The 452,125-nt window shown below is 71.5% G+C and carries 429 protein-coding genes, 7 tRNA genes, 1 other RNA gene, 1 pseudogene and 2 riboswitches (2 of these 440 only partly in view); of the genes and pseudogenes, 273 read left to right on the forward strand and 165 right to left on the reverse strand.

Annotated features, from left to right (window positions below; all coding sequences use genetic code 11):
• Positions 1-688, reverse strand: the 5' portion of a protein-coding gene (locus tag AOM09_RS01100; RefSeq protein WP_062383068.1) for an aldose epimerase family protein. The gene continues 227 nt to the left of window position 1, outside the view; the window shows 688 of its 915 coding nt (coding positions 1-688); the start codon lies at positions 686-688; the stop codon falls past the left edge of the window.
• 82 nt (positions 689-770) lie between these two features.
• Between AOM09_RS01100 and AOM09_RS15300 the strand changes: the two genes are divergently transcribed.
• From AOM09_RS15300 to AOM09_RS01115, 3 genes are all read left to right on the forward strand, one after another.
• A complete protein-coding gene (locus AOM09_RS15300) occupies positions 771-1,241 on the forward strand; it encodes a hypothetical protein (protein ID WP_062383071.1) in 471 nt (156 codons plus the stop codon).
• A 43-nt stretch (positions 1,242-1,284) separates the two neighbouring features.
• Positions 1,285-2,133, forward strand: coding sequence for a MerR family transcriptional regulator (locus AOM09_RS01110; protein WP_062383075.1), 849 nt, complete (start codon positions 1,285-1,287; stop codon positions 2,131-2,133).
• A 98-nt stretch (positions 2,134-2,231) separates the two neighbouring features.
• Positions 2,232-2,684, forward strand: a complete 453-nt coding sequence (locus AOM09_RS01115) for a VOC family protein (protein WP_062383079.1) — start codon at positions 2,232-2,234, stop codon at positions 2,682-2,684.
• Positions 2,685-2,689: 5 nt separating this feature from the next.
• On the opposite strand, the gene AOM09_RS01120 is transcribed toward AOM09_RS01115, so the two are convergent.
• Both AOM09_RS01120 and AOM09_RS01125 read right to left on the reverse strand, forming a co-directional pair.
• Complete coding sequence (locus tag AOM09_RS01120; protein ID WP_062383081.1) at positions 2,690-3,127, reverse strand: hypothetical protein; 438 nt, start codon at positions 3,125-3,127, stop codon at positions 2,690-2,692.
• Between the two features lie 83 nt (positions 3,128-3,210).
• Positions 3,211-4,551: an MFS transporter gene (locus AOM09_RS01125; protein WP_062383084.1), complete on the reverse strand. Its 1,341-nt coding sequence runs from the start codon at positions 4,549-4,551 to the stop codon at positions 3,211-3,213.
• Between the two features lie 273 nt (positions 4,552-4,824).
• Between AOM09_RS01125 and AOM09_RS01130 the strand changes: the two genes are divergently transcribed.
• The 3 genes from AOM09_RS01130 (at position 4,825) to AOM09_RS01140 (ending at position 7,869) form a co-directional block, all read left to right on the forward strand.
• Positions 4,825-6,438 (forward strand): ATP-binding cassette domain-containing protein, encoded by a 1,614-nt coding sequence (locus AOM09_RS01130; RefSeq protein ID WP_062383087.1) that lies wholly within the window; start codon positions 4,825-4,827, stop codon positions 6,436-6,438.
• A gap of 61 nt (positions 6,439-6,499) precedes the next feature.
• Positions 6,500-6,838, forward strand: a complete 339-nt coding sequence (locus AOM09_RS01135) for a YciI family protein (RefSeq protein WP_062383090.1) — start codon at positions 6,500-6,502, stop codon at positions 6,836-6,838.
• 29 nt (positions 6,839-6,867) lie between these two features.
• Positions 6,868-7,869, forward strand: a complete 1,002-nt coding sequence (locus AOM09_RS01140; protein ID WP_062383093.1) for an NAD-dependent epimerase/dehydratase family protein — start codon at positions 6,868-6,870, stop codon at positions 7,867-7,869.
• Here the strand turns inward: AOM09_RS01140 and AOM09_RS01145 are convergent.
• The 3 genes from AOM09_RS01145 to AOM09_RS15060 all read right to left on the reverse strand — a co-directional run bounded on the left by AOM09_RS01145 (position 7,866) and on the right by AOM09_RS15060 (position 11,223).
• A complete protein-coding gene (locus AOM09_RS01145) occupies positions 7,866-9,704 on the reverse strand; it encodes a cation:proton antiporter (RefSeq protein WP_062383096.1) in 1,839 nt (612 codons plus the stop codon). The two genes, AOM09_RS01140 and AOM09_RS01145, sit on opposite strands and share 4 nt — an antisense overlap.
• 33 nt (positions 9,705-9,737) lie before the next feature.
• Entirely contained in the window at positions 9,738-10,208 is a 471-nt protein-coding gene (locus tag AOM09_RS01150) for a nucleoside deaminase (RefSeq protein WP_062383099.1), read from the reverse strand.
• A 199-nt stretch (positions 10,209-10,407) separates the two neighbouring features.
• On the reverse strand, positions 10,408-11,223 hold the full coding sequence (locus AOM09_RS15060; RefSeq protein WP_062383102.1) for a CPBP family intramembrane glutamic endopeptidase: 816 nt from the start codon (positions 11,221-11,223) through the stop codon (positions 10,408-10,410).
• Positions 11,224-11,401: 178 nt separating this feature from the next.
• On the opposite strand from AOM09_RS15060, the gene AOM09_RS15065 reads away from it, so the two are divergent.
• Entirely contained in the window at positions 11,402-11,794 is a 393-nt protein-coding gene (locus AOM09_RS15065) for an FKBP-type peptidyl-prolyl cis-trans isomerase (protein WP_062383105.1), read from the forward strand.
• A 49-nt stretch (positions 11,795-11,843) separates the two neighbouring features.
• On the opposite strand, the gene AOM09_RS01165 is transcribed toward AOM09_RS15065, so the two are convergent.
• Positions 11,844-12,431 (reverse strand): DUF6518 family protein, encoded by a 588-nt coding sequence (locus AOM09_RS01165; RefSeq protein ID WP_062383108.1) that lies wholly within the window; start codon positions 12,429-12,431, stop codon positions 11,844-11,846.
• Between the two features lie 315 nt (positions 12,432-12,746).
• Here AOM09_RS01165 and AOM09_RS01170 point away from each other — a divergent pair, with 315 nt between their 5' ends.
• The 5 genes from AOM09_RS01170 (at position 12,747) to AOM09_RS01190 (ending at position 19,248) form a co-directional block, all read left to right on the forward strand.
• The gene (locus tag AOM09_RS01170) at positions 12,747-15,545 is read left to right on the forward strand and encodes an immune inhibitor A domain-containing protein (RefSeq protein ID WP_082098708.1); all 2,799 of its coding nucleotides are present in this window, start codon (positions 12,747-12,749) and stop codon (positions 15,543-15,545) included.
• A 108-nt stretch (positions 15,546-15,653) separates the two neighbouring features.
• Entirely contained in the window at positions 15,654-16,019 is a 366-nt protein-coding gene (locus tag AOM09_RS01175; RefSeq protein ID WP_062383112.1) for an ArsR/SmtB family transcription factor, read from the forward strand.
• 36 nt (positions 16,020-16,055) lie between these two features.
• Complete coding sequence (locus AOM09_RS01180) at positions 16,056-17,045, forward strand: SRPBCC family protein (protein WP_062383115.1); 990 nt, start codon at positions 16,056-16,058, stop codon at positions 17,043-17,045.
• 21 nt (positions 17,046-17,066) lie between these two features.
• On the forward strand, positions 17,067-17,744 hold the full coding sequence (locus tag AOM09_RS01185; RefSeq protein WP_062383118.1) for an ABC transporter ATP-binding protein: 678 nt from the start codon (positions 17,067-17,069) through the stop codon (positions 17,742-17,744).
• Complete coding sequence (locus AOM09_RS01190) at positions 17,734-19,248, forward strand: hypothetical protein (protein ID WP_062383121.1); 1,515 nt, start codon at positions 17,734-17,736, stop codon at positions 19,246-19,248. Before AOM09_RS01185 ends, AOM09_RS01190 begins: the two co-directional genes overlap by 11 nt.
• A gap of 4 nt (positions 19,249-19,252) precedes the next feature.
• On the opposite strand, the gene AOM09_RS01195 is transcribed toward AOM09_RS01190, so the two are convergent.
• The gene (locus AOM09_RS01195) at positions 19,253-20,017 is read right to left on the reverse strand and encodes a putative protein N(5)-glutamine methyltransferase (protein ID WP_062383123.1); all 765 of its coding nucleotides are present in this window, start codon (positions 20,015-20,017) and stop codon (positions 19,253-19,255) included.
• 56 nt (positions 20,018-20,073) lie between these two features.
• On the opposite strand from AOM09_RS01195, the gene AOM09_RS01200 reads away from it, so the two are divergent.
• Positions 20,074-20,565, forward strand: a complete 492-nt coding sequence (locus AOM09_RS01200; protein ID WP_062383126.1) for an SRPBCC family protein — start codon at positions 20,074-20,076, stop codon at positions 20,563-20,565.
• A gap of 3 nt (positions 20,566-20,568) precedes the next feature.
• Here the strand turns inward: AOM09_RS01200 and AOM09_RS01205 are convergent, their stop codons facing one another.
• From AOM09_RS01205 to AOM09_RS01215, 3 genes are read right to left on the reverse strand one after another with little or no spacing between them, the layout of a single operon-like run.
• Positions 20,569-21,339 carry an ABC transporter permease gene (locus tag AOM09_RS01205; RefSeq protein WP_062383128.1) on the reverse strand — a complete coding sequence of 257 codons (771 nt, stop codon included), beginning with the start codon at positions 21,337-21,339 and terminating at the stop codon, positions 20,569-20,571.
• Complete coding sequence (locus AOM09_RS01210; RefSeq protein ID WP_062383131.1) at positions 21,336-22,055, reverse strand: ABC transporter ATP-binding protein; 720 nt, start codon at positions 22,053-22,055, stop codon at positions 21,336-21,338. Before AOM09_RS01210 ends, AOM09_RS01205 begins: the two co-directional genes overlap by 4 nt.
• On the reverse strand, positions 22,052-22,642 hold the full coding sequence (locus AOM09_RS01215; RefSeq protein WP_062383134.1) for a TetR/AcrR family transcriptional regulator: 591 nt from the start codon (positions 22,640-22,642) through the stop codon (positions 22,052-22,054). The genes AOM09_RS01210 and AOM09_RS01215 overlap by 4 nt, the downstream gene beginning before the upstream one ends.
• Before the next feature lie 61 nt (positions 22,643-22,703).
• Between AOM09_RS01215 and AOM09_RS01220 the strand changes: the two genes are divergently transcribed.
• Positions 22,704-23,132 carry a cupin domain-containing protein gene (locus AOM09_RS01220; RefSeq protein WP_062383137.1) on the forward strand — a complete coding sequence of 143 codons (429 nt, stop codon included), beginning with the start codon at positions 22,704-22,706 and terminating at the stop codon, positions 23,130-23,132.
• 204 nt (positions 23,133-23,336) lie between these two features.
• Here the strand turns inward: AOM09_RS01220 and AOM09_RS01225 are convergent, their stop codons facing one another.
• On the reverse strand, positions 23,337-24,767 hold the full coding sequence (locus AOM09_RS01225; protein ID WP_062383144.1) for a DHA2 family efflux MFS transporter permease subunit: 1,431 nt from the start codon (positions 24,765-24,767) through the stop codon (positions 23,337-23,339).
• A gap of 91 nt (positions 24,768-24,858) precedes the next feature.
• On the opposite strand from AOM09_RS01225, the gene AOM09_RS01230 reads away from it, so the two are divergent.
• Complete coding sequence (locus AOM09_RS01230) at positions 24,859-25,473, forward strand: TetR/AcrR family transcriptional regulator (RefSeq protein WP_062383147.1); 615 nt, start codon at positions 24,859-24,861, stop codon at positions 25,471-25,473.
• Here the strand turns inward: AOM09_RS01230 and AOM09_RS01235 are convergent.
• Both AOM09_RS01235 and AOM09_RS01240 read right to left on the reverse strand, forming a co-directional pair.
• Positions 25,459-26,889, reverse strand: coding sequence for a sensor histidine kinase (locus tag AOM09_RS01235; RefSeq protein ID WP_082098713.1), 1,431 nt, complete (start codon positions 26,887-26,889; stop codon positions 25,459-25,461). The two genes, AOM09_RS01230 and AOM09_RS01235, sit on opposite strands and share 15 nt — an antisense overlap.
• Entirely contained in the window at positions 26,886-27,569 is a 684-nt protein-coding gene (locus tag AOM09_RS01240; RefSeq protein WP_062383150.1) for a response regulator transcription factor, read from the reverse strand. Before AOM09_RS01240 ends, AOM09_RS01235 begins: the two co-directional genes overlap by 4 nt.
• A 181-nt stretch (positions 27,570-27,750) precedes the next feature.
• On the opposite strand from AOM09_RS01240, the gene AOM09_RS01245 reads away from it, so the two are divergent.
• The 3 genes from AOM09_RS01245 to AOM09_RS01255 are packed head-to-tail and all read left to right on the forward strand — an operon-like array spanning position 27,751 to position 31,000.
• Positions 27,751-28,359 (forward strand): DUF4956 domain-containing protein, encoded by a 609-nt coding sequence (locus AOM09_RS01245; protein ID WP_082098714.1) that lies wholly within the window; start codon positions 27,751-27,753, stop codon positions 28,357-28,359.
• Positions 28,356-29,120 carry a polyphosphate polymerase domain-containing protein gene (locus AOM09_RS01250; RefSeq protein WP_062383153.1) on the forward strand — a complete coding sequence of 255 codons (765 nt, stop codon included), beginning with the start codon at positions 28,356-28,358 and terminating at the stop codon, positions 29,118-29,120. The genes AOM09_RS01245 and AOM09_RS01250 overlap by 4 nt, the downstream gene beginning before the upstream one ends.
• A 14-nt stretch (positions 29,121-29,134) precedes the next feature.
• The gene (locus AOM09_RS01255; RefSeq protein WP_062383155.1) at positions 29,135-31,000 is read left to right on the forward strand and encodes a carbohydrate-binding domain-containing protein; all 1,866 of its coding nucleotides are present in this window, start codon (positions 29,135-29,137) and stop codon (positions 30,998-31,000) included.
• 505 nt (positions 31,001-31,505) lie between these two features.
• Here the strand turns inward: AOM09_RS01255 and AOM09_RS01260 are convergent.
• Positions 31,506-32,384 carry a LysR substrate-binding domain-containing protein gene (locus AOM09_RS01260; RefSeq protein ID WP_062383157.1) on the reverse strand — a complete coding sequence of 293 codons (879 nt, stop codon included), beginning with the start codon at positions 32,382-32,384 and terminating at the stop codon, positions 31,506-31,508.
• Between the two features lie 78 nt (positions 32,385-32,462).
• Between AOM09_RS01260 and AOM09_RS01265 the strand changes: the two genes are divergently transcribed.
• Positions 32,463-33,494 (forward strand): aminotransferase class V-fold PLP-dependent enzyme, encoded by a 1,032-nt coding sequence (locus tag AOM09_RS01265; RefSeq protein ID WP_169747590.1) that lies wholly within the window; start codon positions 32,463-32,465, stop codon positions 33,492-33,494.
• A gap of 68 nt (positions 33,495-33,562) precedes the next feature.
• Positions 33,563-35,305 (forward strand): glycoside hydrolase family 6 protein, encoded by a 1,743-nt coding sequence (locus AOM09_RS01270; RefSeq protein ID WP_062383162.1) that lies wholly within the window; start codon positions 33,563-33,565, stop codon positions 35,303-35,305.
• A gap of 14 nt (positions 35,306-35,319) precedes the next feature.
• Here the strand turns inward: AOM09_RS01270 and proC are convergent, their stop codons facing one another.
• Together proC and AOM09_RS01280 are read right to left on the reverse strand one after the other, a co-directional pair.
• Entirely contained in the window at positions 35,320-36,165 is an 846-nt protein-coding gene (proC, locus tag AOM09_RS01275; RefSeq protein ID WP_062383164.1) for a pyrroline-5-carboxylate reductase, read from the reverse strand.
• Between the two features lie 55 nt (positions 36,166-36,220).
• Complete coding sequence (locus tag AOM09_RS01280; protein WP_062383167.1) at positions 36,221-37,516, reverse strand: hypothetical protein; 1,296 nt, start codon at positions 37,514-37,516, stop codon at positions 36,221-36,223.
• A gap of 109 nt (positions 37,517-37,625) precedes the next feature.
• On the opposite strand from AOM09_RS01280, the gene radA reads away from it, so the two are divergent.
• Positions 37,626-38,999 carry a DNA repair protein RadA gene (gene radA, locus AOM09_RS01285; protein ID WP_062383170.1) on the forward strand — a complete coding sequence of 458 codons (1,374 nt, stop codon included), beginning with the start codon at positions 37,626-37,628 and terminating at the stop codon, positions 38,997-38,999.
• Between the two features lie 13 nt (positions 39,000-39,012).
• On the opposite strand, the gene AOM09_RS01290 is transcribed toward radA, so the two are convergent.
• On the reverse strand, positions 39,013-39,681 hold the full coding sequence (locus tag AOM09_RS01290) for a hypothetical protein (protein WP_062383173.1): 669 nt from the start codon (positions 39,679-39,681) through the stop codon (positions 39,013-39,015).
• A 72-nt stretch (positions 39,682-39,753) separates the two neighbouring features.
• Here AOM09_RS01290 and AOM09_RS01295 point away from each other — a divergent pair, with 72 nt between their 5' ends.
• Positions 39,754-40,677: an HhH-GPD family protein gene (locus AOM09_RS01295; RefSeq protein WP_062384354.1), complete on the forward strand. Its 924-nt coding sequence runs from the start codon at positions 39,754-39,756 to the stop codon at positions 40,675-40,677.
• Between the two features lies 1 nt (position 40,678).
• Here the strand turns inward: AOM09_RS01295 and AOM09_RS01300 are convergent, their stop codons facing one another.
• Together AOM09_RS01300 and AOM09_RS01305 are read right to left on the reverse strand one after the other, a co-directional pair.
• A complete protein-coding gene (locus tag AOM09_RS01300; protein WP_062383176.1) occupies positions 40,679-41,692 on the reverse strand; it encodes an aldo/keto reductase in 1,014 nt (337 codons plus the stop codon).
• 217 nt (positions 41,693-41,909) lie between these two features.
• Positions 41,910-44,426, reverse strand: a complete 2,517-nt coding sequence (locus AOM09_RS01305; RefSeq protein WP_062383189.1) for an ATP-dependent Clp protease ATP-binding subunit — start codon at positions 44,424-44,426, stop codon at positions 41,910-41,912.
• A gap of 123 nt (positions 44,427-44,549) precedes the next feature.
• Between AOM09_RS01305 and AOM09_RS01310 the strand changes: the two genes are divergently transcribed.
• From AOM09_RS01310 to AOM09_RS01320, 3 genes are all read left to right on the forward strand, one after another.
• On the forward strand, positions 44,550-44,732 hold the full coding sequence (locus AOM09_RS01310) for a helix-turn-helix domain-containing protein (protein ID WP_062383197.1): 183 nt from the start codon (positions 44,550-44,552) through the stop codon (positions 44,730-44,732).
• 184 nt (positions 44,733-44,916) lie between these two features.
• Positions 44,917-45,864, forward strand: a complete 948-nt coding sequence (locus tag AOM09_RS01315) for an ABC transporter ATP-binding protein (protein ID WP_062383212.1) — start codon at positions 44,917-44,919, stop codon at positions 45,862-45,864.
• The gene (locus AOM09_RS01320) at positions 45,861-46,682 is read left to right on the forward strand and encodes an ABC transporter permease (RefSeq protein WP_062383224.1); all 822 of its coding nucleotides are present in this window, start codon (positions 45,861-45,863) and stop codon (positions 46,680-46,682) included. Before AOM09_RS01315 ends, AOM09_RS01320 begins: the two co-directional genes overlap by 4 nt.
• A 63-nt stretch (positions 46,683-46,745) precedes the next feature.
• On the opposite strand, the gene dtd is transcribed toward AOM09_RS01320, so the two are convergent.
• From dtd to AOM09_RS01370, 10 genes are all read right to left on the reverse strand, one after another.
• A complete protein-coding gene (dtd, locus tag AOM09_RS01325; RefSeq protein WP_062383225.1) occupies positions 46,746-47,171 on the reverse strand; it encodes a D-aminoacyl-tRNA deacylase in 426 nt (141 codons plus the stop codon).
• A 7-nt stretch (positions 47,172-47,178) separates the two neighbouring features.
• Positions 47,179-47,514, reverse strand: a complete 336-nt coding sequence (locus tag AOM09_RS01330; protein WP_062383229.1) for a DUF2516 family protein — start codon at positions 47,512-47,514, stop codon at positions 47,179-47,181.
• Between the two features lie 34 nt (positions 47,515-47,548).
• Positions 47,549-47,980, reverse strand: a complete 432-nt coding sequence (locus tag AOM09_RS01335; RefSeq protein ID WP_062383232.1) for a type II toxin-antitoxin system VapC family toxin — start codon at positions 47,978-47,980, stop codon at positions 47,549-47,551.
• Between the two features lie 2 nt (positions 47,981-47,982).
• Entirely contained in the window at positions 47,983-48,243 is a 261-nt protein-coding gene (locus tag AOM09_RS01340) for a type II toxin-antitoxin system Phd/YefM family antitoxin (RefSeq protein WP_062383235.1), read from the reverse strand.
• A 50-nt stretch (positions 48,244-48,293) separates the two neighbouring features.
• Entirely contained in the window at positions 48,294-49,430 is a 1,137-nt protein-coding gene (gene ygfZ, locus AOM09_RS01345) for a CAF17-like 4Fe-4S cluster assembly/insertion protein YgfZ (protein ID WP_062383237.1), read from the reverse strand.
• Between the two features lie 25 nt (positions 49,431-49,455).
• Positions 49,456-50,037: a heme-binding beta-barrel domain-containing protein gene (locus tag AOM09_RS01350; RefSeq protein WP_062383240.1), complete on the reverse strand. Its 582-nt coding sequence runs from the start codon at positions 50,035-50,037 to the stop codon at positions 49,456-49,458.
• A gap of 168 nt (positions 50,038-50,205) precedes the next feature.
• On the reverse strand, positions 50,206-50,562 hold the full coding sequence (locus AOM09_RS01355) for a DsrE family protein (protein ID WP_062383244.1): 357 nt from the start codon (positions 50,560-50,562) through the stop codon (positions 50,206-50,208).
• Position 50,563: 1 nt separating this feature from the next.
• Complete coding sequence (locus AOM09_RS01360) at positions 50,564-51,004, reverse strand: DUF4395 domain-containing protein (RefSeq protein WP_062383248.1); 441 nt, start codon at positions 51,002-51,004, stop codon at positions 50,564-50,566.
• A 59-nt stretch (positions 51,005-51,063) separates the two neighbouring features.
• A complete protein-coding gene (locus AOM09_RS01365; protein WP_062383250.1) occupies positions 51,064-51,498 on the reverse strand; it encodes a thioredoxin family protein in 435 nt (144 codons plus the stop codon).
• An 18-nt stretch (positions 51,499-51,516) separates the two neighbouring features.
• Entirely contained in the window at positions 51,517-52,251 is a 735-nt protein-coding gene (locus AOM09_RS01370; protein ID WP_062383254.1) for a hypothetical protein, read from the reverse strand.
• Between the two features lie 57 nt (positions 52,252-52,308).
• Here AOM09_RS01370 and AOM09_RS01375 point away from each other — a divergent pair, with 57 nt between their 5' ends.
• A complete protein-coding gene (locus AOM09_RS01375; protein ID WP_062383257.1) occupies positions 52,309-53,013 on the forward strand; it encodes a response regulator transcription factor in 705 nt (234 codons plus the stop codon).
• A gap of 49 nt (positions 53,014-53,062) precedes the next feature.
• Entirely contained in the window at positions 53,063-54,418 is a 1,356-nt protein-coding gene (gene nhaA, locus AOM09_RS01380; RefSeq protein WP_082098717.1) for a Na+/H+ antiporter NhaA, read from the forward strand.
• Between the two features lie 36 nt (positions 54,419-54,454).
• Here nhaA and nth read toward each other — a convergent pair whose 3' ends face one another.
• Positions 54,455-55,156, reverse strand: a complete 702-nt coding sequence (gene nth / locus AOM09_RS01385; RefSeq protein ID WP_062383258.1) for an endonuclease III — start codon at positions 55,154-55,156, stop codon at positions 54,455-54,457.
• A gap of 93 nt (positions 55,157-55,249) precedes the next feature.
• Here nth and AOM09_RS01390 point away from each other — a divergent pair, with 93 nt between their 5' ends.
• Entirely contained in the window at positions 55,250-55,654 is a 405-nt protein-coding gene (locus tag AOM09_RS01390) for a hypothetical protein (RefSeq protein WP_156162175.1), read from the forward strand.
• Between the two features lies 1 nt (position 55,655).
• The gene (locus tag AOM09_RS01395) at positions 55,656-56,348 is read left to right on the forward strand and encodes a Crp/Fnr family transcriptional regulator (protein ID WP_062383261.1); all 693 of its coding nucleotides are present in this window, start codon (positions 55,656-55,658) and stop codon (positions 56,346-56,348) included.
• A gap of 189 nt (positions 56,349-56,537) precedes the next feature.
• On the opposite strand, the gene AOM09_RS01400 is transcribed toward AOM09_RS01395, so the two are convergent.
• Positions 56,538-57,011, reverse strand: coding sequence for a RidA family protein (locus tag AOM09_RS01400; protein ID WP_082098718.1), 474 nt, complete (start codon positions 57,009-57,011; stop codon positions 56,538-56,540).
• Between the two features lie 2 nt (positions 57,012-57,013).
• Positions 57,014-57,172 (reverse strand): Sp36 family protein, encoded by a 159-nt coding sequence (gene sp36, locus AOM09_RS15070; RefSeq protein ID WP_156162176.1) that lies wholly within the window; start codon positions 57,170-57,172, stop codon positions 57,014-57,016.
• A 132-nt stretch (positions 57,173-57,304) separates the two neighbouring features.
• Between sp36 and AOM09_RS01405 the strand changes: the two genes are divergently transcribed.
• The 7 genes from AOM09_RS01405 (at position 57,305) to AOM09_RS01435 (ending at position 66,015) form a co-directional block, all read left to right on the forward strand.
• Entirely contained in the window at positions 57,305-59,842 is a 2,538-nt protein-coding gene (locus AOM09_RS01405; protein ID WP_062383262.1) for a penicillin-binding protein, read from the forward strand.
• Positions 59,843-59,844: 2 nt separating this feature from the next.
• Positions 59,845-60,744, forward strand: coding sequence for a metallophosphoesterase (locus AOM09_RS01410; RefSeq protein WP_062383264.1), 900 nt, complete (start codon positions 59,845-59,847; stop codon positions 60,742-60,744).
• A 55-nt stretch (positions 60,745-60,799) separates the two neighbouring features.
• Positions 60,800-60,873: transfer RNA gene (locus AOM09_RS01415), tRNA-Pro, on the forward strand.
• A gap of 272 nt (positions 60,874-61,145) precedes the next feature.
• On the forward strand, positions 61,146-62,246 hold the full coding sequence (locus AOM09_RS01420; protein ID WP_062383267.1) for a sugar ABC transporter substrate-binding protein: 1,101 nt from the start codon (positions 61,146-61,148) through the stop codon (positions 62,244-62,246).
• 84 nt (positions 62,247-62,330) lie between these two features.
• A complete protein-coding gene (locus AOM09_RS01425) occupies positions 62,331-63,083 on the forward strand; it encodes an ATP-binding cassette domain-containing protein (protein WP_062383270.1) in 753 nt (250 codons plus the stop codon).
• On the forward strand, positions 63,080-64,357 hold the full coding sequence (locus tag AOM09_RS01430; RefSeq protein WP_062383272.1) for a sugar ABC transporter permease: 1,278 nt from the start codon (positions 63,080-63,082) through the stop codon (positions 64,355-64,357). Before AOM09_RS01425 ends, AOM09_RS01430 begins: the two co-directional genes overlap by 4 nt.
• 89 nt (positions 64,358-64,446) lie before the next feature.
• Complete coding sequence (locus tag AOM09_RS01435) at positions 64,447-66,015, forward strand: L-lactate permease (protein WP_062383275.1); 1,569 nt, start codon at positions 64,447-64,449, stop codon at positions 66,013-66,015.
• Positions 66,016-66,148: 133 nt separating this feature from the next.
• Here the strand turns inward: AOM09_RS01435 and AOM09_RS01440 are convergent, their stop codons facing one another.
• Positions 66,149-67,192, reverse strand: coding sequence for an aspartate-semialdehyde dehydrogenase (locus tag AOM09_RS01440; RefSeq protein WP_062383277.1), 1,044 nt, complete (start codon positions 67,190-67,192; stop codon positions 66,149-66,151).
• On the reverse strand, positions 67,189-68,460 hold the full coding sequence (locus tag AOM09_RS01445; RefSeq protein ID WP_062383281.1) for an aspartate kinase: 1,272 nt from the start codon (positions 68,458-68,460) through the stop codon (positions 67,189-67,191). The genes AOM09_RS01440 and AOM09_RS01445 overlap by 4 nt, the downstream gene beginning before the upstream one ends.
• A 155-nt stretch (positions 68,461-68,615) precedes the next feature.
• Here AOM09_RS01445 and AOM09_RS01450 point away from each other — a divergent pair, with 155 nt between their 5' ends.
• From AOM09_RS01450 to AOM09_RS01460, 3 genes are all read left to right on the forward strand, one after another.
• Positions 68,616-70,133, forward strand: a complete 1,518-nt coding sequence (locus AOM09_RS01450; RefSeq protein ID WP_228375017.1) for a carboxylesterase family protein — start codon at positions 68,616-68,618, stop codon at positions 70,131-70,133.
• Between the two features lie 109 nt (positions 70,134-70,242).
• Positions 70,243-71,181, forward strand: coding sequence for an ABC transporter ATP-binding protein (locus tag AOM09_RS01455; protein WP_062383286.1), 939 nt, complete (start codon positions 70,243-70,245; stop codon positions 71,179-71,181).
• The gene (locus tag AOM09_RS01460) at positions 71,178-72,407 is read left to right on the forward strand and encodes an ABC transporter permease (RefSeq protein ID WP_062383289.1); all 1,230 of its coding nucleotides are present in this window, start codon (positions 71,178-71,180) and stop codon (positions 72,405-72,407) included. Before AOM09_RS01455 ends, AOM09_RS01460 begins: the two co-directional genes overlap by 4 nt.
• Positions 72,408-72,543: 136 nt before the next feature.
• Here AOM09_RS01460 and recR read toward each other — a convergent pair whose 3' ends face one another.
• The 3 genes from recR to ffs form a co-directional block, all read right to left on the reverse strand.
• Positions 72,544-73,140 (reverse strand): recombination mediator RecR, encoded by a 597-nt coding sequence (recR, locus tag AOM09_RS01465; RefSeq protein WP_062383291.1) that lies wholly within the window; start codon positions 73,138-73,140, stop codon positions 72,544-72,546.
• Positions 73,141-73,300: 160 nt separating this feature from the next.
• On the reverse strand, positions 73,301-75,217 hold the full coding sequence (locus tag AOM09_RS01470) for a DNA polymerase III subunit gamma and tau (protein ID WP_062383294.1): 1,917 nt from the start codon (positions 75,215-75,217) through the stop codon (positions 73,301-73,303).
• A 66-nt stretch (positions 75,218-75,283) separates the two neighbouring features.
• An RNA gene (gene ffs / locus AOM09_RS01475) (signal recognition particle sRNA small type) lies at positions 75,284-75,374 on the reverse strand.
• Positions 75,375-75,440: 66 nt separating this feature from the next.
• Here ffs and AOM09_RS01480 point away from each other — a divergent pair.
• Together AOM09_RS01480 and AOM09_RS01485 are read left to right on the forward strand one after the other, a co-directional pair.
• Positions 75,441-75,528, forward strand: a tRNA-Ser gene (locus AOM09_RS01480).
• Between the two features lie 31 nt (positions 75,529-75,559).
• Positions 75,560-76,231: a LytR C-terminal domain-containing protein gene (locus AOM09_RS01485; protein WP_062383297.1), complete on the forward strand. Its 672-nt coding sequence runs from the start codon at positions 75,560-75,562 to the stop codon at positions 76,229-76,231.
• 64 nt (positions 76,232-76,295) lie between these two features.
• On the opposite strand, the gene arfA is transcribed toward AOM09_RS01485, so the two are convergent.
• Genes arfA through AOM09_RS01500 form a run of 3 tightly spaced genes read right to left on the reverse strand, consistent with a single transcriptional unit; the run spans position 76,296 to position 80,182 of the window.
• Positions 76,296-77,798, reverse strand: coding sequence for an arabinosylfuranosidase ArfA (gene arfA / locus AOM09_RS15075; RefSeq protein ID WP_062383299.1), 1,503 nt, complete (start codon positions 77,796-77,798; stop codon positions 76,296-76,298).
• Between the two features lie 45 nt (positions 77,799-77,843).
• Complete coding sequence (locus tag AOM09_RS15080; protein ID WP_062383302.1) at positions 77,844-78,902, reverse strand: arabinan endo-1,5-alpha-L-arabinosidase; 1,059 nt, start codon at positions 78,900-78,902, stop codon at positions 77,844-77,846.
• Positions 78,899-80,182 carry a glycoside hydrolase family 27 protein gene (locus AOM09_RS01500; RefSeq protein ID WP_228375018.1) on the reverse strand — a complete coding sequence of 428 codons (1,284 nt, stop codon included), beginning with the start codon at positions 80,180-80,182 and terminating at the stop codon, positions 78,899-78,901. Before AOM09_RS01500 ends, AOM09_RS15080 begins: the two co-directional genes overlap by 4 nt.
• A gap of 384 nt (positions 80,183-80,566) precedes the next feature.
• On the opposite strand from AOM09_RS01500, the gene AOM09_RS01505 reads away from it, so the two are divergent.
• The 5 genes from AOM09_RS01505 (at position 80,567) to AOM09_RS01525 (ending at position 86,050) form a co-directional block, all read left to right on the forward strand.
• Positions 80,567-81,976, forward strand: coding sequence for an ABC transporter substrate-binding protein (locus AOM09_RS01505; RefSeq protein ID WP_062383310.1), 1,410 nt, complete (start codon positions 80,567-80,569; stop codon positions 81,974-81,976).
• A gap of 75 nt (positions 81,977-82,051) precedes the next feature.
• Complete coding sequence (locus AOM09_RS01510; RefSeq protein WP_082098722.1) at positions 82,052-83,008, forward strand: carbohydrate ABC transporter permease; 957 nt, start codon at positions 82,052-82,054, stop codon at positions 83,006-83,008.
• A gap of 18 nt (positions 83,009-83,026) precedes the next feature.
• Positions 83,027-83,977 carry a carbohydrate ABC transporter permease gene (locus AOM09_RS01515; RefSeq protein ID WP_369345987.1) on the forward strand — a complete coding sequence of 317 codons (951 nt, stop codon included), beginning with the start codon at positions 83,027-83,029 and terminating at the stop codon, positions 83,975-83,977.
• 1 nt (position 83,978) lies between these two features.
• Positions 83,979-85,343 carry an arabinan endo-1,5-alpha-L-arabinosidase gene (locus AOM09_RS01520; protein WP_062383312.1) on the forward strand — a complete coding sequence of 455 codons (1,365 nt, stop codon included), beginning with the start codon at positions 83,979-83,981 and terminating at the stop codon, positions 85,341-85,343.
• On the forward strand, positions 85,343-86,050 hold the full coding sequence (locus AOM09_RS01525; protein ID WP_169747591.1) for a YesL family protein: 708 nt from the start codon (positions 85,343-85,345) through the stop codon (positions 86,048-86,050). The genes AOM09_RS01520 and AOM09_RS01525 overlap by 1 nt, the downstream gene beginning before the upstream one ends.
• Before the next feature lie 2 nt (positions 86,051-86,052).
• On the opposite strand, the gene AOM09_RS01530 is transcribed toward AOM09_RS01525, so the two are convergent.
• Together AOM09_RS01530 and AOM09_RS01535 are read right to left on the reverse strand one after the other, a co-directional pair.
• Entirely contained in the window at positions 86,053-87,045 is a 993-nt protein-coding gene (locus tag AOM09_RS01530; protein ID WP_062384367.1) for a LacI family DNA-binding transcriptional regulator, read from the reverse strand.
• Positions 87,046-87,074: 29 nt separating this feature from the next.
• Entirely contained in the window at positions 87,075-89,006 is a 1,932-nt protein-coding gene (locus tag AOM09_RS01535) for a glycoside hydrolase family 127 protein (RefSeq protein ID WP_082098724.1), read from the reverse strand.
• 249 nt (positions 89,007-89,255) lie between these two features.
• Between AOM09_RS01535 and AOM09_RS01540 the strand changes: the two genes are divergently transcribed.
• Positions 89,256-90,284, forward strand: a complete 1,029-nt coding sequence (locus AOM09_RS01540) for a hypothetical protein (RefSeq protein ID WP_156162177.1) — start codon at positions 89,256-89,258, stop codon at positions 90,282-90,284.
• A gap of 18 nt (positions 90,285-90,302) precedes the next feature.
• Here AOM09_RS01540 and AOM09_RS01545 read toward each other — a convergent pair whose 3' ends face one another.
• Positions 90,303-91,322: a DUF2278 family protein gene (locus tag AOM09_RS01545; protein ID WP_062383319.1), complete on the reverse strand. Its 1,020-nt coding sequence runs from the start codon at positions 91,320-91,322 to the stop codon at positions 90,303-90,305.
• Positions 91,323-91,500: 178 nt separating this feature from the next.
• On the opposite strand from AOM09_RS01545, the gene AOM09_RS01550 reads away from it, so the two are divergent.
• Complete coding sequence (locus tag AOM09_RS01550; RefSeq protein ID WP_062383322.1) at positions 91,501-92,244, forward strand: AfsR/SARP family transcriptional regulator; 744 nt, start codon at positions 91,501-91,503, stop codon at positions 92,242-92,244.
• Positions 92,245-92,251: 7 nt separating this feature from the next.
• Here AOM09_RS01550 and AOM09_RS01555 read toward each other — a convergent pair whose 3' ends face one another.
• Together AOM09_RS01555 and AOM09_RS01560 are read right to left on the reverse strand one after the other, a co-directional pair.
• Entirely contained in the window at positions 92,252-92,476 is a 225-nt protein-coding gene (locus AOM09_RS01555; protein ID WP_156162178.1) for a ketohydroxyglutarate aldolase, read from the reverse strand.
• Positions 92,477-92,503: 27 nt separating this feature from the next.
• Positions 92,504-93,790, reverse strand: coding sequence for a S8 family serine peptidase (locus AOM09_RS01560; RefSeq protein ID WP_062383326.1), 1,287 nt, complete (start codon positions 93,788-93,790; stop codon positions 92,504-92,506).
• Positions 93,791-94,017: 227 nt separating this feature from the next.
• On the opposite strand from AOM09_RS01560, the gene AOM09_RS01565 reads away from it, so the two are divergent.
• The 5 genes from AOM09_RS01565 to AOM09_RS01585 are packed head-to-tail and all read left to right on the forward strand — an operon-like array spanning position 94,018 to position 99,254.
• Positions 94,018-95,754, forward strand: a complete 1,737-nt coding sequence (locus tag AOM09_RS01565; protein WP_062383329.1) for a S8 family peptidase — start codon at positions 94,018-94,020, stop codon at positions 95,752-95,754.
• The gene (locus tag AOM09_RS01570; protein ID WP_062383332.1) at positions 95,742-96,782 is read left to right on the forward strand and encodes a phosphotransferase; all 1,041 of its coding nucleotides are present in this window, start codon (positions 95,742-95,744) and stop codon (positions 96,780-96,782) included. The genes AOM09_RS01565 and AOM09_RS01570 overlap by 13 nt, the downstream gene beginning before the upstream one ends.
• Entirely contained in the window at positions 96,779-97,729 is a 951-nt protein-coding gene (locus AOM09_RS15085) for a T3SS effector HopA1 family protein (RefSeq protein WP_062383335.1), read from the forward strand. Before AOM09_RS01570 ends, AOM09_RS15085 begins: the two co-directional genes overlap by 4 nt.
• The gene (locus AOM09_RS01580; protein WP_062383338.1) at positions 97,719-98,999 is read left to right on the forward strand and encodes a lanthionine synthetase LanC family protein; all 1,281 of its coding nucleotides are present in this window, start codon (positions 97,719-97,721) and stop codon (positions 98,997-98,999) included. The genes AOM09_RS15085 and AOM09_RS01580 overlap by 11 nt, the downstream gene beginning before the upstream one ends.
• A gap of 9 nt (positions 99,000-99,008) precedes the next feature.
• Positions 99,009-99,254 carry a S8 family serine peptidase gene (locus tag AOM09_RS01585; RefSeq protein ID WP_062383341.1) on the forward strand — a complete coding sequence of 82 codons (246 nt, stop codon included), beginning with the start codon at positions 99,009-99,011 and terminating at the stop codon, positions 99,252-99,254.
• On the opposite strand, the gene AOM09_RS01590 is transcribed toward AOM09_RS01585, so the two are convergent.
• The 5 genes from AOM09_RS01590 to AOM09_RS01610 all read right to left on the reverse strand — a co-directional run bounded on the left by AOM09_RS01590 (position 99,226) and on the right by AOM09_RS01610 (position 103,411).
• Positions 99,226-100,017: a dienelactone hydrolase family protein gene (locus AOM09_RS01590; RefSeq protein WP_062383344.1), complete on the reverse strand. Its 792-nt coding sequence runs from the start codon at positions 100,015-100,017 to the stop codon at positions 99,226-99,228. The two genes, AOM09_RS01585 and AOM09_RS01590, sit on opposite strands and share 29 nt — an antisense overlap.
• Entirely contained in the window at positions 100,014-100,454 is a 441-nt protein-coding gene (locus AOM09_RS01595) for a VOC family protein (protein ID WP_062383347.1), read from the reverse strand. Before AOM09_RS01595 ends, AOM09_RS01590 begins: the two co-directional genes overlap by 4 nt.
• A gap of 7 nt (positions 100,455-100,461) precedes the next feature.
• Positions 100,462-100,821 carry a DUF2200 domain-containing protein gene (locus AOM09_RS01600; RefSeq protein WP_062383350.1) on the reverse strand — a complete coding sequence of 120 codons (360 nt, stop codon included), beginning with the start codon at positions 100,819-100,821 and terminating at the stop codon, positions 100,462-100,464.
• A gap of 53 nt (positions 100,822-100,874) precedes the next feature.
• Positions 100,875-101,921 (reverse strand): DUF998 domain-containing protein, encoded by a 1,047-nt coding sequence (locus tag AOM09_RS01605; protein WP_062383354.1) that lies wholly within the window; start codon positions 101,919-101,921, stop codon positions 100,875-100,877.
• A 371-nt stretch (positions 101,922-102,292) separates the two neighbouring features.
• Complete coding sequence (locus tag AOM09_RS01610; RefSeq protein ID WP_228375019.1) at positions 102,293-103,411, reverse strand: tyrosine-type recombinase/integrase; 1,119 nt, start codon at positions 103,409-103,411, stop codon at positions 102,293-102,295.
• A 269-nt stretch (positions 103,412-103,680) separates the two neighbouring features.
• On the opposite strand from AOM09_RS01610, the gene AOM09_RS01615 reads away from it, so the two are divergent.
• The 7 genes from AOM09_RS01615 to AOM09_RS15090 all read left to right on the forward strand — a co-directional run bounded on the left by AOM09_RS01615 (position 103,681) and on the right by AOM09_RS15090 (position 111,488).
• Positions 103,681-103,920, forward strand: a complete 240-nt coding sequence (locus tag AOM09_RS01615; protein ID WP_062383357.1) for a helix-turn-helix transcriptional regulator — start codon at positions 103,681-103,683, stop codon at positions 103,918-103,920.
• A gap of 327 nt (positions 103,921-104,247) precedes the next feature.
• Positions 104,248-104,922, forward strand: coding sequence for a sce7726 family protein (locus AOM09_RS01620; protein ID WP_062383359.1), 675 nt, complete (start codon positions 104,248-104,250; stop codon positions 104,920-104,922).
• Positions 104,923-104,924: 2 nt separating this feature from the next.
• Positions 104,925-105,920 (forward strand): sce7725 family protein, encoded by a 996-nt coding sequence (locus AOM09_RS01625; protein ID WP_062383362.1) that lies wholly within the window; start codon positions 104,925-104,927, stop codon positions 105,918-105,920.
• A gap of 118 nt (positions 105,921-106,038) precedes the next feature.
• A complete protein-coding gene (locus tag AOM09_RS01630) occupies positions 106,039-106,950 on the forward strand; it encodes an RES family NAD+ phosphorylase (RefSeq protein WP_156162182.1) in 912 nt (303 codons plus the stop codon).
• 316 nt (positions 106,951-107,266) lie between these two features.
• Positions 107,267-109,444, forward strand: a complete 2,178-nt coding sequence (locus AOM09_RS01635; protein ID WP_062383368.1) for a hypothetical protein — start codon at positions 107,267-107,269, stop codon at positions 109,442-109,444.
• A 177-nt stretch (positions 109,445-109,621) separates the two neighbouring features.
• Entirely contained in the window at positions 109,622-110,308 is a 687-nt protein-coding gene (locus AOM09_RS01640) for a DUF6308 family protein (RefSeq protein WP_062383372.1), read from the forward strand.
• 520 nt (positions 110,309-110,828) lie between these two features.
• Positions 110,829-111,488, forward strand: a complete 660-nt coding sequence (locus AOM09_RS15090; protein WP_156162183.1) for a homing endonuclease associated repeat-containing protein — start codon at positions 110,829-110,831, stop codon at positions 111,486-111,488.
• Between the two features lie 79 nt (positions 111,489-111,567).
• On the opposite strand, the gene AOM09_RS01655 is transcribed toward AOM09_RS15090, so the two are convergent.
• Positions 111,568-112,170, reverse strand: coding sequence for an excalibur calcium-binding domain-containing protein (locus tag AOM09_RS01655; RefSeq protein ID WP_228375020.1), 603 nt, complete (start codon positions 112,168-112,170; stop codon positions 111,568-111,570).
• Between AOM09_RS01655 and AOM09_RS15455 the strand changes: the two genes are divergently transcribed.
• Positions 112,160-112,465 carry a hypothetical protein gene (locus tag AOM09_RS15455; protein WP_228375021.1) on the forward strand — a complete coding sequence of 102 codons (306 nt, stop codon included), beginning with the start codon at positions 112,160-112,162 and terminating at the stop codon, positions 112,463-112,465. The genes AOM09_RS01655 and AOM09_RS15455 overlap by 11 nt on opposite strands.
• A 140-nt stretch (positions 112,466-112,605) precedes the next feature.
• Positions 112,606-113,496, forward strand: a complete 891-nt coding sequence (locus tag AOM09_RS01660; RefSeq protein WP_062383382.1) for a hypothetical protein — start codon at positions 112,606-112,608, stop codon at positions 113,494-113,496.
• A 555-nt stretch (positions 113,497-114,051) separates the two neighbouring features.
• On the opposite strand, the gene AOM09_RS01665 is transcribed toward AOM09_RS01660, so the two are convergent.
• Entirely contained in the window at positions 114,052-114,327 is a 276-nt protein-coding gene (locus AOM09_RS01665; RefSeq protein WP_062383385.1) for a type II toxin-antitoxin system RelE family toxin, read from the reverse strand.
• Positions 114,324-114,608: a type II toxin-antitoxin system Phd/YefM family antitoxin gene (locus tag AOM09_RS01670; protein ID WP_174452901.1), complete on the reverse strand. Its 285-nt coding sequence runs from the start codon at positions 114,606-114,608 to the stop codon at positions 114,324-114,326. Before AOM09_RS01670 ends, AOM09_RS01665 begins: the two co-directional genes overlap by 4 nt.
• 141 nt (positions 114,609-114,749) lie before the next feature.
• On the opposite strand from AOM09_RS01670, the gene AOM09_RS15610 reads away from it, so the two are divergent.
• Positions 114,750-114,881 carry a hypothetical protein gene (locus tag AOM09_RS15610; protein WP_267127871.1) on the forward strand — a complete coding sequence of 44 codons (132 nt, stop codon included), beginning with the start codon at positions 114,750-114,752 and terminating at the stop codon, positions 114,879-114,881.
• On the opposite strand, the gene AOM09_RS15460 is transcribed toward AOM09_RS15610, so the two are convergent.
• From AOM09_RS15460 to AOM09_RS01680, 3 genes are read right to left on the reverse strand one after another with little or no spacing between them, the layout of a single operon-like run.
• On the reverse strand, positions 114,874-115,353 hold the full coding sequence (locus AOM09_RS15460) for an integrase core domain-containing protein (protein WP_228375022.1): 480 nt from the start codon (positions 115,351-115,353) through the stop codon (positions 114,874-114,876). The genes AOM09_RS15610 and AOM09_RS15460 overlap by 8 nt on opposite strands.
• A gap of 20 nt (positions 115,354-115,373) precedes the next feature.
• The gene (locus AOM09_RS15670; protein ID WP_439644949.1) at positions 115,374-115,805 is read right to left on the reverse strand and encodes an IS3 family transposase; all 432 of its coding nucleotides are present in this window, start codon (positions 115,803-115,805) and stop codon (positions 115,374-115,376) included.
• Positions 115,806-115,822: 17 nt separating this feature from the next.
• Positions 115,823-116,140, reverse strand: a complete 318-nt coding sequence (locus tag AOM09_RS01680; protein WP_062383388.1) for a helix-turn-helix domain-containing protein — start codon at positions 116,138-116,140, stop codon at positions 115,823-115,825.
• 304 nt (positions 116,141-116,444) lie between these two features.
• Here AOM09_RS01680 and AOM09_RS15095 point away from each other — a divergent pair, with 304 nt between their 5' ends.
• On the forward strand, positions 116,445-116,642 hold the full coding sequence (locus AOM09_RS15095; RefSeq protein ID WP_156162185.1) for a hypothetical protein: 198 nt from the start codon (positions 116,445-116,447) through the stop codon (positions 116,640-116,642).
• Positions 116,643-116,658: 16 nt separating this feature from the next.
• On the opposite strand, the gene AOM09_RS01685 is transcribed toward AOM09_RS15095, so the two are convergent.
• Positions 116,659-117,591 (reverse strand): hypothetical protein, encoded by a 933-nt coding sequence (locus AOM09_RS01685; protein WP_062383391.1) that lies wholly within the window; start codon positions 117,589-117,591, stop codon positions 116,659-116,661.
• Between the two features lie 242 nt (positions 117,592-117,833).
• Here AOM09_RS01685 and AOM09_RS01690 point away from each other — a divergent pair, with 242 nt between their 5' ends.
• The 5 genes from AOM09_RS01690 to AOM09_RS01710 all read left to right on the forward strand — a co-directional run bounded on the left by AOM09_RS01690 (position 117,834) and on the right by AOM09_RS01710 (position 121,709).
• A complete protein-coding gene (locus AOM09_RS01690; protein ID WP_062383394.1) occupies positions 117,834-119,222 on the forward strand; it encodes a hypothetical protein in 1,389 nt (462 codons plus the stop codon).
• Entirely contained in the window at positions 119,215-119,781 is a 567-nt protein-coding gene (locus tag AOM09_RS01695; RefSeq protein ID WP_062383396.1) for a hypothetical protein, read from the forward strand. The genes AOM09_RS01690 and AOM09_RS01695 overlap by 8 nt, the downstream gene beginning before the upstream one ends.
• Complete coding sequence (locus tag AOM09_RS01700) at positions 119,778-120,155, forward strand: hypothetical protein (protein WP_062383399.1); 378 nt, start codon at positions 119,778-119,780, stop codon at positions 120,153-120,155. Before AOM09_RS01695 ends, AOM09_RS01700 begins: the two co-directional genes overlap by 4 nt.
• Complete coding sequence (locus tag AOM09_RS01705) at positions 120,152-120,928, forward strand: metallophosphoesterase (protein ID WP_062383401.1); 777 nt, start codon at positions 120,152-120,154, stop codon at positions 120,926-120,928. The genes AOM09_RS01700 and AOM09_RS01705 overlap by 4 nt, the downstream gene beginning before the upstream one ends.
• 115 nt (positions 120,929-121,043) lie before the next feature.
• Positions 121,044-121,709: a hypothetical protein gene (locus AOM09_RS01710; protein ID WP_062383404.1), complete on the forward strand. Its 666-nt coding sequence runs from the start codon at positions 121,044-121,046 to the stop codon at positions 121,707-121,709.
• A gap of 291 nt (positions 121,710-122,000) precedes the next feature.
• Here AOM09_RS01710 and AOM09_RS01715 read toward each other — a convergent pair whose 3' ends face one another.
• The 4 genes from AOM09_RS01715 to AOM09_RS01725 form a co-directional block, all read right to left on the reverse strand.
• The gene (locus tag AOM09_RS01715; protein ID WP_062383407.1) at positions 122,001-122,843 is read right to left on the reverse strand and encodes a hypothetical protein; all 843 of its coding nucleotides are present in this window, start codon (positions 122,841-122,843) and stop codon (positions 122,001-122,003) included.
• Positions 122,844-122,848: 5 nt separating this feature from the next.
• Positions 122,849-123,904, reverse strand: a complete 1,056-nt coding sequence (locus tag AOM09_RS01720) for a relaxase/mobilization nuclease domain-containing protein (protein WP_062383410.1) — start codon at positions 123,902-123,904, stop codon at positions 122,849-122,851.
• On the reverse strand, positions 123,901-124,431 hold the full coding sequence (locus tag AOM09_RS15100; protein WP_169747592.1) for a plasmid mobilization protein: 531 nt from the start codon (positions 124,429-124,431) through the stop codon (positions 123,901-123,903). The genes AOM09_RS01720 and AOM09_RS15100 overlap by 4 nt, the downstream gene beginning before the upstream one ends.
• Positions 124,432-124,592: 161 nt before the next feature.
• Positions 124,593-125,045 carry a helix-turn-helix domain-containing protein gene (locus AOM09_RS01725; RefSeq protein ID WP_156162187.1) on the reverse strand — a complete coding sequence of 151 codons (453 nt, stop codon included), beginning with the start codon at positions 125,043-125,045 and terminating at the stop codon, positions 124,593-124,595.
• A gap of 845 nt (positions 125,046-125,890) precedes the next feature.
• Here AOM09_RS01725 and AOM09_RS01735 point away from each other — a divergent pair.
• Positions 125,891-127,083, forward strand: a protein-coding gene (locus tag AOM09_RS01735) for an IS3 family transposase (protein ID WP_228375023.1) whose coding sequence is annotated in 2 segments (ribosomal slippage) — positions 125,891-126,169 and positions 126,172-127,083 — 1,191 coding nt in all. Because the reading frame shifts where the segments join, the coding sequence is not laid out codon by codon here.
• Positions 127,084-127,719: 636 nt separating this feature from the next.
• Positions 127,720-128,331 (forward strand): hypothetical protein, encoded by a 612-nt coding sequence (locus AOM09_RS01740; RefSeq protein WP_169747593.1) that lies wholly within the window; start codon positions 127,720-127,722, stop codon positions 128,329-128,331.
• A gap of 3 nt (positions 128,332-128,334) precedes the next feature.
• Here the strand turns inward: AOM09_RS01740 and AOM09_RS01745 are convergent, their stop codons facing one another.
• Together AOM09_RS01745 and AOM09_RS01750 are read right to left on the reverse strand one after the other, a co-directional pair.
• Positions 128,335-128,580, reverse strand: a complete 246-nt coding sequence (locus AOM09_RS01745) for a hypothetical protein (RefSeq protein WP_062383425.1) — start codon at positions 128,578-128,580, stop codon at positions 128,335-128,337.
• A gap of 516 nt (positions 128,581-129,096) precedes the next feature.
• Complete coding sequence (locus AOM09_RS01750) at positions 129,097-129,558, reverse strand: helix-turn-helix domain-containing protein (protein WP_062383428.1); 462 nt, start codon at positions 129,556-129,558, stop codon at positions 129,097-129,099.
• Positions 129,559-130,149: 591 nt separating this feature from the next.
• Between AOM09_RS01750 and AOM09_RS01755 the strand changes: the two genes are divergently transcribed.
• Entirely contained in the window at positions 130,150-132,525 is a 2,376-nt protein-coding gene (locus AOM09_RS01755) for a hypothetical protein (protein WP_156162190.1), read from the forward strand.
• A 352-nt stretch (positions 132,526-132,877) separates the two neighbouring features.
• Here the strand turns inward: AOM09_RS01755 and AOM09_RS01760 are convergent.
• The 3 genes from AOM09_RS01760 to AOM09_RS01770 form a co-directional block, all read right to left on the reverse strand.
• Positions 132,878-132,968 (reverse strand) — tRNA-Ser (locus tag AOM09_RS01760).
• A gap of 34 nt (positions 132,969-133,002) precedes the next feature.
• Positions 133,003-134,100: an FUSC family protein gene (locus tag AOM09_RS01765; protein WP_062383439.1), complete on the reverse strand. Its 1,098-nt coding sequence runs from the start codon at positions 134,098-134,100 to the stop codon at positions 133,003-133,005.
• Positions 134,101-134,556: a nucleoside deaminase gene (locus AOM09_RS01770; protein ID WP_369345989.1), complete on the reverse strand. Its 456-nt coding sequence runs from the start codon at positions 134,554-134,556 to the stop codon at positions 134,101-134,103.
• Positions 134,557-134,618: 62 nt separating this feature from the next.
• On the opposite strand from AOM09_RS01770, the gene upp reads away from it, so the two are divergent.
• The 11 genes from upp to AOM09_RS01825 all read left to right on the forward strand — a co-directional run bounded on the left by upp (position 134,619) and on the right by AOM09_RS01825 (position 148,851).
• On the forward strand, positions 134,619-135,260 hold the full coding sequence (gene upp / locus AOM09_RS01775) for a uracil phosphoribosyltransferase (protein ID WP_062383445.1): 642 nt from the start codon (positions 134,619-134,621) through the stop codon (positions 135,258-135,260).
• A 114-nt stretch (positions 135,261-135,374) separates the two neighbouring features.
• A complete protein-coding gene (locus tag AOM09_RS01780; protein ID WP_062383448.1) occupies positions 135,375-136,028 on the forward strand; it encodes a DUF5701 family protein in 654 nt (217 codons plus the stop codon).
• Positions 136,029-136,095: 67 nt separating this feature from the next.
• Complete coding sequence (locus AOM09_RS01785) at positions 136,096-137,106, forward strand: LacI family DNA-binding transcriptional regulator (RefSeq protein WP_062383452.1); 1,011 nt, start codon at positions 136,096-136,098, stop codon at positions 137,104-137,106.
• A gap of 259 nt (positions 137,107-137,365) precedes the next feature.
• Positions 137,366-139,060, forward strand: a complete 1,695-nt coding sequence (locus tag AOM09_RS01790) for a glycoside hydrolase family 13 protein (RefSeq protein ID WP_439644950.1) — start codon at positions 137,366-137,368, stop codon at positions 139,058-139,060.
• A 32-nt stretch (positions 139,061-139,092) separates the two neighbouring features.
• Positions 139,093-140,484, forward strand: coding sequence for an ABC transporter substrate-binding protein (locus AOM09_RS01795; protein ID WP_062383458.1), 1,392 nt, complete (start codon positions 139,093-139,095; stop codon positions 140,482-140,484).
• Between the two features lie 58 nt (positions 140,485-140,542).
• Positions 140,543-141,487, forward strand: coding sequence for a carbohydrate ABC transporter permease (locus tag AOM09_RS01800; RefSeq protein ID WP_174452902.1), 945 nt, complete (start codon positions 140,543-140,545; stop codon positions 141,485-141,487).
• Positions 141,484-142,479 carry a carbohydrate ABC transporter permease gene (locus AOM09_RS01805; RefSeq protein ID WP_062383462.1) on the forward strand — a complete coding sequence of 332 codons (996 nt, stop codon included), beginning with the start codon at positions 141,484-141,486 and terminating at the stop codon, positions 142,477-142,479. Before AOM09_RS01800 ends, AOM09_RS01805 begins: the two co-directional genes overlap by 4 nt.
• A 367-nt stretch (positions 142,480-142,846) precedes the next feature.
• Entirely contained in the window at positions 142,847-145,780 is a 2,934-nt protein-coding gene (locus AOM09_RS01810) for a ribonucleoside-diphosphate reductase subunit alpha (protein ID WP_439644951.1), read from the forward strand.
• A gap of 28 nt (positions 145,781-145,808) precedes the next feature.
• Positions 145,809-146,798, forward strand: coding sequence for a ribonucleotide-diphosphate reductase subunit beta (locus AOM09_RS01815; RefSeq protein ID WP_062383465.1), 990 nt, complete (start codon positions 145,809-145,811; stop codon positions 146,796-146,798).
• A gap of 193 nt (positions 146,799-146,991) precedes the next feature.
• Positions 146,992-148,188 (forward strand): multidrug effflux MFS transporter, encoded by a 1,197-nt coding sequence (locus tag AOM09_RS01820; RefSeq protein WP_062384385.1) that lies wholly within the window; start codon positions 146,992-146,994, stop codon positions 148,186-148,188.
• A gap of 54 nt (positions 148,189-148,242) precedes the next feature.
• Complete coding sequence (locus tag AOM09_RS01825) at positions 148,243-148,851, forward strand: DJ-1/PfpI family protein (RefSeq protein ID WP_062383467.1); 609 nt, start codon at positions 148,243-148,245, stop codon at positions 148,849-148,851.
• A 16-nt stretch (positions 148,852-148,867) separates the two neighbouring features.
• Here the strand turns inward: AOM09_RS01825 and AOM09_RS14760 are convergent, their stop codons facing one another.
• Positions 148,868-151,915: a sigma-70 family RNA polymerase sigma factor gene (locus AOM09_RS14760; protein WP_169747594.1), complete on the reverse strand. Its 3,048-nt coding sequence runs from the start codon at positions 151,913-151,915 to the stop codon at positions 148,868-148,870.
• A gap of 161 nt (positions 151,916-152,076) precedes the next feature.
• Between AOM09_RS14760 and AOM09_RS01835 the strand changes: the two genes are divergently transcribed.
• Together AOM09_RS01835 and AOM09_RS01840 are read left to right on the forward strand one after the other, a co-directional pair.
• Positions 152,077-152,850, forward strand: coding sequence for a hypothetical protein (locus tag AOM09_RS01835; protein WP_156162191.1), 774 nt, complete (start codon positions 152,077-152,079; stop codon positions 152,848-152,850).
• A gap of 162 nt (positions 152,851-153,012) precedes the next feature.
• The gene (locus AOM09_RS01840) at positions 153,013-153,624 is read left to right on the forward strand and encodes a TetR/AcrR family transcriptional regulator (RefSeq protein WP_062383473.1); all 612 of its coding nucleotides are present in this window, start codon (positions 153,013-153,015) and stop codon (positions 153,622-153,624) included.
• Positions 153,625-153,628: 4 nt separating this feature from the next.
• On the opposite strand, the gene AOM09_RS01845 is transcribed toward AOM09_RS01840, so the two are convergent.
• From AOM09_RS01845 to dnaK, 4 genes are all read right to left on the reverse strand, one after another.
• The gene (locus tag AOM09_RS01845; protein WP_082098788.1) at positions 153,629-153,982 is read right to left on the reverse strand and encodes a heat shock protein transcriptional repressor HspR; all 354 of its coding nucleotides are present in this window, start codon (positions 153,980-153,982) and stop codon (positions 153,629-153,631) included.
• Between the two features lie 118 nt (positions 153,983-154,100).
• Positions 154,101-155,066: a DnaJ C-terminal domain-containing protein gene (locus tag AOM09_RS01850; RefSeq protein WP_062383480.1), complete on the reverse strand. Its 966-nt coding sequence runs from the start codon at positions 155,064-155,066 to the stop codon at positions 154,101-154,103.
• A gap of 17 nt (positions 155,067-155,083) precedes the next feature.
• Positions 155,084-155,665, reverse strand: a complete 582-nt coding sequence (gene grpE, locus AOM09_RS01855) for a nucleotide exchange factor GrpE (protein WP_062383483.1) — start codon at positions 155,663-155,665, stop codon at positions 155,084-155,086.
• A 75-nt stretch (positions 155,666-155,740) separates the two neighbouring features.
• Entirely contained in the window at positions 155,741-157,600 is a 1,860-nt protein-coding gene (gene dnaK, locus AOM09_RS01860) for a molecular chaperone DnaK (protein ID WP_062383486.1), read from the reverse strand.
• Between the two features lie 313 nt (positions 157,601-157,913).
• Here dnaK and AOM09_RS01865 point away from each other — a divergent pair, with 313 nt between their 5' ends.
• From AOM09_RS01865 to cofC, 4 genes are all read left to right on the forward strand, one after another.
• Positions 157,914-158,396: a rhodanese-like domain-containing protein gene (locus tag AOM09_RS01865; protein ID WP_062383489.1), complete on the forward strand. Its 483-nt coding sequence runs from the start codon at positions 157,914-157,916 to the stop codon at positions 158,394-158,396.
• Between the two features lie 180 nt (positions 158,397-158,576).
• Complete coding sequence (locus tag AOM09_RS01870; RefSeq protein ID WP_062383491.1) at positions 158,577-159,575, forward strand: TIGR03557 family F420-dependent LLM class oxidoreductase; 999 nt, start codon at positions 158,577-158,579, stop codon at positions 159,573-159,575.
• 5 nt (positions 159,576-159,580) lie between these two features.
• Positions 159,581-160,384: a coenzyme F420-0:L-glutamate ligase gene (gene cofE / locus AOM09_RS01875; RefSeq protein ID WP_062383493.1), complete on the forward strand. Its 804-nt coding sequence runs from the start codon at positions 159,581-159,583 to the stop codon at positions 160,382-160,384.
• A complete protein-coding gene (gene cofC, locus AOM09_RS01880; protein ID WP_062383496.1) occupies positions 160,381-161,034 on the forward strand; it encodes a 2-phospho-L-lactate guanylyltransferase in 654 nt (217 codons plus the stop codon). Before cofE ends, cofC begins: the two co-directional genes overlap by 4 nt.
• Here cofC and cofD read toward each other — a convergent pair.
• The 5 genes from cofD to AOM09_RS01905 form a co-directional block, all read right to left on the reverse strand.
• Complete coding sequence (gene cofD, locus AOM09_RS01885; protein ID WP_228375024.1) at positions 161,018-162,001, reverse strand: 2-phospho-L-lactate transferase; 984 nt, start codon at positions 161,999-162,001, stop codon at positions 161,018-161,020. The genes cofC and cofD overlap by 17 nt on opposite strands.
• On the reverse strand, positions 161,998-162,783 hold the full coding sequence (locus AOM09_RS01890; RefSeq protein ID WP_062383499.1) for an ABC transporter ATP-binding protein: 786 nt from the start codon (positions 162,781-162,783) through the stop codon (positions 161,998-162,000). The genes cofD and AOM09_RS01890 overlap by 4 nt, the downstream gene beginning before the upstream one ends.
• Positions 162,774-163,811, reverse strand: a complete 1,038-nt coding sequence (locus AOM09_RS01895; protein ID WP_062383502.1) for an iron chelate uptake ABC transporter family permease subunit — start codon at positions 163,809-163,811, stop codon at positions 162,774-162,776. The genes AOM09_RS01890 and AOM09_RS01895 overlap by 10 nt, the downstream gene beginning before the upstream one ends.
• On the reverse strand, positions 163,808-164,794 hold the full coding sequence (locus AOM09_RS01900; protein ID WP_062383504.1) for a putative F420-0 ABC transporter substrate-binding protein: 987 nt from the start codon (positions 164,792-164,794) through the stop codon (positions 163,808-163,810). Before AOM09_RS01900 ends, AOM09_RS01895 begins: the two co-directional genes overlap by 4 nt.
• Positions 164,795-164,895: 101 nt before the next feature.
• Positions 164,896-166,293 (reverse strand): aminotransferase class I/II-fold pyridoxal phosphate-dependent enzyme, encoded by a 1,398-nt coding sequence (locus tag AOM09_RS01905; protein ID WP_228375025.1) that lies wholly within the window; start codon positions 166,291-166,293, stop codon positions 164,896-164,898.
• A 128-nt stretch (positions 166,294-166,421) separates the two neighbouring features.
• Between AOM09_RS01905 and AOM09_RS01910 the strand changes: the two genes are divergently transcribed.
• The 7 genes from AOM09_RS01910 (at position 166,422) to AOM09_RS01940 (ending at position 173,458) form a co-directional block, all read left to right on the forward strand.
• Positions 166,422-167,270, forward strand: coding sequence for a nitrilase-related carbon-nitrogen hydrolase (locus AOM09_RS01910; RefSeq protein ID WP_062383508.1), 849 nt, complete (start codon positions 166,422-166,424; stop codon positions 167,268-167,270).
• Positions 167,271-167,282: 12 nt separating this feature from the next.
• A complete protein-coding gene (gene hydA, locus AOM09_RS01915; RefSeq protein ID WP_062383511.1) occupies positions 167,283-168,719 on the forward strand; it encodes a dihydropyrimidinase in 1,437 nt (478 codons plus the stop codon).
• An 11-nt stretch (positions 168,720-168,730) separates the two neighbouring features.
• Positions 168,731-169,747, forward strand: a complete 1,017-nt coding sequence (locus AOM09_RS01920; protein ID WP_062383514.1) for a TIGR03842 family LLM class F420-dependent oxidoreductase — start codon at positions 168,731-168,733, stop codon at positions 169,745-169,747.
• 8 nt (positions 169,748-169,755) lie between these two features.
• Positions 169,756-170,631, forward strand: a complete 876-nt coding sequence (locus tag AOM09_RS01925; protein ID WP_062383517.1) for an ABC transporter permease — start codon at positions 169,756-169,758, stop codon at positions 170,629-170,631.
• Entirely contained in the window at positions 170,628-171,440 is an 813-nt protein-coding gene (locus AOM09_RS01930; RefSeq protein ID WP_062383520.1) for an ABC transporter ATP-binding protein, read from the forward strand. Before AOM09_RS01925 ends, AOM09_RS01930 begins: the two co-directional genes overlap by 4 nt.
• Positions 171,437-172,204 carry an ABC transporter permease gene (locus AOM09_RS01935; RefSeq protein WP_062383524.1) on the forward strand — a complete coding sequence of 256 codons (768 nt, stop codon included), beginning with the start codon at positions 171,437-171,439 and terminating at the stop codon, positions 172,202-172,204. Before AOM09_RS01930 ends, AOM09_RS01935 begins: the two co-directional genes overlap by 4 nt.
• Before the next feature lie 75 nt (positions 172,205-172,279).
• A complete protein-coding gene (locus tag AOM09_RS01940; RefSeq protein ID WP_062384394.1) occupies positions 172,280-173,458 on the forward strand; it encodes an ABC transporter substrate-binding protein in 1,179 nt (392 codons plus the stop codon).
• 267 nt (positions 173,459-173,725) lie between these two features.
• Here AOM09_RS01940 and AOM09_RS01945 read toward each other — a convergent pair whose 3' ends face one another.
• The 9 genes from AOM09_RS01945 to AOM09_RS01985 form a co-directional block, all read right to left on the reverse strand.
• Entirely contained in the window at positions 173,726-174,409 is a 684-nt protein-coding gene (locus tag AOM09_RS01945) for a GNAT family N-acetyltransferase (protein ID WP_062383527.1), read from the reverse strand.
• A gap of 183 nt (positions 174,410-174,592) precedes the next feature.
• Positions 174,593-175,246 (reverse strand): ABC transporter ATP-binding protein, encoded by a 654-nt coding sequence (locus tag AOM09_RS01950; protein WP_062383530.1) that lies wholly within the window; start codon positions 175,244-175,246, stop codon positions 174,593-174,595.
• A complete protein-coding gene (locus tag AOM09_RS01955) occupies positions 175,243-176,883 on the reverse strand; it encodes an ABC transporter permease (protein ID WP_062383531.1) in 1,641 nt (546 codons plus the stop codon). The genes AOM09_RS01950 and AOM09_RS01955 overlap by 4 nt, the downstream gene beginning before the upstream one ends.
• Before the next feature lie 10 nt (positions 176,884-176,893).
• A complete protein-coding gene (locus AOM09_RS01960; RefSeq protein WP_062383534.1) occupies positions 176,894-177,973 on the reverse strand; it encodes a thiamine ABC transporter substrate-binding protein in 1,080 nt (359 codons plus the stop codon).
• Positions 177,974-177,992: 19 nt separating this feature from the next.
• Positions 177,993-178,122, reverse strand: a riboswitch (TPP riboswitch).
• A gap of 35 nt (positions 178,123-178,157) precedes the next feature.
• The gene (locus tag AOM09_RS01965) at positions 178,158-179,951 is read right to left on the reverse strand and encodes a hypothetical protein (RefSeq protein ID WP_156162192.1); all 1,794 of its coding nucleotides are present in this window, start codon (positions 179,949-179,951) and stop codon (positions 178,158-178,160) included.
• 130 nt (positions 179,952-180,081) lie between these two features.
• Positions 180,082-180,654, reverse strand: coding sequence for a dCTP deaminase (gene dcd / locus AOM09_RS01970; protein ID WP_062383539.1), 573 nt, complete (start codon positions 180,652-180,654; stop codon positions 180,082-180,084).
• A 113-nt stretch (positions 180,655-180,767) separates the two neighbouring features.
• Positions 180,768-181,055 (reverse strand): PLD nuclease N-terminal domain-containing protein, encoded by a 288-nt coding sequence (locus AOM09_RS01975; protein WP_062383542.1) that lies wholly within the window; start codon positions 181,053-181,055, stop codon positions 180,768-180,770.
• A 114-nt stretch (positions 181,056-181,169) separates the two neighbouring features.
• Positions 181,170-182,768 carry an SPFH domain-containing protein gene (locus tag AOM09_RS01980; protein WP_062383544.1) on the reverse strand — a complete coding sequence of 533 codons (1,599 nt, stop codon included), beginning with the start codon at positions 182,766-182,768 and terminating at the stop codon, positions 181,170-181,172.
• A gap of 29 nt (positions 182,769-182,797) precedes the next feature.
• Positions 182,798-183,325 (reverse strand): hypothetical protein, encoded by a 528-nt coding sequence (locus AOM09_RS01985; RefSeq protein ID WP_062383547.1) that lies wholly within the window; start codon positions 183,323-183,325, stop codon positions 182,798-182,800.
• A 419-nt stretch (positions 183,326-183,744) separates the two neighbouring features.
• On the opposite strand from AOM09_RS01985, the gene AOM09_RS01990 reads away from it, so the two are divergent.
• A complete protein-coding gene (locus AOM09_RS01990; RefSeq protein WP_062383550.1) occupies positions 183,745-186,168 on the forward strand; it encodes a glycoside hydrolase family 94 protein in 2,424 nt (807 codons plus the stop codon).
• A gap of 116 nt (positions 186,169-186,284) precedes the next feature.
• Entirely contained in the window at positions 186,285-187,460 is a 1,176-nt protein-coding gene (locus tag AOM09_RS01995) for an anti-sigma factor domain-containing protein (RefSeq protein WP_062383553.1), read from the forward strand.
• Between the two features lie 38 nt (positions 187,461-187,498).
• On the opposite strand, the gene AOM09_RS02000 is transcribed toward AOM09_RS01995, so the two are convergent.
• Positions 187,499-188,590, reverse strand: a complete 1,092-nt coding sequence (locus tag AOM09_RS02000; protein ID WP_169747595.1) for an acyltransferase family protein — start codon at positions 188,588-188,590, stop codon at positions 187,499-187,501.
• Between the two features lie 176 nt (positions 188,591-188,766).
• A complete protein-coding gene (locus AOM09_RS02005; protein ID WP_062383558.1) occupies positions 188,767-189,840 on the reverse strand; it encodes an acyltransferase family protein in 1,074 nt (357 codons plus the stop codon).
• 255 nt (positions 189,841-190,095) lie between these two features.
• Between AOM09_RS02005 and AOM09_RS02010 the strand changes: the two genes are divergently transcribed.
• Positions 190,096-191,613 (forward strand): alkaline phosphatase, encoded by a 1,518-nt coding sequence (locus AOM09_RS02010; protein WP_062383561.1) that lies wholly within the window; start codon positions 190,096-190,098, stop codon positions 191,611-191,613.
• Positions 191,614-191,735: 122 nt separating this feature from the next.
• On the opposite strand, the gene AOM09_RS02015 is transcribed toward AOM09_RS02010, so the two are convergent.
• Positions 191,736-192,398, reverse strand: coding sequence for a potassium channel family protein (locus tag AOM09_RS02015; RefSeq protein WP_062383564.1), 663 nt, complete (start codon positions 192,396-192,398; stop codon positions 191,736-191,738).
• A complete protein-coding gene (locus AOM09_RS02020) occupies positions 192,391-193,764 on the reverse strand; it encodes a TrkH family potassium uptake protein (protein WP_062383566.1) in 1,374 nt (457 codons plus the stop codon). The genes AOM09_RS02015 and AOM09_RS02020 overlap by 8 nt, the downstream gene beginning before the upstream one ends.
• A 173-nt stretch (positions 193,765-193,937) precedes the next feature.
• Here AOM09_RS02020 and AOM09_RS02025 point away from each other — a divergent pair, with 173 nt between their 5' ends.
• Positions 193,938-194,171, forward strand: a complete 234-nt coding sequence (locus AOM09_RS02025; protein WP_062383569.1) for a helix-turn-helix domain-containing protein — start codon at positions 193,938-193,940, stop codon at positions 194,169-194,171.
• 86 nt (positions 194,172-194,257) lie between these two features.
• The gene (locus AOM09_RS14765) at positions 194,258-194,356 is read left to right on the forward strand and encodes a 30S ribosomal protein bS22 (RefSeq protein ID WP_074789180.1); all 99 of its coding nucleotides are present in this window, start codon (positions 194,258-194,260) and stop codon (positions 194,354-194,356) included.
• A 63-nt stretch (positions 194,357-194,419) separates the two neighbouring features.
• On the opposite strand, the gene AOM09_RS02030 is transcribed toward AOM09_RS14765, so the two are convergent.
• The 9 genes from AOM09_RS02030 to AOM09_RS02070 all read right to left on the reverse strand — a co-directional run bounded on the left by AOM09_RS02030 (position 194,420) and on the right by AOM09_RS02070 (position 203,709).
• Entirely contained in the window at positions 194,420-195,388 is a 969-nt protein-coding gene (locus AOM09_RS02030) for a beta-1,6-N-acetylglucosaminyltransferase (protein WP_062383572.1), read from the reverse strand.
• Positions 195,385-196,515: an NAD-dependent epimerase/dehydratase family protein gene (locus tag AOM09_RS02035; protein ID WP_082098731.1), complete on the reverse strand. Its 1,131-nt coding sequence runs from the start codon at positions 196,513-196,515 to the stop codon at positions 195,385-195,387. The genes AOM09_RS02030 and AOM09_RS02035 overlap by 4 nt, the downstream gene beginning before the upstream one ends.
• Positions 196,512-197,639 carry a Gfo/Idh/MocA family protein gene (locus AOM09_RS02040; protein WP_062383580.1) on the reverse strand — a complete coding sequence of 376 codons (1,128 nt, stop codon included), beginning with the start codon at positions 197,637-197,639 and terminating at the stop codon, positions 196,512-196,514. Before AOM09_RS02040 ends, AOM09_RS02035 begins: the two co-directional genes overlap by 4 nt.
• Positions 197,639-198,487 (reverse strand): glycosyltransferase, encoded by an 849-nt coding sequence (locus tag AOM09_RS02045; RefSeq protein WP_062383582.1) that lies wholly within the window; start codon positions 198,485-198,487, stop codon positions 197,639-197,641. The genes AOM09_RS02040 and AOM09_RS02045 overlap by 1 nt, the downstream gene beginning before the upstream one ends.
• Positions 198,488-198,494: 7 nt before the next feature.
• The gene (locus tag AOM09_RS02050; protein ID WP_062383583.1) at positions 198,495-199,445 is read right to left on the reverse strand and encodes a glycosyltransferase family 2 protein; all 951 of its coding nucleotides are present in this window, start codon (positions 199,443-199,445) and stop codon (positions 198,495-198,497) included.
• Between the two features lie 31 nt (positions 199,446-199,476).
• Positions 199,477-200,538: a polysaccharide pyruvyl transferase family protein gene (locus tag AOM09_RS02055; RefSeq protein WP_062383587.1), complete on the reverse strand. Its 1,062-nt coding sequence runs from the start codon at positions 200,536-200,538 to the stop codon at positions 199,477-199,479.
• Positions 200,539-200,545: 7 nt separating this feature from the next.
• Positions 200,546-201,739, reverse strand: coding sequence for an ABC transporter ATP-binding protein (locus tag AOM09_RS15470; protein ID WP_062383589.1), 1,194 nt, complete (start codon positions 201,737-201,739; stop codon positions 200,546-200,548).
• Entirely contained in the window at positions 201,729-202,559 is an 831-nt protein-coding gene (locus AOM09_RS02065) for an ABC transporter permease (RefSeq protein WP_169747596.1), read from the reverse strand. Before AOM09_RS02065 ends, AOM09_RS15470 begins: the two co-directional genes overlap by 11 nt.
• 298 nt (positions 202,560-202,857) lie before the next feature.
• On the reverse strand, positions 202,858-203,709 hold the full coding sequence (locus AOM09_RS02070; RefSeq protein WP_062383595.1) for an HAD family hydrolase: 852 nt from the start codon (positions 203,707-203,709) through the stop codon (positions 202,858-202,860).
• 72 nt (positions 203,710-203,781) lie between these two features.
• Between AOM09_RS02070 and AOM09_RS02075 the strand changes: the two genes are divergently transcribed.
• From AOM09_RS02075 to AOM09_RS02105, 7 genes are read left to right on the forward strand one after another with little or no spacing between them, the layout of a single operon-like run.
• Entirely contained in the window at positions 203,782-204,018 is a 237-nt protein-coding gene (locus tag AOM09_RS02075; protein WP_062383598.1) for a glutaredoxin family protein, read from the forward strand.
• A gap of 19 nt (positions 204,019-204,037) precedes the next feature.
• On the forward strand, positions 204,038-204,655 hold the full coding sequence (locus tag AOM09_RS02080; protein WP_062383601.1) for a histidine phosphatase family protein: 618 nt from the start codon (positions 204,038-204,040) through the stop codon (positions 204,653-204,655).
• Positions 204,652-205,224 (forward strand): TlpA family protein disulfide reductase, encoded by a 573-nt coding sequence (locus tag AOM09_RS02085; RefSeq protein WP_062383604.1) that lies wholly within the window; start codon positions 204,652-204,654, stop codon positions 205,222-205,224. Before AOM09_RS02080 ends, AOM09_RS02085 begins: the two co-directional genes overlap by 4 nt.
• Complete coding sequence (locus tag AOM09_RS02090) at positions 205,221-205,985, forward strand: cytochrome c biogenesis CcdA family protein (protein WP_369345993.1); 765 nt, start codon at positions 205,221-205,223, stop codon at positions 205,983-205,985. Before AOM09_RS02085 ends, AOM09_RS02090 begins: the two co-directional genes overlap by 4 nt.
• Complete coding sequence (resB, locus tag AOM09_RS02095; protein WP_062383607.1) at positions 205,985-207,595, forward strand: cytochrome c biogenesis protein ResB; 1,611 nt, start codon at positions 205,985-205,987, stop codon at positions 207,593-207,595. Before AOM09_RS02090 ends, resB begins: the two co-directional genes overlap by 1 nt.
• Complete coding sequence (gene ccsB / locus AOM09_RS02100; RefSeq protein WP_062383609.1) at positions 207,592-208,551, forward strand: c-type cytochrome biogenesis protein CcsB; 960 nt, start codon at positions 207,592-207,594, stop codon at positions 208,549-208,551. The genes resB and ccsB overlap by 4 nt, the downstream gene beginning before the upstream one ends.
• A 4-nt stretch (positions 208,552-208,555) precedes the next feature.
• The gene (locus AOM09_RS02105; RefSeq protein WP_062383612.1) at positions 208,556-209,689 is read left to right on the forward strand and encodes a glycosyltransferase family 4 protein; all 1,134 of its coding nucleotides are present in this window, start codon (positions 208,556-208,558) and stop codon (positions 209,687-209,689) included.
• Positions 209,690-209,940: 251 nt separating this feature from the next.
• Here AOM09_RS02105 and AOM09_RS02110 read toward each other — a convergent pair whose 3' ends face one another.
• Positions 209,941-210,933, reverse strand: coding sequence for a LacI family DNA-binding transcriptional regulator (locus AOM09_RS02110; protein ID WP_062383615.1), 993 nt, complete (start codon positions 210,931-210,933; stop codon positions 209,941-209,943).
• 177 nt (positions 210,934-211,110) lie between these two features.
• Between AOM09_RS02110 and AOM09_RS02115 the strand changes: the two genes are divergently transcribed.
• Genes AOM09_RS02115 through AOM09_RS02130 form a run of 4 tightly spaced genes read left to right on the forward strand, consistent with a single transcriptional unit; the run spans position 211,111 to position 216,747 of the window.
• Complete coding sequence (locus AOM09_RS02115) at positions 211,111-212,460, forward strand: ABC transporter substrate-binding protein (RefSeq protein ID WP_228375026.1); 1,350 nt, start codon at positions 211,111-211,113, stop codon at positions 212,458-212,460.
• Between the two features lie 38 nt (positions 212,461-212,498).
• Positions 212,499-213,542 carry a carbohydrate ABC transporter permease gene (locus tag AOM09_RS02120; protein WP_082098734.1) on the forward strand — a complete coding sequence of 348 codons (1,044 nt, stop codon included), beginning with the start codon at positions 212,499-212,501 and terminating at the stop codon, positions 213,540-213,542.
• 5 nt (positions 213,543-213,547) lie between these two features.
• Positions 213,548-214,438 (forward strand): carbohydrate ABC transporter permease, encoded by an 891-nt coding sequence (locus AOM09_RS02125; protein ID WP_174452903.1) that lies wholly within the window; start codon positions 213,548-213,550, stop codon positions 214,436-214,438.
• Complete coding sequence (locus AOM09_RS02130; protein ID WP_062383625.1) at positions 214,435-216,747, forward strand: beta-xylosidase/alpha-l-arabinosidase; 2,313 nt, start codon at positions 214,435-214,437, stop codon at positions 216,745-216,747. Before AOM09_RS02125 ends, AOM09_RS02130 begins: the two co-directional genes overlap by 4 nt.
• Position 216,748: 1 nt before the next feature.
• Here AOM09_RS02130 and AOM09_RS02135 read toward each other — a convergent pair whose 3' ends face one another.
• Positions 216,749-217,033, reverse strand: a complete 285-nt coding sequence (locus tag AOM09_RS02135; protein ID WP_062383628.1) for a PLD nuclease N-terminal domain-containing protein — start codon at positions 217,031-217,033, stop codon at positions 216,749-216,751.
• A gap of 31 nt (positions 217,034-217,064) precedes the next feature.
• On the opposite strand from AOM09_RS02135, the gene AOM09_RS02140 reads away from it, so the two are divergent.
• Positions 217,065-217,343, forward strand: coding sequence for a DUF4229 domain-containing protein (locus AOM09_RS02140; protein WP_062383631.1), 279 nt, complete (start codon positions 217,065-217,067; stop codon positions 217,341-217,343).
• Positions 217,344-217,557: 214 nt separating this feature from the next.
• Here the strand turns inward: AOM09_RS02140 and AOM09_RS02145 are convergent, their stop codons facing one another.
• Together AOM09_RS02145 and AOM09_RS02150 are read right to left on the reverse strand one after the other, a co-directional pair.
• Positions 217,558-218,427 carry a 1,4-dihydroxy-2-naphthoate polyprenyltransferase gene (locus tag AOM09_RS02145; RefSeq protein WP_062383634.1) on the reverse strand — a complete coding sequence of 290 codons (870 nt, stop codon included), beginning with the start codon at positions 218,425-218,427 and terminating at the stop codon, positions 217,558-217,560.
• A complete protein-coding gene (locus AOM09_RS02150; protein ID WP_187330410.1) occupies positions 218,424-219,434 on the reverse strand; it encodes an AMP-binding protein in 1,011 nt (336 codons plus the stop codon). The genes AOM09_RS02145 and AOM09_RS02150 overlap by 4 nt, the downstream gene beginning before the upstream one ends.
• A gap of 36 nt (positions 219,435-219,470) precedes the next feature.
• On the opposite strand from AOM09_RS02150, the gene AOM09_RS02155 reads away from it, so the two are divergent.
• From AOM09_RS02155 to AOM09_RS02170, 4 genes are all read left to right on the forward strand, one after another.
• Entirely contained in the window at positions 219,471-220,565 is a 1,095-nt protein-coding gene (locus tag AOM09_RS02155; RefSeq protein ID WP_062383641.1) for a DUF3048 domain-containing protein, read from the forward strand.
• A 116-nt stretch (positions 220,566-220,681) separates the two neighbouring features.
• The gene (locus tag AOM09_RS02160) at positions 220,682-221,392 is read left to right on the forward strand and encodes an SIR2 family NAD-dependent protein deacylase (protein WP_228375027.1); all 711 of its coding nucleotides are present in this window, start codon (positions 220,682-220,684) and stop codon (positions 221,390-221,392) included.
• Between the two features lie 49 nt (positions 221,393-221,441).
• Positions 221,442-221,675 carry a ribbon-helix-helix domain-containing protein gene (locus AOM09_RS02165; protein ID WP_062383643.1) on the forward strand — a complete coding sequence of 78 codons (234 nt, stop codon included), beginning with the start codon at positions 221,442-221,444 and terminating at the stop codon, positions 221,673-221,675.
• On the forward strand, positions 221,672-222,013 hold the full coding sequence (locus AOM09_RS02170; RefSeq protein ID WP_062383646.1) for a type II toxin-antitoxin system PemK/MazF family toxin: 342 nt from the start codon (positions 221,672-221,674) through the stop codon (positions 222,011-222,013). The genes AOM09_RS02165 and AOM09_RS02170 overlap by 4 nt, the downstream gene beginning before the upstream one ends.
• Before the next feature lie 9 nt (positions 222,014-222,022).
• Here AOM09_RS02170 and AOM09_RS02175 read toward each other — a convergent pair whose 3' ends face one another.
• The gene (locus tag AOM09_RS02175) at positions 222,023-222,952 is read right to left on the reverse strand and encodes a 1,4-dihydroxy-2-naphthoyl-CoA synthase (protein WP_062384408.1); all 930 of its coding nucleotides are present in this window, start codon (positions 222,950-222,952) and stop codon (positions 222,023-222,025) included.
• A gap of 153 nt (positions 222,953-223,105) precedes the next feature.
• Between AOM09_RS02175 and AOM09_RS02180 the strand changes: the two genes are divergently transcribed.
• Together AOM09_RS02180 and menD are read left to right on the forward strand one after the other, a co-directional pair.
• Complete coding sequence (locus AOM09_RS02180) at positions 223,106-223,993, forward strand: o-succinylbenzoate synthase (RefSeq protein WP_062383649.1); 888 nt, start codon at positions 223,106-223,108, stop codon at positions 223,991-223,993.
• Positions 223,990-225,642: a 2-succinyl-5-enolpyruvyl-6-hydroxy-3-cyclohexene-1-carboxylic-acid synthase gene (gene menD, locus AOM09_RS02185; protein WP_082098736.1), complete on the forward strand. Its 1,653-nt coding sequence runs from the start codon at positions 223,990-223,992 to the stop codon at positions 225,640-225,642. Before AOM09_RS02180 ends, menD begins: the two co-directional genes overlap by 4 nt.
• A 10-nt stretch (positions 225,643-225,652) precedes the next feature.
• Here the strand turns inward: menD and AOM09_RS15650 are convergent, their stop codons facing one another.
• Both AOM09_RS15650 and AOM09_RS02195 read right to left on the reverse strand, forming a co-directional pair.
• Positions 225,653-227,869: an isochorismate synthase gene (locus AOM09_RS15650; protein WP_369346001.1), complete on the reverse strand. Its 2,217-nt coding sequence runs from the start codon at positions 227,867-227,869 to the stop codon at positions 225,653-225,655.
• 59 nt (positions 227,870-227,928) lie between these two features.
• Positions 227,929-229,203, reverse strand: a complete 1,275-nt coding sequence (locus AOM09_RS02195) for a D-arabinono-1,4-lactone oxidase (RefSeq protein WP_062383651.1) — start codon at positions 229,201-229,203, stop codon at positions 227,929-227,931.
• A 100-nt stretch (positions 229,204-229,303) separates the two neighbouring features.
• On the opposite strand from AOM09_RS02195, the gene AOM09_RS02200 reads away from it, so the two are divergent.
• The 16 genes from AOM09_RS02200 (at position 229,304) to AOM09_RS02275 (ending at position 247,086) form a co-directional block, all read left to right on the forward strand.
• Positions 229,304-230,599: a geranylgeranyl reductase family protein gene (locus tag AOM09_RS02200; RefSeq protein ID WP_062383655.1), complete on the forward strand. Its 1,296-nt coding sequence runs from the start codon at positions 229,304-229,306 to the stop codon at positions 230,597-230,599.
• A 39-nt stretch (positions 230,600-230,638) separates the two neighbouring features.
• Complete coding sequence (locus AOM09_RS02205) at positions 230,639-230,998, forward strand: NADH-quinone oxidoreductase subunit A (RefSeq protein ID WP_156162196.1); 360 nt, start codon at positions 230,639-230,641, stop codon at positions 230,996-230,998.
• Between the two features lie 11 nt (positions 230,999-231,009).
• Entirely contained in the window at positions 231,010-231,561 is a 552-nt protein-coding gene (locus AOM09_RS02210; protein WP_062383658.1) for an NADH-quinone oxidoreductase subunit B, read from the forward strand.
• Positions 231,558-232,274 (forward strand): NADH-quinone oxidoreductase subunit C, encoded by a 717-nt coding sequence (locus tag AOM09_RS02215; protein ID WP_082098738.1) that lies wholly within the window; start codon positions 231,558-231,560, stop codon positions 232,272-232,274. Before AOM09_RS02210 ends, AOM09_RS02215 begins: the two co-directional genes overlap by 4 nt.
• A complete protein-coding gene (locus AOM09_RS02220) occupies positions 232,271-233,614 on the forward strand; it encodes an NADH-quinone oxidoreductase subunit D (protein WP_062383661.1) in 1,344 nt (447 codons plus the stop codon). The genes AOM09_RS02215 and AOM09_RS02220 overlap by 4 nt, the downstream gene beginning before the upstream one ends.
• Positions 233,611-234,267, forward strand: coding sequence for an NADH-quinone oxidoreductase subunit NuoE (nuoE, locus tag AOM09_RS02225; protein ID WP_062383664.1), 657 nt, complete (start codon positions 233,611-233,613; stop codon positions 234,265-234,267). Before AOM09_RS02220 ends, nuoE begins: the two co-directional genes overlap by 4 nt.
• Positions 234,264-235,589 carry an NADH-quinone oxidoreductase subunit NuoF gene (gene nuoF / locus AOM09_RS02230; protein ID WP_062383668.1) on the forward strand — a complete coding sequence of 442 codons (1,326 nt, stop codon included), beginning with the start codon at positions 234,264-234,266 and terminating at the stop codon, positions 235,587-235,589. Before nuoE ends, nuoF begins: the two co-directional genes overlap by 4 nt.
• A complete protein-coding gene (locus AOM09_RS02235) occupies positions 235,586-238,072 on the forward strand; it encodes an NADH-quinone oxidoreductase subunit G (RefSeq protein WP_062383672.1) in 2,487 nt (828 codons plus the stop codon). Before nuoF ends, AOM09_RS02235 begins: the two co-directional genes overlap by 4 nt.
• Positions 238,072-239,412 (forward strand): NADH-quinone oxidoreductase subunit NuoH, encoded by a 1,341-nt coding sequence (gene nuoH / locus AOM09_RS02240; RefSeq protein ID WP_439644953.1) that lies wholly within the window; start codon positions 238,072-238,074, stop codon positions 239,410-239,412. Before AOM09_RS02235 ends, nuoH begins: the two co-directional genes overlap by 1 nt.
• Before the next feature lie 107 nt (positions 239,413-239,519).
• A complete protein-coding gene (gene nuoI, locus AOM09_RS02245; protein WP_228375045.1) occupies positions 239,520-240,098 on the forward strand; it encodes an NADH-quinone oxidoreductase subunit NuoI in 579 nt (192 codons plus the stop codon).
• Positions 240,091-240,828, forward strand: a complete 738-nt coding sequence (locus AOM09_RS02250) for an NADH-quinone oxidoreductase subunit J (RefSeq protein WP_082098739.1) — start codon at positions 240,091-240,093, stop codon at positions 240,826-240,828. Before nuoI ends, AOM09_RS02250 begins: the two co-directional genes overlap by 8 nt.
• Positions 240,828-241,127, forward strand: a complete 300-nt coding sequence (gene nuoK, locus AOM09_RS02255; RefSeq protein WP_062383682.1) for an NADH-quinone oxidoreductase subunit NuoK — start codon at positions 240,828-240,830, stop codon at positions 241,125-241,127. The genes AOM09_RS02250 and nuoK overlap by 1 nt, the downstream gene beginning before the upstream one ends.
• Before the next feature lie 2 nt (positions 241,128-241,129).
• The gene (nuoL, locus tag AOM09_RS02260) at positions 241,130-243,010 is read left to right on the forward strand and encodes an NADH-quinone oxidoreductase subunit L (protein ID WP_062383685.1); all 1,881 of its coding nucleotides are present in this window, start codon (positions 241,130-241,132) and stop codon (positions 243,008-243,010) included.
• Positions 243,011-243,013: 3 nt separating this feature from the next.
• Positions 243,014-244,507 (forward strand): NADH-quinone oxidoreductase subunit M, encoded by a 1,494-nt coding sequence (locus AOM09_RS02265; protein WP_062383688.1) that lies wholly within the window; start codon positions 243,014-243,016, stop codon positions 244,505-244,507.
• Entirely contained in the window at positions 244,504-246,084 is a 1,581-nt protein-coding gene (gene nuoN, locus AOM09_RS02270) for an NADH-quinone oxidoreductase subunit NuoN (RefSeq protein ID WP_062383691.1), read from the forward strand. Before AOM09_RS02265 ends, nuoN begins: the two co-directional genes overlap by 4 nt.
• A 3-nt stretch (positions 246,085-246,087) precedes the next feature.
• Positions 246,088-247,086 (forward strand): polyprenyl synthetase family protein, encoded by a 999-nt coding sequence (locus AOM09_RS02275; RefSeq protein WP_062383694.1) that lies wholly within the window; start codon positions 246,088-246,090, stop codon positions 247,084-247,086.
• Positions 247,087-247,217: 131 nt separating this feature from the next.
• Here the strand turns inward: AOM09_RS02275 and rarD are convergent, their stop codons facing one another.
• From rarD to AOM09_RS02305, 6 genes are all read right to left on the reverse strand, one after another.
• Entirely contained in the window at positions 247,218-248,171 is a 954-nt protein-coding gene (gene rarD / locus AOM09_RS02280; RefSeq protein ID WP_062383697.1) for an EamA family transporter RarD, read from the reverse strand.
• A gap of 65 nt (positions 248,172-248,236) precedes the next feature.
• Positions 248,237-248,962, reverse strand: a complete 726-nt coding sequence (locus AOM09_RS02285) for an HlyD family efflux transporter periplasmic adaptor subunit (RefSeq protein WP_062383700.1) — start codon at positions 248,960-248,962, stop codon at positions 248,237-248,239.
• A gap of 25 nt (positions 248,963-248,987) precedes the next feature.
• Positions 248,988-251,687 carry a glycosyltransferase family 2 protein gene (locus AOM09_RS15485; protein ID WP_228375028.1) on the reverse strand — a complete coding sequence of 900 codons (2,700 nt, stop codon included), beginning with the start codon at positions 251,685-251,687 and terminating at the stop codon, positions 248,988-248,990.
• A gap of 314 nt (positions 251,688-252,001) precedes the next feature.
• Entirely contained in the window at positions 252,002-253,960 is a 1,959-nt protein-coding gene (locus AOM09_RS02295) for a glycosyl hydrolase (RefSeq protein ID WP_062383706.1), read from the reverse strand.
• Between the two features lie 11 nt (positions 253,961-253,971).
• Positions 253,972-254,697, reverse strand: a complete 726-nt coding sequence (locus AOM09_RS02300; protein WP_062383710.1) for an efflux RND transporter periplasmic adaptor subunit — start codon at positions 254,695-254,697, stop codon at positions 253,972-253,974.
• Positions 254,694-256,553, reverse strand: a complete 1,860-nt coding sequence (locus AOM09_RS02305; protein ID WP_062383713.1) for a glycosyltransferase family 2 protein — start codon at positions 256,551-256,553, stop codon at positions 254,694-254,696. Before AOM09_RS02305 ends, AOM09_RS02300 begins: the two co-directional genes overlap by 4 nt.
• Before the next feature lie 316 nt (positions 256,554-256,869).
• Between AOM09_RS02305 and pulA the strand changes: the two genes are divergently transcribed.
• Positions 256,870-262,719 carry a pullulanase-type alpha-1,6-glucosidase gene (pulA, locus tag AOM09_RS02310; RefSeq protein ID WP_228375029.1) on the forward strand — a complete coding sequence of 1,950 codons (5,850 nt, stop codon included), beginning with the start codon at positions 256,870-256,872 and terminating at the stop codon, positions 262,717-262,719.
• Positions 262,720-262,863: 144 nt separating this feature from the next.
• Here pulA and AOM09_RS02315 read toward each other — a convergent pair whose 3' ends face one another.
• Both AOM09_RS02315 and AOM09_RS02320 read right to left on the reverse strand, forming a co-directional pair.
• Positions 262,864-263,574 (reverse strand): phosphoadenylyl-sulfate reductase, encoded by a 711-nt coding sequence (locus tag AOM09_RS02315; RefSeq protein ID WP_228375030.1) that lies wholly within the window; start codon positions 263,572-263,574, stop codon positions 262,864-262,866.
• A 20-nt stretch (positions 263,575-263,594) separates the two neighbouring features.
• Positions 263,595-265,382 (reverse strand): nitrite/sulfite reductase, encoded by a 1,788-nt coding sequence (locus AOM09_RS02320; protein WP_304524079.1) that lies wholly within the window; start codon positions 265,380-265,382, stop codon positions 263,595-263,597.
• Positions 265,383-265,750: 368 nt separating this feature from the next.
• Between AOM09_RS02320 and AOM09_RS02325 the strand changes: the two genes are divergently transcribed.
• The 6 genes from AOM09_RS02325 to AOM09_RS02350 all read left to right on the forward strand — a co-directional run bounded on the left by AOM09_RS02325 (position 265,751) and on the right by AOM09_RS02350 (position 273,636).
• Complete coding sequence (locus AOM09_RS02325; RefSeq protein ID WP_062383716.1) at positions 265,751-267,658, forward strand: DUF4037 domain-containing protein; 1,908 nt, start codon at positions 265,751-265,753, stop codon at positions 267,656-267,658.
• A gap of 7 nt (positions 267,659-267,665) precedes the next feature.
• Complete coding sequence (locus AOM09_RS02330) at positions 267,666-268,307, forward strand: DUF4125 family protein (RefSeq protein WP_228375031.1); 642 nt, start codon at positions 267,666-267,668, stop codon at positions 268,305-268,307.
• Positions 268,308-268,514: 207 nt separating this feature from the next.
• Complete coding sequence (locus AOM09_RS02335) at positions 268,515-269,909, forward strand: FAD-dependent oxidoreductase (RefSeq protein WP_062383720.1); 1,395 nt, start codon at positions 268,515-268,517, stop codon at positions 269,907-269,909.
• Between the two features lie 233 nt (positions 269,910-270,142).
• Positions 270,143-271,018 (forward strand): zinc metalloprotease HtpX, encoded by an 876-nt coding sequence (gene htpX, locus AOM09_RS02340; protein ID WP_062383724.1) that lies wholly within the window; start codon positions 270,143-270,145, stop codon positions 271,016-271,018.
• A 46-nt stretch (positions 271,019-271,064) separates the two neighbouring features.
• A complete protein-coding gene (locus tag AOM09_RS02345; RefSeq protein WP_082098744.1) occupies positions 271,065-271,616 on the forward strand; it encodes an isochorismatase family protein in 552 nt (183 codons plus the stop codon).
• Between the two features lie 262 nt (positions 271,617-271,878).
• Entirely contained in the window at positions 271,879-273,636 is a 1,758-nt protein-coding gene (locus AOM09_RS02350) for a hypothetical protein (RefSeq protein ID WP_062383726.1), read from the forward strand.
• A 15-nt stretch (positions 273,637-273,651) separates the two neighbouring features.
• Here the strand turns inward: AOM09_RS02350 and AOM09_RS02355 are convergent, their stop codons facing one another.
• Positions 273,652-274,317 (reverse strand): dihydrofolate reductase family protein, encoded by a 666-nt coding sequence (locus AOM09_RS02355; protein WP_062383729.1) that lies wholly within the window; start codon positions 274,315-274,317, stop codon positions 273,652-273,654.
• Positions 274,318-274,393: 76 nt separating this feature from the next.
• On the opposite strand from AOM09_RS02355, the gene AOM09_RS02360 reads away from it, so the two are divergent.
• Positions 274,394-275,353 (forward strand): oxygenase MpaB family protein, encoded by a 960-nt coding sequence (locus AOM09_RS02360; protein WP_228375032.1) that lies wholly within the window; start codon positions 274,394-274,396, stop codon positions 275,351-275,353.
• A 79-nt stretch (positions 275,354-275,432) separates the two neighbouring features.
• Here the strand turns inward: AOM09_RS02360 and AOM09_RS02365 are convergent, their stop codons facing one another.
• Complete coding sequence (locus AOM09_RS02365) at positions 275,433-275,924, reverse strand: YajQ family cyclic di-GMP-binding protein (protein WP_062383731.1); 492 nt, start codon at positions 275,922-275,924, stop codon at positions 275,433-275,435.
• A gap of 123 nt (positions 275,925-276,047) precedes the next feature.
• Between AOM09_RS02365 and AOM09_RS02370 the strand changes: the two genes are divergently transcribed.
• Positions 276,048-276,129, forward strand: a tRNA-Tyr gene (locus AOM09_RS02370).
• A gap of 188 nt (positions 276,130-276,317) precedes the next feature.
• Here the strand turns inward: AOM09_RS02370 and AOM09_RS02375 are convergent.
• Complete coding sequence (locus AOM09_RS02375) at positions 276,318-277,772, reverse strand: sugar porter family MFS transporter (RefSeq protein ID WP_082098745.1); 1,455 nt, start codon at positions 277,770-277,772, stop codon at positions 276,318-276,320.
• Positions 277,773-277,908: 136 nt separating this feature from the next.
• Positions 277,909-279,342, reverse strand: coding sequence for an NAD(P)/FAD-dependent oxidoreductase (locus tag AOM09_RS02380; RefSeq protein WP_082098746.1), 1,434 nt, complete (start codon positions 279,340-279,342; stop codon positions 277,909-277,911).
• Positions 279,343-279,551: 209 nt separating this feature from the next.
• Here AOM09_RS02380 and AOM09_RS02385 point away from each other — a divergent pair, with 209 nt between their 5' ends.
• From AOM09_RS02385 to AOM09_RS02400, 4 genes are read left to right on the forward strand one after another with little or no spacing between them, the layout of a single operon-like run.
• The gene (locus AOM09_RS02385) at positions 279,552-280,733 is read left to right on the forward strand and encodes a polyamine ABC transporter substrate-binding protein (protein ID WP_228375033.1); all 1,182 of its coding nucleotides are present in this window, start codon (positions 279,552-279,554) and stop codon (positions 280,731-280,733) included.
• Positions 280,720-281,868: an ABC transporter ATP-binding protein gene (locus AOM09_RS02390; RefSeq protein ID WP_062383740.1), complete on the forward strand. Its 1,149-nt coding sequence runs from the start codon at positions 280,720-280,722 to the stop codon at positions 281,866-281,868. Before AOM09_RS02385 ends, AOM09_RS02390 begins: the two co-directional genes overlap by 14 nt.
• 1 nt (position 281,869) lies before the next feature.
• Positions 281,870-282,736: an ABC transporter permease gene (locus AOM09_RS02395; RefSeq protein ID WP_228375034.1), complete on the forward strand. Its 867-nt coding sequence runs from the start codon at positions 281,870-281,872 to the stop codon at positions 282,734-282,736.
• Positions 282,736-283,557, forward strand: coding sequence for an ABC transporter permease (locus tag AOM09_RS02400; protein ID WP_062383746.1), 822 nt, complete (start codon positions 282,736-282,738; stop codon positions 283,555-283,557). The genes AOM09_RS02395 and AOM09_RS02400 overlap by 1 nt, the downstream gene beginning before the upstream one ends.
• Before the next feature lie 217 nt (positions 283,558-283,774).
• On the opposite strand, the gene AOM09_RS02405 is transcribed toward AOM09_RS02400, so the two are convergent.
• Positions 283,775-285,157 carry an aspartate aminotransferase family protein gene (locus AOM09_RS02405; RefSeq protein ID WP_062383749.1) on the reverse strand — a complete coding sequence of 461 codons (1,383 nt, stop codon included), beginning with the start codon at positions 285,155-285,157 and terminating at the stop codon, positions 283,775-283,777.
• An 87-nt stretch (positions 285,158-285,244) separates the two neighbouring features.
• Positions 285,245-286,519 (reverse strand): winged helix-turn-helix domain-containing protein, encoded by a 1,275-nt coding sequence (locus AOM09_RS02410; protein ID WP_062383754.1) that lies wholly within the window; start codon positions 286,517-286,519, stop codon positions 285,245-285,247.
• A 93-nt stretch (positions 286,520-286,612) separates the two neighbouring features.
• On the opposite strand from AOM09_RS02410, the gene AOM09_RS02415 reads away from it, so the two are divergent.
• From AOM09_RS02415 to AOM09_RS02450, 8 genes are all read left to right on the forward strand, one after another.
• Positions 286,613-286,688, forward strand: a tRNA-Thr gene (locus tag AOM09_RS02415).
• Positions 286,689-286,733: 45 nt separating this feature from the next.
• A tRNA-Met gene (locus AOM09_RS02420) sits at positions 286,734-286,807 on the forward strand.
• Positions 286,808-286,875: 68 nt separating this feature from the next.
• On the forward strand, positions 286,876-287,040 hold the full coding sequence (gene rpmG, locus AOM09_RS02425) for a 50S ribosomal protein L33 (RefSeq protein WP_042213233.1): 165 nt from the start codon (positions 286,876-286,878) through the stop codon (positions 287,038-287,040).
• 85 nt (positions 287,041-287,125) lie between these two features.
• The gene (locus AOM09_RS02430) at positions 287,126-288,112 is read left to right on the forward strand and encodes an endonuclease/exonuclease/phosphatase family protein (protein ID WP_062383757.1); all 987 of its coding nucleotides are present in this window, start codon (positions 287,126-287,128) and stop codon (positions 288,110-288,112) included.
• Between the two features lie 39 nt (positions 288,113-288,151).
• Positions 288,152-289,198, forward strand: a complete 1,047-nt coding sequence (locus AOM09_RS02435; RefSeq protein ID WP_082098747.1) for an endonuclease/exonuclease/phosphatase family protein — start codon at positions 288,152-288,154, stop codon at positions 289,196-289,198.
• Between the two features lie 39 nt (positions 289,199-289,237).
• Positions 289,238-289,684 carry an FAS1-like dehydratase domain-containing protein gene (locus tag AOM09_RS02440; protein ID WP_062383766.1) on the forward strand — a complete coding sequence of 149 codons (447 nt, stop codon included), beginning with the start codon at positions 289,238-289,240 and terminating at the stop codon, positions 289,682-289,684.
• Positions 289,684-290,115: a MaoC/PaaZ C-terminal domain-containing protein gene (locus AOM09_RS02445; RefSeq protein ID WP_062383770.1), complete on the forward strand. Its 432-nt coding sequence runs from the start codon at positions 289,684-289,686 to the stop codon at positions 290,113-290,115. Before AOM09_RS02440 ends, AOM09_RS02445 begins: the two co-directional genes overlap by 1 nt.
• 194 nt (positions 290,116-290,309) lie before the next feature.
• Positions 290,310-291,785 (forward strand): NCS2 family permease, encoded by a 1,476-nt coding sequence (locus AOM09_RS02450; protein ID WP_062383773.1) that lies wholly within the window; start codon positions 290,310-290,312, stop codon positions 291,783-291,785.
• A 203-nt stretch (positions 291,786-291,988) separates the two neighbouring features.
• Here the strand turns inward: AOM09_RS02450 and AOM09_RS02455 are convergent, their stop codons facing one another.
• Positions 291,989-293,053, reverse strand: coding sequence for a substrate-binding domain-containing protein (locus tag AOM09_RS02455; RefSeq protein WP_228375035.1), 1,065 nt, complete (start codon positions 293,051-293,053; stop codon positions 291,989-291,991).
• 91 nt (positions 293,054-293,144) lie between these two features.
• On the opposite strand from AOM09_RS02455, the gene AOM09_RS02460 reads away from it, so the two are divergent.
• The 3 genes from AOM09_RS02460 to AOM09_RS02470 all read left to right on the forward strand — a co-directional run bounded on the left by AOM09_RS02460 (position 293,145) and on the right by AOM09_RS02470 (position 296,865).
• Positions 293,145-294,479 (forward strand): MFS transporter, encoded by a 1,335-nt coding sequence (locus tag AOM09_RS02460; RefSeq protein WP_082098748.1) that lies wholly within the window; start codon positions 293,145-293,147, stop codon positions 294,477-294,479.
• Between the two features lie 83 nt (positions 294,480-294,562).
• Entirely contained in the window at positions 294,563-295,819 is a 1,257-nt protein-coding gene (locus tag AOM09_RS02465; protein WP_062383783.1) for an MFS transporter, read from the forward strand.
• The gene (locus tag AOM09_RS02470; protein ID WP_062383787.1) at positions 295,816-296,865 is read left to right on the forward strand and encodes a UDP-N-acetylmuramate dehydrogenase; all 1,050 of its coding nucleotides are present in this window, start codon (positions 295,816-295,818) and stop codon (positions 296,863-296,865) included. Before AOM09_RS02465 ends, AOM09_RS02470 begins: the two co-directional genes overlap by 4 nt.
• Positions 296,866-296,940: 75 nt before the next feature.
• Here the strand turns inward: AOM09_RS02470 and AOM09_RS02475 are convergent, their stop codons facing one another.
• The 4 genes from AOM09_RS02475 to AOM09_RS02490 all read right to left on the reverse strand — a co-directional run bounded on the left by AOM09_RS02475 (position 296,941) and on the right by AOM09_RS02490 (position 302,243).
• Positions 296,941-299,475: an ABC transporter permease gene (locus AOM09_RS02475; protein WP_062383790.1), complete on the reverse strand. Its 2,535-nt coding sequence runs from the start codon at positions 299,473-299,475 to the stop codon at positions 296,941-296,943.
• Complete coding sequence (locus AOM09_RS02480; RefSeq protein WP_062383793.1) at positions 299,475-300,212, reverse strand: ABC transporter ATP-binding protein; 738 nt, start codon at positions 300,210-300,212, stop codon at positions 299,475-299,477. Before AOM09_RS02480 ends, AOM09_RS02475 begins: the two co-directional genes overlap by 1 nt.
• 127 nt (positions 300,213-300,339) lie before the next feature.
• Positions 300,340-301,008 carry a response regulator gene (locus AOM09_RS02485; protein WP_062383797.1) on the reverse strand — a complete coding sequence of 223 codons (669 nt, stop codon included), beginning with the start codon at positions 301,006-301,008 and terminating at the stop codon, positions 300,340-300,342.
• Positions 301,005-302,243, reverse strand: coding sequence for a sensor histidine kinase (locus AOM09_RS02490; protein WP_062383799.1), 1,239 nt, complete (start codon positions 302,241-302,243; stop codon positions 301,005-301,007). The genes AOM09_RS02485 and AOM09_RS02490 overlap by 4 nt, the downstream gene beginning before the upstream one ends.
• 178 nt (positions 302,244-302,421) lie before the next feature.
• On the opposite strand from AOM09_RS02490, the gene AOM09_RS15110 reads away from it, so the two are divergent.
• The gene (locus tag AOM09_RS15110; RefSeq protein WP_062383802.1) at positions 302,422-302,715 is read left to right on the forward strand and encodes a hypothetical protein; all 294 of its coding nucleotides are present in this window, start codon (positions 302,422-302,424) and stop codon (positions 302,713-302,715) included.
• Here the strand turns inward: AOM09_RS15110 and AOM09_RS02500 are convergent.
• The 3 genes from AOM09_RS02500 to AOM09_RS02510 all read right to left on the reverse strand — a co-directional run bounded on the left by AOM09_RS02500 (position 302,712) and on the right by AOM09_RS02510 (position 305,726).
• The gene (locus AOM09_RS02500) at positions 302,712-303,533 is read right to left on the reverse strand and encodes an ABC transporter permease (RefSeq protein ID WP_062383806.1); all 822 of its coding nucleotides are present in this window, start codon (positions 303,531-303,533) and stop codon (positions 302,712-302,714) included. The two genes, AOM09_RS15110 and AOM09_RS02500, sit on opposite strands and share 4 nt — an antisense overlap.
• A complete protein-coding gene (locus AOM09_RS02505) occupies positions 303,530-304,414 on the reverse strand; it encodes an ABC transporter ATP-binding protein (protein ID WP_062383810.1) in 885 nt (294 codons plus the stop codon). The genes AOM09_RS02500 and AOM09_RS02505 overlap by 4 nt, the downstream gene beginning before the upstream one ends.
• A 109-nt stretch (positions 304,415-304,523) precedes the next feature.
• A complete protein-coding gene (locus tag AOM09_RS02510) occupies positions 304,524-305,726 on the reverse strand; it encodes a pyridoxal phosphate-dependent aminotransferase (RefSeq protein WP_174452904.1) in 1,203 nt (400 codons plus the stop codon).
• Positions 305,727-305,980: 254 nt separating this feature from the next.
• Here AOM09_RS02510 and AOM09_RS02515 point away from each other — a divergent pair, with 254 nt between their 5' ends.
• The 52 genes and pseudogenes from AOM09_RS02515 to AOM09_RS02765 all read left to right on the forward strand — a co-directional run bounded on the left by AOM09_RS02515 (position 305,981) and on the right by AOM09_RS02765 (position 345,400).
• Entirely contained in the window at positions 305,981-306,835 is an 855-nt protein-coding gene (locus AOM09_RS02515) for a putative endonuclease domain-containing protein (RefSeq protein WP_156162198.1), read from the forward strand.
• Between the two features lie 320 nt (positions 306,836-307,155).
• Positions 307,156-307,228: transfer RNA gene (locus AOM09_RS02520), tRNA-Trp, on the forward strand.
• A 49-nt stretch (positions 307,229-307,277) separates the two neighbouring features.
• Entirely contained in the window at positions 307,278-307,535 is a 258-nt protein-coding gene (gene secE / locus AOM09_RS02525; protein WP_062383820.1) for a preprotein translocase subunit SecE, read from the forward strand.
• 23 nt (positions 307,536-307,558) lie between these two features.
• On the forward strand, positions 307,559-308,251 hold the full coding sequence (gene nusG / locus AOM09_RS02530) for a transcription termination/antitermination protein NusG (RefSeq protein WP_082098750.1): 693 nt from the start codon (positions 307,559-307,561) through the stop codon (positions 308,249-308,251).
• A 60-nt stretch (positions 308,252-308,311) separates the two neighbouring features.
• Positions 308,312-308,746 (forward strand): 50S ribosomal protein L11, encoded by a 435-nt coding sequence (rplK, locus tag AOM09_RS02535; protein ID WP_062303259.1) that lies wholly within the window; start codon positions 308,312-308,314, stop codon positions 308,744-308,746.
• A 67-nt stretch (positions 308,747-308,813) separates the two neighbouring features.
• Positions 308,814-309,512 (forward strand): 50S ribosomal protein L1, encoded by a 699-nt coding sequence (gene rplA, locus AOM09_RS02540; protein ID WP_062383824.1) that lies wholly within the window; start codon positions 308,814-308,816, stop codon positions 309,510-309,512.
• 334 nt (positions 309,513-309,846) lie between these two features.
• The gene (gene rplJ / locus AOM09_RS02545; RefSeq protein ID WP_062383828.1) at positions 309,847-310,368 is read left to right on the forward strand and encodes a 50S ribosomal protein L10; all 522 of its coding nucleotides are present in this window, start codon (positions 309,847-309,849) and stop codon (positions 310,366-310,368) included.
• A 60-nt stretch (positions 310,369-310,428) separates the two neighbouring features.
• Positions 310,429-310,815 (forward strand): 50S ribosomal protein L7/L12, encoded by a 387-nt coding sequence (gene rplL, locus AOM09_RS02550; RefSeq protein WP_062383832.1) that lies wholly within the window; start codon positions 310,429-310,431, stop codon positions 310,813-310,815.
• Between the two features lie 511 nt (positions 310,816-311,326).
• Positions 311,327-314,800, forward strand: a complete 3,474-nt coding sequence (gene rpoB, locus AOM09_RS02555) for a DNA-directed RNA polymerase subunit beta (RefSeq protein ID WP_062383835.1) — start codon at positions 311,327-311,329, stop codon at positions 314,798-314,800.
• Positions 314,801-314,874: 74 nt separating this feature from the next.
• A complete protein-coding gene (locus AOM09_RS02560) occupies positions 314,875-318,747 on the forward strand; it encodes a DNA-directed RNA polymerase subunit beta' (RefSeq protein ID WP_062383839.1) in 3,873 nt (1,290 codons plus the stop codon).
• A gap of 200 nt (positions 318,748-318,947) precedes the next feature.
• Complete coding sequence (rpsL, locus tag AOM09_RS02565) at positions 318,948-319,322, forward strand: 30S ribosomal protein S12 (RefSeq protein WP_042213193.1); 375 nt, start codon at positions 318,948-318,950, stop codon at positions 319,320-319,322.
• The gene (rpsG, locus tag AOM09_RS02570) at positions 319,322-319,792 is read left to right on the forward strand and encodes a 30S ribosomal protein S7 (RefSeq protein ID WP_042213191.1); all 471 of its coding nucleotides are present in this window, start codon (positions 319,322-319,324) and stop codon (positions 319,790-319,792) included. Before rpsL ends, rpsG begins: the two co-directional genes overlap by 1 nt.
• A gap of 44 nt (positions 319,793-319,836) precedes the next feature.
• Complete coding sequence (gene fusA / locus AOM09_RS02575) at positions 319,837-321,951, forward strand: elongation factor G (protein ID WP_062383842.1); 2,115 nt, start codon at positions 319,837-319,839, stop codon at positions 321,949-321,951.
• A gap of 118 nt (positions 321,952-322,069) precedes the next feature.
• A complete protein-coding gene (tuf, locus tag AOM09_RS02580) occupies positions 322,070-323,260 on the forward strand; it encodes an elongation factor Tu (RefSeq protein WP_062383844.1) in 1,191 nt (396 codons plus the stop codon).
• Positions 323,261-323,600: 340 nt separating this feature from the next.
• Complete coding sequence (gene rpsJ / locus AOM09_RS02585) at positions 323,601-323,909, forward strand: 30S ribosomal protein S10 (protein WP_042213186.1); 309 nt, start codon at positions 323,601-323,603, stop codon at positions 323,907-323,909.
• Between the two features lie 35 nt (positions 323,910-323,944).
• The gene (gene rplC, locus AOM09_RS02590; protein ID WP_062383847.1) at positions 323,945-324,607 is read left to right on the forward strand and encodes a 50S ribosomal protein L3; all 663 of its coding nucleotides are present in this window, start codon (positions 323,945-323,947) and stop codon (positions 324,605-324,607) included.
• Positions 324,608-324,612: 5 nt separating this feature from the next.
• On the forward strand, positions 324,613-325,260 hold the full coding sequence (gene rplD, locus AOM09_RS02595) for a 50S ribosomal protein L4 (RefSeq protein ID WP_062383851.1): 648 nt from the start codon (positions 324,613-324,615) through the stop codon (positions 325,258-325,260).
• 1 nt (position 325,261) lies between these two features.
• Positions 325,262-325,567 (forward strand): 50S ribosomal protein L23, encoded by a 306-nt coding sequence (gene rplW / locus AOM09_RS02600; protein ID WP_062383855.1) that lies wholly within the window; start codon positions 325,262-325,264, stop codon positions 325,565-325,567.
• A 19-nt stretch (positions 325,568-325,586) separates the two neighbouring features.
• A complete protein-coding gene (rplB, locus tag AOM09_RS02605) occupies positions 325,587-326,426 on the forward strand; it encodes a 50S ribosomal protein L2 (RefSeq protein ID WP_062303289.1) in 840 nt (279 codons plus the stop codon).
• 12 nt (positions 326,427-326,438) lie between these two features.
• Positions 326,439-326,717 (forward strand): 30S ribosomal protein S19, encoded by a 279-nt coding sequence (gene rpsS, locus AOM09_RS02610; RefSeq protein ID WP_042213173.1) that lies wholly within the window; start codon positions 326,439-326,441, stop codon positions 326,715-326,717.
• A gap of 32 nt (positions 326,718-326,749) precedes the next feature.
• Positions 326,750-327,109 (forward strand): 50S ribosomal protein L22, encoded by a 360-nt coding sequence (gene rplV / locus AOM09_RS02615; protein ID WP_062383858.1) that lies wholly within the window; start codon positions 326,750-326,752, stop codon positions 327,107-327,109.
• 11 nt (positions 327,110-327,120) lie between these two features.
• Complete coding sequence (rpsC, locus tag AOM09_RS02620) at positions 327,121-327,930, forward strand: 30S ribosomal protein S3 (RefSeq protein ID WP_062383861.1); 810 nt, start codon at positions 327,121-327,123, stop codon at positions 327,928-327,930.
• A 2-nt stretch (positions 327,931-327,932) separates the two neighbouring features.
• A complete protein-coding gene (rplP, locus tag AOM09_RS02625; RefSeq protein WP_062293962.1) occupies positions 327,933-328,352 on the forward strand; it encodes a 50S ribosomal protein L16 in 420 nt (139 codons plus the stop codon).
• Positions 328,352-328,582, forward strand: a pseudogene (gene rpmC / locus AOM09_RS02630) (50S ribosomal protein L29); the annotation flags it as partial. The gene rplP and the pseudogene rpmC, both read left to right, overlap by 1 nt.
• Before the next feature lie 18 nt (positions 328,583-328,600).
• Positions 328,601-328,888 carry a 30S ribosomal protein S17 gene (gene rpsQ, locus AOM09_RS02635; protein ID WP_062383865.1) on the forward strand — a complete coding sequence of 96 codons (288 nt, stop codon included), beginning with the start codon at positions 328,601-328,603 and terminating at the stop codon, positions 328,886-328,888.
• Positions 328,889-328,946: 58 nt separating this feature from the next.
• Positions 328,947-329,318 carry a 50S ribosomal protein L14 gene (gene rplN, locus AOM09_RS02640; protein ID WP_062293953.1) on the forward strand — a complete coding sequence of 124 codons (372 nt, stop codon included), beginning with the start codon at positions 328,947-328,949 and terminating at the stop codon, positions 329,316-329,318.
• Complete coding sequence (rplX, locus tag AOM09_RS02645) at positions 329,318-329,656, forward strand: 50S ribosomal protein L24 (RefSeq protein WP_062298284.1); 339 nt, start codon at positions 329,318-329,320, stop codon at positions 329,654-329,656. The genes rplN and rplX overlap by 1 nt, the downstream gene beginning before the upstream one ends.
• Positions 329,656-330,216 (forward strand): 50S ribosomal protein L5, encoded by a 561-nt coding sequence (gene rplE / locus AOM09_RS02650; RefSeq protein WP_062303303.1) that lies wholly within the window; start codon positions 329,656-329,658, stop codon positions 330,214-330,216. The genes rplX and rplE overlap by 1 nt, the downstream gene beginning before the upstream one ends.
• A 3-nt stretch (positions 330,217-330,219) precedes the next feature.
• Positions 330,220-330,405, forward strand: coding sequence for a type Z 30S ribosomal protein S14 (locus AOM09_RS02655; RefSeq protein ID WP_042213145.1), 186 nt, complete (start codon positions 330,220-330,222; stop codon positions 330,403-330,405).
• A gap of 57 nt (positions 330,406-330,462) precedes the next feature.
• Complete coding sequence (rpsH, locus tag AOM09_RS02660; RefSeq protein ID WP_062383869.1) at positions 330,463-330,861, forward strand: 30S ribosomal protein S8; 399 nt, start codon at positions 330,463-330,465, stop codon at positions 330,859-330,861.
• Between the two features lie 21 nt (positions 330,862-330,882).
• Positions 330,883-331,419 (forward strand): 50S ribosomal protein L6, encoded by a 537-nt coding sequence (gene rplF, locus AOM09_RS02665; protein ID WP_062383872.1) that lies wholly within the window; start codon positions 330,883-330,885, stop codon positions 331,417-331,419.
• A 3-nt stretch (positions 331,420-331,422) separates the two neighbouring features.
• Complete coding sequence (gene rplR, locus AOM09_RS02670; protein WP_062383875.1) at positions 331,423-331,794, forward strand: 50S ribosomal protein L18; 372 nt, start codon at positions 331,423-331,425, stop codon at positions 331,792-331,794.
• Between the two features lie 23 nt (positions 331,795-331,817).
• Positions 331,818-332,387, forward strand: a complete 570-nt coding sequence (gene rpsE / locus AOM09_RS02675; RefSeq protein WP_042213137.1) for a 30S ribosomal protein S5 — start codon at positions 331,818-331,820, stop codon at positions 332,385-332,387.
• 2 nt (positions 332,388-332,389) lie between these two features.
• Positions 332,390-332,572, forward strand: coding sequence for a 50S ribosomal protein L30 (rpmD, locus tag AOM09_RS02680; RefSeq protein WP_062293932.1), 183 nt, complete (start codon positions 332,390-332,392; stop codon positions 332,570-332,572).
• Complete coding sequence (gene rplO / locus AOM09_RS02685) at positions 332,572-333,255, forward strand: 50S ribosomal protein L15 (protein WP_082098751.1); 684 nt, start codon at positions 332,572-332,574, stop codon at positions 333,253-333,255. The genes rpmD and rplO overlap by 1 nt, the downstream gene beginning before the upstream one ends.
• 77 nt (positions 333,256-333,332) lie before the next feature.
• Positions 333,333-334,631: a preprotein translocase subunit SecY gene (secY, locus tag AOM09_RS02690; protein WP_062383878.1), complete on the forward strand. Its 1,299-nt coding sequence runs from the start codon at positions 333,333-333,335 to the stop codon at positions 334,629-334,631.
• Entirely contained in the window at positions 334,631-335,194 is a 564-nt protein-coding gene (locus AOM09_RS02695; RefSeq protein ID WP_062383882.1) for an adenylate kinase, read from the forward strand. The genes secY and AOM09_RS02695 overlap by 1 nt, the downstream gene beginning before the upstream one ends.
• A 7-nt stretch (positions 335,195-335,201) precedes the next feature.
• On the forward strand, positions 335,202-336,008 hold the full coding sequence (gene map, locus AOM09_RS02700; protein ID WP_062383885.1) for a type I methionyl aminopeptidase: 807 nt from the start codon (positions 335,202-335,204) through the stop codon (positions 336,006-336,008).
• A gap of 155 nt (positions 336,009-336,163) precedes the next feature.
• On the forward strand, positions 336,164-336,736 hold the full coding sequence (locus AOM09_RS02705) for a hypothetical protein (protein WP_062383888.1): 573 nt from the start codon (positions 336,164-336,166) through the stop codon (positions 336,734-336,736).
• 110 nt (positions 336,737-336,846) lie between these two features.
• Entirely contained in the window at positions 336,847-337,476 is a 630-nt protein-coding gene (locus tag AOM09_RS02710) for a hypothetical protein (RefSeq protein WP_062383891.1), read from the forward strand.
• A gap of 154 nt (positions 337,477-337,630) precedes the next feature.
• Positions 337,631-337,900 (forward strand): hypothetical protein, encoded by a 270-nt coding sequence (locus AOM09_RS02715; RefSeq protein WP_062383895.1) that lies wholly within the window; start codon positions 337,631-337,633, stop codon positions 337,898-337,900.
• Between the two features lie 192 nt (positions 337,901-338,092).
• Positions 338,093-338,314, forward strand: coding sequence for a translation initiation factor IF-1 (infA, locus tag AOM09_RS02720; RefSeq protein WP_042213122.1), 222 nt, complete (start codon positions 338,093-338,095; stop codon positions 338,312-338,314).
• A gap of 48 nt (positions 338,315-338,362) precedes the next feature.
• A complete protein-coding gene (gene rpmJ, locus AOM09_RS14785) occupies positions 338,363-338,476 on the forward strand; it encodes a 50S ribosomal protein L36 (protein ID WP_062069916.1) in 114 nt (37 codons plus the stop codon).
• Between the two features lie 128 nt (positions 338,477-338,604).
• A complete protein-coding gene (gene rpsM, locus AOM09_RS02725) occupies positions 338,605-338,973 on the forward strand; it encodes a 30S ribosomal protein S13 (RefSeq protein WP_062303328.1) in 369 nt (122 codons plus the stop codon).
• A gap of 3 nt (positions 338,974-338,976) precedes the next feature.
• Entirely contained in the window at positions 338,977-339,366 is a 390-nt protein-coding gene (rpsK, locus tag AOM09_RS02730) for a 30S ribosomal protein S11 (protein ID WP_062303331.1), read from the forward strand.
• A gap of 154 nt (positions 339,367-339,520) precedes the next feature.
• Complete coding sequence (locus tag AOM09_RS02735) at positions 339,521-340,507, forward strand: DNA-directed RNA polymerase subunit alpha (RefSeq protein WP_062383898.1); 987 nt, start codon at positions 339,521-339,523, stop codon at positions 340,505-340,507.
• Positions 340,508-340,525: 18 nt separating this feature from the next.
• Positions 340,526-341,059 (forward strand): 50S ribosomal protein L17, encoded by a 534-nt coding sequence (rplQ, locus tag AOM09_RS02740; RefSeq protein WP_062383903.1) that lies wholly within the window; start codon positions 340,526-340,528, stop codon positions 341,057-341,059.
• A 36-nt stretch (positions 341,060-341,095) separates the two neighbouring features.
• Positions 341,096-341,950 (forward strand): tRNA pseudouridine(38-40) synthase TruA, encoded by an 855-nt coding sequence (gene truA / locus AOM09_RS02745; RefSeq protein WP_062383906.1) that lies wholly within the window; start codon positions 341,096-341,098, stop codon positions 341,948-341,950.
• 182 nt (positions 341,951-342,132) lie between these two features.
• Entirely contained in the window at positions 342,133-342,576 is a 444-nt protein-coding gene (rplM, locus tag AOM09_RS02750; protein WP_062383910.1) for a 50S ribosomal protein L13, read from the forward strand.
• 22 nt (positions 342,577-342,598) lie between these two features.
• Complete coding sequence (rpsI, locus tag AOM09_RS02755) at positions 342,599-343,084, forward strand: 30S ribosomal protein S9 (RefSeq protein WP_062383914.1); 486 nt, start codon at positions 342,599-342,601, stop codon at positions 343,082-343,084.
• Between the two features lie 10 nt (positions 343,085-343,094).
• Positions 343,095-344,456, forward strand: coding sequence for a phosphoglucosamine mutase (glmM, locus tag AOM09_RS02760; protein ID WP_062383917.1), 1,362 nt, complete (start codon positions 343,095-343,097; stop codon positions 344,454-344,456).
• A 194-nt stretch (positions 344,457-344,650) separates the two neighbouring features.
• A complete protein-coding gene (locus AOM09_RS02765) occupies positions 344,651-345,400 on the forward strand; it encodes a DedA family protein (protein ID WP_062383920.1) in 750 nt (249 codons plus the stop codon).
• A gap of 239 nt (positions 345,401-345,639) precedes the next feature.
• On the opposite strand, the gene coaA is transcribed toward AOM09_RS02765, so the two are convergent.
• Complete coding sequence (coaA, locus tag AOM09_RS02770; RefSeq protein WP_062383923.1) at positions 345,640-346,614, reverse strand: type I pantothenate kinase; 975 nt, start codon at positions 346,612-346,614, stop codon at positions 345,640-345,642.
• 78 nt (positions 346,615-346,692) lie between these two features.
• Between coaA and glmS the strand changes: the two genes are divergently transcribed.
• Genes glmS through rimI form a run of 6 tightly spaced genes read left to right on the forward strand, consistent with a single transcriptional unit; the run spans position 346,693 to position 351,603 of the window.
• Positions 346,693-348,558, forward strand: a complete 1,866-nt coding sequence (gene glmS, locus AOM09_RS02775; protein ID WP_062383926.1) for a glutamine--fructose-6-phosphate transaminase (isomerizing) — start codon at positions 346,693-346,695, stop codon at positions 348,556-348,558.
• Between the two features lie 2 nt (positions 348,559-348,560).
• Positions 348,561-348,914, forward strand: a complete 354-nt coding sequence (locus AOM09_RS02780; protein WP_062383930.1) for a holo-ACP synthase — start codon at positions 348,561-348,563, stop codon at positions 348,912-348,914.
• Positions 348,914-350,020 carry an alanine racemase gene (alr, locus tag AOM09_RS02785; RefSeq protein WP_062383932.1) on the forward strand — a complete coding sequence of 369 codons (1,107 nt, stop codon included), beginning with the start codon at positions 348,914-348,916 and terminating at the stop codon, positions 350,018-350,020. Before AOM09_RS02780 ends, alr begins: the two co-directional genes overlap by 1 nt.
• Positions 350,017-350,514 (forward strand): tRNA (adenosine(37)-N6)-threonylcarbamoyltransferase complex ATPase subunit type 1 TsaE, encoded by a 498-nt coding sequence (gene tsaE, locus AOM09_RS02790; protein WP_062383935.1) that lies wholly within the window; start codon positions 350,017-350,019, stop codon positions 350,512-350,514. The genes alr and tsaE overlap by 4 nt, the downstream gene beginning before the upstream one ends.
• Before the next feature lie 4 nt (positions 350,515-350,518).
• Entirely contained in the window at positions 350,519-351,127 is a 609-nt protein-coding gene (gene tsaB / locus AOM09_RS02795; protein WP_062383938.1) for a tRNA (adenosine(37)-N6)-threonylcarbamoyltransferase complex dimerization subunit type 1 TsaB, read from the forward strand.
• Positions 351,124-351,603 (forward strand): ribosomal protein S18-alanine N-acetyltransferase, encoded by a 480-nt coding sequence (gene rimI, locus AOM09_RS02800; protein WP_062383941.1) that lies wholly within the window; start codon positions 351,124-351,126, stop codon positions 351,601-351,603. Before tsaB ends, rimI begins: the two co-directional genes overlap by 4 nt.
• 32 nt (positions 351,604-351,635) lie before the next feature.
• Here rimI and AOM09_RS02805 read toward each other — a convergent pair whose 3' ends face one another.
• On the reverse strand, positions 351,636-352,265 hold the full coding sequence (locus AOM09_RS02805; RefSeq protein WP_062383944.1) for a malonic semialdehyde reductase: 630 nt from the start codon (positions 352,263-352,265) through the stop codon (positions 351,636-351,638).
• A gap of 109 nt (positions 352,266-352,374) precedes the next feature.
• On the opposite strand from AOM09_RS02805, the gene AOM09_RS02810 reads away from it, so the two are divergent.
• The 4 genes from AOM09_RS02810 to AOM09_RS02825 are packed head-to-tail and all read left to right on the forward strand — an operon-like array spanning position 352,375 to position 355,679.
• Entirely contained in the window at positions 352,375-352,620 is a 246-nt protein-coding gene (locus AOM09_RS02810; protein WP_062383947.1) for a ribbon-helix-helix protein, CopG family, read from the forward strand.
• Entirely contained in the window at positions 352,614-352,973 is a 360-nt protein-coding gene (locus AOM09_RS02815; RefSeq protein ID WP_062383950.1) for a type II toxin-antitoxin system PemK/MazF family toxin, read from the forward strand. The genes AOM09_RS02810 and AOM09_RS02815 overlap by 7 nt, the downstream gene beginning before the upstream one ends.
• A gap of 34 nt (positions 352,974-353,007) precedes the next feature.
• A complete protein-coding gene (gene tsaD / locus AOM09_RS02820) occupies positions 353,008-354,045 on the forward strand; it encodes a tRNA (adenosine(37)-N6)-threonylcarbamoyltransferase complex transferase subunit TsaD (protein WP_062383953.1) in 1,038 nt (345 codons plus the stop codon).
• A complete protein-coding gene (locus AOM09_RS02825; protein WP_062383956.1) occupies positions 354,045-355,679 on the forward strand; it encodes a glycoside hydrolase family 3 N-terminal domain-containing protein in 1,635 nt (544 codons plus the stop codon). Before tsaD ends, AOM09_RS02825 begins: the two co-directional genes overlap by 1 nt.
• Here the strand turns inward: AOM09_RS02825 and AOM09_RS02830 are convergent.
• The gene (locus AOM09_RS02830) at positions 355,666-356,547 is read right to left on the reverse strand and encodes an ArgP/LysG family DNA-binding transcriptional regulator (RefSeq protein WP_062383959.1); all 882 of its coding nucleotides are present in this window, start codon (positions 356,545-356,547) and stop codon (positions 355,666-355,668) included. The two genes, AOM09_RS02825 and AOM09_RS02830, sit on opposite strands and share 14 nt — an antisense overlap.
• Positions 356,548-356,617: 70 nt before the next feature.
• On the opposite strand from AOM09_RS02830, the gene AOM09_RS02835 reads away from it, so the two are divergent.
• The gene (locus AOM09_RS02835; protein ID WP_062383962.1) at positions 356,618-357,226 is read left to right on the forward strand and encodes a LysE/ArgO family amino acid transporter; all 609 of its coding nucleotides are present in this window, start codon (positions 356,618-356,620) and stop codon (positions 357,224-357,226) included.
• 17 nt (positions 357,227-357,243) lie between these two features.
• Complete coding sequence (locus AOM09_RS02840) at positions 357,244-357,534, forward strand: helix-turn-helix domain-containing protein (protein ID WP_062383964.1); 291 nt, start codon at positions 357,244-357,246, stop codon at positions 357,532-357,534.
• Here the strand turns inward: AOM09_RS02840 and AOM09_RS02845 are convergent.
• From AOM09_RS02845 to AOM09_RS02855, 3 genes are all read right to left on the reverse strand, one after another.
• Complete coding sequence (locus AOM09_RS02845; RefSeq protein WP_082098753.1) at positions 357,531-358,805, reverse strand: anaerobic sulfatase maturase; 1,275 nt, start codon at positions 358,803-358,805, stop codon at positions 357,531-357,533. The two genes, AOM09_RS02840 and AOM09_RS02845, sit on opposite strands and share 4 nt — an antisense overlap.
• 95 nt (positions 358,806-358,900) lie before the next feature.
• Positions 358,901-360,520 carry a sulfatase-like hydrolase/transferase gene (locus tag AOM09_RS02850; RefSeq protein ID WP_082098754.1) on the reverse strand — a complete coding sequence of 540 codons (1,620 nt, stop codon included), beginning with the start codon at positions 360,518-360,520 and terminating at the stop codon, positions 358,901-358,903.
• Between the two features lie 161 nt (positions 360,521-360,681).
• Complete coding sequence (locus AOM09_RS02855) at positions 360,682-361,851, reverse strand: THUMP-like domain-containing protein (protein ID WP_062383971.1); 1,170 nt, start codon at positions 361,849-361,851, stop codon at positions 360,682-360,684.
• A gap of 170 nt (positions 361,852-362,021) precedes the next feature.
• On the opposite strand from AOM09_RS02855, the gene groES reads away from it, so the two are divergent.
• Positions 362,022-362,315 (forward strand): co-chaperone GroES, encoded by a 294-nt coding sequence (gene groES / locus AOM09_RS02860; protein ID WP_062303388.1) that lies wholly within the window; start codon positions 362,022-362,024, stop codon positions 362,313-362,315.
• A gap of 126 nt (positions 362,316-362,441) precedes the next feature.
• Here groES and AOM09_RS02865 read toward each other — a convergent pair whose 3' ends face one another.
• The gene (locus tag AOM09_RS02865; protein WP_062383974.1) at positions 362,442-362,732 is read right to left on the reverse strand and encodes a WhiB family transcriptional regulator; all 291 of its coding nucleotides are present in this window, start codon (positions 362,730-362,732) and stop codon (positions 362,442-362,444) included.
• Between the two features lie 214 nt (positions 362,733-362,946).
• Here AOM09_RS02865 and guaB point away from each other — a divergent pair, with 214 nt between their 5' ends.
• On the forward strand, positions 362,947-364,458 hold the full coding sequence (guaB, locus tag AOM09_RS02870; RefSeq protein ID WP_062383977.1) for an IMP dehydrogenase: 1,512 nt from the start codon (positions 362,947-362,949) through the stop codon (positions 364,456-364,458).
• A 15-nt stretch (positions 364,459-364,473) separates the two neighbouring features.
• Complete coding sequence (locus AOM09_RS02875) at positions 364,474-365,223, forward strand: TSUP family transporter (RefSeq protein WP_062383980.1); 750 nt, start codon at positions 364,474-364,476, stop codon at positions 365,221-365,223.
• A gap of 186 nt (positions 365,224-365,409) precedes the next feature.
• Here AOM09_RS02875 and AOM09_RS02880 read toward each other — a convergent pair whose 3' ends face one another.
• Together AOM09_RS02880 and AOM09_RS02885 are read right to left on the reverse strand one after the other, a co-directional pair.
• The gene (locus AOM09_RS02880) at positions 365,410-366,684 is read right to left on the reverse strand and encodes a Glu/Leu/Phe/Val family dehydrogenase (protein WP_062383984.1); all 1,275 of its coding nucleotides are present in this window, start codon (positions 366,682-366,684) and stop codon (positions 365,410-365,412) included.
• A gap of 126 nt (positions 366,685-366,810) precedes the next feature.
• Positions 366,811-367,596 (reverse strand): exonuclease domain-containing protein, encoded by a 786-nt coding sequence (locus tag AOM09_RS02885; protein WP_082098755.1) that lies wholly within the window; start codon positions 367,594-367,596, stop codon positions 366,811-366,813.
• 107 nt (positions 367,597-367,703) lie between these two features.
• Between AOM09_RS02885 and AOM09_RS02890 the strand changes: the two genes are divergently transcribed.
• From AOM09_RS02890 to AOM09_RS02900, 3 genes are all read left to right on the forward strand, one after another.
• Positions 367,704-368,828 carry a GuaB3 family IMP dehydrogenase-related protein gene (locus AOM09_RS02890; RefSeq protein ID WP_062383986.1) on the forward strand — a complete coding sequence of 375 codons (1,125 nt, stop codon included), beginning with the start codon at positions 367,704-367,706 and terminating at the stop codon, positions 368,826-368,828.
• Between the two features lie 5 nt (positions 368,829-368,833).
• Positions 368,834-369,400 carry a YdeI/OmpD-associated family protein gene (locus tag AOM09_RS02895; protein ID WP_062383991.1) on the forward strand — a complete coding sequence of 189 codons (567 nt, stop codon included), beginning with the start codon at positions 368,834-368,836 and terminating at the stop codon, positions 369,398-369,400.
• Positions 369,401-369,564: 164 nt separating this feature from the next.
• Complete coding sequence (locus tag AOM09_RS02900; protein ID WP_062383994.1) at positions 369,565-370,659, forward strand: alcohol dehydrogenase catalytic domain-containing protein; 1,095 nt, start codon at positions 369,565-369,567, stop codon at positions 370,657-370,659.
• A gap of 91 nt (positions 370,660-370,750) precedes the next feature.
• Here the strand turns inward: AOM09_RS02900 and AOM09_RS02905 are convergent, their stop codons facing one another.
• The 5 genes from AOM09_RS02905 to AOM09_RS02925 all read right to left on the reverse strand — a co-directional run bounded on the left by AOM09_RS02905 (position 370,751) and on the right by AOM09_RS02925 (position 376,105).
• Positions 370,751-371,200: a hypothetical protein gene (locus AOM09_RS02905; RefSeq protein WP_062383997.1), complete on the reverse strand. Its 450-nt coding sequence runs from the start codon at positions 371,198-371,200 to the stop codon at positions 370,751-370,753.
• Entirely contained in the window at positions 371,197-372,267 is a 1,071-nt protein-coding gene (locus tag AOM09_RS02910) for a lactate/malate family dehydrogenase (protein WP_062384000.1), read from the reverse strand. Before AOM09_RS02910 ends, AOM09_RS02905 begins: the two co-directional genes overlap by 4 nt.
• A gap of 53 nt (positions 372,268-372,320) precedes the next feature.
• The gene (locus AOM09_RS02915) at positions 372,321-373,673 is read right to left on the reverse strand and encodes an urease accessory protein UreH domain-containing protein (RefSeq protein ID WP_062384004.1); all 1,353 of its coding nucleotides are present in this window, start codon (positions 373,671-373,673) and stop codon (positions 372,321-372,323) included.
• Between the two features lie 112 nt (positions 373,674-373,785).
• Positions 373,786-375,633 carry an ABC-F family ATP-binding cassette domain-containing protein gene (locus AOM09_RS02920; protein WP_062384007.1) on the reverse strand — a complete coding sequence of 616 codons (1,848 nt, stop codon included), beginning with the start codon at positions 375,631-375,633 and terminating at the stop codon, positions 373,786-373,788.
• A gap of 52 nt (positions 375,634-375,685) precedes the next feature.
• A complete protein-coding gene (locus AOM09_RS02925; protein ID WP_062384437.1) occupies positions 375,686-376,105 on the reverse strand; it encodes a nitroreductase family deazaflavin-dependent oxidoreductase in 420 nt (139 codons plus the stop codon).
• Between the two features lie 186 nt (positions 376,106-376,291).
• Here AOM09_RS02925 and AOM09_RS02930 point away from each other — a divergent pair, with 186 nt between their 5' ends.
• The gene (locus tag AOM09_RS02930; protein WP_062384010.1) at positions 376,292-376,984 is read left to right on the forward strand and encodes a glutamine amidotransferase-related protein; all 693 of its coding nucleotides are present in this window, start codon (positions 376,292-376,294) and stop codon (positions 376,982-376,984) included.
• Positions 376,981-377,367 (forward strand): DUF3054 domain-containing protein, encoded by a 387-nt coding sequence (locus AOM09_RS02935; protein WP_062384013.1) that lies wholly within the window; start codon positions 376,981-376,983, stop codon positions 377,365-377,367. The genes AOM09_RS02930 and AOM09_RS02935 overlap by 4 nt, the downstream gene beginning before the upstream one ends.
• Positions 377,368-377,429: 62 nt before the next feature.
• On the opposite strand, the gene AOM09_RS02940 is transcribed toward AOM09_RS02935, so the two are convergent.
• From AOM09_RS02940 to pta, 5 genes are all read right to left on the reverse strand, one after another.
• On the reverse strand, positions 377,430-379,544 hold the full coding sequence (locus AOM09_RS02940; protein ID WP_062384017.1) for a methyl-accepting chemotaxis protein: 2,115 nt from the start codon (positions 379,542-379,544) through the stop codon (positions 377,430-377,432).
• A gap of 217 nt (positions 379,545-379,761) precedes the next feature.
• Entirely contained in the window at positions 379,762-380,721 is a 960-nt protein-coding gene (locus AOM09_RS02945; protein WP_062384020.1) for a zinc-binding dehydrogenase, read from the reverse strand.
• Positions 380,722-380,865: 144 nt separating this feature from the next.
• Positions 380,866-383,322, reverse strand: a complete 2,457-nt coding sequence (locus AOM09_RS02950; protein ID WP_062384023.1) for a phosphoketolase family protein — start codon at positions 383,320-383,322, stop codon at positions 380,866-380,868.
• A gap of 243 nt (positions 383,323-383,565) precedes the next feature.
• Complete coding sequence (locus AOM09_RS02955; protein WP_062384027.1) at positions 383,566-384,702, reverse strand: acetate/propionate family kinase; 1,137 nt, start codon at positions 384,700-384,702, stop codon at positions 383,566-383,568.
• Positions 384,699-386,777, reverse strand: coding sequence for a phosphate acetyltransferase (pta, locus tag AOM09_RS02960; RefSeq protein ID WP_062384029.1), 2,079 nt, complete (start codon positions 386,775-386,777; stop codon positions 384,699-384,701). The genes AOM09_RS02955 and pta overlap by 4 nt, the downstream gene beginning before the upstream one ends.
• A 194-nt stretch (positions 386,778-386,971) precedes the next feature.
• Here pta and AOM09_RS02965 point away from each other — a divergent pair, with 194 nt between their 5' ends.
• The 4 genes from AOM09_RS02965 to guaA are packed head-to-tail and all read left to right on the forward strand — an operon-like array spanning position 386,972 to position 390,811.
• Positions 386,972-388,141: a GGDEF domain-containing protein gene (locus AOM09_RS02965; RefSeq protein WP_062384031.1), complete on the forward strand. Its 1,170-nt coding sequence runs from the start codon at positions 386,972-386,974 to the stop codon at positions 388,139-388,141.
• Complete coding sequence (locus AOM09_RS02970) at positions 388,138-388,899, forward strand: SURF1 family cytochrome oxidase biogenesis protein (protein WP_169747597.1); 762 nt, start codon at positions 388,138-388,140, stop codon at positions 388,897-388,899. Before AOM09_RS02965 ends, AOM09_RS02970 begins: the two co-directional genes overlap by 4 nt.
• A complete protein-coding gene (locus AOM09_RS02975; RefSeq protein ID WP_062384036.1) occupies positions 388,896-389,243 on the forward strand; it encodes a DUF3817 domain-containing protein in 348 nt (115 codons plus the stop codon). Before AOM09_RS02970 ends, AOM09_RS02975 begins: the two co-directional genes overlap by 4 nt.
• On the forward strand, positions 389,240-390,811 hold the full coding sequence (guaA, locus tag AOM09_RS02980; RefSeq protein WP_062384040.1) for a glutamine-hydrolyzing GMP synthase: 1,572 nt from the start codon (positions 389,240-389,242) through the stop codon (positions 390,809-390,811). The genes AOM09_RS02975 and guaA overlap by 4 nt, the downstream gene beginning before the upstream one ends.
• Positions 390,812-390,947: 136 nt before the next feature.
• Here guaA and AOM09_RS02985 read toward each other — a convergent pair whose 3' ends face one another.
• Positions 390,948-391,271 carry a hypothetical protein gene (locus AOM09_RS02985; RefSeq protein ID WP_062384043.1) on the reverse strand — a complete coding sequence of 108 codons (324 nt, stop codon included), beginning with the start codon at positions 391,269-391,271 and terminating at the stop codon, positions 390,948-390,950.
• Entirely contained in the window at positions 391,268-392,848 is a 1,581-nt protein-coding gene (locus AOM09_RS02990) for a PspC domain-containing protein (protein WP_062384045.1), read from the reverse strand. The genes AOM09_RS02985 and AOM09_RS02990 overlap by 4 nt, the downstream gene beginning before the upstream one ends.
• 151 nt (positions 392,849-392,999) lie before the next feature.
• Between AOM09_RS02990 and AOM09_RS15115 the strand changes: the two genes are divergently transcribed.
• Both AOM09_RS15115 and AOM09_RS03000 read left to right on the forward strand, forming a co-directional pair.
• Positions 393,000-394,019 carry a sensor histidine kinase gene (locus AOM09_RS15115; RefSeq protein ID WP_062384047.1) on the forward strand — a complete coding sequence of 340 codons (1,020 nt, stop codon included), beginning with the start codon at positions 393,000-393,002 and terminating at the stop codon, positions 394,017-394,019.
• A complete protein-coding gene (locus tag AOM09_RS03000; protein ID WP_062384050.1) occupies positions 394,016-394,666 on the forward strand; it encodes a response regulator in 651 nt (216 codons plus the stop codon). The genes AOM09_RS15115 and AOM09_RS03000 overlap by 4 nt, the downstream gene beginning before the upstream one ends.
• Here the strand turns inward: AOM09_RS03000 and AOM09_RS03005 are convergent.
• The gene (locus tag AOM09_RS03005) at positions 394,663-395,352 is read right to left on the reverse strand and encodes a hypothetical protein (RefSeq protein WP_062384053.1); all 690 of its coding nucleotides are present in this window, start codon (positions 395,350-395,352) and stop codon (positions 394,663-394,665) included. The genes AOM09_RS03000 and AOM09_RS03005 overlap by 4 nt on opposite strands.
• A 238-nt stretch (positions 395,353-395,590) precedes the next feature.
• On the opposite strand from AOM09_RS03005, the gene AOM09_RS03010 reads away from it, so the two are divergent.
• The 5 genes from AOM09_RS03010 to AOM09_RS03030 all read left to right on the forward strand — a co-directional run bounded on the left by AOM09_RS03010 (position 395,591) and on the right by AOM09_RS03030 (position 402,356).
• Positions 395,591-397,093, forward strand: coding sequence for a DEAD/DEAH box helicase (locus AOM09_RS03010; RefSeq protein ID WP_062384056.1), 1,503 nt, complete (start codon positions 395,591-395,593; stop codon positions 397,091-397,093).
• A gap of 67 nt (positions 397,094-397,160) precedes the next feature.
• A complete protein-coding gene (locus AOM09_RS03015) occupies positions 397,161-397,934 on the forward strand; it encodes a hypothetical protein (RefSeq protein WP_062384060.1) in 774 nt (257 codons plus the stop codon).
• Between the two features lie 158 nt (positions 397,935-398,092).
• Entirely contained in the window at positions 398,093-400,660 is a 2,568-nt protein-coding gene (gene pcrA, locus AOM09_RS03020; protein WP_062384063.1) for a DNA helicase PcrA, read from the forward strand.
• A 44-nt stretch (positions 400,661-400,704) separates the two neighbouring features.
• Positions 400,705-401,319 (forward strand): hypothetical protein, encoded by a 615-nt coding sequence (locus AOM09_RS03025; RefSeq protein WP_062384065.1) that lies wholly within the window; start codon positions 400,705-400,707, stop codon positions 401,317-401,319.
• Positions 401,320-401,402: 83 nt separating this feature from the next.
• On the forward strand, positions 401,403-402,356 hold the full coding sequence (locus tag AOM09_RS03030) for an L-lactate dehydrogenase (protein ID WP_062384067.1): 954 nt from the start codon (positions 401,403-401,405) through the stop codon (positions 402,354-402,356).
• A gap of 85 nt (positions 402,357-402,441) precedes the next feature.
• Here AOM09_RS03030 and cysM read toward each other — a convergent pair whose 3' ends face one another.
• Together cysM and AOM09_RS03040 are read right to left on the reverse strand one after the other, a co-directional pair.
• A complete protein-coding gene (cysM, locus tag AOM09_RS03035; protein ID WP_062384072.1) occupies positions 402,442-403,347 on the reverse strand; it encodes a cysteine synthase CysM in 906 nt (301 codons plus the stop codon).
• 75 nt (positions 403,348-403,422) lie between these two features.
• Entirely contained in the window at positions 403,423-405,588 is a 2,166-nt protein-coding gene (locus AOM09_RS03040) for an MMPL family transporter (RefSeq protein WP_062384075.1), read from the reverse strand.
• 219 nt (positions 405,589-405,807) lie between these two features.
• On the opposite strand from AOM09_RS03040, the gene AOM09_RS15120 reads away from it, so the two are divergent.
• The 5 genes from AOM09_RS15120 (at position 405,808) to AOM09_RS03065 (ending at position 411,664) form a co-directional block, all read left to right on the forward strand.
• The gene (locus AOM09_RS15120; RefSeq protein ID WP_062384078.1) at positions 405,808-407,172 is read left to right on the forward strand and encodes a sensor histidine kinase; all 1,365 of its coding nucleotides are present in this window, start codon (positions 405,808-405,810) and stop codon (positions 407,170-407,172) included.
• On the forward strand, positions 407,169-407,816 hold the full coding sequence (locus AOM09_RS03050; RefSeq protein ID WP_062384080.1) for a response regulator: 648 nt from the start codon (positions 407,169-407,171) through the stop codon (positions 407,814-407,816). The genes AOM09_RS15120 and AOM09_RS03050 overlap by 4 nt, the downstream gene beginning before the upstream one ends.
• A gap of 291 nt (positions 407,817-408,107) precedes the next feature.
• The gene (sucC, locus tag AOM09_RS03055) at positions 408,108-409,277 is read left to right on the forward strand and encodes an ADP-forming succinate--CoA ligase subunit beta (RefSeq protein WP_062384083.1); all 1,170 of its coding nucleotides are present in this window, start codon (positions 408,108-408,110) and stop codon (positions 409,275-409,277) included.
• Positions 409,278-409,286: 9 nt separating this feature from the next.
• On the forward strand, positions 409,287-410,171 hold the full coding sequence (gene sucD / locus AOM09_RS03060; RefSeq protein ID WP_062384086.1) for a succinate--CoA ligase subunit alpha: 885 nt from the start codon (positions 409,287-409,289) through the stop codon (positions 410,169-410,171).
• Positions 410,172-410,431: 260 nt separating this feature from the next.
• Complete coding sequence (locus AOM09_RS03065; RefSeq protein WP_062384089.1) at positions 410,432-411,664, forward strand: cell division protein PerM; 1,233 nt, start codon at positions 410,432-410,434, stop codon at positions 411,662-411,664.
• Here AOM09_RS03065 and AOM09_RS03070 read toward each other — a convergent pair.
• The gene (locus AOM09_RS03070; protein ID WP_062384092.1) at positions 411,636-412,061 is read right to left on the reverse strand and encodes a hypothetical protein; all 426 of its coding nucleotides are present in this window, start codon (positions 412,059-412,061) and stop codon (positions 411,636-411,638) included. The genes AOM09_RS03065 and AOM09_RS03070 overlap by 29 nt on opposite strands.
• Positions 412,062-412,111: 50 nt before the next feature.
• On the opposite strand from AOM09_RS03070, the gene purN reads away from it, so the two are divergent.
• From purN to AOM09_RS03085, 3 genes are read left to right on the forward strand one after another with little or no spacing between them, the layout of a single operon-like run.
• On the forward strand, positions 412,112-412,783 hold the full coding sequence (gene purN / locus AOM09_RS03075) for a phosphoribosylglycinamide formyltransferase (protein ID WP_062384095.1): 672 nt from the start codon (positions 412,112-412,114) through the stop codon (positions 412,781-412,783).
• Positions 412,780-414,330, forward strand: coding sequence for a bifunctional phosphoribosylaminoimidazolecarboxamide formyltransferase/IMP cyclohydrolase (gene purH / locus AOM09_RS03080; protein WP_062384098.1), 1,551 nt, complete (start codon positions 412,780-412,782; stop codon positions 414,328-414,330). The genes purN and purH overlap by 4 nt, the downstream gene beginning before the upstream one ends.
• Positions 414,331-414,337: 7 nt before the next feature.
• Positions 414,338-414,601 (forward strand): hypothetical protein, encoded by a 264-nt coding sequence (locus tag AOM09_RS03085; RefSeq protein WP_062384101.1) that lies wholly within the window; start codon positions 414,338-414,340, stop codon positions 414,599-414,601.
• A 56-nt stretch (positions 414,602-414,657) separates the two neighbouring features.
• Here AOM09_RS03085 and AOM09_RS03090 read toward each other — a convergent pair whose 3' ends face one another.
• Positions 414,658-415,503: an aquaporin gene (locus tag AOM09_RS03090; protein WP_228375037.1), complete on the reverse strand. Its 846-nt coding sequence runs from the start codon at positions 415,501-415,503 to the stop codon at positions 414,658-414,660.
• Positions 415,504-415,659: 156 nt separating this feature from the next.
• Between AOM09_RS03090 and AOM09_RS03095 the strand changes: the two genes are divergently transcribed.
• The 10 genes from AOM09_RS03095 (at position 415,660) to AOM09_RS03140 (ending at position 426,747) form a co-directional block, all read left to right on the forward strand.
• A complete protein-coding gene (locus AOM09_RS03095) occupies positions 415,660-416,877 on the forward strand; it encodes an NADP-dependent isocitrate dehydrogenase (protein ID WP_062384105.1) in 1,218 nt (405 codons plus the stop codon).
• A gap of 46 nt (positions 416,878-416,923) precedes the next feature.
• A complete protein-coding gene (locus AOM09_RS03100; protein ID WP_062384109.1) occupies positions 416,924-417,913 on the forward strand; it encodes a malate dehydrogenase in 990 nt (329 codons plus the stop codon).
• A gap of 379 nt (positions 417,914-418,292) precedes the next feature.
• Complete coding sequence (locus AOM09_RS03105; protein ID WP_082098764.1) at positions 418,293-419,483, forward strand: ROK family transcriptional regulator; 1,191 nt, start codon at positions 418,293-418,295, stop codon at positions 419,481-419,483.
• A gap of 63 nt (positions 419,484-419,546) precedes the next feature.
• On the forward strand, positions 419,547-420,875 hold the full coding sequence (locus tag AOM09_RS03110; RefSeq protein WP_082098765.1) for an extracellular solute-binding protein: 1,329 nt from the start codon (positions 419,547-419,549) through the stop codon (positions 420,873-420,875).
• 106 nt (positions 420,876-420,981) lie between these two features.
• Positions 420,982-421,938 (forward strand): carbohydrate ABC transporter permease, encoded by a 957-nt coding sequence (locus tag AOM09_RS03115; protein WP_062384115.1) that lies wholly within the window; start codon positions 420,982-420,984, stop codon positions 421,936-421,938.
• Positions 421,935-422,771, forward strand: a complete 837-nt coding sequence (locus tag AOM09_RS03120; RefSeq protein ID WP_228375038.1) for a carbohydrate ABC transporter permease — start codon at positions 421,935-421,937, stop codon at positions 422,769-422,771. Before AOM09_RS03115 ends, AOM09_RS03120 begins: the two co-directional genes overlap by 4 nt.
• A gap of 8 nt (positions 422,772-422,779) precedes the next feature.
• Complete coding sequence (locus AOM09_RS03125) at positions 422,780-424,201, forward strand: glycoside hydrolase family 3 N-terminal domain-containing protein (protein WP_228375048.1); 1,422 nt, start codon at positions 422,780-422,782, stop codon at positions 424,199-424,201.
• 2 nt (positions 424,202-424,203) lie between these two features.
• Positions 424,204-425,100: an ROK family protein gene (locus AOM09_RS03130; RefSeq protein ID WP_062384122.1), complete on the forward strand. Its 897-nt coding sequence runs from the start codon at positions 424,204-424,206 to the stop codon at positions 425,098-425,100.
• On the forward strand, positions 425,093-425,875 hold the full coding sequence (locus tag AOM09_RS03135) for a glucosamine-6-phosphate deaminase (RefSeq protein ID WP_062384124.1): 783 nt from the start codon (positions 425,093-425,095) through the stop codon (positions 425,873-425,875). The genes AOM09_RS03130 and AOM09_RS03135 overlap by 8 nt, the downstream gene beginning before the upstream one ends.
• On the forward strand, positions 425,875-426,747 hold the full coding sequence (locus AOM09_RS03140) for an N-acetylglucosamine-6-phosphate deacetylase (protein WP_062384127.1): 873 nt from the start codon (positions 425,875-425,877) through the stop codon (positions 426,745-426,747). The genes AOM09_RS03135 and AOM09_RS03140 overlap by 1 nt, the downstream gene beginning before the upstream one ends.
• A gap of 126 nt (positions 426,748-426,873) precedes the next feature.
• Here the strand turns inward: AOM09_RS03140 and purU are convergent, their stop codons facing one another.
• Positions 426,874-427,725 carry a formyltetrahydrofolate deformylase gene (gene purU, locus AOM09_RS03145; RefSeq protein WP_062384129.1) on the reverse strand — a complete coding sequence of 284 codons (852 nt, stop codon included), beginning with the start codon at positions 427,723-427,725 and terminating at the stop codon, positions 426,874-426,876.
• 87 nt (positions 427,726-427,812) lie between these two features.
• Between purU and AOM09_RS03150 the strand changes: the two genes are divergently transcribed.
• From AOM09_RS03150 to AOM09_RS03170, 5 genes are all read left to right on the forward strand, one after another.
• Complete coding sequence (locus tag AOM09_RS03150) at positions 427,813-428,352, forward strand: GNAT family N-acetyltransferase (protein ID WP_062384132.1); 540 nt, start codon at positions 427,813-427,815, stop codon at positions 428,350-428,352.
• A gap of 25 nt (positions 428,353-428,377) precedes the next feature.
• Positions 428,378-429,235: a hypothetical protein gene (locus AOM09_RS03155; RefSeq protein ID WP_174452906.1), complete on the forward strand. Its 858-nt coding sequence runs from the start codon at positions 428,378-428,380 to the stop codon at positions 429,233-429,235.
• 32 nt (positions 429,236-429,267) lie between these two features.
• A riboswitch (ZMP/ZTP riboswitch) is annotated at positions 429,268-429,355 on the forward strand.
• Positions 429,356-429,406: 51 nt separating this feature from the next.
• Complete coding sequence (gene glyA / locus AOM09_RS03160) at positions 429,407-430,699, forward strand: serine hydroxymethyltransferase (protein WP_062384135.1); 1,293 nt, start codon at positions 429,407-429,409, stop codon at positions 430,697-430,699.
• Complete coding sequence (locus AOM09_RS03165) at positions 430,696-431,577, forward strand: bifunctional methylenetetrahydrofolate dehydrogenase/methenyltetrahydrofolate cyclohydrolase (protein WP_062384138.1); 882 nt, start codon at positions 430,696-430,698, stop codon at positions 431,575-431,577. The genes glyA and AOM09_RS03165 overlap by 4 nt, the downstream gene beginning before the upstream one ends.
• Positions 431,578-431,805: 228 nt before the next feature.
• Positions 431,806-432,606 (forward strand): exodeoxyribonuclease III, encoded by an 801-nt coding sequence (locus tag AOM09_RS03170; RefSeq protein WP_062384454.1) that lies wholly within the window; start codon positions 431,806-431,808, stop codon positions 432,604-432,606.
• On the opposite strand, the gene AOM09_RS03175 is transcribed toward AOM09_RS03170, so the two are convergent.
• Positions 432,607-433,830 (reverse strand): galactokinase, encoded by a 1,224-nt coding sequence (locus AOM09_RS03175; protein ID WP_169747598.1) that lies wholly within the window; start codon positions 433,828-433,830, stop codon positions 432,607-432,609.
• Positions 433,831-433,910: 80 nt separating this feature from the next.
• Between AOM09_RS03175 and AOM09_RS03180 the strand changes: the two genes are divergently transcribed.
• Complete coding sequence (locus AOM09_RS03180; RefSeq protein WP_062384145.1) at positions 433,911-434,531, forward strand: hypothetical protein; 621 nt, start codon at positions 433,911-433,913, stop codon at positions 434,529-434,531.
• Positions 434,532-434,564: 33 nt separating this feature from the next.
• On the opposite strand, the gene AOM09_RS03185 is transcribed toward AOM09_RS03180, so the two are convergent.
• From AOM09_RS03185 to AOM09_RS03200, 4 genes are all read right to left on the reverse strand, one after another.
• The gene (locus AOM09_RS03185) at positions 434,565-435,689 is read right to left on the reverse strand and encodes an Mrp/NBP35 family ATP-binding protein (protein WP_062384148.1); all 1,125 of its coding nucleotides are present in this window, start codon (positions 435,687-435,689) and stop codon (positions 434,565-434,567) included.
• A gap of 62 nt (positions 435,690-435,751) precedes the next feature.
• On the reverse strand, positions 435,752-436,294 hold the full coding sequence (locus AOM09_RS03190; RefSeq protein WP_062384151.1) for a DUF1003 domain-containing protein: 543 nt from the start codon (positions 436,292-436,294) through the stop codon (positions 435,752-435,754).
• Complete coding sequence (locus AOM09_RS03195) at positions 436,287-437,588, reverse strand: magnesium transporter MgtE N-terminal domain-containing protein (protein WP_062384155.1); 1,302 nt, start codon at positions 437,586-437,588, stop codon at positions 436,287-436,289. Before AOM09_RS03195 ends, AOM09_RS03190 begins: the two co-directional genes overlap by 8 nt.
• Before the next feature lie 58 nt (positions 437,589-437,646).
• On the reverse strand, positions 437,647-439,065 hold the full coding sequence (locus AOM09_RS03200; protein WP_062384158.1) for a pyridoxal phosphate-dependent decarboxylase family protein: 1,419 nt from the start codon (positions 439,063-439,065) through the stop codon (positions 437,647-437,649).
• A gap of 97 nt (positions 439,066-439,162) precedes the next feature.
• On the opposite strand from AOM09_RS03200, the gene AOM09_RS14805 reads away from it, so the two are divergent.
• Entirely contained in the window at positions 439,163-440,563 is a 1,401-nt protein-coding gene (locus AOM09_RS14805) for an aminotransferase-like domain-containing protein (RefSeq protein WP_062384161.1), read from the forward strand.
• A gap of 161 nt (positions 440,564-440,724) precedes the next feature.
• Here AOM09_RS14805 and AOM09_RS03210 read toward each other — a convergent pair whose 3' ends face one another.
• The 3 genes from AOM09_RS03210 to AOM09_RS03220 form a co-directional block, all read right to left on the reverse strand.
• The gene (locus AOM09_RS03210) at positions 440,725-441,711 is read right to left on the reverse strand and encodes an LLM class flavin-dependent oxidoreductase (protein ID WP_062384165.1); all 987 of its coding nucleotides are present in this window, start codon (positions 441,709-441,711) and stop codon (positions 440,725-440,727) included.
• 177 nt (positions 441,712-441,888) lie between these two features.
• Positions 441,889-442,074, reverse strand: a complete 186-nt coding sequence (locus AOM09_RS03215; protein ID WP_062384168.1) for a hypothetical protein — start codon at positions 442,072-442,074, stop codon at positions 441,889-441,891.
• A gap of 102 nt (positions 442,075-442,176) precedes the next feature.
• A complete protein-coding gene (locus tag AOM09_RS03220; protein ID WP_062384172.1) occupies positions 442,177-443,547 on the reverse strand; it encodes an aminopeptidase P family protein in 1,371 nt (456 codons plus the stop codon).
• Positions 443,548-443,669: 122 nt separating this feature from the next.
• Between AOM09_RS03220 and AOM09_RS03225 the strand changes: the two genes are divergently transcribed.
• The 3 genes from AOM09_RS03225 to AOM09_RS03235 are packed head-to-tail and all read left to right on the forward strand — an operon-like array spanning position 443,670 to position 446,258.
• Positions 443,670-445,121, forward strand: a complete 1,452-nt coding sequence (locus AOM09_RS03225; protein ID WP_062384175.1) for a hypothetical protein — start codon at positions 443,670-443,672, stop codon at positions 445,119-445,121.
• Positions 445,122-445,159: 38 nt separating this feature from the next.
• Complete coding sequence (locus AOM09_RS03230) at positions 445,160-445,984, forward strand: PHP domain-containing protein (RefSeq protein WP_062384178.1); 825 nt, start codon at positions 445,160-445,162, stop codon at positions 445,982-445,984.
• Between the two features lie 46 nt (positions 445,985-446,030).
• A complete protein-coding gene (locus tag AOM09_RS03235) occupies positions 446,031-446,258 on the forward strand; it encodes an RNA-binding S4 domain-containing protein (RefSeq protein ID WP_062384182.1) in 228 nt (75 codons plus the stop codon).
• 316 nt (positions 446,259-446,574) lie between these two features.
• Here the strand turns inward: AOM09_RS03235 and AOM09_RS03240 are convergent, their stop codons facing one another.
• A complete protein-coding gene (locus tag AOM09_RS03240; RefSeq protein WP_062384186.1) occupies positions 446,575-448,248 on the reverse strand; it encodes a DEAD/DEAH box helicase in 1,674 nt (557 codons plus the stop codon).
• Between the two features lie 196 nt (positions 448,249-448,444).
• Positions 448,445-449,080, reverse strand: coding sequence for a TetR/AcrR family transcriptional regulator (locus tag AOM09_RS03245; protein WP_062384189.1), 636 nt, complete (start codon positions 449,078-449,080; stop codon positions 448,445-448,447).
• A gap of 243 nt (positions 449,081-449,323) precedes the next feature.
• Here AOM09_RS03245 and AOM09_RS03250 point away from each other — a divergent pair, with 243 nt between their 5' ends.
• Positions 449,324-451,834 (forward strand): beta-glucosidase family protein, encoded by a 2,511-nt coding sequence (locus AOM09_RS03250; RefSeq protein ID WP_062384192.1) that lies wholly within the window; start codon positions 449,324-449,326, stop codon positions 451,832-451,834.
• 49 nt (positions 451,835-451,883) lie between these two features.
• Positions 451,884-452,125, forward strand: partial view of an ABC transporter substrate-binding protein gene (locus tag AOM09_RS03255; protein ID WP_062384195.1) — the beginning only. The gene runs 1,456 nt beyond the window's last position; the window shows 242 of its 1,698 coding nt (coding positions 1-242); it begins with the start codon at positions 451,884-451,886; its stop codon lies off the right edge, out of view.

The following is a 452,125-nucleotide window of genomic DNA, read 5'->3' on the forward strand; positions in this document are numbered from 1 at the left end:
CGAGCGACGCGAGCACGTCGCCCGTGCGGCCGGCGTAGCAGTCGTCGACGAAGGCTTCGCCCAGCGGGCGGCGCTGCGTGAAGTCGGCGTGCTCCGGGATCGGGCCCGCCTCGGACGAGGCCATCATGCCCTCGAGCGCGTAAGCGGTCTCGCAGCGCAGCTCGAGCTCGGCCTCGGGCGAGCCCGCGATGCTGCGCAGGAAGTGCGGGTGGTGCCCGAGCCCGGCCGGGAACGCCTCCTCGTCCACGTTGACGATCTCGGTGGTCCACACGAAGCGGTCGTCCTCGAGGGCGTAGGTGAGGCGCGCGATGAAGGTCCACGGCCAGTTCATGCCGAAGTAGTCGCGCGAGTCGAGCTCGAGCACCGCCCGGTCGGAGGTGCTCTCGAGCACCTCCCACGGGAACTCCCAGCCCGTGCCGTGGATCGCGGTGCCGTCGGGCCAGTTGACCCGGAGGGCGTACTGCGAGCCGTCCCACAGCAGCCGGCCGTCGCGGATCCGGTTGGACCACGGCACGAGCGGGTACGACGCGGTCTCGGTGGTCGTCGCGAGGTCCGCGGCGGAGGTGGGTCGGAGGACGTCCGCCCAGTCGTCGCCGATGCGGGTCTGGGCGAAGGCGACGGCGCCGCCGGTGGCGGGCACCAGGCCGACGCGCCAGTGCGGGTTCTCGAGCGTGATGAGCGCGGGCATGCCTCCATCATGGTCCACGCTCGTGCGGGCGTGGGCGCCGGACGTCCCGCACGACGGCCGCGGGCACGCCACAATGTGTGCCATGCCGCCTCGTCCCGCCCGGAGCACCCCCGCGCGCATCGTGCTCGCGGCCGCCCTGGTCCCGGCGCTCCTGCCCGCGCTCGCGGGCTGCGCCGGCACGCCCGAGTACCCCATCCTCGCGCCGTCCGCGCCGGCGAAGGTGCCCGACCGCGTGTACGCGATGCGCGCGCTCGAGATCACGGTGACGAGCGCGGTCGAGGGCCCCGTGCGGGTCACCGGCGGCACCGTGTTCTCCCCCTACTTCGACCGCGTCGACGCGGTGGGCATCGACGTCGAGCTAGGCGAGGGCGACGAGGCGGTCGTGACGCTCCCGCTCGGCGCCGCGACCTGCCCGGCGGGGGAGGGGGGCACCAGCGCGCAGCTGGTGCTGGAGGTCGACGGCCAGGAGCTGCTGCAGAGCGTCGCGCTCGACGCGCAGGGCATCGGCCGCCTCAACTCGGACGCGTGCGCGCTCATCCTCGACGACGAATGATCGTGCTTGACCCTCCCCCGGTGGGAGGGTCCAAGGTGAGGTCATGCACTCGGGAGAGCTCCTCAGCATCGGCGCCTTCGCCGCGCTGAGCCGTCTGTCCGTCAAGGCGCTCCGGCACTACGACGAGCAGGGCCTCCTCGCCCCCGTGCGGGTCGATCCCGTCACCTCGTACCGCTGGTACTCGCCGGACCAGGTCCGGCGCGCCGCGCTCATCGGCACGATGCGTCGCATGGACGTCCCGCTCCCCGTCATCCGCGCGGTCCTCGACCACGCGACGGGGCCCGAGGAGGCCGTGGAGGCGTTCACCGGCTGGTGGGCCGCGCAGGAGAGGCGCCACGACGAGCGTCGGGGCATCGGCCGCTACCTCACCCGACAGCTGCGACAGCAAGGAACCGTCATGGACATCTCGACCCGCTCCGTCCCGGAGCGCACGCTCGCCGTCATCGGCCGCGAGCTCTACCAGCCCGAGCTGGAGCCCTTCATCATGGAGGCCTTCTCCACGCTCTTCCGCCACGCGGAGGCCCGCCCGGGCCTGCGCGCCCTCGACACCACGCCCGCGGAGCCCACCTACGTGATCTACCACGGCCCCGTCACCCCCGATCAGAGCGCGCTCGTCGAGGCGTGCATCGTGGTCTCGCCGGACGCGCGCCCCGCCGAGGGCGTCGCGATCCGCCTCGAGCCCGCGCACGAGGAGGCCTACGCCACCCTCACGCGGGCCGAGGTGGAGTTCCCCGACATCCTCGACGCCTACGACGCGGTCGCGGAGTGGGTCCTCGCCCACGGCACGATGCGCGAGGACCTGCCCTCGCGCGAGGTGTACTTCACGGACGTCATGAAGGCCGCGCCCGGCGACCCGGCGTGCGACGTCGCCTTCCCGTTCGTCGCCCGCTGACGCGGCCGGGGACGATGCGCGGGCGCCGCCTCGCGCATCGTCCCTCGCGGACGTAGCCTGACCGGTGGCACCGTCGCCGCGCCCGCCCGGGAGGAACCATGGCCACCGTCTCCGCCTATCTCAACTTCGACGGGACGTGCGAGGAGGCCTTCGCGTTCTATCGCGAGGTCTTCGGGGGCGAGCTGGTCGACCCGCCGATGCGCATGGGCGACATGCCCCCGACGCCCGGGCAGCCGCCGCTCGCCGAGGACGAGGCGTCGCGCGTCATGCACGTCGCCCTCGACATCGTCGCGGGGTACCGGCTCATGGGGTCCGACATCCTGCCGTCGATGGGTCATGTCCTCACCGCCGGCAACGCGATGTACGTCGCGATCACGCTCGACGACGAGGACGAGGCGCGCGACCTGTTCGCGAAGCTCTCCGCGGGCGGGACGGTCGCGGTCGAGCCGACGCCGATGTTCTGGGGCGACCTGTACTCCGACTTCATCGACCGCTTCGGGATCCAGTGGATGGTGATGGCCCCGCTGACCGAGGGCACCGGCCTGGCGTAGGCGTCCTACGCGTCGGCCTCGCTCGTGTACGCCTCCTCGAGCGCGTCGAAGAACGCGTCGGCGAGCTCCTGGAAGCCGTCGCGGTCGAGCCGGATCGCGTCCCCTGGGTCGAGGCCGAGCACCGTGGTGCCGGCGTCGAGGCCCGCTTCCTCGGGGGGGTCGAACCGTCCGCCGTTCGCGTTGAGCGCCGCGACCACGGCCCTCAGCTCGTGGAGCGGCCCTGGGGCGTCGCCCTCGACGGTGCGCGAGCGGAGGGCGAACATCCCTTCGAGCTGCCCGGCCATGGCGTTGAAGTACTCGTCCTCGATGTCCTGGATCGCCCCGTCCATCGACGCGTCCGTCGGCGCCTGGGCGCGAAGCAGGTCGAACGCCGCGATCTGGGCCTCGATCCGCCACCGGCATGACGCGATGTAGTCGCCGCTGAACGTGCCCTGCTCCTCCATGTGGGACCTCCCTGCGCCCAGTATGCGCAACCGCGCCGGTTTTGGCTCCCCCCGGTGCGCGGCTCCGCGCACCCCGCCGCGGGCTACGGCTGGGCCGAGCGGTCCTCGACCTGCTGCGCGAGGATGTCCTCAGCCGCCTGGACGCGGCTCTCCTTCTCGAGCTCCGCGGCGGTCGGGTACCGCACCCGCACGAACGGTCGGTAGAGCTGGTAGGAGACCGTGAGGCGCGAGTCGCGCATCACCCACAGGGCCGCCCCGACCGACACGAGCAGCGCGGCGACCGCGCCGATGCCGATCGACCAGCGCGGGCCCGCGTGCTCGCCGATCCATCCCACGAGCGGCGAGCCGATCGGCGTCGCGCCCAGCATCACCATCATGTACAGCGCCATCACGCGCCCCCGCATGCGCGGCGAGGTGGTGGTCTGGACCGTCGCGTTCGCGGACGTGAGCATCGTGAGCGCCGTGAAGCCCACCGGCACGCACGTCACCAGGTACAGCGGGTACGTGGGCGCGACGGACATGAGGGCGGCGGAGACGCCGAAGCCGAACGCCGCTCCCACGACGAGCCGCAGCCGCGGGCGCTTGCGGCGCGCGGCCAGCAGCGCGCCGGTGAGCGAGCCGATCGCGATGACGGATCCGACCAGGCCGTACGCGCCTGCGCCCTTGTCGAACGCGTTCGCGGCCATGAGCGCGCTCGTCATCTGGAAGTTGAGCCCGAGCGCCGAGATGACCCCGACGACCACCAGGATCACCATGATGTCCGGCCGGCGGCGCACGTATCTCACGCCTTCGCGGAGCTGCCCGCGGCCCCGACGTGCGCGCTCCTGCCGCTGCAGCTCGGAGCGCCGCATGAGCATGAGCGCGATGATGGTCGCGGCGTAGGACACGGCGTTGAGGACGAACACCCAGCCGCTGCCGATCACCGCGATCAGCACGCCCGCGAGCCCGGGGCCGATGAGGCGGGCGGCGTTGAACGATGCGCTGTTGAGGCCCACGGCGTTGGGGAGGCTCGCCGCGGGCACGAGGTCGGAGACGAACGTCTGGCGTGCCGGGCCGTCGAACGCGGACACGATGCCCAGGAGGAGCGCGAACACGTAGACGTGCCACAGCTCGACGTGACCGAGCAGCGTCATCGCGCCGAGCGCGAGACCGAGCACGCCCTGCCCGAGCTGCGTCGCGATGAGCAGCTTGCGGTGATCCACGCGGTCCGCGACCACTCCCGCCCACGCCGACAGCAGCAGGAACGGCGCGAACTGCAGCGCGGTGGTGATGCCGACCGCGGTGCCGGAGTTGTCGCTGAGGACCGTGAGCACCAGCCAGTCCTGCGCCACGCGCTGCATCCACGTGCCGATGTTCGACACGAGCGCGCCTGCGAACCACAGGCGGTAGTTGAAGAAGCGCAGCGAGGCGAAGGTCTGTGACATGCCACCTGTTCAACCGGCTGACGCGGGCGGTTGTTCCGCGGCGTCGCATCGACACGTGCGCCTGTTCCACCCTACGCCCGCGCGCGGGCCCTCCCGCCCGCGCGACTCCCCGCGCGCATCGTCGCGCGCTTGACTCGGCACGATGCGTGGCGCACCCTGGTGCGGGCGCGCCGCGAGGGTCGGCGCCGAGGAGGAACGTTGGAGCTCTAGGGTCGCCGGACCACGCGTCTGGCCACAGGTCTCCTGCACCTTCCAGACCCCTCGGAGCTCCCCATGCCCTCCCTCACGCTCTCCCACCTGTCCTTCGCCTGGCCCGACGGCCGCGCGCTCTTCACCGACCTCACGTTCACGCTGCCTCCGGGCGTCACCGCCCTGATCGGGCGCAACGGGATCGGGAAGTCCACGTTGGTCCGCCTCGCGCTCGGCGAGCTCGCCCCGGGCGGCGGCACCGTGGCGCGTCCGGCGTCGATCGCCTACGTCCCCCAGCACGTCACGCTCGCCACCGAGGCGACCGTGTCCGACGCCCTGGGGATCGCGGAGCCGCGCGCCGCGCTCCGCGCGATCCTCGCGGGCTCGACCGACCCCGCCGACTTCGACGCCCTCGGTGACGACTGGGCCGTCGAGGAGCGTTCCGTCGCCATGCTCGCGGCGCTGCGCGTGCCCGCCGACCTCGACCGCTCCGTGGGCGGGCTCAGCGGCGGCGAGGCCGTGCTGCTCGCCATCGCGGCCGCGCTGCTCGCGCGTCCCGACGTGATGGTGCTCGACGAGCCTACGAACAACCTCGACGCAACCGCCCGCGCCGCGCTCGCGGCGCAGCTCGCCTCACGCGACGGCGCGACGCTGGTGGTGAGCCACGATCGGACCCTGCTCTCCGGGGTGGCGCGCATCGCCGAGCTCCGCGAGCGGGAGGACCGCACCGTCGAGCTCCGCTGGTTCGGCGGCGGGCTCGAGGCCTTCGAGGAGGCGCGTGAGGCCGAGCGCGCCGCCGCGGCGCAGGCGGCGACCGCGGCGTCGGCCGAGGTGGGGCGCCAGTCGCGTGCCCTGGCGGCGCACGTCGACGGTGCGGGACGCAAGCGCCGCGCAGGGGAGAAGGCGCGAGCCGAGCGGCGCTTGGTCGGGCTCGCGGCGGACGCCAAGCAGCATCAGGCCGAGCGCACCGATGCCCGCGTGCGCAGGATCCACCAGCAGCGTCTCGCGGATGCGCGCGAACGGCTGGCCGAGGCCCGTGCAGCGATCCCGCGCGACCGCGCGATCCGCATCGACCTTCCCGGCACGGAGGTCCCGGCGCGCCGGCTGGTGCTCGAGGCGGAGGGGCTCACCACGCGCACGGGTGCGACGCTCGACGCGATCGTCCGCGGGCCCGAGCGGATCCACCTCGCGGGCCGCAACGGCGCGGGCAAGTCCACGCTCGTCGCGACGCTGCTGGGGGACCTCGCCGCGCGCGCGGGCGGGTCCCGCGTCGACGTGCCCGTCGGGATCCTGCCGCAGCGCCTGGTGGGGCTCGACGAGGAGGCGTCGGTGCTCGACAACGTGCGCCGCCGTGCGCCGGGCGCGTCGCCCCAGGAGGTGCGGGACCTGCTGGGCCGCTTCCGCTTCCGGGGCACGAGCGCCGATGCGGCCGTGGCGACCCTGTCCGGCGGCGAGCGCTTCCGCGCGTTCCTCGCGTGCGTGCTGCTCGCGCGCCCCGAGCCGCAGCTGCTGGTCCTCGACGAGCCGACCAACAACCTCGACCTCGAGTCGCAGGCGCAGCTGATCGAGGCGCTCGCGGGCTATCGCGGCGCGCTCCTGGTGGTGAGCCACGACGCGGCGTTCGTCGAGGCGGTGTCGCCCACGCGCACCTGGACGGTCGAGCCCGATGCGCCGGTGCGGGATCTCCCGTGCGGGTGAGGGCGCGTGGTGGGACGATGCGGAGGGAGGCCGCCGTCCCGGCCCCGGGTGGAGGTCCGCCATGAGGTATCTGCTGCTGGTCTGCACCGAGGAGATCGACGATCCCGCGGGCGGGCCCGACGACATCGAGCGGTGGACGTCGACGCACGACGCCTCGGGCGCGAGGGTCTGGGGAGACCGCCTCGCCGAGGCCGAGCAGTCGCGCGTGGTGCGCGTGCGGGCCGGCGGCACCACGGTGCAGCCGGGCACGCTGCACCGCGACTTCGCGTCCATCGCGGGGCTCGACATCCTCGAGTGCGCATCGCTCGATGAGGCGGTCGCGGTCGCGCTCGATCACCCGATGGCCCGCCACGGCGTCCTCGAGGTGCGCCCGTTCTACGACTGGGACGCGGAGTCCTGACCCCGGTCGCCGCCCGCTAGCCTGGCCGTATGCCTGCGCTCCTCATCCTCGGCGGCACCGCGTGGCTCGGTCGCGAGACCGCGGCCCAGGCGGTGGAGCGCGGCTGGGAGGTCACGTGCCTCGCGCGCGGCGAGTCCGGCATCGTCGCCCCGGGCGCCACGCTGGTCCGCGCGGACCGCGACGCCCCCGACGCCTACCGCGAGGTCGCCGGGCGCGACTGGGACGCCGTGGTCGAGGTGAGCTGGCAGCCGCGCCACGTGCGCGAGGCCGCGGAGGCGCTCGAGGGGCGCGTGCTTCACTGGACGTACATCTCGTCGGTCGCCGCGTACGCGCCGAGCCGTGAGCTCCTCACCGAGGACGCCCCGTTGCGCGAGCCGGTCGCGCCCGACGCCCGCGTCGACGGCTCGCTGTACGACGCCGCGAAGGTCCGCTGCGAGCTCGACACCCTCGAGTCCCACCCCGACGCGCTGCTCGTGCGCGCGGGCGTCATCATCGGGCCCGGGGACCCCACGGAACGCTTCGCGTACTGGCCGCGCCGTGCCGCGCAGTGCGGCAGCTCGCCCATGCTCGTGCCGGCGCCGCCCGCGCACCCGCTGCAGCTCCTCGACGTACGGGACCTCGTGGCATGGAACCTCGACGCGATCGAGTCCGGGCTGTCGGGACCGGTGAACGCCGTCGGCGAGCAGCGCACCCTGTCCTACGCGGTCGAGCTCGCGCGCGAGGTCGCGGGAGCCATCGGGCCGCAGGTGGACGTGGACCCCGCGTGGCTGCGCGCGCACGGGGTGCTGCCCTGGAAGGGTGCCGGGTCGCTCCCGCTGTGGGTGCCCGACGACGGCGGACCCGCGCGCACCGGCTACCACTCCGGCGCACGGTTCGTCGCGACCGGCGGCCGCCGGCGGTCGCTCATGGAGTCGATCCGCGACATCCTCGCCGAGGAGCGCGCGCTGGGCCTCGATCGGGAGGTCGACGGCGGGCTCCCCCGCGCGCGGGAGCTCGAGCTGCTGGCCGCCTGGGAGGCGGAGGCGGGCTAGGCGCCCGCCTCGACCCCGGCATCGTCCACCACGGGGACCGCCCCGGTGGCGGGAGCGTGCGTGGGCGGGCCCAGGTAGAGGAACGTGAGCCCGGGCATCGGCACGAAGCGCTGGTCGGGCGAGTACAGGCGGAAGCCGCCGGACTGGTCGACTGCGCCGAGCGGGACGGCGCGCTCGTCGACGATGACCCGGGTGATGAACTCGCGCGGCCCGTACTGCTTGGTCAGCTTGGTCGCGTGGATGCGCCAGCCGTCCGCGAGGTGGGCGTCGAGGCTCGCGAGGTCGGAGCGGCCGTCGAACGCGTAGGACGCGCGCCTCTCGAACGTCAGCGCCCGCTTCTCGCCCGTGCCCTCGACGGGGGACAGCTGGAACGAGCGGTGGAAGCCGTACTCGGTGCCGAGGCTGCGGGCCACGAGCGCGTTGTAGTAGTCGTTGTCCGTGGCGGCGAGGACGTGGCTCACGCCGGCCTGCGCGAGGGTGTCGTCGGCGTGTTCGGACAGCACCTCGCCGAAGTAGGTGCGGACGCTCGCCATACGCGCGGGCTGGAGGCTCTGGTACCTGCCGTCGGCGATCATCACCTGGACGCCGAGGCGCTGGAGCGACTCCGCTAGCGCGAGGCCGAAGCGCGACGCGCCCACGATGAGCAGCCCGTTGTGCGCGCCGGTGGTGAGGCCCAGGCGGCGCGCGAGGGGCGCGAGGGTGAAGCCGTGCGCGATCACCGTGACGATGATGACGAGGAAGACCGTGGGCACCAGCTGCGCCCCGTCGGGGTAGCCGGCCTCGACCATGGACGGGCCGAACGTGCCGGCGGTCGCCGCGGCGACGATGCCGCGCGGGGCGATCCAGCCGAGCAGCACCCGGTCCGGCTTGGGGACGTTCGACCGCAGCGTCACGAGCGCGATGGTCAGGGGGCGCACCACGAACATGAGGACCAGGACGAACGCGACGATGCGCCAGTCGAGCGCGCGCAGGTCCTCCGCCGTGAGAGTGGCCGGGATGATGATGAAGAGCGAGCTCACCAGCACCACGGTGAGCCCCTCCTTGAAGTGGAGGAGCTCCTCGCGCTCGGCGAGGCGCATGTTGCCCAGGACCAGGCCCATCGCGGTGACGGCGAGCAGGCCCGTCTCGTCCTGCAGGCGGTTGCCGAGCGCCGCGACCAGGAGCACCGCCACGAGCAGCAGCGGCGACTTGAGATGGGCCGGCACCCAACCGCGGCGGAACGAGACCCCGACCAGCAGGCCCAGGCCCGCGCCCAGGCCGCCGCCCACGAGCACCGCGAACGCGAGCCCGCGGAGGATCTCGCCGACGCCGCCCTCCGACAGCGCGAACACCTCGAAGGTGAGGAAGGCGAGCGTGACCGCGGTCGGGTCGTTGACGATGCCCTCCCACTTGAGGAGGGCGGCCGAGTCGCGCCGCAGCCCGGCCTGCCTCAGCAGCGGTGCGATGACCGTGGGTCCCGTGACCACCAGGATCGCGCCGGCGACCAGCGAGACCGGCCAGTCGAAGCCGCCGACCCAGTGGGCGGCGGCCGCGGTGAGCAGCATCGCGACGGGAGGCCCCGGGATGGTGAGGCGGCCGATGCCCTTGCCCACGCGGCGGAACTCGCCGAAGCGCAGGCTCATGCCGCCCTCGAACAGGATGACCGCGACGCCCAGCCCGATGAGCTCGGACAGCTCGTCGGGGGCGAGGTCGACCTCGACGAGTCCCGCGATCGGGCCGAGAGTGAGGCCCACCGCGATGAGCACCACGATCGCGGGGATCTTCAGCCTCGCGGCGAGCAGCTGCGAGGCCAGTCCGGCCACGAGGACCAGCACCAGGCTGGTGGCGAGCGTCATGAGCCGATGCTAGGGCCGGCGGACCATGGCACGTCAGTCCCAGAAGCCCCGGTGGGGCGCGGCGGCCTCGTCCTCGAGGAGAGGCCCGGTCACGGCGATCTCGCGCGCGCCGGCGCCGAGGACGGTGCGGCAGGGAAGCGCGAGCGTCGGGTTGTCGTCGTGGGCGCCGGTCATCGCGAGCAGGCTCGTCTCCGCGAGGCCGTACACGACCGCGCCGATGCCCGACCAGTAGATCGCGCCGGAGCACATCGCGCAGGGCTCGCAGCTGGTGACGAGCGTGGCGGCGGCGAGCTCGTCGGCGTCGAGCTGGTTGCTCGCGAGCCGCACGAGGTTGGTCTCGGCGTGGCCGGTCGCGTCGCGATGCGTCACCACCGTGTTCTCGGCCTCGAGGACGATGCGCCCCTCGGCGTCGACCAGGACGGCTTCGAACGGGTGGTTGCCGTGGTCGCGCGCCGCCTGGGACACGGTGATCGCGCGGCGGAGGTGCTCGAGGCGGTCGCTCATGCGGCCAGCCTAGGCACCTCCGCCGCGCCCCGACCCCCGACGGTCCCGTCTGCTGACAGCCACCGCGCCTGACAGCCACAACGCCCGCCTGACAGCCACAACGGAGTTCGTCGCGACACGCCGCCGTTGGCGGCCCCGAAGCCCGAATCCGCGCGGCGAGTCGGGACCAGCTCCGTTGGCAGTGTCACGGGGGTGGGGGTCAGGACTGGATCACGCCGCCGATCGCGAGCGGGAACATCACCAGCAGGAACGTCGCGTCGAGCCCGTGGAACAGGGCGCCCATCCAGTAGGAGCGGTACCGCTTGGTCAGGTAGGCGTACAGCCAGTCGGTCACGAGCATCGCCGGCATCTGCCACACGAGGTGCACGTGGTAGGTCGCGAAGAGCAGCCCGTTGACCGCGACGTCGAGGCGCCCGAACGCCCCGCGCATGCGCGGCAGCAGGATGCCGCGGAAGATCAACTCCTCGCCCACCAGGTAGTTCGCGAGGATGAGCACCACCAGCACGCCCATGAGCCACCACTGGCCGACGACCTCGGGCACCGCGAGGTTCTCGATGAGCGCGTAGTCCGGCGGTGCGATCGCGGGGAAGGCGTCCACCACGGCGTCGTTGAGCGGCTGGAGCAGGCCCAGCATGTCGAGGCCGAGGTACCCGACCGCGACGGCGACCGCCCACCACAGGTAGCGCCAGCCGGCACGGCCCGTGCGTGGGCTCCGCGGCTTCTCCAGCCAGAGCCGGCGCCTGAGGCCCGCCCACGTGAACGGCCGCACCTCGCGGCGCAGCAGCCACAGGGCCAGGACGGCCTGCCAGCACAGCCCGGCGGTGGCGAGCACGAGCCACCCGATCCCGGGCGTCTCCATGCGGGGCGCGACGAAGGTGGGCATCACCCACCACAGGCCGAGGCCCATCGGCAGGGCGCTCGCGGCCCAGATGCCGAGGATGGTGCCGAGGCGGTACTGCTCCTTGTCCGGCAGGTCGCGGGCGTCGAGCCCGCGCCGGGTGGTCATCGTGGTCATGGGTCCCCCTGAGCGTCCGTGGGCGCCGGGTCGCGCCCGTGGCGACCGTAGGCAGGCGACGATGCGGCCGGCATCGGTCGCGCGGGGGTGCGGCGGGGGCTCGCGCGAGGGGTCGAGGATCGGGGACAACCCTGAGACGCGCCTAGGCTGGAGGCGAATCCGCGACGAAGGAGCGACCATGACCCTGCCCACCATCACCCGCGACGCGAACGGCGCGCCGTCCATCGACTTCACGGGTGCCGAGAAGCCCGAGGGCCTCGTCGTCGAGGTGCACCAGGCGGGCGACGGCGCCCCCGTCACCGAGGGCCAGCACATCACCGTCCACTACAGCGGCTGGCTGTGGGACGGCGCGAAGTTCGACTCGTCGTGGGACCGCGGCGAGTCCATCTCCTTCCCGATCGCCTACGGCTCGCTCATCGACGGCTGGGTCGACGGCATCGTCGGGCAGCCCGTGGGGTCGAAGCTGCTGCTGGTGGTCCCGCCGGAGTCGGGCTACGGCTTCCGCCCCATGGGACCCATCCCGGCGGGCTCGACGCTGGTCTTCACGGTCGACGTGCTCGAGGCCCGCTAGCGCGCACCCCTCGCACGGGCGCCCCGCGGGACGCTGAGCACCGGTCCCCTCAGGCCAGCCCGAACGCGACGAACACCGCCGTCGCGACCGTCACCGCGGTCGCGACGGCGGCGACGCGCGCCCCGATCCCCGCGAGACGCACCCCCGCGAGCGCCGCGAGCAGCGCGAGGCCCAGCGCGAGCTGCGTCCACCAGTACGCGACCGGCGTGGTGTCGGCGATCCTCACCAACCCGTGGAGCGCCTCGCCGGCAACGATGCCGGGCAGCAACCCCGCGGCGGCGCCACGCAGCCATCCGTGGCGGTCCCCGGGCTGGCGCAGCAGCCATGCCGCCGCTCCGCTCGCCGCGCCCACCACCACGCCGGCGGTACACCAGAGGAGCACGTACGACGTGCTCACGCCGAATCCGCGCAGGTGCGACGTCGCGTAGTAGCCCGCCATGGCGAGCGGGCCCGCGAGCGCCCCCATGGCGATGGCGCCTCGCAGGCGCCACCCCGCGAGGGACGCGGCGACGGCGAGCAGCATCACCGGGGTCGCCGAGTTCGCGAGCGGGCTGAGGCTCTCCGGCAGGACGGTCTGACCCCAGGAGATCGCCGCGCCCGCGACGAGGCACGAGAGGACCGTGAGGACGATGCGCATGCGGGCTCCCACCCGACCGGCACCCGGGCGGTGCTGGAGGTGCCGCCTGCGGGCGCTTCGGCCACCGCGAGGATAGCGCCGGGGCGCACCGCCGGTCGCGGCGAGCCGCGCGGCGACGGCGCCCGCGGCGCGCGAACTTTACCCGATCGTGACCATCCGCGCAGATCGGCGAATCCGTGCAACTCCCACGTATTGCCGGAAATTGCACAAATGCAATAGCGTCGCCGACAGGGCCGCGGCCATCCGGGCGCGGCCGGGACGAGCAGGATCGGAAGTCAAGGGAGACCGTCGATGCAGCCACTGTCAGGGCGCGCCATGCGTGCCACGCTTGGGATCTCCGTCGTCGCGCTCGCCGCCGCAGGGCTGGCGTCGCCGAGCGCGGATGCGGGAGGGCAGGCACTGCCGGCGACGGGCGAGCCGGACGCGTCCCTGCCGGGCTACATCAATTACGCGGCACCGCGCGCCGAGTCGGTGTTCACCACGGACGAGCGCCTGGACGAGTCGCTCGGCGCCTCGGCCAAGGGCAACGCGGGCGGCAACTCGGTCGCCGAGCTCTCGGCGGCCCTCGAGCAGAAGTACGGCAAGGGCAACCCCGTCGCGGCGCGCGGGCTCGCGAAGCTCGAGAACAAGTCGATCAGGACGGGCAAGAGCCCGAAGTCGCTGAAGCGGACCAAGACGTCGAAGACGACGCAGGAGGCCAAGCTCCTGACGATCCTGGTCGAGTTCAATGACGAGGCGAACGACGATTTCACGGGCTCATACGTGCCCGAGTACTGGGGCGCGTCGACCTGCAAGCCCGGCGAGGTGGTCAACGGTCCGCTCCACAACACCATCCCGGACCCGGCGGAGGCGCCCGAGCTCGACAACAACTCCATGTGGGTCGAGGACTTCTCGTCGGAGCACTTCAACCGGATGCTGTTCAGCAACCGCGGCATCACCGAGCGGATCCGGACGGACCTCACCGGACCGGACGGCAAGCCCGGCATCGACATCTCGGGCTACACGATGAAGCGCATGTACGAGGAGATGTCCCACGGCGCCTACACGGTGACCGGCGAGGCGACGCCGTGGGTCACGGTGCCCCACTCCGAGGGCTGGTACGGGGCGACCACCTGTTACCAGGACGAGACGGGCGCGTGGGTCGCCGGTGCCTACCAGGGCATGCAGGGCCACCCCGACAACCCGCTCGGTGCGGGCCAGCTCCCCGTCGACGCGGTGGCGGCGCTCGCCGCGGCGCAGCCCGACTTCCCGTGGGCCGAGTACGACGTCGAGGACCAGGGCGACCGTGACGGCGACGGTAACTTCAACGAGCCCGACGGTGTCATCGACCACGTCGTGCTCGTCCACGCGGGCGCCGACAAGTCCGGCGGCGGCGGTGCCGAGGGCACCTACGCGATCTGGGCGCACTCGTCCGCGGTCGCCGGCGGCGCCTCGATCCCGGGCACCGACCTCAAGCTGTACAACTACATCGTGCAGCCCGAGGACTCGGGCGTCGGTGTGTTCGCTCACGAGTACGGCCACGACCTGGGCCTGCCCGACCTCTACGACGTCTCGGGCGCCGGGAGCTCGGACGTGGACTTCTGGGACCTCATGTCGTCGGGCTCCCACTCGGGTCCGATCTTCCAGTCGATGCCCACGCACATGGGCCTCTGGGACAAGTGGGTGCTCGGATGGGCCGATCCCGAGATCATCGATCCCGGCGACCCCACCCGCACCATCAAGGTGGGCCAGAGCTCGCGCCCCGCCAAGGGCACCGAGGACGGCATCAAGGTCAACCTGCCCGACAAGGTGATCACCCTGACGACCCCGCACAGCGGGGACGGCATGTGGTACACCGGCGCCGATCAGGACTGGGCCGACATCCGCCTCAGCCGTGCGCTCGATGTGCCGGCGGCGGCCGACGCGAAGCTCTGGATGTGGAACGACTACGTCATCGAGCAGGACTGGGACTACGGCTTCGTCGAGGTCTCGACCGACGGCGGCGCCACCTGGAGCGAGCTCAAGGTCTACGCCGAGGACGGCACCGAGGTGACGACGTCCGACGCCTACGGTGACCCGAACGGCAACATGGCCACGTTCGGCGGCAAGAGGTACGGGCTCACGGGCGACAGCGGCGGCTGGGTCCACGAGTACGTCGACCTGACCCCGTACGCCGGCACCACGGTGCAGCTGCGGCTCCGTCAGGCCACCGACGCGGCGTACCTCGACCGCGGCTGGTTCGCCGACGACTTCGCGCTGGTCGCCGACGGCGCCACGGTGTGGAGCGACGATGTGGAGGGCGGCGCGAACGGCTGGACGGGCACGGTCTCGACCTTCGTCGACACGACCGGACCCGGCTGGCGCATCGACACCGGCACCTCGGTCAAGGCGCAGTACTACCTGGTCGAGTGGCGCAACTTCGACGGCTTCGACGAGGGCCTGAAGTACGCGTACAACACCGTGTACAACACCGACGACGCATGGAAGGTCGAGAAGGTCGCGTACAACGCGCCGGGTGCCCTGGTCTGGTACCGCGACACCACGTACGGCAACTCGAACCAGATCACGGCGAACGAGACGGCGCTGCCGGCGTTCGGCGCGAAGGGCGGCCTGCTCATCGTCGACAGCCACTTCGACCCGCTGCGGCGCACCGGGGCGGCGGCCGCGGCCGATCCGTCGACGCTGGACGTCATGCCCTCCCGGGCGCAGTCGTCGAACGCGGCCTTCGGCCTCGTGAAGACGCGTGCGTTCAAGGAGTGCTTCACGCTCTCGGGCTCGGCTCCGGAGTACTGCACCACCGTGCGGGCGCAGCCTGCGGTGAGCACCTTCACCGACGACCAGGGCTGGGTGCCGGGCCTCGCGTACAACCCCGCCAACGGGGGCCTGTACTACCGCGACCGCGACGCCTCGGTGGTGGTGCCGTCGGTCGACAACCAGGCCTACACCCTCCCGATCTACGACATGGAGGGCAACCCGTTCACGCCGCTCTACGGGGAGAGCGTCGCCGGCTTCGAGCTGGGCACCGGCGACCCGGCGGACTCCGGCGTGGGCTACGGCACCGTCATCTCGGTGAAGAAGGCGATGCCCGGCAACACGGCGGCGCTGATCCGGGTCACCCCGCCTGCCGCGGGCTGACCGGGTCCGCCCGTCACGGCGTGGCGCCGGCCCCTCGAGGGCCGGCGCCATCGTCGTCGGCGCGAGAGGGGTTGCGCCCCGCACCCGCCGGGAGTAACGTACAACCAAATGGTTGTAGATGAGCTCTCTCAAGCCGACGTGGATCGCATCTTCCACGCGCTGGCAGACGCGACCCGCCGCGACATCGTGCGGCGGACGCTCACCCAGGAGGCCTCGGTCAGCGAGCTGGCCAGGGCCTACGACATGTCCTTCGCCGCCGTGCAGAAGCACGTGGCGGTCCTGGAGGGGGCGGGGCTCGTGAGCAAGCACTCCCGAGGCCGCGAGCGCATCGTCCGCGGCGACGCCGCCCAGATCGCGCGCGCCCGCGCCCTTCTCGCGCAGCTCGAGGAGCTGTGGCGCTCGCGGTTCAGCCGCCTCGACGCCGTCCTGGCCGACCCCGGCCCCGGCGTGCCCGACCCGCCCGCACACCCCTGACACGGACCCCACCGACGCAGTCCCCAAGGAGCAGCCATGCCTCTCACCACCGTCACCTCCGACCCGGAGGCGCTCACCATCACCGTGATCGGGGAGTACCCCGTGCCCGTCGAGCGGCTGTTCGGCGCCTACCTGGACCCGCGCCAGCTCGAGAAGTTCTGGGGCCCGGAGCAGTGGCCCGCCACGTTCACCCGCCACGACGCCGCCCCCGGCGGTCGCTCCGAGTACTTCATGACCGGCCCCGAGGGGGAGCGCAGCGCCGGTTACTGGACGTGGCTCGCGGTCGATGCGCCGGTCTCCTTCGAGGTCGAGGACGGCTTCGCGCACGAGGACGGCTCGAACAACACCGAGCTCCCGGCCATGCGGATGGTCTTCACGTTCGAGCCGCTCGCCGGCGGCTCCCGCTTCACCTCCGTCACGCACTTCGGCTCGCTCGAGGCGCTGCAGACCGTGGTCGACATGGGCATGGAGGAGGGCCTGCGTTCCGCGATGTCCCAGATGGACGCCGTGCTCGCCGACCTCGAGTCCTTCGCCGCGGGCCGCGCGGTGGGCGCGCAGCTCGTCTCCGACACCCAGGTCCGCGTGAGCCGCGTCATCCGCGGCACCGTGGAGCAGGTGTGGCGCGCCCATCACGACGCGGACCTCATGAAGCGGTGGCTCCTGGGCCCCGACGGCTGGACGATGCCCGTGTGCGAGATCGCGGAGAACGTGGGGGACACGTACCGCTACGAGTGGGCGCCCACCGTCGGCGGACCCGCGGACGGTGCGCCGCCGTTCGGCTTCACGGGCGAGCTGCTCGAGTCCGCGCCGCCGTACCGCGAGGTCACCACCGAGACCATGATCGGCATGGAGGGCCCGGGCACCGTCAACGCGCTCACCCTCACCCCCGTCGAGGGCGGCACGCTGCTCAGCCTCGTCATCACGTACCCCACCATGGAGCTGCGCGACATGATCCTCGGCACGGGCATGACCGACGGCATGGAGACGTCCTACGCACGCCTCGAGCAGGAGCTCGTGGGCGCGTAGCAGGGCGTCTACAGTGGGCCCGTGGAGCGGCCCGACAGCAGCCAGGACGATGCGGTGGTCGCCGTACGCGACGTCACCGCGGTGCTCGGCGGGGCGCCGGTGCTCGCGCCCGTGACCTTCGACGTCCGGGCGGGCCAGGCGGCCACGCTCGTCGGCTCGAACGGTTCCGGCAAGACGACGCTCCTGCGTGTGCTCGCCGGGATCCTCAGGCCCGCGTCCGGCGAGGCGCACGTCGGGGGAGCGCCGGCGGACGAGAAGGATCCCACCTTCCGCGCGCTGGTGGCCGCGCTCATCGGCGCGCCGCCGCTCGCCTCCAACCTCACGCTCGTCGAGCACTTCTCCCTGGTCGCGGTCTCCTGGGGGATAAGCGCGGCGGAGGGACGCGACCGCGGCATGCGGGTGCTCGAGGCGTTCGAGGTCGGCGCGCTCGCGACCCGCTTCCCGCATGAGCTGTCCTCGGGTCAGGGCCAGATGGCCGCGCTCGCGCTCACCCTCACCCGACCCTGCGACGTGATCCTCCTCGACGAGCCCGAGCAGCGCCTGGACGACGACCGGGTGCACGTCCTCGGACGCCTGCTCGAGGAGGAGCGCGAGGACGGCGCGGCGCTCGTGGTCGCGAGCCACTCCGTCGCCCTGCGGGACGCGCTCACAGGCCCGACGGTGCGCCTCCGCGAGGTCGGGCGCGCCGATGGCGGCTGATCGGGTCGCGGCGTTCCGCCGCCAGTACGGGCGTCGCGGCGACGGCTCCGGGCGGGCGGGGCTCGTCTACGGCATCTACATCGCGGCGCTCGTGGTGCTCGTCTACGGAGGGCCGGGGCTGCGCGCGCTGGCCGGCCAGCTGCATCGCGACCAGGTGCTCGACGCGCTCCTCGCGCCCTCGGTCGCGCGTGGCCTGAGCCTGGGGCTCGCCGCCGCCACCGTCGCGGCGTTCTCGCTGGGCACGGTGAGGGGTCCCGCCGTGACGCGCCCGTTCCTCGTGTACGCGCTTGCGACCTCCGACCTCGAGCGGCGGCGCGCCTTCGGTCGCACCGTCGCCGGCGCCTCCGCTGCCGTGGTCCTCGGGACGGCGGGCGTCACCGCCGTGCTCCTGGTGCCCGTCGCCGATGCGGGAGCGATGAGCGTCGCGGCGCTGCTCGTCTCGCTCGGCGCGGCCCTCGCCATCGGCGCGATCGTCGCGACCGCATGGCTCGCGGGCCAGGTCGCCACCGGGCCGGCCGTGTGGGCCGTGCCGCTCGTCCTGGCCGGCGCCGCGCTCGCGAGCATCCTGGTGCCGGCGCCGGGCCTGATGCCGTGGGACTGGGCCGCGGCGGCGTGGCCGGTCGCCGGCCGGGCCGGGGTCGCGGCGCTGCCCATGATCCTGCTGGCCGTCGTGGCGCTCGGGGCCGTCGCGAGCGCGCCGATGCTGCTCGCCCACCTGCGCGGTCCGGAGCTGATCCAGCAGGCCCGTCGCTGGGAGAGCACCCGCGTCGCCGCCACCACGGGCGACCTCTCGACCGCGATCGCCGGGCTGCGGGCCGCCCCGACCGTCGGGCGGCGCTGGTCGATCGTCGGAGGACGGAGCTTCGTCCTCGCCGCGGTCGCCGCGGACCTGGCCGCACCGGTGCGCACCCCGATGCGCGTGCTGGGGGCGCTGATCGGGCTCGGCGGCGGCGGGGTGCTGCTCGCGCTCGCGCCCGGCTTCCCCGGGCTGCTCGCGGGGCTCGCGTCCGCGACGGCGGCGCTCGCGATCTATCTGGGCCTCGGGCCCTGGTGCGACGGCCTCGCGCACGCGGTGGTCGCGATCTCGGCACCCAGGCTCTTCGGCGTGAGCGACGGCCGCCTCGTGCTCATCCGAGCGCTCGCGCCGCTGCTCGGAGGCATCGCCGTCACGGGCGCCGCCGCCGTCGCGGCGGGCCCCGGGGACCACGTCGCGACGCGGCTCGGCGTGTCCGCCGCCGTGGTCGCCGTCCTCGTCGCCGTGCGGCTCGACGCCTCAGCCAAGGGCTCGCCGCCGCTGTTCCTCACGACGCCGATGGTCACCCCGATGGGCGACCTGTCCGTGTTCGGCGTCCTGCTGTGGGTGCTCGACGCCGTGATGCTCGCGGGCATCGTGGGCCTCGCCGCGCTGGGGCTCGGGCACGGGTCCGGCGGGGCCGTGGTCTGCCTGGTGATCGTCGCCGGCTGGGCGATCCTCCAATGGCGGTGGCGCCTGCGCTCGCGCTGAGCCGTCAGCGGCTCGCCACCACCGCGGTCGCGCCCAGGTCCGCGTCGCGCTCGACCACGGCGACGAGGCCGGCGGCCTCGGCCATCTGCAGGGTGAGCGACGCGAGGTCCTCGCTCGTCTCCACCACCGCGACCCCTCCCGTGCCCAGCAGCCGCGCCGCCGCGGCGAGCGACTCGCGCTGCAGATCGGCGCCGTCGAGGCCTCCGTCGAGGGCGATCCGGGGCTCGTGCTCGCGGGCCTCGCGCGGCATGAGCGCGATGCGTGCCGAGGGCACGTAGGGCGGGCACGAGGCGACCAGGTCGACGCGGCCGTGCAGTGCGCCGAGCGCGCCGTCCATGTCCGACACCACCGCCGTGGCGCCGTACGCCGCCAGCGTCCCGGATGCCAGGGCGACGGCGCGCGGATCGATGTCCGCGGCGATCACGGTGACGTCGGGGCGCGCGTGCGCGACCGCGGCGGCGATCGCCCCGCTCCCGCAGCACAGGTCGACCACGGTGCCGGCGCGCGGCGTGCGTGCGATGGCGAGCCGTGCGAGGAGCTCCGTGCGCCGGCGGGGCACGAACACCCCCGGCGCGACGGGGATCCGCAGGCCCGCGAACTCCGCCCAGCCGACCACCACCTCGAGGGGCTCGCCCGCCAGGCGGCGGCGCAGCAAAGCCTCACGCGTGCCCGCGTCGGCGCCGGCCGCCTCGGCGATGAGCCGCGCCTCCTCGTCCGCGAACACGCAGCCCGCGGCGCGCAGCCGCTCCACGGCATCGTCCGATGTCACGCTCGCACGCTACCGCTCCGGTTGCGCGTCGCGGCAGGCGGGGGAGACTGGCAGACATGGACCCGGACCAGCTCGACCCTGCCGACGAGGGGCACGTCCTCTCGCCCGACGACGGTGACTACCTGCGTTTCGAGCGTCACCTCGACCAGCCGCCGCCCGAGGTGTGGGCCGCGCTCACCGACCCGGAGCGCACGGCGGTGTGGGGGTTCCGCACATCGTTCGAGCCTCGCGAGGGCGGCACGGTGACGATGTCCGACGGCGGCGCCGGCGAGGTGCTCGCGTGGGACCGCCCCCACGCCCTCGAGTACGCGTGGGACGGGTACGGCGGGCGCTGGCACCTCCGGATCGCGATCGCGGAGCTCCACGACGGGGCCCTGCTCACGTTCGACCACGTCGCGCCCGATCCGAACAGCCCTGACATCGCGGCGGGCTGGCACTGGCACCTCGACCGGCTGGTGCTGCATCTGAGCGGCGGGACCCCGCCGGCGGTCGACTCCGACGCGCATTTCGAGGAGCTCCAGCGCCTGTACGCGCACGCCGAGGGGTGAGCCTCAGTCCAGCCGAGCGCGCGCGAACGCACGGACCGACGCCCACGCGGCCAGCGCCGCGAACCCGGTTGCGCCCACGAGCGACGCCGGGCCGATCGCGGCGGCCTCCTCGGGCCCTCCCGCGCCGGCCCACATCGCGGGGGCGATGAACGGCACCCACGCGCCCACGCCGAGCATCGCGAGGACCTGGCTCGCGGCGGTCACCCCGATGATGGCGCCCGCGGCGCCCAGGTAGCCGCGGAAGCGCACCGCGACCCACGCGAAGCCGAGCGCGAGCGCCGCCATGAGCAGCCCGGCCAGCCACACCTTCGCGAGCTGCGCCGCGACGTCGCCTGTGAACGATGCGGTGTCGGCGAGGGCGAGCGCACCCGCGGTCAGCACCATCGCGAGGGTGACGCACGCGCCCGCCCACGCGCCCACCACCAGGAGCTTGGCGCGCGCGATCTCCGCCCGGCTCACCGGCAGCGCGAAGAGGGAGCCGAGGGTGCGATCCGCCCACTCGCGGCCCACGAGCCACGCGATGGCGAACCCGACCCCGATGAGCGCGACCACGCTCACCACCTGCCCCGCCAGCGCCGCGACGGCCTCGCCCACCGTCCCCTCGCGGTACGGCGCGAGCTTGGCCGCGGACGGGCCGCCTGCATCGGCCTCGCGCGCGATCACCACCATGCCGACGGACATGAGCGGCGGGAAGGCGATCAGCAGCGCCGTCGCGAGACGCGCGGTGAGCGACCGCGAGAACGTCGCGATCTGCAGGGCGAGCGCCGTCCTCATGCGTGCACCTCGTCCCACTCGCGGACCACCTCGAAGAAGCGGCGCTCGAGGTCCACCTGCCCGGGTGCGAGCGCGCCGACCACGCGGCCCGCGTGCACCACCGTGATGCGGTCCGCGATGCGTGACGCCTCGTCGAGGTGGTGGCTCGACACGAGCACGGCGGCGCCGCGCGCGGCGGCGGCGACGATGACGTCGCGCAGGAGCAGCACGCCGGCGGGGTCGAGCGCGTTGGTGGGCTCGTCGAGGAGGAGCAGGTCGGGCTCGTGGGAGGCGACGCATGCGAGCCCGAGGCGTTGCCGGTTGCCGAGCGACAGGCCTCGCGCCTTGCGCTCGGCCCAGCGCTCCAGCTCCAGGCGCGCGATCCAGGACGATGCGGCGGCGACCGCCGCCGCGCGGTCCAGCCCGTGCAGCCGCGCCGCGAGCACGATGTTGTCGCGCACGGTGAGCTCCGGGTAGCCGAAGGGCTGATCGATGGTGAAGCCGAGCCGGGCGAGCGTCCCGGGCGCCGCGGCGGCGACCGGCTCGCCGAACAGCCGCACCTCGCCGGCGTCGAGCCGGGTCTGGCCGACCATGGCCTTCATCGCGGTGGTCTTCCCGGCGCCGTTGAGGCCGATGAGCGCGTGGACCTCGCCCGGCGCGACGGTGAGCGACATCCCGTCGAGCGCGCGGAGGTCGCCGTATGCGCGGACCGCGTCGCGGAGCTCGAGCGCACTCACGCGGGGCTCCCCGCGAAGGCCGGGACGTGCGCATCGGCGAGGTGCGGGACCACGGCCGTCATCGCGCCCGCGACCAGGTCGCCCAGCGTGCTGCGCGGCCCGTCCGCGGCCCAGCCGAGGAGCGCCGCGGTGATGGCGGCGAGGCATGCCGCTGCGGCCATGCGCATCTCGGCCTCGTCGCCGGGCGCGGCTGCGGCGTCGACGATCGCGCGCGCGGTCGTCGCGGTGTTGGCGGCCATGCCCGCCTGGAGCTCGGGCACCCCGGCGGCGATCGCGATGCCCCGGCGCGTGCTCTCGGTGGGCTCCTGGTCGAGCAGCGGGGTGAGCGACAGCATCCCGCGGGCGACGCGCTCGATCGCGGGGAGGTCGGAGGGTTGGGCGGCGACGGCCTCGGCGATGACCGGGTCGAACGGGTCGTCCAGCAGCACCCGCTCCTTGGTCGCGAAGTGGCGGAAGAAGGTCATGTGGCTCACGCCTGCGGTCGCCGCGATCTCCTCGACGGTGACGGCGCGGTAGCCGCGCCGCTCGAACAGGTCGAGGGCGGCGGCCTGGAGGCGGGCCCGGGTGGCCTCGGCGCGAGTGCTCATGGCCTCAAGTGTTAGTCACTAACATCTTTCGCGCAAGAGGGGGCGGCGATACGGTCGCCGGATGAGCGATTGCCAGGTGCTGGAGATGGGCGGACTCGACGGCTGGCGGGATCACCACGGGGGATTCACCCCGGCGAAGTCCCGCGACGGTCGCCGCGTCGTGGACCACGAGCTGACGATGCAGTACATCGGGATGACCGCGAACGCCTTCGTCCCCGGCGAGGAGGCCGGCTACTGGCACACGCACCGCGAGATCGAGGAGCTCTACGTGTTCCTCGCCGGCCGGGGCCAGATGGCGCTCGACGGCGACATCGTCGACGTGGGCCCCGGCACGGCGGTGCGCGTGGGCCAGGGCGTGTGGCGGACCTGGCGGTGCGTGCCCGACAGCCCCGAGCCGATGCGGTGGTTCTGCATCCGCGCCGGCGGGGGCGAGCTCCCACATCTGCCGGACGACGCGACGCGGGACGAGGGCCGCCCCTCGCCCTGGTGAGCGCGCGGCGCACCCACGGTCGCCGCGGCGGGTGCCGTGACGCGTGCTCCGCTCCTCCGCGAATTCATGCGAATCGCGACGCGCTGCGCGCTGCGATCCGCATGAATACGCGGAGCGGTGAGACGGGACCGAGCCCGGGCTCTCATCGTCGCTGCGGGCCGTCCGACGCCTGAGGGTCGCCGGACGGCCCGCGAGACCGGCCCGTCAGGCCGGGACGAGCGCCCCGGGCGCCGCGTCGACCGCGGCCGCCCCGCCGAGCTCCGCGCGGCGCGACGGCAGCAGCGTGGCGACCACCGTGGTCACCGCGAGGATCGCCGCTCCCCAGAGCACCGCCGTCTGCGCGGCATCGGTGTAGCCGGTGGGCGTGATCTCGCCGCCGGACCCGGTGAACACCGCGGTGAGCACCGCGACGCCGAGCGCGACGCCGATCTCGCGGACCGTCGCGTTGGTGCCGGAGGCCTTGGCGTGGTCCTCGTCCCGCATGTGCGCGAGCACCGCGGTCGCGAGCGGCGCGAACACGAGCCCCATGCCCACGCCGCACGCGACGAAGCCGGGCACGAGCGTCCAGTAGTCCACGGCCGGGTCGAGCTGCAGCCCGATCCAGGCGAGGCCCACGGCCTGCGACGCGACGCCGGCCGTCACCAGCGCACGCGTCCCGACCCGCGGCGCGATGATGCCGGTGAGCGGCGCGACGAACAGCGGCGCCATGGTCCAGGGCATGGTCATCGCGCCGGCCTCGAGCGGCGACCGTCCCTGCACCACCTGCAGGAACTGGATGAGGATGAACACCGCGCCGAAGATGCCGACGGAGAACATCAGCCCCACCGCGTTCGCGACCGAGAATGACCGGTCCCGGAAGAGCCCGAGCGGCAGCAGCGCCTCCTGGCGTCCGCGCTCCCACGCGAGGAACCCGGCCAGCAGGAGGCCTCCGCCCACGAGGCCCGCGAGCACCTGCGGCGACGTCCAGCCCGCATCGTTGCCCCGCACGATGCCGAACACCAGGCCGAACACGGCGGTCATGCCCAGTGCCAGGCCCACGAGGTCGAGCCTCACGCGGTCGCCTCGCGACTCCCCGAGGAACGCGCGGACCAGCACGATGGCGACGACGCCCACGGGTACGTTGAGCCAGAAGATCGCGTGCCACGTCAGGCCCTCGACGACGGCGCCGCCGATGAGCGGGCCCGCGGCGACGCCGAGCCCCGCGACGCCGCCCCAGATGCCGATGGCAAGCGGGCGCATCTTCGCGGAGACGTTGGTCGACAGGATCGCGAGCGACAGCGGCATGAGAGCCGCGCCGCCGATGCCCTGCAGGACCCGTGCCGCGATGAGCGCCTCCGCGTTGGGCGCGAGCGCGCACAGGATCGACGCGACCGTGAAGAGCGCGATGCCGCCCTGGAAGATGCGGCGGCGCCCGAAGCGATCGCCGAGCGCGACCGCCATGAGGATCATGCTCGCGAACGCGAGCGAGTAGCCGTTGATGAACCACTGCAGCTGCTCGAGCGACGCCTCGAGGTCCGTCGCGAGCACCGGCAGGGCGTTGGTGACGACGAGGTTGTCGAGGCTCGCCATGAAGGCCGGGATCGAGGCCGCGAGGATCACGAGCCCGAGCGGTGACCGGCGTGTGGTGGATGACATGTTCCCTCCCCGGAAGTCTGTGGAGCCACCGTGAGTAATCAATTGATTACTACGCATCGCACTCTAAGTAATCGGCTGATAACATGTCAACATGAGCGTCACCGAAGGCCGACTGACCAGCGACGACAGGCGCGAGCAGATCCTCGCCGCGGCGACGGTGGTGTTCGGCGACAAGGGCTACGCGGGCGGCACCACGGACGCGATCGCGCGCGAAGCGGGGATCTCCCAGGCCTATGTGGTGCGCATGTTCGGCTCGAAGGAGAACCTGTTCCTCGAGGTGTCCCGGCGCGCGACGCGCAGGCTCCGCGTGGCGTTCCGGGACATCATCGCCGGCTTCACCGGGTCGGAGACGCACGTCGAACGGCAGTCGCTCCTGGGGGCCGCCTACGGCGAGCTGGTCGCCGACCGCGGCATCCTCCTCAGCCTCCTGCACCTGTTCGGGCTGGGCCAGGACCCGGTGTTCGGCCCCGAGGGGCGCGAGTGCTTCCTCGACGTCTACCGCATCGTCCGGGACGAGGCCGGCTTCTCCGCGGAGGAGGCCACGGAGTTCTTCGCGCGCGGGATGCTCAACACGATCCTGCTCGCGCTGCGGATGCCGGACATCCGGGACGATGCGCGCGCGTTCGAGCTCCTGTCGACCTCGATGGGCCCGCAGTGCGAGGCGATCCTCGCGAGCTTCGAGGCGCAGTCGTCACCGCGCGGCTGACGCCTCCGCCGGCGCGATCGGCAGGGCGATCGCCACGGTGGTGCCCTCGCCCTCGGCGGACCTCACCTCGAGCGTGCCGCCGTGGACGGCCACGATCGCGGCGGTGATCGACAAGCCCAGGCCCGAGCCGCCCGTCGCCCGCGCCCGGGAGTGGTCCCCGCGCACGAACCTCTCGGTCGCGCGCGCCGCGACCTCGGGAGACATGCCGGGGCCGTCGTCGACCACCTCGACCCGTGCCAGCGCATCGTCCTGCCGCACGCGCACGGTCACGTGGTCGCCGCCGTGGACGGCCGCGTTGGTCACCACGTTGATGACCGCCTGGCGCAGGCGGTCGGGGTCGCCCTCGATGGTGACGGCCTCCGGCGCGTCGAGCATGAAGGTCACGCCCTCGCGCGCCGCGGTGGCGTCGCGGACCACCTCCTCGCACACGCGGGAGAGGTCGAGACGGATCGGGTTGAGCTGAGGCTCGGCGTCGTACCTGGCGAGCGTGAGCATGTCCTCGACCAGGCGCTTCATGCGCTCCGCCTCGGCCTCGGTGCGGCGCCAGGCGTCGGCGACGTCCTCGTCGCGCGCGATCGCGCCGCGGCGGTACAGCTCCGCGTAGCCGAGCACGGTGGTGAGCGGCGTGCGCAGCTCGTGCGACGCATCGGCGACGAACTCGCGCAGGCGCGCCTCGGAGCGCTCGCGCTCGTCGAGCGCATCGGTGAGCGTGCCGATCATGGTGTTGAGCGACGTCGCGAGCTCCGCGCTCTCGGACCCGTGGCCCGCGCCCTCGAGACGCACGTCCAGGTCGCCGTCGGCGATGCGCGCCGAGGCGTCGACCATGCGCCGCATCGGCGTGATGCCCAGGTTGATGACGAACCAGCCGACCACCGCGAGCCCCGCGAACACCGCCGCCAGGCCCAGGGCCTCGATGACGATGAGGCGGTTCGTCGCCGCCTCGACCCCGTCCATCGGCAGCGCGGTGACGTCCGAGCCGATCGAGGTCGCGCGGGCGAGCACGCGATATTCGCCGTCGCCGGAGGAGGACGGCACCGTGAGGTACGCGCTGCCCTCGGTGGGCAGCGCCGCGTCGGTGAACACCGGCGCCGTGTCGTCGGAGTCCATCGTGTTCGGCGTGAAGAACACGTAGCAGTTGCCGGCGGTGTCGACGAAGCCGCGGAAGACGTCCGAGGGGCGGTCGCCGTCCTCATCCGTCGCGGAGGCGTCGCCCGAGCCGCACTCCGTCACCAGGTGCGGCTCGCCGCGCGAGCCGACCGAGGCGGAGGACGAGGCGAGGCGATCGTCGAGCTGGCCCACCAGGAAGGAGTGGGTCACCCCCGTCACGATGATCGCGATCGCGATCGCGATCGCCGCGATGGCTCCTAGGCCGATGAGGACCCGCGACCGCAGCGTCAGCCCGGCACGAGCCGTCACGACACCCTCAGGGTGTAGCCCACGCCACGGACCGTGTGGATGAGCTTGGGGTCCACGGTGTCGACCTTGCGGCGCACGTACCCGATGTAGGTCTCGACCACGCCCGGGTCGTCGTCGCGCGAGTAGCCCCACACGCCCTCGAGCAGCTGACCGCGCGACAGCACGCGGCCGGTGTTCTGCATGAGGTGGCGGAGCAGGTTGTACTCGGTGGGCGACAGCTGGATCTCCTCGCCGCCGCGCGTGACGCGGTGCGAGACGTCGTCGAGCTCCAGGTCCGCGATCCGGTACACGTCCGAGGCGGACGGCGCGTGCTCGACGCGGCGCGACACGGCCTCGACGCGCGCGACCAGCTCGTCCAGGTTGAAGGGCTTCTGAAGGTAGTCGTCGCCGCCGATGGTGAGGCCCTCGACCTTGTCCTGGGCGCTGTCGCGCGCGGTGAGGAAGATGATCGGGGTCCGGTCGCCGGACTCCCGCAGGCGGCGGCATACGGCGAAGCCGTCGAGGCCCGGCATCATGACGTCGAGCACGATGAGGTCGGGGCGCTGCTCGCGGACCGCCTTGAGGCCGGCCTGGCCGTCGGAGGCGTCGGACACCTCGTAGCCGGCGTAGCGCAGGGCTGCGCAGAGCATCGTGCGGAGGTTGTCCTCGTCATCGACCACGAGGATGCGTCGTTCAGGCATGCGTCCAGTATCGCGGGCGCGCCTGGGGATTCGCTGGGAGGCGGCTGGGCGTGGGCGGGGAGCGGCGTCCCCAGCCGACTCCCGCGCCGCTCCCAGGGATCTCTCAGGCGCGATGGGTTAACTCGAGGTGAACAAACGGCACGGGATGCAGACACCGGTGCCCCTGACTCGAGAGGCCACCATGCCCGTCTACGCCTTCATCCTCGCGGACCTCGTCGCGATCTCCCTGCTCGTCTTCGGCATGTACTTCCCCCGCCACCGGCGCCGCGACCTCATCGTCGCGTTCCTGTCGATCAACGTCGGCGTCATGGGAGTCACCTACGCGATGACCAACGCGGACATCTCGCTCGGCTTCGGCATGGGCATCTTCGCGGTCCTGTCCATCATCCGCCTGCGCTCGACCGAGATGGACCACGCAGAGATCGCCTACTACTTCACGGCGATCGCGCTCGGCCTCCTCGGCGGGTTCCCGGCGCTCTCCGCCTCGCTGAGCTTCACGCTCATGGCGGTGCTGCTCGGCGTGATCCTCGTGGGCGACAACCCGCGCCTCCTGTCGCGCAGCCGCCAGCAGCAGATGGTGCTCGATCAGGCCTTCACCACCGAGGAGGGCGCCCGCGAGTACCTCGAGGCGCTGCTCGGCGCGACGGTCCACCGCGCGACCATCCGCAAGGTCGACCTGCTCAACGAGTCGACCGTCGTGGACGTCCGGTACACCCTCCACGCCCTCGTCGAGCGGCCCGCGGAGGCTCGCCTCGGCGCCGACGCCTTCTCGCCCGAGGTGGCGCGATGACCGCGTGGGAGGAGCGCCTCGCCCACCTGCCGGCCATCACGCTCGCGGAGCTCGAGACCGAGCACGCCCTCCTCACCCGCGTGGACCGCAAGTACATCGTCTCGCCCGCGGTGTGGGCGGAGGTGATGGGCGCGGTTGACGGGCTCCGTGCGCTCGAGATCGACGGGGCGCGCGCGTTCGGCTACGAGTCCGTGTACTTCGACACCCCAGAGCTCGACTCGTACCGCGACGCCGCCCGCCGCCGTCCCTCCCGCTACAAGGTCCGCACCCGCGAGTACCTCGACACCGGCGGACGCGCGATCGAGGTCAAGCTCCGTTCGGCCAAGGGCGAGACCGTCAAGCATCGCGAGTGGCTCGCGGACGATGCGGCGGTCGCGTCGGCCCTCGAGGGCGAGGCCCGTGCGTTCGTGGCCTCGTTCCCGCAGGTCGGCGCCGCGGTGGAGGACCTGGCCCCGGTCCTCACCACCCGGTACCGCCGGGCGACGCTCGTGTCCCACGGCGCGCGCGTCACCGTCGACGCGGAGGTCACCGGCATCTCCGCCGAGGGACCCAGCATCGACTTCGGCGGCGCGTTGATCGTCGAGACCAAGTCCTCGATGCGGGCCGGCGACGTCGACCGCGCGCTGTGGGCGCGCGGCATCCGACCCACCCGCATCTCCAAGTACTGCACCACCCTGGCCGCGCTGCAGCCCGAGCTCCCGTCGAACCGGTGGGCCCGCACGCTGCGCAGGCACCTGACCACCTCCGCATCTGCGGCCTGAGAGAGGCGATCCCCATGCGCAAGCCCCTTCCCGTCCTCGCCGGCGTTCTCGCCGGCACCCTGCTCCTTGCCGGCTGCTCGACCACCACGGGCTCCGACGACGAGGTGACGACCGCCACCACCGACGACACCGCCGCGGCGGACGCCACCTCGACCACCACGTCCGCCACCGCGACCGAGCTCACCGAGGCCACCTACGAGGAGCTCGACGTCAACGACCTCGACACCTCCGCGGACCTGGCCGACGCCATCGACGTGACGCTGTCCGACGGGGGATCGACCGGCGGCGACGGCGTGAGCGTCGACGGCGACATCGTCACCATCACCGCGGGCGGCACCTACCGGCTGACGGGCACGCTCACGGCCGGCCAGGTGGTCGTCGCCACGGAGGACGAGGACGTCACCCTCATCCTCGACGGGGTCGACATCACCTCGGCCGGCACGGCGGCGATCGACATCGAGTCCGCCGACGAGGTGGTGATCTGGCTCGAGGACGGATCGACCAACACGCTCTCCGATGCCGCCGACGCGACCCCCGCCGAGGACGAGGAGTCCGACGCCCCGAACGCGACGCTGTACTCGACCGCGGACCTGTGGATCGCGGGAGACGGCGCGCTCGACGTCAACGGCGTGGCCGAGGACGGCATCGCCTCGAAGGACGGCATCGTCATCGAGTCCGGCTCCCTCACCGTCACGGCGGCGGACGACGGCATCCGCGGCAAGGACTACCTGGTGATCCAGGACGGCGACATCACCGTCGACGCCGAGGGCGACGGCCTCAAGTCCACCAACGAGTCGCTCGACGAGGACTCGGCCGTGGGCGTGTTGTGGATCTCCGGCGGCACGTTCGACATCACGTCCGGTGTCGACGGCATCGACGCGGCCAACCAGGTCACGGTCGAGGGCGGCACGCTCGCGATCCACGCGGGCGACGACGGCATCACCACCGACGGCGTGCTCCACATCTCCGACGGCGCTGTCACCATCACCGAGTCGTACGAGGGCCTCGAGGGCGGCGTGATCCTGCTGTCCGGAGGCACCGGCACCATCACGTCGAGCGACGACGGCGTCAACGTGAGCTCGGGATCCTCGAGCGGGGACGAGGGCCAGATGCAGGGCGGCGGCGACTGGGGCGGCGACATGCCGACCGACGGCACGATGCCGGGCGGCGGCGGGCGCGGCCAGCGTCCCGGCGACACGTCGACGGACACGTCGACCGACACCTCCACCGACGCGACCGCGACCGATGCGTCGACCACCGCGACGGTGACCGCCGCGGACTACTCGACCGACGCATCGTCCGAAGCCACCACGGACGGCACCGACGCGACCACGGTCGCGGGCGGCCCCGGCGGCGGGATGGGCGGCATGGACCAGGCGGCCGAGGGCCGCTACCTCGAGATCTCGGGGGGCACCTGGTACGTGGACGCCGGCGGCGACGGGCTCGACTCCAACGGCAGCGCGACCATGACCGGCGGCACCGTGGTGGTCGACGGCCCGACCAACAGCGGGAACGGCGCCCTCGACGTCAACGGCGAGTTCACGGTCTCGGGCGGCACCCTGGTCGCCTCGGGCGCCTCGGGCATGCTGGTCGCGCCCACCGCGGACGGCCAGGGCGTGCTCACCATCACGTTCGCCTCGTCGATCGCGGAGGGCACCCCGATCACCGTGACGGACGCTGACGGCGACCAGGTCGCCTCGTTCACCACGGGCAAGGTCTCCCAGTCGGTGGTGCTGTCGACCGACGGCATCGTCTCGGGCGAGAGCTACACGATCACCACGGGGGCGACCATCGCGGGCTCCGGCAGCGGCATCGACGCGCTGGTGCTCGGCGACGCGGCGACCGGCGGCGACGAGCTCGGCACCGTGACCGCGGACTGACGCCTCGCGCGGGGTGCCCACCCCGAGCACCCCAGCGCCGCGCGACACCCCTCCACACGCGACCGTCCAGATCGGGCGGGATCCGACCAGGTTCCCGTTCCCATCTGGGGGTTCGTGTGGAGGGGTGCGCCTCGTGTGTGGAGAGGTGCACAGCAGGGCGGTACGGGGGCTCCCCGGAATCTCGCGCTCCGCTCCCAGCGTTCTCCCAGCCGCCGCCGGTTGTATGGAACGTATGGAGCCCTCCCTCCCAGAGGGGCTCCGAGCCGAGAGGCGCCCATGGTCGGCGGCCGGCCCGTTCCGCGGGTCGCGGTCCCTCACCTCCTCCCAGAGGGACCGCGACGGGACGGGCGGCCGTCAGGCTCCGGATCTGATGACCGGCGATGCCGGACCGGAGCAAGGCCGCGGACGCCTCTCGGCTCACCCTCCGGGGTGGCGCCTGCCAACGTCATCCCGATCGACCGCGCGAGGCCCCTGGTGACTGCCAGCACCGGGGGCCTCGCGGCCGTCACAGGCCCGTGACCAGCAGCTCCGCGAAGGCCCGCGCCGCGGGCGCGGGCGTGGCGGGCAGCGCGAGGAAGATGTCGCGATGGGTCGCCGGCGTCGTGGGCACGGCGACGATGCCCGGGATGGCCGGGCTCGCGTCGAGGGCCATGCGCGTGAGCAGGGCGACGCCCAGGCCTTCCGCGATGAGGCGCTGCGCCGCGATGTAGTCCTCCGTCACGAACGCGATGTGCGGATCGAAGCCGGCCTCGCCCGCCGCCGCCACCAGGTGGGTGCGGCAGCGGCTGCAGCCCGAGATCCAGCGCTCGTCCGCGAGGGCGGCCATGTCGACCCACGAGCGTGCCGCGCGAGGATGCGCCTCGGGCAGGATCGCGAGGTACTCGTCGCGGCCCAGCGGGGTGGTCGGCACGTCGAGCGGCGGCGGCGTCGCCGCGTCGGAGAAACCGACCACCAGGTCGGCGGCGCCCGAGCGCAGGAGGTCCAGCGCGGGATCCGTCTCCGTCTCCTCGAGGCCGATCTCGATCCCCGGATAGGTGCGCGCGAACTGGGCCAGGGGGCGCGGCAGCACGGTGGCGCAGAACGACGTGAACGCCGCGATCCGCAGCGTGCCCGCCCGCAGATCCGCGTGGTGATGGAGCGCGCGCTCGGCGTCCTCGAGGCTCGCGGCGATCGCGTCGGCGTGGGCGAGCAGCGCCTCGCCCGTCGGGGTGAGGCGCGTGACGCGCCCGGCGCGCACCGTGAGCGGCACCCCCGCCCGACGCTCGAGGGCCCGCAGATGGTGGGCCACGGTCGGCTCGCTCAGCCGCAGGGCGCGCGCGGCGGCGGCCTTCGACCCGTGGCGGGCGACCTCGCGCAGGATGAGCAGGCGCTCGACGTCGATCACCGGACCATCATCTCATCGAGGTTCAGGTGCGGTCGATGCAGTCTTGTGGCGGTCTGCCGCGGCGGCGAGCATGGGCACATGCTCGAGATCGCGTCCGCCTTCCGCCGCTCGCCCGGCTACCTCGACACGCCGTCGTACGGTCTGCCCGCGCGCGCGACGGCCGCCGCGGTGCGCCGCGCGGTGCGCGCCTGGGAGCACGGCACGCTCGACCCCGAGTCGCTCGACGGCGCCGTCGATCGCATGCGTGCCGGCTTCGCGACGCTGGTCGGCTCGCGACCCCAGGACGTCGCGCTCGCGGGCTCGACGTCCCAGGTGGTGGGCATGGTCGCCGCCTCGCTTCCCGACGGCGCCCGCGTGGTGGTGGCCGATGGCGACTTCTCCTCCGTGATGCTGCCCTTCACCCAGGACCCCCGGCTCGACGTGCGCGTGGTGCCCCTCGCCCGCATCGTCCCGGAGACCCTGCTGGGGGCGGATCTGGTCGCCGTCAGCGCGGTGCAGTCCTCGGACGGCACCGTGGCGGACCTCGACGCGCTCGCGACGGCCGCGAGGCTCGCGGGCGCCCGCACGGTCCTCGACGTGAGCCACGCGGCCGGGTGGATGGTGCTCGACGCCTCCCGCTTCGACGTGGTGGTCGCGAGCGCCTACAAGTGGCTCGGCGCGCCGCGCGGCATCGCGCTCGCCGCGGTGCGGCCCGAGGCGTCCTGGGTGCGCCCCGTGCACGCGAGCTGGTACGGGGCCGATGCGCCGTGGGCCTCGCTCTACGGGCCCGACGTCGCCCTCAGCGCGACGGCGCGGCGGCTCGACACCTCGCCGCCCTGGCAGCTGGTCGAGGCGGGCGCCCTCGCGCTCGAGCTGCTGGTGCGCCAGGGCGTCGAGGAGATCGGCCGCCACAGCATCGGCCTGGCCGACGACTTCCGGGCGCGCGTGGGCCTCGCCCCGGGCGCCTCGCCCATCGTCTCGGTGGCGGGCGTCGATCCGGCCGCCCTCGCGCGCGCCGGCGTCCGCGCATCCGCGCGAGGCGGTCGAGCACGGCTGGGCTTCTACCTCTACAACGACGTGCGGGACGTCGAGGCGGCCGCATCGGCCGTCCGGGTGGCGCAGGCGGCCTGACGTACGAGGGGCGTCGTCGCGGTCGCCCGCGCCCGGTTACCCTGACGACGAGAGTCGGAGGGAGGCCCATGCGCATCAGGTCACGGGCGGTCGTGGCGGTGGTCGGACTGCTCGCGCTGGCGGGCTGCACCGGCGACGCCCAACCCGATCCCAGCGCACCGGGGACCGCCTCCGCAGGGCCGGATGCGCCGGTGAGGGTGAGCGCGGACGGCCACGTCGACAACGCCTACGCGGGTGCGTCGATGTACGTCGACGCGGACTGGACGTCGAACGTCCTGGCGTCCGCCGGCGAGGCGGACGATGCGGTGCTCGCGGCGAGCATGCGCGCGGTCTCGGGAGAGCCGACGGCCGTCTGGCTCGACCGCATCCAGGCGGTGACCGGCACCGCGACCGAGCGCGGCCTCGAGGAGCACCTCGACGCCGCCGTCGCGCAGGCGTCCCAGGATCCCGACGGCGAACCGGTGGTGGTCACCCTGGTCGTCTACGACCTCCCCGGGCGCGACTGCCACGCGCTGGCCTCGAGCGGCGAGCTCGCCGCCACCGACGCGGACATGGCGCGCTACCGCAGCGAGTACATCGACGTGATCGCGGACCTGTTGGCACGCGACGAGTACCGCGTCCTGCGCATCGTCACCGTGATCGAGCCCGACTCGCTCCCGAACCTGGTCACCAACGCCGACGACGAGGCATGCCAGGCGGCGGCGCCGTACTACCGCGAGGGCGTGGTGTACGCGCTCGATGCGTTCGCGCCGCTCGAGCACGTGTACGCGTACCTCGACGCCGGCCACGCGGGCTGGCTCGGCTGGACCGACAACGCCGAGGCCGCGGTCGCGCTGTTCGCGGACGTCGCCGGGCAGACCCGCGCCGGCCTCACCACCGTCGACGGCTTCGTGACCGACGTCGCCGGCTACACGCCCCTCGAGGAGCCCTTCCTCGAGGCCTCGGACCTGGTGGACGGCACGCCGGTGAGCGACGCCTCGTTCTACGCCTCGAACCCCGACCTCGACGAGGCCGCGTGGGCGGCCGACCTGCACGCGAGGGTGCTCGCCGCGGGCTTCCCCGACACGACGGGCATCGTGATCGACACGAGCCGCAACGGCTGGGGCGGGATCGGCCGCCCCGCCGCCGCATCGTCCTCGACCACCCTCGACACCTATGTCGACGAGTCCCGCGTCGACAGGCGGGTGCACCGGGGCGCGTGGTGCAACCCGGAAGGCGCGGGTCTGGGCGAGCGGCCCGTCGCCGAGCCCGAGGGCTACCCGGACGCGCACCTCGACGCGTTCATGTGGGTCAAGCCGCCGGGCGAGTCCGACGGATCGTCGCGCCTGGTCGCGAACGACCAGGGCAAGGGCTTCGACCCCATGTGCGACCCGACGTACACGAGCGACCGCCTCGACGGCGCGCTCACGCATGCGCTGCCGGACGCACCGATCTCGGGCGCGTGGTTCCCCGCGCAGTTCGCCCAGCTGGTCGCCAACGCGTATCCGGCGGTCGGCTCCGAGGGCGGGGACGGCTCCTCGCCCGACGCGCTGGCGGGCTCGTGCTCCGCGGTCCTCACCATCACCGACAGCTGGAGCAGCGGCTACGTCGCGGACGTCACGGTGACGGCGGGCGCGCCGCTCTCGACGTGGTCCGTCACGCTGCCCCCCGGGACCGTGCTCGACGACCTCTGGAACGGTGTGGAGGCCGACGGCCGCATCACGCCGCTCGAGTGGAACGCGACGCTTGACGCGGGCGGGACCGCGAACTTCGGGTACGTGGGAGCGGGGGACACGCCGGCCGCGGGCGCCCTTGCCTGCGCCTCGGCCTGAGCGGCCGGTGCCCGTCAGTCGCCCAGCTGCGCGGCCATCTCCTTCGAGCGCGCGACCGCCGCGTTGGCGCCGGCGGAGATCACGCCCTGCAGGCCGGCGTTGGTCATCGCCTCGAGCGCGGCGAGCGTGACGCCGCCCGGCGAGCTCACGCGACGGCGGAGCTCCTGCGGGGTGTCGCCTGACTCGGCGAGCAGCTGCGCCGCGCCGGTGAAGGTCTGCTGCGCGAGGAGCGTCGCGAGGTCGCGGTCGAGCCCCTGCATCACGCCCGCCTCGGTGAGCGCCTCGGTGATGGCGAAGAAGTAGGCGGGCGCCGAGCCGGCGACCGCGACCACCGCGTCGATGAGGTCCTCGGGCACGCGGACCACCAGGCCGGTAGCGCGCAGCATGGTCTCCGCCACGGCGAGGTGCTCCTCCGTCGCGTGCGCACCCGCCGACACGGACGTGGCGCCGCGCCCCACGATCGACGGGGTGTTGGGCATCGTCCGCACCACCGGGGTGCCCGCGGGCAGGCGCGACTCGTAGAACGATGCGGGGAGCGCCGCGGCGACGGTCACCACCAGGACGCCGGGCTCGAGCGCATCGGCGATCTCCGCGAGCACGTCCCCCATCTGCTGCGGCTTGACCGCGAGCACCACGATGCCGGCTCCCGCGACCGCCTCGACCGCATCCGCGGTGGCGCGGATGCCGTGCGCCTCCACCAGCGCCTCGCGCTTGGCCGCGCCGCGGTTCGCGACGGTGATCGAGGCGCCGGGCCAGCCGGCGACCTTCATCGCGGTGATGAGGGTGCCGCCCATGACGCCGCCGCCGATCACGGCGACGGAGGGCAGCGCGGACGGGGTCGAGGTGGCGTCGGTGCTCATGCGTCCAACCTATCGCGGTCGCGCCGGCGTGCCTCCGGGGACCCTGACAGCCCGGTTACAGCCCGAGGGTTTCCAGGAGGGAGGCGACGTCCGCGGGCGAGCCGGTGGCCTCGAAGTAGGCCGAGCCGTTGGTCCACATGACGCGCGTGCCGGCGTCGACCTCGCGCTCCGCACGCTTGCCGACGTCGGTGCCGGCGACCGTGGCCTCGGTGATCTCCGTGCCGTCGCCCGCCGCGCGCGTCAGGGCCGCCACCGCGTCCTGCCGGGAGTACAGCTGTCGCGCGACGACGCTGATCTCGGACGTGCCGTCGGAGTAGGTGAGGCGGTGGGCCTCTGCCACGCGGTCGGGCAGGGCATTGTCCGATGCTGCGTCGAGCGTGGTGACGCCGGTGAGCGTCCACGGGCCGGACACGGTGGGCATCGCGGCGAGGAACGGGCTCGGGTCCTCCGGGACGAACGCCTCGACGGCGGGGGTCTCGGTCACCTGCGGCTCGGTGAGGATGTGCTGCTCGGGCAGCGTCACCGGCTCCGGGCGCAGCAGCAGGTACCACGCGGCGACGAACGCGCCGCCGAGGATCACGAGGCCGATGAGGATGAGCGGCCACGCGCGGCCGGGGTGGCGCTCGCCGTTGCGGTGCCGTCCGTGGTGGGGCGGTCCGTCGCCGCCGCCGGCCGAGGCGGTCCGCGCCCCGGGCGTCGGGGACGATGAGGACCCGCCGGCGCCCTCCGGCGCCGCGGTGACGCGCGGCCGGTACAGGGCGGGGCCGGGCGTGCCGTCCCCGCCGCCGTCGACTGCGGCGGCGACCGCGTGCCAGGCGGGTGCGGCCGGCGGCGCGGCGTTCGCGGTCCGCGCAGCGCCCGAGGGTGTGGTGGTGACGACCGGTGCATCGTCCCTGGTCGCGGCCGGGTGGGTCGCGAAGATCGGCACAAACGCCGGGCCGTCGTCCTCGAGCGTCGCCGTCGCGGCGCCTGCGCCGGCCCCGGTGCGCGGGCCGACCAGGGGCACGCCGCCCAGGGGGGTCGGCGCGCCGGCCGCGTGGAGCGCGGCATTGGCCGCGGCCGCGGCGCCCAGGGCCTCCACCGTGGTCCGCGCCGGAGCGGCCGGGCGTTCCTCGGGTGCGCCGTCGGCGTCGAGGGGGGACCAGGCCTCGGGCAGGATCTCGGCGGCCTCGGGTCCTGCGAACGGCGCGGCCACATCGTCGATGTCGAGGTCGACGGGCACGGGGACGGGGACGGGCGACAGGTAGGGCGAGGCCGCGCGAGGCGCGGCGGGCTTCGACGGGGCCACGTCCGCGGGCTCGCCGGGTCGAGGCGGGTCGATCGGGGCCCAGCTCGACTCGTCGCGCGTCATGCGCCCCAGCCTAGGGGTGCGCTCCGACAGCGCGGCCGTGGCGCCGCGCGTGTCCCCGGCACCCGGTGCCGAGGGCGGCGCTGTCGGTGGCCGCGGGTAGCGTGAGCGCATGGCGACATCGACCCGCAAGGCGCTTCCCGGCTACCGCTGCACCGAGTGCGGCTGGACGGCGGTGAAGTGGGTCGGGCGCTGCGGCGAGTGTCAGGCGTGGGGCACCGTGGTCGAGGCGGGCGCGGCTCCCGCCGGCCCCGCCACCAAGGCGACCGCGGTCACGGCGCCGGCGCTCCCGATCCCCGAGGTGTCGGCGTCCGCGGCGGCGCGTTCCGCCACGGGCGTCGGCGAGTTCGACCGCGTCCTCGGCGGGGGACTCGTGCCGGGGGCCGTGATCCTGCTCGCGGGGGAGCCGGGCGTCGGGAAGTCCACCCTGTTGCTCGACGTGGCCGCGCGCACGGCGCGTGGCGGTGGCCGCGTGCTCTACGTCACCGGCGAGGAGAGCGCGGGACAGGTACGGCTGCGCGCGGAGCGCATCGGCGCGCTCGAGCAGGACGTGCTGCTCGCCGCCGAGACCGACCTGGGCGCCGTGCTCGCGCATCTCGACGCGGCGGACCCGTCGCTCGTGATGATCGACTCGATCCAGACCATCGCCTCGTCGCAGGTCGAGGGGGCGCCCGGCGGCGTGGGCCAGGTGCGCGAGGTGTCGTCCGCGCTCATCCAGGCGGCGAAGACCCGCGGGGTCCCCATGGTGCTCGTGGGCCACGTCACCAAGGACGGGTCCGTCGCGGGACCGCGCATCGTCGAGCACCTCGTGGACGTCGTCTGCCAGTTCGAGGGCGATCAGCACAGTCCGTTGCGCCTGCTGCGCGCGCTCAAGAACCGCTTCGGCTCGGTCGACGAGGTCGGCTGCTTCCAGCTGGTCGACTCGGGCATCGAGTCGGTGGCCGATCCGTCGGGCCTGTTCCTGTCGAGGGATGTCGAGTCGGTGCCCGGCACCTGCCCGACCATCACCATCGACGGGAAGCGCCCGCTGCCGGCGGAGATCCAGGCGCTTGTCGCGCCCAGCGCCCTCGCCAACCCGCGACGGGCGACCTCGGGCGTGGACGGCTCCCGCGTCGCCATGCTGCTCGCGGTGCTGCACCGGCGGGTGGGGCTGCCCGTCGCCGCGGACGACGTCTACGTGTCGACCGTGGGCGGCGCCCGCGTGACCGAGCCCGCCGCGGACGTCGCGCTCGCGCTCGCGCTCGCCTCCGCGCGTGCGGACACCCCCGTGCGTGCGGGGTGGGCGGCGGTGGGCGAGGTGGCCCTCTCCGGAGCGGTGCGTCCCGCATCGGCCATCGCTCAACGCGTGGCAGAGGCGGCCCGGCTCGGCTTCACGGACGTCATCGTGCCCGCCTCGACGGACACGTCGCGGCTGTCCCCGCACGTGCGCGTGCACGGCGTCGGCTCGGTGGCGCACGCGGTCGCGCTCGCGTTGCCGCGCGACTGACGTCCGCCGGTCGTCAGCTCAGCTCGAACTGGACGCGTTCGGCCGTCTGGCCCTGGAACGTCAGCTGCGCCCAGTACATGCCGGGCTGCGGCGCCGTGCTGCTCGGGTTGCCGCAGCCCTCGGAGCTCCAGGTGCGCGGCCACGAGACCTGGAAGGTCTTCGACTTCCCGGAGTCCAGCAGCCACTCCTTGTCGGCGAGCGCGGCCGTGGCGCCGCAGTCCTTGGAGGACCAGATCCGGGTGTCTCCCGACGTGATGAGCAGCGCGCTGTCGCCCGCGCCCGCATCGAGCACGCAGGCCTCGTCGCCGGTCTGGGTGAGCGTCACGTCGAACGAGACCTGGTCGGCGCCCACCTGAGCCTTGTCGCCCAGCGCGACCTCGATGTCGCCCTGCCCGCATGCCGTGATCTGCGCCGCGGGCTCGGTCGACCCGTCGGTCGGCTCGGTGCTGCTCGCGATCTCCTCGACCGCCGCGCCGCCGTCGGTCGCATCGTCGCCCGCCGCGGCGGCATCGTCCGCGGTCTCGGTGACGGTGGGCTCGGGCGAGCCGGTCGGGTCGCCCGACGGCTCGGCGCCGGACGCGACGGCGCTCCAGATGAGCCGGCCGACGAGCAGCACCACCACGATCGCGACGGCGAGCACGATGCGTCGTTGCCAGTACACCTCGGCGGGATGCTCACCCACCGGAGTCCGGAAACCCTTCACCGCGACCACCTCCGATCCGCATCCACGGTAGGCGCGCCACGCGCTGGGATGATGGAAGGCGTGCCGACCGTCCCCAGAAACGCGCCCCTGCCAGCCACGTCCACGGACGAGGCGCGCGTCGCCGCGGTGCGCGCGTGGTTCCGCGAGGCCGGTCGCGACCTCCCGTGGCGTGACGATGCGACGTCGCCCTGGGCGGTGCTGGTGAGCGAGGTCATGCTGCAGCAGACGCCCGTGGTCCGCGTCGAGCCGGTGTGGCGGGCGTGGATGGAACGCTGGCCGACCCCGGCGGCGCTCGCGGCCGCGACGCAGGCCGATGCGGTGCGCGCCTGGGGTCGGCTGGGCTATCCGCGGCGCGCGAAGCGGCTGTGGGAGTGCGCGGTCGCGCTGGTGTCGCTCCATGGCGGGCGGGTGCCGTCGGACCTCGACGAGCTCCGCGCGTTGCCCGGCGTCGGCGACTACACGGCCGCGGCGGTCGTGTCGTTCGCGTTCCGCGGGCGTGCGCTGGTGCTCGATACGAACGTGCGGCGGGTCATCGGCCGCGCCTGGCGCGCCGAGCCGCTGCCCGCCGCGCATCAGACGGTGGGTGAGCGAGCTCATGCCGCCTCGCTCATTCCGGGGGACGATGCGGCGGCGGCCGAGTGGGCCGCGGCGTCGATGGAGCTCGGCGCGCTCGTGTGCACCGCCCGGGTGGCGCGGTGCGACGAGTGCCCCCTCGCATCGTCCTGCGCGTGGTTCGCGGCCGGGTGCCCGGGCCTGGCGGCGGCGCCGCGCCGCACCCAGCCGTGGCACGGGACGGACCGCCAGGTCCGCGGGCGGATCATGGCGCTGCTGCGCGCCGCATCGTCGCCGCTCAACGTCGCAGGGCATGCGGCGCTCGCCGACGTGGAGCCCGGTCAGCTCGACCGCGCACTCGAGGGGCTGCTCGACGACGGCCTGATCACCCGCGACGAGGCGACGGGACGGTGCTCGCTCTAGGTCAGCCCTGGTAGGTGCCGTGGACGGCGTGCGGCTCGATCGCCGCGAGCTCGTCGGCGGTGAGCTCGGGGAAGTCGAGAGCCGCGACGTTGGCCTCGAGCTGCGCCACCGAGGAGGCGCCCACCAGGGCCGACGTCACGCGCCCGCCGCGCAGCACCCACTGGAGGGCGAGCTGGGCGAGGCTCTGGCCGCGTCCCCGGGCGATCTCGTCGAGCGCGCGCGTGCGCTCGAGGTACGTCTCGGTGAGCTGGTTCTCGCTGAGGAACTGCGAGTGGGTGATGCGCGAGCCCTCGGGGATGCCACGGAGGTAGCGGTCGGTCAGCATGCCCTGCGCGAGCGGGGAGAAGACGATCGACCCGGCGCCCACCGCGTCGAGCGCGTCGAGCAGGCCGTCCTCGGGGGTGCGCTCGTACATCGAGTACTTGAACTGGTGGATGAGCAGCGGCGTGCCCAGCTCGCGCAGGATGCGCGCCGCCTCCTCGGTCTCGGCGGGGCCGTAGTTGGAGATGCCGGCGTAGAGCGCCTTGCCCGAGCGGACCGCCTGGTCGAGGGCCATCATCGACTCCTCGATGGGCGTCTCGGGGTCCGGGCGGTGGTGGTAGAAGACGTCCACGTAGTCGAGCCCCATGCGGGTGAGCGAGGCGTCGAGGCTGCTGAGGAGGTACTTGCGCGAGCCCCAGTCGCCGTAGGGCCCGGGCCACATGTGGTAGCCGGCCTTGGTGCTGATGACGAGCTCGTCGCGGTAGGGGCGCAGATCGCGCGCGAGGAAGCCGCCGAAGTTCTCCTCTGCGCTGCCCGGCGGCGGGCCGTAGTTGTTCGCGAGGTCGATGTGCGTGATCCCCATGTCGAACGCCGCGAGCAGGATCGCGCGCTGGTTGTCGAGCGCGTGGTGGCCGCCGAAGTTCTGCCACAGCCCGAGGCTGATCCGCGGCAGCCTCAGGCCGGACCGCCCGGAGCGTGCGAAGGGCATGGAGTCGTAGCGGGCGTCGCTGGCCACATACGGGTCGTGGGTCATGCCCGCCAGCCTAGGGCCCGCGAGGACCGGCGCGGGGCGTCGACTCCCAAGGACACGTGTGTCGCGGATGCTCTCGCGCGAAGGATGTGAACGCCTCGCGCATCGTTCCGCGTCACTCCCTGCACAAGTGTCATCGGCAGTCGACGGGCGGCTCGCCGGGAACGCCGAAGGCCCCGACCCCACGTGGTGCGGGGTCGGGGCCTTCGAGCTGTGCGGCCTACTCGGCGGGCTTGCCCGCGGCCTCGGCGTCGGATGCGATCGGCTCGCCCACGAGCTCGTCGCGGTCGATGCCCTCGAACGTGAACTCGCCGAGGATGCCCTCGCCCTGCGCGTCCACCCGGATGATCTGTCCCGAGGTGACCTCGCCGAAGAGGATCTTCTCCGACAGCGGGTCCTCGATCTCGCGCTGCAGCGCGCGGCGCAGCGGGCGGGCGCCCAGGACCGGGTCGTAGCCCTTCTCCGCGAGCAGCTGCTTGGCCGCCGTGGTGAGCTCGATGCCCATGTCCTTGTCCTTCATGCGCTCGTCGAGGCGGGCGACCATGAGGTCCACGATCTGGATGATCTCGGCCTGCGTGAGCTGCGGGAACACCACCACGTTGTCGACGCGGTTGAGGAACTCCGGCTTGAAGTGCTCCTTGAGCTTGCCGTTGACCAGCTTGACCATGTCGTCGTACGTCTGGCCGCCCTCGACGATGGCCGAGAAGCCCGTCGCCTGACGGCGCGAGATCGCGTCCGCACCGAGGTTGGTGGTCATGAGGATGATGGTGTTCTTGAAGTTCACCTCGCGGCCCTGGGCATCCGTCAGCTTGCCGTCCTCGAGGATCTGGAGCAGCGAGTTGAAGATGTCGGGGTGGGCCTTCTCGACCTCGTCGAACAGCACCACGGAGAACGGCTTGCGGCGCACCTTCTCGGTGAGCTGGCCGCCCTCCTCGAAGCCGACGTAGCCGGGGGGCGCACCGAACAGACGGGCCACCGTGTGCTTCTCGCCGTACTCGGACATGTCGAGCGAGATGAGCGCGTCCTCATCGCCGAACAGGAACTCGGCGAGCGCCTTGGCGAGCTCGGTCTTACCCACACCGGTCGGGCCGGCGAAGATGAACGAGCCACCGGGACGCTTCGGGTCCTTGAGGCCGGCACGGGTGCGGCGGATCGACTGCGACAGGACCTTGATGGCCTGCTCCTGGCCGATGATGCGCTTGTGCAGCTCGGACTCCATGTGGAGCAGTCGCGAGGACTCGTCGGAGGACACGCGCGTGACGGGCACGCCGGTCGACATCGAGAGCACCTCGGCGATCAGGTCCTCGTCCACCACGGCGGCGACGTCGAGGTCGCCCGACTTCCAGGCCTCCTCCTTGCGTGCGCGCTCCTCGGAGAGGCGGCGCTCGACGTCGCGGAGCGACGCGGCCTTCTCGAAGTCCTGCTCGTCGATCGCGGACTCCTTGTCGCGACGCACGTTCGCGATCTTGTCGTCCAGGTCCTTGAGCTCGGGCGGCGACGTCATGCGACGGATGCGCAGGCGCGCGCCCGCCTCGTCGATGAGGTCGATCGCCTTGTCCGGCAGGAAGCGGTCGGAGATGTAGCGGTCGGCCATCTGCGCGGCGGCCACGATCGCGTCGTCCGTGATGGTGACGCGGTGGAACGCCTCGTAGCGGTCGCGCAGGCCCTTGAGGATCTCGATCGCGTGTGCGAGCTCCGGCTCCGGCACCTGGATGGGCTGGAAGCGGCGCTCGAGGGCGGGGTCCTTCTCGACGTGCTTGCGGTACTCGTCGAGCGTGGTCGCGCCGATGGTCTGCAGCTCGCCGCGCGCGAGCATCGGCTTGAGGATCGAGGCCGCGTCGATCGCGCCCTCGGCCGCGCCGGCACCCACGAGCGTGTGGATCTCGTCGATGAACAGGATGATGTCGCCGCGCGTGCGGATCTCCTTGAGCACCTTCTTGAGGCGCTCCTCGAAGTCGCCGCGGTAGCGGGAGCCCGCGACCAGCGAGCCCAGATCCAGCGTGTAGAGGTGCTTGTCCTTGAGCGTCTCGGGCACGTCGCCGCGCACGATCGCCTGGGCGAGGCCCTCGACCACGGCGGTCTTGCCGACGCCGGGCTCGCCGATCAGCACCGGGTTGTTCTTGGTGCGGCGCGACAGGACCTGCATCACGCGCTCCATGATGAGCTCGCGGCCCACCACGGGGTCGAGCTTGCCCTCGCGCGCGGCCTGCGTGAAGTTGCGGCCGAACTGGTCGAGGACCGTCGAGCCGGCCGGGGTGCCCTCCTGGGGGCCGCCGCCGGAGGTGACGGGCTCCTTGCCCTCATAGCCCGAGAGCAGCTGGATGACCTGCTGGCGCACGCCGCCGAGGTCCGCGCCCAGCTTTCCGAGCACCTGCGCCGCCACGCCCTCACCCTCGCGGATGAGGCCCAGCAGGATGTGCTCGGTGCCGATGTAGTTGTGGCCCAGCTGCAGCGCCTCGCGCAGCGACAGCTCGAGGACCTTCTTCGCACGCGGCGTGAAGGGAATGTGTCCGGACGGGGCGTGCGAGCCCTCGCCGATGATCTCCTGCACCTGCTCGCGGACGCCGTTGAGGGAGATGTCCATCGCCTCGAGGGCCTTCGCGGCCACGCCTTCGCCCTCGCGCACCAGGCCGAGCAGGATGTGCTCGGTGCCGATGTAGTTGTGGTTGAGCATGCGCGCCTCTTCCTGGGCGAGCACCACCACGCGACGGGCTCGATCGGTGAACCGTTCGAACATGTCAGCCTCCCTTGATTCGTCCGGCCGGGACCGGGGGTCGCGGCAGTCTCCCGCCGCGGTGCTTCCAGGCTAACGGCGGGCCCCCCGCGTCCATGCCCGTGTTCGCCAGGGGCGTGAACGGACTTGGGGAGGGACGAGGCGCGCGGCATGACGCTCACCGCGCTCAGCGCACGCGTGGGGGTCTCCGTGGTGAACCTGTCGATCCTCAAGAACGACCGCGCGCGCGCGATCCGCTTCTCGACGCTGGTCGCGATCTGCGACGTCCTCGAATGCGAGGTGGGGGAGCTGCTCGTGCGGGCGCGCTGACTCGCAGCCTCTCGCGTACCGCGCCCGCAGTACGGCCGCTGTTCCCCGCATCGTCCGGGGCTACCACGTCCGTTGTAAATGCGTCCCTGACGGGACCGAAGCCTGGTGGGACCAGGCGTTTCGCGGTTAGGTTGGGCGCAGTCGGACATCCGTCGCCGACGCAGCGCCGGGAGGGCATCACCGCATGATCGAGGCAAGGGATCTCACCAAGAGGTACGGCAGCAAGACCGCTGTCGACCACGTCACCTTCACCGTCCAGCCGGGCATCGTCACCGGCTTCCTGGGCCCCAACGGAGCCGGGAAGTCCACGACGATGCGCATGATCCTGGGCCTCGACAAGCCGACGGCCGGGCAGGTCACCGTGAACGGCAAGCCGTACGCCAAGCTCGTCACGCCGCTCAGCGAGATCGGCGCGCTCATCGACGCCAAGGGCGTCCACCCGCGCCGCTCGGCCCGCCAGCACCTCCGTGCGGTCGCCGCGACGCACGGCATCTCGGACAAGCGCGTCGACGAGGTGCTCGACCTCACGGGCCTCACCGAGGTCGCCAAGCGCAAGGCCGGCAACTTCTCGCTCGGCATGGGTCAGCGCCTCGGCATCGCGGGCGCGCTGCTGGGCGACCCGAAGATCGTGATGTTCGACGAGCCCGTCAACGGCCTCGACCCCGACGGCGTCCTGTGGGTGCGCCAGCTCGCGCGCCGTCTCGCCGAGAACGGCCGCACCGTGTTCCTGTCGAGCCACCTCATGAGCGAGGTCCAGCAGACCGCGGACCACGTCATCATCATCGGCCGCGGCAAGATCCTCGCCGATGCGCCGCTCCAGGAGTTCGTCCGCGCCCATGCCCGCGAAGGCGTGCTGGTGACGTCGCCCGACGCGGGCGGGCTCGCCGAGGCCGTCAAGGCCGCGGGCGGCACCGTCCAGGCCGTCGACCACCGCGAGCGGATCTCCGTCACGGGCATCGACGCCCGTGAGATCGGCCGGATCGCGCGCGACAACAGCCTGTGGCTGGCCGAGCTGCGCGACGAGAGCACGAGCCTCGAGGACGCCTACATGCACCTCACCGCCGAGGAGACCGAGTACCGGGCCGGAGTGCCCACAGGGAAGACCGACACCGCGAAGGAGGCCTCCCAGTGAGCGCCGCGACCCCGACCGACACGACCCCCGGAACCGAGGTCGTGACCCACCGCGCCGGCTACGCCCGCGCCCTGCGTTCCGAGTGGATCAAGGCGCGCACGCTGCGTTCCACCTGGATCCTCGTGGGCTTCGCGCTGCTCGCGTTCATCGGCCTCCCGGTGCTGGTGACGGGCGAGACGACCGTCACCGACCCCGCGGAGGGCGCTGTCGCGGCCATGCACGCGATCTTCACCGCGAGCGACTTCGTGCTCATCCTCGTCGCGGTGCTCGGCGCGCTGCTCACCACGTCGGAGTTCACCACCGGCATGGCGCGCAACACCTTCACCGCCACGCCCAAGCGCGGTGCCGTGCTCGCGGCCAAGGCCACCATCGCCTCCCTGTTCGCGCTCGGCATCGCGGTGGTCGGCGCCGTCGCGACGTTCTTCGCGCTCGGGGACAAGCTGTCCGGTGCGGCGTCGCTCGACTTCGGCAACGCCGAGATGGTCAAGGTGCTCGTCGTGAGCCTCATCGGCTACGTGGTCACCGCCGTGCTCGCGGCCTCGCTCGGGGTGCTGCTGCGTTCGTCGGTCGGCACCATCTTCACCATCGTCGCGATGCAGCTGATCCTCCCCGGGATCCTGCTGTCCGTGCCCAGCGACATCGCCAACTGGGTCGGCGCGATCATGCCCGGTGTCGCGGCGAGCGCCGCCGTCAACACCGAGCCCATCGATCCCGGCACCATCTTCCTCACGCCGGGCGCGGGCCTCGCGGTCCTCATCGCGTGGGCGGTGCTGCCGTTCCTCGCCGCGATGGCGGTGCTCAAGGCCCGCGACATCTGACCAGCGCGGAGCTGCGGAGGGGTCGGTCGAGAGGCCGGCCCCTCCGTGCGTTCCCGTCGGGTTCTACGCCTCGAGCAGGATGGTGATGGGGCCGTCGTTGACCAGCTCGACGTCCATGTGCGCGCCGAACACCCCGGTGCCCACGGTCAGCCCCCGCGACCGCAGCGCCGACACCACCGCCTCGACCAGCGGCTCCGCCACGGGCCCGGGCGCGGCGCCGTTCCACGACGGCCGCCGCCCCTTGCGCACATCCGCGTAGAGCGTGAACTGCGAGACCACGATGACGGGCGCGTCGACGTCCGCGACGCTCCTCTCATCGGACAGGATCCGCAGCTCCGCGATCTTGCGGGCGATGGTCTGCACCTGCTCGGGGCCGTCACCGTGGGTGACGCCGACGAGCGCGACGATGCCCTGCCGGTCGAACGATGCGGTGACGGTGCCGTCCACGGTCACGGACGCGCGCGAGGCGCGCTGGAGGACCGCCTTCACCGGCGCGTCACCAACCGCCGCGCGCGCCGCCGGAGGAGCCGCGGGACGATCCGGGACGGCGCGGGCCGAGCGCGGGGCGCACGTCGACGAAGTAGATGATGACCGCGACGATCGACGCGAGCCCGAAGATGCTCGCCAGCCCGATGACGCCGCCCAACGGGGCAGGGATGGTGAAGACGGCGGCGAGCCCAAGGATGACGAGCCACAGGGTCTTGGACCGCTTGCCCGCCGCGACGAACTGCGTGTCCGGGTAGTGTGCCGCGTCGATCAGGCCGTAGACGGCGCCCGCGAACGCGGCGATCGAGATGACGAGCAGCACGAGCTCTTGCAGGCCACCGAACATGGGAACCTCCGGGATTGGCGGGGCGCGAGGGCTCCTACGCTAACGCAGGGGGCATGACCTGCAGTCCCTCGGCTCGCGCGGCCGCTGCGGGCCGGCGGTCCCAGGCGGCGAACACGAGGTCCGTCGAGCTCAGCGCGAGGGCGCTCGCGAGATGGATGGCGTCGCCCGCGCGCAGGGGACGACGATCGACCAGCTCGGCGGCGCGCTCGGTGACGGCGGCGCTGACCTCGACCTTGACGAGCCCCGGCCACAGCTCCGACCAGCGGTCGCGCGCCTGCGCCGCGGGGGCGGCGTCGATGCGGCCGATGCGCTCGGCAGAGGCGAGCACGGACCGCGCCTCCGCATCGGCGAGCCGCGAGGTGACCAGCGCGTCGGCGCCCTTCCACAGGGCGACCGCGAGGTCGCTGCCGGTCTCGAGGACGCACAGCTTGAGCAGCGCGGACGTGTCGAGGTAGACGAGCGACATGCCTACCTGCGCAGACGCCCGAGCAGGCTGGACAGCGCGTCCTTGGCGGCCTCGGCCTGCGGCAGGCGCGGCACGGCGCGCTCGGACGCGGGGACCGCGATCACGCCCTCCTCCGCCAGCCGGGCGAGCAGGGACGCGGACTCGACGGGGCCGATCTTCGCGACGGGCAGCCCGCCCTCGGTGAGGACCACGTCCTCGCCGGCGCGCGCGGCGCCGAGCGCCTCGTCCAGCCTCGTCGCCAGATCGCTGATGGGGATCTCCACGTGGCCCACGCTACCCCGCCGATGGCGCGAGGCCGCGGAGGTGACGGGTCTCAGCCGGGCAGGTCCCCGCCGTCTGCGGCGCAGCCCTTGCCCATGAGCAGGCCCTTCATGGTGGGGCCGGGCTTCGGCGGGCGGTCCGCGGAGAAGCCGTCCGCGTTCACGATGAGCTCCTGGGCGGCTGCGACCGGGCCGCCGTCGGTGGGCACCGTGAGCTCGGTCGACGGATCGACGGATCGCTTGAGGATCGCGAGCGCGATCGGGCCGAGCTCGTGGTGGCGCGCCACCGACGTCACGCGGCCCACCTCGGCGTCGTCGCGACCGAGCACCGTCGCGCCGGGCTCGGGGAGCGAGTGCCCCGAGCCGTCGAGGTGCAGCATCGTGAGGCGGCGCGGCGGCCGGCCCACGTTGTGGACCTTCGCGACGGTCTCCTGGCCGCGGTAGCAGCCCTTGTGCAGGTGCACCGCGGTGCGCAGCCAGTCGAGCTCGTGGGGGAGCGAGTGGTCGTCGACGTCGAACGCCGCGCGCGGACGATGCGCGGCGATGCGCAGCGCCTCGGTCGCCCAGGTGCCGGCGAGGGTCCAGCCGGACTCGAGGCGTGCCTCGATCTCGGCTCCCAGCGACGCGCGCGGCACGAGCACCAGGCGCCACGGCCGGACCGTCGTCGCCAGCGCCGTGGGGTCCGCGGCGTAGGAGGTGCCGCCGGCGGTGACGCCGGGCCACGGGTCCACCCAGGTGACGGGCTCGCCGTCGGCCGCCGGTCGCGAGACCGCCTCGCCGATCGCCGCCCAGTCCTCGGTCGCATCGTGCACCTCGACCCGCAGCATGAAGCGCATGCGGTCGAGGAACGTGGCGAGCGCGGGAGCGGACTCCGTGAGGAGCCACGCGGTCGCGCCATCGTCGACCAGGCCGGCGACGTGCTCGATGCGGCCCTGCGGTGACAGGATCATCAGCTCGGCCGACTCGCCCGGCGCGAGGCCGGCGACCTGCTGCGTGCACAGGGAGTCGAGCCACGTGAGGCGGTCGGGGCCGGTCACGGTCACGACGCCCAGGTGGGACTGGTCGGCCACGGCGCGGCCCTGCTCGAGCGCGCGCTGCTCCGCGGTGGGGTCGCCGTAGTGCCACGGGACGCCGGCGTCGGGGCCGAGGCCGGCGACCGCGCCGTGGCGGGTGAGGAGCGGTGAGGTCATGGCGGGTGAACGATCGAGGGTGCCGTCAGGATTCCACGTCGGGCGCGATGGTCTCCGCGTCCTCGGGGACCGCGGGTCCGTCGACGCGCGACAGGCGCGCGCTCGCGTAGGACTGCAGCTCCTGGCCGAAGGCCGCGAGGTCCCAGGCCCACATGAGCTCGCCGCCGACGTTGCCGTACATGCGGGTCGCGCCGCGCACGTCGGGCCCGGACTCGGTGGCCGCCGCGAAGCGGGTCGCGAGGTCGATGCGCCCGTTGCCGACGGCGCCGAAGTACGCGGTGAGCAGGCCCGACGCATCCGCGAGGACCACTTCGAGCGGGTGCTGGAAGTCCTTGAGCTCGACGCCCTCGGGCGCGCTCGGGGCGACCCGCCAGAAGCCGGACTCGGCGGACCAGACCTGGCCCTCCTCGCCGTCCGGACCCATGAGCGTGATGGTGGAGGTGTAGGTGAGGTACGGGCCGCCGTCGTGGTCGAACACCACGCGCTGGCGGAAGTCCGCGGCGTCGATGCCGGGGTAGTCCACGACGCCGTGGCCCTCCCAGGTGCCGACGATCCACGCGAGCGGGTAGACCTCGGGCGCGAGGTCCGACGGGATGACGAAGGTCACCGCTTGGGCCCCTTGACCAGGCGGAAGGCGACGATGCCCGCGACCCAGGTGGTGGCGCCGAACGCGGCGACGGCGAGAACGGTGAAGGTGACCTCGAGTGCAGTCATGGGGCGAGTCTATGCCGGGACCGAGGTCCCGATCCACGTCCCGGGCGGACGATGCGCGACGTCAGTAGACGAGCGCGGTCGCGTCGGTGGCCGTGGCCTCCGCGACGAACGCGGCGGCTCCCGCGATGCGGGCGCCCGCGAGGAGGTCGGCCTCCTCGATCTCGCGTCGCTTCGCGCATTGCGCGCACACCGTGAGCGTGCCCGCGGCCAGGACGGCGCCGCGCAGCTGCGACAGGGGCGGCGAGTGAGGGATCACCACGTCCTCGGTGCCGGGCAGCGCGTGGAGCGTGGCGTCGCCCGTGAGCCACACGCTGACCTCGAGGCCCGACGCGGCAGCGGTGGCGGCCACGGTGAAGGCCTGCATGAGGGTCTCGACCCGCTCGGTCCCGCAGGTGACCTTGACGATGAGCGCGGGCATGTCAGGCGGCGGTTCGGGTCGTGGCGCGCTTGAACAGCAGGTAGATCTCGCAGCCCAGGCACAGGTCGAACACGCTGTTGAGGAACGAGGCGAACGTGACGAAGCCGGTGAAGACGTAGAAGCCCGCGTCCCACCCGAGCAGGCCCGAGCCGACCGCGAGGATCGAGAAGCCGAGCCCCATCTGCTGCGCGAAGCGCGGCGGACGGAAGGACTCGGTCTCCTTCGGCGGCGCGAGCCGAGGGCGCACGGCCGTCTTGAACACCCACGACTGCACGGTGGCCTGCGGGCCGACGATCGCGCCGGGAATGAAGAGCGCGAGCAGCACCGCCATGATGACGACGCCACCGGCATCGGCGCCCACGAGCAGGGCCGAGACGGAGAACGCGAGCTGGAAGAACGCGCCGAAGCGCGGGCCGCGCGGGTCGATCTGGATGTCGTTCATGTGAGCCTCCTGGCCGGAGTGTAGGCGCGCCGGGGATCCCGCGTCGCGGACCCCGGGTGCTAGATCGAGTAGTCGGTGCCGGTCCGCGGCACGGCGGCGAGCGCCTCGCGCGCCTGGGTCTCGGTGGGCGCCCCGGAGATGCGGGACACCACGACGCCGTCGCCGTCGAGCAGCAGGATGGTCGGCGTGCGCATGATCTCGAGCTCGCGCGCGAGGTCGAGCCGCTCGGCGGCGTCGATCTCGATGTGGGCGACGCGCTCGTCCTCGCCCGCGATCCGCGTGAGGAGCGCGGCGGTCGGCGGGCACTTCGCGCACATCGGCGTCGAGAACTGCACGAAGGTCGCGTGGTAGCCGCGCGGCGCGCCGAGCGTGGCGGAGGACAGCGCGCCCGCCCGCTCGACCTCGCGGGCCACCCCCTGGCGTCGCTGCCACCACAGCGCGACGACGGTCGCGATCGCGAGGATCGCGAGCACGATGAGGACACGGATGAGCATGGGTTCCCTCGCTTGGGTTCAGCCGACCAGCAGGCGCCCGCCGACGTACACGAGCACCCCGGCAGACAGAACGGGGGCGAGGGCCGACGACATTCCCGGGAGCCAGCCCTTCGCGCGCGGCTCGCGCCTCATGAGCTCCTGGAGCAGCGTGACGATCACGGCGCACAGCAGGCCCACGCCGGCTCCCGCGTACCAGGGGAGCTCGGGGAACAGCGCGCCGGTCGCGAGCCCCGTGGCGGTGCCCAGCACCAGGGCGATCCCCGAGCTCAGCTGCGGGCGGCGCGTCGACACGCTCGCGATCGCGGAGACGGCGAGCGCGGCGCCGCCCGTGACCACCAGGTCCTCCGCGCCATGCGTGCGCGAGGCCGCGACCCACGCGGCGCCCGCGGAGACCACGATCGCTCCGGCGCACGTCGCGGCGACGGAGGTGACCGCACGGCCGCGCGAGCTCGGCAGGAACACCTCGGACACGAGCGCGGCGATCGCCATGAGCGCCACGGCGACGACCATGTGGCGCAGGTGGGGAGCCGTGCGCCCGAGCACCACGGCGACGACCGCGAGGGTGCCGCCGCCCATGAGGATCACGGACGCCGCGCGCCGGCGCGAGGCGCGCAGCAGCGCGGGCCAGCCGAGCGCGAGCGCGACGATCATCGTGAGCACGACGACGGCGAGATACCTGGTCCCCAGGAATCCGCCCACCGCGATGAGCGCCGCGGCAGCGGCGCTGATGGTCGCCCTCGTGGTGGGAAGCATGGGCGTTAGTGTCTCAGACGCCCGCGCCGCTAGAGTGAACCGCAATCGGAGGTGGCGATGGCAGACCTGCTCGTGCTCACACCGTCCACGGACGGTGCGGCTGAGGTGCTTCCTGCCCTCGCCCTGCTGTCGCACAGGACACGTGTGGTCGCGCCGGAGCCGTCGGCGATGCTCGATGCGATGGACGCGGACGTCCTCGTGGTCGACGCGCGCACCGATCTGGTGGAGGCGCGCAACAACTGCAACCTCATCCAGGTGACCGGGGTCGCGGTGCCGCTGCTGCTGGTGCTGCGCGAGGGCGGCATGTCGATCGTCAACGCCGACTGGGGAGCCGCCGACGTGGTCCTGGCCGAGGCGTCCCCGGCCGAGGTCGAGGCGCGCATCCGCCTGCTCATCGGGCGTGCGAACGCCGCGGACCCCCTGGACCGCGTCGCGGAGTTCTCCTCGGGCGACCTCACGGTGGACGTCGGCGGTTACACCGCGCGGCTCAAGGGCGTGCCGCTCGATCTCACCTACAAGGAGTTCGAGCTCCTCAAGTACCTCATGCAGCACCCGGGCCGCGTCTACACGCGCGACCAGCTGCTGCAGGAGGTCTGGGGCTTCGACTACTACGGCGGCACGCGCACGGTCGACGTCCACGTGCGTCGCCTGCGTGCCAAGCTCGGCGCGGAGCACGAGCAGCTCATCGGCACCGTCCGCAACGTCGGCTACCGGTTCGATCCGCCTCAGCCGCAGCGCAGCGCCGCCTCCGAGACCGTCTAGCGCCCCCGATAGGATCGGGGTGTCCCTCCCTTCCTTCACCAGGAGCACCATGACCTCTCGCCCGCCCGCCCGTCTCTTCTCGCGCCTCACGCCGTCCACCGAGCGCACGCTCGTCGACGTGCTGCGCACCGAGCGCGCCGGCGGGATCCTGCTGCTCATCGGCACGGCGGCGGCGCTCATCTTCGCGAACACGCCGCTGCAGGGCGTGTACGAGCGGCTGAGCGAGCTCACGCTGGGCCCGCACGCGCTCCACCTCGACCTCAGCGTCGCGGACTGGGCCAAGGACGGGCTGCTGGCGATCTTCTTCTTCGTCATCGGCCTCGAGCTCAAGCGCGAGATCGTCGCGGGAGAGCTGCGGAAGCCGTCGACCGCGGTGGTGCCCATCGTCGCGGCGATCGGCGGCATGGCGATGCCCGCGCTGCTCTACGTGGGCGTCAACTCCATGTTCGCCGGCGGCTCGCTCGACGGGTGGGCGGTGCCGACGGCGACCGACATCGCGTTCGCGATCGCGGTGCTCGCCGTGGTCGGCAAGTGGCTCCCGAACGCGCTGCGCGCGTTCCTGCTCACGCTCGCGGTGGTCGACGATCTGCTCGCGATCATCATCATCGCCGTGTTCTTCTCGAGCGACCTCCACTTCGAGTGGCTCGCCGCCTCGCTCGCGTGCATCGCCGTCTTCGGCCTGCTGCTGCGCAAGGGCTGGAACCACGCCTGGCTGCTGTTCCCGCTCGCGTTCGCCGCGTGGGCCTTCATGCACGCCTCGGGCGTCCACGCCACCATCGCCGGCGTCGCGCTGGGCCTCATGGTGCCGGCCGTCGCGCGCAAGGGAGAGCGCACCTCGCTCGCCGAGCACTGGGAGCACGTGTGGCGCCCCGTCTCGGCCGCGGTCGCCGTGCCGGTCTTCGCGTTCTTCGCCGCGGGCGTCACCATCGACGCCGAGTCCATCTCGGCCGTCGCGCACGACCCGGTGGCGCACGGCGTCATCGCGGGCCTGGTGATCGGCAAACCGCTCGGCATCGTCCTCGCCACGTGGCTGGTCGCCACGTTCACCAAGGCCACGCTCGACCGCGGGCTCGCGTGGATCGACGTGGCGGGCATGGGCATGCTCGCGGGCATCGGCTTCACCGTGTCGCTCCTGATCGGCGAGCTGGCCTTCACCTCTGACCCGGAGCGGGTCGAGGCGGTGAAGCTGGCCGTCCTGTTCGCGTCGGTGCTCTCGGCGCTGCTGGGCGCCGCGGTGCTGTTCTTCCGCGACCGCTTCTACCGCCGCCTGTACGAGCGCCGCTCCAACCCGATCCCGCTGCCATCGAACCGCATGGCCAAGCCGGAGGAGCTCGGCCGCAGCGTCGGCGTCGACCCCGCCGAGGTGGGCGTCGAGGCGCCCGCGGGAGACGACAAGGGCCACTGAACCCGCGCATCGTCCCCGGGGACGATGCGGCGCGTCCTACGCGTCGGCGCGCACCCGCGCGCCCGGCGCGGTGGGGCACAGCGCTGCGATCTCGCAGCTGCCGCAGTCGGGCTTGCGCGCCATGCACCGGCGGCGGCCGTGGAAGATCACGCGGTGCGACCACAGCGTCCACTCGCGACGCTCGATGAGCGCCATGAGGTCGCGCTCGACCACCACCGGGTCGTCGTTCACCGTGAGGCCGAGCCTCCGCGCGAGGCGGCCCATGTGCGTGTCGACCGTGATGCCGGGGATGTCGAAGGCGTTGCCGAGCACCACGTTCGCGGTCTTGCGGCCGACGCCGCGCAGCGTGACCAGGTCGCGCTGACGGCCGGGCACCTCGCCGTCGAAGCGGTCGACCAGGTCCCGGCTGAGCCCGAGCAGCGACTCCGCCTTGGCGCGGTAGAAGCCCGTGGGGCGGATGAGCGCCTCGAGCTCGTCGCGGTCGGCGCCGGCCATCGCGCGCGCGTCGGGGAAGCGCGCGAACAGCGCGGGGGTGACCTGGTTGACGCGGACGTCGGTGCACTGCGCGCTCAGCACCGTGGCGACCAGGAGCTCGAACGCGTCGCGGTGGTCGAGCTCGCAATGCGCGTCCGGGTAGACCTCCGCGAGGGCGCGGTTGATCGCCCGCGCGCGCCGCACCAGCGCGACCGGCGGGGCGTCCTGGGAGGACGATGCGACGGTGAGCGGGGTGCGGGCCATGCGCCCACCCTAGACCGCTCAAGCGCGCCGTCCCGGCGGCCGATAGACGGAGGGACAGGCGCGCGACGCGCGCGACGGACGAGGGAGGTGGGCGTGGCGACAGCGACGACGGCGAGCGTCATCGCCGATCTTCGGCAGCGTCGCCGCGACACCCGGCGCGAGCTTGCGCGGGTGCGCTGGTGGCGCCGCCTGGTGCGCGCGCGCCGCGACCTCGCCGTGGCGTTCGTGGCCGAGCCCATCGGGGCTGGTAACGCGGGACTCGAGCTGTCGTGGGAGGCGCTCGCCGCGGGCGCGCCGACCACCTCGGAGCTGTCCGGCGCGGTGTGGCCCGAAGGGAGCGCTCTCTCGTTCGGGACGCTCGAGGAACTGGACGATCTGGACGCGCGACTCGCCGCCTACGAGTCTCGAGTGGCCTCCACCCTTGATAATGTGACGGGCCAGATGGTGCGCGCGATGGCTCGAGCGCACGCGGTCGAGATGGAGATTGAGGAGGCCTGACATGCCCGATGCGGCACGCGAGGAGCAGCTGCTCCGGTCGTCGCCGCTGTTCGGCGGCATGGACGGGACCACGGCGCGTTCGCTGATCTCCCAGATGCACCGCCGCGAGCTCTCGCGCGGCGACACGATCTTCGCCGAGGGCGACGACGGCCACGCGCTCTACGTCGTGGTCAAGGGCAAGGTCAAGCTCGCGCGGACCGCGCGCGACGGCCGCGAGAACCTGCTCGCGCTGCTCGGCGCCGGCGACATGCTCGGCGAGCTGTCGGTGTTCGACCCGGGCCCGCGGATGTCGCGGGCGCACACGGTCGAGGACACCATCGTCTACGAGCTGCCCAAGCAGGTGCTCGACACCTGGCTCGACGATCACCTGGAGATGTCGCGCCACATGCTGCGCGCCCTCGCGCAGCGGATCCGCCGCCAGTCCAACACGATGGCGGACCTGGTGTTCTCCGACGTCCCGGGCCGCGTGGCGAAGGCGATCCTCGAGCTGGGGCACCGGTTCGGACGCATGGAGCGCGGCCACGTGACCGTGCGTCACGGACTCACCCAGGAGGAGCTCGCCCAGCTGGTGGGCGCGTCGCGTGAGACGGTCAACAAGGCGCTCGCGGACTTTGCGTCGCGCGGCTGGATCGACGTGCACATCGGCGCCGTCGAGGTCTACGAGCCCGAGCGCCTGCGCGCCCGCTCGCGCTGACCCACCGCTCCCTCCCCGGTCATCCCCGGACCGACGCCGGACACTGGCAACGGATCTCGCGGCGACACGCCGCGTCCCGACGCCGGTGCGCCGCGACACGCCCGCAACCCGGGACAAGGTCCGTTGCTGCTGCCAGGCAGGGCGGGGCGGGACGATGCGCGGCCGCCGGGGCCACGCATCGTCCGATCCCTAGAGCGAGCGCAGGGCGACCGTGATCTCCACCTCGACGGGCGCGCCGAGCGGCAGCGCCGCGACGCCGACCGCGGAGCGGGCGTGGCGACCGGCCTCGCCGAAGACCTCGACCATGAGGCTCGAGGCCCCGTTGAGGACGGCGGGCTGCGCGGTGAACCCGGGCGCCGAGGCGACGAAGCCCGTGACCTTCACGACCGACTCGATGTTGTCGAGCCCTCCGGCCGCCTGCGCGACCGCGGCGAGCGCGTTGAGGGCGCACTGACGCGCGCACTCGGTCGCACGCTCGGGCGTGACATCGCCCGCGCGCTGGCCGACGAGGCCCACAGCGAGGAGGTCGCCCTCGGACAGCGGCAGCTGTCCCGAGGTGTGCACCAGGTCGCCGTGGCGACGCGCGGGGACGTAGGTGCCCACCGGGGTCGCGACCTCGGGCAGCGTGAGCCCCAGCGCGGCGAGGCGCTGGCTCGCGGACACGGTCAGCGCTCCCCGGTCGGGCGCTTGAGGTACGCGACCAGGCCCCCGGTGGGGCCGGTCACCACCTGCACGAGCTCCCAGCCGTCCTCGCCCCACTGGTCGAGGATCTGCTTGGTGACGTGGTCGATGAGCGGAACGGTGGCGTACTCCCAGGTGGTCATGCGCCCGAGCCTAGTCCGCCACGGCCCCGCTCGGCGGGCCCGCGGAGGGGCTGATTGGTGCCCGCGCGCGCCTCGCTTACCCTTATAGCCATGTCTCGGTCCCATCCACGCCCTCGTACGAAGGTGACGTTCGTGCAGCTGCTCACCGCGCTGTCGCTGTTCGTCGCCCTGTCGATCATGGGTGGGTTCCTCCTCGCAGGCCTCGCCCTGCCTGCGGTGACGGTCGCCGGAAACGCCGCGAGCGGGTCCGCCGAGCTGTTCGAGGAGCTGCCGCAGGAGCTCGCGGCCGTGAGCCTCCCGCAGCAGTCCAACATCTACGACCGCACCGGCAAGAACCTGCTCGCGACGTTCTACGAGCAGAACCGCGTGGTGGTGCCGCTCGAGGACATCTCGCCGTGGCTGCAGAACGCCGTGGTGTCGATCGAGGACAAGCGCTTCTGGCTCCACCACGGCGTCGACGGCGAGGGCCTGCTGCGCGCGGCCTACGTCAACCTCACCTCGCCCGACTCCCCCGGAGCGTCGACGCTCACGCAGCAGCTGGTGAAGAACACGCTGCTGCAGAAGGCGATCCTGTCCGAGGACGAGGACGCGATGGATGCGGCGACCGAGGTGTCGCTCACCCGCAAGATCCGCGAGTGGCGGCTCGCCCTCGCGCTCGAGGAGAACCTCGACCGCGAGTACGGCGTCCAGTGCGACCCGGACAACGCGAAGGTCGACTGCGGCAAGGAGCAGGTGCTCGAGCAGTACCTCAACATCGCGCAGTTCGGCGCGAACACCTACGGTGCCGAGGCCGCGTCGCAGCTCTACTTCTCGAAGTCCGCGAAGGACCTGACGGCCATCGAGGCCGCCACGATCGCCGGTGTCACGCAGAACCCCTCCAAGTGGGACCCCATCCGCTACCCGGAGAACGCGAAGGCGCGCCGCGACACCGTGCTCTACCAGATGTACCTGCAGGACTTCATCACCGAGGACCAGTACGACGAGTACTCCACGATCCCGGTCGAGGAGACGCTCAAGGTCTCGAACCCCAAGTTCTCGTGCGTCGCTGCGCAGGACGCGCCGTTCTTCTGCGACTACGTCACCAAGATCATCCGTCGCGACGACGTCTTCAACCAGGAGGGCGCGGAGCTCACGGGCGCCGACCTGCTGAGCCTCGGCGGCCTCGACGTGGTCACCACGCTCGACCTCGACAAGCAGCGCGCGGCCAACCAGGCGCTCGAGGCCGCGCTTCCCAAGGACGATCCGAAGGGCTGGGCGATGGCGCTCGTGTCCCTCGACCCCGGCACCGGGGAGATCCTGGCGATGGCGCAGAACCGCGACTTCGACCCGTCCGAGGAGGGCGGCGAGGGCACCACCGCGATCAACTACGCCGTCGACTACGAGTGGGGAGGATCGTCCGGGTTCTCGCCGGGCTCGACCTTCAAGCCCGTGGTCCTCACCGAGTGGCTCAAGGAGGGCCACTCGCTCATGGAGAAGGTCGACGGCAAGCAGCAGAAGTACGACCCGTACTCGTGGCAGGCCAGCTGCGTCGACGGACCGGTGACCCGCGACTGGTGGGGCCCGGGCAACGTCGAGGGCGCGTTCGCGTACCAGCAGACGGTGCTCCACGCCTCCGCGAACTCGGTCAACACGGCCTACGCGAACATGGCGAACAAGCTCGACCTGTGCTCGCTCCGCGATACGGCCGAGGACCTCGGCTTCCAGCGCGCGGACGACAAGGAGATCGAGATCACGCCGACGATGGCGCTCGGCACGCAGAACGCGTCCCCGCTGACGATGGCGCAGGTCGCGCAGGTGTTCGCGAACGAGGGCGTCCGCTGCGACCCGATCGCGATCCTGTCGGTCACCGACGCGAACGGCAAGCAGCTCGCGGTGCCGCCGCAGAGTTGCGAGCGCGTCATCGACAAGGAGATCGCGGACGGCGTCGCGTACGCGATGCAGGACGTCATCAAGGAGGGGACCGGAACGGTCGCCCAGCTCGCGGACGGCCGCCCGGCGGCCGGCAAGACCGGTACCGCGCAGAACAACACGCACCTGTGGTTCATGGGCTACACCCCCAACCTCGTCGCGACCGTCTGGCTCGGCAACCCGGACTACGACGAGGAGGGTCAGAGCATCACCCTCAACGGCACGTACTACAGCTACCTCTACGGATCGTCGATCTCGGCGCCCACGTGGAAGGCGTACATGGACGTCGCGTTGCAGGACATGCCGGTCGAGGGCTTCGACGAGCCGACCGACGATATCCTCTACGGCAAGCCCGTACCTGTGCCGTCGATCATCGGGATGACCGAGGACGAGGCGCGGAGCACCATCGACGGGGCCGGCTTCAAGCTCGCGGAGGAGGGCACCAAGGTGTTCTCGTCGCAGTACGCGCCCGGAACCGTCATCGCGCAGTCGCCCGGTGCGTACTACAAGACGCTGCCCGGCTCGACCATCAGCTACTCGATCGCGACGGACCAGATGCCCGGCTGGTACACCAAGTGGCCCCAGGGCTGGGACCCGAACGTCGCGCCCGACGACTGGTGGGGCACCGAGTGGCCGCCCGCGGAGTTCGAGAGCAACCCGCCCGCGGGCTGGCCGCTCGCGAACGACGACGAGCAGGACGGCAACGGTAACGGAAACGGCGGCAACAACAACGGCGGCGGCGGCCGCGGCGGGCGCGGGTAGGCGTGAGGCGCGTCGTCGCGGGTCTCGCAGCCGTGGGCGTGGCGGGCCTCGCGTGGGGCCTCGCCGAGGCGCGCGCGTTCACGGTGCGCCGGCACGAGGTGCCGATCCTTCCCGCGGGCAGCCGGCCGGTGCGAATCCTGCACCTGTCCGACCTGCACCTCACGCCGTCGCAGCGCCGCAAGGTGGCCTGGGTCCGCGCGCTTGCGCACGAGCCCATCGACGCCGTGGTCACCACCGGTGACAACCTCGCGCACCCGGATGCGGTGCCGACCGCCCTCGAGGCGCTCGAGCCGTTCCTGGCGCTGCCCGGAGCGTTCGTGTTCGGGTCGAACGACTACCACGGGCCGCTTCCCAAGAACCCCCTCGACTACTTCGGCGGGCCGTCGCGCCTGCGCCCGAAGCAGGCGGAGCTCCCCACCGAGGCGCTCCGGGAAGGTCTTGCCGCCCAGGGCTGGGTGGACCTCAACAACGCGCGCGGCTCGATCACCGCGGCGGGCTCGGTGCTCGACCTCGTGGGCGTCGACGACCCCCACATCGGCCTCGACCGGATGCCCGAGCCGGCTCCGCCCGTCGCCGATGCCGCCGTGCGCATCGGCGTCGCGCACGCGCCGTATCGCCGGGTGCTCGACCAGATGGCGTCGGACGATGCGGCGCTCATCCTCGCCGGCCACACGCACGGCGGACAGGTGTGCGTCCCGTTCTACGGTGCCCTCGTCACCAACTGCGACCTCGACACGAGCCGCGCGAGCGGTCTCCACGGTTGGCCGGGCGTGCGTCCGGACTCGGGCGGCAAGGGCGTCTACGTCCACGTCTCCGCGGGGCTCGGCACGTCCCCGTACGCGCCGTACCGCATCGCGTGCCGCCCCGAGGCGACCATCCTCACCCTGGTCCCGCGGGCGTAGGGGGTCGATTTCATGTTTCCGCCTGCCGTCGGATATCCTAGGCAGGCTCAAAAACCGGGGTGTGGCGCAGCTTGGTAGCGCGCCTCGTTCGGGACGAGGAGGCCGCAGGTTCAAATCCTGTCACCCCGACGGTTGAGAGAAGGGCCGGATCCGCGAGGATCCGGCCCTTCTTGCGTCCCCGCCCGGTCGGCGCCGCGCGAGTCTTCAACGTTGCAGACTCGCGGACCACGCCTATTTGGCACTTGACCAGGTATGACAACGTTATCGAAACGTGACCGCGCGTGGGTGGATTGCCCTTTGCTTACCGATTTGTCAGACCTATCGTGAGCGGGACGCCTCCTCAACGTCGAGGGCGGTGCCCCGGGGCGATGACGCCCTGGTCAAGGGGAAGGGATGTCGACGTGAAGAAGTCCTCTCTGATCTCGACCGGGGCGCTGCTCGCAGCCTCGGCCCTCGTGCTCGCCGGATGCTCCAGCGACGGCGGGGACACGGGCTCCAGCATGGAGTCGAGCGATACCGGATCCGGCGATGCGATGGCCGAGGGCGGCCGTGCGTGCGTGATCCTGCCCGACGCCGCATCGTCCCCGCGCTGGGAGAACGGCGACCGGCCCGCACTCGAGGAGGCGATCACCGCCGCCGGGTTCGAGGCCGACATCCAGAACGCGCAGGGCGACACCGCCAAGTACGCGACCATCGCCGACCAGATGCTCACGCAGGGCTGCGGCGTCATGATCCTGGTCGACTACAACGGCGCGGGCGTGACGGTCACCGAGAACGCGGTCGCGCAGGGCATCCCCGTGATCGCCTACGACCGCCCGATCGCCGGGGCCGACTACTACGTCTCCTTCGACAACTTCAAGGTCGGCGAGCTCGAGGGTCAGTCCGTGGTGGACGGTCTCGAGGCCAACGGCGTGGACCCGGCCGAGGCCGTGGTCGTGTACATCGGCGGCGACCCCGCCGACGGCAACGCCGCGAAGTTCCACGACGGTGCGGTGTCCGTCATGGAGGCCGCGGGCATCGAGCCGGCGGCGGAGCCGGCGGGCAAGTGGGACGGCGAGTACTCGGCGACCCAGTTCGAGCAGGCGCTCACCGACCTCGGCGGCAAGGTCGACGCGGTCTGGGCCGCGAACGACACGAACGCCGCGGGCGTCATCACGATCCTGGACAAGAACGGGCTGACGGTTCCCGTCTCGGGTCAGGACGCCTCGGTCGCCGGTCTCCAGAACGTGCTGCTCGGCAAGCAGGCGGCGACGGTCTACAAGCCGTACCAGCTCGAGGCGGCCACCGCCTCGGACCTCGCGGTCCAGCTGCTCAACGGCGAGGCGCCCGAGGCGCCCGCCGAGTACGACGACGGCACGCCGTTCTTCGCGGAGACGCCGGTGCTCGTGGGGCCCAACGACATCCAGCAGGTCATCGACGACGGCAATGCGTCCTACGACGAGATCTGCACGGGCGAGGTCGCGGCCAAGTGCGACGAGGTAGGGCTCGCCGCCGCCTCGTGAGCGGCGCGTGACGGGGAGGGCCCCGCGTGGCGACGCGGGGCCCTCCCTTCCCACCATCCTCGACACCCGATCCGGAGGAGATCCATGACCCAGCCCATCGTCGAGCTTCGCCAGGTGACCAAGAGCTTCGGACCCGTCGACGTCCTCAAGGGCGTCGACCTTGTCGCGCATGCGGGGCGCGTCACCGCGCTCGTGGGGGACAACGGCGCCGGCAAGTCCACGCTCATCAAGGGCCTCGCCGGCGTGCAGCCCTACGACGGAGGCGAGGTGCTCTTCGACGGGCAGGCCGTCTCCCTCCACCACCCGCGCGAGGCCGCTCGCCTGGGGATCGAGGTGGTCTACCAGGACCTCGCGTTGTGCGACAACCTCGACATCGTCCAGAACATGTTTCTCGGCCGCGAGGAGCTGGCGTCGGGCACGTTCGACGAGGGCCGCATGGAGGCCGAGGCCGCCCGCGCGCTCCAGACGCTGTCCGTGAAGACGGTGAAGTCGCTGCGGCAGAAGGTGGCGTCGCTGTCCGGCGGCCAGCGCCAGACCGTCGCGATCGCCCGCTCCGTGGTGAAGAAGGCCACCGTGGTCATCCTCGACGAGCCCACGGCTGCGCTGGGCGTCGCGCAGACGGCCCAGGTGCTCGACCTGGTGAGGCGCCTCGCGGACAGCGGTGTCGCGGTCATCATCATCTCCCACAACCTGCAGGACGTCTTCGCCGTCGCGGACGACATCAGCGTCCTCTACCTGGGCACCATGACGGCTCGGCTGGTCGCCAAGGACACCAACCCGGCCGACGTGGTCGGGTACATCACCGGGACCACGCGGATGACGGAGGTCGACGCGTGAGCGCCGAGGTCGACAGCGAGGGGCCCGCCGTCGCGGCGGCGGACGATGCGCCCAGCCTGCTGGGCAAGGGCGGTCACGGCGGGGTCGGCGATGCGGTCCGCGCCTACCTGCAGCGCGTGCGCGGCGGCGACATGGGGCCGCTGCCCGCGGTCGGAGGGCTCGTGGTGCTCGTGGTGATCTTCGCGATCGCGAACCCGCTGTTCCTCACCGAGCGCAACATCGCCAACCTGTTCACGCAGGCGGCGCCGCTCGTGACGCTCGGCATGGCGCTCGTGTTCGTGCTGCTCCTCGGCGAGATCGACCTGTCGGCGGGCGTGACCTTCGGCGTCGCGATGGGGGTGTTCGTCAAGCTCACCCAGCCCGGCGGGATGGCCTGGCCCCTCGCGCTGCTGGTCGCGCTCGGCATCGGGGTCGCCGTCGGCGCGTTCATCGGCTTCTTCGTCGCGCGCATCGGCGTGCCGTCGTTCGTGGTGTCGCTGGGGCTGTTCCTCGGGCTCCAGGGCGTGATGCTGGTGATCATCGGCGCGGGCGGCACGTACCGCCTCATCCCGAGCCCGATCCGCGCCATCCAGAACCAGAACCTGCCCCCGTGGGCCGGGTGGACGATGCTCGCCGTGGTGCTCGCGCTGCTGCTCGCGGTCGCGCTGCTCGACCGCAGGCGCCGCGCGGCGTCGGGGGCTCCCAACCCGCCCGCGAGCATCATGTACGCCAAGCTCGGCGTCATCGCGGCGCTGGGCGCGTTCATCGTGTTCTACCTCAACCAGGACCGCGGCACCGCGGCGCGCTCGCTCGAGGGCGTCCCCATCGTGGTGCCGCTGGTGCTGCTCATTCTCATGGTGGGGACGTACGTGCTCGATCGCACGCGCTTCGGCCGCTACATCTACGCGATCGGCGGCAACACCGAGGCGGCGCGGCGCGCCGGCGTAAACGTCACGCTCGTGAAGTGGTCCGCGTTCGTCGTCTGCTCGGTGCTGGCGGTGGTCGCCGGCGTCTTCACGGTCTCGAAGGTGGGATCGGCCGATGCGGCGATGGGGCGCGAGATCGTGCTGTCGGGCGTCGCCGCGGCCGTGGTCGGCGGCGTCAGCCTCTTCGGCGGCCGCGGGCGGCTCGTGCACGCGGTGATCGGGGCGACCGTGATCGCGGTGATCACCAACGGCATGGGCCTGCTCAAGTTCTCCGCCGGCGCGAACCTCGCGGTCACGGGCGGCGTGCTGGTGCTCGCCGCGACGGTCGACGCCCTCGCGCGCAAGCGGTCGGGCGCCACGGGCGTGTAGGGAGCGGTGCGGCGGTGGCTCGCCGCGCCGTCGCATCGTCCCCGGGATAGCGTGAACCAGGGACGTCGCCGAGGCCGGGAGGGCCGCTGATGGACACGCTGCTGGCCGCGCTGCCGATCGTGATCGTGCTGGTGCTCATGATCGGCCTCAAGTGGTCGGCGATCTGGGCGGGGGTGTCGGCGGCGGCTGTCGCGCTCGTCATCGCGCTCACGACCTTCGCGTTCGGCACCGACGAGGGCTTCGACCGCGTCGAGGGCGTCACGGGCGTGGTGGTGAGCGCCGCGTGGACCGCGCTCACCGTCATGCTCATCATCGGCCCGGCGCTCGGGATCCATCATCTGCAGCAGAGGACCGGTGCGACGTCAGCGATCGAGGCGGGCCTGGCACGGATCACGCCCGACCCGCGGGTGGCGGCGCTGCTCATCGCGTGGTTCTTCACGCTGCTCATCGAGGGCGCGGCGGGGTTCGGCACGCCGGTCGCGCTGTCCGCGCCGTTCCTCGTGGCGGCCGGCTTCAAGCCGGTGACGGCGGTGGTCGCGGCGATGGCGGGCAACGTGGCGGCCGTGCCGTTCGGCGCGGTGGGCACACCGACGCTCGCCCAGGCGCAGATCGTCGACTACGCGCCCGCCGACCTCTCCTGGGCGGTGTCGCCCTACATGGTGGTGACGGGGGCCGTGCTCGCTATCGTGGTGGCGCGGCTCGTGGGGACGCTCATCCCGTCCGCCGGGCCGCCGTGGAAGTGGATGGCGGTCGCGTATGTGGCGTTCTTCGGCCCGTGCCTGCTGATCGCGCGGTTCGTGGGTCCCGAGCTGCCGTCCCTCATGGGGGCGATCGTGGGCGCCGGCGTGTTCATCGCCGTGGTGAGGGCCGTCGTGATGCGGCGTGCCCGCGCGCACGCGCTGCTGACCGCGGCGGAGGAGGCGGCGGAGCGCGAGGTCGAGCACGCCGCCGACGAGGCCGAGGCGACGGAGGCGCATCGGCTGTCGCTGCTCGCCGCGACGGCGCCGTACGCGATCCTGGTGACGCTGGTGCTGCTCACCCGGCTCGTGCCGCCCGTCAAGGACGCGTCGCAGTCGTGGAACGTGACGTGGAGCCTGTTCGGAGGGGAGTTCGGCGACGGCATCCAGCCGCTGTACCACCCGGGCCCCCTGCTGCTCGTGGCGTTCCTGGGGGGCGCCCTGTGGCAGCGCGCGAGCCGTGCCGAGGTGGGCGGGGCGTTCGCCGTCGCGACACGGCAGGTGGTGCCGGTGTTCGCGGCGCTCGTCGCGATGGTGACCGTGGCCTACACGATGTCCGAGTCCGGCATGACGACGCAGCTTGCGGTGGCCGCGGCGGGCACGGGCGCCGTGTGGCCCCTGCTGTCGCCCTTCGTCGGCGCGCTCGGCACCTTCATGACGGGTTCCGCGACGTCCTCGAACATCCTGTTCACCGACTTCCAGGACCTCACCGCGACCGAGGCGGGGCTGTCACCGCTGCCGCTGCTGGGGGCGCAGGGCGCCGGCGCGGCGATCGGCAACGCCATCTGCCCGCACAACATCATCGCGGCGGCGGCCACGGTGGGGCTGGCGGGGCGCGAGGGCGAGCTGCTCAAGGGGACGTTGCCGCCCGCGATCATCACCCTGGTGATCGCGGGCGGGATGGCGCTGCTGCTCGCGTGAGCCCGGCGATTCCCGATGACGCGTGTGGGCCCCGTGCATCGTGAAGCAGACGTGACGGCCACAGGCGGCGCGTCCGCCCCACCGGTCACAGGCGTCATCGGGAATCGTCGCGGGGGACGATGCGGGAGGCGCCCTACGCGGCGGCCTTCAGCTTCGCGGCCACCAGCTCCGCGATCTGGACCGCGTTGAGCGCGGCGCCCTTGCGCAGGTTGTCGCCCGAGACGAACAGCACGAGGCCGCGCGTGCCCTCGAGCGACATGTCCTGGCGGATCCGGCCCACGAGCGACACGTCGCCGCCGGCCGCAGCGAGCGGCGTGGGAACCTCTGCCACCTGCACGCCCGGCGCGTTGGCCAGGATCTCGTAGGCGTCGGCGGGCGTGATGCCGCGCTCGAACTCCGCGTTGATCGACAGCGAGTGGCCGGTGAACACGGGCACGCGCACGCATGTGCCGCTCACCATGAGCTCGGGCAGGCCCAGGATCTTGCGCGACTCGTTGCGGAGCTTCTGCTCCTCGTCGGTCTCGTTCGAGCCGTCGTCGACCACGGAACCGGCCATCGGGATCACGTTGAACGCGATCGGCGCGACGTACTTGACCGGCTCCGGGAACTCGACCGCCGCGCCGTCGTGCGCGAGCGCCGCGGCACCCTCGACGGTCGCCAGCGCCTGCGAGTGCAGCTCCTCGACCCCCGCGAGGCCGGAACCGGAGACAGCCTGGTACGAGCACACGACCAGGCGCTCGAGGCCCGCGGCCTCGTGCAGCGGCTTGAGGACCGGCATCGCGGCCATGGTGGTGCAGTTGGGGTTGGCGACGATGCCCTTCGGGATGTCGTCGAGCGCCTCCGGGTTGACCTCCGAGACCACCAGCGGCACCTCGGGGTCCTTGCGCCACGCCGACGAGTTGTCGATCACGATCGCGCCCGCGGCGGCGAACAGCGGCGCGTACTCCTTCGACGCGGCACCGCCGGCGGAGAACAGCGCGATGTCGATTCCCGCGTAGTCGCCCGAGGCGACGTCCTCGACGGCGATCTCGCCGCCCAGGTGCGGGAGCATCGTCCCGGCGGACCGGGAGGACGCGAAGAAGCGCACGGTGGCGTCGGGGAAGCGCTCCGCGACCAGCGCGCGCATGACGGCGCCCACCTGCCCGGTGGCGCCCACGACTGCAACGGTCAGGCTCATCGTCCGGTCCCTCCGTAGACCACGGCCTCGCCCTCGGTCGAGTCGAGCTCGAAGGCGGTGTGGACCGCGCGGACGGCCTGCTCGAGCTGCTCCGCGCGGGTGACCACCGAGATCCGGATGTCGGATGTGGTGATCATCTCGATGTTGACGCCCGCGTCGCGCAGCGCCGCGAAGAACTTCGCGGACACGCCCGACGAGGAGCGCATGCCGGCGCCGATCAGGGAGATCTTGCCGATGGTGTCGTCCGTCGCGAGCGCCTCGTAGCCGATGACCCCCGCGTCCGCCTCGATGGCCGCGATCGCGTCGGGGATCGACGCGGCGGGCAGCGTGAAGGAGATGTCCGTGACGCCCGTGTTGGTCGCGGAGACGTTCTGGACGATCATGTCGATGTTGACATCGGCGCGCGCCACGGCCTCGAACAGGCGGGCGGCGGAGCCGGGCACGTCGGGCACGCCCGTGACCGTGATCTTGGCCTCGGACTTGTCGTGCGCGACTCCCGCGATGATCGGGTCTTCCATCTCGTCTCCTTCTTCAGTCTCCCCCACGACCCACGTTCCCTCCAGGCCGGAGAACGACGAGCGCACGTGGATGGGCACGTTGAACCGGCGCGCGTACTCGACGCAGCGGGGCATGAGCACCTTCGCGCCGGAGGCGGCCATGTCGAGCATCTCCTCGTAGGTGATGCGGTCGAGCTTGCGGGCGGCGGGGACGATGCGAGGGTCGGCGGAGAACACGCCGTCCACGTCCGTGTAGATCTCGCAGACGTCGGCGCCGAGCGCGGCAGCGAGCGCCACCGCCGTCGTGTCGGAGCCGCCGCGGCCGAGCGTGGTGACGTCCTGGGTCTCCTGGTTGAGCCCCTGGAAGCCCGCGACGATCGCGACCCGGCCGTCGGACAGGGCCTTCTGCAGGCGGCCGGGCGCCACGTCGATGATGCGCGCACGGCCGTGGTGCTCGGTGGTGATGACGCCGGCCTGCGGGCCGGTGAAGGCCTGCGCCGGGATGCCCTCGGAGCCGATGGCCATCGCGAGCAGCGCCATCGAGATGCGCTCGCCGGCGGTCAGCAGGATGTCCATCTCGCGCGGGTCGGGGGCGTCCGAGACCTCCTGCGCGAGGTCGATGAGCTCGTCCGTCGTGTCGCCCATGGCGGAGACCGTGACGACCACGTCGTGGCCCTCTCGCACCGTGTCGGCGACGCGACGCGCGACGCGCTTGAGCGCCGCGGCGTCGGAGACCGACGATCCGCCGTACTTCTGCACCACAAGGGACATGCAAGACTCCAGGAGGAATGGGGGTCGATGTCCGCGAGGCGGACACGGTGTCTCATTCTAGGGGTACGTGCGCGCGCGGCCGCGTGGGTCCTTCCGCCCGGACGATGCCCGGGTCGACGCGCCCGCGGAGGCCCCGCGGTCCTAGGGTGGGCGACGTGAGCACCGTCGCACCAGTGGTCTGGACCACCGCCGGCGCCGTGAGCGGCCGCTGGCGCGAGCATCGTTCCGCATCCGGCGATCCGAGCGTCGCCGCGACGTTCCTGGGCATCCCCTACGCCGAGCCGCCCGTCGGCGAGCGGCGCTTCCTCGCGCCCGCGCCGCGCGCGCCGTGGGACGGCGTGCTGCCCGCGGTGCTCCACGGCGCGACCCCGCAGCGGCGTTCGCCCTACGGGCCGGACCCCTTCGTGCCCGAGCCTTCGATCCCCGGTGGCGACCTCCTCACGCTCGACGTGGGGACCCCCGACCCCTCGCCGGATGCGGGGCTTCCGGTGCTGGTCTACCTCCACGGCGGCGGCTTCATCGGTGGATCGCACGCGAGCCCCTGGTACGGCGGTCAGGCGTTCCACCGCGACGGCGTGGTCACGGTCGCGCCCAGCTACCGGCACGGGTTCGACGGCTTCGGCTGGATCGACGGGGCGCCGCTCAACCGCGGCGTCCTCGACTGGATCGCCGCGCTCGACTGGGTCCAGCAGAACATCCGCGCGTTCGGCGGGGACCCGGGCAGGGTCACCATCGCGGGGCAGTCCGCGGGCGGAGCGGCCGTGATGCGCCTGCTCACCATGCCGGCCGCGCGAGGGCTCTTCCGGGGCGTCCTCGCGCTGTCTCCCGCGGATATGCCGGTGACGGTGGACGATGCGCGGGTCATGGCGCACGCGGGCGTCGCGAGGCTCGGGGTCGCGCCCGATCTCGAAGGGCTCCGGTCGCTGTCCGAGGCCCAGGTGCTCGCGGCGCAGGCGGAGATGTCGCGCGAGGAGGACGACCCCTTGCCGACGATGCTCGAGCGCAGCGGCCTGATGCTCGGGCCGGTGATCGACGGCGAGCTGGTGCCGGGGACGGTCGCGGAGGGGCTCGCGGCGGGGATCGGCGACGACGTCGCGCTGCTCATCGGTGCGACGGCCCACGAGTTCGACCTCGCGGTCGGCGACGCCGCGCCGCGGCTCGCGGACCTGGATGCGCGCGCGGCGCTCGCGCGCATGGCGATCGAGGGCGAGCCCGCCGGTGCGCTCATCGCCCGCTCGCCGCGCGACGATGCGGTCGGCGCGGTGGGTCACGCGGTCACCGACATCACGTTCCGCCGCTACGTGGCGCTGTGGGCGGCGCAGCGAGCCGCGGCCGGGGCCTCTCCACGCACCTGGGCGTACGACTTCCGCTGGACCGGCGGCGCGGAGGGCCTCGCGGTGCATTGCCTCGACCTGCCCTTCGGCTTCGACATCCTGCGCGAGCCGACCGCCGTGCGCCGCACGGGTCCGGGCGCTCCGCAGGAGCTGGCCGACGCGGTCCACGGCGACTGGCTCGCGCTCATCCGGGACGGAAAGGTCGACGCGCCCGTGCATGCGGAGGCGCGTTCGACCATCGTCTACGGCGACCCCGTGCGCGACGTGCGGCCGGGCTACGCCGACGAGGAGCGGTTCGCGCGCGCGACGGCGAGGCTTCCCGAGCCCGCCGCGCCCTGACGCGCGCCCCCAGAAATAGGGGGATGTCCCTGATGGGAAACGGGCCCTGCCCGTGCCAGGGTGGGTCTCGGTGCGCGGCAGAGGGGTCGCGCCTGTACCAGGGGGATCCATGGTGGAGACATCCACGGCGGTGCTCGCGACCGCGGCGGTGAGCGCGCGCGGCGTCGCCCGCTCCTTCGGCTCGGTGCATGCGGTGGTCGATGCGACGCTCGAGGTGCAGCCGGGGACCGTCACCGCGCTCATCGGGCCGAACGGCTGCGGCAAGACCACGCTCATGCTCATGCTCGCGGGGCTGCTGCGGCCCGACTCCGGCGAGATCCGCGTCGCCGGCGCCGACCCGCGGCACGATGCGGCGGCGGTGCGCGACGCGATCGGCTGGATGCCCGACCAGCTCGGCTCGTGGGACAACCTCACATGCCTCCAGACGCTCACGCTCATGGGACGCGGCTTCCGGCTGCACGCGCACGAGGCGCGCGAGCGCGGCGCGGCGCTGCTCGCGATGGTCCACCTCGACGAGTTCGCCGACCGGCCCACGCGCGTGCTGTCGCGCGGGCAGAAGCAGCGGCTGTCCATTGCCCGCGCGCTCATGAACGACCCGGCGGTGCTGCTCATGGACGAGCCCGCCAACGGCCTCGACCCGCGCTCGCGCGTCGAGCTGCGCACCCTGGTGCGCGAGCTCGCGGCCGCGGGCAAGGCCGTTCTGGTGTCCTCCCACGTGCTCGCGGAGCTCGACGAGATGGTCGACGACGCGGTGTTCATGTCCAAGGGCCGCACCCTGGGCGACGAGATCGCCGCGAAGGTCGCCGACGCGCGGACCCGCTACCGCATCGGCACGCTCGACGATGCGCTGCTGCACCGCGTGCTCGCGGAGGCACGTGTGCCGTTCGACGACGAGCCGACCGGCGCGGTGATCCGCGTCGGCAGCGAGGAGGAGGCCGCGCAGGCCCTCGCCTGGCTCATGGCGAAGGGCGTGCCGGTGCATCGCTTCGGCCCCGCCGGAAGCGCGCTCGAGCAGACGTACATGACGATGGAGGAGGAGCGGCGATGACCGTGCTCGACGACAGCCCCGCCGCGGCGCCTCAGCCGGCTCCCGCATCGTCCCGCCGTCCTGCGAAGGGCAACCCGTGGCACCCGACCGTGCGCGGCACGCTGCTGGTCACGCAGATCGAGCTGCTGCGCCGGCGCCCCACCGTCAAGGGATGGATCTTCTACGGCCTCCTGCTCGCGGCGATCCTGGGCCTCGGCGTCCTGCTCGCCGTCGTCAGCGGCGACGAGAAGTCGTCGACGCCCATGGAGCTCGTGCTCGTGCTGGTCCTCGGCGCCGGCATGCTCATCGCTCCGTCGCTCGCGGCGACGTCGATCAACGGCGACTCCTCGGAGGGGGTGCTCGCTCCGCTGCAGATGACGCGCCTCACGGCGGGCGACCTGGCGTTCGGCAAGCTGCTCGCCTCGTGGCTGATCGCGTTCGCGGTGCTGCTCACGATGACGCCGTTCCTGGTCTACGCGTTCACGCGCTCGGGCTGGCATGTCGGCGAGCTGATCGTGGTCATCGGCGTGATCCTGCTGGTGGTCCTCACCTCGACCGCGATCGGGCTCGCATGGTCGTCGCTCGCGGCGCGCGCCGTCGCCTCGGTCTCGCTCGCGCATCTCACCACCGGCGCGCTCCTGCTCGGCACGCTGCTGGCCTTCGTCTTCACGCAGCCGCTGGTGTCGGAGACCGTGACCGACCAGTCGCGCTACATCGACTACGAGGCGCTCACGGACGAGCAGCGCGAGGCGTACGACACCTGGGACTGGTCCGAGGTCGACCCGTCCACGCTGCCGTGCCGCGCCCCGGACGACCCGTACGAGTACGGCGTCCCGCATACCGAGCGCACCGCCTGGCTGCTGCTGGCGAATCCGGTGGTGCTGATCGGGGAGTCCTCGCCGATCATCAGCTTCGAGACGTGGGAGGAGGACGGCCGCGCCGCGCCCGGCCTGTTCGCCGAGATGCACCGGTGGGTGAGCGACTCCCGGGTCGGGCCGTCCGAGTCCGACCTCGCAGGTGAGCAGTGGGACGAGTGCGCGATGCTCGTCGCCGATCAGAACGGCGAGGTCTACAACGGCGGAGGCGGCGACTGGGAGGCGGAGCAGGAGGCCAACTCCGTGTACCCGCGCGCGCCGTGGATCGGGCTCGGCGTCCAGGGCGTGCTGCTCGCGGGCGCGATGTGGATCGTGGTCGCACGCCTGCGGGTCCCATACACGAAGCTCCGTCAGGGCACGCGAGTCGCCTAGCGCCCCTGACCCCGCGACCGCCCCTGACGCCTGCAACGGAGCTGGTCCCGGGTGCGCGGCGTGTCGCCCGAAAACAGGCGCGACACGCCCGCGAACCGGGACTCGATCCGTTGGCAGCGTCGAGAGCGGGGAGGGGTCAGCTGACCTTGCGGCGGCCCTCGAAGGCGCGGCCGAGCGTGACCTCGTCGGCGTACTCGAGGTCGCCGCCGACCGGCAGGCCCGAGGCGAGGCGCGACACCGTCACGCCCATGGGGGCGAGCATGCGCGTGAGGTAGGTCGCGGTCGCCTCGCCCTCGATGTTGGGATCGGTCGCGATGATGACCTCCTCGATGCGCCCGTCGCCGAGGCGGGTGAGGAGCTCGCGGATCCGCAGATCATCAGGGCCAACGCCGTTCATGGGATCGATCGCGCCGCCGAGCACGTGATAGCGCCCGCGGAACTCGCGCGTGCGCTCGATGACCACGACGTCCTTGGGCTCCTCGACCACGCACAGCACGTCCTCCGCGCGGCGCGGGTCCGTGCAGATCCGGCACTGCTCGGACTCGGCGACGTTGCCGCACGTGGTGCAGAAGCGCACCTTCTCCTTGACCGTGGTGATCGCCTCGGCGAGGCGGCGGACGTCAGCGGGGTCCGTGCTGAGGATGTGGAAGGCGATGCGCTGGGCGCTCTTCGGGCCGATGCCCGGGAGGTGGCCGAGCTCGTCGATGAGGTCCTGAACCGCGCCGTCGTACATGGGGACAAGCGTAGGCGGTCGGGCTGCCGCCGCCGGTCAGCGACCGCGGGTGCCCCATGGGAGGCAACTGGGGCCCGAAAGCGACCGCCAGCGCCCCATTTCGCGATTGACGCGAGTTGAGGTAGGCGGCGGGCGGCGGGCGCGCCGCGTCCGCCGGAGGTCAGTCCTCGATGACGACCCCGCCGAGCTCCTTCGCGAGGATCTCCGTCGCGCTCAGACCCGCATCTGCCGCGCGGGCGTCGTCGGCGGAGATCTCCTCCTCCTCGTAGGGAGGCTCGTCGTCCGGCGGCGGGACGTCCCACGGCGGCGGCTCCTCCGCGGACGGCGAGGACGATGCGGCGGACGCAGGGGCGGACGATGCGGCTGCGGGCCGTGAGGGGGACGATGCGGCGGGAACCGCCGCCGGGGCCGGCGGGGCGGCGGCGGGCGCGGGCGCGGGTCGGGCGGCGGGCGGCGCGGCCGGACGGGCGGGGGCCGGTCCTGACGGGCCGGCGACCGCGGTGATCTTGAGCTGCATGCCGAGCGTCTCGCGCAGCGCGAGCTGCAGGTTCTCCGCGTGCTTGCCGCCGTCGAGCATCGCGACCAGGTTCGGGTTCGATACCGCGAGGGTGAGCAGGCCGTCCGCCACGGCGTGCACCTGGGCGTTCTGGCTCACGAGCGTCCACGTGACGCGCCACCGCTCGAGCGTGCCGAGCACCTCGGGCCAGCGACGGCGCACCAGCTCGGTGTCGGCCGCGCCGCCCGCGGGCGCCGCCACGGGCTCGGGCGCGGCCGGTGCCGCCGGTGCCGCGGATGCCGCTGCGGCGGGCGCCGGCGTCCAGTCGTCGTTGTCGGCGGGTGCCGCGGGCTCCGGGGCGGCCGCGGGCGCAGGAGCCGAGACGGCCGCAGCCGCGGGCGCGGCCACGGGAACAGGAGCCGTCACGGGCGCGACGGCGGGCGCCGCCACGGAAACAGGCGCCGCCACGGGCGCGACCCCCGGCTCCGAGGCGAGCAGGCGCGCGCACAGCAGCTCGAGGTGCAGCCGAGGCGAGGTCGCGCCCACCATGTGCGTGAGGGCGTCGTTCACCAGGTCGGCCGCCGCGGAGCCGCGCGCGAGGCCGAGCCGGCGGGCCTGCGCGCGCACGCGCTCGAGCTGGTCCTCGGGCAGCGAGCCGAGCGCCCGCGCGCCGGCGTCCCCTGCGGCGCACAGCAGCAACAGGTCGCGCAGCCGCTCGAGCAGGTCCTCGACGAACCGTCGCGGCTCGTGCCCCGTCGACATCACCCGCTCCACCACGTCGAACAGCGAGGCGCCGTCCGCCGCCGCGATGGCGTCGACCGCGTCGTCGAGCATGGTCGCGTCCGTGAAGCCCAGCAGCGCGATCGCGCGGTCGTAGGTGACGCCCGACTCGTCGGATCCCGCCATGAGCTGGTCCAGCACGGAGAGGCTGTCGCGCACCGAGCCGCCGCCGGCCCGCACCACGAGCGGCAGCACGCCCGACGCGACCTCGACGCCCTCGGCGGTGCACAGCGTCTCCATGTAGGCGGTGAGCACGGGCGGGGGCACCAGGCGGAACGGGTAGTGATGCGTGCGCGAGCGGATGGTGCCGATGACCTTCTCGGGCTCCGTGGTCGCGAAGATGAAGCGGATGTGCGGCGGCGGCTCCTCGACGAGCTTGAGGAGCGCGTTGAAGCCCTGCGGCGTGACCATGTGGGCCTCGTCGAGGATGAAGATCTTGTACCGGTCGCGCGCCGGGGCGAAGGCCGCGCGCTCGCGCAGCTCGCGCGCATCGTCCACGCCGTTGTGCGAGGCCGCGTCGATCTCCACGACGTCGACCGAGCCTGCGCCCCCGCGGGCCAGCTCGACGCACGAGGGGCACGTGCCGCACGGGGTGTCGGTGGGCCCCTCCGCGCAGTTGAGGCAGCGCGCGAGGATGCGCGCGGAGGTGGTCTTGCCGCAGCCGCGCGGACCCGAGAACAGGTAGGCATGGTTGACGCGGTCCGCGCGAAGCGCCTGCATGAGGGGGACGGTGACGTGCTCCTGGCCTACGACGTCCGCGAAGTTGTCGGGACGGTAGCGGCGGTACAGGGCGGTGGTCACGGGTACGACTCTAGTGCGGGGCTCCGACGCCCAGGAAAAGCCCGCCACAGCATCGTGCGGGCATGAAGAGGCCCCCCACGCACCCGACAGAGCCCGCTTACCCTTGCTTCGTTCCCGACCTGGGGGAGTTGGGCGAGGTATCGCCACGTGGGGGGTTGCCGTCCAGTCTAACGGCTGCGCGAGTGCGGAAGTGTCCGCAGGATCGGGTATAGTTTCCGGGCCTGGAGGATTCGCCTAGTGGCCTATGGCGCACGCTTGGAAAGCGTGTTGGGTGCAAGCCCTCAGGGGTTCGAATCCCCTATCCTCCGCCAGTAGTACTCGATCCGCGACGGGATGGTGCCTGTGACCGAGCGAGCGAACGGACGCCCCGACGCCCGGCGCGCTCAGGTCCGCCGCCACCGCCGCGAACGCCAGATCATCGTCTTCGGAGTCCTGCTCATCGGCGTCGCGTTCGCGGCTATCTTCGCCGCCGGCGTCTACAAGGGCGAGATCGCGGGCCCCATCTCGCAGCCCTTCGTGACCCCCGAGGGCGCCTTCGAGAGCAACGTCACGCTCGTGTGCCCGCCGCCGAGCAGCACCGCGATGGCGCACAAGAACGTCGGCGTCAGGGTCCTCAACGGCACCGGTATCTCGGGGCTCGCGGGCGCGGTGTCGACGGAGCTCGACGACCGCAACTACGTGATCGTGAGCACCTCGAACTGGAGCCGGACCTACCAGGACAACGTCCGCCTCTACTTCGGTCCTGACGGCATCCGCCAGGCCTACACGGTGGCGCGGAACTTCGACGGCGAGGTCGACATGGTCCTCGACAACCGCGAGGGGTCGCTCGTGGACGTCGTCCTGGGCGAGGCCTACGAGAGCGGCAACCTGCGCTCCGAGCTCGACGCGGAGCTCGCGCCCGGCACCTCGCTCACGGCCAACGCGGAGTGCCTGCCGGCGAGCCTCATCACGCCCGAGCCCGCCCCGCGCAGCCTCCCTGACAACCCCGTCGACGCCGAGAAGGCAGACGGCTAACTGCCCTTCCCGCCGGCACGGCCGGTGGGACGATGCGGCGCGCGCCGCATCGTCCCCGAGGGCGTCAGCCCTCGAGCGTGCCGTGGAACGCGGTCCAGGACTCGGGAGCCAGGCGCAGGGTGATCGTGCCGTCCTCGTGCGAGACGGGAAGCGCGTCGACCATGCCGTAGGACTCCGCGGCCTCCTGGCCCTCGCGCGGACCCACGTGGTCCGCGAGCACGGCGCTGCCGCCGTCGATGCGCGCGGTGGCACCGGGGTGCCGCAGCGTCACCTCCTGCTCGGAGTCGCTGCGGTTGGTGACGAACAGCGCGAGCGCCCCGGTCGACGGGTCGACGGTCGCGGCGGCGGTCACCACGGGCACGTCGCCGTGCTTCGCGGTCGCCATGGTCGCGGAGTCGACCTTGACCTGCAGGGCGTCGCCCCGCGCGAGGCGCGCGGCGGTCGCGAACGGATGGAACGTGGTCTGCCTCCACGCCGGGCCGTCCGGCTCGGTCATGATCGGGGCGATCACGTTGACCAGCTGCGCGAGGCAGCCGACGGCGACGCGATCGGCGTGGCCCAGCAGGCTGATGATGAGGTCGCCCACCACCACGGCGTCGAGCGCGGAGTACACGTCCTCGATGATGCGCGGCGCATCCTTCTGGACGGGCAGGTTGGTCTCGCCGACGAAGCGTGAGAACAGGTACCAGACGTTCCACTCGTCGAAGCTGATCGAGATCCGCTTGTCCGAGCGCTTCTGCGCGCCGATCGCGTCGGCGGACGCGGCGACCCGCTCGATGAACGTCGACATCGCGGTGCCGGAGCCGAGGAACGAGGCGCGGTCGCCCTCCATCTCCTCGTAGTACGCGTGCATGGAGATGTGGTCGACCACGTCGTAGCAGTACGAGAGCACGGTGCGCTCCCACTCGCCGAACGTGTCCATCATCATCGAGCTCGAGCCGCACGCGACCAGCTCGATGGACGGGTCCACCTGACGCATCGCGCGGCCGGTCGCCGCGGCGAGCTTGCCGTACTCGTGGGCGTCCTTGTGGCCGATCTGCCACGGCCCGTCCATCTCGTTGCCCAGGCACCACAGCTTCACGCCGTAGGGCTCCTCGCGGCCGTTGGCGATGCGCATGTCGGCCCACTTGGTGCCGGCCTCGCCGTTGCAGTACTCGAGCAGCCCGATGGCCGCGTCGATGCCGCGCGTGCCCAGGTTCACGGCCATCATCGGCTCGATCCCCTCACGCTCGCAGTACTGGAGGAACTCGTCGGTGCCCACCAGGTTCGGCTCGACGGTCCGCCACGCGAGGTCGAGGAACGGCTTGCGCTGCCCGACGGGCCCGACCGCGTCCTCCCACGTGTAGTTGGAGACGAAGTTGCCGCCCGGGTAGCGCAGCATCGTCACCCCGAGCTCACGCGTGAGGTCGGCGACGTCGCCGCGGAAGCCGTGCGCGTCGGCCGTCGCGTGGCCGGGCTCGTAGATGCCCGTGTACACGCATCGTCCCAGGTGCTCGACGAACGAGCCGAAGACGCGGCGGTCCACGGGGCCGATGCGGAAGTCGGGGTGCAAGGTGATGGTGGTCATGCGTTTCTTCTCCTCGTTGAGCAGGGACGATGCGGGTGGTCGGGTTCAGCGGTTCGGCTCGGCGAGCTCGTCCGCGGTCCAGGCGACGGGCCAGCCGTCCTCGGTCCAGGCAAGCTCGCGGATCGCGAGCTGGAAGTCGCCGCCCAGGGTCTCGTCGTAGTAGTGGAACGCGAGGTAGCCGTGCGAGTACGACTGGCCGCCGGGGCCGATCATGCTGCCGCGCGTCGACAGCAGCTCGTCGCCGCCGTCGTACATCATCTGGTTGCCCCAGCTGTCCAGGTACGGGCCGGTGATCTCGGTGGCGCGGCCCACCGCGATCGAGTACGTCGAGTCCGTGCCTTGGCAGCACGAGTCACGCGAGACGAACAGGTAGTAGTACCCGTCGCGGTACATGAGGTACGGCGCCTCGATCGCGTTGGTCGCGTTGTTGCGGGTCGCGATGGTGGTCGGCTCGGCGCCCTCGGCGGGCTTGCCGCTCGGCCACTCGAGCTCGATCAGCTGGATGCCGCCCCAGAAGGATCCGAAGGTCATCCACGCCGTGCCGTCCTCCGCGGTGATGACGCCCGCGTCGATCGCGTTGACGTTGTCCACGCCGGGGGTCGAGCGGACCACCATGCCCTGGTCCGTCCAGCCGTAGTCCGGGCTGTCGACGTCGAGCGTGGGGGAGGTCATGAGGCCGATGACGGAGCCGTTGGTGCCGAAGGTCGAGGCGGCGTAGTAGAGGTACCAGGTGCCGTCGTGCTCCACGAGCTCGGGCGCCCAGAAGTTCTGGACCCCGGAGACCTCCTCGTAGACCCATTCGGGACGGGTCGAGGCGGTCCACACGGTGCCGACGTACTCCCAGGTCGCGCCCGCGTCCGTCGAGCGCCGGATCTGGGGCGAGCCCAGGCCCTTCTGCACGTCGCCGGTCGAGTAGACGTACCAGTCCTCGCCGTCCTCGCCCGCGACCAGCGCCGGGTCGTGGGTGCGGATGTCGCCGCTCAGCTCGAGCGCCGTGGCCGCCACGACGTCCTCGGACCACGGGCTCCACACGGCGATGCCGACGCCCACCGCCGCGGCCGCGGCGACGGCGCCGCCGACGGCCAGCGCGCTGCGCGCCCTCATGCGGTCGGGTCCAGCGCGACCCACGCGACTCCGTGCGAGGGCACGGTCGCGGTGAGGAGGCCGTCCTGGACCTCCGCCGTCTGGCCGGGCCAGAGGTCGGTGAGCGCCGCATCGTGCACCGCGGTGCCAAGGATCGACGGGAGCGCGACGCTCGCCTGGAAGGGCTCGTCGCCGGTCCAGAACACGGCGGCGTAGACGCGGTCCGAGGCGGCGGCGCGGGCGGCCCACACGATGAGCTCGCCGCCCGGCAGCGGCTCGCGGAGCAGCTCGCGGCCGTCGACGGAGCCCTGGAGGACCTCCGCGACCGCGGGCGTGGCGAGCAGCTCGAGCGTATCGGGCGTGCTCGTGGGGAGGTCGCCGCCCACCATGAGCGGGGAGCGGCCCATGCACCACAGGCTCAGCATCGTGCGCTGCTCATCGAGCGTCAGGCGGCAGTCGCGGGGCTCGCCGCGTTCCGCGCGGATGCCGATGCGACCCAACGGCAGCATGTCCGCATCGGCCCATCCGCCCGCCTGCTGGAACGGGGCCCAGCGCGCGAGGCGCGCGAACTGCGCGTGGAGGTCCTCCCAGCGGTCCCAGAGGTCGTCGGAGATGCGCCACATCTGCGCGTACTCGCGCAGGTGGGGCAGGTGCGCGGTCGACAGGTGCGTGCCCGGCGAGAGCGACAGCGCGATGTCCCGGCCGGAGCGCTCGATCGCGAGCGCGTACGCCGCGATCTCGCGGTCGTAGTACGGCGCCTGCATGTCGTCGGCCTTGATGAAGTCGACGCCCCACGCGGCGAACTGCGCGACCTGCGCGTCGTAGTACGCCTGGGCACCCGGGTGGTCGTGGTTCAGCCCGTAGTTGTCGGGGTTCCACGCGCACACGTGGTCGAGGTCGGCCACCTGCGCCGCCGTGAAACCCGTGCCGTGGATGGGGAGGTCGCGCTCGACCGCGAGGCGCGGGATGCCGCGCATGATGTGGAGGCCGAACCTGAGCCCCAGCGCGTGCACCTGCGCGGCGAGCGGGCCGAACCCCGCGCAGCCGGCGGCCGAGGGGAACCGGTTCGGGGCCGGCATCTGGCGGCCGAAGGCATCGAGCTCCAGGGGGGCGCCGTCGTTGTAGCCGTGCGAGCGGGCGGTCGGGTCGTACCAGGCGATGTCCACCACGACGGTGTCCCAGCCATGCGGCAGCAGGCGGTCCGCCATCACGCGGGCGTTCGCGAGGACCTCCTCCTCCGTCACCGTGGTGCCATAGCTGTCCCAGGTGTTCCAGCCCATGGGGGGTGTCGCGGCTCGCATGCGAGGGATCCTCCTGTCTACATCGTTGTAAGGCAATCGTGCCCAAATCGGGCGGCGATCGTCAACCGGAGGGTACCGCCCGGGCGGTCGCGGCAAGTCGGCCATACGGCCCACCGAGGGGCGTTTCGGGCGTCCGGCGCGCCCGATTTCGCGCATCGTCCCTGGCATGTTGCGTAATCGCGATGCTGTTTCAGAATCGTGACCTGTCCGACTTGACCGGCGCCCCGCTCCCGTGTCATTGTTCCATCGTTGTAAAGGCGTCGACAAAGGGTCGACACCAGAGCCTGGGGTCAACGACGACCGGGATGCGACACTGGCCTCATCAGGGCGCAGCCGCATCCGGGCCCGACCTCACTCATCGACGATGATCAGGGAGGCAGGCAAATGCGAAAGTTCAAGGCAGCGGCCGTCACCGCCACGATGGTGGGTGCGCTCACCCTCGCGGCGTGCAGCAGCGGTGGAGGCGGCGACGCCTCGGGTAGCCCCGAGCCCGACACGGCGGGCGGCGACGCCCCCAACGAGCTCACGTTCATGTTCCGCGGCGGCGACTACGACAAGCTCGCCTACCAGGCCGCGATCGACAAGTTCGAGGAGGAGACCGGCGCATCGGTGACGATGATCATCACCGACGCCGATCAGTACGCGACCAAGCTGCAGGCGGCCATCGCCGGCAACAAGGTGCCCGACGTCTTCTACATCGAGCCCGGCAAGATGATGGGCTACGTCTACGCGGGCGTCCTCGCGGACCTCACGTCGTACGTGCCGCAGGAGACCATCGACAACATCTGGTCCTTCGGCACCGACGCCTACCGCTTCAACACCGAGACCGGCGCCCGCGGCGACTCCGCCGACCCGCTCTACGGCCTCCCCAAGGACGTCGGCCCGTTCGGCTTCGGCTACAACACGGTCCTGTTCGACAAGCTGGGCCTCGAGGCCCCGTCGGCCGACGAGCCGATGACGTTCGACGAGTTCGTGGCGCTGTGCAAGGAGCTCACGCAGTCCGACGAGCTCGACTACGAGACCTGGGGCACCGGCCTCAACGTCGTGTGGAACTCGCAGGCTTTCATCTGGGGCGCCGGCGCCGACTGGATCTCCGAGGACCAGAAGACCGTCACGGTCGACGACCCGGCCTTCGCCGACGCGCTGCAGTGGTTCGCCGACCTGGGCCTCGTCGAGGGTGTGACCCCCTCGGCCGAGCAGGCGCAGACGCTCGACACGTACCAGCGCTGGATGGCCGGCGAGATCGGCTTCTTCCCGGTCGCGCCGTGGGACATCGCCACGTACAACTCGGTGGCGGAGGAGAACCCCGACACCTTCGGCTACGACGTGATCCCCTACCCCGTCGCCAACGAGGGTGACGAGTGGTCGACCTGGCTCGGCTCGCTCGGCATCGCGGTGTCGGAGAACTCGAAGAACAAGGAGCTCGCGGCCCAGCTCGCGACCTACCTGTCGACCGACCTCGACGCGCAGAAGATCCTCGCGGAGAACAAGGTCCAGATCCCGAACCTCATCGACTACGCGACCGGCGAGTGGATCGAGACCGACGCGCCCGCCGCCGGCTGGCCCGCCAACACCAAGGCGTTCCTCGAGATCGCCGAGTCGAAGGGCAAGCCGCTCCCCGGCGTGTGGACCTACACCCCGGAGTGGTACGACAACTTCTGGATCGGCATCGAGAACGTCGTCGACAACGGTTCGCAGACCGCTGCGGACTTCCTCGCGGCGAAGCAGCCTGAGATGCAGCAGCTGCTCGACCAGTCGTGGATCAGCGCCGACCAGGCGAAGGCCCAGGGCTAACAGCAGGACAGCAGGGAAGGGGGCCGTCGCCCGTGCGGCGGCCCCCGACCCCCTGCGGGACGTAAGGAACAGATCATGGCGACAACGGCACCCCCCGCCGAGCCCACCACCGTGTGGACCAAGGAGGACGCGAAGGCGTCCCGCAAGGCCAACAACAAGCTCCACCGGCGGGAGCACGCGTGGGCGGCGGCCTTCATGGCGCCGCCGGTGATCGGGTGGATCGCCTTCCTTCTGTTCCCGCTCGGGTTCTCGGTCTACGCCTCGCTGACCAACTGGAACGGCATCGGCAACATGACCTTCATCGGTCTCGACAACTACACGAGGCTGCTGCAGGACCCGTACTTCTGGAAGGCGCTGTGGAACACCGTCTTCTACATGATCGGCATCCCGATCGGCCTCGCCCTCTCGCTCGCGCTCGCGCTCGCGCTGAGCCGCAAGATCCGCGGCCGCACCTTCTTCCGGACGGTGTACTACATCCCCGTCATCTCGTCGCTCGCCGCCGTCGCCATCCTCTGGCAGTGGGCGTACAACGGCGACTTCGGCCTGGTCAACCAGGCGCTCGGCCTCGTCGGCATCGACGGCCCGAACTGGCTCATGGACCCGACGTGGGCCAAGCCCGCGCTCATCATCATGGCCGTGTGGAAGGGCCTCGGCTACTCCACGCTCCTCTATCTCGCGGCCGTGCAGGCCGTTCCGCGCTCGCTGTACGAGGCCGCCGCCCTGGACGGCGCCACCAGCTGGAAGCGCTTCACCAAGATCACGTGGCCCATGGTGCAGCCCGTCACGTTCTTCCTCGTGGTGACCAACATCATCGGCGGCTCGATGATCTTCACCGAGATCAACATCATGACCCCGACGGGCGGACCGTCGTGGAGCACGGCCTCCCTGGTCTGGTACGTCTGGAACCAGGCGTTCCGGAACCTCCAGATGGGCTATGCGACCGCGATGGCGCTGGTGCTGGGAATCCTGGTCCTCATCGTCACGGTGATCCAGTTCCGCATCAACCGTGCCAACGACTTCTCGATCGACTGAGGCGAAGGAGACATCGCAATGAGCCTCAACCAGAACACCGCCCGCTCCGCCTCGAGCGCGATCGCGGACACCGCCGCGGACGCCGGCCGCAGGCTTCCCCAGCAGCGCCCGGGCATGTTCCAGCGCAAGGCGGCGACGCAGGAGAGCCCCGCGGTCAACGCGGTCCTCACGCTCATCCTGTCGTTCGGCGCCATCGTCATGGCCGCCCCGCTCGTGTGGATGGTCTCGACCTCGCTCAAGACCAAGGAGGGCGTCTACTCCCTGCCGCCCGAGTGGATCCCCGACCCGTTCGTGTGGGACACCTACGCGCGCGTCTTCGACGACACGTACGTACTGTCCGGCATCAAGAACTCGCTCATCGTCGCCGTGTCGGTCACGGTGGTCGGCACGCTCTTCTCCTCGCTCGCGGCCTTCGCGCTCGCGAAGCTGCGCCTGCCCGGCAAGAACGCGATCTTCCTCATGCTGCTGTCGGGGATGATGGTCCCGTTCCCGACGCTGATGATCCCGCAGTTCGTCATGTTCTCGAAGATCGGCTGGGTCGACACCCTGCTGCCGCTGATCGTGCCGGTCATCCTGGGCAACGTCATCATGATCTTCTTCCTGCGCCAGTACCTGCACAACGTGCCGGACTCCCTGGTCGAGGCCGCGAAGATCGACGGCGCGAGCTACCTCAAGATCTTCTGGACCATGATGTTCCCGCTCATGCGCCCGGCGATCGCCGCCCAGTTCATCCTGTGGTTCATGGCGGTGTGGAACGACTACCTCGCGCCGATCATCTACCTCAACACGCCTGAGAAGCAGACGCTCCAGGTGGTCATCGCGAACATGAACGTCCAGTACGCGACGCAGCGCGACTACCCGCTCATCATGGCCGCGTCGGTGATCTCGGTGATCCCGATCCTGGTGGTCTTCCTCATCTTCCAGCGTCAGATCATCGAGTCGATCGCGCTCACCGGATCGAAGACCTGACATGACCCACCTCGACGACGCGGCCCCGGCTTCCACCGGGGCCGCCGGCCCATCACGGCCCGATCCGTCCACGTGGGGCGCGCGCAACGCGCACGATCCCACCGCGGTCCGGGACGACGACGGCGTCTACTGGCTGTTCTCCACGGACGCGGACGCCGACGGTCCCCTGCGCGCCTCGGGCGCGCAGATCCGCCGCTCCGCCGACCTGGTCTCCTGGGAGCACGTGGGCTGCGCGCTCGACGGCGTGCCCGGCCCGGCGCACGCGCACGCGGGCGCCGAGGGCCTGTGGGCGCCCGACGTGGTGCGCGTCGACACCGCCGCGGGGGTCGAGTGGCGCATGTACTACTCGGCGTCCACGTTCGGCTCGCGCACCTCGGCCATCGGCCTCGCCGTCGCGCCGCATCCGCGCGGCCCGTGGGAGGACCGCGGCATCGTCGTGGCCACGGAGCACGACCGCGACGGCCACAACGCCATCGACGCGCAGCTCGTGATCGACGGCGACCGCCACCACCTGGTCTACGGCTCCTTCTTCGGCGGGCTCCACATCTTCGAGGTGGATCCCGTCACCGGCTTCGCGCTCGACGCGCCGGCGCCCGCACCCGGACAGCACGGCGCGCCCGCATCGTCCCTCGGGACGCTCATCGCGCGGCGGCCGCGGTCCGTCGACACCGCGATCGAGGGCCCGTACCTGGTGCCCCGTCCCGGGGGCGGCTGGGCGCTCATCGTCTCCTACGACTCGCTGGTGAGCACGTACCACGTGCGCGTCGCGGTCGCCGAGGACCTCTACGGTCCGTACGTGGACCACGAGGGCCGGTCGATGACGGACCTCGACGCCGATCCGCTCGCGGTGGGCCTGACCGTCCTCGCGAGCCACCGGCTCGAAGGCGCCGAGCGCGGCATCCTTGCGCCGGGCCACGCCTCGGTGCTCACCGAGCCCGGTCGCCAGCTGCTGGTGCACCACACCCGCTTCGCCGAGACCCCGCGTCAGCACGAGGTGCAGGTGCGCCGCCTGGTGTGGACGCACGGCGGGTGGCCGCTCGTGTCGATCCAGACCTGGGCGGGGGAGCGGGAGGACGATGCGGAGGCCGGCTGGCCGGCCGACGTCGCCTCCCTCGCGGGCGAGTGGGAGATCGTCGACTACGCGCTGCCCACCGACGTGGTCCAGGCGTCACGCCGGGTGTCGGTGGGCGAGGCCGAGTTCGCCGGGCTGGTCGCGCATGGCGCGGGACGGTTCACCCGCGACGGGGAGTCCCCGGTCGACGCCGTGGTGTTCCCCGCGTGGGACGCGGTGCGCGCGGTTGCCACCCTGAGCTTCGCCGCGCGTGGGCCTCAGGGCACGGTCGTGGTGGGGACCCGGGTGGGATGATGGCTGTCGTGGCGGAGCGGGAACGGAGCGAGCGCGAGCGGCGGCTGACGCCGCTCGAGGGCTCGCCCGCGGACATCGACGAGGTCCCCGGCTGGACCGGTCGCGTCATGGTGTGGCTGCGGGTCATCGCGCACCTGGTCGCGGTCCAGCTGCTGATGATCGCCGGCACCGCGCTCGGCCTGGTGGTCGTGGGCCTCGGCCCCGCCCTGGTCTCCGGCTCGCGGCTCCTGCGGCGCATCGTCGACGGCGACCCCTCCGACGCCGTGTGGGGGGACTTCTGGCGCGCGTACCGCGCGGAGCGGCCGCGCGCGACGCTCGTCACGGTGCCCTTCATGGGCGTGATCGCGGTCGCGTGGTACGAGCTGCTGGTGCTGCTCGCGTACGGCGGCGACACCATGACGGCAGTGCTGTCGGGCGCGGTCATCGCGCTCGGCGCGTACGCCGTCGCGTGCCTGGGCTACGCCCCGCACGTCCTGCGGCGCTATGCGGACGCGCCGGGCCGCGCGCTGCGCTTCGTCGCCGTCGCGCCGCTGCTGTCCCCGCTCACGGCCATCGGCTGCGCCGTCACGGTGATCGCACTCACCGTGGTCGGGCTGCGGTTCCTGCCCGTGATGATCCTCATCGGGCTGTCGGTGCCGCTGCTGCTCACGGGCCTGATCGTCGACCGCTGGCTCGACAAGGTGGACGCGCGAGGCTCGCTCGCCTGACGTCAGGACCCGGTCGACTCGCGGGGCACGAGCGCGAAGTCCGCGATGACGCGCCGGAAGGCCTCGTCGCCGCCCGCGATGCGCGCGAGCAGCAGGTCCACCGCCTCCTGGGCGATCTGCTCGCGGCCGGGGGAGATCGACGACAGCGTGGGCGACGTGTACGCGGCGTCCTCGATGTCGTCGAAGCCGATGACCGCGACCGTGTCCGGCACGTCGATCCCGCGTGCGTGGAGGGCGTGCAGCGCGCCGAGCGCGAGAGCGTCGTTGAGGCCGAACACCGCGTCGAACTCCACGCCCGTGCCGACCAGGTGGTCGATGCACTCGGCGCCCGTCGCGCGGTGCCACAGGCCGCCCTCGACGATGAGGTCCGGGTCGAGCGGGATGCCGTTGGCGGCCAGCGCCGCCTGGTAGCCGAGCACGCGCAGGGCGGCGGAACCCATCGTCTCGCCGGCGTGCGCGCCGATGACGGCGATGCGGCGCCGTCCCTGGTCGATGAGGTGCTGCGTCGCCGCGCGAGCCGCGTCGACGTTGTTCATGGTGACGTGGTCCCAGTCGCCGCCGAAGATGCGCTCGCCCAGCACGACCAGCGGGTAGTCGACCTTGAGCGCGTCCGCGTCGTCGGGTCCCAGCTCGAGCGGGGAGAAGATCAGCCCGTCGGTGAGCTGGCGGCGATCGGAGGTGAGCACGTCGAGCTCGTGCTGGCGGTCGGCGCCCGTCTGCTCGATGAGCACCACGACCCCGCGCGCCTCGGCGGCGCGGATCACCGAGTCCGCGAGCTCAGCGAAGTACGGCAGCGAGAGCTCGGGGAGCGCGAGGCCGATGATGCCGGTGCGCCCCTGGCGGAGGCTGCGCGCCGAGAGGTTCATCCGGTAGCCGAGCTCGTCGATCGCCTTCTGGACCTTCTCGCGCGTCGCGGGCCGGATGTGCGGGTAGTCGTTGACCACGTTCGACACCGTCTTGACGGACACCCCCGCGAGGGCGGCGACGTCGTGCATCGTCACCGCTCCCCGTCCACCCGAGCTGCTCACGGCGTCGCGACCTCCTCGTCCACGGGGATCCACACCCGCATCGCGCCGCCCGCGCGGTTCGCCCAGCGGGCGTACGGGATGGCGCGCAGGGCGATCCTCCCCGGAAGCATGCCAGAAGCGAGGGGTGGGCGCGAGGACCGCGGCAGCGCCGTCGAGGCGGGGAGCCCGTCGACCCCGCGCACCACCCCCTCCGCGAGCACCGTCGCGCCGGCGCGCAGCGACGCGACGCCGGGGCCCGGGCGCGGCGCGGCGCGCAGGTCGATGCGGATGTCCTCGAGCGGCACCCCGGGCGGGAGATCCGCCTGCTCGAGGCAGAACACCACCGGGCCGCGCCGCAGGGCGACGGTGCCGCGCAGCGCATCGACGCGCGGGTGCGGGTCGAGCACATCGACGGGCATCGGCAGGGTGAGCACGATGCGGTGGGTGCCGGGCGCGAGCGGCGCGCGGACGTAGCCGTCCGCGCCCGGAGCGGCGGGGGCGGCGGCGCCGTCGACCTCGAGCGTGGCGTCGCGGCACCACCCCGGCACGCGCAGCGCGAGCTCCTCGAGCGGGCCGTGCGTTGAGACCTCCACCCGGCCGTCCCACGGGTAGTCGGTGGCGACGGCGAGCGTGGTGGCGCCGATCCTCACCGTCCCGGCTCCGAACAGGTGCAGCGCGACCTGCCGCTCCGTGCCGGTCGCCGCATATGCGCCGAGCGAGGACACGAGCCGCGCCAGGTTGGGCGGGCAGCAGGCGCACGCGTACCAGTCGCGGCGGGACGTTGCGGCGGTCCCGTCGGCGCCGGCGCGCACCTGCAGCGGGTTGACGGAGAAGAAGCGGCGCCCGTCGACGCTCACCGCCGCGGCGATCCCGTTGTGCAGCACGCGCTCCATGGCGTCGGCGTGGCGCGAGGCGCCCGTGGCGAGCAGCATCCGCCAGTTCCATTGGAACGAGGCGATCGAGGCGCAGGTCTCCGCGTAGGCGCGGTCGGGCGGCAGCTCGTACGGGTCGCCGAAGGACTCGTCGCGGTGACGCGAGCCCATGCCGCCGGTGACGTGCTCCTTGGTGCCGTGCGCGCTCGTCCACAGCGCGTCGAGCGCCGTGCGCAGGCCGGCGTCGTCGGTCTCGGCCGCGACGTCGGCCATGCCCGCGGCGAGGTACAGCTGGCGCACCGCGTGGCCCGTCGCCTCGCGGGCCCCCCGCACCGCGACGTGGTCCTGGAAGTAGGCGGGCTCGAACGGCCCCGACCCGAGCGCGCCGGAGCCGCGCCGGTCGAGCATCGCGGCCGCCGTGCGGAGGTAGGCGTGCTCGCCGGTGTGCCGGAAGAGCTCGACCAGCGCGGTCTCGACCTCGGGGTGCCCGCCGTAGGCGTCCGTCCGGGCGCTGTCGGGGCCGAGGGCGTCGACCGCCAGATCGGCGAAGCGGCGCGCGACGCGCAGCAGGTCGCCCGCCCCGGTGGCGCGCTCGCGCGCGACGCCGGCCTGGATCAGGTGCCCGAGCAGGTAGAGCTCGTGGCCCCACCGCATGTCCTGCCACGGCTCCCCGCCGCGCCCCTGGATGGCCGAGCCCAGGTAGCCGTCGTCGCGCTGGACTCGGGCGAGGAGCGCGACGCACTCGCGCGCGAAGGCCGCCCACGGCCGCTCCTCGGGGACGCGCGCCTCCTCCCAGGCGATCGCCTCGAGGGTCTTGTACAGGTCGGAGTCCGCGAAGACCGGGCCGCGGAACGGGACCTCGGGAGCGCCCTCGAGCCGGCGCAGGTTGTCGAGGACGCCGGTGCTCTCCAGGTGCTCGATCACGTGGGGCAGGGTGTGCTCGCGGTTCACCTGCTGCCACGCGCCCAGCTCATGCGACGGGTCGAGCGCGACGGCGGTGAGAGGCAGCGGCGTCAGGCGATGCGCCGCCACCGCCGACGGTGACGCGGGGGCGCAGACGCCATGCGTGCGGACCATGGACAAGGCTCCTCCTCGAGCTTTGCGGCGGGGACGCATGTGCAACGTTGTAAATCCTAGCGTGCGGCCGCACGGAGCGCACGGGCGATCGCGACCCGGGTCGCCGCATCGGCCGCGCGCCTGCGGGCAGGAACGGACAAAACGGATAGCCTCGAGGAGGCGTGCGCGACGAGGCGCGCGCCGCGGGCATCGGGGCGCGCTTCGCCGTGCGTCCCCGCCTGGACGCTGCGGCGACGTGGGAGGTGTCGCGTGGACAGTGTGGTGCTCGAGGTCGGGATCGGCCTCGCCGTCGTGTTCTTCATCGTCGCCACGCTGGTGAGCGCGGTCCATCAGATGGCCACGCGGCTGCTCAACACGCGCTCGAAGGCCCTATGGGCGCGTCTCGACGAGCTGCTCACCGGTCAGGATCACGAGCTCGGGTACCCGTCGATCCTCGGCGGTGACGACGTGCGTCCCGTGCATCGCAACCCCGGCGAGGACGGCGCGGGACCAGGGACGCTGCAGGAGCTCGCGCAGACCGGCGCCATCGGCGGTCTCGACTACGTGGGGCTCGGCCGCACCACCAAGGTCCACCACATCCCGGGGCGCGTGTTCGCGACGGCGCTCGCGGAGCTGGCGGAGTCGCGCGAGGGGGACGGGCTCCCGGGCAAGGTCGAGACGCTCGCGCAGGACTATGCGGGCACCCCGCTCGGGGAGTTCCTGCGCTCGACCGGGGTACGGACCGCGGATCGCGTCGAGGGGTTCCTCGACGCGACGGATCGCTGGTTCGACGCCCAGATGGAGGTGCTGACCCTCACGTACCGTCGGAACGTCAAGGCGGTGCTCGCGGTGGTCGGCCTGATCGTGGCGCTCGTGTTCAACGTCAACGCGTTCACCATCGGCGCCGCGCTGCTGCACAACGGGGACCTGCGCGCGACGGCGGTGACCTTCGCCGCGGACCTCGCCGCGAGCGACGTGGGCCCGTGCGCCGCGGCGGACGATGCCGAGCGCTTCGCGTGCGCGCAGGGCGAGCTGGCGACGTTCGCGAACGCGGGGCTCCTGCTGCCCAGCAGCGGGGACGATCCGGAGGCGGACCCCGCCGTGCCGCGCTTCACCGTCATGTTCTCGGGCGCCTACTGGGAGGCGTTCGGGGCGGCCCACTGGCCTCCCCACATGTCGTTCTGGGGGCACCTGCTGTCCGTCACGGGCCTGCTGGTCACGGCCGCCGCGGCGTCGCTCGGCGGACCCTTCTGGTTCGACCTGGTCAAGCGGCTCACGGGCCTGCGCAAGGCCCGCTGAGCCGCGCGGCGACGCGCCTCAGAACACCACGGTCCATCCCTCGGCTCGCACGTCGTCGCGCGTGTACGCCACCCCGTCGACCTTGAGCCCCGTGGCGTCGAGGAGGGTGATCGCGCCGCCCGAGTTGCCCAGCTGGACCTGCGGTGCGAGGCGGCACGTCGCCGCGTGGCCCGGTGCGAGCGCGGCGACGTCGACCGCGCAGGTGTGCTTCGCACGGTCCGCGAGCAGCCAGCCCGCGAGGTCGACCGGCGCGGGCGACGCGTTGAGCAGGGTCACGGTCTCCGCCTCGGGTGCCGGTCCCTCGGGGTTGACGAGCGCGCCGACGATGCGGACGCGGCCGTCGGGCCGCGGCGCGGGGACCGTGCCGTCGACCGGGGCGGGGGCGGCGATCGTGTGGCCCGTCGCATCGTCCGTGTGCCATCCCTGGCTCTGGAAGGCGAGGAGGATCGCCACCCAGCGGCCGGCAGCGGGGAGGTGGATGAGCAGGCCGCCGTCCTGCCACACGCCGTCGTCGCCGGTGAAGCGGCCGACGTTGCCCTGGTTCATGTGGATGTCGTGCACGCCGTTGCCCGGGCTGAAGCCGAAGATCTTGTCCGCCTTGCCGTCCTCGGGGCCCCAGCGCTCCCCGAATGCGTACACGCGCCCCTCCGGATCGTCGATCGCGCGTCCGATCGCGTGGTCGAGGCGGTCCGCCAGGTCGTTGTCGGGACCGGGGGCGTCGGGCGGGATGGGCACCATCGCGGCGCGGTCGACCAGGTTCGCGCGGATGAGGTCGAGCGCGGCGCCGCCGGGCGCGGAGGCGAGCGGGGACCAGCCGTCGACCGCGGGAAGCGACGCGAGCAGCGGATGAAGGAAGTCCTCGACCATGGCGAACAGGAGCTCCGACGGCGCGACCTGCGACAGCACGTTGATCGCGATCCGGAAGTGCGTCCCGTCGCCGTCGACCATGTGGACCTGGAAGTGAGGGCTCCCGGCGCCGCCCTCCCGGCGCCTGTCCACGGGCCGGGCCCGCAGCACCCCGTACGACCTGAGCGGCATCGTGCGCCCCCTCTCGGGCGGCGCCGTCGGCGACGGTGCGCCCCGCCTTCGATGGTAGGTCCGTCTCCCGTCCCGCGTGCGGCGGAGGGTGGGCGACCCGGGCGCGCACCTGTGGACGAACGTGCGCGGGAGGTTCATCCTTGAAGGTGGCTCGAAGTCGAGTGTTCGGGGGCGGGCGATGGCGGAGCACGCGAGCGGAGCGGCGCCCAGGGAGGCGCCGTCGATCCATCTTCTCGACGGCCCGTACGTGCGCGAGCTCGGGCGTCGCCTCGCGGTGCCCGAGGGGTCCGGTCGGCTGCTCGTCTACGTCGCCCTGCGCAACGGCAGGGCCGTGACGCGCCAGCGCATCGCGGGCACGCTGTGGCCCGAGGTCGGCGAGGATCGCGCCGCGGGCAACCTGAGGACGGCGCTCTGGCGGCTGCGTGCCGCGGGCATCCACGTGCTCGCCGAGGGCGGGCACGGGCTCGCGGTGGCCGCGGGGGTGGCGATCGACGTGTTCGATGCCAACGCGTGGGCGGGCCGGGTGGTGAGCGGGACGGCACGGCAGGGCGACCTCGACCTCGCGCGCCTCCACCCGGCGGCGCTCGACCTGCTGCCCGACTGGTACGACGACTGGCTGGTGCTCGAGCGCGAGCGCCTGCGCCAATGGATGCTGCATGCGCTCGAGGAGCTCAGCAGGGAGCTCGTGGCCCGGGGCCGCTACTGCGAGGCCATCGAGGCGGCGATCACCGCGATCGACGTCGACCCCTTGCGCGAGAGCGCGCAGCGTGCGCTCATCGCCGCGCACCTCGCCGAGGGCAACGTGGGCGAGGCGCGGCGCGTCTACGCGGCGTTCGCGCGGCTGCTGGAGAGCGAGCTGGGGGTCGCGCCGTCGCCGGCGACGACGGCGCTCGTCGGGAGCCCGCTCCCGCTCGCGGGCTGAGCCGCGCCTACTGGACGTCGCTGCCCGGATCGGGCAGCTGGTGGCGGACGGCGCCATGGACCTGCACGCCCGCGACCCCGTCGAGCGCGCTCGGATCGTCGATGCTGCCCGACACCATCCCGACGGACCGCATCACCTGGTCGACCGTCATGCCACGGGCGCGCAGGCGCGCCACCACGTCGTCGATCTGCGCGACGTGCGCATCGTCCACCGCCACGGTGATCCTGGCCACGGTCCCGACCCTACGCGCGTGCGCCGGTCACGGCGCGACCAGGAGGCCGGAGCCGACGTCGAGCGACGGCGCGAGGAGCCGGTGGCTCTCCTGCGTGAGGATCGACCACAGCGCCCCCGCGCGCAGCCCGGTGGCCTCGGCCCACAGCGCGGCGAGGCCGGCGACGTGCGGCGTCGCCATGCTCGTGCCGCTGATCGAGCGGTAGCGCTGCGGCATCGGCCACGACGAGTAGACCTGGTAGCCGGGGCCCGCGAGGTCCACCTGGCCGCCGCGCGCGTCGGGCAGCGTGCGGGCGGAGAAGAACGCGACGTCGAGCTGCTGGTTGAGGGCGGCGACGGCGGCGATGTGGGGGCTGTTCGCAGGCGTGCCGACGAAGCCGAAGTTGAGGTCGGTGCGCTGCGCGTTGTTGCCCGCGGCGGCGACGATCAGGCTGCCCTGGTCGAGCGCGCGGCGGCCCGCGAGCGTGTAGGGCTCGTGCACGTTCGGCACGTCGGCGCCCAGGGACATCGAGATGATCGCGCAGCCCTGGGTGATGGCCCAGTCGATCCCGGCGAGGATCGCGGAGTCACCGCCCGAACCCGCGTTGCTGAGGACCTTGCCCGCGAAGATCTCTGCGCCGTGCGCGACGCCGTACCGGGGCCCGGACTCCGGCGCGAGCGGGCCGCACGAGGTGCCGATGCAGTGCGTCCCGTGGCCGTGGCCGTCCTCGGAGGTCTCGCCGGCGATGAACGATGCGGTGGTGACGGCGCGGCCCGCGAAGTCGGGGTGCGTCGAGTCGAATCCGGTGTCCAGCACCGCCACCTTGATCCCCGCGCCCGAGTAGGAGGAGGCATCCGCGCGCGTGGCCTGGATGCCCCACGTCGCGGCGTCGCCGTCGCGGAACGCGCGCGCGCCCGGAGCGGCGTCGCCGTCGGCGCTCGCGGGCGCCGCGGAGGCCAGGCGCGTCGCGAGGTCCTGCGTGCCGTCGGCATAGCCGCGCGCGTACGCGCCGTCGCGCACGTGGTGGATGAGCTCGGGCACCACCGCGAGGACGCCGACATCCGCGGCGTTCGCCGTCGCGAGGCCGCCGGGATCGCTCACGATCGCCATGCCGAGCCTGTCGAACATCGTGTCGGTGCGCGCGACCGCGTCGAGCTCACCGCCGAGGTCGCGGATGCTCGCGACCTCCCGCACGCCCGCGGTCGCGAGGACGCCGGGCGCGTCCGCGTCGTGGGCGAACACCACGATGTACCGGCCTGTGGTCTCGGGCGGGGTCGCCACGGTGGGGCCGTCGGGCGTGAAGTGGACCTCGGGTGCCGGTTCGGCGTCGATCATGGCGGGCTCCTCCCCCTCGCGCGCGGGGTGCGCGCACCCTCTCGACTCAAGGCCAGCGCCGTCACGCAGGCGTCACCGTCCGGCGCGGTGACCCCGCGGTGACGGTGCGGTGACAGCCGCGGGGCGACGGTGGGCGGACGGGAGCGGGCCCGCGCGGGCCCGTCGCCCGGGTGGGGGAGGCAGCCGCCTGCCCTGCCGTGTCCGCAACGATGTGGGGGAGGGACGTCATGGTGCTACCGCCGAGCGACGAGGGTCGCGACAGGGAGGTCGCGCAGGGGGAATGGGGCGGCGAGACCGTCGAGTATCTCCCGCGACGCGTCATCGTGAAGTTCAAGCGGCCCGACGGGCTCGAGGCGCTCGCGGCCACCGCCGTCCGTGCGGCCGAGGTCGCCGAGGAGCTCGAGGGCGCCACCGTGCTGCGGGCGCCGAGCCCCACCGGCCGCGTGGTGATCGACGTGGGCGAGGGTGCCGATGCGCTCGAGGTGGCGGCGCGCCTGGCCGAGGGCGACGCGGTCGAGTACGCCGAGCCCGACGTGGTCGACCACGCGTGCATCGTCCCCAACGACACGCGCTACCCGAACCAGTGGGCGCTGCCGAAGGTCAACGCGCCCGGAGCGTGGGACCGCGAGACCGGCAAGCCCACCGTGGTGATCGGCATCATCGATTCCGGGATCTCCATGACGGCCGGCGGCGCGCTCGATCATCCCGACCTCTCCGACGCGTCGCGCATCGTGCTCGGCACCGACTTCGTCGATGGCGGCACGCCGCGCGACCTCAACGGGCACGGCACCCACGTCGCGGGCATCGCCGCCGGCCTGGGCAACAACTCCACCGGGATCGCGGGCATGAACTGGGGCTCGCGGGTCTACGTGTGCCGCACCCTCGACGCCGCCGGGAACGGCAGCTCGGCGGACTTCGCGGACGCGGTCGAGGAGATCACGGACTTCGCCGTCGCGAACGGGCTCAAGGCGGTCATCAACTACTCCGGCGGCGGCGGCGCGAACCAGACCAAGCTCGACGCGTGCAACTACGCGAGCAGCCGCGGCATGATCCTGTGCGCCGCGGCGGGCAACGACAACGGCGGCCCGGTGATCTGGCCCGCGGCCTACTCGACCACCGTGACCGGCGTCATCGCGGTGGGCTCGACGGACTCGGCCGACAACGTGTCGACCTTCTCGAACCACGGCCCCGAGGTGACCGTGGTCGCTCCGGGCACCGCGATCCTCTCGGCGATGCCCACCTACACCGTCACCATCCCGGCCGGCACCACCTTCGGGACGCTCAACGGCACGTCGATGGCGACGCCTCTGGTGAGCGGGCTCGTGGGCCTCATGTGGAGCAAGAACTCCTCGAAGACCCACGCCTCGATCAAGCAGTGCCTCATCGACACCGCGGTGGAGCTCGGCGCGGGGACCTTCGACAACGCATGGGGGCACGGGCGCGTCGACGCGGAGGAGGCGGTCAAGTGCGTGGAGCCGATCTTCCACCTCACCAAGATCGACGCGACGTGCGGCATCTCGCGGATCGCCATCTGCCAGTCCGCGCTCACGCCGTGCGAGATCAAGTCGCAGCTGGTGGTGTGCCGGCCCTCGATGCTGCCGAACCTGTGCCAGCGCTCGAAGCTGCCCCTGCTGTGCCCGATCGAGAGCGTCGTCAAGGTCTGCCACCCCGTCACCATGATCGGCTGCAACCAGCTCACGCGGCTCGGCTGCCCGCAGCCGAGCGCGATCGACGCGTGCCCGTCGTCCCTCGCGTGCGGCCCGTTCGATCCCGGCCGCCCCCCGATCCTGCGCCCGGGCGAGGCCGGGGGGTCGGTGCCCGCGGGCTACTCGTACGTCGACGAGAGCGGCCAGGCGCACGAGTGGCAGCCGGAGGCGGACGCCGGCGCCGAGGTCTGGGAGGGCGAGGGCGGCGAGTACTTCTGGGTCGACGACGACGGGCGCTTCCACGAATGGCGGGGCTGACGGCCCCGCACGCCCTCGGGCCGCTCACGCGGCGGCTGCTCGCGCTCGCGCTCGTGACGCCCGAGGACGTGCATCGTCACGGCCTGCGCGCGCGCGACCTCAGCCGCTCGCACGCCGTGGCGCTCGTCGAGGCGGGCGACGCGCGCCGGTACGTGGTCAAGGAGCTGCAGCGCGCCGACGAGCGGTCGCAGGGCACGCCCGAGCAGGAGCGGGCGCTCTACGGCGCGGTCGCGGCGCATCCCGAGTTGCGCGCGTGGACGGCGGGCGTGGTCCACCTGGGCGACGTGGACGATGTGCTGGTGCTCGACTACCTCGCGGGTGCCGAGTCGGTGGTCGCGCGGGCGGCACGCACGGGCTGGAGCGACGGGGAGCTCGCGACTCACCTGGGCGCGGCGCTCGGCGGCTGGCATGCGGCGGCCCGGCCTCGGCTCGGCGCCTTCGAGGCCGTCGAGCCGCCGTGGGTGCTGCGCGTGCTCGAGCCCGACCGGCCCGGCTTCGTGCGCACCAACGATGCGGTCGCGGAGGCGCTCGCGACGCTCGACGGTGGCCCGCTGGCGCGGTGGCTGCGGGTCCTGCGGGAGGGGTGGCGCGACGACGCCGTGATCCACGGCGACCTCCAGTTCGACAACTGCCTGGTCGAGCCCTCCGGCCGGATCACCTTCGTCGACTGGGAGTGCGCGGGCCGGGGGGACGCGGCGTGGGATCTCGCGGCGCTCGCGGCCGAGCTCATCAGCCGCTCGCCCGCGAGGGACGCGGCGTCCATGACGCCCGTGCTGTCGGGCGCGGTGCGGCTGCTGGTCGCGGCGTACGCGGAGCACGATGAGGCGGCCGGCGGCGCGAGCGCGCTCGCGGGACGCGTGGTGCCGTACGCGGGGGCGAGGCTGCTGCTGCGCGCGCTCCAGATCGCGTCGCGCGAGGACGGCGAGCCCGGGGCGATCAGCCCCGCGGTGCGGTGGCATCTCACGCTCGCGGAGGCCGTGGCCTCCGCGCCCGACCTCGCGGCCGCGGTGAGCGGGGGGTCGCGATGACCGCCGATGCGGCGGCACCGGCGGCGGGCATCGAGGCGTGGGCCGGGCCCGAGGATCTCGAGGCGCTCGCGGGCATCGTCGCGGAGGCGCCCGGCGAGGCGCTCGAGCGCGAGCTCTATCACCGCTGGTATCTGCAGATGCGGCCGGCCGTCGCGGGTGCCGGGGCCCCCGGGGTGGCGCCCCTCGCGGTGGACCCCGCGCGTGCGCTCTGGGCCGCGCATGCGGGTGCCGCTCTCTTCGAGGACGGCTGGGTCGCGCGCGCGGTGTCCTCGGCCGGGCGCGTCGAGGCGGTCCGCGGGGACGAGCGCCGGGTGGCCGGTCCCGGCGAGCACGTCGTCCGCGGCCGCCCCGGCCGGCGCCCACGCCCGGGGGACGCGCTCGCGCTCGCGAGCACGGTCGCCTCGGTCGAGGACGGCTGGTGGGTCGGACGCTCGGGCCTGGGCTTCAGCCCCGACGTGCCGTTCACGCGGGTCTACGTCCACGTGCGCCAGGACTCGGCGGCGGCGGGGGTCGCGGTGCTCACCCAGGCGCTCGTGTGTCGCGTGCCGTTCGCCGTCAAGGTGTCGATGGTGCTCGGCGAGGCCGACCGCCCCGATGGGCTCGTCCTCTACGTCGCGCGTCGGGACTTCCATGCCAGCCTGCGCGCGCCGCTCGCGGCGGCGTTCGGGCGGCTCGGTTCGCTCGGGCTGGTGGAAGCCTCGGTGCCCCGCATGACCGCGCGGCTCGCGCCTGGCGTCGGCGCCGCCGACGGGCCGCCGGACGGGGGAAGCTTCGGCCTCGAGCGATGCGGCGTCGTCGCGGCGGCGGCGCGCAGCCTCGCTCCCGGGTCGCGCGAGCCGGGTGCGCTCGCGGATGCGGTCGCCGCCGCCTTCGCCGCCGCCGGGCTGGATCCCGCGCGGCCCTACCTCGCCTCCCCGGACGACCATGACTACCTCGATGCTCGCTGAGCCCGCCGCGGTCACGCGCGCCACGTTGCTCGGCCTCGCCGCCGAGATCGGCGCGACCCTGTGCCGCGATGCGCTGTGGCACGACGGCCGGGCGCTGTGGCTGGGCGACGAGGTGGTCCCGATCGACGGCGAGTTCGAGACGGTGCATCAGGCGTGCGGCGGGGCGCTGTACGGAGGGACGGCCGGCATCGGCTGGTTCCTCGCGCACCTGAGCCGGGCGCTCGGCGATCGCGACGCGGCGGCGACCGCGCGCGGAGCGCTCCGGCACGCGCTCGCGTGGGCGGCCGCCACGCCCGACCCGTCGCTGCACGCTGGGCGCGCGGGCGTCGGGTGGGCGGCGCTGGACGCCGCGCTCGCCTTGGACGACGGCGAGCTCGCCCACGAGGGCCTGCGCACCCTGCTCGTCGCGCTCGAGGCGCCCGCGCCGGCGGAGCTGCCCGCGGAGGTCATCGGCGGGCATGCGGGGATCGTGCTCGGCGGGCTGGCCGCGCTCGCGCCCGCCCGTGCCGCGGGATTGCCGTGCGAGGACCTGGAGTCCGCGCTCGAGCCGCACGGACGGGCCATCCTCGCGCTCGCGCGCCGCAGCTCCACGGGCTGGACCTGGCCCGACGCCGAGGGGTTGGAGCTCTGCGGGCTCGCGCACGGCACGTCCGGTCCGGCGCTCGCATGCGCGGAGCTGTGGGCGGCGACGGGTGACGAGGCCTACCGCGAGGCCGCGCTCGCCGGCGCACGCGCCGAGCGCGCATGGCTCGAGCCCACCCGCGGCTGGCCCGATCTGCGCGAGTACAGCCGCGCCGATCTCGACGCCGGGGAGCGGCCCGACGCCCCGCCGTTCTGGTGCCACGGCACCGTGGGCGTCACGCTCGCGCGCCTCCGCGCGGCGCGCCTCACGGGGGACGATGCGCTCCTCGCCGATGCCACGGTCGGGTTGAGCTGTGCCGAGTCCGCCGTCGCCGGGCTCGCTCGCGCCGTCCCGGGCTCGTACGCCGCCAACTTCTCCCTGTGCCACGGCGCGGCCGGGCTCATGGAGCTCTTCACGGTCGCCGCACATGAGCTCGACGATGCGGCGTGGCTCGCCCGCGCGGCGGCGGTGGCGGCACTGGGTCGCGCGCACCGCGAGGCAGGCGTGCCCTGGCGATGCGGGGTCGCCGACGGGTTCGAGGCGCCGGGGCTCATGCTGGGGCTCGCGGGCACGGGTGCGGCGCTGCTGCATGCCGCCGACCCTGGGGGGATGCCCACGCCCCTGCTGCTCGGCGGGGGTGCGGCCTAGGATCGGGGCGTGGGCATCGCGAACCGCGTGATCGTGAAGCTCGAGGGCGGCGACGCCCCCCTCGAGGAGCGCGCGAGCGCGCTCGCCGAGGCGCTCCCCGGCGCGAGCATCGTGCGCATCTCGGGTTCCGGGCGGGTGCTCCTCGCGCTGGACGCCGAGGCCGATGCGGCGGCCGCCGCGGCCGCGCTCGCCGCGCTGCCCGGCGTCGCCTACGCCGAGCCGGACGTCATGGACTCGGCGCAGCCGGAGGGCTGAGCCGCTCGAGCAGGAAGTCGCGCACCTCCTGGACGGCCCGTGGGCTGCGACGCCTCCCGGTCACGGTCGAGTGCCGTCGCGGGTCCCAGGTGGGGAGCTCGGTGACCAGCATCCGACCGTCGCCGATGAGGTCTCGCGCGGCGCCCAGCTTCGCGCACGGGGACATGAGGTCCGCGCGGAAGCGGTAGCCGCGCACCTCCAGGGCGTCACCCGGGTCCTCGACGCGGGCCTCGAGCAGCGCCCGGTCGCCGCGCGACAGCCCGAGCCCCCACGGCCACGCCGGTGCGGCCGGCTCCCCGACCACCGCGGCCGCCACCCGCGTGTCCGTCGCGGCCGCGAGCGCGAAGTTCCCGGTCAGGCATAGCCCGATGACGCCGTAGCGCGCGCCGTCCTTGCCGACCTCCTTGTCGGCGAGGTTCTTGAGCCAGGCCGCGGCGCGGCTCACCCCCGACCCGCACAGCACGCGGATCTCATGGTTGACGCAGATCGCCTTCAACGACTCCGCGAGCCGCGGGGAGCCGTCCCGTCCCACGATCGAGGGGACGATCACGCGGAAGTCGAGCGCGAGCTCCCGTGCGTAGCAGACCAGGTTCTCCGAGATCCCGGGGAACTCGTGCAGGAGCATGACGGTGGGACGCGCCGCGTCCTTGCCGTCCTCGACCACGTAGTAGGTGCGGGCGCTGCCGCCTGCCTCGAGGGTCCGCCGCGTCCAGCCGCGCGGGCACCAGGGTGACGCCGCATCGTCCACGGCGTCGGCGGTCACGTCAGGGGCTCCGCGAGCGCGACCAGGATCCCCTCGGGCCCCCGCAGGTAGCACAGGCGGTACGCGTCCTCGAAGCGGGCGATCGCGCGGACCACCTCGGCGCCGTGCCGCTCGAGGCGCGCGACCGTCGCGTCGATGTCGTCGACCGCGAACATCACGTTGCGGAAGCCGAGCGCGTTGGCGGTCGACGCCCCCGGCTCGGGGCGGACCCCGGGAGGGTTGTCGAAGCGGGTGAGCTCGAGCCTGCCGTGGCCGTCGGGGGTGACGAGCATGGCGATCTCGGTGCGGGTGCCGTCGAGCCCCACCAACTGGTCGACCCACGCGCCCTCGATCGGGGTGCGGCCCTCGACCGCCATGCCGAGCTCCTCGAAGAAGGCGATCGCGGCGTCGAGGTCCTCGACGATGACGCTGACGTGGTCGAGCCGCAGGATCGCCATGATCGCGTCAGGCCTTCGGCACCCGCAGGATCGAGGTCATCCTCTTGCCGCGAGCGACCTCGTCGACCAGCTTGTCCATCCAGCGGATCTGCTGCATGAGCGGGTCCTCGATCTCCTCGACCCGCATGCCGCAGATGACGCCCGTGATGAGGTCCGAGTTCGGGTTCATCGCCGGCGCCTGAGCGAAGAACTCCTCGAGCGTGCGGCCGTCCTCGAGCGTCGCCGCCAGCCCCGCCTCGTCGTAGCCGGTGAGCCACGTGAGCACCTCGTGGAGCTCGTCGGTGGTGTGGCCCTTGCGCTCGACCTTCTTGACGTACTCCGGGTAGATGCGGGAGAAGGGGAAGTCGAAGATGCGGTGACGTGCCATGAGGCCCAGGCTAGTCCGCGCATCGTGCCGCGTCCCGAGCGGGACGGGCCGCGTCAGGTGGCGGTGTCCGCCTGGAGCGCCCCGACGTTGCGCTGGAACAGGATGATCCAGGTGAAGACCAGCACGCCCGCGACCAGCTCGACGGCCGTGAGCGAGTAGTAGCCCACGGCGAAGAACATCGCGAGGACCACGATCACCGCGACGAAGGCCCAGCCGACCGGGAGGAAGGCGCGCGAGATCCCGGGCACCCACGCGCGCAGACGGATGGTGAGGACGGCGAAGGCCACCGCCATGCCGCTCGCCACGGCGGTGTGGATCCAGAAGTGCGTGTCGACGTGGAACACGCCCACGAGGCCCAGGAAGACGCCGACGGTCACGAGCGATGCCCGCACGCGCCGCACGCCGTGCTCCGACGCCGTCGGGACACGACGGGTGGCGACCCGGGCGAGCACGGTCACCAGGAAGCCCGCGACCACGAGCGTGAGGTTGAAGGCCCGCGCCGAGACGTCGTGTGAGATCCCCAGCGTGCTGAGATTCTGCGTCCACCAGTCGGGGTCGGAGGCGGTGAGTGTGCTCGCGAGGATGCCCTCGACCAGGAACACCGCGAGGACCACCGCGAGCAGCTCGGGGTTCATGTGTGCGGCGGACAGGAAGGCCGCGTAGGCGGAGACGGCGGCGGCCGCGCCGCTCAGCGCGAGGATCGGGAGCCAGTACACGGTCGCGCCGATGAACCCACCGGCGAGGATCACGGACACGAGCGTCCAGCTGAGCAGCGCGATGACGCCGTGCGCGACGGCGAGCGCCGCGATGTCCACCACGTCGAGGGCGCCGCGGATGCGGGCGCGGCCGCCCAGGTGAAGCGTGTAGCGCCCGGCCGCGAAGGCGAGCGCCGCCGTGACCGCCGAGGCGATCGCGGCGTACTGGCCCACCGAGCCGGGACCGGAGATCGGGGCCTCGTCGAGCCCGAACACGGGCAGCGCGATGATCGCGACGATGCCGAAGGTCAGGGCGCCGAGCCCGGTGGCTGTGAGCTCGAGCGTGGTGTTGACGCGGTCGCGCAGGGGGAGCCGCGCGGAAACCTCTTGTCCTGCCTCGGTCATGAGCGCCCTCCGTCCGCCGTCGATTCGGAGCGTACCGGGCAGGACGGACACGCGGGTGGGAGGAGGAGGTGCGGGGTTGCGTCGTCGGCCGCCTCGCTTCGCGACCGCCGTCACGACGTGCTCGGGCTCGTGCCGAACTGGCGCGGCTGCCCTCGTCGACGTCTGTTGCAGCGGTAGTGCCGCCTCGCCTTCCCGGAGAAGCAGAAAGGGCCTGTTCCCCTGGGATTACCAGGAGGAACAGGCCCTCTTCTGTGGCGGTGACGGTGGGATTTGAACCCATATCGCGTCGCGCGGGGGTTCGGCGCGATTCGCGACTTCGCCTCGTACATGAGGGGAGGTCGATCGGCGAGCATCGGTTGCCTCAGGTGGGCTCACGCAGCTTCTGTTGCTGTTTTGTTGCTGCTCGTGTGTGCCTTGCTCAGTGCCTCAGCGACGGCGTCGAGGTCGTCCTCGAACAGATCCGCGTAGCGATCGAGCGTCATGAATGCGGACTGGTGGCCGAGCATACGCTGGACGGCTTTCACGTTCGCGCCTGAGCTGATGGCGAGGGAGGCGGCTGTATGGCGCAGATCGTGCGGTGTTACGCGCGGGAACTCCGGATCGCTCGCCTGACACCGCGCGACGGCGCCGGCGAACCATCCGTGCTGGCTGTTTGACGGTCCCCGGTATTCCACGCCATCGGTGCTCCACACGAGCGCATCGCGGCCGCGTCCGGCGATCGCGGACCTGATGGCATCGTCGAGCACGGCCGGCCACACGACTGTCCGTCGTTCGTGCGTCTTCGGCGTCCCGACGCGAACCTTGCCGTTGACCCAAACGGCATTCTCCTCGACAGTTGCGCGCCGGCGAGTGAGATCGAGATGCTTCACGCGAAGCCCTGTGGCCTCGCCCCAACGGAGTCCCGTGAGGGCGAGAAAGCGGACGAAGTCCGGGTGCTTGGCGTGCTTCGCGAGGGCTTCGACCTGCTTGTGCGAGAGGTAGCCCCGGGCGCCCTGGGTGCGCCGCGGGAGCTTGATCTCGCGAGCGGGGTTCGTCGCGATGCGCCGATCTCGGACAGCGTTGTCGAGGATCGATGCCAGCAATCCATGCGCTCGGCGCACGGTGGTTGGACTCTTGCCTGCCGCGAGCTCAGCGACCCAAGCTCGCACTTCGCTGTGACGGATCGAGCCGACGGCTCGGTTTCCCCACTTCGGGCGCACATGGATGCGCAGCGTGGACTCGTCGGAGTGCAGTGTCGACGGCTTCACCGTCGCGGCGTGTGCGGCGATCCATTCGTTCGCGAGCATGTCGATGGTCGCCTTGGCGTCGGAGGGTGAGACGTAGGTACCGGCGGCCTTCGACACCGTGACAGTCGCCAGGAACTCCTCCGCTTCCCGTTTGCGTTGGAAGCCACTCTTGGATGTCTGGGTGTTATCGGGACGTCGGTAGATGGCCTTGTATCGCTTTGCGCCGGTGGCGAGTGAGTAGGCGTGAACGCTGCCCAATTGCATCCTCCGTGGGTAGAACGAGGTCGATGTAAATCGACAGTAGTGATCGTTTTCTCATCTCCGCCCCTTGGGTTCGGGGAGTAGCGGGCGCAGATGAGAATCCGCGTGCGACGCTGGTATCTCACAACTGAACGCCCCGAATATCACACTCAAGGGGAAGCGGCATGGACGCTGCGACGTGAACGCTTCGCCTTCCGGTGAGCAGCGACAGGGTGGCCTGAGATGGCCCGTCGCCTCGGTTCTCGCAAGCCACTTCTTGCCGAGGAACCGCCATGTCTGTTGCCACTGCTGCCGCTCCCGTCAGCACCGACCTGCTCGACTCTCTCATCACGCCCGAGACGCTGTCTGCGAAGCTCGGCGTGAAAATCACGACGCTCGCCGAATGGCGCGTGAAGGGGAAGGGGCCGGCGTACATCCGCGTTGGGCGCAGCCCGCGCTATCGGCCTGAGAGCATCGATGCCTGGCTGCTGGCGCAGGAGCACGCTGGGACGTATGAAGAGTTGAATCGCTGACGATGTGGCCGTGTCCGTGGAGGCGCAAGGACCGTGGGGCTATCCCGACAGCCGGACGACTTGCGCACTCCCGCAACGCGTCGATCGTGCTCGACGCTCTGCTCGGCGCCGATTGAGTACACTCGCCCGGTGTATGTAGAGCGTCGGGCGACAGATGCGGCGTTTGAGGTGATCGCCTCATCGAGGGAGTACCGACGTCTGCTGTCGGGCGAGGGTAGCGAGGCCCTTGACGCTGCCTTGCGTGACATTGCCTCCGTGCTTGGTCTTGCAGGACATTCGAAGCGAGTTGTCCTGTCGCGCGCGTGGAACGTGCGGTTGCGGACCAGGATGGACCACGCATCGATCCAGTCCTTGGTGTTTGGGAAGCGCGGCAATGCGATCGGAGTGAGCGCGGCTGACTTGGTCTCTGAACTGAGGACGGGGAACTCCCTCGCGGACTGGGCGTCGCTAGCGCCTGGAGCCGAAATGGCGATTGAGATCAAGTCGCCCTACGACAACGTCAAGCGTTTGGGTTCGCAGTTGCGGGACTACCGTTCGATGTTTCCGAGCGTCACCGTCGTGGTTCACGAGAAGAACCTCAGGGCTGTTTCTGGTCTGACAGATGCGGATCGGGCGGGACTTGTTGTCGTGCGCGGCACCGGATCTCGAGCGCGCGTCGAGTTGGAGCGCTCGCCAAGCATGCACTACGGCGACATTCGTCTCCGACATCTACTTGCCGTCCTACGGATGCGTGAGCTCGCGGCTGTCGTGGAACGACTCTCAGCGCAAACGGTCGACGCCTCCCAGGTAAGTGCATTCCTAGACGCTGAGCGTTTGCTGGAGCCCTTCGATTTGGAGCTGGTGTGCTCGGAGGTGTTCAACCTCGTGCGGCGCCGCCGGCGACTACCGTACGCCTTGGCGAAGGCGAAGGTCCCCATAGGCATCCGCCCGGTGCTGATTGGGATCGATCCGCCGCCAGGAACGCTTGACTACCTGGTAGATTGGCTTGCCGAGGGGGTCTAGGCGTGTACTTTCCGATCTTGCGGGGCAAGCGTTTCGAGTTGCTCGCCATGCGCGACCTTGCGGCTCAACTGGCAAACCACCACCAAGTGTTCCCCGTGGTCGAGCCGGTGCGCGAAGGGACCGTTGCGACTGATCTCCGGCGCGCGCTCGAGACTTGGTCGGATGCGAACGGTGTTTCCGGAGTGGTTGTCAACCCAACCGTCGGCGATTTCTCTTCCCGCGGTCCGGCGTCGGACATCCTGACCGAACTGGTCCCATGGTCCGAAAGCCTTATGGCAGGGGTACGCCCTGAGCCGTACGCGATCGTTGCTGTTGGCTCCGACGTTGCGAGCGCTGCCAAAGTGATCGAGGAAGTAGTGGATGCGCTCGGCGAGTCGTATCCGGTCGGCATCTGGATCGCGCAGCGTGCCGATCAGGATGAGATCGCGAACTTGGTAGTAGAGACGAGGGCGTCGCTGCAGTTGGTAATGGGCGAGCACGCGCGAGTCGTAAGGCGAGCTGGCCGAGCCGCATCTCCACGCCCGTTGAGAGTCGCGGTGTCGGACCCATTTCCGGTGCGCGAGACCAACGCAGGGTACGAGAGCGGTGCTGAACAAGTGTTCACCGAAGAGCACCAGTACCTTCGCGACGAGAGCCTCGAAGGATTCGCGGATTTCGGGACAATCGGGAATCGTTTTCGTGACGGGGGCGGCGCACCTCGCCACGTGGTGATCCACTGGACCTATCGTCGCGGATCGGATTCGAGCCCTGTCATGCTGAGGCACTTCAAGTCTTCCGACGAGAGCGCGGTGGCGCCTGTGCAGGTGAAGTATGCAGAAGCGGCGCGCGCGCTGTTGGCTTTCGCGGATGAGATGAACCTTCCTGAGACGCTGGGGCTGAACGGGATTCGCGAGTACGACAAGAGCGGTTCGTTCCCCGGGCTGGGAATGCTGAAGAAGTTGTCCATCATGAATCACCTCGCCGTCATGGACGAAGCAGTTGGCGCTGAGAGCCTGTAGCGCCTGCTTCGCGGACGGGGTGCGGGCTTCGCTCGCCGACGACGCGGCGCAACCTGAGCAATGCGTACTGTGCCGACAGCTTGAACTCACCTGGGATGTCGAGTCGTGGGCTGCCGCGATGCGACCCCTATTCGAGGCCTACGTCGAGGATGAAGACGATGGGGCTCCCCTCGCAGATGTGCTCGAAAGCCACTGGGATCTGTTCACGAGTCGCGCTCTTCACGGGCGCCGGGATTTCATTGGAGCGGTCGCGGGTCTGCTCTCCTCGACTGTGGGTGCAGAGACCTCCGTGCGCCTCAAAGTCGGTGACGGTGAGGCTGGGCGCATCTGGTCGGCGTTCGTAGATGAGATCTCAGGTGACCGCCGCTGGTTCTTCATCGAGTCCGACGCGACGCGGCTCATCCGCCTGCTTGACCTGTGCCTCGCTACGCGCGCAGAGGCTGCCCTGGACTCGATGCACGAGTTCGTCCGAGCCCGTGTGGGCAGCTTCGAAGATGAGGCTGGCTTGGGGGCGCCACCACCCGGCATGGCTGCTCCGGGCCGCGCCAATCCGCCTGGCGTGAGCATGTTCTACTGTGCGACCGCGGAGAAGATCGCGGTCCACGAAGTGCGGCCCTCGAGGCAGGCAGTCGTATCGACCGCTCGGTTCCGCGCGGCGAGCTCGCTTCGGCTAGCGGACTTCACGCAGCAGGCGAACAGGAAGCCAAGCCCGTTCTTCTCCGATGAGAATGGCGATCTCGTGGATCCCTCAGAGATCTATGTGGCGAACGAACTCGGCTCGATCGTAGGTGACGCCCTTTCCCGCCCGGTGCGTGAGTCCGACAACAAGACTGAGTACCTGGCGACTCAGTACGTCGCCGAGTATGTCCGCCATTTCGGGCTGGATGGGATTCGCTACCGGTCATCCTTCGAGGACAGGAAGGCCGGTGTGGAGGGTGACAACCTAGTGGTGTTCACGCCGTCGGCAATGGCGATGGTGGCCCACAGTTCGACAAGACTCGAGATCAAGGGCGTCGCGGTTACCTACTAGGCCGCAGAGCTTGAGCTCGGGTTCTCAGAGCTTGGTGCGGACTGTCTCGGTGTGCCGTATTGCGAGGTGAGCGCGCACGTTCGTTGCCGCTACGCGCTAGGCAGTGGAAGTGTATGTGCGGGATAGACGCGGGGTCTCGCGTCTTGCGCAAGGTGCGCGAGGCGGAGAGTCGTGGTCGCGGGTCTGCGCCGAGTCCCTACCGCCAAGAGGGCAAGGTTGCCTTCATCGCGAGCAGCCGGTCGCGGCAAGGGGCTCTAGCAGGGGGCTTTGTGTTTGCGCACCGAGGAATCGCTCCGCGCGCCGATACCATCGAGGCATGGCCAATCCTCGCCTCGAGTTCGCACTGACGCAGCTGCAGTCGGAGCACTGGCGTTCGTTTGAGCGTCTGTGCTCCGAATTCCTGGTGACTGAGTTCCCGGACTTACGGACGACGGCCAGTGCGAGCGGTGACAAGGGGCGGGATGGTGAACTGTTCGAGGTAGGCGGTGACCCGACCACAGCGTTTCAGTACTCGGTTGCCGGCGACTGGAAGGCGAAGATTTCCGACACCCTCGCGAAGGTCACGAAGAACCTGCCGAAGGTCAGGCGGCTCGTGTTCTGCAGTTCCCAAGAGATCGGCGCGCAGGGTGACGTCGCGCGCGACGCGGCTTGGAAGCTTGGCATTCAGCTCGATGTTCGCGACCGCAACTGGTTTGTTGAGCGGTCGGGGACTTCGCCCGAACGCGCAACCGCCAGCGAAGAATTGGCAGGTCAGATCGCGGACCCGGTTCTGCAGGAGCGTCGCGTGATCGAGCGTGTTGCTTCGCCGCTCACGCCCGAAGAAGGGCGTGTGGCGATCCTCCAACTGGCGATGAATGCACAAGACCGTACGACCGAGCGCGGACTCACCAAGTCGTCGTTTGACTCGCTCGTGACCGCGGCTCTTGTTGACACCACATCGGAGAATGCAAAGAGCCGCGACGAGGTGCGATCGGTCGTCCGGGGGATCCTTCCGGGTGGTGCCGGTCACCAGATTGATGCGCTGGTGGATTCTGCGCTCAAGCGCCTGGCGCGCAAGCACGGTCCGATCAAGCACCGGACCCAGACCGACAGCTTCCACATGAGCTTCGAGGAATCGCAAGAGTGGCGTGCGCGCGCCGCGGAGTACCTCCTGGACCAAGACGAGGTTGAGGCAGACCTTGCTGCGGGAGCGTACGGTCTCGACCAACGACTCGATGCCGATATCAGCGAACTCAGGACCGAGGCCCGCAAGTTGCGCCAGGTCCTCGAGGGCCTTTTCATGAGGCGCGGCGAGATGTTCGCGCGTTCAGTTCAAGGTGCCGAGCAGGTTGACGCCTCACTTGGCGAGTTGGCTGACATGATCGCGCAGTTGGACCACGGCTTGGTGCTCCCGCCGGCTCAGGCGGCACAGGCGATCTCCAACGTGCTCGAAGCGCCGTCTGACCGGACAAGGGCGCACCTGTTGCGCATCGTCGATTCCTACACATTGTTCGCTTTCCTCCAGCAGACTCCGGACGTTCAGAAGACCCTCTCGCGTGTCTTCGCTGGAGGTGAGATCTGGCTCGACACGAGTGCCGTGCTCCCCTTGCTCGGCGAGACGCTTGTTGCAGACGTCGGGCGCCGTGGCCTGACAAACCTGCTCGCCGCGGCCCGTGGATCGGGTATCCGACTCTTTGTCACAGGTGGAGTGCTCGAGGAGGTCGTTGCTCACCTAGATATCTCGCTCCTCTATCCGCGGCGGACCGATCCGTGGCGCGGCCGGATCCCCTTCATCTACACCGCATACATGATGTCGGGCCGTGCTGAGGAAGCGCTGGGTGGCTGGGTTGAGGAATTCAAGGGTTCCGAGGAGCCGGTCCGCGACGTCGAGGACTACCTTGAGCATTACTTCGGCATCCTTCGACAGGATCTGTCTGAACTTGCGGATGGGGCCGACGTGAGGTTGCGTGGTGCTGTTCAGGAGCTATGGGGAGAGCGGCATCGGCAACGCCGAGAACGCCATGGGCAGGATTCAGCCAATACTCACCGTTTGATTGCGCACGATGTCGAGAATGTCGTCGGAGTGATTGAGCATCGACGGAGTCACTCGGATTCGGCACTTGGCTACACGGCGTGGTGGCTGACGCTCGATGGCACGGCTTTTGCGTTGCAGGCATGGCTCAAGGATCGGCTTGGCAAGGACGCGCCTGCTAGCCCGGTCCTGAGCCCGGACTACCTGTCGCAGGTCCTTCGCTTGGGCCCGCTTCGCCGGCGTCAACTTGGTGATGGGTCTGAGGTGTTGCCGCTCACTCTGAGTTTGCGCGTCTTGGAGAACGTGCCCGACGAACTCATTGACGTTGCTCGAAGCGCCCGGGAGGAGTTCAAGGACTTTGACGAACTTCGAATACGTCGGGAGGTTCGAGACGCGTTGAACCGCGCGCGCCGGTCGGGTAGCGGCGAGAGGGACTATGCGGCGTCTCTTGAGGCTGAAATCCTTCAGGCGATCGCTGAATGAACATGCGCATCGCCGAGAAGTAGCATCAACCTTCTGAGGCGTGCCACGTGCGCTCTCGACCGCATATGTGTCGCGAAACGTATCGCGATAAGGCGTGTTATCGCGGAGTCGTTTCCGAGTCGGCGGCGCGGTCGCCACTATGGTCGCCTAGTCGGAGGCGAAGGGGGTGGCGCACTAATGGCGGAGGCGCTGACGGTAGGTGGCATCACGATTCCGTTCTCGATCGCTCGCACCTGGGTGCGCGAGTACACGGATCCAAGCCGACGTGACGGGAGCAAGCCATTCGCGTTCCCCGCGTACGACACCTTCGAAGTGGATTCGGACCCCAACCGACTTTCCGATGGTGAGCTCATGGCGCCAGGATTGCTCAACGTGCCGGTCAAGATGCGCGCGTACTACGCGTTGCAGGACATGAGGCCCGCACTTGAGGAGGCATTGGGCGCCATCAAACCCGATGCGGATCTGGCGAAGGTTAAGTCCGCGAAGGTCCGGGTCTTGACTGCGAGTATCTATGCGGTCCTCGACGATCGACAGTTCCAGGGACGCGGCGTACGGCGCACGACGCTGTCAAAGGTTCTCCATCGCAAGCGACCCGCATTCATCCCGCTTCACGACGTCCGCGTAAACCGCTGCTACTTCGGCGACAACGGGGTGATCGAGTCCGACGCAAGCCGAACCTGGGCCGACTCCATGGCGGAGTTCTCGATAGCCGTCGCGCGTGACCTCCGCGCGCAGAGGGAAGCGTTCGCGGAACTTGCAGCGGTCGCGCTCTCCGGACCTCGACTCACGCACCTGCGTGTCCTCGACATCATTGCGTGGAAAGCGAATGGCAAATCGCTGTCACCGACTGACGGTGAGACCTGAGGCAATGTCGCGTCGCAGCAACATGATCCTGCTCGGCCTCGGGCTGGCTGCGCTCGGTGCCCGTAGCAATCGGCCACCGACAGTTGCACAACTCGCGCGCGCCGAGGAAGCCATGCGGACACAGTGGCTTCAGGACCACGGCCACCTTCCCGAGCAGCAACGCCATCCGGAATGGGCAAACTTCGACCCAGCGATCCCGTTACTTCCGACCACCGCGTGCGGAATCTCATTGGGGGACGCCGTCTCCATCCACTTGCACAGCCTTCAGGCGCGCGGCGTAGTAGCGGCGATCAGCACCGACACGAAGGCAACACGCGGTACCAAGCTCTACCCCATGTTCTACGTGAGAGTGGGCGAGACGGCCGGCACCTGGGTTGGCCGGTCGGCGCTGAGAGCCGCTGGTGAGCCACTGTACGGAGCGCCGCCGCTATCGAGCGGCGAGAGCTAATCCCATTCCGCGACAGCTATCGGCCGGCGCATGGCGCCGGGGCCTGTCTGCCACCACCGCCACAATGAGTCCGTGACCATCCATGTGGACTCCGTTGCGGTGTTCGATGCTGCGGTGCGCGCATTGGCGGCAAGGCCTGGTGCGACGCTTGATGCTCTCGGCCGTGCGTGCGGTGCGAAGCCGGCTTATGTGCGGCGTGTCCTTGGCCCAGAGCTGGTGGCGTTGACGCGGCGTGGGCGGCCCGCACGGCCTCGTGGCTGGTCCGACGAGCAACTCCTTGAAGCGCTCAATGAGGCGGCTCTGATCCTGCGTGGTCACATGCGTGAAGCGAACTATCGGGAACTCGCAGTCAGCACCGGTTCGCGGGCGCCGTCCTCTCAGACCATCATCCGCCGATACGGCACCTGGAATGCTGCGCTCGACGCGGCAGGCTTGACTGCCGTCGAACCGTCACGCGACTACACGAAATGGACGGCACGGCGTTGCTCCGCCGCCGTCGCCGACTTCATCATCACCCACAGGACCGCAGCAAGCAGCGTCTACCGGAAACAGGCACGCGCTGACCCCGACAGGTATCCGTCACTCGCCACCATCGAACGCACCCGGTCCTGGGACGACACCGTCAACGCGGCCCTGCAACGCCTCGCGCACCCGGACAGGATCAACGACTTCACGGCACTCGTCGGCCAGCTCGCTGCCACACAGCGGAGACGACTCCTAGACGACCGGTGAGAGCGGCGACCGCCGCACACCGCCACGAGCGCGCACATGACGAAGCCCCGACCGTTCCAGGTCGGGGCTTCGCCTCACGCTATTCGCAAACGATGCCGTCTCCGTCACCATCGGTGTACCAGTAGTACTCCTCGTCACGGCCCTTGTAGTACGGGCCGTAGCCGGCGTCGATGGCCTGGTAGCAGTACGAGAAGCGGGGGTCCGTGCCGGAGCTGCCGGTGCTGCCCCCGGAACCACTACCGGTGCTGCTGCTGCCGGTCTTGATCGTCGCGCGCGCGGGGACGAAGATCTGCTTGCTGCCGCACGAGCCGGTGAGGATGCTTGCGAGCTTCTTCTTTTCGGCGGAGTCGATCGACAGCTTCCAGCGGTACTTCACCTGCACCCAGTTCTGTGCGTACTTGCAGACCTTCTGCGACGGCAGCCATTCGCCGGGGTCGCGGGCACCCTTCGACTGGTTGACGTTGTCCGTGACGGCGACGAGCGTGCCGCCGAACTTGAGGTCGTTGGCATACGCCTTACGGGTCGCCGCATTCCACTTCGACGCGCCAGACTCCCACGCCTCCTTCAACGGCACCATGTGGTCGATGTCGACATCCGACGCCTTCGTCCACGTCTTGCCGTCATACCAAGACACCCACTTGCCCGTCTTGACCGTGCACTTGGAGGAGCTCGTGAACGTCACCTTCGACTTCGACTCCGCGATCAGCACCTCTGCACGCGCGTTCTGGCAGTCGCCGTTCGCGTCGATCCAATGCGTGAACTTCGACCGCGCATACGAACCAGACGCCGACTCCGCCGTCACCGTCAACTTGCTCAACATCGTCTTCGCCGACATCGTCGCCGCCGACGCCGGCGCATCAACCACCACCACGACCGCTGCCGCGATCGCAAACGCCGCGAACGCGGCAGAAATCTTCCTCACCAGCATCGGTGCCCCCTCAGACATGCCCGCCAGGTCCATTCCTCGCGGATGCTGAATGCAACCTACCGCCAGACTCCGACAACACGGAAGCGGCTGCGCCGCATGAACCGGGCGAGGGTCGCAGCAGTGCTGCGACCGGGTGCCCGTGTGAACGCGAAACGTCCTGGTTTCGCACTGAAGCGTTGGAGGATCACCATGGCAGTCATCTCGGGGATGCGGGTGCGGCGCGGCGCGGCGGGCATGTCAGAGTCGTATGGGAGTCTGCCCGACATGATTCTGCGTCCTCGTGCCTCAACCGTCATCGCTGGCGTCGCCCTGACCGCGCTCCTCGCCGGCTGCTCGACCGCCGTCACACCGGTCGACAGCTCGCCAGCAGCCTCCGCTGCGGCGATCCACGCCGAGGCTGCCGCCACCGCGAGCCCTGAGGTGACTTCTGAGGTGGTCGTGTCGGAGGTGGTGGAGCCCGTGGCTGCTGGCGAGTGGCCTGCCGAGGGCGATGGCTATGTGTTCTCCGAGGAGCCTCAGGGCGGTGCGGAGCGGTGGTTGTTTGACAACTACCCCGGCTACTGGGACTTGGGTGTGCGCGCGGTGACAACGACGAATACGATGTCGTGGTACGGGGACGACGACTCTCAGGCACCGTCGTTCCTTGTGCGGTTCATCGACGGTGTCAGGTTTGTGGGGACGGAGGAGGCGCCGCTGGGGCTGACGCGCGCCGATGATGTTCTTGGACGAGTGACGCTGGACGGCACTGAGTCGAAAGAGCGCATCGCGGATGTGTTCCAGGGGAAGTACAGCGTGCGCCTGAAGCCCTCCGGCGGGGACGGCGAGCTGCTGCGGATCGAGATCTTCCGCTACGGCGGCGAGGACTCCAGCGAGGTATATTACAATGGTGAGCCTTATCCTGCCTATCACACGTACTCGTCGATAGACGAGGCATGGAGGGATATCCGGGACGGCATTCCACTCGGCGGAGGACGGATCCTTGATCCTGCGGAGATGACTAGGGTGTTTGTTCTCGACGAGTCGTATCAGGCGACGGACCTGGACCTGCAGTCTGGAGAGTTGTTCGCGCGGTACGAGTGATGGAGTTGCTTCGCGGGAGCTCCTGCGATTGTCCATCTGGAGGCGTTGGTCTGGCGCGCCAACTTTACTTGGGGCTTGCCGATATTCCAGGCGCCCGCATGGTATGCGACGCCCGTCGGCGCGATTGTGGCCGAATAGCATGGCGGCGAGAGTCTGTCATCTGTGCTCTTGTGCGAGAGGTCCTGCGCCAACCGCGCGACTTGTGAATCTGCTCCTGGCTGCCCGGGCCCGCAAGGGTTCGCGTTATCGTGGGGCAAACTTTTTTGCTCGTGTGGATACCCTTCGTGTGACCGGACTCAGTCGAGGTGAAGGGAGGCGGTTGTGGCGAAGATTCCTGCTGGCAAGATCGCCTGCCGAGACGCCGAGCTGTGTCGCGGCGCCGGCTGGCATGAGCCGCGCTGCCTGGGGTGACCGGGCGACAAGTCGCGTAGCGGGACTACCACAGGATTGCCTGGTCTCTCGATGGTGAAGCGCGGGAATCCGCATCTGACCACCGATACGAACCCCGCCACAGCCGCCCATCGCGGGCACTGTGGCGGGGCTTCTTGCTTCTGGTCAGCGGCGTTGGTAGACGTCGCGGCGGTGCTCGATGGTGACGATCTCGATGACGATGCGGCCGTCGTCGATGCGGTACAGGATTCGATAGTCGCCGCGGCGGGCCGAATACAACGGTGCGAGCGGCTCTCGTAGCGGCTTGCCGGCGCGTCTCGGATTGTCGGCGAGCGGTCCGACGATGAACTCGAACGCTGCGGCTGCGACCGCTTCAGGTAGGTCTGTCTCGAGAGCCCGGCGTGCCGTACGTGTGAAGACGACCTGGTACGGGCTCGTCACTGGGTGAGCCGGCCGCGCGCAACCATCGCAGCACGCACCTCATCAGCCGACGACACATCGCCCGCCTCAAGTTCGGCAAGCGCCGCACGCAACGCCGCCACCTCATCAGGACTGGACAGGACATCCACCGTCTCGATCAACGAGTCATAGTCCTCAGCGCTCAGCAGCACCGCGACACGGGAGCCGTTTCGGGTGATCTCGAAACGCTCATGCGTTGTCGCAGCCGAGTCGATGTGCTTGCTCAAGCCCGCACGCGCATCCGCAACCGACAGAACTGTCATGTACAAGATTCTAGCGCGAATGCAGCAAGTCGCGGCTGTGCCGCATGAGCCGATGCGAGGGTCGCAGCAGTGCTGCGACCGGGAGCAGCTGTGGAAGAGGACCACTACCGGTCCTGCACTGGAACTCCTGGAGGAACTGCCATGATCGCGATCGCTCTCGCCGCCAAGACCGCCGACTTCGCTCTCGCCATCGACGGCGAGCTCGTCGACGCACACCTCGAGTTCCACGGCACCGACAAGACCGCGGCCGTCGAGCTGTCCCGCGTCAAGTAGTTGGCAGGATTTCTTCGGTTTCAAAGGTGGGGATGGTCGGGTCGGCCAGCCCCAGGTGGACCTCGGCGGGCCTGTTCCAGGCGATGGCCTCGTGAGGTCGCACGTGGTTGTAGTCGGCGCGGTACGCCTCGATCTGCTCGACGAGGTCCAGGGCGTCGTCGATCTCGTGGCGGTACAGCCACTCGTACTTCATCGATCCGAAGCCTCGCTCTCGCGAGCCGTTCTGGCCGGGCGTGCGCACGCGGGTGCGGACATGTCGCAGCTCGGGATGATTGGTGATGAACGCCTCGAACGTGAAGGAGCGGAACGGGCCGCCGTTGTCCGTCACGATCGTCACCACCGGGATCAGCAGGCCCGTCTCGGGGTCCACCACCGCCAGGTCGCGCAGCGGCCGGCCCAGCATCGCCTCGGCCTCCGCGAGGGCCTTCTCGACGGCGGCGATCGCGTCGTACATGTTCGCGGTCGGTGACACGTGAGCATCGAACTCGATACTCAAGACCAGTAGTCGCGGCACGCGGCGATACGCCACGTGCCGCCCGCGGTGGTCTCGAACTCGCTGAAGTCCAACTGCCACACCTGGTTCGGGCCCGTCGGCTCGGTCGCGAACGCCGCCTTGCGCCGCTGTGCGAGCTGCTTGCGCTCCCGCTGGTAGTGAGCCGGAAGCAGGAGCCCTTCGTCGCGCAGCGTGCGCAGCACCGTCGCCTCGGACGTGCGCACGCCGTCGTGGCGCACCAACGCCCAGATCTTGCGATGCCCCCACGCCGGATGCGCGGTCGCGTGAGCCACGACGTGCTCCCGCACGGCGCTGCGAGCCGGCTGCGGCCACGGACCCTTGGGCTGACGGTCCTCTCGGGCGCGTGCCTGCCAGCGCCGCCACGTCCGTTCGGGCATGTCGAACTTCTCGCAGAACCTCGAGGTCGACATGCCCGCCTCCACGCGGATCATCTCTTGTGTCCCGAAGGGCCCAAGCGGCCCTCCGCGGACTTCTTCCACACGCGGATCTCGACCGCCGCCTCACCCAGGGCCTGGGTCAGCTCCGTGACCTCGGCCTCGAGCTGCGCCTCCCGTGTCGACGGACCCGACCGGCCTGTCGTGAGGGCGCTCTTGCCAGCCTCGAGAAAGTCGGCCTTCCACCGCCCGATCGACTGCTCCGAGACCTTCTCCTTGCGCGCGGCCTCAGCGATCGACAGCTCGCCGGCCAGCACTGCCAAGACGATCCTGGTCTTCTTCTCCGCGGGGATCTGCGGGGGTCTTCCCATGACTGACTCTCCGTTCAGGACTCAACTAACAGCCCTGCCACTAAGTCTGACGCGCGACAGCCGCAGCCCGTGCCGACCACGAATCCTGGACCGTCATCGGCGCCGCACTCGGCACCACCCGACAGAACGCCCAGCAGCGATTCGGCGGATAGTCGAAGCGCCACCCACGACCAGCTCCACCGACACGAACCCCCGCAGCCCCGGCTGCCGGGACTCTTCGTTTCAGCGCGAGCAGACGCTACCGAAGGCTTCGGCGCCCGCCTGTTGCCGATCCCGTGTCGGTGGTGACCGGCACCATCGTGCGATGGCTGGTGAGCAACTGCGCTTCTATGCAGCGGAACGAGCTGGACGCACGGCCGTGATCGGGACCGATTCCGGCGATGTGGTCGCGTGGATCGAGGTGCTCCCGAGCGGGCTGGTCCGTGCTCGGCGTGGCGCCTGGATGTCGAGTCCAGTCGAGACGATTCCGCAGGCGATTCGAGAAGTCGGCGAACGCCGTTGAGCCGCTCCGTCGAGCTCTAGAAGGTGTAGCCGATCCTTTCGGCGATCTCATCGAGTGCGATCGCAGCCCACGGGTCCGGGAGGTGGATTGCGCGTGTGGGACCGTCCGGGAGCTTGGCGATGCCGGCGGGGTAGAGCACCACGTGGCGGCCGTGCCTGTCCGAGAGCGTATAGACGCCGTCGAGGTCAGGCTTGGCGTCGAGCGCTGCACGTATCCAGGCACGGCAGTGCGCCGGGCTGTCCTGCATCAGGGAATGGTGTGATCCATTGCGCAAAGCCCAGTTGCCGGCCATGTCGAGCAGGTGCAGCGGAACTTCTGGAGTCGCCGACAGGATCCAGGGGCTGCCGGCAGCCGTGTCGATGTGGCGGGTATCGGCCCAACGGTCGACGACAGCGCCGGTCAGGGTTGGTTGCAGATACAGTGCCGCGCGATCTGGTTGAGGGCGATCGTCGAGCCTGTGTGGATCCCACCGCAGATCCGGGTGAGATCCGACGGCTCTGCCAGTGAACACGGGGCCAGGTCGCAGGTCAGCAGAATCGACGATCTGCCATAGTTCGTCGCTCCAGGTGACGAAGTCGTCGTCGCGGAAGTCGACCGGCTCGCGGGGCAGCGCTGCAGGCGTTGGGAGGTCGAGGCCTTGTTCGGTGATGGTCGAGTGCCCGGTCCGGGTCGTCGACATGGTTAGCCAACTGCCGAGCGCGGAGTCGGTCGTTGAGCGGATGAAGCCGACCGCGTCGACGTGGGCCGGATCGTGGGTGGTCGCATCCCATCGTGTCGAGTAGTCGCGCAGGATCACGATCATCGCGTCAATCGCCTCGGCAAAGGTGGCGCCCTCGGCCTCGAACGGCAACCCCGGCAGGTGCAGAACGTAGCGCCCGGTCGAGCAGTCCGCCTCGCCCACCGGCACCGTGACGGGTTTCAGCGGCCGGTTTCGGACCTCCTCATCCATGCATCTCGCTCCCATCGTTGAAGCCTGGAAGGTGCGGTGTCGAGCCCAAGTGGCCCTGGGGAGCGGCGCGAACCTCGGTGGGGTCATCGTAGGCCGATCTTGATACGTCTGCTTGGGTGTAATCCCTGGAAAATCGGTGTAGCTACGTTTTCCCTTGGTATACCAAGGGAACTTTTTCGGACGTGATGCCGCGGTTCCTGGGCCCTCTTCCGGTCCAAGATTTTGCGTGGCACCCTCGTCGCATGAGCGATGAAAGGGCGCCCACCTCGAGGGCGGCAGGCAAGGGCTTCGGGGGTCTTGTCGGCCCGCGCGGTAGCGCCTTCTCGGCCGGCGAGTGGGCGAGCCGTGTCTCCTACGCCCTTGACCACGTGAAGCTGTGCGCGCAGCAGCGCGAGGTGCTGCGCGGACTGTTGGCGGAGGTGGCGTTTGCGTGGAACTCGGAGACGTCGAGCGGTGGCTTCGAGCACGGCGGGCGCGACGAACGTCTCGCCGCGTCCATGCAGTCGCAAGCGGTCGTGATCCTTGACGAGGACCCCCACCCGCTCCTTGGAGCGTTCGCAGACCGCGACACCCCAGCGAACCCCTTGCTAGGGATCCTGCCGGGTGCGCCCGCTGACCCACGCTTCTGTGTGGTTGGCGGAGAGCACTCGTCTTGGGGGGAGTGGTCAATGTGCCAAGGTTGCGCGCCGGACTATCCCTTGGCGGGCGGCGTGGCCAGTGGCCGGCCGATCGGGACGATCGACGTCGAGGAGGAGGGGCACCTCCTCTCGGAATCGGATGTTGCGCCCGCCGCGATCGCCTGGCTCGCCGTCGAGTCCGGACCTGAATGGCGTGCTGAGCTGCTCGCGCACCCCGCGTGTACTGAGGAAGTGCGCGAACTCTTCACCGCCCACAGCGACGCAGAAGTTGTCGGGCGCTATACCGTCACCATCGCGCGCTCCGTCGGGCAGAAAGAGTACGTGGCCTCGGTCGCCGAGTTCCCGTCAGTGTCGTACCTCGCCGGCTCGACAAACGCGGCTCTGTACGGAATTGCGAGAGTTCTCGCCAGCATCGTCACCGACGCGCCGGATCCCGCCGGACCCGTGCGGGGTCTAGTGGACGTGGGTGAGCGCGACCGCCGTGACGTATCTGACGCTCCCGAGCCCCGCCGCAGCCTCCGACGGCAGTTCCAGGACTTGCCCGACGTCAGCGACATTGCCGTCGACGACAGCATCGACGCGGCACCTGGAACCGCAGGCGGCGATGATGCTGGCACGGTTGAGTCTCACCTCCCGCAACCACCGACGATCGACCTCGCGCAGGCGTCAAAGTCTCAGGCTCCGCGATCGCCCCGGCGCGGGCTCAGCGTCGGCCAACTGCGGCAGGCACTCGAGCACCTCGCGGACTCGACACCTGTCACCGTGGTCTACCTCGACAGTGACGTCGAGTACGCGCCCTTGGAGATCGCCAGCCTTCGCACCACAGCTGGACGCGAGGGGACGGTGCGGCAGGAGCTCTTGCTGTTTCGCAGGATGGATGGCCACGAGTCTTCCGAAGCTGCCCGCAGTGAGGCGCCCCAGGAAGGCTCGCACGATGTGGCCGTGCGGCAACCCGACGGCGACCTCGACTCATCGGCGGACTCAGATGCGTGAGTGCGAGCGGTCGCTGACAGGCGACGCCTTGGCGCAGGCCTCAGGGCCTGGGCGCGGCCGGGGCGCGCCAATCCCGGCACCTCCGACCCCTTCGAGCCCCGACGCTGCGTTCGCCGTCCTCGACCAGTTCCGAGTGTGGTTCTCCGAGCGCGACCAGGCCTGGATCGCTGCGTCCGACGTCGCTGCGACCGCATGGACAGCTCCGACCGCCACGGACGCTCTTGCCGGCCCGGTGGCGGGCCTGGACGATACGCGGGCGGCGGAGGCGCGGTTCCGCGTAGGACTCGCACGCGCACGGCTCAGATACGACCCTGAGGACCCGATCACGATCGCGGAGGTCTTGGGCGCGTTTGAGTATGGACCTGGCCCGAGCACGGGCCTCGACGGCCCTGCGGTGCTGTTCTTCATGAGCAGCGCCCTCGACGACGAAGCCCTCGCCGCCGTTGCAGCCGCGCGCAGCGCCGCCGACTCGGGACAGCGGCACACCCTCGACGAGGTGCTCGAGGAGCTCGGGATCGACATTGAGGACCGCGGCGAGCCGGAAGGTGAGGCCCCGTGAGTGACGATTGGACTCAGATTCGCGGGCGCGTTGCAGCCATGGACACTGCCTCGGTCGTCCGCGCCCTGCGCTCGACCGTGGGGATCACTCTGACTCAAGCAATGGTCGGAGTGCCCGACCGTAGTCGCGTCGAGTCGTGGGCCGCCGGCACCGGTGAGACGCCTACCGCAAGCGAGGCCGCGCGCATCCGGCTCGGCCACGCGCTCTGGCTCAATGTTGCCGCCCACGAAGGTGCCAGCACGGCCCTCTCGTGGTTGGTGGGCTCGAATCCGTGGCTCGGCGACGCCACGCCGGTCACCGCCATCAGAGAAGGTCGGGAGGCCGAAGTGGTCCAAGCTGTCCACGCGCTGGTCGACGACCGGGGCGGCTCATGAAGGTGGCACTGCTCGGCGACACGCACGGCAACGCCGACCATATCGCCCACGCCCTCGACGTGTTCGAGTCGCTCGGCCTGAAGACGATCATTCAGGTCGGTGACCTTGGTGTCTGGCCCGGCCACGTGGCCGGCAAGATGTGGAACAAGGTCGACGAGAGCCTGGCCGCACGCGGCATGAGCATGTTCGTCGCGCCAGGCAACCATGAGGACTACGACCGCATCGCACGCCTCAAAGTCCGCGACGATGGATGGCTTCGCTTTCGCGACCACATCCTGCTCGCGCCCCGAGGCCACCGGACCCTGCTCGGTGGCCGCAGCATCGTGTGGCTCGGGGGTGCGGCCTCGCTGGACCGCACCTGGCGCAATCACGCTCACAAGATGGGCTACGGCGCCGGCAAGAGCTGGTGGGCGGGTGAGGCGCTCACCGACGCCGACGTGGAACAGACAGCGGCGGGCGGCCACGCAGAGATCATGGTTGCCCACAACGCGCCCGACGGCGTCCCGACCATCGAAGTATCGATCACCGGCAACCCCCACGAGTTCCTCCAGGAAGACATCGCCTACGCGGAGGCCGACCGTCGCCGCTTTACCGAAGCATTCCACGCCGTGAAACCTCGGCTGCTGCTCCATGGCCACTATCACGTGCCCGTCGACGAGACCGTCGACTTCGGACCGTTCGCGACGCACGTCTTTGGGCTCGCCTGCGACGACGAGCCGAAGTCAATGGGGGTGCTCGACCTCGACACTCTGGCGACGGCGTTCATCGAATGAAGCAGATCGGCCTCGGCTGGGGGGAGTGCTGGGTGTCCGATCTTGTCTGGCGCGCGAGTCGCGCGCCGGGTGAGCCCGAGAGAGCACAGGACCTTCCTGTGCGGGGAGGAGTCATATGGATGAGGTCGAGCCTTCACGTCCTGATGAGGGCGATTCGGGTTCCGGCGGTCGCTTCCGCGCCAGCGCCACGGCGGTCGCATGCGTCATCGCAGGCGGGCTCGTTGGTGTGGGCCTCGCGGTCACGACAATTGCGGACCACCCGGGCCGCGAGTTCTGGAGTCTGATTGCAGTCAGCGCCGTCGCAGTTGCTGCGTTCGGCGCCGCTATCGGTGGCGTCGTCACACTTCGCAAGCGCAACGAAGCGGCCCACGGGGCGGATTGGTGGAGGCGAGCCCAGAAGGTGAACGAGTACCTTACGAGCGGCGAAGACAGACGCATCTACCTCGGCGCTCACCTCCTCGATGCGCTCGAAGGTGACGACCGGTGCAGCGGGCGGCCCGAGCGGCTCTATCTCGACGCCATCACCATCGCTGCCGCCCTGGACGACGCCAGCGACGAACCGATGCAGGACCCGCAAAGTGCGCCGGCGCCAAGCGATCGCATGACGCCGGGGCGTCGTACCGACGCGCGCATCCGAGCGGCACGGGCCAACATCCGCAACGCCGCCAAACTCGGCAAGATCCCCGACCCGCGCATCGTCGAGATCGCGCAGACGCCCATGAGCAACGGCGAAGGATTCGACGCCGCCGCCTATCTCAATCTGTGTGGCGTCACCGGATGACCGCCCACCGCACATGACACGAGCCCCCGCAGCTAGCGCTGCGGGGGCTCGTGCTTTCGAGGGAGTCGAGGTGCGCGGTCCGTGCTAGGCCAGACCCGTTCCGCATGGCGGTGCGATGTGTACGCCGCGCACGGCTGCCGGATGCCTCGCAAGCTGCCATCGGTGATCACCTGCGGATGCGAGGTGGTCCGGTTGCACCGGTAGCGCGGGCGAGGGTGCCGATGGCCCGCGGAGGCTTCGGGCGTCCGCGGGCCATCAGTGCGTCAGCTGGTGGGGTAGTTCGGCGGGTCGCTACCAGCCTCGACCTCGGTTGTAGAGCCAGCGCGAGCCGGCGACCACCCTCCAGGTCGCCATTGCAGCCGCGCCGAGGGTGCCCGCGGCGATCAGCGCCTTGTGCCACCACACGGTTGCAGCGTCGAACGTGCTCCACGCCCATCCGAACAGCGAGCCGACGCCGAACACCTCGCTGACGACGCCAGTGGCCGAGGCGACGAGGATGACGGCGGTGCACACGGGTAGGAGCGCGATGGCGACGCGGCCCACCGTGTGCCAGCGGACGGTGGAGTGGCTTCGTGTGAGTACCCGCTCAAGGCGTTCGGCGCGGGCCACGGCATCGGTCAGGGGTTCCGCCGCGGTGTCGGCGGCCTGCCGAACGATCGAGGTGAGCTGCCGCTCGTGGGTGCGAAGTGCTGCGAGCACCGCCTCGTCGAGCTTCCCGGTCACCTTCGTCGCCATCGCGCTGGCCACCTTGTTTGCGTCGAGCACCACGCGCCCAGTCGACTCAAGGGCTTCCATGCGGGCGGTGACCTCGAGCATGAGCTCGTGGGCCTCTAAGTCTCGACGGGTGATACGTCGACCGTTCGGGAGCTGGACGGCCTTCGAGCTTGTCAGGGTCTCGCTCATCAGCACCAGAGTGCGCTTGATCTCGTCCAGGTCGTCCAACCCCGACGAGGGTTCCGATGCCGCTTCGCCCACACGCGTGGTCAGTGCATTCACCGCGTCCGTCAGGTCGCGCACCCGAATCGCGATGGGTTCGAGAGCGTCCGAGACGGCAGCCGCGATCACTGCGTCGTGGGCGCTGGCCTCTACCTGTGCGGCCGTATTCTCGCGCTTGATGTCGTCGATGATTCCCATCGCTGTCACCTCTCCATGTCCAAGTTGTTGCTGCGGTCGGGCGCGGGCTCGTCTGTGGCCATCGCTTGCGCGAGCAGTCGGGCGCGCCTGCGTGCTGCTTCGCGCTTCGCAGCCGCGAGCTGGTCGCGCGTGTCTTGAAGCGACGTACGGTCCTTTGCCGCGGTGTTCGGCTGCTGCTCGAGTTCTGTCACCGTGCCGAGCGTGAGGGGCGGCAAGGGTGCCGCTGATCGCAGCGCTCGCGTGGCCTGCTCTGCGAGCAGGCCAGCCTTGTATTCGAAGATCTCGATCGCCTTGTCCTTGGTGAGTTCGTCCGCGAGCGAGGAGGCCTTGCGGCGGCCCATCTTGGCGTTGTCGAGCCGTCGCATGCTGTAGACCCACCCGTCACGCTGGCTTTCGCGCAGACCGACCCCGTGGTGGTCGGCAAGCACCTTCATGAAGGAGTCCATGTCGAGCGCCCGGGGGTTTATCAGTGCCGCCGAGATCTTGTCGCCTAGCACGCGGTCGTAGGAGCCCTCCGCGAACGATTCACGCCGCTGCTCCCAGTTCGGGGTCGGCCGTGTCGGATCGGTCAGCACCTGGCAGCCGTTGTCCTTCATGACCTCGTCGTTCACTTGACGCGTGCCGCGGCTCCATGACCGGTTGCGGGTGAGCCCCTTGCCTGTGAGGTTGTCGTGGTTGTGGACGTAGATGTGGTTGTGGAGATGACCACCGGCACTGTCCACATGTGTCACCACCATGAAGTCCGCGGACTGCAGCGCCTCAGCGGTCTGGCGGCCCAGATCATTGACTCGCGCAACATCGACCGGGTTCGTGAGGTCGAACTCCTCGGGCGAGAACGCCTGCATGTACGAGTAGACCTCGACTCCGCGGTTGTGCCCGTACGCACGTGCCTGCGCCAGCGCAACGAACTGCTGCGGCGATTCCAGGGTCGAGAAGTACGCAGCGGCACGCGTCTCGCCGGCGGCCTTCAGGGCGCGCTTGCGCCGTGCGTCGGATCCGAACAGTGCGTAGTCGACCGATGCGGCGGCGCAGTGCGACGGCCGCACATCGATGACGCTCACAGTCGAGTCCGATCACCAAGTGCTCGACGCAGGCGATCGACCGTGTCGCGCGTCTCGGTGAGCAACGCCTCGGGCACGCGCACTGGGAGCGGACGGCGTGCATCATGCGCGGCCCGCGCTAGCTGGTTGAGGTTCTGTCCGACCCGGCGCAGCTGCTCGACAGCTGCAGCGACGGTCGGGTCGGGAAGCGAAGTCCCGGACCCGGGCGTGACCGATGCCGTCAGCGTGTCGAGTTCGTGTCGAGAAGCGTGCAGCGCATCGCGCAGCACTGCCCGCACCCACGCGCTCGGCTTCACGCCGTACGCGCGTGCGCGAGCGGCGATCGCTTCGCGGTCGCCGGGTTCAAGCCGCACGTCGAACCGACCGCTACGCGCCCGATCCGAGCGAGCGGCTTGAAGCACCGCGCCGTGGGCGGCGCCGTGCAGCTCGACTGGATCCGCTTCCGGCCCCTGTGGGGCCTGCAGCGGATCCAGTCGAGAGCGAGCAGGCACGTTGTCCGACACTTCGCTGACGCTCAGGTCGACCAACGTGCCGCTCGCTCCGTCCTCAGCCGCGGTGCGGCTTGCGGGCGGAGAGGGAAGACGGCCCACAGGTGGGAAGCCGAGGCTCCCCGCCCGAGGGACTGCAGCGACAGCCGATGCGGCTGCCACCCGATCGGTCGACGCAGTCGGGAGGTAACGGACGTCGTTCATCCGTCCACCCCCGGCATCATGACGACGCCTGGAACGCGGCCGGGCATCGCGGAGTGAGTCGTCGTGTTGCGGCGCGCACTCCGGGCGCGAGCGTCGCGCTCGCCGTCGAGCTCGCGCTGGGCGGCCGACAGCAGGTCGTAGTAGAGGTCTGCGTCGTGCTTGCGCAAGCGGTCGAGCACTTTGGCGTCGAGACGGTGAAGCCCGGTCGCGGTGCCGGTGCTGCGCGTCGGAGGCTCGATATCGGCGGGCTCCATGAAGGCGACCAGGTCGGCGCGGCGCACCTCGAGGCCGCGCAACGAGTGCACGGCGGCCAGGCGGCCCCGACCGGTGCGGCCAACGTCGATCCAGCGGCGGATGGTGCGCGCGGTTCGACCGGCAAGCGCTCCCGCTTCAGCGAGCGAGAGATACGAGTCGGCAGTTGAAGGGTGAGCAATGCGCTGTTTGGGCATGCGGAAGTTCCTTGAGTTGGTTCTTCCGGTTCCCCGCTGGCTGTAGCGCTTTTACCGTGGCTATCCGGGTGCAGACGCCTCGCGCTTCTCAGCCAGTCGGTCCTCGCGGATCCGTCCAGCCCTGTCGCGACCCCGGTGGGATACTTTGTAGAGTCATTAGCTTACCGGCGCCTTCCTCATATGACCGTGAATGTCACCAAGGAATTGAGGCGCAGATGAGAAAGCCGTCGCTAGGCTCTAGCAGTACTCGGTCAGCACGGTGCGGCTGATCGGGGGCCGGCCGCGGGCCGCAGGTCGAGCCGCGCCGCCGAACTGAGTGCGCAGTTAGTGCGCATTCCGTGGGCAATGGCTGCGGAGACAGTGCGCAGTGCGCGAGGGCGCAAGGAGCTGTGCGCAGACGGTGCGCAGGTAGTGGTGAGTTACTGAGCAGTCAGTGCTGCTCAACCTCGCCGCATCACAACCCTCGGCGCAAGTGCGCACCTGCTGCGCAGGCCGTGCGCAGATGGTGCGCAGGCTCTGAGCAGCACACTCACAGGGCGCGGTCTCACAGGGGCTCTGGTCGAGGAGCGGGTTCGCGAAGGATTTGGTCACTTCCGCGGTGCGGAAGCGGGGGTGTGTGGGCCTAGCGGGTGAGGCTGTCGGCTCCGGGTCCGCCCGAATGTTGGTGGGCGCGGCTACGCCGGCCTCGATGCGTCGGACGAAGGTGTGATGCACCCAAGGTCGCGGTGGAGGTGCGAAGAGGGACTGTTCGTGCCGCCGAGCCGCGCGGTGGGTTCCCTGGGACTGCCCCGACTTTGGTTGATATCTGAACTTTGAGGATCGATCCTCACTGGAAGGATGTCCCTGTGACCAAGCCCTACCCGCAAGAGTTCCGCGATGATGTCGTGGCGGTGGCCCGCCGTGGCCAGGCACCGCTGACGCAGATCGCTAAGGACTTCGGCATCTCCGAAGGCTCGCTGCTGAACTGGATGAAGAAGGCCGATATCGAGGACGGCCGCCGCTCCGGCGCGACCGAGGACGAGCGCAAGGAACTGCGTGAAGCGAAGAAGCGGATCCGCCTGCTCGAGCAGGAGAACGAGGTCCTGCGTCGTGCTGCCGCCTACCTGTCGCAGGCGAACCTGCCGGGAAAATAGTCTTCCCGCTCGTCCGTGAGATGGCCGCGACCGGTGCCCCGATCCGGGTGCCGGTCACGGTGGCGTGCAGGGTCCTGGGGCTGTCGCCCCAGGGGTACTACAAATGGCTCAAAGATCCCGTCAGTCGGCGCGACTGGGACGACGCGCACCTCCTCGACGTCATGCTGGACGTCCACAGCGACGACGCGACGCTGGGCTACAGGTTCATCACCGACGAGCTGGGCGACGAGCACGGCATCCACGTCGGCGAGAACCGTGTGCACCGGTTGTGCCGCATCGCGGGCATCAGCGCCAGCCACCACAAGACACGTACGTCGAAGGCCGGCGCGACGGGTCCGGCCCCGCACGACGACCTCCTCGCCGTCATCGACAAGCACGGCGTCGTGCGTCACGAGTTCGTCGCCGACGGCCCGAACAAGGTGTGGCTGTGGGACATCTCGGAACACCCCACGCGGGAAGGCAAGCTGTACATCTGCGCGATCAAGGATGTGTGGTCGAACAAGATCGTCGGCTACTCGATCGACACCAGGATGAAGTCCTCACTGGCGATGGCCGCGATGCGCAACGCGATCGCGCTGCGCTCACCGGACGGCACCATCTGTCACTCGGACAGGGGCGGTCAGTTCCGCGCCAAGAACGTCCAACGGCTGCTGGCCAACAACGGGCTGGTCGGCTCGATGGGCCGGTCCTACGGGGCCGGGGATAACGCATCCATGGAGTCCTTCTTCGCGTTGCTGCAGAAGAACGTCCTCAACACCAGGCGGTGGGACACCCGCGAGGACCTGCGCCTCGAGATGGTCCGCTGGATCGAGACGAAGTACAACCGACGCCGCCGCCAGCGCGGCCTAGGCAAACTCGCGCCCGTCGAGTTTGAGATGATCTACAGGACCGCAATCGCGGCCTGACGACTACAACCCCCGATCGTCAACCGAACTCGGGGCAGTCCCCCTGCCCCCTCTGGGACCGCTTGCGCTTCGGGTGCGAGGTCGACGCTAGACAGTCGCCGGGCGCGGCCTGCCGCTCGGGTCGCCTGCGCACGAAATGCGGCCCGGTGAATCGACGCCGGGGCGACCCTATCTGCGGTGGTCGTGCCTCATCGCTGAAGGCGAGCAGGTGTAGTTTCCCTTGGTCTATCAGGCAAAAATGCTAGTTTACCAGGTATGATAGTTGCACGCGGCGCTGTGATTGATCTAGGCTGGTGCCTGCGACCCGGGGAGGCAAGGCCTCCGTATCGACCCGGCTCGAAGTCGTGGGATCGAGGCGCCTGCGTGTGCGGGGGTGCATCGCTCGCAGGTGGCCCGGCTCCGGCACCGGCGGCGCACTTCGGCCGTCCTAGTGAACGACCTCGTGAGGTGGCGATGGGTAGCAAGGGCGCGGGCACATTCACCGTGAGGTGGTCCCTGACTTGCGCCATCTGCGCCAACCGGGTGTCCGAAGGGGAGGAGGCTGCCTTCCTGGATAGGCGCGGATCGAGGACTCGATATCAGTGCAGGATGTGCTTTGGCCGGCACGGCACTCCCGATCCACAACGCCCATGGGACGTGGTGATCAACCAGGTGCGCTGGCGGGTGACGCAAGGCCTGACGGCCGCTCTCACGAAAGATGGTTGTGCAGCCCTTCTGGCGCTCAACACCACGGTCGGAGCGTACGAGGGTTTGCCTCGGCGGGGTGGCGAGGCGGTGTGGTCGGCGCACCGCGAGGCTCGCCGTGCGCGATCGTGGCGCTACTTCGAGGACCTCGATGAGGACGATCATCGCGAGACCCTCGCCTACATCACGGATTCACTGCTGCACAGGTTTGCAGCGAACGTCACCAACGACGAGATCATCTCGCTCATCGATCGGCTTGAGGCGCTGCTCTTAGGCCATGAGCGTCAGCAGAGCGCCGGGCATGAGTCCCCTGGAGGCCCGTGTGAGATCTGGGACTGTCTCGAGTATGCGACAGCCGATTCGCCCCGGTGTCTCGAACACCTCGGAGTCGAGGTCCTCCCGGACGGGTACGTCTCGATGCACGCGGAAGAGACCAGGTCATGCGTGAACGGCGTCAGCGTGGGTGACGGGCTCGACGGGGTCACATCCCAGGACCAGACCGACGATGACGAGATTATCGACGCTGAATCAGTGCCAGCAGCGCTTGAGCAGTCGGGGGAGTAGAGCTCATGCCGCCCCGCTGGTGGACGAGCCCCGCAGGTGCTCATAGAGCATCACCGGCAGCGCCTTGCTCAGCATGGCGTACAGCGAGGTGTCGCTGAAGATGTCGTCGACGAGTTGTGGGGTCTCGTCGCGAACGCCGACGACGGCCTCCATGAACGCCTTCGGTAGCGTCGGTGACTCGGCGAACTGCTGCTCGGTGTTGACCTCGGCCTGGTGGGCGAGGTTCTCGTCATGGGCGAGGCGGACCACGATGCTGCCGATGGTGCCGTCGACGACGCCGTGGCTTCACGCTGTCGCGCGTCTGGTCGAACGCTGTGAACATGCTCGGGTCCACCCAGGCGTCGGTCGACTCCGACTGGCACGGATTCGCGTGGGCCTTCGCGGGGTCCTCCACTGAACTGAATGAGGTTGGGCAAACGGCGGGCTTCGCTGGTCCGCGACCGGTCAATCTCTGGTCGCAAAGCTAAGTAGCCGCCGCAGGCGGGCGAAATCGCTGCTACGAGGTGTGTTCTGTCGGTGCTGGCCCTACGTGGTCAAGCTGGTCAAGCGTTTGAAATTGAAGAGATGGGCTCGCGGTGCTTCTCCAAAGGATGCCGCGTTGCTCACGGTTGCTTCTGATGCGCGCTAAACGCCTGACCTGCTTGACCATCTCCGGCATCTAGGCGAATTACGTGGGGTTTTGATCGGCGGTCGCTGCTTGACCTGCTCCGGCCGACGAGGCGACCGGGCGTGTGGGCAGGTTGCCCGGGCTGGCGTGTGCAGGTCTTACGTACCGCTCTCGTCGATCTCCCACAGTTCGTCGAGCGCTGCCTCCTCGCGGATTGCGGCGCGCTCTTCGAGGCCGCCCGAGAGCAGGCCTTCGTCTTTCGCGCGTGCGATCCACCGTGACGCAGTGCGGACTGAGACGCCGAGCGCCTGCGCGACTGCTGTTGCACGTGCGTCGCGAACGGCGGCAGCAAGCTTGTAGACAGCGGCCACATCTTCGAGAGTGGGCTCTGGCAACTCGTCGCGCGCGACCGTGTCGGGTGCGATGAACGCGGTGGCGTAGGGGCTGGCTGTCCGTCGGTTTACGCCAAAGCTGCGCGGGAGGGTCCACCGCATGATGCGCTGGGGTGCGATCGTGCGCAGCGTCGCGCTTTCGATGTCTGCGCCGTTGGCCGCCCGGAACTCGATCGCTGTGAGGGCGTAGCGGCCTTGTTCGGCGTTGAAGTCGGCTGTGATCCGCACGCGGATTGCGTATTCGGCGGGGGCCTCTTCGGCTGCGTGGTGATCCGAAGGTGCCGTGCTTTTTGGCCCTTCAGCATGGGCCGTCCGGGGGCCGAACACCCCTGGAGCGAGTGGTACCCGATCGTCGCTGCTGAATGGTCCCGGAGGCTCCTGTAGGAGCGGTCGCACCGTCCAGCCGCGTTCACCGAGGTCAGACATTGGGGTGTTCCACATGTGGCCAGACCCTACGGCTCTCGAGCGGGCCGCGTGTGCTCGAGCGCCAAAGACTTCTGTCCATGCGAAGTATTTGCATGGTCACCAGTGTACGCTCACGCTCACTGGCATACAGGAGTGAGCACGGAGAGGCCGGTGCATGCATGAACGAGTTGAGCGAGATCCTCACGGAGCCCGAGTTGCAGGCGCCGTGAAGGAGAGCGTTGCCACGATGCGACGTTGGCGACGGTTCGGGGTGTGCCTGACGCCGATCCTTCTGGGGTGCCGAGTTCGTTGTCGCCGCGATGGGGTGGCGAACTGGCGGACCGCGCGTGAGGCCCTGCCGGAAGGCGACCGCGAAACGCGCGGGCGCTAGACAAGGTAGGAGCCCTGCCGCAGTTGCAGCTGCGCAGGGCCGTGGAGGAAGAAGTGGAGTCCTCGGTGACAACCATAGATGAAGCAGGCGAGCTCTTCAGCGAGCTAGCCTCGCATGTCGACTACGCGGAAGCTTCTGGTGAGGCTGAGTACCTGGCGGGCCTTAGCGCGCCGGCACCGCTCACGCTGATGACCGATATCAGCCACGGGGCGGGTACGGCGATCCCGGGGGCGAGGTCTCTGCGTGAGGCGCTGGAGTCCGAAGTCCCCATGTGGGTCCCGGTCGACGCCTCGGATGCGATGCGTGGTCATAGGTTCGTGATCGCGGACCGCCATCGCGCGTACGGTCTATGGGAGCGGTGCGAGCAGAGGTTCCCGGAAACTCGCGGCGTGGCCGAGACGCGCACCTACCACGAGCGTGTTTCTCCGTGGTTCGCCTGGCAGCAAGGCGTCTCTGAGATTCTCGTTGCCGGGCTTGACGGCTCGACGGAGCGTGTGGGCGAGGCCGCCACGACGGTCGTCGTCTACACGCCTCGGGGGGTGAGGCGGATGTTGCCGGACCTGAGCGACGAAGATGGCGATTCGATCCGGCGCGTTGTGGCGAAGGCGAAGGCTGGGGTGGCGTTGCCCGAGGCGCGTGTCGCGATCGACAAGGTCAACAATGCGCTTCGCACCATCGCCTTTGACGAACGTGCGGCCTCGGTGAAGTACGCCTGCACTGGGTGGATTCTTGACGACGACGGTGTGCTCGTCTTCGGCGCACCTGGAGGTTCAGTGGATGCGTCCGGCCCCCGACCCGACGTTTGCGTCGTTGCGCCAGTCGGCTCGGCGCCGGGTGCGCTCAAGACCTCCAGCCTCGGGTCTTTGCGGGTTGATCGCTTGGCTAAGGATGACGAGGCGCGGCGACATGCCGCCGAGTCAATCAGCTTGACGCTCGGCATCACTCCCCGCCGGCTCGATGTCGGAGTTGCTGTGATCGGTGCGATTTTCTCGGCACCGCTGATGCTGGCAACGCGTGGCGTCGTGTTCATCCAGGGGGGCGCGGGGACTGGCAAGTCGCTGGAGGCGACGGTCACGACGGGCTTCCAGACCGATGAGCATCCAGACAAGAACCGCCTGCCGATCTCGATTCCGAAGTCGTCCAAGGTTGGCGCAAAGGTGATCGCCGGGTGGGCACGAGGGCTGACGGTCGCGGGCGACGACTGGCGCATTGAAGGCTTGTCGCAGGTCGACGAACGAGCTGCCCGCGGCACGCTCACGACGCTTGTGCAGGCTGGATATGGCGCGGCGGAGGAGGCGAAGGGAACTCAACAGGGGGGTCTTCGTGCTGGACAGGTTTCACAGGCCACGGTGCTTGTCACGGGCGAGGTAGGGCCGCCCGACGCGGCCCAGACTTCCCGCAGCATTCACCTGCGGGTCGAGAAAGGCGACTTTGACCTGGCGGGGCCGGGGAACGCGTACGACCGATGGGTCGAGTGTGCGGATGCTGGCGCTCCAAACATGTTGTTCTCCAGCTATATCCACTGGCTTGCGCAGCGCGCGGACGCGATCGGTGGGTTGACTGCGCTGATGCGCGAGGCGGAGAGCGTGCGACGAGCATGGGCGAGCACCCGCACTGAGGAACGCGCCTCCGAGACAGTCGCCTCACTTGCAGTCGGCTGGCACTACCTGCGTGCCTTCCTGGATGACTGGCTGCTCGAGAGCGTTCTGCCCGACGAGGCGGCACTTGCAGCGGTCTTCGACACGTTGGTGCGGGCGAATGTCGATGTGGCCGAGACGACCTCGCTGGGAGCGCGCTTGGTTGAAGCGCTCGCCGCGATGATTCAGGGAGGCTCCGGCCATCTCACGAGCCACTCGAATGGCATGCCGACTCCCGCTGGGCGTTGGGGGTGGTCCGTGCGCACCTCGAACGGCGACGAGTCCGGTCACATGGTCGGCATGGGGCCGAAGCTCGGATGGGTAAGCGGTACGTCGCACACTCCTGAATGCGATCGACGCGTCACGATCGGAGTCGACGGCCTCAAGGTCGCGTGGTCCGACGTTACAGGCGGCCAGCAATGGTCACGCGAGACGGCGGAGCGTGCCGTTGCGCCCTACACCGAGCACGGCGCAAAGGGATCGCCCAAGAGCAAGCCGCGCCTGGCGGACACACCCGACCGCCGTGAGGGCTATGTGATGCGGCTTGATGTCCTTGGGCTCTCCAGCGAGGAGGCGGATGGCGTGGCGATCGCATCGCGTGAGCCATTGACATGTGCTGTCGCGACGCATTCTGATGGTGCCCATCACGACTTCGCGACTCACATCGCGCTGGTGCATGGCGGATCGCTCGATGTCAGCGGCTGCCAGGAATGCTGCGACCACGTCTCGGCAAGGCACCGCGAGGCGAAGGCGCTGCGCTGACTTCAACCCGGCTCGATGTCGATCTCCGGGAACACGTGTCGACAGGAGCCGCACTGCGGGTACGTCAGAGCGCGACGAAGACGATGATCTCGCAACGACCGCTGGACACAGAGGATGCGGGTTCGACGCCTTGCGCAATGACGTTGCGCACGGGACCCCGATGCGCGGGGCGTTGCAGGCGCGCAGCTGCGTGCCTGAAGACTTGCGCCTGCACTGCTCCGATTGTCTGACGGGCGTGCCGCACGCGGCGCTTCTCGGGCATCTGTTGCTGTTTTGTTGCTGCGCGACCCTCCGGCAACAACAGAAAGGGCCTGTTCCCCTGGATCTACCAGGAGGAACAGGCCCTCTTCTGTGGCGGTGACGGTGGGATTTGAACCCACGGTACGGGGTTACCGTACACAGCATTTCGAGTGCTGCACCTTCGGCCGCTCGGACACGTCACCGCGGAAGAGATTACCGGAGTGTGAACGGAAAAACCTAATCGGCCCGATGCGGGGGAGCATGCCGCCCCGCCGGATCCGGGGGTGCGGGGGCATGTAGCAGGGCGGTTGCCACGGCGAGGCCCGCACCAAGTGCCGTATCGACGATGCGCTCGCCGGTGACGGCGAGGTCACCCAGCTCGCCGGCGCTCGCGGTGACGATGACGAGCGCGAGGGGGGTGACCGCCGTGACGGCGATCGCGTAGTGGCGCGCGATCGTGATCTCGGTGATGAACTGCAGCGTCCCGAGCGTGAGGGCGAGCGCGACCGCGGGCATTCCTGCGGCGGCGATCGCGAGATACACGGCGACGCCCAGGACGGTGCCGACGGCACGATGCAGGCCCCGGGTGACCGCCGGCCCGCGCCCGGGAACGACGCCCACCACGACCACGCCTGCCGCGACCGTCCAGTAGGCGCGGTCCGGGTCCACGTAGAGCAGCGACAGCGCGGTCCCGAGCACCGCGACGATCGCGGTGCGCCACACCAGCTCGCGCGCCCCGCGGTCCCATTCCGGCCGCGCGAGCAGCACGGACAGCGGGCGGGGGGTGATCTGCCAATGGACGCGCCGCACGAGAGGCGCGATGCTCGCGACCACGGCCCACGCGCAGCCCGCAGCGACGGTCCCGACGAGCACCAGCGGCGGGACGCCGCCGTTCACCGCGTGGCCCGACATGCCGTAGACCAGGATCGGGAACAGCGGTCCCGGCGGTCCCAGCCGGTAGCCGTGCACCGCGATCGCCACCAGCACCGTGACGCCGATGAGCCCCAGCGCTGACAGCCACGGGAACGGTGCGAGCGCGGCTCCGACGATGCTGGTGATCACCAGCACGAGCCCCGCGAGCGGGCGCAGCCGCAGGCGCTCGAGCCGGGGCAGCGCCGCGAAGTACGGCACGGTGAAGGCCCCGGTGGCGGCGATGAGGCCCAGGTCCACCCGGTCGAACGCGATCCCGACCAGGATCGGCACCGTGAGCACCACGGCGGCCTGCAGCGCGATGGGCCAGCGCGGCTCCTTCGCGGGCGCCATCGTGCCCAGGCTGACCACGGCCCGCCGCATCCCGTCGCGCCACACGTCGCGCCGCCGCGCCTCGTCGGACATCTAGCGTCGCGCCTCGAAGAACTCCGCGAGCAGCGCGGCGCTCTCCGCCGCGCGCACGCCCGCGACGACCTCGACCTTGGAGCCGATGCGTGCATCGCGCACCACGTCCCACTGCGAGCCGGTCGCGCCGGCCTTCGGGTCCCACGCGCCCAGGACCAGGCGCGGGATCCGGGACTGCAGGATCGCGCCGGCGCACATGAGGCACGGCTCGAGCGTCACCACCAGGGTGCAGCCGTCGAGGCGCCAGGTTCCCAGGGACGATGCGGCGGCGCGGATCGCGACCACCTCGGCGTGGGCGGAGGGGTCGCCCGCGACCTCGCGGAGGTTGCGGCCCGCCCCGACGACCTCGCCGGACGGGGAGAGGACCACGGCGCCGACCGGGACGTCCCCGGCCCCGCCCGCGAGGCGGGCCTGCGCGAGGGCCTCGCCCATCGCATCGTCCCACCGCCCGCTCACGTCGCCAGGCTACCGGCGCAAGGTCCCCTGTCGAGGGTGGCGGCGCGCGATAGTCTCGGACCATGCAGCTGCACGTCGCGGACCATCCGCTCATCCGTCACAAGGTCACCGTCCTGCGCGACAAGCGGACCCCGTCGCCGACGTTCCGTCTGCTGGTCGACGAGCTCGTGACGCTGCTCGCCTACGAGGCCACGCGCGACGTCCGCGTCGAGGAGTGCGAGGTCGAGACGCCCCTGGTGGCGACCACCGGCACCAAGATCGCGGACCCGGCGCCGATCATCGTGCCGATCCTGCGCGCGGGACTGGGCATGCTCGACGGCATGACCCGCCTGCTCCCCAGCGCCGAGGTCGGGTTCCTGGGCCTCAAGCGCGACGAGGAGACCCTCGAGGCGATCACCTACGCCAACCGCCTGCCCGACGACCTCACGGGCCGTCAGGTGTTCCTCATCGACCCGATGCTCGCGACCGGCGGCTCGCTGGTCATGGCCATCGAGTACGTGCTCGAGCGCGGCGCGACCGACGTCACGTGCGTGTGCCTGCTCGCGGCGCCCGAGGGCATCGCCCACGTCCAGGAGAAGGTCGGCGACCGTGCCGACGTCTCCGTGGTGGTCGCGCAGGTCGACGAGAAGCTCAACGAGGTCGGCTACATCGTCCCCGGGCTGGGCGACGCGGGCGATCGCCTCTACGGCATCGTCGACCTGTAGCGGGTCGCGTCCCGCAGGCAGCGCGCCGCCGCGGGGCGCGTGCGGGCGGGAACGCGTGAGCGCTCCGAGACGTTCGGCCTCAGCCCGACGCCCGCCCACGCCAGGAGCTCTCCGATGACCGCCTCGCCCCTCTCCGCCGTCGCCACGCTCCCGCCGCTCGCGCGCCAGGCGGAGCTGCTCATCGACCGAGGCCTCGCGGCTCTCGCGGGGATCTCGCCGGATCAGCTGCGAGCGGTGGCACGGGACGATGCGGGTGACGGCCTGCTGGTGGTGTCGCCGGCCGCGCTGCCTCCGTCGGCGCTCGCGCCGCACCTGCGCCTCGGCGACCGAGCCGGCTTCGTGGTGACGGACATGACCGACGTCGACGAGTTCGCCCCCATCGGCGGGGTCGAGGTGCCTGAGGCGCTTGCCTACGTGCTGCGCGGGATCGATCGCGGCGACGAGATGGCGAACTGGTCGCCCGACGAGGCGCTGCCCGCGATCGTGGGTGCCGGGCGCACGCCGCTCACGCTGGCCGAGGGCATCCACTGGGTGCTGCAGCAGCCGAACGCGCTCGAACGCAACCGCTGCTTCATGACCATCGGCTCGCGCAAGCCGAAGGTGCGCGGCGGGCTCGACTCGCGCACGCCGGCGCTGTGGATCAGCAACGGCACGGGTCGGGACGGCGCCGCCAACCGCCACGCGCCCAAGGTCGGCTGGTGCTGGGCGGGGAACCGCCACACGTGGCTGGGCTTCGCGTCGGCGGCGTCCCGCGAACCGCTCGGCTGACGCCGCCGCGTCGCGCTTCTGCGCGCCCGCTTGCGTGGTCATGCAAGTTCTTGCGTAGGCTTGCGTCATGTCGAAGAGGCTCAGCGAGGTGGCGCGCAAGGTCGGCGTGAGCGAGGCCACGGTGAGCCGGGTTCTCAACGACAAGCCCGGGGTCTCCGAGGCCACGCGTCAGGCCGTGCTGACCGCGCTCGACGTCCTCGGCTACGAGCGCCCCACCAAGCTCCGCGGGGAGCGGGCCCGCCTCGTCGGGCTGGTGCTCCCCGAGCTGCAGAACCCGATCTTCCCCGCGCTCGCCGAGATCATCGGCGGCGCCCTCGCGCAGAACGGGTACACGCCCCTGCTGTGCACCCAGAACGCTGGCGGGATCACCGAGTCCGACTATGTGGACCTGCTGCTCGCTCAGCAGGTGAGCGGCGTGATCTTCCTCGGCGGCAACTACACCGAGTCCGATGCGCCGCACGCGCACTACGCCCGCCTGGCGCAGGTCAACCTGCCCACCGTCCTGGTGAGCGCGCCGGTGCCCGAGCTCGACTTCGCCACCGTGTCGACGGACGACGGCTTCGCGGCCGAGCAGGCGATCCTCCATCTCCACCAGCTGGGTCACCGCCGGATCGGCCTGCTGCTGGGCCCCGCCGGCCACCAGCCCTCGCGGCGCAAGCTCGAGGGCGCCCGTCGGGTGCTGGAGCGAGTCGGGCTCGAGCTCGATCCCGCGCTTGTCGTGCACGGGCTGTACTCGATCGAGTCGGGACAGGCAGGAGCGACGCGGCTGCTCGCCGCCGGTGCGACCGCGCTCGTGTGCGCCTCCGATCCGCTCGCCCTCGGCGCCATCCGTGCCGCCCGCCGCGCGGGGCTCGTGGTCCCCACGGATGTGTCCGTCATCGGCTTCGACGACTCGGCGCTCATGGCGTTCACCGAGCCGCCGCTCACGACGGTGCGCCAGCCCATCGACGCGATGGGCCGCGCGGTGATCGACATGCTGCTCGGCCAGATCGCGGGCACCGCGCAGCCCGGGGACGAGCTGCTCTTCGAGCCCGAGCTGGTGCTGCGCGCGTCGACCGGTCCGGTGCGCGCGGCCTGAGACGCGGGCCGCTTCCCGGCCGCGCGCTGGAACGTCCTCGGTCCCGCCGTGGGACGGCGCCGCGGGATCCAGGCGCGATTCGACCCTCATGTCCGCCGGAACCGTCATGCCAGCGGTGATGCTCGCGCGGCGTCCGCGAGTCTGGCCGCACCCTCGTTACCGAATCGCAATCTTTCTCTAGGTTGTTAAAATCTTGCGTTGATCTGCTCGCAAAGTTACGGTTGCCATAGTCCCGATCGATGACGATGCAAGGAGCGACGTGGACAACGACGTCCTGAGCCCCGCCGAGCCGCGAGCCGCGGCCCGCGACACCGCGCCCGACCACGCATGGTGGCGGTCCGCCGTCATCTACCAGGTGTACGTGCGGTCCTTCGCGGACGGCGACGGGGACGGCACCGGGGACCTCGCCGGGGTCCGGGCCCGGCTGCCGTACCTCGCGCAGCTCGGCGTCGACGCGCTGTGGTTCAACCCCTGGTATCCCAGCCCGATGGCCGACGGGGGCTACGACGTCGCCGACTACCGCGGCATCCATCCGATGTTCGGCACCCTCGAGGAGGCCGAGGCGCTGATCAGCGAGGCGCTCGCGCTGGGGATCCGCACCATCGTGGACATCGTCCCCAACCACGTGAGCGACCGTCACCCGTGGTTCCAGGCGGCGCTCGCCGCGGGTCCCGGCAGCCCCGAGCGCGAGCGGTTCTGGTTCCACCCCGGCGGCGGCGAGCATGGCGAGCTCGCCCCCACCGACTGGGTCTCCAGCTTCCAGGGCTCGACATGGACCCGCACCGTCGACCCGGACGGCACCCCGGGGGACTGGTACCTGCACCTCTTCACGCCGGAGCAGCCCGACCTCAACTGGAACCACCCGGACGTGCGCGCGGAGCACGAGGACGTGCTGCGGTTCTGGTTCGACCGCGGCGTCGCCGGCGTGCGCATCGACTCGGCCGCCCTCCCCGTCAAGGACGAGGCCCTGCCGATGCTCCCCGAGGAGCCGGCGCCCGGCCAGCACCCACACGTCGACCGCGACGAGATCCATGACATCTACCGGGCATGGCGCGCGATCGCGGACTCCTACGACGAGCCTCGCGTGCTGGTGGGCGAGGTCTGGCTCGAGGACGCCGCGCGGTTCGCGCGCTACCTGCGGCCGGACGAGATGCACACGGCCTTCAACTTCGACTTCATGACGCAGCCCTGGGACGCCGCGGCCATGCGTCGCTCCATCGCCCGCACGCTCGCCGAGCACGCCCCGGTCGGCGCCCCCGCGACCTGGGTGCTGTCCAACCACGACATCACGCGCCCGGTCACGCGCTACGGCCGCGAGGACACGGGCTTCGCCTTCGACCGCAAGCGCTTCGGCACCCCGACCGACCTCGCGCTCGGCACGCGGCGTGCCCGCGCCGCCGCGCTGCTCACCGCCGCGCTGCCCGGGTGCCTGTACCTGTACCAGGGCGATGAGCTGGGCCTGCCCGAGGCCGAGCTGCCACGCGACGTCATCGAGGACCCCATGCACTTCCGCTCGGGCGGGGTCGATCCGGGCCGCGACGGCTGTCGCGTCCCGCTGCCGTGGAGCGACCACGGCGCCTCGCTCGGCTTCGGCGGGGACGATGCGGCGGAGCCCTGGCTCCCGCAGCCGGCGGCCTTCGCGCCGCTCGCCGTCGAGCGCCAGGCGGCCGATGCGTCGTCGATGCTCGCGCTCTACCGCGCGGCGCTGCGGCTCCGTCGCGAGGACGACGGCCTCCGCGACGGCGTCCTCGCGTGGCTCGACGCACCGGGCGACGTGATCGCGTTCCGGCGCGGCGCATCGTTCGCCTCCGTCACCAACCTCGGCGGCGCGCCGGTCGCGCTGCCGGCCCACACGGAGGTCCTGCTCGCGAGCGCCCCGCTCGCCGGCGGGATGCTCCCCCCGGACTCCACCGCCTGGCTCACCGTCGAGCCCGCCGGTGAGGAGAGCGCCTGACGGCGCCGACACCTGAGATAAGGAGAAAGACAATGATGTCGATCGGTCGCAGGACCACGGTCGCGGGCGTCTCGCTCGCGGCCGGGGCGATGCTCCTCACGGCGTGCTCGTCGGGGGAGGGCGGCGAGACCGCCAGCTCGTCGGACGCGGGAGGCTCGACGATCGAGCTCCGCGTCGCCACCTTCCCGCCCGGCGCCGACGCCGCGGCGTACGAGGCGTTCGCCACCCAGGAGGCGCAGTTCGAGGAGGCCAACCCGGACATCGACGTCATCGGCGTCGAGTACGAGTGGACCGGCCCCACCTTCGCCGTGCAGCTCGCGGGAGGCAGCCTCCCGGACGTCTTCACCGTGCCGTTCACGGACTCGAAGACGCTCCTCGAGAACGGCCAGCTCATGGACGTGACCGACGAGATCGAGGCGCTCGGCTACACCGACTCCTTTAACCCCGTCATCCTCGACGGCGTCACCGGTGCCGACGGCCACGTCTACGGCTTCCCGCGCCAGGCGTACGCGATGGGCCTGCACTACAACCGTGCGCTCTTCGAGGACGCGGGCCTCGACCCGGACGACCCGCCCGCGACGTGGGACGAGGTCCGCGAGGCGGCGAAGGCGATCACCGAGGCCACCGGCAAGGCCGGCTACGCGCAGATGGCGATCAACAACACGGGCGGCTGGCAGCTCACCGCCCAGACGGTCGCGCGCGGCGGCCGCACGCAGGTGGATGACGGCGACGGTACCTACACCTCGACCATCAACAACGCCGGCACCAAGGCGACGCTCCAGTTCCTGCACGACGTCACGTGGGTCGACGACGCCTTCGGCTACAAGGTGGACCTCGACTGGGGCACCATCAACCAGGAGTTCGCGGCCGGCAACATCGGCATGTACACGTCCGGCTCGGACGTCTACACCGCGCTGGTGCGCGACTTCGGCATGGATCCCGACCAGTACGGGCTCACGGTCATGCCCCTCGAGGGCGAGGAGCCGGGCACGCTCGGCGGCGGCGACATCGCCGTGGTGAGCCCGACGGTCGACGACGCGACCAAGGCCGCGGCCGTGAAGTGGATCGACTGGTACTACATGCAGAAGCTCATGAACGAGGACGCGGCCGTGGCCGACGCCCAGGCGCTCGCGGCGGCCGACCAGGCCGTCGGAACGCCGGTGCTGCCCGTCCTCAGCCGCGAGCTGTACGAGCAGTCGCAGGAGTGGATCGCGGACTACGTCAACGTGCCCGTCGACCAGATGGCTCCGTTCACCGACCGGATCTGGGACCAGACCCCGGTAGGCGAGCCGAAGGGCAAGACGCAGGAGATCTACGCCCTGCTCGACCCCGTGGTGCAGGCCGTCCTCACCGACGAGGACGCGGACATCGACGCCCTGCTCACGCAGGCCGACGTCGACGCCCAGGCGCTGCTCGACCAGTGACACGCCGCGGCGGGTGCGGGCCCCAGGTCCGCACCCGCCGCCTCCACGGAGGACACCGATGACCCTCGCCTCTCCCGACCGCCGCCGTCCCGACGCACCGTCGCGTCGCGGCACGCCGCTGACCTGGCTGCGCTCCGGCGGTCTCACCAGGCTCGCGTTCGCGCTGCCGATGATCCTGGTGTTCGCGATCTTCAGCTGGACGCCCATCGTGCGCTCCGTGGTGATGAGCTTCCAGAGGACCAACCTGCTTACCCCGGCCGAGTGGGTGGGCCTCGACAACTTCGAGGCCGTCCTGAACGACCCGCTGCTGGGCACGGCGGTGGTCAACACGCTGTACTTCGCGGCGCTCGCGCTGGTGATGGGATTTCCCATCCCGATCCTCATGGCGGTGCTCATGAGCGAGGTCAAGCGCGGCAAGGGGATCTACTCCGCGCTCGCGTACCTGCCCGTGGTGGTGCCGCCCGTCGTGGCCGTGCTGCTGTGGAAGGTGTTCTACGACGCCTCGCCTGACGGCGTCTTCAACACGATGCTCGGGTGGTTCGGGATCGGGCCGCAACCCTGGCTGCAGAGCCCCGACATGGCGATGCCCTCGCTCGTCATCGAGGCGACGTGGGCGGCCGCGGGAGGGTCGATCATCATCTACCTCGCCGCGCTGCTCTCGGTGCCGCCGGAGCTCTACGACGCCGCCGAGGTCGACGGGGCGAGCATCTGGCGCAAGGCCTGGCACGTCACGCTGCCGCAGCTGCGCGGGGTCATCTTCGTCATGCTCATCCTGCAGATCCTCGCGACCGCGCAGATCTTCCTCGAGCCGTTCCTCTTCACGGGCGGCGGGCCCAACAACTCGACCGTGACGGTGCTGCTCCTCATCTACCGCTACGCGTTCCAGAACTCGCTGGGCGGCAACTACGGCATGGCGACGGCGCTGTCCGTCATGCTCGCGCTGTTCCTCGCGGTGCTGAGCTTCGTCTACTTCCGCCTCACCAACCGCTGGAGCCAGTCATGACCGCGGACACCGTCACCCCCGCCGCCGCGCCGTCCGCGGCGGCGCCCGAGCCCGCCCCCGCATCGTCCCGGCGTCCGCTGCGTCGGCGCCGCACGCCAGCGCTCACGGACTCCGAGCGGGGCATCGTGTCGGACTTCGACCGGCGCCAGCCGCGCGTGCGGAGGACGATGCGCGGGGTCCACGTCTTCCTCGCGGTCACCCTGGTGGCGGCGGGGCTCGGGCCCCTCCTGTGGCTCGCGAAGGCCGCCGTGACGCCCACGCAGGACACGCTGCGCGAGCCGTTCGCGCTCTGGCCGAACGGCATCGACTGGGAGAACCTGTCGACCGCGTGGAACGACATCCACATCGACCAGTACTTCTTCAACACCATCGTCATCGCCGCGGGGGCGTGGGCCTTCCAGCTGCTCGTGGCGACCACGGGCGCGTACACGCTGTCGGTGCTGAGGCCCCGGTACGCGAGGGTGCTCAACTCGCTGGTGCTCGCGACGCTGTTCATCCCGTCGGTGGTGCTCCTGGTGCCGCTGTACCTCACCATCGTCGACCCGCCGCTGCTGGGCCGCGACCACTCGCTGCTCAACAATTACCTGGCCGTGTGGCTGCCGATGGCGGCCAACGCGTTCAACATCCTGCTGGTGAAGAGGTTCTTCGACAACCTGCCGCGCGAGGTCATCGAGGCCGCGCAGACGGACGGCGCGGGGCCGTTCCGGCTGTTCTGGTCGATCATCCTGCCGATGTCGCGGCCCATCCTTGGCGTGGTGTCGGTGTTCGCGATCATCGCGGCGTGGAAGGACTTCCTGTGGCCGCTCCTCGTGCTCCCGGACCCCGCGGTGCAGCCGCTGTCGGTGCGCCTTCCCGCGGTGCAGTCGCAGACGGAGCTCGACGTGTTCCTCGCGGCGCTCGCGATCGCGACGATCATCCCGATCGCGATGTTCCTGATCTTCCAGCGCGTGTTCCTGCGGTCCGCGGGCCTCGGGGGAGCGGTCAAGGGCTGACCCCGTTTATCTGACACCGCCAACGGAGCTGGTCCCGGGCCGGCGGCGTTGTCAGACCCCCGCGGGAGACTGGTCTCGTGGCCATCCCGGAGCGGCGGAGGAGTTTTCACCACGCCGTCGCGCGCCGTCCACACGACACGCCGGGATGTCCACAGCGTTTACACAAGGTTGTCCACATAACCCCAAGATGTAGGGGCTGTTCCAGAAAAACGCCCCACATCTTGTTGCACCCGGGTGGTGTTCGCATTAGGTTCGGAGATGCGCCTCGAGGCGGAAGCGCCGGCGGATCTTCCCGGAATCCGCGGCTGCCCGAGCGCTTAGTCCCAATCATCCGACGCGGGCCGGGGAGGGCCGCGGGGGGAGCATCGTGACGATCACCGAGAACACCGCAGGCGCGACCACGGAGGGTGCGGCGGTCGCCCGGCCGGGCATCCATGTCACCAAGCGCGACGGCACGCGCGAGCCCTACAACGCGGATCGCATCAACAAGGCGATCGAACGCGCGGCCGAGGGGCTGCCGGACCAGATCTCGATGACCACCCAGATCGCGTCGGAGCTCGCGATCACGCTGTTCGACGGCATCACCACCGAGCAGCTCGACGAGGCCGCGATCGGCGTCGCGGTCCAGAACGTCAAGGACGACCCTCAGTTCGACATCGTGGCGGCGCGTCTGCTGCGCAAGGTGATCTACAAGCGCGTGATCGGCGGCTACGACACCGAGCTCGAGCTCGCGCTGCTCCACCAGGCGCGCTTCCCCGGCTACATCCGCGAGGCGGTCGAGGACGGCCTGCTCGACGCGCGGCTCACCGCGCTCTTCGACCTGGATGCGCTCGCGGCGGCGATCGACCACACGCGCGACGATCTGCTGAAGTACATCGGCACCGTGACGATGCGCAACCGGTACATGATCACGGACCGGCACGGGAAGGCGCTTGAGGTCCCCCAGTACTTCTGGATGCGCGTCGCGATGGGCCTCGCGCTGAACGAGGCGGACCCGACCGGCATGGCGCTGCAGTTCTACGACAAGATCTCGACGCTCGACTACCTGCCGGCGGGGTCGACGCTGGTGAACGCCGGCACCTCGTACCCCCAGCTGTCCAACTGCTTCGTCATGCAGATGGAGGACGACATCGAGCACATCGCCAAGTCGGTGCGCGACGTCATGTGGCTGACCAAGGGCACCGGCGGCATCGGCCTGTCGGTCACCAAGCTGCGCTCCGAGGGCTCGCCGATCCGGTCGAACAACACCACGTCGACCGGCCCGATCCCGTTCATGCACACCGTCGACTCGACGCTGCGCGCGGTCTCGCGCGGCGGCAAGAAGTTCGGCGCGCTGTGCTTCTACATGGAGAACTGGCACCTGGACTTCCACCAGTTCCTCGACCTGCGCCAGAACTCGGGCGACCCGTACCGCCGCACGCGCACGGCCAACACCGCCGTGTGGATCTCCGACGAGTTCATGAAGCGCGTCGCGGCCGACGCCGACTGGTACCTCTTCGACCCTGCGGAGACGCCCGACCTGGTCGAGCTCACCGGCTCCGCGTTCTCGTCGCGCTACGCCGAGTACGTCGCCCTCGCCGAGGCGGGCCGCATGCGCAGCTTCAAGAAGATGCGCGCGCGCGAGCAGTACAAGTCGATCCTCGTGATGCTGCAGACCACGTCGCACCCGTGGCTCACGTGGAAGGACACCATCAACAACCGCGCCCTCAACACCAACACGGGCACCATCCACCTGTCGAACCTGTGCACGGAGATCTGCCTCCCCCAGGACCGGGAAAACATCGCCGTGTGCAACCTGGCCTCGGTCAACCTGCCGGCGCATCTGGTCGACGGCCGGATCGACTGGGACCGGATGAAGGACTCGGTGCGGCTCGCGGTGCGCCAGCTCGACAACCTCGTCGACATCACCCTGTCGTCGGTGCCCGAGTCCGAGCACGCGAACCGCGAGAACAGGGCGATCGGCCTCGGCGTCATGGGCTTCACCGACATCACCGAGCGCCTGGGCCTCGCGTACGAGTCGGAGGAGTCCTTCGCGCTCATCGACGAGATCGTCGAGTTCGTCTCCTTCCACGCGATCGACGCGTCGGCGGACCTCGCGCGCGAGCGGGGCGCCTACGCCAACTTCGCGGGCTCGGGCTGGTCCCACGGCAAGGTGCCCTTCGACACCATCGCCGAGACCGAGGCCGACCGCGGGGTCCCCATCGCGGTCGACCGCACCACGCGCCAGGACTGGGACGCGCTGCGCGAGAAGGTCGCCGGCGGCATCCGCAACGCGACGCTCATGGCGGTCGCCCCGACGGCCTCGATCGGGCTCGTGGCGGGTGTCACGCCGGGCTTCGACCCGCAGTTCTCGCAGATCTTCTCCCGTGCGACCTCGTCGGGGAAGTTCCTCGAGGTCAACCGCAACCTGGTGAAGGACCTGCAGGGTCTGGGCCTGTGGGAGGCGGTCCGCGACCGCCTGCTCGAGGTGCAGGGCGACCTGTCGCAGATCGACGAGGTGCCGCAGCATCTCAAGGATGTCTACAAGACCTCGTTCCAGCTGTCGCCGTATGCGTTCATCGAGGTCGCCGCGCGCGCCCAGAAGTGGATCGACCAGGCGATCAGCCGGAACATCTACCTCGAGGATCGCGACGTCGAGAACATGATGGACCTCTACGCGGCGGCGTGGGAGCGGGGCGTCAAGACCACCTACTACCTCCACATGAAGCCGCGTCACACGGCCGAGCAGTCGACCGTGCGCGTCAACAAGACAGAGAAGATCAACAGCACGGGCAACGCGTCGGGACGGCCCGCCGCAGCCGGTGCGAGCGGTCCCGCGCGCAAGGGCTTCGGCGCCGCGCGCAAGGGCTTCGGAGCGGCCCGCGCCGGGGCGGCGCCGGTGGCCGATGCGGCGGTCCCGGCGGTGACGCCGGACGATGCGGGGGTCGGGCAGCCGACCCCGGTCGCCGAGGCGCGGCCCGCGCCGCGCGGCTTCGGCGCGGTGAGGCAGCCCGAGACGGCCGCCGCCACGACACCGATCCCGACGGTGCAGCCCGCCGAGCCGGTCGAGCCGTCCGCACCGCCCGCGTCGCGCGAGCATCCCGCGCAGGCGCCCGCCTCCGTGCTGAGCTCCATCGCGGCGCAGGCCTTCGCCACGGCGCCCGCGGAGCAGCCCGAGGTCCCGCCGACGTCGCTTCCGCAGGGCGTGAAGCTGCTCGAGGTGGTCGAGACGGTGGGCGGCGGCGACGACCACGAGGTGGTGGGCGGCGTGGCCTGCCCGGTGGACCCCATGGAGCGGCTCCAGTGCGAGTCGTGCCAGTGATCACGGACGTTCAGACAGGAGACGACTGATGGGAATCCTCGGAAGCGGCGTGCAGGACGGGCTGCTGCTCAAGCCGATCACGTACCCGTGGGCCTACGACCTCTACAACCAGGCGGTCGCGAACACATGGTTCCCTAACGAGATCCAGCTGGGCGAGGACCTCGCGGACTTCAAGAAGATGACCGACGAGGAGAAGCACGCCATCACCTATCTGATGTCGTACTTCAACCCCAACGAGCTGCTCGTCAACAAGGCGCTCGCCTTCGGCGTGTACCCCTACATCAACGCGCCCGAGGGGCACCTCTACCTCGCGAAGCAGATGTGGGAGGAGGCGAACCACTGCATGTCCTTCGAGTACGTCCTCGAGACGTTCCCGATCGACCGCGAGGCCGCCTACGGCTCGCACGTCTCCGTGCCGTCTATGGCGGCCAAGGAGGCGTTCGAGGTGAAGTACATCCGTCGCATGACGGAGGAGACCCTCGACATCTCGACCACCGAGGGCAAGAAGGACTTCATCCGCAACCTCGTGGCCTACAACATCATCCTCGAGGGCATCTGGTTCTACTCCGGCTTCATGGTCGCGCTGTCGTTCCGCCAGCGGAACCTGCTGCGCAACTTCGGCTCGCTCATGGACTGGATCATCCGTGACGAGTCGCTCCACCTCCAGTTCGGCATCAACCTCATCCTCACGGTGCTCGAGGAGAACGAGGACCTCCAGGACCCGGACTTCGCGGAGGAGATCCGCCTCATGATCCTCGGCGCCGTCGAGATGGAGGAGCAGTACAACCGCGACCTCCTTCCCACGGGAATCCTCGGGCTCAACGCCGACTACGTGAACCAGTACGTCAAGTACCTCGCGGACCGCCGCCTGGAGGAGCTCGGCTTCGACGCGCATTACAATGTCTCGAACCCCGCCAAGTGGATGGCGACCGCGAACGACACGCTTCAGCTGGTCAACTTCTTCGAGGCGACCAACACGTCGTACGAGGTCAACGCCCAAGCGACGAAGCAGCTATAGACACGTGTTCATTAGTCGCTAGACTGGCGACACCCCTTTTCTCAAGACGCCCGACGCAGAGCGACCCTCTGCGGCGGGCGTCTTGACGTGTGCCCCCACCCTCCACGCCACCCCCTCTCGAGAAACGCAGGTCACGCCCGTGAGCGCCGCCGTCCAGACCGCCCCCCGCATCGTCGCCAGCCCAGGCCTCGCGATGTCGCGACGCCAGAAGCTCCTGTACGTCGTCGTGCTGGGCGCGCTCGTCGCGCTCGGACCCTTCACGGTCGACATGTACCTGCCGGCGTTCCCCACGGTCGCGGCGGACCTCGCCGCCTCGGACGCCGCGATCCAGCTGACGCTGACCGCGACCACCATCGGCTTCGCGCTCGGGCAGCTCGTGGTGGGTCCGCTGAGCGACTCGCTCGGACGCAAGAAGCCGCTCGTCATCGCGACCGTCCTGCACATCCTGGCCTCGGCCGCGATCGTGTTCGCGCCCACCGTCGAGTGGGTCATGGCGGGCCGCGTGCTGCAGGGCGTCGGCGCCGCCGGCGGCGCGGTGGTCGCGATGGCGATGGTGCGCGACCTGTTCGCGGGCCAGGCGCTCATCCGCATGCTCGCGCGCATGGCGCTCGTCACCGGCCTCGCGCCCGTGCTCGCACCCGTCATCGGCTCGCAGCTGCTCAACTTCGTCGACTGGCGCGGCCTCTTCGTCGCGCTGGCGCTCTACGGCACGGCCGTCGTGCTCGTGGTCGGCGGCGTCATCAAGGAGACGATGCCGCTCGAGCGCCGCGGCGGCACGTCGCTCAAGGCCACGCGCACCCGCTACGCGCATCTGCTGGGCGACCCCACCTTCGTCGGCATCGCGATGGTCGGCGCGCTGACCTTCTCCGCCCTCTTCGCGTACCTCTCGGCCTCGTCGTTCGTGCTCCAGGACGTGTTCGGTCTCACCCCGCAGGAGTACGGCATCGTGTTCGGCACCAACTCCATCGGACTGGTGATCGCGAACCAGTCGTCGGCGCGCCTCATGCGGGTGCTGCCTCCGCGCGTGGTCGCGACCGCGGGCCTCGTCATCATGCTGACCGGCTCGCTCCTGCTGGTCGCGGGCGACCTCATGGGCCTCGGCCTCATCGGCGTGCTCATCCCGCTGTTCTTCGTCGTGGCGTCGATCGGCATCATCGGCCCCACCGTCCAGATCACGGCGCTCGCCAGCCACGGCGCCGAGGCGGGCACGGCCGCCTCGCTGCTGGGCGCGCTCAACTTCGGCATCGCGGGCATCGTCTCGCCGCTCGTCGGCGCGATGGGCGTGTCCGTCATGTCGATGGCGATCGTGATGGTCGGCTGCCTCGTGATCGCCAACGCGATCTTCTGGATGGTGGTGCGTCCGCGGATGCAGGCGACGGTCATCGTCTGACCCGTCGCGTCGCGTCGCGCCGCCGCGCGGCGTGAGCCTCGCTACCGTGAAGGTATGTCGACGCTCGCGGTCATCCTGCTCTACGACGGCTTCGACCTCATCGATGCCGGCGGCCCCTACGAGGTGCTGCTCACCGCGTCGCGGCTGCAGGAGCGCGACGGACTCGCGCCGCAGTTCGAGGTCATGCTCGCGACGCCGCGCGGGGGCGACGTGACGGCCTACGGCGGCATGACGCTGACGCGGCTCGCCGACTCCGACCTGGTCGAGGCGTGCGACGTCCTGCTGGTGCCGGGCACCATCGATGTCGCGTGCGCCCTCGGCGACACGCTGCTGGTCTCGACGGTGGAGCGGCTCGCCGCCGCATCGTCCCTCACGGCGTCGGTGTGCACGGGTGCCTTCCTGCTCGCACGGGCGGGGCTGCTGGACGATGCGCCGGCGACGACGCACTGGGAGGACCTGGCAGACCTCGCGTCGTGCGGCGAGGTCGGGTCGGTCGTGGGCGGCGTCCGGTGGGTCGACACGGGAAGCGTCCTGACGAGCGGTGGGCTCACCTCGGGCATCCATCTCGCGCTGCACCTGGTCGCCCGGCTCGCCTCGGTCGACCTCGCGCAGCGCACCGCCCGTCAGCTCGACATGGACTGGAGCCCGGACCCCGCGCGCTGAGCGCGCGTCGGCCCGCTCAGCGCGCGGGTGTGACGGTCAGGACGATCGAGCTCAGCAGGATCGCGTCCGCGCGGCCGCTCGAGAACCGGATCGTGTGATCGCCGGCGCCGACCTTCTTGCTCTTGAAGAGCTTGGCGTCGGTGCCGAGCGAGTTGCCGAACGCCGAGCCGAAGGCCGTCGAGTCCGCCGCGTTGCCCGGGTTGGCGCCCACGGTGTTCTTGCCGTTCCAGCCCCACGGCTGGAGGGTGTCGTCGTCGATCGAGATGCGGTTGTCGTGCTTGCCGCGGTCGCCCTCGAAGGCGACCATGCCGATCGAGACCTCGGCCGCGCCGTCCGTGTGGAACCGGAGCTCCGCCTGCGAGTCGTAGAGCCAGTGCGTGCCGTCGAGCACCACCACGGAGGCCTCCGGGAGGTCCTCGTGCTCGTAGACCACGGTGATCGCGAAGCCCGCGTAGTAGTTGCCCCAGAGCGACCAGAAGTTCGACGGGAGGGCGACGTCCGCGAGGGCGTAACCGCCGTTGCCTGCCGCCGCCACCACATCGGTGATGTCCGCGGTCGCCTGGTAGTAGAGGTAGCCCAGGTCGGTGCTCGTCTCCACGTCGTCGGCCCTGATGTCGGTGTAGCCGCCACCGGGCGCGCGGAGCCGGGCCGCGGCGAGGTCCCCGGACCATCCGTTGAAGATCGTGCGGTTCGCGGACCATGTCAGGGTGGCGCTCACCACGCGCGAGCCCTCGGGCAGGAGTTTGGTGTCGAGCACCGTCTCCCCGGAGCTCGTGATCCCGCCCGCGAGGTTGAGCGGGCGCATCGTCTGCGTGTCGTTGTCGTACCTGTCGTTGGCGTCCGAGCCGGTGAAGGACATCACCTGCTGGCACTCGCGGACCGTGAGGTCGCAGCCGAGCAGCGGCGCGCCGACCACGGTCGCGGCCATGCGACCGGAGCCGTCCCAGCCCGAGTCGAGGTCGGGCTCCGCGCCCGCGAGCCCCGTGCGCACGCGGTAGGTGACGGAGTCCTCGCCGGACGATGCGGTGAACTCGGTCCACGCGTCGGCGCCGAGGGTCGCTCCCTGTCCGAGCGCCGCCAGGTCGAGTCGCAGCGTGGTCGAGTCGCCCGCCGCCAGCGTGTCGAGGGTGCAGTCGGCGACCTCGCGCGAGTCGGAGATCTCGCAGGTCCAGTCGCCGGTGGTGACCGCCGAGCTCGCCGCGAACGTGAGGTAGTCGTCGATGACGCGCGCGGTCGCGCGCCCGGTCGCGCCGACGCGGCCGGGCGCCGCCGCGAAGGTGAGTCCGTCCGGGAGGACGATGCTCGCGGTGACGTCGTCGGCCGAGTCGGGGCCGGCGTTGGACAGGGTCATCGCGACCTCGGGGGAGAGGCGCGAGATCGTGAGGTAGTTGAGGGCAGGCGTCTGGAGGCTGAGCGCGGTCACCTTGGTCGAGCCGCCGCCGTCCGTGGAGCCGCCACCGTCCGTGGAGCCGCCGCCATCGGTCGGGCCGCCGCCGTCCGTGGAGCCGCCGCCGTCCGTGGAGCCGCCACCGTCCGTGGAGCCGCCACCGTCCGTGGAGCCGCCGCCGTCCGTGGAGCCGCCACCATCGGTCGAGCCGCCACCATCGGTCGAGCCGCCACCGTCCGTGGAGCCGCCGCCATCGGTCGAGCCGCCACCATCGGTCGAGCCGCCACCGCCGGTCGAGCCACCCGTCGAGCCACCCGTCGAGCCACCCGTCGACCCCGTGCCGGCATCGTCGTCGACCCCGCCCGCGTCGGAGCCGGCCCCGCTCGTACCGCCGGCGCCTCCGGGCACGACACCGTAGGCCTGGGTGCCAGGCGCGACGCCGCTGCCGGGCAGCGCGGCGCCGGGGATGCCGTCGCCGGCCGTGCCGTCCTCCGGTGCGTTGTCCGAGTCGGTGCCCGGGTCGGCCGACGGGCCAGCGGACGCGCCGCCGCCACCCGTGCCGGACGCATCGTCCGTGCCGCGGGTCTGCTCCGTTGCGGTGCCGTGCTCCGCTGCGGGTGAGGCCGAGGTCCCCTGGCCGATGATGCCCAGCACGCTCGCGCCGGTCATGAGGATCGATGCGACGCCGAGGGTCGCCGCCGCGGGGAGCGCGATCGCCGCGAGGCCGTTCGCGATCGCGGCGATGCCGGTCGCCGTCGCGGCGGTGCTGCCTGCGCCGCCCGCGACACCGCCGGCTGCTCCGGCCGCGCCGCCGGCGGACCCTCCGGACGAGGCGGCGAGCGCGCCCTCGCCCAGCGCGCCGCCCACCGGGAGGCCGCCCTCGAGGGCGCGCGCGCCGAGGAAGCCCAGGAACAGGGGTGCGATGACGGCCCGGAGGCCGCGGTTGACGTCCTCGAGCTCGGCGACGAGCGCCGCGCACTTCTCGCACCGCTGCACGTGGTCGTCCACGCGCGTGTGCTCACGCTTGCTCAGCCCGCCGCGCACGTAGGCACCGAGCTGCGCGTTCGCCTCGAGGCAGTCGACCGTGTCGGCGGCGCCGAGGTGCTGCTGGAGGTAGGCCTGGCGCAGCGCCTCGCGCGCGCGGTAGGCGAGCGCGGCGACGCCGTTCGCGGACAGGCCCAGCAGCGGGGCGATCTCGCGCGGGCTCTTCTTCTCGACCTCGGTGTACCAGAGGACCGCGCGCCAGCGCTCGGGGAGCGAGCGGAAGGCGTCGGCGACCATCGACTGCTCGAACGTGTCGAGAGCAGGCTCGTCGGATCCGCCCTGGTAGCCCAGCGCCGACTCGTACGGGCTCATGTCGTCGCGCGGGCGCGCGCGGTTGGTCTTCTCGATGACGTCGAGGCCGGTGCGCCGCACGATGGTGAAGAGGTAGGCGCGGAAGGCGAGATCGGGGCCGTCGCCCTGCTGGAGGGCGCGCAGGATGCGCGAGAACGCCTCGGCGACCACGTCCTCGGCGTCGGCGGCGCTGTTGGTGTACTGCGCCGCGACCTTGCGGGCGGCATCCGCGTGACGCTCGTAGAGCACGCCAAAGGCCGCCGGGTCGCCCGCGCGCACCCCGGCGATCAGCTCTGGATCGCTGGAAGTCTCCGTCCAGAGCGACAGCGCCTCGTGGGACATCCTGTGCACTCCCCTTGCCGGATGAGTACCCGCATTCTTCCGTGACGTCGAGGCCCCAACAAGGCGAGTGAGGCGAATGTCACACCGACTCCTCACGAATGTCCGGAAAGTTTTCCCGGAAAGTCGCGTCATAACACCGTGGCGGACCCCTCTCATGGGGCATGACAAGCGAGGTGAACACCCCCGACGCAGCACCGGCGTTCGCGCTGCTGCGCCGCTGGGAGGCCGCCAGCATCGGCAGCGTGTGGCGCAGGCCGGGCGACTGGTTCACCCCCGCCGCCGAGGCGCTCGCCGAGGCGCTCGACGGCCGCCTCGACACCGCTCCGGCCGCGTACCGGCTGGGGTTCGCCCGCGCCGAGGCCGGCGTCGGCATCACCGAGGCGATCGACGACATGGCGGTGCTGTTCCGCTCCGCCGGTTACGAGGCCGCGCCGATCCGCTCGATCCGATCGCTGTGCGAGGGATGGACCGAGGGCGACGCCGCGCAGCGCATCGGGCCTGTGATGAACGACCCGGAATCGGGCCTCGGAACCCAGGATTACCTGGTCGTGCGGCTCGGCGAGATCTACGGCGCCGCCGAGCGCTCGGGCGCGTCGGTCGGCTCGCAGTACGCGCTCGTGCTCGTCGACGTCGCCTCCGCGCACACCGACCCGTGGCAGCGGATGGCGCGCAACGCCGCGATCGGCCAGTCGCTCCGCGACGCCTACGGCAAGGGCCACCCGATGGCGCGGCTCGCCGACGGCCTCTACGCGGTGCTCGTCGAGCGGGGCCCCGACATGGGCCGCGGCGTCGCCGAGCTCCGCGACCGTATCTCCCGGCGCGCGACCCAGATGCGCGTGGGCAACCTCATGAGGCAGCCCCCACGCGTGTGGATCGAGTCGCTTCCCGACGTCCACGCCTACGCCGTGGACCTTCTGGACTCCCTGCACCGCTGAGGGGCGGCATGGGGTCGGCACCGAGCTGAGGGCGGTGCCGGCCCCATGTGACGGGGGACGAAGCGGCGGTCCGGTGTGGCGTCCGCCACAGCGGCGCGAGGGGGCGCCTCGCGAAGAGGTTGAGGGGTCCCGGAAAGTACGGCGTTCACCTATCATTTACATATGGTTGAAAGCCCCCTTCCCGATCTTCGCACCCGCCTCCTTGAGAGCGCTCTCAGCATCGTCGCCGAGCACGGCGCCAACGCGCTGACGGTACGTGCGGTCGCGAAGGCCGCGGGCTGCTCGACCATGGGCGTCTACACCCACTTCTCGGGCAAGTCCGGCCTCATCGACGCGATCGTCGACGCGGGTTTCGACGACCTGGATCAGCAGCTCTCGCTCGCGTGGGAGCGCGCCGAGGCGGGCCGTGACGGGCTCGTCGCCGTCGCCGAGGCGTACCGCGAATGGGCGCTCTCCTCGCCCACGCGGTTCCAGACGATGTTCACGCCCACGATCGCGGGCTACGAGCCGTCGGACGGCACCCGCGAGCGCATGTGGGACACGTTCTACGCGCACCGTTCGCGCGTGGCGGCCGTCCTCGACAGCGCGGACGGCGATCCGTCTGCGTGGCACCAGGCCGCGATGGCCATGTGGTCGTGCGTGCACGGTCACGTCACCATCGAGATGCTCCGACGTGCCTATGCGACGCCCGAGATCGCGCAGTACCCCGCGTCGGACCTGCGTGCGCTCGTCGACGCGCAGATCGCGGCGGCCGAGCTCGAGATCTCGCGCTAGGCGGTCAGCCCTCGCGCGGGGCGGTCCAGACGACCACGGCGCGACCCTCGTCGCGCCGTGCACGGCGCCCGCGCTCCACGATCACCACGTTGCCCGTCGGGCCCGTGGTGAAGATGCGCGAGCCCGTATCGGCGCGCGGGCGCAGTCGCTCGACCTCGCGCTCGAGGCGGTGCACCTCGTGCGCGAGGTGCAGGATGCGCTTGATGCCGGCGAGGTTGATGCCCTCCTCCTGGCTCATACGCTGGATCTCGCGGAGCGTCGCGACATCGCGCAGCGAGTAGCGGCGTCCGCCGCCGGGCCGGCGGCGCGGGACCACCAGCCCGAGGCGGTCGTACTGGCGCAGCGTCTGGGCGTGCATGCCGGCGAGCTCCGCGGCCGCGGAGATGAGGAACACGGGCTCGTCCACATCGGGTTGCTCCACTGTCCACCTCCTCCGCGCCCACGCTAGCGGGCGCGCATCGTCCCTGCGAGAATCCCTACTTGGCGGAGTCCTTGAAGAGGCCCGCGCGCGGGTCCTCGTCGCGCAATGTGTCGACGAGCGCCTCGAGGGCCTTCTTGGACTCGCGCGAGAGCTTGTGCGGCACCACGATCTCGATGGTGACCAGCAGATCGCCGGTGCCCTTGCGCGAGGTCAGGCCCTTGCCCTTGACGCGCAGCGTGGTGCCGGACTGCGTCCCGCCGGGGACCTTGACCTTGACGCGGTCGCCCGACAGCGTGGGGACCTCGATCTGGGCGCCGAGCACGGCCTCGTCGAAGCGGACGGGCACGCGCGCACGCAGGTTGAGGCCGTCCGCCGTGAAGACGGGGTGCCGCTGGACGTGCACCGTGAGGATGAGGTCGCCCGCCGGGCCGCCGTTCGTGCCCGGCCGGCCCTTGCCCGGCACGCGGATCTTCTGACCGTCCTTGACGCCCACGGGGAGGCGGGTCGACACGCGGCCGTTCGCGGTCGACAGCGCGACGGTGGCGCCCTCTGCGGCCTGGCGGAAGGCGACCTCAACGGCCGCGGCGAGGTCGTTGCCCTTCTGCGGACCGCGCTGGAAGCCGCCTCCGCCGAACATGCCGCTGAGGATGTCCTCGAAGCCGCCGCCTCCGCCGCCGGTCTGGAAGCGGACGTTGCCGCCGCCTGCGCCGCCGAACATGCCGCCGAGGATGTCCTCGAAGCCGCCCGCGCCCGCACCGGGCCCGCCCGCCTGGAAGCGCGCGCCGCCGCCCATCGCGCGGATCGCGTCGTACTGCTTGCGGTCCTCGGCGTCGGAGAGCACCGCGTAGGCCTCGCCGACGTCCTTGAAGCGCTGCTCCGCGGCCGCGTCGCCGGGGTTGCGGTCGGGGTGCAGGTCGCGCGCGAGCCTGCGGTACGCCTTCTTGATGTCGTCCTGACCGGACTCCTTGGAGACGCCGAGCGTCGCGTAGAAGTCCTTGTTGAACCAGTCCTGGCTGGCCATGGCGCCTCCCCCCGGTCCTACTCGGGCTGCGCCACGATGACGCGCGCGGGCCGGAGCACGCGCTCGCCGACCATGTGGCCGGGCTGCGCGACGTGCTGGACGGTCGGCTCGGTCACCTCGGTGCTGGGCTGGGACATGAGCGCCTCGTGCAGCTGCGGGTCGAACGTGTCGCCCTTGGCGCCGTAGGCCGACCAGCCCAGGCCGCCGAGTGCGCCCTCGAGCTTCGCGGCGATCGCGGCGAACGGACCGTCGGCGAGGTCGCCGTGCTCACGTGCGGCGGCGATGTCGTCGAGCGCCGGGATGAGCGCCTCGATCGCCTTCGCGGTGGCGTTGACGCCGATGAGCTCGCGGTCGCGATCCACGCGCTTGCGGTAGTTCTGGTACTCCGCCTGGAGCCGCTGCAGGTCGGCGAGGTGCTCCGCGGCCTTGGTGTAGGCGGCGTTGAGGGCATCGTCCGCGCCGGCCTCGTCCGCCGTCAGGTCGTCGAGGCCGTCCTTGTCCTCGTCGAGGAAGCTGGCCGCCGCCTCGTTGACGATGCGCGCGGCCTGGGCCTCCGCATCGTCCTGCGGCTCGGGGGCGGGGTTCTGGTTCTCGGTCATGGTCTCCTCCATGCGGAGACGGCGGGCGGCGGCTCGGAGACTCGGTCCCGGTGCCGCACGCCCGCCGTCGTGCCGTTACTTCTGCTGGTCCTCGTCGTCGACGATCTCGGCGTCGACGATGTCCTCGTCGCCGGCGTCCGTCGCGCCGTCGGAGGGCTGCTCGCCCTCGGCGCCCTCGGCCTGCTGCGCCGCGTAGACGGCCTCGCCGATCTTCTGCGCCTTCTCGACCAGGGCCTCGTGCTTGGCCTTGACCTCGTCGGTGTCGTCGCCCTCGAGCGCCGTCTTGACGTCGGCGATCGCGGTCTTGACCTCGTCGGCGACCTCGGCGGGGACCTTGTCCTCGTTCTCGGACAGGATCTTCTCGGTCGAGTAGGCGAAGGTCTCGGCGTTGTTGCGGACCTCGGCGGCCTCGCGGCGCTTCTTGTCCTCCTCCGCGTGCTCCTCGGCGTCCTTGACCATGCGGTCGATGTCCTCCTTGGACAGGGCCGAGCCGCCGGACACGGTGATCGACTGCTCCTTGCCCGTGCCGCGATCCTTGGCGTGGACGTGGACGATGCCGTTCGCGTCGATGTCGAAGGTGACCTCGATCTGCGGGACGCCGCGCGGGGCCGGCGCGATGCCGCCCAGCTCGAACGTGCCGAGCATCTTGTTGTCGCGGGCGAACTGGCGCTCGCCCTGGTAGACCTGGATCAGCACGGAGGGCTGGTTGTCCTCGGCGGTCGAGAAGACCTCCGACGACTTGGTCGGGATGGCGGTGTTGCGCTCGATCAGGGTGGTCATGACGCCGCCCTTGGTCTCGATGCCCAGGCTCAGCGGCGTGACGTCGATGAGCAGGACGTCCTTGCGCTCGCCCTTGATGACGCCGGCCTGGAGCGTGGCGCCCACGGCGACGACCTCATCGGGGTTGACGCCCTTGTTGGGCTCCTTGCCGCCGGTGAGCTCCTTCACGACCTCGGTCACGGCGGGCATGCGGGTCGAGCCGCCGACCAGCAGCACGTGGTCGATCTCGCTCAGCTTGATGCCGGCGTCCTTGATGACCTGGTGGAACGGCGCCTTGGTGCGCTCGAGGAGGTCGGCGGTCATCTGCTGGAACTGCGCGCGGGTGAGGCGGGTGTCCAGGTGGACGGGGCCGTTCTCGCCGATGGAGAGGTACTGCAGCGAGATCTGGGTCTGCTGCGCGGAGCTGAGCTCCTTCTTCGCCTGCTCGGCGGCCTCGCGGAGACGCTGGAGGGCCGACTTGTCCTTCGCGAGGTCCACGCCCTCGGTGTTCTTGACCTCCTTGACCAGGTGGTCGACGATGCGCTGGTCCCAGTCGTCGCCGCCGAGGCGGTTGTCGCCCGCGGTGGCCTTGACCTGGATGGTCGAGAAGTCGTCCTCGTCCTTGCCCACCTCGAGGAGGGACACGTCGAAGGTGCCGCCGCCGAGGTCGAAGACCAGGATGTGCTCGTCCTCCTTGCCCTTGTCGAGGCCGTAGGCGAGGGCCGCGGCGGTGGGCTCGTTGACGATGCGCAGGACGTTGAGGCCCGAGATCTCGCCGGCCTCCTTGGTGGCCTGGCGCTCGTGGTCGTTGAAGTAGGCGGGGACGGTGATGACCGCATCGGTCACCTTCTCGCCCAGGTACTCCTCGGCGTCGCGCTTGAGCTTGCCCAGGATGCGGGCCGAGATCTCCTGCGGCGTGTACTTCTTGTCGTCGATCTCCGTGGTCCAGTCGGTGCCCATGTGGCGCTTCACGGACGCGATGGTGCGGTCGACGTTGGTGACGGCCTGACGCTTCGCGATCTCGCCGACCAGCACCTCGCCGGTCTTCGAGAACGCGACCACCGACGGGGTGGTGCGGGCGCCCTCGGCGTTCGCGATGACGGTGGGCTCGCCACCCTCGAGGACCGACACCACGGAGTTGGTGGTGCCGAGGTCGATGCCTACTGCACGTGCCATGTCTGTTCTTCCTCCAGTCGCGGCGCTCGCCGCGTGATCTGCCTCGCTCGGGAGTTGAGCGACTGAGACTCAACTTAAGTCGCGGGTCGAGGGGTGTCAAGTCGGCGATGCAAAAGTTGAGCGAACTCTGCTCAACTTCTCAGCGTCCGCGATGCGCAATGACAGATGTGTCAGGTGGGACCCGTGCGGAGAGCGGGTCGACTTCGACCGCCACGGCCGCCCCGCTCGTCACATTCGTCATCGGGAGCCGGTGGGGCGCCCGGGGGCCGGTGGTGGCTCGACTGGCCCCGCGCATCGTCCCTAGCCTGGCCGCATGGACGCTCCCAAGGACCTCACCGCCCACCTCGCCGCCGCCCGCGCGCACTTCGCGGGCCGTCTCGCGTTCGAGACCGACGTCTCCGACGTGCACGCCGCGCTCGAGTCCGGCGACCCGGGCTTTGTGTTCATCGACACGCGCTCGCGCGAGGCATGGGACCAGGGACACGCCCGTGGCGCGCTGCACCTGCCCAAGCCCGACATGCCCGCGCGCGTGCCTGCGGAGTTCGCCCCCGGCACGCGGTTCGTCGTCTACTGCTGGGGTCCCGGGTGCAACGGCGCGACCCGCGCCGGGCTCATCCTCACGGAGCTCGGCTACGAGGTGAGGGAGATGATCGGCGGCTTCGAGTACTGGGCGCGCGAAGGGCTGCCCGTGGATGCGGTCGGCCCGGACGGCACGGTGGTCGATGCGACGCTCCCTGTGGACCCGCTCACCTCGCCCGTGCCAGTCGCGGGTGCGCGCATCGTCTGCGACTGCTGAGCACCGCGCCTCCGAGCGAGCCTCCTTCATACATGAGAGCCCACGGGCCGGCAGCAGGTGGGCGCTCATGCATCAGCCGGACGGTCGGCGCGCGGGCGCATGATGTCCAGCGGCGATGGCGTTTACGCAGACGAAATGTTCATGTGAATAACATCGGCGCACCCGAGAGAAGGGACGGCGATGGCGGATCTGACGGTGGGCTACGCGGCGATGCTCGAGCAGTTCGCGCCCATGGAGGCGGTCGAGCTCAGCGCGTACGCAGAGTCGAAGGGCTTCAGCGGCGTGATGGCGGCGGACCACTTCCAGCCCTGGGTCCCGCAGCAGGGCCAGTCGGCGTTCGTGTGGAACGTGCTGACCGCGATCGGGGAGCGCACCACGGGTGACATGGGTCCCGGCGTCACGGCGCCGACCTTCCGCTGGCACCCCGCGATGGTCGCGCAGGCCTCCGCAACGCTCGCCGCGATGTATCCCGGGCGCCACTGGCTGGGCCTGGGCAGCGGCGAGGCGCTCAACGAGCACATCGTCGGCCAGTACTGGCCCGAGGTTCCCGAGCGCATCGACCGGATGTTCGAGGCGATCGAGATCATCCGCAAGCTGTTCGACGCGGGCGACACGAAGGACGTCAAGCATCGCGGGCGCTACTACACGCTCGAGTCGACGCGGCTGTGGACCATGCCCGAGACGCCACCCGAGATCCTCATCGCGACCGCCGGCCCCATCACCGCGAAGAAGGCGGGCGCCGTCGCGGACGGCCTCATCACGGTCGGCGCGCCGCTCGAGAAGATCGAGGGCCTGTTCGCCCGCTTCGACGCAGGCATGCGCGAGTCCGGCCGGGATCCCGAGAACGCGCCCAAGGTGCTCCAGCTCCACCTGTCCTGGGCGCCCACCTACGAGGAGGCGCTCGACAACGCGATGACCGAGTGGCCCAACGGCGGCATGAAGTTCCCCAAGGGGGACATCCGCTCGCCCCACGAGCTCGAGCAGATCGCGAAGCTGGTCCGTCCCGAGGACTTCGAGGGGCGCATGGTCATCAGCGAGGACCCGGACGTGCACCGCGCGTACATCCAGCGCTTCGTCGACCTGGGCTTCGACCGCATCTACCTCCACAACGTGGGCCGCAATCAGCGCGAATGGATCGACGTGTTCGCCGCGGACGTGCTCCCGGCGCTCGCGAGGTAGGGACGATGCGGGAGCTGAGCGTGTGGGCCGTCGAGGGCATCGGCGAGGTGCGGCCGGGTGACGATCTGGCCGCGGCGATCGCCGAGGCGCTCACGCGGTCCGGACGTCCGGCGGCGGACGGCGACGTGCTGGTGATCGCGAGCAAGGTGGTCTCGAAGGCCGAGGGCCGGCTCGTGGCCGCGGCCGACCGTGAGGAGGCGATCAGCGCGGAGGCGGCCCGCCTGGTGGCGAGCCGACCGCGCGCGGACGGTGCCGCGACCCGCATCGTCGAGACGCGACACGGCTTCGTCATGGCGGCGGCGGGCGTCGACGTGTCGAACGTCCCCGACGGGTACGTGCTGCTGCTGCCCGAGGACCCCGACGGATCGTCGCGCTCCCTCGCCGAGGAACTGCGCGAGCGCACGGGTGCCCGCATCGGCGTCGTCGTCACCGACACGTTCGGCCGCCCGTGGCGCCAGGCGCAGACCGACCTCGCGATCGGCGCGGCCTACGTGCGCGTGGTCGACGACCATCGCGGCACGCCGGACCAGGAGGGCCGGACTCTCACGGTCTCGGTCACGGCCCTGGTCGACGAGCTCGCGGGCGCGGCCGACCTGGTCAAGGGCAAGGCCGGCGGGACCCCGGTCGCGGTGGTGCGCGGGCTCGACGTCGTGACCGACGACCCCGGGCTCGGCGTCGCGGCGCTCGTGCGCGGCGCGGAGGGGGACATGTTCAGGATCGGCTCGGACGAGGCGTTCGCCGCCGGTCACGCCGCCGGGATGCGGATGGCGCAGGCGCTCCGCGACGACGAGAGGGAGGCTCAGCCATGACCGGGTGGACCGTGATCGTCCCCGTCAAGGGAGGCGCCCGCGCAAAGTCGCGGCTGCCCGAGACGGTTCACGGAGTGCCGCGAGCCACGCTGGCCGCGGCCTTCAGCGCCGACACGCTCGCCGCGGTGTCGAGCGCCGCCGGGGTGGACCGCGTGCTGGTGGTCACCGGGGTCTCGGACCTCGAGCCCTGCTGGCTCGGCGCGGGGGCGCCGCATCTGCGCGTGGTGCGCCAGGCCGCCGGCGCGGGGCTCAATGCCGCGGTGCGATACGCCGCCGGGCTCGCGACCGGGCCGATCGCCGTGGTGCTCGGGGATCTGCCCGCGCTGCGCCCGCAGGATCTCGAGACGGTGCTCGATGCGGCCGCGTCGCGCCCGCTGTCCATGGTGGGAGACGTCGCCGACAGCGGCACCACGATGCTGATGTCGCGCCAGGAGCGCTTCCCGATGAGCTTCGGGCCGCAGTCGGTGGGGCGTCACGGCCGCGCCGGCTACGTCGAGCTCCACGCCCCGATCCGGGCGCGGGCCGACGTCGACCTGGTCGAGGACCTCGACCGCGTGATGCGGCTCGGCGTCGGGGAGCACACGGCGGCCGCGCTCGCGGGCGGCGAGGGCGATCTCGCCGGGAGGTCCCTGCTCAGCGCGGCGAGCTGAGCAGGCGGCCCAGCTCCACCGCGGCCCCCGCGATCGCGGCGGTCGCTTCGGCGTCGGTCATCCACAGCGGGCGCGCCTCCGCCGCGATCCCGGCCGCAGCGAGCCGGGGCAGGGAGCCCGCGTCCGCATCGTCCACGAGCCAGCCGTCGAGGAGGCCGTGGCGCGCGCGGTAGTCGAGGGCGACGTCGGCCGCCGTCGCGGCGACGCCGACGGCGGCGAGGCAGGCCTCGGCCATGCCGCGGACGGCGGCGCCGGAGATGATCGGGGACACCCCGACGAGCGGGGCCGCGCAGGCGCGCAGCGCGTCGGCGAGGCCGGGCACCCCCAGGATCGTGCCGACAGAGACCACCGGATTCGACGGGGGCAGGAGCACCAGGTCGGCCGCAGCGATGGCGGCGAGCGCGCCGGGCGCGGGCGCGGCATCATCCACCCCGACCTGCACGAAGCGGCGCGCGGGAGCCGCGGCGCGCGTGCGCACCCACCACTCCTCGAAGTGCACGGTCTCGCCGGAGGCGAGCTCGACGTGCGTCTCGACCGGCTGGTCGCTCATGGGCACCAGGGTCACGGGCAGGTCCCAGCGTGCGGCGAGGCGGGCCGTGGCCTCGGACAGCGACAGCCCGGTCGCGAGCAGCGAGGTCCGCGCGAGGTGCGTCGCGAGGTCCCGGTCGCCGAGCGTGAACCACTCCCAGCCGACGCCGTACGGCCGCAGCTCCTCGGCGACGGTGAAGCGCTCGTCCTCGCGTCCCCACCCCTGGCCTTCGTGGATCGCTCCGCCCAGCGTGTACATGAGCGTGTCGAGGTCGGGGCAGACCTGCAGGCCGTGGAGGCGCATGTCGTCGCCCGTGTTGGCGATGACCGTCACGTCGAGCGGCGTGCCGGTCGCGGCGCCCCACGCGAGCAGGCCGCGCATGAAGCGAGCGCCGCCCACTCCTCCCGACAGGGCGACGATGCGCAGGGGAGCGGTCATGGGGCCTCCTCGGTGGTCGCGGCGTCGAGCGCGATGACGGGCCTGCCGTCGACGGGATGGGTGAGGACCGTCGCAGCGACGCCGTAGACGGCGGCGATCACGGTCGGGGTGAGCACCTCGGCCGGGGTGCCGAGCGCGGCGACGTGCCCGCGGTCGAGGAGGACGATGCGGGTGCACAGCCGTGCGGCATGGTCCAGATCGTGCAACGCCGCGACGGCGGTGATGCCCAGGGTCGACACGAAGGCGAGGGTGTCGAGCTGCGCGCGCACGTCGAGGTGGTTGGTGGGCTCGTCCAGGAGCAGCAGGCGAGGGCGCTGAGCGAGCGCGCGGGCGAGCGACACCCGCTGGCGTTCGCCTCCCGAGAGCTCCGTCCAGGGACGCTCGGAGAGGTGCGCGGCGCCCGCCGCGGCGAGGCTGTCTCGCGCGAGGGACACGTCCCGCGGCGATCCGCCGCGGTCGAAGCGCCCGCGGAAAGGCAGCAGCCCCAGCTCGACCACGTCGACGGCCCGGAGGGGGATGTCCCGGTCGGGCTGCTGCTCCATGAGCGCCACGGCCCTTGCGATCTCGCGGCGGGGGATCAGGTGGGCGGGGCGTCCGTCGAGCAGCACCGCGCCGCGGGCCGGGTCGAGCATCCCCGCGATCGCGGCCAGCAGAGTGGACTTCCCGGCGCCGTTGGGGCCCAGCAGGCCGATCACCTCTCCGGGCGCGGCGACGAACGCGACGTCGGTGAGCACCTCGCGATGCCCGCGCGCGACCGCGAGCGACTCGACCCTCACCTCCATGCGGCCCCCCTCGCGTGGCGGAGCACCACCACGAACACCGGCACCCCCACGAGCGCCGTGACGATCCCGACGGGGATCTCGCGCGGGTCGAGCATCGTCCGCGCGAGCGTGTCCGCCCACAGGAGGAACACGGCCCCGCCGAGCGCCGCCGCGGGCAGGACGTGCCTGTGCAGGCCGCCCACGAGCCCGCGGACCAGGTGGGGAATGATGAGGCCGACGAAGCCGATCGCGCCGCTCGTGGACACCATCGCCCCGGTGAGCAGCGACACCGCGACGAAGAGCACCAGGCGGGTCCGGCGTGTCGAGATCCCGAGCGCCTCCGCCGCGGCGTCGCCGAGCGTGAGGGCGTCGAGGGGGGCGGCGTGGAGGCGCAGCAGGGGGTAGACGAGCGCGAGGGCGGCTCCCGCGATGGCGACCGTCGCCCACGTGGAGCCCGCGAGCGAGCCGAGCAGCCAGCTGAGCACCTGCCGGTAGGCGTCGCCCTTGGCGGTGACCACGATGACGAGCGACGTGCATGCCGCGAGCAGCTGCGACACGGCGATCCCGGCGAGCACCACGATGGTCGGGCTGAGGCTCCCGGCGAGGCGCGCGATCCCGAGGGCGGCGCCCAGCGCGAGCAGCGCGCCCGCGAAGGCCGCGACCGGCAGCGCGAACGAGAGCGCGAGGGTCGAGCCGATGCCTAGCAGCAGCACCGCGACCGCGCCGAGCGAGGCGCCGGAGGACAGCCCGAGCAGGTAGGGGTCGGCGAGCGGGTTGCGCGTGAGCCCCTGCATCACCACGCCCGCGGCGGCGAGCCCTGCGCCCACGAGCGCGGCGGTGAGCACGCGCGGTGCGCGGATCGACCACACGATCGCGTCGGCAGTGCCGGCCGTCGGGTCGCCCGCGAGGTGCGAGGCGACGATGCGCCACGCCTCGGCCGGGCCCAGCCCCGCGACGCCGATGGTCACCGCGACCGCGACCGACGCGAGCAGCATCACCGCGAGGGCGGCGGTGAGCGCGCGTGCACGGCGGTCGCGGCGGACGGTCATGGCTGCGTCGGCACCGCCGTCCCGAGCTGGTCGACGAGCGACGCGACCGTCTGCACGTTGCGCACGCCGGCCTCGGCGCCCGCGAACGGGACGACCAGGTAGGCGCCGTCCTCGACCGCGCTCAGCGCCGCGGTGGCGGGGTTGTCCTCGAGCATCGCGATCTTGTCCGCGGCGGTGTTCCACGAGGCGTCGACGAGCACGATGACGTCGGGGTCGGCGTCGACGACGGCCTCCCACGTGGCGGACGTCCACGTGTCGTGCACGTCCGCGAACACGTTGTCGAGCCCCGCGGCGTCCATCATCATCTGGGGGGCGCCGATGCCCGCGCCCACGTACGGTGCGTCCGTGCCGGAGCTGTACCAGAGCGCGCTCAGGCCGCGATCGTCCGGCGTGATCGCGGCGAGGTCGTCGCGCATGCGCGCGACCAGCGCGTCCGCCGCGTCGGTCGCGCCGAACACCTCGCCGGCCTCCGCGAGCTGGTCCCACAGGAGGTCGAACGTCATCGGATCGGGCTGGTAACCGGCCTCCTTGCACGCGGAGGGCGCGACGTACGTGAGGATCCCGCGCGCCGTGAGGTCGTCGCGCTCGCCCACGCCGTCGGCCGCGAGGTTGGACTCCCATCCCACCGCGATCGCATCGGGCTCGAGCGCGAGCGTCGCCTCCTGCCCGGGCAGGAAGTCGGACAGGATCGGGATGTCGGCCTCGAGCGCGGTGTACGGGGGCTCGAGCGGCCCGTCGAGGAACGCGGCGCCCACGATGCGGTCGGCCAGGCCCAGCTCGATGAGGAGCTCCGTGGTGGTGGACTTCACGGTCACGATGCGGTCGGGGGTGCCGCCGGTCTGGATCATGAACCCGCAGTTGTCGGCCGTCACGGTGCTGACGGTCGGCGCCGGGGTCGCGAGCGGGAGCGTGTCGGCCTGCGTGCACGCGGCGAGGGTCAGCGTGGACGCGAGGACGATGACCTTCGGTGCGAGTCGACTCATGGGCCCTCCTGGGGCGACGGGCTGCTCGGTCCTGCCGAGACGGCGCGTGGCGCTCCCGAGGCCGGCGCCTCGGGGCGTGCGCGCAGGCTAGTCACCTGGCATTACCCCGATGTTTCGCGCCCGGATGCCGCCGCCGCGATGGCCGCGGCGACGGTCGGCACGGACTCGCGCAGGGCGCCCACGCTGACACGGATGTGATCGCCGGTGTGCGGTCCGGGCTCGTCGCGGTCCACCGCGGCCGGGACCACGAACGTGCTGCCGCGGCTGACGTTGATGCCGTGCGCGGCCAGCGTGATCCGGGCAACGTGCTCGTCGGCGACCGGCACCCACGCGTTGAGGCCGTCCGCGACGGGGACCTCGACGCCTGCCGCGGCGAGGCACGCCGCGAGCTCGCGCTGGCGCAGGAAGTACGCGTGCCGCGCGCGGTCGACCGCGTGGATCGAGGCGCGGCTGGTGAGGAGGTCGTGCAGGATCGCCTGGAGCAGGCGCGACGTCCACCCGGGGCCCAGCACGCGGTACCCGACGATGCGCTCGACGGCGCTCGCGGGGCCGCCGAGCGCGGCGATCCGCAGGTCGGGGCCGTGGGACTTGGAGAAGCCGGCGACGCGCAGCGTGCGCTGCGGGATCCACGCTCCCAGGCTCACCGGCTGCGCGGCCGAGACCAGCCCCGTGTGGTCGTCCTCGATGATGACGGCGTCGCGGCCGTAGCGATGCCGCGTGAGCACCGCCGCGAGCTCGTCGGCGCGCGACGCGGTCATGGAGATGCCGGTGGGGTTCTGCGCGCGGGGTTGGACGATCACCGCCGCCGGGCGCGAGGCGAGCGCGGCCTCGAGGCTCGCGGGGATGATCCCGTGCGCGTCCATCCGCACGGGCACGGCCATGAGGTGGAGGTGCTCGAGCAGGTCGAGGAGCATGGGGAAGGTCGGGGTCTCCACGATGACCCGGTCGCCGAACCGCGCCACCGAGCGCAGCGCGCGCTCGATCCCGTCCATGACGCCGTCGAGCACGGTGAGGGCCTGGACGGGAGCGGGCCACAGCGCGCGCAGCGGCGCCTCGAGCTCGGGCAGCAGCGGGGGCTGCAGGTACGAGCCGACCGCCGCCCGCGACGGCGCCACGCGCTCGAGCGCCGCGGTGATGTCGGGCAGCAGCAGGGGGTCGGGGATGCCGATCGCGAGCTCGAGTCGCTCGACGCCGGGAGGCGTGGCCGCCGCGACCTCAGCGAGGTGGCCCGACCGTGTGGTGAGCCACGGTGTGCGGGGCTCGAGCACATAGGAGCCGGCGCGGCCGCGCGCCTCGATGAGGCCGGCGTCGACCAGCCCGTGCCAGGCCGCGCTCACGGTGCCGGGGCTCACCTCGAGCCGCTTGGCCACGTCGCGCACCGTCGGCAGCCGCGTGCGCGGGGCGACCTCGCCCGTGCGGATGAGCATCGACAGGGCGGAGGCGATGCCTTGAGGGCTCGGCTCCTCGATCTGGCTCGCCAGGCGGTCGATCAGCGCCACCCGCACCCCCTTCGTCCGATCTGGTCTCGAGCGTTCATCAACCTGTTACAGCAGGTAACCCAAGGGAAATGTTCAATCGCGACAGTAACAGTCACTGCATCGGACTGGAAAGAGCGCGAGGAGACGACATGACGGTGATCAGGGCGGCCATCACCCAGACCACGTGGACGGGCGACAAGGAGTCCATGCTCGACAAGCACGAGCAGTTCGCGCGGACGGCCGCGGCGCAGGGCGCCCAGGTCATCTGCTTCCAGGAGCTCTTCTACGGCCCCTACTTCGGCATCACCCAGGACAAGAAGTACTACCGCTTCGCCGAGCAGGCCGACGGGCCCATCGTGCAGCGCTTCGCGGCGCTCGCGAAGGAGCTGTCGATGGTGATGGTCCTCCCCATCTACGAGGAGGCGCAGACCGGCGTCTACTACAACACCGCTGTGGTGGTGGATGCGGACGGCACCGTCCTGGGCAAGTACCGCAAGAACCACATCCCGCACGTCGAGAAGTTCTGGGAGAAGTTCTACTTCCGTCCGGGCAACATGGGCTACCCGGTGTTCGACACCGCGGTCGGCAAGGTCGGCGTCATCATCTGCTACGACCGCCACTTCCCCGAGGCGTGGCGTGAGCTGGGCCTCAACGGCGCCCACCTCGCCTTCAACCCCAACGCCACCAAGCCGGGACTCAGCAACCGCCTGTGGGAGATCGAGCAGCCCGCTGCGGCCGTCGCCAACGGGTACTTCGTGCTCGCGCCCAACCGCGTGGGCCTCGAGGACAACGAGTACGGGGACGAGGCCGTGAACTTCTACGGCACCTCGCAGATCGTCGACCCGCGCGGCAACTACGTGGGCGAGCTCGGCTCGGGCGAGAGCGAGGAGATCCTCATCCGCGACCTCGACCTCGGGCTCGTGCAGGAGATGCGCGACGACTGGCAGTTCTACCGCGACCGCCGGCCGGACACGTACGACGAGATCACGGCGCCGTAGGGAGGCACGGACATGGCAACCACGCTGATCACGGGCGGCACGGTCGTCTCGGCCACCGGACGCGTGCTGGCGGACGTGCTGGTCGACGGCGAGAGCATCGTCGCGGTCCTCCAGCCCGGCTCGACCGCGCTCGGCGCGGACCTGCCGCGCACCGTCGATCGCGTCATCGACGCGAGCGGCAAGTACGTCATCCCCGGCGGCATCGACGCGCACACCCACATGCAGCTCCCGTTCGGCGGGACCTCCGCCTCGGACACCTTCGAGTCGGGCACCGCCGCGGCCGCCTGGGGCGGCACCACGTCGATCGTCGACTTCGCCGTGCAGCGCTACGGCGAGAAGGTCGAGGACGGGCTCGCGCACTGGCACGAGCTCGCGGCGGGCAACTGCCACGTCGACTACGGCTTCCACCAGATCATCGGCGGCGTCGACGAGCACTCGCTCGCCGCGCTGCCGAAGCTCATCGACGAGGGCATCACCAGCTTCAAGATGTTCATGGCGTACCCGGGCGTCTTCTACTCGGACGATGCGCAGATCCTCAAGGCCATGCAGATCTCCGCGGACACCGGCCTCATGACGATGATGCACGCCGAGAACGGCCCGGTCATCGACGTCCTCGCGGAGCAGCTGGTCAAGCAGGGCAAGATCGAGCCGTACTACCACGGCATCGCGCGGGCGTGGCAGGCCGAGGAGGAGGCCACGCATCGTGCCATCATGCTCAGCCACCTCACGGGCGCGCCGCTGTACGTGGTCCACGTGAGCGCCAAGCAGGCCGTCGCGCAGCTCGCGACGGCGCGCGACAACGGCCAGAACGTGTTCGGCGAGACCTGCCCGCAGTACCTCTACATGTCGCTCGAGGAGCAGCTCGGCGCGACCAGCGAGCAGTGGGGAGCCTTCGAGGGCGCGAAGTACGTGTGCTCGACGCCGCTGCGCTCGCGAGCAGAGGGGCACCAGGACCACATGTGGCAGGCGCTGCGCACCAACGACCTGCAGATGGTCTCGACCGACCACTGCCCGTTCTGCATGAAGGACCAGAAGGAGCTCGGGCTGGGCGACTTCCGCGCGATCCCGAACGGGATCGGCTCGGTCGAGCACCGCATGGACCTCATGTACCAGGGCGTGGTCACCGGGGAGATCTCGCTCGAGCGTTGGGTCGAGCTCACCTCGACCACGCCGGCGCGGATGTTCGGCATGTACGGGAAGAAGGGCGTGATCCAGCCGGGAGCCGATGCCGACATCGTCATCTACGACCCGAACGGCCACACGTCCATCGGCGTCGACAAGACCCACCACATGAACATGGACCACTCCGCATGGGAGGGCTACGAGATCGACGGGCACGTCGACGTGGTCCTCTCGCGCGGCACGGTCCTGGTCGAGGACGGGACCTTCCACGGCCGCAAGGGCCACGGCGAGTTCCTGCGCCGCGGACTGTCGCAGTACCTGATCTGAGGAGGCTCGTCATGGACTTCGGGGTCGTCCTGCAGACCAACCCGCCCGCGCAGCGCACCATCGCGCTCGCCAAGCTGGCCGAGGAGCACGGCTTCGGCTACGCGTGGACGTTCGACTCGCACCTGCTGTGGCAGGAGCCGTACGTCATCTACAGCGCGATCCTCGCGCAGACCGACCGCATCAAGGTCGGGCCCTTCGTCACCAACCCCGCGACGCGCGACTGGACCGTCACCGCCTCGGTGTTCGCGACGCTCAACGAGATGTACGGCAACCGCACGGTGTGCGGCATGGGTCGCGGCGACTCCGCGGTGCGCGTGACCAACGGCAAGCCCGTCACGGTGCGCGAGATGCGCGAGTCGATCCACGTGATCCGCGAGCTCGCGAACTGCCGGTCCGTCGAGTACAAGGGCGCGCAGCTGCAGTTCCCGTGGGCGCGGACCTCGTCGCTCGAGGTGTGGGTCGCGGCGTACGGGCCGCTCGCGCTCAAGGCCGCGGGCGAGGTGGGCGACGGCTTCATCCTCCAGTGCGCGGACGTCGACATCGCGCGCTGGATGATCGACTCGGTCAAGACCGCCGCGTCCGATGCCGGGCGCGACCCGGAGAGCCTGACGTTCTGCGTCTCCGCGCCCATGTACATCGGCGACGACTGGGAGCACATGCGCGAGCAGTGCCGCTGGTTCGGGGGCATGGTGGGCAACCATGTCGCGGACATCGTGGGCCGCTACGGCGACTCGGGGGCGATCCCGACGGCGCTGTCCGACTACATCAAGGGCCGCGAGGGCTACGACTACAACGAGCACGGCCGCGCGGGGAACTCGCACACCGAGTTCGTCCCCGACGAGATCGTCGACCGCTTCTGCGTGCTCGGCACGGCGGCGGATCACATCGCGAAGCTCGAGGAGCTCCGCGACGCGGGCATGACGCAGTTCGCGGGCTACCTCCAGCACGACAACAAGGAGGAGACGCTACGCGTCTACGGCGAGACCGTCATCCCGGCGCTGACGGACGCGATCACGGCGAAGGTGTGAGGCGGACGATGCGGACGGCCAGGGCGCAGGCGACCCTCTGGAGCGTCGTCGGCGTCCTCGGGGTCGCGGCGCTCTGGGAGCTCTACAAGGCGATCGCTCCCGACGACGGCGTGACGGTCGGCACCGTCACCGTGCTGCCGCGCACCACCGACATCGCGATGCCGCACATCTGGGACATGGTGACCCGGCTGTTCGAGCCGGTCACCCGCGCCGCCGGTGCTGACGTCCTGTGGTGGGCCGTGCTGCAGGCGGCGGCGTTCTCCCTGGGGATCGCGGTGCTCGGCTGGGTGCTCGGCGTGGTCTCGGGGATGCTGCTCGCGCTGCTGATGCAGCGCTGGATCACGGCGGAGAGCGCCGTGCTCCCGTGGGTGGTCCTGAGCCAGACGGTGCCGCTCATCGCGATCGCGCCGCTGGTCAAGCGCTGGGGCACCGCCATCCACCTCGGCCCCTTCCAGTGGGAGAACTGGATGTCCGTGGCGGTGATCGCCTCGTATCTCGCGTTCTTCCCCGTCGCCGTGAGCGCGCTCCGCGGCCTCAAGTCGCCGCCGCAGGCGGACACCGACCTGTTCCACGCCTACGCCGCGGGATGGTGGACCACGCTCGTCCGGCTGCGCCTGCCCGCCTCGGTCCCGTACCTCATGCCCGCGCTCAAGCTGGCCGCCGCGAACGCCGTGGTGGGCACCGTGGTGGCCGAGGTCAGCATCGGCCTGGGCGGCGGCATCGGCCGCATGATCATCGAGTTCGCCGCCACCGCGAGCGGCGACCCCGCCAAGACCTGGGCACCGATCTTGGGCGCCGTGCTCATCGGGCTGCTGTCCGCGGGGCTCGTCGCGCTGCTCGGGCGCGGTCTCGGGCGGTTCAGGAGAGGAGAGGTCCCCGCATGAGCGCCACCCGCGCCGCCGTCACCATCTCGGGCGTCGACAAGGTCTTCCGCACCCGCAAGGGTGGGGAGGTCCACGCGCTGTCCGACGTCAGCCTCGAGGTCGCCGCCGGCGAGTTCGTGTCGCTGATCGGGCCGTCCGGATGCGGCAAGAGCACGCTCATGCGCCTGGTCGCGGACCTGGACCCCGTCACCTCCGGCACGATCGAGGTGTTCGGCAAGAGCGTCGAGCAGGCGCGCAAGGACCAGGACTACGGCATCGCGTTCCAGCAGGCGGGCCTGCTGCCGTGGCGGACCGTCCGCGCGAACATCGAGCTGCCGCTCGAGATCCACGGCGTCGAGGCGCGAGCCCGGCGCGAGCGGTCGGATGAGCTGCTCGCGCTCATCGGCCTCGAGGACTTCGCGGACCACCACCCCGACCAGCTCTCGGGAGGCATGAAGCAGCGCGTCGCGATCGCCCGGTCCATGGCCGAGCGTCCCCGGCTCCTGCTCATGGACGAGCCCTTCGGCGCGCTCGACGAGATGACGCGCGAGCACATGCAGAACGAGCTGGTCGCGCTGTGCCAGGAGACCGGCGCCGCCGTCATCTTCGTCACCCACTCGATCCCGGAGGCGGTGTTCCTCTCGGACCGCGTGGTGGTGATGTCGCCGCGGCCGGGCCGGATCACGGACGTCATCGACCTCAGCTTCTCCTCGCGCGACGAGGAGCTGCGCGAGGACGCCGCGTTCTACGAGGGCGTCACGGCGGTGCGCTCCGCGCTGCACGGCGGCGCCGACGCATCGTCCGGTCCCCGGGGGGTCGAGAACCGATGAGGGGCGCGACCACGGCACGCACGATGCTCGCCCCGGCGGTTCTGGGCGTCGTCGCGATCGCGCTGTGGCAGCTCCTGGTGGTCGCCTTCGACGTCGCGCCCTTCCTGGTGCCGTCCCCGTCGGGGATCGCGGATGCGTTCGCGCGGTCCCTCTCCCACATCGTCGACGCCGCGAGGGTAACGGGGCTCAACGCGCTCATCGGGCTGGTGATGGGGGCGCTCACGGGCATCCTCGTCGCGATCCTCGCGAACGCGTTGCGCGTGATGTCGCAGATGCTCGCGCCGCTGGTCGCGGCGCTCGCGGTCATCCCGATCGTCGCGCTCGCCCCGGTGTTCTACGCGATGTTCGGCGCGGCCGCCCACACGGGCCGGCAGATCATCGCCGCCATCGCCGTCTTCGTCCCCATGTACCTCAACACGCTGAACGGTCTTCGACAGGTCGAGCCCGTGCATCGTGACCTGATGCGGTCCTATGCCGCCACCGCGGAGCAGGCCAACCGCCTGCTGCTGCTTCCCGGAGCCGTTCCGTACGTGCTCAACGGGCTCAAGATCGGTTCGTCGCTCGCGGTCATCTCGGCGCTCATCGCGGAGTACTTCGGTGGCCCGGCGAACGGTCTGGGCAAGGCGATCACCTCCGCCGCGGCGGGCAGCAACTACACGGGGGCCTGGGCGTACGTGCTCGGCGCCGTGCTGCTCGGCGCGCTCTTCTACGGCGTCACCGCAGGCATCGAGGCCTGGGCGCTGCGCCGTCGCGGGGGGTCATAGGCGTCCGCCGGCGGGCGGTCGAGCAGGTCAGGCAGGCATCACAGGGAGAACGAGGGGTTGGGACAGATGGCATTCATGGCAACTCGCGGCGCGCGTGCCGCGGCGTTCACGGCGGCGGCGCTCGGCGCGCTGACGCTCACCGGCTGTTCGGCGGACGAGGCCGAGCCGGCCGCATCCGGCGCGAGCGGTGACACGGGGTCGGAGGCGCCCGCGGAGCTCACCGCGGTCTCCGTGCAGCTCCAGTGGCTCACGCAGGCGCAGTTCGCCTGCTACTACGCGGCGGCCGACCAGGGCTACTACGAGGACGCGGGCCTCGACGTCACGATCATCCCGGGCGCCGTGGACATCGTGCCCATCGACGTCCTCACGTCGGGCGGCGCGGACTTCGCGGTGTCCTGGGTGCCGAAGGTGCTCGGCGCGATCGAGCAGGGCGCCGCCGTCACCGACGTCGCGCAGATCTTCGAGCGCTCCGGCACGATGCAGGTCGCGTTCGCGGACTCGGGCATCACCTCGGCCGCGGACCTCGCGGGCAAGTCCGTCGGCTCGTGGGGCTACGGCAACGAGTGGGAGCTCATCGCGGGCATGCAGGCGAGCGGCGTCACGCTCGAGGACCTCGAGGGCGGCTCGACCGTCCAGCAGGCCTTCGACATGAACGCCTTCATCGCGGGCGACATCGACGCGGCGCAGGCGATGACGTACAACGAGTACGCGCAGGTCCTCGAGACGGTGAACCCCGAGACGGGCGAGCTCTACACGGCGGACGACCTGGTGGTCATCGACTGGAACGACGAGGGCACCGCGATGCTCCAGGACGCCATCTGGGCTGACTCCGAGCGTCTCGCGTCCGACGAGGCCTACGCGGAGACCACCACGGCCTTCATCAAGGGCACCATCGAGGGCTGCCTCTACGCCAAGGACGAGCCCGAGGCGGCGGCGGACATCGTGACGGCGGCGGGCTCGACGCTCGGCACCTCGCACCAGCTGTGGATGACCAACGAGGTCAACAAGCTGATCTTCCCGTCCACCTCCGGCGTCGGGCACATCAACGAGGACCAGTGGGACGCGACGGTCGCGATGGCGCTCGAGACGGTCAACCCCGAGGGCGCGACCATCATCTCGGCCGACCCGCCGGAGGCCGCGTACTCCAACGAGTACGTGGACGCGGCGCTCGCCGAGCTGGCCGAGGAGGGCGTCGACACCATGGGTGCCGACTTCGCTCCCATCGAGGTCACGCTGAACGAGGGCGGCGAGTAGCCGCTCGCGCTGGCTGAGGCGGCGGGCCGGTCCTTCGGGGCCGGCCCGCTTTCGCGTCTCGTGCGCTGTTCGCGCGTCGCCCGTTGCAGGCGCGCCCGATGCCGGCGCACCCGTTACCCGCGCACCGGCCCCCGCCCCGCCCCGCCCCTTCTCGAAGTCACGGATCTGGGGACGCGCGTACGGGAGCTGAACGGGGAGCCTGGAGCGAGGTGCCTCAGATCCGTGACTTGCGGCGTCGGGTGCGGGGCGCGCCGCCCGCCGATCGGCTCAGCGCGCGACGCGCACGAACTGCACCACGTTGCCGCCGTCGCGACGCTCGAAGCCCAGGTGCTCGTAGAGCCGGATCGCGGTCGCGTTGCTCGCACCCGTGTGGAGGAACGGGCGGCGACCCTGCTCGCGGATGCCGTGCGCCACCACCGCCATGAGCCGCGTCGCGAGGCCGCGGCCGCGGTGGGTGTCGCGCGTGCAGACGGCGCTGATCTCGGTCCAGGACGGCGTGGTGAGCCGCTCCCCGGCCAGCGCGACCAGGCGGCCCTCCTCGCGGATCCCGTAGTACGCGCCCATGAGGGGCGTCTCCGGGAAGAACGGGCCGGGCTGCGCCTCGGCGACGATCTCGAGCATCTCGGGCGCATCGTCGAGCGAGAGCCGCACCACGTCCGCGTCGGCGGGCCGGCCGAAGCCGTCGGGCGCGGTCATCTGGACCACCGCAAAGCGCTCGGTCTCCTCCCAGCCGTCGGGGACCTCCTGCGGCACGCCGAACAGGACCAGCTCATCGTCCCCGGCGACGCCGGCGAGGTCGCTCCAGTCCTGTGCCGTGGGCGCTGGCGGCACCGCGGCGAACGATGCGACGGTCGGGCGGAAGCGGGCGGCCTCACCCTGGCGGATGGCGAGGTGACGATGCGCGTCGGACAGCGCGTGGAACACAGGGTGGTCGAGCTCGGAGAGGGACATGGCATCGATTGTCCCGCACCCAGTCGCGCGCCCCGCGAGGTGCTCGCGCTCCTCGCCCGGCCCCCCTCGCGCTCCTTGCCCGGCCCCCTCGCGCTCCCCGCGAGGTGCTCAGTGCCCGTTCCGGGCCGTTTTGAGCACTCAGCACCTCCCAGCGCGCGGGGGCGGTCAGCGCGCGCGGGGCGATCAGTCCGCCAACCGCCCGTCGTCCATGCGGAGCACGCGGTCGGCCATCACCGCAGCCTCGGCGGCATCGTGTGTCACCACCAGCCCCGTGGTGCCCGAGGTCTGCAGGATGTCGCGTACCTCGACGGCGAGGCGCGAGCGGAGGTCCGCGTCCAGCGAGGACAGCGGCTCGTCGAGGGCGAGCAGCCGGGGCCTCGGGCCAAGCGACCGCGCGAGCGCCACACGTTGCCGCTGGCCCCCGCTGAGCTCCGTGACGGCACGGCCGCCGAGCCCGGCAAGCCCCACCAGCTCGAGCAGCTCCGCGACCCGCTCGGCTCGCGCCGCGCGCGCCATGCCCGCCATTTCCAGCCCGAACGCGATGTTCGCGCCCACGGTGAGGTGGGGGAACAGCTGCCCGTCCTGGAACACCAGGCCGAAGCCGCGCCTATGGACCGGAACCCGCGCGAGGTCCTCCGCGTCCCAGCGCACCGTCCCGCCGGAGGCGTCGACGATGCCCACCACGGCGGACAGCAGCGAGGACTTGCCGCAACCGGAGGGGCCCAGCAGCGCCACCGACTCGCCGCGCGCGATCTCGAGCGAGACGCCGCGGACCGCCTCGACGGGTGGCCTGCCGGGATATGTGACGCGCAGGTCCCGGACCGTCAGCCCGCTCACAGCTCGGCTCCGACGGTGGTGCGCAGGCGCTCCGACGCGAGCATGACGGCGGCGGTGAGGGCGGCGAGGAGGACCGCGGCGGCGTAGGCCATGCCCACATTGTCGATGCCCGGGCGGGACAGCAGCTTCGCGATGGCGGTCGGCAGGGTCGGCCGGTCCGGGCGGGCCACGAAGGCCGTCGCGCCGAACTCGCCCATCGAGATGGCGAACGCGAACGCGATCGAGGCGGCGGTTGCGGACCGCAGAAGAGGCGCGTCGACGCGCCACAGCACCCGCCAGGGCGAGGCGCCGAGCGTCGCGGCGGCGGCGCGGAGGCGCGGATCGATCGCGCGCGCGGCCGGAACCAGCGCGCGCACCATGAGCGGCAGCGCGACCACCGCCTGCGCGATGGGCACCAGCCACCAGGATCCGCGCAGGTCCACCCCGAGCACGGAGCTGTTGAGGGTGAGCAGCAGCCCCAGGCCGACCACCACGGCCGAGACCCCGAGCGGCAGCATCACCAGCGACTCCAGCGCGGAGGCCCGGCGCGAACGGCGCGCCACGAGCAGCGCGGTCACGATGCCCACCGCCGCGGCCATCGCGGTCGCGACCAGGGCCGTCGCCAGCGACGTCACGGCGGCCTGCCACAGCGGCGCCGTGAGGGTCGAGCGCGCGGGCGGGTCCCCGACCATGGCCGCGTAGTGGTCGAGACCGTGGCCGTCGGTGGTCCGAAGCGAGCGCTCGAGCAGCGCGAGCCCGGGCAGCGTGAGCAGCAGCGCGGTCGGGGCGAGGGCGACGGCGATCCCGAGGCGCTCGCGGCCGCGCGGCGCCCGCGCGGGCTCGACGGCGGCGGGCGGGCGCGGCGACCTGGCACGTGCGCTCACCCACAGCGCGATCCCGACGAACACCACCTGCACCAGTGCGAGCACCGCCGCCGCGCGCAGGTCCAGGAACTGGTTGACCTGCAGGTAGATCTCCGTCTCGACGGTGCGGATCCGCGACCCGCCGAGGACCAGCACCAGCGCGAACGAGGTCGAGCAGAAGAGCATCACCACCGCCGCGGCGGACGCGATCGCGGGCCGCAAGGCGGGCATCGTCACCCGCACGAACGCCCGGGCGGGCGAGGCGCCCAACGTGCGCGCCGCATCGGCCATGCGCGGGGACAGCGACTCCCAGGCGCCACCGACGATGCGCACCACCACGGAGATGTTGAAGAACACGAGCGCGAGCACGATGGCCGCCATCGACTGATCGAGCCCGAGGAAGCCGAGCATCCCCGACCGCCCGAGCAGCGCCTGGAACGCCGCCGCGACCACGATGGTCGGCAGCACGAACGGCACGGTCACGAGCGCGCGCATCGTCCTCGCGCCGCGCCAGCTGAAACGCGATAGCGCCCACGCCGCCGGCAGCCCGAGCGCGAGCGAGCCGAGCGTGCCGAGCGCCGCGAGCACCACGGTGGTGACGATCGCGTCGAGCGTCCGCGACCGGGTGATCACCTCGAGCGAGCCGGCGAGGTCGCCGCCGCCGAACCCGTCCGCGCCCAGCAGCCCTCGCACGATGACCGTGCCCGCGGGCCACAGGAAGAACAGCCCCAGGAAGGCGGCGGGCACGCCTGCGAGCGCCCACCAGAGGCGGGCGCTCGCAGGCCAGGGCTTCACGGGAGGCGGCTCAGTCGAGGACCGCGGCGGTCCACTCGTCGATCCACGCGTCCCGCCTCGCGTCGATCTCGGCAGGGTCGACCGTGTACGGGTCGGCCGCGAGCGGGGCGAACTCGGCCCAGTCGGCCGGCACCTCGGCGGAGCTCGATACGGGGTACACGTACATGTTCTCCGGGAGCGTCGCCTGGAACTCGTCGGTGAGCAGCCAGTCGACCACGGCCTGCGCGCCCCCGGGGTTCTCCGCGCCCTCGAGCACGCCCGCGTACTCGACCTGGCGGAAGCAGGTGTCGAGCATCGCGGCGGTGGTGGGCTCGCCGTCGACGACCTCGTACGGCGGGGAGGAGGCGTAGCTGAGGACGATGGGGTACGAGCCGCCGTAGTTCGGTGCCGAGAAGTCCGTGTAGTACGTGTCCGACCAGCTCGCGGTGACCCTGATGTCGTTGGCCCGCATGGCCTCCCACCAGTCGAGCCAGCCGTCGCCGAGCGCCGCCTCGGTCGCGAGCATGAACGCGAGGCCGGGGGAGGACGTCGCGGGATTGGTCACGGAGACCATGCCCGTGTACGCGGGGTCCGTGAGCTCCTCGAGCGTGGGAGCGCCGTCGGGGAAGGACGCGAGGTCGTAGTTGAGGCACACGTCCGAGTAGTCGACGGCCGTGAGGAGGTCCTCCGCGCCCGGGACCGCGTAGTCGGCGGCGTCGGCGGCAGCGGCCGCCTGCGACGCGTACGCCGCGAGCACGCCGTTGTCGATCGCGCGCGATGCGAAGGTGTTGTCGATGCCGTAGACCACGTCGCCCAGCGGCGCGTCCTTGGTCAGCACCAGCTGGTTCACCAACGTGCCGGCGTCGCCGGGCTGCACCAGCTCGACGTCGATGCCGGACGCCGCCTCGAAGGCGGCCAGCGCATCGTCCGGCACGGCGAAGCTGTCGTGCGTGACCAGGCGGACCGTGCCGCCGGCGGTGTCGGACGATGCGGGGGTGGCCCGTGCATCGTCCGTCGCGGAGGCGGCGGGTTCGGCGGCCGTCGAGCAGGCCGCGAGGGTCAAGGTGGAGATGGCTGCGGCCGTGACGGCCGCGGTGCGCGTGACGCGCATGGTTTCCTCCCGGAATAGGAGGGGACGAGACTCGACTCCCTACGCCGGTGCGAGCCGGATCAGGTTCGAGGGTCTGCGGCGTTCCGCACTCTCAGCGCCCTGGTACCGACGCGGTCGCCCGCGACGGAGGCGCTCCCCTGTCGTGTCCGGCCAGGATAGCGCGGGTGCGGAGGTGCGAGGAGCGTCAGGACCTCGCCGTGGTGCGGCCGATGATCGCGGTCCGAGGTGCGTACCCGGTCCGATGGCCGGTGACCGCGACCGTGAGCCTGTGGCCCGCATCGGCCTTCCTCGCGGTGTAGGTGCGCGACGTGGCGCCGGCGATCGGCTTGCCGTCGCGGCGCCACCGGTACGTGTACCGGGACGCGGCGACGTCGAAGACGGGCTTCCTCACGGAAACCGTCGATCCGACGCGAACGGACGCAGGCAGCGGGGTGTAGGAGTAGTCGCCCATCCAGCCCAGCACCGTGGTCGCGGTGGGGGTGAGCGTCCGCGTCGTGTACCCGGGCTTGGACGCCGTGACCTTCACCGTCACCTTGTGGCCCATGTCCTTGTGGCGGAGCGTGAACGTCTTCTTCGTCGCTCCCGTGATCGCCTTGCCGTCGCGCAGCCACTGGTAGCGGAACGCGGTGCCCGAGGGGAAGCCCGACGTCGCGGCGGTGCGGGTGAAGCCCTCGATCGACGAGCCCGTGACCTTGGCCTTCGCCGACGAGGAGAAGGTGGCCGTCACTCCGCGGGTGCTGGACGTGGTCGACGTCGAGGCGAAGCCGTACCGATGCGCGGTGACGCGCACCGACACCCGGTGCCCGACGTCGGCCGAGCGGAGCGTGTAGGTGCCCGACGTCGCGTCGCCGATCGCGGAACCGTCGCGCAGCCACTGATACGAGAGGCTCTCGACGCTCGGCGCCCATCCGTCTGCGATCGCGGTGAGGGTCGATCCCGCGCGTGCGGTCCCGGAGGCGATCGGCTTGGGCGTCGACTCGAAGGCGCACGCGACGGTGCCCGCGTGGGTGCCCGTGGTCTCGATCACCTTGCCGGCGAACGTGCCGTCGCTGTTGGTGAAGGAGAACGAGTACTCGCTCTCGGGTCGGATCCACGTGTACCCCGACGCGGTCTGCGCGCCGTCCCAGATGTAGACGGTGCGCGACGGCTGGAGCAGGCCGCCGTCGCGGTCGACCGGCGTGGTCACCTGGTGCGGCATGCACAGCTCGGCGCCGGTGCGGATGGTCTGGTAGCGCGCGTCGACCTGGGCCACGTGCGACACCGGGGTCAGGTCCGCGATCCCGTTGTACGTGACGTCGAGCGTCGACAGCGCGGGCAGCGTCGCGAGCGGGGCCAGGTCGGTGAGCGCGTTGTGGGACACGTGCAGGGCGGCGAGCTGGTCGAGCCCGCGCAGCGCCGAGAGGTCGGAGACACCGGCGTAGGAGAGCCACATGGTCTCGAGGCTGCTCAACGTGCCGAGGGGCTCGAGCGAGGCCAGCCTGGTGGATCCCACGGAGAGCCACCGGATCGGGGCATGCGACAACGGCGCGAGGTCCGTGACGGCGGTGGCGCCGATATCGACCACCTCGAGGTTCTCGGTCGCGAGCCAGTCGAGGTCGGTGACGTCGCTGTTGCTCAGGTCGACCGTGCGCAGGCCGGTGAGCGAGTCGAGCGCATCCCACCGGTCGCCGAGGTCGGCGCCGGGCAGCCGCAGATCCTCGAGGCCCGTGAGCGTCGCGAGCGGCTCGACGGCCGCGTCCATGACGAGCTCAAGGCGCAGCGAGGTCAGGCTCGTGGCGAGCTCGAGGCCCGTCAAGGAGTGGATGCTCGCGTAGTTGTCGCACTCGAGCGCGGTGAGCGAGGCCATCGCCTCCGCGGTGATCACGTCCGACTCGGTGAGGTCGAGCGCCGTGCGCACGCACGAGGCGAGCACGCGATCGGTGACCACGTCGCCCTCCGCCGCGCCTGCGGGCGCGAGGCCCACGCCGACGGTGGCCACGCCGACACCCATGGCGGCGGACAGAAGTGCGACGACGCGCGGCAACGCCACGAGAACCCCCAGGCTGAGATGATGCTGGAGCACATCATCCCGACCGCGTCACCCGAGGTCAACCAGGGTGACGGAGGTCTCACACGTCGATGCGGTGGAAGCTCTTCCAGCTGAGCGATGCGGTCGGCCCGCGCTGCCCACGGTAGCGCGAGCCGTACTTCTCGGAGCCGTACGGGTGCTCCGCGGGGGAGGACAGCCGGAAGAAGCACAGCTGGCCGATCTTCATGCCCGGCCACAGGTTGATGGGCAGCGTCGCGGTGTTCGACAGCTCGAGCGTCACGTTGCCCTCGAAGCCCGGGTCGATGAAGCCCGCGGTCGAGTGCGTGAGAAGGCCCAGGCGGCCCAGGCTGGACTTGCCCTCGAGGCGCGCCGCGATGTCGTCGGGCAGCGTCACCGACTCGTACGTCGAGCCGAGCACGAACTCGCCGGGGTGCAGCACGAACGGCCCGTCGTTGATGTCGACGAGCCGGGTGAGCTCGGGCTGCTCGGCCGCCGGGTCGATGGCGGCGTACTTGTGGTTGTCGAACACGCGGAAGTAGCGGTCGAGGCGCACGTCGATGGAGGAGGGCTGGATCATCTCGGGGTCCCAGGGCTCGAGGGCGACCCTGCCCGACGTGATCTCAGCGCGGATGTCGCGGTCCGAGAGCAGCATGGTGCCCAACCTAGTCCCGCCGCGCCCACCCGCGCATCGTTCTGTGAGGTGCTCAGTGCGCGGAACGCCCGGATTCGGGCAGTCAGCACCTCCCAGGGCGCGGTGCGCGGGCCTCACTCCCCGAACTGGCCGCGCCGGCGCCGCTCCTGCTCGTTGAGCCACACGCGGTAGGACGGGTCGTCGTCCGGCGCGAGCGGCGCCGGCGGCATCCGCCGCTGTCCGGGACCGTCGAGCAGTTTGAGGACGATCCACGCTCCCGCTCCCACCCAGGGCACCAGCAGCACGATGAGGATCCACACGGCCTTGGGCAGGTGCCGCGGGTGGTCGGACGGCTGCTGGACCACGTCGGCCAGGGCGTACACGGTCAGCGCGATGTACAGCAGGAGCGGGATCAGGCGCATATGGGGACATTAGCGGGGACGATGCGGCGGGCGCCAGGGTCCGCCGTGGAGGCGCCGGACAAGGCGACGGCCCCCGCGGGAGATCCCGCGGGGGCCGTCGCTGGAGGCAGCTGCTCAGACGTGAGCAACGCCCGGGAGGTCCGGGTCCGCGGAGCCGAGGCGCGCATCGTGCCCCGCCTCGACGGCCGCCCGGCCGGCGGCCGCGCCGCCGACGGCGCCCTTGATGAGGTCGCTGATGCCGAAGCCGGTCACGGAGTTCATGACCTCCTCGGTCTCGGTGAAGAGGTTCGCGGCCTGGCGGGTGACCGCCGAGGCGCCCTCGGTCGAGACCACCGTGAGCGTGTCGATCGCGGCCATCGCCTTGCCCATCTCGCCCACGATCGCGGGCATGCCGTCGAGCGCGATCTCGAGCACACCCACTTGCGGCATGTTCTCGTAGGCCGTCTTCTTGGCCTCGATTCCCTCGGCCTCGGCCTTGCCCTTCGCGGCGATCGCCGTGGCCTCGGCCTCACCGCGCGCCTTGACGGAGGAGGCCTCCGCCAGACCCTGGGCCTCGACCACGCGGGCGGCGGCCACACCGACCGCCTCGTCGGCCGCGGCCGACGCTCTGCCTCGCGCCTCGAACACCGCGGCGTCCGCGAGACCGCGCGCCTGGTTCGCGGCGGCCTCGGACTCGCCGGCCTGGCGGGTCGCCTCGGCGGCACCCTTGGCCTTGGAGATCGCGGCCTCGCGCGCGGCTTCCGCCTCGACCTTCATCGCGTACGCGCCGGCGTCCGCGGGCTTGCGGACCTCCGACTCGAGGCGCATCTCGGTGACCTCGGCGCGCTTGGCCTCGGCCAGGCGCTCCTGCTCGAAGATCTCGACGTTGCGCTGGGCCTCGGCGATGGGGCCGGCCGCCTTGGCGTTGGCCTCGGCGGTGTCGGTGTCCTGCTGGATCTCGGCCATGCGGAGGGCCAGCGTGCGGTTCGCCTCGGCGATCTGCTGCTCGGCGGCGGCGCGCTTCTGCTCGGACTCGCGGCGGGCCTCGGCCTCGGCGATCTCGGCGTCGCGGCGTGCGATCGCCGCCTGACGGCGTCCCAGGTCCTGGATGTAGCCCGACGGGGTGGTGACGGACTGGATGTTGAGCCCCTCGAGCACCAGGCCCCACTCGGAGCAGGCCTCGCCGGTGACCTTCATGACGCGGTCCTTGAGCGTCTCACGGTCCGAGTTGATGTCCTCGACCGACATGGTGCCCACGATGGCGCGCATGTCGCCCTCGATGTTCTGCTGGACGAACGCCTCGATGTTGAGCGGGTTGACGTTGAAGCGCTCGATCGCGGCGCGGACCGAGGCCTCGTCGCCGCCGATCTTGACGTTCGCGACGCCCTCGAGGTTGACCAGGATGTTCTGGTTCGAGGGCGAGTCCTGCACGCGCCAGGCGATCTGGCGCGTCTCGAGCGAGACCTTGTTGTAGCGCTGCGTGAACGGCACCACGAAGACGCCGCCACCGCCCAGGACCACCTTCGACGGCACCGGGCGCGTCTCGAACGTGGTTGTGCCGTCCGCCTGGCGGACCGCGACCTGTGTCTTCGACTTCGAGCCCGAGACCACGAACGCCTCGTCCGGGTCCGAGACCTTGTAGCGCGACGCGATGGCCCACACCACCACGACCGCCGCGACCACGCTGGCAGCGATGGCGATCAGGGTGATCGCGCTGCCGTCGAGGTTGAACATGTACTGCCCCCTTGCTGTGTGCGAGGTCCCTAGGCGGAGTGCCGGGAGACCTTGATCTGGTTGCTTGCGAGCACGGCGTCGACGACCACGTCGTCGCCCGCCTTGAGCGGCTCGTCGGAGCGGAAGCTCATGCGGCGGTTCTGGCCCAGGAACGGCACCAGGGCGGTGCCCAAGCCGCCGGGCGTCGCGGGTGCCTCCACGACCGTGACGATGCGGCCCACCATGGCGTTGAGATCGGTGGCGCCGTCCTCCTGCTGCTGGCTCATGAAGACGCGGTGCGCGCCGAAGGCGAGGAGCCAGCCGGCCACCGCGCCCGCGAGGCCGATCGCGATGACGGTGCCCAGGCTCGGGTCGTCCATCCCGAAGGCGGCCGCCGCGCCTGCGAAGCCGAAGCCCGCGACGGTCGCCGCCGTGGTGGTCGAGCTCAGCGCCCCGTCGGGAAGGATGTCGAGCGCGACGTCGAAGATGTCGCCGACCACCGCGGAGATGATCGCGAAGACCAGCGCGAGGCCTCCCAGCCCCAGCAGCACGTATCCGACGGTCACGGTCTCGAACATCGCGTCACGCGCCTCTCTCACGGGTGGCGGGCGCGCTCGCGCCCGGGATGGTGCGGGGACGATGCGCCGTGCCTTCCGTACGACCGCGCCTCGGGCGCGACGTCGGCGGACAGGGCATGGCGTGAATCTAGCGGTCGAGGACCTTGCGCACCAGGAGCGACGGGGTCGGCGCGGCGCTCGCGAGCACGACGGGCCTGCCGCCCTGCGTCGGGGGAGGTGCTCAGTGCCCGAATCCGGCAGATTCGGGCCCTGAGCACCTCCCAGCGCGACCGGAGACCTCGCGGCGCGGTCCGATGAGCCGCCCCCACGACCCCGGGACTTGCAGGGGTCGCAACGCACGAATCGTTTCGATTACAGTGGGGGCAACACGCCCGAGAGAGCGCTCTCACGGCGCCCAAGCCCGACGAAAGGCTCCACCCATGCAGTTCGGCCACTTCGACGACGAAGCGCGCGAATACGTCATCACGACGCCCCACACGCCGTACCCGTGGATCAACTACCTGGGTGCCCAGGACTTCTTCGGGCTGGTGTCGCACACGGGCGGCGGCTACTCCTTCTACCGCGACGCGAAGCTGCGCCGCCTCACGCGCTACCGCTACAACAACGTGCCGGTGGACGACGGCGGCCGGTACTTCTCCATCAACGACGGCGGCGACGTGTGGAGCCCCGGCTTCCGCCCCTACAAGACCGAGCTCGACTCCTTCGAGACGCGCCACGGCATGGGCTACACGCGCATCACGGGCTCGCGGAACGGCCTCGAGGCGAGCGTCCTCCTCTTCGTCCCGGTCGACGTCAACGCGGAGATCCACCGCGTCGAGCTGACCAACACCTCCGATGCGCCCAAGAGCTTCTCGCTCTTCAGCTTCCTCGAGTTCAACCTCTGGAACGCCGAGGACGACCAGACCAACTACCAGCGCAACCTCTCCATCGGCGAGGTCGAGGTGGTCGACGGTGCGATCTATCACAAGACCGAGTACCGCGAGCGTCGCGACCACTACGCGGTTTACGGCGTGAACGCCGAGATCGCGGGCTTCGATACCGACCGCGACACCTTCCTCGGCTTCGGCAACGGCTTCGACGAGGCGGCCGTCCCACACGCGGGCAAGGCCGGCAACTCCGTCGCCTCCGGCTGGTACCCGATCGCCTCGCACCAGCTCGAGGTCACCCTCGAGCCCGGCGAGTCGAAGGCCTTCACCTTCGTGCTCGGCTACCTCGAGAACCCGCGTGACGCGAAGTGGGAGGCGCCCGGCGTCATCCGCAAGGACGGCGCGCGCGAGCTGCTCGCGAGGTTCGCCACCGACGAGCAGACGCTCGCGGAGTTCGGCAAGCTCAACGCCTACTGGGACGGCCTGCTGGGCTCGTACACGGTCGAGTCGGGCCACGAGAAGCTCGACCGCATGGTCAACATCTGGAACCAGTACCAGTGCATGGTGACCTACAACATGTCGCGCTCGGCCTCGTTCTTCGAGACCGGCATGGGCCGCGGCATGGGCTTCCGCGACTCGTCGCAGGACCTGCTCGGCTTCGTCCACCTGGTCCCCGAGCGCGCCCGTGAGCGCATCATCGACATCGCGTCGACGCAGTTCGAGGACGGCAGCGCGTACCACCAGTACCAGCCGCTCACCAAGCGCGGGAACCACACGCTGGGCTCGGGCTTCAACGACGACCCGCTGTGGCTGATCCTCGGCGTCGCCGCCTACATCAAGGAGACGGGCGACTTCGCGATCCTCGATGAGATGGTGCCGTTCGACAACGACGAGTCGAAGGCCGCCTCCCTCATGGAGCACCTCAAGCGCTCGTTCGACCACCCGCTGAACAACCGCGGACCGCACGGCCTGCCGCTCATCGGCCGCGCCGACTGGAACGACTGCCTCAACCTCAACTGCTTCTCCACCGAGCCCGGCGAGTCCTTCCAGACCACCGGCAACCGCACCGGCGGCGTCGCGGAGTCGATCTTCATCGCCGGCATGTTCGCCGCGATCGGCCCCGACTATGCGGCGCTCGCGCGCCGTCGTGGGGACGATGCGGAGGCCGAGCGGGCGGAGAAGGCCATCGAGGAGATGAAGGCCGCCGTCATCGAGCACGGCTGGGACGGCGAGTGGTTCCTGCGCGCCTACGACTACTTCGGCAACAAGGTCGGCTCCGCGGAGAACCCCGAGGGCCAGATCTGGATCGAGCCGCAGGGCTTCTGCATCATGGGCGGCATCGGCGTCGAGGAGGGGCTGGCCGCCAAGGCGCTCGACGCGGTGGAGGAGCGCCTGGGAACCGACCACGGCATCGTGCTGCTGAACCCGGCCTACACCGAGTACCACGTCGAGCTGGGCGAGGTCACGTCCTACCCGCCGGGCTACAAGGAGAACGCGGGCATCTTCTGCCACAACAACCCGTGGGTCATCATCGCGGAGACCGTGGTGGGCCGCTCCGAGCAGGCGTGGGACCACTACAAGCGCATCACCCCCGCGTACCGCGAGGAGATCTCCGAGGTGCACCGCCTCGAGCCCTACGTCTACGCGCAGATGATCGCGGGCAAGGACGCGATCCGTCACGGCGAGGCGAAGAACTCGTGGCTCACGGGCACGGCGTCGTGGAACTTCGTGACGGTGTCGCAGTACCTGCTGGGCGTGCGCGCCGACTACGACGGCCTCGTCGTCGACCCGTGCATCGGCGCCGAGGTGTCCGAGTTCACGGTGCGCCGTGTCATCCGCGGCGCGACCTACGTCATCACGGTGACCAACTCGGGCGGCAAGGGTGCGACGCTCACGGTGGACGGGGAGGCCGTTGAGGGGTCGCTCGTGCCGTACGCGGAGCCCGGCGCCGTGGTCCAGGTGGTCGCGACCGTCTGAGCGTTCCTTCCAGGTGAGGGCGCCGCAGCGGGTGCGGCGCCCTCACGCATGTTCCGGCAGGGGGTGTCGGGCCCGGCGCGGGCCGTGGCACACTGCCGAGGTACGAGGGGAGCCGCATGTGTGAGCCCGAGGTCGAGGACGCGTACCGGGAGTCCGGCGCGCTGGTCCACACCCTCGCGCTGCGCTCGCTCGGCTCGGTCGACGAGGCCGAGGACGTCGTCCGTCGCGTGTTCGCGTCGGCCGCGGCGGGCGGCTCGCTCGCCTCGCGCGACCTGCTGCACGATGCGGCCGACCGGATCACGGGTGACCTCGAGCGGCGCGTGCGCGCGAAGCTGGTGGCGCTGGACGATGCGCCGGTCGGGGCGGAGGGCGTCACCGACGCGGCCGCGGTGATCGCCGAGGCCGACCGGATCCTGGTCGGCGCCGCCCTCGCGTCGCTCGACGATCGCGCGCGTGAGGCTCTCTCTCGCGCGCTGACGGGCGGTGAGCCGCGCTTCGCGCTCGCGCGGGACCTGGGACTGCCCGAGGCCGCGCTCGAGGCGCTGCTGCGCGACTCGTTGCTTGCGCTGTGGCCGGGCGAGCGTCCCGGGGACGGCCATGCGTCCCTCGAGGGGCTCGCGTCGCGGGCTCTCGGGATCCGCATCGTCGACGGCGGGCACGAGCACATCGCGGGCTGTCGCGACTGCCGCGATGCGTGGCGCTCGCTCAACGACCTGGTCGGGGCGGTGACGCGTCTGTCGGGCGAGACCACGGTGCTGCCGCCGCGCGCCGGGCTGTGGGACTCGGTCCGCGAGGCGGTCGACGCCGGGGCCCCGGCTCCGGAGCCCGATTGGCGGGCCGAGGCGGCCGAGCAGGCCGCGCGGGCGCAGCGGCGGCGGACCATGGTGATGGGGGTCGCGATCGTCGCCTCGAGCCTGCTGGTGGCGGTCGGGATCGCGCTGTCGCAGATGTTCCTCACGGGCGACCGCACCGCCGTCGCGTCCGGGTCGCTCGAGGATCCGCGCAACGCGGGCGCCCAGGTGGGCGAGGCGTGGGTGGAGACCACGCCGGATGGCCTCGAGGTCGTGGTGATCGACGGGCTGTACCGCGAGTACCCGGACGCCTACCTCGAGGCGTGGCTCGTGGTCGGGGACGCGGCTCCGGTGTCGCTCGGGCAGGTGTCGTCCGCGCACTACGAGGTCGCGGTGCCTGTGGCGACCGCCGTCGGCGCGAGGCTCGAGATCAGCCGCGAGCCGTGGGACGGCGACGCGACGCAGACCGGCGACGTGATCGCGGAGGGCGTCCTCCGCTAGCCCGCCCCGCCGCGCGGAGCGAATCCGCGCCGACGCGGTCAGCCGGTGACGACCGCCGGCTCCGGAGCCCGTTCGCGGCTACGGGCGAACCACCGAGGCTGGACCAGGAGCCAGGAGAGCCGCGTCTGGGTGACCCGTCCGAGCGCCAGGCCGACGAGGACGGCGAGAACCGTGCCGAGCAGCATGGCGGGCACGCCGAACTCGGGCAGGCCGTCGCTCGCGGTCGCGATCTTCACGATCCACGCGATCGCCACGAACGTGAAGCCGTGGCTGACGTACACGGGCAGGGTGCGGCTACCGATGTGCACGAGCGGCGTGAGCCGCGCGAGGAACGTCGCCAGCGCGATGCCGGCCGGAAGGGCCGCGCACTCGAGCGCGAACTGCAGCCCGGGCAGCGCCTGGAGGCCGGGGTCGAGGATGTGGAGGATCAGCGCGAGCTTGATGAGCAGCGCCAGGCCTCCGATCGCGAGCGCGGTGGTCCTCAGCAGGAGCGACGACTGGGCGAACCGCATGATGAGGCTCCGGCCGTGAAGCCCGACGAGGAAGAAGACGAAGTAGCTGGCGAAGCCGGTGTAGCCGTAGCCGGTCGTCTGAGTGAGGAACGCGACGGCACCGTTCGGCAGCGAGGTGTAGACGATGGCGATCGCGGCAGCGGTGCCCAGCTGAAACCCGACCGGGAGCCGCCGGATGGCCTTGGCGGCGATGAAGAAGAGGCACAGCGTCCAGAGGAACCAGATGATGGTGTCGGCGCGGACGGGGATCAACGCCGCACTGATCGCGAGCGAGCCGACGTCGAGCTCATCCCCGGTGACCTGCGTTCGGGAGAACACGCGCAGCGGGACCCACAGGAGGGACCAGACCAGATAGACCCAGTACAGGAGCGAGATCTTGCCGGACCAGAGGGTGGTCCAACCTCCCGCGACCCACTTGTGTGCGAAGAGCCCGGCGATCGTGAAGAACAGCGGCATCCGCAGCACCCGGACGGCCTCGTCGAAGACGTGCAACGCGCGGGGAGCGTCGTCCGGGACGCTCAGCATCATCTCGGCATGCAGCAGCACGACGAGCACGATCGCGAGTCCCCGCCCCGCGTCGGGCCATGCCAATCTGGTCGTGGCAATCCGGTCCGCCATGTTCGCCCCCCTCTGCCGGTGCGACGGTCCGGCAGTGCCCGCGCGGCGTGTCGGTTTTGTCAGATTCGTCGCGCTTAGGTCGATTCTGCAGACTTCGGTCCGATGTGCCAACCCCATGCGCACTTTTCGTGCGCGATTTCGCCTGTGAGCGAAGGCGGAGCGGGGCGCGTCCGGCGTCAGCCGAGCATGCTGGCGGGCTGGGAGCGCCGTGCGGGTCCATGGGCGAACCACCGCGGCTGCGCCAGCAACCAGGTCAGCCGCGTCTTCGTGAGCTGCTCCAGCCCGAGTCCGACCGCGATGCACACGACGGCGCACACCACCACCGCCGGAGCGTCGAGCCGCGGCAGGGCCGGGCCCGCCGTGATCAGCGACGCCGCGCCGGCGACAAGGCCGATCGTGATGCCGTGGCTCACGTAGATCGGCAGGGTCCGGCTGCCGATGTAGGTCAGCGGGGTGAGCCGCGCGACGAAGGTGGAGAGGGCGATCGCCCCCGGGAGCGCGACGCAGCGGATCATGAACGATGCGCCGGCGTGGTCGGTGAAGGAGGGGATGGCGGCCTCCAGGGTCAGCGCGCACGCCGCGATCGCGGCGGCGGAGCCCCGCGCCAGCATCGGCGCGTGCGCGAGGCGGACGATGAGGTCGCGACCGTGGAGCCCGACCAGGAAGAAGAAGAAGTAGGCGAGGAATCCGGTGTAGCCGAACGCCGTGGTGCGATGCAGGGTCGCGAGCAGGTCGTCAGGGATCGACGAGTAGGCGACGGCGAGCAGCGCCGCCCCGCCCAGCTGCACCGCCGGGGGGAGCAGTCGGATGACCTTCGCGACGACGAAGAACAGCGAGAGCGTCCAGACGAACCACATCATCGTGGTCGGGCGCACCGGAAGCAGCACTGCGGCCCACAGCTCCGAGCTGACATCGATCTGGCCCTTCGACAGCTGGGCCCGGATCCACAGCGCGAACGGCACGCCGATGAACGACCACACCAGGTAAACCCAGTACAGCAGCGAGATCTTGCCGGACCAGAGACGCGACCAGCTTGCCGCGATCCACTTCTGGGCGAACAGCCCTGACAGCACGAAGAAGAGCGGCATCCTGATGTAGTGCGCGGTCTCGTTGAACTGCGCGAGGGCGGGCATCTCGTTCCCCGCCGTGCTGAAGAACTCCTGCGCGTGCAGCAGGACCACCAGTGTGATCGCGAGGCCGCGCCCTGCATCGGCCCATGCCATCCTCGTCTTGACAGCCTCGTCCCCCATGTCGTTCTCCCCCCTCTGCGCCGGTGACACGAGCCGGCGGCGCCCGCACGCCGCGGGCGATGTATCCCGATTGTCCGGGCTTTGGCCCCTTGTGCCAAGACCTTCCGGCCTCTTTGCCGGGTGTCGGCGCGGCCGCGAGTTTGCGAAACCGTAGCAAAAGGGACATCTTGCGTTCGCCTGCCCGTCACTGTGACGGCCACCTATCGCTCCTAGCGTCGCGCGTGGGGAACGTCCCCACCCGGAAGGAGCCGCGCAATGCGCACTGCAGCAGTCATTGCCATCACCGCCCTCACCACCGGCGCCGGAGTCGCCACCGCGGGTACCGTGCTCGCCTCATCGCAGACCACCAACCCGTGGTACCAGGGTGCCGATGCGTCGTACGACGCCGTCTCGGCCGCCAGGGCCTCCGCGTCGAAGCCCAAGAACGTCATCCTGTTCGTCGGCGACGGCATGGGCGTCTCGACCGTCACCGCCGCCCGCATCCTCGAGGGCCAGATGGCAGGCGAGCCCGGGGAGGAGAACATGCTCTCGTTCGAGGAGCTGCCCAACGTCGCCCTCTCGAAGGTCTACAACGTCGACTCGCAGGTCCCGGACTCAGCCGGCACCATGACCGCGATGATGACGGGCGTGAAGACCGACATCGGTGTCCTCGGCGTCGACGAGGACGTGGTCTACGGCGACTGCACCACGGTCGAGGGCAACGAGCTCACCAGCTGGATGATGCTCGCCGAGGCCGCCGGCAAGTCCACCGGCGTGGTGTCGACCGCGCGCATCACCCATGCGACCCCTGCCGGCACGTACGCGATCTCGCCGCATCGCGACTGGGAGGACGACGGTGACCTGCCCGACGGCTGCGAGGACTACGCGTACGGCGACATCGCGTCGCAGCTGCTCTCCTTCGACCGCTTCGGCGACGGCTTCGAGGTGGCGCTCGGAGGCGGGCGTCGCCACTTCCTCACGCAGGCCGAGGGAGGCAGCCGTGAGGACGGCCGCGATCTCACCGCCGAATGGACCGCGAAGGGCGACGGCTGGGCCTACGTCGACTCCGCATCGTCCCTCGATGCGGTCGATCTCGACTCGACGGACCACCTGCTGGGCCTCTTCACCGGCAGCCACATGTCGTACGAGAACGACCGTGTCGACGATGCCAAGGACGAGCCGTCGCTCACCGAGATGACCGAGGTCGCGATCGGCCAGCTCGAGGACGACCGCGACGGCTACGCGCTGATGATCGAGTCCGGCCGCATCGACCACGCGCACCACGAGGGCAACGCGTACCGCGCGCTCAACGAGACCATCGAGTTCTCGAACGCCGTGAGGGCGGCGATGGAGATGGTGGACCTGCGAGACACGATGATCGTGGTGACGGCCGACCACAGCCACGTGTTCACCATCGCGGGCTACCCCGAGCGCGGCAACGACATCCTCGGCACGGCGGGCGAGGACCTCGACGGCGTGCCCTACACGACGCTCTCGTACGCCAACGGCGGGGAGATCGCGTACGGCATCGTCGACGGCGAGGTGGTCCGCCTCGACCCCACGGAGTCCGACACCTCGGACCCCGACTACCGTCAGCAGGTGCTCGTCAACACCGGCGAGGGTGGCGAGACCCACTCCGGTGAGGACGTGCCGATTTACGCAGCCGGCGCGATGTCGCAGGTGTTCAACGGCGTCCAAGAGCAGAACTACATCGGCGTCTCGATCATCGAGTCGCTCGGCCTGGACAAGGTGAAGAGCAAGGCGAAGTCGAAGGTTCGCAAGCACCGCCGCTAGGGCCCTCTCCCTCCCCTGACAGTGCGAACGGAGTCTGTCCCGGTTCGTCGGTGTGTCGCCACGCATCGTCCTCGCGGGACCGGCGTGTCGCGCCGAACTCCGTTGGCACTGTCGGGGTGGGGCTAAGGGCGCTGGGAGAAGCGCTCGAGCAGCTCGCCCTCGCCCGCGACCACCAGCAGGTCCTCGGGGCCCACGACCGTGTCGGCGTTCGCGTACTCGAACTCCTCGCCGGCGCGCTTCACGCCGATGACGTGGACGCCGTACGAGCCCTGCAGGTCGAGCTTGTCGAGCGTGAAGTGGTGCGTCTCGCGCGGGGCGCGCATCTTCACGATGGTGAAGCCGTCCTCGATCTCGATGTAGTCGAGCATGTTGCCGCCCACCGAGTGAGCGATCCGGGCTCCCGCCTCGGCCTCGGGCAGCACCACGTGGTGCGCGCCGATGCGCTCGAGGATGCGCTTGTGCTCGACGGAGGTCGCCTTGGCCCAGATCTCCTTGACGCCGATGTCGACCAGGTTGCCCGTGATGAGCACGGATGCCTCGAGGGATGTGCCCACACCCACGACCGCGGCCGAGAAGTCCTGCGCGCCGATCTGCTCGAGCGCGCGGGGGTCCGTGCCGTCCGCCTCGACGCAGGGGATGCGCTTGGACCAGCGTTCCACCACGGCGGGGTCGCGCTCGACGCCGAGCACCTCGACGTCCATGTTGTCGAGCGTGTCGGCGATCGCGGAGCCGAAGCGTCCCAGGCCGAAGACGATGACGCCGGCGGACGAGTCGTTGCTAGCCAATGATCGGCCTTTCTGACGGGTAGCGGATCACGCGGCGCTGCCGGTTGAGCATGAGCGCCGAGGCGAGCGTGAGGGAGCCCACGCGGCCCAGGTACATCGTGACGATCAACGTCATCTTCGCATCGTCGCCGATGGATCCGGTGATGCCGGTCGACAGGCCGCACGTCGCGTAGGCGGAGACCACCTCGTACAGCGCGCGGTCGAGCGCGATGTCGGTCTGCCACATGAAGACGCCGGTGGCGACGATGACGACGAAGAGGCCCATGAGGGTGATCGAGACGGCGACGCGCAGCACCTCGGTGCCGATGCGCTTGCCGAAGGCCTCGATGTCGCGCCGGCCGCGCGCCTCGGCCCAGGCCGCGAGGACCAGCACCGCGAGCGTGGTGACGCGGATGCCACCGGCCGTCGATCCGGAGCCTCCGCCGACGAACATGAGCACGTCCTCGAGCAGCCACGTCTGCTCCCGTGCGAGGCCGATGTCGAACGACGCGAAGCCGCCCGAGCGCTGATTGATGGACTGGAAGAAGATGTTGCCGATGGTCTTGCCGGAGCCATGATCGCCGAGGGTGTCGGGGTTGGTCCACTCGAAGACCGCGAGGAACGAGGCGGAGATGAAGGCCAGCACGGAGACGGTGACGAGCGTGAGCTTGGTGTGCAGCGACCAGCGCTTCGGGTTGCGCCACTGCCGGATGAGGTTGAGGTAGACCGGGTAGCCGAGCGCGCCGATGAAGACGCCGAGCGCGATGGGCACCAGCATCCAGGCGTCGCCCGCGTACGGATAGAGGCCCACGGGATCCGGCGAGAAGCCCGCGTTGTTGAACGCCGAGACGGCGTAGAACACGGAGTAGCCGAGCGACTTGGGCCAGCCGTAGTCGAGCGTGAGGAAGCGCGGTACCAGGATCGCGGCGATGATCAGCTCGACGGTGGTGGAGACGATGATCACCGTGCGCAGCAGCGAGGCGAGGTCGCCCAGCCCGGAGGCGCGCGACTCGCCCGCGGCGAGGATGCGCTGCGTGAGCCCCAGCCGCCGCGAGACCGCGAGGCCCGCGAGCGAGGCCAGCGTCATGATCCCGAGACCGCCGACCTTGATCCCGAGGCCGATGATCGCGAGCCCCCACGGCGACCAGAACGTGCCCGTGTCGACGGTGGTGAGGCCCGTCACGCAGACCGCGGACGTGGCGGTGAAGAGCGCGTCCATGAACGGCGCACGATGCCCCTCGACGGTCGCGAACGGGAGCTGCAGCAGCCCCGTGAAGATGAGGATGGTCGCGCCGAAGGCCGCGAGGGTGAGTCGGGCCGGCGACTCGAGCGCGACCCGGTCGAACCACTCGCCGAACGCGTTGCGCACCGTGCGCAGGCTTGCCATGCGTCTCCTCACCTCGGGGCGCGTCCGCCCTGCTTGCGGCCCCGCGCGTGAGCCTAGCCCCACCCTCATCATCGGCGCGTTCCCCACACTTCACAACTGTCACATCAGCCCCTACAGTGGAGAGTGCATCCGGCCGATAGAAGCGCTGAATGCTTCGAGAGGGACGAGACACCATGGCCGATTCGCCGCGCACCACCTTCCTCACCGTTGCCGAGGTCGCGGAGATGGTCCGGGTCTCGCGCATGACGGTCTACCGGTGGATCCACAACGGCGAGCTGCCCGCAGTGCGCTTCGGCCGCTCCTTCCGAGTCCCCCAGCAGGCGGTCGAGCAGTTCATGGAGCAGGCCGCGCTCGCGGGAGGGTACCTCACCGAAGATGACGGCAGGGCTACCGGCACGGTAGGCTAGGGGATCGTCTGTCGCGTCCAGCGCGGCCTGGACGCCGGCGTGCGTGAGCACGCTCCGCACGTTCGTCAACGAATGAGGTAGGTCCCGTGGGTTCCATCATCAAGAAGCGCCGCAAGCGTATGTCGAAGAAGAAGCACCGCAAGCTGCTTCGCAAGACGCGCCACCAGCGTCGCAACAAGAAGTAAGCGCCTCGCGCTCCGGACGCCCGTCCCGCCACCCGGCGGGGCGGGCGTTCTGCGTTCCCGGGTTCAGCGCCGTGCCGAGCCCTGGGTCGCGCGACCGGCGGCATCGGACGATGCGGGCCAGACCTCCGTGACGATGCGCGCGCGCAGCTCCGCTGACTCGGGTGGGAGCTTGCGCACGAACAGCGCGCGGGCCATCGCCGGATCGGTCGCCGCGCCCGACCGTGCGCGGACGAGCTCGTCGATGAGGTCGTCGTCGATGTTCGCAGGCGAGAGGCCGTTGCCGCGGGACCAGTAGGCGAAGGTGAGGCTGGGCTCGGCGTCCGCCGCGAACGGCGAGTTGCCGATGATGGTCTGGAAGTAGCTCTCGTCGGGGCCGAAGGCGTGACGGTAGAGACGGGTGAGCGCGCGGTCGTCCCTGCCGGTCTCGACCACGGCGCGCGCGGCATCGGCGGTGAGCGCCCACCACGTGGCGCCCCCGAACGGCGTGCGGCCGCCGAGCAGCCGCCGGTACCCGGGGCGTGGCAGATGGAGGCGGTGGACCCGACGCAGCACCTTGCGCCAGAGGTCCGACCCGACCGCCGGCACCTCTCGGAAGTGGTACTCGGACAGACGCTCGATCGGCTTGCCCTCCTCGGGCGCCGGCATCGGGTGCAGGTCGATGAACTGGGTCGTGGGCCGCGCGGCGAACGCCTCGACGATCTCCTCGGGGCTGCGCAGCGGGAAGCATGCCCCCGACAGCACGACGAGGCGGTCCACGCCCGCGGACAGCGCCTCCGCCATGAGCGCGAGGGTGGCACGCGACAGCGAGAACCCGCCCCAGCTCACGCTGAACCGCGTGGCGCAGTAGTGCACGCGTGGCTCGTCGGTGTAGTCGCGGAACTCGGACAGGTCGGCCTTGGCGTCCACGTGGATCCAGATGCCGGCGCACGCCTCCAAGAGCGTGTCGACGAGGACATCGAGGTGCGGAGTCTGCTGGTGGACCTGGATGAGGTAGGCGACCCGGCAGCCCTGGTCGCGCTCCTGCGCGCTCATCCGTCCGCACCCTGGTCGAGCGGGGCCGCGGCCCGCGCCGCCTCCTGGTCCGACGGCCATGCCTCGGCCAGCCACTCCGCGGTCCGCGCGAGCGCGGTCGCCGTCGGGACCGGGGGCGTGTACCCGAGGATCGTCGTCGCATCGTGCATGGGCAGCCGGGTGGCGCACGTGTGGAGCTCGCTCAGCTCGATCGACGGGGCAGGCGGCTCCGGGTGCGGCAGCGCGAAGCTGCTCGCACGCGGCGGGCTGGTGAGCACGTCGAGCGCCGCGCGCATGGCGTCGCGTGCGCGTGCGGGCACGATGCGCGGGCTGACGATGCGCGCGCCCGCCTTCATCACGGGCATGAGCGCAGCCGCACCGCGGCGGCGTCCGCGCGAGGCGCCGACCGGCGCGACGGCCGCCATGTCGGCGAGGTCGTATCCGAGGCGCTCGACCGCAGGCCGGTAGAAGTCGCGCCACGCGAGCGCATCCTCGTCCGCCACATAGAAGGGCTGGGAGCAGGCGGACGGATGCGTGAGCGCGATCTCGATCGCGTGGACCAGGTTGTCGACATAGATGTGGTTGCACACCCCCGTGCCGCCCCCGACGAGCATCGCGGCGCCGCCCTCGAGGTCTCGTGGCAGCGTGGTGAACCACTGCGACCGGGGCCCGTAGACGATGCCCGGGCGCAGGATCGCGACCTCGACGCCCTCGGCCTGGGCCAGCGCGCGCTCGGCGCGAACCTTGGCGTTGTTGTACTCGACCGCGTGATGGTCGTGCGGCACGGTGTGGTCGTCGGTGCCAGGCGGCGGGTTCTGCCCGAACACGGAAGCGCTGCTGGTGTAGACGAGCCGCGCCACACCGGCATCGCGGCAGGCCTGCCACGCGACCTCGGCCGCGTTGACGATCTGCTGGGGGTCGCCGACCATCACGTGCACGAGCGCGTCGCAGCCGCGGATCGCGGCGGTGAGGGCGGGCAGATCGAGCGCGTCGGCCTGCTCCCATCGCGGCACCCCGAACCGGGCGAGGCGCGCCAGGCTCGTGGCGTTGCGCGCCACCGCGATGACCTCGTGCGCGCCCGTGAGCGTCCACCGCTCCACCAGCCGCGTGCCGACGAACCCGGACGCACCGACGATCGCCACCCTCATCGCAGCGCACCTTCTGCGCGGGCACGCGCCGCAGCGGCCTCGTCCGGCTCGAGGTACGGCAGCGGCATCAGCCGCTTCATCGCGTACATGGACTCGATGGTCTCCAGCGTGGCCAGGGCGCCCGCGGGATCGACATACGGTCTGCCGCCGTTCGCGACGGCGTTGGCGACGTCGATCCACTGTGCGGTGAACGCCCCCAGGTGATCGTGCGTGGGCGCCGACCTCTCCGTTGCGCGACCGATGCGCACGCGCGGCGACACCGCGAGCGGCCCGCTCACGCCGTCGAGGTCGAGCATGACCTCGGTCGCCTGCCCCGCGCGCCAGGTGACCGTGGCGTGCTCGAACCTCACGACGTACCGGTTCGCCAGCGGCACGTCCCAGCTGAGCGCGACCCGGCCCTCGGCGCCGCCCGCCCACCGCAGCCGTGCCCGGCTGTTGATCTCCACGCCGCCCATCGCATCGTCCGCGTACTCCTCGACCACGGGCGTCCCGAGCCACGAGATCAGCACCTCGAGCAGGTGGACCCCGATGTCGAGCGTGACCCCGCCGCCGCCGAGGCTGCGGTCGAAGAACGAGGTCGACGCCGCGGTCCAGCGGAACAGGCCGCCCTCGCGTGCATCGATGCCGCGCACGGGGCCGAACCGCTCGGACCTCACCAGCTCCTGCACGGCGCGTAGCGCCGGGAAGAACCGGCGGAAGTGGCCCACGGCCACGACGCGCTCGTGCTCGGCGGCGGTCGCGAGGATCCTTCGCCCGTGCTCCGCGGTCGACGCGAGGGGCTTTTCGACGAGCACGCTCGCGCCGGACTCGAGGAGGCCGCAGGCGAGGTCGGCGTGCGTCGCGGCCGGGGTGGCGACGAGCGCCAGATCGGTGACGGGCGCGGCGTCGACCGAGGCGAAGGTCTCGGCGTCCGGGAACAGGCGCCCGGCTCGCGCGAGGCGCTCCGCGCTGGTGTCGACGAGACCGACCACGCGGATGTGGCCGCTGCGCGCAGCCTGCTGGGCGGCGGGTCCCTGGTACTCGGTGGTGACCGCGCCGCAACCGACGATCACCACGTCCACCGGTCGCTTCGGCGGCGGCGCGTACGGCGTCTCGGGCTCGAGGTGGAGGAGGTCGTCGGTCATCATGCCGCCTTCAGCATCCGCATGGCGAGGCCCGGGTTGCGGGCCAGGGTGGTCATCGCGGCGCGGCGATCGCCGCTGGCGCGGAGGTTCCGCGCGAACCTGCTGCGCATCGAGCGCGCGGCCTTCGCGCGGACGGCGGCGGCCCGGCGCCGACACTCGGCGCAGTCCTGGTGCGTCGCGGCGTGCCGCGCGGCGACGGTCGAGATGCTGCGCCACATCACCTCGGAGTTCTTGCTCATGCTCCCTGCGACGTCGCGGTACGCGCTGCGCATCGCAGGAACGTGCAGGAAGGTGCCGCCCACGGAGGCGACGCGCAGCCACATGTCCCAGTCCTCGGCCGAGCGCAGCGTCGTGTCGAACAGGCCGACCGTCGGCAGGAGGTCGCGCCGCATCACGAAGGCGCATGGCGGCGCGACGTTGCCTCCCAGGAGGCTGTGGAACGGGTCGGTGCCGAGGTCGCGCTCGCCGAACGTCATCTTCGTCTCGAGCGTCCGCTCGTCCACCGCGTCCGCCACGCCGTGCAGCACGTCGACGGCCGGGTGTGCGTCCAGCGCCTCTGCGGCCGCCTGGAGCATCCGCGGGCGCAGGAAGTCGTCCGAGTCGAGGAAGAGCAGATGGTCGCCGCTCGACTCGAGGATGCCCCGGTTGCGGGCGGCGCTCAGCCCGGCGTTGGCCTGGCGGACCGTGCGCACCCCGAGGCGCTTCGCCACCGTCGACGTGTCGTCGTGGGAGCCGTCGTCGACCACGACCACCTCGGCATCCACGCCTTGGGCGAGCACCGACTCCACGGCGGTCGGCAGGAAGTGCGCCTGGTTGTAGCAGGGGATGATCACGCTGAAGGAGGGCATGGACGGCTCACCTCCCCGCCGCCACGCTCGAGAACGCGTCGCGTGCCACGAGCGGCCAGAACTGCGGGGGCAGCGTCACGGCCTTCCGGGCCGCCGCGAGGGTCGAGGTGCGCGCGGCCGCTCGCAGGTCGCGCGCGACGGACGTCCTGTACGCGTACCGCGTCGCCGCACGCCGACCGTGCCGGGCCGCCCGGCGTGCAGCGCGACGATCGGGCGCACGACGCTGCGTCGCGCGGATGGCCTGGCGCGCGCCCCGCCACATGAGGTCGCTGCTCTTGCTCAGGGAGCCCGAGCTCAGGCGGTAGACCGCGAGCGTGTGGTCCATGCGGACCCACGCGCCCGTCGCGAGCGCGACCCGCAGCCACAGGTCGATGTCCTCCGAATGCCACATCACGCGGGAGAACAGGCCCGCGCGGGCGAGCACGGCCCGGCGGATGACGATCCCGTTGGTCGGGACGGACTCGCCTCGCAGCACGCTCTCCCACGGGGTCGGCTCGAGCGACGCCGCGGTGTGATGACCCACCGTCGCACCGTCGTCGTCGATGACGGTCATGCCGCAGATGAAGACGTCGGCCTCGGGGTGCAGAGCGAGGTGCCGTTCGAACTCCTCGCGGAACCCTGGCAGCAGCTGGTCGTCGCTGTCGAGGAACATCACGAACTCGGCGCGGCTGGCGAGCACGCCGCGGTTGCGGGCCACCGACGGACCGGAGTTGGACTGCCGCAGCACGCGCAGGCCGTCGCGCGCCGCAAGCCGGGCCGCCGAGCCGTCCGTCGAGCCGTCGTCCACCACGACGACCGGGATGCCGTTGACCGCCACGGCCGAGTCCACGGCACCGCCAAGCGTCGCCTCGGCGTTGAAGGAGGGGACGATCGCCTCGAGGAGCGGCGCGGAGCCGGCCGTACGCGCCCGGGCGACGCTCCGCATCGTCCCCTCCGTCTCCTCGAGCGTGTCGGGCATGGTCACCGCCTCGGCGCGGGCACGGTCCGGGCTACCGGCCGGCCATGATGCCCTCGGCGGTGGTGCGCAGGTGGGCGCGGCCGTCGAGGCATGCGGTTCGGATCGGGTCGACAGCTCGGCGCGGGTCGGCGAGCGCCATGAGCTCGGCCGCCGGCAGGGAGCCCAGCGGCACGCAGAAGTCGTCGGCGCCCACCGTGGTGGCGAAGTCGCTCATCTTGCGCACCGTCTGCACCAGCACGTTCGGCAGGCCCATCATCGACGCGTAGACCGCGCCATGCAGACGGAACGTCACCATGGACCCGAACTGCGCGAGCGTGCCCATGAAGTGCTCCGGCGTGGACCATGAGTTGGAGAGCATGACGGGCCGGCCGTGGCGCCGGTGGAGCTCCAGCGCCCGGGCGTCGTCCACGGGGTTCATCGACAGGAAGGTGACGTCCGTTCCGCGCTGAAGGGCGGCCGCGACCAGCTGCTCCGAGTAGTCGCGGACCTCGGGGACCTCGTCGTAGCCGACGACGAAGACGAGGCCGTCGCCCTCGTGGGGGAACGCCTCGTCGGGTGTGAGCGCGAGGACCATGTCGCCCGACTGGGTCAGCGGTCCCGCGAAGCCCGAGCTGCGGGCCGCGTCGACGGAGTGAGGGCCCCGCAGGTGGAGCTCGTCGAACGCGTGCATGTGCGTGACGAGGTCCGGATCGAGACCCCGGTCCGCCTGGCTCCCGGTCTCGATGCCTGGTGAGCCGATGCCGGTGCCCAGCGCCACCATGCGTCCGGAGCGCTCGCGCAGCTCCTCGAGGACGCGGAAGAAGGGCTTGCTCAGCAGCGTGCCGCCACCGCAGATCGTGAGATCGAAGGCGATGTTCCTGGCGAGCGCCGATCCCACGGGGTTCGCGATGGTGAGGAAGTCCGGGTAGCGCACCAGCGGCGTACCGGCGAACAGCCTCTCGGCGGCGAACCACATGCTCGCGTCGCCGAAGTTCCGGCTGTTCCACCAGAAGAACGCGACGCGGCCGCTCTTGCGAGCGTCGGCGAGGAACCGCAGCTGGGCGGTCGCACGCCGCACGCGCGCGGGGCCCGAGTTCAGGACGCTGGTCTCCACGGCTCTCTCACCACTCCTGTCGGGTCACGACGACGCCGCCCCAGGGCTGGGGCGGCAGCACGTCCGGGTAGCCCGGCAGCGGCTCGGCGACGAGCGCTCCCGGGAAGTGCGCCGATGCGACCTCGTGCGAAGCCGTCAGCGAGTAGTCCGCGAGGATCTTGATCTCGAGGTCGTACTCGGTGGGGTAGAGCGCGAGCGGGCCGAAGTCGCAGTCGATCCGCGTGCGTCCCACCCCGATGTCGTAGCGCTTGGAGCTGAAGCTCGAGTTGAGCAGCGCGATCCGCTGGCCGTCCCGCGCATGGATCGCGATGTGGACCGTCGCGTTCTCGACGGGCGCCTCGGCGTCGATCATCAGGCTCGCGCGGTAGCCGGGCGCGCCCTTGAAGTCGATCCGCTCGGTGTCGACCGACTCGACCATGAGGCCGTTGCGGCTCGCGCTCGCGGACGAGGTGGGGGCGGTGCGGTACACGTCGATCGCATCGTCCGCCGTGCCGTCGAACCTCACCCGCCCGCGGTCGAGCACCAGCCCGCGGCTGCATAGCGCCTTGACGGTGGCCACGTTGTGGCTCACCAGCAGCACGGTCTTCCCGCCCTGGTGCGCGACCTCGTCCATCTTCTTGATGCTCTTCGCCTGGAACTGCGCATCGCCCACCGCGAGGACCTCGTCGACGATGAGGATGTCGGGGTTGAGGTGAGCGGCGATCGCGAAGGCCAGCCTCACGTACATGCCGCTCGAGTAGCGCTTCACCGGGGTGTCGAGGAACTTCTCGACCTCCGCGAAGTCGACGATCTCGTCGAATTGCGCGTTGATCTCCTTGGTTCGCATCCCGAGGATCGACCCGTTGAGGTAGATGTTCTCGCGTCCCGTGAGCTCAGGGTGGAAGCCGGTGCCCACCTCGAGCAGCGAGCCGACCTTGCCTCGGAGGCGCACCTCGCCGTACGTGGGGTCGGTGATCCGGCTCAGGACCTTGAGCAGGGTGCTCTTGCCGGCGCCGTTGCGCCCGAGGATGCCGACGGTCTCGCCTGCGTGCAGATCGAAGGACACGTCGTCGAGCGCCTTGAAGGTCTCGCGGTTCGGCTTCTTGAACGCGCCCTTCATCGCCTCGAGCGCCGCGTCCGTGATGCGTGTCTGCTGGCCGCCGACGGCGATCCTGTACTCCTTGCCGAGCGATCGCACCGCGACCGTGGTGTCAGATGACATCGGCGAACCGCCTCTCCGCACGCTGGAAGTACACCGAGCCGACAAGGAACATCGTCACGGCGAACACCGCGGTCCACGCGACGGCCAGCCAGCTGGTCACCGGCGTGCCGATCACCGCCCACCGGAACAGCTCGAGGGCGCCGACCAGCGGGTTCACCGCGACCCATGCCTGCGCCGCCTCGGGAAGGCTCCCGATGCCGTAGGCGACCGGCGTCATCCACAGCAGGAACTGGATGGCCACCGGCACCACGTAGCGCACGTCGCGGTAGCTTACGTTGAGCGCTGCCATGATCAGCCCGACCCCGAGGGCGCTGAGCACCACCAGCAGGAGCGCGACCGGGGCGGCGAGAAGGGCGATGCCGGGAGCGACGTGCGACACCGCCATGAGAACGGCGAGCAGCACCACGCTGACCGCGAAGTCGAGCAGGACGCCGTAGACCGTCGAGAGCGGCAGGATGATGCGCGGGAAGAAGATCTTCGACACGAGCGCCTGGTTGCCCACGAGCGACTCCGTGGACTTCTGCAGGATCTGCCCGAAGACGTTCCAGAGCATCAGGCCGACGAAGCTGAAGAGGAAGTAGGGGACGTTGTCGTCGCCCGTCGACAGGTTGGCGACCCCGCCGAACACGAACGTGAAGATGCCCGCGCCCAGCAGCGGCTGGATCACCACCCAGGCGACACCGACGGCGGTCTGGCGGTACCTCAGCTTCACATCGCGCAGGGCGAGGATCCCCAGCAGATCGCGGTACTCCAGGACGTCGCCCAGCGGGAACGCCGGGTTGCGCCGGCGCGGTCGGATGATCCGTTCCTCGGTGCTCATCCGCACCACCGCCCGCGACCGGCGCGCGGTTCGGTATGCGATGCGCATCCGACGACACCCATACGGAAACTCATGGACGGCCCCCCATCGCCAACGCGGCCAGGCCGCATGCCCACTGGGACCATTCCGTCGCTTCCGGGCCGGTTTGTCAAGGGTGGAACGTGCCCGTTCATCCCTTTTCGCCACCCGGACACCGCCAACGGATCTCGCGGCGACACCCCGGCGATCGGGGCCGATGCGCCGGTTCCGTGCGGCGAGTCGGGACCAGGTCCGTTGGAAGTGTCCGCGGGGGAGGGGGCTACAGCTCGCGCGACTGCTCGGCGTGCGCCACCGGCACGGACCTGCGGCGGCCCACCAGCCCTCGGCACGCGCCCTTGACCCCGCGCGAGACCTGGATGGTCACCCATGCGGCGCCCGTGATGGATGACTTCACGATGCCGCGGCGGCCGCTCTTGCGGCGCTTGCGGAACTCGCGCATCGTCCAGCCGCGCTCGGCGGCGAGCCTGCGCATCTTGGGGTCGGGGTTGACCGCGCACGGGTGCCCGACGGAGGACAGCATCGCGGCATCGTTGACGGAGTCGCCGTACGCGTAGCTCTCCTCGAGCGACAGGCCGCGCTCCTGGGCGAGCGTGCGCACCGCCGTCGCCTTGTGCGGGCCGTGGAGGAACTCGCCCTCGAGGCGCCCGGTGTAGTGGCCGTCGTCGTGCTCGGCGACGGTGCCCAGCGCGCCCGTGGCGCCGATGCGGCGCGCGACCATCCGGCCGATCTCGATCGGCGAGGCGGTGACCAGCCAGACCTCGTGCCCCTGCGCGAGATGCTCGTCGATGATCTCCTTGGTGCCGGGGTAGACGCGGCTCGCGAGGAACTCGTCGTAGACCTCCTCGGCCACCGCGGTCATCTCGGCCACGGACCAGCCGCGGATGATCCCCAGGCCGTGCTCGCGCAGGCGGTCCATCTGATCCCTGGACTCGCCGAACAGCACGTAGGAGGCCTGCTCGTAGGCGAACTTCACGATGTCGCGGAAGCTGAAGTAGTCGCGCTGCCAGAGGCCCCGCGCGATGTGGAACGAGCTCGCCCCCTTGATCACCGTGTTGTCGACGTCGAAGAACGCGGACACGCGCGTCTCGGGTCGTGCGGTGTCGGGGGTCACGCTTCAACTGTACCGAGGCCCGGTCCCGCCCCACGCGCGCGGTGGCGCAGATCACGCCCGTATCCTGGCCGCATGCCCTCACGCGTGATCCTCTACGGCCGTGCCGGCTGCCACCTGTGCGACGACGCGCGCGCGGTGGTCGCCGCCGTGTGCGCCGAGGCCGGGGAGGGCTTCGACGAGGTCGACATCGACTCCGACCCCGCGCTGCGCGCCCGCTACGGTGACGAGATCCCGGTGGTGACGGTGGACGATGCGACGGTCGGGTTCTGGCGCATCGACCCCGGGCGGCTGCGCGGAGCGCTGTCGTAGGCGGGTGACAATAGGACCCATGTCCCGCGTGCACGTCCTTCGCCACGGCCATGTCCACAACCCCGACGGGGTGCTGTACGGCCGCCTCCCGGAGTTCCGCCTGTCCGACGCGGGCCAGGCGATGGCGCAGGCCGTCGCGGAGCACCTGGTCGCCACGGGCGAGCCCATCGGCCGGGTGGTGGCGTCGCCGCTGCTGCGCGCGCAGCAGACCGCGGCGCCCATCGCCGCCGCCTTCGGCCTCGAGATCGCGACCGACGAGCGCGTCATCGAGGCGGACAACATCTTCGCCGGCGAGCGCACCCCGCGCCCGGTCGACTTCCTCAAGCCGCGCAACCTGTGGCGGATCCGCAACCCGCGCATCCCCTCGTGGGGCGAGCCCTACGTCGAGCAGGCCGCGCGCATGCGCGCCGCGATCATCGACGCCGCCGCCGCGAGCCCCGGGGCCGCGACCGTCATCGTGAGCCACCAGCTGCCCATCTGGGTCGCGCGCTGCTCCGCGGAGGGCCGCTCGTACGTGCACGACCCGCGCTCGCGCGAGTGCGCGCTCGCGTCGCTCACCTCCTTCGACGTCGACGGCGAGACGCTGGCCTTCGCCGGCTACGTCGCGCCGGCGGCGCACATCGAGGTCCCCCGGTGAGGCCCGCGGCCCGCCTCGCGATCCTCGTCGCCGTGGTCCTCGCGATCGTCCTCACGCTCGCGGCGTGCGCGCCCGGCGACGCCGCCGAGTCGCCCGGCTACGTCTCGGGCGACGGCACCGTGACGGTCTTCGACCAGGGCGACCCGGTCGCGCTCGCCGGCACCTCGTTCGCGGGCGACGCCGTCGACATCACGGAGTACCGCGGCCAGGTGGTGCTCATCAACACCTGGTACGCGTCCTGCCCGCCGTGCCGCGCCGAGGCTCCCGACCTCGCCGAGCTCGACGCACGCGACGACGTTCAGCTGGTGGGCGTCAACGGCCGGGACGATGCGCCCACCGCCGAGGCGTTCGAGCGCACCTTCGGCATCTCCTACCCGAGCATCGACGACTCGGACGGCGCGGCGACTGCGACCCTCCAGGGCATCGTCGCCATGAACGCGGTGCCCACCACGCTCGTGGTCGACACCGCGGGCAACCTTCACGCGCGCATCATCGGCACCGCCGACCCCTCGACGCTGCGGTCGCTGGTCGAGGAGGCGGGCGGAGCCGCCGCGGGGGCCGAGGGGTGACGGCGCTCGCCGCCGACGGCTCCTTCGCGGGGATCGCGCTGTCGGGCTCGATGGCGCTCGCGCTGCCCGTCGCGGTGCTCGCGGGCCTGGTCAGCTTCGCATCGCCGTGCGTGGTGCCGCTCGTGCCCGGCTACCTCGGCTATGTCTCCGGCATGGCCGGCACCGGCGGGACCGGCAAGGCCTCGAAGCCCAAGCTCATCGCCGGCGCGCTCCTGTTCGTGCTGGGCTTCTCCGCCGTGTTCGTCACGTTCGGCTTCCTCGCCTCGTCCCTCGGCGCGACCCTGGCGCCCTACCTCACGCTCATCACGCGGCTGCTCGGCGTGGTGATCATCCTGCTCGGCTTCGCGTTCATGGGCGCGGTGCCGTTCCTGCAGGCCGAGAAGCGGCTGCATGTGAGCCCCACCGCGGGCCTCGCGGGGGCGCCCGTGCTCGGCGTCGCGTTCGGGCTCGGGTGGACCCCGTGCATCGGACCCACGCTCGGCGCCGTGTACACGCTCAGCCTGTCGGAGGCGACGCAGGGCCGCGGCGTCGCGCTCGCGGTCGCCTACTGCGTGGGACTCGGGCTGCCGTTCGTGCTGCTCGCGGCGCTGTTCGAGCGCTCGGGCAAGGTCCTCGGCTGGCTGCGCCGTCACCGCCTCGCGCTCATGCGCGTCGGCGGCGCGCTGCTCATCGTGCTCGGCGTGCTGCTGGTGACGGGCCTGTGGGACCGCCTCGCGGCCGAGCTCCAGGGCTGGATCGACGGCTTCTGGACGGCGGTCTGATGGCGCGCGTCAAGCTCGACAACTACGTCATCGCGGACGCCCCGCGGCTGGGACTGCGCGGCTGGCTGCGGTGGATCTGGCGCCAGGTCACGTCGATGCGCGTGGCGCTTATCCTGCTCCTCCTGCTCGCGCTCGCGTCCATCCCCGGCTCGGTCCTGCCGCAGTGGCCGCAGGACGCCGCCGCGACCCGGCAGTTCATCTCCGACAACGCCTTCTGGGGCCCGGTCCTCGACGCGACCGGGTTCCTCGACGTGTTCGGCTCGGCGTGGTTCACGGCGATCTACGTGCTGCTCTTCGCGTCGCTCATCGGCTGCATCGCGCCGCGCGCCGCTCACCACTACCGCGAGCTGCGCCGTCCCGTCGCGGCCACCCCGCGCTCGCTCGCCCGGTACGAGGGCGCCGGCCCCGAGACCGTCGCATCGTCCCCGGACGATGCCGTGGCGGCCGCCCGCGCCGCGCTCCGCCCTCGCGCGGGTCGTCTGGGCGCCCTGACGGGGTACCGCGTGCGTGTCGACCGTCGCGAGGACGGCTCGCTCGCGCTCGCCGCGGAGACCGGGCACGTGCGCGAGCTCGGCAACCTGGTGTTCCACGCGTCGCTCGTGCTCGTGCTGCTCGCCGTCGCCTACGGCACGCTCTTCACCTACCGCGGCCAGGCGATCGTGGTCGAGGGGCGCTCCTTCACCAACGCGGTGGTGGCCTACGACACGTTCTCCTCGGGGTCGCTGTTCGACCCCGCCGACCTCGACCCGTTCACGCTGCGCCTCGACTCGCTCGACGCCGAGTTCTCCGACACCGGGCGCCCCCTCCACTTCCAGGCGAACGTGACGTTCACCGAACCCGGCGAGGACGCGGTGCGGACCGACATCTCCGTCAACCATCCGCTCGAGTCCGGCGATGCCAAGATCTACCTCCAGGGCAACGGCTACGCGCCCGTCATCACAGTGCGCGACGCGGCCGGCGAGGTCGCGTTCTCGGGCCCCGTGGTGTTCCTCGCGCAGGACGCGGCCTATACGTCGACGGGCGTCATCAAGGTGCCGGACGTGAGCACCGGCGAGCAGCTCGGATTCAAGGCGACGCTCTACCCGACGTTCCTCGAGGGACCGTTCGCCGTCGCCTCCATCCACCCGGACCCGGCCAACCCCGTGATCGAGATGCTCGCGTACACCGGTGACCTGGGGCTCGACTCCGGCGTCCCTCAGAACGTCTACCGCCTGGACGAGTCGCAGCTCAGCCCAGTGCAGGACGCCGACGGCCAGCCGGTCACGCTGCGCCTCGCCCTCGGCGAGACGGTCGAGCTGCCGGACGGGCTCGGTTCCGTGACGTTCGAGGAGCTGCCGCGCTACGGCGCGTTCGATCTGCGCGCCGACCCGTCGCTGCCCTACCTGCTCGTGGCGGCGATGCTCACGCTGGCCGGCCTCGCGGTCTCGCTGTTCGCCTCGCGGCGCAAGGTGTGGGTGGTCGCACGGTCCGAGGGCGCCGCTACAGTGGTCAGCGGCGCCGCCTACGCGCCCGCGCACGATGCGGGCGTCGCGGCAGTCCTCGAGCGCGCCATGGCCGCCGCGGCGGGTCGCGAGGCGACCGCCCCGGCGGGGGAGAGGGAGCCTTCATGAATCCGACCGACCTCAGCGTGATGGCGCTGGGCGGGGCCACCGTGCTCTACGCGATCGCGATGGTCGCGTACGCGATCCGCCTCGCGCGCGTCGCCGACGACAAGGTGGCCGCGCGCGCCGCGGTGGCCGTCCCCGCCGGCGGCGCCGCAGACGGGCTGCCCGTCGAGGCCGCGGCCCCCGCATCGTCCCCCGGAGCGAAGGCCGCCAAGGCGGCGGGCATCGCCCGCTCGACCACGCTCGTCGGGGCGGCGCTGCACGCCGTCGGGCTCGCCGCGCGGGGGATCGACGCGGGCCACGTGCCGTGGTCGAACATGTACGAGTACACGATCTCGGGCTCGTTCTTCGCGGTGCTCGTGTTCCTCATCGTGCAGCGGCGCAGGGACATCGCGTTCCTGGGCGCGGGCGTGACGGGGTTCGCGACGGTCGCGCTCGGGCTCGCGCTCACGGTCCTCTACAAGGACGTCGACACCTTGCCGCCGGCGCTGCAGAGCTACTGGCTGGTCATCCACGTCTCGATCGCGACGATCGTCACGGGCATCTTCGCGGTGTCCTTCATCGCGACCGCGCTGCAGCTCATGCGCGACTCGCGCGACCGCGGCACGCGCTGGACCGGCGACCGGGTGCGATGGCTCGACGCCGTGCCGTCGGCGCCGGCGCTCGAGGCGCTGTCCTTCCGGCTCAACGCCGTCGGGTTCGTGCTGTGGACGTTCACGGTGATGGCCGGCGCGATCTGGGCCGAGCACGCGTGGGGCCGCTACTGGGGCTGGGACCCCAAGGAGGTCTGGTCCTTCGTCATCTGGGTGCTGTACGCGGCGTACCTGCACGCGCGCACCACGCAGGGCTGGGCGGGCCGCCGCAGCGCGTGGCTCGCGATCGCGGGCTTCGCGGCGCTTATCGCCAACTTCACCGTCGTGAACCTGTTCTTCCAGGGGCTTCACACCTACGCGGGGTCCTGACCGGATGAAGATCGCGCTGGTGCTGGACGACAGCATCGATCGCCCCGACGGGGTCCAGCAGTACGTCCTCACCCTGGGGGCCTTCCTGTCCCGCGCGGGGCATGAGGTGCACTACCTGTGCTCGACCTCGTCCCGTTCGGACGTGACGGTCCACTCGCTCGCGCGCAACGTCGGTGTGACGTTCAACGGCAATGGGCTGCGGATCCCGCTGCCGACGTCGCGTCGGGCGATCCGTTCCTTGCTCGACCAGGAGCGCTACGACGTCATCCACGTCCAGACCCCGCACTCGCCGCTGTTCGCGGCGCGCGTGGTGGACGAGGCGCGCAAGCTTCAGGCGCGCTCGGTGCGCATCGTCGGGACGTTCCACATCCTGCCCGACTCCAAGGTGTCGGAATGGGGGACCCACGCGCTCGGGCGCGTGCTCGCGCGCAACCTGCGCCGCTTCGATGCGTTCATGGCGGTGTCCGAGCCGGCCGCGGCCTTCGCGAGGCGCACCTTCGGGATCGCCGCCACCGTGGTGCCGTGCCCCGTGGACGTCACGCGCTTCGCGGACGATGCGGCGGGGCGCTCGCCGGTGCCCGGCTCGGACGGCCGGCTGGTGCTCGCGTTCCTCGGCCGACTGGTCGAGCGCAAGGGCGTGCTCGAGCTGGTGCGGGCGCTCGACGCGCTCCCGGCGGACGTCCAGGAGAGGCTCGAGGTGCGCATCGGCGGAAAGGGGCCCCTGCTCGGCGACCTGGAGGCGGCGGTCGAGGTCAGCGCGCTGCCGCACGTGTCCCTGCCCGGCTTCGTCGCCGAGGAGGACAAGGCGGCCTTCTACGCCGACGCCGACATCGCGGTGTTCCCCGCGACCGGCGGCGAGAGCTTCGGCATCGTGCTGGTCGAGGCGATGGCGTCCCAGGCGGGTCGCGGCGCGGGCGTGGTGCTCGCGGGCGCGAACCCCGGGTACCTGTCGGTGATCGGCGACGATCCTCGCGTGTCGGTGGACGCGCGCGACTCGGCGGCGTTCGCGGAGTCGCTGCGGGTGCTGATCTCGGACCCCGGCCTGCGCGCCGCGCTGCACGCGGAGCAGGCCGCGCGCGTGCAGCGCTTCGATGTGGAGCGCGTGGGCGCCCAGGTGCTCGAGGTGTACGGGGCCTGAGGCTCCGCGCGTCGCGCTTCGGGAATGGGGCATCCACGGTCGGTTTCGACGGATGCGCGTGCGCCATGGGGCATTCTGCGCCGCGCCTGCGGTCAACGTGCCCCATAGGACGCGGCGGAGCGCCAGAATCGACCGCCAGTGCCCCATTTCGAGGGGTGGGGGGTCGGAGGGGGTCGGAGGGGGTCGATGGGGGGTCGGAGGGGTCGGAGCTGGAGGGTAGGAGGTGCTGCGGGGTTGGCGCGGGCGGGCTCTCAGCGCGGCTCCGCCGTCGACTCCCTCACCACCAGCGAGGTGTCCATCCTCACGTGCTGCTCGCATGCCTCGCCGCCGACGAGCGCGAGGAGCATGTGCATCGCCTCCGCGCCCATCTCCTGCAGCGGCTGGCGCACGGTGGTGAGCGGGACCGGCGCGGCGGCGGCCTCCGGGATGTCGTCGAACCCCACGATCGACAGGTCGTAGGGCACGGACAGGCCCATGTCGAGCGCGACGTCCATCGCCGCGAGGGCCGTCGTGTCGTTCGCCGCGAAGATCGCGGTGGGACGCTCGGGGAGGCTCAGCATCGACTCGGCGGCATGGGCGGCGAGCTCGGGCTCGTAGTTGGTCTCGACCACCAGGTCCTCGTCGATCTCGACGCCGGCCGCCTCCATCGCGGTGCGGAACCCCTCCTCGCGGCGCCGGCCGGAGTCGAGGTCGTGACGTCCGCCCAGGAAGGCGACGCGACGGTGGCCGAGCTCGATCAGGTGCGTGGTCGCGGCCCGCGCACCGGCGACGTTGTGCGAGTCGACGGTGGGCAGCGAGGACGGGCCGTAGTGCGGGTCGATCGCGACCACGGGCACGCCGGTGGCCGTGTTGAGCACGGTCGGTGTCACCAGGATCGCGCCGTCGATGAGGGTGCCACCGAGTCGAGCGAGCGAGCGCCGCTCCCAGCCGTGACCGTGGCCGCCCGAGTGCGCGAGCAGTTCGTACCCGCTGCCCTCGGCGGCGGCCCACGCGCCCTTCATCAGCTCTGCTGAGAAGGGCTCGAAGCCGCCGACCAGGATGCCGAGCACGTTGGTGCGCTGCCCGCGCAGGCCCGCGGCCGAGAGGTTGCCGGCGTAGCCGACCTCGTCGATGACCTCCTGGACCCGCGCGACGGTCTCCTTCGACACCCCGTAGCGGCCGTTGACCACCTTCGAGACGGTGGCGACCGACACCCCCGCGAGGCGCGCGACGTCGGCGAGCTTGACCCGTGCGACCGGTTCCATGCCCGCATCGTATCCGCGCCGCATCGTCCGCGAGACCGCGACGCGACCATCCGGCCGCGCCGGAGAACCCCGTTGCGAAAACGTTATCGATAACGATTGACGCGATGGCGCCGCGCATGTGAGACTCGCGCTGTTCGACCTGAGTCAATGGAGACGAAAGGGGACATCATGGCGAACATGCGACGTGCTGCTGCGGGAGCGGCGATCGCGGCATCCATGGCCTTGCTGGCGGCCTGCAGCTCGAACGGGGGCGACGGCGACGCCACCCCCGACGCGGGGGCGACGTCCGGCGGGGGCGGAGGCGGCGACGAGCCGGTCACCCTCACCTGGTGGCACAACGGCGTGGCGGGAGACACCGGCGAGAACTCGCTCGGCGACTACTGGGACACGGTGGCGGCCGACTACATGGCCGCGAACCCGAACGTCACCATCGAGATCGAGCAGATCCAGAACGAGGACCTCCAGCGGACCCGCATCCCCACCGCGCTGCAGTCGGGCGACGCGCCCGACCTGTTCCAGCAGTGGGGCGGCGGCGAGATGGCGGCGCAGGCGGAGGCCGGCTACCTCATGGACCTCTCGGACGTGCTGGCGGACGACATCGGCCGCCTGGGCGGCGGCGTCGCGCCGTGGCAGGTGGACGGCGTCACGTACGGCCTTCCGTTCCAGTTCGCAGTCGAGGGCATCTGGTACCGCCCGAGCCTGTTCGCGGAGGCCGGCATCGCCGACGTCCCGACCACCATGGACGAGCTGAACGATGCGGTCCAGAAGCTCAAGGACGCGGACATCGTGCCCATCGCCGTGGGTGCCGCGGACAAGTGGCCCGCGGCTCACTGGTGGTACAACTTCGCGCTGCGCTCGTGCACGCAGGACACGGTCGCCAACGCGGGCACCTCGCTCGACTTCTCCGACCCGTGCTGGGTCGCGGCGGGCGACGCGCTCCAGGAGTTCCTCGGCACCGAGCCGTTCCAGCCGCAGTTCACCTCGACGGTCGCGCAGACCGGCGCCACGTCCTCGGCGGGCATGGTCGCCAACGGCAAGGCCGCGATGGAGCTCATGGGCCAGTGGAACTACTTCGTCTACGAGGGCTTCACCGACGGCTCCGACGAGGCCAAGGCGGCGCTGCACGAGGACCTCGACTGGTTCCCGATGCCCGCGGTCGAGGGCGGCGCGGGCGACCCGTCCGCCGCGATGGGCGGCGGCGACGGCTTCTCCTGCTTCGTGGACGCGCCGCCCGAGTGCGCCGACTTCCTCGCGTACATCGTGAGCGACGACGTCCAGCGCGGCTACGCCGAGGCGGTGGGCGGCCTGCCCGTCGCGCCGGCCGCGGCCGATGCGGTCACGGACCCGGTCCTGCAGAAGATCGCGCAGACCACGTCCAGCGCAGCGTACGTCCAGCTGTGGATGGACACCCTGCTCGGCCCGAACGTCGGCGGAGCGATGAACGACGGCATCGTCAACATCTTCAACGGCACCGGGGACTCCCAGGCCGTGGTCGACGCGATGATCGCCGCCGCCGCCACCTCCTGACCGACCGCCACCGAGATCCAAGAAAGCGAGTCTCCCTGGTGACCGCACTGGAGGCCTCGGGTCGGAACGCGGGCCCCGCCGTCGAGCAATCGACGGCGGGGTCCCGCCCCCTGACCCCAGCAACGCAGCACCCCCGCCGCGACGGTGTCCGCAAGTGGGCGGAGATCGCCCTCTTCGTGGGACCCGCGCTGGTCCTGTTCCTCACCTTCGTCGTGTACCCGGTCGTCTCAGCCGCGCGGTACAGCCTCTACAAGTGGAACGGCGTCTCGCAGTTCTCCGACGCCGAGTTCGTGGGGTTCTCGAACTACACGCGCGCGCTGTGGGGCGGCAGCGACCCCGCCACGCAGCAGGCGTTCAAGACCGCCTACTCCCAGCCGTTCTGGGAGGCGCTCAGCCACAACTTCGCGATCATCGGGCTGTCGCTGGCGATCCAGCTGCCCGTCGCCCTGCTGGTCGCGCTCACGCTCAACCGCAGGTTCCGCGGGCGGGCTTTCACCCGCGTGGTGATCTTCGCGCCCTACGTGCTCAGCGAGGTCATCGCGGGGACGATGTGGCTCATCATCTTCGACCCCAACGGCATCGCGACGCAGTGGACGCGCGCGATCGGGCTCGACATGCCGGCCGGCGGCTGGTTCGAGGACCCGACGTGGGGCTTCTGGACCGTCTTCTTCATCATCACGTGGAAGTACGTCGGGCTCGCGATCATCCTGTTCCTCGCCGGGCTGTCCGGCGTGAGCGAGGACCTGCAGGAGGCCGCAGCGATCGACGGCGCGAGCTGGTGGCAGATCCAGTGGCGCATCAACATCCCGCTCATCGGACCCACCATCCGCATCTGGGCCTTCCTGTCGATCATCGGCTCGATCCAGCTCTTCGACATGGTGTGGGTGCTCAACCGCGGCGGCACCGCGGGCCAGTACTCGACCATCGCGAGCTACATGATGCAGATCGGCTTCTTCCGCTCCGACTGGGGCTACGGCTCGGCGATCGCGGTGATCATGTTCCTCCTGTCGTTCGTCATCGCCCTCGCCTACATGGCGACCATCCTGCGGCGCGACAACGCCAACCCCCGGAAGGCGAGGTGACGGCCATGTCCGTCGACACGCAGCGCGCCGGCGCATCGTCCACCCGCACCCCGCGACCCCGCCGCGGCGGGGGGCTCATGCCCGAGGGCTCGACGTACCTCGCGATCGGCATCGGGCTCGTGGGTGTCGCGCTCACGCTCGGCCCGATCGCCTACCTCATCCTCGGCGGCTTCCGGACTCAGGGAGACCTCGCGGCGAACCCGACCGGGCTGCCCGATCCGTTCCAGTGGCAGAACTACTGGGAGATCCTGTCGGGGCCGCTCTTCTGGCGTCAGCTGCTCAACTCCACCCTGGTCGCCGTCGCGACGACCGCGGCGGTGGTGCTGTTCGGCACCATGGCCGCCTACCCGCTGTCGCGCTACCGGTTCCGGGGCCGCGAGCTCGTGTTCGTCATCTTCACCACCGGTCTCATGTTCCCCCTGACGGTCGCGGTGCTGCCGCTGTACCTGCTGCTGCGCGACCTCGGCATCAGCGGCCTGTGGGGCCTGGTGATCCCTCAGATCGCGTTCGCGCTGCCGGTCACCATCATCATCCTCAGGCCCTTCATCGCGGCGCTGCCGAAGGAGCTCGAGGAGGCGTCATTCATGGACGGCATCACGCGCATCGGCTTCTTCTGGCGCATGCTGCTGCCGCTCGCGCGGCCCGCGATGGTGACCGTGGGCGTGCTCGCGTTCATCGGCTCGTGGAACGCCTACCTGCTGCCGCTGCTGCTGCTCACGGGCGACCCGTCCGGCATGACCCTCCCGCTCGGCGTCACCACGTTCCAGGGCCAGCACTCCGCCGCGACGACGATGATCATGGCCTACACGTCGCTCGCGATGCTCCCCGCGCTCGCGTTCTTCCTGCTGATGGAGCGGCGCATCGTCGACGGGCTCACCGGCGCGGTGAAGGGATGACGGCCGTGGACGCCCCCGTGTCGGGTCGGGTCGCGGCGCTGGTCGCCGACATGACGCTCGAGGAGAAGCTCGCCCAGATCACCGGCTTCTGGGAGGACGAGAAGGGCGACGTGGTCGCGCCGCTCCAGGGCGAGGTCTCCGTCACGGGCGGCCTCGACGAGGCGACGCGCCACGGCATCGGCCACTTCACGCGCATCTACGGCACCACCCCCGTGGAGGCCGATGCGCGGGCGCGGGTCCTGTGGGAGCGCCAGCGCGCGCTCGTCACGGGCACGCGGCTGGGCATCCCCGCCATCGTCCACGAGGAGATCCTCACCGGGCTCTCGGCCTGGAAGGCCGCGACGTACCCGGGCCCGCTCACGTGGGGCGCGACGTTCGACCCCGCGCTCATCGCCCGCATGGGGGCGCTCATCGGGCGCGACTGCCGCGCCCTCGGCGTCCATCAGGGCCTCGCGCCGGTGCTCGACGTGGTCCGCGACCCGCGGTGGGGCCGCGTCGAGGAGTGCATCGGCGAGGATCCCTACCTTGTCGGCGAGCTCGGCACGGCGTACGTCGAGGGGGTCCAGTCCGAGGGCGTGCACGCGACGCTCAAGCACTTCGTCGGCTACTCCGCGTCGGCCGCCGGGCGGAACTTCGGCCCGGTGGCGATGGGTCCCCGCGAGCTGCGCGACGTCATGATGGTCCCGTTCGAGATGGCCGTGATCGACGGCGGCGTGCGCTCCGTCATGCACGCCTACACGGAGATCGACGGCGTCCCCACCGCGGCGGACGGCTCGCTGCTCACCGGGGTGCTCCGCGACGAGTGGGGCTTCGACGGCGTGGTCGTGGCCGACTACTTCGGGGTCGCGTTCCTCCACCTGCTCCACGGCATCGCCGCCGACCTGGGCGAGGCGGCGGCGCTCGCCCTCGCGGCCGGCGTCGACGTCGAGCTGCCCACGGGGGACGCCTACCTCGCCCCGCTCGCCGCGGCGGTGCGCTCCGGCGCGGTGGACGAGTCGCTCGTCGACCGCGCGGTCGCCCGCGTCCTCGCGCAGAAGGAGGCGTTGGGCCTGCTCGACGCCGACTTCGCGGACGAGCCGCCGAGCGGCGTCGACCTCGACGGCCCCGAGCATCGCGAGGTCGCCCGCCTGATCGCGGAACGCGGCATCGTGCTGCTGGCGAACGACGGCACGCTGCCGCTCGCGCCCCGGGGGGACGATGCGCCGGGCGCGCCCCGGGCGGACGATGCGCCGGGCGCGCCCCGCCTCGCCGTCATCGGCCCGAACGCCGACCGCTACCAGGCGATGTTCGGCTGCTACTCGTTCGCCAACCACGTGCTCGACAAGCGCCCCGGCACGGAGCTCGGCCTCGAGGTCCCGACCGTGCTCGACGCGATCCGCGACGAGCTGGGTCCGGTCCTGAGCGCGCGCGGCTGCGACGTCCAGGGCACCGACGCGTCGGGCATCCCGGAGGCGGTCGCCGCCGCGGCGGCGGCGAACGTGGCCGTCGTCGTGGTCGGCGATCAGGCCGGGCTGTTCGGCCGCGGCACCTCGGGCGAGGGCTGCGACACGGACTCGCTCGAGCTGCCGGGGGTGCAGCGCGCCCTGGTCGAGGCCGTGATCGAGACCGGGACGCCCGTGGTGCTGGTGCTGCTCACCGGACGCCCGTACGCGATCGGCTGGGCGCTCGAGCGTTGCGCCGCGGTGGTGCAGGCGTTCTTCCCCGGCGAGGAGGGCGCGGCCGCCATCGCGGGGGTCCTGTCGGGACGCGTCAACCCCTCCGGCCGCCTGCCCGTGAGCATCCCGCGCGACACGGGCGCGCAGCCCGCCACGTACCTGCATCCGCGGCTCGGCGAGGACTCGGACGTGACGAACCTGTCCTCGACGCCTCCACTGACCTTCGGCGAAGGGCTGTCCTACACCTCCTTCTCCTACGCCGACCTGGCCGTGGCGGGCGCGCCGACCGACGGCACGATGCGGGTGGCGGTCACCGTGCGCAACACGGGAGAGCGCGATGGCGAGGAGGTGGTGCAGGTCTACGCGCACCAGCGGCGCGCGTCGATCACGCGGCCCGTCGCGCAGCTCGCGGGCTTCGCCCGCGTGGCGCTCGCGGCGGGCGAGGCGCGGCGCGTCACGCTCGACATCCCCGCGGCCCGCCTGGCCCTCACCGGCCGCGACCTGGTGCGCGCGGTCGAGCCGGGCGCGATCGAGCTGTGGGTCGGGACGCCGCGCCACCGCATCGTCGAGGCCGTCGCGGTGCTCGATGGTGCGCGGACGCCGGTCGGCCGCGCGACGGCACGCCGGGGAAGGTTCGCGGTGGACGGGGTCTGAATCAGCCGCTGCGGCGCTTGCGGCGCCCCTGCTCGCGCAGCCACGCCAGGTACTCGGGGTCGTCGTCGGGCGCGACGGGACCCTTCCGCGGCGCGGGTCCGCTATCGGGGCGCAGCAGCTTGAGGACGATCCACGCGAGCGCGCCCACGAACGGCAGGAACAGCACGATCGCGGTCCACAGGCCCTTGGTGACCCCGTACGGCTCGCGCTCCGGGCGCTGCCACACGTCCGCGAGGGCGTAGATCACGAGGCCCAGATAGACGAGCAGCGGAAGCACCTTGAGCATCCCTCAAGCCTACGCCGCGTAACCTTGACGCATGGATGTCGTCGCGTACTGGGGTGCCCGCACGGGCCTGTTCCTCGCCGTGGTGGGGGCGCTGTGGCTGGTGGGCTGGCGCGACATGATGGCGTTCCTCGCCGCCTTCGTGGTCGCGTGGCTCGTGTCGTACCTGGTGCTCCCGGGCATGCGCGTCAAGGCGCAGGCGCAGATGGACCGGTGGATCTCGCGCAGCGAGAAGGGTCTGCGCGACGCCGATGCGGAGGAGGACGCCGAGATCGGCGCCGCCGACGAGGCGCACCCGCACGAGTCGCGGTAGCGGACGCCGCCTGGGCCTGGTGGCCGGTCGCCCAGACCGTGTGGGCGCGGTGTGTGTCCGATCGCGTAGTTCAGCGCACGGTGAAGCAACCGGGCGCGGACGGCGCGGGCCCTGCACGGGCACGCGGCAGGGCGGTTCCCGGTTCAGCCCGCATTGAAGATCTCGGGAACGATGGAGCCCGCGCCAGCGGTTCGGACGCGACGCGCGCGAGACCCTAGAGCGCGATGCCGAGCGCGAGCAGCAGGCCGTAGGCGAGGCCCACGCCGCTGATCCCCTGGAACATGACGCCGAAGTTGCGGCCCGCGGCACCCATGCGCATCCCGAAGGCGATCACCACGGACGGCAGCGCGACCACGGTGGCGATGAGCGCCCACGGGTGCGAGAACGCGACCAGGACGGCGAAGCCGACGGGCAGGGTGACGGCCGCGGCGAAGTACTGGCGCGCCCGCAGCTCGCCCACCTTGACCGCGAGGGTCCGCTTGCCGGCCAGCGCATCGGTCTCGAGGTCGCGGATGTTGTTCACGAGCAGCAGCGCGACCGCGTACAGCCCGACGCCGGCCGCGGCCCACACTGAGTAGAGCGTGATCGCGCCCGCCTGCGTGAGCAGGGTTCCCAGCACCGCGACCGGGCCGAAGAAGATGAAGACGCTGATCTCGCCGTAGCCCGCGTACCCGTAGGGGCGCGACGAGCCGGTGTAGGTCCACGCCGCGACGATCGCGACCGCGCCCACCGCGAGCAGCCACCACACGCCCGACACCACCACGAGCGCCAGCCCCAGCACCGCTCCGACCGCGAACGACGCGTAGGCCGCGAGCTTCACCGAGCGGGGCAGCGCCTTGCCCGAGGCGACCAGCCGCTCGGGGCCGATGCGGTCGACGTCCGTCCCGCGGATGCCGTCCGAGTAGTCGTTCGCGTAGTTCGAGCCGATCTGGAGCGCGAGCGCGACGCCCAGCGCGAGCAGCGCGGGCAGCAGGTGGAACGCGTCCTCGGCGATCGCGGCCGCGGAGCCGACGATGACGGGCACCGCCCCGGTCCACAGGGTGCGGGGGCGGGCTCCTGCCACCCAGTCGGCCGTCGTGGTCATCGCTCCTCCTCGCTCGCCAGCGCGCGCGCAGCCGGCCGGTCAATCTTGCCACCCGCGGTGCGGGGCAGCGCCTCCGCGCGGACGATGCGTCGGGGCCTCGCGTACGCGGGCAGCGCCGCGACCGCGGCGGCGAGCGCCGCATCGTCCGGCGCGCCCTCGACCACGGCGACCACGCGCTCGCCCCATTCGGGGTCGGGGACCCCCACCACGGCGGCCGCCGCCGCGCCCGCGTGCTCGAGAGCGAGCTCGACGCGCTGCGGGTGCACCTTGACCCCGCCGGTGTTGATGACGTGGTCCGCGCGGCCCAGCACCCGCAGCCTGCCGTCGTGCAGCTCGCCCAGGTCGCTCGTCACGAACCACCGCTCGCCGTCGACCACCTCGAACGCCGCATCGTCCCCGTCGCCGTACCCGGCCGCGAGCGTGGGACCCGCCAGCATGACCCGCCCGTCGTCGCCGAGGCGCACGCCGACGCCGTCGAGCGCCGTCCCGTCGTAGACGCAGCCGCCCGTGGTCTCGCTCATGCCGTACGTGCGGACCAGGTTGCCCGGCGCATCGTGCTCCGGAAGCGCCGCGCCGCCGACGAGCACCGCGTCGAAGGTCGCGAGCGCGTCGCGTCCTGCGGGATCGGCGAGCAGGCGGCGCACCTGGGTGGGGACGAGCGACACGTGGCGCGGGCCCGCCGGCATGCGGGCGACGGCGGAGGCGAAGGCCGCCGCGGTGAACGGGCCCGCGGGCATGCGCGTCACGGGTGCGCCGGCAAGGGCCGCCCGCGCGAGCACCAGCGCGCCGCCGATGCGCTCCGGCGGGATCGCGAGCAGCCATCCGGCCTCGCCGCCCAGCCGACGTGACGAAAGCGACACTGCGGCATGAACCGCCTCAGTCGGGATCAACACCTCACGCGGGACGCCGGTAGAACCCGAGGTATTCACGGAGATGCCCGCGGCATGCCCCGCGAGGGCGGCGGCGACGGCCCGGTCGGGACCGGCGGCGAGGGGCGCGTACGTCACACGGACCAGCCTACGAGCCCACTTACACTCGACCGCATGAACATCCGCCTGGCCGCCGTGACGACGGCGACGTCCGCCGTCGTGCTCGCGCTTGCAGCATGCTCGCCCGCGACCGAGAGCAGCCCTACCAGCACGGTCTCGATCGCCCCTCTCGAGCCCTCGCCCGCCGTCTCCGCGATGGAGCTCCCGCCGGCGCCCGAGGACCCGCGTCCCGACGTGATCTGGCCCCTCACGGGCCTCGACGCGACCGACGCGAGCAAGAAGCAGCTCAAGCGGCCGGCGCTGTCGATCAAGATCGAGAACACCGCGGACGCGCGCCCGCAGGAGAACCTCGACAAGGCCGACGTGGTCTACGAGGAGTACGTCGAGTACGGCATCTCGCGCCTCATCGCGGTGTACCAGTCGCAGTACCCGAAGTCCGTGGGCCCGATCCGGTCGATGCGACCGATGGACCGCAACATCATCGGCTCGCTCGACGGGCCGCTGATCTTCTCGGGCGCCCAGGGCCGCTTCATCTCCGACACCGCGAGCTCGGGCCAGGAGATGATCACGCAGGACCGCGGCGACTACGGGTTCTACCGCACCACGGACAAGGCCGCGCCGCACAACCTGCACGGCTACCTCTCGCAGTTCCTCGAGCAGACCGACGCGACGGCGCCCGCCCAGCAGTGGGACATCGCGTACCCCGCATCGGAGGCGACCGCGCAGGTCGAGGGCGAGAAGGCGACGCTGCTCGACATCACGATGTCGCCGCGCGCGCTGCCCGAGTGGCGCTGGGCCAAGAACGCCGGCGTGTGGAAGCGCTACGAGGACGGCACGCCGCACGTGACGTCGGACGGTACCCAGCTGTCCGCGACCAACGTCGTGATGCTATGGGTCCCGGTGCGCTACACCTCGGGGTCGTCCACCTCCTCGGTCCCGGAGACGCTCGTCTCGGGCGAGTCGGGCAAGGGCTACGTCGCGTCCGGCGACAAGGTCGTCGCGATCACGTGGAGCAAGAAGAACCGCACCGCGCCGTTCGTGCTCAAGACCGACGACGGCGAGAAGGTCGCGCTCGCGCCCGGTCAGACGTGGTTCGAGCTGGTCCCCAGCTCGGGCGTGAACAACGCGACGGACATCGACATCTCCTAAGGCGCCTCACCCGGCGCCCCGCCCCGCCGCCTCACCCACCCTCCACGGAATGGGGCGCTGAGCGTCGCTCTCGGGTCGCACGCGCCTCCCATGGGGCGCTGAGCGACGATGGGAACGTGATCACCCTCCTCACCGGCGCCGGGCTCTCGACCGCCGCGGGCATCCCCGACTTCCGCGGGCCCGACGGCGTGTGGACCCGGCACCCCGAGAAGGCGCGGCTGCTCGAACTCGACGCCTTCGTCGGCGATCCGGCTTCGCGCGAGCAGGGCTGGCGCGACTGGGCCGCGCACCCGGCCTGGTCGGCGCGGCCGTCCCCCGCGCATCGTGCCCTCGCTCGCCTGGTCGCGGCGGGCGCGTGCCGCGACGTGCTCACCCAGAACATCGACGGCCTGCACCAGGCGGCGGGGACGCCGGACGATGCGGTGGTCGAGATGCACGGCAGCCTCGCCGCCGCCTCGTGCTTGGGATGCGGCTTCGCGTGCCCGACGCGCGAGGTGATCGCCCGCCTCGTCGCCGAGCCCGATCCCCGTTGTCCGTACTGCAGAGGGATCCTCAAGCCCGACGTCGTCTACTTCGGCGAGGCGCTGCGCTCGGAGGACCTCGAGCGTGCCTCCCGCGCGGCGCGCTCCTGCGACCTGTTCGTCGCCATCGGCACCACGCTGCAGGTGTACCCGGTGGCCGCCCTCGCGGGCGAGGCGCTCGCCGCCGGCGCCGCGCTGGCCATCATCAATGCGTCGCCGACCTCATGGGATCGCGACGCCTCGCTGGTGGTGCGCGACCCCATCGAGGAGGCGGTGCCCGCGCTCGTCGACGAGTGGCTGGGCTGAGGATCAGCGGGCCGTTCCCACTGTCATCCTACCGCGGTAGCATCGGGGGATGGCCACCAAGCTGAGCATCAGCCTTCCCGAGCAGGATGTGCGAGTTCTCGACGCCCTGGTCAGGTCGGGTGTCGCGCCGAACCGCTCCGCCGCCGTGCACTCCGCCATCGAACGCCTGGTCGAGGCGGAACGTGAGCGCGATCTCGCGGATCAGCTCGTCGAGGCGATGCGCGAGTGGGAGACCTCGGGTGCGCAGGGGGCGTGGGACGGCACCGCGGGGGACGGCGTGTGAGGGGTGAGATCTGGCGCGCCGACCTGGACCCGGCGCGGGGGGTCGAGGCGAGCAAGGTGCGACCGGTCCTCATCGTGGGGAGGCGGATGCTGGTCGACGCGGCGATGCGGGTCGGAGGCACGGTGACGGTGGTGCCGATCACCTCCAACGTGGCGAAGGTGTTCGACTTCCAGGTGCTCCTGCCTGCGGGGACGGGTGGGCTCGAGGTCGACTCGAAGGCCCAGGCCGAGCAGATCCGCACCCTGAGCGTGACGCGGCTGATGGTGCGTCTTGGAGCGGTCCCTTCCGAGACCTCGTCGCGGGTCGATGACGCGATCCGGCTCTACCTGGGGCTGTGAGACCGCGTCTCAGAACGCGTACGGGAACCTGGTCCAGTCGGGTTCGCGGCGCTCGAGGAACGCGTCCCGGCCCTCCTGCGCCTCGTCCGTCATGTACGCCATGCGGGTCGCCTCGCCGGCGAACACCTGCTGGCCCGCGAGACCGTCGTCCGCGAGGTTGAACGCGAACTTGAGCATCCGGATCGCCTGCGGCGACTTGGTGGCGACGATGCGCGCGTACTCGAGAGCGCGGGCCTCGAGCTCGGCGTGCGGCACGGCCTCGTTGACGCCGCCCCAGCGCTCCGCATCGTCCGCCGAGTACTCGCGCGCCAGGAAGAAGATCTCCCGCGCCCGCTTGTCGCCCACCTGGCGCGCGAGCAGCGCACTGCCGTAGCCCGCGTCGAACGAGCCGACGTTGGCATCGGTCTGCTTGAAGCGCGCGTGCTCGCGGCTCGCGATCGAGAGGTCGCTCACTACGTGCAGCGAGTGCCCGCCGCCGGCCGCCCAACCGTTGACCGCCGCGATGACCACCTTGGGGGAGTGACGCATGAGGCGCTGCACCTCGAGGATGTGCAGGCGCCCGCCGTACGCGGGGGCGTCGGCCGCGGTGCCCTCGTAGAGGTAGCCGTCGCGGCCGCGGATGCGCTGGTCGCCGCCCGAGCAGAACGCGTGGACCCCGTCGGCCGCCGGGCCGTTGCCCGTGAGGATGATCGCGGCGACGTCGACCGTCTGGCGCGCGTGGTCGAGCGCGCGGTAGAGCTCGTCGACGGTCTGCGGGCGGAACGCGTTACGCACCTCGGGCCGGTTGAACGCGATGCGCACGGCGGGGAGGTCGCGCTCGCCGTCCTCGGTACGCTCCACCCACCGGTGATAGGTGATGTCCGAGTCGGGGAAGCCGTCGATCGCGCGCCACTGGGTCGGATCCATGAGGTCGGAGACCTGCGCCGGGATGTCGCTCATGGGATCCGAGCGTAGTGCGGCGCGCGCACCGGCTCGCATGTCGGAGCGCTCCGGGCGCGATCCGATATCCAGGTCGTCGGCGGCACGCATGTCGGACCGATCGGCCGTCGGCCCGGCATCGGGGGCGCCAGGAGCGACCCCTAGGCTGAGGCCATGGAGTTCCGCCCGTTCCGCGTCGCGCTGTCGACCCGCTTCCGCGGCGTCACCGAGCGCCACGGCGTCCTCATCCGCGGCACGGACCAGGACGGACGCGATCGCTGGGGCGAGTACTCCCCGTTCGACGACTACACCCCCGAGCGCGCATCGCGCTGGTGGGAGGCCGCGATGGAGGCCGCTCGCGGCGAGTGGCCGGACCCGGTGCGCGACACCGTGCCGGTCAACAGCATCGTCCCCGAGCTCCCCGCCGGGCGCGCCGCCCAGCTCGCCGCGGCGGGCGGCTGCACCACCGCCAAGGTCAAGGTCGCCGGCACCGGCGGATGGCGGGACGATGTGCGGCGCGTCGAGGCGGTCGCGGTCGCCTTGGGCCCGGAGGGCCGCGTCCGCGTGGACGCCAACGGCGCGTGGGACGTCGACACCGCGGTGACCGTGCTCAGGGAGCTGGACGCGGCCGCGCGTGCGGGCGGCGGTCCCGGACTCGAGTACGTGGAGCAGCCGTGCCGCTCCGTGGCGGAGCTTGCTGAGGTCCGCCGCCGCACGAGCATCCTCGTGGCCGCCGACGAGTCGGTGCGCATCCCCGGCGACGCCGACGAGGTCATGCGCGCCGGGGCCGCCGACATCCTGGTCCTCAAGGTCGCGCCGATGGGCGGCGTCCGGAACTGCCTCGACGTGGTCGACAGGTACGCGATCCCCATCGTGGTGTCGAGCGCGATGGAGTCCTCGGTCGGGCTGGCGGCGGGCGTCGCGCTCGCGCGCGCGGTGCCCGAGCTGCCGTACGCATGCGGGCTCGGCACGGGCGAGCTGCTCGCCGAGGACACGGTGCGCGAGACGGTGGTGCCGCGCGACGGCGTCATCGGCCCGGTCACGCTGGACGTGATCGTATGAGCGAGAATCCCTCGGGCGCGTTCGCCCGCGCGCTCGTCGCGGCGCTGGTGGAGCGCGGGGTCGAGGACTTCGTGCTGAGCCCCGGGTCGCGCTCCGGCCCGCTCGCGCACGCGCTCGCGGAGGCGGGGTCGGCGCACCCGCCGCTCGGGGCGCCGCGCGTGAACCTGCATGTCCGCATCGACGAGCGCAGCGCGGGCTTCCTCGCGCTCGGCGTCGCGCGCGGTCGCGCCGCCGCGGGGGACCCACGCCCGGTCGCGATCGTCACCACCTCGGGGACAGCGGTGGGCAACCTCCTGCCCGCGGTGATGGAGGCGCACCACTCGGGCGTGCCGCTCCTGCTGCTCACCGCCGACCGGCCTGCGGAGCTGCGCGGGGTGGGCGCCAACCAGACCACCGACCAGCTGGGGCTGTTCGGCGCGTTCGTGCGCTGGGAGGCCGACGTCCCGGCAGCCGACCTGGGCGAGCGACCCGACCGCGCCACCGCGCTCGCGGATCGCGCCGTGCTCGCCGCGGTGGGCGATCGCGCGCGGGAGGACATGGCGGCCGCCCCCGGCCCGGTCCACCTCAACATCGCGTTCCGGGAGCCGCTCGGCGCCGACGGCGGCGTCTGGCACGCTCCTCCCGCGTTCACGCCCTCGACCGGGGGCATCCCCGTGGTCGCCGCGCCGCCGGCGCCGTCCGCGCTGCCCGCGGTCGCGCGCGGCGTGGTGATCGCGGGCGACGGCGCGGGCGATGCCGCGCGCGCCGTCGCCGAGGCGCACGGGTGGCCGCTGCTCGCCGAGCCGACCTCGCTCGCGCGCTCGGGGTCGCACTGCATCGCCGACTACGTCCGCCTGCTCGAGTCGCCCCAGGGTGCGGACCTCGCGGCGCGCGTCCACCAGGTGGTGGTCATCGGCCGCCCGACCCTCACGCGGCCGGTCCAGGCGCTCATCGCGCGCGCCCCGGCGCTCATCGTCGCCCGGTTCGGCGCGCGCTGGCGCGAGGCGCCGCCGCATGCCCAGCGCGTCGAGCGGGACGTCCCGTCGTCGTGGCTGTGGTCCGCCAGGCCGGACGATGCGGACCCCGCCTGGCTCGCCGAGTGGAGGTCCGCCGGCGGTCGGGTGCACACGCCCGACGGGTGGGGGCCCCGCGTGGCGGCGGCGACGTTCGCCGCCTCGCTCGGCGACGAGGTGTGGGGCGTGGTCGGCTCCTCGGGCCCGGTGCGCGCGCTCGACAGGCTCATGCCCGCCGCGTCCGCCGGCCGCGCGCCGATCCTGCTCGCCAACCGCGGTCTCGCGGGCATCGACGGCACGCTGTCCACGGCGGCGGGGGTGGCGCTGGGCTCCGGTCGCGCGGTGCATGCGCTCATGGGCGACGTAACGTTCCTGCACGAGGCGGGCGGCCTGCTCGTCGGGCCGCTCGAGCGCCGGCCGCGCCTGCGCATCGTCGTCGTCAACGACGGCGGCGGCACCATCTTCTCGGGCCTCGAGCACGGCGGCGCGCCCGCCGAGAACCTGGCGCGCGTGTTCACCACCCCGCACGGTGCGGACCTCGCGGCGCTGTGCGCCGGCTACCGGGTCCCGCATCGCGCCGTGCGTAGCCGAGAGGAGCTGGCCGCGGCGCTCGCGGCTCCCGTCGAGTCGCTCGAGGTGGTCGAGGCGCTGGTGTAGCGCCGCCGGTTCAGAGGCGGCGCGCCCGCAGCACGGCGTCGCGGCGGATCCCCGGCTGACCGTGGTCGTCCGTCGAGGGCCGCGCGCGCACCTGGGAGACCTCCACCGTCCACTCGTCCGGGTCGAGCGCGGCCGCGGCCTCGTCCGCGCGGAACGCGGTGCGGCTGAGCCGCGGGTGCTCGATCGTGTGCGGATCGGAGGGGTCGTGGCCGACCACCAAGAGGATCCCGTCCTTCGCGACCAACGCCGCGAGCTTCTCGACCAGCCCGGCGATGCCGTCCTCGGGGTGGGCGTAGTGGCTGGTCACCAGGTCGTACGATGCGGCGCGCAGGTCCGCGGCGGTCGCGTCCGCCACGCGCCAATCGAGGCGCGCGGCGATCTCCGCGCCCGCGCGCTCGGCGCGCTCGCGGCCGCGCGACACCGCCGTGGGCGAGATGTCGATCGCGGTCACCTCCCAGCCGAGCGTCGCGAGGTAGACCGCGTCGGCTCCCTCGCCGCAGCCCGCGTCCAGCGCGCGCCCCGCGGTCGAGCCCGCGACCTCGGCCACCAGCTGCGCGTTCGGCTGCGCGCTCCACACGGCGTCGCGCGAGGCGTACCGCGCCTCCCACGCGGCCGAGTCCCAGCCGTGGAGGTCGGGGCCGTGGTCGTGGCCCGAGGACGACGCGCCGGCGAAGCCGGGGATCGCCCCCACCGCGGACGCGTCGAGGTGGAGCGTCGGGAACGCGGGATCGTCCCCCACCTCGTACCGCGCGGACGACGTGATGGCGGGCGCCGGCACGTCGAACTCGACCTCGGGGGCCAGCGCGCTGCGGCGCGTGCGCGGGGCGGGGTCCGCGACCGTGACCGGCGCGGGCTCGGGCTCGGGTTCGGCGACGGGCTCAGGCTCCTCGACCAGCTCGGGCTCCGGCTCCGGCTCGGCGACGGCTTCGGCCTGGGCCTCCGGCTCCGGCTCGGCGACCTCGGCCTCCAGCTCGGCCTCGAGCGCGCGTCGCATCGGTTCGAGCTTCGCCTCGGACTCGGCCCACTCGGACGCCGGCTCGCTCGCGGCGACGATGCCGCAGCCGGCGAACAGGCGCAGCCGCCGTGCATCGTCGCGCGAGATCTCCGCGGACCGCAGTCCGATGCACCACTCGCCGTCGCCACCCGCGTCGATCCACCCGACCGGGCCGGCGTAGCGACCGCGGTCGAGGCCCTCGAGGTCGTCGATCGCGTGCGCCGCCGCGAGGGTGGGCGTGCCGCAGACGGCCGCGCTCGGGTGCAGCTCGGCGACGAGCTCGAGCGCGTCGACGTTGTGCGACAGCACGCCCGTGACGTCGGTGGCGAGGTGCATGACGTTCGGCAGGTGGAGCACGAACGGCTCGTCAGGGACGTTGACCGAGCCGCAATGGCGCGCGAGCACCTGCGTGACGGACTGCGCGGCGTACTCGTGCTCCTCGCGGTCCTTGGAGGAGCGCGCGAGCGCCCCGGCGCGCGCGAGGTCGCGCATATCGTCGCCCGTCATGCGGATGGTGCCCGCCAGCACGCGCGAGGTCACCAGGCCGTGGTCGACCCGCGCGAGCAGCTCCGGGGTCGCGCCCACGAGCCCGTCGATGTGGAAGGCCCAGCACATGGGGTACTCGTCCGCGAGCCGCGCGAGCACCGCGCGGACATCGACGGGGCGCTCGGCGGTCGCGGCGACCGCGCGCGCGAGGACCACCTTCTCGAGCTCGCCCTTCTTGATGCGTGACACGGCGGCGTCCACCGCCGCGGTCCATGCGGGCTCGTCGCCGCGCGCGAGGGAGACCGCGCCGGCCGCCGCGGGCGCCGTGGCTCCCGCGAGCGCCTCCTCGAGGCTCGCCGGCGCATCGTCCTCCGTCGCGATGGTCGTGAACCAGGCGCGGCCGTCGCGACGCCCGGTCACGTAGCGCGGCACCACGAGCGCACCGCCGGCCGCCGACGCGTCCGCGAAGGCGAACGACCCGAACGCCACGAGCCCCGTGCCGCGCACCCGCACCGCGTCCTGGACCGAGGCGTGGCGGCGCAGCAGGCGCCACCAGTGCTGGGCATCGTCGATGCGCTCGGCGCCGGACGTGTCCAGCCGCGCGGCCTCGCCCCACGCGACCATGCCCTCGCCGCGTCGCACCCACGAGATCCCCGGCTCGGGCATCGTCGCGATGAGATCGCCCGGGTCCTCGATCTCGATGGTGCGAACGTGCAGGGGACCCGGAGCGGCGGCGTGGACGGTCACGCCTCCACAGTACGGCCGAGGGGGCATCGGACGATGCTCGCTCGACACCCCGTGTCGCGTCACCGGGGCTCGCGCACGCCGACGCGCATGAGGTAGTCGTTGACGAACCGGCCGTCGGGGTCGAGCGCCTCGAAGAGCGCGCGCGCCTCGCCCACGCGGGGATGCACGCGGGCGATCGCCGCGGCGTCGAAGGCGTGCCACTTGCCCCAGTGCGGGCGCGCGTCGAAGGGGGCGAGCGCCCGCTCGATCTCCGGCAGGAGCGCGCGCACCGCCTCGGGGGAGCGCGCCCACGTGAAGTGGATCGCGAGCGTGTCGCGACCGTACGCGCCCGACAGCCACAGATCGTCAGCCGCCACGGCGCGCAGCTCCGAGACCAGCAGGTGCGGGGTGATCCGCTCGCCCAGCGCGCGCACCGCGGCGAGCGCCTCGCCCGCGACCTCCATCGGCACGAAGTACTCGGTCTGGATCTCCTCGCCGTTCGACGGCGTGTGCGTGAGCCGGAAGTGGGGGAGGCGCTCGTTCCAGGGCCCGGGACTGCCGCCCTGGGGCGTGAGCGCGTCGGGGTCGCCGTCGACCAGCCGGGCGTCGGACTCGGGGCTGCGGGTCGCGCCGTGCCATTCCTCCGGCGGCGCGACGTCGAGCCCGATGCCGCTCTTGCGCCACACCTGCTGCACCGTGGGCTCGGTCCACGTGGTGAAGATCGACACGGAGTACGCGTCGGCGAGGATCGCGGGGGTCTCGTCGAGCAGGTGCTCCCACGGCATGCCCGTGTAGACGTCCTGCCGGATGTCGTAGGTGGGCTGGATCGCGAGCGTCACCTCGGTGATGACGCCGTACGCGCCGAGCCCGACCGCCAGGCCCTCGAAGCCCGGCTGGCCCGCGCGCGCGGTATGCATCCTGCCGTCGGCGCCGACGTACTCGATGCGGCACAGCGCGGTGGACTGGCAGCCGTTGCGGGCCCCGGAGCCGTGCGTGCCGGTCGCCGTCGCACCGGCGACGGAGATGTGCGGCAGCGAGCCGGTGTTGTGGAGCGCCCAGCCGCGCTTCTGGAGCCAGCCGCCGAGCACGCCGTACCGCATGCCGGCCGGGGCGTTCACGGTGGGCCAGGCGGGGCTCGTGAGATCGATGAGCGGCTCGTCGTCGATGCCGGTGACGGTGATGAGCGTGCCGTCCGTGTCGGCGATGTCGTTGAAGCTGTGGCGGGTGCCGAGCGCCTTGACGCGCCCGGGGGCGGACCGCACGGCGCGCACCACCTCGTCGACGGAGCGGGCCTCGACCAACCGCTCCGCCGCGAACGTATGAGTGCCAGCCCAGGTGACGCCCGCGTCGCTCATACCGCTCAACGTAGCAACGGGCAGGGACGATGCGCCGTGCGGCGCACCGCGTGGGACCGTCCCGCACCGAGCATCGTGCGGACGCCTCTACCCTTGTCGGGTGAATGCTGAGGCCGATGTCATCGTGATCGGAGCCGGGCCGGGCGGCGCCGCCGCCGCCCGCTACCTGGCCGCCGAGGGGTTCTCCGTGATCGCCCTCGAGAAGTCCCGCTTCCCGCGCGAGAAGGTGTGCGGCGACGGGCTGACGCCGCGCGCGGTGCGCGAGATCGACCTCATCGGCCTGCCGACGCCGCGCGAGGAGGGGTGGATCCCCAACCACGGCCTCCGCATGGTCGGCGGCGGCCACCGCCTCGAGTTCCCGTGGCACGACCTCGAGAGCTTCCCGAACTACGGGCTCTCGCTGCCGCGCGCCCAGTTCGATCACCGCCTCGCCGAGCACGCCCGCTCCGCGGGCGCGGACGTGCGCGAGGGCTGGCACGTCGACGGGGTCATCCGCGACGAGCGCCAGGACGGCTACGCCGGCGGCGGCCGCGTGGTCGGCGTGATCGCGCGGGAGACCGACGAGCGGGGCCGCAAGATGGGCGAGCCGACCGAGCTCCGTGCGCCCCTGGTCATCGCCGCCGACGGCGTGAGCGCCCGCATCGCGCTCGGTCTCGGCATCGAGCGCAAGGACAACCGCCCGCTCGGCGTCGCGGTCCGCACGTACTTCACCACGCCCCGTCACGACGAAGAGTGGATGGAGGGCCACCTCGAGATCTGGGACGGCGAGCGCGGGCGCTCGAACCTGCTCCCGGGCTACGGCTGGATCTTCCCGCTCGGCGACGGCACCGCCAACGTCGGGCTCGGCACGCTGAGCGCCAAGGGCACGCCGCCCAAGCTCGACCACCGGGCGCTCCTCAGGGACTGGCTCGACCACTCGGCTGAGGACTGGGAGCTCGGGGAGCAGGTCGGCGACATCAAGGGCGCCGCGATCCCGATGGCCTTCAACCGGCAGCCGCACTACGTCCCGGGCATGATGCTCGTCGGCGACTCCGGCGGCATGGTCAACCCCTTCAACGGCGAGGGCATCGCCTACGCCATGCAGGCGGCGCGGCGCGCGACCGAGGCTGCCGTGGCATGGCGTGCCGCAAACGGGGCGCGCGACCAGGAGGCGGCGCTGGCGAGCTACGCCCGGATGATGAAGGACGACCTGGGCGGGTATTACTCGCTCGGGCGCATCTTCGCGTCGCTGGTCGAGCATCCGACGGTCATGAAGGTCTGCACGCGGTACGGGCTTCCTAGTCCTTTGGTCATGGAATTCACGTCTAGACTGCTGGCAGATGTCTACGAGCCGCATGGCGGCAACTGGGCCGACAGGCTGCTGTCCGCCCTGACCCGGGTCGCCCCGGCGGCCTGACGGCATCCGCGACCTCGAGGAAGACGGAAGGAATCCCCGGTGAATCCGTACGTGCCGATCATCGTGATGATGGTGATCGCGGGACTGCTGGCAGGCGCCGGCCTGTTCGTGAGCTCGATCCTCGGGCCCAAGCGCGCGAACGCCGCGAAGCTCGACCGCTACGAGTCGGGCCTTCAGCCCACTCCCGGCGCGGTGGGCGGGGGGCGCATCCCGATCAAGTACTACCTGGTCGCGATGACGTTCATCGTGTTCGACATCGAGGTCGTCTTCCTCTACCCGTGGGCCGTCGCGCACAACGCCGTCGGCTGGTTCGGGCTGATCGCGATCATGACCTTCCTCGCCCTCATCACGATCCCGTTCGTGTACGAGTGGCGCCGTGGCGGATTCGAGTGGGACTGAGGCACTGACTGATGGGTATTGAGGAGAGCGCTCCCCCGTTCATGCTCGGCATGGTCGAGGACTTCGTGGGCTTCATGCGCGCGGGCTCGCTGTGGCCGGCCACGTTCGGTCTCGCGTGCTGCGCGATCGAGATGATGGCGACGGGCACCCCGCGCTTCGACATCTCGCGCATGGGCTCCGAGGTGTTCCGCGGATCCCCGCGCCAGGCCGACCTGATGATCGTCGCGGGCCGCGTGTCCAACAAGATGGCGCCCATCGTCCGCCAGGTCTACGACCAGATGGCCGAGCCCAAGTGGGTCATCTCGATGGGCGTCTGCGCCTCGTCGGGCGGCATGTTCAACAACTACGCGATCGTCCAGGGCGTCGACCACATCGTGCCCGTGGACATCTACCTGCCCGGCTGCCCGCCGCGCCCGGAGATGCTGCTCCATGCGCTGCTCGAGCTCCAGGAGCAGGTCAAGACCACTCCGCTGGGGCGCAACCGCCGCGAGATCGCCGCCGCCGCCGAGGCCGCCGCGCTCGCCGCGACCCCCACCTCCGACATGAAGGGCCTGCTGCGTTGAGCGACTCCCAGGACCTCACCGGCACCGGGGCCCCGCAGGGCGGCCCCCAGCCCGGTGACCGCGACCAGATCACGCTCATCAACGTCCGCCAGGGCTCGTTCGGCGCGCTCGGCGACACGTCCGGCTTCGACGGCCTGGTCCGCCCCGTGCAGATGCCCGGCGCCTCCGAGCGTCCCTACGGCGAGTGGTTCGACGGCGTCGTCGACGTGCTCGAGGAGCTCCTCGGGGACGATGCGGCGGCCGCCATCGAGCACGTCGTCGTCGACCGCGGCGAGCTCACGCTGCGCATCGCGCGCGAGCACCTCCTCGCCGTCGCGCAGCACCTGCGCGACGACCAGGACCTGCGCTTCGAGATGTGCCTCGGCGTCTCCGGCGTGCACTACCCGGCCGACGCGGGCCGCGAGCTGCACGCGGTCTACCCGATGCAGTCGATCACGCACAACCGCCGCCTGCGCGTCGAGGTCGCGGTGAGCGAGCAGGACCCGCACGTCCCGTCGCTCGTGTCCGTGTACCCGATGAACAACTGGCACGAGCGCGAGACCTGGGACTTCTTCGGCATCGTGTTCGACGGTCACCCGTCGCTCGCGCGCATCGAGATGCCCGACGACTGGGTAGGCCACCCGCAGCGCAAGGACTACCCGCTGGGCGGCATCCCCGTGGAGTACAAGGGTGCGGAGATCCCCTCGCCCGACAACCGGAGGCAGTACCGATGACCCAGACCGCCCCCCACGCGACGGGCGCCTTCACCGAGGACCCGGACGCCCCCGAGTACAGCGCCTACGGCGGCGACTGGAGCGAGATCGCGGACGAGGCGACCCGCCTGGGCCAGCAGCGCATCGTGGTCAACATGGGTCCCCAGCACCCGTCGACCCACGGCGTGCTGCGCGTCATGCTCGAGATCGAGGGCGAGACGGTCCAGGAGACCCGTGCCGGCATCGGGTACCTCCACACGGGCATCGAGAAGAACATGGAGTTCCGCACCTGGACCCAGGGCGTGACCTTCTGCACCCGGATGGACTACGTCGCGTCGATGTCGCAGGAGCTGGTCTACTGCCTCGGCGTCGAGAAGCTGCTCGGCATCACCGACGACGTGCCCGAGCGCGCCAACGTGCTGCGCGTGCTCATGGCCGAGCTCACGCGCATCGGCTCGCACCTCGTGGCGGTCGGCACCGGCGGCAACGAGATGGGCGCGACCACGGTCATGACCACCGCGTTCATCGCGCGCGAGGAGACCTTCAAGGTCATCGAGATGATCTCGGGCCTGCGCACCAACAACGCGTACATCCGCCCCGGCGGCGTCGCCCAGGACGCGCCCGAGGGCGCGGTCAAGGCGATCCGCGACATGATCCCGCAGGTCAAGCAGAAGCTCGACGAGCTGGTGGACCTGCAGCTCGCGAACCCGATCTTCAAGGGGCGCCTCCAGGGCGTCGCAAACCTCGATCTCGCGGGCTGCATGGCGCTCGGCATCACCGGTCCCATCCTGCGCTCCGCGGGCATGCCCTACGACCTTCGCAAGTCGGAGCCGTACTGCGGCTACGAGACCTACGACTTCCAGGTGCCCACGTCGACCGACGGCGACGCGTACTCGCGCGTGGTGCTGCGCCTCGAGGAGTGCTACGAGTCGCTCAAGATCGTCGCGCAGTGCGCGGACCGTCTCGAGGCCAGCGAGGGCGAGCCCGTCATGGTCGCGGACAAGAAGATCGCGTGGCCCGCGCAGCTCTCCGTGGGCTCGGACGGCCAGGGCAACTCGCTCGACCACATCCGCCACATCATGGGCGAGTCCATGGAGGCGCTGATCCACCACTTCAAGCTGGTGACCGAGGGCTTCAAGGTCCCGGCGGGCCAGGTCTACTCGGCGATCGAGGGCCCCAAGGGCCTGCTGGGTGTCCACCTCGTCTCGGACGGCGGCACCAAGCCGTGGCGCGCGCACTTCCGCGACCCGGGATTCAACAACCTTCAGGCGCTGGGCATCCTCACCGAGGGCGGCCAGGTCGCCGACGTGGTGGTCGCCATCGCCACCATCGACATGGTGCTGGGAGGCGTCGACCGATGACCTACGACGAGACCACGCTCGCGCAGCTGACCGAGGACGCCGCCGCGATCATCGCGCGCTACCCGGTCAAGCGCTCCGCGCTCCTGCCGATGCTGCACCTGGTGCAGTCGGTCGACGGCTTCGTCAGCCCCGACGGCATCCAGTTCTGCGCCGAGCAGCTCGACCTCACCGCCGCGGAGGTGTCCGCGGTCGCGACGTTCTACACGCAGTACAAGCGCCGTCCCAACGGCGAGTACCAGGTGGGCGTCTGCACCAACACCCTGTGCGCCGTCATGGGCGGCGACCGCATCTGGGACGAGCTGTCCGAGCACGTCGGCGTGGGCCATGACGAGACCACCGAGGACGGCAAGATCACCCTCGAGCGTCTCGAGTGCAACGCGGCGTGCGACTACGCGCCCGTGATGATGGTCAACTGGGAGTTCTTCGACAACCAGACGCCCGAGAGCGCGAAGCAGGTGGTCGACGACCTCCTCGCCGGCAAGGACGTCGCGCCGAGCCGCGGCCCCGCCAAGGTGGCCTGCTTCAAGGACGTCTCGCGCGTGCTCGCGGGCTTCGAGGACGGCCGTGCGGACGAGGACCAGGGCGCGGGCGCCGCGACCCTCGCGGGCCTCGAGGTGGCCAAGAGCCAGGGCTGGACGGAGGCTTCCAAGTGACCGAGCTCGTCCCCGTCCTCAGCGCCACGTGGGGCGCCGAGAAGTCGTGGTCCCTCGACACCTACACCGAGGCCGGCGGCTACGCGCCGCTGAAGAAGGCGCTCGGCATGGCGCCCGGCGACATCATCCAGGCCGTCAAGGACTCCGGTCTGCGCGGCCGCGGCGGCGCGGGCTTCCCGACCGGCATGAAGTGGGGCTTCCTCCCGCCGGACGACGGGCTGCCCCGCTACCTGGTGGTCAACGCCGACGAGTCCGAGCCGGGCACGTGCAAGGACATCCCCACCATGATGTCCGCGCCGCACCAGCTCATCGAGGGCGTCGCGATCACGTCCTTCGCGATCGGCTGCAACCACGCGTTCATCTACCTGCGCGGCGAGGTGGTGCACGTGTACCGCCGCCTGCTGCAGGCGGTGCGTGAGGCCTACGAGGCCGGCCACCTCGGCACGAACATCCACGGCAGCGGCTTCGACCTGGACGTCACCGTCCACGCGGGCGCCGGCGCCTACATCTGCGGCGAGGAGACCGCGCTCCTCGACTCGCTCGAGGGGCGCCGCGGCCAGCCGCGCCTCAAGCCGCCGTTCCCCGCCGTCGCCGGTCTGTACGCGCGTCCCACCGTCGTCAACAACGTCGAGTCCGTGGCCTCCGTGCCCGCGATCGTCGACAAGGGCGTCGAGTGGTTCACCGCGATGGGCACCGAGCGCTCCAAGGGCATGGGCCTGTTCTCGCTGTCGGGCCACGTCACGCGTCCCGGCCAGTACGAGGCGCCTCTGGGCATCACGCTGCGCGAGCTGCTCGAGATGACCGGCGGCATCCGCGAGGGTCACGAGCTCAAGTTCTGGACGCCCGGCGGCTCGTCGACGCCGATCTTCACGCAGGATCACCTCGACACGCCTCTCGACTACGAGTCGGTGGGCGCCGCGGGCTCGATGCTCGGTACGCGCGCGCTCCAGCTGTTCGACGAGACCACGTGCGTGGTCCGTGCCGTGACCCGCTGGACCGAGTTCTACAAGCACGAGTCGTGCGGCAAGTGCACCCCGTGCCGCGAGGGCACGTACTGGCTCACGCAGATCCTCAAGCGCATCGAGGCCGGGCGCGGCACCGAGGCCGACATCCAGCAGCTGCTCGACACGTGCGACTCCATCGCGGGGCGCAGCTTCTGCGCGCTCGGCGACGGCGCGACGTCGTCCATCATCAGCTCCGTCAAGCTCTTCCGCGAGGAGTACGAAGCGCACGTGACCGCGGGCGGCTGCCCGTTCGACCACGCCGCCTCCGCGCTCTTCGCGTACTCCGACACGCCGGCCACCGAGGAGGCGCACGCATGACCGCGACCGCGGACAAGCCCGCCACGGCCGTCGTCGACACCGTCACCCTGACGATCGACGGCACCGAGGTCACCGTGCCCAAGGGCACGCTCATCATCCGCGCCGCCGAGCAGGTGGGCATCGAGATCCCGCGCTTCTGCGACCACCCGGCGCTCAAGCCCGCGGGCGCGTGCCGCCAGTGCCTCGTCGACGTCGCGAGCCCCGGCCCCGACGGCAACCTGCGCGCGTTCCCCAAGCCGCAGGCCTCGTGCACCATGACGGTGACCGAGGGCATGGTCGTGAACACGCAGCACACCTCCGAGGAGGCCGACCGCGCCCAGAAGGGTGTGATGGAGCTGCTGCTCGTCAACCACCCGCTCGACTGCCCGGTCTGCGACAAGGGCGGCGAGTGCCCCCTGCAGAACCAGGCGATGAGCCACGGTCGCCCCGAGACGCGCTTCGTCGACGTCAAGCGCGTGTTCGAGAAGCCGCTGCCGCTCAGCTCCGAGATCCTGCTCGACCGCGAGCGGTGCGTGCTGTGCCAGCGCTGCACCCGCTTCTCCAAGGAGATCGCGGGCGACGCCTTCATCGACCTGCAGAACCGCGGCGCCCAGCAGCAGATCGGCACGTTCGACGAGGACGTGCTCGACTTCGACGGCTACCGCCCCGTGGGCGCGGCCACCGTCGACGAGGCCGGCAAGGCGTTCTCGTCGTACTACTCGGGCAACACGGTGCAGATCTGCCCCGTCGGCGCGCTCACGTCCGCCGCCTACCGCTTCCGCTCGCGTCCGTTCGACCTCGTGTCGTCGCCGAGCATCTCCGAGCACGACTCGTCGGGCTCGGCCATCCGCATCGACCACCGTCGCGGCCAGGTGCTGCGCCGCCTCGCCGACAACGACCCGGTGGTGAACGAGGACTGGATCTCCGACAAGGACCGCTTCGCGTTCGCGTGGCAGAACCTGTCCGACCGCATCACGCGCCCGCTCGTGCGCAAGGACGGCGAGCTCGTCGAGGTCTCGTGGCCCGAGGCGCTCGCCGCCGCGGCAGCGGGCATCAAGGCCGCGACGGCCTCCGACGATGAGGGCTCCGCGCGCGGCGCGGCGGTCCTCACCGGCGGTCGAGTCACGCTCGAGGACGCCTACGCGTACCAGAAGCTCGCCCGCGTGGTGCTGGGCACCAACGACGTCGACTCGCGTGCGCGCAGCACCTCCGACGAGGAGCAGGCGTTCCTGGGCTCGCAGGTCGCCGGCACGGGCCTGGGCGTGACGTTCGGCGAGCTCGAGAAGGCGCCGACCGTCCTGCTCGTCGGCTTCGAGGCCGAGGACGAGGGCGGCGTGGTGTTCCTGCGCCTGCGCAAGTCCCTGGGCCGCCAGCAGGTGCTCACCGTCGCGCCGTACCTCTCGCGCGGCGCCGAGAAGCTGGGCGCCACGCTCGTCCCCGCCGTGCCGGGCCGTGAGGCCTCGGCGCTGGCGGAGCTGCCCGCGGACGTCCGTGAGGCGCTGTCGCAGCCGGGCGCGGTCATCGTGCTCGGCGAGCGCGCCGCCGAGGCGCCCGGCACCTTCGTGGCCGCCAACGAGATCGTCGCCGCCACCGGCGCGCGCCTCGCCTGGATCCCGCGTCGCGCGGGTGAGCGCGGCGCGGTCGAGGCGGGTGCGCTGCCGGGTCTGCTCCCGGGCGGCCGGACCGCCACCCTCAAGGGTGCGCGCGAGGCCGTCGCGAAGGCGTGGGGCGTCGAGAGCCTGCCCACCGCCAAGGGGCGTGACACGAACGCGATCATCGAGGAGGCCGCCGAGGGCGGCATCGGCGCGCTGATCGTCGGCGGCGTCAGCGCCTCCGACCTCGCGGGCGACGTCGCGACCGCTCTCGGGCGCACGGGCTTCGTGGTCTCCCTCGAGGTCCGCCGCAGCGAGATCGCGGAGGCCGCCGACGTGGTGCTCCCCGTCGCGCCGCCGTCCGAGAAGTCCGGCACCTTCATCAACTGGGAGGGCCGCCTGCGCGCGTTCGCGACGGCGATCCGCACCGACGCGATGTCCGACCACCGCGTGCTCGACCTCCTCGCGCGCGAGTGGGGCGTCGAGCTCGGCACCGCGACCGTCGAGGCCGTCAACGCCGAGCTCGCGGCCCTGGGCGCCGCATCGTCCACCGAGCGTCCCGCCGCCCCCAAGGCGCGCGCCGCCGGCAAGGCCCGCACCAAGAAGGGCACCGCGGTGCTCGGCACGTGGCACCAGCTGGTGGACGAGGGCGCGCTGCAGGACGGCGAGCCCTACCTCGCCGGCACCGGCCGCGTCGCCGTGGCCCGCATGTCGCAGGCGACCGCCGATGCGGTGGGCGCCGGGGCGGCCGTCTCCGTCTCGACCGAGTCCGGCACCATCGAGCTGCCGGTCGTGGTGACCGCCATGGTCGACGGCGTCGTGTGGGTGCCGACCAAGTCCCCGGGCTCCTGGGTGGCGCGCGACCTGCGCGCGACCGCGGGCGCCATCGTCACCGTGAAGGGAGCCGCGTGATCACCGGAATCCTGCCGACGGCGGTGCAGCCGCCGGTCGCGGAGGCCCTCGCGGGCGACCCGCTCTGGGTCGTCATCGTCAAGGCCGTCCTGGTCGTCGTCTTCCTGCTGACGTCCGTGCTGTTCGCGGTGTGGTTCGAGCGCCGCGTCATCGGTCGCCTGCAGGAGCGCCCCGGACCCAACCGCCTCGGTCCGTTCGGCCTGCTCCAGTCCGTCTCGGACGCGATGAAGCTCCTGTTCAAGGAGGACATCACCGTCCGCGCGTCGGAGAAGATCCTCTACATCGCCGCGCCGATGATCTCGGTGTTCTGCGCGCTGCTGATCTTCTCGGTGATCCCGTTCGGGCCCGACACACGCATCTACGGCACCGACTTCTCGACGCCGCTGCAGCTCACCGACTTCCCGGTCGCCGTGCTGTTCATCCTCGCGTGCGCCGCGCTCGGCGTGTACGGCATCGTCCTCGGCGGCTGGGCCTCGGGCTCGACGTACCCGCTCATGGGCGCGATCCGCTCGACCGCCCAGGTCATCTCGTACGAGCTCGCGATGGGCCTCTCGCTCGTGACGGTCTTCATGCTCTCGGGCACGATGAGCACGTCCGGCATCGTCGACGCGCAGGCCGACCGCTGGTGGGTGTGGCCGCTCTTCCCGGCGTTCGTGCTCTACATCATCTCCATGGTCGGCGAGACCAACCGCCTGCCCTTCGACCTCCCCGAGGCCGAGGGCGAGCTGGTGGCCGGCTTCATGACCGAGTACTCGTCCATGAAGTTCGCGTGGTTCTTCCTCGCGGAGTACATGAACATGATCAACGTCTCCGCCGTCGCCTCGACCCTGTTCCTGGGCGGCTGGCGCGCGCCGTGGCCCGCATCGTGGCCGGGCGCGGACTTCCTCAACACCGGCATCTTCCCGCCGGTGTGGCTGATCCTGAAGATCTGGCTGCTCATGTTCGTGTTCGTGTGGATCCGCGGCTCCGTGCTGCGCTTCCGCTACGACCAGTTCATGAAGTTCGGCTGGAAGGCGCTGATCCCCGTCGGCCTCGGCTGGCTGGTGTTCTTCTCGGTCGGCCGTGCGCTGTTCGACCACTTCGACCGCGACCTCAACGTCTACGACGCGGTCGCGGGTGCCATCGGCGTCCTCCTGGTCATCGCGGTGTGGAGCTTCGTCTCCGACGCCAAGGCCAAGAAGGAGGACGATGCGGAGGCGGACGCCGAGCCCGAGGTGCTCGACGCCTTCGCGGGCGGCTACCCCGTCCCGCCGATGCCCCACCAGGTCCTTCCCCCCTCGCCGCGTTCGGGCCGCACGGTCGACGCGCATGTCGGCTCACGAGAGGAGGACTCGGAGTGAGCGGGTCCGACGACGTCTGGAAGGTCAACCGCGAACGCGATGGCGAGCGCGAGACCTTCGAGTCCAACTTCCCCAAGCGCGGCCCGTTCCTCGAGGCGCTCGCGCCCGTGGCGGGCTTCGGGGTGTCCCTGAGGAACTTCTTCCGTCCGACCGTGACGGAGCAGTACCCCAAGGTCAAGAACCCGACCATGCCGCGCTACCACGGCCGTCACCAGCTCAACCGTCACCCCGACGGGCTCGAGAAGTGCATCGGCTGCGAGCTGTGCGCGTGGGCCTGCCCGGCGGACGCGATCTACGTCGAGGCGGACTCCAACACGCCCGACCACCAGGTCAGCCCCGGCGAGCGCTACGGCCGCGTCTACCAGATCAACTACCTGCGCTGCATTTTCTGCGGCCTGTGCATCGAGGCGTGCCCGACGCGCGCGCTCACGATGACGAACGAGTACGAGCTCGCGGGACCGACCCGCGAGGGCCTCATCTACGAGAAGCAGGATCTGCTCGCGCCGATGGGCAAGAACATGCTCGCGGCGCCGCACCCGATGGTGCCCGGCACCACGGACGGCTCGTACTACCGCCAGGAGGTCACCGGCGCCGTGGACGAGCAGGTCGAGTGGGTGCGCGAGCACCGTCCCGAGGACCCGACGCTGCCCGAGAACCGCACCGCCGAGGAGGCCGCCCGTGGTTAGCCCGGTGCTGTTCTGGATCATCGCCGCGATCACCGTGATCCCGGCGCTGTCGCTGCTGTTCGCCCGCAAGGCTGTGCACGTCGCGATGTCCGTCGTGCTCGTGATGGTCGGCCTCGCCACCGCATACGTCACGCTCGGTGCGCCCTTCCTGGGCATGGTGCAGATCGTCGTCTACACGGGCGCGGTCATGATGCTGTTCCTCTTCGTGCTCATGCTGGTCGGCGTCGACCAGCGCGAGGACCTCAAGGAGACCATCAAGGGCCAGCGCTGGATCGGCCTGTTCACCGCCGCCGGCCTGGGCGCGTTCCTCGTCTCCGTGGTGGGCCGCGTCTCGATCGCCGTCGCGGACACCCCCGCGGTGGGCGAGCCCGACGTGGTCGCGATCATGCTGTTCGAGAAGTACGTGCTCGTGATCGAGGTGCTGGGCTTCCTGCTCATCACCGCGGCGGTCGGCGCCCTGGTGCTCACGCACACGCCGCGCCTGCGCCCGCGCCGCACCCAGCTCGAGGTTCAGCGCGACCGCGTGCTCGTCGGCGCCGACCCGGTCAACAAGCCCATGCCCGGCGTGTACGCCCGCCACAACGCGCTCGACGTGCCGGCGCTCGACCCGCAGGGCGAGCCCATCGTCCACTCGGTGTCGCGCGTGCTCAAGGTGCGCAGCCAGACCCAGGAGGGCGAGGAGTTCCGCGCCGCCCTCGAGGACCCGTCGCGCAAGGAGGGCGACCGCTGATGGATCCCATCAACTTCGTCATCCTCGCGAGCATCCTGTTCGCGATCGGCGCGGCCGCCGTGCTGCTGCGTCGCAACGCGATCATCGCGTTCATGGGCGTCGAGCTCATGCTCAACGCCGCCAACCTCGCCCTTGTCGCCTTCTCCCGCATCCACGGTGAGATCGACGGCCAGATCATGGCGTTCTTCGTCCTGGTCGTCGCCGCCGCCGAGGTCGTGGTCGGGCTCGCGATCATCATCGCGGTGTTCCGCGCGCGCCAGACCATCTCGCTCGACGAGCCTGCCGAGCTGAAGGGCTGACCATGCTTGATCTCACCTGGCTCCTCATCGCCGTGCCCTTGGCCAGCGCCGCGTTCCTGCTGCTCGCGGGCAAGCGCGCCAACCCCTGGGGGCACTGGGTCGGCGTCGCCGCCTCGGGAACCGCCTTCCTGGTCGGCCTCGGCGCGCTCATCCAGATGCTCGGCCTCGACGCGCACGACCGGTCGCACGCCGTGCACCTGTTCACGTGGATCCCGGGCGGCGAGCTCAACCTCGACGCCGGGCTCCTGGTGGACCCGCTGTCGATGACGTTCGTCATGCTCGTGACCTTCGTCGGCACGCTCATCCACGTCTACTCCGTGGCGTACATGGAGCACGATCCGGACCGTCGCCGCTTCTTCGCGTATCTCAACCTCTTCGTCGCGGCGATGTTGCTGCTGGTGCTCGCGGACTCCTACCTCCTGCTGTTCGTCGGCTGGGAGGGCGTGGGTCTCGCCTCGTACCTGCTCATCGGCTTCTGGAACCACAAGCCCGAGTACGCCACCGCGGCGAACAAGGCCTTCGTGGTCAACCGCGTGGGAGACATGGGCCTCATCGTCGTGATGGGCCTCATGTTCGCGTCCTTCGGGGCGCTCGACTTCGACACGGTGTTCTCCTCCGTGGATGGCGCATCGACCGCCCAGCTCACGGCCATCGGCCTCGCGCTGCTGGTCGCCGCATGCGGAAAGTCGGCGCAGTTCCCGCTCCAGTCCTGGCTGGGCGACGCGATGGCGGGTCCGACGCCCGTCTCCGCGCTCATCCACGCGGCCACCATGGTCACCGCGGGCGTCTACCTCATCGTGCGCTCGGCGCCCGTCTTCGAGGGAGCGCCCGCCGCGCAGACCACCGTCGCCGCGATCGGCGCCTTCACGCTCCTCCTCGGTGCCGTGATCGGCATGGCGAAGGACGACATCAAGAAGGCGCTCGCCGCGTCGACCATGTCGCAGATCGGCTACATGATGCTCGCCGCGGGTCTCGGACCCATCGGCTACGCGTTCGCGATCTTCCACCTGGTCACGCACGGCTTCTTCAAGGCCGGGATGTTCCTGGGCGCGGGCTCCGTCATGCACGGCATGAACGACCAGGTCGACATGCGCCGCTTCGGCGCGCTGCGGACCGCGATGGTCACCACCTGGGTCACGTTCGGCCTGGGCTGGCTCGCGATCCTGGGCGTCCCGCCGTTCTCGGGCTTCTGGTCGAAGGACAAGATCATCGAGGCGGCCTTCGTGGGCGAGGGGGCGCAGCCCTGGATCCTCGGCGGCGCCGCGCTCATCGGCGCGGGTCTCACGGCCTTCTACATGTCGCGCCTGTTCTTCATGACGTTCCACGGCAAGGCCCGGTGGACCGACGACCAGCACCCGCACGAGTCGCCGGCCCTCATGACGGTGCCGATGATCATCCTCGCGGTGGGCTCCGCGTTCCTGGGCCTGTTCCTCGCGGTCGGCGACCGCTTCAGCACGTGGCTCGAGCCGGTCACCGGCCACGCCGAGCACCACGAGCCCGTCCTGCCCGTCGCGGTCATCATGATCGCGACGCTGGTCCTGGTCGCGCTCGGCGCGTGGGTCGCGTGGCGCAAGTACGGCGCGAACGATGTCCCCGAGACGGCGCCGGCGGCGTCGCTCGCGACCATCGCGGCGCGCAACGACATGTTCCAGGACTCGGTCAACCGCGGCGTCTTCGAGCGCCCCGGCACGCACCTCACCCGCACCCTCGTCTACGCCGATGCGGCGGTGGTGGATGCGGCCGTCGACAAGACGGCGGGCAGCTGGGCGCGCACGGGTGAGACCGTCCGCAAGACCCAGAACGGCCAGGTCCGCTCCTACGCGCTCACCATGCTCGTGGGTCTCGTCATCGTCATCTTCCTCGTGGTCCAGGGGGGTCTCTAAACCATGTTCCCGATCCTGACCGTCATGGTGGCGCTCCCCGCTGTGGGCGCCGCCGTGCTGTGGGCGCTGCCGTCGGCCGCGCGTGACCGGGTGCGCGAGATCGCGCTCGGCATCACCGTGCTCGAGCTTGCGCTCGCCGTCGTGCTGTTCCTGCAGTTCGACACGGCCACCGCGGGGGAGATCCAGTTCTCCGAGACCTACGCGTGGATCCCGCAGATCGGCGCGAGCTGGGCGCTCGGCGTCAACGGCATCGGCCTGCTTATGATCGTGCTCGCCGCGATCCTCACGCCGCTCGCGATCCTCGCGGGCTGGTGGGAGGACAGCGACGGGGACCGCCGCACGCGCTACCTCGCGCTCATCCTGCTGAGCCAGGCGTTCATGGTCGGCATCTTCGCCGCCCGCGACGTCTTCCTCTTCTACGTGCTGTTCGAGGCGATGCTCATCCCGCTGTACTTCCTCATCGGCTCGTTCGGCGGCGCGCAGCGCCGTTACGCCGCGGTGAAGTTCCTGCTCTACTCGCTCGCGGGCGGCCTCATCATGCTCGTCGGCGTGGTGGCCCTGTACTTCCAGGGCCCCGGCGGCGACCAGGCCTTCCTCACGGACAACCTCACCGACCTGTCGATGTCCACGTCGACCGAGCGCCTGATCTTCCTCGCGTTCTTCTTCGCGTTCGCGATCAAGGCGCCTATGGTGCCCGTGCACACGTGGCTGCCGACGGTGGCGGAGAACGCCCGACCGGGCACCACGGCCCTGCTGGTCGCGGTGCTCGACAAGATCGGCACCTTCGGCATGCTGACGCTCTGCGTCGCGCTGTTCCCCGAGGCCGCGGCCTGGGCCGCACCGGTCATCATCATCCTCGCGGTGATCTCGGTGATCTACGGCGGCCTGCTCGCCATCGGCCAGAAGAACATGCTCCGCCTGGTCGCGTTCACCTCGGTGAGCCACTTCGGCATCATGGTGCTCGGCATCTTCGCCTTCACCCAGACCTCGGTCGAGGGTGCGGCGCTCTACATGTTCAACCACGGCCTGTCGACCGGCGCGCTGTTCTTCGCGGTCGGGTTCCTCATCCATCGCCGCGGCACCGCGGACGTCACCGAGTACGGCGGCCTCCAGCGCATCGTGCCGGTGTTCGCCGGCACCTTCCTGGTGGTCGGCCTGAGCGCCCTCGCGCTGCCCGGCCTGTCGCCGTTCGTGTCGGAGATCATGGTGCTCGTGGGCGCGTTCTCCGTCGCGAAGGCCGCGGTGATCGTGTCCGCGCTCGGCGTGGTGCTCGCGGCGCTCTACGTGCTGCTGACGTACCAGAAGGTGTTCACGGGCCCGGCGCCCGAGGCCCGCGCATCGTTCCGTGAGCTCACGCGCCGCGAGCGCGTGGTGCTGTGGCCGCTCATCGCGCTCATGCTGGTCCTCGGCTTCCTGCCGGGCATCGCCATCAACGTGCTCAGCGAGCCCTCGGCCGACATCGTGGCGACCGTTCCCGTTCAGGAGGCAGGCGAGTGAGCTTCACGACCCCCGAGATCGCTTGGGCGCCGCTCGCGCCCCTCATCATCGTGCTCGGCGCGGCCGCGGTCGCGATCCTGGTCGAGTCCTTCGTGCGCACGCCCGAGCGTCGCCGCAGCGTCCAGCTGGTGCTGTCGCTCGTCGCGCTGCTCGCGGCCGCAGGCACCGCCATCGTCCAGTGGACGATGCTCGACGGCGCGGGCACCGTGGTCCTCGCGGACATGGTGACCATCGACCGCCAGGCGCTCGCCTGGCAGGTGCTGATCCTCGTGTTCGGCGTCCTGGGCACCCTGCTGTTCGCCTCGCGCACCCGCGCGGGCGAGGAGGCGTTCACCCCGCTCGGCTCGGTCGCGCCCGGATCGTCCGAAGAGACCCTCGCGCGCCGCAAGGGCTTCCAGGTGACCGAGGTGTTCCCGCTCGCGCTGTTCGCGGTCGGCGGCATGATGCTGTTCGCCGCGGTGACGGACCTCATCTTCCTGTTCGTCGCGCTCGAGGTCTTCTCGCTGCCGCTGTACATCCTGGTGGCGCTCGCGCGCCGCCGCCGGTTCCTCTCCCACGAGGGCGCCCTCAAGTACTTCCTGCTCGGCGCGTTCTCGTCGGCCATCCTGCTGTTCGGCGCGGCCTTCCTCTACGGCGCGACCGGCACCACCGCGTACGCCGGGATCGCCGCGGGCATCGGCTCCGCGACGGGCCTCGACGCGCTCATCCTCGCGGGCGCCGTCATGGTCGTGGTCGGCCTCCTGTTCAAGATCGGCGCGGTGCCGTTCCACTCGTGGACCCCCGACGCCTATCAGGGTGCGCCGACCCCGGTCACCGCCTTCATGGGTGCCGCGACCAAGGCCGCCGCGACCGCCGCGCTGCTGCGCGTGGTCTACGAGGCGTTCTACGGCCTCGAGTGGGAGCTGTCCTGGCTCTTCTGGATCATCGCGATCGCCTCGATGCTGCTCGGCACGGTCGTGGCGCTGGTGCAGACCGACCTCAAGCGCATGCTGGCGTACTCGTCGGTCGCGCACGCGGGGTTCATCCTCGTGGCCTTCGCGGGCTTCCCCGACGGCGCGCTCAGCGCGCTCCCGTTCTACCTGGCCTCGTACGGCCTCGCGACCATGGGCGCCTTCGCGGTCATCTCGCAGGTCCGCGAGAAGGCGGACGACGGCACCGTGCTGGGCGAGGCGACCCGCCTCGGCCAGTGGGCCGGCCTGGGGCGGCGCTCGCCGCTGCTCGCCGGTGCGATGGCGCTGTTCCTGCTGTCGTTCGCGGGCATCCCGCTGACCGCGGGATTCGTCGGCAAGTTCGTCGCCTTCTCGGCGGCGATCTCCGAGGGCGCGTGGCCGCTCGTGCTCGTGGCGGTCATCGCGTCCGCGGCGGCGGCGTTCTTCTACGTCCGCCTCATCGTGCTGATGTTCCTCACCGATGTGCCGGAGGGCCAGGAGGACGCGGTCGAGATCGACTTCAGCCCGCTCGCGCGGCTCGTGGTCATCGTGGCCGCCGCGCTCGTGGTGCTGCTCGGCATCGTGCCCGGCCCGGTGCTGTCGGCGTTCGAGAACGCTGGCGTGCTCCTGCTGGGGGCGGCGGGCTAGCGCATGGCGACCCTCGCGATCGGGAACGATGCGCTCGAGGCGGAGCTGCTGCCTCGCCTCGAGCTGGTCGAGGAGCGTCTCCGCGACGCCGTCTCGCAGTCCGACAAGCTCGCCGACACGACGTCGCGCCACCTTGTCGACGCCGGCGGCAAGCGGCTGCGCCCCGTCCTGACGCTGCTGTGCGCCCAGCTGGGCGACGGCACGCGCCCCGAGGTGCTCGACGCGGCGGTGGTGTGCGAGCTCACGCACCTCGCGACGCTCTACCACGACGACGTCATGGACTCCGCGCCCACGCGGCGGGGAGCGCCGTCGGCGCACGAGGTGTGGGGCAACTCGGTCGCGATCCTCACGGGCGACCTGCTCTTCGCGCGCGCCTCGCGCGTGGTCGCGGGGCTGGGACCCGAGGCCGTGCGCATCCAGGCCGAGACCTTCGAGCGGCTGTGCCTGGGCCAGCTCCACGAGACGGTGGGCGCGGCCGAGCTCGACGACCCGATCGCGTTCTACCTGCAGGTGCTCGCCGACAAGACGGGCTCGCTCATCGCGACCTCGGCGCGGCTGGGCGCGATGTTCGGCGGCTGCCCCGCCGGCATCGTCCGTCAGGTGACCGAGTACGGCGAGGCGGCGGGGGTGGCCTTCCAGCTCGCGGACGACGTGATCGATGTGCGCTCGGACGCCGCGACCACGGGCAAGACGCCGGGCACCGACCTGCGCGAGGGCGTGGCCACCATGCCCGTGCTGCTGCTACGGCGCCTCGTGGCGTCGGGCACGGCGTCAGCCGACGACGTCGCGCTGCTCGCCGACATCGACGGCGACCTGTCCTCCGACGCTGCCCTCGCCTCGGTGGTGGCGCGCCTCGCGGCGCACGCGGTGGTCGACCGGACGGCCGAGCTCGCTCAGGAGTGGGCGCTCAAGGCCAAGGACGCGATCGCGCAGCTGCCCGAGGGCGACGCAGCGACCGCGCTGCGCGCCTTCGCGGACGCCCTGGTGGCCCGCGCCGCCTGACCCAGCACCGCTCTGACACTGACAACGGATCTCGCGGCGACACGCCGCGCGATGCGCGCCTGACGGCACGATGCGCGGCGTGTCGCGCCGGATTCCGTTGTCACTGTCACACGGGGAGGGCGGGCGGGCGCCTACACCGGCTCCGTCACCTCGCCCGACTCGGCCGCCCGGGGATCCCGCACACGAGCACGCGCCCGCCACGAGTCCACCGTGATGAGCACCAGCGCGACCCACACGAGAGCGAAGCCCGCCCAGCGGGCCGCCGGCATCGGCTCGTGGAAGTACCAGACGGCAAGCGCGAACGTCATGGTCGGCGCGATGTACTGCAGCAGCCCCGAGATGTTGAGGGGCAGCCTGCGGGCCCCGGCCGCGAAGATGATGAGCGCGCCGGCGGTCCATGTGCCGGTGCCGAGCAGCATGACGTCGTGCCACGCGCCGAGCCCCTCGGCGCCTCGGGCGAACAGCGTCTGGTCGCCGGCGCGCGCGACCAGCACCAGCACCACGATCGCGACGGGCAGCTGGATCGCCGTCTCGACGGTGAGACCGGTGAGCGCGTCCACCTGGTGCCCGACGGCCTTCTTGATGAACGAGTACAGCCCGAACGAGGTCGCCAGCACCAGCGAGATCCACGGCAGCCCGCCCATCTCGACCGCGAGCACCACCACCGCCAGCGCCGCGACCGCGATCGCGACCACCTGCAGGCGACGCAGGTGCTCCCGCAGGAACACCACGCCGAGCGCGACCGTGAGGAGCGGGTTGATGTAGTAGCCCAGCGACGTGGACGCGACGCGATCGGTGACGACGGCGTAGACCATGACGCCCCAGTTGACCGCGATCAGCGCCGAGGCGGCGACCAGGCGCAGCATGACGCGCCCGTCCCGCACGACCGTCATCACGCGCGACCAGCCGCGGATCACGGCGACGATCGCGAGGCACACCACCAGCGACGAGATCGCGCGCCACGCGACGATCTCGAGCGCTCCGGCCGGCTCGAGGGCCGCCATGAAGATGGGGAACAGGCCCCAGATGAAGTAGGCCGATGCGCCGTACGCCAGGCCGCGGCGGTCGAGGGGGGAGGGGGTCACCAGGAGATTCTTCCACCTCCTGGCACCCGCTCAGCAGGGCCAGTCGGTCTCGGCTGGCCCTGCGATCACAGCCCGATCTGGTGGATGAGGCTGGAGAGGGCGTCGCCGGGTCCTGCGAGGAAGCCGTCGTCGCGCAGGTGGAGCGTCGACAGCACGGGGGTGCCCGGCTCGACCAGCTCGTCGACCGAGCCCCACACCAGGTCGTCCGAGCTCACCCGCAGGGTCACGAGCGACTGGTCGCCCGCCTCCTCGACGTCCATCGCCGCGACCTGGCCCGTGAGGACCGTCGAGTCGGGCAGGCGGATGTCGACCTGGGCGACGTCGGTGATGCGCCCGAAGTCGAGCGTGCTCACCAGGTAGTCGGCCTGGACGTACAGGGTGTCCTGCTCCGAGATGGTCGCCACGGGGGAGCCCTGCCACGCATAGCTGCCGCGTCCCACGGGCAGCTCGGTGATCACGCCTGGCACGCTCGCTGACACCGTGAGGGTGCCCTCCTTCGACACGCCTCCGCGCCCGGTCTTCACCAGGCCCTCGGCGATGTCGCGCTCGAGCGTGGTCGAGGAGATGACCAGCAGCGGGTCACCCGGCTCCACCACGTCGCCCACGCCCACGTACACCTGGGTGACCAGGCCGCCGTAGTCGGTGCCCACGGGGTGCTCGACGGCGCGGATCGAGCCCGAGAGGCTGTCGACGCGGTGCTCGCGCTGGTTGAACACCACCGTGCCGAACAGCCCGATCAGCAGGACGGCGACGAGCCCGAGCCCGAACCGGAAGCGGTTCATCCATGACATGCGGTGGTCTCCTGTCGGGTGGCGGTCACGATGCGGGCGGCGCCGGCGGCTGCTCGGGCCGGGCGACCACGGTGGACGGTTGCGGTGCCGGGACGGTGCCCGGCTGGGGCGGCGCGGGCCAGGCGGCCTGCGGGGACGCGTCCGCGACCGGCGGCGCGGGCGGGTAGCCCGGCGGCGCATAGCCCGGCGGCGTGCCGTACCCCGGCGGGGGGTAGCCCGGCTGGCCGTACGGCTGCGGCGCGTATCCAGGCGCCGGGTACCCGGGGGGCGCGTATCCCGGCGGCGGGTAGCCCTGCTGCCCATAGGAGGGCTGCGGGGCCGGCGGTGCCGGCTCGGGATAGCCGGGCATGCCGCCCGCCGGCTGCGCCGGGTACGGCTGCTGCGGGTACCCGGGCGGGCCGTAGCCGGGCGCGGGGAAGCCCGGGTAGCCGTACCCCGGGGGCGGGAAGCCCGGCTGCTGGCCGTATGGCGGGTACGGGTACGGCTGGCCCGGCTGCGCGGCCTGCGCATAGGCCGGCGCGGGAGCGCCGAACGGCGGATAGAGCGGCGCGGCCTCGCCCGCGGGCAGCGGCTCGTCGTCGCCCTGAGCGCCGTGCGGCACGTCGCCGGCGCGACGGCCATACGTCGACGGCGGGTCCGGCGGCAGGTCGACGATGGGCGCCTCGAGGTCGGCGGTCGCGTCGCCGGCGGTCGCCGCGGAGCCCTCCTGAACCTCCACCGACGCCGGCGCGGCCTCGGCCCCGGCCTCGGCCTCGGGCGCGTCGGCGACACCCGCATCGTCCTCCGCGTCGGCGGTCGGGGTCGGGGTCTCGGGCTCGTCCGCGGCGGCCGCCTCGACTGCGGCCTCGACCGGCGCGTCGACGTCGGCCACCTCGACGGGCGCGTCCGCCGCCACGTCCGCGACGACGGGAGCATCGTCCACGCCGGCGGCGGGCGGCGGCGCCACCGGATCGGTGGCGCGCGAGGGCCGGCGACCGGCGGGTGCGAGCGACGTCGCGGGCTCCGCGGCGCTCGAGGCGGCGCCTGACGAGGCCACGACTGCAGGAACGGCCGCCGGCGCATCGTCCGCGCTCGCGGAGGCGGGGCCCGCGCTCACGAGCGCGCCCTGCTCCGCGAGCCAGCCCGCGGCGGAGAGCATGTGCGCGAGCTCGAGGTCGAGCTCGCTGTCGTCGTCGTCAGCGTCCTGCGCCTCGCGCGCCTTGCGGCTGAGGCGAGGGCGCAGGTTGAGGCCCGCGGAGACCACGAACGCCCCGAGGATGACGGTGTTGAGCAGGTTCCACATGGTCGCGAGCGTGAGGAAGCCGTTGCCTACGTCACGCCAGATCGCGACCCCCGAGGCGATGAGGAGGAACACGAAGAACAGCATCTGCGGGATCATGAAGTTGAACGGCGAGCTCTGCTTGAGCGTGCCGGTCGCCTGCCAGCCGACGTCCTTGCCGCGCAGGACGTTGAACAGGGCCTTCGTGTAGATGGGGAACGACACGGTCGCGAGGGTGAGCGTCTCCCAGCGGTACGTGCCGAGCGTGAACCATGCGAGCACGATCTGCATGGCGTAGAAGCCGGCGTAGAACAGCGCCCACTCGAGCATCGTGATGGACAGCGACACGGGCCGGAGGTCGAAGAAGATCTCGAGCGGCGGCACCAGCAGCAGCGGGAGCGGCGCGATGCCGGTCAGGTAGAACGATGCGGTGGTGAGGTACTGCAGGCGCTGGTCGAGCGTGAGGTTCGACTTGCGCGACAGCAGCGGGTGCGAGAACAGGATCTCGAAACCGCCCGTGGCCCAGCGCAGCTGCTGCTTGGAGAACGCCTCGACGTTGTCGGGCGCGTCGCCCACCGCGAGGACCTCGGGGATGAAGATGGACTTCCAGCCGCGCTCGTGCATCATGAGCGAGGTCCACACGTCCTCCGACTTGGAGTCGGTGTAGATGCCGTTGACGTCGAGGACCGCGCGGCGGCGGAACATCACGTTGGTGCCCACGCAGAAGGCCGCGTTGAAGCGGTTCTTGCCGGGCTGGACGAACCGGTAGAAGACCGTCTGCATGTACGCGGCGCCCTTGGCGATCACCGAGTGCGCCTCGTTGCCGTAGCTCTGCGGCGTCTGCACGAACGCGAGGCGCGGGTCCACGAAGAAGGGCAGCGTGTGCTCGATGAAGTCGGGCTTGGGCACGAAGTCGGCGTCGAAGACGGCGAAGAACTCGCCCTTCGCGAGGGTGAGCGCGTGGTTGATGTTGCCGGCCTTCGCGCCGTTCGAGCTGAGGCGTCGCACGTACCTCACGCCGATGCGCGCGGCGAGGTCGCGGACCTCGTCGCTGCGGCCGTCGTCGAGGATCCACGTGCGGTGCTCGCCGCGCATCGCCTTCGCTGCGGTCGCGGTGCGCTCGATGACCTCGAGGGGCTCGCCGTAGACGGTGATGAGGATGTCGACCACCACGCGCCGGCTGCCGAGGATGAGCGGCCACCGGGTCGGGTCGCCCGACGTGTGGCCGTACATCGCCGCGCGCGCCTGGTGCACCGCGAAGGTACGCGGGTTCTGGCCTCCCGCGAGGATGGTCCACATGGTCATGAGCGAGTGGACCACCAGCACGAGCTCGGCGGACAGGACCATGACGTACGGCAGCGGGTCGCCGCGGTTCGCGGGGTTGAGCAGGAACAGCGTGTAGGCGAGCACGCCGATGGTGGCGAGGATGACCAGGGTGATGAGGACCGGCGACTGCTCGGATCCCATGTGCTGGTGGTCCGAGCGCGCGTCGGCACGCGACGACGAAGACGGCATGAGGCTCCAGACGGGGGGACCAGGCAACGGGTGCGAGACGGACGGGGTCGATCGGCGCCGTTGCCGCCCGCGCGGGGCGCGGGTGACCGTGAGCAGGGCCGCGAGTCAGGCGGTGCCGGAACCCGGTGTCATCGTCCCGAGCGCACGATCGGTGACATGGTGTCGGATTTCTCACAACTTCTACAAGCGCTTTCGCCTGATTCCCAGACTTTCTCACCCTCGATCGGGGGAGATATCGCTCGTATCCGTACAGACCGGGCGCGCGCTCAGCCGGCCGCCGCGATCCACGCGAGCAGCCAGGTGCGCGAGCTCCCGTCGTCGATCGCCTCGTCGGGGAGCGCGACCGCGGACTCCCAGGCGGCAGCGCGCTCCGCGTCTCCGGCGAGCGCACGGTACATCAGCAGATAGTCCGCGAACTGGTCGGGCCGGCTCCCGGCGCCCCACGCGGCGTCGACCGTGGCGACGATGCGCTCCGCCGGGATCGCGGCGAGGGTCGCCATCGACGTCGGCTGGCCCGGGATGATCTGGATGCCCAGCATGGCCGCGGGATCCGCGCTGAACCAGGTCGCGTAGTCGCGCTTGGCTCCCCATTCGATCGCGACGATGCCGTGGCCGTACTCGGGGAACGCCGCGAGGTTCGGCGCGAGCCACAGGCGTCGCGCCGCCTCGGACTCGGCGGACAGCATCCACCGTGCCGAGCCGCCCAGCTCGCCGTCGCCGCGCAGGTCCGCCCACAGCGCGACCGCGTTCCAGGCCAGCACGGCCTCCGAGCTCGACTCCTGGTTGTTGCCGTCCGCGAACGGGCTGATGCCGCTCGCCCACGAGTGGCCCTCGACCGGGTCGAACGCCCGCCGGACGGGGAACGCGTCCGAGGTGCCAGGAGCGGCGATGTCCTCGGCGACCAGGTCCATCACGGGTCCGATGCGCGCGGCGAGGTCGGCGTCGCGTGCCCCGGCGACCGCCGCGGCGTAGAGGAGGTACCCGTAGTGGAAGTGGTGGTCGTTGAACTGCTCCGAGCCGAAGGCGGTCGCGAGCCCCACCACGCCGCGCAGGGTGGCGTCGTACGTGAAGCACCGCTCCGCGCGCGCGATGCAGCCGTCGGGGTCGCCCCAGAGCTCGAGCTGCCCCGCCAGGGTGTCCTGCAGGCGCGACGCGATCGCGTCCTCGCCCAGCGCATCGGCCACCTGCACGAGGTTGGCGAGGCGGTACAGGGCCTTCGCCCCGAAGTAGGTGTCGGCCGGCAGCTCGAGCGCGGCGTCCGCGTCCACGTCGAGCGCGGCCGTGATCTCCTCGCGCTCGGGTTCGGTGAGCGAGGCCAGGTCGAGCGAGGCGCTGGGGTCCACCAGCGGCACGTCCCATGACACGTCGGCGGCGGCGCATACCGCGTACGTGCCGTGGATGGTCGCGTACGTGCCCAGGGTGCACTCGAGACCGTCCGCCCGGTCCTCCGGTACCGCGACCACCGTCGGCTCGTCGGCGTAGGTCACGGTAGTCGTCGCGACGTCCGCGAGGGTGTACGACGCGTCGGCGCTTCGCGCGACGGGCCCCAGCGCTGCGGCGAACGCGGCGGCGTCGCCGCCGTCGGGCACCGCGAAGAGCTGCGCCGAGCCGCCGGGGTCGAGCGTGAGCGACGTGCCGTCGACCGCCCCGTCGGAGACCGCGATGCCGTACGTGGTCTCGGCGACGGTGGCCGTCGCGAGCCCGTCGCCCGCCGCGGCGAACGCGACCGAGAGCGTCGCCGTCGCACCGCCCTCGGTGGTGGTCGCGACCACCGGCACGCCCTGCGCGAGCACCGCGTCCGCGGCGCCGAGCGAGAGCGTGACGCCCACGGGCGTCGCCTCGGACACCTCGCCGTACCCGCTCGCACCGTCGAAGGTCACGGTGAGGTCCGCGACCGCGGGTGCCAGGATCGCGTTCTCGGAGGCGACGGGCCGCGTGAGGCCCATCGTGAACCCTCCGTCGACGGCCTGGAAGGACAGCGGCGCGGGGAACACCGGCAGCCCGGGCTCGCCGAACGCGAGACCCGAGTACCAGCGGTTGGTGGGAGGCACCACGCCGTCCGCGACGCGCGCGGCGACGCCGGCGTCGGCCGCCGCAGGCAGGATCGACGGGTCCGGGGCGGACTCGCGCACGCCTGGGCCACCGGATGCGGTGGACGATGCGCCGGGGGCGTCCGCGCCCGAGCATGCCACGAGCGCGAGGGCCGCTGCCGCGAGGGTCGCCATGGCGCGCGCCCTCACAGGCCCACCCGCCGGGCGAGGTCCCCGAGCGCCGCGGTCACGTCCGCTAGCGGGCCGTCGTCGCGCAGCCGCAGCGTCGCGTCGAGCGGGGTGCCCGCCTGGAGGAGGTCGGCCGGCGCGGCGTCGGCGAGGTCCTCCGACGCGACGCGCGCGGTCACGTGGGCCGCGCCCTCGACCGTCTGGACCTGGAGCTCCTCGACGGTGCCGCCCACGACGGTGCCGTCGGGCAGCCGCAGCTCCACCGGGGCCGCATCGGCGACGCGCCCGAAGTCGCGCGCGGTGAGGTCGAACTCCGCCTCGACGTAGGCGGAGCCCGCGCGGTCGATGGTGGCGATCACGGCGCCCGTGCCCGCGTAGGCGCCCGCGTCGACGTCGATCGCCGTGACGATGCCGTCGACGGCGGCGCGCACCGTGACGGTGCCGTCCTTCGCGAAGGTGCCCGTGACGGCGGAGGCCAGGCCCTGCCGGATGTCCCGGGACAGGGTGACGCTCTCGATGGTGAACAGGCGCTCGCCCTCGCGGACCGTGTCGCCCTCGTCGACGTAGCGCTCGAGCACGAGCCCACCGTAGTCGGTGCCCACGGCGTAGTGCTCCGTCTCGACCTGTGCCGAGGAGCTGAGCACCTGCGTCTGCCGCCGGTTGAAGACGAGCGTCGCGGCTGCGACGACCAGCAGGACCACCAGGAGCCCTGCGACGAGCTTGAACCGGTTCCCCCAGGTCATCGTGCCGCCTCCCGTCGTGCGCGGCGCCCGACGAGCGCCGACGGCGGCTCGGACGGAGCGGAGGGACGATGCGCGAGCAGCGGCGGGGGCGGCGCGGGATGCGCGCGGGTGGCGCCGGCGTGGGCGGGCTCCGGGACGGGCACGGCCGCCGGGGGCGGATCCCAGGTGCGCGAGGCGGGCGCGGCGTCGCGGACCGCGAGCCCCGCGGACACCTCGACCGGTCGCGCGATGACCGTCGTGCTCGGCTGCGCGGCCGTGCGCGGGGCGTCCACGTGCGGCGCGTCGCTCGCGCCCCGGCGCAGCGCGCGGGCCTCGCGGCCGGCGGCGACCAGGAACGCGCCCAGGATCACGGTGTTGGTGAGGTTCCAGGCCGTCGCGAGCGTCGGCACCCGGTTGTCCCAGTCGCGCCACACGGCGACCACGGAGGTGAGCGCGAGGAACGCGAAGAACAGCACCTGCGGCACGATGAAGTTGAACGGGGACCGCGCGCGTGTGCTCCCGGTCGCGGTCCAGCCGACGTCGCGGTGGGTGAAGGCGTTGACGAAGGCCTTGACGTAGATCGGGAAGGACACGGTCGACAGCGTGAGCGTCTGCCACCGGAACGAGCCGAGCGTGAACCACGCGAGCCCGATCTGCATGAGGTAGAAGCCCGCGTAGAAGAACAGCCACGTGCTCACGGAGATGGACAGCGCCATGGGGCGCAGGTCGAAGTAGATCTCGAGCGGCGGGACCAGCAGGAGCAGGAGCGGAGCGATCCCGGTGAGGTAGAAGGTGGCGGTCACGAAGTACTGGATGCGCTGATCCGCGGTGAGGTTCCTGCGCGGGCTGAGCGGATGGTGGGTGAGCAGGATCTCGAAGCCGCCGGTGGCCCAGCGCAGCTGCTGCTTCGCATAGGCCTCGACCGTGTCGGGGGCGTCGCCGATCGCGAGCACGGTGGGGATGTAGACCGAGCGCCAGCCGCGCTCGTGCAGCAGCAGCGACGTCCACACGTCCTCCGACTTCGAGTCGGTGTAGATCCCGCCGATGTCGTCGATGGCGACCCGGCGGAACACGACGTTGGTGCCCACGCAGAAGGCCGCGTTGAAGCGGTTCCGTCCGGGCTGCACGAACCGGTAGAACACGGCCTGCATGTAGCCCGCGCCCTTGGCGATCGTGGTGTGAAGGTTGCCGTACGTCTGCGGGGTCTGCACGAACGCCACGTCGTCCTCGATGAAGAACGGCACCGTCTCGAGCAGGAACGTGGGGTCGGGGACGAAGTCGGCGTCGAAGATCGCGAAGAGCTCGCCCTTCGCCAGGGTGAGCGCGTGGTTGACGTTGCCGGCCTTCTGGCCGCCCGAGCTGAGGCGTCGCACGTAGCGGGCGCCCAGCTCCGTCGCGAGCTCGCGGACCCGGTCGCTGCGGCCGTCGTCGAGGACCCAGGTGCGATGCCTCCCGTGCATCGCGACGGCCGCCGTGACGGTCCGCCTGATCACGTCGAGGGGCTCGCCGTAGACGGTGATGAACACGTCCACCGTGACCCGCCGGCCCTCGAGCTGGAACGGCCACGCCGTCGCGTCGCCCGTCGCCGAGCGGCCCAGCAGCTGGGCGCGCGCCTGGTGGTAGGCGTAGCCGCGCGGGTCGACGGCGCCGGCGAGGATGGTCCACATCGACAGCAGCGCATGGAACACCAGCACGGACTCCGCGCCGATCACCAGCACCCACGGGATGACGTCGCCCCGGTTGGCGGGGTTGAGCAGGAACGCGGAGTAGACCAGGATCCCGAGCGTCGCGAGCACGACGAGCAGCGTGAGCACGGGGGAGTGGCCGGTCGCTCGGTCTCGGGAGACCGGCGTGGGGGCGGCGTCGAGCGATCGCATGATCGGCTCCTCGGGGCACGGGCGACGGATCGCGCGGATGCTGGAGGCGGGGATCGACGGCGTCGGCGGTGGCGCTCCGTGGGGGCGCCCTGCTGGTCGGATGACTTCGATGCACGGCCATTGACGCATGGCGACGTGGGGGCGGTCAAGCGGTTCCGGCGCGGGCCGCCGCGGCACGCGGTGCCGTCGACCTTCGTTCCGCTCTCCTGTTGCAAGCGCTTACATCAGCCGCTACGCTCGCCCACATTCGGACAATTCAGCTTCACAACGACGTGACCAGGCCACACCGTCGTGGCCCCGAACCAGGGAGATCCCCTTGTCCCAGCACGCCTTGCCGTCGTCCGCGACGGCGCGCGGCACCGCCGCCCTCACGATCCTCGCGCTCGTCCTGACCGTCGCCGCCCTCGCCGGCGTCGCCGCCCCCTCCGCCGCCGCGGACCGCTCGTTCGCGCTCGTCGGCGACCTCCAGTCGGAGCTCGGCTGCCCCGGGGACTGGCAGCCCGAATGCGCCGCGACCGAGCTCGTCGCGACCGGGACGCCCGACCTCTACGCGGCCGAGCTCGACGTTCCCGCCGGCTCGTTCCAGTACAAGGTCGCGGTGGACGATGCGTGGGACGAGTCCTACGGCCTCGACGGCGGCTCCGCCAACATCCCGCTCGAGCTCCCCTACCCCGCGACGCTCCGCTTCCTGTTCGACGACGCGGCCAAGCGCGTGGGCCTCGAGGTGCTCTCGATCGGCGGCGGCTACACGGCGGAGGACGATGCCCTGGTCGCCGATCCCGTGCGGCAGGCCGGCTCCGACGAGCAGTTCTACTTCGTCATGACCGACCGCTTCGCCAACGGCGACGCCACGAACGACGAGGGCGGCCTCGCGGGCGACAGCCTCACCACCGGCTTCGACCCGACGGACAAGGGCTTCTACCACGGCGGCGACCTGGCAGGCCTGGCCGCGAACCTCGACTACATCGAGGGGCTCGGCACCACAGCCATCTGGCTCACGCCGTCCTTCAAGAACCGCCCTGTCCAAGGGACGGGTGCGGATGCGAGCGCCGGCTATCACGGCTACTGGGTCACCGACTTCACGCAGATCGACCCGCACCTGGGCACCAACGAGGAGCTCGAGGCGCTCATCGCGGACGCCCACGCGCGCGGCATCGAGGTCTACTTCGACATCATCACCAACCACACCGCGGACGTCATCGACTACGAGGAGGGCGAGTACTCGTACATCGAGCAGGCCGACCAGCCCTACCTGACCGCGGCCGGCGACCCCTTCGACCCGGCCGACTACGCGGGCACGGGGGACTTCCCCGACCTCGACGCCGCCACGTCGTTCCCCTACACCCCGGTGGTGGCCGCCGAGGATGCCGACCTCAAGGTCCCGGCCTGGCTCAACGACCCGACGCTCTATCACAACCGCGGCGACTCGACCTGGACGGGCGAGTCGGTCACCTATGGCGACTTCGTGGGTCTCGACGACCTCATGACCGAGCATCCGACCGTGGTCGAGGGCTTCGTCGACGTCTACGAGGGATGGATCGACCTCGGGATCGACGGCTTCCGCATCGACACCGCCAAGCACGTCAACATCGAGTTCTGGGAGCAGTGGAGCGAGGAGGTCCTCGCGTACGCGCAGGCGCACGGCAAGCCCGACTTCTTCATGTTCGGCGAGGTCTACGACGCGGACCCGGTCAAGCTCGCCCCGTACATCCGCGACACGGACATGAGCTCGGTGCTCGACTTCACCTTCCAGTCGTCGGCCGTGAGCTACGCGAGCGGCAACTCCGCCAAGGGGCTGGGCACGTTGTACGCGGGCGACGACCGCTACACCACCCCGGACAGCTCCGCGACGGCGCTGCCCACGTTCCTGGGCAACCACGACATGGGCCGTGTCGGCTACTTCATGCGGAACACGGATGCGCCGCTTGATCGGACGATGCTCGCGAACGAGCTGATGTTCCTCGGCCGCGGCCAGCCGGTGGTCTACTACGGCGACGAGCAGGGCTTCGTGGGGGCCGACCCGGGCAGCGACAAGAGCGCGCGCCAGTCGCTCTTCGCGTCGCAGGTGCCCGAGTACACCGACCAGGCCCTCCTCACCGGGGAGACCGTCGGCAGCGTCGACCGCTACGACACCGACGCTCCGGTCTACCAGCAGATCGCCGAGCTCTCCGCGCTGCGCGAGGCCTATCCCGCGCTCCGCACGGGCGCGCAGATCGAGCGCTACGTCGCCGACGGCGCGGGCGTCTACGCGTTCTCGCGCGTCGACCCGGATGAGCGCGTCGAGCACCTGGTCGCGCTCAACAACACCGGCGTCGACGCGACCGTCGACATCCCGACGCTCACCTCCGGCGCGACGTTCACCGGCATCCACGGCACGGCGGCCGCCGTGACGGCGGACGATGCCGGGGTCGCCACCGTGACGGTGCCCGCCCTGGGCGCGGTGGTGCTCCGGGCCGACCGCGAGGTGAGCGCGCCCGCGGCCGCCGCGGAGCTCACGGTGACGACGCCCAGCGCGGGCGCGGGCCTGTCCGGTCAGGTCGCGGTGAGCGCCCAGGCGGACGGCGCGTGGCGCCAGACCAGCCTCGCGTGGCGCGTGGTCGGCTCCGACGAGTGGCACCCGCTCGGAACCTCGGAGACCCCGACCCCGAGGGTGTTCCACGACGTCCCCGACCTCGCGGACGGCACGCTCCTCGAGTACCGCGCGGTCTCCGTGGACGCCGCCGGTCAGGTCTCGGCGGCCTCGACCTACGCCTCGGTCGGGCACTCGGTGTCCCTGGCCGTCGAGGAGCAGCCCGAGGCGACGTACGACACGGTCACGATCGCGGGTGACCTCGACTCCGAGATCGGCTGCGCGGGCGACTGGGATCCCGCCTGCGAGGCGGCGATGCTCACCGAGGGGCCCGCCGGGATCTGGACCGGCACCTTCGACGTGCCGGCGGGCGACTGGCAGTACAAGGCCGCGATCGACGGGTCGTGGACCCTCAACTTCGGCGCGAACGGCGTCCAGGACGGCCCGAACATCGGCATCACGCACGGCGGCGGCGAGATCACCTTCTACTTCGACGCCCGCAGCGGCATCGTGCAGTCGACCGCCGAGGGGCCCATCGTCACCCTGCCCGGGTCCTACCAGAGCGAGCTCGGCTGCCCGGGCGACTGGGACCCCGGCTGCCTGCTGACCCTCATGGCCGACGGCGACAAGGACGGCGTCTACACGTTCACGACCACGGACATCCCCGCCGGGGCGTACGAGCTCAAGGTCGCGCACGGCCTGTCGTGGGACCAGAACTACGGTCAGGACGGCGTTCCCGGCGGCGCGAACATGTCCTTCTCCACCGACGACGGCGAGCTGGTGACCTTCAGGTACACGGTCGCGACCCATGTGCTCGACATCGAGGTCGCCAACCCGCCGCTGCCCGGCAGCGGGGAGTCGCGCGCCTACTGGATCGACGCGGAGACCCTCGCGTGGCCCGCCGGCCTCGGCGACGGCGACTCCTTCCGCCTCTACGCCTCGTCCGACGCGACGCTCGCTGTCGCGGACGGCGCCGTCACCGGCGGCGACGGCGTCGACCTGTCCGTGGACCCCGCGGGGCTCTCCGCGGAGCAGCTCGAGCGCTTCCGGGCGCTCGACGGGTACGTCGCGCTGCACCTCGACGCGTCCCGCTCGGACGTGCAGGAGATGCTGCGCGGGCAGCTCGCGGTCGCGCAGTCCGCGGACGATGCGCTGACCGCCTTCACCGGCGTCCAGATCGCGGGCGTGCTCGACGACCTCTACGCCGAGGCGGCGGCCGGCACCGGGCTCGGCGCGGTCCACGGCGACGGGGGGCTCGCGCTGAACCTGTGGGCCCCGACGGCGCAGCAGGCGACGCTGCTCGCCTGGGAGCCGGGCGCGGGCGGCGAACCGACGCGGCATCCGGCGACCCTCGACGGGGCGACGGGTATCTGGACCGTCGCGGACGATGCTCTCGACGGCGCCGAGTACCTCTGGGAGCTCGAGGTGTACGCGCCGTCCACCGGAGGGATCGAGACCAACCGGGTCACCGACCCGTACTCCGTGGCCCTCACGCTCAACTCGGAGCGCTCGGTGGCGATCGACCTCTCCGACCCGGCCTGGCGACCGGCGACGTGGGAGGACACCCCGTCGCCCGTCGTCGAGCGCGCGGTCGACCAGACCATCTACGAGCTGCACATCCGCGACTTCTCGATCGGCGACGAGTCCGTGCCCGAGGTGGAGCGCGGCACCTACCTCGCCTTCACCGAGGACGGTGCCGGGCGAGCGCAGCTGCGCCAGCTCGCGAGGGCGGGCATCACCACGGTGCACCTGCTGCCGTCCTTCGACCTCGCGACCATCGACGAGGACCGCTCGGCGCAGCTCGAGCCCGACTGCGACCTCGCATCCTTCGCGCCCGACTCCGACGCGCAGCAGGCCTGCGTAATGGCGGTGGCCGACGAGGACGGCTTCAACTGGGGCTACGACCCGTTCCACTACACGGTGCCGGAGGGCTCGTACGCGGTGGACGCGGACGGCGGCGCGCGCGTCGCGGAGTTCCGCCAGATGGTGGGCGCGCTCCACGAGGACGGGCTCCAGGTGGTGCTCGACCAGGTGTTCAACCACACCGCGGCGTCGGGCCAGGCGGAGCGGTCGGTGCTCGACCGGGTGGTGCCGGGGTACTACCAGCGCCTCAGCGCGACGGGCGCGATCGAGACCTCGACGTGCTGCCAGAACGTGGCGACCGAGAACGCCATGGCCGGCCGGCTCATGGTCGACTCGGTGGTGACGTGGGCCAGGGACTACAAGGTCGACGGGTTCCGCTTCGATCTCATGGGCCACCACTCGCGCGAGAACATGCTCGACGTCCGCGCGGCGCTCGACGCCCTCACCCTCGAGGACGACGGCGTCGACGGCTCCGCGATCTACCTCTACGGCGAGGGATGGAACTTCGGCGAGGTGGCGGACGATGCGCTGTTCGACCAGGCGCGCCAGGGCGCCCTGGGCGGCACGGGCATCGGCACCTTCTCGGACCGTCTGCGCGACGCCGTGCACGGCGGCAGCCCGGTCGACGGCTCGTCGACGTTCCAGCAGGGCTTCGGCACGGGGCTCGGGACCGACCACAACGGCGCTCCCATCAACGGGACGGACGAGGCGGCGCTCGCGGACCTCGCTCACCAGACGGACCTGGTGAAGCTGGGGCTCGCGGGCAACCTCCGCGACTACGAGCTCACCGCCTCGACGGGCGAGGTGCTCCGCGGCGACGAGCTCGACTACCGGGGCTCGCCCGCCGGCTACGCCGACGAGCCCGACGAGGTGATCACCTACGTCGACGCCCACGACAACGAGACGCTGTTCGACCTCGGGGTGTTCAAGCTCCCGACCGACACGTCGATGGCGGATCGGGTGCGCATGAACACCCTCTCGCTTGCGACCACCGCCTATGCGCAGACGCCGTCGTTCTGGCATGCCGGCACGGAGCTGCTGCGTTCGAAGTCGCTCGACCGCAACAGCTACAACTCGGGCGACTGGTTCAACCGGATCGACTGGACGGGCCAGGAGTCGACCTTCGGCTCGGGCCTGCCCCCGGCCGCCGACAACTCCTCGAAGTGGGAGGTCATGGCGCCGCTGCTCGCGGACGCGTCCCTCACGCCGGGCGCCGACGCCATCGCGACGGCTGAGGCCGCCGCGCTCGACCTCCTCGAGGTCCGCACCGAGGTGCCGCTGCTGCGTCTGGGGTCAGCCGAGCTGATCGAGGAGAAGGTGACCTTCCCCGGATCGGGGCCCGAGGCGACGCCCGGGCTCGTGGTCATGCTCATCGACGACCTCGTGGGCGAGGACGTCGACCCGAGGCTCGCGGGTGCGCTCGTGGTGTTCAACGCCTCGCCCGCCGCGATCACGGAGACGCTGCCCGAACTCGAGGGCCGAAAGTTCGGCCTGACACCCGCGCTCGCGAAGGGCTCCGACCCGGTGGTGAGGACCACCCGTTTCACCGCGAAGACCGGCACCGTGACCATCCCCGCGCGCACCGTCGCGGTCCTGGTCGAGGGCCAGTCGAAGGGCGGCGGCAAGGGCAACGGCTCGGGCCATGGCAAGGGCCACGGTCATGACCACGGCAAGGGTCACGGTCACGGAGGCCGTGCCGACGTGCACGGTGCGGGGAAGCCGGGACTCCGCTAGGACGTGCGAGGCGCCCCGGGGGAGTGTCCGCTCCCGGGGCGCCCCGTGCATCGTCCTCCGCCGTGCGTCGCGCGAGGTGCGGGGTGCCCGATCGAGGCGATTCCGCGCATCGAGCACCTTGCAGGGCGCTCGGGAGCGGCGGCGTCAGCCGACGTGGATGCCGCACTCCGTCTTGCCCTGGCCCGCCCAGCGACCTGAGCGCGGGTCCTCTCCGGGGGCCACCGGCTTGGTGCAGGGGAGGCAGCCGATGCTCGGGTAGCCCTGCGCGACCAGCGGGTTGCGCGGGAGACCGTGGGCCTCCTGGTAGGCCTCGACCGCCGCATCGTCCCAGAGGGCGAGCGGGTTGATCTTCACGAGGCCGTGCTTCGCGTCCCACGACACGACGGGCATCTCCGAACGCGTGAGGGCGTCGACGCGGCGCGCGCCGGTCACCCAGGCGGAGTAGCCGCCGAGCGCCTTCTTGAGCGGGTCGACCTTGCGCATCTGGCAGCACAGCCCTGGGTCGCGCGCGAACAGGTCCTTGCCGTAGGCGGCGTCCTGCTGCTCGACGGTCAGCTCGGGCTCGACGTTCACGATGGTGATGGGGAACGCCGCGGCCGCCGCGTCGCGCGTGAGCAGCGTCTCGGCGAAGTGGTAGCCCGTCTCGAGGAACAGCACGTGGACGCCCTCGAGGCGCGTGCCGAACATGTGCGGCAGGATCGTGTCCTGCATCGACGCCGCGATCGCGAGGTCGTGGCCGAACGTCGCGACCGCCCACTCCGCGATGTGGGAGGCGCTCGCGGTCAGCAGGCGCTCGTTGACCTCCGCGCACGTCTCCGCGTTCCACTCGGTGGGGTTGAGCAGGGTCAGCGACACGGCTCCCAACCCGGGTAGCATCATCGGATCAGCTCCTCGTCCACCCGGAACGCCCAGTCGGCGAACTGCTCGCCGTCCGCGCGCGTGTCCAGGTAGTTCTGGGTAACGCGCTCGACGTACTCGGGCATTCCGTGCTGCGTCACCTTGTGCGCGCGGATCTTGCGGCCGAAGTCGTTGTCCTCGCCGCGCCCGAGGCGTCCGCCCAGGTGGACCTGGAAGCCGGGCACCTGCTCGCCCGTCTCCTCGTCGAGCACCAGCTGGCCCTTGAAGCCGATGTCCGCGATCTGCACGCGGGCGCACGAGTTCGGGCAGCCGTTCACGTGGACGGTGATCGGGCTGTCGAGTGTCGGGAACTTCTCGTCGAGCACCTTCACCACCTCGCGCGCCGTCGCCTTGGTCTCGACGATCGCGAGCTTGCAGTACTCGATGCCGGTGCACGCGATGACGTTGCGGTGGAACTCGCCGGGCTCCGACTCGAGCTCGAGTGCGCGCAGGCCGTTGACCACGTCGCTCACACGCTCCTCGGGGATGTCGAGGATGAGGATCTTCTGCAGCGGAGTGAGGCGGATGCGGTCCGAGCCGACGGACTCCGCGATGTCGGCGATGCGCTGGAGCTTGTCGCCCGAGATGCGGCCGGCGACCGGCGCGACGCCGACGTACCAGCGGCCGTCCTTCTGCTCGTGGATGCCCACGTGGTCGCCGCGGTCCCCGGGGGTCGCCTGCTTCGGGGCGGGGCCCTTCGGGAGCTCGTAGCCGAGGTAGTCGTCCTGGAGCACCTGAAGGAACTTCTCGGCGCCCCACGCCTTCACCACGAACTTGAGGCGCGCGCGGGTGCGCAGGCGACGGTAGCCGTGGTCGCGGAAGATGCTGATGACGCCCTTCCACACCTCGTGCGCGATCTCCGGCTTCACGAAGACGCCGAGGCGCAGGCCCAGCATCGGGTTGACGGACAACCCGCCGCCGACCCACAGGTCGTAGCCGATGCCGAGCTCGGGGTGCTCGACCGCGCAGAACGCGACGTCCTGGACCTCGTGGAGGATGTCGGGGATGGGCTGGCCCGTGAAGGCGGTCTTGAACTTGCGCGGCAGGTTCGAGAACTCCGGCGAGCCGATGTACAGCTCCTTGATCTGCTCGATCTGGGGAGTCGGGTCGATGAGCTCGTCCTTGGCGACGCCGGCCACGGGCGAGGCCAGGATCACGCGCGGCACGTCGCCGCACGCCTCCTCGGAGCCCAGGCCCACGGCCTCCGTGCGGCGGAAGATCTCGGGGACGTCCTCGATGCGGATCCAGTGGAGCTGGATGTTCTGGCGGTCCGAGACGTCGGCGGTCTCGCGCCCGAACTCGCTCGAGATCTGCCCGATCTCGCGGGCCTGCGCGACCGACAGCTGGCCGCCGTCGGAGCGGACGCGGAGCATGAAGTACTCGTCGTCGAGCTGGTGCGGCTCGAGGATCGCGGTCTTGCCGCCGTCGATCCCGGGGCGGCGCTGCGTGTAGAGCCCCCACCAGCGGAAGCGGCCGCGCAGGTCGGTCGGAGGGATCGACCAGAAGCCCCACTTGGAGTAGAGGTTCTCGATGCGGCCGCGCACCTCGAGGGGGTCGCTGACCGCCTTGAACTCCTCGTTCGGGTTGAGCGGGGTGCGGTCGCCCGCGGCCCACTGGCCGTCCTTCGACGCGGTGTTCTTGCGTGCGGCGGCCTCGCGGGTGCGGATGAGACGCGCCTCCTCGCGGTGGCGGCGGCGCTCCTCGGCGTCGCTCAGCGCCTGAGGGGCAGGGGTGTCGGCCCCGGTCTGCTCGGTGGTGGTGCTCACAGCGGCTCCAGGAGTGTTCAGGAGGGGGAGCTACGGCGTGGCGAGATAGCGCTCGTCAGGCCGAGCGCCCTGGATGGTCGGGACGATCCGTGGGCGACTCAGGCCGACAGACACATGGCACAGCGAACACAGCACGTGCGTGCCGGGATGTTCACCGAGATAGCCATGGCGGCGATGATGACACATCACCGGCCCGGTTGGGAACCCCGTTCGTCCGATTCGGCAAGGGACCAGGGTCCCAGGTAGCAGGCCACATGCCCCGGGGGGTGTCAGTCCGAGGGGTCCTTCGGCCCGGGCGGATGCACGATGCGGTGCCTACCCTGGCGAGCGAGGCGGCCGGACATGCCTGCCGCGGATCGGGGGAGCGGGTGACCGGCGAGGGCCGCTTCGACGTCGACGGGTTCCTGCGCGAGCTCGACCAGGTGTTCGCCGAGCATCGCGGGGCGACCCACGCGGAGCCGCTGGTGCGCGAGGCGCTCGCGGCGACGCGCGACCTCGGCGACCGCGCCGCAGAGCTCACCGTGGCCAACGAGGCGATGGGCCTGATGCGCTCGCTCGGCCGCCATGACGAGGCGCTCGGGATGGCCGATGCGGCGATCGCGCTCGTGGCCGCCCTCGGGCTCGACGGCTCCGAGGCGCATGCCACCACGCTCATCAACGTCGCCACCGCGCGACGCGCCGCCGGACGGCTGGACGATGCGCGCGTCGGGTACGAGCGCGCGCTCGAGGTCGCGGCCGTCGCGTTCGGCCCGCGCGACAGGCGGGTCGCCGCGTTGCGCAACAACCTCGCGCTCCTGCTGTCCGACCGGGGCGAGCACCGGGCGGCGCGCGCCGAGCTGCTCGCGGCGCTCGCGGTCCTCGAGGCCGCCTCGGTGGACCCGGGGGCGGACCTCGACATCGCGTCGAGCCGCACCAACCTCGCGCTCGAGTGCGTCCGGCTCGGCCTCGACGCCGAGGCGGTCACGCACGCCGAGGCGTCGATGGAGATCTTCAGGCGCGGCGCTCACGAGCGTGATCCGCACTACGCCGCGGCGCTCGCGGGGCATGCGGAGGTCAGCCTCCTCATGGGCCGTCCGGCCGACGCCGTCGACGCGTACGCCCGCGCCCTCGCGGTGGTCGAGGAGTGCTACGGGCGCGGATCCGACGCGTACGCGGTGACGGAGGCGAACCTCGCCGAGGCGCGCGCCAGGCAGGGCCCCCGCGCCGCATCGTCCCCCCGCGCGTCGTCCCCGGCGGCGCCGATCGGCGCGCCGGAGCCGCACGCGGCTCCCGACCCCGTCACGGGGCTCGAGCTCGCCCGCTCGTACTGGGAGCAGGTGGGGTTGCCGATGCTCGAGGAGCGCCACCCTGCGCTGCTGGCGCGGGCGGCGGTCGGGCTCGTGGGGCACGGCTCCGACCGCTACGGCTTCGACGATGCGTGGTCGCGCGACCACGACTGGGGCCCGGGCTTCTGCGTGTGGCTCACCGCGGAGGATCATGCGCGTCACGGCGCGGCGCTGCAGGCGGACTACGACGCGCTGCCCCGCGAGCACCGGGGGCACGTGTGGGGGCCGGAGACCCCGCGAGCCGCGGGCCGCCGCGTCGGGGTGTTCGAGGTCGGGGGGTTCTTCGAGTCGCTGACGGGCCACCGCGAGGCGCCGGGCGCCGACGCGCCGCATGCGTGGATGCTCCTCGACGAGGCGACGCTCGCCGCGGCGACCAACGGCGCCGTGTTCCGCGACCCGCTCGGCGCGTTCTCGCGCGTCCGCGACGGCTTCCGGCGCATGCCCGAGGACGTGCGGATCGCGCTGGTCTCCCGGCGGATCGGGATGATGGCGCAGGCCGGCCAGTACAACGTCCCGCGCATGCTCGCGCGCGGCGACGGCGAGGCGGCCTGGGTCGCGGTCGGCGAGTTCGTGAGCGCCGCATCGTCCGCCGTGCTCCTGCTCAACCGGCCGTCGTCGGCGGGCTACCTGCCGTACTACAAGTGGCGCTTCGCGGCCCTGCGCGCGCTCGCCGCGCGGCCCGCGTCGCGGCTGCCCGGGGTGCATCCGCTCCTGTCCGACGCGGTCCGGCTCGCGTCGGCCGCGTGCCTGGGCGGCGCCGGCTTCGGCGAGGGCGGCGCCGGCGCGGGACCGGCGCGCGCGGCTCTGGAGGCCGCCATCGCGGAGGCGTGCGCGCTCGTGGCCGGCGAGCTGCGGACGCAGGGGCTGTCGCGATCGGGCGACCCGTTCCTCGAGGCGCATCGCGCGGAGCTGGACGCACGCATCGGCGATCCCTGGTTGCGCGGGCTGTGAGGCGACCGTGAGCGAGACGTACGACGAGCGCGCGGCCCGCATGGCGCGAGCGCGCGAGGTGGTCGCGCTCGAGTGGGAGCAGTTCCAGCGCGTGCGCGGCGACGATGGGCGCGCGGCGTGCCAGGACGACCCGGCCGAGTTCGAGGTGCAGCGCCTGGGCCAGTTCATGACGTGGCCCATGCCGCTCCTGGACTCGTACCGGGACGACCTCACGGCGGCCGAGGCCTCGGGCCGGAACCTCCTGACCGAGAAGTACGCCCGCATGATGGAGACCACCGAGCCGGGCCGGTTCGCCCGGGAGCTTGCGCCGCACATTCCCGCGCTGTCCGCGCTGCGCCTCGCTGCCCAGGAGCGCATCGTCGCCATCCAGGTGGCGTGGGCGCGCGAGTTCCACGCGGGGTATCCGGCGCTCGCGGCGGGCATGCGCGTGCTCACCACCGCGGAGGACACGCGGGACGCCACATCCTTCGAGACGTACCTGCGGGGCGAGCTCGGCACGTACTCGGAGCGCACGCTCGCGCTCTACGGCGAGCTGGTCGACTCGCTCGTCGCGGCGGCCCAGAACCTCACGTGGCGCACGCTCGCGTACACGGTGATCCTGGCCGGCTACCGCGACCTCGAGGCGGCGGAGGCCGCGCACGCGAGGTAGGCCGCGCATCGTCCCGCCGCCCGCCACGCACGATACCCCGCCGGGCATCTAGCAGGACGGATGCCCCGGGGGGTACGAGCCGCCCGCCGTTGGCGGGACCCGCGCATGACGTGTCTATACTCTGGTGCCGTTCGCCGGGCCCGGGAAGCGGCGGACCTCGTCCCCCTCCCCGGATGCACCAGCCCGCCCGCACCTCGAGGAGTTCCTGTGACGACCGAACGCCCGCTCCGCGTCGCCATCATCGGCGCCGGACCGGCCGGCACCTATGCCGCCGACATCCTGTCCAAGACCGACCTCAACGTGTCGATCGACATCATCGAGCGGCTCCCCGCTCCGTTCGGGCTCGTGCGCTACGGCGTCGCGCCCGACCACCCGCGCATCAAGCAGATCATCGTCGCGCTCGCGAACGTCATCGGCCGCGGCGACATCCGCCTCCTGGCCAATGTCGACGTGGGGACGGACATCTCGCTCGAGGAGCTCCGCGAGCACTACGACGCGGTGATCTTCGCGACCGGCTCCTTCAAGGACGCCGACCTCGACATCCCTGGTATCGACCTGGAGGGCTCGTTCGGCGCCGCCGACTTCGTGTCCTGGTACGACGGCCACCCGGACGTACCCCGCACGTGGCCGCTCGACGCGAAGGAGGTCGCGATCTTCGGCGTCGGCAACGTCGGGCTGGACGTCGCGCGCATCCTCGCGAAGCACGTCAAGGACCTCATGCCGACGGAGATCCCGGCCAACGTGGTCGAGGGCCTGTCGTCCTCGCCCGTCACCGACGTCCACGTCTTCGGGCGCCGCGGCCCCGCGCAGGCGAAGTTCTCGCCGCTCGAGCTGCGCGAGCTCGGCCACGTGCCCGACGTCGACATCGTCGTGTACCCGGAGACCGACTACGAGTTCGACGAGGCCTCGATGGAGATCGCGGAGAACAACAAGCAGCAGAAGCAGGTGGTCAAGACCCTGACCGACTACGCGCTCAAGGAGCCGGGCACCGCGTCGCGTCGCATCCACCTCCACTTCCTGCAGAGCCCGCACGAGGTGCTCGGCGAGGACGGCAAGGTCGTGGGCGTCCGCATGGAGCGCACCGCGCTGCAGGGCGACGGCAACGTCAAGGGCACCGGCGAGTTCATCGACTACCCGGTCCAAGCCGTGTACCGCGCGGTCGGCTACTGGGGCACGGAGATCGAGGGCATCCCGTTCAACGGCGCCAAGGGCACCATCCGCAACGAGGGCGGCCGCGTGGTCGACGAGTCCGGCGAGCACCTGCAGGGCTACTACGCGACCGGCTGGATCAAGCGCGGCCCCGTGGGCCTCATCGGCCACACCAAGTCCGACGCCTCGGAGACCATCGCGAACCTGGTCGAGGACGCGCCCTCGCTCTACGCCGAGACCAAGGCCACGCCGGCCCAGCTGAGCCCCGACAACGTGCTGCGCCTGCTCAAGTCGCGCGGCGTGCCGGTGGTGCAGTGGGCGGACTGGGAGATCCTCGACGCGCACGAGCGCGCGGTCGGCGAGCCCCACGGCCGCGAGCGCATCAAGGTGGTGCCGCGCGAGGAGATGACCGAGATCGCGCTGAGCCGCGCGGTCCACAACGTCTCCCCCTGACGTGGATTCCCACTGACAGTGGTGAACCGTGGGGCCGATGCGACGGGGACGACCGTCGCATCGGCCTCACGCGTCTCCGGCGGCACCTGCGTCATCGGAAGTCTCTGACGGACGCGCCACGCCTGGCAACCTGGGCTGACACCCGGTGCCGGAGGTCTGTGGCACGATTCCCCGCAGGGGGGAACCGGCGTGTGCCGACGCACGTTCTCCCCCCGAGGGAAGGCGGAGGACACGTGGGCAGGAAGTACTTCAACGGGCTCAAGACCACCGGTCTGTTCGTGGCGCTGTGGGCCGTGATGCTCACGCTGGGCTCGTTCGTGGGCGGCGGGCAGTTCCTGTGGGTCTTCGCTCTCCTGTCCGTCGCCGGCACCGCCTTCGGCTACTGGAACTCCGCCTCGCTCGCGATCCGTGCGATGCACGCGCGTCCCGTCACCGAGGTCGAGCAGCCCGCGATGTACCGCATCGTGCGCGACCTCAGCCGCGAGGCCAACCAGCCCATGCCGCAGCTCTACGTGTCGCCCACCGCGGCGCCCAACGCGTTCGCGACCGGCCGCAACCCGCAGAACGCCGCCGTGTGCTGCACCGAGGGGATCCTCGAGCTGCTCGACGAGCGCGAGCTGCGCGGCGTCCTGGGCCACGAGCTCATGCACGTGTACAACCGCGACATCCTCATCGGCTCGGTCGCGGCGGCCTTCGCGGGCATGATCACGGCGGTTGCGCAGATGATGTTCTTCTTCGGCGGTGGGCGCGATTCGCGCGACAACCCCCTCGGGATCTTCGGGCTGCTCGCGATGCTCATCCTGGCGCCCATCGCGGCGTCGCTCATCCGCATGGCGATCTCCCGCACGCGGGAGTACGACGCGGACGAGGACGGCGCGACCCTCACGGGCGACCCGCTCGCGCTCGCCTCGGCGCTGCGCAAGCTCGAGCAGGGCGTGAAGGCGCGCCCGCTCAAGGACTCGCCCCAGCTCGAGAACGTGTCACACATGATGATCGCGAACCCGTTCCGCGGCGAGGGACTCGCGAACCTGTTCGGCACGCACCCGCCGATGGATCAGCGCATCGCGCGCCTCGAGGAGATGGCCCGCACCCGCGGGTTCCTGCGCTGATGTGCTTGCCTGCCGCGCTGTCGGTGGCTCGACGTAGCGTGGTCCCGTGAGCCTCTTCCGGGACCGTGACGGCACCGCGCTCGTCGTCATCGACATGCAGCGCGACGTGGTCGCGTCCGCGGTCGACCGCGACGGCGTGATCGCGCGGATCTGCGACCTGGTTGCGCGGGCGCGCGCGGCAGACGTGCCCGTCGTGTGGGTCCAGGACACCCTCGACGGCCGCGTGGGCGAGGACGGGTGGAGGCTCGTGCCCGAGCTGGTCCCCGTCGACGGCGAGCAGGTCGTCGCGAAGGAGCACGGCGACGCCTTCGAGGGCACCGCCCTCGAGGACGTGCTCGCGGGAGCCGGGGCGGGGTCGCTGGCGGTCTGCGGCGCGCAGACCGATGCGTGCGTGCGCTCGACCCTGCACGGCGCCTTCGTCCGCGGCTACGACGTGACGCTCGTGGCGGACGCGCACACCACGGAGGACCTCACCGCGTACGGGGCGCCGCCTCCCGCGCAGGTCATCGCGCACACGAATCTCTACTGGCGGTATCAGAGCGCGCCGGGGCGGACCGCGCGCGTGGTCGAGGCCGCCGCGCTGGCGTTCGACGCCTGAGGTGGCGCGGTTGGCGATGTGCGGCAGATGCTGTGCATGTGCGTCGCCGACTGTGAGCGGGTCCGGCCGGATCGGTCCCGCTCAGTGCAGGTAGCCGTCGCCGAGCGCGTTTGCGATCTGGTGTTTGCCGTGGGGTTCCGTCAGACTCTCCGCGTGAGCGACGCTTGGGGGAGGCGCTGTGGGGGGAAGTGGGCTGCCAGTGTCGGCGGTGCGACAGGGAAGAGTGCGTCGCGGTCGAGTCCTTCGGTGGACTGTGCCGGTCGTGCTCGTCTTGGTGGTCTGTGGCGGCTCAGGCATGTACTTCGGAGACCGGTGGGCTGACTCCGACAGTGATGGGTTGACCGATCGAGAGGAGAGGGTCGGTTGGCGAACGGCGGACGGTGCAGTTCGCGCGACCGACCCGGAGGCCGCGGACACGGACGGCGATGGCCTCGCGGATGGCGAGGAGGCTGGCGCAGTGGTGTCCGAGCCTGGTGCCGACACGGTGTACGCGGGCGTTTCGAACCCCACCAATCCCGATTCCGACGGCGATGGACTCGTTGACGGCGTCGAGGTGCATGGATGGTCGACGTTGTATGGCGCCACGTACCGCACTGACCCGATGGATCGGGACGCAGATGGCGATGGGTTGACAGACGGCGAGGAAGCGGGACCCGCGTTGGTTTGGGTCGCGACGGACTCGTTCTACCTAGGCGTCGCGGATCCCTCGAAGGAAGACTCCGACGCGGATGGCCTCAGCGATGGGTCCGAGGTGCGCGGCTGGCTGACGGTGCGAGGAACGTCGTACCGAACCGACGCGATGAGCCCCGATTCCGATGGCGACGGGTTGACCGACGGGCAAGAAGCGGGCTCTGCGAGAGAGGATGCGAAGCTGGGTGTCGTCTACACGGCATTTGCGGACCCGCTGTTGAGTGACACGGATGGCGACGGGTTGAGCGACGCAGCCGAGGCCGACCATTCCCTCGACGCGTTCGACCGAGACAGTGACGGGGATGGCCTCTGGGATGGTGCGGAGGTCATCCTGTATGGAACCGCTCCAGAGCTCGCTGACACCGACGGCGATGGCTTCGATGATGGCTTCGAGGTCGCGGATCGTGTGGGCAGAGGTCTCGATCCGCTGCTCGCAGATCTCGAAGTGCCGTTCGCCACCTATGCCTGGGACTTCGCCCAAGGTGCATTCGCGGGCGAGTTTGCGAACGGAGACTCCCTGGCATGGCTTGCGGGCAGCCTCGTCGCAGGTGGCGCGACCCTCGTTCCAGGCGTCGGCACTGTCATCGGTGGTGCCGCCGACCTCCGGGACGCCATCGCGTCCGCGATCCATCAGGACTGGGTGGCAGCAGGGTTCACCGTCATCGGTATGGTGCCTGGCTCGGGCGATGCTGCCCAGGTGGCTGGCAAGGTGGCGAGGTTCGTGGCCCGTCATCCCAAGCTTGCAGGTCGGGTCGGCGCGCACGTGGTCAGCCTCACGTGGGTGCCGGAGCGGCTGCAAGCTGCGGCAGTTCGAGCGACAGCGGAGGCGGACTGGGACACCCTCAAGAGTTCGGGATCCACCGATGCCACTTTACTTCGTCTTCAGAAGGGCAAGACCTCGGTGCCTGAGGTTGCAAGTTCGATGAGACGAGCGAGGCATGTCCTCGGCGCCGCCGTGGAGTTCGCGTCGGATGTCTACGAGGCTGAGCAGTTGATCGAGGACCTTTACCGTGGCGTAGCAGACAGCGTCGCGACCCACCAGACGGTGTCGACCGAAGGCTGCGTCTCGATATGCACCACGCTGGTGCGTAGCCTCGACCTAGTGGCTGATGGAATCGCGCACGAGAGCAAGGCAGGGCGCGTGTTCCTTACGCCAGCGATCCGGCAGCAGATCGAAACCGACGCCTACCTGGTCGAAGTGGGTGCCATCAAGGGAGCCCACTGGCACTTCGTCGCAAGTGCGGTCACCGACTCGCTTGGGCCGAGTGCCGAGGTGCTCGACCTACTCGAGTCGCGGGGAATTCCATATACGATCCACCTTCCCAACTAGAAAAGCCGGGTGCCTTCAAGGAATAGCCCGGGCAAGCGCGTGCGTCGACCGGCGTGCGAAGGTGAGGTGCGTGACGCCGCTCGGGGTGCTCACGGCCTCGACGGTGAAGCGCTCCTCGAGCCCCTCGAGCCCCTGCCACAGGCTGCCGCCGCGGCCGAGCACGATCGGCACCACGACGACGTGCAGGAGGTCGACCAGGTCCTCGGCGAGGAACGCGCGCACCGTGGCCGGGCCTCCGCCGAGCCTCACGTCGAGCCCGCCCGCCATCGCCTGGGCCTCCGCAAGCGCCTCGGCGGGCGACGCGGTGCGGAAGTGGAACGTCGTCTCGCCGAGGACCAGCGGCTCGCGCGGACGATGCGTGAGGACGATCACGGGCGTACGGAACGGCGGTTCCTCGCCCCACCAACCGCGCCAGCCCGCATCGTCCTGCCACCCCGGCGGGCCGAACTTGCCCGCGCCCATGATCTCGACGCCGATCCCCTCGAACGACCTCCGAGCGAACGCGTCGTCAGGCGTCTCGGGCGCATCGTGCCCCTGGAGGGACGCCCACGTCGCGCTGTCCTTGAACCACTCCATGAGGCGCATCCCGGCGTGGCCGAACGGCGCGTCGAGGCGCTGATCGGCGCCCGTGGCGAAGCCGTCGAGCGAGACCGCGAGGTTGTGCACCCGCACCAGGGACATGGCTGCAGTGTCGCATCGCGCGGGCTGGCGCGCTCGGCTGTTCACTTCTCGGCGCGCGTGACGTAGGTTGCGAGACGTGAGGCGCGACCACTGGCGGCGGGTGAACGAGGCGCTCGACCCGGAGCGCGACTTCGTCGAGATCTACCGGACCCTGGTCATGCACGAGTTCCCGTGGGACATGAACCAGGCGCTCAGCTTCGCGCTGTTCCGCACCTACGCCGTTCCGGGCATCGGCCGGCTGCTCGACGCCACGGGGGAGTTCACGCGGCGCACCCAGAAGCGCTACGACGACACGGCGCTGCTCCTCGAGGCGCCGACGCGGCTCGGGTTCGCCCATCCCGAGGCCCGCGTCGCCATCCGCCGTGTCAACCAGATGCATCGTGCCTACGACATCCCCGACCACGAGTTCCGGTACGTGCTGTCGACGTTCGTGGTGGTGCCCAAGCGCTGGATGGATGCGTACGGCAAGCGGCCGTTCAGCGAGGCCGAGATCGATGCCTCGGTCCGCTACTACCGGGAGCTCGGGCGGCACATGAACATCCCCGATGTGCCCGAGACCTACCTCGGCTTCGCTGCGCTCATGGACGCCTACGAGGCCGAGCGCTTCGGCTTCGACGAGGGCGCTCGGCGGGTCGCCGACGCGACGCTCGCGCTGCTGCTGACCTTCCGGCCCGCGGTGCCCAAGCGGCTCATGGAGGTGGTCAGCCGCGCGCTCATGGACGATGCGCTGCTCGACGCGCTCCGGTACGAGCGGCCGTCGCGCCGGACCGTCGCGCGCGTGCGGACCGGGGTGCGGCTGCGCGGCCGGCTCGCGGGTCTGCTGCCCGCTCGCGCGAAGGCGACCGGCGTGGCGGACCTCCCGTGGATCCGCAGCTACCCCGATGGATTCCGCGTCGAGGACCTGGGGACGTTCCCGGGCACGGCGGGCGGTGCGGCAGGCGGTGCGGCGGGATGCCCGGTGCCTCACGACGCTGCGCCCGCGGGCGACCGCCGAGCGGCGCCCACCGCCGCAAGTCACGGATCCGACGACGCGTGATCGCGCCTTGAGGGGGGCCGTCGGGCGAGGTGCGCGACAGCCGTGACTTGTGGCCGGTGGGCGGCGGCCGCCGCGTCCGTCAGCGGAAGTTGACGAACTGCAGCGCGGCGTCCACGTCCGCGCCCTTGAGCAGGGCGATGGTCGCCTGGAGGTCGTCGCGCGACTTCGAGGTGACACGCAGCTCGTCACCCTGGATGAGCGCCTTGACGGACTTGGGGCCCTCGTCGCGCACGAGCTTGGTGAGCTTCTTCGCGACGTCCTGCGCGATGCCCTCCTTGACCTTCGCGACCAGGCGGAACTCCTTGCCGGACGGCTGAGGCTCGCCCCACTCGAGCGACTTCATCTCGATCTGGCGCTTCGCGAGCTTGGCGATGAACACGTCGAGCACGGCCTTGACGCGCTCGGGGCTGTTGGCCTTCATGAGGACGTCCTCGCCCGAGAACTCGATCGACGCGCCGACTCCCTTGAAGTCATAGCGCTGGGCGATCTCCTTGGCGGCCTGGTTGAGCGCGTTGTCGACCTCCTGGCGGTCCACCTTGGACACCACGTCGAAGCTGCTGTCGCCTGCCATCTCATCCTCCATCTCGGCGCTCCGAAGGCGCCGTGGTCGGTCGTCGGTGAGGGCACCCGGACGCGATTCGCGTCGGGCCCTCGATCCTTGCTATCCTTCCATGCGCGCCGCTTGCGGCGCACTGGCGGGTTGCCCGAGCGGCCAAAGGGAGCTGACTGTAAATCAGCCGTCACTGACTTCGGGGGTTCGAATCCCTCACCCGCCACACGACGAAGCGCCCCTCCCGGGATCGGGAGGGGCGCTTTCGCGTTCCCCCGGCGGGACCGCGCCCTGACAGTGGCAACGGATCTCGCGGCGACACACCGCGTCGCGCGGCACGATGCGGCGTGTGGGCCCGGCGTGTCGGGACCAGCTCCGTTGCCACTGTCAGGGCGGCGGGGCGGCAGGCGAGGGCTACACGCCCGCGCTCGCGTCCTCCTTGGTGTGCGCGTTCGCGTCGTCGCGCATGTCCTCGAGCTCGACGCCGCGGGTCTCGGGCACCCGCGCGAGCACGAAGAAGAACGACAGGAGCGCCATCGTCGCGTAGAAGCCGTACGCGAACACCAGCGAGATGTCCGCCATGCCCGGGAACGAGACGGTGATGAGGAAGTTCGCGATCCATTGCGCGGCCGCCGCCACGGCCAGCGCCGTCGCGCGCATGTGGTTGGGGAACATCTCGCCGAGCAGCACCCAGACCACCGGTCCCCACGAGGCGGCGAAGAACACCACGAACGTGTTGGCGGCGATGAGCGCGGCCGTCGCCCACCCTCCCTCGAGGACCGTCTCGCCCGCGGAGTCGACGGTCGCGTTCGCGAACGAGAGGGCCATGATCGCGAGCGACACGAACATGCCCGCCGAGCCGATGAGGAGCAGCAGGCGGCGGCCGATGCGGTCCACCAGCGAGATGGCGATGATGGTGGCGACGATGTTGGTGAGCGACGTGATGGTCGACGTGGTGAAGGCGTCGGACTCGTCGAAGCCCACGGACTTCCACAGGGTGGTCGAGTAGTAGAAGATCACGTTGATGCCCACGAACTGCTGGAACATCGACAGCAGGATGCCGGTCCACACGATGGGATGCAGGCCGAGCGCATGGCCGCGCAGGTCGCGCATCGAGCGCTTCTCGTCGTTGCCGAGCGAGTGCCGGATCTGCGCGATCTTGTGGTGAGGGTCCGCCTCGCCGGTGTAGTCCGCGAGGATCTGGGCGGCCTTCTCGTCTTCGTGCTTGGTCACCAGGTACCGCGGCGACTCCGGCAGACGCAACGCCGCGAGGCCGTAGATGAGCGCCGGCACCGCAGCCGCGAGGAACATCCACCGCCACGCGGGCAGCCCGGCCCACAGCTCCTCCGAGGCGCCGCCCGCGGTCGAGGCGAACACCTCGTCGCTCAGGAGCGCGGCGAAGATGCCGAGCACGATCGCCATCTGCTGCAGCGAGCCGAGCCTGCCGCGGAAGGTCGCGGGGGCGACCTCGGCGATGTAGGCGGGCGCGATGACGGAGGCCGCGCCGATCGCGAGGCCGCCGAGGACGCGCCACGCCACCAGGTCCCACACGCCGAAGGCGAAGCCCGAGCCGAACGCGGACACGAAGAAGAGGATGGCCGAGATCACCATGACGCGGATGCGGCCGTAGCGGTTCGCGAGCCCGCCCGCGAACCAGGCGCCCACCGCACAACCCAGCAGCGCCGAGGCCACCGCGAAGCCCGTCACCGCCTCGGACAGCTCGAACTCGCCCTCGATCGCGTCGACCGCGCCGTTGATGACGGAGGAGTCGAACCCGAACAGGAACCCGCCGAGCGCGGCGCCGATGCTGATGGCGACCACCCGCCCATGGAGCTTCTGGGGTGATCCCGGTGAGGCGGGCTGTGACATGTCGGCTCCAATCGCGGGTCGCGCCGGTGCGATCCTGGTCCTCTGCATCGGCGGCGGGCCGGTGCGGCCTCTACAGGTGAAAGTAACGCGATTATGCCCGGCCTGCCTGCTCAGACACGGCCGAGACCGCCCAGGTTCAGTGCCCGCCGGTGAACGGCGCCATCACCCGGGCCGCGATGCTGTCGCGCCCGGTCAGGCGCTCCTCCGCGTCGGCCGCGGTCATCGCGCGCAGGCCCGCGTTGACGCCCATCCAGCGCAGCGGCTCCGGCTCCCAGCGGGGGGAGCGGTGCCCGACCCACGGCAGCGTGGTGAGCTCGCTGTCGACGCCCAGGATGAGGTCGCGCAAGGTGCGCCCCGCGAGGTTGGTGGTGGTGACCCCGTCGCCCACGTAGCCGCCGGCCCAGCCGAGGCCGGTCGCCGCATCGTGCCCGACGGAGGCATGCCAGTCGCGCGCGATGCCGAGCGCGCCGCCCCAGGCGTGCGTGATCTCGACATCCCTGAGCACGGGCAGCAGGTCCACGAGCGTCGAGCGGAGCTTGCGGTGGGTGTCGCGCGCATGCCGCGGATCGAGCCGCACCGTCGAGCCGAGGCGGTAGGGGGCGCCGCGCCCACCGAACACGATGCGGTCGTCCGCGGTGCGCTGCCCGTAGATCACCAGGTGGCGCCCGTCGGTGAAGGTCTCGCGGCGCGCGAGGCCGATGCGCTCCCACAGGGAGGCCGGCAGCGGCGCGGTGGCGATGATGAGCGAGTGCACCGGGACCACGTCACGCTCGTGGCCCGGCAGGCCCGGGGTGTAGCCCTCAGTCGCGCGGATCACGTGCGCCGCGGTCAGGGTGCCGCGATCGGTCTCGACCCGATGGGGGACGATGCGCGTCGCGGCGGTGCGCTCGTGGACGCGCACGCCGCGCTCGCGGACGGCACGCACGAGGCCGCGCACCAGCCGGCCCGGGTGCACGGCGGCGCAGTCGGGCGTATAGGTGCCTCCCAGCACGCCGGTCCCGGCGAGGTGGCCGCGCGCCTGCGAGGCGTCGAGCAGCGTGAGCTCGTCGTCCCTGCGGCCCCACGCGCGCGCCTCCTCGACCTCGGCGCGGGCGCGCGCGAGCTGCGCGTCGGTCCGTGCGAGGACCACGGTGCCGCCCTTGGCCAGGCGTGCGTCGATGCCCGCGGCGGCCGAGGCGCGGATCACCTCGTCGACCGAGGCCCTCATCGCGGCGTGCTGGCGCAGCGCGGCATCGCGCCCGGCATCGCGGGCGAGCGTCGCGAGCGAGCTCGGGAACAGCGCGGAGGCCCAGCCGCCGTTGCGCCCCGACGCCCCGAAGCCCGCGATCTCGCGCTCGACGATCGCGATCCGCAGGTCGGGACGTGCCTCGGCGAGGTAGAAGGCCGTCCACAGGCCGGTGAAGCCGGCGCCGACGATCGCGACGTCGACCTCGCGGTCGCCGTCGAGCGCATCGTCCGCGACCAGGTCGTCGCCGCACGTCGCGAGCCACAGCGAGACGCTCGCATACGCCCGCGCCCGGTCCCCCGGCGCCGCGGGTGCCGGACGCCTGTCGCCTCCCCCGAGATTCATGGATCAAGTGTGGTGCGGGTCACCCGCGAAACATCGCTGCAATATGCGCGCCCGGACAAGTCGTTTCGTGCGCGTAAATTCTCAGGCCAAAACGACCGATTGCGCATTCCAATTTGATGACGGCGCCCCGGATACGGGAGGGGGCGTGCCACTATCTGGTCACTCGCTGTCATTCGACCGGGGTGATGCCCGGAGTCAAGGAGGTCGACGTGTCCGAGGTCACGCCGCCGGAGGAAGTGCAGAAGAAGGGCGTCTCGCGCCGCGGGCTGATGATCGGGGGCGCGGCCGGCATCGCGGGCCTCGGCGCGGTCTACCTCATGGGGCGCGGGAACGGCGGCGGCACCTCCGCGGGCTGCGTCACCACGGACCTCTCGGACACCGAGGCCGTGCTGAACATGTCGAACTGGCCCGAGTACATCGACGAGGACGACGGCGACTACGTCTCCACGCTCACGGCCTTCCAGCAGGAGTCGGGCATCGCGGTCACGTACACGCCCGACGTCAACGACAACGTCGAGTTCTTCGCGAAGGTCCGCAACCAGCTGGGCGCATGCCAGCCCACGGGTCGCGACATGTTCGTCCTCACCGACTGGATGGCGGCGCGCATGATCGACGCCGGCTGGATCCAGAAGCTCGACAAGGCGAACGTCCCCAACCTCGACAAGAACCTCATCTCCTCGCTCCAGGGCGTGGGATGGGACCCCAACCGCGACTACTCGGCGCCGTGGCAGTCGGGCTTCACCGGCATCGCCTACAACAAGTCGCTCGTCGGCGAGGTCGCGAACATGAGCGAGCTGCTCACGCGCTCCGACCTCAAGGGCAAGGTGACGATGCTCACGGAGATGCGCGACACCATGGGCCTGCTGCTGCTCGCCGACGGCGCCGACCCGTCGAACTTCACCGATGACGAGTGGGCCAACGCGCTCGACAAGATCTCGAAGGCGCGCGCCGACGGTCAGATCCGCGCGTTCACCGGCAACGAGTACATCAACGACCTCGCCAACGGCAACATCGCGGCGTGCGTCGCGTGGTCGGGCGACGTCGCCGCCGCCGAGGACGAGAACCTCGTCTTCCTCCCGCCGGAGGAGGGCCTGATGATCTGGTCGGACAACATGATCGTGCCGGTCCAGGGCCAGCACAAGGCGAACGCCGAGAAGCTCATCGACTACTACTACGACCCCGCCGTCGCGGCGAAGCTCGCCGCGTACGTCTGGTACGTCTGCCCCGTCGACGGCGCCCAGGCCGAGATGGAGAAGATCGACCCGTCGCTCGTCGACAACCCGCTCATCTTCCCGAGCGCCGACTACCTCTCGCAGACGCACAGCTTCATGGCGCTCGACGAGGCGAAGGCATCGCAGTACGAGAAGGACTTCGCGAATGTCACTGGCTGATCAGGCCCGTGGGGACCTCAAGCTCACCGGTCTCCACAAGCGGTACCCCAACGGCTTCGTCGCGGTCGAGTCGCTCGACCTGGTGATCCCGCAGGGCTCGTTCTTCGCGCTGCTGGGCCCGTCCGGGTGCGGCAAGACCACCACGCTGCGCATGGTCGCCGGCCTCGAGGAGGCCACCAAGGGCACCATCCACATCGGCGACCAGGACATCACGCACGCGAAGCCGTACAAGCGGCCCGTCAACACGGTGTTCCAGAACTACGCGCTGTTCCCGCACCTCACCATCGCGGAGAACGTCGCGTTCGGCCCCAAGCGCCGCGGCGCGAAGGACCCGGCTGCCGACGTCAAGGAGATCCTCGCGCTCACGGAGCTCACCGAGCAGGCGGGCAAGCGGCCCGCGCAGCTCTCGGGCGGCCAGCAGCAGCGCGTCGCGCTCGCCCGCGCCATCATCAACCGCCCCGATGTCCTGCTGCTCGACGAGCCCCTGGGCGCCCTGGACCTCAAGCTCCGCCGCGCGATGCAGCTCGAGCTCAAGCGGATCCAGGACGAGGTAGGCCTCACCTTCGTGCACGTCACGCACGACCAGGAGGAGGCCATGACCATGGCGGACACGGTCGCGGTGATGAACAAGGGACGCATCGAGCAGATGGGTGCGCCCTACGACCTCTACACCAACCCCCACACCACGTTCGTGGCCAACTTCCTCGGACGCTCGAACCTCATCAAGGGCAAGGTCGTGGGCCGCGAGGGCACGGGCGCCGATGCGGTGGTGAAGGTCGACATGCACGGCACCATCGCGACGATCAAGGCGAGCAAGGTGCACACCACCTCGGACGAGGGCTGGGTCGGCATCCGTCCCGAGAAGGTCCTCATCCAGCCGGAGGGGCAGACCATCGACGCCCCGGGCGCCGCGCTCTCGGGCGCGGTGGTGGTGGACGCGAGCTACATCGGCGTCTCCACCGACTACACCCTGCGCATGCCGTGGGGTCAGGAGATCACCTGCTTCGAGCAGAACACGGGCCGCCGCGGCGGGCTCATCCCCGTGGGCACCAAGGTCGACGTGTCCTGGCGTCCCGAGTTCGCGTTCCTTCTCGACTCCGCTCAGGACGTTGAGGCGGGGCTCGAGGAGGACTGACGTGGAGGCGCTCCAGCGGGTGTTCGGCAAGAACGCCGCCTACTACCTCATCGGGCCGGCCGCGATCTGGCTCGCGGTCTTCTTCCTGTTCCCGATGCTGTCGCTGCTCACCACGTCGCTGTCGGACCCGGCGACCGGCTCCCCGATCAACGGGTACACGCTCACGTGGCGCGTCCAGAACTACGTCGAGGCGCTCGGCGACTACTGGCCGTACATGATGCGCTCGCTGCTCTACGCGGGCATCGCGACAATCCTGTGCCTCGTGCTCGGCTACGTCCTCGCCTACGCGATCGCGTTCAAGGCGGGGCGGTGGAAGACCGTGATGCTCGTGCTCGTCATCGCGCCGTTCTTCACGTCGTTCCTGGTCCGTACGCTGTCGTGGAAGCTCATCCTCGCGGACAACGGCTTCATCGTGAACACCCTGCAGACCCTGCACATCCTGGGCGAGGACGGGCGCCTGCTCGCCACGCCGTTCGCGGTGATCATGGGCCTCACGTACAACTTCCTGCCGTTCACGATCCTGCCGCTCTACACGAGCCTCGAGAAGATCGACCCGAAGCTCAACGAGGCCGCGGCCGACCTGTACGCGAGCCCCTTCCAGCGCTTCACCAAGGTCATCTGGCCGCTGTCGCTGCCCGGCGTGGTCGGCGGCACGCTGCTGACCTTCATCCCGGCGACGGGCGACTACATCAACGCGTCGCTGCTGGGCAGCCCGAACACGCAGATGGTCGGCAACAAGATCCAGCAGCTCTTCACCACGGCGGGCGACTACCCGCACGCGGCGGCGCTGTCCGTGATCCTCATGGTGATCATCGTCGGCATGGTGCTGGTCTACGTGCGCCGCGCCGGAACGGAGGAGCTGCTGTGATGACCCGCCTCGGCAGCTGGATCGGCAAGCACCTCATGCTCACGCTGGGCATCCTCGTGCTGCTGTACATGTACATCCCGAACTTCATCGTCGCCCTGATGTCGTTCAACGACTCGTCGGAGTCGCGCAACCTCTACCAGTTCCAGTCCTTCACGTGGGACAACTGGCTCAACCCGTGCGCGCCGCAGGGCATGTGCGAGTCCCTGAGGGTCAGCATCAGCATCGGCCTGCTGGCGACCCTGGGCGCGACCATCATCGGCACGCTAGCCGCGTTCGCGCTGGTGCGTCACCGCTTCGAGGGCCGCTCCACCATGAACCTGGTGCTGTTCCTGCCGATGGCGACGCCCGAGATCGTCATGGGATCGTCGCTGCTCGCACTGTTCGTGGCGGCGGGCTTCGGCGGTCAGCTCGGGTTCTGGACCATCCTCATCGCGCACATCATGTTCTGCATCTCGTTCGTGGTGGTGACGGTCCGCTCGCGGCTCGCGGGGCTCGACTCGAACCTCGAGAAGGCCGCCTCCGACCTCTACGCGAACGAGTGGCAGACCTTCTGGCGGATCACGTTCCCGCTGGTCTTCCCCGGCATCCTGTCGGCGGCGCTGCTGGCGTTCTCGCTCTCGTTCGACGACTTCATCATCACCAACCTCAACTCGGGCACCACGGTGACCTTCCCGATGTTCGTGTGGGGCGCCGCGCAGCGCGGCGTCCCGATGCAGGTGAACGTCATCGGCACCCTGATGTTCCTGGTCGCCCTCGCGATCGTGATCGGCGGCGAGGTCGCCAACCGTCGCCGGGCGAAGGGCAGGGCCGCGGCGCTCTGAGCCATGCACGCGGAAGGGGGACGATGCGCGCATCGTCCCCCTTCTCGCGTCCGGCTGCGGTTCGCCGCTCGTCGCGTGCCTGAGCGTCAGGCCTGCTGCCGGTGGGCCCGACGTGCGTGCCGGAACCGACTCGCATATCGGACGATGCACGCGTGCGTCCGACAGGGAGGCCGGAGCGGCGACGGATCGCGACCGTCCGCCGCCCCGACCGTGGCGGCTACAGCAGGGCGTGGGCCCTCGAGATCACGTCGCGCAGGATGCGCTCCATCTCGTCGAACTCCGGCTGGCCGATGGTGAGCGGCGGCGAGAGCTGGATGACCGGGTCGCCGCGGTCGTCGGCGCGGCAGTACAGCCCCGCGGCGTAGAGCTCCTTCGAGAGGAAGCCGTGCAGCACGCGCTCGCACTCCTCGGCGGTGAGCGACTCCTTGGTGGTCCGGTCCTTGACCAGCTCGATCCCGTAGAAGTAGCCGTCGCCGCGCACGTCGCCCACCATCGGCAGGTCGAGCAGCCGCTCGAGCGTCGCGCGGAACGCCGGGGCGTTCTCGCGGACGTGCTCGAGCACGCCCTCGGTCTCGAAGATCTCGAGGTTCTTGAGCGCGACCGCGGCGGCCACCGGGTGGCCGCCGAACGTGTAGCCGTGCGCGAACATCTCGCCCTGCTCGAGGAACGGCTCCATGAGGCGGTCCGAGGCGATCATCGCGCCCATGGGCGCGTAGCCCGAGGTGAGCCCCTTCGCCGACGTGATCATGTCGGGCACGTAGCCGAAGCGCGTCGCGCCGAACATCTCCCCCAGGCGGCCATACGCGCAGATGGTCTCGTCCGAGACCAGCAGCACGTCGTAGCGGTCGCAGATCTCGCGCACGCGCTGCCAGTACCCGGGCGGCGGCGGGAAGCAGCCTCCCGCGTTCTGCACGGGCTCGAGGAACACGGCGGCGACGGTGTCGGCGCCCTCGTTGAGGATCGCGACCTCGATCTGGTCCGCCGCCCAGCGCCCGAACGCCTCGGGGTCGGAGCCGTCGTGCAGGCCGTGGGTGATGCCGGAGGCGCGGTAGAGGTTGGTGTTAGGCACGCGGAAGGTCGACGGCACCAGCGGCTCGAACTGCTGCTTGAGGCCGGGCAGGCCCGTGATCGACAGCGCGCCGTGCGGGGTGCCGTGGTACGCGACGTTGCGGCTGATGACCTTGTGCTTGAGCGGCTTGCCCACGAGCTTGAAGTAGTTCTTCGCGAGCTTCCAGGCGGTCTCGACGGAGTCGCCTCCGCCGCTGGTGAAGAACACCCGGTTGAGGTCGCCCGGCGCGAGGTCCGCGAGGCGCTTGGCCAGCTCGATCGCCGGCGGCGTCGCGTACGACCACAGCGGGTGGAAGGCCAGCTCCTTGGCCTGCGCGGCGGCGGCCTCCGCGAGGTCCTCGCGGCCGTGGCCCAGCTGGTTGACGAACAACCCGCCGAGCCCGTCCAGGTAGCGGCGGCCCTCGACGTCGTAGATGTACGCGCCCTCGCCCCGGACGATGATCGGCACGTCCTCCGCCTCGTACCGGGAGTGCTGGGTGAAGTGCATCCACAGGTGGTCCTTGGCGGCGCGCTGCATCTGTTCGGGGTCCATCCGGACATGCTTCCGTGACTCCCGGGGCGGTCGCAACTCGCTTCCGGCGGGGATCGCCCCCGTTTCCGCACGGTTCGTCCTGAGGTGTCAGCCGGTGGCGAGCGCGCCGTCGAGCGGAGCCGCGAGGTCTCCGCGCGGCGCCACGGCCACCGTGGCGAGCCCGAGCCAGCCCGCCATGGTGCGGAGCTCCGCCGCGAGGGCGCGGGCGACCTCCGCGTCCGGCCGGCGCCGCGCGGCGCCGGGCGCGCGGCCAGGCTCGCGCCACGCGGCCTCGACGGACAGGATGCCCTCCTTGCGCCGCGCCTTGAGGTCCACGCGCGCCTCGAAGCGGTCCCCGTGGAGGAACAGCAGGCAGTAGTAGCCGAACACGCGCTGGGGCGCGGGCGTGTAGATCTCGATGCGGTAGTCGACGCCGAACATGCGCAGCAGGCGTGGGCGGTACCAGCACACGGGATCGAAGGGGCTGAGGAGGGCCGAGGCGGTCGCCCGGCCCGGGTCCGCCGCCGTCCGCGCCAGCAGCGCGGGCTCCCGCCACCCGTCCACCTCGACCCACGACGCGAGACCGCGCTCGACCGCCGAGGAGGCCCAGGCCGCGGCGCCGGCCGCCGCGCCCTTGCGGTGCGCATCGTCCCGCGCGGAGCGGGGCAGCCGGAAGTGGTCGGCGATGTCGGCCGGCGTCCCGATCGCGGTCGCCGCGAGGGCATGGTCGAAGAGCAGCTGGTGCGCGTCGGCAGGTGGGAGGCCCCACGTGCCGTCGGCCGCGCCCGGCATGCCCCACGCGCGCAGCGGCGCATCGTACGTGCGGCGGAAGTGCGGGCCGCGGGACGCGGCGACCTCGCCCGTGATGAACAGGTACTCGAGCGCGTCCTTGACGTGTGAGGTGTCCCACCACGTGCCGCGCGCACCCTCGCGCGGGGCGAGGTGCTCGAGCTCGGCGGAGGTGAGGGGGCCTTCCGCCTCGACGGCCGCGCGCACCTGCGCGACGAGGCCCGGGCGCTCGCGCTCGAGGCGCGCGTGCACGCGTCCCTGCCACGACGCGTACGCGCTCATGCGGTGATGCATCGCCGGCAGGAGGCCGACGGGCATCACCGAGGCCTCGTGACCCCAGTGCTCGAAGGCGTGCTCGCCCGACCACAGCCAGCGGTCCAGACGGTCGCGGTCGTAGGGGCCCTGGCGCGAGTACAGCGGCAGGTGGTGGGCCCGCGCCAGCACGTTGACCGAGTCGAGCTGCAGGACGCCCTGACGTTCCAGGTACTCGCGGAAGCGCGCGGGCCCGGGGCGCGTCGACGGGCGCCGGCGGGCGAGGGATTGCGCCGCGAGATGGATGCGGCGGGCCTCGGCGGGGCTGAGGGAGGCGGTCACGGGGCCACTCTAGGAGGGGGTTCCGACAGCCGCGGGGCGTCCCGCGGGGCCGATTTTGTTTCGCGGCCCGGCCCGTGTAATCTATTCCGGCCAGCCCCGATAGCTCAGTCGGCAGAGCGTTTCCATGGTAAGGAAAAGGTCCAGGGTTCGATTCCCTGTCGGGGCTCCAAGTCCGCCGTCATGTATGGTGGATCGCCGCCGCAAGGCGGCACGCGGCGGGGTAGCTCAGCTGGTTAGAGCGCACGACTCATAATCGTGAGGTCGCGGGTTCGAGCCCCGCCCTCGCTACGGAATCAGGCAGACGTCTGACTCATGCGCCTTCGCGAGGCGCGTCCCTACAAGGCTGGGAGAGAACCATGGCCAAGAACGACGTTCGTCCGAAGATCACGCTCGCGTGCACCGAGTGCAAGGACCGCAACTACATCACGCGCAAGAACCGCCGCAACAACCCTGACCGTGTGGAACTCTCCAAGTTCTGCCGGAAGTGCGGCAAGCACACCGCGCACCGCGAGACGCGCTAAGCAGCAGCTTCGATCGCAGGCCCGTCGCCCACCCGGGGCGGCGGGCCTGCGGCGTTTCCGGGCGCGGACCTGGCAGGCTCGCGCCGTGGACGATGCGGGGCGGACGGGACGCGCGGACGATGCGGCGGCCGGGGTGCCGTGGCGGCGGCTCGCGACCGTCGGGGGGTGGGTGCTGCTCGCGGGGCTGCTGGTCCCGGTGGCCGCGCGGCTGCTCGGCTGGGAGCGCGGACCTCTCGCGTACGCCGTGACGGTGGTGCCGTGGATCGCGGTGGGCGCGCTGGTGCCCGCGGCTCTCGCCGTGCTCGGCCGGGCGTGGCGGCTGCTCGCGGCGGCGGGTGCCACCGCCGTCCTGTGCGCCGTGTGGGCCGCGCCGCTCTACGTCGCCGAGCCCGGGCCGGGGGAGCCGGTCCTCACGGTCGCGAGCGCCAACCTGCTCACGGGCCGCGGCGACGCTGCTGCGGTGGTCGCGATGGTCCGCGAGCGGCACGTGGACGTGCTGTCGCTGCAGGAGCTCACCCCCGAGGCAGCGGACGCGCTCGCCGACGCGGGGCTGGAGGAGCTGCTGCCGTACACCGCGGCCGTCCCCGACGCGATCTGGCGGGGGACGGGGCTGTGGTCGCGGTACCCGATCGAGGGCTGGGAGAGCCTCGACGGCTACACGTTCCACCAGGTGCGCGCGCGGCTGGACGGACCCGACGGTGCTCTCACGGTGCTCGCGCTGCACCCGGCGGCGCCTCAGCCGTGGGTGCACCGTGCCTGGTCCTCCGAGACTGCGGCCCTGGTCGAGGTGCTCGACGGTGTCGACGGCCCCGTGCTCGCGGCGGGCGACCTCAACACGACGCGCGACCACGCGGTGTTCCGCGAACTCGAGTCCCGCGGCTTCGCCGACGCTGCCGATCAGGCCGGGGCCGGGCTGCTGCCCACCTATCCCGTGGGCCGTGCCGTGCCGCCGCTGGTGGTGCTCGACCACGTGCTCGAGCGCGACACGGGATGGGTGGCCTCCGAGGTCGCGACGGTCGCGATCCCCGGCTCGGACCACCGGGCGATCGTCGCCACGTACGCGCGCCGCTGATCCCTGGCAGGACGCGACCCCCGGTGCCAGACTGGGCCGATGAGGGAGCAGGGGGAGGCCGTGCGCCGCAGCGCGTCGGCCGAGGAAGCATCGTCGCTGGTCAGAATACTCAGGGCGGTCGCGCGCGTGACGGGGTGGTGCGTCATCGCGGCGGTCCTGGTGCCGGTCGTGGTGCGGCTCACGGGCTGGGAGCTCGGACCGCTCGCGATCGTGGTGTCGGCAGTTCCCTGGGTGACGCTCGTCGTGCTCGTGCCGGTGGTGCTCGCCATCGCGGCACGCGCATGGCAGCTGCTCGCCGCATCGTCCGCCGTCCTGATGCTGTGCCTCATCTGGATGGCGCCCTTCTACGTGTCCGAGCCTGCGACCGGGGAGCCGCAGCTGCGGGTGGCCACCTTGAGCCTTGCGAGCGGGACCGCGGACGGCGGCGACGTCGTCGCCATGGTGCGCGACCACGACGTCGACGTGCTCGTGCTGACCGAGCTCACCGCACGGTCGCTGCGCGAGCTCGAACGCGCAGGGCTGGATGCCGCGCTGCCGTACAGCTGGCGGAACGCCCCTGACGACCGCATCGACCGCAAGTCCGGCACCGGGTTGTGGTCGCGGATCCCCCTCGAGGACCCGGAGGCGCTTCGCGGATTCAGCGCCACCACCATCCGCGCGCAGATCGAGCTCGGCGAGGAGCCTCTCACCGTGATCGCCGTCCACCCCGAGTCGCCCAACCGCCTGGAGCACGTGCAGTGGCAGCAGGACCTCGAGGCGCTTCACGACGTGCTCGAGGCGCACGAGGGACCCGTGCTGGTCGCCGGCGATTTCAACGCGTCCTTCGACCACCGCCTGTTCCGTGACATCGTGGCGCTCGGCTACGTCGATGCGGCGGACCAGGCGGGAGCCGGGTTCATCCCGACGTTCCCGCGCGGGGATCTTGAGCCCCAGCTGAGCGGCATCCGCACGGTGTTCAGCTCGCCGCTTGTGGTGATCGACCACGTCCTGGTCCGCGATGCGGGACTGACCGCGACGCGGGTCGACGGTGTCGAGGTCCTCGACAGCGACCACCGGGGGCTCGTCGTCGAGTACTCGGGCGAGTGAGGAGCGCGGCGGCGCGTGCATCCTGGATAAGGTGGCCAGGTGCCAGTCAACACCGATGCCGTGGGCCGCGCGTACGGCCCTCATGAGCCCTACGAGGTGACGCGGGTGAAGATCCGCGAGTTCGCCGATGCCGTCGACGCGTACTCCTTCGCCCACCGCAGCGAGGAGGCCGCGCAGGCCGAGGGCTTCGACGATGTGGTGGCCCCCACCACGTTCGCCGTGGTGATCGCGCAGCAGGCCGAGTTCCACGTGGTGGTGGATCCCGAGGTGGGCGTCGACTTCTCGCGCGTGGTCCACGCGGACGAGCGGTTCACCCACCACCGGCCCATCGTCGCCGGCGATCTCATCTCCGCGACCGTCCACATCGACGACATCAAGCAGCGCGCGGGCATCTCCACCGTGACCACGCGGACCGAGCTGAGCGACCAGGACGGCGCGCCCGTCGCGACCGTGATGAGCACCCTCGCGGTGCGCGAGGAGGCCTGATGACCGCCGAGAACCGTCCGGCGTTCGCGGGCCTCGAGGTGGGCCACGTGGTCGCGGAGCGCGAGGCCACCTTCACACGTGACACCCTGGTCCGCTACGCGGGCGCCTCCGGCGACTTCAACCCCATCCACTACAGCGACGCGTTCGCGGAGTCGGTCGGGCTGCCGGGCGTCATCGCCCACGGGATGCTCACCCTGGGGACGGCGGCCTCCGTGGTCGAGGAGTGGGCCGGGCCGGGCAACGTGGTGGACCTGCAGACCCGCTTCGCGCGCCCGATCCCGGTGCCCGCCATGGGCGAGGCGGCGGTGGTCTACACCGCGAGGATCGGCGCGCTCGACGCCGAGGCTCGGACCGCGCGCATCGACGTCCTGGTCGAGTTCGAGGGGCAGAAGATCCTGGCGAAGGCCCAGGCAGTCGTGGCCTGCGCCTAGCTCGGCCGCGCCGGGGCCTCCCTGGAGAACGTGCGGCGGTCAGGAAACGCTCCCGCGTGCCTATAAGGTGGCACCGCGAGATCCCGTCGTGCGCATTCCGCGCAACGGCGTTAGCGTCGCTTTCACGGGGCCGCACCACACCCCGGGAGAGCGTTCGCTGACGCGCGCGCTCTCTCCTGTGTCAGAGAGGGCATATGAGCGCCACCACCGAGGAGCGGACCGGCTTCGCCGGCCGACTCGACTCCTACTTCGAGATCACCACGCGTGGCTCGACCATCGGCCGCGAGATCCGCGGCGGTCTCACGACGTTCTTCACGATGGCCTACATCGTCGTGCTGAACCCGATCATCCTGACCACGGTTCCTGACAGCACCGGGATGTACCTCGGCGGCACCGAGGATCCCGCCACCGCGCGCGCCCTCGTCGCCGCGGCGACGGCGCTCATCGCCGGCATCCTCACCATCCTCATGGGCGTGTGGGCGCGCTTCCCGCTCGCGCTCGCGACGGGCCTGGGCCTCAACGCCTTCGTGGCCTTCGGCATCGCGACCCGCGAGGGCATGACGTGGCCGCAGGCGATGGGCTTCGTGGTGATCGAGGGAATCATCATCACGGTGCTCGTGCTGAGCGGCTTCCGGAAGGCCGTGTTCGCGGCGGTCCCGGACTTCCTCAAGCAGGCGATCGCCGTGGGCATCGGCCTGTTCCTCGCCTTCATCGGGCTGTTCGACGCAGGCATGGTCCGCATCCCCGCCTCGGGCGCCACCCCCACCGAGTTCGGCATCGGCGGCTACATCGGCTCGTGGCCGATGGTCGTCTTCGTGGTCGGGCTGTTCACGGCGATCATCCTCATGGTGAAGAAGGTGCGCGGCGCCCTCCTCATCTCGATCGTCGTCGCGACCGTGATCGCCATCCTCATCCAGAGCGCGCTGTCGCTCGGGTCCGCGGGCGAGTCAGGGGTCGCGAGCGATTGGGCGAACGTGGTGCCAGCGATCCCGTCGACCGTGGTCGAGGCCCCCGACTTCTCGCTGATCGGCCAGGTCGACCTGTTCGGCGGCTTCACCACGCTGCCGTTCGTCACCGCGCTGCTCATCGTGTTCTCGCTGCTCATGGCCGACTTCTTCGACACCATGGGCACCATGACGGCCGTGGGTGCCGAGGCCGGCCTCAACGACGAGCACGGCAACCCTCCGCGTGCGCAGGAGATCCTCCTGGTCGACTCGCTCGGCGCGGTCGCGGGCGGTGTGGGCTCCGTGTCCTCGAACACCACCTACATCGAGTCCGCCGCGGGTGTGGGCGACGGCGCGCGCACGGGTCTCGCGTCCGTGGTGACGGGCATCGCGTTCCTGCTGTCGACGTTCCTCACGCCGCTCTACCACGTGGTCCCGTTCGAGGCTGCGACGCCGGTGCTCGTCGTGGTCGGCTTCCTCATGGTGTCGCAGGTCGCGGGCATCGACTGGAAGGACTTCCGGATCGCGATCCCCGCGTTCCTCACGTTCATCCTCATGCCGTTCGGCTACTCGATCACCGTCGGCATCGGCGCGGGCTTCATCAGCTTCGTGGTGCTGCAGATCGCGACCGGTGCCGCGAAGAAGGTGCACCCGCTCATGTGGGGAACCGCCGCCGCGTTCGTCGTGTACTTCGCGATGGGCCCGATCATGAACGTGATCGGCTGACCCCTCCCTGTTGACGGCTCGGCGCCGGTCCTCCTCGCGAGGGCCGGGGCCGAGACGCGTCAGGACCTGGCCGCGCCGCGGCAACCCCCGCGCGGCGGGCCGATCGGAGCGCGGTCCGTCATGCGTGCCGCTGTCGGCCTGTATGACGGACGATGCGCGGCGACGTCCGGCTGGCGGGTCCAGGCACGATGCGGCGGCGCGGGTCAGCGCGGCGCGCGGGCCGTCGACGTGCCGAGCCGCAGCTCGAGCGGCATCTCCACCGGCGCGGGCGACTCGCCCGCGAGCAGCGCCTTGACCTCGGCAGCGAGGGCATGGCCCTTCGCCTCGGCGTCCTGGACCTGGGTGGTGAGCTCGAGCGGGGACAGCCAGGGCAGGTCGAGCCCGTCGAAGCCCGTGATCGACAGCTGCTGCGGCACCGCGATGCCGAGCTCCCGCGCGGCGACGACGGCGCCGCCCGCGAGCAGGTCCGACTGGCACACGAGCGCGGTCGGGCGCGGCTCCGTCGCGAGCGCGAGATGCGCGGCCGCGATGCCCTCGGCGACGATCGACGCGCGCGCCTCGACCACCACGGACGGCTCGATCCCCGCATCGGCGAAGGCTTCGAGGCGCCGGTGCACGGGGGTCCACGCGGTCTCCGACAGGGCGCCCTCGAGGGTGCGCACGCGCGTCTCGCCGTCGAGCCCGGCCGGCAGGGTGATGGTGCCGATGCGCTCGTGCCCGAGCGCGACGAGGTGCCGGATCAGCTCCGCGGTGGCGGCGCGGTCGGCGATCTCGAGCCGGCCCGCGCCCTCGGGCGCCTCGCCCTCCATCACCACCATCGGCAGGCCGCGGCGGCGCAGGATGTCGATCGCGGGCTCGTCGTCGTGGTCGCGCACGCGCAGCAGCACCGCCGCGTCCATCGCCGCCGTCTCCAGCAGGGAGCGCTCGCCGGGCTCGCCCGTCGGCGTGGGGATGAGCAGCACGCCGAGCCCCATGTGCCCCAGGTCGCCGACGAGCCCGTCCATGATCCGCAGCATGAGCGGGTCGCGGAACGACAGCTGGAGCCGCTCGTGGATGACCACGCCGATCACGCCGGTGCGTCCCGAGCGCAGCGCGCGCGCATGCGGGGCGGGGCCGGCGTAGCCGAGCTCCTCGGCCGCGCGCTCCACCTTGGCCCGGGTCTCGGGGGACAGGGGTCCGGCGCCCGAGTACGTCAGGGATACAGTGGACAGCGACACGCCCGCCCTCGCGGCGACGTCGGCCATCGTCGGTCGGCGTGTGCGCGTCACGCGGTTCTCCCTCGGCTCGGTGGTCCTCAGGTTAGCGCCGCGCGCCCCGGCGCGGGCGCACCCCTCCCTGCCTGCTCGACCCGAGGACGACATGACGCACAGCCCCGCCCGCATCGCCGCCGCACGTCGAGGCGTGCTCGCGATCTTCTGGATCATGGGCGTCTACATGGCGACGATGGTGTCCCGCTACCCGACCATCACGGAGCTCCTCGACGTCACCACCGGCGAGCTCGCGCGGCTGCTGCTGTTCGGCGCGCTCGGCGCGCTGTGCGCGCTGCTCGTGACCGGATGGTCGGTCGCGCGCTTCGGGACCCGCGCGCTCCTGTGGTGGTGGGCGTTCGGCCACCTCGTCGCTTTCACGCTGCTGGGCGCCGCGACGGCGTGGGACTCCCAGACGCTGTTCGCCGCCGCATCGTTCCTGGTCTCCTTCGCCTTCGCGTTCACCAACGTGTCGATGAACGCCGAGGCTGCCGTCGTCGAGCGGGAGATGGGGCGCGCGGTCATGCCGCAGTTCCATGCGGCCTTCTCCGTCGGTCTCGCCATGGGGCTCGCGCTCGGCGCGTGGGTCTCGCACCTGGGCGTCGCGCCGGTGTGGCACTTCGCCGCGGTGGCCGTCGCCCTCACCGCGGCGCGGATCGCTGTGCTGCCGTCGGCCGTGCTCGACGGCGGCCCGCAGCCGGACGATGCGCGTCCCGGGTTGGGCGGCCCCTTCGCCGCCGCTCGCGACGAGTACCGCGATCGGCGCGTGGTGCTCATCGGTCTCATCGTGTTCTCGGCCTCGACCATCGAGGGTGCTGCGGCGCAGTGGGCGTCGCTCGCGGTGGTGGAGGGCTTCGATCAGCCGGAGGCGATCGGCGACCTCCTCTACTGGCTGTTCGTCGTCGCCATGGTGACGGTCCGCTGGTGGGGCGCGCCGATCATCGGCCGCCTCGGGCGCGTCGTCGCGCTGCGGGTGTCCGCCGTCCTGGTGACGGCGGGCGTCGCGATGTTCGCCTTCGCCCCCGCGCTGTGGCTCGTGCCGGCGGCGATGATCCTGTGGGGCCTCGGCGCCGCGCTGGGGGTGCCCATCGGCTTCTCCGCCGCCTCCGACGATCCCCGCCGGGCCGCCGCACGCGTGGCCGCCGTGTCGTCGTTCTCGACCGTCGCGGGCCTTGTGATGCCGCAGGTGATCGGGCACCTCGGCGACGTGGTCGAGCTGCGCGTCGCGCTGCTCGTGGTGGTGGTCGGCGCCGTGATCTCGTTCGTGCTCGCCCGCGCGGTGCGCGCCGAGGGCCCGCTGTTCCGCTCGCGCCGCGCGCTCGCGAAGCGCGAGCGCGCGGCGGCGATGGCGGACGAGGCCGAGCGCGACGCGGCGGCGATCGTCATCGCCGACGGCGTCGAGCCGGTCCAGGCGCTGCCGGAGGAGGGCGCTCCGACGCGTCCGTGATCCGCGCCCTCCGCGCTGTCGGGCCCCGGTGCTAGCGTCGGGAGGGTCCTGGCGCTGAGGGACGATGCGGAGGGGGAGCCCGCATGGAGGCATCGACGGCCGACGCGCGCCGCGTGCGCGCCGCGCGCGTCAGCGTGATGGTCCTGTTCGTCGGCATGGGGATCATGCTGGGCACGTACGTGTCGCGGGTGCCGAGCGTGCGCGACGCGCTGGGCGTCTCGCCCGCCGGTCTGGCGGCGCTGTTCATCGTCGGCTCGATCGGCGGCCTCATCGCCTTCTCGGTGCTCGGCGGGCTGGTCGCCCGCATCGGGTCGCTCGCGCTCCTGCGCGTCGCCGCCGCCGCCACGGTGCTGGGGTTCTGGGCGATGGGGCTCGCGGCCCACCTGGGCTCCGCGCTCGGCTTCGCGCTGGCGCTGTTCGTCACGCTGGGCGCCTTCGAGACGGTCAACGCGCTCTCCAACGCCGAGGCCGCGACCGTCGAGCGCCTGGTCGGGCGGTCGATCATGTCGCAGTTCCACGCGGCGTTCTCCATCGCGCTGCTGGCAGGCGTGGGCATCGGTGCGCTCTACTCGCATGAGGGCGTCGCGGTCGGCGTGCACTACGCCGTGAACGTGACCGTGGTGGGGGCCGCCTTCCTCGCGCTCGCCTCGGTCGCGATCCTGGACGGGAGGCCGCCCGAGGCGGGCAGCGTCGAGTCCTCCGACGGGCTGTTCGTGACGCTCAAGGTCGCCGCGCGGGAGCGCCGCACCCTCGCGCTCGGGTTCATCCTCTTCTGCGCGTTCACGGTCGAGATGGGCGCGGCGGACTGGGTGCCGCTCGCGATCGTCGACGACTTCGGGCGCACCGAGGCGCTCGCGGCCGCGCTGTACGGGTTCCTGGTGGTCGCGCAGAGCGCCATCCGCATCATGGGGGCCGGCGTCATCGACCGCTGGGGCCGCGTGGCGGTGCTGCGCGCGTGCGGCGCGCTCGTCGCGGCGGGCGCGTTGCTGTTCGCCTTCACGCCGGCGTTCTGGGGCGTGCCGCTCGCGATGCTCGTGTGGGGGCTGGGGGTGTCGATGGGCTATCCGCTCGCGATCTCGGCGGCCGCTGACGACCGCACCCACGCCACGGCGCGCGTGGCCGCCGTCGCCGCGTTCGGCACCATCGCGGGCCTCACGATGCCGCAGGTGATCGGCCTCATCGCGGAGCACGTCGAGCTGCGCAAGGCCCTCCTGGTCACGGTGATCGCGGCGGCGGCGATGGTCGTGCTCGCCCCCGCGGCACGGCCGCTCGAGCCCGCGCCGCAGGGGCGACCCGCGGAGAGGGAGGAGGCACCCGACGCGGATACCCTGGGGTCATGAACCTCGCAGAGCTCACGACGCTGCGCGTCGGCGGCCCGGCGCGCGAGCTGCGCGAGGCGGGCTCCGAGGCCGCCCTCATCGACGCGGTGCGCTCGGCGGACGCCGACGGCGCGCCGCTCCTCGTGGTCGGAGGCGGGTCCAATCTCCTGGTCGCGGATGACGGCTTCGACGGCGTCGTGGTGCGCGACGCGCGCGCGGACGTGCGCCTGGTCAACGACGGCGCGTGCGGGGGCCTGTCGATCACGGCGACCGCCGGCACCCCGTGGGACACCCTGGTGGCGCAGGCCGTCGAGTCCGAGTGGAGCGGCTTCGAGGCGCTGTCGGGGATCCCTGGATCGGCCGGCGCGACCCCGGTGCAGAACGTCGGCGCGTACGGGGCCGAGGTCAAGGACATCGTCGCCTCGGTCCGTACGTGGGACCGCGAGGCGGGGGCCGTCTCGACGCTGCCCCTGGTGAAGGTCGAGTTCGGCTATCGCGACTCCATGCTCAAGCGCACCATGACCCACGGCTCGTGGGGGCCCACCCCGCGGTACGTGGTGCTCGACGTCACCTTCCACACCCGCATGGCGAGCCTCTCGGCACCTGTGCGCTATCAGCAGCTCGCGTCGGCGCTCGGCGTCGACCTGGGCGCGCGCGTGCCGATCACCGACGTGCGCGCCGCCGTCCTGGCGCTGCGTGCGTCCAAGGGCATGGTGCTCGACCCTGCCGATCACGACACGTGGAGCGCGGGCTCCTTCTTCACCAACCCCATCGTGCCCGAGGCGGCCGTCCCCGAGGGGGCGCCGCGGTACCCGGCGGCCGGCGAGGGCCTGGTGAAGACGTCGGCGGCGTGGCTCATCGAGCACGCCGGCTTCGGCAAGGGCTTCGCGGTGGCGGACGATGCGCCGGCGTCGTTGTCGACCAAGCACACCCTCGCGCTCACCAATCGGGGCGACGCGACGGCCGCCGACGTGGTCGCGCTCGCGCGTGCCGTGCGCGATGGGGTGCATGCGGCGTTCGGGATCGTGCTGGTCCCCGAGCCTGTCGCTGTGGGCGTCGAGATCTAGCGGCGTCCGCCCCCCGATGCGCGGAGCCCCCGGGACCGAGGTCGCCGGGGGCTCCGCGCATCGTCCTGCAGGACGTCAGCCGTCGAACGCGATGGCCTCGAGGATGTCGAGCTTCGCGGCGCGCCGCGCGGGCGACATCGCCGCGACCACGCCGGCGATGATGGCGAGCACCACGTAGATGCCCAGCCACGTCCACGGGATCGCGACCGAGGAGAAGCCGAACTCCTCGAGGGCCTTCACCAGCGCCACGCCCAGCCCGACGCCCAGGATCATGCCCAGCACCGTGCCGAAGATCGCCATGACGAGCGACTCGATGCGGATCATGCGTCGCACCGATCGGCGCCGGACCCCGACTGCGCGAAGCAGGCCGATCTCGCGGGTGCGCTCGGTCACCGAGAGCAGCAGGGTGTTGGCCACGCCGAGCACCGCGATGATGAGCGCCGCCCCGAGCATCGCCGAGATCACGCCGAGCAGCAGGTCGATGAACTGGTTCGCGAACTGCGCGAGCTCGTCGGGGGCCTGGAGCACCACGAGCGGGTAGTCGGCGGCGAGCGCCTCGGCCAGCTGGTCCTGCGCGGCCGCCGGATCCACCGCGTCGTCGAGCACGACCATCGCCTGGAGGATCTCGAAGTCGCCGAACAGCTGCGCGCCGGCGGCCTCGTCGACCCAGAAGTTCGCGTCGCCCTCGTTGAGGTACAACCCGGTGACCTCGAGCGTCACGGAGCCCTCGGAGCCCTCGAGCGTGAGATCGTCGCCCACCTCGATGCCGAGCTCCTGGATGACGGGGTCGATGAAGACGCCGCCGTCCAGGTCGGTCAGCTCGGGGTCGGTGTTGTAGTCGAACGCCGCCGTCGCGGTCTCGGGGTCGATGGTGGCGACCGAGTAGGCGACGCCGTCGAGCTGCGCGGGGTCCACGCTGAGCGTGGTGACGAAGTCGACGCCGTCCTGCGCCTCGAGCGTCTCGATCGCGCCCGCCGGGATCGCGCCCTGGGTCGAGAGCACGAAGAAGTCCGCGTCCGAGCTCGCGAACTGGTCGGTGACCACGCTCTTGAGCGACTCCGTGAACGTCGAGACCAGCGCGAGCAGCATCACGCCGATCATGAGCGCCGCTGCGGTGTTCGCGCTGCGGCGCGGCTCGCGCCGGATGTTGTTCGCGGCGAGCTTGCCGTCGACGCGGAAGATCCGGGTGAGCAGCGACTTGAGGCCGTAGGCGAGCGGCACGAGCACCTGCGCGGCGAGCAGCGTGACGCCGATGATGAGGACCATCGCCCCGGCGCCCACGTACACGTACGGTCGCGGGACGTCCATGTAGAGGCCGACCACGATCGCGAGCACGCCGAGGAACGCGAGCGCCCCGCCGACGATGTTGCGCAGGCGCAGCGGCTTCTTCGACTCGGTCGCGGACTCGCGCAGCGCCTCCATCGGCGAGATGGTCGACGCGTGGATCGCGGGCATGAGCGCCGCGACCAGCGTCACGAGCGCGCCCAGGGCGTAGCCCCACAGCAGCGCGTCGATGGGGAGCGTGACCGTGCCGAAGATGTTGCCCGACAGCGCCTCGACGAGCGCGGAGAGCCCCAGCGCGCCAAGGTATCCGACCAGGATGCCCGCGGTGGAGGCGACCACCGCGATCACGACGGCCTCGAGCAGGATCATGGTCCGCAGCTGGCGCCCGCTCACGCCGATCGCGCGCAGCAGCCCGAACTCGCGGGTGCGCTGCGTGACGATGATGCGGAACGTGTTGACGATGATGTAGGAGCCGACGAACAGCGCGATGAGCGCGAATGCGATCGCGAAGATGTCGATGTACTGGAGCAGCTCGTCGAGCTGCTCGGCCTGCTCGGCCGCCTTGTCCTCGCCCGTGATCGCACGGGTGCCCTCGGGGATGACCGTGGAGACGGCCTCCGCGACTTCGTCCTTGTCGGCGCCGTCCGCGACGATGACGTTGATGTTCTGGTAGCCCTCGGAGCCCGACAGCTCGGCCGCCGTCGCCTCGGTCATGTAGCCGAGCGTCGCGCCCTGCAGCGAGTTGGACTCGCCGAAGCGCACGAGGCCCACGAGCTCGAGCTCGGTCACGCCGGTCTCCGTCGCGACGGACACCTGGTCGCCGATCGCGTAGCCGAGGCGCGGCGCGGCGTCGAGGTCGAGCACCATCTCGTCATCCGCCCCGGGGCCGCGGCCCTCGACCAGGGTCGACTGGTCGATGCGCGGGTCGCCCGCCCAGTTGAACAGCTGGGAGGGGGCGCCGCCGGCGGCCATGAGATCGCCCGTGGGCTCGAAGTCCTTGGCGAGGACGGCGCCCATCACCTGGATGCCGCCCACGGCGCTCGCGACGCCGTCGACCTCCTGCACGGCGGCGAGATCGGCCTTCGAGAAGACGGACTCGCCCGCGGCGAACTGGTCGCCGTCCTCGTCGGTGTCGGAGGGTGCCTCCTCGACGATGACGTCGGTGCCGGAGTAGATCTCGTCGAACAGCTGGTGGAAGCCGCCGGAGAGGGCGTTGGTGAGGGTGAAGGTGGCCGAGGCCAGCGCGACGCCCAGGGCGACGGCGACCGCGGTCAGTACCAACCTCTTGGGGTTGTGCTTGACGGACTTGACTGCGAGGCTGAACATCAGTGCCCCATCTGCTTCATGCGGTCGAGCACGCGGTCCGCGGTGGGCTCGCGCATCTCGTCGACGATGCGACCGTCAGCGAGGAACAGCACGCGGTCCGCGTACGACGCCGCCGACGGGTCGTGCGTCACCATGGCGATGGTCTGGCCGAACTCCTTCACGGCGCGGCGCATGAAGCCCAGCAGCTCGGCGCCCGAGCGCGAGTCGAGGTTGCCCGAGGGCTCGTCCGCGAAGATGAGCTCGGGACGCGCGACGAGGGCGCGTGCGACCGCGACGCGCTGCTGCTGACCGCCCGAGAGCTCGGCGGGCAGGTGCGTGAGGCGGTCGGCGAGGCCCAGGATGCCGATGATCTCGTCGAACCACGCCGGGTCGATGTCGCGGCCCGAGATGTCGAGCGGAAGCGTGATGTTCTCGCGCGCGGTGAGCGACGGGATGAGGTTGAAGGCCTGGAAGACGAAGCCGATCTTGTCGCGGCGCACCTGCGTGATCTTGTCCTCGGACAGGCTCGAGATCTGCTGCTCGCCGATCCAGGACTCGCCGGCGGTGAGGCGGTCGAGGCCCGCGAGCGTGTGCAGCAGCGTCGACTTGCCGGAGCCCGAGGGGCCCATGATCGCCGTGAACTCGGCGGCGGCGATGTCGACGTCGATGCCGTCGAGCGCGCGGACCGCCGCGTCTCCGTGGCCGTAGTCCTTGGTGCCGCCGCGCATGGAGGCGGCGAGCGTGACGGTGGTGGTCATGACGGGGTTCCCCTCGTAGGTCGACTCGTGACCGCGTCAGTCTGGCGGAGAGCGCTCTCGCCATGCATCGTCCGCGAGGACGGTTTCCCGCGGTCCGCCTCAGGGATGACCCCCGAGGGTCGCTCCGCTAGGGACGGGGCAGGACGATGCCCGAGTCGTACGCCTCCACCACGGCCTGCACGCGGTCGCGCACGCCGAGCTTGGTGAGGATGTGGCTCACGTGCGTCTTCACGGTCGTCGAGGACACGTACAGCTCCGCCGCGATCTCCTGGTTCGACAGGCCGCGCGCCATGAGGCGCAGCACCTCGACCTCGCGGTCGGACAGGTCCCCGATAGCCTCGGGGGACGGCTCGGGATCTGCGGCGGGGGCGCTCGCGCCCTTCGCGAACTGCTCGATCACGCGCCGCGTCACCTCGGGGGCGAGCAGCGCCTCGCCGGCCGCGACTACGTGCACGGCCGACACCAACGCGTCGCCCTCGACGCTCTTGAGGAGGAAGCCGGAGGCCCCGGCGCGGAGAGCCTCGTAGACGTACTCGTCGTCGTCGAACGTGGTGAGGATGACGATGCGCGCATCGGGATGCGCCGCGAGCACCTCGCGCGTCGCGGTGAGGCCGTCCATGCCGGGCATGCGCACGTCCATGAGGACCACGTCGGGCGCATGCTCGTGGACCAGGCGTGCGGCGTCGACGCCGGAGGTGGCCTCGGCGACCACCTCGATGTCCTCCTCGGACTCGAGGATCATGCGCAGCCCGACCCGCACCATCGCCTGGTCGTCCACCAGCGCCACCCGGATCATCGTCCGCCCTTCATCGTGTTCGCGGACCGGTGGCCCACCTGGTCGTCGGTCGACGGCAGCACGGCCCGGACCCGGAAGCCCCCGCCCTGACGGGGACCGTACTCGAGGGTCCCGCCGAGCGCGTGCACGCGTTCGGCCATTCCCCGCAGCCCGTGCCCGCCGCTCTGGCTCGCGGCGTCGGAGATGACGCCGCGGCCGTCGTCCTCGATCACCACCAGGACGCGTGCGGGCTCGCGGTCCACCGTCACGGTGGCGCGCGCTCCCGGTCCCGCATGCTTCATGGCGTTGGTGAGACCCTCCTGCACCACGCGGTAAGCGTTGAGCTCGACGCCCGCGGGGACGTGCGCGGTGCCCACGATGCTCAGCTCGACGGGAAGGCCCGCATCGGCCACCTGCTGCGTGAGCGCGGGGATCGCCGCGAGCGCGGGCATCGGCTGCATGTCTAGTGCGGCGCGGTCGCGCTCGACCGTGTCGGCGGCCTCCTGCTCGGTCGCGCGCAGCACCCCGATCATGCGCTGCATCTCGGCGAGCCCCGTGCGTCCCGACGCGGCGATGGTCCCGAGCGCCTCGAGCACGCGCGCGTCGGAGTCCCGCGCGAGACGGCGCGCGCCCTCGGCCTGCAGCGTCATCACCGTGATCTCGTGCGCCACCACGTCGTGGAGCTCGCGCGCGATGCGCGCGCGCTCGGCCCGCACGGCGTCCTGGGCCACGGCGCGCTGGGCCTGATCCCGGCGCTCGTGCTCGAGCTCGAGCTCGGTGAGGCGCTCGCGGCGGCGGTGGTCGACGAACCCGAGCATCATCGGCACCACCACGGCGAGCGCGACGGCGACGAGCGCGGTCCACTTCACGAAGTCCGTGACCAGCAGCCCGACCGTGGTCCACGCGAGCATCACGGCGAGGACGGCGGCTCCGTGGGCGAGCGCGACCCGGCGCGGCATGTACGTGGCGAGGCCGTAGAGCGCGACGTAGATCGCCCACATCGCAGCGGTGTCCATGTATCCCATGCCGACGGCGACGAGCCACGGCATCAGGGTCGCCCACACCACGATGCGCGGGTACGACTGCCGCCACGCCAGGGGCACCAGCTGCGCGACGACGAGCACGACGCCGAGCAGGTCGTAGGGCCGCGCGAGGTTGTCGCGCAGGCTTCCCGCCTGCAGGATGCCGATGAGCGCGAGCACCAGCAGCGCCGCCGCGATCGCGATGTCGCCCCAGCGGGGGGCCCTGACGTCCATCCGGCCAGCGTAGGGCGCGGCCGCGCCCCGAGCATCGTCCGCGCGGCCGATGCGCCCGCCGCCCCCGAGGACGCGCTCGCGGCGCGCCCAAGGCGAGGTGCCGCGGTGCCGGGGGAGCCCTCGGCTAGTGTGAGCCACGTCACACGCGAGCGGGGCTCGCGCGGATGAGGGGTCCGGGATGGTCACGCGTGGATCGCACGGCGAGCGGATGGAGCGCGCGCTGAGCCGCATCCGCGAGGTCGCCGCCGCGCAGAGGCGCGAGGACGGGCTGCCGCCCGTCGAGGCGCGGATGCCGCGCGGTGCCGCCGAGGCCGTCGCCGCGGCGAGGGCGAGCTACGCGGACGTGGCGGCGCTCGCGGCCCGCGCATCGTCGCCGGCCGCGCCCGAGGGCGCCGAGGCGCCGGAGGCCTGGCCGCCCGCGCCCGGCCTCGCGTCCGCGGCGACGCCGCTCACGATGGAGCCGCCCCGCTAATTGTCGTCGTGGCGGGTCCAGCGGAACGTGCGCACGGCGAGGAACAGGCCGACCACGATCCACAACGCGAGCACGATCGCGGTGGCGGGGTGCTCCCACGAGCCGCGCGCCTCGGCCGCCTCGAAGCTCTCGGGCAGGAACACCGACCGCATGCCCTGCGCGAGCCACTTGAGCGGGAACACCTCGGCGACGTGCTGAAGGAAGCTGGGGATCTGCGTGTAGACGAGGAAGACGCCAGACGTGAACTGGAGGAACAGCACGATCGGGGTGATGACCGCGGAGCCCGCCTTCGCGTTGCGCAGCAGCGAGGACATCGCGATGCCGAGCGTGGTGGCCGCGGCCGTGCCCAGCAGGAACACCCACGCGAAGGTCCACCAGTGCGCCGCGTCGCCGGGGAGCGAGACGTCGTAGAGCACCACGCCGATCGCGATGAGGATGGCGACCTGCACCACCGACACCATCAGCACGTACGCCACCTTGGCCGCGAAGAACGCGGTCGCGGGGAGCGGGGTCCCGTGGATGCGCTTGAGCTCGTCGTCGTCCCGATCGATCGCGAGGGACATCGCGAGGGACTGGAAGCCGGTGTTGAACACGCCCGACGCGACCATGCCCGCGAGGAAGTACTGCGCGAACGTGACGCCGGGGGAGATCTCCTCGCCGCCGAACACCGAGCCGAACAGCAGCAGGAGCATCATCGGGAAGAAGAAGATGAAGACCATCTGCTCCCGGCTGCGCGTGAACTCCTTGATCTCGACGCCGATGCGCGCCCTCGCCATCGAGCCCCACGTGGGAGCGGACGTCGCGGTGGTGGCGGTCATGCGGAGACCTCCTCGGACTCGTGGGCCGACGCCGCGTCGCGCGCCGCCTCGCCGATGAGCGTCAGGTAGACGTCCTCGAGCGACGGGTGCGTGACCTCGAGGTGCTCGATCTCGCCCTCGGTGCGCGCGAGCAGCTCCCGCAGCAGCGCGGTCGGCGTCGACGTCTCCTCCGAGCGGGCGGCGCCGTCCTCGGCCCACGAGACGCGCGCCTCGGCGGCGCGGGCGCGCAGCCCTTTCGGCGTGTCCAGCGCGACCATGCGGCCCGCGGCGATGATGCCGATGCGGTCCGCGAGGTAATCGGCCTCGTCGAGGTAGTGGGTGGTGAGCAGGATCGTGGTGCCGTCTCCGCGGACCGACTCGATGAGCGTCCAGAACTGGCGGCGCGCCTCGGGGTCGAAGCCCGTGGTCGGCTCGTCGAGGAACACCAGCTCGGGACGGCCGATGAGCGCGAGCGCGACGTCGAGGCGCCGCCGCTGCCCGCCCGAGAGCGTCGCGGGCTTGGCTCCCGCCTTCTCGGTGAGGCCGACCGCGGCGAGCGTCTCGTCGACGTCACGGGGGTCGGGGTGGAGCCGCGCGGCGTACTGGAGGGCCTCGCGTGCCGTGAGCAGGCCGCGCTCCGAGGTGCCCTGGAGCATCACGCCCACCCGGGACCGCCACTCCCTGGTGGCGTGCTGCGGGTCGACGCCGAGCACGCTCACGGTCCCCGCGGTGCGCCTGCGAAAGCCCTCGAGGATCTCCACCGTGGTGGACTTGCCGGCGCCGTTGGGCCCGAGCAGCGCGAAGACCTCGCCGCGAGGGATCTCGAGGTCGAGGCCGTCGACCGCATGCAGGTCGCCGTAGTGCTTGTGCAGCCCTTCGATGCGGATCGCCGGTTCGCTCATGCAGTCGAGCCTAACCAGGCGCGCGCCCACGGCAACCCCCCAGACATGGGGAAGGGGTGCATCGTCCACCTGGACGATGCACCCCTTCCGGTGACCCTGCCGGCCGGCCCTACCGGGCGAGCAGCCGCTGGATGCGTCCGACGCCCTCGACCAGGTCGTCGTCGCCGAGCGCGTAGCTGAGGCGCATGAAGCCCGACGGGCCGAAGGCCTCGCCCGGCACCACCGCGACCTCGGCCTGCTCGAGGATGACGCCCGCGAGGTCGGCGCTCGACGCGATCTCGACGCCACCGACCGTGCGGCCGATGAGGCCCTCGACGCTCGGGTACGCGTAGAACGCGCCCTTCGGGGTGGGGCACACGACGCCGTCGATCTCCCGCAGCATGTCGACCATGGTGCGGCGGCGGCGATCGAACGCCTCGCGCATCTGGTGGACCTCCGCGAGCCCGCCCTCGAGCGCCGCGATGGCCGCGCGCTGGCTGACGTTGGCGACGTTGGACGTGAGGTGGCTCTGGAAGTTCGCGGCGGCCTTGGTGACGTCGGCGGGGGAGATCATCCAGCCCACGCGCCAGCCGGTCATCGCGTACGTCTTGGCGACGCCGTTGAGGACGATGGTCTGGTCCGCGAGCTCGGGCACGGCCCGGACGATGGGAGTGAACTGCGCGTCGTCGTAGAGCAGGTGCTCGTAGATCTCGTCGGTGAGGACCCAGATGCCGTGCTCGAGCGCCCACTCGCCGATCGCCTTGGTCTGCTCCTCGGTGTAGACCGCGCCGGTCGGGTTCGACGGGCTGCAGAACAGCAGGGCCTTGGTGTGCTCGGTGCGCGCCGCCTCGAGCTGCTCGACCGTGACGAGGTAGTCCTGGTCGGCGCCCGCGAACACCTCGACCGCGGTGCCCCCGGCGAGCGCGATGGCCTCGGGGTAGGTGGTCCAGTACGGGGCGGGGAGCAGGACCTCGTCGCCCGGGTCGACGATCGCCGCGAAGGCCTGGAAGACGGCCTGCTTGCCGCCGTTGGTGACGATGACGTTCGCGGGGTCGACCTCGTAGCCCGAGTCGCGCAGCGTCTTGGCCGCGATGGCCTGCTTGAGCTCGGGAAGGCCCGTCGCGGGCGTGTACCGGTGGTTCCGGGGGTCGCGCGTGGCTGCGGCGGCGGCCTCGACGATGAAGTCGGGCGTGGGGAAGTCGGGCTCGCCCGCGCCGAACCCGATGACGGGACGGCCGGCGGCCTTGAGCGCCTTCGCCTTCGAGTCGACGGCGAGGGTGGCGGACGGCGCGATGGCGCCGAGACGAGCGGAGACGCGGCGAGAGGGCTTCATGCGGGTCATTGTTCCACCTGCGCCGGGTCACGGCCGCGCGGCTGGCGCGGCACGCACGGCCCGCCCGTATGTCGGACGTACCGCGGACGGGGCCTGCATACGTGACGTGGACAGCACGCATGCCGGAGCGCCGACCCACGGCTCCGACGCGCGGCGTGCGCGTGGCGTTGTCCCCAGACCCGAACGGACGTCGACGTGTCCCCACGTGGAAGGCCGGCCTTCGTCGCCGATGCTGGGGCCGCGACGCTGGGGCGGTGGACCCGGTGGCGGTGGTGACGCGGAGCGGCGGTGCGATGCGCCGCGCGGATGCGCTGGCGGGTGGCGCGACCAGGCACGGCATCGACGCTGCTCTCGGGGCGGGACGGCTGATCCTCGTGAACCGTGGGGTGCTCGCGGTGCCAGGCCTGTCGGAGGAGCGTCTCGAGGCGGCGCGCCTGCGGTGCCGCCTGACCTGCGTGTCCGCGATCGCCGCAGAAGGTCTGCCCATGGTGCCGCGGACCCGCGTCCTGCACCTCGCGGTGGCGACGCGGGGGCGCGCGCCAGCAGGCGGTCCGGCGCGTTGCGTCCACTACTCGCACGCGTGCGGGCGCTCGCTCGCACCGATGCCCGTGCCCATCGCGCTGGATCACGCGGGCCGATGTGTATCCGACCGTGCGCAGCTCGCGATGCTCGATGCGGCCCTGCGAGCCGGTCGCGTCGCCGGAGGCGACCTCGCCGCGTGGACGGTCACCCCCGAACGGCGTCGCCGTTGGCTGCTCGCGCATTGCGACCCGCGCGCCGAATCGGCGCAGGAGTCCTTGGCGCGCATCGACCTGGTCGAGGCAGGACTGTCGGTGGTGCCGCAGGTGTACCTCGACGGCGCGGGTCGCGCTGATCTGCTGGTCGAGGGGCGCTTGGCGCTCGAGATCGATGGTCGAGCGTTCCATGAGGGTGACGATCCGTTCACCCGGGACCGGCGCCGCGACCGTGCCGTGCTCAAAGGAGGCATTCTCACGGCTCGGTTCACGGCCGCGGAGGTCGAGCGCGCCGGCCCCGGGGTCGTGGCGGCGGCCGTGCGAGACATGCTCGCCGCGCATGTCGGGACCGGCCGGAGCATCGTCCTGCCGTGATCGCGTCCACGGCGGCGGTCGGTGCCTCGCGCCCGGGGCCCGACATAGGTGTCGGCGGCGACACCTATGGAGGAGCCGACCGCTCGGGGCACCGACAACGGTGCGCACGACCAGGCGCGGCGTGGAGGGCTCCCCGGATCCGCTAGGCTGATCTGGCGTTCATGCGGGCGGCGACGATGCCGCTGAAGGACCCGGGTTCGACTTCTCGCCCGGAACCGCGTAACATGTGACGTCGGCGATTGACATTCGTCAGGCTGGTTCGCGCCCTGAGCGCGAGCCGGGCTGGAGGATCAGAGAGCCGCGGGGGCCCAACCCCCCGAAGGGTAGTGGCGCAATTGGTAGCGCATCGGTCTCCAAAACCGACGGTTGGGGGTTCGAGTCCCTCCTACCCTGCGTAACGCGGGAGTCTCCCGCGACGCACTCCAGAGAGAAGGACTTTTCGGTGAGCGAATCTGCCGTGACGGATTCCGGAGAGAAGGACCCGCGGCACGAGACGCGCGAGGGTCTGAGCATCTTCGGTCGTATCGCGCTGTTCGTGCGCCAGGTCATCTCCGAGCTTCGCCGTGTGGTCACCCCCACGCGCCCGGAGCTGATCCGCTACATCTGGATCGTCCTCGGCTTCGTGGCCGTGATGATGCTCCTGGTGTTCGTCCTGGACGTGTCGTTCGGCTGGATCTCGCAGAAGGTCTTCGGCGGCTGACGCCGCCTCAAGGGGAGTAAGTGATGAGCGACGAGAACATTGACGAGACGGTGGTGCCCGTGGACGAATCCGTCGTCGAGACGGACGATGCCGTGGACGCCTCGATCGACGAGGCGCCGGCTGACCCGGTGGCCGAGTTCAAGTCGCGCCTGCGCACCCTCGAGGGCGACTGGTTCGTCGTGCACAGCTACTCGGGTCACGAGAAGCGCGTGAAGCAGGCCATCGAGCACCGCATCGAGAGCCTCCACATGGAGGACTACATCTTCGGTGTCGAGGTCCCGATGGAGGAGGTCGCCGAGATCAAGGGCGGCCAGCGCAAGCTCGTCACCCGCGTCCGGATGCCCGGATACGTCCTCGTGCGCATGTACCTCACGGACGAGTCCTGGGGCGCCGTGCGCAACACCCCGGGTGTGACCGGCTTCGTCGGCCACGCCCACAACCCCGTCCCGCTCACCATCGACGAGGTCTACTCGATGATGGCGCCCAAGGAGGTGGCCGATGCGGCCGCCACCGAGGAGTCCGCCGCGCCGAAGACCCCCGTCGAGGTCGAGTTCGAGGTCGGCGAGTCGGTCACCGTCATCGACGGTCCGTTCGCGACCCTCCCGGGCACGATCTCGGAGATCTCTGTCGAGAGCCAGAAGCTCCACGTGCTCGTGTCGATCTTCGGCCGGGAGACCCCGGTCGAGCTGTCGTTCACGCAGGTCACCAAGATCTGACGCGCGACAGCGCACCCGCGGCCGCCAAGCCGCACAGGCAACAAGATAAGGACCCTTAACATGGCACCCGCGAAGAAGAAGAAGGTCACTGGGCTGATCAAGCTTCAGATCCAGGCCGGCGCCGCCAACCCTGCCCCGCCGGTCGGTCCGGCGCTCGGTCAGCACGGCGTCAACATCATGGAGTTCTGCAAGGCGTACAACGCCGCGACCGAGTCGCAGCGTGGCAACGTGATCCCTGTCGAGATCACCGTCTACGAGGACCGGACGTTCACGTTCATCCTCAAGACCCCGCCGGCCGCAGAGCTCATCAAGAAGGCGGCTGGCGTCGCCAAGGGCTCGGGCACCCCGCACACGGTCAAGGTCGCGAACCTGACCGACGCGCAGGTGCGTGAGATCGCCGAGGCCAAGATGGCCGACCTCAACGCCAACGATATCGACGCCGCTGCGAAGATCATCGCCGGCACCGCCCGCTCCATGGGCATCACGGTCTCCTAAGGACCCCTCACCCCAGTGGGAGGGCCGCGCTGGCCCACGACCACGACTGCAGAAGGAAGACACGCAGATGACCAAGCGCTCCAAGGCCTACCGCGACGCAGCCCAGCTCGTCGACCGCGGCCAGCTCTACTCCCCGCTCGAGGCCGTCCGCCTCGCGCAGAAGACGTCCTCGAAGAACACCGACTCGACCATCGACGTCGTGTTCAAGCTCGGCGTCGACCCCCGTCACGCGGACCAGATGGTCCGTTCCACCGTCATCCTGCCGAACGGCACCGGCAAGACCGCCAGGGTCCTGGTCTTCGCCAACGGTGACAAGGCAGAGGCCGCCCGCGAGGCGGGCGCCGACATCGTCGGTGGCGACGAGCTCATCGAGGAGGTGGCCGCCGGCCGCCAGGACTTCGACGCCGTCGTGGCGACGCCCGACCTCATGGGCAAGGTCGGCCGCCTGGGCCGCGTCCTCGGCCCCCGCGGTCTCATGCCGAACCCCAAGACCGGCACCGTGACCATGGACGTCACCAAGGCCGTGTCCGACATCAAGGGCGGCAAGATCGAGTTCCGCGTCGACAAGCACGCCAACCTGCACTCCGTGCTGGGCAAGGCGTCCTTCGGCGACGAGAAGCTCCTCGAGAACTACCAGGCCGTCCTCGACGAGGTGCTTCGCGCGAAGCCGTCCGCGTCGAAGGGCCGGTACATCATCAAGGCCGCCATCTCCGCGACCCAGGGCCCGGGCATCCCGCTCGACGCCCTCGCGAAGTCCGAGGCGTAAGCACTCAGCGGTCCGCCGGCCCGGTCCCCTCGTGGGGGCCGGGCCGGCGGCGTTCCCGGGGCCGCGCATCGTCCGGTTTGCAATGGGACGATGCGTCGCTTAAGATGGTCAGGCCCAAGACCGCCGGTCGTCGGGCCCGGGACCTCCCGGGAACGACCGAAGCTCCGTACATGCGGGGACCAGCGCAGGTGAAGCTGACAGCGCCGAGTGCGCGGACGTCCGGGCGGCCTTCGGGTCGCCCTTGCTGTTCCGCGGACACGGACCCCCGGCCCCGCCTGCGCGGGGCCTTTCTCATGTCCGGGCCGGATGGCGGTCATCCGAAGGAAGGACAAACATGGCGACGCCAGACAAGGTGAACGCTGTTGCAGAGCTCGCGGACGACTTCCGCAACTCCGCAGCGGTGCTGATCACCGAGTACCGCGGCCTCTCCGTCCCGCAGCTCGCGAAGCTGCGCGGTGAGATCCGTGGCGCCGCGACCTACAAGGTCGCGAAGAACACTCTGACGGCGCTCGCGGCCAAGGACGCCGGCATCGAGGGTCTTGACGACCTTCTCGTCGGCCCCACGGCCATCGCGTTCGTCACCGGTGACCCGGTGGAGGCCGCGAAGGGTCTCAAGGCTTTTGCCAAGGAGAACGACAAGCTCGTCATCAAGGGCGGCGTTCTCGAGGGCAAGGTGATCTCTGCTGATGAGGTCAAGAAGCTGGCGGACCTCGAGTCCCGCGAGGTTCTGCTCGCCAAGGCAGCCGGCGTCATGAAGGCGTCGCTCTTTGGTGCTGCATACATGTTCCAGGCGCCGCTGGCTCAGGCCGCGCGTGCCGTCGACGCCCTGCGTGCGAAGCAGGAAGACGCAGCCTGATCCAGGCTGCACCCCACTACACACATCTGCTTCACGCAGGCAAGAGAGAAGGAAGTCATCATGGCTAAGCTCACCACCGCCGAGCTCATCGAGCAGTTCAAGGAGCTCTCGCTCATCGAGCTGTCGGAGTTCGTCAAGGCGTTCGAGGAGACCTTCGAGGTCACCGCCGCCGCTCCGGTCGCCGTTGCCGCTGCCCCCGCCGCCGGCGGCGAGGCCGCTGCCGAGGTCGAGGAGAAGGACGAGTTCGACGTCATCCTCGCCGCGGTCGGCGACAAGAAGATCCAGGTCATCAAGGAGGTCCGCGCGCTGACCGGTCTCGGCCTGGGCGAGGCGAAGGCGCTCGTGGACGAGGCCCCCAAGGCCGTCCTCGAGGGCGCGAAGAAGGACGACGCTGAGAAGGCGAAGGCGCAGCTCGAGGCTGCCGGCGCCACCATCGAGCTCAAGTAAGCTCGTTCGGCCTTAGCCGAAGCACTCGAACGGGGTCGGGTCCGCAAGGACCCGGCCCCGTTCTGTCGTCCCCGGGGGCGCTTGCAGGCGGCACCGGCGCGCGGGCCCGCTCGGATGGCGGAGCGACCCGACCCTGGCCCTGCATGCGTGCCGGCCTCAGCCTGGATGGAGGGCCGTCGGCCGACAGCACCGACATGCCGGCCGGAACGCTGCCTCGCGTGAGATAGGGCGGCGCGGTGGGCGTAGCGGCGCCACGATTCCGCGGAGCACCGCACGGGGCACGATGCGCGGGTTGCGATTGGGGCACGCTCGGCGTGTCGCCGCCGAAGCGGTCGCGCGGGCTGGACAATCTGCGCGCGGCGCGGTAGTCTGACGACTTGCGCTGTCTATCGCCCTGCCCTCATATGCCTACCTGGCGTGCGTCCGCTTGTAGCGGGTTTCGCCCCAGGATCCGGTGGAGCCGCGGCTAGGCATCGTGGTCACGCACGATCATAAAGGGAAGGAACCACCCTTGGCTGCCTCGCGCACCGATTCCGCCATCTCCAACCGTTCCGCATCGCGCCGCATCTCCTTCGCCCAGATTCAGGACCCCATCGAGGTTCCTAACCTGATCGGGCTCCAGACGGAGAGCTTCGACTGGCTGCTGGGCAACACCGCCTGGCAGGCGCGCGTCGCCGCCGCCAAGGACAGCGGCAGGAACGACGTCCCGGAGGTGGCAGGCCTCCAGGAGATCTTCGAGGAGATCTCGCCCATCGAGGACTTCGGACAGACGATGTCCCTGTCGTTCTCGGACCCGTACTTCGAAGAGCCCCGTTACACGCCCGAGGAGTGCAAGGAGAAGGACTTCACCTACTCCGCGCAGCTCTTCGTCACCGCGGAGTTCATGAACAACACGACGGGTGAGATCAAGTCTCAGACCGTCTTCATGGGCGACTTCCCGCTCATGTCGAGCCAGGGCACGTTCATCGTGAACGGCACCGAGCGCGTCGTCGTGTCGCAGCTCGTGCGTTCGCCCGGCGTCTACTTCGAGCGCACCCCCGACAAGACGTCGGACAAGGACATCTTCACCGCCAAGGTGATCCCGTCGCGCGGCGCGTGGCTCGAGTTCGAGATCGACAAGCGTGACGCCGTGGGCGTCCGCGTCGACCGCAAGCGCAAGCAGCCCGTCACGCTCTTCCTCAAGGCGCTCGGCATGTCCGACGACCAGATCGCCGAGGAGTTCGCGCAGTTCCCGGCCGTCCTCGAGACCCTCGCCAAGGACACCGTCCACGGCCACGAGGAGGCGCTCGTCGACCTCTACCGCAAGCTGCGTCCGGGCGAGCCGCCGACCGTCGAGGCGGGCCAGAACCTGCTCGACAACTTCTACTTCAACTCCAAGCGCTACGACCTCGCGAAGGTCGGCCGCTTCAAGCTCAACAAGAAGCTGGGCCTGAACAAGGCGCTGGGCGACTCGGTGCTGGGTCTCGACGACATCGTCGCGACGATCAAGTACATCGCGGCCGCGCACGCCGGCATCGCGACGCTCGACGGCGCCGAGGGCGACCTCCGCGTCGAGACCGACGACATCGACCACTTCGGCAACCGTCGCATCCGTGCGGTGGGCGAGCTGATCCAGAACCAGATCCGCACGGGCCTGTCGCGCATGGAGCGCGTGGTCCGCGAGCGCATGACCACGCAGGACGTCGAGGCGATCACGCCGCAGACGCTCATCAACACGCGTCCGGTCGTCGCCGCGATCCGCGAGTTCTTCGGCACCTCGCAGCTGTCGCAGTTCATGGACCAGAACAACCCGCTCGCGGGCCTGACCCACAAGCGCCGCCTCTCGGCGCTCGGCCCCGGCGGCCTCTCGCGCGACCGCGCGGGCATGGAGGTCCGTGACGTCCACACCTCGCACTACGGCCGCATGTGCCCGATCGAGACCCCTGAGGGTCCGAACATCGGCCTCATCGGCTCGCTCGCGTCGTTCGGTCGCATCAACCCGCTCGGCTTCGTCGAGACCCCGTACCGCAAGGTCGTCAAGGGCATCGTCACCGAGCAGGTCGACTACCTGACCGCGGACGACGAGGACCACTACGTCATCGCGCAGGCGAACGCCGGCCTCGACGACAACAACCGCTTCACGGACGAGCGCGTGCTCGTGCGTGGCAAGGGCGGCGAGGTCGAGTTCGTCGCGCCCGAGGCGGTCGACTACATGGACGTCTCGCCGCGCCAGATGGTGTCGGTGGGTACCGCCCTGATCCCGTTCCTCGAGCACGACGACGCGAACCGCGCGCTCATGGGCGCCAACATGCAGCGCCAGGCCGTGCCGCTGGTCCGCTCCGAGGCGCCGCTGGTCGGCACCGGCATGGAGCGCCGCGCGGCGATCGACGCCGGTGACGTCATCATCGCCACCAAGGAGGGCGTGGTCACCGAGGTGAGCTCGGACCTCGTCACCGTGGCGAACGACGACGGCACCACCGGCTCGTACCGCATCGCCAAGTTCCAGCGCTCGAACCAGGGCACGTCGTACAACCAGCGCGTGATCGTCGACGAGGGCGACCGCGTCGTCGTCGGCTCGGTCATCGCGGACGGTCCCGCGACGGACGAGGGCGACCTCGCGCTCGGCAAGAACCTGCTCGTCGCGTTCATGTGCTGGGAAGGCCACAACTACGAGGACGCGATCATCCTGTCGCAGCGCCTCGTGCAGGACGACGTCCTCTCCTCGATCCATATCGAGGAGCACGAGGTCGACGCCCGTGACACGAAGCTCGGCCCCGAGGAGATCACGCGCGACATCCCGAACGCCTCGGAGGAGGCGCTCGCCGACCTCGACGAGCGCGGCATCATCCGCATCGGAGCCGAGGTGCGCGCGGGCGACATCCTGGTCGGCAAGGTCACCCCGAAGGGCGAGACCGAGCTGACCCCGGAGGAGCGCCTGCTGCGCGCGATCTTCGGCGAGAAGGCGCGCGAGGTGCGCGACACGTCCCTCAAGGTCCCCCACGGCGAGTCCGGCACCGTCATCGGCGTCCGCGTGTTCACCGAGGAGGACGGCGACGACCTCCCGGCCGGCGTCAACCAGCTGGTCCGCGTGTACATCGCGCAGCGCCGCAAGATCCAGGAGGGCGACAAGCTCGCCGGCCGCCACGGCAACAAGGGCGTCATCTCGACGATCCTGCCCGTCGAGGACATGCCGTTCCTCGAGGACGGCACGCCGGTCGACGTCATCCTCAACCCGCTGGGTGTCCCCGGTCGTATGAACGTCGGCCAGGTCCTCGAGACCCACACCGGCTGGATCGCGAAGCACGGCTGGGATGCCACGGGCGCCAAGGGCGAGTGGACCAAGAACCTGCCCGCGGACGCGGTCACGTCGGAGCCGGGCACCCCGGTCGCGACGCCCGTGTTCGACGGTCTGCGCGAGGACGTCCTGGGCGGCCTCCGCACGGTGGTCAACCCCAACCGTGACGGCGTGCGCCTGGTCAACACCGAGGGCAAGGCGCGTCTGTTCGACGGCCGCACCGGTGAGCCGTTCCCCGAGCCGATCGCGGTGGGCTACAAGTACATCCTCAAGCTCCACCACCTGGTCGACGACAAGATCCACGCGCGCTCGACCGGCCCGTACTCGATGATCACCCAGCAGCCGCTCGGCGGTAAGGCCCAGTTCGGCGGCCAGCGCTTCGGTGAGATGGAGGTGTGGGCCCTCGAGGCGTACGGCGCGGCCTACGCGCTGCAGGAGCTCCTCACCATCAAGTCGGACGACGTGACCGGCCGTGTGAAGGTCTACGAGGCGATCGTCAAGGGCCAGAACATCCCGGAGCCGGGTCTGCCCGAGTCGTTCCGCGTCCTCATGAAGGAGATGCAGTCGCTCTGCCTCAACGTCGAGGTCCTCAACCACGAGGGCCACGTCATCGAGATGCGGGAGACCGACGACGACGCCTACCAGGCGGCGGAGTCGCTCGGCATCTCGCTGTCCAGCCGCCCCGATGCCTCGAGCGTCGACGAGATCTGACGAGCCCCGAGCTCACTCCATTCATAGGACAAGTTTTGGTGCCGGCATCAAGCCGGCGGTAAGGAAGTAGAACCTTGCTCGACGTGAACGAGTTCGGCGACCTTCGCATCGGCCTTGCGACCGCGGACGAGATCCGCAACTGGTCGCATGGAGAGGTGAAGAAGCCCGAGACGATCAACTACCGCACGCTCAAGCCGGAGAAGGACGGCCTGTTCTGCGAGAAGATCTTCGGCCCCACCCGCGACTGGGAGTGCGGCTGCGGCAAGTACAAGCGCGTCCGCTACCGCGGCATCGTCTGCGAGCGCTGCGGCGTCGAGGTGACCCGCTCGAAGGTCCGCCGTGAGCGGATGGGCCACATCGAGCTCGCCGCCCCGGTGACCCACATCTGGTACTTCAAGGGCGTGCCGTCGCGCCTCGGCTACCTGCTCGACCTCGCCCCGAAGGACCTGGAGAAGGTCATCTACTTCGCGGCGTACATGGTCACCGAGGTGGACGAGGACGGCCGCCACGAGGACCTTCCCCAGCTCCGCAACGAGATGGAGAAGGAGAAGAAGGCCCTCGCGAACGACCGCGACGTCCAGATCAACGCCCGCGCCGAGAAGCTCGAGAAGGACATCGCCGAGCTCGAGGCCGAGGGCGCCAAGGCGGACGTCAAGCGCAAGGTCAAGGACGGCGCCGAGCGCGAGATGGCGAACATCCGCAAGCGCGCCGATGCCGAGATCGAGCGCCTCGACGCGATCTTCGACCGCTTCGCCAACCTCAAGGTCCAGGACCTCGAGGGCGACGAGATGCTCTACCGCGAGATGTCGCGCCGCTACGGCTCGTACTTCAAGGGCTCGATGGGTGCGGAGGCGATCCAGCGTCGCCTCCAGGACTTCGACCTCGAGGCCGAGGCGGAGCACCTGCGCGAGGTCATCGCGACGGGCAAGGGCCAGCGCAAGACCCGCGCCCTCAAGCGCCTCAAGGTGGTCAACGCGTTCCTCACCACCTCGAACTCGCCCACGGGCATGGTGCTCGACTGCGTGCCGGTCATCCCGCCGGACCTGCGTCCGATGGTGCAGCTGGACGGTGGCCGCTTCGCGACCTCCGACCTCAACGACCTGTACCGCCGCGTGATCAACCGCAACAACCGCCTCAAGCGCCTGCTCGACCTCGGTGCGCCCGAGATCATCGTGAACAACGAGAAGCGCATGCTGCAGGAGGCCGTCGACTCGCTGTTCGACAACGGCCGTCGCGGCCGCCCCGTCACGGGCCCCGGCAACCGCCCCCTCAAGTCCATCTCGGACATGCTCAAGGGCAAGCAGGGTCGCTTCCGTCAGAACCTGCTCGGCAAGCGCGTCGACTACTCGGGCCGTTCGGTCATCGTCGTCGGCCCGACCCTGAAGCTGCACCAGTGCGGTCTGCCCAAGCAGATGGCGCTCGAGCTGTTCAAGCCCTTCGTCATGAAGCGCCTGGTCGAGCTCAACCACGCGCAGAACATCAAGTCGGCCAAGCGCATGGTCGAGCGCAGCCGCTCCGAGGTGTGGGACGTCCTCGAAGAGGTCATCCGCGAGCACCCGGTGCTGCTGAACCGCGCGCCCACGCTGCACCGTCTGGGCATCCAGGCGTTCGAGCCCCAGCTGGTCGAGGGCAAGGCCATCCACCTGCACCCGCTCGTCTGCGGCGCGTTCAACGCCGACTTCGACGGTGACCAGATGGCCGTGCACCTGCCGCTGTCGGCGGAGGCGCAGGCCGAGGCCCGTGTGCTGATGCTCTCGAGCAACAACATCCTCAAGCCGTCCGACGGCCGTCCGGTGACCATGCCCTCGCAGGACATGATCATCGGCCTCTACCACCTCTCCCTCCACAAGGAGGGCGAGGCCGGCGAGGGCCTGGTGTTCGGCTCGCAGTCCGAGGCGATCATGGCCTTCGACGCGAAGGCGATCTCGCTCAACGCCGAGATCCAGCTGCGCGTCGACGGCGACACCGTGCCGCCGGTCGACTTCGAGTTCCCCGAGGGCTACGTCGAGGGCGAGTCGTTCATGCTGACGACCACGCTCGGCCGCTCGCTCTTCAACGACCTGCTGCCGGTGACGTACCCGTACGTCAACCGCAACGTCGACAAGAAGGTGCTCGGCGACATCGTCAACACCCTCGCGGAGCGCTACCCGAAGGTCGAGGTCGCAGCCTCGCTCGACGCCCTCAAGGCGGCGGGCTTCCACTGGGCCACGCGGTCGGGTGTGACCATCGCCATCGGCGACGTCGCGACGCCGTCGAACAAGCAGGAGATCCTCGAGCGCTACGAGGCCCAGGCCGCGAAGGTCCAGGACCAGTTCGACACCGGTCTCATCACCGATGACGAGCGTCGCCAGGAGCTCATCGAGATCTGGACCCAGGCGACCAACGAGGTCGACAAGGCCATGCGCGAGTCGTTCCCGAAGCACAACACCGTCCACACGATGGTCGGCTCGGGTGCGCGCGGTAACTGGATGCAGGTGCGTCAGATCGCCGGTATGCGCGGCCTCGTGGCGAACCCGAAGGGTGAGATCATCCCGCGTCCGATCAAGTCGAACTACCGCGAGGGCCTCTCGGTCCTCGAGTACTTCATCGCGACGCACGGCGCCCGCAAGGGCCTCGCGGACACCGCTCTCCGTACCGCCGACTCGGGCTACCTGACCCGTCGTCTGGTGGACGTCTCGCAGGACGTCATCGTCCGCGAGGAGGACTGCGGCACCGAGCGCGGCCTGACGATGCCCATCGTCGAGGTCCTCGCCGACGGCTCGAAGGTCAAGCACGACCGCGTGGAGACCTCGGTCTTCGCCCGCACGCTCGCGACCGACGTCCTCGACGCGGCCGGCGCGGTCGTGGCGAAGGCCTCGGCCGACATCGGCGACGTCCTCATCGACAACCTCATCGAGCACGGCGTCACGGAGGTCAAGGTCCGCTCGGTCCTCACCTGCGAGTCCGCCGTGGGCACGTGCGCGCGCTGCTACGGCCGTTCGCTCGCGACCCGCGAGCTCGTGGACATCGGCGAGGCCGTCGGCATCATCGCGGCCCAGTCGATCGGTGAGCCCGGAACCCAGCTGACGATGCGTACGTTCCACACCGGTGGTGTCGCGTCCGCCGACGACATCACGCAGGGTCTGCCGCGTGTCCAGGAGCTCTTCGAGGCCCGTACCCCCAAGGGTGAGGCCCCGATCTCCGAGGTCTCCGGCATGCTCAAGGTCGACGACTCCGAGGCGACCCGTCGCCTCGTGGTCACCCCGGACAACGGGGACGAGCCGGTCGAGTACCCGGTCACCAAGCGTTCCCGCCTCCTGGTCCAGGACGGCGAGCACGTCGAGGTGGGCCAGCAGCTCGTCGCCGGTGCGGTCGACCCGAAGAACGTCCTGCGCATCCTCGGCCCGCGTGCGACCCAGAAGCACCTGGTCGACGAGGTTCAGAACGTCTACCGCTCGCAGGGTGTGGAGATCCACGACAAGCACATCGAGGTCATCGTGCGGCAGATGCTGCGTCGCGTGACCGTGCTGGACTCCGGCGAGACCTCGCTCCTCCCGGGCGAGCTCGTCGAGCGCAGCCGCTTCGAGGGGGCCAACCGCGAGACCGTGACCGCCGGCGGCAAGCCCGCCTCGGCGCGTCCCGAGCTCATGGGCATCACGAAGGCGTCGCTCGCGACCGAGTCGTGGCTGTCCGCGGCCTCCTTCCAGGAGACAACCCGCGTCCTCACCGAGGCTGCGATGTCCGGCAAGTCGGACCCGCTCATCGGCCTCAAGGAGAACGTCATCCTCGGAAAGCTCATCCCCGCTGGTACCGGCCTCGCGCAGTACCGCACGGCGACGGTCGAGCCCACCGAGGAGGCCAAGGCCAACCTGTTCCCGACCTTCGGGTACGAGGAGTGGGACGGACAGTACTTCGGCGAGGGCACCGGCGAGGCCGTGCCGCTCGAGGAGTTCGACATCCGAGACTGACATTCGACGGGGCCGGGCGGGTGTGATATCCGCTTTTGACGGCGGCGCGGAGCGCAGGTATCTTAGATGCTTGTGCCCGCGTCGCCGGGCCCCCGAGTCGCGCCCGTGGCGCGATACCCGATGGAACGACACGCCCGGGCGCGGGGGTCGGGCCGATACGAGAAAACGTTCCCGCAGAACCACAGAGACACGGAGAAGTAGTGCCTACGATTCAGCAGCTGGTCAGGAAGGGTCGCCACCCCAAGGCCTCGAAGACCAAGACCCCGGCTCTTCAGTCGAGCCCCCAGCGTCGCGGCGTGTGCACGCGCGTCTACACCACCACCCCCAAGAAGCCGAACTCGGCCCTTCGTAAGGTCGCCCGTGTGCGCCTCTCGACCGGCATCGAGGTCACCGCGTACATCCCCGGTGAGGGCCACAACCTCCAGGAGCACTCGATCGTGCTCGTCCGCGGTGGTCGTGTGAAGGACCTCCCGGGTGTTCGCTACAAGATCGTCCGCGGTTCGCTCGACACCCAGGGCGTCAAGAACCGCAAGCAGGCTCGCAGCCGCTACGGCGCGAAGATGGAGAAGAAGTAATGCCTCGTAAGGGACCGGCCCCTAAGCGTCCGATCATCAACGACCCCGTCTACGGCGCTCCGGTCGTCACGCAGCTCATCAACAAGGTCCTCCTGGACGGCAAGAAGTCGACCGCCGAGGCCATCGTGTACGGCGCCCTCGAGGGCGTCCGCGAGAAGTCGGGTCAGGACCCGGTCGTCGTGCTCAAGCGCGCGCTGGACAACATCCGCCCCGCCCTCGAGGTCCGCAGCCGCCGCGTCGGTGGCGCGACCTACCAGGTCCCCGTCGACGTGCGCCCCGTGCGTCAGACCACGCTCGGCCTGCGCTGGCTGGTCGACTTCTCGCGCCAGCGTCGCGAGAAGACCATGACCGAGCGCCTCATGAACGAGATCCTCGACGCCTCCAACGGCCTCGGCGCCGCTGTCAAGCGCCGCGAGGACATGCACAAGATGGCCGAGTCGAACAAGGCGTTCGCGCACTACCGCTGGTAGTCGCAGGCCTGTTCCGTTCGCACTAGAACCGAGGAGAACCACTCGTGGCACAGGACGTGCTGACGGACCTCACGAAGGTCCGCAACTTCGGCATCATGGCCCACATCGATGCCGGCAAGACGACGACGACCGAGCGAATCCTGTTCTACACGGGTATCACCTACAAGATCGGCGAGGTGCACGACGGCGCCGCGACGATGGACTGGATGGCCCAGGAGCAGGAGCGTGGCATCACGATCACGTCCGCCGCGACGACGTGCTTCTGGAACAACATCCAGCTGAACATCATCGACACGCCCGGTCACGTGGACTTCACGGTCGAGGTGGAGCGCAACCTCCGCGTCCTCGACGGTGCCGTCGCCGTGTTCGACGGCAAGGAGGGCGTCGAGCCCCAGTCGGAGACCGTGTGGCGCCAGGCGGACAAGTACAACGTCCCCCGCATCTGCTTCGTCAACAAGATGGACAAGATCGGTGCGGACTTCTACTTCACCGTCGACACCATCAAGTCGCGCCTCGGCGCGAAGCCGCTGGTCATCCAGCTGCCGATCGGTGCCGAGTCCGACTTCCTCGGTGTCATCGACCTCGTCCAGATGAAGGCCCTCGTGTGGCCGGGCGATGCCAAGGGTGACGTGACCCTGGGCGCCCAGTACGAGACCCAGGACATCCCGGCCGACCTGGCCGAGAAGGCCGCGGAGTACCGCGCCGAGCTGCTCGAGACGGTCGCCGAGACCGACGAGGCGCTCATGGAGAAGTACTTCGAGAACGGCGACCTGTCGGTCGACGAGATCAAGGGCGCCATCCGCAAGATGGTCATCAACTCCGAGATCTACCCGGTCCTGTGCGGCTCGGCGTTCAAGAACCGTGGCGTGCAGCCCATGCTCGACGCGGTCGTGGACTACCTCCCGTCGCCGCTCGACATGCCGGCGATCGAGGGTCACGACGTGCACGACGAGGAGAAGGTCATCGAGCGTCACGCCGACGCCGACGAGCCGTTCTCCGCGCTCGCGTTCAAGATCATGACGCACCCCTTCTTCGGCCGTCTGACCTACATCCGCGTGTACTCCGGCAAGGTGGACTCCGGCGCGCAGGTCATCAACGCGACCAAGGGCAAGAAGGAGCGCATCGGCAAGATCTTCCAGATGCACGCCAACAAGGAGAACCCGGTCGACTCCGTGACCGCGGGCCACATCTACGCCGTCATCGGCCTCAAGGACACCACCACCGGTGACACCCTGAGCGACCCGAGCGCGCAGGTCGTGCTCGAGTCGATGACCTTCCCCGAGCCCGTGATCCACGTGGCGGTCGAGCCCAAGACCAAGGGCGACCAGGAGAAGATGTCGGTCGCGATCCAGAAGCTGGCCGAGGAGGACCCGACCTTCCGCGTCAAGCTGGACGAGGATACCGGTCAGACCGTCATCTCCGGCATGGGCGAGCTCCACCTCGACATCATCGTCGACCGCATGAAGCGCGAGTTCAAGGTCGACGCCAACGTCGGCAAGCCGCAGGTCGCGTACCGCGAGACCATCCGCGGCACCGTCGAGAAGCACGACTACACCCACAAGAAGCAGACGGGTGGCTCGGGTCAGTTCGCGAAGGTCCAGATCTCGATCGCGCCGCTCGAGGCCGACGCCGAGGTCATGTACGAGTTCGAGAACGCCGTCACCGGTGGTCGCGTGCCGCGCGAGTACATCCCGTCGGTCGACGCCGGCATCCAGGACGCGATGAACGTCGGCATCCTCGCCGGCTACCCCATGGTGGGCGTCAAGGCCACGCTGCTCGACGGTCAGTACCACGACGTCGACTCCTCGGAGATGGCGTTCAAGATCGCCGGCTCGATGGCCTTCAAGGAGGCCGCGCGCAAGGCCCAGCCGGTGCTCCTCGAGCCCGTCATGGCCGTCGAGGTCCGTACGCCCGAGGACTACATGGGCGACGTGATCGGCGACCTCAACTCCCGCCGTGGCCAGATCCGTCAGATGTCCGACGCCGCCGGCGTCAAGGTCATCGACTCCCTGGTCCCGCTGTCGGAGATGTTCGGCTACGTCGGCGACCTGCGTTCCAAGACGCAGGGTCGCGCGGTGTACTCGATGACCTTCGACAGCTACGCCGAGGTTCCTCGCAACGTTGCCGAGGAGATCATCGCTAAGACCCGGGGCGAGTAGTCCCACCGGTTGAAGTAGGAAACAATACGACCAGTAGGGATGCGCCCCACGATGGCAGCGGCCATCGGTAGTCGGATCCTCTACCCGAGTCTCACCACCAATTCAGGAGGAAGCCAAAATGGCTAAGGCCAAGTTCGAGCGGACCAAGCCGCACGTCAACATCGGCACCATCGGTCACGTCGACCACGGTAAGACCACGCTGACCGCTGCGATCTCGAAGGTCCTGCACGACCAGTACCCCGACCTCAACCCCTTCACGCCGTTCGAGGACATCGACAAGGCGCCGGAGGAGCGCGAGCGCGGTATCACGATCAACATCGCGCACATCGAGTACCAGACCGAGAAGCGCCACTACGCGCACGTCGACGCCCCGGGTCACGCCGACTACATCAAGAACATGATCACCGGTGCGGCCCAGATGGACGGCGCGATCCTCGTGGTCGCGGCGACCGACGGCCCGATGGCCCAGACGCGCGAGCACGTGCTGCTCGCCCGCCAGGTGGGCGTGCCCTACCTGCTCGTGGCCCTCAACAAGTCGGACATGGTCGACGACGAGGAGATCCTCGAGCTCGTCGAGGTCGAGGTGCGCGAGCTCCTCTCCTCGCAGGGCTTCGACGGCGACAACGCTCCCGTCATCCGCGTCTCGGCGCTCAAGGCGCTCGAGGGCGACGAGAAGTGGGCCCAGTCGGTCAAGGACCTCATGACGGCCGTGGACGAGAACGTCCCCGAGCCCGAGCGTGACATGGACAAGCCCTTCCTCATGCCGATCGAGGACGTCTTCACGATCACCGGTCGTGGCACCGTCGTCACCGGCAAGGTCGAGCGCGGCAAGCTCAAGATCAACTCGGAGGTCGAGATCCTCGGCATCCGCGAGCCGCAGAAGACCACGGTCACCGGCATCGAGATGTTCCACAAGCAGATGGACGAGGCGTGGGCCGGCGAGAACTGCGGTCTGCTGCTCCGCGGCACCAAGCGCGAGGACGTCGAGCGCGGCCAGGTCGTGGTCCAGCCCGGCACCACCACCCCGCACACCCAGTTCGAGGGCCGTTGCTACATCCTGGACAAGTCCGAGGGTGGCCGCCACAACCCGTTCTACTCGAACTACCGCCCGCAGTTCTACATCCGCACCACGGATGTGACCGGCGTCATCACGCTGCCCGAGGGCACCGAGATGGTCATGCCGGGCGACACCACCGAGATGTCGGTCGAGCTCATCCAGCCGATCGCCCTCGAGGAGGGTCAGGGCTTCGCGATCCGCGAGGGTGGCCGTACCGTCGGTTCCGGCACCGTCACCAAGATCATCAAGTAAGTCCACGACTTACCTGAGCGAGGGCCCCCGCCGCACGGCGGGGGCCCTCGTCGCATGTCCGGCGTACGATGCGGGGGAGGGTCGCGAGGCCCCGGCGCCGCGCATCGTGCCCGGCGGGATGAGCACGCCCGACCCCTAGCAGGGGTCGGGGCGGTACCGTTTGCGCGCCACGCGTGAATCTGGCACAATATTCAGGTTGCCTATTGCGGGCAGCCACACCTTCACCCACGGCCCGGCAGAGATGTCATGGCGCACGTGCGTCGCAGATACGCGACACGCCCGAGCGCGGGGGTCGGGGAGATGACCGTAGTTGTACACGAGAGATAAGGCAGACCACGCCATGGCGGGACAGAAGATCCGCATTCGGCTGAAGAGCTATGACCACGAGGTCATCGACTCCTCGGCCCGCAAGATCGTCGAGACGGTCACGCGCGCCGGCGCGTCGGTGGTGGGCCCCGTGCCGCTGCCCACCGAGAAGAACGTGTTCTGTGTGATCCGTTCGCCCCACAAGTACAAGGACTCCCGCGAGCACTTCGAGATGCGCACGCACAAGCGCCTCATCGACATCGTGGACCCGACGCCCAAGGCCGTCGACTCGCTCATGCGTCTCGACCTGCCCGCGGACGTCAACATCGAGATCAAGCTCTAAGCAGCACAAGCAGAGAAGTTAGGACTTCCCGAATCATGACTACGACTTCCAATGCCCAGCGCGCGGTCTCCGCGCTGCTCGGTACGAAGCTGGGCATGACGCAGGTGTGGGACGCCGAGGGCCGCGTTGTGCCCGTCACGGTGATCCAGGTCGACACCAACGTCGTGACCCAGGTGCGAGGCGAGGAGAAGGACGGCTACGAGGCCATCCAGCTCGCCTTCGGTTCCGTGGACCCGCGCCGCGTCACCAACCCCCTCAAGGGCCACTTCGAGGCCGCCGGCGTGACGCCGCGCCGCCACGTGGCCGAGGTCCGCACCGCCAACGCGTCCGAGTACGCCCTGGGCCAGGAGATCACCGCCGAGGTGTTCGAGGCCGGCCAGCTCGTCGACGTGACCGGCACCACCAAGGGCAAGGGCACCGCCGGTGTCATGAAGCGTCACGGCTTCTCCGGCGTGGGTGCCTCGCACGGTGCGCACCGCAACCACCGCAAGCCGGGCTCCATCGGTGGCGCCTCCACGCCGTCGCGCGTGTTCAAGGGCATCAAGATGGCCGGCCGCATGGGCAACGCCCGCAAGACCGTTCAGAACCTCCTCGTCCACTCGGTCGACACCGAGAAGGGTCTCGTGCTCGTCAAGGGCGCGGTTCCCGGCAACAAGGGCGGCGTCGTTCTCATCCGCTCCGCCGTGAAGGGCGCGTGATAGCCATGGCTACCGCTAAGACCGTCGAGCTTCCCGCCGACATCTTCGACGTCGACACGAACGTCCCCCTGATCCACCAGGTCGTGGTCGCGCAGCTCGCTGCCGCCCGCCAGGGCACCCACGCCACCAAGACCCGCGGCGAGGTCCGCGGTGGTGGCAAGAAGCCCTACAAGCAGAAGGGCACCGGCCGCGCCCGTCAGGGCTCGACCCGCGCGCCGCAGTTCGCCGGCGGTGGCACCGTCCACGGCCCGCAGCCCCGCGACTACTCGCAGCGCACGCCCAAGAAGATGAAGGCCGCCGCGCTCCGTGGCGCCCTCTCCGACCGCGCCCGCGCCGGCCGCGTGCACGTCGTGGACTCGATCATCTCGGGTGACACGCCGTCGACCAAGGCCGCCATCGAGGCGCTCGCCGCGATCACCGCGGGCCGCTCGGCCCTCGTGGTCATCGAGCGCTCCGACGAGCAGACGATCCTCTCGCTGCGCAACGCCGCGAGCGTCCACCTCATCGCGGTCGACCAGCTCAACACCTACGACGTGCTCGTGAACGACGACACGGTCTTCACCAAGGGCGCGTTCGACGCGTTCGTCGCGGGTCCCGCGACCGGCAAGTCGGTGAAGGCCGTCGCGACGGAGTCCGAGGCGGAGGAGAAGTAACATGACCGCTCTCAACAAGGACCCCCGCGACATCATCGTCCGCCCGATCGTCTCCGAGAAGACGTACGGCCTCATGGACGAGGGCAAGTACACCTTCGAGGTGGACCCCCGCTCGAACAAGACCGAGATCAAGATCGCGATCGAGCAGATCTTCGGTGTGAAGGTCGCGTCCGTCAACACCATCAACCGCAAGGGCAAGACGCGCCGCACCCGCTTCGGCCTCGGCAAGCGCAAGGACGTCAAGCGCGCGATCGTCACCATCTCGGGCGACGCGGGCATCGACATCTTCAGCGGCCAGGCCGGCTAGAAGGACAGGTAAAGCACTCATGGCTATTCGTAAGTACAAGCCGACGACGCCGGGCCGCCGTGGCTCGTCCGTCGCCGACTTCGTCGAGGTCACCCGCTCGACGCCCGAGAAGTCGCTGGTCCGCCCGCTGCACAAGAAGGGCGGCCGCAACAACACCGGTCGCATCACCACCCGTCACCAGGGTGGCGGTCACAAGCGCGCCTACCGCGTGATCGACTTCCGTCGTCACGACAAGGACGGCGTGCCCGCGACCGTCGCGCACATCGAGTACGACCCCAACCGCACCGCCCGCATCGCGCTCCTGCACTACGCGGACGGCGAGAAGCGCTACATCATCGCCCCCGAGAAGCTCGGTCAGGGCGACCGCGTGGAGAACGGCGCCGGCGCCGACATCAAGCCCGGCAACAACCTCCCGCTGCGCAACATCCCCGTCGGTACGGTCATCCACGCGATCGAGCTCAAGCCCGGCGGCGGCGCCAAGATCGCCCGCTCGGCCGGTGCCTCGGTGCAGCTCGTCGCCAAGGACGGCCCGTACGCGCAGCTGCGCATGCCGTCCGGTGAGATCCGCAACGTCGACGCGCGCTGCCGCGCGACGATCGGCGAGGTCGGCAACGCCGAGCAGTCGAACATCAACTGGGGCAAGGCCGGCCGTATGCGCTGGAAGGGCAAGCGCCCGACCGTGCGTGGTGTCGTGATGAACCCGGTGGACCACCCGCACGGTGGTGGTGAGGGCAAGACCTCCGGTGGTCGCCACCCGGTCTCGCCGTGGGGCAAGCCCGAGGGCCGCACCCGCAAGCCCAACAAGGAAAGCGACAAGCTCATCGTGCGTCGCCGCAAGACTGGCAAGAACAAGCGATAAGGGAGCCTGGACATGCCTCGTAGCCTCAAGAAGGGCCCCTTCATCGACGACCACCTTCTCAAGAAGGTGGACGCTCAGAACGAAGCGGGCACGAAGAACGTCATCAAGACCTGGTCGCGCCGTAGCGTCATCACGCCGGACTTCCTGGGTCACACCTTTGCCGTGCACGACGGCCGCAAGCACGTCCCGGTGTTCGTCACCGAGTCGATGGTCGGCCACAAGCTTGGTGAGTTCGCTCCCACGCGCACGTTCAAGGGCCACGTCAAGGACGACCGCAAGGGCCGCCGCTAAGGCGCCTGAGCGAAGTAAAGGGAGTAAAGAACATGGAAGCCAAGGCGCAGACGCGGTACATCCGCGTGACCGCCCAGAAGGCTCGCCGCGTCGTGAACCTGGTCCGTGGTCAGAACGCTGTGGAGGCCTCGGCCTCGCTGAAGTTCCAGCCGCAGGCCGTCGCGACCGATGTGCGCAAGCTCATCGACTCGGCGATCGCCAACGCGCGTGTGAAGGCCGACAAGGCCGGCGAGCGCTTCGACGAGCGTGAGCTCGTCATCAAGGAGATCTTTGTGGACGAGGGTCCGACCATGAAGCGCATCCAGCCGCGCGCTCAGGGTCGTGCGAACCGCATCCTCAAGCGTTCCTGCCACATCACCGTCACCGTCGCGACCCCGGTCGCTGCCAAGTAAGGGGCCAAGTAATGGGACAGAAGGTCAACCCCCACGGCTACCGCCTGGGCATCACGACCGACCACCGTTCGCGCTGGTTCGCCGACTCGACCAAGAAGGGCGAGCGCTACCGCGACTACGTGGACGAGGACGTCAAGATCCGCAAGATGATGTCGGAGGGCCTCGAGCGCGCCGGCGTCTCGAAGGTGGAGATCGAGCGCACGCGTGAGCGTGTCCGCGTCGACCTGCACACCGCGCGTCCGGGCATCGTCATCGGCCGCCGCGGCGCCGAGGCCGACAAGCTTCGCGCCAACCTCGAGAAGCTGACGGGCAAGCAGGTCCAGCTCAACATCCTCGAGGTCAAGAACGCCGAGGTCGACGCGCAGCTCGTGGCGCAGGGCATCGCGGAGCAGCTCGCCTCGCGCGTGTCCTTCCGCCGTGCGATGCGCAAGGGCATCCAGTCCGCGCTCCGCGCCGGTGCCAAGGGCATCCGTGTGCAGTGCTCGGGCCGTCTCGGCGGCGCCGAGATGTCGCGCTCGGAGTTCTACCGCGAGGGCCGCGTGCCGCTGCACACCCTCCGCGCGAACATCGACTACGGCTTCTTCGAGGCCCGCACCACCTTCGGCCAGATCGGCGTGAAGGTGTGGATCTACAAGGGTGACATGACGGAGAAGGAGTGGGCCGCCGAGCAGGCGAAGGCCCCCCGCCCGCAGCGTGGCCGCGGCGACCGCCGTGGTGGCGACCGCGGTCCGCGTCGTGACGCCGCCCCCCGTTCGGCCGAGGCCCCCGCGGCCGACGCCCCTGCTGCCGAGGCTCCCGCCGAGGCCGGTAAGGAGAGCTGAGAATGCTTATCCCCCGTCGAGTGAAGCACCGCAAGCAGCACCACCCGAAGCGTTCGGGCGCCGCGACCGGTGGCACCTCCATCGCCTTCGGTGACTTCGGCATCCAGGCTCTCGAGCCCGCCTACGTCACCAACCGCCAGATCGAGGCGGCCCGTATCGCGATGACCCGCCACATCAAGCGTGGCGGAAAGGTCTGGATCAACATCTACCCGGACCGCCCCCTGACCAAGAAGCCTGCCGAGGTCCGCATGGGCTCCGGTAAGGGTTCGCCCGAGTGGTGGGTCGCGAACGTGAAGCCCGGTCGGGTCATGTTCGAGCTCGCCGGCGTCCCGGAGGAGCTCGCTCGCGAGGCCATGCGCCGCGCGCAGCACAAGCTCCCCATGAAGACCCGCTTTGTGACCCGTGAGGGTGGTGACATCTAATGGCCATCGGTACCAAGGACCTCATGCCGTCCGAGCTGGACGCCATGGAGAACGAGCGCCTGGTCGAGGAGCTGAAGAAGGCCAAGGAGGAGCTGTTCAACCTGCGCTTCCAGTCGGCCACCGGTCAGCTCGAGAACCACGGCCGCCTCAAGGCCGTCAAGCGCGACATCGCGCGCATCTACACGATCCTGCGTGAGCGCGAGCTCGGTATCCGCACCGCGCCCTCCGCGAAGGCATAAGGAACAGATATGTCGACCAAGAAGCACACGACGGCGACCACGGAGCACCGCGCGTACCGCAAGACGCGCCGTGGCTACGTGACGTCGGACAAGATGGACAAGACCATCACCGTGGAGATCGAGGACCGCGTCAAGCACCCGCTCTACGGCAAGGTCATGCGCCGTACCAGCAAGATCAAGGCCCATGACGAGCTCAACACCGCCGGCATCGGCGACCTCGTCGTCGTGATGGAGACCCGCCCGCTGTCCGCTTCCAAGCGGTGGCGTCTGGTCGAGATCGTCGAGAAGGCCAAGTAACTACTAGTTCGACCAGGCTCGCTCGGTGTGAGCGAGAACCAGACGACAGGAGACAGACATGATTCAGCAGGAGTCGCGACTTCGCGTCGCCGACAACACGGGTGCGAAGGAAGTCCTCTGCATCCGCGTGCTCGGCGGCTCGCACCGTCGCTACGCCGGCATCGGCGACATCATCGTCGCCACCGTCAAGGACGCGATCCCCGGCGGCAACGTCAAGAAGGGCGACGTTGTCAAGGCGGTCGTCGTGCGCACCACCAAGGAGCGCCGCCGTCCCGACGGTTCGTACATCCGTTTCGATGAGAACGCTGCGGTGATCCTCAAGAACCTCGACGGTGACCCGCGTGGCACCCGCATCTTCGGCCCCGTGGGCCGCGAGCTGCGTGACAAGAAGTTCATGAAGATCATCTCGCTGGCACCGGAGGTCATCTGATGGCGAAGATCAAGAAGGACGACCTCGTCGTCGTCATCGCCGGCCGTGACCGCGGTCAGCAGGGCCGCGTGCTGTCGGTCGACCCCGAGCGCGAGCGCGTGGTCGTCGAGGGCATCCAGCGTGTCACCAAGCACATCAAGCCGGGCACCCGCCGCGACAACGCCGAGGGTGGCCTCGTGACCGTCGAGGCCGCGATCCACATCTCGAACGTGATGCTGGTCGACCCGGAGACCAAGAAGGGCACCCGTGTCGGCTACCGCACGGAAGAGGTCGAGCGTGACGGCCGCAAGCGCACCGTGCGCGTGCGCGTCGCCAAGCGCTCGGGTAAGGACGTCTGATGGCTGACGTGACCACGCTGCCGCGTCTCAAGGAGAAGTACCGCAACGAGATCATCGCGCAGCTGCGCGAGGAGTTCGGCCACGAGAACATCAACCAGGTCGCCGGCCTCACCAAGATCGTCGTGAACATGGGTGTCGGTGACGCCGCGAAGGACTCGAAGCTCATCGAGGGTGCCATCGCGGACCTCACCGCCATCACCGGTCAGAAGCCGCAGGTCACCAAGGCCCGCAAGTCCATCGCGCAGTTCAAGCTGCGCGAGGGTCAGCCGATCGGCGCGCACGTCACGCTGCGCGGCGACCGCATGTGGGAGTTCCTGGACCGCCTGCTCTCGATCGCGCTTCCGCGAATCCGCGACTTCCGCGGCCTCAGCCCGAAGCAGTTCGACGGCAACGGCAACTACACCTTCGGTCTCACCGAGCAGTCGATGTTCCACGAGATCAACCAGGACAAGATCGACCGCGTCCGCGGTATGGACATCACGGTCGTGACCTCCGCCACCACCGACGACGAGGGCCGCTCGCTGCTCAAGCAGCTGGGCTTCCCCTTCAAGGAGAAGTAGGCCATGGCCAAGACTGCGCTCAAGAACAAGGCCGCCGGCAAGCAGAAGTTCGCCGTCCGTGCCTACACCCGGTGCCAGAAGTGCGGTCGCCCGCACTCGGTGTACCGCAAGTTCGGCCTCTGCCGCGTGTGCTTCCGCGAGATGGCTCACCGCGGTGAGCTGCCCGGCATCACCAAGAGCAGCTGGTAAACCACTACGCCACAGGTCCCCTGCGGGGAAACCACGGCGAGGAAGAGTTCAAGACTCATGACGATGACTGACCCCATCGCAGACATGCTGACGCGTCTGCGCAACGCGAACGCGGCGTACCACGAGACCGTGTCGATGCCGCACTCCAAGCTCAAGGCGAACATCGCCACGATCCTGGAGGCCGAGGGCTACATCACCGGCTCCGCCGTCGCGGACGCCGAGGTGGGCAAGACCCTCACCCTCACGCTGAAGTACGGCCCCAACCGTGAGCGTTCGCTCGCCGGTGTGCGCCGTGTGTCGAAGCCCGGCCTTCGCGTGTACGCCAAGTCGACGAACCTGCCCAAGGTGCTCGGCGGCCTCGGCGTTGCCATCCTGTCCACCTCCTCCGGTCTGCTGACCGACCGTGAGGCCGAGAAGAAGGGCGTCGGCGGCGAGGTCGTCGCGTTCGTCTGGTAACCGGAAAGGAATCACAGAGCAATGTCACGCATTGGCAAGATCCCCGTTCCGGTTCCCGCCGGAGTGGACATCACCATCGAAGGCGCCGACGTCACGGTGAAGGGCCCCAAGGGCACCCTCACGCACAGCGTCGCCGCCCCCATCACGGTCGAGAAGGGCGACGAGGGCCTCGAGGTCAAGCGTCCGAACGACGAGCGCGTCTCCAAGTCGCTCCACGGCCTGACCCGCACGCTCATCGCGAACATGGTCACCGGTGTGACCTCGGGCTACGAGAAGAAGCTCGAGATCGTCGGCACGGGTTACCGCGTCGCGCTCAAGGGCTCGGACCTCGAGTTCGCGCTCGGCTTCTCGCACCCGGTCGTCGTGACCCCGCCGGAGGGCATCACCTTCACGGTCGAGGGCCCCACCAAGTTCACCGTTGCGGGCATCAGCAAGCAGCAGGTGGGCGAGGTCGCGGCGAACATCCGCAAGATTCGCAAGCCCGAGCCCTACAAGGGCAAGGGCGTCCGCTACGCCGGCGAGCAGGTTCGCCGCAAGGCAGGAAAGACGGGTAAGTAAGACATGGGTATCGCAATCAAGGGCAAGGGCAAGGCGATCCAGCGCAAGCGTCGCCACTTCCGCCTGCGCAAGAAGATCTCCGGCACCGCTGCTCGTCCCCGCCTCGTCGTCACCCGCTCCTCGCGCCACATGGTCGCGCAGATCGTGGACGACACCGTCGGCAAGACCCTGGCGTCCGCGTCGACCCTCGAGGCCGACGTCCGCGCGCTGGACGGCGACAAGACGGCCAAGGCCTCCAAGGTCGGCCAGCTGGTCGCCGAGCGCGCCAAGGCCGCGGGCATCGAGGCCGTCGTGTTCGACCGTGGCGGCAACAAGTACCACGGCCGCGTGGCGGCCGTGGCGGACGGCGCCCGAGAGGCGGGCCTCGCCCTCTAGGGCGCGGCCAGGAGTGAGGAATTATGGCTGACAACAACAGCGGCCGTCGCGGCGGGAACCGTCGCGACAACGAGCCGGAGAACAAGTTCGTCGAGCGCGTCGTCACCATCAACCGTGTCGCCAAGGTCGTGAAGGGCGGTCGTCGCTTCAGCTTCACCGCGCTCGTGGTCGTCGGTGACGGCGAGGGCAACGTCGGCATCGGCTACGGCAAGGCGAAGGAGGTGCCGGCCGCGATCTCGAAGGGTGTCGAGGAGGCCAAGCGCAACTTCTTCCGCGTCCCCCGTATCCAGGGCACCATCCCGCACGCCGTGCAGGGTGAGGCCGCCGCGGGCGTCGTGTTCCTGCGTCCCGCGTCGCCGGGTACCGGTGTGATCGCCGGTGGTCCCGTCCGCGCGGTGCTCGAGTGCGCCGGCATCCACGACGTGCTGAGCAAGTCGCTCGGCTCGTCCAACGCGATCAACATCGTGCACGCGACCGTCGACGCCCTCAAGCGCCTCGAGCGCCCCGAGGCCGTCGCGGCCCGCCGTGGCAAGGCCGTGGAGGACGTGGCCCCGGCCGCGATGCTCCGCGCCCAGGCAGCGGGGGTGAAGTAGTCATGGCACGACTCAAGGTCGTTCAGAAGAAGTCGGCGATCGGCACCAAGCCGCAGCACCGCGAGACCCTGCGTTCGCTGGGCCTCAAGCGCATCGGCGACATCGTCGTGAAGGAGGACCGTCCCGAGATCCGCGGGATGGTCAAGGCGGTGGACCACCTGGTCACCGTTGAGGAGGTTGACTGATGGCTGACGCCAAGACGCCGGCCGAGGAGACCGTCGAGGCGGCTCCCGCCAAGAAGGCTCCGGCCAAGAAGGCTCCGGCGAAGGCCGCTGCCGACAAGCCGGCCGCCGAGAAGAAGCCCGCTGCGAAGAAGCCGGCTGCCAAGAAGGCCGACGCCGCTTCGGAGGAGGCCAAGCCGGCCGCCAAGAAGCCCGCCGCCAAGAAGGCTGCCGCCAAGGTCGAGGAGCCCGCGGAGAAGGTGAACACCCTCAAGGTGCACCACCTGCGTCCTGCTCCCGGTTCGCACACCAAGAAGACCCGCGTGGGTCGTGGTGAGGCGTCCAAGGGTAAGACCGCGGGCCGCGGTACCAAGGGCACCGGTGCTCGCTACCAGGTTCCGGAGCGCTTCGAGGGTGGTCAGACGCCCATCCACATGCGCATCCCGAAGCTGCGCGGCTTCAAGAGCCCCTTCAAGGTCTACTACCAGGTCGTCAACGTGGGCCAGCTCTCCGAGCTGTTCCCGAAGGGCGGCGAGGTGACCAAGGCGGACCTCGTGGCCAAGGGTGCGGTGCGCCGCAACCAGCCCGTCAAGGTCCTCGGTGAGGGCGAGATCTCCGTCAAGGTGACGCTCGTCGACGCCGACAAGGTCTCGCAGTCCGCGAAGACCAAGATCGAGGCCGCTGGCGGCTCGGTCAACGAGGGCTAGTGATCGCGCCGGGCCCGTCCTGAGGGACGGGCCCGGTCGCGTATCCTCGTGTTCTCACAATCTGCAGGGGAGTATCAATGCTGAGTGGCTTCATGAGTGCGTTCCGCACCCCCGACCTTCGGAGGAAGCTCCTCTTCACCATCGGGATTCTCGCGATCTACCGGCTGGGTGTCGCCATCCCCACGCCCGGCGTCGACTACGGCAACGTCGAGCTCTGCCTCTCGCAGACCTCCGCCACCGGCGCCTTCGCGATCCTGAACCTCTTCTCCGGCGGCGCGCTGCTGCAGCTGTCGATCTTCGCGCTGGGCATCATGCCCTACATCACCGCGTCGATCATGGTGCAGCTGCTCCGCGTCCTGATCCCTCGTTTCGAGACGCTCCACAAGGAGGGCTCCGAGGGCCAGGCGAAGCTCACGCAGTACACGCGCTACATCACGGTCGGCTTCGCCGCCATCCAGTCCGCGTCGTACATCACCATGGCGCGCAACGGCCTGTTCTTCCCCGGCTGCTCGGTCGACGTGATCCCGAACGACTCGTGGAACGTCATCCTCACCATGGTCCTGACGATGACCGCCGGCACCGTGTTCATCATGTGGCTGGGCGAGCGCATCACGGAGCGCGGCGTCGGCAACGGCATGTCGCTGCTCATCTTCACCTCGGTGGCTGCAGGCTTCCCGAGCATGGTCTCCTCCGTCTGGAACTCCACCAACGGCCCGCGCAACACGCTGCTGGTGCTGCTCGCGCTCCTCGCGGTCATCGCGGCCGTGGTCTTCGTCGAGCAGTCGCAGCGCCGCATCCCGGTCCAGTACGCCAAGCGCATGGTGGGCCGCAAGATGCTCGGCGGCTCCTCCACCTACATCCCGCTCAAGATCAACATGGCGGGCATCATCCCGGTCATCTTCGCCTCGTCGCTGCTGACGATCCCGCAGGTGATCATCCAGTTCCAGGGCGACGACCCGGCGGGCTGGGTCGTGTGGCTCAACAACCACGTCGCGAGCCAGACGGCCCCGCTGCACATCGCGCTGTACATCCTGCTGATCGTGTTCTTCGCGTACTTCTACACCGCGATCACGTTCAACCCGGTCGAGGTCGCCGACAACATGAAGAAGTACGGCGGCTTCATCCCGGGCATCCGTCCGGGCACCCCGACCGCCGAGTTCCTGGACTACGTCCTCTCGCGCATCACGGCCGCAGGCTCCATCTACCTCGCGCTCGTGGCGCTCGTCCCCACGCTCCTGTTCGTCATGCTCGGCCTGTCGACGTCGATCCCGTTCGGCGGCACGTCGATCCTCATCCTCGTGGGTGTGGGTCTCGACACCGTCAAGCGCATCCAGTCGCAGCTCGAGCAGCATCACTACGAAGGGTTCCTCCGCTGATGCGTGCCGTCCTCCTTGGTCCTCCCGGTGCCGGCAAGGGCACCCAGGCCGCCCGTCTCACCGAGCGCTTCGGCGTCCCGGCCATCTCCACCGGCGACATCTTCCGTGCCAACGTCAAGGGCGGCACGGAGCTGGGCCGCAAGGCCCAGGAGTACATGAACGCGGGCCAGCTGGTCCCCGACGAGGTCACGAACGCCATGGTGCGCGCGCGCCTGGCCGAGGACGATGCGGCGCAGGGCTTCCTGCTCGACGGCTACCCGCGCAACCCGGAGCAGGCGGTCGAGCTCGACTCGATGCTGGCCGACCTCGGGGTGGTGCTCGACGTCGCGATCGAGATCACCGCCGACTTCGACGTGGTGACCGAGCGCCTGCTCAAGCGCGCCGAGATCGAGGGGCGCGCCGACGACACCGAGCCCGTCATCCGCAAGCGCCTCGAGGTCTACTCGACCTCGACCGCGCCGCTCACCGCGTTCTACGCGGGCAAGGGCCTGCTGGTGCAGGTGGACGGCCTGGGCGAGATCGACGAGGTCACCGACCGGCTCGTCGCCGCCGTCGCGCGCTGAGCCACGCATGGCCCGCATCGAGCTGAAGACCCGCGCGCAGATGCGGGTGATGGCGCACGCGGGCGTGATCGTCGAGCGCGCGCTGGCGGCCGCGAAGGCGGCCGCCGTGCCGGGCGCGACGACGGCCGAGGTCGACGCCGCGGCCGCCCGCGTCATCGCGGAGGCCGGTGCGACGTCGAACTTCCTCGGGTACCACGGGTTCCCGGCCGTGAGCTGCATCTCCGTCAACGAGGAGGTGGTCCACGGGATCCCCGGCGACCGCGTCATCGTCGAGGGCGACGTCGTGTCGATCGACTGCGGCGCGATCGTGGACGGCTGGCACGGGGACAGCGCCCTCAGCTTCATCGCGGGCGACCCGCTCTCGAAGGCCGACGTCGCGCTCGTGAAGGAGACCGAGCGGTCGCTGTGGGCCGGCATCGCCGCGCTCGCCGGCGCGACGCGCGTGTCCGAGGTCGGCGCCGCCGTCGAGGACGTCGCCGATGCGGCGGGACTGCACCCGCTCGAGGGCTACGTGGGCCACGGCATCGGCACGGCCATGCACATGGAGCCCGACGTCCCCAACTATCGCACCCGCGGGCGCAGCCCTCGGGTCCAGCCCGGCATGTGCCTCGCGATCGAGCCGATGCTCGTGATCGGCACCTCGGACTCCGCGGTGCTGAACGACGAGTGGACGGTCGTGTCGCTCGACGGTTCGCGCGCCGCCCACTGGGAGCACTCGGTCGCGGTCCACGAGGACGGCATCTGGGTGCTGACCGCCGCGGACGGCGGCGCCTCCCGCCTCGCACCCCTTGGCGTGGTCCCCGTCGCCCCCTGACGGGCGCATTCGAGCCCTCGCCCGCATCGTCCCTGGTGTGGCGCATCTCTCACCGGTTCACGCGACCGTTACATGAGCGCCACGCGGGGGCAAAGCCGACGGGTTAGCGTCGGCTCAGCCGGCGACTCGGACGCCGGCGTGCTGAGGAGGGGACCATGGCACGTGGGTTCAACTATGCCCCGGGTGCGAGCGATGAGGTCGAGGAGGCGGCGGCAGCGGAGCTGTCGAAGGAGCGGATGATGGCGCTCGGGGCGTCGCGCAACCCTGTGGTGCGCGAGGCCATCGCGGCGCGGCCCGAGTGCCCGTTCGGGCTCATGGTGACGCTCGCTCACGACTCGGCGGCCCCGGTGCGCGCGGCGATGGCCGGCAACCCTCGGGTGCTGCACTCGCTGCTCGAGCACCTGTCCCGGGACCGCCAGGAGTCGGTGCTGCTCGCCGTGGCGCGCAACCCGGTCACCACGCCGGACATCCTCGACTCGCTCGCGGGCCACCGTCGCCCGGAGGTGCGCGACGCCGCGACGGCGGCGCTCGAGGCGGCCGAGGCTCGTCCGGGAGCCGACCGTCACATGCCCGAGCTGCGCGACCGGGTGTTCGACCGCTCGCACGAGCGCCGCGACCAGATGCTCGCGCGGGCCGCCGCGATCGAGGAGCCGCCCGCGCCCGCACCTGCGCCCCGGCCCACCCGCACCGCACCGGTCCGCGGCTTCCTGCCGCCGGTCGACGCCTAGCCCGACACCCAGGATTCGCCCGCGCGTCACCGGCGCGACACCCGCCGGACAGCCGATGCTCACCGGCGCGCCCTAGCCTCTCGCTACCCGAGGGGCGAGGGAGGTGCGCGATGGGGGACGACGGCTGGTCGCGTGCGTTCATGGCGGCGTCCGGTGTCCCCGTCGCGAGCGAGCGCGCGGACGACGGGTCGCGAGCCCTGGTGAACGAGGCCCGCGCGGACGGGCTCGACCGTGCGCGGATCCTCGCGCTCGGGGCGCACCGCGTGCCCGAGGTCCGCGAGGCGATCGCGGCGCGGTCGGACTGCCCGATCGGCATGCAGGCCACGCTCGCGCACGACCGCCGCGCCTCGGTACGCGTGGCGCTGGCGGCGGGTCGTGGCCTGGCGGCCGGCGTCGCGGCCGAGCTCGCCGAGGATCGCGAGCTCGCCGTGGTCAAGGCGCTCGCCCGCAACGCCCGCACACCCCGCGCGGTGCTCGAGGTGCTCGCGGCGAATCGGCGCGAGGACGTCGCACGGCTGGCGCGCCGCGCGCTCGACGGCGTCCAGCTCGACGCCCGCCACCGCGCGGCCGAGGACCCGGCGCTGAGCGTCCGCGGACCGGCGCCGGGCGAGGCGGCCGCCTCGCGGGACGCGCAGGCGGCGTCGCCCGTGGGGGACCGGACCGCTCGCGTGCTCGCGCCGCGGCCCCAGGTGGGACGGCGTGACGGCGCGTCGGGCGCCGCTCGGGGCTCGCCGGCGTGATCCCCGCGCCCGGTGTGTCGGCTGCATGACGGGATGTCTGATTCGTCACACGGGTTTGAGCGACGGTGCCGTGCGGCGGTAGACACGTGCCACAACGAGGAGTGCGGGGAGGCGCAGCGTGGTGGTTCCGGCAAGCGGTTCGTCCGAGGATGTCATGCAGGCGCTCGATCCCGAGATCACCGGCTCGGCCCTGCTCCCGCTCGCGGTCCACCGCGACGCCGCCGTGCGTGCGGCGGTCGCCGGTCGCAGCGACTGCCCGATGGGCGCGCTCGTCTCGCTGGGGCACGATTCGAGCCTCGAGGTGCTGAGCGCGCTGCTCGCGAACCCCCGCACGCCGTCCTCCGTGGTGCGACGGCTCGCCGACCACCGCGACCCGCGGGTCGCGGGCGTCGCGGTGCAGCGCCTGCGCAACGCCTTCCTCTGACGGCCGGGCGGAGGGCCGGGCCCTCGACGGAGACCGCCCAGCGGAGTACCCTGGCGGCACGATGCACCGCCTGGGCCGGCTGCCGCGCGATGGGGCGCGGCCGCGCTTGAGAGCTCGCGAAGATTGCCGTATAGTTTTCCGTTGGGCGTTTTTGCGCGCCCGCATCCCTGTCAATCAACGTTAGCGGAGTTCATGGCTAAGAAGGACGGCGTCATCGAGGTCGAGGGCGTGGTGGTCGAAGCACTGCCGAACGCATCGTTCCGTGTGGAGCTGACGAACGGGCACCTCGTGCTCGCTCACATCTCCGGCAAGATGCGACAGCACTACATCAGGATCCTCCCGGAGGACCGCGTGGTGGTGGAGCTCAGCCCCTATGACCTGTCCCGCGGCCGCATCGTCTACCGCTACAAGTGAGTCGTCGACACGGCGCGTCCGCGTGCCTGATCGACGCAGGAAAGAACCATGAAGGTTAAGCCCAGCGTCAAGCCCATCTGCGACAAGTGCAAGGTGATCCGACGCAATGGCCGAGTGATGGTCATCTGCGAGAACCTGCGCCACAAGCAGCGTCAGGGCTAGACACACCCGAGAACATCCTCGCTCGACATATGCATCAAACCCCCGGCTCGGAGGCCGGGGCCCGCACAAGACCTTAAGCGGGGCGTTCGAGCGTCAGACCTCCGACTACTGATGGAGTAGAACCAGAAATGGCACGCATCGTCGGTGTCGACATCCCGCGCGACAAGCGCATGGTGATCGCACTTACCTACATCTACGGCGTCGGCCGCACCCGCGCCGAGCAGATCCTCGCAGCGACCGGCATCAGCCCGGACCTGCGCGTCAAGGACGCGAACGACGACCAGCTCGTCGCGATCCGTGACTACATCGAGGCCAACTTCACCGTCGAGGGCGACCTGCGCCGCGAGGTGGCCGCCGACATCCGCCGCAAGGTCGAGATCGGCAACTACCAGGGCCTCCGCCACCGCCGCGGCATGCCCGTCCGTGGTCAGCGCACCAAGACCAACGCCCGCACCCGCAAGGGCCGCAAGAAGACCGTCGCCGGAAAGAAGAAGTAAGACATGGCCGCTCCTACTCGCAAGCCGCGCAAGAAGATCAAGAAGACCGTCGCGCACGGTCAGGCGCACATCAAGTCCACCTTCAACAACACGATCATCTCGATCACGGACCCCTCGGGCGCCGTCGTGTCGTGGTCGTCGTCGGGCCAGGTGGGCTTCAAGGGCTCGCGCAAGTCGACCCCGTACGCCGCGCAGATGGCCGCCGAGGCCGCCGCTCGCCGCGCCACCGAGGCCGGCATGAGCAAGGTCGACGTGTTCGTCAAGGGCCCGGGCTCGGGCCGCGACACCGCGATCCGCTCGCTCACGGCCGCCGGCCTCGAGGTGACCTCCATCAAGGACGTCACCCCGCAGGCGCACAACGGCTGCCGCCCGCCGAAGCGCCGCCGCAACTAGCACGCCCGCGCGGGTGAGCCCGCGCTCTCGGTCGCGGGCCGATGCATGCATCGGCCCGTGGCCACCCCCATTTCCAGCTTCTGGCCCCTTCCGGACCGATCCCGGCAGGGAACCCTCGAGCATCAGATAGCGGATGCTCGGAAAGGAAACAACCGTGCTGATCGCACAGCGTCCCACGCTGACCGAGAAGGTCATCTCGGAGAACCGCTCGCAGTTCTCGCTCAAGCCGCTCGAGCCGGGCTTCGGCTACACGCTCGGCAACTCGCTCCGCCGCACGCTCCTGTCGTCCATCCCGGGCGCGGCCGTGACGTCGGTGCGCTTCGAGGGCGTCCTCCACGAGTTCACCACCATCGACGGGGTGAAGGAGGACGTGACCGAGATCCTGCTCAACCTCAAGAACCTCGTGGTCTCGTCGGAGAACGACGAGGCCGTCGTGATGTACCTGCGCAAGTCGGGCGCGGGCGTCGTCACCGGTGCTGACATCCAGCCCCCGGCCGGCGTCGAGATCCACAACCCGGATCTCCACATCGCGACCCTCAACGCGAAGGCGAAGTTCGAGGTCGAGCTCACGGTCGAGCGTGGTCGTGGCTACGTCCCCGCGGCGATGAACAAGAGCTACGACGCGGAGATCGGTCAGATCCCCGTCGACTCGATCTACTCGCCCGTCCTCAAGGTGACCTACAAGGTCGAGGCCACCCGTGTCGCGCAGCGCACGGACTTCGACGAGCTGGTCATCGACGTCGAGACCAAGAACTCGATCTCGCCGCGTGACGCCGTCGCGTCGGCGGGTGCGACGCTCGTCGAGCTGTTCTCGCTCGCGCGTGGCCTCAACGAGGCCGCCGAGGGCATCGAGATCGGCCCGTCCGAGACGGACGAGTCGCTCGAGGAGGACTACAACCAGCCGATCGAGGAGCTCAACCTCACGCAGCGGTCGTACAACTGCCTCAAGCGTGAGGGCATCCACACCGTGGGCGAGCTCACCGCGCGTTCCGAGGCGGACCTCATGGACATCCGCAACTTCGGCCAGAAGTCGATCACCGAGGTCAAGGAGAAGCTCGCCGAGCTGGGCTTCTCCCTGAAGGACGGCGCCGTCGAGTACGACAGCAGCTCGTCCGTCTACTTCTCGGGCAGCGACGAGTAACAAGGAGAATTCTCAATCATGCCTACCCCCACCAAGGGTGCCCGCCTGGGCGGCGGTCCCGCGCACGAGCGTCAGATGCTCGCGAACCTCTCGCAGAGCCTCTTCGAGCACGGCCGCATCACCACCACCGTGACCAAGGCCAAGCGCCTGCGCCCGCACGCCGAGCGTCTCATCACCTTCGCGAAGCGCGGCGACCTCGCCTCGCGCCGCAAGGTGCTCGGGATCATCTCGGACAAGGGCGTCGTCCACAAGCTCTTCACCGAGATCGGCCCCGGCTTCGCCGAGCGTGACGGCGGCTACACCCGCATCACCAAGGTCGGCAACCGCAAGGGCGACAACGCCCCCATGGCCGTGATCGAGCTCGTCGAGTTCGGCACGCCCGCCAAGAAGGCCGTCGCCAAGGAGGCCGAGAAGGCCACCAAGAAGGCTGCGCCCAAGAAGGCCGAGAAGGTCGAGGAGGCCGCTGCCGTCGAGGAGACCGCGGCCGAGGAGACCGTCGAGGCAGTCGAGACCGAGGCCGTCGAGGCCGAGGCCGCCGACGACGCCAAGTAACTCCGCCCTCACAGGCAACCCGAGGCGGGTCCGCACATGCTCCCTGAGACTGTGCGGGCCCGCCTCGACCTTTCCTACGACGGCACCGACTTCTCCGGCTGGGCCACCCAGCCCGGCCTGAGGACGGTCCAGGGCGTTCTCGAGGATGCCCTCGCGCGCATCGTCCGCCAGGACGCGTACCCGCGCGTCACCGTCGCCGGCCGCACCGACGCGGGCGTTCACGCCCGCGGCCAGGTCGCCCACGTCGACCTCGCGGTTGAGGCATGGGCGCGCATGCCGGGCCGCGCGTCGCGCACCCCGGCGGAGGCCCTGCTCAGCCGCCTCAACGGCGTGCTTCCGGACGATGTGGTGGTCCGGTCCGTCGTCGAGGCACCGGCGGGCTTCGACGCGCGCTTCTCGGCCACGCAGCGTCGCTACGCCTACCGCGTCACCGACGCGGTGCCCGACGTCCTGCGGCGACGGCACGTCCTCGCGGTGAGCCGCCCGCTCGACGTCGACGCCCTCGAGGCCGCATCGTCCACCCTCACCGGGCTGCGCGACTTCGCCGCGTTCTGCCGCGGGCGCGAGGGCGCGACCACCATCCGCGACCTGCTGGAGCTCAGCTGGCGGCGCGAGACCGACGGTCCGGACGCCGGCCTGGTGGTCGCGACCGTGCGTGCGGACGCGTTCTGCCACTCGATGGTGCGCTCGCTCGTCGGCGCGCTGCTGACGGTGGGCGAGGGCCGCCGCGACCTCGACTGGCTCGCGCTGGTCGCGGCCTCCGAGGGGCGCTCGCAGGCCATCGCCGTCGCGCCGGCCCACGGACTCACCCTCGAGGAGGTCTCGTATCCGGACGATGCGCTCCTCGCCGCGCGCGCGGAGGCTACGCGAGGGCGCCGCACCCTGCCGTGACCGACGCGCGCACCCGGGACCCTCGGATTGAGATTCCGCGCGGGGCCGCGTATGATGGTGCGTCGTTGTGCGTTCCCTCGTGGACGGTGCCTCCCACTCGCCGCCGCAGGACCCGCCGACCGATTGCTTCGCGATGCCACCACGGCATCGTCCACCAGAACGAGTAGAAGTAAGGCTTCACAGTGCGTACGTATTCTCCCAAGCCGGGTGACGTCACCAAGAACTGGTACGTCATCGACGCTACTGACGTGGTCCTCGGTCGTCTGGCCTCCCAGGCCGCTTCGCTGCTTCGCGGCAAGCACAAGGCGACGTTCGCGCCCCACGTCGACGGCGGTGACTTCGTCATCGTCATCAACGCTGAGAAGGTGGCCCTCTCGGGCAACAAGCTCACCGACAAGATGGTCTACCGCCACTCGGGCTTCCCGGGCGGTCTCTCGGCCGTCCCGATCGGCGAGCTGCTCGAGAAGAACCCCCGTCGCGTGATCGAGAACGCGGTCAAGGGCATGCTGCCCAAGACCAAGCTCGGCGCCGCCCAGCTCAAGCACCTCAAGGTCTACGCCGGCGCGGAGCACCCGCACGCCGCGCAGCAGCCCGAGGTCTTCGAGATCTCCCAGGTCGCGCAGTAAGCGCCGCAGAGCTTAAGGATTGATGAAAGTGGCAGATGTGACCACCGAGGTCGAGAACGAGACCCCGTCCGAGTACACCACCGAGACCGTTGCCGAGCGCGGCAAGGGTGTCACCAACGTCGCCCCCGGCGCCGGCCTCGGCCGTCGCAAGGAGGCCGTCGCGCGCGTCCGTCTGGTGCCCGGCACCGGCAAGTGGACCATCAACGGTCGCGACATCGAGGACTACTTCCCGAACAAGGTCCACCAGCAGCTGGTGAACTCGCCGTTCGCGCTCCTCGACATCGAGGGCAAGTTCGACGTGCACGCCCGCATCCACGGCGGTGGCCCCTCGGGTCAGGCCGGTGCGCTTCGCCTCGGCGTCGCCCGCGCGCTGAACGAGATCGACGAGGAGAACAACCGCGCCACCCTCAAGAAGGCCGGCTTCCTCACCCGTGACGCCCGCGTCGTCGAGCGCAAGAAGGCCGGTCTCAAGAAGGCCCGCCGCGCGCCCCAGTACTCGAAGCGTTAATCTCTCGCGCATGGCGCGACTTTTCGGCACGGACGGTGTCCGGGGCCTCGCGAACCGCGACCTCACTGCGGAGCTGGCCGTCGACCTCTCGGTCGCGGCGGCTCACGTCCTGGGGGAGCGGGGCGAGTTCTCCGGCCACCGTCCTGTCGCAGTGATCGGCCGCGACACCCGCATCTCAGGCGAGTTCCTGGGGGCGGCTGTCGCGGCCGGTCTTGCTTCCGCGGGGGTCGACGTGCTCGACCTCGGCGTGGTGCCCACCCCCGCGGTGGCGTACCTGACCGCCTCCACGGGGGCGGACCTGGGGGTGGTGATCTCCGCGTCCCACAACCCCATGCCTGACAACGGCATCAAGTTCTTCGCGCGCGGGGGCCACAAGCTCGACGACTCGGTCGAGGAGGCCATCGAGGCGCGCGTGGGGGAGGACTGGTCGCGGCCCGTCGGCTCCGACGTCGGACGCATCGTCCCCTCCGCTCATCTCGCGGGCTCCTACGTGGAGCACGTCGTCGCGGCGGCCCGCGCCTTCGGCGGCTCGGAGCAGCCGCTCGCGGGCGTGCACATCGTGGTCGACGCCGCGCACGGCGCGGCGGCCCAGGTGGGTCCCGCGGCGCTCGAGGCCTCCGGCGCGCGCGTGACCGCGATCCACGCGACGCCCGACGGCCTCAACATCAACGACGGCGTGGGCTCGACCCACCTGGGCCTGCTGCAGGCCGCGGTGGTGGAGCACGGCGCCGACCTCGGCGTGGCGTTCGACGGCGACGCGGACCGCTGCCTTGCGGTCGACCACACCGGCGCGATCGTCGACGGCGACCAGATCATGGGGCTCCTCGCGATCGCCATGCGCGACGCGGGCACGCTCTACCACTCGACCCTCGTGGCGACGGTGATGAGCAACCTGGGCCTGCACCTGGCGATGCGCCGCGAGGGGATCGACATGGTCGAGGCCGCCGTGGGCGACCGGTACGTGCTCGAGGCGATGCGCGAGGGCGGCTACACGCTCGGCGGGGAGCAGTCGGGTCACGTCATCGTGGCGGAGCACGCGACCACGGGCGACGGCGTCCTCACCTCGCTGCTGATCGCGTCGCAGGTGGCCGCCAAGGGCGCCCTGCGCGACCTCTGCGCAGGCATCGAGTCGCTGCCGCAGGTGCTCGTCAACGTGCGCGGTGCGGACCGCTCGCGCGTCTACACCGACCTCGAGCTCCAGGCGGCCGTCGCGTCCGCCCGCCGCGCCCTCGGCGACACGGGCCGCGTGCTGCTGCGCCCCTCGGGGACCGAGCCGCTGGTGCGCGTGATGGTCGAGGCGGCGACCGCGGAGGACGCGCAGCGTCACGCGGACGCCCTCGCTGACGTCGTCCGGACGCGCCTCAGCCTCTGACGCCACCCTGACACTGGCAACGGAGTCGGTCCCGGTTCGACGGCGTGTCGAGGCCGGTGACCGCTCCCGGCGCGGCGAGATCCGTTGCTGCTGTCCGGGAGGTGGCGGGGAGACCGGCGGGTCATCCTCGCGGCGGCGTCGGATCAGGTGGTCCCCCCATCGCCGCGGTGGCGCGCACCTGGAAGACTGGCCGCGTGAACGACCTCTGGCACCTGCTGACCGACTGGTCCCATGAACTCGAGATCTGGGTCGAGTCGCTGATGGAGTCGCTGTGGATCTATCCGAGCGTGCTCCTGCTGTCGCTCGTCGACGGGGTCTTCCCCGTGGTGCCGTCGGAGTCCGTGGTGATCGCCACCGCCACCGCCTGGAAGCAGACGGGCACGCCCTGGGTCTGGCTGATCTGGATCTTCGCCGCGGTGGGCGCGTGGTGCGGCGACCAGCTCGCGTACCTGGTGGGTTCCAAGTTCGACGTCCGCAAGCACCCGTTCTTCGCGCGCTCCGGCGTGCGCAAGACGCTCGACTGGGCCGAGTCCACCCTTGAGCGCCGCGGCACCACGTTCATCATCGCGGCGCGCTTCATCCCCATGGGACGCGTCGCGGTCAACCTCACGGCGGGCGCCCTCGGGTACCCGCGCCAGTGGTTCATGATCGTCGACGCCGTCGCGGTCGCGATCTGGGCGACGTACGGCACCGCGCTGGGGATCTGGGCGGGGTCGATCTTCGAGAACCTGCTCGTGTCGATCGCGGTCGGCGTGGTCGGCGGCATCGTCCTCGGCATCCTCATCGACAAGATCCTCCAGCGGCTCGGCTTCGCGGAGCCGGAGATGCCCGACCTGTCCGCGCAGATCGAGGAACGGCTGGTGACCGGGGAGCTTCAGGTGCGCCCGCCGCGGCGCGAGCGCCGGCAGGGCCAGGCGGGTGCGGGGCCCGGCGACGGGGACTGAGCCAGGCGGGGAGGCGGCCCGCCCCCTCCCCTCCCTGACAGTGGCAACGGAATCGATCCCGACTCGCGGGCGAGAAGGCCGCGCCGGGGCCTCGTTCCCGGCGTGTCGCGCCGAGATCCGTTGCTACTGTCCGGCGGGCTCCGGTGACAGCGTCCGGCGGGCTCCGGTGACAGCGTCCGGCGGGCTCCGATGACAGCGTCCGGCGGGCTCCGGTGACGGTGTCCGGCGGGCGGGGAGGGTCAGAGCTTGCGCAGGCGCACCGACTCGACGCGGTGGTCCGGGCCCTTGTTGAGGATGATCGTCGCGCGTGAGCGCGTGGGCGCGATGTTGCGCGCGAGGTTGGGCGCGTTGACCGTGTCCCAGATCTGGCCCGCCACGTCGGTCGCCTGGGCGTCGGTGAGCGTCGAGTACGAGCGGAAGTACGAGTCGGGCCTCGCGAAGGCGGACTCGCGCAGCGCGAGGAAGCGCTCGATGTACCACCGGCGGATGTCCTCGGGGTGCGCGTCGACGTAGATGGACACGTCGAAGAAGTCGCTCACCGCGAGCTGCGAGGCGCCGGGCTCGCGCGTCTGCGAGGTCTGCAGCACGTTCAGCCCCTCGACGATGAGGATGTCGGGCTGGCGGACCACGACCTCCTGGTCGGGGACGATGTCGTACACCTGGTGCGAGTACACCGGCGCACGGACCTCGGGCGCACCGGACTTCACCTTGAGGATGAAGTCGCGCAGCGCGCGCCTGTCATAGGACTCCGGGAAGCCCTTGCGCGCCATGAGGTCCCGCTCCGCGAGCACGGCGTTCGGGTAGAGGAACCCGTCCGTGGTGAGCAGCGCGACGTGCGGCGAGGACGGCCAGCGCGCCATGAGCTCGCGCAGCAGGCGGGCCGTGGTCGACTTGCCGACCGCGACGGACCCCGCGACGCCGATGACGAACGGGGTGCGGGACGCGCGCTCGCCCAGGAACCGGCTGGTCGCGCTGTGCAGCAGGCCCGTCGCGCCCGAGTAGAGGTCGAGCAGGCGCGACAGCGGTCGGTAGATGCGGTCGACCTCGGCGATGTCGATGGGATCGCCCAGGCCCCGGACCGCCGCGATGTCGGCCTCGGTCAGCGGGAGCGGCGTCGCATCGGCGAGCGCCGCCCACTCGTCGCGCGCCAGGGTGACGTACGGGGTGCCCGCGTCGGACCGTCGCGCCTCGTTCACCCGCCCATTGTGGCGCATCGTCCCGGCCGGACGATGCGCGGGGCGCGCTCGCGCCCGCGGAGGGCGCGCGCACGGGCGGCATCTAGACTCGGGGGCATGTGTGGAATCGTCGGCTATGTGGGCTCGGGCGCGCCCGATGCGCGTCCCCAGGGCGTGGTGATGTCGGGTCTCGCGAGGCTCGAGTACCGGGGCTACGACTCCGCCGGGGTCGCCGTGGTGACCGCGGACCCCGAGCACGTCGGCATGCGCAAGAAGTCGGGCAAGCTGGTCAACCTCGAGAAGGAGCTCGCGCAGCGTCCCGTCGCGGACGGCACCGCGGCGATCGGCCACACGCGCTGGGCGACCCACGGCGCGCCCACGGACGCGAACGCGCACCCGCACCTGGCCGCCGGGGGGCGCATCGCGATCATCCACAACGGGATCATCGAGAACTTCTCCGCGCTCCGCGCCGAGCTCGCGGCCGAGGGCGTCGAGTTCCTGTCCGAGACGGACACCGAGGTCGCGGGCCACCTCCTGGCGCGCGAGGTGCTCGCGGGTCGCTCGCTCGCCGACGCGATGCGCACGATCACGCGCCGCCTCGAGGGCGCGTTCACGCTGCTCGCGGTCGACTCGCACGAGCCCCGCACGGTGGTGGGCGCGCGTCGCAACAGCCCGCTCGTGATCGGCCTGGGCGACGGCGAGAACTTCCTCGGCTCCGACGTGGTCGCGTTCATCGAGCACACGCGGACGGCTCTCGAGCTGCATCAGGACGAGGTGGTGGAGATCACGCCCGACCGCGTCACCATCACCGACACCGCGGGCCTCGTGGTCGAGCGCGAGCCGTACCACGTCGACTGGGACGCCTCGGCGGCTCAGAAGGGCGGGTTCCCGACCTTCATGGAGAAGGAGATCCACGACCAGCCGACGGCGGTCGCGGACACCCTGCGCGGTCGGATCGACGAGAAGGGCCGGCTCCAGCTCGACGGCGGCATGATCGACGAGTACGTGCTCAAGTCCATCGACAAGATCATCATCGTGGCGTGCGGCACGGCGTCGTACGCCGGGCTCACGGCGCGCTACGCCATCGAGCACTGGACGCGGATCCCCGTCGAGGTCGAGCTCGCGCACGAGTTCCGCTATCGCGACCCCATCGTGTCGATCAAGACGCTCGTGGTCGCCATCAGCCAGTCCGGCGAGACCATGGACACCATCATGGCCGTGCGCCACGCGCAGCAGCAGGGCGCGACGGTTATCGGCATCGTCAACGCGCAGGGCTCGACCATCGCGCGCGAGGCCGATGCGGTGCTCTACACGCGCGCCGGGCCCGAGATCGCAGTGGCGTCCACCAAGGCGTTCCTGGCCCAGATCACGGCGGGCTACCTGCTGGGCATCTACCTCGCGGAGCTGCGGGGCAACAAGTTCCCCGACGAGATCCAGGCGCTGCTCGAGCAGCTTGACGCGATCCCCGCGAAGATCCAGCGCGTGCTCGACGCGTCGGAGCCCATCCGCGAGGTCGCGCGCACGCTCGCGTCCGAGCAGACGGTGCTGTTCCTGGGCCGCCACGTGGGCTTCCCCGTCGCGCTCGAGGGCGCGCTCAAGCTCAAGGAGCTCGCGTACATCCACGCCGAGGGCTTCGCGGCCGGCGAGCTCAAGCACGGCCCCATCGCGCTGGTCGAGGAAGGGCTGCCGGTGTTCGTGGTGCTGCCCAGCCCGCGCGGATACGAGGCCCTCCACTCCAAGGTGATCTCCAACGTGCAGGAGGTCCGCGCGCGCGGCGCGCGCACGTTCGTCATCGCGGAGGAGGGCGACACCGAGGCGGCAAACTACGCGGAGCAAGTGTTCTACGTGCCCGCCGCGCCGGTGCTCATGCGCCCGCTGCTGTCGGTGGTGCCGCTGCAGCTGTTCGCGCTCGAGCTGGCCTCGGCCAAGGGCTACGACGTCGACCAGCCGCGCAACCTCGCCAAGTCCGTCACGGTGGAGTAGCCGTGGCCATCCTGGGCCTCGGCATCGACGTGGTCGAGATCTCCCGGTTCGAGGACGCGCTCGAGCGTTCCCCCGGATTCCTCGACCGGGTCTTCACGCCCGCCGAGCGTCACCTCGGGCACGCGAGCCTCGCCGCGAACTGGGCGGCCAAGGAGGCGCTCGCGAAGGCGCTCGGGGCTCCCAGCGGGTTGAGCTGGCAGGACTGCGAGGTGCTGCGCGGCGCGGGAGGAGCTCCCGTGCTCGAGGTGTCGGGAACGGTCGCCGCGCGTGTCGCGGCGCTCGGGATGACCTCGCTTCATGTGTCGCTGTCGCACGATGCGGGGATCGCCTCCGCCGTGGTGATCGGGGAGGGCTGATGTCGCGTCTCGAGGTGTCGGTGGACTACGCCGCGATCGCGCGCAACGTGTCCCGGCTGGCCGGGATGGCGCCCGGCGCCGCCGTCATGGCGGTGGTGAAGGCCGATGCGTACGGCCACGGCCTCGTGGACGCCGCCGCCGCGGCGCGCGAGGGCGGCGCGACCTGGCTCGGCGTCGCCCAGCCGGACGAGGCGCTCGCCCTGCGAGCCGCCGGCGACACCGGCCGCGTGCTGTGCTGGCTCTACGGGCCCGAGCTCCCCGCGCGCGGGCTCATCCGCGCGGGGGTGGACCTCAGCGCATCGTCGCTGCCGGTGCTCGACACCATCGTCGCCGCCGCGCGCATGTCGGGCGAGCGCGCGCGCGTGCACATCGCGATCGACACGGGGCTGTCGCGCGAGGGCGTGCGGCCGGAGGCGCTGCCCGCGCTGCTGGACGCCGCGCTCGCGGCGGACGATGCGGTCGAGGTCGTGGGCGCGTGGTCGCACCTCGCGTGGGCGGACCGTCCGGGCGACCCGACCATCGACCGCCAGGCCGCCGTGTTCCGGGAGGCGCTCGTGGTGATCGAGGAGCGCGGGATCGCGCTCGAGGTGCGCCACCTCGCGAACTCCGCCGCGACGCTCACCTGCCCCGACCTGCACTTCGACCTGGTCCGTCCCGGCATCGCGGTCTACGGCCTGCCGCCCGTGCCCGACGGGGGCGGCGGCGACTGGGGCCTCGAGCCCGCGATGCGGGTCACGGCCTCGCTCGCCCTGGTGAAGGACGTGCCGGCGGGCGAGGGCGTGAGCTACGGCCACGAGTACACGACCCCCCGCGACACCCGGCTCGGTCTGGTGACGGCCGGCTACTCGGACGGAATCTTCCGTTCCGCCGGGAACGGGCGCGGCCCGGTCGCCGTCGGCGGGCGCGCGCTGCGCATCGTGGGCCGCGTCTGCATGGACCAGGTGGTGCTCGACCTGGGGCCCGACGCGACGGAGCGTGCGGGCGACCAGGTGGTGCTCATCGGCGCCGACGGGCCCTCGGCGCGCGACTGGGCCGAGGCGGCGGGCACCATCGACTACGAGATCGTCTGCCGCTTCGGCGGCCTGAAGGAGAAGCAGCGCCCATGACCGCATCGTCCACCTTCACCGTCGCCGACGGCGACGCCATGCGCGCCCTGGCGCGCGACGTGCTCGCGCCGGCGCTCCGGCCCGGCGACGTGGTGATCCTGTCGGGCGACCTGGGCGCGGGGAAGACCACCTTCACGCAGGGCCTCGGCGCGGCGCTCGGCGTGCGCGGCCCCGTCGCGAGCCCCACGTTCATCATCGCGCGGACGCATCCGTCCGAGGTGGGCGGGCCCGCGCTCATCCACGTCGATGCGTACCGCCTCAACTCGCTCGCCGAGCTCGACGACCTGGACCTCGACGCCACCGTCGAGTCGTCCGTGACCGTGGTCGAGTGGGGCGAGGACAAGGCCGAGCAGCTGTCGCAGGACCGCGTGCACGTGATGATCGACCGCGAGCACGGCGGGGAGGTCGACATGGAGCGTCCCGACGAGGGCCTGCGCACCGTCACCTTCACCACCCACGGCGACCGCTGGGCCGGCGTCGCGCTCGTAGGCTAGTGCCGTGATCCTCGCGCTCGACACCTCGTCCGCCATCGCCGTCGCCCTCGTCTCGCCGTCCGGGGAGGTGCTCGCGCGCCGCTCCGAGTTCAACCCGCGGGGGCACGCCGAGCTGCTGTCCGGGCTGATCGAGTCCGTGCTGGGGGAGGCGGGTGTGTCGGGTGCGGAGGTGACGCGCATCGTCGTCGGCACCGGTCCCGCTCCGTTCACCGGCCTCCGCGTGGGGCTGATGACCGCGCGCACGCTCGGTCACGTCTGGGGCGTCCCGGTCGAGGGGGTGTGCTCGCTCGATGCGCTGGGCTCCGCGGCGCCCGGCGAGGTCACCGCGGTGGCCGATGCGCGTCGCAAGGAGGTCTACTGGGCGACCTACCGTGACGGGGTCCGGGTGTCCGGCCCGGAGGTGTCGGCGCCCGGCGACGTGCCCGTCGCGGGCGCCGTGCTCGGCCGCGGCGCGCTCCTGTACCCGGATGCGTTCCCGAACGCGGTCGAGGGCGACCCGGATCCTGCACTCCTCGTGGGCGTCGCGGATCGCCTGCGCGCGGAGGGCGCCGACCTGTCGACGGAGCCGCTCTACCTGCGCCGGCCCGACGTGCACGGGGTGCCCGGGGCGTGATCGCGATCCGCGATCTCACGGAGGCGGACCTGCCGTGGATGGCGGACGTCGAGCGCGAGCTCTTCGGCGCGTCCGCGTGGTCGCGCGAGCTCATCACGCATGACTACCTCTACGGCTTCGCGCGCTACCGCGGCCTGGAGCTCGATGGCGCGCTGGTCGGCTACGCGGTCTACGGCTACGACGGCGACGCGTTCCACCTCATGAACCTCGCCGTCGTGCCCGCCGTGCGCGGACGCGGGCTCGGGCGCGCGCTGCTCGAGGACTTCCTCGGGGAGGCGCGCTCCGAGGGCGTGGCCGACGCCTGGCTCGAGGTCGCGGTCGACAACGAGCCGGCGCTCGGGCTCTATCGCGCGCACGGGTTCGAGGACGTGCGGGTGCGTCGGAAGTACTACCAGCCCGAGGGTGTGGACGCGCTGGTCATGCGGGTGCAGCTGCGCGGGTACGAACCCGGGGCCGGCGTCGACTCGGAGAGCTGAGGGTCCCGGCGCGTCCGGGGGTGGGCCGGGCGTCAGAGCTCGCGGACGCCCAGCTCCGCCGGGATCCGGCCGCGGCGGTCGCCCGACCGGTCGTCGCCGGTGGTGGGCCAGCCCACGCCGAGGAGGACCTCGGAGCGCCAGCCCTCGGGAAGCAGCGCGTCATCGAGGGCGCCCTTGTCGAATCCGCCGTACGGGCGCAGCGCGAGGCCCTCGGCGCGCAGCGCGACGATGAGGTAGCCCAGCTGGAGCATCGCGCCCGAGTGGGCGAGGGCGCCGCGCATCTCGGGGTTCGCCTCGAAGCGGTCCGCGAGCTCGGGCATGCCGGGCGCCCAGATCTCGTGCTGGGAGTGGAAGCGGTCGTCGTGGGCGGCGACCAGGAGCAACGGCGCCTGCTCGAGCTTGGGCCGGTTGAACGGCATCGCGGCGTCGAGGACGGCTGCGCGGGCGGCCTCCGAGCGAGCGACCACCAGGCGCAGCGGCTGAGTGTTGTTGCTGGTCGGGCCGAACTTCGCGAGATCCCAGGCCCGGGTCACCGTGGACGCGTCGACCGGGCGGTCCTCGAAGGCGATCGCGGAGCGGGCCGCGGTGAACAGCGCGGCGCGCGCCTGAGCGTCCAGGGCGAAGGGAGCGAGGGTGGACTCGGGAAGGTTCGCGGTTGTCATATCAACAATTGTGCGCCCGCAAGGGCCGTGCTCGCGACGGCCGGAGGTCCTGGGAGGAAGCTGTCCCCGTCCCGTGGACGTCGCGGTGATACCGGGTGATACTCGAGCCATGAAGACCGCGATCTCCCTGCCCGACCCGGTGTTCGAAGCCGTCACCGCGCGGGCGGCCGCGCTCGGCGTGAGCCGTTCCGAGTTCCTCTCGATCGCCGCGCAGCGGTATCTGCACGACCTCGATGCGAGCTCGGTGACCGCACGCATCGACAGCGTCCTCGAAAGGGTCGCTCTCGCCGAGGACGAGTCGAGCCGATTCGCACGCGACGCGGGCCGCCGTCTGCTCGAGGACGAAGGATGGTGACCGGACCGCATGAGATCGCTCGCGGTGACGTGAGGTGGGCGGACCTTGGTCCGCCGCGCGGAAGCGCGCCCGCGCACCGGCGGCCCGTGCTCGTGGTTCAGGCGGACGGGTACAACCGTTCGAGGCTCGGCACGGTCGCGGTGCTGGCGATCACGAGCAACACCGCGCTCGCGGAGCTGCCGGGCAACGTCTTCCTCCCGGCGGACGCGACGGGCCTGCCGAGGGACTCGTGCGTCAACGTCACCGCGCTCGCCACCGTCGATCGTGAGGCGCTCGGAGCCGGCGCCGGGCGATTGCCCTCCCACCTCATGGAGGAGGTCGATCGGGGTCTGCGGGCGTTCCTGGCGCTCTGACGTCGCCGCCCGCGCCCGCGACTACAGTTGACCCGTGGCTTTGGTACTGGGACTCGAGAGCACCTGCGATGAGACGGGCGTCGCGCTCGTCGAGGACGGCGAGCTGCTCGCCGACGTCGTCGCCTCCTCCATGGACGAGCACGCACGCTTCGGCGGCATCGTCCCCGAGGTCGCCTCGCGCGCCCACCTCGAAGCCGTGCTGCCCACGCTCGACGAGGCGCTGAGCCGCGCCGGCCGCACGCTGTCGCAGGTCGATGCGGTCGCCGTCGCCGCGGGCCCCGGGCTCGTCGGCTCGCTCACGGTCGGGAACTCGGCGGCCAAGGCGCTCGCGCTCGGCCTCGGCCGGCCGCTCTACGGCGTCAACCACGTCATCGGCCATGCCGCCGTCGACCAGCTGGTCCACGGCCGCTTCCCCGACCGGACCATGGCGCTGGTCGTGTCGGGAGGGCACACCTCGCTGCTCATGGTCGACGACATCGCGACGCGGGTGACCGAGCTCGGCCACACGCTGGACGATGCGGCGGGCGAGGCCTTCGACAAGGTGGGGCGTCTGCTGGGCCTGCCGTATCCGGGAGGCCCCCATGTCGACCGGCTCGCGCGCGAGGGCGACCCCGAGGCGATTCCCTTCCCTCGCGGCCTGTCCAAGCCCAAGGACATGGCCAAGCACGCCTACGACTTCTCCTTCTCGGGGCTCAAGACCGCGGTCGCGCGCTGGGTCGAGGCCCGTCGCGACTCGGGCCAGGAGGTCCCGATCGAGGACGTGTGCGCGAGCTTCGCGGCGGCGGTCGCCGATGTGCTCGTGACGAAGACCCTCAACGCGTGCCGCGAGCACGACGTCGAGACCCTGGTGATCGGCGGGGGCTTCTCGGCCAACAGCCAGCTGCGCGAGCTCGCGCAGGCGCGCGGCGAGGCGGCGGGCATCGACGTCCGCATCCCGCCGCTGCGCTACTGCACCGACAACGGCGCCATGATCGCGGCGCTCGGCTCGGCCGTGGTCGAGGCGGGCGTGGCGCCCAGCCGCCTCGACATCGGGGTGGACTCGTCCATGCCGCTGTCGACCATCACGGTCTGATGCGCGGGGCCGCGGCGGGGGTGCTCGCCGCGCTTCTCCTCGCCGCCTGCACGGCGGCCGACGGCGACGGCGCGGGGACGCCTTCGCCCACGCCTCCCGCTCCGGTGGACGCTCCCGTGCCGGCGGTCACCGCATCGTCCCTCCCCGCCCCGGTCGCGACCGTCGACGTCGAGACGCTCGCGTGGGGGCCCAGCGTCGCGGCGTGGGAGGACGCGCTCGCGACCGCGCGGGCGCTGCCGCTCGCGCACGCCGCCGGCCAGGTCGTCGTCACCGACCTCTACACGCCCGACGTCGACGTCGCGGTCGATCGCGTGACCCGCCACCACCTCGGCGGCGTGATCCTCATGGACGGAGCGGCGCCGTCCGACGATGCGGTCGCCGCGCTCGCCGACGCCCTCGACGGCGCTGACGGCCGCGACTGGCCGGTGTGGATCTCCGCCGACGAGGAGGGCGGCGTGGTCTCGCGGCTCTCCTCCGCCGTGCCGAGCCTGCCCGCCTTCATGGCGGCCGGCGCCGCCACCGATCCGGACGCGGTGACCGAGGCGTACCGCTCGTCCGCGGCCGACATGCGCGCGCTCGGCGTCAACGTGGACTACGCGCCGGTGGCCGACGTCACCATCGGCACCGCCGACCCGATCATCCGCACGCGCAGCGCGGGGGACGACCCGTCGGAGGTGGCCGCGACCGTCACCGTCGCGGTCGACGGCTATCTCGACGGCGGCGTGGTGCCCGTCATCAAGCACTTCCCGGGTCACGGCTCCGTCACCGTCGACTCGCACGTCGGGCTGCCGGTCCAGGACCGGTCCGTCACGCGCCTTGCGAAGAACGACCTGGTGCCGTTCGCGCGGGCGATCGACGCGGGGGCGCCGGTGGTGATGATGGGGCACATCGTGGTGCCCGAGTGGGGTGACGAGGCGGCGACCTTCGCGCCCGCGGCCTACGCTCACCTGCGCGAGGAACTGGGCTTCACCGGGGTGATCGTCACGGATGCGCTCAACATGGGTGCCGTGACGGCGACGCGGGACTCCGGCGAGGCCGCCGTCGACGCGTTGGCCGCCGGCGCCGACGTGCTCCTCATGCCGCGCAACGCTGGCGCCGCGGCCGAGGCGATCGTGCGTGCCGTGAAGGACGGCTCGCTCGACCGCGCGCGGCTCGACGAGGCCGCAGCGCGCTCGATCCTGCTGATGCGATGGTCCGAGGGCCTGGGCGGCGACCCGGCCTCGGCGGCCTACGCGAGGACGTTCGCCGCGGCCGGCATCACGGTCGCGACGGGGGACTGCACGACGCCCCTGGTGGGGCGGCGCGCACGCATCGTGGCGGGTACGGACGATGCGCGGCGCACCCTCGCCGCGCACCTCGAGGCGGCGGGGGTCGAGGTGGGCGAGCGCGGCACCTCGATCGCGCTCGTCGGCTCGGGGAGCGTGCGCGCGGAGGCCGACGTGGTGGTGTCGCTGGGCGACCCGTGGGGCCTCTTCGGGTCTCGGGCCGACGCGTACGTCGCGACCTACGGTGCGTCGCGCGCCGCGCTCGCGGGCCTCGCGGATGTGCTGGTGGGCGACGCCGCGCCGGGCGGTGCATGGCCGGTCGCCATGGGGGCGGAGCCGTTCCCGGCGTGCGCCGTCAGCGAGGGTTGAGCGGCTCGAGCGCCCCGCGCGCCGCCGCCGCGATCGCCTCGGCCACGGCGTCGAGGTCGGAGGAGTGCACCCGCCACTGCTGCCAGTAGAGCGCGACGGCGAGGGTCGGCTCGCCGAGCTCGACGAGGTCGAGCCCCGTGCGCTGCGCCGAAGGCAGGAGGCCCCACCCGAGCCCGAGGGCGATCGCCTGCGCGAACTCGGTGGAGGACGGCACCTGGAAGCGCGGGGGAGCCGCGGACGGGGCGTGCACGGCGAGCCAGCGGCTCTGGAGATCGTCGCGGCGGTCGAAGTCGATCACGGGCGCGTGCGCGAGCGCATCGGCCCTGGCGCCGTCGGGGAACCAGCGCGCGGCGAAGGCGGGCGACGCGACCGCGCGGTAGGTCATCCGCCCGAGCGGGGTCACCGTGCAGCCGGGCACGGCCGCCGCTCGGGTGGTCACCGCCGCGACTACCGAGCCGCGCGCGAGCAGCTCCGCGGTGAAGGACTCGTCCTCGCGGTGCAGCTGGACCGTCGTGCCGAGCGACGCGCCGAGCGCCGCGATCGGCGCGAGCAGCCACGTCGCGAGCGAGTCCGCGTTCACGGCGATCGGCAGGGGCGCGGACCGCTCGCCGGCGAGGCCGAGCGCGAGCGACGCGTCCGCCTCGAGCAGCGCCGCCTGGCGGCCGTACCTCACCACAGCCTCACCGGGCTCCGTCGCGCGGACGGGCCGCGAGCGGATGAGGAGCACCTGACCGGCGAGCCGCTCGAGGGTCGCGAGGCGCTGGCTCACCGCCGACTGCGTGATGTGCAGCTCGCCGGCGGCCGCCTCGAGGGACCCCGCGTCGACCACGACCGCGAGCGTATGCGCGAGGTCGGCGGGGATCTTCATATAAGCAACGCTAATGCAGTACTCACAATTGTGAGTAGCGCTGTGGAAAACCGGTGGATAGCGTGTCGCCGTGACCTACCTCTCCGGACTCGGCCTCGGGCTGTCCCTCATCGTCGCGATCGGCGCGCAGAACGTGTTCGTGCTGCGGCAAGGGCTGCGGCGCGAGCACGTCGGGCTGGTCGTGCTCATCTGTGCGCTCTCGGACGCGGTGCTCATCGCGGCCGGAGTCGCGGGGGTGGGTGCGGCGATCGCGTCGGTGCCCTGGCTCATCACGGCGGCGCGATGGGCGGGCGCGGCGTTCCTCGCCGTGTACGCGGTGCTCGCGGCGCGACGGGCGCTGAGCCCTCAGGGCGAGACGCTCGAGGCGGGCGAGGCGCCCGTCCCGACCGCCGCATCGGCGCGCGCCGTCGCCGCGACCTGCCTCGCGCTGACGTGGCTCAACCCGCACGTCTACCTCGACACCGTGGTGCTCCTCGGGACGGTCTCGTCGACCCACGACCCCCGCTGGATGTTCGCCGCCGGCGCCATCACGGGCAGCATCCTCTGGTTCGCGGGCCTGGGCTACGGCGCACGCCTGCTGTCGGGCGTGCTCGCGCGGCCCGGGGCATGGCGCGTGCTCGACGGAGCGATCGCGATCGTCATGGCGGTGCTCGCCGTGTCGCTCGCGGCCGGCGCGTGAGTCTCTAGGCTGACGCCATGGCACGGATCACCGAGGAGCAGGTCGCCGAGGTGCGCCGTCGCGTCGAGTCCGGCGAGAGGCGCCTCGACGTGGCGGAGGCGCTCGGGATCTCGAAGGCGAGCGTCGACTCGATCATGAGCGGGCGTCGCGGAGGCCCGTCCCGGCGCGCCGGGACGCTCACAGGCGAGGACAAGGCGCGCATCGTGACGCTCGCGGCGGCCGGCATGTCGCAGACCGCGATCGCGCGCGAGGTGGGCACCAGCCAGCAGATGGTGTCGAAGCTGCTCAAGGAGCGGCAGGCGGGCTAGCCGAGCGTCGGCCCGACGACCTCGGCCATCCTCCGGATTGTCGGCTCGGCGTGCGAGAAGAACCGGAGGTAGCCCGCGCACAGGTGGTTGAGCCCGGGCTCGCCGTCCGCGGTCCGGTCGAAGCGGTCCTTCGGGCAGCCTCCGTGGCATGCCCACCGCACCGGGCACTCCCGGCACTGCTGCGGCAGGGTGGAGCGCTTCGCCTCGCCGAACGCGCGCTGCGCGGGCGACTGGAGCATCGACTGCAGCGACCGCTCCGCGACGTTGCCGAGCAGGTACCCGGGCTCGACGTAGTGGTCGCACGCGTAGACGTCGCCCGTGTGCTCCACGGCGAGCGCGCCGCCGCACTCGGGGGCGTGGACGCACATCGAGTACTGGCCGAGCGCGTTGCCGAGCATGATGTCGAAGTGCTGCACGTACACGGTGCCGACGTCGTGGGCGGCCCACTCGTCGAAGATCGCGGTGAGGAACGCGCCCCACGCAGCCGGATCCACGCTCCGCGATGTGACCGCGTCGCCCTCCTGGCGGTAGAGGATGCGGGTGCCGTTGCCGTCCTTCCACCCCTGCTCCGCGATCGGGAGCTGCTCCCGGGTGACGCGCTCCACGATCGGGATGAACTGCACGTGGCGCGCGCCGAGGGTGTCGCGGAAGTAGCGGTACACCTCGAGGCCGTGGCCCTGGTTGGCCGCGTGCACGGTGCAGAGGATGTTGAAGTCGACGCCGTGACGTTGCAGGACCGAGAGCCCGCGCATCACCTGCGCGTGCGTGGCCCTTCCCGCCTTGTTGACGCGGTAGGCGTCGTGCAGGTGCGCCGGACCGTCGACGCTGAGGCCGATGAGGAAGCCGTGCTGCGCGAGGAACTCGCCCCACGCATCGTCCAGCAGGGTGCCGTTGGTCTGCAGCGTGTGCCGGACGGTCTGGGCCGGGCGCCGGAGCTGCTCCGCGAGCGCGACCGCGCGCCGGAAGAAGGGGAGCCCGCGCATGGTCGGCTCGCCGCCCTGCCACGCGATCTCGACCTCGCCGTCGGGCTGCGAGCGCAGGAGGTTGGCGAGGTACGCCTCGAGGCCCGCCTCGGTCATGCGCTGGCCGTCGCCGTCGTAGAGCAGCTCCTTGGAGAGGAAGAAGCAGTACGTGCAATCGAGGTTGCAGGCGGCGCCGGTCGGCTTCGCGAGGACCGTGAAGGGGAGCCGCCGTCGTCCACCGGCCGTGAGCGGGTCGAGGCCCGGGACGGTGACGACGACGGGGTGATCGGGTGTGGGCGAATCGGACATGTGGTGACAATTCTATCGGGGCGGAGGCGGAGGTGTGGCGAGAGGGGATGCGGCCGCCCACGTCGCCGTGGACGGCCGCATCGATGTTGCTCGGATCAGGAGACCCAGCCCCGGGGGTTCTCCGCCATCTCGGCGTTGCGGCGCTCGAGCTCGGCCTTGAGCCGCTCGGCGATCTCGGGGTGCTTCGCGCTCACGTCGTAGGACTCGCTCGGGTCCGCCTCGAGGTCGAAGAGCCACGGGCCCTTCGGCTGCGCGACGGTGAAGGTGAGGTCGCTGGTGCCGTAGAGGTACGGGTGCTTCGCGTAGTACTTGTACCGGCCGTCGCTCACCGCGATGAGCTTCTTGCCCGCGTAGTAGTAGTAATGCTCGCCCACCTGCTCGCTCGTGCCGGCGAGCAGCGGCGCCATCGAGGTACCGTCGAGCACGCGGTCGGTGGGCGCGTCGATGTCCAGCCAGTCGAGGAGGGTCGGCAGGATGTCCGTGCCCATCGTCATGGTGTCGAGCGTGCGGCCGCCCTCGAGCCCGGCGGGCCAGTGGACCATGAACGGGACCAGCATGCCGCCCTCGTTGATCAGACCCTTGCGACCGCGGTGGTCGCCCGCGTCGCCCTGATACCAAGGACCGTTGTCGCTGGTGATCATGATGATCGTGTTGTCCAGCTGCCCGGTCGCCTCGAGCTCGTCGACGATGCGGCCGATGCCGTCGTCGAGACCCTCGACGATGTCGCCGTAGAGGCCGGCGTCCGAGCGACCCTCGTTCTCCTCGGCGGCGAACAGCGGCTCGTGCGGGAAGTTGTGGGCGAAGTAGAGGAAGAACGGGTCGTCGCTGTCCGCGGCGTCGGCCACGAAGTCGACGGCCGCGTCGGTGTAGAGCGCGTCGAGCTCGGTCTGGTCGACGGTCTCGAGGAGGACCTCGTCGTCCTGGTAGATCTTGAAAGGCGTCATGTCGTTCGAGTAGCGCGAGCCGAGGAAGCTGTCGAAGCCGAAGTCGTTCGGCAGCGAGCCCTCGGTGTCGCCGATGTGCCACTTGCCGATCATCCCGGTCTGGTACCCGGAGGACTGCAGCACGTCGGGGATGGTGATCTCCGCCTGGGTCAGGCCGAACGAGCCGCTCATCCTGTTCATCACGCTGATCGGGCTGTCGGTGGGGAACAGGACGTCCGGGACCGCCGCGCGGGGCGCGAGGCGGCCCGTGAGCATCGCCGCGCGCGAGGGCGTGCACACGGCCGACGGCGAGTGGTAGTTCGTCAGCACCACGCCGTTCTCGGCCAGGCGGTCGATGTTCGGCGTCTTGATGGGCGTCTCTCCCATGAAGCCGAGGTCCCCGTAGCCGAGGTCGTCGTAGTAGACCAGCAGCACATTGGGCGCCTCGCCCGACGAGGTGGTGCCCGCGAGCGCGTCGAGGTACTCGTCCTTCGACGCCTCGTGCTCGGGAGAGTTGTCCGGGCTGGCGGTGAGCGACTTGACCGCGACGTAGCCGCTGCCGGCCACCACGGCGGCGCCGGGCAGCGCGAGCGTCAGGCCGGTCGCCTTGAGGATGCGCTTCGCGCGGCCCGGCTTGGGGGCCGTGCCGACGGCGGTCTCCTCGACGGCGGTCTCCTCGACGGCGGTCTCCTCGTGCGCGGGAGCGTCGGCGGCATCCGCGCTCACGGGCGTCCCGTCCGTCTCGTGCTCCTCAGCTCCGGGCGTCCCTTCCGGGGGCAGCTGTGATGACATCGTCGTCCTCCTCGCGTCGTTGCGGCGTGCATGCGCGCGCCGGATCGCCGGGGCTCGGCTTCTCCCGCGGGGGAGCCCGTCGCGCGTCGTGAGGCACGATGCTAGCCCAATCTCCACCGAGTGGTGGACATTGGGCGACTGGCGGCCGCCGGCCGCGGCGGTCAGGCGGGCTCGACCAGCAGTGCCGCGTGCCGGCCCTCGAGCCGGGTGAGCACCAGGGTCGCCCGCCGCGAGCCCTTGAGCTTGAGGCGCGGGCGCAGCTGCTCGGGGGTGAGGTCGACCCCGCGCTTCTTGATGTCGACCGTGCCGATGTCCCGGGCGCGCAGCTCCTTGGCCAGCGCCTTGACGTCGAGCGGCAGGCGCTCGAGCACGCGGTACGCGCGGGCGAACGGCGTGCTCACGGCGGCGTCGGAGGTGAGGTAGGCGATGCTCGGGTCGACCAGGTGCGCGCCCAGCTCCTCGGCGAGCACCCCGACCAGCCCCGCGCGGATGACGGCGCCGTCCGGCTCGAGGATCCACTCGCCCAGGGGCCCGGAGGAGGCGCGGTCCGTGGGGCCCGCGATCTCGTGAGCGTCCTCGCCGCGCACCACGAGAGCCGCATGGCCGGTGCCGTGCGCGGCGTCGCCGGCCCACAGCCCCACCTCGACCACGTCGCCGTCGACGCTGACCCACTGCGCCTCCATGTCCGCGGGGATGGCCTCGTGCGGGAGCGACGGTCCCGCCTTGACGCCCAGCGCGCGGACGGTGCGGCGCAGGTCCAGCACCGCGTCGAGCCGAGGCGAGTAGTCGCCCGGGTCGTGCCGGCGGCCGCGTGCGTTACGGCGCGCGGGATCGGCGAACACCCCGTCCACGCGCACGTCGGAGAGCCCGTCGAGCGAGTCGCCGTGGATCACTCGCGCGAGCGGCCACGGTGCGAGGTTGTGCGCGGCGAGGATCGCGGTCGCCTCGTCCGCCTCGAACGCGACCACGCCGAGCCCGCGGCGCGCGATCGCCATCGCATCGGTCCCGAGGCCCGCGGTGAGGTCCGCGACCTTGCGGCAGTGCGCCTCCGCGAAGCGCGCGGCGTGCAGCCGCGCGACCGTCGCGCGCGACGCCTGCTCGAGCCCTGCCCGGTGGAAGACCATGGAGTCGACCGCGTCGCCCAGGCGCGCGCGAGCCTCGCCGCGGAGCTCCGCGAGGCTCATCGCGGCCGCCACGAGCGCGGGCGAGTGGCCGTCGCGACGCAGCCGGTCCGACACCGCCAGCGCGTCGCGAGGCGCCACCTCGCCGAGCGACGACGCGAGCGCGAGGCAGGCGTCGCTCACGGTGAGTCGCGCGGTGACGGGGTCCATCCCCGGATCATTTCACGCGCCGCGAACACGCTCGCGCGCATTAGCACTCCCCTGGGGTGAGTGCTAGATTGAGGGTGCTCTCACGAGCGCGGATGCAGGATCGACCCCCGCGACGGCGGTCCTGAGGATCCGCACCACACATACTTCGAGCACGGAAGGTGAGGTCCGCAGTGTCGGTCTCCATCAAGCCCCTGGAGGACAAGGTTGTTGTCAAGGCCGCTGCGGCCGAGACCACGACGGCGTCCGGCCTCGTGATCCCTGACACCGCCAAGGAGAAGCCCCAGGAGGGCGAGGTCGTGGCGGTCGGCCCGGGTCGCATCGACGACAACGGCAACCGTATCCCCGTCGACGTCAACGTCGGCGACAAGGTGATCTACAGCAAGTACGGCGGCACCGAGGTCAAGTACGCCGGCGAGGAGTACCTGATCCTCTCCGCGCGCGACCTGCTCGCCATCGTCGGCTAAGCACCGCACGCAGCGACGGGCCCCGGGGCGTCAGCCCCGGGGCCCGTTCGCGTCTCCGGGTGCGACCACGTCCGGGGGCCGCCCGCCGCATCGTCCCTCACGGACGATGCGGCGCCTCCCCGGCGTCTAGCTCGCCTGCTTGAGGCGACCGGCGAGGATGGCGTGGCGCTCGTCCTCGCTCAGCCCTCCCCAGACGCCGAAGGGCTCGCGTGCCTGAAGCGAACGCTCACGGCATGTGTCGAGCACGGGGCAGCCGGCGCAGTACTCCTTCGCGGCCTCGGCTCGGCGCCGACGCGCCGCGCCTCGTTCGCCCTCCGGGTGGAAGAACAAGTCCGGGTCCGCGTCCCGGCACGAACCCTCGTATTGCCACTCCCACTGATCCTGAGTGGGTGCGGGCAGTTTCGCCACGGCCTCCATCACGCCCCCTTAAGGGTTGTCGCCGGCCCTCCCCAAGGGCGGCGCCATTGCCGCCCAGAGCCGATCATGGTCGTCCTCTGCAAATGGCCGGCATGCTGCTTGTGGCTGCTGCCGACCAACCCCCTCACCGCCATTCATAACACCGTGATCAGACCTTGGGAAGTCCTGATTTGCCTGGTTCTGAGTCCTACCGGCGGAGGCCTAGAATGTGCCAATGTCGCCGCTTGAGAACGATCCCTTCGCCTTCACCGGACTGACCTACGACGACGTCCTCCTCCTTCCGGGGGAGTCCGACGTCATCCCGTCCGAGGTGGACACCACCACGCAGCTCACCAAGGGCATCTCCGTCGCCGTCCCGCTGCTCTCCGCCGCGATGGACACCGTCACGGAGGCCCGGCTCGCCATCGCGCTCGCGCGCCTCGGCGGCCTCGGGGTGCTGCACCGCAACCTGTCGATCGAGGACCAGGCCCACCAGGTCGAGATCGTCAAGCGCTCCGAGTCGGGCATGATCACCGACCCCGTGACCGTGAGCCCGGACGTCACCCTCGCGGAGCTCGACGCGCTGTGCGCGAAGTACCGCGTCTCGGGCCTTCCCGTGGTCGACGAGGACCGGCGCCTGCTCGGCATCATCACCAACCGCGACCTGCGCTTCGTCAACTCCGCCGAGTTCGCGTCGCACCTGGTCAAGGACCACATGACGCCCATGCCGCTGGTGACGGCGCGCGAGGGCGTGTCCAACGCCGAGGCGGCCGAGCTGCTCGCGAGGCACCGCGTCGAGAAGCTGCCCCTGGTCGATGCCGACGGCCGTCTCACGGGCCTCATCACCGTCAAGGACTTCGTCAAGACCGAGAAGTACCCGCTCGCCACCAAGGACTCCGAGGGGCGCCTGCGGGTGGCCGCCGCGGTCGGCTTCTACGGCGACGCGTGGGAGCGCGCGACGGCGCTCGTCGACGCCGACGTGGACGCGCTGGTGGTCGACACCGCGCACGGCCACGCGCGCAAGATGATCGAGATGATCCAGCGCCTCAAGTCGGACCCCGCGACCGCGCACGTCCAGGTCATCGGCGGCAACGTCGCGACGCGCGAGGGTGCCCAGGCGCTCGTGGATGCGGGCGTCGATGCGGTCAAGGTGGGCGTGGGCCCCGGCTCGATCTGCACCACGCGCGTGGTCGCGGGCGTGGGCGTTCCCCAGGTCACCGCCGTCTACGAGGCATGGAAGGCGGCGCACCCCTCGGGCGTGCCCGTCATCGCCGACGGCGGCCTCCAGTACTCGGGCGACATCGCGAAGGCCCTGGTGGCCGGCGCATCGTCCGTCATGCTCGGCTCGCTGTTCGCGGGCTGCGCGGAGACCCCGGGCGACCTGGTGCTGGTCAACGGCAAGCAGTTCAAGAGCTACCGTGGCATGGGCTCGATGGGCGCCATGGCGTCCCGCGGACGCGTCTCGTACTCGAAGGACCGCTACTTCCAGGCCGACGCCCCGAGCGACGACGACCTCATCCCCGAGGGCATCGAGGGGCGCGTGCCCTACAAGGGACCGCTCTCGTCGGTGGTCCGCCAGCTGGTCGGCGGCCTGGGGCAGTCGATGTTCTACGTCGGTGCGCGCTCGATCCCCGAGCTGCAGGCGCGCGGCAAGTTCGTCCGCATCACGCCGGCGGGGCTCAAGGAGTCGCACCCGCACGACGTGCAGATCACGGTCGAGGCGCCGAACTACTCCGGTCGCGGCTAGCGCCTCGCGCGACGCGTGGACCTCGCCTGGCAGACGCTCGCGATCCTCGCGGTCGTCGCGCTGGTCGCGGGGTTCCTCGACACGCTGGCGGGAGGGGGCGGGCTGCTGACGCTGCCCGCCCTGCTCCTCGCCGGCGTGCCGCCGCTGCAGGCGCTCGGCACCAACAAGCTGCAGGGGTCCTTCGGGACCGGGATGGCGACGTGGCAGGTGATCCGGCGGCGCCGCGTGCGGTGGGACGATGCGCGGTGGCCGATGCTGTGGGCCTTCCTCGGGTCCGCGGCGGGCTCCGTCGCGATCCAGTTCGCCTCCCCCGAGCCGCTGCGCGTGGTGATCCCCGTGGTGCTCGCCGTCATCGCGGCGTACTTCGCATTCGTGCCCAAGGCCCATGAGCCGCCGGCGCACGAGCGCCTCAGCGCCGCGCCGTACGAGGCGACGGTGGTGCCCGCGATCGGGGCGTACGACGGTGCGTTCGGGCCCGGCACGGGCTCGCTGTTCGCGCTGGCGGGCGTGACGCTGCGCGCCTACGAGCTGCCGCGCTCCACGGCGGTCGCCAAGACGCTCAACTTCGCGACCAACGTCGCGTCGCTCCTGGTGTTCGCGTGCGCGGGTCAGCTGGTGTGGACGGTGGGCGCGGCGATGATCGGCGGCCAGCTCCTGGGTGCGTACGCCGCCTCGCATGTGCTGTTCCGCGTGAAGCCGGTGGTGCTGCGCGTGCTCATCGTGGTGATGAGCGTGGCGATGCTCGTGAGGTATCTGATCGGGTGAGCGGTGTCCCGGCGCCCGCCCGGCGGCCGCAAGTCACGGATCCGGGGCCTCTCGATCCGTCCCGCAGCGGGGAATCGAGGTCGAGGGTCCGCAGATCCGTGACCTGCGGGGCGGCGGCGGCGGCGCGGGGCGGCGGCGGCGCGGGGCGGGGCGGCGGCGGCGCGGGGCGGGCCGCTCAGGCGGTGATCACGGGTACAGCCCCCGGAGCCGGTGCGCCTCGGTCACCCGCTGCACCGCCAGCGCCGTGGCGGCCTCGCGGTAGGTGAGGGAGTGGGCGCCCGCGTAATCGACCACGTCGTGCCACGCCTTGGTCATGCGCTCCTCGAGGCGCTCGTTCACGTCGCGCTCGCTCCACTGGTACGCCTGGTTGGCCTGCACCCACTCGAAGTACGAGACCACCACGCCGCCGGCGTTCGCGAGGATGTCGGGCACCACCAGGACGTCGCGGTCGGTGAGGATCGCGTCAGCGTCCTTGGTGGTGGGGCCGTTCGCCCCCTCGACCACGATCGACGCCTGGACCCGGCCCGCGTTCTCCGCGGTCAGCACGCCCTCGACCGCCGCGGGGACCACCATGTCGACGTCGAGCAGCAGCACCGAGGCCGGGTCGATCGCCTCCGTGCCCTCGAAGCCGGCCACCGACCCGGTCCTGTCCGCGTAGGCCGCGAGGCGGCCGATGTCGAGCCCGCGCGCGTCGTACACCGCGCCGTCGATGTCGCTCACCGCGAGCACCTTGACGCCCGCGGCCGACAGGAACCGCGCGGCGTCGCGGCCGACCTTGCCGAACCCCTGCACGCTCGCCGTGGTCCGCGCCGGGTCCATGCCGCGCGACGCGAGCGCCATGAGCGCGACATGCGCGACGCCCCGCGACGTCGCGGACGCGCGTCCGTACGAGCCTCCCAGGCTCACCGGCTTGCCCGTGACGACGCCGGGGACCGTGTGCCCCATCGCCGCGGAGTAGGTGTCCATGATCCACGCCATCGTCCGCTCGTCCGTGCCGATGTCGGGCGCGGGGATGTCCTTGGTGGGGCCGATGATCGGCAGGATCTCCGACGTGTAGCGGCGCGTCACGCGCTCGAGCTCGGCCTGCGAGTGCGTGCGCGGGTCGATCGCGATACCGCCCTTCGCGCCGCCGTACGGCACGTCGACGAGGGCGCACTTCCAGGTCATCCACATGGCGAGCGCCCTGACCTCGTCGAGGTCGACCGAGGGCGCGTACCGCAGGCCGCCCTTCGCGGGGCCGCGCGAGAAGTTGTGCTGCACGCGGTAGCCCGAGTAGACGGCGATCGAGCCGTCGTCGCGGCGCAGCGGGACGCTCACCATGAGCTCGCGTCGCGGGGTGGTGAGCATCTTCTTGATGCCGCCGTTGATGCCGAGGTGTGCCAGCGCGGAGTCGAGCTGGGAGAGCGCATCGTCGAGAGGTCCAGCCCCTGTGGGGGCGGCCTCCGTGGTGGACCACGTCATTGTGACCTCCGTAGGTGTGTCCCCCGACGGTAAGCCTCGCGAGGGACGGGCGCCGGTGGCCCTAGGGGTGAATCCGTGCGTCCCGAGTGGCCATCGCGGCGATTGCGGTGCGCGGCGCGCGAGCTGTCAGAAGAGGGCGTCCTGCTCACCCGCACGGAAGGGCGCCGGCGTCGCGGGAGCGGACGATGCGGGGGGCGCCGCCGCGAGCGGCGCGACGGGCCACTCGGGGCGCGGGAGGTCGTCGGTGACGCCCTTCGACTTGAGGAACGCGGCGAAGCCGACGGCCCACTCGCGGTACGCGGAGATCTGAAGGTCGTGGAGCGAGTCGAGCGAGGTGTCCCGCATGGTCGGGTAGGCCGAGGCGAGCGCGTGGACGAGCTCGAGCGTCGCGAGGACGTCCGCATCGGCCGAGTGGAGGTCGTCCGCGTCGACGGTGACCGCGTACACGGCGCACAGGTCGATGAGCTTGCGCTTGCCCTTGCGGAAGCGGTCGAGCTTGCGGTCGAGCACGTACGGGTCGACGATCGGCCGTACCTCGCGCGCCGTGAGCCGCGACGCGAGCGAGGCCCGGCCATGGCGGATGAGCTCGTTCTCGAGGAGCGTGAGGTCGAACTGCGCGTTGTAGGCGACCACCGGGTGGCCCGCGTTCAGGGCCTCGGCGAGAGCCGCTGCGATCTCCTCGAGCGCCTCGGCCGGTCGCGCGCCCTCGGCGCGCGCCCGCTCCGTCGAGATCCCGTGGACGGCGCTCGCGGCGGCGGGGATCTCGATGCCCGGGTCGATCAGCCACGTGCGCGTGGTGACCGCGGTCCCGCGGCGCGTGATGACGGCGGCGGTCACGATGCGGTCGCGTTCCGTGGACACGCCCGTGGTCTCGGTGTCGAAGCCCACCATGGTCTCGTCGATCCAGCTCATGGTCCTAGCCTGGCACGCCGCTCCGACAGCGGGCGCACGGTTGTCCCCAGGCCCGTCCGTGCATCGTCCTGCGGCGCTGTCGCAGGTGAACGCTAGGCTGGTGACCCGTGAGCAACGAGATCGAGATCGGCCGCGGCAAGCGCGGGCGCCGCGCCTATTCCTTCGACGACATCGCCGTGGTGCCCTCGCGCCGCACGCGCGACCCGAAGGTGGTGACGCTCGGCTGGCAGATCGACGCCTTCCAGTTCGAGATCCCCGTGATCGGCGCGCCGATGGACTCGGTCATGAGCCCGGCGACGGCGATCGCTCTCGGCAACGCGGGCGGCCTCGGCGTGCTCGACCTCGAGGGCCTGTGGACGCGCTACGAGGACCCGACGGCGCAGCTCGAGGAGATCGCGAGCCTGGACGCCGAGGGCGCGACGGCGCGCATGCAGGAGATCTACGCGGAGCCCATCAAGGACGAGCTCATCACGGCGCGCCTGCAGGAGATCCGCGCGGCCGGCGTGGTCGTGGCGGGGGCGCTCAGCCCGCAGCGCACGCAGGAGCACTACGCGACGGTGCTCAAGGCGGGAGTCGACCTGTTCGTGATCCGCGGCACCACGGTGTCCGCCGAGCACGTCTCCGACGGCGCCGAGCCGCTCAACCTCAAGAAGTTCATCTACGACCTCGACGTCCCCGTGATCGTCGGGGGCGCCTCGACCTACCAGGCCGCGCTGCACCTCATGCGCACGGGCGCTGCGGGCGTGCTCGTGGGCTTCGGCGGCGGCGCCGCGCAGACCACGCGCACCACGCTCGGGATCCACGCGCCCATGGCGACCGCGGTCTCCGATGTCGCGGCCGCGCGTCGCGACTACCTCGACGAGTCGGGCGGCCGCTACGTGCACGTCATCGCTGACGGCGGGCTGGGGCGCTCGGGCGACCTGGTCAAGGCGTTCGCGTGCGGCGCCGACGCGATCATGCTGGGCGCCGCGCTCGCGCGCGCCGAGGAGGCGCCGGGCGCGGGCTACCACTGGGGGCCGGAGGCTCACCACCCCGAGCTGCCGCGCGGCGAGCGCGTCCACGTGGGCACCACGGGCCCGCTCGACGAGATCCTCTTCGGCCCCGGCACCCACGCCGACGGCACGTCGAACCTCATGGGCGCCCTGCGCCGCTCGATGGCCACGACGGGCTACTCGGACCTCAAGGAGTTCCAGCGCGTCGACATCGTCGTGAGCCCGTACCAGGCGCAGTAGGCACGATGCCCGAGGCCGCCCCGGAGCTGTGCGTCGCCGACGCGCCGGCGTGGAGGGGGTGGCTCGACGCGCACGAGCATGAGCCCGACGGGGTCTGGCTCGTGCTCGCGAAGAAGGGCGTGACGGAGCCGACCTCGCTCACCTATGCCGAGGCGCTCGACGAGGCCCTGTGCTCCGGGTGGATCGACGGCCAGAAGAAGGGCCGCGACGCTGCGACGTTCCTCCAGCGGTTCACGCCCCGTCGCCCCCGCTCGCTCTGGTCGCTGCGCAACACGGAGCACATCGCCCGCCTCGAGTCGGAGGGTCGTCTCCGGGCCGCCGGGCGCGCGGAGGTCGAGCGGGCGCGCGCCGACGGACGATGGGACCGCGCGTACGCGGGATCGGCGACGGCGGAGGTCCCGGCGGACCTGGCCGCGGCGCTGGACTCGGAGCCGGGGCTGCGCGCCCGCTTCGACGCGCTGTCGAGCGCCGAGCGGTTCTCGATCCTGCATCCGCTCATGACCGCGGCCAGCGAGCGCACCCGGGCGGCGCGGTTGGAGCGGGCAATCGGGCGCCTGAGCGGCAGGTCCTAGCGGCCGGGCCGGGTGGACGATTCACGTCCGGAAGGGCGGCAAGCCCGCCCATAAGTGAATGGCGCTTCACATCTGGTGCGGACCTGTGCGATGCTCGTTCCGACGCGGCGAGCAACGGCGCCCGCTCCGCGTCGACCTCCGCGAGGCGCCGGACTGGAGTCCCCATGAAGGCCGTCCGATTCGACGCGTGGAAGACGCGTCCCACCCTGGTCGACATCGAGCGGCCGGTGCCCGGCCCGGGCGAGGTGCTGCTCAAGGTGGCGGGCTCCGGCGCGTGCCACTCGGACGTCGCGCTCTACGCCGTCTTCGACCAGGACATCGCGATGCCGCAGCTGCGCCCGTCGTACATCCTCGGCCACGAGGTGACGGGGTGGATCGAGGAGACCGGGCCCGGCGTCGTCGGCCTCGAGATCGGCTCCGCGCACATGGTCTACGCGGCGCGCGGCTGCGGCCATTGCGCCTCGTGCGCGCGTGGTGAGGACACGCTGTGCGACAACGTCGCCTCGATGACGTCGCTGGGCAGCGGGCTCGGGCTGGACGGCGGCATGGCCGAGTACATGACGGTGCCGGTACGGAACCTGGTGCCGCTGGGCGACGCCGACCCCATCGCGGCGGCGCCGCTCGTCGACGCGGGTCTGACGGCGTACCACGCGGTCAAGCTCGCGCTCCCTCGCCTGGCCTCGGGCGGGCGGACCGCCCTGGTCATCGGGCTGGGAGGGGTCGGGCAGTTCGCGGTGCAGCTGCTCGGCGCCATGTCCTCGGCGACCGTGCTGGGGGTCGACCTCAAGGACGACGCGTGCGCGCTCGCGGCCGGCCGCGGTGCGGTCATCGTAGGCGGCGACGCCCAGACGGCGCGCATCCGCGAGGTCACGGGAGGGCGCGGCGTCGACGCGGTCTTCGACATGGTGGGCACCGCAGAGACCATCGCCCTCGCGCAGTCCGTGGTCGCCGTGCGCGGGCGCATCACCGTCGTCGGCCTCGCCGGCGGTCGCGTCGACTGGGGCTTCTACACGACCCCGTTCGAGGCCGAGCTCACGGGCACCTACATGGGCACGCTCGGGGAGCTTCACGAGCTCGGCGCGCTCTACCGCCAGGGTCGCCTCGAGGTGGACGCGGTGCCCTTCGCGCTCGAGGACGCGTTGGACGCATACGCCCGGCTCGAGCAGGGGACGATGCTCGGGCGCGCCGTCATCGTGCCTCACGGGCAGGCTGCGGTGGCGGATGCGGCCGAGGAGCTGGCGACCGTGAGCGCCCCGTAGGGCGCACGGCTGCGCGAGAAGCGACGCTGAGCGCCCCATGGCGCGTGTGGCGGGGGCGGGGGGCGGCGGCCGTGGCTGCGCCCGCGGTAGCTCAGCGCGGCGGGAGGACCGTGAACGCTTCGACCGTGGCGTCGCCGGCACGGAGCGACGCGACGGTCGAGGCCACCGCGGTCAGCGGACCCGTGAGCAGCACCGTGCCCTCGAGCCCGTCGCGGTGGACGCTCACGCCCGCAGGCGCGCCGATCTCCTCCCCGACGGCGGCGAGGACGGCGACCGCCCTGACCCGCGCATCGTCCGCGTGCACCAGGTCGACCGACCGGACCACCGCGAGCCGTTCGAGCGTGCGCACCAGCACGTGAGCGAGGCGCTCGGACGCCCCGAACTCGACGCACATGGTGCCCACGCCTCCGTGCACGTCGAGCGTCGAGATCGAGCCGAAGCTCACCCCGCGCTCGGAGAAGACGCCGGCGATCGCGGCCGAGGCGCCCGAGCGGTCCTCGACCTGGACGAACGCGAACCATCGCTGGGTCAGGGTGCTCATCGGGCGCCGCCTCCCCACGCGATCACGGACTCGTTGATCGACTGGGCGACCTCCCACAGCGCGCGGGACTCGTCGGCCGCCGGATCGTCGAGCATGACCCGCGTCCAGCCGTCGGGCCCGACGGCGACGGGCACGCCCAGCACCCCGGCCCACGGCGCGCCGCCGAGCTCGATCTCGCCGTCCAGCAGCACCTGACCCGCGACCACGATGTCGCGGCCGTCGAGGACCGTGCGGACCAGGTCGACGGTCGCGTTCGCCGTGCCATGGGCCGTCTTCGCGCCGCTCTGGTGCGTGAGGTAGGGCCGGATCACGGCCTGGACGTCGGGCGGGTAGGCGTCGATCGCGGCGAACGCCTGCGCGACGTCGGGCGTCGACGCGGTCCGCTGCTTCGCCGCGGCGACCTCGGAGCGGAAGGACGTGAGCGTGCGGTCGCCGCGCAGGCGATCGACGATCTCGGCGCGCTCGTCCGGGTCGAGCCCGCGCAGGCGCACGCTCGACCACAGCGGCACCATCATGTCGCCGTGCTGACCGGCGACGAAGCCGCTGACGCGGTGCCGTCGGATCCCCAGGGTCGCGGCGATCTCGCGTCGGAACCGCAACGTGTCGAGCCAGGCCCCCATGCCGATGACGCGATGGCGTCCCAGGCGGCGCGCGAAGACCTCGACGGCGAGCTCCACCGGGTTGGACACCACGATGACGACCTCGTGGCCCGAGCCGTGCTCCGCGAGCGCGTCGGCGTGCTCCTCGAAGACGCGACGGTTGTCGGCCGCGAGCCTGTCGCGGTCGATCACCTGACCCGTCCCGGTGGGCACGGTAAGGCCGGCGGTCATCACCACGACGTCCGCGACCACGTCCTCCGGGCGTGTGGCGACGTCGATGTGGGGAGCGCGCTCGTCGTACGCGTCGATGAGGTCGACCCGGAGCCCGTGCACCGCGGCGCCCGAGGCGCCGCCGGCGCGGCCCACCAGCTGGAGACGCGACGACGCCCCGAGCTCGCCGCGCTCGATGAGCGAGCCGCAGATCGCCCGGCCCACGTCCCCGGTGGCACCGATGATCGCGACGTCCATGGGCTCGACGGTACCGGGGGAGTGTGACGCGCGTGTTGCCGCCGGTGGGGGGCTCAGGCCTCGGGCCGCTCGATCACCACGAACTCCCCGGTGTACATGCCCATCGCGCACGAGTACCGGTACGTCCCGGTCTCGGTCGGGGTGAACTCGACGGTCTCGGTGTCGAGCAGCACCATGATGCGGCCGAGCCCGAGCGTCGAGGCGTCGACGGCGCTCTGGCAGCCCTTGTACACGGGGGTGAGGGTCCATGCGACGGGCTCGTCGACGTAGACCACGGTGGTCGCGGGCGAGTAGCCCTCGCCGACCACGTCGGTGCTGACGCGCTGGACGCCGCCGGCATCGACCACGTTCGCGGTGCGTTCCGTCGCGGTGATCGCGCCCGCGCCGAGACCGGGAGCCAGCCGGGTGATCGCGCCGGACGCGGTCACCAGTGCGAAGGCGAGCACCGCGACGCCCACCCCGCGCAGGATCCGTCCCGCGGCGGGACGCCGGGACGATGCGGCGGCACCGGCCGCGGCACCGGCCGCGAGCAGCCCGGGCGTGGTGCCGAGCGCGAACAGCCCCATGACGAGCGCGCCCTCCCGCGGGCTGCCCGTCGACAGCGCGTACACCTGCACGGCCTGGGTGAAGCCGCACGGCAGGAAGAAGGTGGCGGCGCCGAGGCCGAGCGCGCGCATCGTGCCGCCGCGCTCGCCATCCGAGGCGCCGCCCACCCAGGCGCCCCAGCGGCCCGGGAGCGCCAGCTGCCATGCGGCGACGCGAGGGGACGCCTCGGTGAGCCTGACGCCCACGATCGCCATGACGCCGGCTGCGATCAGCACGACGGCGGCGAGCAGCACGCCCGAGGGGGCGAGCGAGCGGCCCACGAGGCCCACCACCGCGCCCAGGGCGGCGAAGCCGACGATGCGTCCCGCATTGAAGGCGAGGTGCGGGCGCAGGCGCGCGAGCCCGCTCGCGCGCGTGGGCACCGACGCGGCGAGCGAGACGACGAGCCCGCCCACGAGCGCCATGCAGGTCGACACGCTCGCGGCCACGCCGAGCCCGAGGACCACCACGGCCGAGCCCGCGGACGCCCCCGAGGTGAGGTCCTGGACGCGCGACTCGAGCCCGAGCGCCCACGCGGCCGCGCCGACGAGGCCCACCACGGCGATCGCGACCACGAGGTCGCGCCACACGAACGGATCGTGGCTCAGCCACGGACGCGTGCCGACGGAGTACGGGGTGTCAGAGAGCGCCCCGTCCACGTCCCCGTCGGAGGGCAGGCGCCGTCCCTCGAGGGTGAGCCTCCCCGAGCGGCGGTCGGCGCTCGCGGACTCCACGCCGGGCAGCGCGAGCGCGGCGGCGGTCACGGTGCGCTCGCACGCCGCGCAGGTCATGCCGGCGATGGGGACGATGCGTTCGCTCACGGGTCCCTCCTTCGGGGTGACTCCATTAAGCACCCGGGTCCGGCGCCTCGCACGGGACCGAGGTCGCGACCCTGCCCGTGGGGGAGGGTTGACCCCCGCGCCCGCCGGCGGGTCAGCCGAGCTGCTCGCCCAGCTCGAGCCATCGCTCCTCGAGCCCCGTGTTCTCCGCCTCGAGCGCCTGGAGCTCTTTCATGAAGGTCGCAAGGCCGGCGAAGTCCGACTGGTCGTGCATCACCATCTCGTTGTGGAGGCCCTCGGTGAGCTCCTCGATCTTCGCCATGCGACGCTCGACCGCCTTGAGCTCCTTCTCGACGGCGCGGCGCTCGGCGCCGCTGAGCGCCGGCTCGCCCGACGATGCCGGGGTCGCGACAGCGTCGGGGAACGCAGCGCGGACGGTGGCCACCGCATCGTCGCCGCCGACGCCGAACGTGCCGATGCCGCCCGTGCCACCGGCGCGGCGGTCGCGGGACAGCGCGACGTACTCGTCGACGCCGCCCGGCAGGTGCCGCAGGCCCCCGTCGACCACGGCGTACTGCTGGTCGGTGATCCGCTCCATGAGGTAGCGGTCGTGGCTCACCACGATGAGCGTGCCGGGCCACGAGTCGAGCAGGTCCTCGAGCGCCGCGAGCATGTCGGTGTCGAGGTCGTTGGTGGGCTCGTCGAGCACCAGCACGTTCGGCTCCGACAGCAGCACCACCAGGAGCTGGAGGCGCCGGCGCTGGCCGCCGCTCAGGCGGCCCACGGGGGTCTTGAGCTGGATCGACGTGAAGCCCATGCGCTCGAGCAGCTGGCTGGGCGTCATCTCCTGGCCGTCGCTGAGCTTGATGGACGCGTAGCGCTTCACCACGGCGGAGACGCGTTCGTCCGCGATGTCGTCGAGCTCCGCGAGCTGCTGGCTCAGCTGCTCGACGCGGACCGTCATGCCGGTCTTCACCCGCCCGCTGGTCGGCTCCTGCTCGCCCGTGACGAGGCGCAGGAACGTCGACTTGCCGGCGCCGTTCTCCCCGAGGATGCCGATGCGGTCGCCGGGGCCGATGCTGAAGTCCAGGTCGCGCAGCACCTCCTTGTCGCCGTAGCTCACGCCGACGCCGACGAGCTCCACCACGTCCTTGCCCAGGCGCGCGGCGGCCATGCGGTGGAGCTTGACGGCGTCGCGGATGGGCGGCACGTCCGCGATGAGCGCGTTGGCGGCGTCGATGCGGAACTTGGGCTTGCTGGTGCGTGCCGGGGCGCCGCGGCGCAGCCACGCGAGCTCCTTGCGCATGAGGTTCTGACGGCGCTGCTCGGTGACGGCGGCGATGCGGTCGCGCTCGACGCGCTGCAGCACGTAGGCGGCGTAGCCGCCCTCGTACATGTCGACCTCGCCGTCGTGGACCTCCCAGGTGCGGGTCGAGATCTCATCGAGGAACCAGCGGTCGTGGGTGACCACGAGCAGGGCGCCCCGGTGGGCGGTCCAGCGCCGCTTGAGGTGGTCGGCCAGCCAGGTCACCCCCTCGACGTCGAGGTGGTTGGTGGGCTCGTCGAGGAAGACCACGTCGTGATCGCCCACGAGCACGTGGGCCAGCGCGACCCGGCGCTGCTGGCCGCCCGAGAGGTCGCCCACCACCGCATCGGCCGGAAGGTCGGGAACCAGGCCCGCCATGATGTCGCGGACGCGCGGGTCCGCCGCCCACTCGTGCTCGTCGCGGTCGCCGACGATCGCCTGGGCCACGGTGAGCGACTCGTCGACGTGGTCGGACTGGTCGAGGACGCCGATGCGGGTGCCGCGGGCCACGGTGACACGGCCGTCGTCGGGCTCGACCCGGCCGGCGAGCACCTTGAGGAGCGTCGACTTGCCCGCGCCGTTGGTGCCGACCATGCCGATGCGGTCGCCGTCGTCGAGGCCGAGGGTGATGCCCGCGAGAACGGGTCCCGTGCCGAAGTCCAGGTGAAGCGCCTCGGCGCCAAGCAGGTGAGCCACCCGACAAGGGTAGTCGCGGCCGGTCCCGGCGACGGGCGCGGTCGCTGCGCGGTCAGGCGCGCTCGAGGACCACCACGGGGATCTCGCGATCGGTCCGCGCCTGATACGCGTAGTAGTCGGGCCACGCCTCGACCATCGCCGCCCACATCGCGGGCTTCTCCTCGGGCGTCGCGACCCGGGCGGTCGCGGCGAACCTCTCGGCGCGGATCTGCACCCCGACCTCGGGATGCGCGGTGAGGTTGACGAACCACGCGGGCGGGGCGTCGGCGCCGCCCTTGGACGCGACGACGATGAAGGCGTCGCCCCACTCGCGATAGATGAGCGCGCTGACGCGCTCGGCGCCCGTGCGCCGCCCCGTCGTGGTGAGCAGCAGCACGGTGGTGCCGCGGCGCCAGTCGTGGCCCTCGGCGCCGTCGGTCTCGAGGTAGCGCGCCACGTGCGCGGGGCCGTGCAGATCGATCGCGGAGGTCATGCGACCCATGGTGTGCCCATGCCTTCCGTGTGCGCAATCCGACGGCAGGCGGGGAGCGCGAGGTCGCGCCTTCATCGCCGGGATCGCTTGCCATGACAAGTCTGGCGATTGTCATGGCAGACGATCTCGACGGAAGGGGGCTCATGCCGCGCCGCGCGCCCGCCCGGCCCCGATACGCTCCCAGCCATGAGATGCGTCGCCATCCGCCACGTCGCCTTCGAGGACCTCGGCATCTGGGAGGACGAGATCGCCGCCCACGGCTACGAGGTGGTCTACCTCGACGCGGGCGTCGACGACCTCGCGCCGTTCGTCTCCGCGGACCTGGGCATCGTGCTCGGCGGCCCCGTCGGCGTCGCGGATCTCGAGGACTACCCCGTGCTCGCCGAGGAGGCCGGGCTGCTCGCGAGCCGCGTGCGATCCGGCCTTCCGACCCTCGCGGTGTGCCTCGGCGCGCAGCTCCTCGCCCACGCCCTCGGGGGGACCGTGGAGCCGGGCGCGCCCGAGGTCGGCTGGGGCGGAGTCGACCTGCTCCCTGCCGCATCGTCCACCGCGCTGCGCCACCTCGACGGCGCCCCGGTCCTGCACTGGCACGGCGACCGCATCGTGCCCCCCGCCGGCGCCACCGTGCTCGCCTCCACCGAGGCCACGCCGTGCCAGGCCTACATGCACGGATCCGCGCTCGCGCTCCAGTTCCACCCCGAGGTCGACGCCGAGCGGATCGAGCGCTGGCTCCTCGGGCACACCGGCGAGCTGCGCTCGCTCGGCGTGTCGGTCACGGGGCTGCGCGCCCGTGCACGGGAGGTGGGGGACGATGCGGCGGTGGCCGGGATCCTGGTGATCCGCGAGTGGCTGCGCGGGCTCGGGACGGAGGGATCATGAACCTCAGGCAGGCCGCCCTCGGGGCGGCGGCGCTCGACGCGGGCGCGATCGTGGTGTTCTCGGCGATCGGCCGGGCGAGCCACGAGGAGGGCATCCTCGGGCCCGGCGGGTCGGGGCTCGCGACCACGGCGTGGCCCTTCGCGGCCGGCGCGGCGCTCGGGTGGGTGATCGCGCGGGGCTGGAGGCGCCCGTGCGACTGGCGCCGCACCGGCGCGATCGTCTGGGCCTCGACCCTCGTGGGCGGCATGGTCCTGCGGGTCGCGAGCGGGCAGGGCGTGCAGGTCTCGTTCGTCGTCGTCGCGGGTGTGTTCCTCGCGACGGCCCTGGTGGGGTGGCGCGTGGTCTCCGGCTGGATCGCGGCCCGGCGCGGGCTCAAGGCCTAGCGAGGCGCCGCGCCCACCCGAGGTCGGGACTCCGGCCGCGGCACGACCGGAGCCCCGGGCCGTCAGGCGAGGACGAACTTGTCGACGCCGGTCGCCAGGCCGGTCGCGATGTCGGACAGCCCGGTCACCACGCCGCCGACCTCGTCGGCGCCCGCGCGCGCGTGCTGCGCGCTGTCGGAGAGCTCGTGCGCGGCGGTCGAGATGGTGCTCGCGCCGTCGGCCGCGATCATGAGGTTGCGCTCGATCTCGGTGGTGGTCGCGCTCTGCTGCTCGATGGCGGCGGAGATCGACGACTGATGCTCGTCGACGCGGGCGATCGAGCCGGTGACTCGGTCCACCGCGGCCTGGACCTCGGCCGCGTCGGTCGCGACGTGCTCGAGCACGGGGCGGATCGTCTCGATCGCGGCGGCCGTCTGCTGGGCGAGGTCCTTGACCTCGCTCGCGACCACCGCGAAGCCCTTGCCCGCCTCGCCGGCGCGCGCGGCCTCGATGGTCGCGTTCAGGGCGAGCAGGTTGGTCTGCGCGGCGATCGCGGTGATGGTGGTGAGCACCTGGGCGATCTGCGACGAGGAGTCCTCGAGCCGCGTCGAGAGCGACGACGCCTCCTCCGCGGTGGCGACCGCGGCCCGGGTCTCGCCTGTCGCCGCGTGGACGTCGCGCGAGACCGAGTCGATGGTGACCCGCATCTCCACCATGGCGGCGGTCACGGACTGCACCTCGAGGCTCATCGCGGTCGCGGTCTCGGCCGTGCTGCCCGCGCTGGTCGCCGTCTGAGCGGCGACGCCCTGGAGGCCGAGGCTCGCCCCGTTGAGCTGGTCGGCGGTCACCTGGAGCGACTCGGCGCCCGTGCGGAGGGAGCCCACGGCGGACCTCATCGCGACGATGGTCTCGCCCAGCGCGTCGCCCATACGGCCGATCTCGTCGCTGCCCTCGCCCGTGTAGTCGTGCGACAGGTCGTGGTCGGCGACGCGCCGGAGGGCGTCGGTGATGCGGCTCACGCGCCGCACGATGCGACCGGACACCACGACGATGAGCCCGACGGCGAGGACCGCGACCACCAGGCCGACGATCAGCAGCGTCGCGGTGAGCTCCGCGATCCCGGCGTCGAGGTGCTGCGGCACCAGCGTGAGGTCCTGGTCGAGGCCCCACGAGGCGAGGGTCCAGCGCCACGGGGCGTAGCGGGCGACGGAGACCTCGGCGCCGTCGTCGGCGAGGTCGACGCGGACGATGTCCGCCGCGGTGCCCTCGGCCGTCGCGTCTTCCGCCGCGGCGTCGTCCACGAGCGCGAGACCCGTGTCGACGAGCGTCTGCGCGTAGGCGGAGTCCGCCGGATCGCCCGCGTTCGCGCCGGGCGGCGGCACCACCCAGGTGCCGTCGTCGGCGAGGACCGTGACGTAGCCGTGCTGCCCGACGGTCATCGCCGCGAGCGCCTCCCGGAGCGGGGCGTCGACCTCGCTCTGCGGGGTGCCCACGAACACGGCGCCCACCACCTCGCCGTCGACGGTGAGCGGGCCGTACGCCGTGACGTACTGCTGGCCCACCACGGTCGCCGTGCCGTAGTACGCCTCGCCGCCGAGCAGCGCGGAGACGACGGCGTTCGCCGAGCCGTCCGCGTTCGTGGCGGCGATGTACGTGCCGATCGCGCGCTGACCGTCGGCGGCCGGCACGTTGGTGGCGATGCGGAGCATGTCGCCGTCGTCGTTCATGCGCTGGAACACCGTGACGGCGGTGCCGAGCAGCCCGGCGGCCGTGTCGACCACCGGCACCGCCACGTCGGGATCGCTGACCGGTCGCACGGCCTGGCCGCCCACCGACAGCAGCGGGAGCTCGACGGAGGTGACGTCACCGGTGGTCTGATCGACGGCGTCCCATGCCTGGAGCCGGCCGAAGGCGAGCGGGCCCGAGGAGGCGACCACCGCTTGGGCGACCTCGAGCTCGGCGGCCATCCGGGTGGTGACGGTGTCGACCTGCGTCGCGACCAGCTGGTGCGCCGCCTGCGTGCTTTGGCGGAGCGCATCGGTGTTGAGCTGGTCGACGTCGGTGCGCGCCTGGTCGGCGAGGCGATGGGCCTGCACGGTGCCCACGGCGGTCAAGGCGACCGAGGTGCCGAGCACGGCGACGGCGCCGAGCGCGACGAGCTGGAGGCGCAGGCTGGAGCGGAGCGAGGGGAGGGGCATGGAGGCCTTCCGTGCCGGGACGGCGTGGGGAGCGGGGGACGCCTCTCCCATCGACCGTGCCGCTCCTCGGTGAGGACTCGAAACGTATTGTTTACAAACGTCAAATAAGGCATCCGGTGCCGTAGCGCTGCGGCTCGCCTGCTGCCCGGCCCTGCCATGCCCGGCCGCGCCGCGCCGAGCGGCGCCGAGCCACGCCCGGCCGCGCCGAGCGGCGCCGTCAGACCGCGACGACCACCTTGCCCACCTGCTCGCCCGCGACCACCCGTGCCACCGCATCGTGCGCGCGCGAGAGCGGGTGGACGCCGTCGATCGTGGGCCGCAGCCCGGTGCGCACCAGGAACGCCATGAGCGCCGCGAGGTCCGCGCGCGTGCCCATGGTGACGCCCTGGATGCGGAGCTCGTGGAAGAAGACGCGGGTGAGCAGCGCGGGATCCGGGTCCCCCGTGGTGTGGCCCGCGATCGTGATGGTGCCGCCGTTGCGCACGCTCGCGATCGAGTGCTTCCAGGTCGCCTTGCCCACGGTCTCGACGACCGCGTCGACGCGTCGCGGCAGGCGGGTTCCCGGCTCGACGGCGGCGACGGCGCCCATGCCGAGCGCGGCCTCGCGCTTCGCCTCCGAGCGCGACGTGGCGTAGACCTCGAGCCCGGCCGCGGCGCCCAGCGCGATCGCGGCGCTCGCGACACCGCCGCCGACGCCCTGCACCAGCACCGACTGCCCGGGCGTGAGGCCCGCGCCGTGGAACAGCATGCGGTAGGCGGTGAGCCACGCGGTGGGGAGGCACGCGGCCTCCTCGAAGCTGAGCTCGGCGGGCTTGGCGACCAGGTTGGCGGTCGGCACCGCGACGCGCTCCGCGAGCGTGCCCGGGTAGCGCTCCGACAGGATGCTGCGCGGCTCGCGCGGGCCCACCCCGTGGCCGTCCGCGCCGATGACGCCGTGCACCACCACCTCGGAGCCGTCGGGCGCGACGCCGGCGGCGTCGCAGCCGAGGATCATCGGCAGCTGCGCCCCGGCCAGGCCCACGCCTCGCAGCGACCACACGTCGTGGTGGTTGATGCTCGCGGCACGCACATCGACGGTGGTCCAGTGCTCGCGCGCCTCCGGCTCGGGCCTGTCGCCCACCTCGAGGGCGCTCACGGGATCATCGGGGCTGACACGGGCGGCGTAGGCGGCGAGCATGCTCCTCACCCTAGGACGATGCCGGGGCGCGGGGCGGGACGGAGGTCATCGTCGCTCCGCACGCGAGGGCCTGGCATGCGACAGGGGGACGATGCGCGGGCCGGGCCTGCGCATCGTCCCCCTGGAGAGCCGGGAGAGGAGTCCCTACTCGTTGTCGCCGTCGGTCGCGAGCGCGCCCGACAGCTTCGCCTGCACCTCGGTGCCGGCGCCGGACCAGACCCACTCGGCGACCTCGGGGAGGTCCGCGCCGGTCTCGTAGGCGTAGCGCTGGGCCTCGAAGCGCTTGTCCTGGAGCTTCTGGCGAAGCGACGCGGCCCGCGAGCCGAGCGACGGGACACGGTCGATGACGTCCATGACCAGGTGGTACCGGTCGATGTCGTTGACCATCGCCATGTCGAAGGGCGACGTGGTGGTGCCCTCCTCCTTGAAGCCGCGCACGTGCAGGTTCGCGTGCCCGGTCCGGCGGTAGGTGAGGCGGTGGATGAGCCAGGGGTAGCCGTGGTAGTTCATGATGATCGGCTTGTCGGCGGTGAAGAGCTGGTCGAACTCGCGGTCGGACATGCCGTGCGGGTGCTCTTTCTCCGGCTGGAGGCGCATGAGGTCGACCACGTTGACCATGCGCACCTTGAGGTCGGGAAGCTCCTCGCGGATGATGTCGATCGCGGCGAGCACCTCCATGGTCGGCACGTCGCCGATGCCGCACATCACCACGTCCGGCTCCTCGCCCAGCGGCACGTTGGAGGCGAACTCCCAGATGCCGGCGCCGCGCGCGAAGTGGTTCTCCGCCTCCTCGATGGTGAGCCACTGGGCCTGCGGCTGCTTGCCGGCGACCACGACGTTGACGCGGTCGCGGCTGCGCAGGCAGTGGTCGTAGGTCGCGAGCAGGGTGTTCGCGTCCGCCGGGAGGTACACGCGCACCACCTCGGCCTTCTTGTTCACCACGTGGTCGATGAAGCCCGGGTCCTGGTGCGAGAAGCCGTTGTGGTCCTGGCGCCAGACGTGGCTCGAGAGCAGGTAGTTGAGCGACGGGATCGGCCGGCGCCACGGCAGCTCGTGGGCCACCTTGAGCCACTTGGCGTGCTGGTTGAACATCGAGTCGACGATGTGGATGAAGGCCTCGTAGCTCGTGAAGAGCCCGTGGCGCCCGGTGAGGTTGTAGGCCTCGAGCCAGCCCTGGCACTGGTGCTCCGAGAGCATCTCGACCACGCGGCCGTCGTGGCCCATGGGGCCGTCGTCCGGGTCGATGCCCGCGTTCCACACCTTCTGCGTGACGTCGAGGACCGCCTGGATGCGGTTCGACGCGAGCTCGTCCGGGGCGAAGATGCGGAAGTTGTCGGGGTTGTTCTCCATGACGCCCTTGAGGAACGAGCCCAGCGTGCGGGTCGCCTCGCCGATCTCGGCTCCCGGGGCGGGCACGTCCACCGCGTAGTCGCGGTAGTCGGGCATGACCAGGTCCTTCATCAGCAGGCCGCCGTTGGCCTCGGGGCGGGCCGACATGCGCAGCTCGCCCTGCGGGACCACGGCGAGCACCTCGGGCCGCACCACGCCGTCCTCGTCGAACAGGTCGTCCGGGCCGTAGGACTGCAGCCACGCCTCGAGGGTGTGGAGGTGGTCGTCGGTGTCGCGCGCGTTGGACAGCGGCACCTGGTGCGCGCGCCACGAGCCCTCGGTCCGCTTGCCGTCGATGCTGGGCGGGCAGGTCCAGCCCTTGGGGGTGCGGAGCACGATCATGGGCCAGCGCGGGCGGTCCATCGTGGGGTTGACCTTGGCCTCGGCCTTGATCGCGGCGATCTCGTCCATCACCTCGTCCATCACGGCGGCGAAGCGACGGTGGAAGTCGGCGGGCGACTCCTCGTCGAAGCCGGCCGTGAAGAAGTGCGGCTTGTGGCCGTAGCCGACCATGAGCGCCTCGAGCTCGTCGTCGCCGATGCGCGCGAGGACGGTCGGGTTGGCGATCTTGTAGCCGTTGAGGTGGAGGATCGGCAGCACCACGCCGTCGGTGGCGGGGTTGATGAACTTGTTCGAGTGCCAGCTGGTGGCGAGCGGGCCCGTCTCGGCCTCGCCGTCGCCCACCACGGCCGCGACCAGCAGGTCGGGGTTGTCGAACGCGGCACCGTACGCGTGGGAGAGGGCGTAGCCGAGCTCGCCGCCCTCGTGGATCGATCCCGGGGTCTCCGGCGCGACGTGCGACGGGATGCCGCCCGGGAAGGAGAACTGCTTGAAGAGGCGCTGCAGTCCGCGCTCGTCCTCGGAGATCTCGGGGTAGGTCTCGTTGTAGGTGCCCTCGAGGTAGCTCGCCGCGACCAGGCCGGGGCCGCCGTGGCCTGGGCCGATGATGTACATCGTCGGCTGCTGACGCGACGTGATCATGCGGTTGAGGTGCGTGTAGATGAAGTTCAGGCCGGGCGTGGTGCCCCAGTGCCCCACGAGGCGCTTCTTCACGTGGTCGCGGTGCAGGGGGGCGCGCAGCAGCGGGTTGTCGAGCAGGTAGATCTGCCCCACCGACATGTAGTTCGCGGTGCGCCACCACAGGTCGATGGCCTCGACCTCGGCGTCGCTGACGGAGTCCGCAGTGCGGGGGGACCAGGGCTTCGGGGCCATCTCTACCTCCAGATCGGGTACGCGCCCAGCATTTCATGGTGAACGTTCACATGGCGCGGCGAAGGTCCTGGACCGCGAGCAAATTCCGGGTGAACGATGCGGCACCCGGTGACGCCTGCATCGTCCCCCGTGACACTGGCAACGGAAACGAAAGCGACACGCGGGTGAGAGGCCCGGTTGCGGGGCCTCCCACCCGCGTGTCGCGGTGAGATCCGTGGTGACTGTCAGGCGGCGGGGAGGGGGTCAGGAGACCGCGGCGACCGACTGCAGAGCGATCTCGCGCTCCTCGTTGGTCGGGACCACCCAGATCTGCACCGGCGAGGCGTCGGTGGAGACCAGCGTCGCCTGCTTCTTGCGGCCGTCGTTGCGCTCGAGGTCGAGCTCGATGCCGAGGCCGGCGAGGCCCGTGGTGGCGAGCTCGCGTACGCCGTGGTCGTTCTCGCCCACGCCCGCGGTGAAGACGATCGCGTCGACGCCGCCCATCTCGGCGAGGTACTTGCCGATGTAGCCCTTGATGCGGCGGCCGTAGACCTCGAGGCCCAGCTGCGCGGCGTGGTCGCCCTCGTCGGCGGCCTTCCACACGTCGCGCATGTCCGAGTAGCCCGTGAGGCCGAGCATGCCCGACTGGCGGTTGAGCAGGGCGTCGACCTCGTCGACGTCCATGCCCGCGGTGCGGCCCAGGTGCATCACCACGGCGGGATCGATGTCGCCCGAGCGGGTGCCCATCACGAGGCCCTCGAGCGGGGTGAGGCCCATCGACGTGTCGACCGAGACGCCGCCCTGGACCGCGCACGCGGAGGCGCCGTTGCCCAGGTGGAGCACGATGATGTTGACGTCGCGCGGGTCCTTGCCCATGAGCCGTGCGGTCTCGCGCGACACGTAGGCGTGCGACGTGCCGTGGAAGCCGTAGCGACGGACCCCGTGCTCCTCCGCCACCCGACGGTCGATCGCGTACGTGTACGCGGCCTCGGGCAGCGTCGCGTGGAACGCGGTGTCGAACACGACCACGTGCGGGATGTCGGGGAACGCGGCGCGGGCCGCGGTGATGCCCGCGAGGTTCGCCGGGTTGTGCAGCGGCGCGAGGGTCGAGAGCTTGGCGATGTGGTCCTCGACCTCATCCGTCACCACGGTGGGAGCGGTGAACTCGGAGCCGCCCTGGACCACGCGGTGGCCGACGACGGTCAGGGTCGACAGGTCCACGCCCGAGTCGGGCTCGGAGAGGTCGGCGATGATCTGGCGCACGCCCTCGTTGTGGTCGGTCACGCGCTCGACGAGCCCCGACGCGAGGGGCGCGTCGACGGTGGTGTCGACCACCTGGTACTTGATCGAGCTGGAGCCGCAGTTGAGGACGAGGGCGATGCCGTTGTAGTTGACGCTCACGCGTTGCCTTCCGGGGAGTCGAGGTTCTGGGCCTGGATCGCGGTGATCGCGACCGTGTTGACGATGTCCTGCACGAGCGCTCCGCGCGAGAGGTCGTTGACCGGCTTGCGCAGGCCCTGCAGGACGGGGCCGACGGCGACCGCGTTGGCGGAGCGCTGGACGGCCTTGTAGGTGTTGTTTCCGGTGTTGAGGTCGGGGAAGACCAGCACCGTCGCCTGGCCCGCCACCGGCGAGTCGGGAGCCTTGGACGAGGCGACGGAGGGCTCCACCGCGGCGTCGTACTGGAGCGGACCGTCGACCAGCAGGTCGGGGCGGCGCTCCTTCACCAGCCGGGTCGCCTCGCGCACCTTGTCGACGTCGGAACCGGTGCCCGACTCGCCCGTCGAGTAGGACAGCATCGCGACCTTCGGCTCGACGCCGAACTGCGCGGCCGTGTCGGCCGAGGAGATCGCGATGTCCGCGAGCTGCTCCGCGGTCGGGTCCGGGTTGACGGCGCAGTCGCCGTAGACGAGCACGCGGTCCGCGAGGCACATGAGGAACACCGACGAGACCACGGACACGCCGGGCACCGTCTTGATGATCTGGAAGGACGGCAGGATGGTGTGCGCCGTCGTGTGCGCCGCTCCGGAGACCATGCCGTCCGCGAGGCCCAGCTCGACCATCATCGTGCCGAAGTAGCTGACGTCCTGCACGCGGTCGCGCGCGGCCTCGAGGGTCGCGCCCTTGTGCTTGCGCATCTCGTAGTACTCGTGCGCGAAGCGCTCGACGTACTCGGGGTCGCTCGGGCTGATGATCGTCGCCGCGTCGAGCTCGAGGCCGAGCTCCGCGCCGCGGGCCCGGATCGACTGCTCGTTGCCGAGGATGATGAGCTCGACCACATCGCGGGTGAGCAGGGACGAGGCGGCGCGCAGGATGCGGTCGTCCATCCCCTCCGGCAGGACGATGCGCTGCTTGGGCGAGCGCGCACGGTCGAGCAGGCCGTACTCGAACATGAGCGGCGTGATGACGTCGGTGCGGGCGACGTCGAGCACCTCGCGCAGCTTGTCGGCGTCGACCCGCTGCTCGAACATCGCGAGCGCGGTGTCCACCTTGAGCTGGCTCTCGCGCGACAGCCGGCCGCGGGTGGTCGAGCAGCGACGGGCGGTCTCGAACGTGTCGAGCTCGGTGCGGATGACCGGCAGGGGCGAGCCGAGCCCCTCGAGCAGGCGGCGCACCGCGGAGCGCGGCTCGAGGCCGCCGGTGAGGATGACGCCGGACAGCGCGGGGAAGCCCTCCGCGCCGTGCGCGGCGAGCAGCGCGAGGACGGTGTCCGAGCGGTCGCCGGGGACGATGACGACGGAGCCGTCCTCGAGGCGGTCCAGGAGGTTCGACGTGGTCATCGCGCCGACCATGATCCCGTGCGACTCGCGCGACAGCAGCGACGGGTCGCCCGTCACGAGCGTGCCCTCGATCGCGTCGACCAGCTGGTTCATCGACGGCGCGATGAGCAGCGGGTCCTCGGGAAGCACGCCCAGGCGCAGGTCCTCGGGGAGCAGCGCGGCGATCGCGTCCACGTCGGCGGCGTTGCAGCGGTTGACGAAGATGCCGGAGATGTGGGCGTGCGACCCGATCAGCTCGAGGCGGGCCTGGTCGATGACCTGCGCGACCTCGCCGGGGGTGCGCTCGTTGCCGTGCACCACGAGCACGACGGGCGCGCCCAGGTTGGCGGCGACGCGACCGTTGAACTCGAGCTCGGCGGCCGCGGACACGTCGGTGTAGTCGGTGCCGACGATCACGACGGCATCGCACTTGCGCTCGACCTCGTGGTACCGCGACACGATGGTCGCGAGGGCCTTCTCGGGGTCGGCGTGGACGTCCTCGTAGGTGACGCCGATCGCCTCCTCGTACGACAGGTCGATGCTGTCGTGTCCGAGCAGGAGCTGGAGGACGTAGTCGGAGCCGTCGGCGACGCGGGCCACGGGTCGGAAGATCCCGACCCGTCCGACCTGCTTCGCGAGGAGGTTGGTGATGCCGAGCGCGATGGTCGATTTTCCGGTGTCGCCTTCGGCCGATGCGATGTAGATGCTTCGTGCCACGCCCCTATGGTTCCACGAATGCCCGGGACCTTCGCGGTCGAAGGTCCCGCAGCCGCCGTGGCACCCTGCCCGGCGCACTCCCTGCGGGGGCGCATCGGCACGCGCATGCGTAGGCTGGACGCAGCGGTCCCGCTGAGGGTTCGGACCGCAGGCGGGGTCGCCGTGCGGGCGGCCCGGCTGGAGACGGAGGCGCGATGGGACCGGGGGATCCCGAGGCACGCTCGTCGCGCGTGCCCGCGCTGCTGTCGACCTTCTTCGAGCGCAGCGCCGGTGGCCTGAGCGGGGCCGAGGGCTCCGCGGCGGGCACCGTCCGCACGTTCGCGCTCGTGTCGATCGCCTCCACCACGCTCTTCACCGCGCGCTACCTCGCCGACCCGGCGGTCGCGGCGGGGCCGCTGCCGTGGCTCAACGCGATCTCGATCGCGGTGTTCGTGGCGGTGCTCGTGCTGGTCGCGCGCGGCCGTCAGCTGCTCGCGGCGATCGTGTACCTCGCCACGGCGACCGCGGGGATGCTCTACATGGCCGTGCTCATGGGCTGGGCGTCGGGGCATCACTTCTACCTCATCACCGCCGCGCAGCTGGTGTTCCTCATGTTCACCGAGCGCCAACGACTGTGGCGGTGGACCTTCGCGCTGCTGTCGGCCGGCGCTTTCGTGTACGCGCAGCTCGGCACCGAGGGGATCGGGCCCTACGCGGATCGCGAGCACATCGCCGACACGTTCGCGATCAACGCCGTCGGCACCGCGACCCTCATGTTCGTGCTGTCCGTGGTCGCGCACCACCGGGCGCGCGTCGCGCGTGCGGAGGCGGAGCGGCTCGCCGCGCACGCCGAGTACCTGGCGAACACCGATCCCCTCACGGGCCTCGCCAACCGGCGGCCCGTGAGCGCGCGCCTCGAGGAGCTCGCGGCCGCGGAGGGTCGCACGTACTGCGTCGCGATCGCGGACCTCGACCGCTTCAAGGACCTCAACGACGTCTACGGCCACGCATGCGGCGACCGCGTGCTCGCCGAGCTGGGCGACCGGCTGCGCGGCCAGGTGCGCGTCAGCGACGCGCTCGGCCGCTGGGGCGGCGAGGAGTTCATCGTCGTCCTCGCGGATTCCTCGCTGGCGGACGCAGCCGTCATGATGGAGCGCATGAGAAGGATCGTGGGCGAGCGGCCCATCGCATGCACGGGTCACGACCACCGCGTGACCGTCTCCGTGGGGGTCGCCGACGGCGAGGCCGACCGCATGAGCCACCGCGTGGTCAAGCGCGCGGACGACGCGCTGTACGACGCGAAGCTCGCGGGGCGCGACTGCGTGCGCATGCGCCCGCTCGGCGAGGCCGGCACCTCACGCTCGACCGCGCGGCCCGCCAGGTGACGGTGGAGGTCCGGCGCGGCTCCCTCCTCTGGGGCCGCGTGATCGCCGCCGTGCTCATCGCGGCGCTCGCGGTCGGGGTGTGCGGGGCGCTCGGCTGGTGGCAGTGGACGCGCGCGTCGACCACCGGCCGCGCGGTCCAGCCCGACCCGGCGGTCCCGATCGCCGACGTCCTCCAGCCGGCGCAGGGATCGGGCGTCGCCGTGGGCCGGCAGGTCACCGTGACCGGCACGTGGGCCGACGTGGACGCCGCCGTCGTGACGGGCCGCGAGGTCGACGGCGTCGCCGCGGAGATGCTCGTGCGCGCGCTCACCGTCCCGGCGGACCAGACCGGGACGGGCGCGGAGGCGACCCTCGCCGTGGTGGTCGGCTGGCGCGCCGAGGGCGACGCGGTGGGACCGGACGATGCGCCGGGCACCGAGGTCTCCCTCGACGGCTACCTCCGGGCGCCCGAGGCGTCCGCCGCATCGTCCACCCCCGCGGTCGCGCCGGCGGACGGCACGTTCTGGGCCTCGGCCATGGCGACGTCGGAGCTCGCGCAGGTGTGGCCGGCGCCGCTCTACGGCGCGCTGCTGGTCGCCTACGACGGCACCGCGAGCTGGACCGCGCTGGAGCCGCTCCCGCCCACGCAGGAGATCAACTTCCGGTCGGGGGCCTACGCACTCGAGTGGTGGCTGTTCGGCGCGTTCGCGCTGTTCATCACGGTGCGCTGGATACGGGACAATGGGCGGGTTCCCCCGACCCGAGAGGAGCTCGCGTGAGCGACGCCTCCAGCAAGATCCCGGGCGCCCTCGCCCGCTACCGCGTGATGGCCTTCATCACCGGCACGCTGCTCATCGTCGTCTTCCTCGGCATGCTGCGGTACCTGCCCGGTCTCGACGACCTCGAGGCCACGCTGGACCCGGTGATGTTCGCGGTCGCGCAGATCCACGGCTTCGTCTACATGGTCTACCTGGTGACCGTGCTGCAGCTGTGGCTGCTCATGCGCTGGGACATCCCGCGCGTCATCTACATGGCCGCGGGCGGCATCGTGCCCCTGCTGTCGTTCTTCGCCGAGCGCCGCGTGCACGCGGAGGTCTCGGCTCAACTGGAGGAGGCCAAGTGACCGAGACCCAGCATCGTCCCGTCCTCGTCGTCGACTGCGGCGCGCAGTACGCGCAGCTGATCGCGCGACGCGTGCGCGAGGCGTCGGTGTACTCCGAGATCGTCCCGCACTCGATGTCCGCGGAGAAGATGCTCGCCAAGAACCCTGCGGCCGTGATCCTGTCCGGCGGCCCCTCCTCGGTGTACGAGGACGGCGCCCCGCAGATCGACCCCGCGCTGTTCGAGGCCGGCATCCCCGTCATGGGCATCTGCTACGGCTTCCAGGCCATGGCGCAGGCCATGGGCGGCACCGTCGCGAAGACCGGCCTGCGCGAGTACGGCCGCACCCAGGCGTCCGTGGGCACCGCCGGCACCGCGCTCGCGGGCAGCCCGGCCGTGCAGGAGGTGTGGATGAGCCACGGCGACTCCGTCCAGGAGGCGCCGCCCGGGTTCGAGGTGCTGGCCACCACCGAGGGCGCGCCCGTCGCCGCCTTCGAGAACCTCGACAAGCGCATGTGCGGCGTGCAGTGGCACCCCGAGGTGAAGCACTCGCCGCTCGGCCAGCACGCGATCGAGAACTTCCTCTACAACGTCGCGGGGCTGCAGCCCGACTGGACCTCCTCGAACGTGATCGAGGAGCAGGTCGCGCTCATCCGTGAGCAGGTGGGATCCAAGCGGGTCATCTGCGCGCTCTCGGGCGGCGTGGACTCCGCGGTCGCCGCGGCGATCGTGCAGAAGGCCGTGGGCGACCAGCTCACGTGCATCCACGTCGACCACGGGCTCATGCGCGCGGGCGAGGTCGAGCAGATCGAGAAGGACTTCGTCGCCTCGACCGGCGTGCGCCTCATCATCCGCGACGAGAAGGAGCGGTTCCTCTCGGCCCTGGCCGGCGTGAGCGACCCCGAGACCAAGCGCAAGATCATCGGCCGCGAGTTCATCCGCGTGTTCGAGGACGCCGCCCGCCAGGTGGTCGAGGAGTACGGCGCGTCCGGCGAATCGGTCGACTTCCTGGTCCAGGGCACGCTGTACCCCGACGTGGTCGAGTCTGGCGGCGGCGAGGGTGCGGCCAACATCAAGAGCCACCACAACGTGGGCGGCCTTCCCGACGACCTGCAGTTCTCGCTGGTCGAGCCGCTGCGCGCGCTGTTCAAGGACGAGGTCCGTGCGGTGGGTCGCGAGCTCGGGATCCCCGAGGAGATCGTCGGACGGCAGCCCTTCCCGGGCCCCGGCCTGGGCATCCGCATCATCGGCGAGGTCACGTGGGAGCGCCTCGAGATCCTGCGTCGCGCGGACGCGATCGCGCGCGAGGAGCTCACCAAGGCCGGTCTGGACCAGGAGATCTGGCAGTGCCCCGTGGTGCTGCTCGCCGACGTCCGCTCGGTGGGCGTCCAGGGCGACGGCCGCACGTACGGCCACCCCGTGGTGCTGCGTCCCGTGTCCTCCGAGGACGCGATGACCGCCGACTGGTCGCGCCTGCCGTACGACGTGCTCGCGCACATCTCCAACCGCATCACCAACGAGGTGGCCGAGGTCAACCGCGTGGTGCTCGACGTCACGAGCAAGCCGCCGGGCACCATCGAGTGGGAGTGAGCTGAACAGGAAGGGCCCCGCCGTCGGCGGGGCCCTTCCCGTTGTCCCGGTCGTCGGCCGCGCCCCGGAAGGTGCCTGGTGCCCAGAATCGGCCGATCCGGGCACTCAGCACCTCCGCAGGGGCGGGGGCGGCGGGTCAGGGGTCCTTGCGGTCCTCGGGTTCGGGATCGGGCGCGGGCTCCTGCTCGGATGTGGGCTCGGGGGCCGGCTCCGGGGCCGGCGTCTCGGTCGCGACGGCGGCGCGCTCGCGACGGTTCTGGCGGCTCGCCGAGGCGAGCGCCGAGAACAGCAGCCATGCGCCGAGCGCGACGAGCGCGATGATGGCGAACAGCTCCAGGTCGATGCGGAAGCCGGACAGCGCGGCGATCAGCAGCCCGCCGGTGGCGGCGACGATCGCCCCCCAGATCGCGCCCGTGACCCGCTCGGCGGTCCCGCGGCGCGGACGAAGCTCGGCGTTCATGACGCCACCTCCTCGATGACGATGGTGGAGTAGCCCTCGGCCACGTGCGTGGCGTCGAGCGTGAGGACGGGGTCGCCAGGGTTGGCCAGCGACACCGAGGCGCCCGACCAGACCTCGCACGTGATCCCGCGGTCGGGCCAGTACACGGAGGCCGAGGCCGACTCGCCGGTGGTCACCTCGAGCGAGGTCCCGGCGGCGACGCGGACCGTGGTGTAGCCGGCGGTCACGTCGGCGGTCGTGGTCGAGTCCAGCGCGGTCTCGGAGATGAGCCCGCGGGACTGCCCCTCGGAGCCCGGGACCTCGTCGAGCGCGTAGCAGCCCGACGGCAGCGAGATCAGCGCATAGTCGCCGTCGAACGCCGCGAGCGCGTCGTAGGAGGGCTCGGGCGCGGCGCTCGCGACGGACTCCTCAGGCGCCGGCTCGCCGAGCACGAAGCCGCCGTCGCCGATCTCGATCCGGGTGATCTCGTCGCCGTCGCGCTCGATCCGGATCTCCGGCAGGTGGCGGTCGGCCCACCCGTCGCGCACGTCCTCCGCCTCGGCCGTGAGGGCGAGCGCCGGCACCATCATGAGCGCCGACGCGAAGGCGAGGAAGCCGAGGCGGCGCCCCGACAGCGCGACCAGCACGAGGATCACGCCCACGCCCGTGAGGAAGACCGCGAACCACGCGAGCATCGGATGCACCGCGAGCCGGTCCTGCCATGCGGCGGCCGCGACGCCCGCGCCCGAGAGCACGAGCCACGCGAGCGTCAGCAAGTAGAAGGGCGCGCCGGGACCGGGCACACGGGGCGCGCGGGGCGGCACGGGCGGCACGGGCGGCGCGGCGTAGGCGGGTGCGCCGTACGGCTGCGCGTACCCCGTCGCCGCGGCCGCCGCGCTCTGCGCCTGGGAGGCCGCCGCATCGGCCGCCGCGGACGCGGAGGCGACCGCGTCCTCGGCGACGCCAGCGCGGTAGGTCGCGCGCTCGTCGCGGCGGGCCTGACGGTCCGCACGGGCCTGCTGGCGCGCGGCGGCCCATGCCGGCGGCGCGGCGTACACGGGCGGTGCGCCGTCGGGGCCGGGCTGGGGAGGCGTCGCGCCGCCCGTGCCGCCGCGGCGCGCCAGGTGGACGACGAGGAAGACGATGCCGCCGATCACCGCCAGGGGGATGGTGATCCCGAGGATCAGCGCGGCCATGCGGAACACGCCGCCGCCCACGCCGTCGTCCCAGACGTAGCTGTGGTTCCAGGACCACGGGCCGCCCTCGCCGATGGTCGCGAGGCCCACGAGCCCGACCACGGCGATCGCGACGAGCGCTCCCACGTTGGGGACGCCGCGGCCGAAGTCCTGCGCGATGATGCGCCCGCGACGGTCGGGCAGGAGCGCCCAGGCCGCGGCGTACGCGAGCAGCACGATGCCGTTGAGCACGATGGCGAGGCCCACGAGCCCCACGCGGGTCCACGCCCGCGACCATCCGAGGCGCTCGGCGATGCCGGCGCCCACCCCGCTGAAGACGCGCGCATCCGAGCGAGTGAGCTCCCACCCGCGGATGGTCGTGAAGAACCCTGCCTCCGTGGGCGGGGTCTGCTGGTCAGTCATGTCGAATCCTCCGATCTCCCTCGAGTGTCGCGCGGGGCCGCGCGCCCCCGCTATGAGGGAGGCCCCTGATTCGCACCCTGAATCCTGGGTGCCCCGCGCATCGTCCCGACGGCCGAGGAGCGGGGGTGTCGCGCTGTGCGAAGGTGGTGCCATGACGGCCACCACCGCGCGGATCGCGCATCCGCTCGAGCGGCGCTCGCCCGCCGTGCAGTGGTGGCGCGCGTCGCTCGGTGCGGCGCTGCTCGCGTTCGCCGGCGTCATGCTCGCGCATCGGTACGAGTGGGCCCACCTGGCGTGGTGGCTGCTGCCGCTGCTGCTGTTCGTGGTCGCGATCGTCCTGGTGTGGAGCCCGCTCGAGAACGCCGTGCAGCTCGACGCGCGCCGGCCCGACGTCGGCGGGCTGTTCTCGCGCGACGCGTGGCTGCGCATGAGCGCGGGGCTCGCGTTGGCGGTCGTGGCGCTGTGGTGGTTCGCGAGCGCGTTCCCGGGCCGCGAGCCCGTGCTGCGCGCCATCATCGTGCCCGTGATCGTCGTCGTCGCGCTGGCGCTGCTGCTCGCGCCGTGGTGGCTGCGGCTCCTCCGCCAGGTCGGGGTCGAGCGCGAGCGTCGCGTGCGCGAGTTCGAGCGGGCCGAGATCGCGGCCCATCTGCACGACTCGGTGCTGCAGACGCTCACGCTCATCCGCGCCAAGGCGGACGATCCGGACGCCGTCGCGCGGCTCGCGCGGGCGCAGGAGCGCGACCTGCGTGCCTACCTCTACCAGGAGCGGCGGTCCACGCAGGAATCGGTCGCGACGGCGCTCGGCGCGGCCGTCGCGGAGGTCGAGGACGCGCACGGGGTCGAGGTCGAGGTCGTCACCGTCGGCGACGCGCCCACGACGGCCGGGCTCGCGGCGGCCGTCAAGGCGGTGCGCGAGGCGGTGCTCAACGCCGCGCGCCACGCCGACGCTCCGTACTCGGTCTACGCCGAGGTCACCGCGCGCGGCCTCGAGGTCTTCGTGCGTGACGGCGGTCCGGGATTCGACCCGGCGGCGGTCCCGGCCGGGCGGCTCGGGATCCGCGAATCCATCATCAACCGCGTGGAGCGCCACGGCGGCACGGCGGAGGTCTCCTCCGCTCCGGGCGGCCGCACCGAGGTGACCCTCAGCATGCCCCTGGAGGAGCAGTCATGACAGTGTCCGTGGTGATCGTGGACGACCACGACGTCATCCGCGTCGGCGTGCGCGAGAGCCTCGCGGACGACATCGAGGTGGTCGGGGAGGCGCGCGACGTCGAGTCGGCGATCGCGGAGATCGTCGCGAGGGCCCCGCAGGTGGTGATCCTCGACGTGCACCTGCCCGGGGGCACCGGGGGAGGCGCGCTCGACGTGCTCGCCGAGGTCCTGCATCGTCCCGGCGCGCCGCGCGTGCTCGCGCTGTCGGTGTCCGACGCGGCCGAGGACGTGGTGGCGACCGTCCGCGCCGGCGCGCGCGGGTACGTGACCAAGTCGATCTCGGGGCCGGAGCTGTCCGATGCGGTGCGCCGCGTCGCCGGGGGCGATGCGGTGTTCTCGCCGCGCCTCGCGGGGTTCGTGCTCGACGCGTTCGGGGCGGCCGGGGGCGAGGTCGCAGCCGCGGACGAGGACCTCGACAAGCTCACCGAGCGCGAGCAGGAGGTCATGAGGCTGATCGCGCGCGGCTACACGTACCGCGAGGTGGCCGAGAAGCTGTTCATCTCGATCAAGACGGTGGAGACCCACGTGGGGAAGGTGCTGCACAAGCTGCAGCTGTCCAACCGTCACGAGCTCGCGCACTGGGCGGCGCAGCGGAGGATCGTCTAGCTGAAGAGCGCCACCGCGCGCGCGATGACGAGCGCGAGCACCACGAATCCCGAGAACGCTTGCAGGCCCATGAGCGCCTTCGCGCGTCCGGACAGCGGGATCGAGTCGGAGGCGGAGAACGCCATCGAGTTCGACAGCGACGTGTAGAGGTAGTCGCCGAAGCGCGGGCGCCAGTCGGCGTGGCGGGACGATGCCGCGGCCACCTCGTCGATCGCGTCGTGGTCCTCGTCCTGCGCGAACCGCAGGTCCGCGGGCGGGAGCTCGGCGCGGGCGAGCGCGCGCCGCACCACGGGCCCGCCGCGGTCGAGCTCCCACAGCACCAGCGCGAACGCGATGACGTTGGTGAGCCAGACCTGGGCCGCCGACAGCAGGATGCGCGAGCCCGAGCCGGTCGACGGCGCGGTGAGCGACACGATCAGCGCGACGAGCATCACCTGGTTGGAGGCCGCGAGCAGGAGCGCCTGCGCGACCGACAGCCCTCGCGTCCACGCGGTCTGACGATGCAGCCGCACGGGGTTCGCGACGAGCAGCGGGACGAGCAGCACCAGGCCGATGCCGACGATCGCGTACCGGAAGGCGGGCAGGAACGTCGACGGCAGGGCCACGTACATGGCGAGCGCGATCAGCAGAGCGCCCACCGCGGGCCAGCGATGCTCGCCGCGGCCGCCTTCCGGAATCGCCGTCATGACAGGGATTCTGCTCTCCCTGGTACCCTGGGTGGTACTTGCAGGACCATCCCCGGTCCTCCTGCGTCGCAGATTGCTTCCACTTCTCGCCGGCGCCCGACCATCCAGGCGGCGCGGCTCGTAGAAATTCTCTTCGGCGAACGAGCGCGGACACCTCCGCGATTCGCCACCATCGCCGGTGCTGCACGAGCCCGCCCGGGCTCCGCGCGCATCGGCCGCTGCCACGAAAGGCACCCACGTGACCTCCACCACCTTCGCCGAGCTCGGCGTGCCCACCCCCCTGACCGACGTCCTCGAGGGAGAGGGCAAGCGCCACGCCTTCCCCATCCAGGTCGAGACGCTGCCCGACTCGCTCGCCGGCCGCGACGTCCTCGGTCGCGGCAAGACTGGTTCCGGCAAGACCCTCGCGTTCTCCATCCCCATGGTCGCGCGCCTGGCCAAGGCCGGCGGCCGTCCCAAGCCGGGGCGCCCGCGCGCGCTGGTGCTCGCCCCGACGCGCGAGCTCGCGACCCAGATCGACGCGACGCTCGCGCCGCTCGCGGCCGCGTACGGCATGCGTACCACCACCATCTTCGGCGGCGTGAGCCAGCGCCGTCAGGAGCAGGCGCTCCAGCGCGGCGTCGACATCGTGGTCGCGTGCCCGGGCCGCCTCGAGGACCTCATGGGTCAGCGCCACGTCTCGCTCGACTCGGTCGAGATCACCGTGCTCGACGAGGCCGACCACATGGCGGACCTGGGCTTCCTGCCCGGCGTCACGCGCATCATGAACGCGACGCCTCAGCGCGGCCAGCGCCTGCTGTTCTCGGCGACGCTCGACAACGGCGTGGACAAGCTGGTGAAGCGCTTCCTCGACTCGCCGGTCATGCACTCGGTGGACGATGCGTCGAGCCCGGTCGAGGCCATGACCCACCACGTGTTCCACGTGGCGGGGGCCGATGCGAAGAAGGACCTGATCCACGCGCTCGCCTCGGGCACCTCGCGCCGCATCCTCTTCACGCGCACCAAGCACCAGGCGAAGAAGCTCGCCAAGCAGCTCACCGCGGCGGGCATCCCCGCCGTGGACCTGCACGGCAACCTCTCGCAGAACGCGCGCGACCGCAATCTCGCGGCGTTCGCGGGCGACACCGTGCGCGTCCTGGTCGCGACGGACGTCGCGGCGCGCGGCGTGCACGTCGACGGCGTCGAGCTGGTGGTCCACGTGGACCCGCCGGCCGAGCACAAGGCGTACCTGCACCGCTCGGGCCGTACGGCGCGCGCGGGCTCCGCGGGCGACGTGGTGACGGTGGTCATGCCCGAGCAGCGCAAGGAGACCGACCTGCTGCTCAAGAAGGCGAGCATCAAGGTCCGCCCCGAGGTCGTCAGCGCAGCGTCGCCGCAGGTGGTGCGACTCGTGGGCGAGGTGGCCGCGTACGTCACGCCGTCCGCCGAGCCGGCGCCTCAGCAGCGTCAGGGCGCGGGTCGCGGCCGGTCCGGGGCAGGTGCCCAGGCCGGTGCGACCGCGGGCGGCGGGCGCCGTCGCGGTGGTCGCGGACGCGGCGCCGCCACCGGTGCCGCGCCTGCGCAGGCGACGTCCCGCCCCCGGACCCATGCCCCCCGTTCGGGCGGCGCATCGGCGTCGGGTGGCGCGGCCGCGGCCCCGCGATCGGCGGGCGCATCGACGGGAGGCGCCGCGGCGTTCTCCGCGCGCGGCGGCTCGGGCGGCGGCTCGCGCCGCGGCGGCCAGGGACGCCGCACGCGCTGATCCCCACATTCCGTACGTTCCCTACCGACCCCTTGTTCCAGGGGTGATGCGGCGCTAGCCTCGAGGGGTGTCAAACGCGGACGCGGCTGAGGGGCTCTCCGCTGGGGCACGGCGCGTCGCGACGGCCGGGCTCCCGGAGGACGCTTCGTCGCGCCCTGTTCCGGACGGCGCCCGCGCCTCGCAGTTCTGGGGCGCGCGCACCGCGACCCCCGCGGCCGGCGTCGCACGGGCGCCCATCGCCCCGACCGTGCCGGACCCCGTCGATCCCGCAGTGCTGCTGCGCCGCCTCGCGGACCTCGCGGTGTCCGAGGCCGTGGGGGACGTCCGCGTGGAGCAGGACCGCCATACGCCGAAGGAGCTGCCGCGCAGGTCCGAGGCGAGGGGCGGCGGCGCGCTGTCGGGAGGCGTGCCTCCGGCGCCGCCTGCCCCCGCGACCCCGGCCGCGGCGCGGCCGTCCCAGCGCGCGGACGGCGGGACCGCGGGCCGGGCGGCGGGCGCCGCCGCGCCCAGCCGCCGGGCCATCCGGGCGCGCGGCGTCGACCGCGCGACCGTGCCGGGCGACGAGCAGGACGCCGCGCTCCCCAGCGCCCGGCTCGAGGCGCTCGCGGATCTCATCCCGCAGCTGAGGGGCCTGTCCGAGGACCGGCGGCCCGAGATGCGCTCGCTCTACGCCCTCTGCTACTCGCTGCTCGCGATCGACGGCCAGGCGCCCGCCGACCGGGATGTGTGGCGCGCGCTGCTGGGACTGAGCAAGTACGACCAGGACGCGGCGGTCCGGCGCGCCGCCGACCTCGCCCTCACCGACCTCGAGCGCTTCGGCACGGTGCCGACCGTCCGCTGAAGGCCCCGCCCTCACTGACAGTTCCAACGGAGCGGGTCCCGGTTCGCGGGCGTGTCGCGCCCAGGAGCCGTTCCCAGCCGGCGTGTCGCCCCGAGATCCGTTGCCAGTGTCGGCCGGGGGGAGGGGTGTCCGTGGCAGCGCCTAGAATCTCTCGGGTCATGGATGCGCTCTTCGATCTCGACGGCTCGACCCCCAGCGAGCCCCAGCCCACCACGCCCGCCGCCCAGCAGCCGGAGCCGGAGCAGTGGCACGCGCCCGACCTCGAGCCCGCGCCCGAGGAGGCCTACGAGCCGGAGCCCGAGGACGCCTGGATCCCTCCCGCGCCCATCCTGACCGGGCACACGCGGCCGGCCGCGGCCGCGAACCGGCCCGCGCGGGGCGCATCGTCCCTCGTCGAGGGCCTCAACCCGCCGCAGGCGGAGGCCGTCACGCACCAGGGTGAGGCGCTGCTCATCATGGCCGGCGCCGGCTCCGGCAAGACCCGCGTGCTGACGCACCGCATCGCTCATCTGCTCGAGACGCACCGCGCGCGGCCGCACCAGATCCTCGCGATCACCTTCACCAACAAGGCGGCGGCGGAGATGCGCGAGCGCGTCGAGGCGCTCGTGGGTCCCGAGGCGCGCGGCATGTGGGTCGCGACGTTCCACAGCGCGTGCGTGCGGATCCTGCGCGCCGACCACGAGCTTGCGGGGCTGAGCTCGAGCTTCTCGATCTACGACACGTCGGACTCGGTCAACCTCATGAAGCTCGTCATGAAGGAGCTGAACCTCGATCCGAAGAAGTTCACGCCCAAGGCGATCCTGGGACGCATCGGCAAGTTCAAGGACGAGCTGATCGACCCCGAGGTCGCGCTCGCGGGCGCGTCGATGGCGTCCAAGTTCTCCATCGAGCACGCCGCGGCCACCGCCTACCCGCTGTACCAGCGACGCCTCGAGGCGGCCAACGCGGTCGACTTCGACGACATCATCGTGAAGACCGTCGCGCTGGTGCAGAACCACCCGAAGGTCGCGCGCGCCTACCGCGAGCGGTTCCGCCACATCCTCGTGGACGAGTACCAGGACACCAACCACGCGCAGTACGTGCTCGTGCGCGAGCTCGTGGGGCCCGCGGACGACGCGAGCCTGCCCGCGGGCGAGCTCACCGTCGTGGGTGACGCGGACCAGTCGATCTACGCCTTCCGCGGCGCGACCATCCGCAACATCATGGAGTTCGAGAAGGACTACCCGAACGCGCACATCGTGCGCCTCGAGCAGAACTACCGCTCGACGCAGAACATCCTCACCGCCGCCAACACGGTCATCCAGCACAACTCGGACCGTCGGCCCAAGAACCTCTGGACCGACTCCGGCGCGGGCGAGAAGATCAAGGGCTACGCCGCGGACACGGAGCAGGGCGAGGCGCAGTACATCGCGACCGAGATCCGCCGCCTCATCGACGAGGACGGCGTCGAGCCGAACGACATCGCGATCATGTACCGCGCGAACGCGCAGTCCCGCGCCGTCGAGGAGCGCTTCATCCGCGCCGAGATCCCCTACAAGGTGGTCGGCGGCACGCGCTTCTACGAGCGCAAGGAGATCAAGGACATGCTCGCGTACCTCGCCGCCGTGGTGAACGAGGACGACGACGTGGCCACCCGCCGCATCATCAACGAGCCCAAGCGCGGCATAGGCGACACCGCCGTCGAGTCGGTCGAAGGCGTGCGCCGCGCGCTGGTCGCGGCCGGCCAGGAGGCCAGCTTCGGCACGGCGCTGCGGCAGTTGGACGATGCGGGGCTCCAGGCGCGCTCGCAGCGCGCCATCGAGGACTTCGTGCGGCTCATGGACGATCTGCGGGCGCTCGCGCAGGACAACGGACCCGCCGGCGTGCTCGACGCGATCGCCGACCGGTCGGGCCTGCTCGCCTCGCTGAGGAAGAGCGACGACCCGCAGGACGCGAGCCGGATCGAGAACATCATGGAGCTCGTGGCCGTGGGGCGGGAGTTCTCGGAGGACAACCCCGACGGCACGCTCGCGGACTTCCTCGAGAAGGTCGCGCTCGTCGCGGATGCGGACCAGGTCCCGGACGCCGACGGCAGCGGCGGCGTGGTCACCATGATGACCCTCCACACCGCCAAGGGACTCGAGTTCCCCGTCGTGTTCCTCACGGGCATGGAGGACGGCACCTTCCCGCACATGCGGTCCATCGAGTCGGGTGACCTCAAGGACATGGAGGAGGAGCGCCGCCTCGCGTACGTGGGCCTTACCCGTGCGCGCGAGCGGCTGTACCTCACCCGCGCGGAGGCGCGCTCGAGCTGGGGTGCGCCGCAGTACTTCGGTGCGAGCCGCTTCGTCGAGGAGATCCCCGCGGAGCTCATGGAGTGGACGCGGGCCGCCGTGACCATGAGCTCGCTGCGGGCTCAGTCGGATCGCGGCACCTCCCGCGGCGGCGCGTGGTCGGGCATGGGCTACGGCTCGGGCTCCGGCTACGGCGGCAGCCAGGACCGCGAGGACGGCAACACGTACTCGCGCGCCGGCGCGGTCAGCACGCGGCGCGTGCCGCCGAGCCCGCCGGGCTCCGGCGGCGGCGACGTCGGGTTCGAGGTGGGCGAGCGCGTGCTGCACGACAAGCACGGCATGGGCAAGGTCGTGGGCACCGAGGGCGCGGGCCGCAACGCGGTGGTGAAGGTCGACTTCGGCGGCGAGGTCAAGCGGCTGGTGCTGCGCTTCAACTCCCTCGACAAGCTGTAGCGTTCGGCGCTAGCGTCCCCCCAGGTACGGCGGAGGGGGACACGATGCGAGCCTGGTGGATCGGCGCGGTGGCCGCAGCGGTGATCGTGGCCGCCCTCGCGGTCCCGTGGGTGCCGGCCGATGCCGTCACCACGGTGCCGGTCGAGCGCGAGTGGACCCTGGCCGATGCGGAATCGGGGCATTGCGCCGAGGTCGCCTTCTCGGCCACGCTCGAGGGTACGGAGCGGAGGCCGGTGATCGCGGCGCTGCCGTGGCGGGCCTGGACGGACACCGCGCTCGTCGGCGAGACCGTCGCGAGCGTGCACATGGATCCGGGCTGCGACGGAGCGGGCGAGCTCACCGCCGTCGACGCCGGGATCGTGGTCGGCGACGCGACCTGCGGCGAGTGGGACTTCGGAGCACCCATGATGACCGACAGCCTCGCGGAGATGACCCGGGGATGCGACGGTGCGGCCGTGCGCTTCGACGTCGGGAGCCTCGACGCGGCCACGGGCATCACGTCGCACCAGGAGGTGGTCCCGCCGCTCGCGATCGGCCGCGCCGGCTGCGTCGACCTCCTCGCCTGGGCCACCATCGGCTCGACCCAGGGCGATGCGGCCCTCGCCGCGGGTGTCGCCGGGCCCGACCCCGAGACGATCTGCCTGGCCGACGCGGGCTGACGCGGCGCATCGTCCCCTCACGGGCGACGCGCGACGGGCGCCGCCGCTAGGCTCGTCCTGGACCGGAACCCCAGGAGGATGGCATGTCGGACAAGACCTCGAAGGTGTCGATCGTCGGCGCGGGAGCCGTGGGCGCGACCCTGGCGTATGCAGGCCTGATGCGCGGATTCGCGCGCACGGTCGCGCTCTACGACATCAACAAGGCGAAGGTCGAGGCGGAGGCGCTCGACCTCGCGCAGGGCATCCAGTTCATGCCTGAGGCGACGGTGCTGGGCTCGTCGGACATCGGCGTGGTCGAGGACTCCGACGTGGTCGTCATCACCGCGGGTGCGAAGCAGCAGCCCGGCCAGACGCGCATGGACCTCGCGGGCGCGACCATCGGTCTCATGGACAAGGTGCTGCCGCCGCTGCTCGAGGCCGCGCCGAACGCGATCTACATCCTCGTGACCAACCCCGTCGACGTGGTCACGTACGCGGCGATCAAGAAGTCGGGCATGGACCCGTCGCGGATGTTCGGCTCGGGCACGGCGCTCGACACGTCGCGGCTGCGCCACCAGATCGCCGCGCACTGCGACATCGCGGTGGGCAACGTGCACGCGTACATCGCGGGCGAGCACGGCGACTCCGAGGTCGCGCTGTGGTCCTCGGCGACCATCGGCGGGCAGCCGCTCATGGACTGGCGCGGCCGCGACGGCGAGGTCGTCATGACCCCCGAGGTGCGCGAGCAGATCCACCACGACGTCATGCGGTCCGCGTACACGATCATCGAGGGCAAGGGCGCGACCAACTACGCGGTCGGCGCCGCGGGAGCGCGCATCGTGGAGGCCGTGCTGGGCGACCAGCGCCGCATCATGCCGGTGTCGACCCTCATCGACTACCCGGGCGTGGGCGAGGTGTGCATGTCGCTCCCCGCGGTGATCGGCCGCAACGGCATCGAGCACCAGGCCGCGACGCCGATGGACGACGAGGAGAAGGCGCTCCTCGAGGCCTCGGCGCGCTCGATCAAGGAGACGGCGAACCGCTTCGGCGTCGGCTGAGGCTCACCTCCACGCCCTGCGAGGTGCTGAGTGCCCAGAGCGGGCCGGAACGGGCGTTGAGCACCTCGCAGGGCGCGTGAGACGGTCAGTCCTCCGCGAACAGCGGCGTCGAGAGGTAGCGGTCGCCCCGATCCGGGACGATGAAGACGATCGTCGCATCGTCCTCGACGGCGGCGAGCGCCAGGGCCACGTGCGCCGCTCCGCCCGCGCTCATGCCCGCGAGGATGCCCTCCTCCCGGGCGAGGGCGCGGGTGGTGCGCGTCGCATCGTCCTGGCTCACGTTCCGCACCTCGTGGGGGACCGTCGGGTCGAAGATGCGCGGCAGGAACTCCGGCTCCCACGCGCGGATCCCCGGGATGCGCGAGCCCTCCTCGGGCTGCACGCCCACGATGCGCACCGCGGAGCTCAGCTCGCGCAGGCGCCGTCCGGTCCCGGTCAGCGTGCCCGTGGTGCCCATCGAGGACACGAGGTGCGTCACCCGTCCGCCCGTCTGCGACCAGATCTCCTCGGCGGTGGTCGCGAGGTGGGCCGCCGGGTTCGCGGGGTTGGCGAACTGGTCGAGCTGGATCCCCTCGCCCGCGGCCTCCATCGCGTCCGCGGTGGTGCGCGCGAGCTCCATCCCGCCGGCGGGGTCCGTGAGCACCAGGCGTGCGCCGTAGGCGGTCATCGTCCGGGCCCTCTCGACCGACAGGTCGGCGGGCATCACCAGGACCATCGCGTAGCCGCGCACCGCGGCCACCATCGCGAGCGCGATCCCCGTGTTGCCGCTCGTCGCCTCGATGACCGTGTCGCCGGGACGGATGCGGCCCGTGGCCTCGGCCGCCTCGATCATCGACAGCGCGGGCCGGTCCTTGACGGAGCCCGCCGGGTTGGTGCCCTCGAGCTTCGCGAGGACCACGGTGCCGCGCGCGGCGGCGTCCGCGGCGAGCCGCTGCAGCCTCACCAGGGGCGTGCCGCCGATGGTCTGCTCGATCGTGGGGTAGTCGTGCATGTCCCTAGTGAACCGGACGTGGGGACGATGCGCGACGATGCCCCCGGCGCACCGGGGGCATCGCCTGGGCCGGGGTCAGACCCCGACCAGCTCCTTCTCGCGAGGCGGCTCGGGGGCCGCGCCCTCGACGGACACCCGCGGGAGCCACTCGAGCCACCGCGGCAGCGTCCAGTTGCGCTCGCCCAGCAGGGTCATGAGGGACGGGACCAGGATGGTCCGGACGACGGTCGCGTCGATGATGACCGCGGCCGCGAGCCCGAAGCCCATCTCCTGGAACTCCGCCATGTCACCCAGGGAGAACCCGAGGAACACCGCGACCATGATGAGCGCGGCGCCCGTGATGAGCGAGCCGGTGCGGGAGAGCCCGAAGACCACGGCGTCGCGCGTGTCGCCGGTCGCGTCGTGGCGCTCCTTGATGCGGCTGATGAGGAACACGTGGTAGTCCATCGACAGGCCGAACAGGACCGCGAACAGGAACACCGGGATCCACGGGGCGATGCCGTCGACCTGCGCGAAGCCGAACAGCTCGGCGCCCCAGCCGTACTGGAACACCGCCACCAGCAGCCCGAAGGCGGCCGCCGCGGACACCACGTTGAGCGCGATCGCGGTGAGCGGGATCGCCAGCGAGCGGAACGCCACGAGCAGCAGCACGAAGCTCGCCCCGAGCACGATCGCGAGGACCCACGGCACCTTGTCGACGATGACGTCGCGGAAGTCGACCGCCTCGGCCTGGTCGCCGCCCACGTAGGCGGTGGCCTCCGTCCCGCCGAGCGCGCCGGGGACGATCACCGACCGCAGCCGCTCGACCGCCTCGTCCGCGGCCGGGTCGGCCGAGTCGTAGACGCCGCGGGTGTCGATGAACGCGGTGCCCGCGCGCCAGTCGACCGTGGTCTCGGCGAAGGCCGGGTCCTCCTCGACCACCCGCGCGAGGGTGTCGACCGCCGCGGCGTGGCCCCCCGCATCGTCCACCGCGATCATGGTGCTCGACTGCCCCAGCCCGTAGTCCGCGACGAGCGTCTCGGTGCCGAGGCGGAGCTCGTTGTCCTCGGGCAGCGACTCGAGGCCCGGGAACGTGAGGCGGATCGACAGCAGCGGCACGGCGAGCGCGAGGAGCAGTGCGAGGCCGGCGGCCGCAGACACCGCGGGGCGCGCGGTGACGGCGCGCGCGATCGCGGTCCACGCGCGGGGCTCGCGGCCCGGGTGCGCCGTGGGGATGCGGCCGCGGTTGACGCGGTGGCCCAGCAGACGCAGCACGGCCGGCAGCAGCGTGAGGGCCGAGATGACGGCCATGAGCGCGACGATCATCGCGCCCGCGCCGAGCGAGCGCATGATCGTCGACGGCACCACCAGCATCCCGACGAGCGAGATGAGCACCGTCACGCCCGAGAACAGGATGGCGCGGTTGGCGGTCTGCCCGGTGATCGCGACGGCGTCCTTCACGGTGCGCCCGTGCGCGAGCTCCTCGCGGAAGCGCTGCACCGCGACGAGGCTGTAGTCGATGCCGAGGGCCAGCCCCATCATCGTGATCATGTTGACGATGAAGAACGAGAGCTCGACCGCCTGACCCACGATCGCGGTCGCGCCGATCGCGGAGATGATCGAGACGATCGCGATCATCAGCGGCAGGCCCGCCGCGACGAGCGCCCCGAACACCACCACGAGGATGACGAGCGCGACGCCGATGCCGATCGCCTCGCCGCGCATGAGCGTGTCCTCGGCCATGGCGTCGAACGCGGCCTCCGCCGTCGCGTCGCCCACGTTGCGGAGGGTGAAGCCGGCCGATGCGGCGGCATCGGTCGCGTCCTCGACGGCCTGGGCGACCGTGTCTGACCCGGCGTGCACCTCCGCGGTGACGAGCGCCGAGCGCCCGTCCTCGGACACCGGGAACGGCTGGTCCGCGGTGGGGGCCGCGACGCTGACGACGTCGGGCAGCGACTCGAGCCCCGCGGCGACGCGCGCGACGGCGGCCGTGAACTCCGCGTCGCCCCAGCGCGCCGTGTCCGCGGTGATGACGACGGTCTCGCTCTCGGTGGCGGCGTCGGCGCCGCGAAGCTCGCCGTCGCGCTGCGCCGCGGTGTCCGAGTCGGTGGCGACCAGCACGCGGTCGTCCTGCGTGAGGGCGTCGCCGAGCCCTCCCGCCGCGACGATCGCGGCGGCGAGCGCGAGCGCCCACGCCGCGATGGTCAGCCACGGCCGTGCGGCCGAGGCGCGGGCGATGCGCCCGGTGATGCCAAGTTCCATGATCCCCTCCCGAGATCGCCGGAGGTGTCCGGCTGCGTCGACCGTAGGCACGGGGCTGGGGCGCCCGCGGCCCGCTTTCGGATGAATCGTCCGCCTCGCCCGGGTGAAGAACCGTGTGACCCGCATGGGGGATCCGTGCGCACCTCTCCCTCGGAGGGGGGAAGGGAAATCTCCGGGTGGGCCATGCCGCGGCGGGGCCAGGCGCGGCACCATGGGGGCATGGGTGCACTCGGACGTTACTTCGCCGCCATGTGGCAGGCGCGGACCTGGCTCGCGGTCGCATACTTCCTGATCAGCCTGCCGATCGCGATCGTGCTGTTCACGTACGCGGTGACGGGCTACGCGGTCGGGATCGGGCTGGCGATCATCTGGGTCGGGGTGCTCGTGCTCATCGGGGTCCAGGCGTCGATGCGGCCGATCGGCAACGCTGAGCGCGTGCTCGCGGCGCACCTGCTCGATGACGACATCCCGCGTCCGGCGCCGCTGCACATCCCCGCCGACGCGACGCTGATGCGCCGCACGCTGGCGTCGTTCCACGACCAGCAGGCGTGGCGGGTGCTCGCGTGGATCATGGCGCGCATCGTGCTCGCGCCCCTCGCGTTCGCGCTCGCGATCGTGCAGATCGTGGTGCCTGTGAGCCTGCTCGCGGCGCTCGTGATCGCCGTGCTCCACCTGCTCGGGCTGAGCGACGTCATCGGTCTCGAGGCCGACGACGCCGACGCGCAGCGCATCGTCGACACGGTCGCGTTCTGGGTGGCGGTGGGCAGCCCGCTGCTCATCATGCTGATGCCGGCGCCCGCGTGGCTGGTCCGCGCGCTCGCCGAGCTTCACCGGTGGGTCGCCGGATGGGCGCTCGGGATCTGCGACCGGGATGTCGCGCGGGCGGCGACGGCGCGGGCCGAGCTCGCCGAGGAGCAGGTGCGGATCGACCAGGAGCTGCACGACAGCATCGGCCACATGATCACCATGAACATCGTCCAGGCGGGCGCGGGCGCGCACGTGTTCGACAGCGACCCGGAGTTCGCGCGCCAGGCCCTGCGCACCATCGAGGAGCGCGGGCGGGCCGCGATGGGCGAGCTCGACCGCATCATCGCCGCGATCCGCGGGGACGACGTCGGCGAGCGGGCGCCCCTGCCGGGGATCGCCGACATCCCCGGCCTGGTCGCCATGTCCCGCGACGCCGGCATCGACGTCGACGCGGAGCTCGACACGCACCCCGTGCCGCCCGCGATCGGCCGCGCGGCCTTCGGGATCGTGCGGGAGTCGCTCACCAACGCGGCCCGGCACGCGCCGGGTGCCGCCGTGCGGGTGCGCGTGGAGCGGGAGGACGATGCGCTGGGCATCGAGGTGGTCAACGGCGCCGCCGCCTCCACCGCCAGGCCCGCAGGTGCGCGGGGCGACGGTCCGCGTCGCGGCGTCGCGGGCATGCGCGACCGGGTCACCCTCATGGGAGGGCGCACCGAGATCGGCCCCGAGCCCGGCGGGGGCTACCGCGTGCGCGTGCTGCTGCCGCTGGCCTCGGTCATCCGGCCCGCGGGCGACGGCTCCGCGTGGGACGATCTGCGCGAGGAGGTGCGCGCATGAGGGTGGCGATCGTCGACGACGACCCCTTGGTGCGCATGGGCCTGCGCGCGATCGTCGGGTCCGAGGACGGGTGGGACGTGGTCGGGGAGGCCGGCGACGGTGCCGACGCCATCGCGCTCGCGGAGCGCGAGCAGCCCGACATCATGCTCATGGACGTGCGCATGCCCGGCATGGACGGGCTCACGGCGACCCGCGAGATCGTCGCGCGCGGGTGCGCCACCCGCGTGCTGGTGCTCACCACGTTCGAGGTCGACGAGTACGTGTTCGACGCGATGCGGTCGGGCGCCTCCGGCTTCGTGCTCAAGCGCATCCCGCCCGCCGAGCTGCTCGAGTCGATCCGCGTGGTGGCGCTCGGGGAGTCGCTCCTGTTCCCCGCGTCGACGCGCGCCGTCATCGAACGGTTCTCGAGCCGCGATGCGCAGCGGCTCCCCGACCTCACCGAGCGCGAGGAGGACGTGCTGCGCGCCCTGGCGCGAGGGAGGTCGAACGGCGAGATCGCCGGCGAGCTGTTCGTGTCGGTCGAGACGGTGAAGTCGCACGTGGCGTCGATCCTCATGAAGCTGGGCGTGCGCGACCGGACCCAGGCGGTGATCGCCGCGTACGAGAGCGGCTTCGTGTCCCCTGGCGAGGCCGCGGGGGCCTGACCGCCCCGGCCTCACTCGCCGCCCTTCTGACACTGGCAACGGATCTCGCGGCGACGCGCCGCGCTGGGACCGGTCACGCCCGGCGACACGCCGGCGAACCGGGACCAGCTCCGTTGGAAGTGTCGGAATGGGGAGGGGCGGATTGTCGGCCGATCACCTCAAGATTGGCGACAATTCTGGCGACATTCCCCGGGACCATGGTCCCGAACGGGGGTGGGGCGCGGGTAGGCTGACCCTGCACCAACGGACAAGCGCGCCGACGAGGGCGCGCCCTTCGCGTGAGGACAGTGCATGGACCTGTACGAGTACCAGGCGCGCGACATGTTCGAGAAGCACGGCGTACCCGTGCTCCCCGGCATCGTCGCCGAGACCCCCGCCGAGGCGCGTGCCGCGGCCGAGCAGCTGGGCGGCGTCGTCGTCGTCAAGGCGCAGGTCAAAGTGGGTGGGCGTGGCAAGGCCGGCGGCGTCAAGGTCGCCAAGAACCCCGACGAGGCCGAGGCGCACGCCGCCGCGATCCTCGGGATGGACATCAAGGGCCACACGGTCCACCGCGTGATGATCGCGGCCGGCGCCGCGATCGCCGAGGAGTTCTACTTCTCCGTCCTGCTCGATCGTGCGGAGCGGCGCTACCTCGCCATGTGCTCCGTCGAGGGCGGCATGGAGATCGAGCAGCTCGCCGTCGAGCGCCCCGACGCCCTCGCGAAGGTCGCCATCGACCCGCTGGTGGGCATCGACGAGGCGAAGGCGTACGAGATCGTCGACGCCGCACGCTTCCCCGCCGAGCTGCGCGACCAGGTCGCCGGCGTCATCCGCAGCCTGTGGACCGTCTACAAGGACGAGGACGCGACCCTGGTCGAGGTCAACCCCCTGGTGCGCACCGAGGACGGCTCGATCATCGCGCTCGACGGCAAGGTCACCCTCGACGAGAACGCGGAGTTCCGCCACGCGGACCACGCGGCGCTCGAGGACAAGGCCGCGGCCGACCCGCTCGAGGCCAAGGCCAAGCACATGAACCTCAACTACGTGAAGCTCGACGGCTCCGTCGGCATCATCGGCAACGGCGCGGGCCTCGTCATGTCGACGCTCGACGTGGTCGCGTACGCGGGCGAGCAGTTCGGCGGCCAGAAGCCCGCCAACTTCCTCGACATCGGCGGCGGCGCCTCGGCCGAGGTGATGGCCAACGGCCTCGACGTCATCCTGCACGACCCGCAGGTGAAGTCGGTGTTCGTCAACGTCTTCGGCGGGATCACGTCGTGCGTCGCGGTGGCGGACGGCATCGTCGGCGCCCTCGAGGCGCTGGGCGACAAGGCGACCAAGCCGCTCGTGGTGCGTCTCGACGGCAACGCCGTCGAGGACGGCCGCGCGATCCTCGCGCACGCCAACCACCCGCTCGTGACCATCGTCGAGACCATGGACGGCGCCGCGGCCAAGGCCGCCGAGCTCGCCGCCGCGGCAGAGTAAGGAGAAATCATGGCCATCTTCCTCACCGCAGAGTCCAAGGTCATCGTCCAGGGCATGACCGGCTCCGAGGGCATGAAGCACACGCAGCGCATGCTCGCCTCCGGCACGCAGATCGTCGGCGGCGTCAACCCGCGCAAGGCGGGCGCCGAGGTCGAGTTCCCCGGCGATGTGCTGGTCCCCGTGTACGGCACCGTCGCCGAGGCCATGGCCGCGACCGGCGCCGATGTCTCGGTGCTGTTCGTGCCGCCGCCGTTCACCAAGGCGGCCGTGATCGAGGCCGTCGACGCCGGCATGCCGCTCGTGGTCATCATCACGGAGGGCGTGCCGGTCGCGGACACCGCCGAGTTCTTCGCGTACGCGCAGTCCAAGGGCACGCGCCTCATCGGCCCCAACTGCCCCGGCCTCATCACCCCCGGCCAGTCGAACGTGGGCATCACGCCGGCGAACATCACCGGGCCCGGCAAGATCGGCCTCGTGTCGAAGTCCGGCACGCTGACGTACCAGATGATGTTCGAGCTGCGCGACATCGGTTTCACCACCGCGGTCGGCATCGGCGGCGACCCGATCGTCGGCACCACCCACATCGACTGCCTCGCGGCGTTCGAGGCCGACCCCGACACGGCGGCGATCGTCATGATCGGCGAGATCGGCGGCGACGCCGAGGAGCGCGCGGCCGCGTACATCAAGGAGCACGTCACCAAGCCCGTGGTGGGCTACGTGGCCGGCTTCGAGGCGCCCGAGGGCAAGACGATGGGCCACGCCGGCGCGATCGTGTCCGGTTCCGCCGGCACCGCGCAGGCGAAGAAGGAGGCCCTCGAGGCCGCCGGCGTCCGCGTGGGCAAGACCCCGTCGGAGACCGCGCGCCTCATGCGGGAGATCCTCACCGCGTCCTGACGGACGGACGATGCGGGGCCCCGGCGATCGCCGGGGCCCCGTTCGCGTTCCCGCGCCCCGCCAGCCCCGCCCACCCGCCCGGACACTGGCAACGGATCTCGCCGCGACACGCCGGCCTGGACACGTTCACACGCCGCGTAGCCCGGCGTGTCGGGCCCGACTCCGTTGGCAGTGTCGGCGGGGGGAGAGGGAGGGGTCGGAGGGGTCGGGAGGCGTGGCGGTCCGCCGCATCGTCCCCGGGCCGGGGGACCATGGACCCCATGCCCGCCACCCGTCCTGAGAACGCGCGCCCGCCGGTGTTCGACCGGATCCGCACCGCGCTGCCCGGCTGGGCCGGAGGCGTCCTCACGGGCCTGCAGGGCGTGGTGCTGTCCTACCTCGTGGTGCTCGCGCCCGCCCTCGCGGCGGTGGCGGGCGCCCCGTCGCTCGACGGCTCGGCCGCGGTCGACTGGTCGGGCTCGGCCACGATCGCGACCGACCTGTGGCTGCTCGGCCACGGCGTGCCGCTGGTCGCGGGCGACTCCACGGTGAGCCTCATCCCGCTCGGTCTCCCGATCGCGAGCGCCGCGATCCTCGCCGCGGTCGCGCGCCGCTTCGCGGTCAAGACCTGGGCCAGCTGGGGGCTGTCGGTCGCGACCTTCGCCGCCGGCGCCGCGCTCATCGGCTGGCTCGGGGCGGCGGACGGGATGCGCGCCGGCTCGGCCACGCGTGCCGCGATCGTGTGCGCGCTCATCGCGGCACCCGCGGTGGCGGCAGGCATCTGGCGCGCGTACGGCGCGCGGCTGCGCGTGCTCGACCGCGTCCCCGACTTCGTGCGCGCCGGGCTGCGGCTGGGCCTCGGCACGGTGGCCCTGGTGGTCGCGGCGGCGGCCGCGGTGGGCGGCGCGTGGGCGGTGCTCGGCATGGATCGCATCGCGCTCATCGCGTCGGACCTCCACATGGACCCGCTCGGCGCGGGCGCCCTCGCGCTCGGCGAGACGCTTTACGTCCCGACGATGGTGTGCTGGATGGTCGCGTGGCTCGTGGGTCCCGGCTTCGTGGTCGGCACCGGATCGCTGTACGCCCCCGACACGCTGACGGTCGACGCGCTGCCGAGCGTGCCGCTGCTCGGTGCGCTGCCCTCGGGATCGGGCGGCTGGTGGGTGTGGGCGCCGCTCGGCATCGTGGCGATCGCGGCGCTGTGCCGTGCGCTCCTGTTCCGGCGCATCGGCCTCGACTGGGAGTCGGCGAAGGCCGGCGGGGTCGCGATCGCCGCGGTCGCGCTCGGGCTCGTGACGCTCGCGGCGCTGTCGCGCGGCTCCGTCGGGCCCGGCCGGCTCGCGGACGTGGGGGCCGAGGTCGTCCCGGTCACGCTCATCGGCACCGCGCTCGTGGCGGCCGGCTACGGCGCCGTGTGGGGGACGCTCGCCGGATGGCGCGCCGTCAGGGCCAGATGGACGCGGGACGATGCGCCCGCGCCGGCGGTCACGGAGCCGGCTGCCCCGGCACGGTGAGGCCCCAGCGTTCGAGCAGGTCCGTGTAGCCCTGCTCGTAGTCGTCGAGGCACTGCTGCTGCGCGGTGTGCGTGATCGCCCGCGACTGGCAGCTGGCGAGCTCCTGCACCTGGTCGTGGAGCACCACGAGCCCGAGGCCGTAGAGGAACGACAGCGCCGCGAGCCCGATGCCGATCCACAGCATCACGCGCACGCCCGCGAGCGGGATCCCGCGCAGGAGCACCAGCGCCGTGATCATCGCCGCCGCGCCGGCCGGCGCGAGCACCAGGGCGCTGAGCCCCCAGGTGGGGCCCAGCATCGGCACGAGCAGCATCGCGGTGAGGAGCAGCAGGCTCCACAGGACGGCGCGGCGTGCGCCGGCACCCACCACGGGCACGTCGGCGGGGGTCGGCGGCATGCGGCTCCCTCGGTCGGTGTGACCCCCAGCATGCCGATAGGCTCGGCGCTGTGACAAACGCACCCCGATCCCGGCGTGTCGTGGTGCTCGCGTCGGGGACCGGGTCCACGCTGCGCGCGGTGATCGAGGCCGCGCGCGACGAGGCGTTCGGCGTCCGCATCGTGGGCGTGGTCACCGACAAGGACGGCGTGGGCGCGCTCGCCATCGCCCGCGAGGCCGGCATCCCCACCGCGGTCGTGCGCCTCGCGGACTTCGAGTCGCGCGCGCTGTGGGACGAGGCCGTCGCACGCACCGTCGCCACCTTCGACCCCGACCTCGTGCTGCTCGCGGGCTTCATGCGGCTGCTCGGCGAGCCGTCGCTCGCGCGCTTCGGGGGCCGGATCCTCAACACGCACCCCGCTCTGCTGCCCGCCTACCCGGGCGCGCGCGGGGTGCGGGACGCCCTCGCCGGCGGCGCCAAGGTGACGGGCTGCACCGTCATCCTGGTCGACGCCGGGGTGGACACCGGGCCCATCGTCGCGCAGGCGACGGTCGAGGTCCTCGACGACGACACCGAGTCCACGCTGCACGCGCGCATCAAGGAGGTCGAGCGGGGTCTGGTGACCCGCACGCTCGGCCGCATGGCGCGCGAGGGCTGGACCGTCACGGGCCGCACCGTCCGCTTCGGGACCGCGGCCCTCACCCCCGATACCCCGCCACCCGCCCCCCAGGAGCAATCATGACCGAGCGTCAGGCCGTGCGCCGCGCCCTCATCTCCGTGTACGACAAGACCGGCATCGAGGAGCTCGCGACCGCCCTCGCCCACGAGGGCGTCCAGATCGTGTCGACCGGCTCGACCGCGCAGCGCATCGCATCCGCGGGCGTGCCCGTCACCCCGGTCGAGGAGCTCACCGGCTTCCCCGAGTGCCTCGACGGACGCGTCAAGACCCTCCACCCGCGGGTCCACGCCGGCATCCTCGCGGACCGGCGCCTGCCCGACCACGTGCGCCAGCTCGAGGAGCTCGGCATCGAGGCGTTCGACCTGGTGGTGGTGAACCTCTACCCGTTCGCCGCGACCGTCGCGTCGGGCGCCTCCGACGACGAGGTCGTCGAGCAGATCGACATCGGCGGCCCGTCGATGGTGCGCGCCGCGGCGAAGAACCACGCGTCCGTCGCCGTCGTCGTCGACCCCGCGGACTACGAGCAGGCGGCGAACGCGATCGGCCACGGCGGCTTCACGCTCGCCGAGCGGACCGGCTTCGCGGCCAAGGCCTTCCGCCACACCGCCGAGTACGACGTCGCGGTGGCCACGTGGATGTCCGCCCACGCCGCGGACGAGCCCGCGGCCCTCGCGCCCTGGATGGGCGCATCGTTCACCCGCGAGGCGATCCTCCGCTACGGCGAGAACCCGCACCAGGCGGCGGCGCTCTACAGCGACGGCTCGGGCGCCGGCATCGCCGGCGCGAGGCAGCTCCACGGCAAGGAGATGTCCTTCAACAACTACGTCGACGCCGATGCGGCGGTGCGTGCCGCGTACGACCACGCGGGCCCCGCGGTCGCCGTGATCAAGCACGCCAACCCGTGCGGGATCGCCGTCGGCGCGAGCATCGCCGAGGCCCACGCCAAGGCGCACGCGACGGACCCGATCAGCGCGTTCGGCGGCGTCATCGCGGCCAACGGCGTGGTGACGGCCGATGCGGCCCGCCAGATCGCGGAGATCTTCACCGAGGTCGTGGTCGCGCCGGGCTACGAGGACGAGGCCGTCTCGATCCTCACCGCGAAGAAGAACCTGCGCATCCTCGAGATCGACCCCGCGCCGCTCGCGTCCGAGTGGCGTCGCGTCACGGGCGGCCTGCTGGTGCAGGACCTCGACGCGATCGACGCACCCGGGGACGATGCGGCCGCGTGGCAGCACGTCGCGGGCCCCGTGCCCGACGAGGCGACGCTCGCGGAGCTCGAGTTCGCATGGCGCGCGTGCCGCGCCGTGAAGTCGAACGCGATCCTGCTGGCCAAGGACGGTGCCGCGGTCGGCATCGGCATGGGGCAGGTCAACCGCGTCGACTCGTGCCGTCTCGCGGTGAGCCGCGCGGGCGAGGAGCGGGCCCAGGGCTCGGTCGCCGCGTCCGATGCGTTCTTCCCGTTCGCGGACGGGCTCCAGGTGCTGGTCGACGGCGGCGTCCGCGCCGTGGTCTCGCCCGGAGGCTCCGTGCGCGACGCCGAGGTGGTCGCCGCGGCCGAGGCCGCGGGCGTGACCCTGGTCCACACCGGCACGCGGCACTTCTTCCACTGAGGCGCGCATGTCCGAGAGCTCGCTGACCCCGCGCCCGCTCGCGGTCGTGGTGACCGTGGCCGTGGTCGCCATCGCGCTGTCCGGTCTGGTGATCGGCGTGGACATCGCCGTGCTGCTGCTCGCGGCCTTCGCGGCCGCGGGCGCGGTGGCGCGCATCGTCACCCCGGTCGAGCGCGCGTTCGCGGTGCGGCGCCGTGCGATCGACGTGGGCGTGCTGGTGGTGCTCGCGGTCTCGCTCGCGTTCCTGGGTCTCACCACGCCGCTCGGCTGACCCCGCCGGACAGGTGAGAGGCCCCGCCGCCGGCGGGGCCTCTCTCACGTCGCGCCTCAGTCCTCGATGGACTCGAGGACCTCGACCGTCTCGAGGTCCTCCTCGGGCCCGAACGCCCGGAACAGCAGGCCCGCGACGGCCGCACCGAGCATCGGCGCGAGCCAGAACAGCCACACCTGCTGGAGCGCCCACGTGTCCGAGAACAGCGCGATGCCGGTGGCGCGCGCCGGGTTGAGCGCGCCGTTGGTGAACGGGATCGCGATGAGCACGAGGAAGCCGACCGTGAGACCGATCGCGAACGGCGCCACCGCCGGGTTGGCGCGCACCGACGTCGCCGACAGCACGACGGACACGAGCAGCGCGGCGATGATGACCTCGATGACGAGGCCCGCTACGAGCGCGAAGCCGGCGGGGGAGTGGTCGCCGTAGCCGTTGGCGCCAGTGCCCATGAACTCCTTCGCGCTCTCGATGCTCGGGTGGCCCGAGACCACGCCGAAGAGGACGCCGCCCGCGGCCGTCGCGCCGATGAGCTGCGCGAGCACGTAGGGCGCGACGTCGCGGCCGGGGAACCGGCCCGAGAGCCATACCCCGACGGTCACCGCCGGGTTGAGGTGCGCACCGGAGATCCCGCCGAACACGATCGCCGCGATGATGACGCCCATCGCGAAGCCGAAGGCAGCCGTGAGGGTGCCGTTGCTGCCCACGCTGAGGAAGAGCGCCGTGCCGACGCCCATGAAGACGAGGATGAAGGTGCCGGCCGCCTCGGCCGCCATGCGGGCGATCAGGCTGGGGCCGGAGGTGTCCTCGACCCACACGTCCTCGGTGAGGTCGTCCGTCAGCACCGCCTCCTCCGTGTCGGGGGCGTCCGCGGGGCGCTCGTCGTCGAAACCTGGCTGGCTCATCGTTCCTCCTGGTCCGGCGCGCCGCGATGGGCGCGCTCTGTCGCATCGTTCCACGCCCTGGCCGCGCGCGCGAGAGGTCCCGGCCACCCGTGACCAAGGGCCCTGCCCGGTGGACTAGCCTGGTGCCACCATCCCCGAAGGCGTGAGGACTGACGCATGGCGAAGATCAAGGTCGAAGGCACGGTCGTCGAGATCGACGGCGACGAGATGACGCGGATCATCTGGCAGTTCATCAAGGACCGCCTCATCCACCCGTACCTCGACGTGGACCTCGAGTACTACGACCTCGGCATCGAGTCGCGCGACGCGACCGACGACCAGATCACCATCGACGCCGCCCACGCGATCAAGAAGCACGGCGTCGGCGTCAAGTGCGCGACCATCACGCCCGACGAGGCGCGCGTCGAGGAGTTCGACCTCAAGCGCATGTACGTGTCGCCCAACGGCACCATCCGCAACATCCTCGGCGGCGTGGTGTTCCGCGAGCCGATCATCATCTCGAACATCCCGCGCCTGGTGCCGGGCTGGACCAAGCCGATCGTCATCGGCCGCCACGCCCACGGCGACCAGTACAAGGCCACCAACTTCAAGGTGCCCGGCGCCGGCAAGCTGACCGTCACGTTCACGCCCGAGGACGGCTCGGAGCCGATCGAGCACGTGGTCGCGAACTACGGCGCCGACGGCGGCGTCGCGATGGGCATGTACAACTTCAACAAGTCCATCGAGGACTTCGCGCGCGCCTCGTTCGCGTACGGCCTGCAGCGCGGCTACCCCGTGTACCTGTCGACCAAGAACACGATCCTCAAGGCCTACGACGGCCAGTTCAAGGACATCTTCGCGGACGTGTTCGAGCGCGAGTACAAGTCGCAGTTCGACGCCGCGGGCATCACCTACGAGCACCGGCTCATCGACGACATGGTCGCCGCGGCCATGAAGTGGGAGGGCGGCTACGTCTGGGCGTGCAAGAACTACGACGGCGACGTCCAGTCCGACACCGTCGCGCAGGGCTTCGGCTCGCTGGGCCTCATGACCTCCGTGCTCATGACCCCGGACGGCAAGACCGTCGAGGCGGAGGCCGCGCACGGCACCGTCACGCGTCACTTCCGCCAGCACCAGGCGGGCAAGCCCACGTCGACCAACCCGATCGCGTCGATCTTCGCGTGGACGGGCGGCCTCAAGCACCGCGGCAAGCTCGACGGCACCCCCGAGGTCACGGGCTTCGCGCAGACCCTCGAGGACGTCATCGTCAAGTCGGTCGAGTCGGGCGCGATGACCAAGGATCTCGCGCTGCTGGTCGGACCCGACCAGGAGTGGCAGACCACCGAGGAGTTCCTCGACACGCTGGACCGCAACCTCGCGGCGCGCCTGGCCTGACCCGGCGCATCGTCCCCACCCACCCGACACAAGGAGTCACGACGACGTGAGCACCACCCCTGTCAACGTCACCGTCACCGGAGCGGCCGGCCAGATCGGCTACGCCCTGCTCTTCCGCATCGCCTCGGGCGCGATGCTCGGTCCGGACACGCCGGTCCGCCTGCGCCTGCTGGAGATCCCGCAGGCGGTCAAGGCCGCCGAGGGCACCGCGATGGAGCTCGACGACTGCGCCTTCCCGCTGCTCGACGGCGTGGACATCTACGACGACGCCACGGCGGCGTTCGACGGCGTCAACGTCGCGCTGCTCGTGGGCGCGCGCCCGCGCGGTCCGGGCATGGAGCGCGGCGACCTGCTCGCGGCCAACGGCGGCATCTTCGGGCCGCAGGGTGCGGCGATCAACGCAGGTGCGGCGTCCGATGTGCGTGTCCTGGTCGTGGGCAACCCCGCCAACACGAACGCGCTCATCGCCGCGTCGCACGCGCCGGACGTGCCGGCTTCCCGCTTCACGGCCATGATGCGGCTCGACCACAACCGCGCGCTCGCGCAGCTCGCGGCTCGCGCCGGGGTCGGGGTCTCCGAGGTCTCGAACGTCACCATCTGGGGCAACCACTCCGCGAAGCAGTACCCGGACATCGCGCACGCCGTGATCGGCGGTCGCCCGGCGCCCGAGGTCGTCGCGGACGATGCGTGGGTCGCCGACACCTTCATCCCGACCGTCGCGAAGCGCGGCGCGGCGATCATCGACGCGCGCGGCGCATCGTCCGCCGCGTCGGCCGCGAACGCCGCGATCGACCACGTGCGCGACTGGGTCCTGGGGACCCCTTCCGGGTCCTGGACCTCGGTGGGCCTCGTGTCGGACGGCTCCTACGGCGTGCCCGAGGGCATCATCTCCGGCTTCCCGTGCGTGTCGCGCGGCGGCGAGTGGGAGATCGTCCAGGGGCTCGAGATGTCTCCGGCTGCGGAGGCGGGCCTCCAGGTGTCCGTCGACGAGCTGGTCGAGGAGCGCGACGCCGTCACGGAGCTGTCGCTGATCTGATCTGCGGTTCGCAGAGGGCCCCAGGGGTGCGTCCCCTGGGGCCCTCTGCGTCGTATGCGCGCTGCAGCAGGGATGGTGCGCTCCGTCCCGCCGCGCCTCTGCGCAAGTCACGGCTCTGAAGCGTCGCGATTCGTGGTCCCCGCTCGGGCGAGGTTCGGACGGCGGCTGATCCGTGACTTGTGCACGGTAGGGCTGGGCACGGTGCGGCGCGGGTCGGGCGGCGCTGCCGCGGGTCGGGCGGAGCCGGGAAGCCGACCGGCCGGATCTGCGGTGCAGGCCGAGCCGCGCGCCGCCGGTGTGAACGCCCACATCACGGAGTGGTAACGAAAAGGGAGCACCCCCTTGCGCGTTTGATTGTTAGTAACCTTTACTAACGAACATGACCCCGCAGGGCACCCGACAGGGACCAGGACTCGCAACGGAGCGGACCGCGCCGCCGACCCGGCGCTTCGCCTCCGTGGTGCGCGCCGGCTCTCGCGTCACGCCGGAGAGGGCCCGCAGCCACAACCGCGTGCTCGTGCTCCAGGAGCTCTACCGCTCCGAGGGGCTCTCTCGCGCCGACCTCGCCCGCGCCGTCGGCCTCACCCGCGTCACCATCTCGGACCTGGTGGCGGACCTCATCGAGGACGGCCTGGTCATCGAGCTGGGCCTGCGTGCGGACGCCCGCCCCGGCAAGCCTGCGACGCTGCTCGACATCAACCGCAAGGGCTTCGCGGTGGTCGCGCTCGACCTGTCCTACGACAACCTCTTCCGCGGCGTCGTCACGGACCTCGACGGCACGGTGCTCCACCGCGAGCACGTCGAGGTCGTCGACGTGACCGGCACCGACGCCGTCGAGGCCGTGGCCGCGCTGCTCGACCGGCTCGTCGCCGCGGCCCAGGCCCCCGTGCTGGGCGTCGGCGTCGGCAGCCCCGGCATCGTGGACGATGCGGGTACCGTCCTGTCCGCGCCGAACCTCGGCTGGGCGGACGTGCCGCTCCAGGGCGCGCTCGCGGAGCGCACCGGGCTGCCCGTGCTCGTGGCGAACGACGCCAACGCCGCGGCCCTCGCCGAGCGCACGTTCGGCGGTGCGCAGGAGGACGCGATCCTCGTCCGCGTGGGTCGAGGCGTCGGCGCCGGGCTCATCGTCGGGGGCCGCCTCGTCCGCGGTGCGCACTCCGCGGCCGGCGAGCTGGGCCACGTGGTGGTCGGCACCGACGGCGGCGAGGTCTGCGCCTGCGGCAAGACGGGCTGCCTCGAGACCTGGCTCGCGATCCCGCGCCTCCAGGCCCGCCTCGAGGCTGCCGAGGATGCCGACACGCGCCGCGCGGCCCTCGCTGCGGCGGGCGAGCGGCTCGGCATCTCCCTCGCGCCCGTGGTGGGCGCCCTGAACCTCGGGGAGGTCGTCCTGTCCGGCCCCCTCGATCTGCTCGGCGGTGATCTCCTCGAGTCCACCGCCGAGACGATCCGTTCCCGCACGATGGCCGATTCACACGGTGGTCCTGCGGTACGGATGACCACGCTCGGGCGCGACATCGTCGTGCTCGGGGCCGCGGTCATGGTCCTCACCGGCCAGCTGGGGGTCTTCTGACCCTCGTCCCCACTGCTCGAGCCCTACGGGCCCGGGAAACCCTACGAAGGAACTGGAACTGGAATGAAGAAGACGATGCTGGGGGCGACCGCGTTCGCGGCCGCCGGCGCCATCGCCCTGGCGGGTTGCTCGTCGACCGGCGAGGGCTCGACCGACAACTCCCCGAGCGCCGCCGGCAGCGAGACCGCCGCCGCGCCCGTCGCGGAGGACATCACGCTGTGGCTGGCCGGAACGGACACGCCTGAGGCGCTCATCGAGTACCTGAAGACCGAGTACACCGAGGTCAACGGGGGTTCGCTCACCGTCGAGCAGATCGGCTGGGGCGACCTCATCTCGTCGCTCACCACCGCGCTGCCCGACTCGGCGAACACCCCGGACGTCGCCGAGGTGGGCAACACCCAGGCCGCGACCTTCACCACGGTGGGCGCGTTCATGGACCTCACGGACCACTACGAGGAGCTGGGCGGCGACTCGCTGCTCCAGGGCTTCGTCGAGGCCGGCTCCATCGGCGACTCGGTCTACGCGCTGCCGTACTACTTCGGCTCGCGTGCGGTGTTCTACCGCAAGGACATCTACGACGCCGCGGGCGTCTCGGTGCCCACCACGCTCGCCGAGTACACCGAGGCCAACAAGACGATGCTCGACGAGGGCGTCGGCGGTGCCTACCTCGCCGGTCGCGACTGGCGCTCGGGCATCTCGTGGATCTTCGCGAACGGCGGCGAGATCGCCGAGTACGACGGCTCGGAGTGGCACGCCACCCTCGACTCGGCCGAGGCGATCGCGGGCATGGAGCAGTGGCAGGAGCTCTTCACCACGGCCAACGTGGCGAAGGCGACCGACGACGACACGACCACCTACTCGGCGATCAACGACGAGTTCCTCCCCGGAACCCCCGCATCGTCCACCATGGCGCCGTCCTGGGCGACCTGGACGCTCGGCGACTTCGACGACGAGACCGAGGCCTACGTCTGGAACCCGGAGACCTTCGGCGTCTACGCCCTGCCGGGTGTCGACGGCGGCGTGGCGCCCGTGTTCGCGGGCGGCTCGAACATCGGCATCTCGGCTGCGACCCAGCACCCCGAGGGCTCGATGGACCTCATGGAGATCATCTTCTCCGACGAGTACCAGCAGATGCTCGCCGAGAACGGCATGGGCCCGGCGAACCTCGACTTCGCCGACGCCTACATCGGCGCGGGCTCGTTCGAGGGCGTGAACGAGATCGCGTACGAGGCCGCCGCCAGCGCGAAGCTCACCCCGGCCGCGGCCGGCTGGGCCAGCATCGAGGAGGCCGGGATCATGGAGGACTACTTCCAGGCGGTCGCCGAGGGCGGTGACGTCGCGTCGCTCGCGGTCGAGGCCAACGCCAAGATCGACCAGCTCATCAACGGCTAGCAACCACTCGAGCGGCCTCGCCGCTCATGCAGGGGCCCGGGTGCGCACCCGCACCCGGGCCCCTGCCATGGCCGGACCCCATCTCAGCACCATCGAGAGGCATGACATGACCACCACCATGACGGCGCCGGCGAGCAGCCCGGCCCGCGTGGAGCAGCCGCCGCGGCGCCGACGCCGCAGGTCCAGGCTGCCGTACATCCTGCTGATCCCCGCGGTCGGCACCCTGCTGATCGGGCTCGGCTACCCGGTGACGTGGCAGATCCTCAACTCCTTCAAGGAGTACGGGCTCAAGCAGCAGTTCGGCCAGCCGGCCGAGTTCGTCGGCTTCGACAACTACATCGCCCTCTTCACCGACGCCGTGTTCTGGCAGATCGCCCTGCGCTCGGTGGTGTTCATGGCCGCGACCGCCGCGGTCACCATGGTGATCGGCATCGCCTTCGCGCTCCTCATGAAGGTCGTGCCCACGTGGTCGCGCATCGTCCTGCAGGTCGCGATGCTGCTGGCCTGGGCCATGCCCATCGTCGCGCAGATGACCGTCGCGAACTGGCTGATCGACGACCGCAACGGCGTGGTCAACTACGTCCTGTCGCTGCTCCCCGGCGTCGACTACATCGGTCACGACTGGCTGCGGGACCCGCTCAGCTTCTTCGGCGTCGCGCTCGTCATCATCACGTGGGCGTCCGTGCCCTTCGTGGCCTTCTCCGTCTACGCGGGACTCACCCAGGTCTCGGAGGAGGTGCTCGAGGCGGGCCAGCTCGACGGCGCGAGCCAGTTCCAGATGCTGCGCCTCATCATCATGCCGATCATCCGCCCGGTGCTGGTGATCCTCATCCTTCTCCAGCTCATCTGGGACCTCCGGGTGTTCGCTCAGATCCAGCTGCTGCAGGACTTCGGCGCGGGCGGCGAGCGGTACGACCTGCTCGGCACGTACATCTACGGTCTCGGCATCGGCCAGGGCCAGTTCGGGGCGGCCGCGGCCGCCGCCATGGTGGTCATGATCCTCACGCTCGCGGTGAGCTGGGGCTACGTGCGCCGCCTGCTCAAGGAGGATGAGGAGTCGTGAAGCACACGATCCTGCGCGGCGCCGGTGCGGCGCTCGCGGTCACGCTCGCCGCGATCTGGGCGTTCCCCGTCTACTGGATGGTCAACTCGTCCTTCCTCACCCCGGCGACCATCTCGAAGCTCACGCCGACGTGGGTGCCGTTCGGCGGCAACCTGTCCAACTACCGCGCGGTGCTCCAGGACAACGCGTTCCTCTCGGCGCTCGGGATGTCGCTCGTCGTGACCGCGATCTGCCTGGTGCTGTGCCTCATCTACGCGCTGCTCGCATCGTTCGCGATCGGCCGCTTCCGGTTCAAGGGACGCAAGAGCTTCGTGCTCGCGATCATCGTGGTGCAGATGCTGCCCGCCGAGGCGATGTTCATCGCGCAGTACAAGATGCTCGCGTCGGCGAACCTGCTCAACTCCGTCATCGGCGTCTCGGTCATCTACCTCGCGATGGTGGTGCCGTTCACCACGTGGATGCTGCGCGGGTTCGTCGCCGGCATCCCCGTGGACCTCGAGGAGGCCGCGATGATCGACGGCTGCACCCGCATGGGCGCGTTCCGTCGCGTGACGTTCCCGCTGCTCGCGCCGGGCCTGGTCGCGTCGGGCGTGTTCGCCTTCCTGCAGGTGTGGAACGAGTTCGCGCTCGCGTCCATCATCCTCACCGAGAGCCAGAAGGCGACCCTGCCGCTGTGGCTGCGCGACTTCGCGCAGTCGTCGAACCTGGGCGTCACCGAGTGGGGCGAGGTCATGGCCGGCTCCGTGCTGGTGGCCATCCCGGTCATCGTCTTCTTCATGATCGTCCAGGGCCGCATGGCGCAGGGCCTCGTCGGCGGCGCGGTCAAGGGATGACCGCCGTGATGAATCCGCTCGCCGTGCTCATGCCCGGCTTCGTCGGGCACACGCTCCCGGATTGGCTCGCGGCGCGCCTGCGCGACGGGCTCGGCGGGGTGTGCCTGTTCGGCGCGAACGTCGACAACCCCGCGCAGCTGCGCGCCCTCACCGACGCGATCCACGCGGCCAACCCTCGCGCGATCGTCGCGATCGACGAGGAGGGCGGCGACGTCTCGCGCCTCTACCAGGCGGTCGGCTCGCCGTTCCCCGGCAACGCCGTCCTGGGACGGCTGGACGATGCGGCGGTCACCGAGGCGGTCGCGGCCCGCGTAGGCGCCGAGCTCGCCGCGGTGGGCGTGGACCTCACCCTCGCCCCCGACGTCGACGTCAACGCGAACCCGCGCAACCCCGTCATCGGCGTGCGCAGCTTCGGCGCCGATCCGGCCCTGGTGGCCCGCCACGCGGCGGCCTGGGTCGCCGGGGTGCAGTCCGCCGGCGTCTCCGCATGCGCCAAGCACTTCCCGGGCCACGGCGACACCGCGCAGGACTCGCATCACGCGCTGCCGGTGGTCGACGCGGACGCCGCGACGCTTCACGAGCGCGACCTGCCGCCGTTCGTCGCGGCGATCGACGCAGGCACCGCGACCGTGATGACCTCGCACCTCATGGTGCCGGCGCTCGACGCGGACCTCCCGGCGACGTTCTCGCGGCCCATCCTGCAGGGCCTGCTGCGCGGCGGTCTCGGCTTCGAGGGGGTCGTGGTGACCGACGCGCTCGACATGGCGGGCGCCTCCGCCGGTCGCGGGATCCCCGCGGCCGCGGTGCTCGCGCTCGCGGGCGGCGCGGACCTCCTGTGCCTCGGCTCGGTCAACCCCGACGAGGAGATCGGCGCGATCGCCGCGGCGATCGAGGCGGCCGTCGAGGACGGCGCGCTCGACGCGGATCGGCTCGCCGACGCCGCGGCACGATGCGCGGCGCTGGGTTCGGCGCATGCCGAACGTCGGGAGGCGCGTGAGAACGTGACGCTGCCCGGCATCGTCGACGCCGCCACCGTGCGGCGCACGTTCGACGTGTCGCCGGCCGCGCGCGAGAAGCTCGCCGCGGACCGGCCGCGCGTCTGGCTCCGGCTCGACCCCGCCGCGAACATGGCCGTCGGGCCGGCACCCTGGGGGCCGTTCGCCGCGGGCGTCGCGCCGACGGCGGCGATCGGTCCCGACGGTGCGCCCGCATCGTTCGCGGCGGCCGTGCCCGACGGGGCCCTCGCCGTCGTGGTGGGCAAGGACAATCACAGGCACCCGTGGGCGTTGGCCGCGATCGACGCGGTCGCCGCGAGGTGCGACACGGTGGTGGTCGACATGGGCTGGCCGGGGGACCGCGCCGCCGACATCGCCACCTACGGAGCGTCACGCCTGGTGGGCGAGGCGCTGATCGAGCTGATCGGACAGTGAGCATGCATCTGGGAATCGACATCGGCGGCACCAAGACCGATGCCGTGGTGGTCGACGCCGCCGGCGAGGTGCGCGCACGCGACCGCCGACCGTCCGGCCGGGGGGCCGATGAGGTGGTCGCCGTCGCGCTCGAGAGCGCGCGGGCGGCGTGCGACGCCGCGGGGGTCGCGCCCGAGGACGTCACGGTCGGCATCGGCACGCCCGGCACCGTGGTGGACGGCGTCGTGTCGCACGCGGTCAACCTGCGCGTCGACAGGCTCGACCTCGCGGCGGAGTTCGCCGCGGGGTGGGGAGCGCGGCCCGCGGTCGACAACGACGTGAACGTCGCGGCGCTGGGCGCGTGGATCCTCGCGGGCGACGGCGCGGACCGCTCCATGGCGTATCTCAACCTCGGCACGGGGCTCGCCGCGGGCCTGGTGCTCGGCGGGAAGGTGTGGCGCGGTGCGCGGGGCGCGGCCGGCGAGATCGGCCACATCTCGGTGGACCCCGCGGGGCCGGTGGGGGCCGACGGGCTCCCCGGCGGTCTCGAGACGTACGCGTCCGGATCGGGGCTCGCCCTCCAGTGGGCGGTCGACGGCGCGACCGGGCGCGACGTGGTCGCCGCGGCCGCCTCCGGGGACCCCCGCGCGCGCGAGATCTGCGAGCGCGCCTACTACGGGCTCGCCTCGTGCGTGCGGGTGCTGGTGCTCACGCTGGACGTCGACGAGGTGGTGATCGGCGGCGGCATGACGGCCTGGGGTGCGGACCTCATGGATGGCGCGCGCGGCATCCTCGGCGCGTGGGCGGGGGCGAGCCCCTTCCTCGCGTCGCTCGACCTCGCGGGCCGCATGCGCCCGCTGGGCGTCGACGTGCCCGTCGCATCCGTCGGCGCGGCGATGCTGGGAGGCGGCCGTGGCTGAGGTGCTGGTGCTCGACACCCCGGCGGACGCCGGGGCCTTCGTCGCGGCGCACATCGCCGCCGCCGTCCGAGCGAACCCGGAGTTCACCCTCGGGGTGGCGACGGGCTCGACGCCGCTCCCGGTCTACGAGGCGCTGCGCGCCGAGGCCGCGGCGGGCACCGACTTCACGCGCATGTCGGCGTTCGCGCTCGACGAGTACGTGGGCCTGCCCGCCGGCCACCCCGAGAGCTACCGGGCCGTGGTCGACCGCGAGGTCACCGAGCCGCTCGGCCTCGACCCCGCCCGGGTGCGGGTGCCCGACGGCTCCCGCGACGGCGTCCGCACCGCCGGCGAGCGCTACGAGGCGGACCTGCGCGAGCATGGTGGCGTGGACCTGCAGCTCCTGGGCATCGGCCGCACGGGGCACCTCGGCTTCAACGAGCCCGGCTCCTCGTTCGGCTCCCTCACGCGCGTCAAGACGCTCACGGAGCGCACGCGGCTCGACAACGCGCGCTTCTTCGACTCCCTCGACCAGGTGCCGGTCCACTGCGTGACGCAAGGGCTGGGCACCATCCTGCGGGCGCGTCACCTGGTGCTCCTCGCCTTCGGCGAGTCGAAGGCCGAGGCGCTCGCCGCGGCGGTCGAGGGGCCCGTGTCCGCCTCCATGCCCGGGTCGGCGATCCAGCTGCACCCGCGCGTGACCGTGGTGGTCGACCCGGCCGCGGCCTCGCGCCTGCGGTTCGCGGACTACTACCGCTGGGCGCAGGACCACAAGCCGGAGTGGCAGGGGATCTGATGACCTTCCTGGACGTCCACTGCCACGGCGGGGGCGGACACGCCTTCGGCGCGACGGTGGAGGGGACGCTCGCGGCGCTCGCGGCGCATCGTGCGCACGGCTCGTCGCGCATCGTCGCGTCGCTGGTGTCCGCCCCGCTCGCGGAGACCGCGCGGGCCGCCGCGGTGGTCCGCGCGGCGATGGCGCAGGAGGCGGGGCTGCTCGGGATCCATCTCGAGGGGCCGTTCCTCGCTCCGTCGCGCAAGGGTGCCCACGATCCTTCGGCGCTGGCGTCGCCCACGCGCGCGCTGGTCGACGGGCTGCTCGAGGCCTGCGACGGCACGCTCCGGCAGATCACCATCGCGCCCGAGCTGCCCGGCGCGCTCGAGGCGATCGGCATCCTCGCGGACCTGGGCGTGGTGGTCGCGGTCGGGCACACGGAGTGCACGGCCGACCAGGCGCGTGCGGCCTTCGATGCCGGCGCCTCGCTGGTCACGCACGCGTTCAACGCGATGGCGCCGATCGCGGGCCGCGATCCGGGACCGCTCGGCGCGGCGCTGGACGATCCGCGCGTCGCGATCGAGGTGATCGCCGACGGCATCCACGTCGCGCCCGCCAACATCGCGACGCTGTTCCGCGCGGCCCCCGGGCGCATCGTCCTGGTGACGGACGCGATGGCGGCCGCCGCATCGTCCCCCGGTCGCTACGACCTGGGCGGGCTCGAGGTGGACGTGACCGCCGACGGGCGCGCGGTGCTCGCGGGCACCGCCACGCTGGCCGGGTCGACCCTCACCATGGACCGCGCGATCGAGGTCTGCGTCGCGGCGGGCGTGCCGCGCGACGAGGCGGAGGCGGCGGCCACGACCACCCCGGAGTGGGCGCTGGGCCTCTGACCCTCTGACAGTCGCAACGGAGTTGGTCCCGGTTCGCCGGCGTGGCGCGGCCCGTGACCGTTCCCAACACGGGGTGTCGCGCCGAGATCCGTTGGAAGTGTCCGCTGGGGGCGGGCGCGGCGGGGGCTACTTGAAGACGATGGTGCGGTGGCCGTCGAGCAGGATCCGGTGCTCCGCGTGCCAGCGCACGGCCCGGGCCAGCGCGCGACGCTCGACGTCCGCGCCGATCGCCGTGAGCGACTCCGGCGTGTAGGTGTGGTCGACGCGCTCGACGTCCTGCTCGATGATCGGGCCCTCGTCCAGATCGGACGTGACGTAGTGCGAGGTCGCGCCGATGAGCTTGACGCCGCGATCATGCGCCTGGAAGTACGGCCGCGCGCCCTTGAAGGACGGCAGGAACGAGTGGTGGATGTTGATGATGCGCCCGCGCAGCGCGTCCGACAGCTCGGGGGACAGGATCTGCATGTACCGCGCGAGCACCACCAGCTCCGCGTCCAGCTCGGACACGAGCGCGAGCAGCGCGGCCTCCGCCTCGGCCTTGGTGTCCGCGGTCACGGGGATGTGGTGGAACGGCTTGCCGTAGAACTCCGCCAGGTCCTTCAGGGTCGTGTGGTTGCCCACCACGCCGACGATGTCGACGGGCAGCGTCTTCGCGCGCTCGCGGAAGAGCAGGTCGTTCACGCAGTGCGCGGTCTTCGACACCATGACGATGGTGCGCATGCGCCGGCCCGCGACGTCGAGGTTCCAGGTCATCTCGAAGCGCGCGGCGACGGCACCGACCGCGGCCTCGAGCTCCGCGAGCGGCGCGGCGGAAGCGAACTCGACGCGCATGAAGAACAGGCCTGTGTCCGGGTCGCCGAACTGCTGCGACTCGGTGATGTTGCCGTCGTGTTCCGCGAGCACGCCGGTGACGGCGTGGACGATGCCGGGCCGGTCGGGGCAGGACAGGCTGAGGACCCAGGACGATGCGGCGGTCATGACGCCCCACACTAGCGGGAATGACGTTCGTCACCCTCGGCGGCGTCAACGCGCGTCACCGCGGTCCCGTCATGCCAGGATGGAGGCATGAGCGAGGGCGATCAGATCCGCATCGATGTCGTGGGCACCCCGGATGTCGGCGAGCTCCTCACCTTGAGGCGCGCTGCGTTCGTGACCGAGGCCCAGATCTTCAACGACCCCAACATCCCGGCGCTCACGCAGACGCTCGAGGAGCTGGCCGTCGACCTGCAGTCCGAGGACGTGGTGACGCTCGGCGCGTGGATGGGCCACCGGCTCGTGGGCTCGATCCGCGTCGGGATCGAGGACGACAAGGCGACCATCGGCCGCCTCGCCGTCGCGCCGGACCAGCAGGGCCAGGGCATCGGCACGCAGCTGCTCTTCGCGGTGCTGGCCTACCTGCCGGAGAACACGCGCGAGGTCTGGGTGTTCACCGGCCAGAACTCCAAGCACAACATCGCGCTGTACAACAAGGCCGGCTACGAGCACCAGTTCGACCAGGTCGCCGGCGACCTCACCTACGCGTACCTGCGCAAGGTGCTCGAGGCCGGTGCGATCATCGACGACGAGGACGACGACGAGGGCGTCGCGGTGCGCGGCGAGAACTAGCCTGCAGCGCCCCGGGGGAGGGCTCATGTCCTGGTACGACACATACGTGGTCGAGCCGGGCCGCGCGCCCACCGTGTGGCTCCTCGTCGGGTTCGTCGTGACCTTCGCGCTCACGCGCTGGGTGACGCGGCGCATCCGTGCGCGCGAGGTGGCCGTCGCGCGCGGCGAGGCGCAGCCCGCCGAGGACGGCGTGGTCTCCAACATCCACCTGGGCGGCGTCCACGTCCATCACCAGGTGTGGGGGATCCTGCTCGTGCTGCTCACCGGCGTGCTCGAGTTCCGGTTCTCCCCGGCGTCGCCCTGGGTGGAGGTCCTCGCGGCGCTGTTCGGCGCGGGCGCGGCGCTCGCCCTCGACGAGTTCGCGCTGTGGCTCCACCTCGAGGACGTCTACTGGTCCGCCGAGGGCCGCAAGTCGATCGACGCGATCCTCGTGGCCGGCGTGCTGGCGCTCGGTCTGCTGCTCGGCTCGTCGCCCGTGGGGGTGGATCCGTCCGAGCAGAGCTCCGGATGGGCCTTCGCCCTCGCGCTCGTGATCCACTTCTCGCTCGTGGTCATCACCGCGCTCAAGGGCAAGCGCGTGTCCGCGCTCATCGGGCTGGTGGTGCCGCTCGTGGCGGAGGTCGGGGCGATCCGGCTCGCCAAGCCCACGTCCTTCTGGGCGCGGCGCTTCTACAAGGAGCGGAAGGCGGCACGCGCCCGGCGCCGCTACTCCGAGGTCTACCAGCGGCGATGGGACCGCATCAGGGACCGCATCGGCGGTGCCCACGGGACCCGCCTCACCGCCGCCGTCGAGCGCCGGGTGAGCGACGGCATCGTCCGGGCGACGGAGGACGATGCACCGCGGACCACGGCGCCGCCCTCGCCGGGGCGATCCCCGGGATGACACCTGGCGCTCCCGCGTCACGTTGCTAGACTCGGGCCTGCCGCAACTGGCGCAGTGGGCTCACCCACGGGGAGCGGCAAGGAGATCTTCGACTGCTGGTCGCACGCCTGGGCCACTGGTCACCGGAAGCAAGGTGCCGGCGACCCCGCCGGCGGACAGACAAGGACAGTCATGACGACCGACTCCAGCGCCACCGCAGCGGTGATGAACGCCACGCTGCAGGACTTCGACCCCGAGATCGCCCAGGTCCTCGACCGCGAGCTCGACCGCCAGCGCACGTACCTCGAGATGATCGCGTCCGAGAACTTCGTGCCCCGCTCGGTCCTGCAGGCCCAGGGCTCCGTGCTCACGAACAAGTACGCCGAGGGCTACCCCGGTCGCCGCTACTACGGCGGCTGCGAGGAGGTCGACGTCGCGGAGACCATCGCGATCGAGCGCGCCAAGTCGCTGTTCGGGGCCGAGTACGCCAACGTCCAGCCCCACTCGGGCGCGACCGCGAACGCCGCGGTGCTGCACGCCCTCATCGAGGCGGGCGACAAGATCATGGGCCTCTCGCTCGCCCACGGCGGTCACCTCACGCACGGCATGAAGCTCAACTTCTCGGGCAAGCTCTACGACGTCGCGGCGTACGGCCTCGACGAGCAGACGCACCGCATCGAGATGGAGCAGGTCCGCGAGCAGGCGCTCGCCGAGCGCCCCGACGTCATCATCGCCGGCTGGTCCGCCTACCCCCGCCACCTCGACTTCGCGGCCTTCCGCGCGATCGCGGACGAGGTCGGCGCGAAGCTCTGGACCGACATGGCGCACTTCGCCGGGCTCGTGGCCGCGGGTCTGCACCCGTCGCCCGTGCCGCACTCGGACGTGGTCTCGACCACCATCCACAAGACCATCGGCGGCCCCCGCTCCGGCATGATCGTGTCGCGCGACACGGTGCTCGCGAAGAAGCTGAACTCGGCAGTGTTCCCGGGTCAGCAGGGCGGCCCGCTCATGCACGTCATCGCCGCGAAGGCCGTCGCGCTCAAGGCCGCGGCGGGCGAGGAGTTCAAGGAGCGTCAGGAGCGCGTGCTCGAGGGCGCGCGCATCATCGCCGAGCGCCTCACCTCGCCCGACGCGATCGAGGCGGGCGTGAACGTGGTCACCGGCGGCACGGACGTGCACCTGGTGCTCGCGGACCTGCGCCACTCGCCGCTCGACGGCCAGCAGGCGGAGGACCTCCTCCACGAGGTCGGCATCACCGTCAACCGCAACGCGGTGCCGTTCGACCCGCGCCCGCCGATGGTGACCTCGGGTGTGCGCATCGGCACGGCCGCCCTCGCGAGCCGTGGCTTCGGCGCCGAGGAGTTCACCGAGGTCGCCGACGTCATCGCCACCGCGCTCAAGGGCGGCGCCGACGTCGACGCGCTGCGCGCCCGCGTCGCGAAGCTCGCCGACGAGTTCCCGCTGTACGAGGGCCTCGCCCAGTGATCGCAGGCGTCCTCGACGGCAAGGCCGCCGCCGCCACCATCAAGGGCGAGCTCTCGGTCCGGGTCGCGGCGCTGCGCGAGCGCGGCGTCGTGCCCGGGCTGGGGACGCTGCTGGTCGGTGCCGACCCGGGGTCGACCTGGTACGTCAACGGCAAGCACGCCGACTGCGCCGAGGTGGGCATCGCCTCCATCCGTGAGGACCTGCCCGAGACGGCGACCCAGGAGGAGATCGAGGAGGCCGTGCGGCGGCTCAACGAGAACCCGGAGTGCACCGGGTTCATCGTGCAGCTGCCGCTGCCGGCTGGCATCGACACCAACCGCGTGCTCGAGCTCATCGACCCCGACAAGGACGCGGACGGGCTGCACCCGACCAACCTGGGACGGCTGGTGCTGCGCATCTCGGAGCCGGTCGAGTCGAGCCTGCCGTGCACGCCCAAGGGCATCATCGAGCTGCTCGCGCGCTACGACGTCGACCTGCGCGGCAAGGAGGTCGTCGTCGTGGGTCGCGGCACCACCGTGGGCCGGTCGATCGGGCTGCTGCTCACCCGCAAGGACGTCAACGCGACGGTGACGCTGTGCCACACCGGCACCGCGGACCTCGCCTCGCACACCCGCACTGCGGACGTGGTCATCGCCGCGGCCGGCGTCCCCGGCATCGTCTCGGGGGACATGGTGAAGGACGGCGTGGTGCTGGTCGACGTGGGTGTCTCGCGCGTCACGGACCCGGCGACGGGCAAGTCGCGGGTCGCGGGCGACATCGCCGCCGATGCGCGCGCCAAGGCGTCTTGGTACTCGCCCAACCCGGGCGGCGTGGGTCCGATGACCCGCGCGATGCTGCTCGCGAACGTGGTCGAGACCGCGGAGCGCGCGCTCGCCTGACGAGGGGCCGTCCGTCCGCGACCCATCGGTCCGCGACCCATCCGTCTCCCGGATGTCGGAACGCCTTCGAGCCGTTCCGACATCCGGGTCGGCTGCGGCACGGATGCCGGACCGATGCCCGCTGGTTCCGACATACGGGCGGGCGCCGGCGGCGCGGGCGGGCGCCGGCGGCGTGACGGAGGACCATGCGGGCCCTCGCTGTCGGCGGGCGCAGGTACCGTGTTCGCCATGAGGATCGCTTCCGTCAACGTCAACGGCGTGCGCGCCGCCGCCAAGAAGGGCATGGGCGGGTGGATCGCCGCATCGTCCCCCGACGTCATCTGCCTCCAGGAGGTCCGGGCGCCCCTCGACATCACGGCGGGGCTGGTCGGCGAGGGCTGGCACGTGGTCGAGCAGGCCTGTGAGATCAAGGGCCGCGCGGGCGTCGCGATCGCCTCGCGCGTGCCGCTGACGGACGTGGTGGCCGGCGTCGACGCGCTCGGCGGCGAGATGGGCGAGCCCGTCCACACGGGCCGCTGGATCGAGGCGACCGTCGAGTCGCCGTCGGGCCCGGTGCGCATCGTCTCCGTGTACATGCACTCGGGCACGGCGGGCACCCCCAAGATGGACCAGAAGTACGCGATGCTCGAGGCCGTGACGGCGCGCCTCGCCGTGCTGCGCGCGGAGCACGACCGCGTGGTCGTGATGGGCGACATCAACATCGCTCACACCGAGAACGACATCAAGAACTGGAAGGGCAACCTCAAGTCCGCGGGCTTCCTGCCCGAGGAGCGCGCCTACCTGGACCGCTGGGTCGACGCCGGCTGGGTCGACGTCCACCGCGCGCTCGAGGGTGTGAAGCCCGGGCCGTACACGTGGTGGTCGCAGCGAGGCCAGGCGTTCGACAACGACTCGGGCTGGCGCATCGACTACCAGTACGCGAGCCCGCTGCTCGCGGCGAAGGCGACGGCCGTGCGGGTGGACCGCCAGGCGAGCTGGGACGCGCGCTGGACCGACCACGCCCCGCTGGTGGTCGACTACGCCCTGTAGTCAGACCTGGAGGAACGCCGGGCGCGCGTAGCCCTGCGCGGCGAAGTCCGCGACCACGCGCTCGGCGACCTGCTCGAGGGCGCCGGTCCGCACCAGCGCGACCACGCACCCGCCGAAGCCCGCCCCCGCCATGCGCGCGCCGAGCGCGCCGGCGGCGACCGCGGAGTCGACCGCGAGGTCGAGCTCGGCGGTGCTCACGCGATAGTCCGCGCTCAGCGAGCGGTGGGACTCCAGCATGAGCGCACCGATGCGCGTGAAGCGGTCGTGCGCCGGTCCCAGGCCGGAGAGCTCCGCGATGGTGTCCCGGACCCGCATGCTCTCCGAGACGATGTGGCGGGCCCGGATGCGCGTGGGCGTGTCCTCGAGCGCGTCGACGCGCGCGAGGGCCTCGTGCGGCTTGAGCGAGCGCAGGGAGGGCAGCCCCAGCACCGCGGCGGCGCGCACCGCGGCGCGGCTGCGGCGGGCGTAGGCGTCGCGCCAGCCCTCGCGTCGCGCGCCCGTGTCGATCAGCAGCAGGCGCAGGCCGTACTCGTGGAAGTACAGCGGGTAGCGCGTGACGAACGGCGGGATCTCGGAGAAGTCGAGCAGCGCGGCCTCCCCGTCCCCGCACCGCAGCACCGTGTGCGGGTCGAGGCGTCCGCAGGGGAAGCCCACGTAGGTGTTCTCCGCCTCCCAGCACGCCTCGGCGAGCTCGACCCCGCCGGCCTCGGTGTCGAGCGCGAGGCCCCACACCGCATCGGCCGCGCGCCCCACCGCGGCGCCTAGCGCCACCGACGACCCGAGACCCGTGCCGAGCGGCACGCACGAGTCGATGGCGAGGTCGACGCCCGTGATGGGGTAGCCGCGCTCGGCGAGGGCCCACAGCACGCCGGCGACGCGCGAGGGCCAGCCCGGGTGCCCCGGCTCGAGCGCGTCGAGGGCTCCCTCCCAGCGCGGCCCCGGCCCGTCCACGAGCTCGCTGCGGGTGGCGACCACGCGGATCGCCTGGTCGTCCCGCCGCCGTGCCGCGACAAAGGTCCGATGCGCGGTGACGGTCGCGAGGGTGAGCCCGCCGCTGTAGTCGGTGTGATCGCCGACGATGGTGAGCCGGCCCGGCGCGGACGCGATCGCCTCGGGCTCGCCCTCGAAGGCATCGGCGAAGAGTGCGCGCGCGCGATCCGCACCCTCGTCGAGGCTCCAGGGCTCGAGCCAGCGAGGCGTGTCCTCGGGGGGGACGGCTGTCACAACCGCCATCATGCCAGCACGTTCGTGGGCATGCCCAGGGCGCCGTGCCACAATGCGAGGGTCACGCCGAGGAGGTCACGATGGCCAAGCAGAACGACCCGTCCGAGCCGCAGCCCGATCCGGTGCCCGCGCCCGATCCGGCGACGGAGCCGACGCCCGCCTACGAGTCGGGGCCCGCGGACGCGCAGGAGCCCGTGCTCCCCGTCGCCTACGAGCCCCCGCCCTCGTTCCTCGAGCGCGTGCGCACCAACCGCACGGGCTCGCTCGCCGCGGCGCTGGTGGTCGCGCTCGCGGTCGCGCTGCTGCTCGCGATCCTGGTGCCGGACGCTCCGAACCTCTACGCCCTCACGCTCCTGGGCGCGCTCATGACCGCGGCGGTCGGCTTCACGGTGCGCTACCTCGCCCACGACCACGGGCTCGTCGACCAGGGGATCGCCTTCGTCGCGACGCTCCTCGGCGTCCACGTCATGACGGTCACGGGAGTCTTCGACGGACTCGGCTCGGGCGGTGTGCGCCAGCTGCTCGAGGCGGTCGGCGGCTCGGGCCCGGGCTTCGACGATGCGCTGCTCGCCTCCCTCGCGACACCCGCGGTGTCCACCGGAGGCGTGCTGGCGGGGTTGGTCGCGGCCGTCATCGTCGGCTGGGGGCCGCGCGTGCATCCGCACGAGGAGCCCCACGCCGCGCGCCACGCGGCGCGCTGACCCTCCGCAGCGGTCGGGTGGGGAGGCGCGCACCTACCGCTTGACGGGGGTGACGCCCAGCGAGCGGCCCGCGAGGCCGCGCTGGCGCGACGTGAGCGTCCTCGCCACCTCGCGCAGGGCCTCCGCCGCGGGCGAGGACGGGTCCGAGACCACCACGGGCGTGCCCGCGTCGCCCGCCTCGCGCGCGGTGATGTCGAGCGGGATCTGGCCCAGCAGCGGCACCTGCGTGCCGAGCACCGAGGACAGGCGACCGGCCACGGTGGCGCCGCCTCCCGAGCCGAACACCTCGAGCCGCGACCCGTCGGCCTGCTCGAGCCATGCCATGTTCTCGACCACGCCGACCACCGACTGCGAGGTCTGGGTCGCGATCGCGCCCGCGCGCTCCGCGACGCCCGCGGCGGCGGACTGCGGCGTGGTCACCACGAGGATCTCGGCGTGGGGCAGCAGCTGCGCGACCGAGATCGCGATGTCGCCGGTCCCGGGCGGAAGGTCGAGGAGGAGCACGTCGAGGTCGCCCCAGAACACGTCGGCGAGGAACTGCTCGATCGCGCGGTGGAGCATCGGCCCGCGCCACACGACCGGCTGGCCCTCGGGCACGAACATGCCGATCGAGACCGCCTTGACGTCGTGCGCGATGGGGGGCAGCAGCATGTCGTCGATGCGCGTGGGCTGGCCCTGCACGCCGAGCATGCCCGGGATCGAGAAGCCGAAGATGTCGGCGTCGAGCACGCCGACCTTGAGGCCGTCCTGGGCCATCGCGGCCGCGAGGTTCGCCGTGACGGTGGACTTGCCCACGCCGCCCTTGCCCGACGCGATCGCGTAGATGCGCGTCATGTTGCCGGGCTGCGTGAACTGGATGACGGGCTCGGGCTTGCCGCCGCGGAGCTTGGAGCGCAGCGCGAGGCGCTGCTCCTCGCTCATCACGCCCAGCTCGATGCGCACGTCCTCGACGCCGTCGACCGTACGCGCGGCCGCCTCGACGTCCGTGGTGATGCGCTCGCGCATCGGGCACCCCTGCGTGGTGAGGTCGATGCCGACCACCGCGAGGGCGCCGTCCACGTCGACCGAGCGGACCATGCCGATCTCGGTGATGGGGCGGCGGATCTCGGGGTCGATGACCTTGGCGAGGGCGTCGTGGATGAGCTCGACGGTAGGCATGGGGTCAATCGTAGGCGCTCGGCGCGTGCCTCCCTCCCGGTCGGGCGGGGACGATGCGCGGGTCAGCGGGCGCGGCGGCTGGGCTTGCGCGGCTCGTCGGGGCGCGGGTCCTCGTCCTGCTCGACGTCGCCGTCCTCGCGCAGCTCCTCCCGGAGCTCCTCGAGCAGCGCGCGCAACTCGGAGCGCACGAAGTCGCGCGTCGCGGTCTCGCCCAGCGCCTGGCGCAGCGAGGCGACCTCGCGCGCCAGGTACTCGGTGTCGGCGAGCGAGCGGGCGGCCTGCTGGCGGTCCTGCTCGGCGGCGACGCGGTCGCGGTCCGCCTGACGGTTCTGCGCCAAGAGGATCAGGGGCGCGGCGTAGGACGCCTGCAGCGACAGCATGAGCGTGAGCCCGATGAACGGCCACGGGTCGAACTGCTGCTTGTCGGGGCCCCAGACGTTCCACGCCCCCCACGCGCCCACGAAGATGGTGAGCCACAGGATGAAGCTCGGGGTGCCCAGGAACCGCGCGATGCCCTCGGCCCACTGGCCCCCGCGCTCGGCGTCCTTGCGCCGCCGGAAGAGGCCGCGATCCACGCCCTTGGGGCGGTCGAGACGGTCAGCCACGGCTGCCTCCCTTCGCGGGGGCGCCGAGCGACTCGTCCTCGTCCATGTGCTCGCGCCAGTCGCTGGGCAGCAGGTGGTCGAGGACGTCGTCGATCGAGATCGCGCCCACCAGGCGGTGGTCGTCGTTCACCACGGGCAGCGCGAGGATGTCGTATGCGGCCATGCGGCGCGCGACGATGGACAGGTGGTCGCCCGGGTGCAGCGGCGCGATCGCGGGGTCGACGAACGAGCCGATCGCCTCGTGCGGGGGCTCGCGCAGCAGGCGCTGGATGTGGACCAGGCCGATGTACCGGCCGGTGGGCGTCTCGAGCGGCGGGCGCACCACGAACACCATCGAGGCGAGCGCGGGCGGCAGCTCGTTCTTGCGCACCAGCGCGAGGCACGTCGCGACGGACGTCTCCGGGCCCACGATGACGGGCTCGGTGGTCATGAGCCCGCCGGCGGAGTCGTCCTCGTACCCGAGCAGCTGCTCGACGTTGCGCGCCTCCTCGGGCTCCATGAGCTCGAGCAGCGCGGCGGCCTGGGTGGCGGGCAGGTCGCCCAGGAGGTCGGCCGCATCGTCCGGGTCCATCGCCTCGAGGACGTCGGCCGCACGCTCGGAGCGCAGGGTCGACAGGAGGACGATCTGATCCTCCTCGGGAAGCTCCTCGAGCACGTCGGCGAGGCGCTCGTCGTCCAGCGCGGCCGCGATCTCCGCCGAGCGCGACGGGCTCATCTCCATGAGCGCCGCCGCGAGGTCGGCCGGCTTGTGGTCCTCGAAGGCCTCGATGACCAGCGACGCGCCCTGGTTCTTGTCGCGCGTCGACAGCCCCGTCACCTGGTCGACGCCCACCACGAGCGACTCGCCGCGGCGCGAGAAGCCCAACACGCCCTTGCGACGCTCGGCGCGACGCACGTAGAGCTTGGTGAGGCGCCACGTCTTGGTGCGGTCCTGCTCGATCGCGATGTCCTCGATGTAGGCGGTGGACTTGTCCTCCTTGAGCTTCACTGAGCGCTCGAACAGCTCCGCGATCGCGAGGGACTCGCCCGGGCGCGCCTTGAAGCGCCGCAGGTTGATGACGCCCGTGCAGATGACCTGCCCGGGGTTGATCGCCGTGACGCGGGTGAGGGGCATGAAGACGCGCCTGCGGCCGGGGACCTCGACCACCAGGCCCACCGCGGTGGGCGGCGTACCGCCGGTGCGGCGGATCACGACGACGACGTCGCGCACACGGCCGACCTCGTCGCCGATCGGGTCGAAGACCGAGGTGCCCGCGAGGCGCGCGATGTAGACGCGGTCGACTGCGGTGCTCATGCGCCCAGAGTAGTCCCGGGGACGCGTCCCTCCTGGGACGTGGGACGATGCGGACGCTTCAGCCTCGTACGTGGGCCCAGCAGGCGAGGATCGCCGCCGCGCTCACGCGGACGTCGTCGACGGTGGTCGCCTGATCGGACACCGAGATGCGCATCGCGCGACGGCCCTTCCAGGTCGAGGCGCCCGCCCACATCGTTCCCTCGGCCTGGACCGCCGCGATCACCGCGTCCGTGGTCGCGTCGTCCCCGAACCGCACCAGCACCTGGTTGAGCGCGACGGGCGCAAGCACGTCCGCGCCGCCGCCGGTGAGCAGCTCCGCGAAGAGCCGGGCGTGCGCGCACGTGCGCTCGATCAGCGCGGCGACGCCCTCGCGGCCGTTGGCGGCCAGCATCGCCCACGTCTCGATGCCGCGGGCACGCTGCGACATCTGCAGCCCGAGCTGCATGAGCGGGCGGGCGTCCGTGCTCGCGACGTACGAGGCCTGCATCGCGGTGGTGCGCTCGAGGTCGGCGCGCTCCCGCACGATGACGAGGCCCGAGTCGTAGGGCACGTTGAGCCACTTGTGGGCGTCGGTGCCCCACGAGTCCGCGAGCTCGACGCCCGCCACCTGGTCGCGCAGGGCGGGGGAGGCCGCCGCCCACAGGCCGAACGCGCCGTCGACGTGGACCCAGCCGCCCGCATCGTGCACGGCCGGGATGATCGCGGCGAAGGGGTCCGAGGCGCCGGTGTTGACGTTGCCCGCCTGGAGGATGACCAGGGTGAGCGCGTCGGTGTCGGTGGGGAACGCGTCGGCCCGGATCGCGCCGGTCGCGTCGGTGGGCACCGTCTCGATGCGGCCCGGCCCGAGCCCGGCCAGGCGCAGCGCCTTGAGGATCGAGACGTGCACCTCCTCGCCGACGATCACCCGGAGCGGCGGCGCGCCGAAGAGGCCGTCGCGGTCGACGTCCCAGCCCGCGCGCGCGAGCAGCGCGTCGCGCGCGACCAGGATCCCTGTGAGGTTCGCGAGCGTGGCGCCGGGCGTGAAGGTGGCCGTCGCATCGTCCGGCAGGCCCAGGAGGTCGAGCACCCAGCCGGCCGCGACCTCGTCGAGCACCGAGGCGACGGGGGACGCGACTGGGAGGGAGGGGTTCTGGTCCCACTGGCCCGCGAGCACCGCCGCGGCGGCGGCGGCATTGTCGACGCCGCCGTTGACGAAGCCGAAGAAGCGGCCCTGCGCCTGTGCGACCGTCGCGGGGGAGCCGAACGCGTCCAGCTCCGCGAGGACCTCCCGGGCCGCGATCGAGCGGTCCTGGAGCGGACGGCGGAAGACGTCGAGCGCCGCGATCGCCTCCGGCGTCGGCGCGACGGGACGATGCGCGGCACCCGCGAGGTACGCGCCGGCGCGGCGGGCGGCCTCGGTCACGAGGCCGATGCGCTCGCGGGTCGAGGCGAGGGCGTGGGGGCTGGTGAGGGCCGGGGTGAGGTCGACGGTGCTCATGCGGTTCAGCCTGCGCGGACTGGCTCCTGATGGCCAGGGCCACCTCGAGCACCTCTGGCGCTTGCGGGAGGGTGCCAGTTCGCGATGGGATGGCGTCATGCGCACCACGGCGGATCAGCTCAGCGGCGTGCTCGACCACTGGAAGTCGGGCACGGGGCCGCTCTATCAGCAGCTCGCGGACGCGATCGTGTCGCTCGCGGAGGCGGGCTCGCTCGATCACGGCGCGCGGCTCCCGTCGGAGCGGGCGCTCGCGTCGCAGCTGCACCTGTCGCGCAACACCGTCACCGCCGCGTATCAGCGGCTGCGGGACCAGGGCTGGCTCGAGGCCTCGCCCGGCACGGCGCCGCGGCTCGGCATGCGCTCGCGCGGGGTGTCCGCGCTGACGGCGCAGGACCGCTTCTCGCGCATCCTCGTGGGCCAGGACGAGCCGCTGGTCGCGCTCAACACCGCGTCGCCGCCGCCCGCGCCCGCCGTGTCCGAGGCGCTCGCGCGGCCCGAGGAGCTGCTGGACGGCGTCGCGGCGCTGGGCAACGGCTACGCGGCCCTGGGCGACCGCGACCTCACCCTGGCGGTCACGGACCACCTGCGCGCGCAGGGCATCCCCGCACGCGCGGACGAGGTGGTCATCACGTCGGGCGCCCAGCAGGCGCTGTGGCTCGCGGTGACCGCGCTCGCGACGGCGGCGACGCCGGTGGCGCTCGAGGCGATCACCTACCCGGGGGTGTTCGACGCGATCGCCGCGGCGGGGTCGCGGCCGCTCGCGCTGCCCATGACCGACGCGGGGCTCGACGTGACCGGCGCCGCCAAGCTGCTGCGCGCGGCCGAGCCCGACCTCGCCTACGTCACCACGTTCAACAACCCGACGGGCACCATGCTCGCCGATGCGGACGCGGCGACGCTCCTCGACGCGGCGGCCGCCGCCGGCACCACCGTGATCGACGACCGCACGCTCGCGGATCTCGCGCTCTCGGGCGCCCGCCCGCGCCCGTTCGCGGCGCTGGGGACGGGAGCGTCGGTGGTCACCATCGGCGGCCTGTCGAAGGTGTTCTGGGGTGGGCTGCGCATCGGGTGGCTGCACACGAACGCGACGCTCGCGGCGCAGCTGCGGCATCGTCGCGCCGCCATGGATCTCGGCAGCCCGGCGCTGTTCCAGCGCATCGGCGCCGTGCTCCTGCGCGAGCGGTACGAGGAGTCCGTGGCGTGGAGGCTCACGTCCCTGCGCGAGTCCCTCGCGGCGACGCGCGAGGCGATAGCCGAGGAGGGACTCGACTGGGAGGCCGTGACGCCCGACGGCGGGCCGTCGCTGTGGGTCCGCATGCCGGGGGTCTCGGCGGAGCGCTTCGCCGAGCGCGCCGAGCGCGCGGGCGTCCCCGTGGTCGCGGGTGCGGCGTTCTCGGTGATCCCGGGCGCGGGCGCGGATCGCTTCCGGCTCCCGTTCTACCTGCCGCCCGAGCAGATGCGGGTGGGGGTCAAGGCGCTGGCGGCCCGCGCGGCCTGACGCCGGGCCCGCGCGCCCTGCCGTCTCACCCCGCCGCCTCACCCCGCCGTCGCAAGTCACGGATCTGCGGAGTCTCGATCGGTCCTCGCCGTTCGCGCGCGGATCGGGCAACTCGACAGACGTGACTTGCGGCAGAGCCTGCCGTCGGACAGAGGCCCCGGTCAGCGCAGGGCGTCGCCCGCGAGCCTCACCGAGCGGATCCGGGCCGCCGGGTCGAGCGACGGGTGGACCGTGATGAGCTCGTCGGCGCGGGCTTCCTCCGCGAAGGCCTCGAGGCCCACGCGGACCTCGTCGGGCGTGCCGACCGCGGCCTTCGACATCATGGCTGCGATGCCCTGGCCCTGCGGCGTCGTGAGGAACGCCTCGATCTCGTCGTCGGAGTGCTCCCGCGTCGCGGGACCGCGCTTGAGGAGCGCGCGGACGCGGTACCGGCGGGCGGCCGCGAGCTCGGCCCGCGCCTCGTCGCCGTCCTCCGACGCGATCACGTTGACGCCCGCGATGACGAAGGGCTCGGGATGCTGCTCCGAGGGCTGGTAGGTGCCTCGGTAGAGCGCGACCGCTTGCTCGAGCGCCTGCGGCGCGAAGTGCGAGGCGAAGGCGTACGGCAGTCCCAGCTGCGCGGCGAGCTGCGCGCCGAACAGCGAGGACCCGAGCACGTACAGCGGGACCCGGGTGCCGGCGCCGGGCGTGGCGACGAGGCCGTCGAGGCGCGGGTCGCCGGCCAGCAGGCCCTGGAGCTCGCGGACGTCCTCGGGGAAGCGGTCCGAGTCCTCGGGCGCGCGGCGCAGGGCGGCGTACACGCCGCGGTCGCCGCCGGGCGCGCGGCCGAGCCCCAGGTCGATGCGCCCCGGATGCAGCTCGGCGAGCGTGCCGAACTGCTCCGCGACCACGAGCGGCGAGTGGTGCGGCAGCATGACGCCGCCGGCACCCAGGCGGATGGTGCGCGTGTGCGCCGCGACGTGCGCGATGACCACGGCCGGGGCGGACGATGCGATGGTCGGCATCGCGTGATGCTCGGCGTACCAGACGCGGCCGTAGCCGGCGCTCTCGGCGGCCTTGGCGAGGTCAACCGAGTGCGCGAGGCTCTCCGCGGCGGTGCCTCCGGGACGGATGAAGGCGAGGTCGAGCAGGGACAGGGCGAGGGGCATGGTTCTTCTTTCGGGCGACGGCGGTTCCGGGGGCACAACGCCGGACCACGGGAGCCTATGCCCGCGCCGGAGCGCCCCCTGCACAAGTCACGGGCCAGGGGCACCTCGATCCGCGAATCAGGTTCGGAGGCAGACCGGGCGACCGCCGGTCCGTGACATGGAGCAGCGGGAGGGCGGCTACGGCGACGGGTAGTGCGTCTCCAGGATCGCCATGAGCGGTGAGGCGAGCCCGCTGTCGCAGTAGCTCGCGGCGGGGTCGACCGCATCGACGCACGTGCCGACCGTGAGGACCGGCGCGAACGCGAAGGCGAGCACCAGGGCCCACACGACCCATCGCGTCACCCGGCGCCCGCGCTCGCTCACGCTCGCATCGTCCCACGTCGCTGCGGTGATGCGACGGAGGGATGACGAAGGGCGGGGCGTCGCACCGATCGCGACGCCCCGCCCTCCGGGTCTCGGGCGTGACTAGCGGCCCAGGCGCTTCATCCAGGCCACGACCTCGTCGGGGTCGCGGGGGAGCGCGGCGGAGAGGTTCTCCGCGCCGTCCTCGGTCACCAGGATGTCGTCCTCGATGCGGACGCCGATGCCGCGGAGCTCCTCCGGGGCGGCGAGGTCGCCCTCCTGGAAGTACAGGCCCGGCTCGATGGTGAACACCATGCCCGGCTCGAGGACGCCCTCCATGTACAGCTCGCGCTTGGCCTCCGCGCAGTCGTGCACGTCGATGCCGAGGTGGTGCGACGTGCCGTGGACCATCCAGCGACGGAACAGCTTGGACTCGGGGTCGACGGACTCCGGCGCGATGCCCCACTCCGTGAGGCGCTTCTCGATGACGTCGACCGCCGCGAAGTGGATGTCGAGGAACTTGATGCCCGGCTTGACGATCGCCAGGGCCGCGTCGGCGGCCTCGAGGACGATCTCGTAGACGCGGCGCTGCGTGGCCGTGAAGTCGCCCGAGATGGGGAACGTCCGCGTGACGTCCGCGGTGTAGAGGCTCTCGACCTCGACGCCCGCGTCGAGCAGCAGCAGGTCGCCCTCGCGCACCTGGCCGGTGTTGGCGATCCAGTGCAGCGTGGTGGCGTGCGGGCCGGCCGCGGCGATGGTCTCGTAGCCCGTGCCGTTACCCTCCTCGCGGGCGTGGCCGTCGAAGCTCGCCTCGATGACGCGCTCGCCGCGCTTGTGGCCCACCGCGCGGGGCAGCTGAGCGATCGCGGCCTCGAAGCCTGCGATGGTCGCGTCGACCGCGTCGCGCAGCTGCTGGACCTCGTACTCGTCCTTGACGAAGCGCATCTCGGCGAGCGCGACGCGCACGTTCTTGTGCGGCTGGTGAGCGAGGTTGATCTTGGGCAGCTCCGACAGCGCCTTGGTCGCGATGCCGGTCATGGCCGCGAACTCGGGCAGGCCCGGACGGCGGCCGATCCAGAACTCGCCGGCGGCCGGGTCGGAGTAGAAGCCCTCGTCGCCCGGCTGGGCGGGCGGGACCAGGTACAGCGTCGCATCGTGCCCCTCGGCGGCGCCCTCGCGGGGCTCCATCACCAGGATCGCGCCCGGCTCGTGGTCCATCCCCAGCCCGGTGAGGTAGGCGAAGTCGCTGTCGGGGCGGAAGCGGTAGTCCGTGTCGTTCGAGCGGGTCTTGAGGTCGCCCGCCTTGACCACGATGCGCTCGCCCGGGAAGCGCGCGCTCAGGCGGGCGCGGCGCTCGGCGGCGTAGGGCGCGGCGGCGATGCGGGTGACCTCGACGTCCTCGTGCGGCGCCCAGTGCGCGCCCATGAAGTCCTTGAACTCCTGGGTGGTGGGCCGGCCGGTACGGGCCTTGTTCGTCTCAACCTTGTCGTTCACCCGGCAATGGTCGCATGCGTGGCGGGTGGCATCGCACGTGTGAGGTTGGGCACATCGTCCCCTTCGCGCGTCGGCGCTCGCGAGCACCGGCCATAACCTTGGTCCACTCCGAGGGAAGGTCGATGCTCGTGCGCGCACGCCTGCTTGCCGCGGCCGCGGTGATCGTCACGACATGCTCGTTGCTGATCGCGCCGGCCTTCGCCGCCGAGGAGGCGTCGCGGCTCGAGCGCGCGGGCGTGATCGCGGAGCACGCGGCCGTCGCGGCCGCCGCCGCCGATGCGGCCTTCGAGGCCGGCGACCTCGACGAGGTGCGTGCGCAGGCCGCTGCCGTCGACGAGGCCGATGCGACCCTCGAGGAGCTGCTGGCGCAGTCCGAGGCGGACCTCGCGGACGCCGAGGCGGCGGCCGACGCCGCCGCGACGAGCGTCCTCGCCACCCAGGGCGCGGCGGAGGCGTACGACGCGCAGTTCGAGGCGCTGCAGGAGCTGGCGGACGCCCGCGCGGAGGCGCAGCACGCCGCCACCTCGCTGCGGGCCGAGGTGGTGCTGCTCGAGGCCGAGCTCGCCCTCGCCGCTCCCGGTCCCCTGCGTGACGAGAAGCAGGAGCGTCTCGACGCGGCGCGCACCGAGCTCGATGAGGCCGAGGCGCAGGCCGTGCTCACGCTTCAGGCGTGGCTCGCCGCATCCGACGGGCTCCCCGCGCTCGAGGAGCGGGTCGCGGAGCATGAGCGCGCGCTCGTGGCCGAGGCCGCCGCCCGCGCGGCGCTGGCCGACGCCGCGGCGGAGGTAGACGCGCTGACGCCGATTCACGACGCGACCCACGCCGCGGCGACGGCGATGGAGCAACGCCGGCTCGATGTCGCCGAGGTCCGCGCGCTCCTCGCCGCGATCTCGTGGACCGCGACGTGGCCCGATGGCGAGATCCACGCGGGCGCGACGGTGCCCGTCACACTGACCCTCGCGCGCCCGGAGCTGCCGGCCGTCGACGATCCGGCCGTCACGGTGCTCGCGCCGGAGGGCCTCGTGGCGGGGTGTGATCCGACGCTCGCCTGCGCCGTCGACGTCCCCGTGTCGGAGGACGATGCGGTGGCCGGGTCGATCGATCTGGTCGTCGAGGTCACGGGCACGGTGCGCGTCGGCGGGGACGCGACGCGCGCGACGCGCGTCTCGGTCGCGGGGACGTTCACCCTCGCGGTCGCGCCGACGCCGGATCCCGCGCCCGTCGAGCCCGAGGTCGAGGAGCCCGAGGCGGAGGAGCCTGAGGTTGCCGAGCCCGCCCCCGCGCCGTCCGACGAGCCCGCGAAGGAATCCGAGGAGCCGAGGCCCGTCGCGTTCGACCAGGAGGCCGAGGTCGAGCGGATCGCGGGCCTGGCGGAGCAGGCGGCCACCGTCGCACCGGTCGAGGAGCACGTGACCGCGGTCCCCGTCGCCGCGGAGGCGGGCCAGCCCGCCGCCGAGACCTCGGCGGTCGGCGCCGTCGAGGCCGGGCGCGGCGGCACGGGTCCCGTCGAGATCGGCGCGATCCTCGCGGCCGCGCTCGGCGTGATGTTCCTGGTACGTCGGCACGAGGCCTGACCCGCGCATCGTCCCGCCGCGATGCCTAGGCTGAGGGCGTGCGCATCGACCTCCACACCCACTCCACGGTCTCCGACGGCACGGGCGCGCCTGCCCAGGTGATCCGCGAGGCCGCGGAGGCGGGGCTCGACTGGGTCGCGCTGACCGACCACGACTCGACCGACGGCTGGGAGGAGGCCTCGGCGGAGGCCGAGCGGCTCGGCATCGGCTTCGTGCCCGGCATCGAGGTGTCGGCGAAGGACCGCTGGGTGTCGATCCACATGCTCGCGTACTGGCCGCGACCCGACGATGCCGCGCTCGCCGAGATCCTTGCGCTCACCCGCGACGCGCGCGTGGGGCGTGCGCAGTCGATGGTCGAGCGGATCGCCGTCGAGTACCCGCTCGAGTGGGAGGACGTGGTGCGGCAGTCGGGCGAGGCCGCGACGGTGGGACGGCCTCACATCGCCGACGCCCTGGTCGAGCGCGGGCACTTCGCGACGCGTGGCGAGGTGTTCGATGCGATCCTGCACAACCGCTCCCCGTTCTACGTCCACCACTACGCGCCCGACGTGCACGATGCGGTGCGTGCCATCCGCGCGGCCGGCGGGGTGCCCGTGTTCGCGCATCCAGGCGCCCATGCACGCGGGAGGGTGGTGCCCGACTCCGTGATCGCGTCGCTCGCGGAGGCGGGGCTCGCGGGGCTCGAGGTGGATCATCGCGACCACGACGACGACTCGCGCGCGCGGCTCGCGGCGCTCGCGGAGAGGCACGGGCTCATCCGGACCGGGTCCTCGGACTATCACGGGACCGGCAAGCTCAACGTGCTGGGCGAGAACACCACCTCCGTCGAGGCGTTCGAGGCGCTGCAGGCGCAGCGGGGCTAGCCTCCCGCGCTGCCGCCGGCGGCACGGGCGGGCCTATCATGCCGACATGACCCGCCAGAGCCCCATCGCCGACATCCCGGTCTCCGGCGACGTCATCCGCCTCGGCCAGTTCCTGCAGCTGTCGGGCCTCGTCGACACCGGTGGCGAGGCGAAGGAGGCCATCGCGTACGGCGAGGTCTCCGTGAACGGCGAGGTCGATCGCAGGCGCGGACGCCAGCTCCAGCACGGCGACGTCGTGGAGCTCGACGGCCGCCGGGCGCGCGTCTCCGCCTAGCGGGGCCGCGCGACGAGCGCGGCGCCTGGCGCCTGGCGCATGGGATCTTGAGGTCCTGCGCCTCGACAGGGCCTTCGCGCAGGGGATCTTGCGATCCCCCGCAGTGTCGCGCCGCACGGAGGCAGCGTGAGGGGCGCGACCCTCAAGATCTCATGCGCGAAGGCCGCAGGGAACCCGGATTCCTCAAGATCCCCTGCGGTCAGGCGCAGAGGGGCGGGCTCCGGGGCGCGGCGTGCGGGGCGCTGTGTGCCGAGCGCGACGCGACGGACACGGCGAAGGGCGGGACCCTCGCGGATCCCGCCCTTCGTGTCGGCTGCTACTCGCCTGCCGGCTGCGCCTGCGGCGCGCCCTCACCCGAGCCCGCGCCGCCCGAGCGGCGGCGACGGCGGTTGCGCGAACGGCGCGGCTTGGCCTCGCCCTCGCCGGACGGGCCGGTGCCGGACGATGCGGCGCCCTCGGCGCGCGGCTCGCGAGGAGCCGAGCCCTCCGACGAGCCGCCCTGTCCCGAGCCCCCACGGCGACGGTTGCGGTTGCGGCCGGAGCCGCCCTCGCGCGCGCCCTCGCCCGAACCCGAACCCGAACCCGAACCCGAACGCGAGCCGGAGCCCGATCCCTGGCGCCCGCCTTGGCCGCGACCGCCGTCACGCCCGCCGGAACGGCCCGCGCCGCCCGTGTGCTTGCCGGTCTCGCCCAGGTCCTCGAGCGTCTCGGCCTCGAGGCCCTCGCGGGTGCGCTTGTCGCGCGGGAGGCGGCCCTTGGTGCCCGCGGGGATGTCGAGGTCCTCGAACAGGTGCGGCGAGCTCGAGTACGTCTCCTGCGGCTCGGGGTAGCCGAGGTCGAGCGCCTTGTCGATGAGCGACCAGCGGGGCACGTCGTCCCAGTCGACGAACGTCACGGCGGTGCCGGTCTTGCCCGCGCGGCCGGTGCGGCCGATGCGGTGCAGGTACGTCTTCTCGTCCTCGGGGCACTGGTAGTTGACCACGTGCGTGACGTCGGTGACGTCGATGCCGCGCGCCGCGACGTCCGTCGCGACGAGGATGTCGATCTTGCCCGAGCGGAACGCGCGGAGCGCCTGCTCGCGGGCGCCCTGGCCCAGGTCGCCGTGGATGGCGCCGGCGGCGAAGCCGCGCTCGCGCAGCTCGTCCGACACCTTCGCGGCGGTGCGCTTGGTGCGCGCGAACACGACGGTGAGGCCGCGGCCGTTCGCCTGCAGCAGGCGCGCGAGGACCTCGACCTTGTCGAGCGCGTGCGCACGGTAGACGACCTGCTTGATGGCCTTGACGGTGGCGCCGTCGTCGTCCGGGTCGGCCGCGCGGATGTGCGTGGGCTGCGTCATGTAGCGGCGGGCCAACGCGACCACGGCGCCCGGCATCGTCGCGGAGAACAGCATGGTGTGGCGCGACGCGGGGGTCGCGGCGAGCAGCCGCTCGACGTCGGGCAGGAAGCCCAGGTCGAGCATCTCGTCGGCCTCGTCGAGCACCACGGTCTTGATGAAGCGCAGGTCCAGGTGGCCCTGGTTGAGCAGGTCGATCATGCGGCCCGGCGTGCCGACGATGACGTCCGCACCCTTCTGGAGGGCCTCGATCTGGGGCTCGTACGCGCGGCCGCCGTAGATCTGGACGATGCGGACGGCGCGCTTGCGCGACGCGGCCTCGAGGTCGTTGGCCACCTGCACCGCGAGCTCGCGGGTCGGGGCGACGATGAGCGCCTGCGGCTTGCCCTTGGCGTCGCCGAGCAGCTCGTAGGCGTCCTCGCCGGGGGCGGCGGTGCGCTGCAGCGCGGGGATGCCGAAGCCGAGCGTCTTGCCGGTACCGGTCTTGGCCTGGCCGATGATGTCGTGGCCGGACAGGGCGACCGGCAGGGTCATGGCCTGGATGGGGAAGGGGCTGGTGATGCCCTTGTCGGCGAGCGCCTCGACGATGCGGGGGTCGACGTCGTAGTCGGCGAAGGTGGTGTCGTGCGCCTGCACGCTGGCATGGGTCTCGGTCATGGTGCTCCAGAGGAGGGTGGGGGCGCGGCAGCGCCCATGCGGCGGGCAGCCGATCGCGAATCATCCTCTAAGCGGCTCGTCGCTGTCTTCAGCGGTACCGCGCTTCACATGACGACCGGTCAGCCCCGGGTCGCGTCACAGTGTACCGGCGCAGGGTGCCGAAGGTACAGGGCCCCTGGTCCGGTGCCGCGTCCGCTCAGGGGGCGAGCGGCGAAGGCCTCGGGTCGAGCACCGCCGAGACGATCGCTTCGATCGCGAACTCGCTCGCCCGTGCGAGCTCGACGTTGCCGCGGTCGAGCAGCCACTGGACCTGCAGGCCGTCCATCACCGCGAGCACGGACGCCGACGCGCGGTCCACGCTGTCGGGCGCGTCCACGCCGCGCTCGGCGCACATCACGCGGAACGCCTGCCCGACCTCGGCGCGCAGCTGCGTGTAGCGCTCCTCGAAGTACTCGCGGCCGGGGTTGCCGTCGGTGACGGACTCGGCGGACAGGACCGCGTAGGCCTGCACGATGCCGGGACGCTCCTCGTTCGCGAACGCGGTCCGCACCAGGTGGCGGAACAGCTCTGTGCCGTCCGGGATGTGCTGGCCCTCGATGCCCTCGACGTCCGTCTCGTCGCGGTAGCGGAGCACCTCGACGAGCAGGCGGTCCTTGGTGCCGAAGTGGTGGAGGATCCCGGCGTGGGTCATGTCGACCTGCTCGGCGATCTCGGCGAGCGGGCCGTTGTTGTAGCCCTTGGCGCCGAAGATCTCGAGCGCGGCGCGCAGGATCTCGCGCCGCCGCGCCACCGTCTCCGGCCGCGGCTTCGATGCTCGTCGCGTGGTCGTCATGATCCCCCTCGGCTGTGATCCGGGCCGATGGTGCCCGGTCGACCTGCATCGGTCGCCGGGGGCCGCCCGTTCAGCCAGGTCAGGGCCGAGTCTACGCACGTGCGCAGACCCAGCGGTCCGACGCTCCGATGGTCACGGTTTCGCAACAGGCACCGCCCGGGGTTGAGAAAGTTACTGACAGCACAGTAAGTTACCCGACAACGACCGGGGAGACCCGGGCTGCTCGACGATGAGGAGAAACCGGTGACGCTGCCGTCGCTCGACGCCCCCGAGGCCTACGCCACGCTCGAGGGCTGCCGCGCCGCCGCACGGGCCCTCCCGCTCGAGCGGAAGGTGCTCCTCCTCACCGGCCGGACGATGTGGAGCCTCCACGGGCTCCCCGAGCTGGGGCTGCGCGGGGTCACCTTCTCCGACGGCCCCGTCGGGGTCCGGGGGCTCGGCGAGACCGAGGGCGAGACCTCGATCCTGTTCCCCACGCCGAGCGCGATCGCCGCGACCTGGGACGTCGCGCTCGCCTTCGAGGTGGGTCAGGCCTTCGCCCGCGAGGCGCGCACGCACGGGGTCGACGTGGTGCTCGCCCCGCAGGTCAACCTGCAGCGCACGCCCGCCGGCGGCCGCCACTTCGAGTGCTTCTCCGAGGATCCGTTCCTCACCTCGGCGATCGGCGTCACGGTGGTGCGCGGCGTCCAGGACCAGGGCGTCGCCGCGTGCATGAAGCACTACATCGCGAACGACTCGGAGACCGAGCGCACCTCCTACGTGTCCCGCGTCGGCATGCAGGCGCTCCGCGAGGTCTACCTCGCGCCGTTCGCGGAGGCGGTCGAGGCGGGCGTGTGGTCCCTCATGGCCGCGTACAACGGCGCGGACGACGGCGTCGAGTCGGCGCCGATGATCGCGCACCGTCACCTGCTGGTCGACGTCCTCAAGGACGAGCTCGGCTTCGACGGCGTCGTGGTCTCCGACTGGGAGGCCACCGGCGAGGCCCAGGGCGAGGCGGCGGCGAACGGCGGGCTCGACCTGGTGATGCCAGGACCCGGCGGCGCGTGGGGCGATCGCCTGCTCGCGGCGGTGAGGGACGGTCGCGTCCCCGAGCGCGAGATCGACGACAAGGTCGCGCGCATCCTCCTGCTCGCCCACCGGGTCGGGGCGCTCGATGCGCCCGCGGCGCCCGTCACGCACGCCGAGGACCTGCGCGACCTGGTGCGGCGCGCGGCGGCCTCCTCGATGGTGGTGCTCCGCCGCGCGGACGATGCGCCGTGGGACCGTCCGGCTCCCGCGAGCGTGGCGCTGCTCGGACCCAACGCGCTGCGACCGCATGTGCTCGGCGGCGGCTCGTCGACCGTGCGCCCCGCCCACGTGGTGTCGCCCGCCGAGGGCATCGCGGCGCGCTGGCCCGGCGCGCGCATCGTCCTCGAGCGCGGCGGCGACCCGCGAGCCTTCGCGCCCCGGCTCGACGTCGCGGGGGTGACGGTCGTGCAGCGGGACGATGCCGGGGTCGCCCTGGGCGACGCGACGGTCGCCGCCTGGGACGGCTGGCTCCGCGACCTCGACGCGGAGGCGGCCGAGGTCGAGCTGACCGCCGTGGTGCGCCTCTCCGCGCCGGGCGCGCACCGCCTGTCCGTGGGCACGGTCGGTGCGCACCGCATCGTCGTCGACGGCGTCGAGGCATCGGCGAGCGACGTCGCGGTCGGCGTCGACTGCGTCCTCGACTCGTCGGTCAACAACCCTGCGGGCGCCGAGGTCGAGGTCCACGTCGCGGAGCCTCGCGACGTGACCGTCTCGGCGCGGCTGCGGGTGATCGACGCGGGCGGCTACGGCCGGTTCGTGCGCGCCGAGCTGCGGCACGCGCTGCCCGGACCGACCGCCGAGCAGGAACTCGAAGCGGCGGTCGCGGCGGCGCGAGCGGCCGACCTCACGGTGGTCGTGGTGGGCACCAACGAGGAGTCCGAGTCCGAGGGCTGGGACCGCGTCACGCTCGCGCTGCCCGGCCGTCAGGACGAGCTGGTCGCGCGGGTGCTCGAGGTCGCGCCCGACGCCGTGGTGGTGGTGAACGCCGGCGCCCCCGTGCTGCTGCCGTGGCTCGAGCGGGCGCGCACCGTCCTGTGGGCGTGGTTCCCCGGCCAGGAGGCCGGGCACGCGCTCGCCGATGTCCTCGCCGGAGTCGTCGAGCCCGCCGGGCGGCTGCCGTGGACCCTCCCGGCGCGCGAACCCGACGTGCCGGTGCCGCATGCGATTCCCGAGCGCGGCATCGTCCGCTACGACGAGGGCGTCCACGTGGGCTACCGCGGCTGGGAGCGCTCGGGCGCCGTGCCGGCCGCGCCGTTCGGGCACGGCCTCGGCTGGTGCGACTGGGCGTACGGGGCGATCGGGGCGCCACGCGTGACCGCCGACGGCGACGTCGAGCTCGACGTCGAGGTGGCGAACCGCGGCGGGCGCGACGCCCGCGAGGTGGTCCAGGTGTACCTCGAGGCACCGGCGGGCGCGCACGAGCGCCCGCGCCGGTGGCTCGGCGGCTTCGCTACCGTGCAGGCGCGGCCCGGCGAGACCGTGCGAGCGCGCGTGACCGTCGCGCGCCGGCGGTTCGAGGTGTGGGACACGGAGGCGGGCGCGTGGGCGCTGCCCGCGGGCGAGTACCGCCTCCGTGCAGGACGGTCCGTTCGCGATCTTCGGCTGGACACCGCGGTCCGGCTCGAGGCGCCCGAGTCGAGGAGGAGGGACGGCGGGGACGCGGCTGCCCGCACGATGCGGGATTGACAACGAGGTCGATGGCGGCTGGGAGGCCGCCGCAACGAAGGAGAAGAACATGAGGATGAGGAAGTCCTCCCTCGTGGCCATGTCCGTGGCCACCACCCTCGCGCTCGCCGCCTGTGCAGGCGGCGGGGGCACCAGCGACGACCCGTCGGAGACGGGCGACGGCGGCAGCGGCTCGACGCCCCAGGCGGGAGCGCCGCTCACCATCGCGAAGCCCGACGGCGCCATCGCGACCGAGTCGAACAACCCGTGGGTCGGCGACTCGTCGGGCCTCAAGCTCGGCTACATCAACGC

Origin of the sequence: Demequina iriomotensis (genome assembly GCF_000971395.1) — a bacterium.
GTDB classification, from domain to species: domain Bacteria; phylum Actinomycetota; class Actinomycetes; order Actinomycetales; family Demequinaceae; genus Demequina; species Demequina iriomotensis.

Excerpts from the sequence above, each read along its gene's own strand:
- AOM09_RS15300 (WP_062383071.1), top strand. The coding sequence starts at position 771 with ATGCCGCCTCGTCCCGCCCGGAGCACCCCCGCGCGCATCGTGCTCGCG.
- AOM09_RS01110 (WP_062383075.1), top strand. The coding sequence starts at position 1,285 with ATGCACTCGGGAGAGCTCCTCAGCATCGGCGCCTTCGCCGCGCTGAGC.
- AOM09_RS01115 (WP_062383079.1), top strand. The coding sequence starts at position 2,232 with ATGGCCACCGTCTCCGCCTATCTCAACTTCGACGGGACGTGCGAGGAG.
- AOM09_RS01120 (WP_062383081.1), bottom strand. The coding sequence starts at position 3,127 with ATGGAGGAGCAGGGCACGTTCAGCGGCGACTACATCGCGTCATGCCGG.
- AOM09_RS01125 (WP_062383084.1), bottom strand. The coding sequence starts at position 4,551 with ATGTCACAGACCTTCGCCTCGCTGCGCTTCTTCAACTACCGCCTGTGG.
- AOM09_RS01130 (WP_062383087.1), top strand. The coding sequence starts at position 4,825 with ATGCCCTCCCTCACGCTCTCCCACCTGTCCTTCGCCTGGCCCGACGGC.
- AOM09_RS01135 (WP_062383090.1), top strand. The coding sequence starts at position 6,500 with ATGAGGTATCTGCTGCTGGTCTGCACCGAGGAGATCGACGATCCCGCG.
- AOM09_RS01140 (WP_062383093.1), top strand. The coding sequence starts at position 6,868 with ATGCCTGCGCTCCTCATCCTCGGCGGCACCGCGTGGCTCGGTCGCGAG.
- AOM09_RS01145 (WP_062383096.1), bottom strand. The coding sequence starts at position 9,704 with ATGACGCTCGCCACCAGCCTGGTGCTGGTCCTCGTGGCCGGACTGGCC.
- AOM09_RS01150 (WP_062383099.1), bottom strand. The coding sequence starts at position 10,208 with ATGAGCGACCGCCTCGAGCACCTCCGCCGCGCGATCACCGTGTCCCAG.
- AOM09_RS15060 (WP_062383102.1), bottom strand. The coding sequence starts at position 11,223 with ATGACCACGATGACCACCCGGCGCGGGCTCGACGCCCGCGACCTGCCG.
- AOM09_RS15065 (WP_062383105.1), top strand. The coding sequence starts at position 11,402 with ATGACCCTGCCCACCATCACCCGCGACGCGAACGGCGCGCCGTCCATC.
- AOM09_RS01165 (WP_062383108.1), bottom strand. The coding sequence starts at position 12,431 with ATGCGCATCGTCCTCACGGTCCTCTCGTGCCTCGTCGCGGGCGCGGCG.
- AOM09_RS01170 (WP_082098708.1), top strand. The coding sequence starts at position 12,747 with ATGCGTGCCACGCTTGGGATCTCCGTCGTCGCGCTCGCCGCCGCAGGG.
- AOM09_RS01175 (WP_062383112.1), top strand. The coding sequence starts at position 15,654 with ATGGTTGTAGATGAGCTCTCTCAAGCCGACGTGGATCGCATCTTCCAC.
- AOM09_RS01180 (WP_062383115.1), top strand. The coding sequence starts at position 16,056 with ATGCCTCTCACCACCGTCACCTCCGACCCGGAGGCGCTCACCATCACC.
- AOM09_RS01190 (WP_062383121.1), top strand. The coding sequence starts at position 17,734 with ATGGCGGCTGATCGGGTCGCGGCGTTCCGCCGCCAGTACGGGCGTCGC.
- AOM09_RS01200 (WP_062383126.1), top strand. The coding sequence starts at position 20,074 with ATGGACCCGGACCAGCTCGACCCTGCCGACGAGGGGCACGTCCTCTCG.
- AOM09_RS01205 (WP_062383128.1), bottom strand. The coding sequence starts at position 21,339 with ATGAGGACGGCGCTCGCCCTGCAGATCGCGACGTTCTCGCGGTCGCTC.
- AOM09_RS01215 (WP_062383134.1), bottom strand. The coding sequence starts at position 22,642 with ATGAGCACTCGCGCCGAGGCCACCCGGGCCCGCCTCCAGGCCGCCGCC.
- AOM09_RS01220 (WP_062383137.1), top strand. The coding sequence starts at position 22,704 with ATGAGCGATTGCCAGGTGCTGGAGATGGGCGGACTCGACGGCTGGCGG.
- AOM09_RS01225 (WP_062383144.1), bottom strand. The coding sequence starts at position 24,767 with ATGTCATCCACCACACGCCGGTCACCGCTCGGGCTCGTGATCCTCGCG.
- AOM09_RS01230 (WP_062383147.1), top strand. The coding sequence starts at position 24,859 with ATGAGCGTCACCGAAGGCCGACTGACCAGCGACGACAGGCGCGAGCAG.
- AOM09_RS01240 (WP_062383150.1), bottom strand. The coding sequence starts at position 27,569 with ATGCCTGAACGACGCATCCTCGTGGTCGATGACGAGGACAACCTCCGC.
- AOM09_RS01245 (WP_082098714.1), top strand. The coding sequence starts at position 27,751 with ATGCCCGTCTACGCCTTCATCCTCGCGGACCTCGTCGCGATCTCCCTG.
- AOM09_RS01250 (WP_062383153.1), top strand. The coding sequence starts at position 28,356 with ATGACCGCGTGGGAGGAGCGCCTCGCCCACCTGCCGGCCATCACGCTC.
- AOM09_RS01255 (WP_062383155.1), top strand. The coding sequence starts at position 29,135 with ATGCGCAAGCCCCTTCCCGTCCTCGCCGGCGTTCTCGCCGGCACCCTG.
- AOM09_RS01265 (WP_169747590.1), top strand. The coding sequence starts at position 32,463 with ATGCTCGAGATCGCGTCCGCCTTCCGCCGCTCGCCCGGCTACCTCGAC.
- AOM09_RS01270 (WP_062383162.1), top strand. The coding sequence starts at position 33,563 with ATGCGCATCAGGTCACGGGCGGTCGTGGCGGTGGTCGGACTGCTCGCG.
- proC (WP_062383164.1), bottom strand. The coding sequence starts at position 36,165 with ATGAGCACCGACGCCACCTCGACCCCGTCCGCGCTGCCCTCCGTCGCC.
- AOM09_RS01280 (WP_062383167.1), bottom strand. The coding sequence starts at position 37,516 with ATGACGCGCGACGAGTCGAGCTGGGCCCCGATCGACCCGCCTCGACCC.
- radA (WP_062383170.1), top strand. The coding sequence starts at position 37,626 with ATGGCGACATCGACCCGCAAGGCGCTTCCCGGCTACCGCTGCACCGAG.
- AOM09_RS01295 (WP_062384354.1), top strand. The coding sequence starts at position 39,754 with ATGGAAGGCGTGCCGACCGTCCCCAGAAACGCGCCCCTGCCAGCCACG.
- AOM09_RS01300 (WP_062383176.1), bottom strand. The coding sequence starts at position 41,692 with ATGACCCACGACCCGTATGTGGCCAGCGACGCCCGCTACGACTCCATG.
- AOM09_RS01305 (WP_062383189.1), bottom strand. The coding sequence starts at position 44,426 with ATGTTCGAACGGTTCACCGATCGAGCCCGTCGCGTGGTGGTGCTCGCC.
- AOM09_RS01315 (WP_062383212.1), top strand. The coding sequence starts at position 44,917 with ATGATCGAGGCAAGGGATCTCACCAAGAGGTACGGCAGCAAGACCGCT.
- AOM09_RS01330 (WP_062383229.1), bottom strand. The coding sequence starts at position 47,514 with ATGTTCGGTGGCCTGCAAGAGCTCGTGCTGCTCGTCATCTCGATCGCC.
- AOM09_RS01335 (WP_062383232.1), bottom strand. The coding sequence starts at position 47,980 with ATGTCGCTCGTCTACCTCGACACGTCCGCGCTGCTCAAGCTGTGCGTC.
- ygfZ (WP_062383237.1), bottom strand. The coding sequence starts at position 49,430 with ATGACCTCACCGCTCCTCACCCGCCACGGCGCGGTCGCCGGCCTCGGC.
- AOM09_RS01355 (WP_062383244.1), bottom strand. The coding sequence starts at position 50,562 with ATGCCCGCGCTCATCGTCAAGGTCACCTGCGGGACCGAGCGGGTCGAG.
- AOM09_RS01360 (WP_062383248.1), bottom strand. The coding sequence starts at position 51,004 with ATGAACGACATCCAGATCGACCCGCGCGGCCCGCGCTTCGGCGCGTTC.
- AOM09_RS01365 (WP_062383250.1), bottom strand. The coding sequence starts at position 51,498 with ATGCTCATCCGTGTCCTCATCGTGCTCGCGATCCTCGCGATCGCGACC.
- AOM09_RS01370 (WP_062383254.1), bottom strand. The coding sequence starts at position 52,251 with ATGCTTCCCACCACGAGGGCGACCATCAGCGCCGCTGCCGCGGCGCTC.
- AOM09_RS01375 (WP_062383257.1), top strand. The coding sequence starts at position 52,309 with ATGGCAGACCTGCTCGTGCTCACACCGTCCACGGACGGTGCGGCTGAG.
- nhaA (WP_082098717.1), top strand. The coding sequence starts at position 53,063 with ATGACCTCTCGCCCGCCCGCCCGTCTCTTCTCGCGCCTCACGCCGTCC.
- nth (WP_062383258.1), bottom strand. The coding sequence starts at position 55,156 with ATGGCCCGCACCCCGCTCACCGTCGCATCGTCCTCCCAGGACGCCCCG.
- AOM09_RS01395 (WP_062383261.1), top strand. The coding sequence starts at position 55,656 with ATGCCCGATGCGGCACGCGAGGAGCAGCTGCTCCGGTCGTCGCCGCTG.
- sp36 (WP_156162176.1), bottom strand. The coding sequence starts at position 57,172 with ATGACCACCTGGGAGTACGCCACCGTTCCGCTCATCGACCACGTCACC.
- AOM09_RS01425 (WP_062383270.1), top strand. The coding sequence starts at position 62,331 with ATGACCCAGCCCATCGTCGAGCTTCGCCAGGTGACCAAGAGCTTCGGA.
- AOM09_RS01435 (WP_062383275.1), top strand. The coding sequence starts at position 64,447 with ATGGACACGCTGCTGGCCGCGCTGCCGATCGTGATCGTGCTGGTGCTC.
- AOM09_RS01440 (WP_062383277.1), bottom strand. The coding sequence starts at position 67,192 with ATGAGCCTGACCGTTGCAGTCGTGGGCGCCACCGGGCAGGTGGGCGCC.
- AOM09_RS01445 (WP_062383281.1), bottom strand. The coding sequence starts at position 68,460 with ATGTCCCTTGTGGTGCAGAAGTACGGCGGATCGTCGGTCTCCGACGCC.
- AOM09_RS01455 (WP_062383286.1), top strand. The coding sequence starts at position 70,243 with ATGGTGGAGACATCCACGGCGGTGCTCGCGACCGCGGCGGTGAGCGCG.
- AOM09_RS01460 (WP_062383289.1), top strand. The coding sequence starts at position 71,178 with ATGACCGTGCTCGACGACAGCCCCGCCGCGGCGCCTCAGCCGGCTCCC.
- recR (WP_062383291.1), bottom strand. The coding sequence starts at position 73,140 with ATGTACGACGGCGCGGTTCAGGACCTCATCGACGAGCTCGGCCACCTC.
- arfA (WP_062383299.1), bottom strand. The coding sequence starts at position 77,798 with ATGACCACCATCACCTTGCACCCCGACTTCCGCATCGGCCCCGTGGAC.
- AOM09_RS15080 (WP_062383302.1), bottom strand. The coding sequence starts at position 78,902 with ATGAGGGCGCGCAGCGCGCTGGCCGTCGGCGGCGCCGTCGCCGCGGCC.
- AOM09_RS01500 (WP_228375018.1), bottom strand. The coding sequence starts at position 80,182 with ATGCGAGCCGCGACACCCCCCATGGGCTGGAACACCTGGGACAGCTAT.
- AOM09_RS01505 (WP_062383310.1), top strand. The coding sequence starts at position 80,567 with ATGCGAAAGTTCAAGGCAGCGGCCGTCACCGCCACGATGGTGGGTGCG.
- AOM09_RS01510 (WP_082098722.1), top strand. The coding sequence starts at position 82,052 with ATGGCGACAACGGCACCCCCCGCCGAGCCCACCACCGTGTGGACCAAG.
- AOM09_RS01515 (WP_369345987.1), top strand. The coding sequence starts at position 83,027 with ATGAGCCTCAACCAGAACACCGCCCGCTCCGCCTCGAGCGCGATCGCG.
- AOM09_RS01520 (WP_062383312.1), top strand. The coding sequence starts at position 83,979 with ATGACCCACCTCGACGACGCGGCCCCGGCTTCCACCGGGGCCGCCGGC.
- AOM09_RS01525 (WP_169747591.1), top strand. The coding sequence starts at position 85,343 with ATGGCTGTCGTGGCGGAGCGGGAACGGAGCGAGCGCGAGCGGCGGCTG.
- AOM09_RS01530 (WP_062384367.1), bottom strand. The coding sequence starts at position 87,045 with ATGCACGACGTCGCCGCCCTCGCGGGGGTGTCCGTCAAGACGGTGTCG.
- AOM09_RS01535 (WP_082098724.1), bottom strand. The coding sequence starts at position 89,006 with ATGGTCCGCACGCATGGCGTCTGCGCCCCCGCGTCACCGTCGGCGGTG.
- AOM09_RS01545 (WP_062383319.1), bottom strand. The coding sequence starts at position 91,322 with ATGCCGCTCAGGTCGTACGGGGTGCTGCGGGCCCGGCCCGTGGACAGG.
- AOM09_RS01550 (WP_062383322.1), top strand. The coding sequence starts at position 91,501 with ATGGCGGAGCACGCGAGCGGAGCGGCGCCCAGGGAGGCGCCGTCGATC.
- AOM09_RS01560 (WP_062383326.1), bottom strand. The coding sequence starts at position 93,790 with ATGATCGACGCCGAACCGGCACCCGAGGTCCACTTCACGCCCGACGGC.
- AOM09_RS01565 (WP_062383329.1), top strand. The coding sequence starts at position 94,018 with ATGGTGCTACCGCCGAGCGACGAGGGTCGCGACAGGGAGGTCGCGCAG.
- AOM09_RS01570 (WP_062383332.1), top strand. The coding sequence starts at position 95,742 with ATGGCGGGGCTGACGGCCCCGCACGCCCTCGGGCCGCTCACGCGGCGG.
- AOM09_RS15085 (WP_062383335.1), top strand. The coding sequence starts at position 96,779 with ATGACCGCCGATGCGGCGGCACCGGCGGCGGGCATCGAGGCGTGGGCC.
- AOM09_RS01580 (WP_062383338.1), top strand. The coding sequence starts at position 97,719 with ATGCTCGCTGAGCCCGCCGCGGTCACGCGCGCCACGTTGCTCGGCCTC.
- AOM09_RS01595 (WP_062383347.1), bottom strand. The coding sequence starts at position 100,454 with ATGGCGATCCTGCGGCTCGACCACGTCAGCGTCATCGTCGAGGACCTC.
- AOM09_RS01600 (WP_062383350.1), bottom strand. The coding sequence starts at position 100,821 with ATGGCACGTCACCGCATCTTCGACTTCCCCTTCTCCCGCATCTACCCG.
- AOM09_RS01605 (WP_062383354.1), bottom strand. The coding sequence starts at position 101,921 with ATGACCGAGGCAGGACAAGAGGTTTCCGCGCGGCTCCCCCTGCGCGAC.
- AOM09_RS01610 (WP_228375019.1), bottom strand. The coding sequence starts at position 103,411 with ATGCAATTGGGCAGCGTTCACGCCTACTCACTCGCCACCGGCGCAAAG.
- AOM09_RS01615 (WP_062383357.1), top strand. The coding sequence starts at position 103,681 with ATGTCTGTTGCCACTGCTGCCGCTCCCGTCAGCACCGACCTGCTCGAC.
- AOM09_RS01620 (WP_062383359.1), top strand. The coding sequence starts at position 104,248 with ATGGACCACGCATCGATCCAGTCCTTGGTGTTTGGGAAGCGCGGCAAT.
- AOM09_RS01630 (WP_156162182.1), top strand. The coding sequence starts at position 106,039 with ATGCGACCCCTATTCGAGGCCTACGTCGAGGATGAAGACGATGGGGCT.
- AOM09_RS01635 (WP_062383368.1), top strand. The coding sequence starts at position 107,267 with ATGGCCAATCCTCGCCTCGAGTTCGCACTGACGCAGCTGCAGTCGGAG.
- AOM09_RS01640 (WP_062383372.1), top strand. The coding sequence starts at position 109,622 with ATGGCGGAGGCGCTGACGGTAGGTGGCATCACGATTCCGTTCTCGATC.
- AOM09_RS01660 (WP_062383382.1), top strand. The coding sequence starts at position 112,606 with ATGGCAGTCATCTCGGGGATGCGGGTGCGGCGCGGCGCGGCGGGCATG.
- AOM09_RS01670 (WP_174452901.1), bottom strand. The coding sequence starts at position 114,608 with ATGACAGTTCTGTCGGTTGCGGATGCGCGTGCGGGCTTGAGCAAGCAC.
- AOM09_RS15610 (WP_267127871.1), top strand. The coding sequence starts at position 114,750 with ATGATCGCGATCGCTCTCGCCGCCAAGACCGCCGACTTCGCTCTCGCC.
- AOM09_RS15670 (WP_439644949.1), bottom strand. The coding sequence starts at position 115,805 with ATGTCGACCTCGAGGTTCTGCGAGAAGTTCGACATGCCCGAACGGACG.
- AOM09_RS01680 (WP_062383388.1), bottom strand. The coding sequence starts at position 116,140 with ATGGGAAGACCCCCGCAGATCCCCGCGGAGAAGAAGACCAGGATCGTC.
- AOM09_RS15095 (WP_156162185.1), top strand. The coding sequence starts at position 116,445 with ATGGCTGGTGAGCAACTGCGCTTCTATGCAGCGGAACGAGCTGGACGC.
- AOM09_RS01685 (WP_062383391.1), bottom strand. The coding sequence starts at position 117,591 with ATGGATGAGGAGGTCCGAAACCGGCCGCTGAAACCCGTCACGGTGCCG.
- AOM09_RS01690 (WP_062383394.1), top strand. The coding sequence starts at position 117,834 with ATGAGCGATGAAAGGGCGCCCACCTCGAGGGCGGCAGGCAAGGGCTTC.
- AOM09_RS01695 (WP_062383396.1), top strand. The coding sequence starts at position 119,215 with ATGCGTGAGTGCGAGCGGTCGCTGACAGGCGACGCCTTGGCGCAGGCC.
- AOM09_RS01705 (WP_062383401.1), top strand. The coding sequence starts at position 120,152 with ATGAAGGTGGCACTGCTCGGCGACACGCACGGCAACGCCGACCATATC.
- AOM09_RS01710 (WP_062383404.1), top strand. The coding sequence starts at position 121,044 with ATGGATGAGGTCGAGCCTTCACGTCCTGATGAGGGCGATTCGGGTTCC.
- AOM09_RS01715 (WP_062383407.1), bottom strand. The coding sequence starts at position 122,843 with ATGGGAATCATCGACGACATCAAGCGCGAGAATACGGCCGCACAGGTA.
- AOM09_RS01725 (WP_156162187.1), bottom strand. The coding sequence starts at position 125,045 with ATGCCCAAACAGCGCATTGCTCACCCTTCAACTGCCGACTCGTATCTC.
- AOM09_RS01765 (WP_062383439.1), bottom strand. The coding sequence starts at position 134,100 with ATGTCCGACGAGGCGCGGCGGCGCGACGTGTGGCGCGACGGGATGCGG.
- upp (WP_062383445.1), top strand. The coding sequence starts at position 134,619 with ATGCAGCTGCACGTCGCGGACCATCCGCTCATCCGTCACAAGGTCACC.
- AOM09_RS01780 (WP_062383448.1), top strand. The coding sequence starts at position 135,375 with ATGACCGCCTCGCCCCTCTCCGCCGTCGCCACGCTCCCGCCGCTCGCG.
- AOM09_RS01785 (WP_062383452.1), top strand. The coding sequence starts at position 136,096 with ATGTCGAAGAGGCTCAGCGAGGTGGCGCGCAAGGTCGGCGTGAGCGAG.
- AOM09_RS01795 (WP_062383458.1), top strand. The coding sequence starts at position 139,093 with ATGATGTCGATCGGTCGCAGGACCACGGTCGCGGGCGTCTCGCTCGCG.
- AOM09_RS01800 (WP_174452902.1), top strand. The coding sequence starts at position 140,543 with ATGACCCTCGCCTCTCCCGACCGCCGCCGTCCCGACGCACCGTCGCGT.
- AOM09_RS01805 (WP_062383462.1), top strand. The coding sequence starts at position 141,484 with ATGACCGCGGACACCGTCACCCCCGCCGCCGCGCCGTCCGCGGCGGCG.
- AOM09_RS01815 (WP_062383465.1), top strand. The coding sequence starts at position 145,809 with ATGGGAATCCTCGGAAGCGGCGTGCAGGACGGGCTGCTGCTCAAGCCG.
- AOM09_RS01820 (WP_062384385.1), top strand. The coding sequence starts at position 146,992 with ATGTCGCGACGCCAGAAGCTCCTGTACGTCGTCGTGCTGGGCGCGCTC.
- AOM09_RS01825 (WP_062383467.1), top strand. The coding sequence starts at position 148,243 with ATGTCGACGCTCGCGGTCATCCTGCTCTACGACGGCTTCGACCTCATC.
- AOM09_RS14760 (WP_169747594.1), bottom strand. The coding sequence starts at position 151,915 with ATGTCCCACGAGGCGCTGTCGCTCTGGACGGAGACTTCCAGCGATCCA.
- AOM09_RS01835 (WP_156162191.1), top strand. The coding sequence starts at position 152,077 with ATGACAAGCGAGGTGAACACCCCCGACGCAGCACCGGCGTTCGCGCTG.
- AOM09_RS01840 (WP_062383473.1), top strand. The coding sequence starts at position 153,013 with ATGGTTGAAAGCCCCCTTCCCGATCTTCGCACCCGCCTCCTTGAGAGC.
- AOM09_RS01845 (WP_082098788.1), bottom strand. The coding sequence starts at position 153,982 with ATGCACGCCCAGACGCTGCGCCAGTACGACCGCCTCGGGCTGGTGGTC.
- AOM09_RS01850 (WP_062383480.1), bottom strand. The coding sequence starts at position 155,066 with ATGGCCAGCCAGGACTGGTTCAACAAGGACTTCTACGCGACGCTCGGC.
- grpE (WP_062383483.1), bottom strand. The coding sequence starts at position 155,665 with ATGACCGAGAACCAGAACCCCGCCCCCGAGCCGCAGGACGATGCGGAG.
- dnaK (WP_062383486.1), bottom strand. The coding sequence starts at position 157,600 with ATGGCACGTGCAGTAGGCATCGACCTCGGCACCACCAACTCCGTGGTG.
- AOM09_RS01865 (WP_062383489.1), top strand. The coding sequence starts at position 157,914 with ATGGACGCTCCCAAGGACCTCACCGCCCACCTCGCCGCCGCCCGCGCG.
- AOM09_RS01870 (WP_062383491.1), top strand. The coding sequence starts at position 158,577 with ATGGCGGATCTGACGGTGGGCTACGCGGCGATGCTCGAGCAGTTCGCG.
- cofE (WP_062383493.1), top strand. The coding sequence starts at position 159,581 with ATGCGGGAGCTGAGCGTGTGGGCCGTCGAGGGCATCGGCGAGGTGCGG.
- cofC (WP_062383496.1), top strand. The coding sequence starts at position 160,381 with ATGACCGGGTGGACCGTGATCGTCCCCGTCAAGGGAGGCGCCCGCGCA.
- cofD (WP_228375024.1), bottom strand. The coding sequence starts at position 162,001 with ATGACCGCTCCCCTGCGCATCGTCGCCCTGTCGGGAGGAGTGGGCGGC.
- AOM09_RS01890 (WP_062383499.1), bottom strand. The coding sequence starts at position 162,783 with ATGGAGGTGAGGGTCGAGTCGCTCGCGGTCGCGCGCGGGCATCGCGAG.
- AOM09_RS01895 (WP_062383502.1), bottom strand. The coding sequence starts at position 163,811 with ATGACCGTCCGCCGCGACCGCCGTGCACGCGCGCTCACCGCCGCCCTC.
- AOM09_RS01900 (WP_062383504.1), bottom strand. The coding sequence starts at position 164,794 with ATGAGTCGACTCGCACCGAAGGTCATCGTCCTCGCGTCCACGCTGACC.
- AOM09_RS01910 (WP_062383508.1), top strand. The coding sequence starts at position 166,422 with ATGACGGTGATCAGGGCGGCCATCACCCAGACCACGTGGACGGGCGAC.
- hydA (WP_062383511.1), top strand. The coding sequence starts at position 167,283 with ATGGCAACCACGCTGATCACGGGCGGCACGGTCGTCTCGGCCACCGGA.
- AOM09_RS01920 (WP_062383514.1), top strand. The coding sequence starts at position 168,731 with ATGGACTTCGGGGTCGTCCTGCAGACCAACCCGCCCGCGCAGCGCACC.
- AOM09_RS01925 (WP_062383517.1), top strand. The coding sequence starts at position 169,756 with ATGCGGACGGCCAGGGCGCAGGCGACCCTCTGGAGCGTCGTCGGCGTC.
- AOM09_RS01930 (WP_062383520.1), top strand. The coding sequence starts at position 170,628 with ATGAGCGCCACCCGCGCCGCCGTCACCATCTCGGGCGTCGACAAGGTC.
- AOM09_RS01935 (WP_062383524.1), top strand. The coding sequence starts at position 171,437 with ATGAGGGGCGCGACCACGGCACGCACGATGCTCGCCCCGGCGGTTCTG.
- AOM09_RS01940 (WP_062384394.1), top strand. The coding sequence starts at position 172,280 with ATGGCAACTCGCGGCGCGCGTGCCGCGGCGTTCACGGCGGCGGCGCTC.
- AOM09_RS01945 (WP_062383527.1), bottom strand. The coding sequence starts at position 174,409 with ATGTCCCTCTCCGAGCTCGACCACCCTGTGTTCCACGCGCTGTCCGAC.
- AOM09_RS01960 (WP_062383534.1), bottom strand. The coding sequence starts at position 177,973 with ATGCGCGTCACGCGCACCGCGGCCGTCACGGCCGCAGCCATCTCCACC.
- dcd (WP_062383539.1), bottom strand. The coding sequence starts at position 180,654 with ATGCTGCTCTCGGACCGCGACATCCGCGCTGAGATCACGTCGGGCAGG.
- AOM09_RS01975 (WP_062383542.1), bottom strand. The coding sequence starts at position 181,055 with ATGCGCCTGATCCCGCTCCTGCTGTACATCGCGCTGACCGTGTACGCC.
- AOM09_RS01980 (WP_062383544.1), bottom strand. The coding sequence starts at position 182,768 with ATGTTCAACCTCGACGGCAGCGCGATCACCCTGATCGCCATCGCTGCC.
- AOM09_RS01985 (WP_062383547.1), bottom strand. The coding sequence starts at position 183,325 with ATGTTCGAGACCGTGACCGTCGGATACGTGCTGCTGGGGCTGGGAGGC.
- AOM09_RS01990 (WP_062383550.1), top strand. The coding sequence starts at position 183,745 with ATGCAGTTCGGCCACTTCGACGACGAAGCGCGCGAATACGTCATCACG.
- AOM09_RS01995 (WP_062383553.1), top strand. The coding sequence starts at position 186,285 with ATGTGTGAGCCCGAGGTCGAGGACGCGTACCGGGAGTCCGGCGCGCTG.
- AOM09_RS02000 (WP_169747595.1), bottom strand. The coding sequence starts at position 188,590 with ATGGCGGACCGGATTGCCACGACCAGATTGGCATGGCCCGACGCGGGG.
- AOM09_RS02005 (WP_062383558.1), bottom strand. The coding sequence starts at position 189,840 with ATGGGGGACGAGGCTGTCAAGACGAGGATGGCATGGGCCGATGCAGGG.
- AOM09_RS02010 (WP_062383561.1), top strand. The coding sequence starts at position 190,096 with ATGCGCACTGCAGCAGTCATTGCCATCACCGCCCTCACCACCGGCGCC.
- AOM09_RS02020 (WP_062383566.1), bottom strand. The coding sequence starts at position 193,764 with ATGGCAAGCCTGCGCACGGTGCGCAACGCGTTCGGCGAGTGGTTCGAC.
- AOM09_RS02025 (WP_062383569.1), top strand. The coding sequence starts at position 193,938 with ATGGCCGATTCGCCGCGCACCACCTTCCTCACCGTTGCCGAGGTCGCG.
- AOM09_RS02030 (WP_062383572.1), bottom strand. The coding sequence starts at position 195,388 with ATGAGCGCGCAGGAGCGCGACCAGGGCTGCCGGGTCGCCTACCTCATC.
- AOM09_RS02035 (WP_082098731.1), bottom strand. The coding sequence starts at position 196,515 with ATGAGGGTGGCGATCGTCGGTGCGTCCGGGTTCGTCGGCACGCGGCTG.
- AOM09_RS02040 (WP_062383580.1), bottom strand. The coding sequence starts at position 197,639 with ATGACCGACGACCTCCTCCACCTCGAGCCCGAGACGCCGTACGCGCCG.
- AOM09_RS02045 (WP_062383582.1), bottom strand. The coding sequence starts at position 198,487 with ATGCCCTCCTTCAGCGTGATCATCCCCTGCTACAACCAGGCGCACTTC.
- AOM09_RS02050 (WP_062383583.1), bottom strand. The coding sequence starts at position 199,445 with ATGCCCGACACGCTCGAGGAGACGGAGGGGACGATGCGGAGCGTCGCC.
- AOM09_RS15470 (WP_062383589.1), bottom strand. The coding sequence starts at position 201,739 with ATGTCATCTGACACCACGGTCGCGGTGCGATCGCTCGGCAAGGAGTAC.
- AOM09_RS02065 (WP_169747596.1), bottom strand. The coding sequence starts at position 202,559 with ATGAGCACCGAGGAACGGATCATCCGACCGCGCCGGCGCAACCCGGCG.
- AOM09_RS02075 (WP_062383598.1), top strand. The coding sequence starts at position 203,782 with ATGCCCTCACGCGTGATCCTCTACGGCCGTGCCGGCTGCCACCTGTGC.
- AOM09_RS02080 (WP_062383601.1), top strand. The coding sequence starts at position 204,038 with ATGTCCCGCGTGCACGTCCTTCGCCACGGCCATGTCCACAACCCCGAC.
- resB (WP_062383607.1), top strand. The coding sequence starts at position 205,985 with ATGGCGCGCGTCAAGCTCGACAACTACGTCATCGCGGACGCCCCGCGG.
- ccsB (WP_062383609.1), top strand. The coding sequence starts at position 207,592 with ATGAATCCGACCGACCTCAGCGTGATGGCGCTGGGCGGGGCCACCGTG.
- AOM09_RS02105 (WP_062383612.1), top strand. The coding sequence starts at position 208,556 with ATGAAGATCGCGCTGGTGCTGGACGACAGCATCGATCGCCCCGACGGG.
- AOM09_RS02110 (WP_062383615.1), bottom strand. The coding sequence starts at position 210,933 with ATGGAACCGGTCGCACGGGTCAAGCTCGCCGACGTCGCGCGCCTCGCG.
- AOM09_RS02115 (WP_228375026.1), top strand. The coding sequence starts at position 211,111 with ATGCGACGTGCTGCTGCGGGAGCGGCGATCGCGGCATCCATGGCCTTG.
- AOM09_RS02125 (WP_174452903.1), top strand. The coding sequence starts at position 213,548 with ATGTCCGTCGACACGCAGCGCGCCGGCGCATCGTCCACCCGCACCCCG.
- AOM09_RS02130 (WP_062383625.1), top strand. The coding sequence starts at position 214,435 with ATGACGGCCGTGGACGCCCCCGTGTCGGGTCGGGTCGCGGCGCTGGTC.
- AOM09_RS02135 (WP_062383628.1), bottom strand. The coding sequence starts at position 217,033 with ATGCTCAAGGTGCTTCCGCTGCTCGTCTATCTGGGCCTCGTGATCTAC.
- AOM09_RS02140 (WP_062383631.1), top strand. The coding sequence starts at position 217,065 with ATGGATGTCGTCGCGTACTGGGGTGCCCGCACGGGCCTGTTCCTCGCC.
- AOM09_RS02145 (WP_062383634.1), bottom strand. The coding sequence starts at position 218,427 with ATGACCACGACGGCCGACTGGGTGGCAGGAGCCCGCCCCCGCACCCTG.
- AOM09_RS02155 (WP_062383641.1), top strand. The coding sequence starts at position 219,471 with ATGAACATCCGCCTGGCCGCCGTGACGACGGCGACGTCCGCCGTCGTG.
- AOM09_RS02165 (WP_062383643.1), top strand. The coding sequence starts at position 221,442 with ATGGCCACCAAGCTGAGCATCAGCCTTCCCGAGCAGGATGTGCGAGTT.
- AOM09_RS02175 (WP_062384408.1), bottom strand. The coding sequence starts at position 222,952 with ATGAGCGACATCCCGGCGCAGGTCTCCGACCTCATGGATCCGACCCAG.
- AOM09_RS02180 (WP_062383649.1), top strand. The coding sequence starts at position 223,106 with ATGGAGTTCCGCCCGTTCCGCGTCGCGCTGTCGACCCGCTTCCGCGGC.
- menD (WP_082098736.1), top strand. The coding sequence starts at position 223,990 with ATGAGCGAGAATCCCTCGGGCGCGTTCGCCCGCGCGCTCGTCGCGGCG.
- AOM09_RS02195 (WP_062383651.1), bottom strand. The coding sequence starts at position 229,203 with ATGAGCGACGCGGGCGTCACCTGGGCTGGCACTCATACGTTCGCGGCG.
- AOM09_RS02210 (WP_062383658.1), top strand. The coding sequence starts at position 231,010 with ATGGGTATTGAGGAGAGCGCTCCCCCGTTCATGCTCGGCATGGTCGAG.
- AOM09_RS02220 (WP_062383661.1), top strand. The coding sequence starts at position 232,271 with ATGACCCAGACCGCCCCCCACGCGACGGGCGCCTTCACCGAGGACCCG.
- nuoE (WP_062383664.1), top strand. The coding sequence starts at position 233,611 with ATGACCTACGACGAGACCACGCTCGCGCAGCTGACCGAGGACGCCGCC.
- AOM09_RS02235 (WP_062383672.1), top strand. The coding sequence starts at position 235,586 with ATGACCGCGACCGCGGACAAGCCCGCCACGGCCGTCGTCGACACCGTC.
- nuoK (WP_062383682.1), top strand. The coding sequence starts at position 240,828 with ATGGATCCCATCAACTTCGTCATCCTCGCGAGCATCCTGTTCGCGATC.
- nuoL (WP_062383685.1), top strand. The coding sequence starts at position 241,130 with ATGCTTGATCTCACCTGGCTCCTCATCGCCGTGCCCTTGGCCAGCGCC.
- AOM09_RS02265 (WP_062383688.1), top strand. The coding sequence starts at position 243,014 with ATGTTCCCGATCCTGACCGTCATGGTGGCGCTCCCCGCTGTGGGCGCC.
- AOM09_RS02275 (WP_062383694.1), top strand. The coding sequence starts at position 246,088 with ATGGCGACCCTCGCGATCGGGAACGATGCGCTCGAGGCGGAGCTGCTG.
- AOM09_RS02285 (WP_062383700.1), bottom strand. The coding sequence starts at position 248,962 with ATGTCATGGATGAACCGCTTCCGGTTCGGGCTCGGGCTCGTCGCCGTC.
- AOM09_RS15485 (WP_228375028.1), bottom strand. The coding sequence starts at position 251,687 with ATGGGATCCGAGCAGTCGCCGGTCCTCATCACCCTGGTCATCCTCGCC.
- AOM09_RS02295 (WP_062383706.1), bottom strand. The coding sequence starts at position 253,960 with ATGGCGACCCTCGCGGCAGCGGCCCTCGCGCTCGTGGCATGCTCGGGC.
- AOM09_RS02300 (WP_062383710.1), bottom strand. The coding sequence starts at position 254,697 with ATGACCTGGGGGAACCGGTTCAAGCTCGTCGCAGGGCTCCTGGTGGTC.
- AOM09_RS02305 (WP_062383713.1), bottom strand. The coding sequence starts at position 256,553 with ATGCGATCGCTCGACGCCGCCCCCACGCCGGTCTCCCGAGACCGAGCG.
- AOM09_RS02355 (WP_062383729.1), bottom strand. The coding sequence starts at position 274,317 with ATGTCCCTGGTGCGGGTGCACAACCTCGCGGTCTCGCTCGACGGCTTC.
- AOM09_RS02365 (WP_062383731.1), bottom strand. The coding sequence starts at position 275,924 with ATGGCAGGCGACAGCAGCTTCGACGTGGTGTCCAAGGTGGACCGCCAG.
- AOM09_RS02375 (WP_082098745.1), bottom strand. The coding sequence starts at position 277,772 with ATGTCACAGCCCGCCTCACCGGGATCACCCCAGAAGCTCCATGGGCGG.
- AOM09_RS02380 (WP_082098746.1), bottom strand. The coding sequence starts at position 279,342 with ATGAATCTCGGGGGAGGCGACAGGCGTCCGGCACCCGCGGCGCCGGGG.
- AOM09_RS02390 (WP_062383740.1), top strand. The coding sequence starts at position 280,720 with ATGTCACTGGCTGATCAGGCCCGTGGGGACCTCAAGCTCACCGGTCTC.
- AOM09_RS02400 (WP_062383746.1), top strand. The coding sequence starts at position 282,736 with ATGACCCGCCTCGGCAGCTGGATCGGCAAGCACCTCATGCTCACGCTG.
- AOM09_RS02405 (WP_062383749.1), bottom strand. The coding sequence starts at position 285,157 with ATGGACCCCGAACAGATGCAGCGCGCCGCCAAGGACCACCTGTGGATG.
- rpmG (WP_042213233.1), top strand. The coding sequence starts at position 286,876 with ATGGCCAAGAACGACGTTCGTCCGAAGATCACGCTCGCGTGCACCGAG.
- AOM09_RS02435 (WP_082098747.1), top strand. The coding sequence starts at position 288,152 with ATGAGGGAGCAGGGGGAGGCCGTGCGCCGCAGCGCGTCGGCCGAGGAA.
- AOM09_RS02445 (WP_062383770.1), top strand. The coding sequence starts at position 289,684 with ATGACCGCCGAGAACCGTCCGGCGTTCGCGGGCCTCGAGGTGGGCCAC.
- AOM09_RS02450 (WP_062383773.1), top strand. The coding sequence starts at position 290,310 with ATGAGCGCCACCACCGAGGAGCGGACCGGCTTCGCCGGCCGACTCGAC.
- AOM09_RS02460 (WP_082098748.1), top strand. The coding sequence starts at position 293,145 with ATGACGCACAGCCCCGCCCGCATCGCCGCCGCACGTCGAGGCGTGCTC.
- AOM09_RS02465 (WP_062383783.1), top strand. The coding sequence starts at position 294,563 with ATGGAGGCATCGACGGCCGACGCGCGCCGCGTGCGCGCCGCGCGCGTC.
- AOM09_RS02470 (WP_062383787.1), top strand. The coding sequence starts at position 295,816 with ATGAACCTCGCAGAGCTCACGACGCTGCGCGTCGGCGGCCCGGCGCGC.
- AOM09_RS02475 (WP_062383790.1), bottom strand. The coding sequence starts at position 299,475 with ATGTTCAGCCTCGCAGTCAAGTCCGTCAAGCACAACCCCAAGAGGTTG.
- AOM09_RS02480 (WP_062383793.1), bottom strand. The coding sequence starts at position 300,212 with ATGACCACCACCGTCACGCTCGCCGCCTCCATGCGCGGCGGCACCAAG.
- AOM09_RS02485 (WP_062383797.1), bottom strand. The coding sequence starts at position 301,008 with ATGATCCGGGTGGCGCTGGTGGACGACCAGGCGATGGTGCGGGTCGGG.
- AOM09_RS02490 (WP_062383799.1), bottom strand. The coding sequence starts at position 302,243 with ATGGACGTCAGGGCCCCCCGCTGGGGCGACATCGCGATCGCGGCGGCG.
- AOM09_RS15110 (WP_062383802.1), top strand. The coding sequence starts at position 302,422 with ATGGTCACGCGTGGATCGCACGGCGAGCGGATGGAGCGCGCGCTGAGC.
- AOM09_RS02500 (WP_062383806.1), bottom strand. The coding sequence starts at position 303,533 with ATGACCGCCACCACCGCGACGTCCGCTCCCACGTGGGGCTCGATGGCG.
- AOM09_RS02505 (WP_062383810.1), bottom strand. The coding sequence starts at position 304,414 with ATGAGCGAACCGGCGATCCGCATCGAAGGGCTGCACAAGCACTACGGC.
- AOM09_RS02510 (WP_174452904.1), bottom strand. The coding sequence starts at position 305,726 with ATGAAGCCCTCTCGCCGCGTCTCCGCTCGTCTCGGCGCCATCGCGCCG.
- nusG (WP_082098750.1), top strand. The coding sequence starts at position 307,559 with ATGAGCGACGAGAACATTGACGAGACGGTGGTGCCCGTGGACGAATCC.
- rplK (WP_062303259.1), top strand. The coding sequence starts at position 308,312 with ATGGCACCCGCGAAGAAGAAGAAGGTCACTGGGCTGATCAAGCTTCAG.
- rplA (WP_062383824.1), top strand. The coding sequence starts at position 308,814 with ATGACCAAGCGCTCCAAGGCCTACCGCGACGCAGCCCAGCTCGTCGAC.
- rplJ (WP_062383828.1), top strand. The coding sequence starts at position 309,847 with ATGGCGACGCCAGACAAGGTGAACGCTGTTGCAGAGCTCGCGGACGAC.
- rplL (WP_062383832.1), top strand. The coding sequence starts at position 310,429 with ATGGCTAAGCTCACCACCGCCGAGCTCATCGAGCAGTTCAAGGAGCTC.
- rpsG (WP_042213191.1), top strand. The coding sequence starts at position 319,322 with ATGCCTCGTAAGGGACCGGCCCCTAAGCGTCCGATCATCAACGACCCC.
- tuf (WP_062383844.1), top strand. The coding sequence starts at position 322,070 with ATGGCTAAGGCCAAGTTCGAGCGGACCAAGCCGCACGTCAACATCGGC.
- rpsJ (WP_042213186.1), top strand. The coding sequence starts at position 323,601 with ATGGCGGGACAGAAGATCCGCATTCGGCTGAAGAGCTATGACCACGAG.
- rplC (WP_062383847.1), top strand. The coding sequence starts at position 323,945 with ATGACTACGACTTCCAATGCCCAGCGCGCGGTCTCCGCGCTGCTCGGT.
- rplD (WP_062383851.1), top strand. The coding sequence starts at position 324,613 with ATGGCTACCGCTAAGACCGTCGAGCTTCCCGCCGACATCTTCGACGTC.
- rplW (WP_062383855.1), top strand. The coding sequence starts at position 325,262 with ATGACCGCTCTCAACAAGGACCCCCGCGACATCATCGTCCGCCCGATC.
- rplB (WP_062303289.1), top strand. The coding sequence starts at position 325,587 with ATGGCTATTCGTAAGTACAAGCCGACGACGCCGGGCCGCCGTGGCTCG.
- rpsS (WP_042213173.1), top strand. The coding sequence starts at position 326,439 with ATGCCTCGTAGCCTCAAGAAGGGCCCCTTCATCGACGACCACCTTCTC.
- rplV (WP_062383858.1), top strand. The coding sequence starts at position 326,750 with ATGGAAGCCAAGGCGCAGACGCGGTACATCCGCGTGACCGCCCAGAAG.
- rpsC (WP_062383861.1), top strand. The coding sequence starts at position 327,121 with ATGGGACAGAAGGTCAACCCCCACGGCTACCGCCTGGGCATCACGACC.
- rplP (WP_062293962.1), top strand. The coding sequence starts at position 327,933 with ATGCTTATCCCCCGTCGAGTGAAGCACCGCAAGCAGCACCACCCGAAG.
- rpsQ (WP_062383865.1), top strand. The coding sequence starts at position 328,601 with ATGTCGACCAAGAAGCACACGACGGCGACCACGGAGCACCGCGCGTAC.
- rplN (WP_062293953.1), top strand. The coding sequence starts at position 328,947 with ATGATTCAGCAGGAGTCGCGACTTCGCGTCGCCGACAACACGGGTGCG.
- rplX (WP_062298284.1), top strand. The coding sequence starts at position 329,318 with ATGGCGAAGATCAAGAAGGACGACCTCGTCGTCGTCATCGCCGGCCGT.
- rplE (WP_062303303.1), top strand. The coding sequence starts at position 329,656 with ATGGCTGACGTGACCACGCTGCCGCGTCTCAAGGAGAAGTACCGCAAC.
- AOM09_RS02655 (WP_042213145.1), top strand. The coding sequence starts at position 330,220 with ATGGCCAAGACTGCGCTCAAGAACAAGGCCGCCGGCAAGCAGAAGTTC.
- rpsH (WP_062383869.1), top strand. The coding sequence starts at position 330,463 with ATGACGATGACTGACCCCATCGCAGACATGCTGACGCGTCTGCGCAAC.
- rplF (WP_062383872.1), top strand. The coding sequence starts at position 330,883 with ATGTCACGCATTGGCAAGATCCCCGTTCCGGTTCCCGCCGGAGTGGAC.
- rplR (WP_062383875.1), top strand. The coding sequence starts at position 331,423 with ATGGGTATCGCAATCAAGGGCAAGGGCAAGGCGATCCAGCGCAAGCGT.
- rpsE (WP_042213137.1), top strand. The coding sequence starts at position 331,818 with ATGGCTGACAACAACAGCGGCCGTCGCGGCGGGAACCGTCGCGACAAC.
- rpmD (WP_062293932.1), top strand. The coding sequence starts at position 332,390 with ATGGCACGACTCAAGGTCGTTCAGAAGAAGTCGGCGATCGGCACCAAG.
- rplO (WP_082098751.1), top strand. The coding sequence starts at position 332,572 with ATGGCTGACGCCAAGACGCCGGCCGAGGAGACCGTCGAGGCGGCTCCC.
- secY (WP_062383878.1), top strand. The coding sequence starts at position 333,333 with ATGCTGAGTGGCTTCATGAGTGCGTTCCGCACCCCCGACCTTCGGAGG.
- AOM09_RS02695 (WP_062383882.1), top strand. The coding sequence starts at position 334,631 with ATGCGTGCCGTCCTCCTTGGTCCTCCCGGTGCCGGCAAGGGCACCCAG.
- map (WP_062383885.1), top strand. The coding sequence starts at position 335,202 with ATGGCCCGCATCGAGCTGAAGACCCGCGCGCAGATGCGGGTGATGGCG.
- AOM09_RS02705 (WP_062383888.1), top strand. The coding sequence starts at position 336,164 with ATGGCACGTGGGTTCAACTATGCCCCGGGTGCGAGCGATGAGGTCGAG.
- AOM09_RS02710 (WP_062383891.1), top strand. The coding sequence starts at position 336,847 with ATGGGGGACGACGGCTGGTCGCGTGCGTTCATGGCGGCGTCCGGTGTC.
- AOM09_RS02715 (WP_062383895.1), top strand. The coding sequence starts at position 337,631 with ATGCAGGCGCTCGATCCCGAGATCACCGGCTCGGCCCTGCTCCCGCTC.
- infA (WP_042213122.1), top strand. The coding sequence starts at position 338,093 with ATGGCTAAGAAGGACGGCGTCATCGAGGTCGAGGGCGTGGTGGTCGAA.
- rpmJ (WP_062069916.1), top strand. The coding sequence starts at position 338,363 with ATGAAGGTTAAGCCCAGCGTCAAGCCCATCTGCGACAAGTGCAAGGTG.
- rpsM (WP_062303328.1), top strand. The coding sequence starts at position 338,605 with ATGGCACGCATCGTCGGTGTCGACATCCCGCGCGACAAGCGCATGGTG.
- rpsK (WP_062303331.1), top strand. The coding sequence starts at position 338,977 with ATGGCCGCTCCTACTCGCAAGCCGCGCAAGAAGATCAAGAAGACCGTC.
- rplQ (WP_062383903.1), top strand. The coding sequence starts at position 340,526 with ATGCCTACCCCCACCAAGGGTGCCCGCCTGGGCGGCGGTCCCGCGCAC.
- truA (WP_062383906.1), top strand. The coding sequence starts at position 341,096 with ATGCTCCCTGAGACTGTGCGGGCCCGCCTCGACCTTTCCTACGACGGC.
- rpsI (WP_062383914.1), top strand. The coding sequence starts at position 342,599 with ATGAAAGTGGCAGATGTGACCACCGAGGTCGAGAACGAGACCCCGTCC.
- glmM (WP_062383917.1), top strand. The coding sequence starts at position 343,095 with ATGGCGCGACTTTTCGGCACGGACGGTGTCCGGGGCCTCGCGAACCGC.
- coaA (WP_062383923.1), bottom strand. The coding sequence starts at position 346,614 with ATGCGCCACAATGGGCGGGTGAACGAGGCGCGACGGTCCGACGCGGGC.
- glmS (WP_062383926.1), top strand. The coding sequence starts at position 346,693 with ATGTGTGGAATCGTCGGCTATGTGGGCTCGGGCGCGCCCGATGCGCGT.
- alr (WP_062383932.1), top strand. The coding sequence starts at position 348,914 with ATGTCGCGTCTCGAGGTGTCGGTGGACTACGCCGCGATCGCGCGCAAC.
- tsaE (WP_062383935.1), top strand. The coding sequence starts at position 350,017 with ATGACCGCATCGTCCACCTTCACCGTCGCCGACGGCGACGCCATGCGC.
- AOM09_RS02805 (WP_062383944.1), bottom strand. The coding sequence starts at position 352,265 with ATGACAACCGCGAACCTTCCCGAGTCCACCCTCGCTCCCTTCGCCCTG.
- AOM09_RS02810 (WP_062383947.1), top strand. The coding sequence starts at position 352,375 with ATGAAGACCGCGATCTCCCTGCCCGACCCGGTGTTCGAAGCCGTCACC.
- AOM09_RS02815 (WP_062383950.1), top strand. The coding sequence starts at position 352,614 with ATGGTGACCGGACCGCATGAGATCGCTCGCGGTGACGTGAGGTGGGCG.
- AOM09_RS02825 (WP_062383956.1), top strand. The coding sequence starts at position 354,045 with ATGCGCGGGGCCGCGGCGGGGGTGCTCGCCGCGCTTCTCCTCGCCGCC.
- AOM09_RS02830 (WP_062383959.1), bottom strand. The coding sequence starts at position 356,547 with ATGAAGATCCCCGCCGACCTCGCGCATACGCTCGCGGTCGTGGTCGAC.
- AOM09_RS02840 (WP_062383964.1), top strand. The coding sequence starts at position 357,244 with ATGGCACGGATCACCGAGGAGCAGGTCGCCGAGGTGCGCCGTCGCGTC.
- AOM09_RS02845 (WP_082098753.1), bottom strand. The coding sequence starts at position 358,805 with ATGTCCGATTCGCCCACACCCGATCACCCCGTCGTCGTCACCGTCCCG.
- AOM09_RS02850 (WP_082098754.1), bottom strand. The coding sequence starts at position 360,520 with ATGTCATCACAGCTGCCCCCGGAAGGGACGCCCGGAGCTGAGGAGCAC.
- AOM09_RS02855 (WP_062383971.1), bottom strand. The coding sequence starts at position 361,851 with ATGGACCCCGTCACCGCGCGACTCACCGTGAGCGACGCCTGCCTCGCG.
- AOM09_RS02865 (WP_062383974.1), bottom strand. The coding sequence starts at position 362,732 with ATGGAGGCCGTGGCGAAACTGCCCGCACCCACTCAGGATCAGTGGGAG.
- guaB (WP_062383977.1), top strand. The coding sequence starts at position 362,947 with ATGTCGCCGCTTGAGAACGATCCCTTCGCCTTCACCGGACTGACCTAC.
- AOM09_RS02880 (WP_062383984.1), bottom strand. The coding sequence starts at position 366,684 with ATGACGTGGTCCACCACGGAGGCCGCCCCCACAGGGGCTGGACCTCTC.
- AOM09_RS02885 (WP_082098755.1), bottom strand. The coding sequence starts at position 367,596 with ATGAGCTGGATCGACGAGACCATGGTGGGCTTCGACACCGAGACCACG.
- AOM09_RS02895 (WP_062383991.1), top strand. The coding sequence starts at position 368,834 with ATGCCCGAGGCCGCCCCGGAGCTGTGCGTCGCCGACGCGCCGGCGTGG.
- AOM09_RS02900 (WP_062383994.1), top strand. The coding sequence starts at position 369,565 with ATGAAGGCCGTCCGATTCGACGCGTGGAAGACGCGTCCCACCCTGGTC.
- AOM09_RS02905 (WP_062383997.1), bottom strand. The coding sequence starts at position 371,200 with ATGAGCACCCTGACCCAGCGATGGTTCGCGTTCGTCCAGGTCGAGGAC.
- AOM09_RS02910 (WP_062384000.1), bottom strand. The coding sequence starts at position 372,267 with ATGGACGTCGCGATCATCGGTGCCACCGGGGACGTGGGCCGGGCGATC.
- AOM09_RS02925 (WP_062384437.1), bottom strand. The coding sequence starts at position 376,105 with ATGACCTCCGCGATCGATCTGCACGGCCCCGCGCACGTGGCGCGCTAC.
- AOM09_RS02930 (WP_062384010.1), top strand. The coding sequence starts at position 376,292 with ATGAGATGCGTCGCCATCCGCCACGTCGCCTTCGAGGACCTCGGCATC.
- AOM09_RS02935 (WP_062384013.1), top strand. The coding sequence starts at position 376,981 with ATGAACCTCAGGCAGGCCGCCCTCGGGGCGGCGGCGCTCGACGCGGGC.
- AOM09_RS02940 (WP_062384017.1), bottom strand. The coding sequence starts at position 379,544 with ATGCCCCTCCCCTCGCTCCGCTCCAGCCTGCGCCTCCAGCTCGTCGCG.
- AOM09_RS02945 (WP_062384020.1), bottom strand. The coding sequence starts at position 380,721 with ATGCTCGCCGCCTACGCCGCCCGTGTCAGCCCCGATGATCCCGTGAGC.
- AOM09_RS02950 (WP_062384023.1), bottom strand. The coding sequence starts at position 383,322 with ATGGCCCCGAAGCCCTGGTCCCCCCGCACTGCGGACTCCGTCAGCGAC.
- AOM09_RS02965 (WP_062384031.1), top strand. The coding sequence starts at position 386,972 with ATGGGACCGGGGGATCCCGAGGCACGCTCGTCGCGCGTGCCCGCGCTG.
- AOM09_RS02985 (WP_062384043.1), bottom strand. The coding sequence starts at position 391,271 with ATGAACGCCGAGCTTCGTCCGCGCCGCGGGACCGCCGAGCGGGTCACG.
- AOM09_RS02990 (WP_062384045.1), bottom strand. The coding sequence starts at position 392,848 with ATGACTGACCAGCAGACCCCGCCCACGGAGGCAGGGTTCTTCACGACC.
- AOM09_RS15115 (WP_062384047.1), top strand. The coding sequence starts at position 393,000 with ATGACGGCCACCACCGCGCGGATCGCGCATCCGCTCGAGCGGCGCTCG.
- AOM09_RS03000 (WP_062384050.1), top strand. The coding sequence starts at position 394,016 with ATGACAGTGTCCGTGGTGATCGTGGACGACCACGACGTCATCCGCGTC.
- AOM09_RS03005 (WP_062384053.1), bottom strand. The coding sequence starts at position 395,352 with ATGACGGCGATTCCGGAAGGCGGCCGCGGCGAGCATCGCTGGCCCGCG.
- pcrA (WP_062384063.1), top strand. The coding sequence starts at position 398,093 with ATGGATGCGCTCTTCGATCTCGACGGCTCGACCCCCAGCGAGCCCCAG.
- AOM09_RS03025 (WP_062384065.1), top strand. The coding sequence starts at position 400,705 with ATGCGAGCCTGGTGGATCGGCGCGGTGGCCGCAGCGGTGATCGTGGCC.
- AOM09_RS03030 (WP_062384067.1), top strand. The coding sequence starts at position 401,403 with ATGTCGGACAAGACCTCGAAGGTGTCGATCGTCGGCGCGGGAGCCGTG.
- cysM (WP_062384072.1), bottom strand. The coding sequence starts at position 403,347 with ATGCACGACTACCCCACGATCGAGCAGACCATCGGCGGCACGCCCCTG.
- AOM09_RS03040 (WP_062384075.1), bottom strand. The coding sequence starts at position 405,588 with ATGGAACTTGGCATCACCGGGCGCATCGCCCGCGCCTCGGCCGCACGG.
- AOM09_RS15120 (WP_062384078.1), top strand. The coding sequence starts at position 405,808 with ATGGGTGCACTCGGACGTTACTTCGCCGCCATGTGGCAGGCGCGGACC.
- AOM09_RS03050 (WP_062384080.1), top strand. The coding sequence starts at position 407,169 with ATGAGGGTGGCGATCGTCGACGACGACCCCTTGGTGCGCATGGGCCTG.
- sucC (WP_062384083.1), top strand. The coding sequence starts at position 408,108 with ATGGACCTGTACGAGTACCAGGCGCGCGACATGTTCGAGAAGCACGGC.
- sucD (WP_062384086.1), top strand. The coding sequence starts at position 409,287 with ATGGCCATCTTCCTCACCGCAGAGTCCAAGGTCATCGTCCAGGGCATG.
- AOM09_RS03065 (WP_062384089.1), top strand. The coding sequence starts at position 410,432 with ATGCCCGCCACCCGTCCTGAGAACGCGCGCCCGCCGGTGTTCGACCGG.
- AOM09_RS03070 (WP_062384092.1), bottom strand. The coding sequence starts at position 412,061 with ATGCCGCCGACCCCCGCCGACGTGCCCGTGGTGGGTGCCGGCGCACGC.
- purH (WP_062384098.1), top strand. The coding sequence starts at position 412,780 with ATGACCGAGCGTCAGGCCGTGCGCCGCGCCCTCATCTCCGTGTACGAC.
- AOM09_RS03085 (WP_062384101.1), top strand. The coding sequence starts at position 414,338 with ATGTCCGAGAGCTCGCTGACCCCGCGCCCGCTCGCGGTCGTGGTGACC.
- AOM09_RS03090 (WP_228375037.1), bottom strand. The coding sequence starts at position 415,503 with ATGAGCCAGCCAGGTTTCGACGACGAGCGCCCCGCGGACGCCCCCGAC.
- AOM09_RS03095 (WP_062384105.1), top strand. The coding sequence starts at position 415,660 with ATGGCGAAGATCAAGGTCGAAGGCACGGTCGTCGAGATCGACGGCGAC.
- AOM09_RS03105 (WP_082098764.1), top strand. The coding sequence starts at position 418,293 with ATGACCCCGCAGGGCACCCGACAGGGACCAGGACTCGCAACGGAGCGG.
- AOM09_RS03110 (WP_082098765.1), top strand. The coding sequence starts at position 419,547 with ATGAAGAAGACGATGCTGGGGGCGACCGCGTTCGCGGCCGCCGGCGCC.
- AOM09_RS03115 (WP_062384115.1), top strand. The coding sequence starts at position 420,982 with ATGACCACCACCATGACGGCGCCGGCGAGCAGCCCGGCCCGCGTGGAG.
- AOM09_RS03125 (WP_228375048.1), top strand. The coding sequence starts at position 422,780 with ATGAATCCGCTCGCCGTGCTCATGCCCGGCTTCGTCGGGCACACGCTC.
- AOM09_RS03130 (WP_062384122.1), top strand. The coding sequence starts at position 424,204 with ATGCATCTGGGAATCGACATCGGCGGCACCAAGACCGATGCCGTGGTG.
- AOM09_RS03140 (WP_062384127.1), top strand. The coding sequence starts at position 425,875 with ATGACCTTCCTGGACGTCCACTGCCACGGCGGGGGCGGACACGCCTTC.
- purU (WP_062384129.1), bottom strand. The coding sequence starts at position 427,725 with ATGACCGCCGCATCGTCCTGGGTCCTCAGCCTGTCCTGCCCCGACCGG.
- AOM09_RS03150 (WP_062384132.1), top strand. The coding sequence starts at position 427,813 with ATGAGCGAGGGCGATCAGATCCGCATCGATGTCGTGGGCACCCCGGAT.
- AOM09_RS03155 (WP_174452906.1), top strand. The coding sequence starts at position 428,378 with ATGTCCTGGTACGACACATACGTGGTCGAGCCGGGCCGCGCGCCCACC.
- glyA (WP_062384135.1), top strand. The coding sequence starts at position 429,407 with ATGACGACCGACTCCAGCGCCACCGCAGCGGTGATGAACGCCACGCTG.
- AOM09_RS03170 (WP_062384454.1), top strand. The coding sequence starts at position 431,806 with ATGAGGATCGCTTCCGTCAACGTCAACGGCGTGCGCGCCGCCGCCAAG.
- AOM09_RS03180 (WP_062384145.1), top strand. The coding sequence starts at position 433,911 with ATGGCCAAGCAGAACGACCCGTCCGAGCCGCAGCCCGATCCGGTGCCC.
- AOM09_RS03185 (WP_062384148.1), bottom strand. The coding sequence starts at position 435,689 with ATGCCTACCGTCGAGCTCATCCACGACGCCCTCGCCAAGGTCATCGAC.
- AOM09_RS03195 (WP_062384155.1), bottom strand. The coding sequence starts at position 437,588 with ATGAGCACCGCAGTCGACCGCGTCTACATCGCGCGCCTCGCGGGCACC.
- AOM09_RS03200 (WP_062384158.1), bottom strand. The coding sequence starts at position 439,065 with ATGAGCACCGTCGACCTCACCCCGGCCCTCACCAGCCCCCACGCCCTC.
- AOM09_RS14805 (WP_062384161.1), top strand. The coding sequence starts at position 439,163 with ATGCGCACCACGGCGGATCAGCTCAGCGGCGTGCTCGACCACTGGAAG.
- AOM09_RS03210 (WP_062384165.1), bottom strand. The coding sequence starts at position 441,711 with ATGCCCCTCGCCCTGTCCCTGCTCGACCTCGCCTTCATCCGTCCCGGA.
- AOM09_RS03225 (WP_062384175.1), top strand. The coding sequence starts at position 443,670 with ATGCTCGTGCGCGCACGCCTGCTTGCCGCGGCCGCGGTGATCGTCACG.
- AOM09_RS03235 (WP_062384182.1), top strand. The coding sequence starts at position 446,031 with ATGACCCGCCAGAGCCCCATCGCCGACATCCCGGTCTCCGGCGACGTC.
- AOM09_RS03240 (WP_062384186.1), bottom strand. The coding sequence starts at position 448,248 with ATGACCGAGACCCATGCCAGCGTGCAGGCGCACGACACCACCTTCGCC.
- AOM09_RS03245 (WP_062384189.1), bottom strand. The coding sequence starts at position 449,080 with ATGACGACCACGCGACGAGCATCGAAGCCGCGGCCGGAGACGGTGGCG.